The organism is Variovorax sp. FG153 (genome assembly GCF_057809595.1).
On record NZ_JBMDKG010000002.1, the window covers coordinates 57,672 to 436,426 of the forward strand.

General features: G+C 68.9%; 377 protein-coding genes, 5 tRNA genes and 1 other RNA gene. 153 read left to right on the forward strand and 230 right to left on the reverse strand.

Annotated features, from left to right (window positions below; translation table 11 throughout):
* Window positions 1–179: 179 nt before the first annotated feature.
* Complete coding sequence (locus ACODT0_RS03330; RefSeq protein ID WP_261210482.1) at window positions 180–755, reverse strand: hypothetical protein; 576 nt, start codon at window positions 753–755, stop codon at window positions 180–182.
* Window positions 756–1,129: 374 nt separating this feature from the next.
* On the opposite strand from ACODT0_RS03330, the gene ACODT0_RS03335 reads away from it, so the two are divergent.
* The 4 genes from ACODT0_RS03335 to ACODT0_RS03350 all read left to right on the forward strand — a co-directional run bounded on the left by ACODT0_RS03335 (window position 1,130) and on the right by ACODT0_RS03350 (window position 8,026).
* Window positions 1,130–1,693, forward strand: a complete 564-nt coding sequence (locus ACODT0_RS03335) for a GNAT family N-acetyltransferase (protein ID WP_489040570.1) — start codon at window positions 1,130–1,132, stop codon at window positions 1,691–1,693.
* A gap of 227 nt (window positions 1,694–1,920) precedes the next feature.
* Entirely contained in the window at window positions 1,921–5,127 is a 3,207-nt protein-coding gene (locus ACODT0_RS03340) for an efflux RND transporter permease subunit (RefSeq protein ID WP_489040571.1), read from the forward strand.
* A gap of 119 nt (window positions 5,128–5,246) precedes the next feature.
* A complete protein-coding gene (locus ACODT0_RS03345; RefSeq protein ID WP_489040572.1) occupies window positions 5,247–6,530 on the forward strand; it encodes an efflux RND transporter periplasmic adaptor subunit in 1,284 nt (427 codons plus the stop codon).
* 2 nt (window positions 6,531–6,532) lie between these two features.
* Window positions 6,533–8,026 carry an efflux transporter outer membrane subunit gene (locus tag ACODT0_RS03350; protein ID WP_489040573.1) on the forward strand — a complete coding sequence of 498 codons (1,494 nt, stop codon included), beginning with the start codon at window positions 6,533–6,535 and terminating at the stop codon, window positions 8,024–8,026.
* Here ACODT0_RS03350 and ACODT0_RS03355 read toward each other — a convergent pair.
* A complete protein-coding gene (locus ACODT0_RS03355) occupies window positions 7,977–9,074 on the reverse strand; it encodes a PA0069 family radical SAM protein (RefSeq protein WP_489040574.1) in 1,098 nt (365 codons plus the stop codon). The two genes, ACODT0_RS03350 and ACODT0_RS03355, sit on opposite strands and share 50 nt — an antisense overlap.
* Window positions 9,075–9,196: 122 nt before the next feature.
* Between ACODT0_RS03355 and ACODT0_RS03360 the strand changes: the two genes are divergently transcribed.
* The 6 genes from ACODT0_RS03360 to ACODT0_RS03385 all read left to right on the forward strand — a co-directional run bounded on the left by ACODT0_RS03360 (window position 9,197) and on the right by ACODT0_RS03385 (window position 13,382).
* The gene (locus tag ACODT0_RS03360) at window positions 9,197–9,784 is read left to right on the forward strand and encodes a GbsR/MarR family transcriptional regulator (protein WP_413764012.1); all 588 of its coding nucleotides are present in this window, start codon (window positions 9,197–9,199) and stop codon (window positions 9,782–9,784) included.
* 63 nt (window positions 9,785–9,847) lie between these two features.
* The gene (locus ACODT0_RS03365) at window positions 9,848–10,279 is read left to right on the forward strand and encodes a thiol-disulfide oxidoreductase DCC family protein (protein WP_296730149.1); all 432 of its coding nucleotides are present in this window, start codon (window positions 9,848–9,850) and stop codon (window positions 10,277–10,279) included.
* Window positions 10,280–10,315: 36 nt separating this feature from the next.
* Window positions 10,316–11,254, forward strand: a complete 939-nt coding sequence (locus ACODT0_RS03370) for an SAM-dependent methyltransferase (protein ID WP_489040576.1) — start codon at window positions 10,316–10,318, stop codon at window positions 11,252–11,254.
* Window positions 11,255–11,294: 40 nt separating this feature from the next.
* Window positions 11,295–12,371, forward strand: a complete 1,077-nt coding sequence (locus ACODT0_RS03375) for an SRPBCC family protein (RefSeq protein WP_489040577.1) — start codon at window positions 11,295–11,297, stop codon at window positions 12,369–12,371.
* Window positions 12,368–13,006: a DUF4166 domain-containing protein gene (locus ACODT0_RS03380; protein ID WP_489040578.1), complete on the forward strand. Its 639-nt coding sequence runs from the start codon at window positions 12,368–12,370 to the stop codon at window positions 13,004–13,006. Before ACODT0_RS03375 ends, ACODT0_RS03380 begins: the two co-directional genes overlap by 4 nt.
* A gap of 28 nt (window positions 13,007–13,034) precedes the next feature.
* Window positions 13,035–13,382 (forward strand): DOPA 4,5-dioxygenase family protein, encoded by a 348-nt coding sequence (locus ACODT0_RS03385; RefSeq protein WP_489040579.1) that lies wholly within the window; start codon window positions 13,035–13,037, stop codon window positions 13,380–13,382.
* Here ACODT0_RS03385 and ACODT0_RS03390 read toward each other — a convergent pair.
* Entirely contained in the window at window positions 13,362–14,714 is a 1,353-nt protein-coding gene (locus tag ACODT0_RS03390; protein ID WP_489040580.1) for a Rieske 2Fe-2S domain-containing protein, read from the reverse strand. The two genes, ACODT0_RS03385 and ACODT0_RS03390, sit on opposite strands and share 21 nt — an antisense overlap.
* Before the next feature lie 20 nt (window positions 14,715–14,734).
* Window positions 14,735–15,721 (reverse strand): tripartite tricarboxylate transporter substrate-binding protein, encoded by a 987-nt coding sequence (locus ACODT0_RS03395; protein WP_489040777.1) that lies wholly within the window; start codon window positions 15,719–15,721, stop codon window positions 14,735–14,737.
* Between the two features lie 123 nt (window positions 15,722–15,844).
* Between ACODT0_RS03395 and ACODT0_RS03400 the strand changes: the two genes are divergently transcribed.
* Window positions 15,845–16,672, forward strand: a complete 828-nt coding sequence (locus ACODT0_RS03400; protein ID WP_489040581.1) for a helix-turn-helix domain-containing protein — start codon at window positions 15,845–15,847, stop codon at window positions 16,670–16,672.
* 1 nt (window position 16,673) lies between these two features.
* Here the strand turns inward: ACODT0_RS03400 and ACODT0_RS03405 are convergent, their stop codons facing one another.
* Entirely contained in the window at window positions 16,674–17,330 is a 657-nt protein-coding gene (locus tag ACODT0_RS03405; RefSeq protein WP_057592442.1) for a glutathione S-transferase, read from the reverse strand.
* 131 nt (window positions 17,331–17,461) lie between these two features.
* Between ACODT0_RS03405 and ACODT0_RS03410 the strand changes: the two genes are divergently transcribed.
* Window positions 17,462–18,682: a polyhydroxyalkanoate depolymerase gene (locus ACODT0_RS03410; protein WP_057592441.1), complete on the forward strand. Its 1,221-nt coding sequence runs from the start codon at window positions 17,462–17,464 to the stop codon at window positions 18,680–18,682.
* Window position 18,683: 1 nt separating this feature from the next.
* Here the strand turns inward: ACODT0_RS03410 and ACODT0_RS03415 are convergent, their stop codons facing one another.
* The 9 genes from ACODT0_RS03415 to ACODT0_RS03455 all read right to left on the reverse strand — a co-directional run bounded on the left by ACODT0_RS03415 (window position 18,684) and on the right by ACODT0_RS03455 (window position 28,265).
* Complete coding sequence (locus tag ACODT0_RS03415; protein WP_489040582.1) at window positions 18,684–20,390, reverse strand: Mur ligase; 1,707 nt, start codon at window positions 20,388–20,390, stop codon at window positions 18,684–18,686.
* A gap of 70 nt (window positions 20,391–20,460) precedes the next feature.
* Window positions 20,461–21,177, reverse strand: coding sequence for a glycosyltransferase family 2 protein (locus ACODT0_RS03420; protein WP_422097604.1), 717 nt, complete (start codon window positions 21,175–21,177; stop codon window positions 20,461–20,463).
* A 3-nt stretch (window positions 21,178–21,180) separates the two neighbouring features.
* A complete protein-coding gene (locus ACODT0_RS03425; RefSeq protein WP_489040583.1) occupies window positions 21,181–22,737 on the reverse strand; it encodes a phosphotransferase in 1,557 nt (518 codons plus the stop codon).
* Window positions 22,734–23,105, reverse strand: a complete 372-nt coding sequence (locus tag ACODT0_RS03430) for an HAD family hydrolase (protein WP_057592437.1) — start codon at window positions 23,103–23,105, stop codon at window positions 22,734–22,736. Before ACODT0_RS03430 ends, ACODT0_RS03425 begins: the two co-directional genes overlap by 4 nt.
* A 9-nt stretch (window positions 23,106–23,114) precedes the next feature.
* A complete protein-coding gene (locus tag ACODT0_RS03435; protein WP_479672026.1) occupies window positions 23,115–24,269 on the reverse strand; it encodes a hypothetical protein in 1,155 nt (384 codons plus the stop codon).
* Window positions 24,236–26,029 (reverse strand): hypothetical protein, encoded by a 1,794-nt coding sequence (locus tag ACODT0_RS03440; protein WP_489040584.1) that lies wholly within the window; start codon window positions 26,027–26,029, stop codon window positions 24,236–24,238. Before ACODT0_RS03440 ends, ACODT0_RS03435 begins: the two co-directional genes overlap by 34 nt.
* Before the next feature lie 3 nt (window positions 26,030–26,032).
* Entirely contained in the window at window positions 26,033–26,677 is a 645-nt protein-coding gene (locus ACODT0_RS03445; RefSeq protein ID WP_082321981.1) for an aspartyl/asparaginyl beta-hydroxylase domain-containing protein, read from the reverse strand.
* Window positions 26,678–26,811: 134 nt separating this feature from the next.
* Entirely contained in the window at window positions 26,812–27,171 is a 360-nt protein-coding gene (locus tag ACODT0_RS03450; RefSeq protein ID WP_489040585.1) for a hypothetical protein, read from the reverse strand.
* Between the two features lie 80 nt (window positions 27,172–27,251).
* The gene (locus ACODT0_RS03455) at window positions 27,252–28,265 is read right to left on the reverse strand and encodes a LysR family transcriptional regulator (RefSeq protein ID WP_489040586.1); all 1,014 of its coding nucleotides are present in this window, start codon (window positions 28,263–28,265) and stop codon (window positions 27,252–27,254) included.
* Window positions 28,266–28,341: 76 nt separating this feature from the next.
* Here ACODT0_RS03455 and ACODT0_RS03460 point away from each other — a divergent pair, with 76 nt between their 5' ends.
* From ACODT0_RS03460 to ACODT0_RS03490, 7 genes are all read left to right on the forward strand, one after another.
* Window positions 28,342–29,457 carry an adenosine deaminase family protein gene (locus tag ACODT0_RS03460; RefSeq protein WP_489040587.1) on the forward strand — a complete coding sequence of 372 codons (1,116 nt, stop codon included), beginning with the start codon at window positions 28,342–28,344 and terminating at the stop codon, window positions 29,455–29,457.
* Between the two features lie 8 nt (window positions 29,458–29,465).
* Window positions 29,466–30,452 carry a Bug family tripartite tricarboxylate transporter substrate binding protein gene (locus ACODT0_RS03465; RefSeq protein ID WP_057592431.1) on the forward strand — a complete coding sequence of 329 codons (987 nt, stop codon included), beginning with the start codon at window positions 29,466–29,468 and terminating at the stop codon, window positions 30,450–30,452.
* A 67-nt stretch (window positions 30,453–30,519) separates the two neighbouring features.
* Complete coding sequence (locus tag ACODT0_RS03470) at window positions 30,520–32,145, forward strand: phospholipase D family protein (RefSeq protein ID WP_489040588.1); 1,626 nt, start codon at window positions 30,520–30,522, stop codon at window positions 32,143–32,145.
* Between the two features lie 7 nt (window positions 32,146–32,152).
* On the forward strand, window positions 32,153–32,875 hold the full coding sequence (locus tag ACODT0_RS03475) for a helix-turn-helix transcriptional regulator (RefSeq protein WP_489040589.1): 723 nt from the start codon (window positions 32,153–32,155) through the stop codon (window positions 32,873–32,875).
* Between the two features lie 34 nt (window positions 32,876–32,909).
* Entirely contained in the window at window positions 32,910–33,281 is a 372-nt protein-coding gene (locus ACODT0_RS03480) for a VOC family protein (RefSeq protein ID WP_422097613.1), read from the forward strand.
* Between the two features lie 111 nt (window positions 33,282–33,392).
* Window positions 33,393–34,202 carry a class D beta-lactamase gene (gene blaOXA, locus ACODT0_RS03485; RefSeq protein WP_489040590.1) on the forward strand — a complete coding sequence of 270 codons (810 nt, stop codon included), beginning with the start codon at window positions 33,393–33,395 and terminating at the stop codon, window positions 34,200–34,202.
* Complete coding sequence (locus tag ACODT0_RS03490) at window positions 34,199–35,344, forward strand: acyltransferase family protein (RefSeq protein WP_489040591.1); 1,146 nt, start codon at window positions 34,199–34,201, stop codon at window positions 35,342–35,344. Before blaOXA ends, ACODT0_RS03490 begins: the two co-directional genes overlap by 4 nt.
* 33 nt (window positions 35,345–35,377) lie before the next feature.
* Here ACODT0_RS03490 and ACODT0_RS03495 read toward each other — a convergent pair whose 3' ends face one another.
* From ACODT0_RS03495 to ACODT0_RS03515, 5 genes are read right to left on the reverse strand one after another with little or no spacing between them, the layout of a single operon-like run.
* The gene (locus ACODT0_RS03495; RefSeq protein ID WP_489040592.1) at window positions 35,378–36,694 is read right to left on the reverse strand and encodes an MFS transporter; all 1,317 of its coding nucleotides are present in this window, start codon (window positions 36,692–36,694) and stop codon (window positions 35,378–35,380) included.
* A 25-nt stretch (window positions 36,695–36,719) separates the two neighbouring features.
* Window positions 36,720–37,970 (reverse strand): M20 family metallo-hydrolase, encoded by a 1,251-nt coding sequence (locus tag ACODT0_RS03500; protein WP_489040593.1) that lies wholly within the window; start codon window positions 37,968–37,970, stop codon window positions 36,720–36,722.
* Window positions 37,967–38,848 carry an alpha/beta fold hydrolase gene (locus ACODT0_RS03505; protein ID WP_489040594.1) on the reverse strand — a complete coding sequence of 294 codons (882 nt, stop codon included), beginning with the start codon at window positions 38,846–38,848 and terminating at the stop codon, window positions 37,967–37,969. Before ACODT0_RS03505 ends, ACODT0_RS03500 begins: the two co-directional genes overlap by 4 nt.
* A 13-nt stretch (window positions 38,849–38,861) precedes the next feature.
* On the reverse strand, window positions 38,862–39,995 hold the full coding sequence (locus ACODT0_RS03510) for a pyridoxal phosphate-dependent aminotransferase (RefSeq protein ID WP_296730165.1): 1,134 nt from the start codon (window positions 39,993–39,995) through the stop codon (window positions 38,862–38,864).
* Between the two features lie 11 nt (window positions 39,996–40,006).
* Entirely contained in the window at window positions 40,007–40,792 is a 786-nt protein-coding gene (locus tag ACODT0_RS03515; RefSeq protein WP_057592421.1) for an SDR family oxidoreductase, read from the reverse strand.
* 256 nt (window positions 40,793–41,048) lie between these two features.
* Between ACODT0_RS03515 and ACODT0_RS03520 the strand changes: the two genes are divergently transcribed.
* The 7 genes from ACODT0_RS03520 (at window position 41,049) to ACODT0_RS03550 (ending at window position 51,115) form a co-directional block, all read left to right on the forward strand.
* The gene (locus ACODT0_RS03520; RefSeq protein ID WP_413764033.1) at window positions 41,049–41,723 is read left to right on the forward strand and encodes a GntR family transcriptional regulator; all 675 of its coding nucleotides are present in this window, start codon (window positions 41,049–41,051) and stop codon (window positions 41,721–41,723) included.
* Window positions 41,724–41,918: 195 nt separating this feature from the next.
* Complete coding sequence (locus ACODT0_RS03525; protein ID WP_489040595.1) at window positions 41,919–44,198, forward strand: AMP-binding protein; 2,280 nt, start codon at window positions 41,919–41,921, stop codon at window positions 44,196–44,198.
* Between the two features lie 17 nt (window positions 44,199–44,215).
* Window positions 44,216–45,193 (forward strand): ABC transporter permease, encoded by a 978-nt coding sequence (locus tag ACODT0_RS03530; protein ID WP_203205166.1) that lies wholly within the window; start codon window positions 44,216–44,218, stop codon window positions 45,191–45,193.
* Window positions 45,194–45,287: 94 nt separating this feature from the next.
* On the forward strand, window positions 45,288–46,313 hold the full coding sequence (locus ACODT0_RS03535; protein WP_057592418.1) for a sugar ABC transporter substrate-binding protein: 1,026 nt from the start codon (window positions 45,288–45,290) through the stop codon (window positions 46,311–46,313).
* A gap of 22 nt (window positions 46,314–46,335) precedes the next feature.
* On the forward strand, window positions 46,336–48,462 hold the full coding sequence (locus tag ACODT0_RS03540; protein WP_261210452.1) for an ABC transporter permease: 2,127 nt from the start codon (window positions 46,336–46,338) through the stop codon (window positions 48,460–48,462).
* The gene (locus ACODT0_RS03545) at window positions 48,462–49,565 is read left to right on the forward strand and encodes an SMP-30/gluconolactonase/LRE family protein (protein ID WP_489040596.1); all 1,104 of its coding nucleotides are present in this window, start codon (window positions 48,462–48,464) and stop codon (window positions 49,563–49,565) included. The genes ACODT0_RS03540 and ACODT0_RS03545 overlap by 1 nt, the downstream gene beginning before the upstream one ends.
* The gene (locus ACODT0_RS03550; RefSeq protein WP_082321979.1) at window positions 49,562–51,115 is read left to right on the forward strand and encodes a sugar ABC transporter ATP-binding protein; all 1,554 of its coding nucleotides are present in this window, start codon (window positions 49,562–49,564) and stop codon (window positions 51,113–51,115) included. Before ACODT0_RS03545 ends, ACODT0_RS03550 begins: the two co-directional genes overlap by 4 nt.
* A 27-nt stretch (window positions 51,116–51,142) precedes the next feature.
* On the opposite strand, the gene ACODT0_RS03555 is transcribed toward ACODT0_RS03550, so the two are convergent.
* On the reverse strand, window positions 51,143–51,592 hold the full coding sequence (locus ACODT0_RS03555) for a CBS domain-containing protein (protein ID WP_057592415.1): 450 nt from the start codon (window positions 51,590–51,592) through the stop codon (window positions 51,143–51,145).
* A 146-nt stretch (window positions 51,593–51,738) separates the two neighbouring features.
* Here ACODT0_RS03555 and ACODT0_RS03560 point away from each other — a divergent pair, with 146 nt between their 5' ends.
* The 3 genes from ACODT0_RS03560 to ACODT0_RS03570 all read left to right on the forward strand — a co-directional run bounded on the left by ACODT0_RS03560 (window position 51,739) and on the right by ACODT0_RS03570 (window position 56,249).
* Window positions 51,739–53,046: an O-acetylhomoserine aminocarboxypropyltransferase gene (locus tag ACODT0_RS03560; protein WP_489040597.1), complete on the forward strand. Its 1,308-nt coding sequence runs from the start codon at window positions 51,739–51,741 to the stop codon at window positions 53,044–53,046.
* Window positions 53,047–53,107: 61 nt separating this feature from the next.
* Entirely contained in the window at window positions 53,108–55,390 is a 2,283-nt protein-coding gene (locus ACODT0_RS03565) for a hypothetical protein (RefSeq protein WP_489040598.1), read from the forward strand.
* 49 nt (window positions 55,391–55,439) lie between these two features.
* Window positions 55,440–56,249 (forward strand): alpha/beta fold hydrolase, encoded by an 810-nt coding sequence (locus ACODT0_RS03570; RefSeq protein ID WP_057592412.1) that lies wholly within the window; start codon window positions 55,440–55,442, stop codon window positions 56,247–56,249.
* Between the two features lie 12 nt (window positions 56,250–56,261).
* Here the strand turns inward: ACODT0_RS03570 and ACODT0_RS03575 are convergent, their stop codons facing one another.
* The gene (locus tag ACODT0_RS03575) at window positions 56,262–56,933 is read right to left on the reverse strand and encodes a Rossmann-fold NAD(P)-binding domain-containing protein (RefSeq protein WP_261210438.1); all 672 of its coding nucleotides are present in this window, start codon (window positions 56,931–56,933) and stop codon (window positions 56,262–56,264) included.
* A 46-nt stretch (window positions 56,934–56,979) separates the two neighbouring features.
* A complete protein-coding gene (locus ACODT0_RS03580; RefSeq protein WP_057592410.1) occupies window positions 56,980–57,375 on the reverse strand; it encodes a thioredoxin family protein in 396 nt (131 codons plus the stop codon).
* Between the two features lie 101 nt (window positions 57,376–57,476).
* Here ACODT0_RS03580 and ACODT0_RS03585 point away from each other — a divergent pair, with 101 nt between their 5' ends.
* A complete protein-coding gene (locus ACODT0_RS03585; RefSeq protein ID WP_296735874.1) occupies window positions 57,477–57,821 on the forward strand; it encodes an Mpo1-like protein in 345 nt (114 codons plus the stop codon).
* A gap of 9 nt (window positions 57,822–57,830) precedes the next feature.
* Here the strand turns inward: ACODT0_RS03585 and ACODT0_RS03590 are convergent, their stop codons facing one another.
* Window positions 57,831–59,042, reverse strand: a complete 1,212-nt coding sequence (locus ACODT0_RS03590; RefSeq protein ID WP_261210433.1) for a YihY family inner membrane protein — start codon at window positions 59,040–59,042, stop codon at window positions 57,831–57,833.
* Window positions 59,043–59,056: 14 nt separating this feature from the next.
* Here ACODT0_RS03590 and ACODT0_RS03595 point away from each other — a divergent pair, with 14 nt between their 5' ends.
* Complete coding sequence (locus ACODT0_RS03595) at window positions 59,057–59,524, forward strand: DUF2069 domain-containing protein (protein ID WP_409976509.1); 468 nt, start codon at window positions 59,057–59,059, stop codon at window positions 59,522–59,524.
* Window positions 59,521–60,957: an FAD-binding oxidoreductase gene (locus ACODT0_RS03600; protein WP_413764043.1), complete on the forward strand. Its 1,437-nt coding sequence runs from the start codon at window positions 59,521–59,523 to the stop codon at window positions 60,955–60,957. The genes ACODT0_RS03595 and ACODT0_RS03600 overlap by 4 nt, the downstream gene beginning before the upstream one ends.
* A 123-nt stretch (window positions 60,958–61,080) precedes the next feature.
* On the opposite strand, the gene ACODT0_RS03605 is transcribed toward ACODT0_RS03600, so the two are convergent.
* The 6 genes from ACODT0_RS03605 to ACODT0_RS03630 all read right to left on the reverse strand — a co-directional run bounded on the left by ACODT0_RS03605 (window position 61,081) and on the right by ACODT0_RS03630 (window position 66,856).
* Entirely contained in the window at window positions 61,081–61,452 is a 372-nt protein-coding gene (locus ACODT0_RS03605) for a nitrile hydratase accessory protein (RefSeq protein ID WP_489040599.1), read from the reverse strand.
* A complete protein-coding gene (gene nthB / locus ACODT0_RS03610) occupies window positions 61,449–62,108 on the reverse strand; it encodes a nitrile hydratase subunit beta (RefSeq protein WP_489040600.1) in 660 nt (219 codons plus the stop codon). The genes ACODT0_RS03605 and nthB overlap by 4 nt, the downstream gene beginning before the upstream one ends.
* The gene (nthA, locus tag ACODT0_RS03615; RefSeq protein ID WP_172705377.1) at window positions 62,105–62,737 is read right to left on the reverse strand and encodes a nitrile hydratase subunit alpha; all 633 of its coding nucleotides are present in this window, start codon (window positions 62,735–62,737) and stop codon (window positions 62,105–62,107) included. The genes nthB and nthA overlap by 4 nt, the downstream gene beginning before the upstream one ends.
* A 24-nt stretch (window positions 62,738–62,761) precedes the next feature.
* Complete coding sequence (locus ACODT0_RS03620; RefSeq protein WP_489040601.1) at window positions 62,762–65,191, reverse strand: TonB-dependent siderophore receptor; 2,430 nt, start codon at window positions 65,189–65,191, stop codon at window positions 62,762–62,764.
* 112 nt (window positions 65,192–65,303) lie between these two features.
* Window positions 65,304–66,320: a FecR domain-containing protein gene (locus ACODT0_RS03625; RefSeq protein ID WP_489040602.1), complete on the reverse strand. Its 1,017-nt coding sequence runs from the start codon at window positions 66,318–66,320 to the stop codon at window positions 65,304–65,306.
* Window positions 66,317–66,856: a sigma-70 family RNA polymerase sigma factor gene (locus ACODT0_RS03630; RefSeq protein ID WP_261210417.1), complete on the reverse strand. Its 540-nt coding sequence runs from the start codon at window positions 66,854–66,856 to the stop codon at window positions 66,317–66,319. Before ACODT0_RS03630 ends, ACODT0_RS03625 begins: the two co-directional genes overlap by 4 nt.
* Window positions 66,857–66,988: 132 nt before the next feature.
* On the opposite strand from ACODT0_RS03630, the gene ACODT0_RS03635 reads away from it, so the two are divergent.
* The 4 genes from ACODT0_RS03635 (at window position 66,989) to ACODT0_RS03650 (ending at window position 69,946) form a co-directional block, all read left to right on the forward strand.
* On the forward strand, window positions 66,989–67,822 hold the full coding sequence (locus tag ACODT0_RS03635) for a thymidylate synthase (RefSeq protein ID WP_261210415.1): 834 nt from the start codon (window positions 66,989–66,991) through the stop codon (window positions 67,820–67,822).
* A gap of 70 nt (window positions 67,823–67,892) precedes the next feature.
* The gene (locus ACODT0_RS03640) at window positions 67,893–68,402 is read left to right on the forward strand and encodes a dihydrofolate reductase (protein WP_489040603.1); all 510 of its coding nucleotides are present in this window, start codon (window positions 67,893–67,895) and stop codon (window positions 68,400–68,402) included.
* Window positions 68,399–69,487 carry a phosphatidate phosphatase App1 family protein gene (locus ACODT0_RS03645; protein ID WP_489040604.1) on the forward strand — a complete coding sequence of 363 codons (1,089 nt, stop codon included), beginning with the start codon at window positions 68,399–68,401 and terminating at the stop codon, window positions 69,485–69,487. Before ACODT0_RS03640 ends, ACODT0_RS03645 begins: the two co-directional genes overlap by 4 nt.
* 225 nt (window positions 69,488–69,712) lie before the next feature.
* Window positions 69,713–69,946 carry a hypothetical protein gene (locus ACODT0_RS03650; RefSeq protein WP_261210409.1) on the forward strand — a complete coding sequence of 78 codons (234 nt, stop codon included), beginning with the start codon at window positions 69,713–69,715 and terminating at the stop codon, window positions 69,944–69,946.
* Here the strand turns inward: ACODT0_RS03650 and ACODT0_RS03655 are convergent.
* Entirely contained in the window at window positions 69,933–70,925 is a 993-nt protein-coding gene (locus ACODT0_RS03655; RefSeq protein WP_261210407.1) for an AraC family transcriptional regulator, read from the reverse strand. The genes ACODT0_RS03650 and ACODT0_RS03655 overlap by 14 nt on opposite strands.
* Before the next feature lie 158 nt (window positions 70,926–71,083).
* On the opposite strand from ACODT0_RS03655, the gene ACODT0_RS03660 reads away from it, so the two are divergent.
* Genes ACODT0_RS03660 through ACODT0_RS03680 form a run of 5 tightly spaced genes read left to right on the forward strand, consistent with a single transcriptional unit; the run spans window position 71,084 to window position 76,271 of the window.
* Window positions 71,084–71,932 carry a TauD/TfdA dioxygenase family protein gene (locus tag ACODT0_RS03660; RefSeq protein ID WP_057589681.1) on the forward strand — a complete coding sequence of 283 codons (849 nt, stop codon included), beginning with the start codon at window positions 71,084–71,086 and terminating at the stop codon, window positions 71,930–71,932.
* 45 nt (window positions 71,933–71,977) lie between these two features.
* Window positions 71,978–73,036: a beta-keto acid cleavage family enzyme gene (locus ACODT0_RS03665; RefSeq protein ID WP_261210404.1), complete on the forward strand. Its 1,059-nt coding sequence runs from the start codon at window positions 71,978–71,980 to the stop codon at window positions 73,034–73,036.
* 22 nt (window positions 73,037–73,058) lie between these two features.
* The gene (locus ACODT0_RS03670) at window positions 73,059–74,030 is read left to right on the forward strand and encodes a Bug family tripartite tricarboxylate transporter substrate binding protein (RefSeq protein WP_489040605.1); all 972 of its coding nucleotides are present in this window, start codon (window positions 73,059–73,061) and stop codon (window positions 74,028–74,030) included.
* Between the two features lie 31 nt (window positions 74,031–74,061).
* The gene (locus ACODT0_RS03675; protein WP_489040606.1) at window positions 74,062–75,033 is read left to right on the forward strand and encodes a quinone oxidoreductase family protein; all 972 of its coding nucleotides are present in this window, start codon (window positions 74,062–74,064) and stop codon (window positions 75,031–75,033) included.
* Between the two features lie 11 nt (window positions 75,034–75,044).
* Window positions 75,045–76,271: a porin gene (locus tag ACODT0_RS03680; RefSeq protein WP_489040607.1), complete on the forward strand. Its 1,227-nt coding sequence runs from the start codon at window positions 75,045–75,047 to the stop codon at window positions 76,269–76,271.
* An 18-nt stretch (window positions 76,272–76,289) separates the two neighbouring features.
* Here ACODT0_RS03680 and ligD read toward each other — a convergent pair whose 3' ends face one another.
* The 5 genes from ligD to ACODT0_RS03705 form a co-directional block, all read right to left on the reverse strand.
* Complete coding sequence (gene ligD, locus ACODT0_RS03685; protein ID WP_489040608.1) at window positions 76,290–78,836, reverse strand: DNA ligase D; 2,547 nt, start codon at window positions 78,834–78,836, stop codon at window positions 76,290–76,292.
* Window positions 78,837–78,849: 13 nt separating this feature from the next.
* On the reverse strand, window positions 78,850–79,446 hold the full coding sequence (locus ACODT0_RS03690) for a DUF4142 domain-containing protein (protein ID WP_422097646.1): 597 nt from the start codon (window positions 79,444–79,446) through the stop codon (window positions 78,850–78,852).
* Window positions 79,447–79,601: 155 nt separating this feature from the next.
* On the reverse strand, window positions 79,602–80,609 hold the full coding sequence (locus tag ACODT0_RS03695) for a lysylphosphatidylglycerol synthase domain-containing protein (protein ID WP_261210393.1): 1,008 nt from the start codon (window positions 80,607–80,609) through the stop codon (window positions 79,602–79,604).
* An 84-nt stretch (window positions 80,610–80,693) separates the two neighbouring features.
* Window positions 80,694–80,921: a hypothetical protein gene (locus tag ACODT0_RS03700; protein WP_057589673.1), complete on the reverse strand. Its 228-nt coding sequence runs from the start codon at window positions 80,919–80,921 to the stop codon at window positions 80,694–80,696.
* 116 nt (window positions 80,922–81,037) lie between these two features.
* Window positions 81,038–81,307: a hypothetical protein gene (locus tag ACODT0_RS03705; RefSeq protein WP_057589672.1), complete on the reverse strand. Its 270-nt coding sequence runs from the start codon at window positions 81,305–81,307 to the stop codon at window positions 81,038–81,040.
* 223 nt (window positions 81,308–81,530) lie between these two features.
* On the opposite strand from ACODT0_RS03705, the gene ACODT0_RS03710 reads away from it, so the two are divergent.
* The 3 genes from ACODT0_RS03710 to ACODT0_RS03720 all read left to right on the forward strand — a co-directional run bounded on the left by ACODT0_RS03710 (window position 81,531) and on the right by ACODT0_RS03720 (window position 83,985).
* A complete protein-coding gene (locus ACODT0_RS03710; RefSeq protein ID WP_057589671.1) occupies window positions 81,531–81,797 on the forward strand; it encodes a hypothetical protein in 267 nt (88 codons plus the stop codon).
* A gap of 104 nt (window positions 81,798–81,901) precedes the next feature.
* Window positions 81,902–82,681: an APH(3')-II family aminoglycoside O-phosphotransferase gene (locus ACODT0_RS03715; RefSeq protein ID WP_489040609.1), complete on the forward strand. Its 780-nt coding sequence runs from the start codon at window positions 81,902–81,904 to the stop codon at window positions 82,679–82,681.
* A gap of 35 nt (window positions 82,682–82,716) precedes the next feature.
* Entirely contained in the window at window positions 82,717–83,985 is a 1,269-nt protein-coding gene (locus ACODT0_RS03720) for an acyl-CoA thioesterase/bile acid-CoA:amino acid N-acyltransferase family protein (protein ID WP_489040610.1), read from the forward strand.
* 194 nt (window positions 83,986–84,179) lie between these two features.
* Here ACODT0_RS03720 and ACODT0_RS03725 read toward each other — a convergent pair whose 3' ends face one another.
* The 8 genes from ACODT0_RS03725 to badH all read right to left on the reverse strand — a co-directional run bounded on the left by ACODT0_RS03725 (window position 84,180) and on the right by badH (window position 93,652).
* Window positions 84,180–85,820 carry a long-chain-fatty-acid--CoA ligase gene (locus tag ACODT0_RS03725; RefSeq protein ID WP_489040611.1) on the reverse strand — a complete coding sequence of 547 codons (1,641 nt, stop codon included), beginning with the start codon at window positions 85,818–85,820 and terminating at the stop codon, window positions 84,180–84,182.
* Window positions 85,821–86,069: 249 nt separating this feature from the next.
* The gene (locus ACODT0_RS03730; protein WP_093343290.1) at window positions 86,070–87,248 is read right to left on the reverse strand and encodes an acetyl-CoA C-acetyltransferase; all 1,179 of its coding nucleotides are present in this window, start codon (window positions 87,246–87,248) and stop codon (window positions 86,070–86,072) included.
* Window positions 87,249–87,337: 89 nt separating this feature from the next.
* Window positions 87,338–88,117, reverse strand: a complete 780-nt coding sequence (locus ACODT0_RS03735; protein ID WP_489040612.1) for an enoyl-CoA hydratase-related protein — start codon at window positions 88,115–88,117, stop codon at window positions 87,338–87,340.
* Between the two features lie 16 nt (window positions 88,118–88,133).
* Window positions 88,134–89,126 carry a Bug family tripartite tricarboxylate transporter substrate binding protein gene (locus tag ACODT0_RS03740; RefSeq protein ID WP_413764063.1) on the reverse strand — a complete coding sequence of 331 codons (993 nt, stop codon included), beginning with the start codon at window positions 89,124–89,126 and terminating at the stop codon, window positions 88,134–88,136.
* 55 nt (window positions 89,127–89,181) lie between these two features.
* Window positions 89,182–90,846: a cyclohexanecarboxylate-CoA ligase gene (gene aliA / locus ACODT0_RS03745; protein ID WP_489040613.1), complete on the reverse strand. Its 1,665-nt coding sequence runs from the start codon at window positions 90,844–90,846 to the stop codon at window positions 89,182–89,184.
* A gap of 47 nt (window positions 90,847–90,893) precedes the next feature.
* Entirely contained in the window at window positions 90,894–92,045 is a 1,152-nt protein-coding gene (gene aliB, locus ACODT0_RS03750; protein WP_296735821.1) for a cyclohexanecarboxyl-CoA dehydrogenase, read from the reverse strand.
* Between the two features lie 22 nt (window positions 92,046–92,067).
* Window positions 92,068–92,850 carry a 2-ketocyclohexanecarboxyl-CoA hydrolase gene (gene badI / locus ACODT0_RS03755; RefSeq protein ID WP_057589662.1) on the reverse strand — a complete coding sequence of 261 codons (783 nt, stop codon included), beginning with the start codon at window positions 92,848–92,850 and terminating at the stop codon, window positions 92,068–92,070.
* 34 nt (window positions 92,851–92,884) lie between these two features.
* Window positions 92,885–93,652 carry a 2-hydroxycyclohexanecarboxyl-CoA dehydrogenase gene (badH, locus tag ACODT0_RS03760; protein ID WP_489040614.1) on the reverse strand — a complete coding sequence of 256 codons (768 nt, stop codon included), beginning with the start codon at window positions 93,650–93,652 and terminating at the stop codon, window positions 92,885–92,887.
* A 134-nt stretch (window positions 93,653–93,786) separates the two neighbouring features.
* Between badH and ACODT0_RS03765 the strand changes: the two genes are divergently transcribed.
* A complete protein-coding gene (locus ACODT0_RS03765; RefSeq protein ID WP_261210370.1) occupies window positions 93,787–94,296 on the forward strand; it encodes a MarR family winged helix-turn-helix transcriptional regulator in 510 nt (169 codons plus the stop codon).
* A 21-nt stretch (window positions 94,297–94,317) separates the two neighbouring features.
* Here the strand turns inward: ACODT0_RS03765 and ACODT0_RS03770 are convergent, their stop codons facing one another.
* Together ACODT0_RS03770 and ACODT0_RS03775 are read right to left on the reverse strand one after the other, a co-directional pair.
* Window positions 94,318–95,349, reverse strand: coding sequence for a DMT family transporter (locus ACODT0_RS03770; protein WP_296735814.1), 1,032 nt, complete (start codon window positions 95,347–95,349; stop codon window positions 94,318–94,320).
* 80 nt (window positions 95,350–95,429) lie between these two features.
* Entirely contained in the window at window positions 95,430–96,212 is a 783-nt protein-coding gene (locus ACODT0_RS03775; protein WP_057589659.1) for an SDR family NAD(P)-dependent oxidoreductase, read from the reverse strand.
* Window positions 96,213–96,347: 135 nt separating this feature from the next.
* Here ACODT0_RS03775 and ACODT0_RS03780 point away from each other — a divergent pair, with 135 nt between their 5' ends.
* Complete coding sequence (locus ACODT0_RS03780; protein WP_489040615.1) at window positions 96,348–99,068, forward strand: winged helix-turn-helix domain-containing protein; 2,721 nt, start codon at window positions 96,348–96,350, stop codon at window positions 99,066–99,068.
* Window positions 99,069–99,162: 94 nt separating this feature from the next.
* Here ACODT0_RS03780 and ACODT0_RS03785 read toward each other — a convergent pair whose 3' ends face one another.
* The 15 genes from ACODT0_RS03785 to ACODT0_RS03855 form a co-directional block, all read right to left on the reverse strand.
* Window positions 99,163–100,230, reverse strand: a complete 1,068-nt coding sequence (locus ACODT0_RS03785) for a branched-chain amino acid ABC transporter substrate-binding protein (RefSeq protein ID WP_489040616.1) — start codon at window positions 100,228–100,230, stop codon at window positions 99,163–99,165.
* Between the two features lie 189 nt (window positions 100,231–100,419).
* A complete protein-coding gene (locus ACODT0_RS03790) occupies window positions 100,420–101,568 on the reverse strand; it encodes an acyl-CoA dehydrogenase family protein (RefSeq protein WP_489040617.1) in 1,149 nt (382 codons plus the stop codon).
* Between the two features lie 48 nt (window positions 101,569–101,616).
* Window positions 101,617–103,176 (reverse strand): long-chain-fatty-acid--CoA ligase, encoded by a 1,560-nt coding sequence (locus ACODT0_RS03795; RefSeq protein WP_413764069.1) that lies wholly within the window; start codon window positions 103,174–103,176, stop codon window positions 101,617–101,619.
* 50 nt (window positions 103,177–103,226) lie between these two features.
* Window positions 103,227–104,339, reverse strand: a complete 1,113-nt coding sequence (locus ACODT0_RS03800; RefSeq protein WP_057598115.1) for a CaiB/BaiF CoA transferase family protein — start codon at window positions 104,337–104,339, stop codon at window positions 103,227–103,229.
* Window positions 104,340–104,469: 130 nt separating this feature from the next.
* Window positions 104,470–105,048 carry a DNA-3-methyladenine glycosylase I gene (locus tag ACODT0_RS03805; RefSeq protein WP_489040618.1) on the reverse strand — a complete coding sequence of 193 codons (579 nt, stop codon included), beginning with the start codon at window positions 105,046–105,048 and terminating at the stop codon, window positions 104,470–104,472.
* A gap of 25 nt (window positions 105,049–105,073) precedes the next feature.
* Window positions 105,074–106,510 carry an amidase gene (locus tag ACODT0_RS03810; protein WP_489040619.1) on the reverse strand — a complete coding sequence of 479 codons (1,437 nt, stop codon included), beginning with the start codon at window positions 106,508–106,510 and terminating at the stop codon, window positions 105,074–105,076.
* A 16-nt stretch (window positions 106,511–106,526) separates the two neighbouring features.
* Window positions 106,527–107,516, reverse strand: coding sequence for a Bug family tripartite tricarboxylate transporter substrate binding protein (locus ACODT0_RS03815; protein ID WP_489040620.1), 990 nt, complete (start codon window positions 107,514–107,516; stop codon window positions 106,527–106,529).
* A gap of 32 nt (window positions 107,517–107,548) precedes the next feature.
* Window positions 107,549–108,925: an amidase gene (locus ACODT0_RS03820; protein ID WP_489040621.1), complete on the reverse strand. Its 1,377-nt coding sequence runs from the start codon at window positions 108,923–108,925 to the stop codon at window positions 107,549–107,551.
* A gap of 22 nt (window positions 108,926–108,947) precedes the next feature.
* Window positions 108,948–109,709, reverse strand: coding sequence for an SDR family NAD(P)-dependent oxidoreductase (locus ACODT0_RS03825; RefSeq protein ID WP_203205106.1), 762 nt, complete (start codon window positions 109,707–109,709; stop codon window positions 108,948–108,950).
* A gap of 10 nt (window positions 109,710–109,719) precedes the next feature.
* Window positions 109,720–110,490, reverse strand: coding sequence for an SDR family NAD(P)-dependent oxidoreductase (locus ACODT0_RS03830; RefSeq protein WP_422097669.1), 771 nt, complete (start codon window positions 110,488–110,490; stop codon window positions 109,720–109,722).
* The gene (locus tag ACODT0_RS03835) at window positions 110,487–111,311 is read right to left on the reverse strand and encodes a polysaccharide deacetylase family protein (protein WP_422097670.1); all 825 of its coding nucleotides are present in this window, start codon (window positions 111,309–111,311) and stop codon (window positions 110,487–110,489) included. Before ACODT0_RS03835 ends, ACODT0_RS03830 begins: the two co-directional genes overlap by 4 nt.
* Window positions 111,312–111,344: 33 nt before the next feature.
* Window positions 111,345–112,145 carry an ABC transporter permease gene (locus ACODT0_RS03840; protein WP_296778607.1) on the reverse strand — a complete coding sequence of 267 codons (801 nt, stop codon included), beginning with the start codon at window positions 112,143–112,145 and terminating at the stop codon, window positions 111,345–111,347.
* On the reverse strand, window positions 112,142–112,993 hold the full coding sequence (locus ACODT0_RS03845) for an ABC transporter permease (RefSeq protein ID WP_489040622.1): 852 nt from the start codon (window positions 112,991–112,993) through the stop codon (window positions 112,142–112,144). The genes ACODT0_RS03840 and ACODT0_RS03845 overlap by 4 nt, the downstream gene beginning before the upstream one ends.
* A complete protein-coding gene (locus ACODT0_RS03850; RefSeq protein ID WP_489040623.1) occupies window positions 112,990–114,075 on the reverse strand; it encodes an ABC transporter ATP-binding protein in 1,086 nt (361 codons plus the stop codon). Before ACODT0_RS03850 ends, ACODT0_RS03845 begins: the two co-directional genes overlap by 4 nt.
* A gap of 34 nt (window positions 114,076–114,109) precedes the next feature.
* The gene (locus tag ACODT0_RS03855) at window positions 114,110–115,135 is read right to left on the reverse strand and encodes an ABC transporter substrate-binding protein (protein WP_057589636.1); all 1,026 of its coding nucleotides are present in this window, start codon (window positions 115,133–115,135) and stop codon (window positions 114,110–114,112) included.
* 170 nt (window positions 115,136–115,305) lie between these two features.
* On the opposite strand from ACODT0_RS03855, the gene ACODT0_RS03860 reads away from it, so the two are divergent.
* Window positions 115,306–115,908, forward strand: coding sequence for a MarR family winged helix-turn-helix transcriptional regulator (locus ACODT0_RS03860; RefSeq protein WP_489040624.1), 603 nt, complete (start codon window positions 115,306–115,308; stop codon window positions 115,906–115,908).
* A gap of 4 nt (window positions 115,909–115,912) precedes the next feature.
* Here ACODT0_RS03860 and ACODT0_RS03865 read toward each other — a convergent pair whose 3' ends face one another.
* The 8 genes from ACODT0_RS03865 to ACODT0_RS03900 form a co-directional block, all read right to left on the reverse strand.
* Window positions 115,913–117,364, reverse strand: a complete 1,452-nt coding sequence (locus ACODT0_RS03865) for an HD domain-containing phosphohydrolase (RefSeq protein WP_296737866.1) — start codon at window positions 117,362–117,364, stop codon at window positions 115,913–115,915.
* Window positions 117,365–117,400: 36 nt separating this feature from the next.
* Window positions 117,401–118,195 carry an alpha/beta fold hydrolase gene (locus ACODT0_RS03870; protein WP_489040625.1) on the reverse strand — a complete coding sequence of 265 codons (795 nt, stop codon included), beginning with the start codon at window positions 118,193–118,195 and terminating at the stop codon, window positions 117,401–117,403.
* Between the two features lie 108 nt (window positions 118,196–118,303).
* Window positions 118,304–120,778: a ferric-rhodotorulic acid/ferric-coprogen receptor FhuE gene (gene fhuE / locus ACODT0_RS03875; RefSeq protein WP_489040626.1), complete on the reverse strand. Its 2,475-nt coding sequence runs from the start codon at window positions 120,776–120,778 to the stop codon at window positions 118,304–118,306.
* A 68-nt stretch (window positions 120,779–120,846) separates the two neighbouring features.
* Window positions 120,847–121,857, reverse strand: a complete 1,011-nt coding sequence (locus ACODT0_RS03880) for a FecR domain-containing protein (RefSeq protein ID WP_489040627.1) — start codon at window positions 121,855–121,857, stop codon at window positions 120,847–120,849.
* A complete protein-coding gene (locus ACODT0_RS03885) occupies window positions 121,854–122,357 on the reverse strand; it encodes a sigma-70 family RNA polymerase sigma factor (RefSeq protein WP_489040778.1) in 504 nt (167 codons plus the stop codon). Before ACODT0_RS03885 ends, ACODT0_RS03880 begins: the two co-directional genes overlap by 4 nt.
* 101 nt (window positions 122,358–122,458) lie before the next feature.
* A complete protein-coding gene (locus ACODT0_RS03890; RefSeq protein ID WP_489040628.1) occupies window positions 122,459–124,930 on the reverse strand; it encodes a TonB-dependent siderophore receptor in 2,472 nt (823 codons plus the stop codon).
* Window positions 124,931–125,053: 123 nt separating this feature from the next.
* Entirely contained in the window at window positions 125,054–126,049 is a 996-nt protein-coding gene (locus ACODT0_RS03895; protein ID WP_489040629.1) for a FecR domain-containing protein, read from the reverse strand.
* A complete protein-coding gene (locus ACODT0_RS03900; protein ID WP_489040630.1) occupies window positions 126,046–126,582 on the reverse strand; it encodes a sigma-70 family RNA polymerase sigma factor in 537 nt (178 codons plus the stop codon). Before ACODT0_RS03900 ends, ACODT0_RS03895 begins: the two co-directional genes overlap by 4 nt.
* 166 nt (window positions 126,583–126,748) lie before the next feature.
* On the opposite strand from ACODT0_RS03900, the gene xth reads away from it, so the two are divergent.
* Together xth and ACODT0_RS03910 are read left to right on the forward strand one after the other, a co-directional pair.
* Window positions 126,749–127,534 carry an exodeoxyribonuclease III gene (xth, locus tag ACODT0_RS03905; protein ID WP_057589626.1) on the forward strand — a complete coding sequence of 262 codons (786 nt, stop codon included), beginning with the start codon at window positions 126,749–126,751 and terminating at the stop codon, window positions 127,532–127,534.
* Complete coding sequence (locus ACODT0_RS03910) at window positions 127,527–128,075, forward strand: hypothetical protein (protein WP_296737607.1); 549 nt, start codon at window positions 127,527–127,529, stop codon at window positions 128,073–128,075. The genes xth and ACODT0_RS03910 overlap by 8 nt, the downstream gene beginning before the upstream one ends.
* Before the next feature lie 51 nt (window positions 128,076–128,126).
* Here ACODT0_RS03910 and ntrC read toward each other — a convergent pair whose 3' ends face one another.
* The 12 genes from ntrC to ACODT0_RS03970 form a co-directional block, all read right to left on the reverse strand.
* The gene (ntrC, locus tag ACODT0_RS03915; protein WP_057589624.1) at window positions 128,127–129,665 is read right to left on the reverse strand and encodes a nitrogen regulation protein NR(I); all 1,539 of its coding nucleotides are present in this window, start codon (window positions 129,663–129,665) and stop codon (window positions 128,127–128,129) included.
* A gap of 24 nt (window positions 129,666–129,689) precedes the next feature.
* The gene (glnL, locus tag ACODT0_RS03920; RefSeq protein ID WP_057589623.1) at window positions 129,690–130,769 is read right to left on the reverse strand and encodes a nitrogen regulation protein NR(II); all 1,080 of its coding nucleotides are present in this window, start codon (window positions 130,767–130,769) and stop codon (window positions 129,690–129,692) included.
* A gap of 40 nt (window positions 130,770–130,809) precedes the next feature.
* Window positions 130,810–131,313, reverse strand: a complete 504-nt coding sequence (locus tag ACODT0_RS03925) for a hypothetical protein (protein WP_057589622.1) — start codon at window positions 131,311–131,313, stop codon at window positions 130,810–130,812.
* A 147-nt stretch (window positions 131,314–131,460) separates the two neighbouring features.
* Window positions 131,461–132,876 (reverse strand): type I glutamate--ammonia ligase, encoded by a 1,416-nt coding sequence (glnA, locus tag ACODT0_RS03930; protein ID WP_057589621.1) that lies wholly within the window; start codon window positions 132,874–132,876, stop codon window positions 131,461–131,463.
* 147 nt (window positions 132,877–133,023) lie between these two features.
* Window positions 133,024–133,824: a competence/damage-inducible protein A gene (locus tag ACODT0_RS03935; protein WP_489040631.1), complete on the reverse strand. Its 801-nt coding sequence runs from the start codon at window positions 133,822–133,824 to the stop codon at window positions 133,024–133,026.
* Window positions 133,821–134,702, reverse strand: coding sequence for an EI24 domain-containing protein (locus tag ACODT0_RS03940; protein ID WP_057589619.1), 882 nt, complete (start codon window positions 134,700–134,702; stop codon window positions 133,821–133,823). The genes ACODT0_RS03935 and ACODT0_RS03940 overlap by 4 nt, the downstream gene beginning before the upstream one ends.
* Before the next feature lie 122 nt (window positions 134,703–134,824).
* Complete coding sequence (locus ACODT0_RS03945; protein WP_489040632.1) at window positions 134,825–135,799, reverse strand: sterol desaturase family protein; 975 nt, start codon at window positions 135,797–135,799, stop codon at window positions 134,825–134,827.
* A gap of 10 nt (window positions 135,800–135,809) precedes the next feature.
* Window positions 135,810–136,631, reverse strand: coding sequence for a polysaccharide deacetylase family protein (locus ACODT0_RS03950; protein ID WP_057589617.1), 822 nt, complete (start codon window positions 136,629–136,631; stop codon window positions 135,810–135,812).
* A complete protein-coding gene (locus ACODT0_RS03955; RefSeq protein WP_057589616.1) occupies window positions 136,615–137,634 on the reverse strand; it encodes a YncE family protein in 1,020 nt (339 codons plus the stop codon). The genes ACODT0_RS03950 and ACODT0_RS03955 overlap by 17 nt, the downstream gene beginning before the upstream one ends.
* 90 nt (window positions 137,635–137,724) lie before the next feature.
* The gene (locus ACODT0_RS03960; protein ID WP_057589615.1) at window positions 137,725–138,456 is read right to left on the reverse strand and encodes a pseudouridine synthase; all 732 of its coding nucleotides are present in this window, start codon (window positions 138,454–138,456) and stop codon (window positions 137,725–137,727) included.
* A 90-nt stretch (window positions 138,457–138,546) separates the two neighbouring features.
* Window positions 138,547–140,280: a gamma-glutamyltransferase gene (gene ggt, locus ACODT0_RS03965; RefSeq protein ID WP_261210230.1), complete on the reverse strand. Its 1,734-nt coding sequence runs from the start codon at window positions 140,278–140,280 to the stop codon at window positions 138,547–138,549.
* A 58-nt stretch (window positions 140,281–140,338) separates the two neighbouring features.
* On the reverse strand, window positions 140,339–141,934 hold the full coding sequence (locus tag ACODT0_RS03970) for a class I SAM-dependent methyltransferase (RefSeq protein ID WP_489040633.1): 1,596 nt from the start codon (window positions 141,932–141,934) through the stop codon (window positions 140,339–140,341).
* Window positions 141,935–142,150: 216 nt separating this feature from the next.
* Here ACODT0_RS03970 and ACODT0_RS03975 point away from each other — a divergent pair, with 216 nt between their 5' ends.
* Both ACODT0_RS03975 and ACODT0_RS03980 read left to right on the forward strand, forming a co-directional pair.
* The gene (locus ACODT0_RS03975) at window positions 142,151–142,309 is read left to right on the forward strand and encodes a hypothetical protein (RefSeq protein WP_172705375.1); all 159 of its coding nucleotides are present in this window, start codon (window positions 142,151–142,153) and stop codon (window positions 142,307–142,309) included.
* Window positions 142,310–142,668: 359 nt separating this feature from the next.
* Window positions 142,669–143,016, forward strand: a complete 348-nt coding sequence (locus tag ACODT0_RS03980) for a hypothetical protein (RefSeq protein WP_489040634.1) — start codon at window positions 142,669–142,671, stop codon at window positions 143,014–143,016.
* Between the two features lie 264 nt (window positions 143,017–143,280).
* On the opposite strand, the gene ACODT0_RS03985 is transcribed toward ACODT0_RS03980, so the two are convergent.
* The 38 genes from ACODT0_RS03985 to ACODT0_RS04170 all read right to left on the reverse strand — a co-directional run bounded on the left by ACODT0_RS03985 (window position 143,281) and on the right by ACODT0_RS04170 (window position 170,943).
* Complete coding sequence (locus tag ACODT0_RS03985; RefSeq protein WP_489040635.1) at window positions 143,281–143,739, reverse strand: hypothetical protein; 459 nt, start codon at window positions 143,737–143,739, stop codon at window positions 143,281–143,283.
* A complete protein-coding gene (locus ACODT0_RS03990) occupies window positions 143,739–144,539 on the reverse strand; it encodes a hypothetical protein (RefSeq protein ID WP_489040636.1) in 801 nt (266 codons plus the stop codon). Before ACODT0_RS03990 ends, ACODT0_RS03985 begins: the two co-directional genes overlap by 1 nt.
* 1 nt (window position 144,540) lies before the next feature.
* On the reverse strand, window positions 144,541–145,065 hold the full coding sequence (locus ACODT0_RS03995; RefSeq protein WP_489040637.1) for a hypothetical protein: 525 nt from the start codon (window positions 145,063–145,065) through the stop codon (window positions 144,541–144,543).
* A 135-nt stretch (window positions 145,066–145,200) separates the two neighbouring features.
* Window positions 145,201–145,743, reverse strand: a complete 543-nt coding sequence (locus ACODT0_RS04000; RefSeq protein WP_489040638.1) for a DUF2514 family protein — start codon at window positions 145,741–145,743, stop codon at window positions 145,201–145,203.
* Window positions 145,740–146,315, reverse strand: coding sequence for a glycoside hydrolase family 19 protein (locus ACODT0_RS04005; protein WP_489040639.1), 576 nt, complete (start codon window positions 146,313–146,315; stop codon window positions 145,740–145,742). Before ACODT0_RS04005 ends, ACODT0_RS04000 begins: the two co-directional genes overlap by 4 nt.
* A 2-nt stretch (window positions 146,316–146,317) precedes the next feature.
* Window positions 146,318–146,617 (reverse strand): hypothetical protein, encoded by a 300-nt coding sequence (locus ACODT0_RS04010; protein ID WP_489040640.1) that lies wholly within the window; start codon window positions 146,615–146,617, stop codon window positions 146,318–146,320.
* Between the two features lies 1 nt (window position 146,618).
* On the reverse strand, window positions 146,619–146,930 hold the full coding sequence (locus ACODT0_RS04015) for a hypothetical protein (RefSeq protein ID WP_489040641.1): 312 nt from the start codon (window positions 146,928–146,930) through the stop codon (window positions 146,619–146,621).
* A 79-nt stretch (window positions 146,931–147,009) separates the two neighbouring features.
* Entirely contained in the window at window positions 147,010–147,504 is a 495-nt protein-coding gene (locus ACODT0_RS04020; RefSeq protein ID WP_489040642.1) for a DUF4376 domain-containing protein, read from the reverse strand.
* A 5-nt stretch (window positions 147,505–147,509) separates the two neighbouring features.
* Complete coding sequence (locus tag ACODT0_RS04025; protein ID WP_489040643.1) at window positions 147,510–148,370, reverse strand: hypothetical protein; 861 nt, start codon at window positions 148,368–148,370, stop codon at window positions 147,510–147,512.
* 63 nt (window positions 148,371–148,433) lie between these two features.
* Window positions 148,434–151,490: a phage tail protein gene (locus ACODT0_RS04030; protein WP_489040644.1), complete on the reverse strand. Its 3,057-nt coding sequence runs from the start codon at window positions 151,488–151,490 to the stop codon at window positions 148,434–148,436.
* A complete protein-coding gene (locus tag ACODT0_RS04035; protein WP_489040779.1) occupies window positions 151,491–151,886 on the reverse strand; it encodes a DUF6950 family protein in 396 nt (131 codons plus the stop codon).
* Window positions 151,883–152,419, reverse strand: coding sequence for a hypothetical protein (locus ACODT0_RS04040; protein WP_489040645.1), 537 nt, complete (start codon window positions 152,417–152,419; stop codon window positions 151,883–151,885). Before ACODT0_RS04040 ends, ACODT0_RS04035 begins: the two co-directional genes overlap by 4 nt.
* A gap of 47 nt (window positions 152,420–152,466) precedes the next feature.
* Complete coding sequence (locus ACODT0_RS04045) at window positions 152,467–153,057, reverse strand: hypothetical protein (protein WP_489040646.1); 591 nt, start codon at window positions 153,055–153,057, stop codon at window positions 152,467–152,469.
* Window positions 153,057–155,795, reverse strand: coding sequence for a phage tail tape measure C-terminal domain-containing protein (locus ACODT0_RS04050; RefSeq protein WP_489040647.1), 2,739 nt, complete (start codon window positions 155,793–155,795; stop codon window positions 153,057–153,059). Before ACODT0_RS04050 ends, ACODT0_RS04045 begins: the two co-directional genes overlap by 1 nt.
* Window positions 155,792–156,115, reverse strand: a complete 324-nt coding sequence (locus ACODT0_RS04055; RefSeq protein ID WP_489040780.1) for a phage tail assembly protein T — start codon at window positions 156,113–156,115, stop codon at window positions 155,792–155,794. Before ACODT0_RS04055 ends, ACODT0_RS04050 begins: the two co-directional genes overlap by 4 nt.
* The gene (locus tag ACODT0_RS04060) at window positions 156,028–156,432 is read right to left on the reverse strand and encodes a hypothetical protein (protein WP_489040648.1); all 405 of its coding nucleotides are present in this window, start codon (window positions 156,430–156,432) and stop codon (window positions 156,028–156,030) included. Before ACODT0_RS04060 ends, ACODT0_RS04055 begins: the two co-directional genes overlap by 88 nt.
* A complete protein-coding gene (locus ACODT0_RS04065; RefSeq protein WP_489040649.1) occupies window positions 156,429–156,887 on the reverse strand; it encodes a phage tail tube protein in 459 nt (152 codons plus the stop codon). Before ACODT0_RS04065 ends, ACODT0_RS04060 begins: the two co-directional genes overlap by 4 nt.
* Before the next feature lie 131 nt (window positions 156,888–157,018).
* On the reverse strand, window positions 157,019–158,755 hold the full coding sequence (locus ACODT0_RS04070; RefSeq protein WP_489040650.1) for a phage tail tube protein: 1,737 nt from the start codon (window positions 158,753–158,755) through the stop codon (window positions 157,019–157,021).
* Between the two features lie 59 nt (window positions 158,756–158,814).
* The gene (locus ACODT0_RS04075; RefSeq protein ID WP_489040651.1) at window positions 158,815–159,192 is read right to left on the reverse strand and encodes a DUF3168 domain-containing protein; all 378 of its coding nucleotides are present in this window, start codon (window positions 159,190–159,192) and stop codon (window positions 158,815–158,817) included.
* The gene (locus ACODT0_RS04080; protein WP_489040652.1) at window positions 159,192–159,698 is read right to left on the reverse strand and encodes a hypothetical protein; all 507 of its coding nucleotides are present in this window, start codon (window positions 159,696–159,698) and stop codon (window positions 159,192–159,194) included. The genes ACODT0_RS04075 and ACODT0_RS04080 overlap by 1 nt, the downstream gene beginning before the upstream one ends.
* Window positions 159,691–159,963, reverse strand: coding sequence for a hypothetical protein (locus ACODT0_RS04085; RefSeq protein ID WP_489040653.1), 273 nt, complete (start codon window positions 159,961–159,963; stop codon window positions 159,691–159,693). The genes ACODT0_RS04080 and ACODT0_RS04085 overlap by 8 nt, the downstream gene beginning before the upstream one ends.
* A complete protein-coding gene (locus tag ACODT0_RS04090) occupies window positions 159,956–160,288 on the reverse strand; it encodes a phage head closure protein (RefSeq protein WP_489040654.1) in 333 nt (110 codons plus the stop codon). The genes ACODT0_RS04085 and ACODT0_RS04090 overlap by 8 nt, the downstream gene beginning before the upstream one ends.
* 1 nt (window position 160,289) lies before the next feature.
* The gene (locus tag ACODT0_RS04095; RefSeq protein ID WP_489040655.1) at window positions 160,290–160,640 is read right to left on the reverse strand and encodes a head-tail connector protein; all 351 of its coding nucleotides are present in this window, start codon (window positions 160,638–160,640) and stop codon (window positions 160,290–160,292) included.
* Window positions 160,637–160,990: a HeH/LEM domain-containing protein gene (locus ACODT0_RS04100; RefSeq protein WP_489040656.1), complete on the reverse strand. Its 354-nt coding sequence runs from the start codon at window positions 160,988–160,990 to the stop codon at window positions 160,637–160,639. Before ACODT0_RS04100 ends, ACODT0_RS04095 begins: the two co-directional genes overlap by 4 nt.
* 58 nt (window positions 160,991–161,048) lie before the next feature.
* Window positions 161,049–162,374, reverse strand: a complete 1,326-nt coding sequence (locus ACODT0_RS04105; RefSeq protein WP_489040657.1) for a phage major capsid protein — start codon at window positions 162,372–162,374, stop codon at window positions 161,049–161,051.
* Window positions 162,375–162,436: 62 nt separating this feature from the next.
* Window positions 162,437–163,129, reverse strand: a complete 693-nt coding sequence (locus ACODT0_RS04110) for an HK97 family phage prohead protease (protein WP_489040658.1) — start codon at window positions 163,127–163,129, stop codon at window positions 162,437–162,439.
* Window positions 163,098–164,363, reverse strand: a complete 1,266-nt coding sequence (locus ACODT0_RS04115) for a phage portal protein (protein WP_489040659.1) — start codon at window positions 164,361–164,363, stop codon at window positions 163,098–163,100. The genes ACODT0_RS04110 and ACODT0_RS04115 overlap by 32 nt, the downstream gene beginning before the upstream one ends.
* Complete coding sequence (locus ACODT0_RS04120; RefSeq protein WP_489040660.1) at window positions 164,363–166,090, reverse strand: terminase large subunit; 1,728 nt, start codon at window positions 166,088–166,090, stop codon at window positions 164,363–164,365. Before ACODT0_RS04120 ends, ACODT0_RS04115 begins: the two co-directional genes overlap by 1 nt.
* The gene (locus tag ACODT0_RS04125; protein WP_489040661.1) at window positions 166,035–166,445 is read right to left on the reverse strand and encodes a hypothetical protein; all 411 of its coding nucleotides are present in this window, start codon (window positions 166,443–166,445) and stop codon (window positions 166,035–166,037) included. The genes ACODT0_RS04120 and ACODT0_RS04125 overlap by 56 nt, the downstream gene beginning before the upstream one ends.
* Before the next feature lie 142 nt (window positions 166,446–166,587).
* Window positions 166,588–166,941 (reverse strand): HNH endonuclease, encoded by a 354-nt coding sequence (locus ACODT0_RS04130; protein ID WP_489040662.1) that lies wholly within the window; start codon window positions 166,939–166,941, stop codon window positions 166,588–166,590.
* Window positions 166,942–166,959: 18 nt separating this feature from the next.
* A complete protein-coding gene (locus tag ACODT0_RS04135) occupies window positions 166,960–167,172 on the reverse strand; it encodes a hypothetical protein (protein ID WP_489040663.1) in 213 nt (70 codons plus the stop codon).
* Between the two features lie 74 nt (window positions 167,173–167,246).
* Window positions 167,247–167,322, reverse strand: a tRNA-Gly gene (locus ACODT0_RS04140).
* A gap of 168 nt (window positions 167,323–167,490) precedes the next feature.
* Window positions 167,491–168,138 carry a hypothetical protein gene (locus tag ACODT0_RS04145; protein WP_489040664.1) on the reverse strand — a complete coding sequence of 216 codons (648 nt, stop codon included), beginning with the start codon at window positions 168,136–168,138 and terminating at the stop codon, window positions 167,491–167,493.
* Between the two features lie 11 nt (window positions 168,139–168,149).
* Window positions 168,150–168,623 (reverse strand): hypothetical protein, encoded by a 474-nt coding sequence (locus tag ACODT0_RS04150; protein ID WP_489040665.1) that lies wholly within the window; start codon window positions 168,621–168,623, stop codon window positions 168,150–168,152.
* Window positions 168,620–168,922, reverse strand: a complete 303-nt coding sequence (locus tag ACODT0_RS04155; protein ID WP_489040666.1) for a hypothetical protein — start codon at window positions 168,920–168,922, stop codon at window positions 168,620–168,622. Before ACODT0_RS04155 ends, ACODT0_RS04150 begins: the two co-directional genes overlap by 4 nt.
* Window positions 168,919–169,275: a hypothetical protein gene (locus tag ACODT0_RS04160; protein ID WP_489040667.1), complete on the reverse strand. Its 357-nt coding sequence runs from the start codon at window positions 169,273–169,275 to the stop codon at window positions 168,919–168,921. Before ACODT0_RS04160 ends, ACODT0_RS04155 begins: the two co-directional genes overlap by 4 nt.
* Before the next feature lie 301 nt (window positions 169,276–169,576).
* Entirely contained in the window at window positions 169,577–170,086 is a 510-nt protein-coding gene (locus tag ACODT0_RS04165) for a hypothetical protein (RefSeq protein WP_489040668.1), read from the reverse strand.
* Window positions 170,086–170,943: a hypothetical protein gene (locus ACODT0_RS04170; protein WP_489040669.1), complete on the reverse strand. Its 858-nt coding sequence runs from the start codon at window positions 170,941–170,943 to the stop codon at window positions 170,086–170,088. Before ACODT0_RS04170 ends, ACODT0_RS04165 begins: the two co-directional genes overlap by 1 nt.
* Before the next feature lie 53 nt (window positions 170,944–170,996).
* On the opposite strand from ACODT0_RS04170, the gene ACODT0_RS04175 reads away from it, so the two are divergent.
* Complete coding sequence (locus tag ACODT0_RS04175; protein ID WP_489040670.1) at window positions 170,997–171,635, forward strand: hypothetical protein; 639 nt, start codon at window positions 170,997–170,999, stop codon at window positions 171,633–171,635.
* Window positions 171,636–171,660: 25 nt separating this feature from the next.
* Here ACODT0_RS04175 and ACODT0_RS04180 read toward each other — a convergent pair whose 3' ends face one another.
* From ACODT0_RS04180 to ACODT0_RS04200, 5 genes are all read right to left on the reverse strand, one after another.
* The gene (locus ACODT0_RS04180; RefSeq protein WP_489040671.1) at window positions 171,661–172,503 is read right to left on the reverse strand and encodes a hypothetical protein; all 843 of its coding nucleotides are present in this window, start codon (window positions 172,501–172,503) and stop codon (window positions 171,661–171,663) included.
* Window positions 172,500–172,898, reverse strand: a complete 399-nt coding sequence (locus tag ACODT0_RS04185; protein ID WP_489040672.1) for a hypothetical protein — start codon at window positions 172,896–172,898, stop codon at window positions 172,500–172,502. The genes ACODT0_RS04180 and ACODT0_RS04185 overlap by 4 nt, the downstream gene beginning before the upstream one ends.
* Window positions 172,895–173,383, reverse strand: coding sequence for a phage regulatory CII family protein (locus tag ACODT0_RS04190; protein ID WP_489040673.1), 489 nt, complete (start codon window positions 173,381–173,383; stop codon window positions 172,895–172,897). The genes ACODT0_RS04185 and ACODT0_RS04190 overlap by 4 nt, the downstream gene beginning before the upstream one ends.
* Before the next feature lie 95 nt (window positions 173,384–173,478).
* Window positions 173,479–173,685 carry a hypothetical protein gene (locus ACODT0_RS04195; protein WP_489040674.1) on the reverse strand — a complete coding sequence of 69 codons (207 nt, stop codon included), beginning with the start codon at window positions 173,683–173,685 and terminating at the stop codon, window positions 173,479–173,481.
* Window positions 173,686–173,688: 3 nt separating this feature from the next.
* On the reverse strand, window positions 173,689–173,877 hold the full coding sequence (locus ACODT0_RS04200) for a hypothetical protein (protein WP_489040675.1): 189 nt from the start codon (window positions 173,875–173,877) through the stop codon (window positions 173,689–173,691).
* Window positions 173,878–173,980: 103 nt separating this feature from the next.
* Here ACODT0_RS04200 and ACODT0_RS04205 point away from each other — a divergent pair, with 103 nt between their 5' ends.
* Complete coding sequence (locus ACODT0_RS04205) at window positions 173,981–174,442, forward strand: hypothetical protein (RefSeq protein ID WP_489040676.1); 462 nt, start codon at window positions 173,981–173,983, stop codon at window positions 174,440–174,442.
* Window positions 174,443–174,444: 2 nt separating this feature from the next.
* Here the strand turns inward: ACODT0_RS04205 and ACODT0_RS04210 are convergent, their stop codons facing one another.
* Window positions 174,445–174,627 (reverse strand): hypothetical protein, encoded by a 183-nt coding sequence (locus tag ACODT0_RS04210; protein WP_489040677.1) that lies wholly within the window; start codon window positions 174,625–174,627, stop codon window positions 174,445–174,447.
* Window positions 174,628–174,638: 11 nt separating this feature from the next.
* Here ACODT0_RS04210 and ACODT0_RS04215 point away from each other — a divergent pair, with 11 nt between their 5' ends.
* Window positions 174,639–174,866: a hypothetical protein gene (locus ACODT0_RS04215; RefSeq protein ID WP_489040678.1), complete on the forward strand. Its 228-nt coding sequence runs from the start codon at window positions 174,639–174,641 to the stop codon at window positions 174,864–174,866.
* Between the two features lie 10 nt (window positions 174,867–174,876).
* On the opposite strand, the gene ACODT0_RS04220 is transcribed toward ACODT0_RS04215, so the two are convergent.
* Window positions 174,877–175,122 (reverse strand): transcriptional regulator, encoded by a 246-nt coding sequence (locus ACODT0_RS04220; RefSeq protein WP_489040679.1) that lies wholly within the window; start codon window positions 175,120–175,122, stop codon window positions 174,877–174,879.
* Between the two features lie 100 nt (window positions 175,123–175,222).
* Between ACODT0_RS04220 and ACODT0_RS04225 the strand changes: the two genes are divergently transcribed.
* The 20 genes from ACODT0_RS04225 to ACODT0_RS04320 all read left to right on the forward strand — a co-directional run bounded on the left by ACODT0_RS04225 (window position 175,223) and on the right by ACODT0_RS04320 (window position 183,348).
* A complete protein-coding gene (locus tag ACODT0_RS04225; protein ID WP_489040680.1) occupies window positions 175,223–175,897 on the forward strand; it encodes a helix-turn-helix domain-containing protein in 675 nt (224 codons plus the stop codon).
* Window positions 175,898–175,919: 22 nt separating this feature from the next.
* A complete protein-coding gene (locus ACODT0_RS04230) occupies window positions 175,920–176,411 on the forward strand; it encodes a hypothetical protein (RefSeq protein ID WP_489040681.1) in 492 nt (163 codons plus the stop codon).
* A gap of 156 nt (window positions 176,412–176,567) precedes the next feature.
* Complete coding sequence (locus tag ACODT0_RS04235; RefSeq protein WP_489040682.1) at window positions 176,568–176,975, forward strand: hypothetical protein; 408 nt, start codon at window positions 176,568–176,570, stop codon at window positions 176,973–176,975.
* On the forward strand, window positions 176,975–177,226 hold the full coding sequence (locus tag ACODT0_RS04240; RefSeq protein ID WP_489040683.1) for a hypothetical protein: 252 nt from the start codon (window positions 176,975–176,977) through the stop codon (window positions 177,224–177,226). The genes ACODT0_RS04235 and ACODT0_RS04240 overlap by 1 nt, the downstream gene beginning before the upstream one ends.
* The gene (locus ACODT0_RS04245) at window positions 177,223–177,525 is read left to right on the forward strand and encodes a hypothetical protein (protein ID WP_489040684.1); all 303 of its coding nucleotides are present in this window, start codon (window positions 177,223–177,225) and stop codon (window positions 177,523–177,525) included. The genes ACODT0_RS04240 and ACODT0_RS04245 overlap by 4 nt, the downstream gene beginning before the upstream one ends.
* Window positions 177,522–178,040 carry a hypothetical protein gene (locus ACODT0_RS04250; protein WP_489040685.1) on the forward strand — a complete coding sequence of 173 codons (519 nt, stop codon included), beginning with the start codon at window positions 177,522–177,524 and terminating at the stop codon, window positions 178,038–178,040. The genes ACODT0_RS04245 and ACODT0_RS04250 overlap by 4 nt, the downstream gene beginning before the upstream one ends.
* Window positions 178,037–178,234 (forward strand): hypothetical protein, encoded by a 198-nt coding sequence (locus ACODT0_RS04255; protein WP_489040686.1) that lies wholly within the window; start codon window positions 178,037–178,039, stop codon window positions 178,232–178,234. The genes ACODT0_RS04250 and ACODT0_RS04255 overlap by 4 nt, the downstream gene beginning before the upstream one ends.
* Window positions 178,231–178,464: a hypothetical protein gene (locus tag ACODT0_RS04260; RefSeq protein ID WP_489040687.1), complete on the forward strand. Its 234-nt coding sequence runs from the start codon at window positions 178,231–178,233 to the stop codon at window positions 178,462–178,464. The genes ACODT0_RS04255 and ACODT0_RS04260 overlap by 4 nt, the downstream gene beginning before the upstream one ends.
* Window positions 178,464–178,736 (forward strand): hypothetical protein, encoded by a 273-nt coding sequence (locus tag ACODT0_RS04265; protein ID WP_489040688.1) that lies wholly within the window; start codon window positions 178,464–178,466, stop codon window positions 178,734–178,736. Before ACODT0_RS04260 ends, ACODT0_RS04265 begins: the two co-directional genes overlap by 1 nt.
* Before the next feature lie 11 nt (window positions 178,737–178,747).
* The gene (locus tag ACODT0_RS04270) at window positions 178,748–179,101 is read left to right on the forward strand and encodes a hypothetical protein (protein ID WP_489040689.1); all 354 of its coding nucleotides are present in this window, start codon (window positions 178,748–178,750) and stop codon (window positions 179,099–179,101) included.
* The gene (locus ACODT0_RS04275; RefSeq protein WP_489040690.1) at window positions 179,098–179,301 is read left to right on the forward strand and encodes a hypothetical protein; all 204 of its coding nucleotides are present in this window, start codon (window positions 179,098–179,100) and stop codon (window positions 179,299–179,301) included. The genes ACODT0_RS04270 and ACODT0_RS04275 overlap by 4 nt, the downstream gene beginning before the upstream one ends.
* Window positions 179,298–179,960 carry a hypothetical protein gene (locus ACODT0_RS04280; RefSeq protein ID WP_489040691.1) on the forward strand — a complete coding sequence of 221 codons (663 nt, stop codon included), beginning with the start codon at window positions 179,298–179,300 and terminating at the stop codon, window positions 179,958–179,960. The genes ACODT0_RS04275 and ACODT0_RS04280 overlap by 4 nt, the downstream gene beginning before the upstream one ends.
* The gene (locus tag ACODT0_RS04285) at window positions 179,960–180,514 is read left to right on the forward strand and encodes a nuclease domain-containing protein (protein ID WP_489040692.1); all 555 of its coding nucleotides are present in this window, start codon (window positions 179,960–179,962) and stop codon (window positions 180,512–180,514) included. Before ACODT0_RS04280 ends, ACODT0_RS04285 begins: the two co-directional genes overlap by 1 nt.
* Window positions 180,511–180,777: a hypothetical protein gene (locus tag ACODT0_RS04290; RefSeq protein ID WP_489040693.1), complete on the forward strand. Its 267-nt coding sequence runs from the start codon at window positions 180,511–180,513 to the stop codon at window positions 180,775–180,777. The genes ACODT0_RS04285 and ACODT0_RS04290 overlap by 4 nt, the downstream gene beginning before the upstream one ends.
* Window positions 180,770–181,009 (forward strand): hypothetical protein, encoded by a 240-nt coding sequence (locus tag ACODT0_RS04295; RefSeq protein WP_489040694.1) that lies wholly within the window; start codon window positions 180,770–180,772, stop codon window positions 181,007–181,009. Before ACODT0_RS04290 ends, ACODT0_RS04295 begins: the two co-directional genes overlap by 8 nt.
* A complete protein-coding gene (locus ACODT0_RS04300; protein WP_489040695.1) occupies window positions 181,006–181,218 on the forward strand; it encodes a hypothetical protein in 213 nt (70 codons plus the stop codon). The genes ACODT0_RS04295 and ACODT0_RS04300 overlap by 4 nt, the downstream gene beginning before the upstream one ends.
* Window positions 181,219–181,236: 18 nt before the next feature.
* The gene (locus ACODT0_RS04305) at window positions 181,237–182,529 is read left to right on the forward strand and encodes a hypothetical protein (RefSeq protein ID WP_489040696.1); all 1,293 of its coding nucleotides are present in this window, start codon (window positions 181,237–181,239) and stop codon (window positions 182,527–182,529) included.
* A complete protein-coding gene (locus tag ACODT0_RS04310) occupies window positions 182,529–182,819 on the forward strand; it encodes a hypothetical protein (protein WP_489040697.1) in 291 nt (96 codons plus the stop codon). The genes ACODT0_RS04305 and ACODT0_RS04310 overlap by 1 nt, the downstream gene beginning before the upstream one ends.
* Entirely contained in the window at window positions 182,819–182,974 is a 156-nt protein-coding gene (locus ACODT0_RS04315) for a hypothetical protein (RefSeq protein ID WP_413763226.1), read from the forward strand. The genes ACODT0_RS04310 and ACODT0_RS04315 overlap by 1 nt, the downstream gene beginning before the upstream one ends.
* Window positions 182,971–183,348 carry a hypothetical protein gene (locus ACODT0_RS04320; RefSeq protein ID WP_489040698.1) on the forward strand — a complete coding sequence of 126 codons (378 nt, stop codon included), beginning with the start codon at window positions 182,971–182,973 and terminating at the stop codon, window positions 183,346–183,348. The genes ACODT0_RS04315 and ACODT0_RS04320 overlap by 4 nt, the downstream gene beginning before the upstream one ends.
* A 2-nt stretch (window positions 183,349–183,350) precedes the next feature.
* On the opposite strand, the gene ACODT0_RS04325 is transcribed toward ACODT0_RS04320, so the two are convergent.
* Window positions 183,351–183,593, reverse strand: coding sequence for a hypothetical protein (locus tag ACODT0_RS04325; RefSeq protein ID WP_489040699.1), 243 nt, complete (start codon window positions 183,591–183,593; stop codon window positions 183,351–183,353).
* Between the two features lie 33 nt (window positions 183,594–183,626).
* Here ACODT0_RS04325 and xisR point away from each other — a divergent pair, with 33 nt between their 5' ends.
* Window positions 183,627–183,845, forward strand: coding sequence for an excisionase family protein (gene xisR, locus ACODT0_RS04330; RefSeq protein WP_444813948.1), 219 nt, complete (start codon window positions 183,627–183,629; stop codon window positions 183,843–183,845).
* Window positions 183,845–185,047, forward strand: a complete 1,203-nt coding sequence (locus ACODT0_RS04335; protein ID WP_489040700.1) for a site-specific integrase — start codon at window positions 183,845–183,847, stop codon at window positions 185,045–185,047. Before xisR ends, ACODT0_RS04335 begins: the two co-directional genes overlap by 1 nt.
* 81 nt (window positions 185,048–185,128) lie before the next feature.
* Here ACODT0_RS04335 and ssrA read toward each other — a convergent pair.
* The 4 genes from ssrA to ompA form a co-directional block, all read right to left on the reverse strand.
* Window positions 185,129–185,513, reverse strand: a transfer-messenger RNA (tmRNA) gene (gene ssrA, locus ACODT0_RS04340).
* A 13-nt stretch (window positions 185,514–185,526) separates the two neighbouring features.
* Window positions 185,527–186,192, reverse strand: coding sequence for an HAD-IA family hydrolase (locus ACODT0_RS04345; protein WP_489040701.1), 666 nt, complete (start codon window positions 186,190–186,192; stop codon window positions 185,527–185,529).
* On the reverse strand, window positions 186,189–186,911 hold the full coding sequence (ubiG, locus tag ACODT0_RS04350) for a bifunctional 2-polyprenyl-6-hydroxyphenol methylase/3-demethylubiquinol 3-O-methyltransferase UbiG (RefSeq protein ID WP_261210224.1): 723 nt from the start codon (window positions 186,909–186,911) through the stop codon (window positions 186,189–186,191). The genes ACODT0_RS04345 and ubiG overlap by 4 nt, the downstream gene beginning before the upstream one ends.
* Window positions 186,912–187,042: 131 nt before the next feature.
* A complete protein-coding gene (ompA, locus tag ACODT0_RS04355) occupies window positions 187,043–187,702 on the reverse strand; it encodes an outer membrane protein OmpA (RefSeq protein ID WP_057589611.1) in 660 nt (219 codons plus the stop codon).
* Between the two features lie 225 nt (window positions 187,703–187,927).
* Between ompA and gyrA the strand changes: the two genes are divergently transcribed.
* The 21 genes from gyrA (at window position 187,928) to mnhG (ending at window position 210,378) form a co-directional block, all read left to right on the forward strand.
* A complete protein-coding gene (gene gyrA / locus ACODT0_RS04360; protein ID WP_489040702.1) occupies window positions 187,928–190,582 on the forward strand; it encodes a DNA gyrase subunit A in 2,655 nt (884 codons plus the stop codon).
* The gene (locus ACODT0_RS04365; RefSeq protein WP_261210215.1) at window positions 190,579–191,163 is read left to right on the forward strand and encodes a DUF2059 domain-containing protein; all 585 of its coding nucleotides are present in this window, start codon (window positions 190,579–190,581) and stop codon (window positions 191,161–191,163) included. The genes gyrA and ACODT0_RS04365 overlap by 4 nt, the downstream gene beginning before the upstream one ends.
* A 1-nt stretch (window position 191,164) precedes the next feature.
* A complete protein-coding gene (serC, locus tag ACODT0_RS04370) occupies window positions 191,165–192,304 on the forward strand; it encodes a 3-phosphoserine/phosphohydroxythreonine transaminase (protein ID WP_489040703.1) in 1,140 nt (379 codons plus the stop codon).
* Between the two features lie 19 nt (window positions 192,305–192,323).
* Entirely contained in the window at window positions 192,324–193,445 is a 1,122-nt protein-coding gene (gene pheA, locus ACODT0_RS04375; RefSeq protein ID WP_296737561.1) for a prephenate dehydratase, read from the forward strand.
* Window positions 193,446–193,464: 19 nt separating this feature from the next.
* Window positions 193,465–194,358, forward strand: a complete 894-nt coding sequence (locus ACODT0_RS04380; protein ID WP_057589607.1) for a prephenate dehydrogenase — start codon at window positions 193,465–193,467, stop codon at window positions 194,356–194,358.
* A 1-nt stretch (window position 194,359) separates the two neighbouring features.
* Window positions 194,360–196,372, forward strand: a complete 2,013-nt coding sequence (locus ACODT0_RS04385) for a bifunctional 3-phosphoshikimate 1-carboxyvinyltransferase/cytidylate kinase (protein ID WP_489040704.1) — start codon at window positions 194,360–194,362, stop codon at window positions 196,370–196,372.
* A gap of 197 nt (window positions 196,373–196,569) precedes the next feature.
* A complete protein-coding gene (gene rpsA, locus ACODT0_RS04390; protein WP_057589605.1) occupies window positions 196,570–198,255 on the forward strand; it encodes a 30S ribosomal protein S1 in 1,686 nt (561 codons plus the stop codon).
* A gap of 74 nt (window positions 198,256–198,329) precedes the next feature.
* The gene (locus tag ACODT0_RS04395) at window positions 198,330–198,647 is read left to right on the forward strand and encodes an integration host factor subunit beta (protein ID WP_057589604.1); all 318 of its coding nucleotides are present in this window, start codon (window positions 198,330–198,332) and stop codon (window positions 198,645–198,647) included.
* A gap of 72 nt (window positions 198,648–198,719) precedes the next feature.
* Window positions 198,720–199,058: a LapA family protein gene (locus ACODT0_RS04400; protein WP_261210205.1), complete on the forward strand. Its 339-nt coding sequence runs from the start codon at window positions 198,720–198,722 to the stop codon at window positions 199,056–199,058.
* Entirely contained in the window at window positions 199,048–200,226 is a 1,179-nt protein-coding gene (gene lapB, locus ACODT0_RS04405) for a lipopolysaccharide assembly protein LapB (RefSeq protein ID WP_261210203.1), read from the forward strand. Before ACODT0_RS04400 ends, lapB begins: the two co-directional genes overlap by 11 nt.
* Window positions 200,227–200,357: 131 nt before the next feature.
* Window positions 200,358–200,684 carry a ComEA family DNA-binding protein gene (locus ACODT0_RS04410; protein ID WP_489040705.1) on the forward strand — a complete coding sequence of 109 codons (327 nt, stop codon included), beginning with the start codon at window positions 200,358–200,360 and terminating at the stop codon, window positions 200,682–200,684.
* Between the two features lie 236 nt (window positions 200,685–200,920).
* Window positions 200,921–201,889: a TRAP transporter substrate-binding protein gene (locus ACODT0_RS04415; RefSeq protein WP_057589600.1), complete on the forward strand. Its 969-nt coding sequence runs from the start codon at window positions 200,921–200,923 to the stop codon at window positions 201,887–201,889.
* Window positions 201,890–201,911: 22 nt separating this feature from the next.
* Window positions 201,912–202,421: a TRAP transporter small permease gene (locus tag ACODT0_RS04420; protein WP_057589599.1), complete on the forward strand. Its 510-nt coding sequence runs from the start codon at window positions 201,912–201,914 to the stop codon at window positions 202,419–202,421.
* Window positions 202,414–203,715 carry a TRAP transporter large permease gene (locus ACODT0_RS04425; RefSeq protein WP_422097707.1) on the forward strand — a complete coding sequence of 434 codons (1,302 nt, stop codon included), beginning with the start codon at window positions 202,414–202,416 and terminating at the stop codon, window positions 203,713–203,715. Before ACODT0_RS04420 ends, ACODT0_RS04425 begins: the two co-directional genes overlap by 8 nt.
* A gap of 31 nt (window positions 203,716–203,746) precedes the next feature.
* Window positions 203,747–204,124 carry a fluoride efflux transporter CrcB gene (crcB, locus tag ACODT0_RS04430; protein ID WP_057589597.1) on the forward strand — a complete coding sequence of 126 codons (378 nt, stop codon included), beginning with the start codon at window positions 203,747–203,749 and terminating at the stop codon, window positions 204,122–204,124.
* Window positions 204,125–204,203: 79 nt separating this feature from the next.
* The gene (locus ACODT0_RS04435; protein WP_489040706.1) at window positions 204,204–207,164 is read left to right on the forward strand and encodes a monovalent cation/H+ antiporter subunit A; all 2,961 of its coding nucleotides are present in this window, start codon (window positions 204,204–204,206) and stop codon (window positions 207,162–207,164) included.
* Window positions 207,164–207,526 carry a Na+/H+ antiporter subunit C gene (locus tag ACODT0_RS04440; protein ID WP_057589595.1) on the forward strand — a complete coding sequence of 121 codons (363 nt, stop codon included), beginning with the start codon at window positions 207,164–207,166 and terminating at the stop codon, window positions 207,524–207,526. The genes ACODT0_RS04435 and ACODT0_RS04440 overlap by 1 nt, the downstream gene beginning before the upstream one ends.
* Complete coding sequence (locus ACODT0_RS04445; protein WP_296730189.1) at window positions 207,523–209,235, forward strand: monovalent cation/H+ antiporter subunit D; 1,713 nt, start codon at window positions 207,523–207,525, stop codon at window positions 209,233–209,235. Before ACODT0_RS04440 ends, ACODT0_RS04445 begins: the two co-directional genes overlap by 4 nt.
* Window positions 209,232–209,723, forward strand: coding sequence for a Na+/H+ antiporter subunit E (locus ACODT0_RS04450; RefSeq protein ID WP_261207567.1), 492 nt, complete (start codon window positions 209,232–209,234; stop codon window positions 209,721–209,723). The genes ACODT0_RS04445 and ACODT0_RS04450 overlap by 4 nt, the downstream gene beginning before the upstream one ends.
* Window positions 209,720–209,998: a K+/H+ antiporter subunit F gene (locus tag ACODT0_RS04455; protein WP_057589592.1), complete on the forward strand. Its 279-nt coding sequence runs from the start codon at window positions 209,720–209,722 to the stop codon at window positions 209,996–209,998. The genes ACODT0_RS04450 and ACODT0_RS04455 overlap by 4 nt, the downstream gene beginning before the upstream one ends.
* On the forward strand, window positions 209,995–210,378 hold the full coding sequence (mnhG, locus tag ACODT0_RS04460; RefSeq protein WP_261207600.1) for a monovalent cation/H(+) antiporter subunit G: 384 nt from the start codon (window positions 209,995–209,997) through the stop codon (window positions 210,376–210,378). The genes ACODT0_RS04455 and mnhG overlap by 4 nt, the downstream gene beginning before the upstream one ends.
* Before the next feature lie 22 nt (window positions 210,379–210,400).
* Here the strand turns inward: mnhG and ACODT0_RS04465 are convergent, their stop codons facing one another.
* Window positions 210,401–211,393 (reverse strand): ABC transporter substrate-binding protein, encoded by a 993-nt coding sequence (locus tag ACODT0_RS04465; protein WP_479671963.1) that lies wholly within the window; start codon window positions 211,391–211,393, stop codon window positions 210,401–210,403.
* Window positions 211,394–211,499: 106 nt separating this feature from the next.
* On the opposite strand from ACODT0_RS04465, the gene ACODT0_RS04470 reads away from it, so the two are divergent.
* The 6 genes from ACODT0_RS04470 to ACODT0_RS04495 all read left to right on the forward strand — a co-directional run bounded on the left by ACODT0_RS04470 (window position 211,500) and on the right by ACODT0_RS04495 (window position 216,894).
* Entirely contained in the window at window positions 211,500–212,183 is a 684-nt protein-coding gene (locus tag ACODT0_RS04470) for a TetR family transcriptional regulator (RefSeq protein WP_489040707.1), read from the forward strand.
* Between the two features lie 101 nt (window positions 212,184–212,284).
* Window positions 212,285–213,100 (forward strand): ABC transporter permease, encoded by an 816-nt coding sequence (locus ACODT0_RS04475; RefSeq protein WP_082321787.1) that lies wholly within the window; start codon window positions 212,285–212,287, stop codon window positions 213,098–213,100.
* A complete protein-coding gene (locus ACODT0_RS04480; RefSeq protein ID WP_489040708.1) occupies window positions 213,097–214,149 on the forward strand; it encodes an NAD-dependent epimerase/dehydratase family protein in 1,053 nt (350 codons plus the stop codon). Before ACODT0_RS04475 ends, ACODT0_RS04480 begins: the two co-directional genes overlap by 4 nt.
* Window positions 214,150–214,160: 11 nt before the next feature.
* The gene (locus ACODT0_RS04485; protein ID WP_422097711.1) at window positions 214,161–215,030 is read left to right on the forward strand and encodes a GNAT family N-acetyltransferase; all 870 of its coding nucleotides are present in this window, start codon (window positions 214,161–214,163) and stop codon (window positions 215,028–215,030) included.
* 11 nt (window positions 215,031–215,041) lie between these two features.
* Entirely contained in the window at window positions 215,042–216,109 is a 1,068-nt protein-coding gene (locus ACODT0_RS04490; protein ID WP_489040709.1) for a dihydrodipicolinate synthase family protein, read from the forward strand.
* Window positions 216,106–216,894: an ABC transporter ATP-binding protein gene (locus ACODT0_RS04495; RefSeq protein WP_413764134.1), complete on the forward strand. Its 789-nt coding sequence runs from the start codon at window positions 216,106–216,108 to the stop codon at window positions 216,892–216,894. Before ACODT0_RS04490 ends, ACODT0_RS04495 begins: the two co-directional genes overlap by 4 nt.
* Window positions 216,895–216,904: 10 nt before the next feature.
* Here ACODT0_RS04495 and ACODT0_RS04500 read toward each other — a convergent pair whose 3' ends face one another.
* From ACODT0_RS04500 to ACODT0_RS04530, 7 genes are all read right to left on the reverse strand, one after another.
* Window positions 216,905–217,921 carry an XdhC family protein gene (locus ACODT0_RS04500; RefSeq protein ID WP_422097713.1) on the reverse strand — a complete coding sequence of 339 codons (1,017 nt, stop codon included), beginning with the start codon at window positions 217,919–217,921 and terminating at the stop codon, window positions 216,905–216,907.
* A 39-nt stretch (window positions 217,922–217,960) separates the two neighbouring features.
* The gene (locus ACODT0_RS04505) at window positions 217,961–218,629 is read right to left on the reverse strand and encodes an SRPBCC family protein (RefSeq protein ID WP_489040710.1); all 669 of its coding nucleotides are present in this window, start codon (window positions 218,627–218,629) and stop codon (window positions 217,961–217,963) included.
* 45 nt (window positions 218,630–218,674) lie between these two features.
* Window positions 218,675–219,877: a vWA domain-containing protein gene (locus tag ACODT0_RS04510; protein WP_489040711.1), complete on the reverse strand. Its 1,203-nt coding sequence runs from the start codon at window positions 219,875–219,877 to the stop codon at window positions 218,675–218,677.
* Between the two features lie 12 nt (window positions 219,878–219,889).
* Window positions 219,890–220,795 carry an AAA family ATPase gene (locus tag ACODT0_RS04515; RefSeq protein ID WP_489040712.1) on the reverse strand — a complete coding sequence of 302 codons (906 nt, stop codon included), beginning with the start codon at window positions 220,793–220,795 and terminating at the stop codon, window positions 219,890–219,892.
* 185 nt (window positions 220,796–220,980) lie between these two features.
* The gene (locus ACODT0_RS04520) at window positions 220,981–221,772 is read right to left on the reverse strand and encodes an FAD binding domain-containing protein (protein ID WP_489040713.1); all 792 of its coding nucleotides are present in this window, start codon (window positions 221,770–221,772) and stop codon (window positions 220,981–220,983) included.
* A gap of 39 nt (window positions 221,773–221,811) precedes the next feature.
* Window positions 221,812–224,199, reverse strand: coding sequence for a xanthine dehydrogenase family protein molybdopterin-binding subunit (locus ACODT0_RS04525; protein WP_489040714.1), 2,388 nt, complete (start codon window positions 224,197–224,199; stop codon window positions 221,812–221,814).
* Window positions 224,200–224,209: 10 nt separating this feature from the next.
* A complete protein-coding gene (locus ACODT0_RS04530) occupies window positions 224,210–224,713 on the reverse strand; it encodes a (2Fe-2S)-binding protein (RefSeq protein ID WP_057589578.1) in 504 nt (167 codons plus the stop codon).
* Window positions 224,714–224,930: 217 nt separating this feature from the next.
* On the opposite strand from ACODT0_RS04530, the gene ACODT0_RS04535 reads away from it, so the two are divergent.
* On the forward strand, window positions 224,931–226,076 hold the full coding sequence (locus tag ACODT0_RS04535; RefSeq protein WP_057589577.1) for a helix-turn-helix domain-containing protein: 1,146 nt from the start codon (window positions 224,931–224,933) through the stop codon (window positions 226,074–226,076).
* Between the two features lies 1 nt (window position 226,077).
* On the opposite strand, the gene ACODT0_RS04540 is transcribed toward ACODT0_RS04535, so the two are convergent.
* The 8 genes from ACODT0_RS04540 to ACODT0_RS04575 form a co-directional block, all read right to left on the reverse strand.
* Entirely contained in the window at window positions 226,078–226,455 is a 378-nt protein-coding gene (locus tag ACODT0_RS04540) for a nuclear transport factor 2 family protein (protein WP_057589576.1), read from the reverse strand.
* 100 nt (window positions 226,456–226,555) lie between these two features.
* Window positions 226,556–228,031, reverse strand: a complete 1,476-nt coding sequence (locus ACODT0_RS04545; RefSeq protein WP_261207721.1) for a M81 family metallopeptidase — start codon at window positions 228,029–228,031, stop codon at window positions 226,556–226,558.
* Complete coding sequence (locus ACODT0_RS04550; protein WP_413764142.1) at window positions 228,028–229,281, reverse strand: Zn-dependent hydrolase; 1,254 nt, start codon at window positions 229,279–229,281, stop codon at window positions 228,028–228,030. The genes ACODT0_RS04545 and ACODT0_RS04550 overlap by 4 nt, the downstream gene beginning before the upstream one ends.
* A 27-nt stretch (window positions 229,282–229,308) precedes the next feature.
* A complete protein-coding gene (locus tag ACODT0_RS04555) occupies window positions 229,309–230,022 on the reverse strand; it encodes an ABC transporter ATP-binding protein (protein ID WP_395348310.1) in 714 nt (237 codons plus the stop codon).
* Window positions 230,019–230,786, reverse strand: coding sequence for an ABC transporter ATP-binding protein (locus tag ACODT0_RS04560; RefSeq protein ID WP_489040715.1), 768 nt, complete (start codon window positions 230,784–230,786; stop codon window positions 230,019–230,021). The genes ACODT0_RS04555 and ACODT0_RS04560 overlap by 4 nt, the downstream gene beginning before the upstream one ends.
* Complete coding sequence (locus tag ACODT0_RS04565) at window positions 230,783–231,742, reverse strand: branched-chain amino acid ABC transporter permease (RefSeq protein ID WP_489040716.1); 960 nt, start codon at window positions 231,740–231,742, stop codon at window positions 230,783–230,785. Before ACODT0_RS04565 ends, ACODT0_RS04560 begins: the two co-directional genes overlap by 4 nt.
* A gap of 5 nt (window positions 231,743–231,747) precedes the next feature.
* Entirely contained in the window at window positions 231,748–232,608 is an 861-nt protein-coding gene (locus ACODT0_RS04570; RefSeq protein ID WP_489040717.1) for a branched-chain amino acid ABC transporter permease, read from the reverse strand.
* A gap of 85 nt (window positions 232,609–232,693) precedes the next feature.
* On the reverse strand, window positions 232,694–233,899 hold the full coding sequence (locus tag ACODT0_RS04575) for an ABC transporter substrate-binding protein (protein WP_489040718.1): 1,206 nt from the start codon (window positions 233,897–233,899) through the stop codon (window positions 232,694–232,696).
* Window positions 233,900–234,141: 242 nt separating this feature from the next.
* Here ACODT0_RS04575 and ACODT0_RS04580 point away from each other — a divergent pair, with 242 nt between their 5' ends.
* Window positions 234,142–234,906, forward strand: a complete 765-nt coding sequence (locus tag ACODT0_RS04580; RefSeq protein ID WP_057589569.1) for a FadR/GntR family transcriptional regulator — start codon at window positions 234,142–234,144, stop codon at window positions 234,904–234,906.
* A gap of 9 nt (window positions 234,907–234,915) precedes the next feature.
* Here ACODT0_RS04580 and ACODT0_RS04585 read toward each other — a convergent pair whose 3' ends face one another.
* Window positions 234,916–235,866: a LysR family transcriptional regulator gene (locus ACODT0_RS04585; RefSeq protein ID WP_208512027.1), complete on the reverse strand. Its 951-nt coding sequence runs from the start codon at window positions 235,864–235,866 to the stop codon at window positions 234,916–234,918.
* A 97-nt stretch (window positions 235,867–235,963) separates the two neighbouring features.
* On the opposite strand from ACODT0_RS04585, the gene aptA reads away from it, so the two are divergent.
* Window positions 235,964–237,316, forward strand: coding sequence for an omega-aminotransferase AptA (gene aptA / locus ACODT0_RS04590; RefSeq protein ID WP_057589567.1), 1,353 nt, complete (start codon window positions 235,964–235,966; stop codon window positions 237,314–237,316).
* Here the strand turns inward: aptA and ACODT0_RS04595 are convergent, their stop codons facing one another.
* From ACODT0_RS04595 to ACODT0_RS04625, 7 genes are all read right to left on the reverse strand, one after another.
* Window positions 237,317–238,186 (reverse strand): hypothetical protein, encoded by an 870-nt coding sequence (locus ACODT0_RS04595; RefSeq protein ID WP_489040719.1) that lies wholly within the window; start codon window positions 238,184–238,186, stop codon window positions 237,317–237,319. It lies immediately after the preceding gene.
* Window positions 238,187–238,290: 104 nt separating this feature from the next.
* A complete protein-coding gene (locus ACODT0_RS04600) occupies window positions 238,291–239,679 on the reverse strand; it encodes an FAD-dependent oxidoreductase (protein ID WP_489040720.1) in 1,389 nt (462 codons plus the stop codon).
* 18 nt (window positions 239,680–239,697) lie between these two features.
* On the reverse strand, window positions 239,698–240,147 hold the full coding sequence (locus tag ACODT0_RS04605) for a GNAT family N-acetyltransferase (protein WP_057589564.1): 450 nt from the start codon (window positions 240,145–240,147) through the stop codon (window positions 239,698–239,700).
* Window positions 240,144–240,707 carry a phosphonate degradation HD-domain oxygenase gene (locus ACODT0_RS04610; RefSeq protein WP_057589563.1) on the reverse strand — a complete coding sequence of 188 codons (564 nt, stop codon included), beginning with the start codon at window positions 240,705–240,707 and terminating at the stop codon, window positions 240,144–240,146. Before ACODT0_RS04610 ends, ACODT0_RS04605 begins: the two co-directional genes overlap by 4 nt.
* Window positions 240,708–240,709: 2 nt before the next feature.
* Complete coding sequence (gene phnY, locus ACODT0_RS04615; RefSeq protein WP_057589562.1) at window positions 240,710–242,158, reverse strand: phosphonoacetaldehyde dehydrogenase; 1,449 nt, start codon at window positions 242,156–242,158, stop codon at window positions 240,710–240,712.
* Between the two features lie 18 nt (window positions 242,159–242,176).
* Window positions 242,177–243,403 carry a phosphonoacetate hydrolase gene (gene phnA, locus ACODT0_RS04620; RefSeq protein WP_489040721.1) on the reverse strand — a complete coding sequence of 409 codons (1,227 nt, stop codon included), beginning with the start codon at window positions 243,401–243,403 and terminating at the stop codon, window positions 242,177–242,179.
* Between the two features lies 1 nt (window position 243,404).
* Window positions 243,405–244,127 carry a phosphonate utilization associated transcriptional regulator gene (locus ACODT0_RS04625; protein WP_489040781.1) on the reverse strand — a complete coding sequence of 241 codons (723 nt, stop codon included), beginning with the start codon at window positions 244,125–244,127 and terminating at the stop codon, window positions 243,405–243,407.
* A gap of 158 nt (window positions 244,128–244,285) precedes the next feature.
* On the opposite strand from ACODT0_RS04625, the gene ACODT0_RS04630 reads away from it, so the two are divergent.
* The 6 genes from ACODT0_RS04630 (at window position 244,286) to ACODT0_RS04655 (ending at window position 253,563) form a co-directional block, all read left to right on the forward strand.
* Window positions 244,286–245,326: a putative 2-aminoethylphosphonate ABC transporter substrate-binding protein gene (locus tag ACODT0_RS04630; RefSeq protein ID WP_057589559.1), complete on the forward strand. Its 1,041-nt coding sequence runs from the start codon at window positions 244,286–244,288 to the stop codon at window positions 245,324–245,326.
* Window positions 245,327–245,412: 86 nt separating this feature from the next.
* A complete protein-coding gene (locus ACODT0_RS04635; protein WP_413764151.1) occupies window positions 245,413–246,552 on the forward strand; it encodes a putative 2-aminoethylphosphonate ABC transporter ATP-binding protein in 1,140 nt (379 codons plus the stop codon).
* Entirely contained in the window at window positions 246,549–248,282 is a 1,734-nt protein-coding gene (locus tag ACODT0_RS04640; protein ID WP_489040722.1) for a putative 2-aminoethylphosphonate ABC transporter permease subunit, read from the forward strand. The genes ACODT0_RS04635 and ACODT0_RS04640 overlap by 4 nt, the downstream gene beginning before the upstream one ends.
* A gap of 39 nt (window positions 248,283–248,321) precedes the next feature.
* Window positions 248,322–249,452 carry a 2-aminoethylphosphonate--pyruvate transaminase gene (locus ACODT0_RS04645; protein ID WP_489040723.1) on the forward strand — a complete coding sequence of 377 codons (1,131 nt, stop codon included), beginning with the start codon at window positions 248,322–248,324 and terminating at the stop codon, window positions 249,450–249,452.
* A 79-nt stretch (window positions 249,453–249,531) separates the two neighbouring features.
* Entirely contained in the window at window positions 249,532–250,971 is a 1,440-nt protein-coding gene (locus tag ACODT0_RS04650) for an MFS transporter (RefSeq protein WP_261207894.1), read from the forward strand.
* Between the two features lie 270 nt (window positions 250,972–251,241).
* The gene (locus ACODT0_RS04655) at window positions 251,242–253,563 is read left to right on the forward strand and encodes an alpha/beta hydrolase (protein WP_261207896.1); all 2,322 of its coding nucleotides are present in this window, start codon (window positions 251,242–251,244) and stop codon (window positions 253,561–253,563) included.
* Between the two features lie 12 nt (window positions 253,564–253,575).
* Here ACODT0_RS04655 and ACODT0_RS04660 read toward each other — a convergent pair whose 3' ends face one another.
* A complete protein-coding gene (locus ACODT0_RS04660) occupies window positions 253,576–254,835 on the reverse strand; it encodes an SUMF1/EgtB/PvdO family nonheme iron enzyme (protein WP_261207920.1) in 1,260 nt (419 codons plus the stop codon).
* Between the two features lie 205 nt (window positions 254,836–255,040).
* Between ACODT0_RS04660 and ACODT0_RS04665 the strand changes: the two genes are divergently transcribed.
* Complete coding sequence (locus tag ACODT0_RS04665; protein ID WP_057589552.1) at window positions 255,041–255,664, forward strand: TRAP transporter small permease subunit; 624 nt, start codon at window positions 255,041–255,043, stop codon at window positions 255,662–255,664.
* Between the two features lie 18 nt (window positions 255,665–255,682).
* Complete coding sequence (locus tag ACODT0_RS04670) at window positions 255,683–257,524, forward strand: TRAP transporter large permease (protein WP_489040724.1); 1,842 nt, start codon at window positions 255,683–255,685, stop codon at window positions 257,522–257,524.
* A 117-nt stretch (window positions 257,525–257,641) separates the two neighbouring features.
* On the opposite strand, the gene ACODT0_RS04675 is transcribed toward ACODT0_RS04670, so the two are convergent.
* The 4 genes from ACODT0_RS04675 to xseB all read right to left on the reverse strand — a co-directional run bounded on the left by ACODT0_RS04675 (window position 257,642) and on the right by xseB (window position 262,193).
* Window positions 257,642–258,724 carry a TRAP transporter substrate-binding protein gene (locus ACODT0_RS04675; protein ID WP_057589550.1) on the reverse strand — a complete coding sequence of 361 codons (1,083 nt, stop codon included), beginning with the start codon at window positions 258,722–258,724 and terminating at the stop codon, window positions 257,642–257,644.
* A gap of 403 nt (window positions 258,725–259,127) precedes the next feature.
* Window positions 259,128–260,987 (reverse strand): 1-deoxy-D-xylulose-5-phosphate synthase, encoded by a 1,860-nt coding sequence (gene dxs / locus ACODT0_RS04680; protein WP_479671944.1) that lies wholly within the window; start codon window positions 260,985–260,987, stop codon window positions 259,128–259,130.
* Between the two features lie 22 nt (window positions 260,988–261,009).
* The gene (locus ACODT0_RS04685) at window positions 261,010–261,930 is read right to left on the reverse strand and encodes a polyprenyl synthetase family protein (RefSeq protein ID WP_261207951.1); all 921 of its coding nucleotides are present in this window, start codon (window positions 261,928–261,930) and stop codon (window positions 261,010–261,012) included.
* Window positions 261,927–262,193, reverse strand: coding sequence for an exodeoxyribonuclease VII small subunit (gene xseB, locus ACODT0_RS04690; RefSeq protein WP_057589545.1), 267 nt, complete (start codon window positions 262,191–262,193; stop codon window positions 261,927–261,929). The genes ACODT0_RS04685 and xseB overlap by 4 nt, the downstream gene beginning before the upstream one ends.
* A 281-nt stretch (window positions 262,194–262,474) precedes the next feature.
* Here xseB and ACODT0_RS04695 point away from each other — a divergent pair, with 281 nt between their 5' ends.
* The 9 genes from ACODT0_RS04695 (at window position 262,475) to ACODT0_RS04735 (ending at window position 271,836) form a co-directional block, all read left to right on the forward strand.
* Window positions 262,475–263,605, forward strand: a complete 1,131-nt coding sequence (locus ACODT0_RS04695; protein WP_057589543.1) for an aromatic ring-hydroxylating oxygenase subunit alpha — start codon at window positions 262,475–262,477, stop codon at window positions 263,603–263,605.
* Between the two features lie 107 nt (window positions 263,606–263,712).
* Window positions 263,713–264,636 (forward strand): DMT family transporter, encoded by a 924-nt coding sequence (locus ACODT0_RS04700; RefSeq protein ID WP_057589541.1) that lies wholly within the window; start codon window positions 263,713–263,715, stop codon window positions 264,634–264,636.
* Between the two features lie 70 nt (window positions 264,637–264,706).
* On the forward strand, window positions 264,707–265,618 hold the full coding sequence (locus ACODT0_RS04705; protein ID WP_489040725.1) for a sulfurtransferase: 912 nt from the start codon (window positions 264,707–264,709) through the stop codon (window positions 265,616–265,618).
* Window positions 265,615–266,199: a DUF2796 domain-containing protein gene (locus ACODT0_RS04710; protein WP_296730294.1), complete on the forward strand. Its 585-nt coding sequence runs from the start codon at window positions 265,615–265,617 to the stop codon at window positions 266,197–266,199. The genes ACODT0_RS04705 and ACODT0_RS04710 overlap by 4 nt, the downstream gene beginning before the upstream one ends.
* 4 nt (window positions 266,200–266,203) lie before the next feature.
* Window positions 266,204–266,950: an ABC transporter ATP-binding protein gene (locus ACODT0_RS04715; protein WP_489040726.1), complete on the forward strand. Its 747-nt coding sequence runs from the start codon at window positions 266,204–266,206 to the stop codon at window positions 266,948–266,950.
* Window positions 266,947–268,209, forward strand: a complete 1,263-nt coding sequence (locus tag ACODT0_RS04720) for an ABC transporter permease (protein ID WP_489040727.1) — start codon at window positions 266,947–266,949, stop codon at window positions 268,207–268,209. Before ACODT0_RS04715 ends, ACODT0_RS04720 begins: the two co-directional genes overlap by 4 nt.
* A 4-nt stretch (window positions 268,210–268,213) precedes the next feature.
* Entirely contained in the window at window positions 268,214–268,855 is a 642-nt protein-coding gene (locus tag ACODT0_RS04725; RefSeq protein WP_489040728.1) for a DUF3299 domain-containing protein, read from the forward strand.
* Window positions 268,856–269,065: 210 nt separating this feature from the next.
* Window positions 269,066–271,357: a DUF3300 domain-containing protein gene (locus ACODT0_RS04730; RefSeq protein ID WP_489040729.1), complete on the forward strand. Its 2,292-nt coding sequence runs from the start codon at window positions 269,066–269,068 to the stop codon at window positions 271,355–271,357.
* A 113-nt stretch (window positions 271,358–271,470) separates the two neighbouring features.
* Entirely contained in the window at window positions 271,471–271,836 is a 366-nt protein-coding gene (locus ACODT0_RS04735; protein ID WP_489040730.1) for a hypothetical protein, read from the forward strand.
* A 160-nt stretch (window positions 271,837–271,996) separates the two neighbouring features.
* On the opposite strand, the gene ACODT0_RS04740 is transcribed toward ACODT0_RS04735, so the two are convergent.
* A complete protein-coding gene (locus tag ACODT0_RS04740) occupies window positions 271,997–273,271 on the reverse strand; it encodes a M20/M25/M40 family metallo-hydrolase (protein ID WP_489040731.1) in 1,275 nt (424 codons plus the stop codon).
* Between the two features lie 226 nt (window positions 273,272–273,497).
* Between ACODT0_RS04740 and ACODT0_RS04745 the strand changes: the two genes are divergently transcribed.
* From ACODT0_RS04745 to ACODT0_RS04755, 3 genes are all read left to right on the forward strand, one after another.
* Window positions 273,498–273,839 (forward strand): hypothetical protein, encoded by a 342-nt coding sequence (locus tag ACODT0_RS04745; protein WP_489040732.1) that lies wholly within the window; start codon window positions 273,498–273,500, stop codon window positions 273,837–273,839.
* Between the two features lie 74 nt (window positions 273,840–273,913).
* Complete coding sequence (locus tag ACODT0_RS04750) at window positions 273,914–274,672, forward strand: hypothetical protein (RefSeq protein ID WP_413764163.1); 759 nt, start codon at window positions 273,914–273,916, stop codon at window positions 274,670–274,672.
* Window positions 274,673–274,788: 116 nt separating this feature from the next.
* Window positions 274,789–275,271: a GNAT family N-acetyltransferase gene (locus tag ACODT0_RS04755; protein ID WP_057589528.1), complete on the forward strand. Its 483-nt coding sequence runs from the start codon at window positions 274,789–274,791 to the stop codon at window positions 275,269–275,271.
* Window positions 275,272–275,440: 169 nt separating this feature from the next.
* On the opposite strand, the gene ACODT0_RS04760 is transcribed toward ACODT0_RS04755, so the two are convergent.
* From ACODT0_RS04760 to ACODT0_RS04780, 5 genes are all read right to left on the reverse strand, one after another.
* Window positions 275,441–277,735 (reverse strand): xanthine dehydrogenase family protein molybdopterin-binding subunit, encoded by a 2,295-nt coding sequence (locus ACODT0_RS04760; protein WP_489040733.1) that lies wholly within the window; start codon window positions 277,733–277,735, stop codon window positions 275,441–275,443.
* A complete protein-coding gene (locus ACODT0_RS04765) occupies window positions 277,732–278,217 on the reverse strand; it encodes a (2Fe-2S)-binding protein (RefSeq protein ID WP_413764166.1) in 486 nt (161 codons plus the stop codon). The genes ACODT0_RS04760 and ACODT0_RS04765 overlap by 4 nt, the downstream gene beginning before the upstream one ends.
* The gene (locus tag ACODT0_RS04770) at window positions 278,214–279,533 is read right to left on the reverse strand and encodes a c-type cytochrome (protein ID WP_489040734.1); all 1,320 of its coding nucleotides are present in this window, start codon (window positions 279,531–279,533) and stop codon (window positions 278,214–278,216) included. Before ACODT0_RS04770 ends, ACODT0_RS04765 begins: the two co-directional genes overlap by 4 nt.
* Window positions 279,534–279,689: 156 nt before the next feature.
* Window positions 279,690–280,001 carry a hypothetical protein gene (locus ACODT0_RS04775; RefSeq protein ID WP_489040735.1) on the reverse strand — a complete coding sequence of 104 codons (312 nt, stop codon included), beginning with the start codon at window positions 279,999–280,001 and terminating at the stop codon, window positions 279,690–279,692.
* 19 nt (window positions 280,002–280,020) lie between these two features.
* The gene (locus ACODT0_RS04780; protein WP_057589520.1) at window positions 280,021–280,731 is read right to left on the reverse strand and encodes a helix-turn-helix domain-containing protein; all 711 of its coding nucleotides are present in this window, start codon (window positions 280,729–280,731) and stop codon (window positions 280,021–280,023) included.
* Between the two features lie 247 nt (window positions 280,732–280,978).
* Between ACODT0_RS04780 and ACODT0_RS04785 the strand changes: the two genes are divergently transcribed.
* The 8 genes from ACODT0_RS04785 to ACODT0_RS04820 are packed head-to-tail and all read left to right on the forward strand — an operon-like array spanning window position 280,979 to window position 290,754.
* On the forward strand, window positions 280,979–282,145 hold the full coding sequence (locus tag ACODT0_RS04785) for an NAD(P)/FAD-dependent oxidoreductase (RefSeq protein WP_489040736.1): 1,167 nt from the start codon (window positions 280,979–280,981) through the stop codon (window positions 282,143–282,145).
* A 59-nt stretch (window positions 282,146–282,204) separates the two neighbouring features.
* Window positions 282,205–283,656, forward strand: a complete 1,452-nt coding sequence (locus ACODT0_RS04790; RefSeq protein ID WP_489040737.1) for a M81 family metallopeptidase — start codon at window positions 282,205–282,207, stop codon at window positions 283,654–283,656.
* 60 nt (window positions 283,657–283,716) lie between these two features.
* Window positions 283,717–285,303, forward strand: a complete 1,587-nt coding sequence (locus tag ACODT0_RS04795; RefSeq protein ID WP_093349074.1) for an ABC transporter substrate-binding protein — start codon at window positions 283,717–283,719, stop codon at window positions 285,301–285,303.
* A gap of 33 nt (window positions 285,304–285,336) precedes the next feature.
* The gene (locus ACODT0_RS04800; protein ID WP_479671928.1) at window positions 285,337–286,272 is read left to right on the forward strand and encodes an ABC transporter permease; all 936 of its coding nucleotides are present in this window, start codon (window positions 285,337–285,339) and stop codon (window positions 286,270–286,272) included.
* An 8-nt stretch (window positions 286,273–286,280) separates the two neighbouring features.
* Entirely contained in the window at window positions 286,281–287,204 is a 924-nt protein-coding gene (locus tag ACODT0_RS04805) for an ABC transporter permease (protein ID WP_296730358.1), read from the forward strand.
* Between the two features lie 13 nt (window positions 287,205–287,217).
* Window positions 287,218–288,276, forward strand: a complete 1,059-nt coding sequence (locus ACODT0_RS04810) for an ABC transporter ATP-binding protein (protein ID WP_296730360.1) — start codon at window positions 287,218–287,220, stop codon at window positions 288,274–288,276.
* A complete protein-coding gene (locus tag ACODT0_RS04815; RefSeq protein WP_489040738.1) occupies window positions 288,273–289,268 on the forward strand; it encodes an ABC transporter ATP-binding protein in 996 nt (331 codons plus the stop codon). Before ACODT0_RS04810 ends, ACODT0_RS04815 begins: the two co-directional genes overlap by 4 nt.
* A 34-nt stretch (window positions 289,269–289,302) precedes the next feature.
* A complete protein-coding gene (locus ACODT0_RS04820) occupies window positions 289,303–290,754 on the forward strand; it encodes an N-acyl-D-amino-acid deacylase family protein (RefSeq protein ID WP_413764177.1) in 1,452 nt (483 codons plus the stop codon).
* A gap of 15 nt (window positions 290,755–290,769) precedes the next feature.
* Here the strand turns inward: ACODT0_RS04820 and ACODT0_RS04825 are convergent, their stop codons facing one another.
* From ACODT0_RS04825 to ACODT0_RS04835, 3 genes are all read right to left on the reverse strand, one after another.
* Window positions 290,770–291,294 (reverse strand): carboxymuconolactone decarboxylase family protein, encoded by a 525-nt coding sequence (locus tag ACODT0_RS04825; protein ID WP_489040739.1) that lies wholly within the window; start codon window positions 291,292–291,294, stop codon window positions 290,770–290,772.
* 29 nt (window positions 291,295–291,323) lie between these two features.
* A complete protein-coding gene (locus ACODT0_RS04830; RefSeq protein WP_489040740.1) occupies window positions 291,324–292,235 on the reverse strand; it encodes a Bug family tripartite tricarboxylate transporter substrate binding protein in 912 nt (303 codons plus the stop codon).
* A 110-nt stretch (window positions 292,236–292,345) separates the two neighbouring features.
* The gene (locus ACODT0_RS04835) at window positions 292,346–293,140 is read right to left on the reverse strand and encodes an SDR family NAD(P)-dependent oxidoreductase (RefSeq protein WP_261208160.1); all 795 of its coding nucleotides are present in this window, start codon (window positions 293,138–293,140) and stop codon (window positions 292,346–292,348) included.
* Between the two features lie 95 nt (window positions 293,141–293,235).
* Here ACODT0_RS04835 and ACODT0_RS04840 point away from each other — a divergent pair, with 95 nt between their 5' ends.
* Window positions 293,236–294,168 carry a LysR family transcriptional regulator gene (locus tag ACODT0_RS04840; RefSeq protein WP_413764181.1) on the forward strand — a complete coding sequence of 311 codons (933 nt, stop codon included), beginning with the start codon at window positions 293,236–293,238 and terminating at the stop codon, window positions 294,166–294,168.
* Window positions 294,169–294,193: 25 nt separating this feature from the next.
* On the opposite strand, the gene ACODT0_RS04845 is transcribed toward ACODT0_RS04840, so the two are convergent.
* The 5 genes from ACODT0_RS04845 to ACODT0_RS04865 all read right to left on the reverse strand — a co-directional run bounded on the left by ACODT0_RS04845 (window position 294,194) and on the right by ACODT0_RS04865 (window position 298,369).
* Entirely contained in the window at window positions 294,194–294,427 is a 234-nt protein-coding gene (locus ACODT0_RS04845; RefSeq protein WP_172705367.1) for a hypothetical protein, read from the reverse strand.
* A 129-nt stretch (window positions 294,428–294,556) separates the two neighbouring features.
* Window positions 294,557–295,534: a ZIP family metal transporter gene (locus ACODT0_RS04850; RefSeq protein ID WP_489040741.1), complete on the reverse strand. Its 978-nt coding sequence runs from the start codon at window positions 295,532–295,534 to the stop codon at window positions 294,557–294,559.
* A gap of 124 nt (window positions 295,535–295,658) precedes the next feature.
* Entirely contained in the window at window positions 295,659–296,570 is a 912-nt protein-coding gene (locus ACODT0_RS04855; RefSeq protein ID WP_057589499.1) for a dienelactone hydrolase family protein, read from the reverse strand.
* A gap of 142 nt (window positions 296,571–296,712) precedes the next feature.
* On the reverse strand, window positions 296,713–297,456 hold the full coding sequence (locus ACODT0_RS04860) for an aspartate/glutamate racemase family protein (RefSeq protein WP_296730382.1): 744 nt from the start codon (window positions 297,454–297,456) through the stop codon (window positions 296,713–296,715).
* A 25-nt stretch (window positions 297,457–297,481) separates the two neighbouring features.
* Window positions 297,482–298,369, reverse strand: a complete 888-nt coding sequence (locus ACODT0_RS04865; RefSeq protein WP_057589497.1) for a transporter substrate-binding domain-containing protein — start codon at window positions 298,367–298,369, stop codon at window positions 297,482–297,484.
* A gap of 172 nt (window positions 298,370–298,541) precedes the next feature.
* Between ACODT0_RS04865 and ACODT0_RS04870 the strand changes: the two genes are divergently transcribed.
* The 3 genes from ACODT0_RS04870 (at window position 298,542) to ACODT0_RS04880 (ending at window position 301,329) form a co-directional block, all read left to right on the forward strand.
* Window positions 298,542–299,324: an SGNH/GDSL hydrolase family protein gene (locus tag ACODT0_RS04870; RefSeq protein ID WP_489040743.1), complete on the forward strand. Its 783-nt coding sequence runs from the start codon at window positions 298,542–298,544 to the stop codon at window positions 299,322–299,324.
* Complete coding sequence (locus ACODT0_RS04875) at window positions 299,321–299,974, forward strand: GDSL-type esterase/lipase family protein (protein ID WP_489040744.1); 654 nt, start codon at window positions 299,321–299,323, stop codon at window positions 299,972–299,974. The genes ACODT0_RS04870 and ACODT0_RS04875 overlap by 4 nt, the downstream gene beginning before the upstream one ends.
* A 134-nt stretch (window positions 299,975–300,108) precedes the next feature.
* Window positions 300,109–301,329: a D-amino acid dehydrogenase gene (locus ACODT0_RS04880; protein WP_489040782.1), complete on the forward strand. Its 1,221-nt coding sequence runs from the start codon at window positions 300,109–300,111 to the stop codon at window positions 301,327–301,329.
* A 128-nt stretch (window positions 301,330–301,457) separates the two neighbouring features.
* On the opposite strand, the gene ACODT0_RS04885 is transcribed toward ACODT0_RS04880, so the two are convergent.
* The 4 genes from ACODT0_RS04885 to polA form a co-directional block, all read right to left on the reverse strand.
* Window positions 301,458–302,363, reverse strand: a complete 906-nt coding sequence (locus ACODT0_RS04885; protein ID WP_261208191.1) for a LysR family transcriptional regulator — start codon at window positions 302,361–302,363, stop codon at window positions 301,458–301,460.
* 7 nt (window positions 302,364–302,370) lie between these two features.
* Window positions 302,371–303,669: a M20/M25/M40 family metallo-hydrolase gene (locus ACODT0_RS04890; RefSeq protein WP_489040745.1), complete on the reverse strand. Its 1,299-nt coding sequence runs from the start codon at window positions 303,667–303,669 to the stop codon at window positions 302,371–302,373.
* A 72-nt stretch (window positions 303,670–303,741) separates the two neighbouring features.
* The gene (locus tag ACODT0_RS04895; RefSeq protein ID WP_489040746.1) at window positions 303,742–304,842 is read right to left on the reverse strand and encodes an Lcl C-terminal domain-containing protein; all 1,101 of its coding nucleotides are present in this window, start codon (window positions 304,840–304,842) and stop codon (window positions 303,742–303,744) included.
* A complete protein-coding gene (polA, locus tag ACODT0_RS04900; protein WP_489040747.1) occupies window positions 304,839–307,661 on the reverse strand; it encodes a DNA polymerase I in 2,823 nt (940 codons plus the stop codon). Before polA ends, ACODT0_RS04895 begins: the two co-directional genes overlap by 4 nt.
* A 107-nt stretch (window positions 307,662–307,768) precedes the next feature.
* Here polA and ACODT0_RS04905 point away from each other — a divergent pair, with 107 nt between their 5' ends.
* From ACODT0_RS04905 to ACODT0_RS04915, 3 genes are read left to right on the forward strand one after another with little or no spacing between them, the layout of a single operon-like run.
* Window positions 307,769–308,140 (forward strand): hypothetical protein, encoded by a 372-nt coding sequence (locus tag ACODT0_RS04905; protein ID WP_057589489.1) that lies wholly within the window; start codon window positions 307,769–307,771, stop codon window positions 308,138–308,140.
* A gap of 55 nt (window positions 308,141–308,195) precedes the next feature.
* Window positions 308,196–309,251: a homoserine kinase gene (locus tag ACODT0_RS04910; RefSeq protein ID WP_489040748.1), complete on the forward strand. Its 1,056-nt coding sequence runs from the start codon at window positions 308,196–308,198 to the stop codon at window positions 309,249–309,251.
* Between the two features lie 10 nt (window positions 309,252–309,261).
* On the forward strand, window positions 309,262–310,092 hold the full coding sequence (locus tag ACODT0_RS04915; RefSeq protein WP_208508839.1) for a BPSS1780 family membrane protein: 831 nt from the start codon (window positions 309,262–309,264) through the stop codon (window positions 310,090–310,092).
* A 30-nt stretch (window positions 310,093–310,122) separates the two neighbouring features.
* Here the strand turns inward: ACODT0_RS04915 and ACODT0_RS04920 are convergent, their stop codons facing one another.
* Window positions 310,123–312,540, reverse strand: coding sequence for a UvrD-helicase domain-containing protein (locus tag ACODT0_RS04920; protein WP_489040749.1), 2,418 nt, complete (start codon window positions 312,538–312,540; stop codon window positions 310,123–310,125).
* A 219-nt stretch (window positions 312,541–312,759) separates the two neighbouring features.
* On the opposite strand from ACODT0_RS04920, the gene ACODT0_RS04925 reads away from it, so the two are divergent.
* Entirely contained in the window at window positions 312,760–313,737 is a 978-nt protein-coding gene (locus ACODT0_RS04925) for a GMP reductase (protein WP_057589697.1), read from the forward strand.
* 4 nt (window positions 313,738–313,741) lie between these two features.
* Here ACODT0_RS04925 and ACODT0_RS04930 read toward each other — a convergent pair whose 3' ends face one another.
* Window positions 313,742–314,611: an alpha/beta hydrolase gene (locus tag ACODT0_RS04930; protein WP_057589485.1), complete on the reverse strand. Its 870-nt coding sequence runs from the start codon at window positions 314,609–314,611 to the stop codon at window positions 313,742–313,744.
* A 96-nt stretch (window positions 314,612–314,707) separates the two neighbouring features.
* Here ACODT0_RS04930 and ACODT0_RS04935 point away from each other — a divergent pair.
* Window positions 314,708–314,783: transfer RNA gene (locus tag ACODT0_RS04935), tRNA-Ala, on the forward strand.
* A gap of 58 nt (window positions 314,784–314,841) precedes the next feature.
* Here the strand turns inward: ACODT0_RS04935 and ACODT0_RS04940 are convergent.
* Complete coding sequence (locus ACODT0_RS04940; RefSeq protein ID WP_057589484.1) at window positions 314,842–315,546, reverse strand: SDR family NAD(P)-dependent oxidoreductase; 705 nt, start codon at window positions 315,544–315,546, stop codon at window positions 314,842–314,844.
* A gap of 156 nt (window positions 315,547–315,702) precedes the next feature.
* On the opposite strand from ACODT0_RS04940, the gene ACODT0_RS04945 reads away from it, so the two are divergent.
* Window positions 315,703–315,778, forward strand: a tRNA-Lys gene (locus tag ACODT0_RS04945).
* Window positions 315,779–315,905: 127 nt separating this feature from the next.
* On the opposite strand, the gene ACODT0_RS04950 is transcribed toward ACODT0_RS04945, so the two are convergent.
* A complete protein-coding gene (locus tag ACODT0_RS04950) occupies window positions 315,906–316,766 on the reverse strand; it encodes a DUF3108 domain-containing protein (protein ID WP_082321865.1) in 861 nt (286 codons plus the stop codon).
* A 217-nt stretch (window positions 316,767–316,983) separates the two neighbouring features.
* On the reverse strand, window positions 316,984–317,397 hold the full coding sequence (locus tag ACODT0_RS04955; RefSeq protein ID WP_489040750.1) for a hypothetical protein: 414 nt from the start codon (window positions 317,395–317,397) through the stop codon (window positions 316,984–316,986).
* 266 nt (window positions 317,398–317,663) lie between these two features.
* Between ACODT0_RS04955 and ACODT0_RS04960 the strand changes: the two genes are divergently transcribed.
* Window positions 317,664–317,840, forward strand: a complete 177-nt coding sequence (locus ACODT0_RS04960; RefSeq protein ID WP_172705668.1) for a hypothetical protein — start codon at window positions 317,664–317,666, stop codon at window positions 317,838–317,840.
* A 61-nt stretch (window positions 317,841–317,901) separates the two neighbouring features.
* On the opposite strand, the gene ACODT0_RS04965 is transcribed toward ACODT0_RS04960, so the two are convergent.
* The 4 genes from ACODT0_RS04965 to ACODT0_RS04980 all read right to left on the reverse strand — a co-directional run bounded on the left by ACODT0_RS04965 (window position 317,902) and on the right by ACODT0_RS04980 (window position 318,929).
* Window positions 317,902–318,465, reverse strand: coding sequence for an HNH endonuclease (locus tag ACODT0_RS04965; RefSeq protein WP_489040751.1), 564 nt, complete (start codon window positions 318,463–318,465; stop codon window positions 317,902–317,904).
* 46 nt (window positions 318,466–318,511) lie between these two features.
* Window positions 318,512–318,585, reverse strand: a tRNA-His gene (locus ACODT0_RS04970).
* Between the two features lie 25 nt (window positions 318,586–318,610).
* On the reverse strand, window positions 318,611–318,808 hold the full coding sequence (locus ACODT0_RS04975; RefSeq protein ID WP_261208293.1) for a short-chain dehydrogenase: 198 nt from the start codon (window positions 318,806–318,808) through the stop codon (window positions 318,611–318,613).
* Window positions 318,809–318,853: 45 nt separating this feature from the next.
* Window positions 318,854–318,929: transfer RNA gene (locus ACODT0_RS04980), tRNA-Asp, on the reverse strand.
* 703 nt (window positions 318,930–319,632) lie between these two features.
* On the opposite strand from ACODT0_RS04980, the gene ACODT0_RS04985 reads away from it, so the two are divergent.
* On the forward strand, window positions 319,633–320,031 hold the full coding sequence (locus tag ACODT0_RS04985) for a hypothetical protein (RefSeq protein ID WP_489040752.1): 399 nt from the start codon (window positions 319,633–319,635) through the stop codon (window positions 320,029–320,031).
* 10 nt (window positions 320,032–320,041) lie between these two features.
* Here ACODT0_RS04985 and ACODT0_RS04990 read toward each other — a convergent pair whose 3' ends face one another.
* The 27 genes from ACODT0_RS04990 to ACODT0_RS05120 form a co-directional block, all read right to left on the reverse strand.
* Window positions 320,042–320,779, reverse strand: coding sequence for a M15 family metallopeptidase domain-containing protein (locus ACODT0_RS04990; RefSeq protein ID WP_489040753.1), 738 nt, complete (start codon window positions 320,777–320,779; stop codon window positions 320,042–320,044).
* Between the two features lie 129 nt (window positions 320,780–320,908).
* Window positions 320,909–326,995, reverse strand: a complete 6,087-nt coding sequence (locus ACODT0_RS04995; protein ID WP_489040754.1) for an FAD-dependent oxidoreductase — start codon at window positions 326,993–326,995, stop codon at window positions 320,909–320,911.
* Between the two features lie 69 nt (window positions 326,996–327,064).
* Window positions 327,065–328,822, reverse strand: coding sequence for an ATP-binding response regulator (locus tag ACODT0_RS05000; protein WP_057590608.1), 1,758 nt, complete (start codon window positions 328,820–328,822; stop codon window positions 327,065–327,067).
* Window positions 328,819–329,463: a response regulator gene (locus ACODT0_RS05005; RefSeq protein WP_064262281.1), complete on the reverse strand. Its 645-nt coding sequence runs from the start codon at window positions 329,461–329,463 to the stop codon at window positions 328,819–328,821. Before ACODT0_RS05005 ends, ACODT0_RS05000 begins: the two co-directional genes overlap by 4 nt.
* Before the next feature lie 116 nt (window positions 329,464–329,579).
* Complete coding sequence (locus ACODT0_RS05010; protein WP_057590610.1) at window positions 329,580–330,026, reverse strand: acyl-CoA thioesterase; 447 nt, start codon at window positions 330,024–330,026, stop codon at window positions 329,580–329,582.
* A gap of 3 nt (window positions 330,027–330,029) precedes the next feature.
* Window positions 330,030–330,560: a MarR family winged helix-turn-helix transcriptional regulator gene (locus ACODT0_RS05015; RefSeq protein WP_057590611.1), complete on the reverse strand. Its 531-nt coding sequence runs from the start codon at window positions 330,558–330,560 to the stop codon at window positions 330,030–330,032.
* Window positions 330,557–331,336 carry an SDR family NAD(P)-dependent oxidoreductase gene (locus ACODT0_RS05020; RefSeq protein ID WP_057590612.1) on the reverse strand — a complete coding sequence of 260 codons (780 nt, stop codon included), beginning with the start codon at window positions 331,334–331,336 and terminating at the stop codon, window positions 330,557–330,559. The genes ACODT0_RS05015 and ACODT0_RS05020 overlap by 4 nt, the downstream gene beginning before the upstream one ends.
* A 62-nt stretch (window positions 331,337–331,398) precedes the next feature.
* Window positions 331,399–332,979 (reverse strand): ATP-dependent acyl-CoA ligase, encoded by a 1,581-nt coding sequence (locus ACODT0_RS05025; RefSeq protein WP_489040755.1) that lies wholly within the window; start codon window positions 332,977–332,979, stop codon window positions 331,399–331,401.
* Window positions 332,969–333,709, reverse strand: coding sequence for an ABC transporter ATP-binding protein (locus tag ACODT0_RS05030; protein WP_057590614.1), 741 nt, complete (start codon window positions 333,707–333,709; stop codon window positions 332,969–332,971). Before ACODT0_RS05030 ends, ACODT0_RS05025 begins: the two co-directional genes overlap by 11 nt.
* Window positions 333,706–335,490: a branched-chain amino acid ABC transporter ATP-binding protein/permease gene (locus ACODT0_RS05035; RefSeq protein ID WP_479671907.1), complete on the reverse strand. Its 1,785-nt coding sequence runs from the start codon at window positions 335,488–335,490 to the stop codon at window positions 333,706–333,708. The genes ACODT0_RS05030 and ACODT0_RS05035 overlap by 4 nt, the downstream gene beginning before the upstream one ends.
* Window positions 335,487–336,542 carry a branched-chain amino acid ABC transporter permease gene (locus ACODT0_RS05040; RefSeq protein WP_057590616.1) on the reverse strand — a complete coding sequence of 352 codons (1,056 nt, stop codon included), beginning with the start codon at window positions 336,540–336,542 and terminating at the stop codon, window positions 335,487–335,489. Before ACODT0_RS05040 ends, ACODT0_RS05035 begins: the two co-directional genes overlap by 4 nt.
* A 75-nt stretch (window positions 336,543–336,617) precedes the next feature.
* Complete coding sequence (locus ACODT0_RS05045) at window positions 336,618–337,778, reverse strand: ABC transporter substrate-binding protein (RefSeq protein ID WP_057590617.1); 1,161 nt, start codon at window positions 337,776–337,778, stop codon at window positions 336,618–336,620.
* Between the two features lie 47 nt (window positions 337,779–337,825).
* Window positions 337,826–338,290 carry an aromatic-ring-hydroxylating dioxygenase subunit beta gene (locus tag ACODT0_RS05050; protein WP_489040756.1) on the reverse strand — a complete coding sequence of 155 codons (465 nt, stop codon included), beginning with the start codon at window positions 338,288–338,290 and terminating at the stop codon, window positions 337,826–337,828.
* Window positions 338,287–339,618 carry an aromatic ring-hydroxylating dioxygenase subunit alpha gene (locus ACODT0_RS05055; protein ID WP_296730520.1) on the reverse strand — a complete coding sequence of 444 codons (1,332 nt, stop codon included), beginning with the start codon at window positions 339,616–339,618 and terminating at the stop codon, window positions 338,287–338,289. The genes ACODT0_RS05050 and ACODT0_RS05055 overlap by 4 nt, the downstream gene beginning before the upstream one ends.
* Before the next feature lie 22 nt (window positions 339,619–339,640).
* Complete coding sequence (locus tag ACODT0_RS05060; RefSeq protein WP_489040783.1) at window positions 339,641–340,738, reverse strand: ABC transporter substrate-binding protein; 1,098 nt, start codon at window positions 340,736–340,738, stop codon at window positions 339,641–339,643.
* A gap of 73 nt (window positions 340,739–340,811) precedes the next feature.
* A complete protein-coding gene (locus tag ACODT0_RS05065; protein WP_489040757.1) occupies window positions 340,812–343,271 on the reverse strand; it encodes a penicillin acylase family protein in 2,460 nt (819 codons plus the stop codon).
* Window positions 343,272–343,294: 23 nt separating this feature from the next.
* Window positions 343,295–344,461 carry an ABC transporter substrate-binding protein gene (locus tag ACODT0_RS05070; RefSeq protein WP_489040758.1) on the reverse strand — a complete coding sequence of 389 codons (1,167 nt, stop codon included), beginning with the start codon at window positions 344,459–344,461 and terminating at the stop codon, window positions 343,295–343,297.
* 52 nt (window positions 344,462–344,513) lie between these two features.
* Entirely contained in the window at window positions 344,514–345,245 is a 732-nt protein-coding gene (locus tag ACODT0_RS05075) for an SDR family oxidoreductase (protein ID WP_209541227.1), read from the reverse strand.
* Window positions 345,242–346,054 carry a cyclase family protein gene (locus ACODT0_RS05080; protein ID WP_057590623.1) on the reverse strand — a complete coding sequence of 271 codons (813 nt, stop codon included), beginning with the start codon at window positions 346,052–346,054 and terminating at the stop codon, window positions 345,242–345,244. The genes ACODT0_RS05075 and ACODT0_RS05080 overlap by 4 nt, the downstream gene beginning before the upstream one ends.
* A 28-nt stretch (window positions 346,055–346,082) precedes the next feature.
* Window positions 346,083–347,339: an SDR family NAD(P)-dependent oxidoreductase gene (locus ACODT0_RS05085; RefSeq protein ID WP_489040759.1), complete on the reverse strand. Its 1,257-nt coding sequence runs from the start codon at window positions 347,337–347,339 to the stop codon at window positions 346,083–346,085.
* Window positions 347,336–348,514 (reverse strand): thiolase family protein, encoded by a 1,179-nt coding sequence (locus ACODT0_RS05090; protein WP_489040760.1) that lies wholly within the window; start codon window positions 348,512–348,514, stop codon window positions 347,336–347,338. The genes ACODT0_RS05085 and ACODT0_RS05090 overlap by 4 nt, the downstream gene beginning before the upstream one ends.
* A gap of 201 nt (window positions 348,515–348,715) precedes the next feature.
* Window positions 348,716–350,344 carry an AMP-binding protein gene (locus tag ACODT0_RS05095; RefSeq protein ID WP_489040761.1) on the reverse strand — a complete coding sequence of 543 codons (1,629 nt, stop codon included), beginning with the start codon at window positions 350,342–350,344 and terminating at the stop codon, window positions 348,716–348,718.
* A 13-nt stretch (window positions 350,345–350,357) separates the two neighbouring features.
* Window positions 350,358–350,843, reverse strand: a complete 486-nt coding sequence (locus tag ACODT0_RS05100) for an aromatic-ring-hydroxylating dioxygenase subunit beta (RefSeq protein ID WP_489040762.1) — start codon at window positions 350,841–350,843, stop codon at window positions 350,358–350,360.
* Window positions 350,843–352,159: an aromatic ring-hydroxylating dioxygenase subunit alpha gene (locus ACODT0_RS05105; protein WP_057590628.1), complete on the reverse strand. Its 1,317-nt coding sequence runs from the start codon at window positions 352,157–352,159 to the stop codon at window positions 350,843–350,845. The genes ACODT0_RS05100 and ACODT0_RS05105 overlap by 1 nt, the downstream gene beginning before the upstream one ends.
* A 17-nt stretch (window positions 352,160–352,176) precedes the next feature.
* On the reverse strand, window positions 352,177–353,163 hold the full coding sequence (locus tag ACODT0_RS05110; RefSeq protein ID WP_489040763.1) for a PDR/VanB family oxidoreductase: 987 nt from the start codon (window positions 353,161–353,163) through the stop codon (window positions 352,177–352,179).
* 23 nt (window positions 353,164–353,186) lie between these two features.
* Complete coding sequence (locus ACODT0_RS05115; protein ID WP_489040764.1) at window positions 353,187–354,680, reverse strand: indolepyruvate oxidoreductase subunit beta family protein; 1,494 nt, start codon at window positions 354,678–354,680, stop codon at window positions 353,187–353,189.
* Window positions 354,681–354,688: 8 nt separating this feature from the next.
* Window positions 354,689–356,860 (reverse strand): thiamine pyrophosphate-dependent enzyme, encoded by a 2,172-nt coding sequence (locus ACODT0_RS05120; RefSeq protein ID WP_422097772.1) that lies wholly within the window; start codon window positions 356,858–356,860, stop codon window positions 354,689–354,691.
* A 198-nt stretch (window positions 356,861–357,058) separates the two neighbouring features.
* On the opposite strand from ACODT0_RS05120, the gene ACODT0_RS05125 reads away from it, so the two are divergent.
* On the forward strand, window positions 357,059–357,550 hold the full coding sequence (locus ACODT0_RS05125) for a MarR family winged helix-turn-helix transcriptional regulator (protein ID WP_057590632.1): 492 nt from the start codon (window positions 357,059–357,061) through the stop codon (window positions 357,548–357,550).
* A 4-nt stretch (window positions 357,551–357,554) separates the two neighbouring features.
* On the opposite strand, the gene ACODT0_RS05130 is transcribed toward ACODT0_RS05125, so the two are convergent.
* The 5 genes from ACODT0_RS05130 to orn all read right to left on the reverse strand — a co-directional run bounded on the left by ACODT0_RS05130 (window position 357,555) and on the right by orn (window position 363,472).
* A complete protein-coding gene (locus ACODT0_RS05130; protein ID WP_261208505.1) occupies window positions 357,555–358,364 on the reverse strand; it encodes an alpha/beta fold hydrolase in 810 nt (269 codons plus the stop codon).
* Complete coding sequence (locus tag ACODT0_RS05135; RefSeq protein ID WP_489040765.1) at window positions 358,361–359,359, reverse strand: 3-hydroxybutyryl-CoA dehydrogenase; 999 nt, start codon at window positions 359,357–359,359, stop codon at window positions 358,361–358,363. The genes ACODT0_RS05130 and ACODT0_RS05135 overlap by 4 nt, the downstream gene beginning before the upstream one ends.
* Window positions 359,349–360,422 (reverse strand): NAD/NADP octopine/nopaline dehydrogenase family protein, encoded by a 1,074-nt coding sequence (locus ACODT0_RS05140; protein ID WP_489040766.1) that lies wholly within the window; start codon window positions 360,420–360,422, stop codon window positions 359,349–359,351. The genes ACODT0_RS05135 and ACODT0_RS05140 overlap by 11 nt, the downstream gene beginning before the upstream one ends.
* Before the next feature lie 200 nt (window positions 360,423–360,622).
* Window positions 360,623–362,545: a DEAD/DEAH box helicase gene (locus ACODT0_RS05145; protein WP_489040767.1), complete on the reverse strand. Its 1,923-nt coding sequence runs from the start codon at window positions 362,543–362,545 to the stop codon at window positions 360,623–360,625.
* A gap of 330 nt (window positions 362,546–362,875) precedes the next feature.
* A complete protein-coding gene (gene orn / locus ACODT0_RS05150) occupies window positions 362,876–363,472 on the reverse strand; it encodes an oligoribonuclease (RefSeq protein ID WP_261208570.1) in 597 nt (198 codons plus the stop codon).
* 56 nt (window positions 363,473–363,528) lie between these two features.
* On the opposite strand from orn, the gene ACODT0_RS05155 reads away from it, so the two are divergent.
* From ACODT0_RS05155 to rsgA, 3 genes are read left to right on the forward strand one after another with little or no spacing between them, the layout of a single operon-like run.
* A complete protein-coding gene (locus ACODT0_RS05155; RefSeq protein WP_489040768.1) occupies window positions 363,529–364,797 on the forward strand; it encodes a M48 family metallopeptidase in 1,269 nt (422 codons plus the stop codon).
* A 46-nt stretch (window positions 364,798–364,843) separates the two neighbouring features.
* Window positions 364,844–365,200 (forward strand): 4a-hydroxytetrahydrobiopterin dehydratase, encoded by a 357-nt coding sequence (locus ACODT0_RS05160; protein WP_057590639.1) that lies wholly within the window; start codon window positions 364,844–364,846, stop codon window positions 365,198–365,200.
* A gap of 15 nt (window positions 365,201–365,215) precedes the next feature.
* Window positions 365,216–366,169 carry a ribosome small subunit-dependent GTPase A gene (gene rsgA, locus ACODT0_RS05165; RefSeq protein ID WP_261208586.1) on the forward strand — a complete coding sequence of 318 codons (954 nt, stop codon included), beginning with the start codon at window positions 365,216–365,218 and terminating at the stop codon, window positions 366,167–366,169.
* Here rsgA and hisC read toward each other — a convergent pair.
* The 7 genes from hisC to rpsP form a co-directional block, all read right to left on the reverse strand.
* Window positions 366,163–367,272, reverse strand: coding sequence for a histidinol-phosphate transaminase (hisC, locus tag ACODT0_RS05170; RefSeq protein ID WP_489040769.1), 1,110 nt, complete (start codon window positions 367,270–367,272; stop codon window positions 366,163–366,165). The genes rsgA and hisC overlap by 7 nt on opposite strands.
* A gap of 4 nt (window positions 367,273–367,276) precedes the next feature.
* Complete coding sequence (locus tag ACODT0_RS05175) at window positions 367,277–368,278, reverse strand: CobD/CbiB family protein (protein ID WP_296800504.1); 1,002 nt, start codon at window positions 368,276–368,278, stop codon at window positions 367,277–367,279.
* Between the two features lie 83 nt (window positions 368,279–368,361).
* Window positions 368,362–369,087 carry a CoA pyrophosphatase gene (locus ACODT0_RS05180; RefSeq protein ID WP_489040770.1) on the reverse strand — a complete coding sequence of 242 codons (726 nt, stop codon included), beginning with the start codon at window positions 369,085–369,087 and terminating at the stop codon, window positions 368,362–368,364.
* A 135-nt stretch (window positions 369,088–369,222) separates the two neighbouring features.
* Window positions 369,223–369,603, reverse strand: coding sequence for a 50S ribosomal protein L19 (gene rplS / locus ACODT0_RS05185; protein WP_057590644.1), 381 nt, complete (start codon window positions 369,601–369,603; stop codon window positions 369,223–369,225).
* A 110-nt stretch (window positions 369,604–369,713) separates the two neighbouring features.
* Window positions 369,714–370,460 (reverse strand): tRNA (guanosine(37)-N1)-methyltransferase TrmD, encoded by a 747-nt coding sequence (gene trmD, locus ACODT0_RS05190; RefSeq protein WP_057590645.1) that lies wholly within the window; start codon window positions 370,458–370,460, stop codon window positions 369,714–369,716.
* Window positions 370,461–370,489: 29 nt separating this feature from the next.
* Window positions 370,490–371,044 (reverse strand): ribosome maturation factor RimM, encoded by a 555-nt coding sequence (gene rimM / locus ACODT0_RS05195; protein WP_057590646.1) that lies wholly within the window; start codon window positions 371,042–371,044, stop codon window positions 370,490–370,492.
* A gap of 18 nt (window positions 371,045–371,062) precedes the next feature.
* Window positions 371,063–371,326: a 30S ribosomal protein S16 gene (gene rpsP, locus ACODT0_RS05200; protein ID WP_057590647.1), complete on the reverse strand. Its 264-nt coding sequence runs from the start codon at window positions 371,324–371,326 to the stop codon at window positions 371,063–371,065.
* A 217-nt stretch (window positions 371,327–371,543) separates the two neighbouring features.
* Between rpsP and ACODT0_RS05205 the strand changes: the two genes are divergently transcribed.
* Together ACODT0_RS05205 and ACODT0_RS05210 are read left to right on the forward strand one after the other, a co-directional pair.
* Window positions 371,544–372,065, forward strand: a complete 522-nt coding sequence (locus ACODT0_RS05205) for a GNAT family N-acetyltransferase (protein ID WP_489040771.1) — start codon at window positions 371,544–371,546, stop codon at window positions 372,063–372,065.
* Between the two features lie 31 nt (window positions 372,066–372,096).
* Window positions 372,097–372,543, forward strand: coding sequence for an NINE protein (locus tag ACODT0_RS05210; RefSeq protein ID WP_057590649.1), 447 nt, complete (start codon window positions 372,097–372,099; stop codon window positions 372,541–372,543).
* A 100-nt stretch (window positions 372,544–372,643) separates the two neighbouring features.
* Here the strand turns inward: ACODT0_RS05210 and ACODT0_RS05215 are convergent, their stop codons facing one another.
* Window positions 372,644–373,936 (reverse strand): porin, encoded by a 1,293-nt coding sequence (locus ACODT0_RS05215; RefSeq protein WP_057590650.1) that lies wholly within the window; start codon window positions 373,934–373,936, stop codon window positions 372,644–372,646.
* 407 nt (window positions 373,937–374,343) lie between these two features.
* On the opposite strand from ACODT0_RS05215, the gene ACODT0_RS05220 reads away from it, so the two are divergent.
* Window positions 374,344–374,709, forward strand: a complete 366-nt coding sequence (locus tag ACODT0_RS05220) for a hypothetical protein (protein WP_489040772.1) — start codon at window positions 374,344–374,346, stop codon at window positions 374,707–374,709.
* An 86-nt stretch (window positions 374,710–374,795) separates the two neighbouring features.
* Here the strand turns inward: ACODT0_RS05220 and ACODT0_RS05225 are convergent, their stop codons facing one another.
* From ACODT0_RS05225 to folK, 4 genes are all read right to left on the reverse strand, one after another.
* Window positions 374,796–376,136, reverse strand: coding sequence for a hypothetical protein (locus ACODT0_RS05225; RefSeq protein WP_489040773.1), 1,341 nt, complete (start codon window positions 376,134–376,136; stop codon window positions 374,796–374,798).
* A gap of 166 nt (window positions 376,137–376,302) precedes the next feature.
* Entirely contained in the window at window positions 376,303–377,313 is a 1,011-nt protein-coding gene (locus tag ACODT0_RS05230; RefSeq protein WP_057590651.1) for an inorganic phosphate transporter, read from the reverse strand.
* A 13-nt stretch (window positions 377,314–377,326) separates the two neighbouring features.
* On the reverse strand, window positions 377,327–377,971 hold the full coding sequence (locus tag ACODT0_RS05235; RefSeq protein WP_261208593.1) for a DUF47 domain-containing protein: 645 nt from the start codon (window positions 377,969–377,971) through the stop codon (window positions 377,327–377,329).
* A gap of 201 nt (window positions 377,972–378,172) precedes the next feature.
* Window positions 378,173–378,755 (reverse strand): 2-amino-4-hydroxy-6-hydroxymethyldihydropteridine diphosphokinase (gene folK, locus ACODT0_RS05240; RefSeq protein WP_489040774.1); only part of this gene is annotated, 583 nt, incomplete at its 5' end.

The following is a 378,755-nucleotide window of genomic DNA, read 5'->3' on the forward strand; positions in this document are numbered from 1 at the left end:
GGACTGACAAGGTAGGAATCACGGGGTTTCTCCTCGGTGGTTAAGGGTCTGAAAAAAAGACGAACGCACCCCGGCCGGCGATTTCCAGCAAAGGAAACCGGCACGAAAAAGCGGACGGGGAAAGAAAGAGGACGGGCCCTCGGCGCGACGCGAGGCCGGGGGCCGTCAGCGGCGCGGACTCAGCGTGCGGCGCGCGCGGCCTTGGCTGGCTCGGCCGTCACCGCGGAGGCAACGGGCGCGGCGGGAGGCACCACCTCCTCGACCTTGGCGCGCGCAGTGACCGCGGTCACGCCCTTGGCGGGCAACTGGCCCAGCTCCCAGCGCAGCGCGCGGTACTCGGCATAGGGAACCGGTTCCGGCTTGCCATTCACCTGGCGCGTCAGCGGCTCGGCCGCGAAGACGCCCTCCTTGGTCGCCGCCTTGACCAGCGTCGCGCCGGGCTTCGCGGTCTTGGGCAGGTACTCCAGCCCCTCGGGAATCGGGAGGTTGGCCACCAGGCCGCTGACGCTGCGACCCGTGTGATTGGTGTAGGTCGCCGTGTATTCCAGGATGTCGCCCGGTTTGACCGAGGCGGCCTCCACCAACTGCTCCTTGCCCTGCGGGTCCTTGATCACCTTGGACTGCTTGAGCACCACGGCCACGCCCTTGTCCTGAGCCGCGCCCGCCACCACGGGCGCGGCCTGCACGCCCTGCGCCGAGGCCAGGCCGCCCCCGCTCAGCGCCATGACCACGCCGAGCCCCAGGCTCAGTCGCACGGTCAGCCGGGCCAGGGGCCCGACAAAAGAATTCAAACGAAACGCACCATTGATAGACATGAACGATCTCAGCCTTCCGCAAGATTGAAAAACCACCCGGCGCTCGCAAGACGTTGCCGCAACATCTCTTCACGCCCGAAAAAAGAATGAACAATTATTCTTCATCACATCGCGAATTCGCTGATGAAATCGGCCATTGAATCGCTTATCCAACAAGAAACACGCAAAAAGCATTAACTTGTTCACGCACCAAGTTTGTGCTTTGTGGATTTTTGAGAGCATTCACTCTCTTTTTTGTGAGACCAAGTGTGTCCCGAGGCAGCCGGGATCGACCGCATTGACCCGCGGCCCCCCGCCGTGGCACAAAGCCGGCGATGGCAGCACCCGCCGAACCCGTCGCCTACCCGGCGCACCTCGTCGAAGACTGGCGGCTTCGCGATGGCCGCGCGGTGCGCATCCGCCCGATCCATGCCGACGACCTCGCGATGCACTCCGCCTTCGTCGCGGGCCTGTCCAACCGCACCGGCTACCACCGGCTGTTGTCCCCGCGCAAGCCCCAGCCCGACGAACTCTGGCGCATGACCCACATCGACTACGCGCGCGAGCTCGCGCTGATCGCCACCACCGAGGTCGACGGCGCCCGGCAGCAGATGGGCGTGGTGCGCTACGTGCGCGGCGACACGCCGGAGACGGCCGGCATTGCCGAGTTCGCGGTGGTGATCGCCGATGCCTGGCAGCGCCACGGACTGGCGGAGAAACTGATGCGCGCGCTGATCGCGGCGGCGCGCGATGCGGGTGTGCGGCAGCTGGCCGACATCACGCTCTACGACAACCTCGCAATGATCGCGCTGGCGCGCAAGCTGGGCTTCAAGGTGCAGCGCGATGCGGGCAACCCGAACGTCAGCCGGCTGCGCCTCGCGCTCGACCCGCCCGGCTGACTCCCGCCGGCAGGCCGGGCAGCCTCAGCGGCAGCTCGCGCCCGCTGCCGACGCATGCAAAGACCACCCCGCCCGGCACGCTCCATGCGTCGCCCTTCCCTGCCCATCGGAAGCGCCCCAAGCGCCCCGAAAAGCGCATCGAAAGGATTCAGTAACCAAGTTAAACAAACTTAAAACTACTTCCTTATGATGCGAAACCTTTTTTCGCCGGAAGCAGAGACCCGTCCATGGTTCAGCTCGCGTTGCGTCGTCCGTACACCTTCATCGTCATGGCGATGCTGATCGTGCTGGCCACGCCCTTCGTCCTCTTGCGGATGGCCACGGACATCTTTCCGGAGATCAACATCCCGGTGGTGTCCGTCATCTGGAACTACACCGGCCTGCCGGCCCAGGAGATGGGCCAGCGCATCTCGGGCCAGGTGGAGCGCGGCCTGACCACCACCGTCAGCGACATCGAGCACATCGAATCGCAGTCGCTGGCGGGCGTGTCGATCATCAAGGTGTTCTTCCAGCCCACCGCCAACATCGAGATGGCGATCTCGCAGGTGGTGGCCTCGATGCAGGCCCAGGTGCGGCAGCTGCCGCCGGGCATCACGCCGCCGCTGGTGATCAAGTACTCGGCCTCGAGCGTGCCCGTGATCCAGCTCGCGCTGTCGAGCCCGACGCGCTCCGAGAACTCGCTGTTCGATGCCACCGTGAACCAGTTGCGCCCGCAGCTCATCACGGTGCCGGGCGCGGCGATCCCCTTTCCCTACGGCGGCAAGAACCGGCTGATCTCGGTCGACCTCGACACCCAGGCGCTGCAGGCGCGCGGCCTGTCGCCGTCGGACGTGGTGAATGCGATCAACACGCAGAACCTGATCCTGCCCTCGGGCACCGCCAAGTTCGGCGCCACCGAGTACGGCGTGCGCATGAACGGCTCGCCCGATGCCATCGCGGGCCTCAACGACCTGCCGATCCGCACCGTGAACGGCGCCACCGTCTACGTGCGCGACGTGGCCTACGTGCGCGACGGCTTCTCGCCGCAGACCAACGTGGTGCGCCAGGACGGCGTGCGCGGCGTGCTGCTGTCGGTGCTCAAGAACGGCGGCGCCTCCACGCTGGACATCGTGGCCAATCTGCGCGCGATGCTGCCCGTGGCGGCGCAGACCATGCCGCAGGACATCAAGATCACGCCGCTGTTCGACCAGTCGGTGTTCGTGAAGGCGGCCGTCAAGGGCGTGGTGTTCGAAGCCATCCTGGCCGCCGCGCTGACCGCCGCGATGGTGCTGCTGTTCCTCGGCAACTGGCGCAGCACGCTGATCATCGGCCTGACCATCCCGCTGTCGATCCTGGCCTCGATCCTGGTGCTCTACGGCCTCGGCGAAACGCTCAACCTGATGACGCTGGGCGGGCTCGCGCTCTCGGTCGGCATATTGGTCGACCAGGCGATCGTGACCATCGAGAACATCGAGCGCCACCTGCACATGGGCACGCCGCTCAAGGAGGCGATCGAGGTCGGCGCCGGCGAGATCGGCAACGCGGCCTTCGTCTCCACGCTGTGCATCTGCATCGTGTTCGTGCCGATGTTCTTCCTCTCGGGCGTGGCGCGCTTCCTGTTCGTGCCGCTGGCCGAGGCCGTGGTGTTCGCGATGCTGGCCTCCTACCTGCTGTCGCGCACGCTGGTGCCCACGCTGGTGATGCTGCTGATGGGCGGCGTGCACGGCCAGCCTGACGAGAACGCGAAGCCGAGCGCGCTGCAGCGCGTGTACCGCGCCTTCGACCGCCGCTTCGAGCGCGTGCGCCGCGCCTACACGCTGCTGCTGTCGGCCCTGCTCTCGCGCCGCGGCGGCTTCATCGCGGTCTTCCTCGGCTTCTGCCTGCTGTCCTGCCTGCTCTATCCGGCGCTGGGCCGCGACTTCTTCCCGACCGTGGACGCCGGCCAGATCCGGCTGCACATGCGCGCGCCCACCGGCACCCGCATCGAGGAGACCGCGCGCCTCACCGACCAGGTCGAGGCCGCGATCCGCGAGCTGGTGCCGCCCGACCAGCTCGAGACCATCCTCGACAACCTCGGCGTGCCCAACAGCGGCATCAACCTCTCCTACAGCAACGCCGGCACCATCGGCACCTTCGACGCCGAGATCCTGATGTCGCTGAAGGACGGCCACCGGCCGACCGAGGAGTTCGTGACCACGCTGCGCGCCGAGCTGCCCAAGCGCTTCCCGGGCATCGAGTTCTTCTTCCAGCCGGCCGACATCGTCACGCAGATCCTCAACTTCGGCCTGCCGGCGGCCATCGACGTGCAGTTCAGCGGCAACGACATCGCGGGCAACGCGGCGCGCGCGGCCGAGCTCACCAAGGCGATCCGGCAGATCCCGGGCGCGGTCGACGCCCACGTGCACCAGCGCCTCGACGGACCCTCGGTGGACCTGACGATGGACCGCTCGCGGCTGCAGCAGTACGGACTGACCGCCTCCAACGTGGGGCAGAACGTGCTGATCGCGCTGTCGGGCAGCTCGCAGACGGCGCCGGCCTACTGGCTCAATCCGCAGAACGGCGTGGTCTACAGCATCGCGGTGCAGACGCCGCAGTACAACGTCGACTCGCTCGATTCGCTGCTCAACATCCCGGTCGGCGCGGCCGGCGCGGCGGCGGCACCCGGCGGCGCTCAGCAGCTGCTGGGCAACCTGGTCGACGCGCGCGCGGCGCGCCAGCCGGCAATCCAGTCGCGCTACAACATCGCGCCCGTGATCGACGTCTACGTCAGCGTGCAGGGCACCGACCTCGCGAGCGTGGCGAGCAAGGTGCAGGCGCTGGTCGACGAGATGCGGCCCAAGCTCTCGCGCGGCAGCCGCGTCGACATCCGCGGCCAGGTGCAGACCATGCAGTCCTCGTTCATCGGCCTGGGCGTGGGCCTGGCGATGGCGATCGTGCTGGTCTACCTGCTGATCGTCGTGACCTTCCAGTCCTGGCTCGACGCCGCGATCATCATCACCGCCCTGCCCGCCGCGCTGGCGGGCATCGCCTGGATGCTGTTCATCACCGGCACCACGCTGAGCGTGCCGGCGCTCACCGGCGCGATCATGACCATGGGCGTGGCCACGGCCAACTCGATCCTGATGGTGTCCTTCGCGCGCGAACGGCTGGCCGCGGGCATCCCGCCGCTGTCGGCCGCGCTCGAGGCCGGCGCCACCCGCATCCGCCCGGTGCTGATGACGGCGCTGGCCATGATCATCGGCATGATCCCGATGGCGCTGGGCCTCGGCGAAGGCGCCGAGCAGAACGCGCCGCTGGGCCGCGCCGTGATCGGCGGCCTGCTGTTCGCGACGGTGTCGACGCTGTTCTTCGTGCCCGCGGTCTACGCGGGCGTGCACAGCTGGCTCGCGCACCGGCGCGCCGCGCACGGCGGCGGCGCCCATCCGCCGGCCGGCGCCACCGCGCAGGAGCACTGAGCGATGCCCGCCCCATCCGATCTTTTCGACACCTTGTTCGACTTGTTGTACCTGCCGCGCGCCGAGCCCTCCCACGGCCGCGCGGCCCGCCACGGAAACGGCCCCGCGCCGTACAGCGCATGACAGAGCAACGCCATTCGGCCCTGGCCATCCACCCCATCGCCGCCGACGACGGCGACGGCCCCGAGCTGCTGCGGCGGCGCCAGATCGTGCGGCGCACCCGCTGGCTGGTGCTGATCGTGGTCGTGCTGCTGGCGCTCGGCGCGGCACGCACGGTGTTCGTGCGCATCGCCAACGCACGCGAGCTGCAGGCCAGCACGGTCGAGCATGCCAAACAATACGTGCAGACCGCGCTGCCGCGCACGCCCACGGCGGGCCAGAAGCTGGCGCTGCCGGGCACGCTGCAGGGCTACGTGCAGTCGCCGATCTCGGCGCGCGCCAGCGGCTACCTCAAGCGCTGGACCAAGGACATCGGCAGCCGCGTCGAGAAGGGCGAGCTGCTGGCCGAGATCGAGACGCCCGAGATCGACCAGCAGCTGTCGCAGGCTATCGCGGCGCGCAACCAGGCGGCCTCGGGCCTCGAGCTCGCGCAGAGCACGGCCGCGCGCTGGGAGAACCTGCGCAAGAAGGACGTGGTCTCGCAGCAGGACCTCGACGAGCGCCGCAGCGCCGTCGCGCAGGCCACGGCCAACGTGGCCGCCGCCGATGCCAACGTGCAGCGGCTCAGGCAGACCGAGGGCTTCAAGCGCGTGGTCGCGCCGTTTGCCGGCGTGATCACGCGGCGCAACGTCGACACCGGCGACCTGATCGATGCCGGCGCCGGCGGCGGCGCGGGCCGCGCGCTGTTCGTGCTGGCGCAGACCGATCCGCTGCGCGTGTACATCAACGTGCCGCAGGCCTATGCCCAGCTCGTGAAGGCCGGCCAGCCGGTGGTGGTGACGCAGGCCGAGCTGCGCGGCCAGAAGTTCAGCGGCCAGGTCGCGCGCACCGCGGGCGCCATCGACACCACGACGCGCATGATGCAGGTCGAGGTCTCGCTGCCCAACCGCGACGGCGCGCTGCTGCCGGGCGCCTACGTGCAGGTCGAGCTGCCGCTGGCCGCGAGCGGCACGCTCACGGTGCCGGCCAATGCGCTGCTGTTCCGTGCCGAAGGCACGCGCGTGGCGGTGGTCGATGCGCAGGGCCGCGTCGGCTTGCGGCCCGTGACGCTGGGCCGCAACTACGGCGAGAACGTCGAGGTGGTCGACGGGCTCGCGCGCACCGACCGCATGGTGCTCAATCCCTCCGACTCGCTGGCCGATGGCGACGTGGTCGCGGTGGCGCCCGATGCGCCGGCCGATGGCGCCAAGCCCGGCGCGGCACCGGCTGCAGCACCGGCGGCCGCCAAGAAGGAACCCGCGTGAGCATGCGCCGTCCCGCCCTCGCGGCGATCGCGCTCGCCGCCGTGATGCTGGTCGCGGGCTGTGCGGTCGGCCCCGACTACAAGGCGCCCGAAACCCCGCTGCCCGTGAGCTGGAAGCTCGAGGCGCCGTGGCGCGAAGGCACGCCCAACGACATCGCCGACAAGGGCCCGTGGTGGAAGCGCTACGGCGACCCGCAGCTCGACGCGCTGCAGGACCAGGCCGTGGCCGGCAGCCCCACGCTCGCCATTGCCGGCGCGCGGCTCGCGCAGGCGCGCGCCACGCTGGCCTCGAGCTCGGCCGCGCAGTACCCGCAGCTCGGCCTGGGCACGCGCGCTTCGCGGCTCAAGATCTCGGCCAACCGGCCGCTGACCAACTACAACACCGCCAATTCGTCGACGGTGCAGAACGACTTCGCGCTCTCGCTCAACGCCAGCTACGAGCTCGACCTCGCGGGCCGCGTGCAGCGCAGCGTGGAAGGCGCGACCGCCTCGGCCGAGCAGTCGGCGGCCGACCTCGCCAACACGCGGCTGCTGCTGTCGGCCGACGTGGCGAGCAGCTATTTCAACCTGCGCTCGACCGATATCGAACTCGACGTGCTGACGCGCTCGATCGCGCTGCAGCGGCGCGCGCTCGAGCTGGTGACGGCGCGCCACGACCTGGGCGCCGTCTCGGGCCTCGACGTGGCGCAGCAGCAGGCGCTGCTCGAGACCACGCTGACGCAGGTCGACGTGCTCAAGAAGCAGCGCGCGCAGTACGAGCATGCGCTCGCCACGCTGACCGGCACGCCCGCGCCCTCGTTCGCGCTGGCGACCGACCTGCGCGAGATCCGCCCGCCCGCGGTACCGCTGGGCGTGCCCTCCGACGTGCTCGAGCGCCGGCCCGACGTGGCCTCGGCCGAGCGCGCGATGGCCGCGGCCAATGCGCAGATCGGCGTGGCGACCGCGGCCTTCTATCCGAGCATCCTGATCGCGCCCACGGTCGGCGTCGACAGCCGGTTGATCGAGTCGCTGTTCGATGCGCCCAGCCTTCTGTGGTCGGTCGGCGTGTCGGCCACGCAGGTGCTGTTCGACGGCGGCCGCGTGCGCGCGGGCGTGGACTTCGCGAAGGCCGGCTATGACGCCACCGTCGGCAACTACCGCCGCGTGGTGCTGACCGCGATGCAGGAGGTGCAGGACGGCATCGACGGCCTCGCGGCGCTCGAGCGCGCGACCGCCCAGGCGCAGTCGGCCGTGGCCGCCGCGCGGCGCGTGCTCGACATGGCCAACAGCCGCTACGAGGGCGGTGCCTCGACCTACCTCGACGTGATCACCGCGCAGCAGTCGCTGTTGACGGTGGAACGCCAGGCCGCACAGCTGCAGGGGCAGCGCCTGCTGACCTCGGTGTTCCTCGTGAAGGCGCTGGGCGGCGACTGGTGCGGAGACAGCGGCGCGGACGCCGCGCTCGCCGCTAGAACAGGCTGCCCTGCCCCGGGTCGCCAGGTGGCCGAAAAGCGCTGAGGTCGAGCGCGATGCGCTCGCGGTTGAAGCCGATGCGCGCGGTCGCCTTCTCGAAGCGCTGGCGCAGCAGGTCAGCCCACAGGCCGGTGCCCTTCATGCGCGTGGCGAAGTCGGCGTCGTAGTCCTTGCCGCCGCGCACGTCGTGGATGCGCGCCATGATGCGATCCGCGCGCTGCGGGTAGTGCAGCGCCAGCCACTGCTTGAGCAGCGGCGCCACCTCCCAGGGCAGCCGGATCATGGTGTAGAACGCGCTGCGCGCGCCCGCCTCCCAGGCCGCCTCGAGCACCTGCTCCATGTCCTCGGTCACGAACGGAATCTGCGGCGCCACGCTCACGCCCACCGGCACGCCGGCCTCGGCCAGCGTGCGGATGGTGCGCAGCCGCCGGTGCGGCGCCGCCGCGCGCGGCTCGAGCTTGCGCGCGAGTTCGCCGTCGAGCGTGGTCACGGTCACGTACACCGCCGCCAGGCCGCGCGCGGCGGCCGGCGCGATCAGGTCGAGGTCGCGTTCGATCGCGCTGGACTTGGTCACCAGCCCGAAGGGGTGGTTGACCTCCGACAGCAGCTCGATCAGCGAGCGCGTGATGCGCAGCTCGCGCTCGATCGGCTGGTAGCAGTCGGTGGCCGTGCCGATCGCGATGTGGCTGGGCCGATAGCTCTTGCGGCCCAGTTCGCGGCGCAACACCTCGACCAGGTTGCGCTTGGCGATCAGCTTGGTCTCGAAGTCCAGCCCCGGCGACAGGTTGAGATAGCTGTGCGTGGGCCGCGCGAAGCAGTAGATACAGCCATGCTCGCAGCCTCGGTAGGGGTTGATCGAGCGGTCGAAGTAGATGTCGGGCGAGTCGTTCTCGTTCATGGCCGACTTCACGTCCTCGAAGCGCACCTCGGTGGCCAGCGGCTCGAGCTCGTCGGCCTCGGCGACTTTCTCCTCGAGCGTGCCCCAGCCGTCGTCGAAGGCATCGCGCTCGTCCTTCGAGAAGCGGTGCGCGAGCCGCGTGGCGGCGCCGCGGCCCTTGATGGCATGGATGGGGATGTGGGCGGCGGGTGGCATGGCGCGACTCCTTCGCGATCTCGATACTGTTTAAACGTACAGTATTTCACCATTCGCTCAGCCTTTGGCAATTTTTTAATTTCTTTCTTGACAGAAATTTCGGAAGTCCTAGACTCCAGCGCATGGAACTCACCGACATCCAACGCAAGTTCGTCCTCCACTGGGGCGAGATGGGCTCCATGTGGGGCGTCAACCGCACCGTCTCGCAGATCCATGCACTGCTGTTCGTGCACGGCAAGCCGATCCATGCCGAGGAGTTGTCCGACACCCTGGGCGTGGCGCGCTCCAACGTGAGCAACAGCCTGAAGGAACTGCAGGCCTGGAACCTGGTGCGCGTCACCCACATGCTGGGCGACCGGCGCGACTACTTCGAGACCAGCGTCGACGTCTGGGAGCTGTTCCGCACCGTGGTGCGCGAGCGCAAGGAACGCGAGTTCGACCCCACCATCCGCATGCTGCGCGAGATCGTCGCGAGCCCCGACTTCCAGAAGGAATCGGCCGATGCGCAGGACCGCATCCGCTCCACCATGGACCTGATGGCCAAGCTCGCCACCTGGGCCGACGAGATGCTGCGGCTGTCGCCCGGCACGCTCGACAAGGTGCTGACGCTGGGCGCGAGCGTGCAGAAGTTCGTCCGTGGCGATGCGCCCGCGCCCGCCACCGGCAAGGACGATCCCGACGCCCACCATGCGAGCCTGCCGATGATCTGAGGCCGGCTCTTTTTTTGCCCATTCATTTCTGTTTTGACAGAAATATCGAGAACGAAGAACACCATGTCCCGCTCCACCGCCATCGCCTACCCGCTGACCGTCTACTACGACGCCACCTGCCGCCTGTGCAGCGCCGAAATGGGCGCGATGAAGGCGCGCGACGCGGTCGCGCGGCTCGTTCTGGTCGACTGCTCTCCGCCGGATTTCGAGGCCGGCCCGGCGCCGCGCGAGGCCCTGATGACCGCGATCCACGTGGTCGATGCGGCCGGCCGCGTGCAGGTCGGCGTGCACGCGATCCGCGCCTGCCGCGAGGCGGTCGGCCTGTCCAACGGCGGCGCCCTGCTCGACCTGCCGCTGGTCGCGCCGCTGGCCGACCGCGCCTATGCCGCGCTGGCGCGCAACCGCCAGCGCCTGCCCGGCTGGTTCGTGACCCTGCTCGCCGGCCCGGCCGCGAAGGCCTCGCGCACCTGCGTCGACGGCCAGTGCCGGCTCTGACGTCCGCCCCCCATTCCCCCACCAGGAGTTCACCGCATGCCCAGCGTCTTCCAGCCCGACTTCCACCTGCCGCACACCGCCGAGGCCCCGGCCCCGGCCCCGGTCAGCCGCGCCGACACGCAGGACTACTTCACCGAGGTCGCCACCGACTACGGCGCCTGGAGCCCCAGCTACAACATGCACTTCGGCTACTGGCGCGCGGGCCTGAATCCGCTGCGCCGCGAAGGCATGCTGGTCGAGATGAACCGCGAGGTCGGCCGCGCGCTGCAGCTCGGCGAGCGCCCCACGGACGACGGCCGCCACTGCGTGCTTGACCTGGGCTGCGGCGCCGGCGCCACCGCGCGCACGCTGGTCGGCGACGACCGCCGCCTCTATGCCGTGACCGTCACCAACGTGGCGGTGCAGAACCGCATCGCCGCGCGCCTCGACGCCCAGGCCGGCGTGGCCGACCGCATGGCGCACCTCGAGGCAGACTACACGCGCACCGGCCTGCCGGCCGCGCAGGCCGACGGCGCCTGGGCGCTCGAGAGCGCCTGCTATGCCGAGGGCACCGCCAAGGCCGACTTCGTGCGCGAGGCCGCGCGCCTGCTCAAGCCCGGCGCGCGGCTGGTGGTGGTCGACGGCTTCCTGCTGCGCCGCGAGCCCGGCCGCCTCGCGCGCTGGCTGCACCGCCTGTGGGCCGACAGCTGGGCCGTGCCGACCCTGGCCGTGCGCGAGGACTTCGTGGCCGCGCTGCGCGAACATGGCTTCGAGGACATCGACGTGCGCTCGCTGCGCTGGCGCGTCGCGCCGAGCGCGCTGCACATCCCCGCGCTCGCCACCCGCTTCACGCTGGCCGAGCTCTGGAAGGCGCGCGGACGCCTGAGCCCCTGGCGCCGCAAGCACATCGTGGCCAGCTACTGCGCGCTCGCGCTGGGCATGTTCTGGCGCGACTTCGACTACTGCATGGTCAGCGCCACGCGGCGCGCCGACTGAGCCCGCACCCGCACACACACCGAAGAGGAGAAGGATCCCGATGCGCAACGAACCCGACGACGACACCCGGTTCTCCGGACTGGCTCCGATCGATGGCCCCGCACCTCCCGCCGGGGATCCGCCGAAGCGCCGCCTGCCCTTTCGCTGGTTCTGGCCGATGCTCGCCGGCGCGGCGATCGCCTTCGTGCTGCGGCTCGCGTTCAGCGGCGCGCCGGGCCACGGCTACTCGGCGATGCTGGGCACCTTCATCTTCCTCGCACCCGCGCTGTGCGGCGCGGTCACGATCTACGTCGCCGAGCGCATCGAGCGCCGCAGCTGGACCTACTACCTGGTCGCGCCCTGGCTGTCGACCGCGCTGTTCGCGCTGGGCACGCTGTTCGTCTTCATCGAGGGACTGATCTGCGCGATCGTGGTCGTGCCGGTGTTCGCCGTCATGGGCAGCCTCGGCGGCTTCGCGATGGGGCTGGTCTGCCGCGTCACGAACTGGCCGAAGCCCGCGCTCTACAGCTTCGCGGTGCTGCCATTGGTGCTGGGCGCGATCGAGCCGCAGTTCCCGAACCCCGAGCGCCTCTCGTCCACCGCGCGCACCCTGTTCATCGCGGCACCGCCCGAGCGCGTGTGGCACGAGATCAACAACGCGGGCGCGATCCGCCCCGAGGAGCTCGGCGATGCCTGGGCCTACCGCATCGGCGTGCCGATGCCGGTGTCGGGCGTGACCCAGGAGACGCCCGAGGGCCGCGTGCGCATGGTGCGCTGGCAGAAGCAGGTGCATTTCGAGGAGCTGGTCACCGAGTGGGAACCGGCGCGCCACGTGCGCTGGCGCTACCGCTTCGCGCCCGACTCCTTCCCGGCCGGCGCGCTCGACGACCACGTGATGATCGGCGGCCACTACTTCGACCTGCGCGAGTCGGGCTACACGCTCGTGCCGCGCGACGGCGGCACCGAGCTGCGGCTCGACGTCTCGTGGCGCGTCAGCACGCGCTTCAACTGGTACGCGGACCGCCTCGCGCAGTTCCTGCTCGGCGATTTCTCCGAGCACATCCTGCGCTTCTACAAGGCCCGCAGCGAAGCCACGGCGACCGCCGATGCGCACACCGGCCCCATGATCCGCCCATGAGCCACGACACCCGCCCGGTCTTCCAGCAAGCGCTCGGCCCCGCCTGGGACCGGCTGGGCGACGCGATCCGCCGCCACTACACGATGGCCCCGCATTCGAACGACCACGTCTGCGTGCGCGGCACCATGCACGAGGTCCACCATGCGCCCTGGGCCGCGCTGCTGATGCCCTTCGGCCGGCTGTTCGGCGCCCTCGTGCCCTACACCGGGCGCGAGGTGCCGATCGAGGTCCACTACCGCTGCCGGCCCGACGACCCGCACCTCTACTGGGACCGCATCTTCCGTTTCGCGGGCCGCGCGCCCTTCCACTTTCGCTCGCACATGGAGCACGACGCGGCCGACGGCGCGCTGGTGATCGAGTACGTGCGCTTCGGCATCGGCATGCGCCTCGCGGTGAGCGCCGAGGACGGTGCCCTGGTGTTCCGCGACCGCGGCTACGTCTGGCGCCTGGGCCGCCTGCGCATCCCGCTGCCGCTGGGCCTGCTGATGGGCACGGCCTATGTCGAGGAACGGCCCGACCCGCGCGACCCCGACGCCTTCAGCATGCGGATGCTGCTGCGCCACCGCTGGTTCGGCGACGTGTTCCGCTACAGCGGCAGCTTCCGCCTGCCCGACGACCTTCCCTGCGACAGGTGATCCGCGCCGGCGCCACAATCGCCTCACCATGCCGCGCCGCCCCGAGAACCTCTACCCGCAGTACCACGCCCACGTCTATTTCGGCCCCGCCACCGTGGCCCGGGCCCGCGCGCTGTGCGAGCAGGCGGGCCGCGAGCTGATGGTGGTGGTGGGCCGGGTGCACGAGCGCCCGGTCGGCCCGCATCCGCACTGGAGCTGCCAGCTCGCCTTCGACGCGGCCGAGTTCGACTCGGTCATCGGCTGGCTCGACAGCCATCGCGACGGCCTCGACGTGTTCGTGCACGGCGTGACCGGCAACGACCTCGCCGACCACACCGACCACGCGATGTGGCTGGGCAACGAGAGCGCGCTCGACCTAAGGATGTTCCGGCACTGACCGGGACGGCGCGTCCTCCGCCGCGCCGTCGGTGGCCGCGCCGTGCACCTTGAAGAAGCGCGCCCCCTCCACCTTCTGCCCGATCGCCTGCTCGTAGGCCGCGCGCACCGCCTCGGGCTGCCCGGCCTGGCCGAAGAAATCCTTGAGGTAGGGGCCGAGCAAGGGATGCGCCGCGAGCTCCCGGCGCGGCAGGCCCTTGGCCATCTCCTCGCGACAGGCCGAGGGCAGGAACACGTCGCGGTTCTTCTGCGGATCGCGGATCAGCCCCTTGGGCTCGTGCGCCGGGTCGGCCTGCATCGCCTCCAGTTCCTCGAAGAAGCGGCGCCGCATCATCACGATGCCCTTGTCGCTCTGGCCGAGCTTCTCGCGCGTGCGGTCGGTGACGGCACCCTGCCCCACCCACACGGCGAAGTCCTGGTTGGCGACGTGGCTGGTGATCCAGCGGCCCGTGACCGGATCCCGGGTGGGCCCGTACCACGACGGAATGCGTTCCTGCACATAGGGCTCCTGCTCGGTCGGCACGCGGCTCAGCACCCACAGCACGCTCAGCGTGTGGTGGTCGTCGATCGGCACGCGCCATTCGAAGTGATGGCCGAGGAAGAAGCCGTTGGGCCACAGCGTGACGCGCCCCGCGGTCCACATCGGGTTGTCCTCGCGCTCGCCGCCGCGCAGCCGCCGGTAGACGAAGCCGTGCTCGAACTCCTCGAACGCGAGCTTCAGGTGCGTGGGCACGTACGGGCCTTCCTCGCCCTGCAGCCGCGTGGTCCAGTTGTTGTGCGTCCACTCGAAGTGCACCGGGTCGATCGAGTTCTCCTGGCACTGGAACCAGTTGCACGGGATCTCGGCGAACACCGCCTGCGCGAAGCCGTTGGCGCAATTGAACAGCTCCCAGTCGGGCAGCAGCGGCGCGGGCTGCGGCCCCATGTAGGCCCACAGCAGCCCGGCCTTCTCCTGCACCGGGTAGGCCTTGATCCGCGTGCTGCGGCGCATGCGCGCGCCGGGGTCCAGCGTCTCCTCGAAGGGCTGGTGCACGCACTGCCCGCCCGCGTCGTACTGCCAGCCGTGGTAGCTGCAGCGCAGCCCGCACTGCTCGACGTAGCCGTAGGCCATGTCGGCATTGCGGTGCGGGCAGCGCCGGTCGACCAGCCCGTAACGGCCGCCGAGGTCCTTGTAGAGCACCAGGTCCTCGCCGAGGATGCGCAGCGGCTTGACCGCCTGCGCGTCGAACTCGCTCGCACCGGCGACCGGGTGCCAGTAGCGGCGCAGGTAGTCGCCCATCGGCGTGCCGGGGCCCACTTCGGTCAGCAGGCGGTTCTTCTCTTCGCTCAACATCGTCGTCTCCTGTTTCCTGGTCAATCCGCACGGATGCCGAACTCGCGCACGAGCCGGCCGAAGCGCTGGTCGTCCTGCGCGATCTGCCGCGCCAGCACGGCGGGCGCGCCGCCCACCGGCTCGATGCCCAGCGTGGCCATGCGCGCCTGCACCTCGGGCATGCGGAGGATCTCGTTGAAGTGGGCGTTGAGCGCCTGCACGATCGCCTCGGGCATCGCCCGCGGCCCGAGCAGGCCCATCCAGGCGTTCAGGTCCACGTCGCGCCAGCCGAGCTCGTACAGCGTGGGCACCGTGGGCAGCAGGGCCGCGCGCTGGCGCTGCGCCACCGCGAGCGGCAGCAGCTTGCCGGCCGCGATGTGGCTGGCCACGGCACCGGGCGTGATCCAGCCCACGCTCACATGGCCGCCCAGGGCGTCGTTGACCACCGGCGCCACGCCGCGATAGGGCGCATGCACGAGCGCGATGCCGGCGTCGCGGTTGAACAGCTCGCCCGTGATGTGCATCGGCGAGCCCGCGCCCGGCGTGCCGTAGGTCAGCGCGCGCCCGGCCTTCGCGGCCGCCACGAGCTGGGTCGCGCTCTGCAGGCCGGTCGAGGGCGCCGTCACCAGCAGCAGCGGGATGTCGCCGGTCTTCACGATCGGCGTGAAGTCCCGGACCACGTCGTGCGCCACGCCGGGACCGGCCTTGAGCACGTGCTGCGCGATCGGGAAGGTGCTGGGCGTGAACAGCAGCGTGTAGCCGTCGGCCGGCGCCTTCGCCACCCAGGCGTTGCCGATCATGCCGCTCGCGCCGGGCCGGTTGTCGATCAGCACCGGCTGACCGACGCGCTGCGACAGCTTCTCGGCATAGGTGCGCGCGATGGCGTCGGTGTCGCCGCCGGCCGGGTAGGCCACGACGATGGTGATCGGCCGCGCGGGCCAGGTCTCGGCGGTGGCGGTGGCGGCGAACGCGCTCAGCGCCGAGAACAGCGCCGCGGCGGCCATCGTCCGGCGCCGGAGTGGATTCATCATGGGCTTTCCTTTCTTGCCTGTGCGTGGAGCCACGGGATCGGGGCCAGTGCAATGTAGGAAGCCGGGCGCGGGGCCCCAAGATATAGTTTCACTGAGTGAACCACTTCGGAAGGCCGCGGCATGTCGGACACCCAGGGCGCGCAGGGCGTGAAATCCATCGACGCGCTGCGCCGCGGGCTCGAGGTGATGCTCGCGATCCAGCGCTCCTCGGCCGCCACGCTGTCGGAACTCAGCCGCCAGACCGGGCTGTCGAAGGCCACGCTGCTGCGCATCCTCAAGACGCTGCAGCAGGCCGGCTGGGTGGAGCGCAACGAACTCGAGAAGCGCTACGTGCCGACCTCGGCCGCCGGTGCCCCGGGCCCGCTCGTCGAGTGGCGCGCGCGGCTGTCGGCGCTGGCGGCGCAACCGCGCGCCACGCTGCAGCGCAAGGTGCCCTGGCCCACCGACCTCGGCGTGCGCGACGGCAGCGCAATGCTGATCCTCGACGCGCACCGCCCGATCAACGGGCTGGCCGTGAACTACCGGGTGCTGGGCTTTCGCCCGCCGATGCTGATGTCATCGCTCGGGCGCTGCTACCTCGCCTTCTGCCCCGAGGACGAACGGCGCCAGCTTCTCGTGGCGCTCGCGCGTTCGCCGCACCAGGTCGACCGCGACGCGCGGCGGCCCGAGAACGTGCGCCGCATGGTGGCGAACGCGCGCGCCCAGGGCTACGTGTCGCGCGACCCCACCGCCACCAGCATGGATTCGCCCGACCGCTTCGGCGCCATCTCGGTGCCGGTGCGGCTCGACGAACGCGTGGTCGGCTGCATCAGCTGCGCCTGGCTGCCCGCGGTGCGCAGCGAGCGCGAGATGGTGGCGCAGCACCTGGCCGACCTGCAGGCGGCCGCGCAGGGCATCGAGCGCAAGCTGCGGCAGGCCGGCTTCGAGCCGGCGCCGCCCCCGGGCTGAATCAGAACTCCGCGTCGAGCTCGTCGATCTCGTCGGGCTCCTGCTTCGCCGCCGCCACCCATTCCTTCATCGCGGGCAGCTCCATCACGCGCTTGCAGTAGGCCGTGCAGGCGCTGTCGAGCGCCACGTCGTAGCTCAGGAAGCGGGTGACCACGGGCGCGTACATCGCGTCGGCGATGCCCGGCTGCTCGCCGAACAGGTAGGGGCCGCCGTAGGCCTTGAGGCATTCGCGCCAGATCGCCACGATGCGGTCGATGTCGGCCTGCGCGCGCGACCACACCTTGAAGTTCTTGAACCGGGCCTTGATGTTCATCGGCAGCGCGCCGCGCATGGCCGCGAAGCCCGAATGCATCTCGCCGCAGATCGCGCGGCAGTGGGCGCGGGCCGCCACGTCGGCGGGCAGCAGGCCGGCCTTGGGCTTGATCTCGTTGAGGTACTCGCCGATCGCCAGCGTGTCCCACACCTTCACCGAGCCATGCTGCAGCGAGGGCACCAGCATCGAGGACGACAGCAGCAGCATCTCGGCCTTCATGGCCGGGTCGTCGGGCGGGATGATCTTCTCGCTGAAGTCCAGGCCCGCCAGCCTGCACATCAGCCAGCCGCGCAGCGACCAGGCGCCGTAGTTCTTGCTGCTGATGGTGAGAACGGGTTTGGCCATCGGGTGTGCTCCTTGGTGCCGGCAAGCGCCGCCGGTGGCCTCAGACGTGCAAGCCCTGTGCCACCCGTTCCATCCCGGTGCGCCCGGCCTTGGCCCGCAACTTGCCTCTGGCACTGCAACGCACCACAACCATGCTCTACCGCGTCTACCAGAACCAGGCCGACCTGCTCTCCCCGCTGCGGCTCGCCTCCCAGTACATGGCGCGCGCGCTCTGGCAGGACGGCAGCGAGCGCACCATGCAGCGGCGGCTGGCGGCGCAGTGCGAGGTGTTCTCGCGCATGCGGCTCACCCACAGCCGGCCGCCCTACGGCATCGCCAGCGTGCCGGTCGACGGCGACGAGGTCGCGGTGCACGAGGAGGTGGCGCTGAGCGCGCCCTTCGGCACCCTGCTGCATTTCAGGAAGGACGGCGACCATCCCACGCACCCGCCCGTGCTGCTGGTTGCACCGTTGTCGGGCCATTTCGCCACCCTGCTGCGCGAAACCGTGCGCACCCTGCTGCGCGACCACGACGTCTACCTGACCGACTGGCACAACGCGCGCGACGTGCCGCTGTGGCAGGGCCGCTTCGGCCTGGACGACTACACGCTGCAGCTCATGGCCTTCCTCGAGGCCGTCGGCCCCGGCGTCCACATGGTCGCGGTGTGCCAGCCCTGCGTGGCCGCGCTGGCCGCCACCGCGCTCATGGCCGAGGACGACAACCCCGCCACCCCGCGCAGCCTCACGCTGATGGCCGGGCCGGTCGACTGCCGCATCAACCCGACCGCGGTGAACCGCCTCGCCACCGACCGGCCCATCGACTGGTTCCGCCGCAACCTCATCAGTCACGTGCCCTGGCCGCATGCGGGCGCGATGCGGCGCGTGTACCCGGGCTTCCTGCAGCTCGCGGCCTTCATGAGCATGAACCCCGAGCGCCACAAGAAGCAGTTCGAGGACATGTACCGCCACCTGGTCGAGGGCGAGCTCGAGAAGGCCCGCACCATCGGCAACTTCTACGACGAGTACCTGGCGGTCAACGACCTGCCCGCGGAGTTCTACCTCGAGACCGTGGAGCGCGTGTTCCAGACCTACGACCTGCCGCGCGGCCAGCTCACCGTGGGCGACCGCACCGTGAACCCGGCCGCGATCCGCCGCACCGCGCTGCTCACGGTCGAGGGCGAGCGCGACGACATCTGCGCGGTGGGCCAGACCGTGGCGGCGCAGGACCTCTGCACCGGCGTGCGGCCCTACCTCAAGGCCCATCACCTGCAGGCCGGCGTGGGGCACTACGGCGTGTTCAGCGGCAGCAAGTGGAACGCACAGATCTATCCGCGCGTGCGCGAGACCATCCACGCGGCCGCCGAGCTGCACTGAACTACGGCTGGGGCAGCGCGGCCTCCACCGCCGCCGGCTGCGCCGGCCGCCCTCCCGCCTCCAGATATTTCCAGTACGCCACATACCCCGAGAGGTAGTGCTCCACGTCGTCGATGCGCACGCGGAAGCTGTGGTGGCGGATGAAGAAGCTGCCCACGATGCGCTGCGGATTGCGGAAAAACATCGCGAGCTCGGGCCAGAAGTGCCCCGTGAGCAGGTAGCGCGCGCGCTGCTCGAGCGCGCGGTAGAACTTCTCGATGTCGAAGCCCTCGAGCAGGTGCGCATGCGCGGGGTCGGCCTGCAGCCGCGTCACCATCTTCTGCGCCGCCATCATCAGCTCGAGCAGGGTCGGGAAGGTGGTGATGCGGTTGAGCACGAACTCGAGGTGGTCGCGCACGTTGTCCAGGCCGAAGCGGAAGTAGCGCTCTTCCGGCCGGTACAGCGTGAGCTCGTTGACGCAGTAGCTGAGCCAGTGGTCGTGCGCCTCCCAGTGGCGCGCCTCGATGAAGTGCGCGAAAGCCTTTTCCACCGCGCGCAGCCAGCGCTCGTCGCGCGTCAGGCCGTAGAGCCGCATCAGTCCGAAGGCGGCCTCGCCGTCGTAGTAGATGATCCGGTTCTCTTCCTTCACGCGCAGGTCGGGATGGTGGAGCACGTGCACGAAGCGGCCGCTGGTTGGGTCCTGCATGTGCAGGATGCCGAGCGCGAGCTGCTCCATCTGCGGCAGGTAGGCCTGCTCGCCCGTGAGCTCGGTGTACTTGACCATCGCGAGCAGGCACACGGCATTGCCGCCGAGCTTGATCTCGTCCTCGATGTCGACCAGGAACGCGGCCCGCGACCCATCGGGCAAGGTGGCGGGCCGGATCAGCTCGCCCGTCAGGTGGCCCAGCGCGCGGTCGATCGCCGCCTTGTGCTCCGGCTTGCGCGTCAGCTCCCAGCCCTCGATCAGCGCATAGGTCGAGCTCGCGTGGCGCAGCGCGTTGTAGGTGGGAATGGCGCGGTCGAAGCAGGGAAACCAGCCGTAGTGGTAGGCGCCCGCGCTCTTGACCTGGCGCGCGAGGTAGGCGGTGCTGGTCTCGACGATCTGGCGCACGCGCGGCGCGTCCCAGGCCGGCAGCCGGCGGTAGCCGCGGCCCACGCCTTCGTGCTCGATGCGGTGCGCCTCCTTGCCGTCGGTGAACACGGCGCGCGTGTCGAACACCCACACCGGCTGCTGCGGATCGGTGGGCCAGCTCAGCTCGCGGCCGTAGCGGTGCTGGCCGAACAGCCGGAGGTTCGCCGCGTTGGGCGTGGCCTCGTCGAACTTGCCGTCGTAGAGCACGGCGTGGGCACCGATGTCCTGCTCGAGCATGGCCACCGACAGGTCGGCGTCGAAGGCGATGCCGCTGCGGAAGTAGTTGCGCTTGGTAGTCGAGAACGCCTGCTGCAGTCCCTTCCAGTGCATCGCCTGCACCGTGTGGACCACGTCCGCGCGCAGCCAGATCGGCGCCGTGCTCTGCTTGCGCAGCCAGGTCTGCAGCAGTTGCGCGCCGCGGCGCCACACCTCCTCGAAGTTCCTGCCGCGCACCGTCACTACGTGGGCGCGCTCCTTGCCGTTGCAGGCCGACAGGAACAGCACGCCCGCGCCCTCGGGCGCCGACGCCTCCATGCACTCGGCCCACGTCGCGGCCACCGCGGGCTTCGCGCACGCGAGCAGTTCACCCAGACTCATCGAAGATTCCTCACATGGCTTCCATCGGCTGGCGATGCGATGGCTGCGCGCATTGTCCCTCGTCCGAATGTCATTCCCAGGGCCGGGCCACCGCCGCTTCGTACTCCCGCGGCGTGCCGCAGAAGACGATCTGCTCGGCGCCGATCAGTTCGTAGGCCACGCGCGCGCCGCGCTCGATCAGCGCGTTGTAGCAAGGCGCGATGTAGTACTCGCCGCGCGTCAACAGCTGGTGGCGCTGCTGGTGCTCGAAGGCCTCGTCGAAGACGCGCGCGTCGGCGAAGTGGTAGAGGCCGTCGCTGCACAGGTTGGAGATCCGTTCCTTCTCGGTGGTGCGCAGCACCGTGCGATCGGGCCCGGGTTCGACGAAGGACCAGTGCTCGCCCTCGCCTTCGAACACCTCGAGGTAGCCGGCGGCGCCATCGGCCAGCGCCGACTTGCGGAAACCGGGCCGGATGGTGTCGATGTTGAAGACGTAGACCGCTTCCTCGCTGCGCAGCGCCTGCAGCCCGCGGTGCACCGAGTCGGCCTGCCCCAGCGTGTCGCCGTCGAGCTCGACGATGTGGAAGGACTTGACGCCCAGCGCCTTGAGTTCGCGCACCAGGAACTCGACCACGTCGTGGTCGCGCCGCACCACGAACAGGAACAGGTCGTCCTGGAAGTAGCGCTCGAAGGACTTCACCACATGGAAGAACACCGTGCGCCCGTGCAGCGGCAGCCGGTACTTGGGCAACGTGTAGCCGGCCTCGGTGAAACGGCGGCTCTGGCCCATCATCGGAATCACGAACATCCCTCAGTGCTCCATCTGTTCGTAAAGGCGCAACGCATTGGCCAGCATCGCGCGCTGGCGACGCGGCGCGTCCTGGTGCAGCGGCAGCATCGACAGGAACAACAGCACCGTGATCGGCGCCACATGGCGCGCGGTCATGCCGTTGAGCAGCGGCAGCGCCGCGAACAGCTTCTGGATCGCGGCCACGTCCTCGTCGGCATGGATGCGCAGGCGGAAATCCAGCCCCGTCCCGTCGTCGATCTCGAAGGCATCGGCCACGATGTAGTCGTACAGCCCCAGCACCGAGTGCGCGAGCTTCGCGAGGTCGTAGCGCAGGTCGCCGACGAGCCGCGGCTCGTCGCGGAAATTGAGGCCGCGCGGATCGATCAGCTTGATGCAGTCCGAGCGGGTGTCGAACAGGATGTTGCTGAAGCACAGGTCGCCGTGCATCACGCCCGGCACCAGCGGCACGCGCGCAGCGGCCTCGAGGCAACGCTCGAGAATCTCGGCCAGCGAGGGCAGCGCGCGCCCGTTGAGCCGCGTGGGCGAAGACAGGCTCATGCCGCTCGCCGTGGCGTAGGCATCGAGCCGCGCGCGCGTCTTGTCGCCCAGCATGCCGCGGCTGTCCTGCGCCACCGCCTGGCGTTCGCGCTCGCCCAGCGGCACCGCCGTCTGGCAGGCCGCCAGCCAGTCGGCCAGGTGCCTGAACACGCGCGACCAGAAGGCGGTGGAGTTGCGGCCGTGCACGTAGAGCTCGTTGAGCGGCGCCATGCACAGGTATTCGAGCTCGTAGCCGTAGCCCTCCTCGACCGCGCCGCGGTCCAGCAGCTGCGGCGCATACACGCGCAGCCGCGGCGGCAGCGCCTCGAACCAATGCGCCTCGGCCTCGAGCTTGCGCGGCTGGCTGCCGGTCTTGCGCACGCGCCGGTCGCCGATGGCGAGGTCGTTGAAGGCGCGCTGCGTGGTGATGCGCGCGCGCGAGCGGTAGAAGGTGTTGACGTGGCCGAAGTCCGACCACTGCGCGGTCTGCACGCGCTGCAGGTAGCAGGCCTCGTCGTAGGCCGAGACCGCGCGCTCGAACGAACCGCGCGCGGCCACCAGGCATTTGGCGAGCCGGCTGACCGACTGGAACGCGAAGTAGCCGCACCACACGCGCACCGCGGTCTCCGTGCCGTGGTCCACCTGCCAGTCGTAGTCGTCGGCCGACTCGGCCACGCTCAGGCAGTCCCAGCCCGTCGGCAGGTCGTTGATCAGCGTGTCGCCCAGCAGCAGCCGCATGCCGTCGTCGTAGCGGCCCACGGTGTTGATCGAGAACAGCAGCGAATCGGCCAGCGTGAGCCCGTCGGGCACGCGCAGCACCTGGATCGCGTGCGCTTCCAGCGCCTGCGCGTCGCGGTGCGAGACGGCATGGCTCTCGGGCAGCGAGAGGTAGATGGGCTCGCCCGGGAAGTGCCTTGCCAGCAGCGCGGCCTGGTGCACGAACAGCCGGTGGTTGGCCACCGGCAGGAAGGCCGGCGGCAGGCGGCCGAACTCCGACTGCAGCTCGGAGTCGACGTAGGCCGCCGAGGTGACGACGATCACTTCTCTTGCTCCAGCAGCCGGTCGATCTCCTCGCGGCTGTACTTGAGGAATTCCGAGGGACGGATCGCGCGGTCGTCGACGTAGAAGCCCTCCTCGCCGCACCAGGGCTTGCCGACGTGGATCTCGTCGTAGGGCACGTCGTGGCGGGCCAGCCAGTCGATGATGATCGGCAGCGTGTGGGCGTTGATGCGGCCGACGTTGCCGCCGAAGCTGTTGACGTTGCGGCTGGTGTAGATCGAGATCGCGAAGCCCTGCTCGCGGTAGCTGCGCAGCCGCTCGATCATGTCCTCGCGCGGGCGGGCATTGGGATAGTCCTTGCGTTCCGCCACGCACAGCGTGTGGTCCAGGTCGAAGATCAATCGTTTCAAACAGGGCTCCTAGTTCGCGGCGGCCGGGTCGATGGCCAGGAAGCGCGAGAGTTCGTCGTTGTTGCGCACGCCGGCGGCGGCCACCGCGCGTTGCACCACTCGCATCATTCGCGGGTTGTGCGCCGGGTCGCGCTGGTCGGCATCGGGCCATTGGTAGGGCGGCAGGCCGCGCTCGCGCGCCACGGCCTCGGTCTCCTCGCCGAGTGCCTGCAGGATGCGCAGCATCAGCGCATGGCCGCGCCATATCTCGTCGCGCACCACGGGCGTTCCATCGGCGAAGCGGCGCGCGCGCAATTCGTCGGGCAGCGCCATCGGCGGCTCGCCGGCCTTCGCCAGCTCGGCCAGCCGGTTCCAGAAATGCCGCACGTCGTAGGGATTGGGATTGGCGAACACGCGCGCGCGCAGTTCGGCCGGCGTGGCCGGCAGCGGCGTGCTCCACAAGGTGGGGTTGCGCCGGTTCTCGGCCAGCGTCACCCACTCGGCCCACTTCGCCATGCCCTCGAGGTACCAGCTGGCGCGGAACATCGCATGGCCGTACTGGAACAGGTGGAACAGCTCGTGCGGGATCAGGTAGTCCTTCACCCGCTCGTGGTTGCCCGCGAGCGCGGCATTGATGGCGATCGAGAGCGTGCAGCGGTCGGCGCGCGCGCGGCTGTCGGGGTAGCGGATCACGGCCGAGAACGAGAGCCCGCGCTTGTCCGCGACGCCGGGGCTGTAGGCATCGAAGTTCAGCAGGTCGATGTCGATGGTCTCGGCCTGCCGGAAGCGCGGGCTGCGCAGCGGATCGCGAAAGCCGTTGGCCAGGTAGATGCGACGCACGGTGTCCAGGTGCAACGCGGCGTCCTCGACCATGTCGGGCACGCCGTTGCCGTTGAGATCGACGCCGGTGTAGAGCGCATGCGGCCCGTCGAGCGCATAGAAGACGCGGATGCCGTTGAACTCGTGGCGCTGCGTCAGCGCCAGCCGGTGCGCATTCTTCGAGATGCGGCAGCCCGCGCCTTCGGGCCCCTGCTGCAGGCCCGGTTCGCGGTCGGCCTGGTCCTGCGCGCGCGCAGCGCCCGGCAGCAAGCCAAGGAACAGGCCCCACAGCACCGACAGGGCCAGCACGGCCTGCATGCGACGCACCCGTGTCACCGCGGCGCCGCGCCGGCCAGGGCGTTCCACAGCAGGCGGTCCATCTCGCTGGCCGGGCCCGCGGGCAGGTCGGCCGACAGCATCGCGCGCAGCTCGCCGCGGCCATAGGCGGCGGCGGGCACGGCCTCGACGGCATGGATGTGCTCGAGCGGCCGCCGCCGCACCCCCTGGAACAGCAGCGCATGCGCGAGCGAACAGTGCGAACGCAGCCGCTTCGGAAAGCCGAACCAGTTCTCGCGGATGGCCTGGGTCTGCAGCCCCAGCGTGTTGGCATAGCAGCCCATGGCCTCGGGCGAGCCGACCGCGAACTGGTCGCCGGCATAGAGCGTCTTGGTCACCGCGAGGTGGTTGAAGAACAGCACGCGCTGGCGGCGGCAGGCCTCGGCCATGCCGGCCCAGTCGGGCGCGGCCGTGCCGGCGCGGAAGGCGCGGTCGGGCCGGATGCGGATCGCCAGGTCGTAGTCGCCACCGTCCTGCAACATCAGGCGGTGCGCCTCCTGGATCTTGTAGAACATCTTGAGCTGGTTGTTCGCATCGTGCTCGAACTCGGGCCGCCGGTGGCTCTCGATCGCCACCACCGCGTCGGCGCCGTACACCGCGCGCAGGTCCGCTTCGCCGAGCGTCGACGACACCTCGAGCCTGGCGAAGAAGTTCGGATAGGCCTTCTTCATCGCGGCCAGCCCGTAGCGGAAACCGGCCTGCCGGTAGGCCTCGGCGAAGGGCGCGAACTTGAAGATCCGGTCCACGCCGTTGCCCGACATCGGATCGGGGAAGCGCCAGCCCGTGTCCTCCCAGGTATGGACGAAGTACTTCACCTGGTGGCCGTCCAGGCCCAGGTGCTTCCAGGTCTGGAAGGCGGCCGCGTAGCCGCGCATCTGGCCCGATACGCACACAGCGATGCGCAGCGGCGCGCCGGTGGCCGGCGCGGTTGCATCGGAGCGTGCCGCGCCCGACTCGAAGGCGCGCGCGATCCTCGCGCTGGCACGCGCCTGCCTCGCCTGCTTGCCGCCCTCGGCCGGCGGCAGGTGGCGCACCTGCGCGAGGATGCGCTCGTACAGCGCCTCGTCGAACAGGCCATAGCCGAGGATCAGCAGCCGGCAGATCGCCGCGTCGCTCAGCGTGCGCAGCCCCTTGTCGTCCTGCAGCAGGTCGTTCGCGAAAGCACGCAGCAGCGCGCCGTTCGCGGGCAGCACGCTCTGGAAGAAGCGGCACAGCGTCTCGTGGTCGCAGCTCTGGAACAGTTCGACCAGCATCTCGCGCCGCAGGTCGTCGCCATAGCCGCGGAAGCCCTCGACCGCGAGCATCAGCGCGGTGCGGTCGCGCGGCTCGGCGAATTCCCGGTGCTCGAACAGCGGCCGCGCCACGCCGGCCAGGCTGCGGTAGCTCGCGCCCTGGTGGCGCTTGAGGCCCGCGAGGAAGCTCGCGAAGGCGAAGGGAAAGGCCTCGAGGGTCCGGGCCAGCCGGGCCGCATGGCCATCGATCTGGCCCGCGATCATCTGCACCGCGCCCGCATCCATCTCGCCCTTGGCGGGAAAGTGGCGCGCCCAGATCTCGCCGCCGCGCAGCTCGAGCGCCGCCGCGACGTTGCCCGACAGCACCAGCGCCTCGTGGTAGCGCAGCACGATCTCCTTCTCGAAGGCATGGCCCTCGCCGAGGGCGCGGCGCAGCCGGTAGAGGCTCAGCTCATGCTGGTCCGCGCGCGTGAAGGCCGCCAGCGCGGCCTCCATGTCGGCGACCGAGGTCCAGGCCTCGGAAGCGATCGCTTCGAGCGGAGCGTCTTCCCGCCACATCGCTCAGGCCGCCAGCGCCGCGGTTTCGGCCTCGCGCACCACCGGCAGCCAGGGCGTGGTCAGCATGCCGATCGGCGGCGGCGTCTCCAGGCTCATCAGCAGGTGGGCGCGGCTCGAGGGCTGGTTGCTGCGGTTCACGGCGCGGTGGTTCACGTCCACGCGCACCAGCCAGGCCGAGCCGTCGGCGGGCAGGTGCACGCTCTCGATGCTGCCGTCGGCGCGCTGCCATTCGAAGAAGCAGTTGGGGTTGGTGATGATCGGCACGTGCAGGCGCCAGGCCTCGCGCACGGCATCGGTGTGCAGCGGCATCTCGTCGCCTTCGCTCTCGAGTTGCATGATTCGCGCGCGAAAGGGCTTGAGGCCGCGCGCGGACAGCGCGTCCATCACCTCGGCGAGGCTGCCCGAGCAGGCGTCGGTGGGCTGCGTGCCGCGGCTGGGCATGGCGGCATTGGGGTTGATGCGGCGGATGCCGTCGATCAGCGTGCCGTCGCGGCTGGTCACGGCCCAGCCGATGTAGTCGACGCGGTTGTCGCGGTAGGGCGTCGACGGCAGCGTCTTCACGTGGTGGAGGAAATGCGCGCGCAGCGCGTCGATGTCGATCTTGAAGTTCGCCAGCCGGGCGAACATGACGTCCTTGGATTGCTTCACGGTCTCTCTCCTCGGTTCCCTGGATGAATGGCCATCGCAAGCGATGGCGCCGGCCCGCGCGCGGCGGGCGATGCGCAATGGCTGCGCAGGCGCCGCACGGCAAAGCGCAGCGCGGTCCGGGCACGAGGCCGGACCTAGGCGAGGGAGGAGGAAAGGCGCGGCGGCCGCTTCGGCGGCGCGAAGAAGGTCGAGGAGGAGAAGGAGGCGAAGGAGCGCGGCAGCGCGCTGGACAGCACGATCAGTTCGAGCGCGTAGCCCTCGAACGGGACCTCGATGCCGTGGCCGAGGTCCGCGTCGTCGGCGGACGCCGAGGCGGACACCGACGTGCCCGCACCGCGCGGATAGTCATCGGAGGAGGCCGAAGCATCGGACCACAGGGTCTGCGCGACGAGGTCGCGGTGCATGCCCGCCTCGACGAGGATTTGCGCGAACACCACCACGGCCTGACAGCACAGAAGGACCGCGAGGACGAACGCAACGAGCGAGCGGGACATGACCGCCAAATCTTAGCGGCAGATACCCCACCTCGGAAACAATTCGTTCACCTTTACAACGGTGTTTGGCGCAGTGAGAACTACGGTTTTCGGTAGCTTCTCGCGCCTTTCGCGACGCGTCGCACCGGCAACTCGCCGGCCTGCGGCAGGCGTTCGCGCAGAAAATCGATCAGCGCCTGTGCCGCCACGTTGCGCATCGGCCCCGGCAGATAGGCCAGCACCACGCGGCGTTCGATGCGCGGCTTCGACAGCGCCAGCACGACCAGTTCGGGATCGCGCAGCGAGGCCGTGTACAGCCGCGGCATCAGCCCCAGCGCCTGGCCGCCGCGCACCAGCGCATAGAGGGTTTCGGAATAGCTCACGCGCAAGGGCTCGAGCCCCTGCGCGAACTGCGCGCGCGCGGGATTGCCGAGCGCCGGCATGCTGCCGCTCTCGAACAGCACCAGCCGCTCGCGGCCGATGCGTTCCCACTCCGTCTCGCCGGTCGCGGCCAGCGCATGGTCGCGCCGCACCACCAGCACCAGCGGGTCGCGGAACAGGTCCACGCATTCGAGCCCGCCCGGCGGCTCGGTGATGGCGGCCACCGCCATGTCGAGCTGGCCGCTGCGCAACTCCGCCAGCAGCGTGGTCGAGGGTGCGTCGCGCCATGCGAGCTCGACCTCGCCACGGCCCGGCATGGCCGCTAACTCGGCGGCGGCCGCCGCCACGCGCGCGGCGGCCGAGGGGATCACGCCGATGCGCACGAAGGCCCGACCGCGCCGCACCGTGCTCTCGATGTCGCGCAGCGCCACCTCGACCGTGCGGACCAGGAAGTCGGTGCGCGCCAGCACCTCGGCGCCCAGCGGCGTGAGCTCGACGCGGTGCGTGGAGCGCGTGAGCAGTTGCGCGCCCAGCAGCTTCTCGATCTGCTTGATGGCGTTGCTGAGCGCGGGCTGGGTGATGGCGAGGCGCCGCGCAGCGCGGCCGAAGTGCGCCTCCTCGACCAGCACCGAGAAGCACTGCAACTGGCGCAGCGTGAGCGCGCGCAGCGGCAGCGAAGACGCGGCCGGCTCGGGTGCGGCCGGGGACTTGGGAGCGCGCGAAGAGGTGGCCATGCTTATAGATCGGACGAATCAAATTATAGAAATTCAAAATTTTCCTTATCGCATCGCCCTCACTAGACTGGCCTGCATGACCGCCAGCCCCTCCGCCAGCCCGTCTTCCGCCGCCCACGGCTTCGACCTCGAAGCCATGCTGCGCGCCATTCCCAAGGTCGAGCTGCACTGCCACCTGTTCGGCACCGTGCGCCACGAGACCTTCAAGCAGCTCAACCTGCGCGCCGGCTCGCCGCTGGCGGCCGACGAGATCGAGGGCTTCTACACGCGCGGCGAGAAACCCGTGGGCGTGCTGCGCGTGCTGCGCGCGCTCGACGCCGAGCTGGTGCGCGGCCCCGACGACCTGCACCAGCTCACGCTCGAATACCTGCAGGACGCCGCGCAGCACAACGTGCGCCATGCGGAGTTCTCGTGGAACCCGACCGGCACGGTGCAGGTATCGGGCATCCCCTATGCGCTCGCGCAGGGCGCGATCGTGCGCGCGATCCGCGATGCGAAGCAGCAGTTCGGCATCGACGGCCGGCTGATCGGCGCCATCGACCGCGAGGCCTCGCCCGCGGCCGCGCTCGAGATGGTCGAGTGGATGGCCGCGAACCGCTGCGACGAGGCGATCGGCATCGGCATCGACTACCGCGAGGTCGACCGCCCGCCCGAACTCTTCACCGAGGCCTATGCGCGCGCCCGGCAGGCCGGCCTGCGCACCACCGCGCATGCCGGCGAGTTCGGCATGCCCTGGACCAACGTGCGCACCGCGCTCGACGTGCTGCGCGTGGACCGCATCGACCATGGCTACACCGTGGTCGACGCGCCCGAGTTCGCGCATGAATGCGCCGAGCGTGGCGTGCTGTTCACCGTGGTGCCGACCAACTCCTACTACCTGCGCACCCTGCCGCCCGAGCGCTGGGCGCTCGACCATCCGATCCGCCGCATGCCGGGCCTGGGCCTGCGCATCCACCCCAACACCGACGACCCGACCCTGCACAAGGTCACGCCCACGCAGGCCTGGCTGATGATGGTGCGCGACTTCGGTTTCGGCCTCGACGACCTGCGCGGCTTCATGCTCAACGGCCTCGACGGCGCCTGGATCGACGAGACGCAGCGCCGCGACTGGCGCGCGCAATGGAGCGACGCCTTCGACCACCTGCGCAGCCGCCTCGGCGATGCGCCCACTTCTTCCCAATCCCACGCCTGAAGCCCGCCATGAAAGCCCTGCGCCCTCCCCTGCTCGCGGTTGCGACGCTCTGCGCCGCCCTGCTTCCCAACCTCGCCCCGGCCCAGCCCGCCTGGCCCTCGGCCAAGCCGATCACGCTGATCGTTCCCTACACCGCGGGCGGCAGCGTCGACGTCAATGCGCGCCTCGTCGCCACGCGCCTGGCCGAGCGCCTCAAGCAGTCGGTGGTGATCGACAACGTGGCCGGTGCCGGCGGCGCCATCGGCGTGGCCAAGGCCGTGGCCGCCGCGCCCGACGGCTACACGCTGGTGGTCGGTCCCGACAGCGCGATCGCCATCGGCCGGCTGGTCAATCCCTCGGCCTTCCGCTTCGATCCGCTCAAGGACCTGGCGCCGGTCGGCCTGCTCAACACCGCGCCGATGGTGCTGGTGGCGCGCCCCGGCCTGCCCGCGAAGAGCTACGCCGACTTCGTGCAGCTCGCCAAGGCCGCGCCCGGCAAGTACAACTACGCCACCTCGGGCGTGGGCACCGTGCTGCAGCTCGCGATGGAACTGCTCAAGCAGCGCAGCGGCATCTTCGTGACCCACGTGCCCTACCGCGGCGGCGCGCAGATCGCCACCGACGTGATCGGCGACCAGGTCGACCTCGCGATGCTCGTGAGCACCAGCGCCATCCCGCACGTCAACGGCAAGCGGCTGCAGGCGCTGGGCATCACCGGCACCAAGCGGCTGCCCTCGCTGCCTGGCGTGCCCACCTTCGACGAGATGCCCGGCCTCAAGGGCTTCGACATGGTGAGCTGGACCGGCATCTTCGCGCCCGCGAAGACGCCACCCGCCGTCGTCGCGCGCATCAACCAGGAACTCGAGGCCGTGCTGCGAGAAGAAGGCGTGCGCAGCAAGCTCGCCGAGCAGGGCGCCTTGCCGGGCAGCGGCACGCCCGAAGCCTTCGGCCGCTTCGTGCAGGCCGAGTACGCGCGCAATCAGAAGATCGTGCAGACGGCCAACATCAAGGAGTGAGCGGGAGCGCGCACCGCCTGTTCTTCTGCATACACTCGCGGCGACCCGGTCATCGGAGATCGCCGCCATGCCCATCGCCTCCCTGGCCCCACGCCTTCGCCTGCTGCTGGCCGCCCTGCTGCTGCCGGCCCTGCTCGGCGCCTGCGCCAGCCTGCCGCCGCCCGTGGTACAGGCGCCCGTCGCCGCGATCGGCGACTACGCCGCCACGCCGCTGAACGCCATCGCGCAACGGGCACTGGCACCGGGCAACGCATCGGGCTTTCGCCTGCTGCCCTACGGCCCGACCTCCTTCGCCAGCCGCATCGAGCTCGCGAAGCTCGCCACCCGCAGCCTCGACGTGCAGTACTACCTGCTGGCCGGCGACAACACCGGCCGCGCGCTGATGCGCGCGCTGCGCGATGCGGCCGCGCGCGGCGTGCGCGTGCGGTTGCTGGTGGACGACCTCTACACCACCGGCGAGGACGAACTGCTGCTCGGGCTGGCCAGCCATCCGAACGTGGAGGTGCGCCTGTTCAATCCCTTCCCGGCCGGCCGCGGCAGCGACCTCACGCGCTTCGCCGCGTCGGCCATGGATTTCGAGCGCATCAACCGGCGCATGCACAACAAGCTGTTCGTGGCCGACAACGCCGCCGCCGTGGCCGGCGGACGCAACATGGCCGACGAGTACGTGATGAACGCCAGCGCCAGCAACTTCATCGACATGGACGTGTTCGCCGCGGGCCCGGTGGTGCGCGAACTCTCCGACGCCTTCGACCACTACTGGAACAGCGAGGCCGTCTATCCCGTGCAGCGCATCGCGCGCAGCAGCCTGTCACCGGCGCAGCTGCGGCAGCGCTTCGAGGAACACACCGCAACGGCCAGGCCGCCGCAGGCGCCGCGCATCCCCGACGACGGCGTCATTCCCAACGCCACCGAGGGCGAGCCCAGCGCCATTCCGCTCGAGATGGTGCCGATGATGAACCTGCCCTTCGAGCTGGCCGAGCGCAGGCTGAGCCCGTTGCTCGCGGCCGACGCGCGCGTGCTGTTCGACCCGCTGACCAAGACCCAGGGCTGGAACGAGCGCGAGAACTCGAACAAGGGCACCGTGACCGAATCCGTCGTGCGCTGGTTCCGTACCGCGCAGCGGACCATCAAGATGGTCTCGCCCTATTTCGTGCCCTCGGACGCGGCCGTCGCCAGCCTCGCCGAGGCGCGGGCCGCGGGCCTGGAGGTCGAACTCGTCACCAACTCCCTGGCCTCCACCGACGAACCCTGGGTCTACGTCGGCTACTGGCCGCACATCCACCGGCTGCTCGAGGCCGGCGTCGAGATCTACGAGCTGAGCCCCTCGCTGAGCGTGCACCGCGGCAAGCTCGGCCTGTTCGGCCATGGCACCGGCGCGCTGCACATGAAGAACGGCATCGTCGACCATCGCCAGGTCTTCCTCGGCTCGATGAACCTCGACCCGCGCTCGGCGCGGCTCAACACCGAGCTCGGCCTCATCATCGACAGCCCCGACATGGCGCGCCAGCTCGAGAGCTTTGCCGACACGCGCAGCTTCTACCGGCTGCGGCTCGATGCGAAGGGCCGCAACGTCGAGTGGGTGGACCAGGACGACGACACGCGCGTGTTCGACGTGCCGCCCGAGACGACGGCATGGCAGCGCTTCAAGCTGAGGCTGCTGGGGCCTTTGATTCCGCAGAGCCAGTTGTAGAAGCCGCATGTCCCGCTCCGAACGCCTGCTCGCCCTGGTCCAGGCCCTGCGCCGCCATCGCCGGCCTGTCAGCGGCCAGGCCCTGGCGGTCCAGCTCGACATCAGCCTGCGCACCCTCTACCGCGACATCGCGAGCCTGCAGTCCCAGGGCGCGTCGATCGAAGGCTCGCCCGGCCTGGGCTATGTGCTCAAGCCCGGCTACGTGCTGCCGCCGCTGATGTTCGGCCCGGAGGAGATCGAGGCGCTCGCGCTGGGCCTGCGCTGGGTGGCCGACCGCGGCGACAGGGCGCTGTCGGGCGGCGCGCACGATGCGATGGCGAAGATCGCCGCCGTGCTTCCGCCCGAATTGAAGCGCGAGCTCGAAGCCTCCGCGCTGCTCGTGGCCGTGGGGGCGAAGCGCGTGCCGGCCGCGGTCGAACCCGACCTGCTGCGCGCCGCGATCCGTGCCGAGCACAAGCTGCGGATCGGCTACGGCGATCCCGGCGGGACCGTGTCGCAACGCGTCATCTGGCCCTTCGCGCTCGTTTACTTCGAGCAGTCGCGCGTGCTCAGCGCCTGGTGCGAACTGCGCAACGACTTCCGCAACTTCCGCGCCGACCGCATCGTCGCCGCCGAGATGCTCGATGCACGCTATCCCCAGCGCCGCCAGGCGCTGCTCAAGGCCTGGCAGCAACGCGTGCGCGAGAGCGGCCGCACGATACTGCCGGAATCTGACATGCCCTCTTCCTAAGCTCGCGCCATCGTTCATTCATCAGGAGATCGGCGTGAAGTTTGCATCCGTGCGTCTAGTCACTCAACAATTCGAAGCCCTCGTTGCGTTCTACGCGCGCCTGTCGGGCACCGAGGCCACCCGGCTGGCCGACGGCTTCGCGGAGATCCGGCTGGCGGGCGCGACGCTGGCGATCTCCGAGGAGCATCTCGTGCAGCGCTTCAACGCCGGGGCCGCGACGGCCGCATCGAACCGCTCGGCAATCCTCGAGTTCGAGGTCGCCGATGTCGAAGGGACTCTGGCACGCATGGAGGAAGCGGCCGAGGTCGTGATGCGGCCGACCACGATGCCGTGGGGCAACCGGTCGCTGTTGCTTCGCGATCCGGATGGGAGTCTGGTGAACGTGTTTTCGAGGCCGGCGGGCTAGCGAGGGCCCTTCGGCGTTACACGCGTTACGGCCGAGACGTCCTTCGCTTGCCAGTCGGAGGACACGAAGCCCGGCCTTTTCTACGATGACGGCCCAATCCCCGTCCCTCCCATGAAAAGTCCGCTTCGCCTCCTGTCCGCAGCCCTGCTCGCCACCCTCGCAGCCACCCCCCACGCCCGCACCCTCTGCACCACCATCGCCGACGCGACCACCGGCCAGTTCATCGTGAAGCAAGGCCGCTGCGACGAACGCGTCACCCCCGCCTCCACCTTCAAGATCGCGATCGCGCTGATGGGCTTCGACGCGGGCTTCCTCAAGAACGAGCACGCCCCCGTGCTGCCCTTCAAGGAAGGCTATCCGGCCTGGGTCGAAGGCTGGAAGCAGCCGACCGACCCACAGCGCTGGCTCGCGCTCTCGGTGTTCTGGTTCTCGCAGCGGGTGACCGAATCGCTGGGTGCCGAACGCTTCGCGCGCTACGCGAAGGACTTCGGCTATGGCAATGCCGACGTGTCGGGCGACCCGGGCAAGCACAACGGGCTCGAGCGTTCATGGGTAGCCTCCTCGCTGCGCATCTCGCCGCGCGAGCAGGTCGAGTTCCTGCGCAAGCTGCTGTCGAACCGGCTGCCGGTATCGCCGCACGCGATCGAGATGACGCGACGGTCGATGGAAACGACCGAGCTGCCCGAGGGCTGGACCGTGCAGGGCAAGACTGGCGCGGCCTACCCGAAGAAGGCCGACGGCTCGCTCGATGAAGCCCATGGCTATGGCTGGTATGTCGGCTGGGCCACGCGCGGCGAGCGCACCGTGGTGTTCGCGCGGCTGACGCAGGACGACCGGAAACAGTCAACGACACCGGGCGTCCGCACGCGCGACGCGCTGCTGCCGGCCCTGCCCGCGCTGATCGGTTCCGGCGCGAGATGACGACGGCACCGAGCCTCGGGCCGCGCAGCACGCGCATCGATGTGCTGCGCGGCATCGCGATCCTGCTGGTGCTGTTCCACCACTTCAACATCGCCTACCGGCTCGACGGCACCGTGCTGTCGCAACTTTTCGGCTGGGAAGCGGTGCGCGCGGTGGCACGCAACGGCAACTACGGCGTCACGATGTTCTTCGTGATCTCGGGCTTCCTGATCACATCGAACGCGCGGCGCCGCTGGGGCGCGCTGCGGGACGTGAAGGCGCGCGCCTTCTACGGCCTGCGCGTGGCGCGCATCGTGCCGTGCCTGCTGCTCCTGCTGGTTGCGGTCGACTTGCTGGCCTGGGGCGGCGTGGCCGTCTTCCAGAACCGGGCGCCGGCAGGTGCGACCCCGTTGCCGCTGTGGCTGGTCAACCTCGCCTCGCTGACCTTCTGGATGAACGTGGTGGTCGACAAGTACGGCTGGACCAACTACGCGCTCGGCGTGCTGTGGTCGCTGTCGGTCGAGGAGGTCTTCTATCTCTTCTTCCCGATCCTCTGCGCGCTGCTGCGCCGGGAGCGCCGGCTGATCGCCTTCTGGCTCGCGATCGCGGTGCTGGCACCGGTCTACCGCTTCCATCGCCAGGGCGACGAAGGCGGCTACCTCTATGCCTACTTCGCGGCCTTCGACGGCATCGCGATCGGTTGCTGCACGGCGCTGCTCGCGGACTCGGTCGTTCTCTCCGCGCGACTCAAGACGCTGCTGTCGTGGACCGTGGCGATCGCCATGGCATTTCTCTACCTGCGATGGCCGATCTCGCAGAGCCACGTGCTCGGCGTCACGGCGATGGCGCTGGGCACAGCGGTGCTGCTGGCGACGATGAGCGATCGATCCGCGGACGGCACGGCGCCCACGCGAGGTCGCTGGCTCTCCACCGCCTTCGGATGGTTCGGCCGCCGCAGCTACGAGCTCTACCTGTTCCACCTGATCGTGCTCGGCCTGCTGCGGACCCTGTTCCCGCCCGCGCTCGCGAGCGGCGGCGACAGGATGTGGCTGCTCGGCGGCTACCTCCTGCTGTCGATGGCGCTGTGCGACGCCATCGCGCGCTGCTGCAGCGAGCCGCTGAACCGCTGGCTGCGAGGCCGCTTGTCCGTTGCACCCGCCTGACCCGGGCTTCTTCTTCCGTGCCCGCGCGGCCTGCTAGCGATTCACCAGCCTGGCCGGAATGAGCAGGATGAGGCCGGCACCGATCACCAGCACCACGGCCGACACATACATGGCGATGGTCGAGCTCTGGGTCAGGTCGCGCAGCCAGCCGATGAAATAGGGGCTGACGAAGCCGGCGAGCCCCGCGAAGGCATTGATCGCGGCCACGCCGGCGGCGGCGGCACTGCCGACGAGGAAGGCCGAAGGCAGCGCCCAGAACAGCGGCCCCGGCGTCATCACACCCGCGGCCGCGAGCGACAGGCCCACGAGCGCCAACGGTACGTTGTGCCCAGCGAGCGCCGCGATCGTGTAGCCGACGGCGCCCATGAGCATCGGGACGATCAGGTGCCATCGCCTTTCGCCCGTGCGATCCGAACTCCGTCCGAACGACAGCATGGCGATCACGGCCACGCCGTACGGTATTGCCGACAGCAGTCCGATGTTCACCACGCCCTGCACGCCCGAAGCCTTGATGAGCGTCGGCATCCAGAAGGTCAGGCCGTACTGGCCCATGATGACGCAGAAGTAGATCACCGCCAGCAGCAGCATGCGTGGGTCGCTGAACACGTTGCCGACGGTCGAGAGGATGCGCGCGTGGGCTCTCACGGGAATCTCCAGCGCGCGCTGGATGTGCGCCTTCTGCTCGGGCGTGAGCCACTTCGCCTGCGAAGGGTTGTTGTCGAGGAAGAAGAGCGTCATCACGCCGAGAACCAGCGAGGGTACGGCCTCGATGATGAACATCCATTTCCAGCCGGCCATGCCATGGGTGCCGTTGAAGGCCTGCATGATCCAGCCGGAGAGCGGCCCCCCGATGATTCCCGCCACCGGAATGGCGACCATGAAGAGCGCGATGATCTGGGAACGGCGATGCGCCGGATACCAGGACATCAGGTAGAAGATGACGCCGGGATAGAAACCCGCTTCCGCGGCACCCAGCAGAAAACGCAGCACGTAGTACTGGGTCGGCGTCGAGACCAGCGAGAAGCCCGCGGAGATCACGCCCCAGGTGATCATGATGCGGGCGATCCAGATCTTGGCGCCCACGCGCTGCATCACGAGGTTGCTGGGGACCTCGAAGAGGAAGTAGCCGATGAAGAAGACACCGGCCCCGAGGCCGTAGACGGTCTCGCTGAACTTGAGGTCATCGAGCATCTGCAGCTTCGCGAAGCCGATGTTCACGCGGTCGAGGTAGGCCGCCACGTAGCAGAACATCAGGAACGGAATCAGCCGCCAGGTGATCCGGCGGTACATGCGGTCTTCGGCGACGTGCGCGCTGGCGGGCGTCGCGGCCGTGAGGGTTGCGTCAGTCATTGCTTGTCTCCTGGTTGTATTTTTCTCAGGCGGACCGGTCCGCGAGTTCCGCCAGCACGTCGGCCAGGACCCGCGCCCCCGCGGTGGCGTCCTCGGGCGTGATCGACTCGGCCTCGTTGTGCGTGATGCCGAGGTGGCAGGGGATGAAGACCATGCCCGATGGGCAGATGCCGTGCAGGTAACGCGCGTCGTGGCCCGCCGCGGAATGCAGTTCGGTGTGCGGAAGGCCCAGGCGCGCGGCCGCGGCCTTGATGCACTGGCGCATCCCGGACGGGAACTCCAGGGACATCGCGGTGGAAAGCTCCTGCACGCGGACCTCGCAGGGGCCGGCCGCCTCCCGGCACAGGCCCTCGATGGCGTCGCCCAGTTGCCGCAGCAGCATGGAATCGGGATGACGCAGATCGATGGAGAAGCTCACGGCGCTGGGCACGACCGACGGCGCATTGGGCGTGACGGTGAATTGCCCGACGGTGAACTTCACGATGTCCTGCGGATCGTGCATGCGCCCCGCCAGGGCCTTGACCATGTCGACCGCCGCCAGCAACGCGTCGCGCCGCTCGGCACGCCGGGAGGTCCCCGCGTGCGCCGCCTCGCCGACCACCGAGACACGGAAGGTGCGCTTGCCCTGGATGCCGCTGACGACGCCGATGGTCTTGCCCATGCGCTCGAGCAGCGGACCTTGCTCGATGTGCGCTTCCACATAGGCGAAGACGCTGCCTCCCAGCGGCCGTACCGGCACGTCGGCCATCGTCGCGGCGACGCGTGCCAGCGCGCCCGCGACGCTCTCGCCCCCGCTGTCCACCGAGGCCTCGATGTCCGCCAGGCTGCGCGCACCCGCGAAGGCCGCCGAGCCCATCATGCCGGGCGCGAAACGGGAGCCTTCCTCGTTCATCCATGCCACCACGTCGATCGAGCGCCGCGGACGGCCACCCGATTCGACGATCGCTTCGCAGGCTTCGAGTGCCGCCAGGACGCCGTAGACGCCGTCGTACTTTCCTCCGGTGGGCTGGCTGTCCAGGTGCGAGCCCGAGAGCACCGGCGCAGCCGCCGCATCCGTCCCTTGCAGGCGCAGGAAGACATTGCCCGCGACGTCGCGCGAGGCCTGCATGCCGATCGCCTCGCCCCACCGGATCAGGAGCCGGCAGGCGGCGACGTCCTCGTCGGACAACGCCGGCCGGTTCACGCCGCCCGATGCGGTCGCACCGAGCCTGGCCATCGCCTCGTGCCGCTGCCAGAGCCGGGCCTGGTCCACCCGCCGCGACGGCCGCGCGCTCATGAGGTCTTCATGATCTGGGCCGGCACCGCGCGTGGATCCCGCGCAAGCCAGCGGTTCTGGCCGACGGTGGCCAGGAAGTCGCCCACGAGCTGATTGAACAGCGCGGGCTCCTCCAGGTTCAGCGTGTGGCCGGCCTTGGGCAGCACCGCGAGCCCGCAGGCCGGCACGGTCCGCTTGAGGAAGATGCCCGGCTGCAGGCAATGATCGTCCTCGTCGCCCACCACGACCAGCGTGGGCACCTGCATCGCCTTCAGGCGGTCCTCGAGATCGTAGAGCGAAGGCCGTCGCGCCTGCACGCCGCGCATCGTGAACGCCGCACCCGTCGCGGAGTGCTGCGCCAGCTGACCGGCGAATTCGGCCCAGCCTCGCGGATCCTTCAGCAGGTAGGCGATGCGCGACGCGGCCAGCGCGTAGGTCCTGGAGAAGGTCTCGGAGCCCTGGGCTTCGAACTGCGCCGCGACTTCGAGCGAGACGTCGCGAAAGTAGGCCTCGTGCTGTTTCTCCGCGCCATAGCCGGCCCCCGCCACCACCAGCGAGATCGCGCGCGCCGGCGCGATCAAGCCGAAGTGCAGGGTGGCGAAGCCACCCATCGACAAGCCCACGATGTGCGCGCGCTCGAGCCCCAGGTGATCGAGCACCGCGCCGATGTCCAGCGCGGCGCGCTCCTGCGTGTAGCTCTCCAGCGACTCGGGCACTTGCGAGGGCGGATAGCCGCGCGCATTGAAGCAGATGCAGCGATAGCGGCGCGAGAAGTAGCGCATCTGCGGCTCCCAGCTGCGCATGTCGCCGCCGAACTCGTGCACGAACACGATCGGCTCACCTTCGCCAGCCTCCTCGTAGCAGAGATCGACCCCGTCCGAAGTCTTCAGGTACGGCATGTGATCTCCCGGCTCAGAAGAAGTCCGCCGGCACGTCGATCTTTCGCGCCCGCTCGACCATCGACGGCAGCAGCTCGCAGAAGCGGTCGGCCCAGGCCTCGGGCACGGTGAGGCTGACCTTCACGAAACGGTCGCCGAATCGCTTGGTGTGATAGGCGCCCTGGCGGATCATCACGCCCTTCTCCTGGTAGGCCGCGACCAGCGACTCGGGCCGCAATCCCGCCTCCACCGTCTCGACGATCAGCAGGTTGGCCTGCGAGGGATACACCGGCACCGAGAAGCCCGCGATGGCGGATGCGGCGCGGGCCACCTCGGCCTGGTTGCGGCGCTGGCGGCGGAAGATCTCGGGGAACCAGTCCGCCTTGGTGCGCAGCCCGGCGATTGCGGCGCGCTGCGAGAGCACGTTGCTGCCGAGGTTGTTGGGCGGTGCCGTCGCGAGCATCTCGATGATGTCCGCGCTCGCGAGCACCGCGCCCAGGCGCATGCCCGCCAGGCCCAGCCATTTCGAGAAGCTGTAGGTCACGATGGTCTTCTCGGGATAGAACCGCAAGGCCGGGGTGAAGCTGTCGGCGAAGTGGCAGTAGGTCGCGTCGTGAATGAGGTAGGCACCCACGGAACGTGCGATGTCGGCGATCGCGCGGATCTCGTCCTCGGTATGGCAGGTGCCCAGCGGATTGTTGGGATCCACGAGATAGATGACCCGCGTGTTCGGCGTGACCGCCGCGCGCAGTTGCTCCACGGTGAGCTTGTAGCCTTGCGCGGCATCGTAGATCGGCAGCTCGATGACGTTGGCGCCCGCCTTGCGGGCGAAGTGCATCGGCCAGGCCCAGCTCGGGTCGGTGGTGACGAAGTCGGTGCCGGGCGCGCAGATGTTGCTGCAGACGTTGTAGAGCGCCTCGACCGCGCCATCGGTGACGAGCACGGACGCGTCCGGCAGGCCCATGTCCTCCTTGACGAGGGCCCGCAGTTCCTCGAAGCCGACCGGCGGCGCATAGGCGTGGTACTCGCCGCCGTCGAGCGCCTCGATGACGGCTTCGCGCACGGACGGATGGGGATCGAAGTGGTTGGTGTTCTGCCCCAGCCACATCAGGCCGGGCGTGTTGCAGAGCTTGTCGAAGTAGGCGTTGCGTGTTTCGAACTTGCGCATGACGGGCCGCCTCAGATGATGGAGCGGCGCGATGCGATGCCGCCGTCGATGGTGACGATGGTGCCGGTGATGTACGCGGCGCGCGCCGAGGCCAGCCAGACGATCAGGTCGGCGACCTCTTCCGCCTGCGCCGCACGCTTGGCCGGATACTTGTCGAACAGCTCTTCCCAGCGGCCCTCGTCGCCATACCAGTCGAGTGCGCGGCGCTTCATCATCTTGACCATGCGGTCGGTCGCCACCGGGCCCGGGTTCACGCCGACGACGCGAATGCCGTCGTCGAGGCTGCGCCCACCCACGCCGCGGGTGAAAGCCATCATGGCGGCGTTGCCGGTCGTGCCGACGATGTAGTTGGCATCCCAGTTCTCGCCGGAGTTGCCGATGTCGTTGACGATCACGCCCGAGCCGCGCTTCTTCATGTGCGCGTAGAGCTCGCGCGTCAGCGTGACATACGAAAAGATCTTCATGTCCAGGCTGGAGCGCCAGTCCTGGTCGCTCATCTGGTCGAGGGGTCCGGGCGTGGAATCGGCCGCGTTGTTCACGAGCACGTCCACGTCGCGGCAACGCTCGGCCAGTGCGGTGGCATTCGCGGTCACCGACAGGTCCATCGGGTGGATTTCGACCTTGGCGCCGTAGGCCTCCTCGATTTCCTTCCTGGCCCGCGCCAGCCCCTCTTCGGAGCGCGCAGCGAGGTGGAGGCGGCTCACTCCCTCCCTGGCAAAACTGTGCGCGGTCGCCAGGCCGATGCCCTTGGACGCGCCCGTGACGAGGACCGACTTGCCTTCCAGATCCAGCTTCATGTATCCACTCCTTGCTTTTAATGTATTCAGAAAGTAAACTTAACGAATACATATGCTACCGACCGCTTCGCCGAGCCAGGCCGGGGAAAAACCCTTGCTTCTCACTTGTCGCTAAATCAGCAGCAAGAGCGGCCTCGCCGTTCTTCGGCATCCACATCATGTATTCCATATTCGACCTATACGAATACATGATTCGGTTTCGCACGGGCATCGCATGGCTACACTCGACGCGTTTGCGCAGGAAAAGAGACCACGAGTGACCGAGCCACAGACCCATGCCCTCAACATCCAGCAAACGCTGGAGCAGGAGATCCTTTCGGGAGTCCTCGCCCCTGGGGCACGGCTCGAGGAAGTGGACCTCTCCGCCCGGTTCAATTGCTCGCGCACGCCGGTTCGCGAGGCATTGCGGCAACTGGCCGCCGCCTCCCTGATCACGGTCAAGCCCAGGCAGCCGGCGGTGGTCGCCGCGCTGTCGGCGCGCAAGCTGATCGAGATGTTCCAGGTCATGGCCGACCTGGAAGGCCTGTGCGCCCGCCTGGCGGCACGCCGCATCTCGTCGGCGCAGATCGAGCGGCTGAAGCAGGCGCATGCGCGCATGGAGTCGCTGGCCCAGTCCGACGACGTCGACCTCTTCTACGAGATCAACCGCGAGTTCCACGAAGTGATCTACGAGGCCAGCCAGAACGAGTTCCTGACCGAGCAGACGCGCAGCCTGCGCAACCGGGTGGCCGCCTATCGCAAGCTGGTGACGCAGCGACCGCGCCGCCGCACCGACACCTTGACGGAACATGCCGCGGTTCTCGAGGCGATCGTCGGCGGCGACGAGGACAAGGCCGACAAGACGATGACGGCCCACGTCAATCTGCTGGGGGAGAAATTGCTCGACTTCATCGCGCTCTTCCCCGAGAGCGACGAGGCTTTCCGCAGATAAAGCCTGCTTCGGCGAGCGCCCGCGCCTTCCCTTTTTTGGTGCGCCGCAGCTAAGGGAAATTCCCCGAACCACCCTTCCCGGTCGCTCCGAATAATCGCGCCAGTCAACCAGGGTACTTCCGAGTAACCCCCGGTTTTCCTGGCGCCACGCGGCCTCCGCGCGGCATCGGTCCCTGGTCATCGCCGCAGGAGTCGAATGTCTACCGAGCTGGTCGAATCGCCTTGGCAAAGCCGCGGAGAGCGGCAGCAGGATCGCCATGCCAAGAAGGACGCGGTGCTGCTGGCGGCGGCGCGGCTGTTCACGACCAAGGGCTTCCAGGGCACCTCGCTCGACGACATCGCGCGGGCCCTGCGCGTGACCAAGCCGACCGTCTACCACTACGTCGAGAACAAGGAACAGATCCTGTTCGAGTGCGTGCAGCGCGGGCTCGAGGCGCTGCGCGCGGGCATCCTCGAAGCGGCGCGGCGCGGGCTGCCGCCGCGCGAACGGCTGCGCGTGGCGATGGAGAACTACGCGGGCATCGTGACCAGTGACTTCGGCCTGTGCGTGATCCGCGTCGGCGAGGACCCGCTGGCCGAGCCCAGGCGGCGCGAGCTGCGCGCGCTCAAGGGCGAGATCGACACCGAGTTCCGCGCGCTGATCGAGGCCGGCATGGCCGAGGGCTGGATCGCGCGCGGCGACGCGGCGATGGCCTCGTACACGGTGGTAGGCGCGCTCAGCGGCATCGGCCGCTGGTACCGGCCCGACAGCCATCCGGCGCGCAGCCTGCAGGATGCCGTGCGGCACTGCATCGAGATGCTCATGCACGGCGTGCTCAGCGCCCCGACGGAGCTGCGGCCCTCGCAGAGCTCCGCGTCCTCGTGGTCCCAGTGGGGAGATTCCATGCCCAAGATGCGACGTGAAGTGCACTTCAACGAGCGCGTGGTGCGCTGCTTCGCCGAGCGGCCCGCCAACGTGGCCCGGATGCTGGCCGACGCGGTGCGGCTCTCGCCCGATGGCGAGGCGCTGGTCTGCGACACGCTGCGGCTGAGCTGGCGCGAACTGCACCATGCCACCACCAAGTGCGCGGGCGGCCTCGCACGGCGCGGCGTGCGGCCGGGCGACCGGGTGGCGCTCTACCTCTCGAACGGGCCCGAGTTCGCGATCGCGGTCTACGCCTGCGCCTGGCTCGGCGCGGTGGCGATGCCGGTGAGCGCGCGGGCGCGCACGGCCGAGCTCGAGTTCTCGCTGGCCGACGCCGAGGCGGTAGCCATCGTCTGCTCGCAGGAGCTGCAGGCGCTGGTGCCCTCGCCCGAGGCGCTGCCGCTGCTGCGCCTGCGCTTTTGCACCGGTGCCGCGCAGCCGGGCTTCGAATCCTTCACGGCACTGATGCAGGCCGAGCCGCTGGCCACCGCGCACGCGGCCGCCGAGGAAGACCTCGCGGTGCTGCTCTACACCTCGGGCACCACCGGCAAGCCCAAGGGCGCGATGCTCACGCACCTGAACATCGGGCACTCGGTGATGCACTTCGTGCACGCGATGAGCCTGGGCGAATCGGACCGCAGCATCGTCGCGGTACCGCTGAGCCATGTCACCGGGCTGGTGGCGCAGCTCTACACCATGCTGCATGCGCGCGGCTGCGCGGTGCTGATGACCCAGTTCAAGGCGGCCGAGTTCGCGCGGCTGGCGGCGGCCGAGCGCATCACGCACACGATCATGGTGCCGGCCATGTACAACCTGTGCCTGCTGCTGCCGGACCTGCAGGCGCACGACCTCTCGGCCTGGCGCATCGGTGCCTACGGCGGTGCCTCGATGCCCACGGCCACCATCGAGGGCATCGCGGCGCGGCTGCCGGGCCTCACCCTGATGAACGCCTACGGCGCGACCGAGACCTGCTCGCCCGCCACCATCATGCCGCCCGGCATGACGGCCGAGCACCGCGACAGCGTGGGCCTGGCCGTGCCCTGCGGCGAGATCTGCGTGGTCGACGAGAACGGCAACGAAGTGGCGCGCGGCGAGGTCGGCGAGATCTGGATCGCGGGCCCGATGGTGGTGCCCGGCTACTGGCGCAACCCGCAGGCCACGGCCAGCGAGTTCCGCGGCGGCTACTGGCGCTCGGGCGACATCGGCAGCATGGACGCCGACGGCTACGTGCGCATCCTCGACCGCAAGAAGGACGTGATCAACCGCGGCGGCTACAAGATCTTCTGCGCCACGGTCGAGAACACGCTGATGGAGCATCCGCAGATCGTGGAGGCGGCGCTGGTGGGCGTGCCCTGCGCGGTGCTCGGCGAGCGCGTGCATGCCTTCGTCTGCGTGAGCGAGCTCGACGAGCGCACCCAGGCCGCCGCCTTGCAGGCCTTCTGCGCCGAGCGGCTGTCGGACTACGCGGTGCCCGAGACCTGGACCATCGGAACCGAGGCGCTGCCGCGCAACCTCAACGGCAAGGTCATGAAGCGCGAGCTGCGCCAGTCGCTGCACGCTGCCCTGAGCTGAAGCGGAGCGCCCCCACCATGACGACGAAGAAATTCAAGGCCACGCAGCAGGGCATCGTGTCCGCGCTGTTCGCGCTGCTGTTCGCGGGCTTCGCGGCGTTCCTGCCGGGCTTCGCGCAGATCGACAACCTGCTCACGCTGGTGCAGAACGTGGCCTTCCTCGGCATCCTGGGGCTGGGCATGGCGGTGGTGGTGATCGGCCGCGGCATCGACATCTCGATGATCGCAGCGCTGGCCGTGCCCTCGGGCCTGCTCTTGCAGCTGGTGCAGAACGGCCATTCGCTCGGCTCGGCCTTCCCGATCGCGCTGGGCCTGGCGCTGGCCTTCGGGCTGGTCAACGGCTGGCTGATCGCCTATGCCGAGGTGCCCTCGCTCTTCACCACGCTGGCCTCGGGCCTCTTCCTCGCGGGACTGGGCCAGGCCTACTTCTTCCAGCTCGAGGTGGTGCAGTGGCCGGCCGCGCTCGACCCGGCGGCCTGGCTGGGCCGCGGCACCCTGGCCGGGGTGCCGACGCCGGTCGTGATGTTCGGCGTGGCGGCTGCGGCCATGGCCTTCTTCCTGCGCCGCATGCGCGCGGGCGCCTTCGTCTACGCGATCGGCGACAACCCCTTCGCCGCGCGCGCCACCGGTCTGCCGACGCGGCCGATGGTGCTGCTGCAGTACGTGCTGGCGGCGCTGATCGGGCTGTTCGCGGGCGTGGTGATGGCGGCCTCGGTCAGCAGCATGCCGACGCGGATCTTCAACTCCACCATGATCTACGACGTGGTGCTGGTGGTGGTGCTCGGCGGCATCGGCCTGTCGGGCGGCCGCGGCGGCGTGTTCAACGTCGTGATCGGCACGCTCCTGATCGGCACCATGCTCAACGGCATGACGATCATGGACCTCTCCTACTCCGTGCAGAACATCGTCAAGGGCGTGGTGCTGCTGGCCGCGATCCTGATCGACTCCATGCTCAACCCGCGCAACGAAGAGACCGCGCAGCAGGGCGACATCTGATCCCCGGGTCCGCGAGCGGATCCACCTGTTTTCCGAAGCCGGGCGCCAGGCGATTTTGGCGTCATCCGAGACCACCGAAAAAAGGAGACATGCAATGCACTTCGTTCGCACACTCGCCGCATCCGCGAAGCTCGCGGGCATCGCGCTGGCGCTGGCCGCCGTATCGCAGCACGCGGCCGCGCAGGGCAAGGGCCTCGACGAGCCCTTCCGCGACGGCTACAAGAAGGCGCTGGCCGGCAAGACCGTGGGCTACATCCCGGTGGCCATGGGCTTCGACCTCGCGCAGGGCTGGTACAACGGCCTCAAGAAGGAGCTCGAGCCCGCCGGCATGAAGGTGGTGGCACGCGATCCCAACTGGAACACCAACGCCGGCGCGCAGGCCTTCACCGCGCTGATGGCCGAGAAGCCCGCGGTGATCGTGATCCACAACCCCGACGTGCAGACCTACGCCAAGCTGATCAAGAAGGCCGAGGAAGACGGCATCTACGTGGTGCAGATCAACATGCGCTCGGTGCAGCCCTCGACCGTGTTCGTGGGCGCCGACTGGGTCGACGTGGGCGAGCGCAACGCCGAGGCCGTGGTGCAGGCCTGCAAGGGCAAGTCGAACAAGATCGCCATCGTGCAGGGCGCGCCGACCGCGGCCACCAGCGCCTACACGCTCAAGGGCGTGGAGAACGTGCTGGCGAAAAATCCGCAGATCAAGGTGGTGTCGAATCAGGCCGCCGACTGGGACGCGGCCAAGGCCAAGGGCCTGACGCAGACGGTGCTCAAGCAGAACCCCGACCTGTGCGGCATCGTCGGCTTCTGGGACGGCATGGACATCGGCACCGCGGCCGCCATCAAGGAAGCCGGCCTGACCGGCAAGGTCTACCTCGCGACCTCGGGCGGCGGCGAGCAGAAAGGCGCCTGCGACCAGGTCAAGTCGGGCGCCTTCGACCTCGACGTGAGCTACGACGTGCCGACGCAGGCCGCCAACATGGCCGCCATGATCAAGTGGCTGGTGCAGGGCGGCATGAAGCCCGGCGCGGCCAAGCAGAACATCTACACCACGCTGATCCCGATCACGAAGGAGAACGCGGGTGCCGACGGCACCTGCTGGAAGCTCACCGCCGCCAAGTGACGCCGACGCCGGAGCCGCACCGATGAACGAGACGCTCACCCGCCTGCGCTACCGCTGGTGGCCCGACCACTGGGTCGGCGAGATCCTGTCCAAGCGCTGGACCGAGACCGCGATCCCCGTGCTGCTGCTGGTGGCGGTGCTGCTGGCCTCGGGCCAGCTCATCGGCAACTTCTGGTCGCCGGTGGTGCTGGCCGACACGCTGCGGCAGGCCGGCGAGATCGGCTTCATCGTGCTCGGCCTGGCGCTGGTGATGATCGTGGGCGGCATCGACCTGTCGGTGGGTTCCATCTTCGCGCTCACCAACTTCTGCGCGCTGATGTGCATGCACGTGCTGAAGTGGCCGATGGGCGCGTCGGTGCTGGCCACGCTGGCCGTCGGCGCGCTGCTGGGCGCGGTCAACGGCGTGCTGATCGGCTACCTGCGGCTGCGCGCCTTCCTCACCACGCTCATCACGCTGATCATCTTCCGCTCGTTCTACGAGATCCTGAGCCTGCAGTACTCGACCGCGATCGCGGGCTCGCTGCCCGACTCGCCGGCCTGGGACTTCCTGGGCAACGGCACCTTGCTGGGCCTGCCGACCGTGGCCTGGGCCTACGCGGCGGTGGCGATCGCGGGCCATGTGCTGCTCACGCGGCTGCGTGCGGGCTGGCACATCATGGCCATCGGCGGCTCGCGCCGCTCGGCCTACAACAGCGGCATCGCGGTGCGGCGCACCGTGGCGCTGTGCTACGTGGCCTCGGGCACGCTGTGCGGCGCGGCCGGCTGCTTCTTCGCCTCTCGGCTGGCCACGGCCGGCGCCGACATCGGCGTGGGCATGGAGGTGCTGGTGCTCACGGCCGCCGTGCTCGGCGGCATCAGCCTGGGCGGCGGGCGCGGCTCGGTCGCCAAGGCGCTGGTCGGCACGCTGCTGGTGCTGCTGATCACCAACGGCCTGACCTCGATGTCGGCGCCCGGCGGCGTGATCCGCATGGTGCTGGCCGCGATCCTGGTGCTGGCGGCCGTGATCGACGTGCGCTGGCTCAAGAACCGCCAGCGCATCATCAGCAAGGTCTACGTGAGCCCGACCTACTTCGCACTGCCGCCGGCACCGGCCTGCAGCGGCGACGGCGCGGGCGCGGGCCCGAGTGTCTACGCGGTCAACAACAAGCTGCGCGACGTCACGCTGATCGGCCTGGGCCGCATCGAGTCGCCCGAGGACGTGATCCTCGACCGCGACGACAACCTCTATGCCGGCTCGCGCCACGGCGACGTGATCCGCTTCCTCGCGCCCGACTACGAGCGCATGGAGGTCTACGCCCACATCGGCGGCCAGCCGCTGGGCCTGGCCTTCGACCGCGAGGACAACCTGCACGTGTGCGTGGGCGGCATGGGCCTGTACCGCGTCACGCCCGAGCGCAAGGTCGAGCGCGTGACCGACGAGACCAACCGCAGCTGGACCTCGATCAACGACGACAGCCGGCTGCGGCTGGCCGACGACCTCGACATCGCCGACGACGGCCGCATCTTCTTCAGCGAGGCCACGGTGCGCTACGAGATGCACGAGTGGCCGGTCGACGGGCTGGAGGCGCGCGGCAACGGGCGCATCGTCTGCTTCGATCCGCGCGACGGCTCGACGCGCACCGTGCTGCGCGGGCTGCGCTTTCCGAACGGCATCGCGATCGCGAGCGACGGCCAGTCGATCCTGTTCGCCGAGACCTGGGGCTGCTGCATCAAGCGCTACTGGTTCGACGGGCCGAAGGCCGGCCAGGTGCGGATGGTGATCGACAACCTGCCCGGCTATCCCGACAACATCAACCTCGCCTCCGACGGCCACTACTGGCTCGCGCTGGTGGGCATGCGCTGCCCGGCCTACGACCTCGCGATGCGCATGCCGGGCTTTCGCCGCCGCATGGCCACGCGCGTGCCGGTGGACGAATGGCTGTTCCCCAACATCAACACCGGCTGCGTGCTCAAGTTCAGCGAGGCCGGCGAGATCCTCGAGACGCTGTGGGACCTGGGCGGCGAGAACCACCCGATGATCACCTCGATGCGCGAGCACCGCGGCCACCTCTACCTGGGCGGCATCTCGAACAACCGCATCGGCCGCTACAAGCTCGAGGGCGCCGACCCCGACTTCGTGCAGTACGAACGGCGCTGGAGGACAGCCTGATGCTCGACACCCTTCGCGGTTTCACCGACCGCCTGCTCGGGCGCGGCAGCGCCGCCATCACGGTGCCGGTGATGGACGGCGTGCTCAAGCCCAACCGCGCGCTCGACAACGCCGAGGTGGTGGCCGAGCTCGCCGACATCGACGACCTCGCGGTGGCCGACGGCGTGCTGTGGATCGCGGCCGGACCCGCGCTGTACCGGCTCGACGGCGGCGCGCCCGCCGAGGTGCGGCGCTTCGAGCGCCCGATCACCGCGCTGGCCGCGGCGCCCGGCGGACGGCTCGCGCTGGCGCTCGGCGGCACGCAGGTTCTGCTGCTCGCGCCCGACGGCGCCACCGCCCACACGCTCGCGGAGGCCGGCGGCCGCGCGCTGCGCTGCGTCAATGCGCTGGCCTGGGACGAAGCCGGCCGGCGCTGGCTGCTGACCGAGGGCTCGGCCGAGCATGCGCCCGAACGCTGGTGCCACGACCTGATGGCGCACGGCGCGAGTGGCCGCGTCTGCGCCTGGGCGCCGGGCGGCGGTGCCGCGCAGCAGCTCGCGGCCGGGCTGCGCCATGCCTTCGGCGTGCTGTCGCAGGCGGGCGGCACGGTGCTGGTCGGCGAGAGCTGGGCGCACCGCGTGCTCGCGCTGGGGCCGAACGGCACCGCGCCGCGCGTGGCCGACCTGCCCGGCTATCCCTCGCGCATGGCTGCGGCGGCCGGCGGCGGCTTCTGGCTCAGCTGCTTCGTCTGCCGCACGCAGCTGGTCGAATTCGTGCTGCGCGAGGAGGCCTACCGCCGCCGCATGGTGGCCGAGATCGATCCGCGCTACTGGATCGCACCGGCGCTCTCGTCGGGCCACAGCTTCCTCGAGCCGCTGCAGGGCGCGGGCGTCAAGCAGATGGGCGTGCTCAAGCCCTGGGCGCCGCCGCGCTCCTACGGGCTGGTGGTGCGCGTGAATGTGCAGGGCCAGGTCGTGTCTTCGCTGCACAGCCAGGTCGACGGCCGCCACCACGGCATCACCGCGGTGGCCGAGCATGGGGGCGCGCTGTTCGCGGCCTCGAAGGGCGGCGGCCGGCTGCTGCGGGTGCGCATGACCGCCGAGGAACAGGGAGCCGCGCGATGAATGCCCGCGATACCACCGCCGACACCGTGGCCGCCGAGCCGGGCGCGCCCGCCGCGGTCGAGACCATGCTCGAGCTGCGCCAGGCCACCAAGAAATACGCGGGCGTACCCGCCATCGAGGCGGTCGACTTCACGCTGCGCCGCGGCGAGATCCACGCGCTGCTCGGCGAGAACGGCGCCGGCAAGTCGACGCTGACCAAGGTGATGGCCGGCGTGGTGCCGCTGAGCGCGGGCCAGATGCTGGTGGAAGGCCGGCCGGTGCAGCTGCGCACGCCGCTGGAAGCGCGCCACGAGGGCATCGCGATGGTGTTCCAGGAAACCAGCCTGGTCCCGACGATGACGGTGGCGCAGAACCTGTTCCTGGGCCAGGAGTCCTTCTTCAACCGGCTGCGCGGTGTCTACATCTCGGCGCAGCAGTTCCTGCAGTCGCTCAATTTCGACGTCGACCCGACCGCCACCGTGGGCATGCTCGGCGCGGCCAAGAAGCAGATGGTGGAGATCGCGCGCGCGGTGCTGCACAAGGCGCGCATCATCATCTTCGACGAGCCCACGGCCAGCCTCACGCCCGAGGAGAAGAAGTACTTCTTCGACCTGGTGTTCGACCTCAAGGCGCGCGGCGTGTCGGTGATCTTCATCTCGCACGCGCTCGAGGAGGCGCTGCTGCTGGCCGACCGCATCACGGTGCTGCGCGACGGCCGCCACGTCGTGACCGACGACAAGGCGAATTTCGACCGCGAGCGCATCGTGCAGGCGATGGTGGGGCGCGATCTCTCGCAGACGCTCTACGGGCAGAAGAAGACCCACGTGCGGCCGCAGGGCGAGTGCCTGCTGTCGGTGCGCAACCTGCGCATGGCGGCGATGGTCAAGAACAACTCGCTGTCGGTGTTCGCGGGCCAGATCACGGGCGTGTTCGGCCTGGTGGGCGCGGGCCGCACCGAGACCTTCAAGGTGGTGGCCGGGCTGATCAAGCGCGACTTCTTCCATGGCGGCGAGATCCTGCTGCGCGGCCGGCCGGTGCGCTACCGCGTGGCGCGCCAGGCGGTGCGCGACGGCATCGCCTATATCACCGAGGACCGCAAGTTCGAGGGCTTCTTCGAGACCATGTCGATCGCGCAGAACATCTACATGGGGCTGCAGGGCAAGCTGGCCGGCGCGCGCGGGCTGGTGTCGGGCGCGAAGGCGCGTTCGGTGGGCGAGCACTGGAGCCGGCTGCTCAATGTGCGCGCCATCGGCAAGGAGGTGAAGGTGATCGAGCTGTCGGGCGGCAACCAGCAGAAGGTGGTGATCGCCAAGTCGCTGGTGCAGGAACCCGACATCGTGATCTTCGACGAGCCCACGCGCGGGGTCGACGTGGGCGCCATCGCCGAGATCCACGCCGAGATCAACCGGCTGGCCGACGCCGGCAAGGCGGTGGTGGTGATTTCCTCCTACCTGCCCGAGGTGATGGCCCTGTCGGACCGCATCCTCGTGGCCAAGCAGGGCAAGGTGGTGACGGAGTTCTCGGCCACCGAGGCGACGCAGGAGGCGATCATGTACGCGGCCATCCACTGACCGCGCCGATCGCCGCGTTGCGGCGCTTCAGTTCTTCTCGTCTTCCGCCGGCCAGTCGCGGATGTAGGCCTTGAGCATCTTGTTCTCGAAGTTCTGCGCGTCGACCACGGCCTTGGCCACGTCGTAGAAGCTGATCACGCCCATCAGCATGCGCTTGTCCATCACCGGCATGTAGCGCGCGTGGCGCTCGAGCATGATGCGGCGGATCTCGTCGAGGTCGGTTTCGAGGGTGCAGGTGACCGGGGCGTCGTCCATGGCCTTGCGCACCAGCGTGCCGCCGACCTGGCCGCCGTTGGCGACGATGGTCACGATCACTTCACGGAAAGTGAGCATGCCCACGAGGTCGCCATGCTCCATGACGACCAGCGAGCCGATGTCCTTGTCCGCCATCGTCTTGACGGCTTCGGCCAGCAGATCGTCTGGCGTGATGGTGAAGAGCGTGTTGCCCTTGACGCGAAGGATGTCGCTGACTTTCATCGTGTGCTCCTCTCGGACTCTGTCTTTCCCGGCAACCTGCCTTTTTTGAATATAGCCCACAATCGGCGCCGACTCCCACGGCCCGGTATGCCGCTGTCACGCAGCGGACGCGACCCGGCCCATAGCGCCGCTCCAGAAAGGACCCCATGCCCGGCTATTCCGACCCCGGTTTCGACACCCTCGCGCTGCACGCCGGCGCCTCGCCCGACCCCACGACCGGCGCGCGCGCGGTGCCGATCCACCTGACCACCTCCTTCGTCTTCGAGTCGAGCGACCATGCGGCCGCCCTGTTCAACCTCGAGCGTTCGGGCCATGTCTACTCGCGCATCAGCAACCCCACCAACGCGGTGCTCGAGCAGCGGGTGTCGGCGCTCGAGGGCGGCATCGGCGCGATCGCCACCGCCAGCGGCCAGGCGGCGCTGCACCTGTCCATCGCCACGCTGATGGGCGCGGGCTCGCACATCGTGGCCAGCACCGCGCTGTACGGTGGCTCGCAGAACCTGCTGCACTACACGATGCGCCGCTTCGGCATCGAGACCACCTTCGTCAAGCCCGGCGACCTCGACGGCTGGCGTGCCGCGGTGCGGCCCGAGACCAAACTGTTCTTCGGCGAGACCGTGGGCAACCCCGGCCTCGACGTGCTCGACATTCCGGCCGTGGCCGAAATCGCGCACGAGGCCGGCGTGCCGCTGCTGGTCGACTCCACCCTGACCTCGCCCTACCTGATCAAGCCGCTGGACTTCGGCGCCGACCTGGTCTACCACTCGGCCACCAAGTTCCTCTCGGGCCACGGCACGGTGATCGGTGGCGTGGTGGTCGACGGCGGCAGCTTCGACTGGGAGAAGTCGGGCAAATTCGCCGAGCTGAGCCAGGCCTACGACGGCTTCCACAACATGGTGTTCAGCGAGGAGAGCACGGTCGGCGCCTTCCTGCTGCGCGCGCGCCGCGAGGGCCTGCGCGACTTCGGCGCCGCGATGAGCCCGCACACCGCCTGGCTGATCCTGCAGGGCATCGAGACCCTGCCGCTGCGCATGGAGCGCCACATCGACAACACGCAGAAGATCGTCGAGTTCCTCGCCGCCCATCCCTTCGTCTCGCGCGTGGGCCATCCGCTGATCGAATCGCACCCGAGCCACGCACTGGCGCAGAAGCTGCTGCGCCACGGCGCGCGCGGCGCGGGCGCGGTGTTCAGCTTCGACATCAAGGGCAGCCGCGCCCAGGGCAAGGCCTTCATCGAATCGCTCAAGCTCTTCAGCCACCTCGCCAACGTGGGCGACTGCCGCAGCCTGGTGATCCACCCGGCCAGCACCACCCACTTCCGCATGACCGACGAGGCGCTCGCGGGCGCGGGCATCTCGCAGGGCACGATCCGGCTGTCGATCGGCCTCGAGGATCCGGCCGACCTGATCGACGACCTGAAGCGCGCGCTGAAGGCGGCCGAGAAAGCGGCATGAGCGCCGCGCCGGGCCACCCCAGGCAAGCTCGCACCGCAGTGCGAAGCACGAAGGTACTTCGATGAGCGTGGACGACGCCGCCGAGGCGATGGACGGCTACGAGCGCCAGCGCGCCGCACTGCTCGCCAGCGTGCCGCGCATGCCGCACCATTGGCAGGAAGCCGGCCGCTCGCTCTACGAGCAGGCCCACCTCGCGCGCCGACTCGGACGCCACCCCGAATCGCGTGCGCTGATGCTCGAGGCGGTCACGCGCCTGGGCTCGATCGCACTGCCGCAAGCCTGGTTCGAGGTGGCCGACTGGGCCTGGGAAGACGGCGACCACGACGTGGCGGGCCGGCTCTATCACGACGCGATGTTCAAGACCGGTGGCTGCACCGAAGAGGAGGCGCAGCGCATCGTCGAACGCCTGCGCTCGCTCGGCGACGACCATGGCCATCCGTGGGTCTGGGCTGCGCTCATGCGTGCCTCGCTCGGCGACCCCGGTGAAGACTCGGCGCCCGAGCGCCTGCGCGCCATCGAGGCAATGCACGCGCGCGCCGGCGGCCTGCCGGCGGCACTGCGCATCCGCGCACGGGCACGCGACAACGCCGGCGACCTCGAAGGCGCAGCGGCCGACCTCGATGCCTGCATGGCGCGCTCGGCCGATCCGCGCGTGCCGGTCTGGCGCGCGCTGCTCGACTACCGCATGGGCCGGCCCTTCGACCTCGAGGCCATCCAATGGCCCGAGCACCCCGACCTCGGCGGCGGCGACTATTACAGCGCCGGCTGCGAACTGGCGGAGGTGGTCGAGTTGCTGCAGCAGCAGGAAGGCCAATACACGGGCAGCCAGGACCTCGCGCGCGTGAAGGCCGTGGAGGCACGGGCCTATGAGCTCGGCGCGGCGCGCTTCGAGCACTACTTCGCCACCGGCGAGGGCGGCCCGCTGGACGCCGAGCCCCACATCTACGCGATGCTGTGCAACAACCTCGCGATCGCCGGCGGCTTTCGGCAGGAGAAGTTCGCGCAGGCCATTCCCTGGCACGACAAGGGCTGGGCCGTATCGCCGTTCTGGGAGCAGTACCACGGGCGGCTGCGCTGCCAGGCGCGCATCGGGGACTGGGCCGGCGTCGTCGACTCGTGGACCGTGCTGCGGCGCGCTTTCGGCGACGACTGGCCGGTCGAGCAGGCGGCGTGCGAGGTGGCCTGGGCCTTCGAACGGCTCGGCCAGCCGGCGCAGGTGCTCGAGCTGATGGACCTGCGCGCCGCGCACGCGGGCACGCCGCTGTCCGAACTGATCTCCGACGTCGAGGCCGAGACGCGCCGCGCGGTGCTGATGGCGCTGGGCGCCCAGGCCGCCGCCCGGTTGGGCCTGCGCGGGCCGGTCGAACGGATCGCGCGCGAACTGCTGGCCAGCGACCGCCTGAGCGACGGCCTGTGCCGGCACCTGGCACAGGCCTGGCGCCTGCTGGGCGACGAGGCCCAGGCCGAGCGCTGCGAGCGTGCGCTCGACACGCCCGACCCACATGAACGCCCCGCCCTCGCGCAGGCGGCCGCGCCCGAGGTGGCCGCCATGCTCGGCTGGGCCCGGGCGCCGTTCCTCGACGACGGCTACGCGGTGGTGCGCTTCGCGGCCCTGTCCGACGACGGCTGGTCCTTCGAGCTGCGCAAGGACGGCGAGATGGGCGACGAGACGCTGCCCATCTACGCACAGATCCGGCGCGGCGGCGATGTCCACGACGGCGAGGACGAAGCCCCGCTCGCCGTGCCCACCTGGCAGTTCGGCGTGCTCAACGAAGCGCCGGGCCTGTTCGGTCGACTGCGCGGCAAGGCGCCGACCGCGCGGCTCTACCTGGCCCACAGCCCCACGGGCCACGCACCGCCGGCCGAATGGACCGAAGCGCCGATCGCGCAGTTGCCGCCCGTGTGGGCCGAACTGCAGCGGCGCGTGAGCGAGGCCGACGCGGCCTGGCAGCGGCTGGCCGCCGCCGCCCCGCTCGAACGCATCGAGGCCACCATCGCCCGGCTGCACGCGCAGGGCGTGCTCGACGGACGCGACACCGACCTCGGTATCTGCCGCATCGGCCCGTACCTCGGCGCCTCGGGCGGGGCCTGGGTCGGCCTGAGCGTGGACCGCAAGCGCGACACCGATCCCACGCTGCCCGAGCTGGCCTACGACCCTTATCACTTCATCTACCAGATCGTGCCGGCCACCGACACCGGGCCGGCCTGGGTGATGTACGGCTTCCAGCAGGACGCCGGCAAAGGCCGGCAGATCAAGCCCGGCGACGCGGCGCTCGCACTGGCGGCCGCGCGGCTGTTCGAACGCGCGCTGCAGCGACTGCAGCGCTGGGAGGCCGCGCGATGAGCGCCGGCCCGCACGCACCACAAAGACAGGAAGCCATCGAGGAACACGCATGAGCACGTTCGACGTCAACCACCATCCCACCTATTGCTACACCGGCGGCAAGCCCTTCGATGCCGCCAAGCCCACCGTGGTCTTCGTCCACGGCGTGCTCAACGACCACAGCGTCTGGATCCTGCAGAGCCGCTGGTTCGCCAACCACGGCTGGAACGTGCTCGCGGTTGACCTGCCGGGCCACTGCAAGAGCGAGGGCCCGCCGCCGGCCAGCGTCGAGGAGGCCGCGCAGTTCGTGCTCGCGCTGCTCGACGCGGCGGGCGTGCAAAAAGCGGCGCTGATCGGCCACAGCTTCGGCTCGCTGATCGCGCTGGAAGCGGCCGCGCGCGCGCCGGAGCGCGTGACGCACCTGGCGATGGTCGGCACCGCCTACCCGATGGTGGTGTCGCCGGCGCTGCTCGAGAGTTCGCTCAACGACCCCGAGCGCGCGATCGCGATGGTCAACACCTTCTCGCATGCGCTGCTGGCGCCGCCGCCCTCGGCGCTCGGCCCGGGCACCTGGCTCTACGGCAGCTCGCGCGCGCTGATGCGCCGCGTGCTCGCGAGCAACCGCGAGGCCAACGTGTTCCACGTCGGCTTCAAGGCCTGCAACGACTACGCGGGCGGCGAGGCGGCGATGGAGAAGGTGCAGTGCCCGGTGCTGTTCCTGCTCGGCGACGCCGACCAGATGACGCCGCCGCGCGCCGTGAAGGCCCTGGCCGCCAAGGCGCGCGACGGGCGGACGGTGACGGTGCACGCGGGCCACGCGCTGATGAGCGAGGCGCCCGACGCGGTGCTGTTCGCGCTGCGGGATTTCGTCTCGCGCTGAGGCGAAGCCGCGCTAGCCGCGCGCGGCCAGGTCGTTGATGTCGAGCGGGTCGAGCACCCGCTTGCTCGCTCCATGCCGCGCCACCGCCAGCATCGCGAGCCCCATGTTCTCGGTGGTGGTCACCAGATGCGGCCACAGCCGTCGCGCGAGCCCGAACACCGGCGTGAGCAGCACGATGCCCGCCTTGTACAGCGGCGTCTTGGTGTTCGCGCCGTGCAGCGGCTGGATCGCGCCGGGCCTGAACATGTAGGCGGCCCGGAACGGGAGCTTCAGCAGCGCGTTCTCGGTCGCGCCCTTCACGCGCGCCCACATGCTGCGGCCGCGCTCGCTGCTGTCGGTGCCGGCGCCGGTCACGTAGGCGAAGGTCATCTCGGGATTGAGCCGCGCGAGCACGGTGGCGGCGGCCAGCGTGAGGTCGTAGGTCACGCGGCGGTACGCGTCCTCCTTCATGCCGACCGAGGACACGCCGAGGCAGAAGAAGCAGGCGTCGAAGCCCGTGAGCCGCGGCTCGGCCGCCGTGTAGTCGTACATGTCGGGAAGCACGAGATCGCGCAGCTTGGGATGCTGCTGGCCGCTGGGCCGGCGGCCGACGGCCACGACCTCCTCCACGTCGGGAGCAAGCAGGCATTCGCGCAGCACGCCGAAACCGACCATGCCGGTGGCACCGAAGACGAGGACTTTCATGGGAGGGCCGGCCCCGCGGGCCGCGTGTGTGGACGAGCCGAGTAGATCAGGCGGCCCGCGGCACTGTAAAGAGCGCGGGCTTCTTCTCGAGCACCGCCACCAGCAGCTCGGCATGCAGGCTCGAGGGCTGCGGCGCCGGCAGCGCGGTCAGCATGCGCGACAGCGTTTCGGCATGCGGCAGCAGCGGGCCGAGGAAGCGCGTGCCCGCGGCATCGGCCACCAGCAGGGTCGGGAAGGTCTCGACGTCGAACTCGTCGGCGATGTCGGCATGGTCCTCGATGTCGACCCAGGCGAAGCGCAGCCCGGGATGCGCGCGCGCCACCTGCTCGAACAGCGGCCGGTAGTCGCGGCAGGTGCCGCACCACTCGGCGCACAGGCACACGACCCAGGGCGCGCCGCCGGCCGGCGCGGCGGAATCGGGGGTGGAAGGCAGGGCGCTCAAGGCTCGTACGTGGGCAGAAGGGGGAAGAAAGACCCGGGTGGTGCGCCCGGAAGGTCGTGGCTATTATGGACAAAGCCCCTCCGGGGCGCAGGAGACGCACGATGAACACCTCCACCGCCACTCCCTCCGCTGCGAGCGTCGATCCGCGCCAGTTCACGAGCTTCGCGGAGTTCTATCCCTTCTACCTGACCGAACACGCCAACCGCACCTGCCGGCGGCTGCATTTCGCGGGCTCCACGCTGTCGCTGGCCTGCCTCGCGATGCTGGTGCTGACGCTCAATCCGCTGTGGCTGCTGGCCGGGCTGCTGGTCGGCTACGGCTTCGCCTGGGTCGGGCATTTCGGCTTCGAGAAGAACAAGCCGGCCTCGTTCAAGCGGCCGCTCTACAGCTTCATGGGCGACTGGGCGATGTACCGCGACATCTGGCTGGGCCGCGTGAAGATCTGAGCCCGGCTGCTAGATCAACAGCACGTCGCCCAGCCGCAGCGAGCGCAGCGGCCCCTTCTGCCACAGGTCCTCGAGCGGCTCGGCCTTGGGCATCAGGAGCGCCTCGAGCAGCGGCTCGATCGGCGTCGACGGGTCGGCCAGCAGCACGTAGCGCGGGTCGCCGCCATCGCCGTCCTCGGCCAGCGGCGCGATCCAGTCGAGCGCCACCAGGGTGTCGAGCACCGGCACCAGTTGCAGCGCGTCCACGCGCATCGAGGCCACCAGCCGCGCCGCGCCCGCGCCCTTGTCGGGCGTCGCGCGGGCCCGGGCGAGCTGCTGCAGCACCTCCATCGCCAGTTGCAGCGGCCAGCCGGCGCCGCCGCCGCGCCGGGCCACGCCGGTCAGGAGGCTCGGCAGGTAGGCCGCGATCACCGCGCCCAGCAGCACGATGACCCAGGCCACGTAGATCCACACCAGCAGGATCGGGAAGGTGGCGAAGGCGCCATAGAGCACCGAATAGGTCGGCACCAGGCTCAGGTAGTAGCCCAGCACGCGCTTGGCGATCTCGATCGCCGCCGCCACGAACACGCCGCCGGCCCAGGCATGCGACCAGCGCACATTGGTGTTGGGCACGTAGTGGTAGAGCGAGGCCATGCCGGCGGCCAGCAGCACGAACTCGAAGGCGTCGAAGAACAGCTTGACCGCGCTCACGCCCACCACGTCGCGCGAGGCCGCGAACACATAGGAGGTGGTGGACAGGCTCACCGCCAGGATCAGCGGCCCGAGCGTGATCGTGGCCCAGTAGATCAGCACCCGCTGCGCGAACGGCCGCGGCGAGCGCACGCGCCAGATGTTGTTGAGCGTCTTGTCGATGGTGAGGATCAGCGCGATGGCGGTGATCAGCAGCACGATCAGGCCCGCGATCCCCAGGCCGCTGGCCTTGCTCGCGAACTGGTTGAGGTAGCCCAGCACCTGGCGCGCGATGTTCTCGGGGATCAGGCTCTCGATCAGCCAGCGCTGCAGGCGGCCCTGCATCTTGGCGAACATCGGGAACACGGTGAACAGCGCGAGCGCCACCGTGAAGAACGGCACCATCGCGATGGTGGTGGTGAAGGTCAGGCTGCTGGCCGTGAGGCCGAGGCGGTCCTCGCGAAAACGCTCCCCGAGCACCGCCGCGGTGTTTCGCCAGGGGAAACGGGAGAGATCCCTCCAGAGCTGACGACGATTCATGGCCGGTATCATGCCATCCGCCTTTCATGTTCCCGCAGCGAGGGCGCCCCCGGATCTCCCCCTTGCCCTCTTCACCTTCGCCGCCCGTGAGCCTCTCCCCGCCCCCGCCCTCCTCCGTCGCGACCACCCGCTGGCTCGCGGTCGGCAGCCTCGCCGGGCTGATCGTGCTGGGCCTGGCCTGGGAACTCTGGCTGGCGCCGCTGCGCCCCGGTGGTTCGCTGATGGCACTCAAGGTGCTGCCGCTCGCCATCCCGCTGGCCGGCCTGCTGAAGAACCGCATGTACACCTACCGCTGGGTCAGCCTGATGGTCTGGCTCTATTTCACCGAGGGCGTGGTGCGCGCCTGGAGCGACACCAACGGCATCAGCCAGCTGCTCGCGCTGGCCGAGGTGCTGCTGTGCCTGGTGCTCTTCGTCGCCTGCGCCTGGCATGTCCGCCTGCGGCTGCGCCACGCCAAGGCCGCCGCCCGTCCCCTGGAGGCTTCCACCCCATGACCCCTTCCGCTTCTTCCGCCGCCCTGCTCGAGCGGCTGCGCGCCATCGTCGGCGCCAACCACCTGCTCAACGAGGGCGACCTCACGGCCTACGAACAGGACTGGCGCAAGCGCTCGCGCGGCAAGGCGCTGGCCGTGGTGCGCCCGGCCGATGCGCAGCAGGTGGCCGAGGTGGTCAAGGCCTGCGCCGAGGCCGGCACCGCCGTGATCCCGCAGGGCGGCAACACCGGCCTGGCGGTCGGCTCCATTCCCGACGACAGCGGCACCCAGGTGGTGCTGAGCCTGCAGCGGCTCAACGCCATCCGCGGCATCGACGCGGCCAACCTCACGATGACGGTGGAGTCGGGCTGCATCCTGCAGACCCTGCAGGAGACCGCCGAGAAGGCCGGCTACCTGTTCCCGCTGAGCCTCGCGGCCGAGGGCAGCTGCACCATCGGCGGCAACCTCGCGACCAATGCCGGCGGCACGCAGGTCGTGCGCTACGGCAACACGCGCGAGCTGTGCCTGGGCCTGGAGGTCGTCACGCCGCAGGGCGAGATCTGGCACGGCACCAGCGGCCTGCGCAAGGACAACACCGGCTACGACCTGCGCGACCTGTTCGTCGGCAGCGAGGGCACGCTGGGCATCATCACGGCGGCCACGATGAAGCTCTACCCGCTGCCGGCCGCGCAGCTCACGGCCTGGGCCGCCGTGCCCTCGCTCGACCACGCGGTCACGCTGCTGGGCCTGGCCCACAAGCAGCTGGGCCCGGGCCTCACGGGCTTCGAGGTGATGGGCAAGTTCGCGCTGAGCCTGGTCGACAAGCACATGCCGCAACTGCGCGTGCCCTTCATCGGCGACGAGAACGTGCCCTACTGCGTGCTGCTCGAGAACTCCGACAGCGAATCGGAGGATCACGCGCGCGCGCGCTTCGAGGCCCTGCTCGAAACCGCCTTCGAGGACGGCTGCGTGACCGACGCGGTGGTGGCCGAGAACCTCGCGCAGGCGCACCAGCTCTGGCACATCCGCGAGAGCATTCCGCTCGCGCAGGCCGAGGAAGGCCTCAACATCAAGCACGACATCTCGATCCCCGTCTCGCGCATCCCGGCCTTCGTGGCCGAGACCGACGCGCTGCTGGCGCGCGAGATCGCCGGCGTGCGGCTGGTGAACTTCGGCCACCTGGGCGACGGCAACCTGCACTACAACGTGCAGGCGCCCGAGAACGTCGATACCAAGGCCTTCCTGAAGAACGAGGAAGACCGCATCAACACGCTGGTCTACGAGGCGGTCGAGAAGTTCGGCGGCTCGTTCTCGGCCGAGCATGGCGTGGGTTCGCTCAAGGTCGACACGCTCGAGAAGCACAAGTCGCCGGTGGCGCTCGAGATGATGCGCGCGATCAAGCGCGGGCTCGATCCGAAGAACATCCTGAATCCGGGGCGGGTGATTCGGGTCTGAGGACTTTCTCCCTCCCCCCGCTGGGGGAGGGTCGGGGTGGGTGCACGACGGCTTGCGCATCCGCACGAAGCTCCTGTGCGGGCGCTGGCCCCCATCCCGGCCTTCCCCCAGCGGGGGAAGGAGTCAAGACCCGAAGTCGCCAGGCCGCAACTCGATCGGCTGCCCATGTGGCGTGCGGTCGGCCGCGTGGTCCCAGGCCTCGCGGTAGCGCCCCAGTTCGTCTTGCGAACTCGCGCCCTTGCGCGCCACCAGCGTCTCGAGCGCGGCGAGCCAGTGCCGGTAGTAGGTGTCGCCCGCATCGGGGTCGCCCGCGGCCTGCGCGGCCTGGATCTGCGCGGCCAGGGTCTCGGCCCATTCGCTCCAGCTGAACAGGCCCTTCTCGTGCAGCGCCAGCGTCATCGCGAAGGCCTGGGCCTGCCAGGGCGCGCCGAAGACCGGGCCGTCGGCGTCGCGTGGCATGCCGGGGGCCAGCATCCCGTCGGGATACTGCGTCATTCGGCTGCCTCCAGGTAGCTTTCCCAGGCATCGACCGACACCGCGAGCCTCTGCGCCGCGCCGCCCCAGAGTTCCGCTTCCTCGAACACCACCGTGTAGAGCCACTGCGGCGCCTCGCCCGCGCCCTGCGCGTTGCTGTCGGCGAACACATGCGCGCCATGCAGCCGCTCGACGGTGCCGCGCCGCCCCTGCACATAGCCCGGCAGCCGCGTGTGATGGTCGACGCGGCCCGCGCGCATGCGCACCGCCTGGCCGATCGCGAAGCGCGCGGGCGCCGCGGCCGGCCGCTCGGTGGGCGAGCCCCTGGCCAGCACCGCGGCCACGTCGGCCGCCTGCAGCACGCGCTTGACGGGCGCGGGCGCATGCAGCATGCGGCCCTGCGCGATCTCGTCCTCGAACAGCTGGCCGCGCTCGATCATCAGCCGCTCGAGCGCAGTGAGCCAGATCCGGTAGTAGCTCAGTTGCAGGTAGTGCGGCAAGGTCTCGCGCACGGCGCGGCTCGCATCGATGTTCCATGAACCGGTGGCGCCCATCGCGAGCACCAGCGCGAGCGCGCGCGGTTCCCAGTCGGCATGGAACAGCTCGCCCTCGGGCTCGGGCTGCACCGCGCCGAAGCCGGTGCGGCCGCCGAGGTCGGCCTGGGTCCGGTAGCTCATGGCTGGCTCCCCTGCCCCGGCGCATCGGCGAGCCGGGTGCCGATCATCGAATCGCGCGACACCAGCGCCGCGAGCTCCTCCTCGCCCAGGTGCTCGGTGCCCGCGGGCCGCTGCGGAATCACGAGGTAACGCACCTCCGCGGTCGAATCCCAGATCCGGATGCGCGTGGTCTCGGGCAGCACGGTGCCGAAGTCCGCGAGCACGCCGCGCGGGTCGCGCACCGCGCGCGAGCGGTAGGGCGCGCTCTTGTACCAGGTGGGCGGCAGGCCCAGCACCGGCCACGGGTAGCAGCTGCACAGGGTACAGACCACCATGTGGTGCTGATCGTCGCTGTTGGCCACCGCCACCATGTGCTCGCCCTGGCGGCCGGTGTAGCCCAGCGAGGCGATGGCCGCGGTGGCGTCGGCCAGCAACCAGTCGCGAAAGGCCGGGTCGACCCAGGCCCTTGCCACCACGCGCGCGCCGTTGCGCGGGCCGATGCGGGTCTGGTAGGTGTCGATCAGCGCATCGAGCGCGGCCGGCTCGATGTAGCCCTTCTCGGTGAGCACGCTCTCGAGCGCGCGCACGCGCAGGTCCATCTCATCGAGCTCGCTGTGGTCATCGCCGTGGTCGTGGGTGTGTTCGCTCATGCCCCTCATGCTAAGCGCTGCGACCTACCAGCGGTAGGTCGCGGACGCCACCGCCTTGCGCCGCTCGCCGTAGAAGCAGCCGTAGGTGCACGAGGCGATGTAGGCCTTGTCGGCCAGGTTCGTGAGGTTGAACGCGTAGCGCCAGTGGCCGGTGTCGTACGACACCATCGCGTCGAACACGGTGTACGAGGGCACGATGCCGTTCACGTAGAGCCCGGTGGAAGCGCCCACGTGGCGCACGCCCAGCCCCGCGCGCAGGCCCGGCGCGCCGGCCGCGCCGAAGTCGTACTCGCCCCAGGCCGAGAAGGTGTTGTAGGGCACGTTGCCGCGCCGCTTGCCGACGTTGGCGGCGGTGGTGTCGGCGGTGACGCGCGCGTCGGTGTAGGCATAGGCGGCGATCAGGCTGGCGGAGCGGCCGATGCGCGTGCGCAACTCGATCTCCAGCCCGCGCGAGCGCACCTCGCCGGTCTGCACCGAGAAGCCGGTGTCGACGGGGTCGGTGGACAGCACGTTCTGCTGCCTGAGCTGGTAGACGGCCGCGCTCAGCAGGGTGTCGCTGCCCGGCGGCTGGTAGCGCAGGCCGAGCTCGTACTGCTCGCCGCGCGTGGGCTCGAAGCGCGCGCCCATGCGGTCGACGCCGCTCTGCGGCTGGAACGACTGGCTGAAGCTCGCGAACGGCGCGAGCCCGTTGTCGGCCAGGTAGACCAGGCCGGCGCGGCCGGTGGTGGCCGAGGTCTTCTCCTTCGAGTTCGCGGTCTCGCCGTCGACCGGCACCTGGCGGTCGGTCACGCGGTCGTGCCGCGCGCCGAGCACCACCACCCAGCGCCCGGCGATCTTCATCTGGTCCTGCAGGTACAGCCCGGTGGCATTGCCGGCCATGTCGGGGAAGTAGGTGTTCGGTACCGGCGCACCCGCGACGTAGACGTAGTTCGGCGCGTAGTAGTTGAACTGGGTCGCGATCTCGCGCGACGCGCGCCGCGTGGTGTAGGACTGGTAGGTGGTGTCCACGCCGGCCAGCAGCGTGTGCGCGACGGGGCCGGTGTCGACGCGGTACTCGAGCGAGGTGTCGGTGGTGCGCGCGCGCGAGCGGTCGCGGCGGTCGTAGGACTCATGGAAGGTGGAGCTGGCGCCGTCAGGACTCACGCCGGAGGCGGAGGTGCTCGGGAAGTCGACTTCCGAACGGAAGGCATGTGCGCTGTGGCGCAGCTTCAGGCGATCGCTGAAGGCATGCTCGAAACGGTAGCCGACGGCGGCGTTGGTGCCGGCGTAGCGGTCACGCCCCGGCGTGCCGGTGTAGCGGCTGCTCGGCACCGGTCCGTGGATGTTCGGCAGGATCGTGATGCCGCCGGCCAGCCCGTACACGTAGTCGGTGCGGTTGCGCAGGTACTCGGCCTGCAGCGTGAGCGAGGTCGCCGCGCTCGGCTGCCAGCGGATCGCGCCCGACAGGAAGCGCCGGTCGTCGGGCACGTGGTCGATGAAGGTGTTGCTGTCGCGCACGAGGCCCGTGAGCCGGTAGGTCAGCGTGCCCTGCTCGTCGAGCTTGCCGCCGAAGTCGCCCTTGATCTGGCGGCGGTCGCGGTTGCCGAACTCCACGCCCAGCTCGCGCAGCGGCTCGGCCGTGGGCTGCTTGGTGACGGTGTTGACCACGCCGCCGGGCGCGGCCGTGCCGTAGAGCAGAGAGGCCGCGCCCTTGAGCACCTCGGCGCGCTCGAGCCCGTAGAGCTCCTGCTGGCCGTCGTAGGCGTTGACCATGAACTTCGAGCCGTCGCGGTAGAGGCTGCCCGTGCCGGCGCCGGCCTGGAAGCCGCGGATCACGAACGAGTCGGTGGTGCGGTCGGCGCCTTCCGAGCGCCTCACGCCGGCCGTGTAGTTGAAGGCGTCGACCAGGCTGGTGGGCTGCTGGGCCTCGATCTGCTCGGCCGTGACCACCGAGATCGACTGCGGCGTCTCGAGGATCGGCGTGTCGGTCTTGGTGCCGGCCGTGCTGCGGCGCGCGATGTAGCCGTCGGCCGGCCCGCCGGCGGCGCCGCGCTCGGCATTCACGCGCACTTCGGCCAGCATGGCGGACGGCGCGGGCGCCACCACCTGCGGCGCGGTGGAGGCGGCCGGCGCGCCCGCGCGCACGGTGTAGCCGCCCGCGTCGGTCGGCAGCAGCTCGAGGCCGCTGTCGGCCAGCGCGCGACGCAGCGCCTGCGGTGCGTCGTAGCGGCCGCGCACCGGTGCCGAGGCGCGCTGGCCGACCAGCGCGGCATCGACCGTCAGCGCCAGCCCGGCCTCGCGCGCGATGCGGTTGAGCGTAGCGCCGAGCGGGCCGGGCGGCAGGTCGTAGTCGCGCAGCATGGGGGCGGCCTGCGCCTGCGCGCGGGCTGCCGTCGGCAACAGGGCCGGCATGGCGGAGGCGAACAGCAGCGCGGCGACGAGCGGGGTCGGACGGAACGGGAAGGACGAGGACAAGACGGGACTCCAGGCAGGGGAAGGACGAGGGTTCTCTTCCTGCTTGCCGGACGAGCTTCGAAAAGTGAGAGGGGGCGGCCGAAAAAAATCCGGCGCCGCCCCGATCCAGGCTTCAGCGCGGTGCCTGCCTCGGCTCGATGCGCAGCCACCAGCGCGTGCCGCCCACGAGTTCGACCGGCAGCGCGGCGGTGAGCGCCAGCAGCGCCTTGTCGGTATCGTCCAGCGGCAGCGTGCCGGTCACGCGCAGGCCGGCCACGCGCGGGTCGACTGCGAGGTGACCGGGCCGGTAGCGCGCGAGTTCGGCCACCACCTCGGACAACGGCTGGTCGTCGACCACCAGCATGCCGTCCTTCCAGGCATCGGTGTCGGGGCGCGCGGGGCCGGGGGTGCCGGCGCCGTCGGCGCGCAGTTCCAGGCTCTGGCCCTGCTGCACGATGCGTTCGCCCTCGCAGGCCTGCGCCGGATCGGCCGCGCAGGTGGCCGGCCGTGCCGCCACCGCCGACTGCGTGACCGTGAGCCGCGTCCCGGCGCCGTCGCCGAGCCGGCGCACCACGAAGCGCGTGCCCAGCGCGCGCAGGCTGCCCTCGGGCGTGAGCACGACGAAGGGGCGCTGCTCGGCCGCGTCGCCATGGGCGGTCTCGATGGCGATCTCGCCCGCGCGCAGCACGATCGCGCGCCGATTGCCATCGAAGGCCAGGTCGACCGCGCTGCGGGTGTCGAGGTGCAGCACGCTGCGGTCGGGCAGCACCACGGTGAGCCGCTCGCCGGTGCCGGTGCGGTAGTCGGCGCTCAGGGTGGCCAGCGGCTCGAAGCGGTCGACGGCACCGAGCCCCAGCAGCAGCGCGGCCAGCAGCCCCAGCACGCCCGCGGACTGCTTCCAGCGCCGCGCGGCGCCGCTGCGCACCAGCGCCGAACGCACGGCCTCGCTGCGCGCGGGCGCCAGTTGGGCGTCGAGCTCGCCGAGCTGGGCCCAGGCGCGCCGGTGGTCGGCGTGGGCGTCGAGCCAGCGGCGCAGGCCTTCGGCATCGCGCGCGCCGGCCTCGCCCGAGCCCATGCGCAACTGCCAGCCGATCGCCGCGTCGAGCACGGCCGCGGACACCGGCAGCGACGCCGAGGCCTGCGCGCTCATGCCGACGCTGCCGGCAGCGCGACGCCGAAACGCAGTTCGTAGCCGCGGCGCGCGGCCGTCGCCAGGTACTGCCGCACCCGCGGCACCGACACGCCGAGTTGCCGCGCGATCTCGGCATGGGTCATGCCGTCGAGCCGGCTGTGCAGCCAGGCGGCGCGGGTCTTGGGCGTGAGGCTCGCGAGCAGCGCATCGAGCGCGCGCAGCGCCTGCACCGCCTGCAACTGCTCCTCGGGCGAGGGATAGAGCGCCGGCGGCAGCGCCGCGAGGTCGGCGAGGTAGGCGCGCTCGAGGTCGGCGCGGCGGAAGCGGTCGATCAGCAGGCCGCGCGCCACCGTCGTCAGGTAGGCCCGCGGCTCCTTCATCTCGACCGGCGCCGCCTGCGGCGGGCGCGCGGCCAGCAGCCGCACGAAGGCATCGTGCGCGAGGTCGGCCGCATCCTCGGCGCAGCCCAGCCGGCGGCGCAGCCAGGCCTGCAGCCAGCCGTGATGGCTGCGGTAGAGCACCTGGAGACTGTCGTCGATGGCGGGGGCGGACACGGGATGGCTGCGGCGGAATGTTGAGAATAGTTCTCATCTTAAGGGCTCGCCCGGGGTCCGGACGGGCCGGTCCGCGTCCGAATAAGATTCGGGGCCATGCCCCGCCGTCCGGGGCGCGCCGTTTTCACCGCCATGACCCAACGCCCCATCCGCTCCCAGTACGAAGACTTCATGCGCCACGTCGACACCCACGGCGTGTACAAGAGCGACCGCACCGGCACCGGCACCAGGAGCGTGTTCGGCCACCAGATGCGCTTCGACCTCAACGAGGGCTTCCCGCTGGTCACCACGAAGAAGGTGCACGTGAAGTCCATCATCCAGGAGCTGCTGTGGTTCCTGACCGGCTCGAGCAACAACAACTGGCTCAAGGAACGCGGCGTCACCATCTGGGACGAGTGGGCGCGCGAGGACGGCGACCTGGGCCCGGTGTACGGCGTGCAGTGGCGCAGCTGGCCCACGCCCGACGGCGGCCACATCGACCAGATCGCCGAGGTCGTGAAGACGCTCAAGTCCAACCCCGATTCGCGCCGCATCATCGTGAGCGCCTGGAACGTGGCCGAGCTCTCGAAGATGGCGCTGATGCCCTGCCACGCCTTCTTCCAGTTCTACGTGGCGCCGCCGCAGAACGACGGCGAGCGCGGCCGACTCAGCTGCCAGCTCTACCAGCGCAGCGCCGACATCTTCCTCGGCGTGCCCTTCAACATCGCGAGCTACGCGCTGCTCACGCACATGATGGCGCAGCAGTGCGACCTCGACGTCGGCGACTTCATCTGGACCGGTGGCGACTGCCACATCTACAGCAACCACGCCGAGCAGGTCGCGCTGCAACTGAGCCGCGAGCCCTACCCCTATCCCACGTTGCGCATCAAGCGCCGGCCCGACTCGATCTTCGACTACCGGTACGAGGATTTCGAGTTCGAGGACTACCGGCACCACGACCCGATCAAGGCGCCGGTGGCCGTCTGATCGTCCGCGGGGGCCAAGGGGTGCGGATGCGGTCAAAATCGGGCCGCTTCGAACCCGCCTTCCCCTCGCCATGAACCTCAACCTCATCTTCGCGCGTGCCGCCAACGGCGTCATCGGCGCCGCCAACACCATCCCCTGGCACCTGCCCGAGGACATGGCGCACTTCAAGGCGCGCACGCTGGGCGCGCCGGTCATCATGGGCCGCAAGACCTGGGACTCGCTGCCGCCGCGCTTCCGGCCGCTGCCGGGGCGCCGCAACATCGTGGTCACGCGCCAGGCCGGCTGGCAAGCCGAGGGCGCGCAGCGAGTGGGCAGCCTGCGCGAGGCGCTCGAGGCCTGCGAGCGGCTCGAGGCGCCCGATGTCTGGGTGATCGGCGGCGCGCAGATCTATGCCGAGGCCGAGCCCCTCGCGCGCCGCGCGCTGGTCACCGAGATCGCGCGCGACTACGAAGGCGATGCCTTCGCGCCGGTGCTCGACGCCAGCGCCTGGCGCGAGACGCAGCGCGAATCGCACGTGTCGGCCAAGGACGGCCTGGCCTTCAGCTTCGTGACGTACGAGCGCGTCACGGCCGGCGCATGACACTGGCGCTGCGCCGGCGCACGCTGCTGGCCGGCGCGGCGCTGGCGGCCGGCGGCATCGCACCCGCGCTGGCGGCCGAGCCGATGGAGCCCGACGAGGAGGCGCTGTTCATGAACGGCACCGCGCGGCCCACCGACGACGGGCGGCTCGAGGTCGACATCCATGCCTGGGTCTACGAGCGCGAGCGCCGCTGGGGCCTCAACGCCGCCTTCGCGCGCTACCTCGGTCTCAACCTCAAGAAGCTCTCGCCGGCCGCGCAGCTGCGCTTCAACCAGCGCACCGCGCTGTTCCATGCCGAGTCGGAGGACGGCAAGGTGTTCGACGTGGAATTCGACGGCAGCCCCGGGCGCAAGACCATGCCGCCCTCGGGCGCCGACGGCCGGGTGAACGTGCGGCAGGTGATCGAGGTGCCGCGGCTGTCGCCCGCGCAGCAGTGGCTCGAGTTCCACGCCGTCACCGGCCCCGGCGAACTGCTGCACCGTTTCCGCGGCCGCGCGCTGATCGTGCCGGCGCAGGGCCTGTCGGTGATCTCGGACATCGACGACACCATCAAGCGCACCCAGGTGCGCGAGCGGCGCGAGATGCTGCTCAACACCTTCGCGCGCCGCTTCGAGCCCGCGCCCCACATGGCCGGCTGGTACCGCGCGCTCGCGAGTGCGCCCGACACGCGCTTCCACTACCTGTCGGCCAGCCCGATCCAGCTCTATCCGCCGCTGGCGGAGTTCGTGCGCGAGGCGGGTTTTCCGCCGGGCAGCATGCACCTGCGCGAGAGCACGACCTGGCGCACGCTGATCCCGGGCGACGAGGATTCGCGCGCCCACAAGCTCGGCGTGATCGCGCGCCTGCTGGCCGACTTCCCGCAGCGCCGCTTCGTGCTGGTCGGCGATTCGGGCGAGGCCGATCCCGAGATCTACGCCAGGGTGTTCCGCGACAACCCGGGGCGCATCGACGGCATCGTGATCCGCGACGTGACCGGCGAAGGGCGGCTGTCGCAGCGCTACCGCGCCACCTTCGAGGGCATCGACCCGGTGATGTGGCACCTCGTCGCGCCAGACACCACGGCCTGGCCGATGCCGACGCCCTGACGTGCCGCGCGCACGCTGCGGCGCAACAGAAAAGCCCGCTCGCGACACCGCTGGAAACGAAGCGCCGCGCCACGCGCGACGCTTTACGAAAAAGAGTGCTTCCGTACTGCCGGACTACCACCTGACATAGGCACGAGCGGCGCAGGGTTTAGGCTGCCCTAAGAGTTTTTGCGCACAATGTCACGAACCCATTGCCATCAACGTTCAAGGAGACGGCATATGCCCATGGAGTTTCTTCGGACCATCGCCGAGCAGAAATTGCCATACGTCGTGCACACGCCCGCCGAGATCGACAAGCTGCGCGTGCTGCGCGCGGCGGACCTCGTGACGGCCTTCATTCCCCCTTCGGAGCGCAACCCGCAAGGCCGCGCGATCCGCCAGCTGGCCCAGGTCGAGAGCATCACGGCCAAGGGCATGCTCGCGCTGAACAAGGCGACCTCGGCGTTCATCGAGCTGTAGCGCGCCAGGCTTCGGGAGAACAACCGAACTGGGTGCCGAACCACCGGGTGAAGGCACTGTGCGTGCTGTAGCCCAGCATCGCCGCCACCTCGCCCAAGCTGTGGCGGCCATTGGCCACGTAGCGCCGCGCGAGTTCCTGGCGCACGTCGTTGACCAGTTGCTTGAAGGTCAGCTCGCGCGCATCGAGCTGGCGCTGCAGGGTGCGCATGCTGAGCCCCAGGCCCTGCGCCACCGACTTGCAGGTGGCACGCCCCGCCGGCAGCATCAGGTAGATGGCCTTGCGCACCTCCTGGTCGATCGAGCGCTCGCGCTCGCCGGGCACGGCATCGATCAGCTTGCGCGCATAGGCGGCGAGCACGGCATCGGCCCCGGGATTGGCCACGTCCAGATCCGCCGCGCGGCAGACCAGCCCGTTGAAACTGCCGTCGAACTCGACCGGGCATTGGAAGAAGCGGCGGTGAAAGGCCGCGTCGGCGGGCGGCCCGTGGGTGAAGCTCACGCTGGCGGGCCGCCACCGGTCGCCCAGCAGCGCCGCGCACATCCGGTAGAGCACGCCGATCGCCAGCTCGATCGACTGCCGGGCCGGCATGGACATGACCAGTTCCTCGCGCAGCAGCACCAGCTTGCCGACATCCTCCACCTGGATCGCCAGCCTTTCGTTGAGCAGGTGCAGGTGCTCGATCAGCGTGAGCAGCACCTGCCGCAGCGTCGGCTGGTGCATCAGCAGCAGGCTGACCACCCCGAAGTTCGATAGCTGGCGCCGCGCGGCAATGCGCAGGCCGAAGGACTCGCAGGCCGTGTCGCGCGCCGCGTCCTCGAGCAGGCGGGCCACGCGATCGGCCTCGATCAACTGGTCCGGCTCGCGGACCATCCGTGCGCGCAGTCCCGCCCTGCGCAGCGCCGCGCCGGGGTCGTGACCGAGTTCCTGCGCAACCTCCGAGAAGTTCGTCAGCGCCGCCGCGCGAATCAGTGCCGTCATGCCGGGCCTTTCCAGGGTGGCGGAAATTCTGGCACCAAATGCACAGCGAATGGCACGGAATGCAAAGCGGCGCCGCCCCCTCGCTCCTACAGTCGCCCCCATGCCCGCACCCCGGAGGCCGGGGCGGAAAGACCCAAGAAAAAGCACGGAGACAAGACATGCGGATCGAAGCGTTGACCTGCGCCATCGGCGCGCGGCTCGATGGCATCAGCCTGGCCGATGCGGCCCGGGACGACGGCCTGTTCGAGGAAATCCGGGCGCTGCTGCTGCGGCACAAGGTGCTGTTCCTGCGCGATCAGAAGATCAGCCGGGCCGAGCACGTCGCCTTCGCGCGGCGCTTCGGCGAACTGGAGGACCACCCGGTCGCCGGCAGCGATCCGGAGCACCCGGGGCTGGTGCGCATCTACAAGACGCCGGACGCGCCCAACGACCGCTACGAGAACAGCTGGCACACCGACGCCAGCTGGCGCGAGACGCCGCCGATGGGCTGCGTGCTGCGCTGCGTCGAGTGCCCGCCCGTGGGCGGCGACACGATGTGGGCCAACATGGCGCTGGCCTACGAGCGCCTGCCCGAGCACGTGAAGGCACTGATCGCGCCGCTGCGCGCCCGCCACAGCATCGAATGCACCTTCGGCGCGGCAATGCCGATCGCGCAGCGCCTCGCGCTCAAGGCCCGCTACCCCGATGCGGAGCATCCCGTGGTGCGCGTCCATCCCGAGACGGGCGAGCGGGTGCTGTACGTCAACGGCTTCACGACGCACTTCACCAACTTCCACACGCCCGCCAACGTGCGCTACGGCCAGGATTTCACGCAGGGCGCGTCGGCGCTGCTGCAGTACCTCGTCAACCAGGCCGCCATCCCCGAATACCAGGTGCGCTGGCGCTGGCAGCCCGACAGTGTGGCGATCTGGGACAACCGCGCCACGCAGCACTACGCGGTGATGGACTACCCGCCCTGCCACCGCAAGATGGAACGCGCCGGCATCGTCGGCACGCCGACCGCCTGACCCGCCTTTTCCCCCTTCGCACCACCCGCATCCCCGGAGCCCTCGATGAATTTCCTAGACGGTCACCTGTTCCCCGAAAACCAGCAGCCGCTGATCATCACCGCCGCCCCCTACGCGCCATCCTGGCTGCCCTCGGACTTCCCGGGCGAGATCGCCGTGACGATGGAGGAGCAGGTGCAGAAGGCGGTGGACTGCTACGAAGCCGGCGCCACCGTGCTGCACCTGCACGTGCGCGAACTCGACGGCAAGGGTTCCAAGCGCCTGTCGAAGTTCAACGAGCTGATCGCCGGCGTGCGGGCCCGCGTGCCCGAGATGATCATCCAGGTCGGCGGCTCGATCTCGTTCGCGCCCGAAAGCGAGGGCGCTGCCGCCAAGTGGCTGTCGGACGACACGCGCCACATGCTGGCCGAGCTCGACCCCAAGCCGGACCAGGTCACGGTGACGGTCAACACCTCGCAGATGAACATCCTCGAGCAGTTCGACCTGCGCGACATTCGCGGCACCTCGATGGAGGACCCGGTCGTCTTCAATGCCTACAAGGAGATGACGGTGCCGGCGCAACCGGGCTGGGCCGAGGAGCACATCCGCCGCCTCAGCGCCGCGGGCATCCAGAGCGCCTTCCAGTGCTACAACATCAACAGCTTCGAGTCGGTCGAGCGGCTGATGCGCCGCGGCATCTACAAGGGCCCGCTGGTGCTCAACTGGGTCGCGATCGGCGGCGGCATGGACGCGCCGAACATCTACAACCTCGCGAACTTCGTGCGCGCGGTGCCCGACGGCGCGGTGCTCACGGTGGAGAGTTCGGTGCTCAACGTGCTGCCGGTCAACATGATGGGCATCGCCATGGGCCTGCACGTGCGCTGCGGAACCGAGGACAACCTCTGGAACCAGTCGCGCACCGCCAAGATCGGCACCGCCGCGCAGGTCGAGCAGCTGGTGCGCATCGCGCGCGAATTCGGCCGCCCGATCGCCACCGCGCAACAGGCGCGCGAGATCTCGCGGATCGGCGTGTTCCACGACACGGTGGAAGAGACGCTGCGGGCCAACGGCTTCGCGCCCAACCGCAACGGCGGCCAGCAGGGCTTCCTGCGCAAGGCCGCCTGAACCTCCACGCACCGGAGCAGCCATGCCGCGCCTCACGCACCTCGCCGCCCTGCTCGTCGCCGCCGCGTCGGCGCTGGGCTCGCCCTGGACCCAGGCCTACACCGACAAGCCGGTCAAGATGATCGTCCCCGCGCCGCCGGGCGGCACCATCGACGTGCTCGCGCGCATCGTGGGCGACCAGCTCTCGCGCGACATCGGCCAGCCGGTGGTGGTCGAGAACAGGCCGGGCGCCGGCGGGGCGATCGCCGTCAAGTACCTGTTGTCCCAGCCGGCCGACGGCCAGACGCTGATGATGACCGCCAGCAACGTGCTCACCGAGGTGCCGCACGTGCTCAAGGGCGGCTTCGATCCGCTCAAGGACGTGCAGCCGGTCGCGCTGATGGCGCGCTCCTCGCTGCTGCTGATCGCCTCGCCGCAGTTCCCGGCCAGGGATGCGAAGGAGGCGATCGCCTATGTGAAGGCCCATCCGGGCCAGGTCTCCTACGCCTCCTACAGCGCGGGCACGGCCTCGCAGTACGCGGGCGCCATCCTCAACCAGGCGGCCGGGCTCGACATGCAGCACGTGCCCTACCCCGGTTCCGCGCCCGCGCTGGCGCAGGTCATGGGCGGCCAGGTGCCGCTGATGTTCGACGGCTCGGTCACGGCCCGGCCGCTGATCGCCGCCAACCGGGTGCGGCTGCTGGCGGTCGCGACCCAGGCCCGGCTGCCCGAATTTCCCGCCGTGCCCACCTTCGCCGAGCTGGGCTACCCGGCGCTCGACTTCGCCAACTGGACCGGCGTGATCGCGTCCTCGCAGATGCCGGCGCCGCTGGTCGAGAAGATCCACGCGGTGCTGCGCAAGGTCGCGGCCAACCCGGCGGTGCGCGCAAGCGTGGCCAACGCCGGCTTCGAGCCGATGGCGGACCGCACGCCCGCGCAGGCGCAGGAGGCACTGCGCGAGGAGTTCACCCGCAACGCCGGCATCGTCAAGCGCTACGACATCCGCCTGAACTGAAGACCATCCAGAACAACGAGGAGACATCGCCATGCCCCAAGCCATCCGCTTCCACGAGACCGGCGGTCCCGAGGTCCTGCGGCTCGAGAACGTCGAGGTCGCAGACCCCGGTCCCGGCCAGGCGCGCGTGCGCCACAGCTTCATCGCGGTCAACTTCATCGACATCTACTTCCGCACCGGCCGCTATCCGCTGGCGCTGCCCGACGGGCTGGGTTCGGACGCGGTCGGCGTGGTGGAGGCCGTCGGCCCCGGCGTGACGGAGGTCAAGGCCGGGGATCGCGTGGGTTATCTCATCGGTCCGCAGGGCGCCTACTCGCAGGTCCGCGTGATGCCCGCCGCAGTGCTGATCCCGCTGCCCGAGGGCCTCCCCGATCGCACCGCCGCCACGCTGATGATGAAGGGCATGACGGCGCAGTACCTGTTCCGCCAGGTCCGTCCGCTGCAGGCCGGCGAGACCATCCTCTACCACGCGGCCGCCGGCGGCGTCGGCCTGATCGCCTGCCAGTGGGCGCGCGCCCTGGGCGTCACGATGATCGGCACCGTCGGCACCGACGAGAAGGCGGCGCTCGCCCGGGCCGCCGGCTGCGCCCACGTCATCGTGACCGCGCGCGAGAACACCGTCGAGCGCGTGCGCGAGATCACCGGCGGCCGCGGCGTGCCGGTGGTCTACGACTCGGTGGGCAAGGACACGTTGATGGATTCGCTGGACTGCCTGCAGCCGCGCGGCACGCTGGTCAGCAACGGCACCTCCTCGGGATCGGTGGTGATCGACTCGCAGCTGCTCGCGGCCAAGGGCTCGCTGTGGATGACGCGGCCGGCGATGGCGCACTACATCCAGCCGCGCGCCCACATGCTCGAGATGGCGCGCGAGCTGTTCGACCACGTGCTGGCCGGGCGCATCGTCAGCGAGCCGCAACGCAGCTTCGCGCTCGCCGATGCGGCGCAGGCCCATCGCGCGCTCGAGTCGCGCCAGACGGCCGGATCGACCGTGCTGGTCCCCTGAGGAAGCCCGCCATGAAGACCACCACGCTGGCCCTGTCGCTGCTGGCCGCCACGGGCGGTGCCGCCGCGCAATCCGCCCTCACCGTGTTCGGCGTCGTCGACGCCGGCATCAGCCACTACAGCACCCGCAGCCGGTCCTGGGGCCTCGCAGCGCCGCGCCAGGTCAGGCAGAGCCAGACCGCGCTCTCGCCCTCGGGCTACGCGTCCAGCCGGCTGGGCTTTCGCGGCACCGAGGACCTGGGCGGCGGCCTCGCGGCCGGCTTCTGGCTCGAGGCGCCGCTGGCCAACGACAACGGCGGCGGCATCGGCAACTTCGGCCGCCGTTCCACCCTGAGCCTCTCGGGATCGTTCGGCGAGCTGCGCCTGGGCCGCGACTACACCGCCTCGTTCTGGAACGACGGCGTGTTCGACCCCTTCGGCGTCAATGGCGTCGGCACCAACCTGATCGCCGTGGTCAACAGCAACCTCGCCGCCTCGCGGGCACTCGCCACCGGCGGCCTGCTCAACGGCGTTCTCTCCGCCGGCACCGACAGCTACCTGCGCACCAGCAACGCCCTCAGCTACTTCCTGCCGCCGGGGCTCGGCGGCTTCTACGGCCAGGTGCAGTACGCCTTCCACGAGAACGTGAAGGCGAGCGACGCGAGCGACAGCCCGTCCGGGCGCGGCCGCTATGCCGGCGCGCGCGTGGGATGGACCGACGGTCCGGCCGACGTGGCGCTGGGCTACGGCGAGAGCACGCTCGTGAGCGCCGCGCCCCGCGGCGAGAAGATCAGGAGCCTGAACCTCGGCGGCTCCTACGACTTCGGCGCGGTGAAGCTGCTCGGCGAATGGTCGCGCGTGCGGAATGCGCGCGACGACGCCGGCCTGTTCGGCAGCCGGGCCACCGACCGCTACGACGGCTTCGTCGCCGGCCTGAACATGCCGGTGGGGCCGGGCATCGTGCGCGCCTCGTTCGCGCGCGTGAATTTCGGCAACGGCAACGGCGTGCCCGGCGGCAACGCCTCGGTCGACAAGCTGGCGCTGGGCTACGTGCACAACCTGTCCAGGCGCACCGCGCTCTATGCGACGGTGGCGCGCATCGCCATCCGCGACGGCCACAACAACCCCGGCGTGATGGGTGTCACCCCGCTGGTGCTGAGCCTGCCGGCGATCTTTCCGCAGGCGGCCTACGTCACCAAGGGCGGCATGGAGCCGCGCGGCGCGACCGGCTACGACGTCGGCATCCGGCACGCCTTCTGATCGCGCGGGACCCGCGCGTCAACGCCCGCGGCCACCGGCCTTCTTCGCATCGAAGCCGAGCATCTTCATCGCCGCATTCGGACTGCGCGCCGCCTTCGCATAGCCCTCCCACGGCGCATTGCCGCGATCGAGCCTCGTATGGATGTCGCGCAAGGTCCAGTGGTCGCCGCCGCGCAGGTCGAGCACCTCGTCCCACGCCACCGGCACCGACACGCCCATGCCCGGCCGCGCGCGCAGCGACCAGGCGCTGACCGTGGTGGCGCCGAAGCCGTTGCGCAGGTAGTCGATGAAGATGCGGCCCACGCGGTTCGAGGGTCCGCTCTTCGCCACGAAGAGTTGCGGCAAGGTGCGCGCCATGTGGCGCACGATGGCCTGCGAGAAATCCTTCACCACGTCCCAGCCATGCACGCGGCGCAGCGGCACCACCACGTGCAGGCCCTTGCCGCCACTGGTCTTGCAGAAGGGCACGAGCCCGAGCTCGACCAGGATCACGCGCATCAGCTCCACGGCCTGCAGCATCGCGGGCCAGTCGACGCCCTCGCCGGGGTCGAGGTCGAAGGTCATGCGGTCGGGCTTGTCGATCGCGGACTTGACGGCGTTCCAGGTGTGCAGCTCGATCACGTTCATCTGTGCCGCGCCCGGCAGGCCGAGCGCGGCCGCCACCTCGATCAGCGCGGGATGCGCGGGCCACAGCGCGGCATCGAGCTGGCGGATGCCCTCGATGCTGCCGTCCTCGAGGTGCTTCTGGAAGAACAGCTGCCCGCCGATGCCGCGCGGCGCGCGCACCAGCGACACCGGCCGGCCGCGCAGGTGCTCCATCATCAGCGGCGCGACCAGGCCGTAGAAGCGCACCACCTCGACCTTGGTGATGCCGCTCGACGCATCGACCACGCGCTCGGCATGCGAGACCTTGAAGTTCGCGGGCAAGGTGGCGGCCGGCCCTTTCGTCTGGGTCTTCGCCTGCTCCCGGTCCGCCGCGCGCGCGGGCACCGGCGCCTCGCGCACGATCTGCTTCGCGGGCTTGTCGCTGCGCAACGCATGGAACACCGGGTGGCGCACATGGCCGTCCTGCGTCCACTCGGAGAACGTGACCTCGGCCACCAGCACCGGCTTCACCCAGTGCGCGCGGCGCTCGTTCTCGATGCGCCGCTTGAACGGACGTTGGTCGATGGCCAGGGGCTTCAGCCGCGCGAAGATCTCGGCCAGCGAACGCTCGTTGAAGCCCGTGCCCACGCCGCCCGCGAACACCAGCTCGCCGTGTTCGTCATGCACGCCGAGCAGCAGCGAGCCGAAGCCCGTGCGCGAGCCCTGCGGGTCGGTGTAGCCGGCGACCACGAACTCCTGCCTGCGCGCGCACTTGAGCTTGATCCAGTCGGGCGAACGGCGCGAGCGGTAGGCGCTGCCGCGCCGCTTGCCGATCACGCCCTCGAGCCCGATGCGGCAGGCCGAGGCCACGATGTCCTCGGGCGGTGCGTCGAAGACCGCGCTGAAGCGGATCTCGGGCGGCGGATCGGCGAGCAGCCGCTCGAGCAGCGCGCGCCGCTCGACCAGCGGCACGGCGCGCAGGTCGTGACCGTCGTAGTACGGCAGGTCGAACAGGAAATAGACGATGTCCTGGGTCCGCGTGCTGTCGAAGGCGCTCTGCAGCGCCTGGAAGTCGGTGCGGCCGGCCTCGTCGAGCACCACGATCTCGCCGTCGAGCCAGCCCGGCTTCAGCTTCATGCGCTGGATCGCGCGCACCAGGTGCGGCATGCGATCGCTCCAGTCATGGCCGTTGCGCGTGAACAGGCGCACCGTCTTGCCCTCGATGCGCGCGAGCAGCCGGTAGCCGTCGAACTTGATCTCGTAGACCCAGTCGCCCGGATCGGGCGGCGGCCCGTCGACCAGCGTGGCGAGCACCGGCGCGAGCTTGGGCGGAGGCTCTGCCTCGACGGCTTCTTCGGGCCACTCGGAACGCTTTCGCGCCGCCTTCTTCGCGGCGGGCTTCGACACTGTGCTCGCCCGCGGCATCGCGAGCGCGGCCACGCTGTCGGGGAACTGGTCGACCACGCTGAATTCCGCGGCCTCGCGCGCGAACTCGTCGCGCTCCTTGATCAGCAGCCACGGATCGCCGCTGCCCTCCTTGCGCGCCTTCATGCGCACCAGCGCCCAGCGCCCGCGCAGCTTGTGGCCATGCAGCTCGAACTTGATGTGGCCCGCGCGGTAGTCCTTGCGCACATTGCCCAGCGGCACCCAGAAGCCCTTGTCCCAGACGATCACCTTGCCCGCGCCGTACTGCTTCGCGGGAATCTCGCCCTCGAAGGCGTTGTACGACACCGGGTGGTCCTCCACATGCATCGCCATGCGCTTGTCATGCGGGTCGTAGCTCGGTCCCTTGGGCACGGCCCAGCTCTTCATGGTGCCGTCGATCTCGATGCGGAAGTCGTAGTGGAGGCTGCGCGCCCAGTGCTTCTGCACCACGAACTGCAATGCGCCGGGCAGCGACTCGCCGCCCCCGGCGGGCTCGGGCGTGATGTCGAAATTGCGCTTGGCCTGGTAGCGCTTCAGTGCGGCGGTGCGCGCCATGCGGGAGCGGGTGTCACTGCGATGCCGGCGCCTGCCGCCGGTTGCCCGCCATCGTCTTGGCGGCGTTCAGGTGCTCCTTGAGTGCCGGCAGCGTCTTCTCGGCGAAGGCGCGCAGGTCGGCATCGTTGGCGTCGCGCGCCATGTTCTCGAACAGGCGGATGTCGGCCTCGTGGTCCTGGATGCCCACGCGGTCCACATAGGCCCGGTCGAAACCCTCGCCCGACAGGCCCTGCAGCGCCTCGATGCGCGCCTTCTTGTCGGCCGGGATCTCGGCCACCAGCGGCACCGACTTGCGCGCGGCCAGCCGGCGCAGTGTCTCGTTCGATTCGCCGTGATGCTTCGCGAGCATCAGCGCGTAGTCCTTCACGTCCGCGCTCACGGCCTTCGAGGCGGCGAGCTTCGAGACCTCGACCTCGTAGAGCCCGGCGCCGGCGGCCAGGTTCATCAGGCTGCGGTCGGGTGCGCTGAGCGCGCCGGCCTGGGCGACCTGCACGGCAGGTTCGGCCGCGAAGGCCGTGGGCGTGGATGCCACGCCGCCGAGCACGATGGCGCACGCGATCGCGCGGGCCCGTCCCCGGGACGAATGGCGGAGCGTCGAAATGGAATGCATGCCGGACCTCGCGATCTGCAATGGGAGGACAAGGCCATCGGAAGGCTCGCCACGGGCCGGCGATGACCACCTGGAACCACGCTGCGCCCGCCATGCGGCTGCGGACGTAGGAAGCCGCCCCTTGCGCGCACAAGCCGAGGCGCACACCGCCGCGTTCAACCCGCCTCGGCCGCGGCCGGATGGCTCGACGCATGGCGCTCGAGCAGCAGGTACATCAGCACCCCGCCGCCCAGCGGCAGCAGGTAGTAGAGCGCGCGGTAGGCCAGCACCGCGCCCATCAGCGTGCCCTGCCGCACGCTGCCCGACAGCAGCGCGAGGTACACGGCCTCGAGCACGCCGAGCCCGGCGGGAATGGGCGTGAACACGCCCACGATCGAGGCCGCCATCAACACCGACAGCGTGGTCGCGTACGGCACCTTCTGCCCAAGCAGCAGGTACATCGCCGCGCCCATCAGCGCCCAGTTGCAGGCCGACAGCGAGATCTGCAGCAGCGCGAGCCGCGCCGAGGGCAATTGCACGTTGCGCCCGCGCAGGGTCCAGCGCTTGCCGCGCGCGACGCCGCAGGCGATCACGTAGCCGATGGCCAGCGCGATCATCAGCACGCCGAGCGCGCGGAACGCGATCACGCCCAGGTGCGCCTCGCGCGGCGGATCGATCGCGCCGGCGGCGAACAGGCCGCCTGCCAGCAGGCCGTAGCCCAGCCAGTTGGTGGCGAGGCTCACGCCCACGATCTGCGCCACCGTGGCCTCGTCGAGGCCCGCGCGCGCATAGAGCCGCGCGCGCATCGCCACGCCGCCCACCAGCGAGCCCAGGTTCAGGTTGAAGGCATAGCTCGTGACCGCGATGGCCCAGGTGCGCAGCGCGCCGAGCTTGTGACGCGTGTGCAGCCGGCCGAGCAGGTCGAAGCAGCCGTAGAGCGCATGGCTGGCGGTCGAGAGCGCGAGCACGCCGAGCAGCAGCCCGAGCGGATAGCGCTGCAGCGCATGCCAGGCGCCGGCCCAATCGACCTTGTGCGCATGCGAGAGCAGGAGGCCCAGCACCACGATGCCGAGCGCGGGCAACGCCCAACGCTTGCAGCGGCGCCAGAGGCCTTGGGGAACGGAGGCGGCGTCGGTGCGGTCCGCCTCGCGAGAGAGTGTGGCTGTGGCGGCGGTCTGTGGCATCGTGAGCCGATCTTCGGGATCGGTCCGGCTACCCGACAGTCGCCGCCAGCGCTTGTGCGCGTAGTCCGGAAGCGATGGCCCGGATCAGGAGTCGGCCTTGCCCGGCGGCAGCTTGACCTTGGTGACCGTCACCGACACCGGGTCGCTGGCGGGAAAGGACTCTTCCACGCCGCTGTCGAGCGCGTCCTCGCTCGGTGCCTCGTGGGTGGGCTTGTCGTGTTCGGGGGCGGGCTTGCCGTGCGACTCGGCGGTGGGAAACGGAAAGGGCTTGCTGGTGTCCTTGGGGTCGCGGGTGTCGGTCTTCGAGGCCATGGGGTTCTCCTTCCAGAAAGGGAAAGCACTCGGTGCATCCATCCATTCTGGAAAGCGGCCCGCCCTGGCGCGTAGGACAACACGCGCCCTGGGCCGTCGCCGCGAGGGCGCCCGCCTCAGCGGGGAATGCGGATGAAGTCTTCCGAGGTCAGCGAGATCAGGCAGCGCGGCTCGTCGCGGTAGCGTTCCCGGGCCTTGGCCTCGATCGCGTCGAAGTAGGCGCGGCAGGCCTCGAGCAACTGGGGGCCGCCCTCGCGCACGCCGAATTCATCGTGCAGCGCGTCTTCCGTGATCTCGGCCAGCACGCGCTGGCCCTGCGGACCATGCGGGTAGAACGCGAAGCGCACCGTGGCGGTGTCGAAGCAATAGATTCCTTCGAAGTTCATCTCTCTTGTCTCCAGCGGGTTGCATCTTGTTTCGTCGCGCCGACTAGAGCGCGCCGCGCGCCAGCTTTTGCGAGGACGATTTCGCGTCCCCGTGCAGGAATCCGCCTACAACACCAAAGGCCTCGCGACGCTGCGCCTGCGCGCATCGGCGATGTCGTCCCACGCCGGCCTCCCCCTGCCTTCGGCGAGGCTTTGGACTTCCAACCCGAGGACCTCCACGACCATGAATACCACCGCCACTTCACGCCTCGACGCCCGCATCGCCGGCGTGGTCGAGTTCCGCGCGGGCGATGGCCCGCAGATCCGCATTCCCGAAGGCGTCTGCCAGGCGCTGGTCGCGGACGACAGCGTGGTGCTGACCTGGACCGAGGACGGCAATCCGCTGACCGCCGCGATCCCGCGCATCGAGTTCGACCGCTTCGTCACCGAGGGCCAGATCGTGCTGGGCCACGCGGAAGAGGACGCCGCCGACGCGCCGAAGAAGGACTAGCGCGCAACGGCCCGCGGGCCGGTGGTGGCTTGCTTGAAAAGGCGGGCGCGAGCGACGACGATGCGTGCCGCGCCATCCGCGCCACGCCCTGGAGTCCTTCGCGCTTGAATCCGCTGCCCCCTTTTCCTCACGCCTGGCGCGCCCGCCTGGCCGATGCCCACTGGCAGCGCCAGACGATCGGCGAATTGGGCGCCGATGTGTTTCGCATCGAGACCGCCGATGGCGAGCTCCTGTTCCTCAAGTCCGAGCCCGTGGCGCCCCTCGCTGAACTGCCGGGCGAGATCGCGCGGCTCGAATGGCTCGCGCGCCAGGACCTGCCCGCGCCCGCGGTGCTCGACCAGGCCCTCGAACACGATCGCCATTGGCTGCTGATGAGCGCCGTGCCGGGCCGCGATCTCACATCGGGCCCGTTCCGCCCGGGCGAGATCGTCGTGCACATGGCCGATGCGCTGCGCCTGCTGCACCGGGTGCCGGTCGCCACCTGCCCTTTCGACCATCGCCTGGCACAACGGATCGAGGACGCGCACGCGCGCGCCGTGGCCGGCCTGGTCGACGAGAGCGATTTCGACGACGAGCGCGCGGGCTGGACCGCCCTCGATCTGTTCGAGCGACTGCGCGCGACGCGGCCCGCGAGCGAAGACCTCGTCGTGACCCACGGCGATGCCTGCCTGCCGAACCTGATGGCAACGGCCGACGGCTTCACGGGCTTCATCGACTGTGGCCGCGTCGGCGTGGCCGACCGCTGGCAGGACCTCGCGCTGGCCGCGCGCAGCATCGGCTTCAACCTCGGCGAGGCCTGGACCGCGCCCTTCTTCGAACGCTACGGCATCGCGCCGGATGCCGAGCGCATCGCGTTCTACTGCCTGCTCGACGAGTTCTTCTGAAGGTGCGCCGAAGGTGGCGCGGGGAGAATGCGGGCATGAAATTCGATCCCCTGCCATCGCAGTGCCTCGTCGACCAATCGCTGGAGATCCGCCTGCGCGGTCTCGCACCCGGCGAGCGCGTCGCGCTCCAACTGAGCAGCCGCTTCGGACACGAGGTGCTGCAGTCCGAAGCCTTCTTCGTGGCCGATGCCAACGGCACGGTCGATGCCACGCGCCAGTCGCCGGTCGCGGGCAGCTACCAAGGCGTCGACGCGATGGGCCTGTTCTGGTCGCGTGCGCCGGTGCCGCCCGAGCGCGTCGGCGGCATCGTGGGCCTGAGCGAAGATCCGCTGACCGCCACGCTCCGCGCAGTGCGCGGCAACGACGAGGCTTCGATCGCGGCCTCGATCCGCCGCGTGTATGTCGGCGACGGCGTGCGCCAAAGGGAGGTCAGGGAACGCGGCCTGGTCGGCCGGTTGTTCGAACCCGCGGGCGCGGGTCCGCATCCGGCCGTGCTCGTGCTCGGCGGATCGAACGGCGGCCTGGCGTGGTCGCAGGAGATGGCCGCGCTGCTCGCCTCGCATGGCTTCGCCGCGCTGGCGCTGGCCTACTTCGCGGCCGAGGGCCTGCCGCCCACGCTCGACCGCATTCCGCTCGAGTACTTCGGCACGGCGCTCGAATGGCTGGCCGAACAGCCCGGCGTGCGAGCCGACCGCATCGGCACCGTGGGCGTGTCGCGCGGCGGCGAACTCGCGCTGCTGCTCGGCGCGCACTTTCCCGCCATCGGCTGCGTGATCGGCTATGTGCCCAGCGGCATCGTGTGGCCCGCCTATCCCGCGAGCGGCCATGGCGCATGGACGCTGGACGGCCAGGAGATCGCTTTCGCCTCGACGCTCACGCATGCGCAGTGGGATGAAGCCGTCGCCAAGGGCCTTGCGCGAGAAGACGGCTTCGACTGGTACCTGATCCCGCTGCGCGATCCCGCGCTGGTGGAGCAGACCGCGATACGGGTCGAGAACATCAACGGCCCGGTGCTGCTGATCTCGGGCGAGGCCGATGGCCTGTGGCCCTCGACCGATCTCGCCGACTTCGCGCTGCAACGCCTGCTCGAGAAAAGATTTCCGCACCGCGCCGAGCACCTGAGCTACCCTCGCGCCGGCCATTCGATCGCGTGGCCGAACGCGCCGACCACCATGACGCGCTCGGTCCATGCGATATCCGGCGAAACGATGGACATGGGCGGCACGCCCGAGGGCAATGCGCGGGCGCGCAGTGCATCGTGGCCACGCATGCTCGCCTTCTTGCGTGATGCACTGCAGCGCTGAAACCGCCCCCGGATTTCCGTCGCTCTACCACGATTTTTCGGACGGAACCGCGAGGTGGCGCAGTCTTTTTTGCACGCCCGCGCACCCCTGCCTATTCAACAGGCAATGTGGCGGGAAGCCCCGCCAATCCTCGCTTCGCGAATCCGCTCCCCGCACAACCCACAGAGTTGTCCACAGAAAAATCGAACAAGTCATCAAACCGACTTGGCCGCGACATATCCCTTGAACATTTCCCGCAGGCGGGTCTTGAGCAACTTTCCGGTGGCCGTATGCGGCAGGCTGTCGACGAAGACCACATCCTCGGGCAGCCACCACTTGACAACGCGCTGCGCGAGGAAATCGCGCAGCTGCGAAGCGGTCACTTCGCTGCCGGGCCGCTTCACCACGATGAGCAGCGGCCGCTCGGTCCACTTCGGATGCGGGATGCCGATGACCGCGGCCTCGGCCACCGCCGGATGGGCGCTGGCCGCGTTCTCGAGGTCGATCGACGAGATCCATTCGCCGCCCGACTTGATCACGTCCTTCGCGCGGTCGACCAGCTGCACATAGCCGTCGGCATCGATGGTGGCCACGTCGCCGGTCGGGAAGAAGCCCTCGGCATCGAGCACGCTGCCGCCCTCGCCGCGGAAGTAGCCGCTCGCGATCCACGGCCCGCGCACATGCAGGTGGCCGAAGGCCTTGCCGTCGTGCGGCAGGCGCCGGCCGTCCTCGCCGACGATCTTGAGCGCCACGCCCCAGACGCCGCGGCCCTGCTTCATCTTGATGCCGATCTTCTCGTCCTCGCTCAAGGCCGCATGCTTGGGCAGCAGGTTGCCGATCACGCCGATCGGGCTGGTCTCCGTCATGCCCCAGCCCTGCACGAAGTCGGCGCCGAAGTCGCGCTCGAAGCGCTCGATCATGCTGCGCGGCGTGGCGGCGCCGCCGAGGCCGATGCGCTTGAGGCCCAGCGCGCGCGGATCGAGTTCGGGATGGGCATCGAAGTACTGGAACAGCATCAGCCACACCGTGGGCACGGCCTGCGAGATGCTGACCTTCTCGTCGCGCATCAGCTCGTAGAGGTTCTGCGCGTCGAGATGCGGGCCGGGCATCACCAGCTTGACGCCGGCCATCGCCGCCGCGTACGGCATGCCCCAGGCATTGGCATGGAACATCGGCACCGCGAGCAGCAGGGTCATGCCCGAGTTCACGCCGAAGGTGTCGGGCGTGCACTCCATCAGCGAGTGCAGCACGGTCGAGCGGTGCGAATAGAGCACGCCCTTGGGATTGCCCGTGGTGCCCGAGGTGTAGCACAGCGACGAGGCCGTGCGCTCGTCGAACACGGGCCAGTCGTAGTCCTCGCCCTGCGCATCGATCAGCTCGTCGAAGCACAGCAGGTTCGGCACGTCGATGGCCGGCATGTGGGCGCGGTCGGTCATCGCGATGAAGGCGCGCACCGAGCGCAGGCCCGGCGCGAGCTTCTCGACCAGCGGCGCGAAGCTGGTGTCGAAGAACAGCACCTTGTCTTCGGCATGGTTCACGATGTAGTCGATCTGCTCGGGAAAGAGCCGCGGGTTGACGGTGTGCAGCACCGCGCCCGCGCCCGACACGCCGAAGTACAGCGCCAGGTGCCGGTGCGTGTTCCAGGCCAGCGTGCCCACGCGGTCGCCGGGGGCGATGCCGAGCTGCGCCATCGCGTGGGCCACCTGCTTCGCGCGCCGGTGCACCGCGTCGTAGTCGGTGCGCACGATCGGTCCTTCGACGCTGCGCACCACGATCTCGGTGTGCGGGTGGAAGGTGGCGGCATGCTCGATCAGCGACGAGATCAAGAGCGGGCGGTCCTGCATCAATCCGAACATGGGTGTCTCCTTTTTCTGCCGGGATTCGGGGAGGCGGACATCCGGACGCAGAGGACGCGAAGGTTTCGCGAAGGACGCGAAAAAACAGCCGAAATGATGGGGCCGTGCTTCGGCGGCCATTGCACCCCGAACAAGGCCCGCAAGGCCATGAGCGGTTGCCCAACGGCAGCCCACCTTTTGGGGTTTCCTTTGGCGTCCTTCGCGAAACCTTCGCGTCCTCTGCGTCCGGTATCCGCTTTCTCTCGCGCCTCAGAGCCGCTCGACGATCGTCACGTTCGCCATGCCGCCACCCTCGCACATGGTCTGCAGCCCGTAGCGCTTGCCGCGCTGGCCCAGCGCATGCACGAGCGTGGTCATGAGCTTGGTGCCCGAGGCGCCCAGCGGATGGCCGAGCGCGATGGCGCCGCCGTGGACGTTGAGCCGCTCGGGATCGGCGCCCGTCACCTGCAGCCAGGCCAGCGGCACCGGCGCGAAGGCCTCGTTGACCTCGAACAGGTCGATGTCGGAGATCTTCATGCCGGCCTTCCGCAGCGCGCGCTGCGTGGCCGGGATCGGTGCCTCGAGCATGATCACCGGGTCGTGGCCCATCACGCTCATGTGGTGGATGCGCGCGAGCGGCTTCAGGCCGAAGGTCTTGAGGCCGCGCTCGTTGACCACCATCACGCCGCTGGCACCGTCGCAGATCTGGCTCGCGGTCGCGGCCGTCACGCGCCCGCCCTCGGCGATCAGCTTGACCGCGCCGATGCTCTCGAGCGTCGCGTCGCCGCGGATGCCCTCGTCGGCCAGGTGCATCTCGCCGGGCTCGCTGCCATCGGCCAGCCGCACCGCCACCGGCACGATCTCGCGCTCGAAGTGGCCGGCGCGCGTGGCCGCGGCCGCGAGCTGGTGGCTGCGCAGCGCATAGGCATCGAGCTCGGCGCGCGCGATGCCGTAGTTGGCGGCGATCATCTCGGCGCCCGTGAACTGGCTGAACTCGACGCCGGGATAGCGCTTCTGCATGCCGGGGCTGACATAGAAGCCCAGGCCGTTCTTCAGCGGCAAGGTGGTCGGCAGGCCCATGGGCACGCGCGTCATGCTCTCGACGCCGGCCGCGATCGCGACGTCCATGCTGCCCGACATCACGGCCTGGGCCGCGAAATGCAGCGCCTGCTGCGACGAGCCGCACTGGCGGTCGACCGAGGTGGCCGGCACCGACTCGGGCAGGCGCGAGGCCAGCACCGCGTTGCGCGCGATGTTCGAGGACTGCTCGCCGGCCTGGCCGACGCAGCCCATGATGACGTCCTCGATGGCGGCGGGATCGACGTCGGTGCGCGCGACCAGCGCGTCGAGCACCTGCGCGGCGAGGTCGGCGGGATGCCAGCCGGCCAGGCGGCCGTTGCGGCGGCCTCCAGCGGTGCGGGCGGCGGCGACGATATAGGCTTCGGGCATGGGTTCTCCTGGGGCTGGGTGTGACTCGGGGAATTGTTGGCCCCCAGGATACGGCGGGCGTCGTCGGATCGGACGATTTTGGGCGCGGCTCAGCGGTGGCGGAACACCGGTTCGCGCCGGGCGAGAAAGGCCCGCATGCCCTCGCGCGCATCCTCGGTCGCGAAGCGCGCATGCAGCTGCCGGCGCTCGAACAGGATGCCCTCGGACAGCGAGGACTCCCAGGCACGGTTGACCGACTCCTTGATCGCGACCAGCGCCGGCAGCGAGAAGCCGGCGATGCGCGTGGCCAGCGAAAGCGCCTCGTCCAGCAGCGAGGCGGAAGGCACGACGCGCGACACCAGCCCGTACCTGTCGGCCTCGTGCGCATCGAGCACGCGCGCGCCCAGGCACATCCCCATCGCCTTGGCCTTGCCGATGGCGCGCGGCAGCCGCTGCGTGCCGCCCGCGCCCGGCAGCATCGCCAGCCTGACCTCGGGCAGCGCGAAGCGCGCCGACTCGGCCGCCAGCACGATGTCGCAGGCCAGCGCGAGCTCGCAGCCGCCCCCATAGGCGAAGCCGGCCACCGCGGCGATCACGGGCTTGCGCACCCGGCGGATGGTCTCCCAGTTGCGCGTGATGAACTCCCGCGCGACCACCTCGGCATGGTCCCATTCGGCCATGGCCGCGATGTCGGCGCCGGCCGCGAAGGCGCGCTCGTCGCCCGTCAGCACGATGGCCCCGATGCCGGGGTCGTCGTCGAAGGCCAGCAGCGCGGCGCCGAGCGCGTCCATCAGCGCGTCGTTCAACGCGTTCATCTGCCGCGGGCGGTTCAGCGTCACGACGCCGACGCGGCCCTCGGTGCGCACGAGGATCGGTGCTTCCAGCTGCATGCGGTCCGGCTCCCGTTCAGTCGACCACGATCTTCTGCCGGGCGATCAGCGCGGACAGCACCGCGCCCTCCTCGGCCAGCAGCTTGCGGAACTCGGGCGTGTCCATCGCCACCGGCTCCGCGCCCAGGTCGGCATAGCGCGACTTCAGCGCGGGCTGCGCGAGCGCCTTGCCGATCTCGCGGCTCATGCGCGCCAGCACCTCGGGCGGCGTGCCGTTGGGCGCCCACATGCCGAACCAGATGTCGAGGTCGGCGCCCGGGAAGCCCTGCTCGCCGATGGTCGGCACCTCGGGGAAGAAGGGCGAGCGCTTGGCGCTCACGATGCCCAGCAGCTTGGCCTTGCCGGTGCGGATGTGCGGGAAGGCGATGCCCGGGTCGCAGACGAAGTCGGCCTGGCCCGAGAGCACGTCCTGCAGCGCGGGCGCGGCGCCGCGGTACGGCACGTGGGTGGCCGAGACCGCGGTGGCCTGCTTGAACAGCTCGCAGGCCAGGTGCGGCGGCGTGCCGGTGCCGGCCGAGGCGTACGAGAAGGTGCCGGGCTTGGCGCGCGCCAGCGCGACCAGTTCGCGCGCATCCTTCGCGTTCATCTGCGGCTTGGCCACCAGGTACATCTGGGTGCGGCCCACGGTCGCCACCGGCGACAGGTCGCGCGAGGGCAGCAGGGTCGACTTGAACAGCGACGGGTTCGCGGTCTCGACCGAGGTCGGCGCGATCAGGAAGGTGTGGCCGTCGGGCGCCGCGCGCACCACCTCGGCGGCCGAGATGTTGCCGCTGGCGCCGGGCTTGTTGTCGATCAGCACGGTCTGGCCCAGCGACTCGGTCAGCGACTGCGCGAGGATGCGCGCCATCACGTCGGTGCTGCCGCCGGGCGCGAAGCCCACGACCACGCGGATCGGCTTGGTGGGCCAGGCCGTGGGCGACTGCGCGAAGGCGGCGCCCGCGAGCGCGAGGCAGCCGAGCGCGATGAAGGCCCGGCGCAGGCGCGCCGGGGCCGGGAACGAAATGGCCATGTCTTGTCTCCGTTGTGTTTTGGGGGGTGCTGTCGTTCTCGGGTCCGCGCCGGGCTCAGCCCGCCGTGCCCGCCTCGTTCGCCTCTTCCGCGCGCAACAGCTCGCGCAACTTGAATTTCTGGATCTTTCCCGAGGGCGTCGAGGGCATGGTCTCGCGCAGCACCAGCCGCTCGGGGATGTACTGCAGGGCCACCTTCTGCGCCTTGAGGAAGTCCGAGATCGACGGCAGGTCGACCTGGCAGCCGGGCCGCGGCACCACCACCGCGCAGGCGCGTTCGCCCAGGCGCTCGTCGGGATAGGCCACGATCGCGGCCATCGCGATGCCGGGATGGCGGTAGAGCAGCGACTCGATCTCGACCACCGGGATGTTCTCGCCGCCGCGGATGATCACGTCCTTGGTGCGGCCCGCGATGCGCACATAGCCGCGCTCGTCGATGCGCGCGAGGTCGCCGGTGTCGAACCAGTCGTCGGCATCGGTGCCGTTGAGCTGCGGGCGCTTCAGGTAGCCGCCGAAGTTGGAGCAAGCGCGCAGCAGCAGCCGGCCCACCTCGCCCGCGGGCAGGCGCCGGCCGTCGACGTCGACCACCTGGATCTCCACACCGGGCAGCGGGCAACCATCGGTCTGGATCGAGCGCTCGTCGTCGTCGTCCAGCCGCGTCAGCGTGACCGCGCCGTTCTCGCTCATGCCCCAGGCCGAGACGATCTTGGCGCCGAGCGCGCGCCGCGCCTGCTCGACCAGCGCGCCCGGGATCGGCGCGCCCGCGCAGAGAAAGACCTTGAGCGACGGCACCTCGGTGCCGCTCTCGGCCACCGTCTTCGCGAGGTCCGAGAGAAAGGGCGTGGAGGCCATGGTGAAGCTCGCGCGCTCGGCGTTGATCGCGGCGATGGCCTGCCTCGGGTCCCAGACGTCCTGCAGCACGGCCGAGGCGCCGAGCATGATCGGCATCATCAGCCCATACATGAAGCCGGTCTGGTGCGCCATCGGCGAGGCCATCAGCACCACGTCGTCCGCGCCCAGGCCCAGGCGCTGCGCGTAAGGCACGATGTTGGCCATGGTGGTGTTGGCCGAGTGCATCACGCCCTTGGGCTCGCCGGTGGTGCCCGAGGTGTAGATCAGCTGCGTGATGTCGTCGGGCCCGGGCCGGCTGTGCGAGAGGATCGCGGCGGCATCGGGCGCGTCTTCCCAGGCCGGTCCCGAGAGCAGGGCATCGAAGCTGTTCGGCCCCGCGCCGCCCACGATCACCACCTGCCGCAGCGCGGGCAGCTCGGGCTGCAGGCCCGTGACCATGGCCTCGAAGTCGAAGCCGCGGAAGCGCGCCGGCGCGATCATCACCTTGGCCGCGCCGTGCTTCAGCATGAACGAGAGCTCGCGCTCGCGGAAGATGTGCATCAGCGGATTGATCACCGCGCCGATGCGCGAGCAGGCCAGGTAGGTCAGCGTGAACTGCCACCAGTTGGGCAGCTGGCAGGCCACCACGTCGTCGCGCCCCACGCCCAGGCGCGACAGGCCCACCGCGATGCGGTCCGCCATGCGGCCGAGCTCGCGGTAGCTGAAGCGCTGGATGACACCGTCCTCGATGCGCATGGCGCTCAGCGCCAACTTGTCGGGCGTGGCCGCGATGCAGGCATCGAGCGCGTCGTTGATGGTGCGGTCGTGCCACAGGCCCTCGGCGATCATGCGCGCGCGGCGCGGCGGCAGCAGTACGGCGTCGAATTCCATGATGTCGTGTCTCCTCGTTGTCGTGCGAAACCGGGGCAAGACCAGGCTCAGGCCGGCACGGCCGAGCGCCCGGCGCGCGTGCGCGCCACGATGGTCTTCATGATCTGGGCCGTGCCGTCGCCGATCTGGAAGCCCAGCACGTCGCGCAGCCGCTGCTCCATCGGCCCGCGGTCGTAACCGCCATGGCCGAACATCAGCAGGCACTGGTGGATCGCGTCGTAGGCCAGCTTCGGCGCCCACCACTTGCACATGGCGGCCTCGGCCGTGTGCGGCGCGCCACGGTCCTTGAGCCACAGCGTCTGCAGGCACAGCAGGCGCGCGGCCTCGACCTGGGTGTCGAAGTCGGCGAGCGGATGCGACACGCCCTGGAAGGCCGACAGCGGCTTGCCGAAGGCCTCGCGCTGCGCCACGTAGTCCCAGGTCTCCTCGAGCGCCACGCGCGCCACCGCCAGCACCTGCAGGCCGATCAGCGCGCGCGAGAAGTCGAAGCCCTGCATCACCTGCACGAAGCCCTTGTTCTCCTCGCCCAGGCGATGGTCGAGCGGCACGCGCACGTTCTCGAAGAACAGCGAGCCGCGGCCGATGGCGCGCTGGCCGTGGCAGTCGAAGCGGTTGCGCGTGAGGCCGGGCGCATCGGCGGGCACCAGCAGCGCGGTCACGCCGTGCGCGCCCGATTCCACCGGGCCGGTGCGGCCGAACACCACCACCGCGTCGGCCTGGTCGGCCGCCGAGATCGAGGTCTTCTCGCCGTTGATCACGTAGTGGTCGCCCGCGCGCTCCACGCGCAGCCGCAGGTTGGCCGCGTCCGAACCGCCGCGCGGCTCGGTCAGCGCGATCGCGAGCAGCGCCTCGCCGCGCGTGAGCTTCTGGAGCCACGGTCCCGCCACCTCGGGGCGGCCGTGCTCGGCGAGGATCTGGCCGTTGAGCGAGGCCAGCAGGTTGATGTAGCTCAGGCTCAGGTCGGCGCGCGCGATCTCCTCGTGGATCACGCCGGCCGCGAGGCAGCCCATGCCCTGGCCGCCGTGCTCCTCGGCGAGCTCGGGCGCGATGAAGCCCATCTCGCCCATCTCGCGCATCAGCGCGCGGTCGAGCACGCGCGTGGCGTCGCGCTCGAGGAAGCCCGGCGCCACGCGGCCGGTGGCGAAGCGGCGCGCATGCTCGGCCAGCGCGGCGAGGTCGTCGTCGATGTAGGGGTTCATCGCGGTGTTCTTCGCTGCGCGGCTATTTCGCGTACTTGCGGAACTCGGGCTTGCGCCGTTCCTGCAGCGCCTTCACGCCCTCGCGCGATTCCTCGGTGTCGTAGTAGAGCTTGAGCGCGTACATGCCCATGCCCGCGATGCCGGCCTGGTGCGCGGTGTCGGCATTGAAGCTGCGCTTGGCGATCGCGATCGCCGTGGGGCTGCGCTCGCAGATCTCCTCGGCCCACTTCTGCACCTCGGCGTCGAGCTGCTCGTGCGGCACCACCGCGTTGGCCAGGCCCATGGCCACGGCCTCGGCGCCGCTGTAGCGGCGGTTCAGATACCAGATCTCGCGCGCCTTCTTCTCGCCGACCACGCGCGCCAGGAAGGCGGTGCCGTAGCCCGGGTCGACCGAGCCCATCTTCGGGCCGACCTGGCCGAAGACGGCCTTCTCGGAGGCGATGGTGAGGTCGCAGATGGTGCACAGCACGTTGCCGCCGCCGATGGCGAAGCCCTGCACGCGCGCGATCACCGGCTTGGGGACGTTGCGGATCGCGTCGTGCAGCTCCTCCATCGGCAGGCCGATGGTGCCGCGGCCGTCGTAGTTGCCGTCGTGTGCCGACTGGTCGCCGCCGGTGCAGAAGGCCTTCTCGCCGGCACCGGCCAGCACGATGGCGCCGACCTCGCGGTCGTAGCCCGCGCGGTTGAGCGCGCGGATGATCTCGTCGCAGGTCTGGCCGCGGAAGGCATTCATCTTCTCGGGCCGGTTGATGGTGATCCACGCCACGCGGTTGCGCACGTCGTAGAGGATGTCTTCGAACTGCATGTGTTGCTCCTTGGGAATCCGTAGGGGGCCGGGGTCAGCCGTTCATCGTCAGGCCGCCCGAGACGCTGAGCACCTGGCCGGTGACGAAGGCCGCGTCGTCGCTCGCGAAGAACAGGATCGCGCCCGGCAGGTCGTCGGGCTGGCCGATGCGGCCCAGCGGGATGGAGCGCGTGAAGGCGTCCATCAGCTTCTCGGGATTGCCCGCGCCTTCCTTGTAGTCGGCGAACAGCGCGGTGTCGGTCGGGCCCGGGCACACCACGTTCGCGGTGATGCCGTGGCGCGCATGCTCGCGCGCGATGGTCTTGGTGAACGCGACCAGGCCGCCCTTGCAGGCCGCGTACACGGCCTCGCCCGAGGAGCCCACGCGCGCCGCGTCCGAGGCGATGTTGACGATGCGCCCCGCCTTGCGCGCGGCCATGCCCGGCAGCACGGCATGGTGCATGTGCAGCGCGCCCGTGAGGTTGATGGCGATCAGCTTCTCCCACTGCGCAGGTTCGGTCTTGGCGAAGGGCCGGAACACGTCCCAGCCCGCGTTGTTGACCAGCACGTCGATCGCGCCGAAGCGCTCGAGCACCGCGGCCACTGCCGCATCGACGCTGGCGCGCTCGGTGATGTCGCAGCGCAGCGCGAGCGCGCGGCCGCCCTCGGCCTCGATGCGCGCGGCGACCGCTTCGGCGGCGCCGGGGTTCAGGTCGAGCACCGCCACCCTCGCGCCTTCGCGCGCGAAACGACGGCAGGTCGCGCCGCCGATGCCGCCACCGCCGCCGGTGACGACCACTGTCTTGTCTTCGAATCGTTGCATCAGGTTCTCCTTGGGTCCGCGGGCTTGCTATCGTTGGCCGGTCGCGCCGGCTTCGAATCGGCATTTAGGTAAAGATGTTGACGTATTATGCGTTGGCATAGCTTCGCCGTGCAACCCAGTTCACGAAGATATCTATGGTTTCCCCTAATGAAAATGACGCTTCCGCCCGCATGGCGCTGGCCAACAGGGTTTTCTTTCGTCTCTACCAATGTGCCAATATGTTGCATAAAACGGGCACCCGCGCGGTCGAGAACGAGGGCCTGACCACGCAGCAATGGGCGGTGCTCGGCGCGTTGTCGCGCGACGAGGCGAAGGGGGGAATGAGCGTGGGCGACCTGGCGCGCTACCTGAAGGTGAGCCGGCAGAACCTCTCGGGCCTGCTGAGCCGCATGGAGCGCGACGGCCATGTGAAGACCGCGCCCGACGGGCGCGACCGGCGCTCACGCCTGGTGACGATGAGCGAGTCGGGACAGCATGTGTGGGTGGTCGAGGCGCAGCCGAAGATCTACGCCTACTACGAGCAGGTGCTCGAGGGCTTCTCGGTCAACGACGTGACCCACACCCTGCACTACCTGCTGAAGATCCTCGACAACATGCAGAAGGTGGATGACCGGCAGGGCGGGGCCGAGGAGCCGGCGGAGTAAGACTGCGCCAGCGCCGCACGCCTATCCGGGGATCGACGGCACCGCGTTGGACGAATACCTCGGGCTCGGCTGGCGCGAGGAGACATACAACCCCAGCACGACCAGCACGCCGCCGGCAACGGCCCAGCCGGTCGGCACCTCGCGCAGCAGGACGAAGGCGAAGGCACCCGCAAACAGCGGCTCGGCGAGCTCGAGCGTCTGCACCTGCCCCGGCGCGATGCATTGGATGGCACGCGTGGTGCAGACGAAACCCAGGACGGTCGGAAACACGGCCAGCAGCACGAGCGCGCCGACGGCCGACGCACGCCACTCCACGCGCGCGAGCGCATCGAACTGCACCATCGCCGCCAGGTAGAGCGACCCGAACAGCAGCAGTCGGGCGGTGAGCGCGAATCCGCCGGGCAGGCCGAACTTCTTCACCAACACGGAGAACACGCCATAGCCGGTGCCGGCGAGCGCCGCGAGCAGCAGGCCACGAGGGCTCTGGGCGACACTCACGCCGGCGACCATCCCCACGCCCAGCAGCGCGATGCCCAGTCCGATCCATTGGAAGCGACCGGGCCTGTCGCCCAGCAGCGGCCAGCCCAGCACGATCGCTGACAAGGCCGCAAAGGCCATCAAGGTCACGACCACGTTCGCCGTGGCCTCGTGCGCGTAGGCGGCGGTCTCGAAGTAGAACAGCACGAAGATCCCGAAGAACGCGCAGGCCGCTGCCTGCCACCACTTGCCGCGCCACCCGGAACGCAAGCCTGCCAGCCCGATCGCGCCCACCACGACGAATCCGATGAGGGTCTTGAGCGCCGCGATGGCATCGGCCTGCAATCCCGTCGCCACCACGAACTTGGTCAGGACGCCGATCGTTGCATTGAGCGCCGCGGCGGCGAGCGCGTAGAGCACGCCCTTGTGGAACTCACGCATGGAAGGCTCCGGACGGCGCAATCCGATGCGCTGTCGCCACGCGGTCGCGTGGCATTCGAGGATGAAGACGAAGGGGCAACTGAAGTTCTCGCGGATGTCGGCGCGCCGCGGCGCCGGTGGCTGGCGCGCGAGCATAGGACAACCGGGAGCGACGCCCCGAGGCACCGAGGAATATTCGGGGGTTGGCGCGAAAAAGTCGGCGCCGACGCCTCCGCCTACCGCGGCGCCATGCGAATCGCCCCGTCGAGCCGCACGCTCTCGCCGTTGAAGTAGCCGTTGGTGATCATCAGCTCCGCCAGCGCCGCGTACTCGGCCGGGTTGCCCAGCCGCTTCGGGAACGGCACCGAGGCCGCCAGCGCGGCCTTCACGTTGTCGGGCGCGCCCTGCAACAGCGGCGTGTCGAAGATGCCCGGCAGGATGGTGTTGACGCGGATGCCCTCGCTCATGAGGTCGCGCGCGATCGGCAGGGTCATGCCGACGATGCCGGCCTTCGAGGCGGTGTAGGCGGCCTGCCCCATCTGGCCGTCCTGCGCGGCCACCGAGGCGGTGTTGACGATGGCGCCGCGCTCGCCGTCCTCGAGCATGTCGAGCGTGAGCATGCCGGCGGCCGACTTGGCGATGCAGCGGAAGGTGCCCACCAGGTTGATCTGGATGATGCGGTCGAAGTTGGCGAGCGGAAAGTGCTTGATCTCGCCCGTGGCCTTATCGCGGCTCGCGGTCTTCACCGCATTGCCGGTGCCCGCGCAGTTGACCAGCACGCGCTCCTGGCCGTGCGCGGCGCGCGCGCGCTCGAAAGCCGCGTCGACCTGCGTCTCGGAGGTGACATCGACCTGGCAGAACACGCCGCCGATCTCGGCCGCGAGCGCCTCGCCCTGCGCCGCGTTGAGGTCGAACAGCGCGACCTTCACGCCATGGCCGGCCAGGCGCCGCGCGGTGGCCGCGCCGAGGCCGGAGGCGCCGCCGGTGACGACGGCGGCAATGCGGGAATCGAGTTGCATCTTCGGAGGTCCTTGCTGGATGGTTTGGCGCCGGCCAGTTTAGGAAGCAGAATCGACGCGGGCATCGTCGGAACCGACGGTATCCGCTTTCCCCCGCGGCGACCGCACGGCCCGCGCCCCACTCCGCCGTTCGCGATGTCGTCCGCTCCTTCCGCCCGCATCCTCGAGACCAAGCTCAGCCCGCCGGCCTTCGCCGCCACGCAGGTGCTGCGCGACGCGATCTGCGAACGCATCGCGGCCAGCGCGGTCAAGCTGGTGCTGGTGCGCGCGCCCGCGGGCTTCGGCAAGACCACCACCATGGCGCAGAGCCGCGAGCGCATCGAGGCGCGCGGCATCGCCACCGCCTGGATCACGCTGGACCGCGCCGACAACGACGTCTCGCGCTTCCTGGCCGGCCTCGGCGAGGCCGTGCTGCGCCTCGGCGTGGAGGAGCCGCGCGCGCGCACGCCCTTCGACGCGGTGGCCGCGCTGGCCGCGCACGACGCGCCCTTCGTGCTGTTCCTCGACGACTTCGAGGGGGTGCAGGAGCCCGCGGTGATCGGGCTGGTGCGCGAGATCGTCGAGCACCTGCCGCGCGGCGGCAAGCTGGTGATCGGCTCGCGCGGCCTGCCCGACCTCGGCGTGGGCCGGCTGCGCGCACGCGGCCAGCTCGAGGAGATCGACACCGACCGGCTGCGCTTCAACCTCGAGGAGACCGGGGCCTTCTTCGGCCTGCGGCCGCACGCCGGCGATACCGCCGCGCAGGCCCTGCCGCACGAACTGCTCGCGCAGCTGCACCGCAAGACCGAGGGCTGGATCGCGGCGATCTGGCTGGCCTCGATGGCGCTCGAGCGCCATGGCAGCGCGACCGGCTTCGTCGAACGCTTCTCGGGCTCCGACCGCGCGGTGGCCGACTACCTGGCCGAGGACGTGCTCGCGCACCAGCCCGCCGAGGTGCGCGAGTTCCTGCTGCGCACCAGCATCCTGCGCCAGCTCGATGCCTCGGTGTGCCAGGCGCTCAACCCGCGCGCCGACAGCGCGGCCATCCTCGAGCGGCTGGCCGCGGCCAACCTGTTCCTGACGCCGGTGAACGGCGGCGCGGACGGCGACGGCGCCTGGCGCTACCACAGCCTGTTCGCCGACTTCCTGCGCGCCCAGCTGGCGCGCGAGATGCCCGGCGAGATCGCGCGGCTGCATCTCGCGGCCTCGGGCTGGTACGAATCGCAGCAGCGGCCGGTGCCCGCGATCGACCATGCGATCGAGGGCGGCGACCATCCGCATGCGCTGACCCTGCTCGACAGCTATGCCGGCCGCTTCCTCGAGCAGGGCCGCATGCGCATGCTCGCGCGCTGGTTCTCGGCCATCCCCGAACACCAGCTGCGCGAGCATCCCGCGCTGCAGCCGATCGCGCTGTGGGCCACCTGCTTCACGCACGGCCCCTGGCAGGCGATGCAGCAGCTCGAGAGCTCGGGCTGCCTCGACAGCCCCACGCCCGCGGTGCGCGCGAGCGCGCAGACGCTGATCCCGCTGCTGCTCGCGATGCAGGACCGGCACGACGAGGCCTACGAGGCCGGCCGCCTGAGCCTGGCGCGGCTGCCCACCGGCCTGCCCTTCGCCGACAGCGTGCTGCTCAACGCGATGGCGCACATCCTCGCGGTGCGCGGCGACCAGCACGAGGCGCAGCGCCTGCTCGACGCCGCGCGGCGCCAGCAGGGCAGCAGCACCTTCAACCGCATGTACACCGAGTCGCTGGCCGGCCTGTTCGACCTGCAGGAAGGCCGGCTGCGCCAGGCCACCGCGCGCTTTCGCATGGCGGTCGATGCGACCCATGCGGTGTCGTACAACCACAGCCACGGCAACGCCTGGGCCGGTGTGCTCTATGCGGGTTCGGTCTACGAGTCGAACCAGCTGCTGCAGGCCGAGCACCTGCTCAACGTCTACCTGCCGCTGGCGCGCGACGTGGGCCTGCCCGACCACATGATCCTGAGCCACGCGATGCGCTCGCGCATCGCCTTCCATGCGGGCGACATCGATGCTGCGTTCCAGGCCCTGACCGAGCTCGAGTACCTGGGCCACCAGCGCCAGCTGCCGCGCGTGGTGGCCGGCGCCAAGCTCGAGCGCTCGCGCATGCTGCTGCTGCAGGGCAACGGCCCCGCCGCGCGCGACGAACTCGCGCGCGCCGACGACCCGGCCCTGTGGGCGCGCGAGAAGCTCCAGCGCCTGCCCGCGCACGAGCTCGACTACCTGACCCTGGCGCGCGCACGCTGGGAGATCGCCTTCGGCGACGCGCGCGCGGCCCTCGACAGCATCGACGCCGAGCTGCATGCCGCCCTCGCCGTCGCGCGGCTGCGGCGCGTGCTCAAGCTGCGGCTGCTGCGTGCATTGGCACTGCAGCGCGCGGGCAGCCTGGCCGAGGCCATCGCCGAAGCCGCCGAGGTGCTCAAGACCGCGAGCCACGAGGGCTACATGCGGCTGATCCTCGACGAGGGCCCGGCCGCCGCGCTGCTGGTGCAGCGCTTCGCGCACGCGCTGCACGACAGCGCCACCGCGCGCGGCAGCAGCGACCCGATCCTCGGCGAGTACGTGCAGCGGCTGCTGCAGGCGGCCGGGCCGATGGCCCTGCCCGATGGCGGCGAGCCGGAGAACGCCGACGCCGCGGGCACCGACGGCCTCGCGGCCAGCGAGCCGCTGACGCGCAAGGAGATCCGCGTGCTGCAGCTGCTGGCCGAGGGCTATTCGAACGGCGCGATGGCCGAGAAGCTGTTCGTGTCGGACAGCACGGTGCGCACGCACCTGCGCAACATCAACATGAAGCTCGATGCGAAGAGCAGGACGCAGGCGGTGGCGATTGCGCGGCGGCTGGGAGTGATCCGGTAGGGAGCGCCCGAGGCGGTCCGCCAACGAGATTCCTGTATCTCGAGGAGAAACCCGCCATCACGAAGCACCCCCGCCCCGCAGCCGCCATCCATCGTCAGCGCAGCACCGCCACCCTGACGCGGCGCATGCCGTTGTAGGAATAGAGAATGATCGGCCCGTCGCGCAGGTCGCCCCGGTCATCGAAGGAGATTTCGCCCGTCACGCCAGTGAACGAGATCGCCTTGAGCTCCGGAAGGTACTTGGCCGGCTCGATCGAGCCCGCGTTGCGCATGGCCCGCGCCATCACCTGCACGGCATCGTAGACATGGGGTGAGAAGAGCTGAACCGGCGTGCCGAAACGCTGCGTTAACCGGTCCATGAACGCGCGCAGGGCCGGCTGGTATTTCTCCTCGGTGCCACCGGTTTCGGCGCACAGCACGGTGCTCCGCATCGCCTTGGCGCCGGCGAGCCGTGGCAATTCACCGGTACAGATGCCGTCGCTACCCATGAAGACAGGATTCAGGCCGGCTCCGTGAATCTGGCGCAACAATGGACCGGCAACCGTGTCCATGCCGCTATAGAAGACCAGATCGGGCTTCGAGGCGCGCAGCTTCGCGACCAGATCGCCAAGCTCCTCGCCGTCGTCCATCACCTGATCGCGGCGCAACACCGTGCCACCGGCCTGCAGCACGCCGGCCTCGAAGGCGTCGGCGACGTCGCTGCCGTAGTCCGAGCGGTCGTCGACCACTGCAATCCTCCGGCCCCTGGCCACCTCGACCGCATAGCGGCCCAGCAGTTCGCCGAGCCGATCGTCGTGCGCGATCACCCGGAACGCCGTGGCATAGCCCAGTTGGGTGTAGGGCGGTCTGCTGGCGCTTGGAGAGATCTGGACGATGCCCGCATCGTGGTAGATCTTCGCGGCCGGAATGGTGACGCTCGAAGTCAGATGCCCGACCACCCCGTTCACGCCCGCAGCCACCAGCGACAGTGCCGCGCGGGCGCCCATCTGCAGATCGGCGCCGTCGTCGCGGGCCACGAGTTCGAACCGGGCGCGCTTGGTACCGATGAGGAAACACTGCGCATTCAGGTCCTCGATGGCCAGCACGGCACCGTGCTCGTTGTCACGGCCGAGATGAGCCAGCGCGCCGGTCATCGGCGCGACGTGCCCGATCCTCACGGTCACCGAGCCTCCCGATCCGGGCCCGCAATTCGACGCCGCGGGCGTCTGGGCACCACTCCCCGCACACGCCAGCACGCCGGCGGCAGCCACCACACAGACACGGACCCAACGCTTCCCACCCACTCCCAGCAACATCCTGTTCTCCTCGCGGCCCATGGCCGCCGCGGATTCTAGAAGGCCGGGAGCGCCCGCTCACAACGCCCGCGAGATCACCTCCTTCATGATCTCGTTGGTCCCGCCATAGATCCGCTGCACCCGCGCATCCGCATACATGCGCGCCACCACGTACTCGTTCATGAAGCCGTAGCCGCCGAACAGCTGCAGGCATTCGTCGACCACCCTGCCCTGCGCCTCCGAGCCCCAGAGCTTGGCCATGGAGGCGGTGGCGGTGTCGAGCCTGCCGGCGACGAGGTCCTCGACGCAGCGGTCGATGAAGGCGCGGCCGACCTTGATCTGGGTCGCGATCTCGGCGAGCTTGAACTTGGTGTTCTGGAACTCGGCGATCGGCTTGCCGAAGGCCTTGCGGTCGCGCACGTAGTCGAGCGTGGCCTGGTAGGCGCCCTCCATGGTGGCGAGCGCGCTGACGCCGATGATGGTGCGCTCGTAGGGCAGGTCGCCCATGAGCTGGAAGAAGCCCTGCCCCTCGACGCCGCCGAGCACGGCATCGGCCGCCACGCGCACGTCGTCGAAGAAGAGCTCGGAGGTGTCCTGCGCCTTCATGCCGATCTTGTCGAGCACGCGGCCGACGCGGAAGCCCGCGCAGCCCTCGGTCTCGACGATCAGGATCGAGGTGCCCTTGGCGGCCTGCGCGGGATCGGTCTTGGCCACCACCAGCACCACGCCGGCGAGGAAGCCGTTGGTGATGAAGGTCTTGGAACCGTTGATGACGTAGCCGCCGTCCTTCTTCTCGGCGCGCGTGCGCACGCCCTGCAGGTCGGAGCCGGCGCCGGGCTCGGTCATGGCCACCGCGCCGACCAGTTCGCCGCGCGCCATGCGCGGCAGGTAGTGCTGCTTCTGCGCCTCGGTGCCGTGGTTGAGGAAGTAGTGCGCGACGATGCTGTGCACCGAGGTCGCCATGCCGCTCAGGCCGCGGCGCGCGGCTTCCTCGTAGAACACGGCCTCGTGGCGGAAGTCGCCGCCGGCGCCGCCGTATTCTTCCGGGATGTCGGCGCACAGCAGGCCGAGGGCGCCGGCCTTGCGCCAGATCCCGTGGCCGACGTGGCCGCGCTTGCGCGCCTCCTCGTCGTGCGGAACCATCTCGGCCTCGATGAAGCGCACCACGGTGTCGCGGTAGCGCTCCAGGTCCTCATCGCTCCAGGAGCGGCGGAAATCGATCGTCATGTTCGGCGCGTCCTCGTTCGTCTCTTCGTTGATGTTCTGTGCGCGGCTTCAACCCACGCGGCGCTGCCTGCCGGCCCAGTAGGGATCGCGCAGCTGGAACTTCTGCAGCTTGCCCGCGGCCGACAGCGGCAGCGCATCGCGGAACTCCACGCTGCGCGGGCACTTGTAGCTCGCGATCTGCGCGCGGCAGTGCGCGATCACGGCCTCGGCCTCGAGCGCCATGCCCTCGCGCCGCACGATCACGGCATGCACGCGTTCGCCCCACTTATCGTCGGGCACGCCGATCACGGCCGACATCAGCACCTGCGGCAATTGCGCGATGGCATTCTCGACCTCGGCCGAGTAGACGTTCTCGCCGCCGCTCACGATCATGTCCTTCATGCGGTCGACCACGAAGACGAAACCCTGCGCGTCCATGTAGCCGCCGTCGCCGGTGTGCATCCAGCCGCCGCGCAGCGCGGCCTCGGTCTCGGCCGGCTTGTTCCAGTAGCCTTGCATCACCATCGGCCCGCGCGCGACGATCTCGCCGACCTGGCCCGCGGGCAGCTCGCGGTCCTCGCCGTCGACGATGCGCACCTCGGCGATGGCGATCGGCGTGCCGGCCGAACGCAGCAGGCGGTCGCGGTCGGGGCCCGGCAGATGGCAGCGCGGCGGCAGCGCCGTGACCACGGGCGACAGCTCGGTCATGCCGTAGACCTGCGCGAAGGCGGTGGCCGGCAGCGCGCGCATGGCCTGGTCGAGCAGCGCGGCATCGATGGGTGCGGCGCCGTAGAACAGCAGCTTCAGCCGCGACAGGTCGAACTCGCCGAAGCGCGGGTGCTCGATCACGCGCTTGATCATGGTCGGCACCAGGAACATCTCGGTGACGCGCGCCTGCTGCAAGGTATCGAGCACCGCGAGCTCGTCGAACATCGGCACCACGTGCATGGGCACCAGCCGCAGCATGTTCTGGATCGCGATGCCGCAGCCGGCGACATGGAACATCGGCGCGGCGACGATCGAGACCGCCTCGTGCCCATCGCGCGGCAGGGCCGCGACGGTGGCCAGCGCATTGATGCAGAGGCTGCCGTGGCTCAGCATCACGCCCTTGGGCCGGCCGGTGGTGCCGCCGGTGTACATCACGGCCGCGAGCTCGTCGCCGGTGTGCGGCGCGTCGTCGATGGCCGCGGTGCCGGCCAGCAGCGCCTCGTAGCCGACCATGCCCTCGGGCACCTCGCGCTCGCCGCAATAGACCACGGTGCGCAGCGACGTGGAGAGCCGGCGCAGCTCGCCGACCAGCGGCGCGAACAGGTCGTCCACCAGCAGGATGCGGGTGTCGCAGTCGTCGAGCGAGTAGGCGACCTCCTTCGGATTCCAGCGGATGTTGACGGGGTTGACGACGCCGCCGCCCCACCAGGTGCCGAAGAAGTATTCGACGAAGCGGTGCGAGTTGAGGCTCATCATGCCCACGCGGTCGCCGCGCGCCATGCCGAGCTGCTGGAGCGCGGCGCCGAGCCGCGCGACGCGGTCGGTGAATTCGCCGAAGCCGAGGCGGTGCGCGCCGCTGACGATGGCGGTGGCCTCGCCCTTCTCGCGGCGGCCCTTGTGAAGGGACTGGGTCAGGTACATGGGAGCCTCCTCTGTCTTGCCGATGCCGATGCGCGCCCGCGGGGCCGTGCTCAGGCCGCGCGCAGCGATGGCGCGCTGTCCTCGCCCGCGCCCCAGCGCCGCAGCAGCGCCGCGCCTTCCTCGCGCGGCTCGCCCGAGAGCGCGGGCGGCACGCTGCGGCTGAAGCGCGGCGCGGGCGCGGGCTGCACCACGCCGTCGACCTCGACGAAGGTGCCGCGCGCCACGTTGTGCGGATGCGCGGGCGCCTCGTCCCAGTCGAGCACCGGCGCGAAGCAGGCGTCGCTGCCCTCGAGCAACGCGCACCATTCGTCGCGCGTGCGGGTGCGGAAAACGTCGGCCAGGCGCAGCTTGAGCAGCGGCCAGCGCGCGGCGTCCATCTGGGCATCGAAGGCCGGGTCGTCGGCGATGCCGCAGCGCTCGCGCAGCAGCGCATAGAACTGCGGCTCGATGGCGCCGATGGCCACGTAGCGGCCGTCGGCGCAGGCATAGGTGTCGTAGAAGTGGGCGCCGCCGTCGATCAGGTTCTCGCCGCGCTGGTTGCTCCACCGGCCGCCCGCCTTGAGGCCGTACATCATGGCCGACATCAGCGCGGCGCCGTCGGTCATGGCGGCATCGACCACCTGGCCCTGGCCCGAGGCCTTGGCCTCGTGCAGTGCCGCGAGGATGCCGAAGGCCAGGAACATGGCGCCGCCGCCGAAGTCGCCGACGTAGTTGAGCGGCGGCACCGGCGGCTCGCCCGCGCGGCCGACCGCGTGCAGCGCGCCGCTCAGCGCGATGTAGTTGATGTCGTGGCCGGCCGCCTGCGCCAGCGGGCCGTGCTGGCCCCAGCCGGTCATGCGGCCGTAGACCAGGCGCGGATTGAGCGCGAGGCAGTCGACCGGACCCAGGCCCAGGCGCTCCATCACGCCGGGGCGGAAGCCCTCGATCAGCACGTCGGCGCGCGCGATGGCGTCGCGCACGGTGGCGGCCGCGCCCTCGGCGCGCAGGTCGATCTGCAGCAGGCTGCGGCCGCGCGCGAGGATGTCGTGGGGGTTGCGCGGCGTGCCGGGCCGTTCGATGCGCAGCACCTCGGCGCCCATGTCGGCGAACAGCATCGCGCAGAAGGGACCGGGGCCGAGGCCGGCCATCTCGACCACGCGCAATCCTTGCAATGGGCCCGGCATCGTCCGTCTCCTTGGCCGCGGGCGGCCTTGTCTGTGTGGAGGACGATCTTGTCGCGGCCCGGTGGCTGCCGCATCGTCGGAAGAGACGAAAGAGCGACGAGAAAGGCGCGCCGGCCCCGGCGCGCGGCGTTCAGCTCGCCTTGGCTGCCTTCGCGACCTGCGCGCGCCGGAAGCAGGCCGCGTCGTGGTCGTTGACGATGCCCACCGCCTGCAGCCAGGCATAGACGATGGTCGGGCCGACGAACTTGAAGCCGCGCTTCTTCAGCTCCTTCGACACGCGCTCGGACAGCTCGGACGACACGGTGCGCGTCTTGCCGTCGTTCTCGATCACCTTGCCGCCGGTGAAGGACCAGCAGAAGTCGGTGAAGCTCTCGCCGCGCGCTGCCATCTCGTTGTAGATCTGGGCGCCGCGAATGGTGGCCTCGATCTTGGCGCGCGCGCGGATGATGCCGGGGTTGCCCATCAGCCGCTCGATGTCCTTCTCGTCGAAGCGCGCGACCTTCCTGGGATCGAAGCCCGCGAAGGCCTCGCGGAAGGTGTCGCGCTTGCGCAGCACGGTGATCCAGGCCAGGCCGGCCTGGAAGCCCTCGAGCATCAGCGTCTCCCAGAGCATGCGCGGATTGCGCTCGGGCACGCCCCATTCGGCGTCGTGGTAGGCGCTCATCAGGGCATCGCCCTCGGCCCAGCTGCAGCGGGTGTGTTGCTTCATGCGCCGATGATATCGGCGGCTCCCTTCAAGCGAGTTCGGGCCGCCGCGCCGCGAATCCCGTGGCCGCCTCGAACGCGGCCGACGCGCCCAGCAGCGCCGCGTCGTCCTGGAAGCGGCCCACGAGCTGCAGGCCCAGCGGCATGCCGTCGCCGCCGAAACCGCTCGGCAGGCTGATGGCCGGATGCCCGGTCATGTTGAAGGGCATGGTCCACGGATACCAGTGCGCGCGCACGTTCTCGTAGGGCTGGCCGTCGATGTCGAGCGGCGCGAACAGGTCCTGCTCGAGCGCCACCGCGGAGCGCGTGAGCGTGGGCATGGCAAGCAGGTCGGCGCGCTCGAACAGCGCCTGCACGCGCTTGAACAGCTGTGAGCGCGCGAACATCGCCTCCTGGTATTCGACGCCGCTCACGCCGGCCGCCGATTCGACCTGGCGCCGGAAGGTCTCGCTGAAGCTGTCGGGATGCCGCTCGACCAGCGGACCGAAGCGCGCGCGCCACACCGTGTGGTTGATCGCGCGCCAGATCGGCTCGACCTCGAAGCCTGCGCCGTCGAAGTATTCGATGCTTGCACCCAGATCCTTCAGCGTGCGCAGCGCGGCCTCGAAGTTGCGCGCCACGTCGGCCGACACCGGCCGGCCCGGCGGCGCGGCGCAGCACAGCACGCGGCGGCCGCGCAGGTCGCCGGAGCTGGCGGCGGCCGCCACGTAGTCGTGCGAACGCAGGCCGATCGACCAGGGATCGACCGGCGACGGCCCGGCCATCGCCTGCAGCATCAGCGCGGTGTCGCCCACGGTGCGGGTCATCGGCGTGACGTAGGTCTGGTTGCCGTAGAGGTCCTGCGCCTGGCTGTGCGGGATCACGCCGACCGACTGCTTGATGCCGACCACGCCGTTGCAGGCGGCCGGAATGCGCGTCGAGCCGCCGCCGTCGGTGGCGACCGCCAGCGGCGCGATGCCGGCGGCGACCGCGGCCGCGGCGCCGCCGCTCGAGCCGCCGCAGGTGCGCGCGAGGTTCCACGGATTGCGCGTGCTGCCGAACAGCGGCGAGTTGGTCAGCGGACCCGAGCCGAACTCGGGCGTGGTCGTCTTGCCGATCAGGATCGCACCCTGGGCGCGCAGGCGTGCCACGCTCACGGCGTCTTCGCTCGGCACGTTGTCGCGGTGGATCACGGCGCCGAAGGTGGTGGCCACGCCCTCGGTGTTGACCAGATCCTTGACCGAGAACGGAATGCCATGCAGCGCGCCGAGCGGCCGGCCGGCCGCGATGGCGTCCTCGGCGCGGCGGGCCTCGGCCAATGCGCGTTCGGGCGTCAGGGTGATGAAGCAGTTGAGCGTGGGCTGCAGGCGCTCGGCGCGTGCGAGCACCGCCGTCACCAGCTCGACCGGCGAGAGCTGGCGCGCGCGGATCAGGCCGGCCAGCTCGGTCGCGGGCGTGAAGAAGAGCGAATCGTCGGACATGGACATCGAACCTTCGTACGTGCTATTCGTCGATGACGATGCCGGCCGCCTTGACGATCGGCTCCCAGTTCCTGCGCTCGCGCTGCGCCCGCTGCGCGAGCTCGGCGCGGCCCTCGGCATGGGCGACCAGCCCGGCCGCCTCGAGGCTGCGCGCGAGCTCGGGCTTGGCCGCGGCGGCGAGGAAGCCACGCTCCAGCGCCGACAGCGCGGCGGCCGGCGTGCCCGCGGGCGCATAGACCGCATACCAGCTCGTGGCCGCGACGAACTCGCCGAAGCCCTGTTCCTTGGCCGTGGGCACGTCGGGCAGCGCCGGCAGCCGCTTGTCGCCGCTGAGGCCGAGGAACTTGATCTTGCCGCCCTTGTAGAGCGGCATCATGCTGGCCGCCGCGTCCCAGCCCATCGACAGCTCGCCGCCGACCACGTCGATCAGCATCGGCGAGGCGCCGCGGTAGGCCACGGGCGTGAGCTCGAAGCCCTGTGCCTTGGCGAGCGCGAAGGCGCCCAGGTGGCCCGAGCTGCCGATGGTCGCGAGGCCCAGCGTCGCCTTGCTCGGGTTCTTCTTCGCCCATTCGACGTACTGTTTCATCGAGCTGTAGGGCTGACCGGCGCCGGTGACGACCGCGGTGGGAATCTCGACCAGCAGCGCGACCGGCACCAGGTCCTTGTCGGCGTCGTAGCCCGGCGTCTTGTAGGTCAGCGGCAGGATGGTGAGCAGCGGCGACGGCGCGAGGTAGAGCGTGAGGCCGTCGGGCTTGGCCTTCTTCACCGTGTCCCAGGCCAGGCGCGCCGAGGCGCCGGGCTTGTTGTCGACCACGATGCTGCCGAAGCCCGCGTCCTTGAGCTGCTCGGCATAGAGGCGCGCGACCGTGTCGGCCGCGCCGCCGGCCGCATAGCCGACGACGATGCGCAGGTTGCCGCCCGCGAGGCCCGGCGGCAACTGGGCCTGCGCGGCCGGAAGGAGGCAGGCCGCGAAGGCCGCGACGGCAAGGGATCGGCGGATGAAGGACGGCATGGAAGACCTCGCGGTGAAAGAAAGGGGATCGCTCAACCGAGCGCCTGCTCGACCAGCGCTGCGAGATCGAGCAGATAGTGGTCGTCGTGCCAGCGGCCCACGAGCTGCAGCCCGATCGGCAGCCCGATGGCGCTGCGGCCGCAGGGCATCGACAGCGCGGGATGGCCCGTGAGGTTCATCGGGTAGGTGTAGGGATACCAGGCGCCGCGCACCGTGCCCGCGGGCCGGCCGGCGATCTCGATCTCGGCGCTCACGTCCATGTCGATGGGCAGCGGCGGCGCCGACAGCGTGGGCGACACCAGCACGTCGAAGCGTTCGAACAGCGCCTGCAGCTCGTTGAAGCAGCGGGTCTTGGCGAAGGTGGCCTCGTGCAGGTCGACGGCCGTGTGGCGCCGGCCCTTTTGCACCGCGTCGATCAGCGAGGCATCGAGCCGGTTGCCGAAGCGCTCGAGGTTGGCGCCCACGCGCGCGGCCAGCAGCGACTGCAGCACCACCAGGAAATGCTTCTCGAGCGAGACGAAATCGAGCTGCACGGTCTCGACGCTGGCGCCCTCGCGCGCCATCGCCTGCACGGCCGCGCCCGCGATGGCCTCCACCTCGGGATCGACGCGGTTGCCCGCGCTCGGCAGCCAGGCCACGCGCAGGCCGCGCAGCGACACGGGCGCGGCACGGCGCGGCGACGCGCTGCCCGCGCCCCAGGGATCGCGCGCATCGAAGCCCGCGATGGCCTCGAACAGCAGCCGGGTGTCGGCCACGTCGCGCGCCATCGGACCGGTGAAGGAGTTGGCCGAATAGAGGTCGGGCGCCTGCAGGTGCGGCACCACGCCGAGCGTGGCCTTGAGGCCGACGATGCCGCAGCAGGCCGCGGGAATGCGGATCGAACCGCCGCCGTCGGTGCCCAGCGCCAGCGGTCCCATGCCGGCTGCCACCGCGGCCGCGGCACCGCTGCTCGAGGCGCCGGGTGTGTAGGCCGGATTGATGGGATTGAGCGTGCGGCCGAACAGCGGCGCTGTCGGCACCTGCTTGTGGCCGAACTCGGGCGTCAGGGTCTTGCCGATCAGGATCGCGCCCGCGGCCTTGGCGCGCGCCACGGCCACCGCGTCGTCCTTGGGCACGAAGTCCTCGTGGATCGCCGAGCCCATGGTGGTACGCACGCCGGCCGTCAGTGTCAGGTCCTTGACCGAATAGGGAATGCCATGCAGCGGGCCCAGCGGCTCGCCGGCCATCACGGCTGCCTCGGCGCGGCGCGCGGCGGCCAGCGCCTCGTCGGCGGTCACGGTGATGAAGGCATTGAGCTCGCGGCGCGCCTCGATGCGCGCGAGCGCGGCCTGCACGATCTCCACCGGCGAGGCTTCCTTGCGCCGCACCAGCGCGGCCAGCGCCACGGCGCCGTGGTCCATCAGATCCATGGTCGTTCCTCGAAGTCGGGAGTCAGAGCATCCAGCGGCCGCCGTCGATCAGCAGCGTCTGGCCGGTGATGAAGCGGGCGTCGTCGCCCGCCAGGAAGGCCACGGCCGTGGCCACGTCGCGTGGCGTGCCGATGAAGCCCGCGGGCGTGTCGGCCACGATGCGCGCGAGCACCTCGGGGTTCAGCTGGTCGTGCGCGCGGGTGCGGATCGCACCGGGGCACACGGCATTGACCGTGACGCCATGCGGCGCGAGTTCGCGCGCCAGCGAGCGCGTGAAGCCCACCACGCCCATCTTGGCGGCCGCGTAGTCGGCCAGGCCCACGTCGCCGACGAAGGCCGCGTCGGTGCTCATGTTGACGATGCGGCCGAAACCGCGTGCCTTCATGCCGGGCGCCACGCGGCGCGAGGCGCGCATGGCCGTGAGCAGCGAGACCTCGAGCACGAAGCGCCAGACCTCCTCCCGCGATTCGACGAAGGGCGCGCCGCGTTCGCGCGCGCTCTGGCCGACGTTGTTGAACAGGATGTCGACCGGGCCGAAGGCCGATTCCACGCGGTCGAAGAAGGCCGAGACCACCGCCGCGTCGGTGCAGTCGCCGCTCACGCGCAGGCAGCGCGAGGCCAGGCCGGGCGCGACGCCGTCGCCGGCCAGTTGCGCGTCGAGCGGCGCGCAGTCGAGGTCGAGCACGGCGACGCGCGCGCCCCGCCCCAGGAACTCCATCACCGCGGCGGCGCCGATGCCCTGCCCGCCCCCGGTGACCACCGCCACGCGCCGGTCGAATGTCATCGCGGGCCTTTCAGTGGAAGGTGCGGCCGCCGTCGACGGCGAGCGCGGTGCCGGTGATGTAGCTGGCGCCCGGACCGCTGAGGTAGAGCACGGCCTCGGCCACCTCCTCGGGCGCGGCGATGCGGCCCAGTGCGTAACGCTCGCGGATCTCGGCCAGCGCGCGCTCGGGATCGTCGGCGTTCTCGTAGCTGGTGCGGAACAGCGGTGTATCGATCGCGCCCGGGCAGACGGCGTTGACGCGGATGCCGTCTGCCGCGGTCTCGATGGCGAGCGACTTGCCGAACATGATGACCGCGGCCTTGCTCGCGCAGTAGGCGGTGCGGTTGGGCAGCGGCCGCAGGCCGGCGCCCGAGGCGATGTTGACGATGCTGCCGCCACCGGCTGCACGCAGGTGCGGCAGCGCGGCGCGGCACACCAGCATCGGCCCGGTGAGGTTGACGGCCAGCACGCGCGCCCATTCCTCGTCGCTGGTGGCCTCGAGCGATTTCAGCGCATCGATGCCGGCCGAGTTGACCAGCGCGTCGACACCGCCCAGCCATTGCGCGGCGCGGTCCACCGCGGTGCGCACGGCCGATGCGTCGCTCACGTCGCATTCGAGCGCCAGCGCCGCATCGCCGAGCAGGCGCACGGCTTCGGCGAGCGCGGCCATGTCGCGGTCGAGCAGCGCCACGCGCGCGCCGCGCGCCACCGCCATCCGCGCGACCGCGAGGCCGATGCCGCTGGCACCGCCGCTCACGATCAGCCGGCGCGGTGCCGCCGGATTGGCAGCGACGGCATTCATGCGGCCACCGCGGCCCGCAGGCGCGGGCGCATGTTGTCGGAGATGCGGTCGCAGCGGTCGATCCACACGTCGGAATGCGCGAGCGCATGCTCGATCAGGCCCTCGAGCACCTTGAGCCGCGAGGGCTGGCCGATGATCTGCGGGTGCATGCCGACCATCATCATGCGGTCCTCGGCATGCAGCACGTCGAACTCGCTCTTCCAGGCCTCGAGCACGGCCGAGGGTGCCTGCAAGGTGCGGCCCGGCAGCGTGATCGAATACTGGAAGAAGGGCGCGTCGTCGAGCACCCAGCGGAACGGCAGCTCGACGATGTCGGTGCGCTGGCCGCCGATCTCGAGCAGGTAGGGCGAGTCGTCGTCGAAGAAGTTCGAGGAGTAGTCGAAGCCGTACTCCTTGATGAGGTCGAGCGTGATGGCGCTGAACTCGGCCGCGGGCGAACGCCAGCCGCGCGGGCGGGCGCCGGTCAGGCGGGTCAGCACCTCGAGACCCTTCTCCATCTCCTCGCGCTCCTCCTCGGGCGTGAGGCCGACGATCCAGCGGTGGCTGTAGCTGTGGTGCGCCACCTCGTGGCCGCGGTCGATCACCTCGCGCATCAGCTCGGGATGCTTCTCGGCCACCTCGCCCGGCACGAAGAAGGTCGAGTGGATGCCGTAGCGCTCCAGCAGCTTGAGGATGCGCGGCATGCCGACCTTCCAGCCGTAGGCGCCCTGCGACATCAGGATCGGCCGCTGCGCGTTGGCGGGATCGCGGCCGGTCCACATGGTCTCGGCGTCGAGGTCGAAGGTCAGCATGAGCGGGAAGCCTTTGCTCGTGGTGGGCATCGCGAAGTCCTGGGGAAGAAGAGGAAGAAGGGTCTAGACGTGCTTGTGGAAGCCGGTCCAGCGCTCGGCCAGCAGCAGCACGATGCCGGTGGCCACGATCAGCAGGGTGGAGACAGCGGCGACGCTGGGGTCCACGCCCTGCTCCACCGAAGTGAAGATCTTCACGGGCAGGGTGGTCTGGCTCGCCGAGAGCAGGAACACCGACACCGGCACGTTGTCGAGCGAGGTGATGAAGGCGAACAGGCCACCGGCCACGAGGCCGGGCTTGACCAGCGGCAGCGTGACGAGCCGGAAGCTCGTGAAGCCGTCGGCGCCGAGCACGCGCGCCGCGTCTTCGAGCGACTCGTCGACCGCCGCCAGGCTGCCGAGGCTGGCGCGCACCACGTAGGGCACGGTGATGACCACGTGCGCGAGCCACAGGCCCAGCGAGTTGCCGCGCAGGCCGGTCATCGTGTAGTACTGCAAGAGCGCCACGCCGAGCACCACCGAGGGCAGCACCAGCGGCGCCATGAACAGCGATGTCAGCGCGGCCGCGCCCGGCACCATGCGGCGGTGGATCGCATAGGCGGCGATCAGGCCCAGCACCAGCGCGGCGGCGGTCGAGGCGGCGGCGAGCCAGAGGCTGGTCCAGGCGGCCGAGAGGTATTCGGGATCGCGCAGCACCACCTCGAACCAGTGCAGGGTTAGGCCCTTGGGCGGAATCGTGAGGTAGGCGGTCTTGCTGAAGGCCGCGAGCACCACCACCAGCACCGGGATCTGCAGGAATACGACCACCGCGATGGCGGTGGCGGCGAGGCCCAGGCCCTGGCGCTGCGTTTCGGTCGAGGTGCTCATGCCTGGCCTCCCCAGCGCTTGAGCAGCCGGCTCGACAGCGCGATCACGGCCAGCGTGAGCGCGGTCAGCACGAAGGACATGGCGGCACCGGCCGGCCAGTCGAGCGTCTGCAGGAAGTCGTCGTAGATCAGCGTGGCCATGACCTTGTAGGTGGCACCGCCGAGCATGCGCGGCGTGACCAACGCGCTGATGGTGAGCACGAACACCAGGATCGAGCCCGAGAGGATGCCGGGCGCGCTCATCGGCAGCGTGATCGACCAGAACACGCGCAGCCGGCTCGCGGCCAGGGTGTAGGCAGCCGACTGCACGTCCTTCGGAATCGCCTGGATCGCGGGCACCAGCATCAGCACCATGAAGGGCAGGAAGATGTGCGACATGCCGACCAGCAAGCCGAACAGGTTGAACATCATGCGGATCGGGCGCTCGATCAGGCCGATGTCGATCAGCAGGTTGTTGATGAGGCCGCGGTTGGCCAGCAGCGCGATCCAGCCGAAGGAGCGCACCACGAGGTCGAGCAGCATCGGGAAGATCACGAGCATGGTCAGCGCGAGCCGCATGCGCGGGCCCGCGTTGGCGATGTAGTAGGCCAGCGGATAGCCGAGCACGAGGCAGATCGCGGTGACGCCGAAGCCCAGCACCAGCGTGCGCAGCACCACCTCACGGTAGTACTCGTCGGTGAGGATGCTGGTGTAGTTGGCCAGCGTCCAGCCGCTGGCGATGCCGCTGCCGGGCACGTAGGGATGCAGGCTCAGCGGCACCATCAGCAGCACCGGCGCGACGAAGGCCAGCAGCAGCACCAGCAGCAGGGGCGAGGCCAGCAAGGCGCCGGCGGTGTGGCGCGATCTCATGCCGCGGCGTTCACGTAGACATGGCGCGGATCGATCGCCACACCGACCGGCGCGCCGACCTCGAGGCCGGCATGCGGGCCGTTGGTGGCGGCCTCGGCGATCAGCTCGATGCCGCCGAGGGCCAGCAGGTACTGCACGCGCGAGCCGACGAAGGAACGCATCGCGACGCGGGCTTCGTAGCGCGGCAGGTTCGCGGCGTCGGAGAGGTCTTGCGCGCCGAGAAAGCGGATGTCCTCCTGGCGCACGACCACGTCGACCGCGGCGCCATCGGCAATGCCTTCGGCCTGGGCCACGGCGAGCACCGGGCCGTCGCGCAGTTGCACCGTAGCGCCCCCCGCTCCGACGCGCGCGAGCTTCCCGCCGAGCCGGTTGGGCCGGCCCATGAAGCTCGCGACGAAGCCCGTGGCCGGGCGGTGGTAGATGGCCTCGGGCGTGTCGAACTGCTGCACCACGCCATGGGCCAGCACGCAGACCCGGTCGGACATCGACATGGCCTCGCCCTGGTCGTGCGTGACGAACAGCGTGGTGATGCCGACCTCGCGCTGCAGCCGCTTGAGTTCGATCTGCATCTCGTCGCGCAGCGCGGCATCGAGGTTGGACAGCGGCTCGTCGAACAGCAGGATGCTCGGGCGCGGCGCGATCGAGCGCGCCACCGCCACGCGCTGCTGCTGGCCGCCCGAGAGCTGGCGCGGCAGCCGGTCGCCCAGCGCCGAGAGGCGCACGCTGGCCAGCGCCTGCTCGACGCGGCGCGTGAGTTCCGCGCCCTGCACGCCCTGGCGACGCAGGCCGAAGGCGACGTTCTCGAACACGCTCATGTGCGGGAACAGCGCATAGGACTGGAACACCAGGCCGATGTTGCGCTTGTTGGTGGGCAGCGCGGTGACGTCGCGGCCGTCGATCAGGATGCGGCCGCCCGTGGGCTCGATCAGGCCCGCCACCATGCGCAGCACCGTGGTCTTGCCGCAGCCCGAGGGGCCGAGCAGCGAGATGAATTCGCCGTCGTTGACCGACAGCGAGACCGAGGAAGCGGCGACGTGTCCGGGGTAGCGCTTCTCGAGGCGCTCCAGCGTGAGTGCGGGCATTGGGCGTACGGGATCGTGGGAACGGCGGCGGCGCTCAGCGCGCGACTTCGCGCTGCCAGCGGCGGGTCCACTCGGGCATGGACTTCGCGACCTGCTCGGGATCGGGCAGCCAGAGCTTGTCGAAGGTCTCCTTGTACGGAACGATCTTCGCGGCCTTGTCGCTGAGCTTGACCTGGGTGTTGACCGGGCCCGCGTACTTGCGCTCGGCGAAGCAGGCCTGGCCTTCCTTCGACAGCACCTCGTCGATGTACTTGAGCGCGAGCGCCGGCGACTTCGCGCCCTTGGGGATCACCAGCGCGGGCAGGATGCCGACCGCGCCTTCCTTCGGATAGACGATCGCGAGCGGCAGGCCCTTGTCGATGGCCGAGCCCGCGCGGTCGGGGTACCAGACGGCGGCGGCGATCTCCTGGCGCTCGAACAGCGAGACGATCTGGTCGGCCTGCGTGTAGAGCGTGACCGAGGCCTTGGCGATCGGCTTCACGGCCGCGAAGCCGGCGTCCATGTTGCTCAGCTCGCCGCCCTTCATGCGGTTGAGCGCCATCAGGAACTGCGAGCCCGAGGTGCCGCTGATGTCGCCGATGGCGAGGCGGCCGTCGTATTCGGGTTTGGCGAGATCGGCCCAGGAGGTGGGCGGGGTCTTGATCTGCCTGGTGTCGTAGACGATGACGGTAGCGCCCGTCATGAACACCACGTACTGGCCGTCCTTGTCGAGCGCGCGCGGCGAGATGTCGGCGGCGTTCGCGAGCCTGGACTTGTCGATGGTCTCGAGCAGCTTCTCGTTCTTGAGCTGCGCCGCGAGCGAGTTGTCGATGTAGACCACGTCGAAATCGGACTTGCCGCCGGTCGCGCGGATGGCCGCGGCGAACTGCGAGGAGCTGCCGAGCTTGAGCGCCACCTTGGCGCCGGTCTTCTTCTCGAACGAAGAGATATGGCAGGTCTTCGAGTCGTCGGCGAAGGAGCCGCCGAAGATGCCGACCACCAGCTCCTCGGCGTGCAGCGCACCCGACATCAGCAAGGAGGCAAAGCCCAGGGACAGGCAACGTGCGAGCGCGGTTTTCATGGAAGCGACTCCTGTGAGAGCGAAGGCTGGAGGGGATCGAAGCGCGATGCGATTCACTTTATCTTTTGCAAAAGATAAACGCAAGGCATTTAAGATAGGTACCAACCCGCTGCCGTGCGATGCACCAAGACGCATCGCGCACGCACGCAAATCGCCATCGAAAGGACGCCATGCAGCACAAGAACGATGCGCCGCGACCCCGCGGTACCAAAGCGCCGAAGACGCTCGAGGCTCCCGCGCCGGAAGGCCTGCAACCCGCAACCGGCGGCGACCTCGTCGAGCGCGGCATCCGGCAATGGCGCACCGAGCGGCCCGACATCGACAGCAGCGGCAAGGCGGTGGTCGGCCGGCTGCTGCGGCTCGAGGAGGTGGTGCTGCGCACCATCAACGCGGTGCTGCAGCCCTTCGGCATCAAGTACCAGGAGTACGCGGTGCTCGCGACCTTGCGCGTGGCCGGCGCGCCCTACCGGCTGTCGCCCTCGCGGCTGCAGAGCACGCTGCTGTTCACCTCGGGCGGGCTGTCGAACCTGCTCAAGCGGCTCGAGCAGGAAGGGCTGGTCAAGCGCTCGATCCATCCCGACGACGGCCGCGGCGTGCTGGTGAAGCTCACGGCCAAGGGCATGCGGCTGGCCGACGAGACGATGCCCAAGCACGCCGCCGCCGAGCTGCATCTGCTGCGCATGTTCGACACCGGCCAGCGCGAGGCGCTCGCCGGGCTGCTGAGCCAGATGATGACGGGCAACGCGCCCGAGACCGGCCCCGAGCCGGGCTGAAACCTCAGAGCAGACCGAGCGTCATCGCCTTCAGGGTCGCGGCCGCGCGCGTGGTGCAGCCGAGCTTGCGGAAGATGTTCTCGAGGTGCGCGCGCACCGTGCTCGGGCTGATGCCGAGCGTGCGCGCCGCCTCCTTGTTGCTCTCGCCGAGGCTGATGCGGCCCAGCACCTCGACCTCGCGCGACGAGAGCAAGGCATTGGCTTCGCCTTCCGCGGCGGGCGTCTTCGCGGCCACCGATTCACGACCCGTCAACGCGGCGACGGCGGCCGCATCGAGCCGGCCCTGCTCCGCCTCGCGACGCAGCTGCGCTTCCGCCTCCGCGGCCGCCAGCGCGGGCCGGCCCGGCGCGCCCGTGTGCAGCAGCACCCAGTGCACCGCCGCGGCCAGCACGCGCTCGGCCGTGCCGATCGCCGCGCCCTTCACGCCGCGGAAGAAGCCCGAGCCATCGAGCCGCTCGTCGACGAAGGAAGCGATCTCGGCCTCGGCCCGCAAGGTCTCGATGCGGCGCGCGGCGCGTTCGGTCCAGTAGGGCACGAGGCGCAGCCGCTCCTTGTCGGCCTCGCTGCGCAGCCTGGGCGAATCCCAGACCGCGTTCGGCACCGAGGCACGGCCGATGCCATGGATCAGCGCGGCGCGCCGCACCTGCTCGCAGGCCGCGGCATCGAGCCCCACGCCCGCTGCGCAGGCGGCGGCCGCCTCGGCCACGCGGCGCGAGAAGCCGGTCATCCACGGCATCTTGAGATCGATCACGTCGGCGATCAGCTCGAGCGGTGCGAGCGCGTCGCGCAGCGCGCCCTCGGGCGCCTGCAGGTCGGCCGCGGCGCCCTGGTCGAGCGCGTGCAGCCAGTCGACCGCGTGCTGCCGCGCGACCTGGACCAGCGCCGCGGGATAGCGCCCGTCGGCGCGCTCGGCGATCTGGCGCAGCGCGCTCTGCAGGCCATGCGTGCGCGAGAAGATCTCGAGATCGCCCGCGAGCGTGGCCAGGTACACCGCCTCCGGAATATGCGGCGCGGCCAGGCCCGCGGGTTTGCCGCTGCCGTCGAAGTTCTCGAACATGTGGCGCAGCGGCCGCTCGACCGCCTCGGGCAGGCCGAGGAAGCGCGCGATCTCGCCCGACACCTCGCAATGGATCTCGGCCAGCGAGCCGACTGTGCCCGCGAAGGCCGCGGCCTCGCGCGCCGAGGCCGTCGCGAGCATCGCGCGGCGTCCGCCGACGTCGTCGCCGAGCAGGTCGGAGAACTCGGGCGCATTGGCGGTGCAGCCCGACCAGCGCAGCAGCGCGACGCAGGCCGCGTGGCCCTGCGCCACCTCGTCCCGGCCCATCGCCTGTGCCAGCCGCGCGGCGATCCAGGCCACGCGCGCCGAGTGGTCGATGGGCTGGCCCATGCTGAGGTCGCCGACGAAGGCGAGCGCCTTGATGGCATCGAAGAGCGGGACGTGGGCGATGGGCTGCAAGGCAATGGATCCGGTAGGCGGCGGGGCGCCGGCACCTTACTTCGACTGGCGCACGGCGTCCAGGATCACCTCGGCCACCTTCGCGGGCTGCGACTGCTGCGGCACGTGGCTGGTGTTCAGCGTGGTCACGTGCGCGCCGATGCGCTTCGCCATGTCGCGCTGCAGCGCGGGCTGGATCATGTGGTCGGCGCTGCTCACGATGTACCACGAGGGCTTGGTCTTCCAGGCGGCGGCCGACACCTTCTGCTCGAAGGCCTTGGCCTGGATCGGGCCCTGCGTCACGGCCATCACGCGCGTGGTGGCGGCCGGCAGGTCCTGCGCGAAATGCTGGCTCATGCCCTCGGGCGTGAGGCGCAGGAAGCCCGAGGCATCGGCCGCGATGTGCGCGAAGCCGGGCGGCGCGGGATAGTCCTTGCCGAGCTCGCCCGAGTTCTGGCCCGCGTCGGGCGCGAAGGCCGCCACGTAGACCAGCGAGGCGACCTTGTCGTTGCCGCCGGCCTCGGTGATCACGGTGCCGCCCCACGAGTGGCCGACCAGCACCACCTTGCCGGGCTGGGCATCGATGGCGCGCTTGGCGGCGGCCACGTCGTCCTCGAGCGAGGTCAGCGGGTTCTGCACCGAGACGACGTCGACGCCCTTGGCCTGCAGCAGCGGGATCACCTTGGCCCAGTCGGAACCATCGGCGAAGGCGCCGTGCACCAGCACCACGCTGGGCGATGCGTTGGCGGCGGCGGCCGCGGCCGGGCCCGCCGCGCTGGCGGCCGTGACGGAGAACGAGAGGCCGACGGCCAGGGCGGCGGCGGCGAGTTGGAGGCGTTGGAAGTGCTTCATGAGAGGGTCTTGGCAAGGGAGTGACGGGAGCCGCTACTGTCGGCCGCGGCGCCTTTTCGCGCCATTGGACGAATGTCCGATCGCCCCCCGGCTTTCCTCGCCGCGCCCTCAGAACTTGTAGTTCAGCGTCGCCACCGCATTGCGCGGCGTGCCCGCGAAGGCCTGCCCGTCGATGTTGACGTTGTAGCGCTTGTCGAACAGGTTCTCGATGTTGAGCTGCAGCGACAGCTGAGGCGAGACCGCGTAGCGCGCCATCAGGCTGAAGACGGCGCGCGAGCCCTGCGTGTAGCGCATGTCGACGTCGCCCACGCTGAACGGGTAGTACACGCGGTTCTGCCAGTTGAGGCCGCCGCCGACCGTGAGCTGGTGCCAGCGGCCCGGCAGCCGGTAGGTGGTGAACAGCGTGGCCAGCGTGGTCGGCATGGTGGGGTTGATGCGGTCGCCGCTGCCCTCGCGCCCGAGCGTGCGCGCGATGCCTGCGTTGACCTGCCAGCCCTCGGCCAGCTCGCCCGACAGCTGCAGCTCGATGCCCTTGGTGACGACGCCGCGCGCGCCGTAGTAGGCGCCATCGGTCGAGCCGGGCACGAGGCGGGTGCCGTCGCGCTGCGCCACGTTCTCCTGCTCGGAGCGGAACAGCGCGAGCGAGCTGTTCAGCCTGCCGTTCAGGTGTTCGCCCTTGAGGCCGATCTCGTAGCTCTTGCCGGTCACCGGGTCGAGGTACCTGCCGCTGGTGTCGCGGTAGTTCTGCGGCTGGAAGATGTCGGTGTAGCTCGCGTAGGCCGAGTAGTGCTCGCCCAGGTCGTAGACCAGGCCCGCATAGGGCGTCAGCACTTCATGGCGGCGCGTGGTCCGGTCGTCGGCCGTGAGGCGGGTGGCACGCCAGTCGTTCTGGCGCGCGCCGAGGATGAACTTGAGCGAATCGGTGACCGAGAAGCGCGCGGCGCCGTAGTAGCCGGTCTGCCGCAGCTTGTCGATGCCCGACACCTTGAGTTCGCCCCAGCTCGGCTCGGGGTAGCCGCCGTTCCAGAGGTAGAAATTGCCGACCTCGGGCAGCGCGCTCAGGCGCACGTGGTTGGCCTGCACGTAGCGCGACTGGGTGTTGCTCAGGCCCAGCACCAGCTCGTGCCGGCGCCCCAGCAGCTCGAACGGGCCGGTGGCCTGCAGGTCGAGGCTGTTCTGCCTGAACTCGTGCTCGAAATAGCCAGGCAGCGAGCCCAGCCCGGTGCCGGTGAGGCGGTCGAGGTCGCCGAACAGGTAGAGCAGCTTGGCGTTCTGCTTGCTCTGGCGATGCGAGACATTGGCCTTGAGCTTCCAACCGTTGCCGAAGGCATGCGTGAGGTTCGCGAACAGCGTGGTGTTGGTCGCGTCCCAGTGGGTCCAGGGCGTGCCGATGCTCTTCGAAGCGGCCCAGCTCGCGGGGCCACCGTCGCCGAAGGTCAGCGGCAGGCCGCCCCAGGTCGACCCGTTGGGGCGGCTGGCCTGGGAGTCGATGCCCACGCTCAGCGAGGTGTCGGGCGTGAGGTCGGCATCGACCACGCCATACAGCACGTGCTTGCGGCCCTGGTAGCGCTCGAGGAAGGAGTCGCGGTCCTCGGTCATGCCGATGACGCGGGCGCGCACGCGGCCGTCCTCGGTCAGCGGGGTCGAGAGGTCGACGGTGCCGCGGCGCAGGTTCCACGAGCCCAGCGCCAGCGAGGCGCTGCCGGCGAACACCTTGCTGTCGGCATGCTTGCGCACCAGGTTGACCGAGGCCGAGGGATTGCCCGCGCCGGTCAGCAGGCCGGTCGAGCCGCGCACGATCTCGATGCGGTCGTACAGCACCGGGTCGTTGTTGGAAGCGCCGAAGAAGTCGGTGGTGACCGTGGTCGGCACGCCGTCGTACTGGTAGTTGTCGATGTAGAAGCCGCGCGCGTAGAGGTCGGTGCGGTCGCTGTCGGAGCTGACCGCGAACACGCCGGTGACGCTCTTCATGGCCTGCCCGAGCGAGAGCAGGTTCTGGTCCTCGATCTGCTGGCGCGTGAGCACGGTGACCGACTGCGGCGTTTCGCGCGGCGACAGCGCCAGGCCGGTGGCCGCGGCGGTGGCGCGCGTGGTGTACGAGCCGGTGCCCTCGGTGGTGCCGCTGCGGTCGGCCTCGGCCGTGACGGTGACCGGTGCGAGCGTGCCGATGCCGGTCTGCGCACCGGTGGCGGCATCGGCACCCGCTTCGCGCCGGCCCAGCGTGTAGCTGCCGTCGCTGCGCGCCACCAGTTGCAGGCCGCTGCCCGCGAGCAGGCGCTCGATGGCCTCGCGCGCGGTGTAGCGGCCCGAGACCGCGGGGCTGCCGCGGCCCTGCGTCAGCGCGGGATCGAAGGACAGCGCGATGCCATTGCCGACCGCGAAGCTGGCGAGCGTGCGGCCCAGCGGGCCGGCCGGAATGTTGTAGGCCCGGGGCACCGCGGCATCGAGCGGCGAAGGTTCGGCCGCCAGGGCCGGCGGCGCGGCCAGCCCGGCGAGGGCGAAGGCCATCAGCGCGTGGCGCAGGGCGGCGTGGAAGCGGCGCTCCGCGCTGGCGCGCGGAACGGACGGACGGGATGCGGACATGGAGACGGGCCTTTCGGTTGGCAGCGGTGGGTTCTTCCCCTCCTTGCCAGCCGAAACGAAAAAAAGTCTCACCCCTGGGCGGAAATATTTCTGGCCACCAGCGTGACCCAGTAGCCACGCAGCCGCGTGAGCGCATCCACCGGATAGGTCGACACCAGCATGCGCAGCACGCGATCGGTGTCGTCCAGCGGGAAGGCGCCCGAGATGCGCAGCCCGGCGACGGCTGCCTCGCAATGCAGCGCGCCGGGCCGGTAGCGCGACAGCTCGGCCGCGAAATCGGCCAGCCGCATCGCGTCGGCCAGCAGCATGCCCCGGGTCCACGCCACGCGGCTCTCGTCCGCGGGCGCAAAGGCCTCGATGCCGTCGCCGCCGAAGCGGGTCTGCTGCCCGGCCGGCAGCACGCGCGACGCGCCGCGCTCGGGCGTGACGCGCACCGCGCCCTCGAACACCGCGACCGCGGTCGCGCCCTCTTCCTCCCTGCGCACGCTGAAGCGCGTGCCCAGCGCCTCCAGCGTGCCGCCGCCGGCCTGCACGCGGAACGGCCGGTGCGCCGCGGCGGTGTCGGGCGCGGTCTCGACCAGGATCGCGCCCGCATGCAGCACGAGCAGACGCTGCGCGGCGTCGAAGCGCACGTCGACCGCGCTCGCGGTGTCGAGCGTGAGGCGGCTGCCGTCGGCGAGCTGGAGCTCGCGACGCTCGCCGGTGGCGGTGCGGTGCTCGGCGGTCCAGCCGCGTTCGCCCGCGAAGCGCCAGCCGAGCCAGCCCGCGGGCACGGCCGCCAGCAGCGCGGCCAGCCGGCCGATGGCGGCGCGGCGGCTGCCATGGCGCGAGGAGCGTGCGAGCGACGGCATGGCCAGCGCCGACGGCAGGCCGCCGAGCTTGTTCATCAGCAGCTCGGCGCGCGCCCAGGCGCGGGCATGGTCGGGATGGCTCTGGCGCCAGCGCTCGCAGGCGCGGCGGTCGGCATCGGTCGCGGCGCTGTCGTGCAGGCGCATCAACCACTCGGCGGCTTCATCGAGCACGCGCGGCGGCAGCGCCGCCGATGGCGCGTCGGCGATGGAGGACGGCAGCGCGCTCACGCCATCAGCGCCAGGCAGCCGCGGAAGCCCTGCTGCATGTAGCGCTTGACCGTGACCAGCGACACGCCGAGCTCGCGCGCGATGTCCTCGTACCTCAGGCCCTCGATCTGCGACAGCAGGAAGGCACGCCGCGCGGCCGGCTTGAGGCTGTCGAGCATGGCGTCGATCTCGTGCAGGGTCTGCAGGATGATCAGCCGCTGCTCGGGCGACGGCGCCTCGGGTTCGGGCATCACCGCCAGCGCCTCGAGGTAGGCGCGCTCGAGCGCCTGGCGCTGATACCAGTTCACCAGGATGTTCTTGGCCACGCTCGTGAGGTAGGCGCGCGGCTGCGCGATCACCTCGGGGTTGCGCGCGGTCAGCAGCCGCGCGAAGGTGTCCTGCGCCAGGTCGGCCGCGTCGAAGGAGTTGCCGAGCTTCCTGCGCAGCCACGACTGGAGCCAGCCGTGGTGGTCGCTGTAGAGGGTGTGGACTTGCTGGAAGTCGGCTTCGGCGGCGGGAATGGCGGACACGGCGAACGGCGTTGGCGGCCGGGCTGCCGCTCACAAATAAGAATTGTTCTCATTTTAGACGGATGACCGCGCCCTCGCCCTCCGCCGCCGGTTCAGAGCCTGGGCGTGTACTTCACCGTGAACATCACATTGCGCGGATCGCCATAGTTGTTGTTGCCGTTGGTCTCGTTGAAGGCCGGGATGTAGTAGCGCTTGTCGAACACGTTGTAGACGTTGAGCGCCAGGCTCAGCTCGGGCGTCGCCTGGTAGGCCACGCGCGCGCTCCACACCATGAAGCCCGGCACCTTGAACGAGCGGTCGTAGCCCAGCGTGCTGCTCTGCACCGTGAAGCCGCCGCCCACGCTGAGCCGGCTCCATGCGCCCGGCAGCCGGTAGTCGCTCCACACGCGCAGCATGTGCCGCGGCGTCCACTGGCTGAAGACCTGGCCCTGGTTGTCGGGGTCCTCGAGGAACTTGGTCGTGTTGTAGGTGTAGCCGGCCGTGAGCTGCAGCCGCGGCGCGATCTCGCCGCTGAGCTCGGCCTCGAAGCCTTCGCTGCGCACCTTGCCCGAGGACTTGTAGCAGTACCAGTCGTCGCAGGCATAGCCGTTGTCGTAGTCGGTCACGGCGCGGTTGCGGTGGTCGTAGCGGAACACGGCCAGCGAGGCATTGAGCCGGCCGTCCATCAGCTCGCCCTTCAGGCCCAGCTCGTAGTTGCGGCCGGTGATCGGCTTGAGCGGCTCGTTGTTCAGCGCGCGCTCGGACTGCGGCTCGAACACCTCGGTGACGCTGCCGTAGGCCGACCACTGCCGGTCGAGCGCGAACACCAGCCCGACATAGGGCGTGATCCTGGCGTTGGTGCTCACGGTGCTGCGGGTGTCGCGGGTGCGGTCGGCATAGAGGTAGTCGTACCAGCTCGCGCGCGCGCCGAGGATCGCCGTCAGCGGCTCCGCGAGCTTCACGCGCCAGCTGCCGTACAGGCCCGACTGGCTGATGTCGTACTCGGTGTGGCTCTTGGTGCCGCCCGCCGCGAGGATGGTCTCGTAGTTCTGCGCCGGCCGGTAGTGGTCGGGCGCGAAGATGTTGCCGCCGCTCGTGAAGCGGCGTCCGAAGCGGTCCTTCGAGGTGTACTTGGCATAGTTCGCGCCGACCGTCAGGTCATGCTTCAGCGACAGCGCCTCGAAGCGGCCGCGCACGTAGACATCGATCCCGGCCTTCTTCGAATCGAACAGGTTGTCCCAGTCGGCGAAGCTCAGCCCGCTGCCGTCGGGCTGCACGTTGCCGTGCATGCGCTGGTGCTGCGAGGCATTGCGCTCGTTCATGCGCAGCGCCGAGGCCTTGAGCTTCCAGTTCGCGTTGAAGCGATGCTCCAGGTCGGCATAGAGCGTGGTCTGCTCGCTGTCGTGGCGGTTCCACCAGGCGCCCGTGTACACCGAGCGCGGCAGCCCGATGTCGCTGCCGTCGGGATAGCGCGGAAAGCCACGCAGCATGGGGCGGCCGCTGCCCTTCATCTGGCTGATGCCCAGGCCGAGGGTGGTGTCCGGCGACAGGTCGTAGTCGATCGCGCCGTAGAGCGAGCGCGTGCGGCTCCAGACGAAATCGGTGAACGAGTGGCTGCGGTCCTCGTCGAGCACCACGCGTCCGCGCAGCGTGCCCTCGGCATTGAGCGGCCCGCCCGCGTCGAGCTGCGCGCCGTAGTGGTTCCAGCTGCCCGCCTTGCCGGTCAGCACCAGCGTCTTCTCGGTCTGGCCGCGCTTGCGCACCAGGTTGACGGCGCCGCCCGGGCTGCCCGTGCCCTGCAGCAGGCCCGCGGCGCCGCGCAGCACCTCGAGGCGGTCGTGGAACACCAGCGCCTCGGTGGCCCAGTTGCCCAGCGAATACCAGTTGCGCGGCACCGGCACGCCGTCGTACTGCCAGGCATCGATCTGGAAGCCGCGCGACGACAGCACCATGCCCGGCCCCACGCCCTTCACGCCGACCACGCCGGTGACGCCATTGGCCGCATCGCGCAGGTCGACGAGGCCCTGGTCGTCGAGCCGCTGGCGCGTGAGCACGCTGACCGACTGCGGGATGTCCTTCGCCGCCTGCTCGCCCTTGCCGATCGTCAGCAGCGGCGCGGCATAGGAGCGCGTGCCCTCGCTGGTGGCGCTGCGCACCGGGGCCGCGGTGACGGTGATCGGCGCGAGCGTGGCGCCCGCGGCATCGCTCTCGGTGCCGGCCGCGGCGGGGCGCAGCACATAGGCACCGCCCGCGCCGCCGGCGGCCTCGAGCCCCGAGCCCGCGAGCAGGCGCGCGAAGGCTTCGCGCACGCCATGGCTGCCCTGCAGGCCAGGCGATCGCTTGTCCCGCACCAGGGCCGGCGGCATCGTGAGGCTCAGGCCCGCGGCGGCGGCGAAGCTGGCGAGCGCGTCGTCGAGCGGGCCGGCGGCGATGCTGTAGCTCCTGGGCTGTTCGGCCTGGGCCGTGGCGTCGGCGCCTTGCGCCTGGGCCGCGGTGCCGCCGGCGGCGCAGGCCATGGCGAGCAAGGCGCCATGCACCGCGCGCGCGATGCGGGAATCGAAGAAAAACGGAGGGCGACGGGCCATGAGGAGAGATCTCGCAAGAAGGTGTGAAGTGGCTGTTCCTCAAGGCTTCACACGCGAGAAGAAGAAAAGGGACACGGCGCGGCCGATTTTTTTTGCCGGCCGGCCCGGCGCGCTCGCGCGCCCTCAGTCGCCGGCCGGTGCCACCGTCACCCAATAGCGCGTGCGCGACAGCACCTGCACCGGCAGGGCCTGCGGCAGGCTGTCGAGCACGGGCGTGGTGTCGCGCAACTGGAAGACGCCCGAAACGCGCAGCTCGGCCACCGCCGGGTCGCAATGCAGCACCCCGGGCCGGTAGCGGCCGAGCTCGGCGAGGAAGTCGTGCAAACGCATGTTCTTCACGCGCAGCACGCCGCGCGACCAGTCGTCGGCCCCGGGATCGAGCGCGCGCGACGCATCGACCGCCGAGGCGGAGAAGCCGGCCTGCTCGCCGGCGCGCACCACCGCCGCGAGACCGTTTGCATCGTCGGGCCGGACCTCGACCGCGCCCTCGAGCACGCCCACGTGGCTGCGCCGGTCCTCGTGCTGCCGCACCACGAAGCGCGTGCCCAGCGCGCGCAGCCGGCCTTGCGCGGTGTCGACCACGAAGGGGCGATAGGCGGGGTCGCCGGCGGGCACGCGGTCGGGCGCGGTGTCGACCAGGATCTCGCCCGCGCGCAGGCGCACCCGCCGCTGCGTGGCGTCGTAGGCCACGTCGATCGCCGTCGCGGTGTTGAGCTGGATGCGCGTGCCGTCGGGCAGCCGCACCTCGCGCCGCTCGCCAGTGGCGGTGCGGTGGTCGGCCAGCCATTCGCGCGCCGGAGAGGCGCGCCATGCGACCCAGCCGGCGGGCACCGCGGCCAGCAGCAGCGCCAGCGCCTTGACCGCGGCGCGGCGGTCGGCCCGCACCGTGCGCCCCAGCGCGGGCATCGCCAGCGCGCCCGGCAGCAGGTCGAACTTGCGGCTCACCTGCTCGGCGCGCTGCCAGGCGTCCTCATGGGCCGGATCGGCCGCGCGCCACTGCGTCCAGCGCATGCGGTCGGCGGCCGTGGCCTCGCCCGACTGCAGCAGCAGGAAGCCCTGGGCGGCCTGCGTGGCAACGGCCTTGTCGACCGGCACGCGCTGCGCGCTCGCCGCGCTCATGCGGCCAGCAGGATGCAGTGCGCCATCGCCTCGGCCATGTAGCGCTTCACCGTGCGCTCGCTCACGCCCAGCCGGGGCGCGATCTCGGCATAGCCCAGCCCTTCGAGCTGCGCCATCAGGAAGGCCTGCCGCACCGCCGGCGCGAGGCCGTCGAGCATCGCGTCGATCTCCTGCAGCGTTTCGAGAATGATCGCCTGCTGCTCGGGCGACGGTGCCAGCGGCTCGGGCATCGCGCCCAGCGCATCGAGGTAGGCCTGCTCGAGCGAGCGCCGCCGGTACAGGTTCGCCAGCAGGCGCTTGGCGACGACCGTCAGGTAGGCACGCGGCTCGCGCAGCTGCCAGTCGCCCTGCTTCTCGGGCGTGTGGTCGGGCACGGCGAGGATGCGAAGGAAGGTGTCCTGCGCCAGGTCCGCGGCATCGAAGGAATTGCCCAGCCTGCCGCGCAGCCAGCCCAGCAGCCAACCGTGGTGGCCGCGGTAGAGGGCGTGGACATGTGCATGGGGGTGCGGGTGAAGGGCGGAGTCGGCGTTCATTCTTCCGAACGGCGTGCGGGGATCGCGGCCTCATGAATAAGAATTGTTCTCATCTTAGTCGATCGAGCGATGGCGCCCGCGCGTTTCGGTATAACCACGGACACGCCGGCCGCGAGGCCCACCCCACACTCCAGCAGTTGTCGAGCAACGACAACTCACCCACCCCATGAAGATCGCCACCTGGAACGTCAACTCCCTCACCGCCCGCCTGCAGCACGTGCTCGATTGGCTGATCGCCAACCCGGTCGACGTGCTGTGCCTGCAGGAACTCAAGATGAGCGACGACAAGTTCCCGCTCGAGATCCTCAAGTCGGCCGGCTACGACGCGGCGGTGTTCGGGCAGAAGACCTACAACGGGGTCGCGATCCTGAGCCTCGCACCGGTGCGCGACGTGGTGAAGAACATCGGCGGCTTCACCGACGACCAGTCGCGCGTGATCGCCGCCACCATCGACACGCCGCGCGGGCCGGTGCGCGTGGTCAACGGCTACTTCGTGAACGGCCAGGCACCGGGCTCCGACAAGTTCGCCTACAAGATGAAGTGGCTCGACGCGCTGCGCGAATGGCTGCGCGCCGAACTGGCCGCGAATCCGAACCTGGTGCTGCTGGGCGACTTCAACATCACGCCCGAGGACCGCGACAGCTTCGACCCGGTGGGCCTGAAGGAAACCATCCACCACACGACCGAGGAGCGCGACCACTTCAAGCAGTTGCTCGGCCTGGGCCTGACCGACAGCTTCCGGATGTTCGAGCAGCCCGAGAAGAGCTACTCGTGGTGGGACTACCGCATGCTCGGCTACCAGAAGAACCGTGGGCTGCGCATCGACCACGTGCTGGTGAGCGACGCGCTCAAGCCGCAAGTCCGGGGCTGCGTCATCGACCGCGTGCCGCGCAAATGGGAAAAGCCCAGCGACCATGCGCCCGTGGTGCTCGACGTGGACCTCGGTGGCTGAGGCCAGGAAGCCCGGCGTGGCGATCGCCAGGACAGCCACCGTTGCCCTGCTGGCACTGTCGCTCGCGGCCTGCGGCGTATTCGACAAGAAGCCCGCGGGCGGCGGCGAGAGCCCCGCGAGCCCCGGCGGTACCGCCACCGCGCCCGACGACGGCCCGCCCGCCAAGTCCGAGGTGCCCACGGTGCGCCTCATCACGACGCAGACGCCCGTGGTCCGGGCCTACCGCAAGATCGGCGCGCGCCACATCTACACGAAGTACGCGCAACGCATCTACAAGGGCAAGATCCCGCCGCTGGTCTACGCGGTGGTGGTGGTCGAGACGGACATCGACGCGAACGGCAAGGTCACGGGCGTGACCTTCAGCCGCATCCCGAGCCATGCGCCCGAGGTGCCACCGATGATCGAGGAGCTGATCAAGGCGGCCTCGCCGCTGCCCAACCCGGGCAAGCTCGGCGGCCACACCTACATCGACACCTGGCTCTGGGACAAGAGCGGGAAGTTCCAGCTCGATTCGCTGACGCAGGGGCAGCGCAGCCGCTGAAGCAGCAGACGGGCCGGGCGGCAACGAGGCCGCCGGCTCGCCGGGCATCGCTCACTCGATGCCGAGTTCCTGGATCTTGCGCGTGATGGTGTTGCGGCCGATGCCGAGCTTCTGCGCGGCCTCGATGCGGCGGCCGCGCGTGCTCGACAGCGCCGTGAGGATCAGCCGCGATTCGAAGCGGCGCGACAGCACGTCCCACACGTCGGTGCGACCGGCCGCGAGCAGTGCCTGGGCCTCGGCCTCGAGGCCGCTTTCCCAGTTGCCGGCCGCGTCCCCGGGCGCGGGCGCCGCGACGGCGGGTGCCGGCACCACGCTGTCGACCGCCGTCCCCACGAAAGGCGCGGGCGCATGAGACGCCACGGGCACGGCCACCGCGGGCTCGCCCGCGTGGCTGTCGGGCGACAGCAGCGGCGCGCCGCCGGCGGCGAGCACCTCGGGCGGCAGGTCCTTGGCCTCGATCAGTTGCGCCGGCGCCATCACGGTCAGCCAGTGGCAGATGTTCTCGAGCTGGCGGACGTTGCCGGGGAAATTGAAGCCCGCGAGCTTGGCCAGCGCCGCATCGGAGATGCGCTTGGGCTCGACGCCGAGCTGCCGCGCGCTCTGCTGCAGGAAGTGGCGCGTGAGCGCGGGCACGTCCTCGCCACGCTCGCGCAGCGCGGGCAGCCGCAGGCGGATGACGTTGAGGCGATGGAACAGGTCTTCGCGGAAGCCGCCGAGCTTCACGCGCTGCTCGAGGTCCTGGTGGGTGGCCGCGATGACGCGCACATTGGCCTTGACCGAGTTGTGGCCGCCCACGCGGTAGAAGTGGCCGTCGCTGAGCACGCGCAGCAGGCGCGTCTGCAGGTCGAAGGGCATGTCGCCGATTTCGTCGAGGAACAGCGTGCCGCCCTCGGCCTGCTCGAAGCGGCCGCGCCGCATGGTCTGCGCGCCCGTGAAGGCGCCGCGCTCGTGGCCGAAGAGTTCGCTCTCGAGCAGGTCCTTGGGGATGGCCGCTGTGTTGATGGCGACGAAGGGGCCGTTGGCGCGCGGCGAGTGCTTGTGCAGCGCGCGCGCCACGAGCTCCTTGCCCGAGCCCGATTCGCCGGTGATCAGCACCGTGACGTTGCTCTGCGAGAGCCGGCCGATGGCGCGGAACACGTCCTGCATCGCGGGCGCCTGGCCGAGCATCTCGGGCGCGGCGACCATGCGTTCCTCGGCCACTTCCTCGCGCTGGCTCTCGTCGACGGCGCGCCGGATCAGCTCGACCGCGCGCGGCAGGTCGAAGGGCTTTGGCAGGTATTCGAAGGCGCCGCCCTGGAACGCAGAGACGGCGCTGTCGAGGTCGGAGAAGGCCGTCATGATGATGACCGGCAGGCCCGGATGCTTGGCCTTGATCTTGTCGAGCAGCTCGAGCCCGGAACCGCCGGGCATGCGGATGTCGCTCACCAGGACCTGGGGCCCCTGCTGCTCGTCCTCGGCGGCCTGTTCGAGGGCCGCCAGCACTTCGCGCGTGTTGGTGAAACTGCGGGTCGGGAGGTCCTCCCGAAGCAGGGCCTTCTCCAGCACGAAGCGGATCGATTGGTCGTCATCAACTATCCAGATCGGCTTCATGCATCTCCTTGTTGCCGGTGGCTGCTAGGGCAGCGGAATCAATATCTTGAAATCGGTTCGGCCCGGGACACTGTCGCACTCGATCACGCCGTGATGCTGTTGCACAAAAGTCTGTGCGAGCGTCAAACCCAGCCCTGTACCACCCTCTCTGCCCGACACCAGCGGATAGAAGATTCGGTCCTTGATCGCGTCCGGCACGCCCGGTCCATTGTCGATGACATGCAATTCCAGTGCCAATCGATACCACTGCTTGTTGAAGATCACCTGGCGCGCGACCCGGGTCTTGAAAGTGATGCAGGCATCGCCCGCCGCGCGGCGCTCGGCCAGGGCCTGCGCGGCGTTGTGGACGATGTTGAGCGTGGCCTGGATCAACTGCTCGCGGTCGCCGCGGAACTCGGGGATCGAGACGTCGAAGTCGCGCTCGATGTGCAGGTCGCGCGGGAACTCCGCGAGGATCACCGAGCGCACGCGCTCGCAGACCTCGTGGATGTTGACGTCGCCCACCACGTGCGGGCGGCGGTGCGGCGCCAGCAGGCGGTCGACCAGCGTCTGCAGCCGGTCGGCCTCGTGGATGATGACCTGGGTGTATTCGATGAGGTCGCGCGACTCGACCTCCATCTGCAGCAGTTGCGCGGCGCCGCGGATGCCGCCGAGCGGGTTCTTGATCTCGTGCGCGAGATTGCGGATCAGCTCCTTGTTGGCCTGCGCCTGGTCGAGCAGCCGTTCCTCGCGGTCCTGCCGCACCTGGTGCTCGAGCGGCAGCATCTCGACGATCAGTTCGCCGGCCTTCTCGCCCTTGGCCAGCGTGACCTGCACGGGCATCAGCTCGTGGTTCACGCGGCGCAGGAAGGCCTCGTAGCGCAGGGTGGCGAAGTCGTTGGCGCTCGCGCCATCGATGGCGGTGCGCAGCACCTGGGGTTCGTGGAAGCAGGCGCCGAACTGCGAGCCCTCGAGCGTGCGGCGCGAGGTGCCCAGCGCATCTTCGAGACCGGCATTGGCGAACAGCACCGAGCCCTTGCCGTTGACGACCGCGATCAGGGTCGACAGCAGGTCGAAGGCCTGAAAGCGCGGACTGGCGCTTGCCGCCTTCTTTCCGAAAGCCATGGAAATCCTGTGGTGTTCTTCCTGCCGATGCAGGAACGGGTTAGTTCTTGGGGGCCGGCAGGCGGCTGATCTCGCGGCGGATGCCGGCGATGTCGCTTTCGTTGCGGGCCAGCTCGGCCTTCATCTCGGCCACGCGGTCGAGGTACTTCTGGTAGTTGCGGCCTTCGCTGCCCTGCTTCTCGGGCTCGCCGTTGTTGTATTCCTTCTGCAGCTCGGACTGGCGGGCCTCGGCCTTGCGCAGTTCGGACTCGAGCACCGAGCGCGCTTCGCCGTCGCGCGCGCGCTGGTCGGCGCCCTCGACCCGCGGGCTGCCGGCCGGCGAGCGGGCCGCGGAGGTCGATGCGGCGGCACCGCCGAGCGCGGCGCGCGAGGCGCCCTGCACGACGGTGACGTTGCCGCCCTCCATCACCTTGCAGCCGCGCTGCTGCGCGACGGTGGCGTTGTTGGTGTATTCGTTCCCGCAGCGCCAGACGCGCTCCTGCGCGAGTGCCGGCAGGGCAAGCAGGGAAGCGGCCAGGAGGAGGAGTGGTGCGGCAGTCTTCATGGGATCTTGGGGACCTCGAGGGCCCGGGGAAGCGCGAAAAGGCGCATTTTCATGCAATTCGACGCCCCCGATGACAGGATGTTCCGGCCCCAACGAAAAGGACGGCCGAGGCCGTCCTTTCGTGTTACTCCGAGCGGAAAACCGCGATCAGAGCGAGTAGTACATGTCGAATTCGACCGGGTGCGTGGCCATGCGGAAGCGCGTGACTTCCTGCATCTTCAGGTCGATGTAGGCATCGATGTACGCATCGGTGAACACGCCGCCCTTGGTCAGGAAGGCACGGTCCTTGTCGAGGTACTCGAGGGCCTGGTCGAGGCTGTGGCAGACGGTCGGGATCAGCGCGTCTTCTTCCGGCGGCAGGTGGTAGAGGTCCTTGCTCGCGGCTTCGCCCGGGTGGATCTTGTTTTCCACGCCGTCGAGGCCGGCCATCAGCAGCGCGGCGAAACCGAGGTACGGGTTCATCAGCGGATCGGGGAAGCGCGCTTCGACGCGGCGGCCCTTCGGGTTCGACACGAACGGGATGCGGATCGAGGCCGAGCGGTTCTTGGCCGAGTAGGCCAGCTTCACCGGGGCTTCGAAGCCGGGCACCAGGCGCTTGTAGCTGTTGGTGCCGGGGTTCGTGATGGCGTTCAGGGCACGGGCGTGCTTGATGATGCCGCCGATGTAGTGCAGCGCGAAGTCCGAGAGACCCGCATAGCCGTCGCCGGCGAACAGGTTCTTGCCGTCCTTCCAGACCGACTGGTGCACGTGCATGCCCGAGCCGTTGTCGCCGACGATGGGCTTGGGCATGAAGGTGGCGGTCTTGCCGTAGGCGTGGGCCACGTTGTGGATCACGTACTTCTGCAGCTGGACCCAGTCGGCGCGCTGGATCAGCGTGCTGAACTTGGTGCCGAGTTCCATCTGGCCGGCGTTGGCCACTTCATGGTGATGCACTTCGACCGGGATGCCCAGCGATTCGAGCACCAGGCACATTTCCGAGCGCATGTCCTGGAAGCTGTCGACCGGGGGAACCGGGAAGTAGCCGCCCTTGACCGCGGGACGGTGGCCGGTGTTGCCGTGCTCGTATTCCTTGTCGGTGTTCCACGAAGCTTCTTCGGACTCGATCTTCACGAAGCAGCCCGACATGTCGTTCTTCCAGCGCACGCCGTCGAACACGAAGAATTCGGGTTCCGGACCGAAGTAGGCCGTGTCGCCCAGGCCCGAGGCCTTCATGTAGGCTTCGGCGCGCTTGGCCAGCGAACGGGGATCGCGCTCGTACGGCTTGCCGTCGGTCGGGTCGATCACGTCGCAGGTCAGGATCATCGTGGTCTCTTCGAAGAAGGGATCGATGTTGGCGGTGTTCGGGTCGGGCATGAGCTGCATGTCCGACGCTTCGATCCCCTTCCAGCCGGCGATGGACGAGCCGTCGAACGCGTGGCCCGAGCTGAACTTGTCTTCGTCGAAGTGCGACACGGGCACGGTCACGTGTTGTTCTTTACCGCGGGTGTCGGTGAAACGGAAGTCGACGAACTTGACCTCGTTTTCCTTCACGAGCTTCATGACGTCGGCGACGGTCTTTGCCATCAATTTCTCCTGAGTTGGATGGGTGGTTGGGAATACAGGGATGCGGGATGCAGTTTCTGTGCCATTGTCGCCTGCGTCGAACGCGTGGCGGCGGGCACTTTGGGGGCCTGGAACGCGATCGAATTCACCAAATTGGTGCCATCGAAATCAACGCACCAATTCTGGGCCAAGTTGTGCATTAAAAGTGTGCAGGCCTTCGATGAGCTGGCCGTAGGCCACGTCGAGCAGGTCCGGATCGCCCTTGACGCCGAGCTCGATATGACGGCCGTACTGGGGGTGATCGACGCTCGGCAGGCTGAAAACCTTGATGCGCGCATGGCGCTCCTCGATCGCCTGCATCAGGGGCGTGAGGGTGGCCTCCATGGCACCGAAAACGATCACGGACTTCTCCAGGACCCGGGTCCGGACGAAAAGATCGGCATAACGGGCGTCGAGCACCGACTCGATCATCGGCCAGGCCATGACCGGGAAACCGGGCACGAAATGGACGTCACCCACGCTGAAGCCGGGGATTTTGTTGTAGGGGTTGGCGATGATCCGGGCGCCCTCGGGAAACACGCCCATGTTGAGCCGGTGGATGTTGTCGGGCCGGTCGGGCTCGTAGGCCACGCCCTGCTCGCGCGCCGTGTCCTGCATGCGCTCGCGGATCAGCAGCTCGGCCTCGGGATGCAGCGCCAGCGGCACGCCCAGCGCCTTGGCGGCGCACTGGCGGGTGTGGTCGTCGGGGGTGGCGCCGATGCCGCCGGTCGAAAAGACGATGTCGCCCGAGGCGAAGGCACGCGCCAGCGCGGCGGTGATGCGCTCGGGCACGTCGCCCACGTACTCGGCCCAGCCCAGCTGCAGGCCGCGCGCCGCGAGCAGCTCGATCACCTTGGGCATGTGCTTGTCGAGGCGCTTGCCCGAAAGGATCTCGTCGCCGACGACGATCAGGCCGAATTCACGGGTCATGGGGATTTCCATTGGGAGAGAACGGCCTGGTCGGCCTCGATGGCGGCGGCGTCGCCCGGAATGGCGGCCGCCGCGGCGGCCGCGCGCTGGCCCCGCAGCTGCGCGAGCGCATCGAGGCAGTAGTGGCCGAACCACAGGGCCGAGAAGGCGAAGACCAGGGTGTAGATCCAGATCGCGAGCGGCACCAGCACGAAGAAGGCAGCCGCGAACAGCAGGCCCGAGGCCCAGACGATGCTCGGCGCCGCGCCCAGGTAGCCGCAGAGCACGCCGATGCACAGCAGCGGCAGCCGGTGCGCGCGCAGCAAGGTGGCGCGCTCCTCGGCGCTGGCATGCTCGGCCAGCGCATCGAAGCTCATCACGCGGTAGGTGAGCCAGCCCCAGATCAGCGGCGGCAGGATCAGCACCAGCGGCGGGATCAGCCACAGCGGCATCGAGACCACCAGCGCGAGCAGCGCCAGCACGGTCAGGCCGATGGAACGCGCGACGCTGCCGAAGAAGGAAGCGCCCTTCTTGCGCTCGAGCGAGGGAAAGCGGCGCTCGGCCACCAGCCGCGTGAGCGCGGGCGCCATGAAGCCGGCCACGATGACGAGCGCCAGCACCACGATCAGCGGCGTGGCGGCGAACACCACCACCAGCGGCGCGAGCATCGAGGTGACGTCGCCCGAGAACAGCCGCCCGATCCAGCTCCAGAAGCTGGCCAGCAGCGGCCAGGACTCGAGCGCGCCACGCGTCCAGGCGACCGCGGCATCCCAGTAGAAATAGCCGAAGACGGCGGCCAGCAGCACCATCAGGCCCAGCGGCAGCAACGACAGCACGATCACGCGCGGCAGCATGCAATAGGCCACCGCGCGCCAGAAGGAGTCGAGGAGCAGGCGCATCGGGCCGGAGGATAACCCGGCGCGCCCCGCGAGGCCGTGAAGCCAGAGCCGGCGGCCGGGCGATTCGCCGGTTCGCGCGCGCGCCGCGCGAAGGTGGGGCAGCTGGAGGGAAGCCGCCGCGCTCAACCGCGGCCGACCATGCGCTTGAGCCCCAACCACTGCTGGGCCCAGAAACCCTGGCCGTAGTCGCGCACCTTGCCGGCCGCATCAGGCTCGACCTGGTCGCGCACGCCGGTCGGGTCGTAGCGGTTCTCGAAGTTGGCGGTGCGAAACAGCATGTCCCACCAGGGCAGCAGCACGCCGAAGTTGTGGCCGCCGAGCGTGCTCTTGCCGTTCGACTCGTGGCCCAGCCCGATGCTGTGGTGCAGCCGGTGGAAGCGCGGGCTGATCCACAGCCGTTCGCCGAGGGCGCCGAAGCTCAGGCGCAGGTTGGCGTGCTGCAGGCTCTCGCTGAGCTGGGTGAAGGCGACGAAGGCGATGAACTGGCCGGGCGCCACGCCGATCAGCTGCGCCACGATCACGATCAGCGTGTCGTGCAGGATGTCGTCGAGCAGGTGGTTGCGGTCGTCGCTCCACATGGTCATCTGGCGCTGCGAGTGGTGCAGCGAGTGCAGCCCCCACCACCAGTTGAACTGGTGCTGGCCGCGGTGGATCCAGTAGCCGACGAAATCGAGCACCACCAGGTAGATCGCGAACGCGACCACCGGCACGTCGGTCACGCCGGGCCAGAGTTCGTCGAGATGCAAGGTGCCCCAGCCGGCCGCGCGCAGGCTGCCCATGAGCTCGTCGAACACCGGCTGCAGCGTGAAGAACATCGCGAGCCGGAACAGGCCCAGCCGGTGGATCAGCGTGTAGAGCACGTCGATGCGGATCGCGCGCCGGTCGGTCACCGGTTCCACGGCGCGCCAGCGCTGCAGCGGGCCGATCAGCGCGACCAGCACCACGATCTGGATCAGGCCGACCAGCAGCCAGCCGGTGGCGTCGAAGGCGTCCTCGGTCCAGCCGCCGAGGCCGATCGCATAGACGAAGGGCTGCACGACGGTTTCGAAGAACCAGCCCTGCAGCGAGGAGAAGAGATCCGTCAGCCAGTCGATCACGGAAACCGCCTCAGGGGTGCGATGCGATCCAGGCGCGGTAGTCGGGATGCTGGCGCAGCGTCTGGAAGCAGAAGCCCTTGGCCTTCAGGCCGACGATCAGCGGCTCGAGGTTGGCCGGCGCCCACGGATCCTTGCGCGACCAGATGCCCAGGTGGGCGAGCAGGATGTCGCCGGGGCGGATGGTGTCGAGCGCCTGCGTGAGCAGCTTCTCGTTGCTGAACTTCTCGCTCGGCAGCTCGTCGCCGAGGAAGCCCGCGGGCGCCCAGCCCACGTGCGCATAGCCGCAGTCGCGCGCGGCGGCCAGCAGCTTGGGCGAGGTCTTGCCGCCGGGCGCGCGGTACAGCGGCAGCGGCTTCTTGCCGGTGATCAGCTCGAGCCGCTCGGAGGCCTTGCGGATGTTGGCGCAGTACTCGGCCGCGCTCCAGGTGAATTCGCGCCCGGCCAGCGCGCCCGCCGAGGGCCTGACGCGGAAGCTCGGCGTCACGCCCTTGAGGTCGGCACGCCAGTAGACATGGTCGTAGGTGTGCGAGCCGAACTCGTGGCCCTCGGCCGCCCTCGCCTTCCACCAGGCCGCCCAGTGGTTGTCGAGGCTGTCGCCCTCGGTCTGGGTGCGCTCGGCGGCGGCAAAGAAGGTGACGTGCACCTGCTGGCGCTTGAGCACCTCGGCCACCAGCGGCGCGATGCCCATGTGGCCGGTATCGAAGGTCAGGTAGACGGGTTTCTCGCAACTCGCCGCGGCACCCTGGGCCCCGGCGGGGATCGCCACCGCGGCGGCCAGCAGCGCGGCGAGCGCCGCCACCGCGCGCCGGCGCGGGCTAGATCCGCTTCGCATGGTCGAGCGTCCAGACGCCGTGCGGCGAGCGGCCGACATTGACCTGCCGCACCACCTTGCGGCTGGCGAGGTCGACCACGCTGAGCTTCTTGGCCCAGCGCGAGGTCACGTAGAGGGTCTTGCCGTCGGCCGACACGTCCATGCAGTCGGGGCCGCCGGGCACCGGGTAGGTGTCGCCGACCTTGAGCGTGGCGAGATCGATGCGGCTGATGGAGTTGGCCACCCGGTTGCTCACGAACACGCTCTTGCCGTCGCCGGCCGAGCGGAAGGCATGCGCGCCCTTGCCGGTCGGGATCTTGCCCACCAGCTTCGGCTGCGGCCCCGCCACGTCGAACACCTGCACGCCGTCGCTGCCGGTCAGGCCCACGAGCAGGGTCTTGTCGTTGTGCACGCCGTAGATGTCGGCCGGCATCGGGCCGGTGGCCACGCGCCAGCGGATGGTCTGCGTCGGCAGGTCGACGGCGATCAGCTCGTCGCTGTCCTGCATCGTCACGTAGGCGATGGTGCTGGTGTTGTCGATCCAGATGTGGCTGGGCGTCTTGCCGGTGACGATGCGCTTGGCGAGCTTGAGGTCCTTGCCGTCCCAGCGGTAGACGTCGACGTGGTTAAGCCGGTTGGCCGCGGTCACGAACCACTTCATGTCGCGCGAGAACTGCAGCTGGTAGGGATCGATGATCCCGTAGACCACGCGCTGGACCTCGGCGGTGCGCGGGTTCAGGAAAGTCAGCGAGTCGCCGGCAGAATTCGCCACGATGACCGACTTCTCGTCGGGCGTCATGTAGATGTGGTGCGGCTCCTTGCCGGTCGCGATGCGTTGCTTCTCGGTCCAGTCGACCGGGTTGATCACGCTGACGCTGGCGTCGAGCGAGTTGAGCACGAAGATCGGCGGGGGTTCCGGCGGGGCCGCGGAGGCGGCGGCCGGGGCCAGGAAGGCGATCGCGCCGAGCAGGCAGGCGGACAGCAGGGCCGCGGCGCGACCGGTCGAGCGGGAAGGAAAACGCAAGGGAAGTTCCGGAAAAGGGGCTTCGAATGTTAACGATCCGAACCGACGACTGGCTGACCGCCAGCCACCGAAAAGGTGGATGGTTGACAGTTATTTCGCGGGCGCGCGCAAGGCGGCGACCTCGTCCGCCGCCAGCCAGCGCCATTGGCCGGGCGCGAGGTCCGCGGGCAGCGCCACCGTGCCGATGCGCGAGCGGTGCAGCGCCTCGACGCGGTTGCCCACCGCGGCCAGCATGCGCTTGACCTGGTGGTACTTGCCCTCGGTCAGCGTGAGCCGCAGGTGCAGCGGGCTGTCGGACTCGCAGGCGGCCGCGCGCACCGGCTTCGGATCGTCGTCGAGCACCACGCCGGCCAGCAGGCGGGCGATCTGCTTGTCGTCGATCGGGTGCTTGGCCGTCACTTCGTAGACCTTGGGCACGTGGTGCTTGGGCGAACCCATCTTGTGGATGAACTGGCCGTCGTCGGTCAGAAGCAGCAGTCCGGTCGTGTCCTGGTCGAGCCGGCCGATGGCCTGCACGCCCTGCACCGCGCCCTTGTTGGGCCGCAGCCGCAGCGGAGACGGCAGCAGCGTGTAGATGCTCGGATAGGTCGAGGGCTTCTGCGAGCACTCGGTGCCGGCCGGCTTGTGCAGCATCAGGTAGGCCTTCTCGTGGTAGGCCCAGGCGGTGCCCTGCACGGTGAACTGCAGGCCTTCCGCGTCCAGATCGGTGGCGGGATCGTCGACCACCGCGCCGGCGATGGTCACGAGGCCCTGTTGAACCAGGCCGGCGCACACGCGCCGCGTGCCGAAGCCCTGGGAATAGAGGATGTCTTGCAGTTGCATGGCGAAAAGAAAAGGCGGCCGCGCTTCGCACGCGGCCGCCCTGGAGTGTCTCAGAAGGTGCGGACCGGTCCGGCGCCCTCCTCGCGGCGCTCAATAGCCCGCGGCCAGCCCGGTGTTGCGGCGCGGATCGTTGGCGCCGTAGAAGCGGTTGTTGCCCACCGGCTTGCCGCCCAGGGTGGGCGCGCCCACGATGATCGCGGCCAGGTGGTTGGCCGGCTGCGGCACGCCGAGGTTGTGGCCCATGTCGGTCAGGATCTTGCGGGTGTCGGGGCTCAGCGCGAAGGTCTCGACGTTGGTGACGTCGGGCAGCCATTGCTGGTGGAAGCGCGGCGCATCGACCGCTTCCTGCACGTTCATGCCGTAGTCGACCACGTTGAGGATGGTGTGCAGCACGGCCGTGATGATGCGGCTGCCGCCCGGCGTGCCGACCACGAACACCGGCTTGCCGTCCTTCGAGACGATGGTCGGGCTCATCGAGCTCAGCGGGCGCTTGCCCGGCTCGATCTTGTTGGCCTCGCCCTGCACCAGGCCGTAGAGGTTGGGCACCCCGACCTTCGAGGTGAAGTCGTCCATCTCGTTGTTGAGCAGCACACCGGTCTTGGCGGCCGTGACCTTGGCGCCGAACCAGTCGTTGAGCGTGTAGGTGACCGAGACCGCGTTGCCCCACTGGTCGGTGATCGAGTAGTGGGTGGTGTTGCTGCCCTCGTGCGGCGCGACGCCGGGCTTGATGTCCTTGGAGACGCCGGCCTTCTTCGGGTCGATGGCGGCGCGGATCTTCTCGGCATAGCCCTTGTCGAGCAGGCGCTCGAGCGGGTTCTTCACGAAGTCGGGGTCGCCCAGGTAGCTGTTGCGGTCGACGTAGGCATGGCGCATGGCCTCGATCTGGTAGTGCACCGACTGCGCCGAGCGGAAGCCCAGGTCCTTGAGCGGATAGCCCTCGAGGATGTTGAGCATCTCGCAGATGATCACGCCGCCCGAGCTCGGCGGCGGCGCCGAGATCACGCGGTAGCCGCGGTAGTCGCATTCGACCGGCGGCAGTTCGCGCGTCTTGTACTGGTCGAGGTCGGCCTGCGTGATGATGCCCTTGCCGGCCTGGCTCGAGGCCACGATGGCCTGGCCCACCCAGCCCTTGTAGAAGCCGTCGGGACCGTTCTGGCTGATGGCGCGCAGCGTCTTGCCCAGGTCCTTCTGCACCAGCTTCTGGCCGACCTGGAAGGGCTGGCCCTTGTTCAGGAAGATCGCGCCGGAGACCGGGTCCTTCTGGAAGTCGGCGGTCGAGGTCCAGAGCATGTCGATGTCGCCCTGGTCGAGCGCGAAGCCCTTCTCGGCGAGCTGGATCGAGGGGGCGATCAGGTCGGCGCGCTTCATCGTGCCGTACTTCTCGCGCGCGTATTCCATGCCCGACACCGTGCCCGGCACGCCCACGGCCAGGTGGCCGTTGGTGCTCAGGCCCTTGATGACGTTGCCGTCCTTGTCGAGGTACATGTTGGCCGTGGCGGCCAGCGGCGCCTTCTCGCGGAAGTCGAGGAAGGTCTTGCGGCCGTCGGCCAGCTGCACCGTCATGAAGCCGCCGCCGCCGAGGTTGCCGGCAGCCGGATAGACCACCGCGAGGGCGTAGCCCACGGCCACGGCCGCGTCGACGGCATTGCCGCCGCGCTGGAGCACGTCGACGCCGACCTTGGACGCGAGGTGCTGGGCGCTCACCACCATGCCGTGTTCGGCCGCGACGGGCGCCTGCGAAGCGGCCTGCGACGCGCCGGCGGCCAGCGCGAGCACGGCGGCGATCGCCGCGCGCAGCTTCGGGGTCGAGGGAAGTTGTTGCATCTGGAAGTCTCCTCTTGAGATGTCGTTGGTTGCGGAGGTTGTGTGTGTGGTGCGAGGTTCAGCCGGCGAGCAGCGCCTTGCGCCGCAGGTCGCGCAGCGCCAGCGCCACCTGCTCGCGGGCGAAGGCGCTCAGCGCCTCGGGATCGGTCATCCGTTCGTCATTGCGCACGAAGCGCAGCCGGTCGGCGCGCACTTCGGTCTCGAGGTGTTCGACCAGCGCCTCGTGCGAACGGGTGCCGTCGAGCAGCGGCAGCAACGCGCGCTCGAGCAGCGACAGCGCCACCGTCTCGTGCCAGCCGTTGCAGACCGCGACCGACGGGGCCTGGCCCGGCGCCAGGCCCGGCGCGTTGCGCACCGAGGCCGCGGCCTGCGGCCGTGCGGGCACCTGCGCCACCGAGGGCACCGGCGTGCGACGGATGCGCAGCGCGCCGAGGATCAGCATCTCCTCGAGCATCGCCATCACCGCGGGCTCGACCGCCTCGCGCGGCTGGTTCAGAAGCGGCAACACGCAGGCGACCAGCGCCTCGGCGCTCAGCGCGAGCGGGTAGTGGCTGTCGAGCGCATGCGCGACCGCCTTGTGCACGGGCTGGCGCAGCGTGACCTTCACGTTGCGGATCGCGGTGCAGCTCTGCTCGCGCGTGTCGAGCGTGAGCGGCGCACCGTCGTCGCCATGGAACACGCCCGCGAACAGCAGGCCGCGAATGCGCGTGGCGTCGAGCCGGTAGCGGATGTGGCGCGCCTGGCCCTGCTTCACCAGCAGCGTCTGGCGGAAGGTGCGGTTGACCAGGAAATCGAGGTACTGCTCCATCAGCACCTGGCTGCCGCCGCATTCGCGCAGCAGCGGGTCGCGCACCTGCGTGCCGTAGTTCTGCACGAACATCGTCGATGGCTCGGCCTCGGCCAGGTAGGCCAGGCCGTGGCTCTCGGCGCGCGCGACGAACTCCTTGAAGTAGCACGGCGCATTGCAGGGCTCGAGAAACTCGTGCAGCAGGTACGAGGTGGCGCCGTCGCGCACGATCGGCGCGGTTTCGTCGAGCGTCTTCTTGAGCACGCTGTCGGGACGCGCCGACTGCGCGAGGAACTCGATCATCCCGCGGGCATAGGACAGCTTTTCCTCGGGCGTGTCGCGCGGGCCGCCGCGCAGGATCATCGCGTCGCGCACGATCTCGCGCGCCTTCCAGCCCGGGTACACGTTGTAGCTCACGTAGGCCACGCCGTTCGGCGCGAGGTTCTCTGAGCACACGCGCAGGATCGCGTCCTGCACCGCCCCCGGTACCCAGCTGTAGACGCCGTGGCAGACGATGTAGTCGAACTGGCCGAGCGAGGCATCGACCTCGGAGATGTCGAAGGTCTTCACCTCGACGTTCGACAGGCCCAGCCGCTCGATCGCCTGCACGCCCTGCGCGATCTGCACCGACGACAGGTCGAGGCCGAGCGCGCGCGCGCCGGGGTGGCGCTCGGCGAAGGGGATCAGGTTGTTGCCGGCCGCGCAGCCCAGTTCGAGCACGCGCGCGCGAGCGGGCGCGGGCGTTTCGAGGCCGAAGAGAAATGCCGTGGCTTCCAGGTGCTCCGCCGCCGTCTGCGGGAACGGGTGCGAGTCGTAGGGCACCTCGTCGTAGTAGCTCGTCAGAACCGAAGTCAGGGAGTCGGGCACGGGCAGCCTTTTCAGGAAGATGCGAGGGGAACGCGCGGAATCGTGAAACGCCGGCGCCCGCCGAATATAGCCCTGCGCGATAGCGAAAAGAGCCGGGGGCGGGTTGTCCTGGAGGGGCTCAACTCCGACGGACCGCCGCATGTAAGACAATGCCGCGACCTTCCGGACTCGCGGCGTCAAGTGCGACCTTTGGGTGTACAAATCGGCGTTCTGACCATGCAGTTCTCCGATCCATCCTTCGTTCTGTCGGTCTTCCTGGCCGGTGTCGCCGTCGGGGCGATGCTGGTAGCCGTCATGTCGGCCATCCGCGCCGAACGCGGGCCGAACGGCCCGATGCCCAAGCCGGGCAGCGACGGCGACCGACTGGCGCGATAACGCCCTTGGCCGACGGCCACCTGGGCTCGGCGCCGTCGAGACCAGGCATGCGGCCTTGCCGCTCTCCCCTCGCTCTTTTCACGCACGAACACGCGCTTCAAGCAGATGAAACGCGTGCCTGATCCATGGAGAGGGGGTCTTGGCCGTGCGGCCGACCCGGGAGTGCCTCCCGGGTCGCCAAGCCCGGATAGGTCCGAGCCAGCCTTAGGCAATGTGGTGGAGCTGGGGGGATTTGAACCCCCAGGCAAAAATCCCGAGAGCCTTATTTCATGCGGGTTTCGAGGCATCACGCCAAAAACGTGTGAGAAACGAGTGAATTTGGATTGTGAGGCCGGCATCGCGCACTGTATGCTCGTACAGTGTTTTACGCAGTTGTCACCCCTCTGCTCGCCGAAGACGGCGAGCGCATCCCGGCGAACCAGCGCTTGCAGCCGATGCGCGGCATGGTCGTGTTCGGCGAGATGAATCGCATGCACGAGTCCGAGCCCTACGCCTCGGTGGCTGACCTCTGGGAGGCCTACGGCACCGCCAGGATGCGCAGCATGCTCCACATGTCCGCGCCGACCATCCTCCCGAACGGGAAGGCTCCGGGTATGCTGATCTCGGGCATCCAACGCGAGTGCTGGCACGACGATGGGAAGCTGCGAATCAAGGAACACCGCCAGGTCTGGCAGGTCGTCCCTACCCAGCGCGACAGCGACGAATAGCGCGCAGCGCAACGCGGTATCTATTCATCTATCCATTCAAGCTGGCCATCCACAGAGCGAAGCGAACCCGCCAGTATCTATTCACGGATTGTCCTACTAGTCCCTCAATGCGTCGCTGACCTTTCGCAGGTGGATAGGGCCATCGCGAGAAGCGCTCCATGATTTGCGGGCGAAGGATCCCTCGGCCTGCCTTCCAAGGTCGCCGTCAATCGAAGTATTGATTCGCGTCGCCGCGAAGGCCCTTCGCCCGATTGACGTAGTCGGCTACCCCTGCCCCTGAAGGACTACCAACTTTGGGGGTCCAGCCGCGTCAATGATTGCTTTCGACATCCCTCGAGTTAGCTTTTTTTTCGAACCCAACTCGTCGAAGCCACTGACAAGGGCGTGAGCAGGATTATCTGATGCGCCGGTAGCATCATTGTGAATAGGATCTGGAACGATTTTCACCAGCGTCGGGAAGTCAGGGTTGCTCACACAAGCAGTTCTAACCTGCCCGGCTAAAATCGAAAGAGTCGCTTCGAGCGGCGCATGTGGGGGCCTGTGCAAGTCCTTGACAAATATATTCTCAATATCCTTGTAAGGAAGCACTTCGGTTCGGCTAACCGAAACTTCGAAATCCACAAATGCGGAAGCGCTCACTCTTTGATGTACAGGATCCCAACGCGGCGGAGTCAAAGCCCTGATTAACTCCTCGCGATCATCCAACTCCGATTGCGATTCCATTAACCGTTTGATGCCTGCCTGATCAAAAACTTTCGAAACTCACCAAGTCTGTGCTGGGGAACAGCAAACTCATCACCCGAAGCCTCGTTGAAGTAATGCACTTCATTCTCATGAAATTCCAACTCAACTGCATTATCGCCTTCAAGCAACCAATTCGCGATCAAGTACCCATCGGTCGACATAAAGACGCTTACGTCTCGAGGGCGAAAAGTATCTAGCGCGAAAAACCGGTCAAAGGCTCTAAGCGATGCAGACTTCAGCGGCTCGCCCGCACCCGAATCCCAGCCATTTGGCAGCTCTGCAAACCCTTGGATGCGATCAAATCCATGAGCCTTCACCAAGCTGCGACTCTGTTCGCTCAGCAAGTCGCGCGCCCGAACCGCAGAAATTGAAGCATCTTCATCAGGCTTTGCAACCGCGACATCGGCGGCAGAGAACTGCTCTCCTAAGTCTGCAATCTGCGACGATTGCAAAACATTCGATGCTTTTAGGTCAATATGGATCGCAGAGTTAGCCGCCACCGTTCCTGCATTTACGCCAACCCGCGACGCACTGCTCATTTGATATGAGATGGAAGGCGAATTCGTTTGGATGGGCTGTTGCGCGCCAGCTATTGCACCTGTAGTTATGGTGATGGCGATGCCAGCCACTGCAAAATAGCGCGCTATGAGCATCTTGATATTCACTCCAGGACGCGGGGCAGTCCTTTTCTTGCGGCGCTCACGATGCTTCAACCAATCAGAATTATCCCAAGCGAATGGCTTTAAATCTTCGAAAGCATCTACGAAAATCGATTCCATGTTATTCCTCGACCGCAGGCATGAAATGTTGCGCTAACGCAGCAAAGACTAAACGCACCGTGTTTATCCGAACCACTGGAACGAGATGCAACGCGCCAGTATTCCCCGCAGCCTCCATCGAAAATGGGGATGCGGAATAGAAATCCAGCACCGAATTCATTTCATTGGATGAAATTCTCACAAATGTGGCTGCGAGCGCCAATGCATTGGCAGGCTCTTCCTCCAACTCGCTCATTTTGCCGGGGGCATCCCCGACCCTGCCGCGCAGAGCGTTAAGTGTTCCGCGGAATGAGTCGATGGCAGCACCCTCCATCACAATCTCGACCATTGCCCGCGCACCCTGACCTGAGATTTTTGACATCCAAAAAATTAGCCGGAAGACGCCATCTTCCTCCCGGACCATCACCCGGTCAGCTGTGAAGGTGCGCTCAGGTGCGCCAAGTTCAGTGAGCGCAAGCTGAAAAGTTAGTCGCCCATCCTCGTGCTGCTGGAGTGCTACAGGCAACGCTTCGCCTTCGTTTCGCAACGAAACGGCTCTGGGCTTAGCAGGTTTTTTTTGGGGCGGTGGCACGTAACAATATGCGTAGTGGAAGCACGGGCGGTGGATGTTACCCGCTCCCGCCTATTTTTCGATGGATGCCTTGCAGCCGAGGCACAACAATCAGTCTTCTGCAGGCGTTCGCGCCGTCAGCGCGTCCGCGGCGCGCTCGCAGGTGGTGCCGGCTGCGCCCCTTTCGTCAGCGATGCGCGCCAGTTCTCCCGCTCGCGCGTCAGCCCGTCCGAACAAGTCGGCAAGCAGATCGAGGAGGTCGGCGGCTGCCGGGCTTCCTTCGGCAGCGGTGGGCGCCTGGCCGGCTCGGATGGCAGCAAGGTAGGCGGCGACTTCGTCGCGCAGCCGGCGCTCAGCAGCGCCAGCACGACCAGCGGCATCACGCGCCGCAGCAACTTGGGCTTGTCCATCTTGGGTCACTCCATCGACGCGATCGCGCCAGGTCTTTTCTTGGGTTCGGGCCGCACGCTCGGCCAGCCGGCCGGCTTCGGCCACGGTAGCGCGGTAGTCGGCCAGGTCGCGCTGCGCCGCCGAGGCGTCGACTCGGGCGCCGGCCGCGCGCGTGCGCTCGATGCCGGCCACACCCAGGGCCGCCACGAGCCCCAGGCCCAGCAGCCACAGCAGCGGCGTCTTCAGATCAGGCAGTCCGATCACGCGAGCCCCAGTGCCTTGCGGCCCGCGTTGTAGAGCGCGAGGCGCTCCGACCATCCGTTCGAATCGCCCACGGCCGGCGTGACCCGCCCACGGTTGATCAGGTCGCAGACGTGATCAAAGTTACCGGAGGCGGCCACCGCGTTGAGGCCTCGCATGTCCCAGTAGTCGCAGGCCGAAAGCGCGGCCCACTGCGGTTCGCCCAGCATCTGCGGCGCGGCCTCGAAGTCGGGGACGGCTTCGAATCGTCCTCGCAGCCGCTCGCGCGCGGCCACGTAGTTCGCCCGCCCGGTGGTCTGGATCAGCCCGCGCCCGCGAAAGCGGGGGCCGTCGCCGGCCAGTGTGTTGCCCAGGTCAATGCGGCCCTCGTAGCGCTGCTGGGCCGGCGTCGGACCCCAGATTTCGACCGTGAACTGCAGGCGGCCAGACTCGTGACCGACGTTCGCGAGGAATGCCGCCTGCCGCAGAGGCGTGTCGATCGAATAGAAGGCCATGCCGGCCGACAGCAAGTCGGCGAACAGCTGAGCCCGCTCGAGCTTCGCGCCAGTGCAAATCGCCAGGGTCAATGCGTCCATGGTCACCCTCTCCTCTTGTCCGAGTTCGATCCCGGAATGCGGTGCCAGTGCTTCCAGAACACCGCGCAGACGTAGAACGCCAGTGCCGCCGACACCAGCAGGCCACCATCAGAGATCCACCCCTGCTTGATGATCCTGCAGGCCGTTCCCACGGCGCCGATCGCGATGGCCGCAAGGCCGATGCGCTCGGTGACCGTGTCTTCGATCCGGCGCGAGAAGACCGCGACCGTTGCGCCCGCAGCGGTGATGAACCAGCAGACCACCGAAGCGGCGGCGTGCATCGTGATGAAGATGCCTTCCATTTCAGACCCCCATGAGCTTTTTGAACTTCGTCAGAACGATGTCCCACAGCGCCGCGACCGGCGTGGATTGAATCCACTCCCACATGCGCGATGCGATCGCCATGCCGAAGAGGCCGATAAGGAAGCCGCAGAAGCCCTCGGGAATGCCGATGCGCAGTGACACGTAGGGAGCGACGTAGTAGCTGAGGAGCGCTCCGCAAAATGCGGTGCTGAGCCGCTGCGGCCAGGTGCCCTGTAGGAAGCGCATCGAAACGAGTGCGCCCGCCACGCCGGCAGCCTTCGCAATCAGCACGTCCGGATCAAGGTTGGTCATGAGGTCCTTTCGGCCAAGAAAAAGCCCGCGCAAGGCGGGCAGGAACAACAAGGAGAGCTGCGCTCGATAGAACCAGGCACTACGCCGGCCACGCAGTCGACACGTCGTAGTCGTCGAGGTCCTCCGCGTCGAGCGCATCGATGGCCGCGTGGTGGGCACGCTCGGCGGAGAAGCAGGCTTGCACATGCAGACCCACTGCCGCGGCGATCTGCTGCACATCGGAGATCGGCAGCGTGAGCCAACCATCCTCGCCCTTGAAATCCACCTCCGTGACTCCTGCGAGTTGGGCCGTCGCAATGACTGAGGCAATCCGGTTCTGATCCTCGATCGCAGTTCGCACCCGCGCCCCCGACGGCAGCGTGAGCCCCCCGGTTTCGCAAGCCCAGCGCTTGGCGGTGGCCGCCGCCTTCAGGGCCTCGCGCCTCTCCTGCTCCGTTGGCTGCGCCGGCCCTTGCGGCGTGTTCCCCGCCTCGACCCATGCGAGGTATTCGAGGTAGTCGCTGTTCTCCGCGTCGAGCGGGATGCGCGCCGAGTCAGCGACACGAGCGATGTAGGTGTCGTAGGTGATGTACATGGGGTTCACAGCTCCGCGTTCGCAGTCCACTTGCCGGACCAGATGAAAGTTCCCACGGCGGTGGCCTCGCAGTGCCACTGCGCGCCCTGAACGTCCGCATTTCGCACGTCGAACGCGGTTACGTTGCTGTTGGCCGACACCGTGTAGCCGAGCGTTGGCGTTGCGCGCTTCGTCACCTTGAAGATCACAGGCGTCTGATAAGGCACACCTGCCCCTGCGACCCCGGCATAGCCTGCGTTCAGGCCCGAGCCGACTTCGTAGTAGCGCTGGCACGCGGACACTTCTGCGTCCAACGGCCGCCGCTCGTAGGGGGTAGCAATCAGGCCCGGCTCGAGCTGCGGCATGCGCACGGTGCCGGTTCGGAATTCGACGGCCAGGTTCGCCCCGGCAGTCACGGTCGATGCGGTGAGCCCCGTTGCACCGAACGCACCGGCGCCGATCTTGCCCTGGGCCGTTCCCTGCCACGAGAGCGTGTAGTCGCCGCCCTCCACGTTCACGCCTTCGACCACCTGCACGAGGCTACCGGCCGTGATGTTGATCTGCAGGTCGGGGCCAACGACAGTTGTCGAATAGGTGCAGCCACTCGCACCAGCCTTCCATCGGTCGTGCCCATAGGCGCCGGCCGCAAGGGTGACCGTAGTAGAAGCGTTGCGCTGGTTCACCACGAACGTGCTGTTGATCAGCCGCTGTCTTCGGCTGATGGTGGGGCCGAACCCAAGGGCGACGCGCGCCTCTGGAGCGTTGCCAGTAGAGCCGAGTAGACCGGTGACATAGTCCCACAGCTTGCCGAAACCCGTTCGCGCAGTCGCGTTTGAAGGATTCGGATACGGCGCGGAGATCTCCGCTTTGGCGGGTGGTGCTGGCATGTTGACCTCGTAGAAATGAAAAGGCCTGCACGCGGCAGGCCTGGGGTTGGAGTGGTGGGCGGCTCAGTAGCCGCGGATAGTGATGTCAGCAGTTGCGCCAGAAACCGCTGCTCCCGAGGAGTCCAGCGCGCGGATCACCGGGGAGAGCGGGTTGGCTTTGCTGATCTCGACCGTCCTCGCGCCGCCGCCATTGACCTGCAGCGTTGCCTGCACGGTCCTGATCGCCGCGAACGGCTTGGTGTAGGGGATTACCGTACCCGCAGCCGATATCGCCACGTCCGCAAGCACCTCCTCTAGATCCGGCGCATCGATGGTCAGGACGAGCCCTTGGAGAATCCCCTGCTCCGGCCCGGCTCCGATGGTCACGCGGAATTGATAGGCGTCTTGCTTCGCCACCACCTGGCCGGGCCACGGCAGCCAATCGCCCGGCGGGCCGTATCGCGGATCCGCGTCAGGTCCGTAGAACGATGCGGCATCGGGCCCGTAGAAGGAGCCCGGGCCCGCGAGCCGATACTCGATCCGCAAGTCGATCCCGTCAGCTTGCGCCGTCAGCGTCATGATCGAGCCGGCCAGCGCTGCCACCACGGTGATCGACTCGGTCACGTAGACCATCTGGGAATACACCCCTGGCTCGTAGAACGGATCGGTGTCGGCCGTATAGAAAGATTGGTCGTCGGTCCCGTAGAAAGAATCGAGGGCCGTTGCTGTAGGCTTGCCCGCCACCAGCGACCAACCCGATTGCTCGCCCGCGGCCGCCGGCCAGCCCTGTGCGTTGAAATCCCACTGCTCGAGCACGTTGGCGATCGAAGGATCACCGAGGTTCATCACGATGTTCGCCGTCGCCAGCGACTGGTTACCCGTCGTGTCTACGGCCTTCCCCATGATCGTGACAACGCCGCCGGGACGGGTCACCATCGAATAGGGGCTGTCCGTAATCAGGCCCGTGTGCAACGGCGTCGCGCTGTTCCAATCGAGGTTGTTCCCGTAGTGGAAGCGGAACACGAAGCCCGCCAGGTCTGGCACTCGCCGCGGCAGGCTCCACGACAACACTGCCCCCGAGATCGAAAGCCTCTCGATGTCCGGCGGCGGCTCGGTTTTCCCGATGACGACGTGGCGCTGTTCAACGCTCCAATCCGAGACAGCTAGGCTGTTCCGGCTTCGGGTTTTGATCAGCACCACGGCGCGATCGTCAAGGCCGGGAATTCGCGCCTCGGTAGCGTTGCCCGGCACGTAAACGCTCGCCCAGTCGCCATTAGGCACCACCCGGTATTGAACCTCGATGGTGCCGTTTGTGGTCACCGCCGGCTGCTGCAAGCGATCCCAGACGACCCTAACGGAGTTCATGATCGTGCCGTCGGGCTGAACAATCAGCTCGTTCTCGCCGCTGTAGATGGCGGTGACCTGCGGCGCCCGGATGTCCCAGGGATTCGGAAGCCCTGTGTTGTCGGCATACCCGCCCGGCACGAAACCAGCGCCGTAGGCAAAGATCTGCGCCGTCGTCTCCTTCAACGTCAGCACCACGAAGCCCTCGGGATAGAAGGTGCGGGACAGCACCCGGAACTCCTTGTTGGTCCATCCGTAGCGCGCAATGGTCAGCCGCACGCCATCGAACATCTCCAGCGGGTAAGCCTTGAGCTTGAACGGCAGCGTGACGGTGAGCGGGTCGCGCGCATCGCGCAGCATGATGCCGGCGACGTGGTAGGCCTGCGGCGCATAGAACACGGCCGCCATGGTCACCTCGCGCGAGAGCTCCACGCCACCGTCGTCAGCGATCAGCGCTTCAGCGCGGAATGGCGTGATGGGCGTCATCACATAGTTGGCGGCCTGATCCCAGATCCGAACCGCCACGGTGTTGACCTTGTCGTTTCGCGGCCGGTGAGGGCTGACTGTGATGGCATTCTGCGTCGCACCGCCGTCCATGCTGCGCTGGACCACAGCGACATCATCATCCGTCAGCGTCATCACTGGAGCCTGATAAACACCGGCCCGAACAAAAAATTCATCGCCTGCGGAATAGGCCCACTCACCACCCATCGCCTGCGCGAGGTCATCCAGCACATCTCGTGCAGCGGTGCCGAAGGGCACCACTGTGGCGGCACGATAGAACTGCACGTTGCCGGCGCCGTCGTAGTTGAAGGCCACGTCGCAGGCGTTCGCGGCGGCGCCGATGCGCGCATCTTCCGCGGCCGAGATCGTGCCGCGTTTGCCAAAGCGAGGATGCGTCAGAACATGGCGCATCATGATCGCCGGGTTCTCGGTGAACCGCGTCTGTCCGTCACGCGGGTCAAAAGCTTTTGCACCACGCACCAGGGCCGTGACACTCGGCAATCCGCTGGGGAAGGCACTCTCTTCGTAGACGAACTCGCACTCAAGATAGGCGACGCCAGCGGCGCGGTGTGCCGGCGTCCACGTTCCCGGGAAGAGCGACATCATCCGTGTGTTCGCAGGCTGGTCTGGCGTGCCCCGATAGACATAGACCCGGGCAAAACTGAGGAAGTTGGTCCACTGGTAGGTCACCTCATAGTTCGACGACGGGTCGAACGATTGGATGGTGACGGTTTGCCCGCTCAAGGTGTACTGCAACACCTCTCGCTCGGCCGAGTCCTGATAGATGTTCTTCGAGCGAACAACAGTGACTGATCCGGCGATCGGAGGATGCGAGAGGGTCACCGACGTGCCCGTCATGGACGCACGATCGGACTCCGAGAAGTAGCGCCCCCACGGCGCGGTGGTCACGTTTCCGTCGCCGTCCAGATCGATAGGCTGGTCGTTGAAGTAGACGCGCTCGACGCCGTCGATCTCATGCGCGGCCAGTGCAATGCAGCATACGAACACCGAGTTGTACGGCGCTGCGCTCGCGCGGAAGTAGACGCCACCGCCTTTCCGCACTCGCCCGAGCACCAGCTCGCGCTGCATGACCGTGGTCTGCACGTTGACCATGCGGTCGACCTGCGCAGCATCCCATTGCGAGCGCTGCGCCCGCTCGGCTTTTCGCTTCTGGTATGAGCTCAGCGCAATGGTGCCGATCAGTGTGATGGCATACGAAGCGACGGTGATTGCCGTGGTTATGACACCGCTCGTGAACACCGCCGCAAGTCCGTACGCGATTGCTTGTGGCATTCAAACCTTCCATGCCGCGCAGGCGGCTTCCATGCTGAGAACCACCGTTCGATCCGCGCCGGGCGCAAATGCGCTCGTACCGTTGCAGATCCCGAGTAGCTCTCGCCCTTTGTTCAACATCAACACGACATCGCCCACAGTCGCCATATTTGGGGACATCGATGGCCCTAGAGCGGATGAAACCAGCACGCGAAGACCGCCTGCTGCCCGAAGCAGCGCCCCGGCAGAGCGGGCCCCCTCGTAGCGGCGAAACGCACTTGCGTGATCGACGCCTGAAATTGCCTCGACTGCCCCGGCTGCGAACGTGCAGCAGTCGTTCGATCCCCAAGCGAACGGCATCATCTCTCGCGCTGCCAAGTAGTCCGAGAGGCGCTGTTGCCAGTCCGGCCGCCTCATCGCGGCCCGATGGCTTTCAGCCACTCTTTCGCCGGCCACACAACAGGAACGCTTGCCTGAGAGGCGACGTATTCGAAAGCCCGATCGCCAGGTGAGAGCATTTGCTGGTCGGCATTGCTGTAGGTGAGCGAGTTCCCGCGAAGCAGATCCACTTGCGTGCTTTCGGCCGTCACTGCGACCGAACAGGTTTCCCCGTCTTCCTCGATCGTCATGGTGTCAAGCCGACCCGACCACTCCACCGGCGCGTCGACTACCTGAAGGTTGTCGTCAAGGATCGCGGTTCGAATCGCGACTGGCGTCCCCTGCACGACGGCACTATCGTCCATCGCAAGTGCGACCGCCTCACTGCTTACGCCGGACATTTCGAAGGCAAGACCCTTCACTTCGCCAGTGCTGCTTTCGATGGCACTCAGCGAGCCCAGTCCCGCGGCACCTCGATATGTCACCCCAGCATGGACGAGGTCGAAATTGCTAGTGTTCAGCGCGATCGCTGAGCCAGGGAAGCTCATCAGCACAAGCTGCACGATTCGCACGACCGGACTCGACAGCGCCGCCTGGGCCGCTACGTTTAGAGAACGCATCAGATCGCCTCCGCGAAATCAAAAGAGGCGCCGGCCGCGTAGCCTGGTAGGTATTGAATGCCCGACTTGCTTATGAGCCGGAAAGGCGCCGTCGGTTTGTTCCAAACGACTGGCGTGCCTGCCGACGCTGCAACGCGCGACCGGTTCACCGTCCGGATGTCGAGGATGCTCGATCCGTTTGCGACAGCATCCTGGGAAGCCATAAAAAGAGCACCCGCGCAGCCCACCAAGTCTCCGGCAAGCACAGTGGTCCCAGGGGGCGCCACCACCTGAATGTTCGGATCTCCACGAAAGAGCGGCGCGTACACCGTAGGCGAGCCCCGCAGCGTGCCGCGAGGCACCGGTCGCACGAAGTGCCAGAGGTTCACCGTGTTGACCATGCCCCGCATCGATCCGATGAAGGCCTCCATGGCGGCTCCGTCGACTGTGCGATCGCTGGGCATCGTCATGGAGATCAGCCACCGGTCGTTGAGCTGGTCGACAACCTGCTCGCTACCGTTGAAGGGCGAGGCGAACGCCCGCTGATTCACCGACATCTCGAGTGAGAACTCCCGCGGGACAAAGCCCGCGGGAAGCTGAATGATCGCCATCAGACACCCCCATAGGCTTGGCTGCGCGCGTAGGCGCCGGCCGCCTGGCGCTGGCCTGCCGCCACCGCCTTCTTGACCATGCTCACCGTCGCCACGTCGCCCACCGTGAAGTAGTAGTTGTGGGTTCCGGTGTCCCGCTCGCCTCGGTCGGATTTCTCGCCTTCGAGAACGTGGTTTGGAATGATCGTCCCCGCTTGCCGAGGCACGAACAGCTCGGGCCCTCGCTCGCCGACAAGGCTCGCCATGCCGACCGGCGGGTTCCCGCCTTCCTGGAAGCCGAGCCCCGAGAACCCCGGGCCAGCCTTCAAGGGCGCCGCTCCGACGATATTCCGCATTGCGCGCTCGAGGTTGGCAGCCGCCGGATCGTTGCGCAGCCCGGCCGCAGCCAGCGCTTTTTCGACCTGCGCATCGCGCGTATCCAGCGGCAGCGCCTCGAGCTTCTCCGAGGGGATGATCGTCCCCGCCTGCTGCGGAATGAACAGCTCCGGGCCACGTTCGCCCACGACGCTCGCCTTCCCTACCGGCGGATTGCCCCCGTCGGCGAAGCCGAAGCCCGAAAAGATCGAACCCACCAGGCTCCCGAAACCGCTCGTTAGGCCGGACAACCACGATGCGCCGCTCGAACCGCCACCAGCTCCCCGCATAGCGCTGGAGCTGCCAGCAAGCCCGGTCAGAAAATCCGTCTCGCTGTCGCCGGTCAGCGAGCTGCCCCGCCCGCGGCCTTGGCCGCCAAGCACATCGCTCAACATGCCGGCGAGCGGGCCGGTGATGTTCTGGCGGATCGTCAGGCGCGCAATATCGCCGAGGATCGAATCGACCAACCCCTTGAAGTCGAGCTTTCCCGTTCGCACGAACTCGGTGAGCTTGTCTTCCATGCCCTTGAAGGCATTGGAGACGGCCTGCTCGGTGTCCTTGTAGGCGTTCTGCGTCTCAGCGAAGTAGTTCTTCGCGGCCTCCGATGCGCCGAGCACGCCAGAGCGCTGGAGCGCGTCGATCTGGGCGTTGTAGGCTTTGAAGCTGTCGACGGACTTCTGCTGAAACTCGTTGATCAGCGCCAGCTCGCGGTCGTAATCGGCCTTGCGGCCGGTGAACTTCCCATTGCGACTGTCGCGCTCGAGATCCTGGCGCCGCTGCTCGTAGGTCTGCTCGATCTGGCTGATCGCTGCGTCGTAGTCCCGCTGCTTCGTGCCCTGCCCCATTCCCGACACGTCTAGTGCGCGCGAACGATTCGTCGTGTCCAGCAGCGACTGCGCCGCGGCGCGAGCATCTTCCATCGCGGTGCGCAGCTTGTCAGCAGAGTCCGCCGCCTGAATGTTGAGCACCTTCAGGTTCGTGGCTGCGGTGCCCTGGGCCTTCACGAGCGACGCGCGCGCGTCATTGATCTTGCGGTCGTTGTCGATCGCGTCCTTGCCCTTCAGGCTCTTCTGTTCCTCCTGGAGCCGCTTCAGCTGGTCGCGAGCCGCGTCGATCTCGGCCTGATCGGCCTCCTCCACGAGCTTTCGCTTCTGCTCGTAGTAGTCCGCCTCGCTGATGAGGCTGGCATTGCGCTGGGCCTCGAGCACCTTCTCGCGGTTGTCAAGCTCTCCCTTGAGCTGGTCCGTGCCCTTGCGGATGGCGTCGAGGTCGTAGGCGAGCTGGGCCTTTGCCTCTTGCTCGGCGGACTTGTCGACCTTTGCCTTCTCGGGCTTGAAATTGATATCGCCGACACTTTCAGTCTTGTTGAGCTTGCGCGACAGCGCGTCGCCGTAGTCCTGACCGATAGCCGCGGTAGCGACCTCGTTCCGCTGCTTCGCACGCAAGACTTCGAGGTAGCGGGCGTTCTCTTGGAGGGCGTCCTCAATACCGCGCGTTGCAAAGCCGCGTCGCGTCGAGAATTCCAGATCCTTCTGCAGGCGTTCGCGCTCTCGCATGAACTGCTTGATGTCGGCGCCGTTGTCGCCGGTCATCTTGCCGAAGCCAACCATGTCTTTGGCCGCATCCTTCACGATCAGGCCCAAGCCCCCCAGCTTCGCGATGTCGCGCGCGTTCTGGAGAAACTGGGTCATGGCCGGCAGCAAGTCGGTCATGAGGGCGCGGCCTGCATCCGTCGCATTGGTCTTGAGCGCGAACAGCTGCTTGTTGAAGGCCTCCGCGTTTGCCGTCTGCTCGCCGGTCACCTTGCCGACGAGCTGCGTTTGTTCGGCCAGGTCCTTCAGGAAAGGAGCCACCTCTTTGACCGACTTGCCGAACAACTCTTGGACGAGCCGCGCTTTGTTGCCATCGTCGGTGTAGCCGGCCAGCGCAACCGAGGTCAGTCGAAGTGCCTCGGCCGGGTCGATGCTCTTCAGCTGCTTGGCATCGAGACCGATCTTCTGCAGCGCGATCGAGATGCCATTTTTCCCGTCGGCCTCCTTCAGCGAAGCATTGAACTTCACCATCGCGCCGGTCACCACATCCATCGTGGTGCCGGTGCGCATGGCGACATCTTCCAGCGCGCTGATGTTCTCGATCGTGGCGCCGGTTACATCCGCGACGTCGTTCAGTGCATCGAGGCCGTCGATGATCTGCTTGCCGAAGTAGACGGCGGCGATGCCTGCCGCTCCGAGTGCGGCGCCGATCCTCTCCCCGGCCTTGCTGACTACGGAATCGATTTCCTTCGCGCGCTTCTCGGCCGTCTTGGCTGCACGGTTGATGTCGGTCTCGAATGACCCGGTGCGGGCCAGCAGGTCGACGACGATGCTGCCAAGGGTGGTGCTCATGAAACGCTACCTGATCGAAGAAGGCCGATTGCCGCGAACAAGTCGCGATCGGCGTCGGTGTGGTCTTCGTCCACCCTCACCGGGGGATCGAAGTAGTCGATGAACGGCTGCACGTTGCCGTCACCCCTCCACCCCATCGCCGCCACCAGCGCAGCCGGCCGGTGGAAGCGATGGAAGTCGTCGAAGGGGTATTCGCAGTAGAAGTCGATCCAGTCCTGAAACTCAGCCGCCGTCAGGGCTTCGCGCCACTCGGCGATGGTTCGGCCACCGAGGGCGAGAGCGAGGACGTGCCAGAACCACTGTTCTCCGCGCTCTCGGATGCGTTTTTTCGCTCACCCCCGCCGTTCAAGGCGATCACCTCGAGGAACAGCTTGTTCATCGGGTTCGGCTTGAGCTGCAGCGCCTGCTCGTAGGTAAGGGCCGGCATGCCGTTGGCTTCGCACAGGCTCTCACTGATCAGGAAGGCGGGCGCCCCTGCGCGCTCGTCCGGATCCTCGGAAGCATCGCGGATCTGGAACTTGCGGTACGTCGCCGCGGACAGCTCGCGGAAATGCAGCTCGTGTTTGCTGCCGTCCGAGAGCGTGATCTCGCGCTTGTGGATCTCGGGCGAGACCAGCAGTGCGTCGTACTTGCTCATGGCGTGTTGAGGTCACCCACCACCGGGCCCGCACGCTGGATGGTGATGGTCCCCTTCCAGATGTTGTTGCCCGAGATGTCGTAGGTGACGTCCGAGACGAAGCCGTCGAAGATCAGCGACGCGCGGCCGATGACCTTCTGCAGCTTGCTCGCCACCGCCGTCGGCGCCGTCGCAGCGTCGGAGCTGTAGATGCCCCAGGAGACGACCTGCTTGCTCGTCTTGAGCGCCAGCAGCGAGGCCTGCGTCGCCTCGACCCGCTGGGGGTTGAAAGCCAGCGTGACCTGGCCGGGCGTGCCGAGACCGCCGACGAAGGTCTTGTCCTCGGGGTTGTCGAGGTCGGTGGTTTCGATCTGGTCGGCCGGGCCGCCCAGGCCCGTAATGCCGGAGATGCCGACCGCCTTCGTCGCTGCAGTCGGACCCGAAGCCCAGTAGAGCTCGGTCTTCTGCGTCTTCATGACAGTTCCCATGATCTTGCCTTTCGAGAGATGCGGGAGAGAAAAAGAAAAGGGCCGCGCAAGGCGGCCCGTGGTGTGGGTGCAGGTGTTGGTCTATGGGGTGTCCGGCGGCCCCCTCACGTCGGCGTGCATCACAGAGTAATCCCGGTTTTTGCGGCCTCAAAACCTTCGGCTGCGGTCATCTCATTGGCTGAAAGCAGCCGCCCGATCAGCAGCAAGCCATGCAAATTCCCGTTGAAGGGAGTCGAAGCGTTGTTGCGCCTGCCAATGAACAACGGATAGGAGCTGAAGCGGCCACCCCCCTGCGGCCCCGTGTGCGCATACACCAGTACGCCGTTTACTCTTAGCAATGCACTCGGCGCGGCAATGTCGGACACGCAAGTAACGACCGCACTCACCGGCGCGTTGAATGCCATCGAGGACGTATACGGAATGACTTGCAGCGTGCCCCTCGATGCGTACTGAAATCTTGCAGCCCCAGCGCTTCCTGGAGCCGAGAGATCGAAGGAACCATTGTTGGAAAGCGAGCCACCCAAGCCAACCAGGCAACCGTCGGCCGCGTCGCTCGCCTTTGCGGCGCCGACCGATAGGGTCAGCTTATCCGTCCCCGACATGTCGACATTGCCACTCGTGAACAGGCAATCGTTTGAACCATCGAAACGCAGATAGCGCGAGAAACCCGAGGCGTTGTAGTCCGTCGCGGCGGCAATGCGCTGGTACGGCATGGGTGCCGCCCCTGCGTTGAGCTGAGCACCCCAGATCGCCACACCCACACTGCCCGCCGCCGGCAAGATGTCGCCGCGCACCGTGAGCTGGAAAAAACCTCCACCCACAGCCACCTCCGACCGACCAATTTCCACCCAATCGGCGGTGAGGACGTAGTTCAAAAAGGCCGCTCCAGACACATGCCTGAACAGGACTCGCTTTCCGACATCGCCAGCGGTCAAAGCTTTGACCCATACCCGCCCGTAGTAGGCTCCTCCGGTTGCAACCCCACCGGCGGTTTGAAATAGCATCGAAAGGTCGGAGGCCGTCGTGCCGCCAGCGATCGAGAAGATCACTTCGTCGGCAGTCATGGTGCCATCGGGCGCGACCTGCGTGTTCGGGGTCACTGCAGGCGCAGTCCCGGTACCGCCCGTGGTCTTTCCCCACGCGGCGTTCTCGAACTGCTCGCTGTAGGTCAGCATGTTGACGCGCGCACTCAGCACCGGCCGCGCAGCTGCAACGGCCTGCGAGACGTGATTCCCGCGTCCGGACTTGTCGAGCATCAGTCCAACCGCCTGCTCGAGCGCCGTGACCGGCATGGTGCCGGCGGCGTCTTGGAACAGCGTGCTCATGTCGGCCGGATCGAACCAGGCGCCCTGCGAGCCGTCCCCGAACATCGAGAGGATTTCCTCCTCGACCGTCTGCAGGTCGTAGTCGAAGCCGCCGCTGCGCTGGATCTGGATCGTCCCGCGCCACAGGTCGTTCGACTGCATCCGGATCGTGAAGTTGGACACGAAACCCATGAAGCGGATCGACACCCGGCCCGACGCCGGTTGCAGGATGCCGCCGGCCGCGACCGGCTGCGTCGCCGCATCCGAGCTGTAGATGCCCCACGAGACGATGTCGCCGCTGTCGCGCAGCTTCAGCAGCGCACGATGCGCGACCTCGCCTCTCTTCACGTTGAACGACAGCGTGACCGGCCGCGGGCTGGCGACGCCCGCCACGCAGGTCCCGTCGGCGCCCGTGGCGAGGTCCGAGGTGTCGATCGCCTCGCGAGCGCCCTCGATACCTTCGATGCCCGACACCGCGGTAGCCTTGATGACCTCGCCCGTGCTGGTCGCCCAGAAGGCCTCGGTCTTCTGGCTCTTGATGACAGTGCCCATGGTTCAGGTCCGGCAGAAAAAAGGCCGCACGAGGCGGCCGGTGTTGAGAGAGGCCCGAATCACTTGGGCGTGATGAAGTCGAAGGCGTAGCCCATGCGGAAGCGCTGGGTTTCGAAGTCGCGGCCGTCAGCGATGAAGGCCACGCACACGCCGCCCTTTTCGAGCGCCGCGCGCACCGCGTTGGCGAGCAGCTCGACCTGCTTGTCGTCGTCCGCCCAGCAGTCGACGTGCACGCGCGCGAAGTCGGCAGCGGCGCCCTGCAGATCGTTGTCAGGCGCACCGCCAGGCACGGCCCACGTCACGTAGGGAACCTTCACACCCTGGGGCGCCGTGCCATGCCGGTACACCCGCACGGGATCGTCAACCGAGGCCCCTGTGCCGATCAGGGCCAGGACGGCCGGCGCGGCCTTGAACAGAGGGAACAGCAGAGGCAGCATCAGCCCTTTCCTTTCGCGACCTTCCGGATCGCCTTTTCGACCCCGGCGGCGAGATCCTTCTCAACCGTCGAGAGCGCCTCCTCACGCGCCGAGAAATAGGCCGGCGTGGCCCACGGCTCGGCCGGCTGCTTCTCGCTGCCGCCCTCGAGCCACCGCCCCGTCATCACCGCCGTGACCGGCTTGCCGTTCTTGTTCTTGCGGTCGCCGTACTTCCGGCCTCGGGCGATCAGCACCCGATACCGCTCGTTCGCGCCCGCGCGCTGCGGGTTCGAGTCACGGCGCACCACCACGGCGTTTTCCAGCACCCGCGTGCTGGTGAAGCCCTCGGCTTCGGTGTCGCGCGTCACGCGCTGGATGTTGGCCTTCATGGCCTTCTGGATCACGACGCCGCCCTTGCGCAGCGACGCCTTCACGGGCCCGCCGTTCTTGCTCGCGATCTCAGGGGGCAAGCTCCTCAGCTTGTCGAGCACCTCGTCGAGCCCCTTCAAGGTGCGGGTGTCAGCCATCGAGATCCGCCGCGTTGGTCACTGGCAAGTAGACTGGCCCGTCGTCGTCGAGCGACGAAACGTCGACACGCTCCTCGTCGCCCTCTTCCTCCTCCGTCTCAGCCTCGGCCACCCGGGGAAGGAACGCGCACTGCACAGACACCGGCTCGCGCAACGCGAAGCGAACCTCGAACCACTGCACGCCGGCCGGGATGCCCAGCTCCTCGCACAGCAGCTCCCGCAGTTCCTTGCCGCGCCCCGTGTGGGGAAGCAGGATCTCAGCCATTGCGCAGTCCTTTCTCGGCGAGGATCGAAACGTGCCGAGCGAACGTCGGGTCGTCGATGACCGCGACGATGTTGTAGAGGTCGTCCCCGTGCTTGATCCGCATGGTTTCGACGAGCGCCAGGCCGGCGCGGATCACAATGCGCGCGGTGGCCTTGCTCTGCGCGGCGGCGGCGGACAGCAGCTCGGAGCCGGAAAGCGGCGTGATCTCCGCAGGCACCGAGCTGAAGGCGGGCACCCAGCTTTCCGTTTGGGTGCCGTCCGTCTGGTCTTGAACCGTCTTGAAGGCGCCGATGTCGACGCGGTGCCGAAGGCGCGGTGCGAGCATGTCAGATCCCCATGGAAACGCGATACGGACGCACCAGCTGCTCAGCAGCCTTCGTCAACGCCTCGATGTCGGCCGGCGACGCTGCGTCGGCCTTGGCCTGCACCAGCAGACACACGGCTGGGTAGACCTCGGGCGCGACATTCGAGGGCGTTGCCACCACCTCGGGGAGTGGCACCCCCTCGGCATCGAAGAACGGCGGGTAGTCCTGCGGGATCGTCGGCAGCTGGACGCGGTTGAGATACCGGCAGATCTGCCCCTCACTCGCGTCCAGATGCTTCTGAAGCATCAGGTCGTCGGCGCTGTGGATGTAGCGGAGCGCCGCCTTCACGTCCGCCAGCGCCGTGACGCTCATTCGCTGGCCTGCGGCGCCGAATCCAGCAGCGCCTGCAGGTCGGCCTTCTTGGCGTTGTCGGGGATCGGGATCTTCTTGGCCTCGAGTGCGGCGATCAGCTCGCTCACCTTGAGGCCGTCGGACGGCTTCGAGTTGCCGCCGGCCTGTTCGCCCGCTTGGCCGCCCACCGTGGTCTCGGCACCCTTCGGCGGCTCGACATCGTCGGTCGCATTGACGTAGCGCGCGCAGTTCGCTTCCTTGACCAGGTGGCGCGCGAAAGCCGCATCGGTGCGCAGGATGTCGCCCGTGGCGAGCGTGCCGTAGCGATGGGTGTGCGCGGTCGTGGTGATCTCGACTTGGATCAGGTCCATTTCGATTCTCCTGAAAGGTTGGGTGGGGAAAGGGCCGGCCGAAGCCGGCCCGGGGGGATCAGGCCGGCACGAGATCGCCGTAGCGAGCGGCGGCCGGCTTCTCGACCGTCAGCGCGCAACGGCGCTCGGCGCGGATCGTGATCAGGTTCAGCTGGAAGTTGTTCTCGTCGGAATCCGACATCTCCACCACCACGCCTTCGCGGATCCACATCGTGGCCGCCTGGGCGAGGTTGCCGACCCACACCTTGCCCGCGGTCATGGCGTTGGAGGCCACGACGCTCGCACCGAAGAGCTGCGGGACGGCGGCCGAACCGGGCTCGCCCAGCAGGTAGCGGCCCTGGGTGTCCTTGGCGAGCCGCATCTTCCACCAGTCGCCGGTGTTGAGGATCACCACGTCGGCCGGGTAGTCGGCCAGCGCGGCGTCGCCCATCGACGCGCCGATCAGGTCGAAGCGGTTGTTCGACAGGCCGGCGGCGGTCAGCGTGGCGGCCGTGTAGCCGTGAGCCGTGAAGTTGCCCGTGTTCAGCAGGCCGTTGATGTTCGGCGCCGTGCCGTTGCCCACGAGAAGCTGATTCTCGACGCGCAGGTTCACGCCGTAGATCATGCGACGGTTGATGTACGCGGCCAGCGCGGCGTTGTCCTTCGCGAGCTGGCGGGTGATCTTGATCCAGTGCGCCACCGTCGAGATCGGCATGGTGCCCGGCGCGAAGGTGATGCTCGACTGCGGCTTCGCAACGCCTTCGGCCGTTTCGGCCGCGGCGTTGGTGAACACGTTTTCACGAACCCAGTCGATCGACGGCGCTTCGGTCGGGATCTTGGTCAGCAGGTCCTCGATGGTGAACACGCGGAAGGCGCCTTCGACCAGGCCCGGACGGCGCTCGCTGAAGGTGTTGCCGATGGCATTCGTGACCGTGTTCTTGAGCTCGAGGCGCACGCGGCCGTGCGCATCGGCTTTGGCAAAGCCTTCGAATGCCGCGTTCTTGACGAACTGCTCGCCGAAACCATCTTCCTGCTTCGACTGCGGGTTGTCTTGGCTGCTGGCACGTTGCTCGATCTGCAGAATGCGGTCGGCCAGCGTTCGTTGTTCGACGCCCAAGTTGTCGATGGCGGTCTTGGTGTCCTCGCTCACCTTGCCGAGGGTCTTCAGCTCGCCCTCGGCCTTCTCGGACATGGCCTTGATGCTGGACTCGACCTTCTCGACGGCCTTCATGACCACCGACATGTCGATTTCGCCCATCATGCCCACGGCAGCGAGCCCCATGGCGACGTGCGGGTAATGGTTGATGAGCGCCGGCACATCGACGCCGGCCGCTTGCGCCACCACGCAGGCGGCGGCAATGGAAAGCGCGAACACGCCGCGCAGAGTGAGACGAGAGAATTGCATGTGGACCCTTTGAAATGAAAAAGCCGCCCGAAGGCGGCTGGTTGCTGATTGCGGAATGCGCTCTACGCGCCGAGGTCGGCCAGGCGCTGGAGACGCCCGACAAGCTCTTCGACGGCTTTCGCCTCAGGCGCTCCACCTTCGGGATCCCCCACGAAGCCGAACACCTTCTTGACGCGGGCCACCAGCGCAATGGAGGCCCCTTTGCTGAGGCCGCCTGCATCCCGCAAGAAGCTCTCGAGATCACGAACCGACTCGATGCCTTCGATGGCATCGGTCAGGTCAAAAGATTTCACGGTCGAGCCGTCGATGCGCGCAGCGCCGTCGGCCGGGAACACCACGGGGGAGATCTCCAGCAGCTTCGCCCACTTGCGGATGACCCGGCCGTTTTCGGTTTCGTCGTAGTCGCCGGACTTCACGTATCCGCCGATGCTCAGCCCGTCGAGGGTGCCGTGCTTCATCGCAGCGCGCACGTCCGAACTGAGCGAGAGATTCGGGGTCAGCTCACCCTCGACATAGAGGCCGTGATCGTCCTCCTTCACGGTCAGGTACTTGCCGATCGGCATGCCCCACTCGTGGTTGAAGAACATCTTCGGCTTGCCATTGGCCCGCAGAGTGGATTCGAACGCCCCCTTGATGATCGTGTCGCCATAGGAGTCGACGCCGCCGAAGACCGATGCGTAGCCGGCGAACGTGCCGACATCGCCCTCCATCTTGAGATCGACATCACTGAGCTTGAGGGTCTTGCGAAGAAGCATTCGAGTCTCCCGAGGAGGCCGAGGGTTTGATCTTGCCGAGCATGTCGATCGGCGCGAGGTTGGTCTGAGCGGTGAGGACATCACCACCAGGTAGCGGCGGTTCGTTCTCGAGCTGCCGCATCTCGTTGCGGGTCGCCAGACCGTTCTGCACCTTCTTGGCGGCGATCTCGGCGCGATCTTTCGCGCTGCCGCGCAGAAGGGCATCGAGGTTGTGCTCGACGGTGTAGCGCGCACGCTGGGCCGGGGTGAGAACCTGCTTGGTCACGGCCTGCTGAATGTTCACGGACAGCGGGCCGATGGTGAATTTGTGAAAGCCGTCGATGATCTGTTCGATGCCGCTGCCCCAGGCCGAGACTCCGGACTGGGCGTGATGCACGAGGATGGGCGGCACATCGAACCACCGGCAGATCTGCTCGACGCCAAAACGGCGGGTCTCGAGCAACTGCTGGTCAGCCGGGCTGATGCTCAGCTGCTGGTATTTCATGTTGGCCTCGAGGACGGCCAGGCGCTGGGTAGTTCCCGTCGCCAGCTCCCCATAGTTCTTCCGCAGCTCCTCGCGTTGCTTCGGCGTGATCGATGCATCGATCATCAGAACGGCAGTCGGCTTGCCGCTGCTTGAGAAGAGCTTCGTCGCGCTCTCTTGGGCCTTCGCCTGCTCGTCCGTCGTAGCCCGCATGTACTCGAGCTTCGAAAGGCCGGTCGTCCCGTTGCCCAGGTTCTTCAAGTGCAGCACGTTGGATGCCGCCAAGACCGCGATGTCGCCATCGATGCGGTACTCGTACACCATCGAGCCGTCCGACAGGACGTAGGGCTGCACTTGATCGGCGGGCATCGGCCATAGCGCAACGGCCTCGCCTCCGATGCGCTCGATGCGCGCATAGCCGTTTCCGCGCAGGTCGTAGTACATCATCATCGCCCGCCAGAAGTCGAAGGGCGACATCCGGCCATTCGGCGAGTCATGCAGCAGGCCATACAGCCGGCTGCTCCGCGCGAGGACCTTGTTCGCGCCCTTCGTCTCGTAGGTGAAGAACGGAAGGCTCGCGATGATGGTCGCGCGGCGATCGATGCATGCCCACACCGTATCCAGCTGCAGTGCGCCGTCGGCGCCGATGTTGGCGATTCCCTCCACCAGCGGTGCATTGGGGACGCTCGTCTGCAGGCCGGCATGCGCACTGAGGGCATCCGCCCCCCAGCGTAGCCAGCGTCCGAGGGCGTTGTAGACGATATTTGCCATCAGGTAACCATCGGGTTCGCGAGGATGTCGTCGAGGTCAAGCCCCGGTTCGTCCACGCATGCGCGTGCCACCGCCATGATCGTCGCGATAGCGCCGTCGATCTTCTGGTGCGGCTTCTGCTTGATCGGCGACACGAGCCCCTTCTTCGCGGGCCGCGCCACCATGTTCGACATGCACCACGTCGTGATCGGGTTCCCGTCGTGGTGGAACCGTCCGTCCTTCACCGCGGCGATCAGCTCGTCGAGCGGCACCGCAAAAGCGGCAGCGGTCTGCACGAACTCGACAACCTCGATGTTCTTCGCCTGCACCGCCTGCATCATCTGCACGGCGTTGAAGGGATCGAAGACAGCCTCGCGCGGGTTGAGCCGCTTGCAGTCCGAGATGATCGTCTCGGTGATCAACTCAAAATCCACTGTCGCGCCGTCTGTAGGCGTCAGGAATCCCTGCTTCACCCACTTCGCATAGTGCGCAGCGTTCGGCCCAGGCTCCTCGATCGCCGCCTCGGGCAGCCAGTACCGACCAAACAGGTAGTAGTGCGGCAGTCCGTGCGACATTCGCCGGTACAGGCGTTGCGCCGAGCACAGGTCGATTTTTGACGCCAGGTCGGCCGCGACCCAGCAGTCGGCTCCGAGCAGCTCTTCTTCATCGAGGTCCGCGTCCTTGCACAGCTCCCACTGCTGCATGTTCATGACCCCGGCCATGACCGAAGTCCAGACGTTCAAGTGCTTGGTCTTGAACTTGTTCTGCTGCAGCGGATTCAGCATGGCCGTGCGCTGCTGGGCCTGCAGGATGTCCGCGTCGACCGACACACCGTAGTTCGGGTTCGCCTTGATCAACGACTTCGGATCCGCCCAGTCGTCGCCCGGATCAATGCCGAAGATGCACGCGAACAGGTGCTCGTCCTCCGTCGTCCGCTCAAGAACCTTGATCGCTTCGTCGCGCTTGTCGTAGCAAGGGCTGGCCGTGTTCTGCCCCGCCGTCGTGATGATCAAGATCAGCGGCTGCTCTCGCGCCATGATCCCCGTTTCCATCGTGTCGAGCAGGGCCGGCGTCGGGTGCTCGTGGTACTCGTCCACGATCGCGCACGAGGGCGAAGCGCCGTCGCCCGGGTTCCCGATGATGGGCTCAAATTTCCCACCATCACCAGGCCGCAACAACACCTTCGCGGTCACCTCCACGCCGAGGCGAGCGGCAAACTTCTCGCTCCGCTGCATCATCAGCTTGGCGGGCTTGAACACCTCCCACGCCTGCTTCTCCGTCGTGGCGCCCGCATACACCTCGGCGCCGAACTCGCCGTCGGCCGTGAGCATGTAGAGGCCGATGCCAGCGGCAAGGATCGACTTCCCGTTCTTGCGCGGGATCTCCCAGTAGACATTTCGAAAGCGGCGCTTGCGGGTGGCCTTGTTCAACCACCCAAACAGCACCACGATCAGGAAGCACTGCCAGGGCTGTAGCTTGATCGTCTCCTTCTTGCTGGCCCACTTCCCTTTCGTGTGAGGCAGCAGCTCGATGAACCGGCAGACACGCGCGCCCGCCTCCGGATCGAAGACGTAGCCCCATGCCTTCGACTTGGCACGCTCAAGGTCAGCGAAGTGGCGCTCGGCCGCACGCTTCACATACTGCGACGCCAGGATCTTCCCGGCGAGAACCTGGCGTGCGTACCACTCCGCCTTACTGGCGTGCCCCTCCGGCGGCAGCGAATTCTGCGTAGGGGTCTTCTTCGCCATTCGGTTTCCGTCCCGACACCTTTGAACGGTCGGCCGGTGTCATGCCGAGTCGCGCGCAGACGGTTTCGAAGCGGATCCCGAGCTTCGGGTCGATCTCTTCGGAGTTGCGCAGTTGCGACAGCACTCGGGCGCCGTACTCGAGGAACAGACGATCGGCAGCACAGAGAACCCCCTCATGGCTGAGCCCGACCAGCTCGAGCCAGCATGCGCGAGCGCCTTCATCGAGATGCTCCGGCGGATCGCCGATGTCACCCACCGGCGGCGGCTCGTTCTCGCGCTCGCGAGCGCGATCCGGGTTCTTCTTGAACGCGCCGTTCAGCTCGAGCACGTTCGACGGCTTGCGGGGGCGTGCCATAGGTCAGCTTTTCATTTTGTGGATGTGAAAAAACGACTCGGCGCCTGGTTTCCAGTTGAAGAGGGGTCGACTTTTTTACTGCCCCTCGTTGTATAAACGCAACACTGTTGCATTTATACCAATCTCGCCCCGATTCGGTGCGTTATCGCCGATTCCGGCCGCGCTGGGCCTCGTCGAGCGTCTTTTCGCGGTGGTGCGCCTCGCATAGCGGTTGCTCGTTGCTAGGGGTGTCCGTCCCGCCCTCGGCGAGCGGCCTGATGTGGTCGCGCTCGGTCGCTAGGGTCACGAGGCCCAGGGCCTTGCAGGCACGGCACAGCGGCTCACGCCTGAACAGCGCAGCTCGCATCTCCTGCAGCTTCCTGCCGCGAACGCGCTGCGGCGCCGGGGCGGCACGCGACCACGACGTGACCTTGTGCGCTTCGCAGCGACTGCTGCCATCACGCACGAGCGCGCGACATCCGGGGTAGCTGCAAGGCTTAGCAAGGTGGCCGGGCATGTTCCACGCGAAACGAGATCAGGCCGCGTCGCCCTCTTCGGGCACATAGGGGCGGATCATCGGCAGGATCGGGGCCTGGATGAACGGGCCAACCTCGCGAACCGAGATCTCTCCTTCACCGTGCACCGAGAACGTGAAGTGCGAGCCAGGCTGCATGCGCGTCTCGCCTGCCTCCGTCTTCACGACCGTTTGCTTGTTGCCGCTGACGGCCATGTGGACGAGGGTGGTCATTCGAGCCCCAGAAATAAAAAGGCCCGCGCGAGGCGGGCAACCCATGGCAACTGCGAACCCATGGAGGAGACAACTGGAGCACCCCGAGGGAATCGAACCCTTCTCTGCGCTGCTTGGAAGGCAGGCGACACGGCCCGCGTGCTGGGATGCAAAAACGAAGAAGCCGCCGAGGCATGCACCTGGGCGGCTTCATATAGACGTGCATCTCCATCGCTTACTACCGATGTCGCTACAGGCATTGCCAGGCTGTTGCATCGGGCATTCGACAGAGAGTCGAGGGGCAGAGTCGTCAGCACAACCCGCGCACCTCAGGCGCGATTATGCCGCGTGATGGAACTTCCGCAAGCGGTTCTTGAGCGACTGCCTCGCGCGCGAGACGCAGTCGTCCATGTAGTTCGCCACGCGGCGGCCATCCTGACCATGCGGCACCGGAGCGATACCGGTCCCGCCGCATGCCTTGCAGGCCTTGGTGTTCGCGGCACGATGACCCGGCACAGCCACCACCTTGCAGCCATGGCAGTGCGGGCAGGTCTGGTCGAGCCAGTAGGCGATGATGGCCGGCACCTTCGCTCTCGCCTCCACGATTCCCCAGCGCGGGACGTAGCTCGTGAGCTGCACGCGCACGGACGGCAGGCTGGTGAGCTTGCCCACAAGCTTCGCCATCTCCGCCATGTACCAATCGTTCGCTTGGCGCCGGGCCATGGCCGTGCGCTCGGCACGCTGCAGGGCGCGGGGCATGGCGTCGGCCAGCGTCTCGATCGCTGCCACGGTCGGGCGCCGCGGCTTCTCTGCCTTGTCCCACTCGCTGTGCAGGCGCAGCAGCGCCATGCCCACACGCGAAGGGCTCCAGCCCGCCGCGATCATGAGGTCGGCATCGGAGGTGGTGTCGCCCTGCACGCGGAGATCCGAGCTGTTGCCTGCCGAGGTGTAGGCCTCTTCGACGCAGCGCTTGTCGTCATTGAACATCCAGCCTCCTCTCAGCTCTGGAGCATGGCTTGCAGTTGGCGGAACTTCTCGGCCCCCTGTTCGGCCTTCTGGACCATCTCGGCCGCCTCGAGCGCGGCGGCTTCGACTTCCTCTGCAGCCTGGCGCATGGCCTTCGCGGCCAGGGCCAGTCGAGCGAGCGGGTCCTTCTTCTCGGGCACGGGAGATGCAGGCGGGCGGGCCGGCGGGGTTTGGTGGGTCGTCATGGGCTCCTCGGTCTGGTGGGTGGTGGTCTTGGGGGTCACGCGCGTGAACTCGCCGCGGTTCGGCTCCTTGATGAGGCCTTGGCCTCGCAGGTTGTCGAGGCAGCCATCGACCAGAGAACGGTCGCAGCTGACGCCCAGGCGGCGGAGCTCGGCGTGAATCTGCGTCTTGCTCCAGATGGCCTGGGCCGGCACCGCGTCGAGGACCTTGCGGGCGATGGTGTTGAGGCCGCTGGCGATGCGGGCGATCTTGGCTTCGTTCATGCGTGCGCCTTTGCGGGGAGCAATGACGGGTCGATGGTGGGCAGAGGCACTGGCGGGAGCCATGCCTTCGATTCGTCGATGGCATCGTCGCCTGGATCGCGGAATGGCCGCAGCACGCCGTCATAGACCGAGACAAACACCTCGCCGGACGGAGAAATCAATGGTCTCTCGATGAACCAGCAGACGTATCCCACCTCGATGAAGGAAGAAAGGCAGCGCACGACTCGCCCATCGGCCCAAGCGTTGCTTTGATCGGGAGACTTCACAATGAACGCCACATCCCCGGGCTTGCAGTTCACGATGCACCTCCTTCGGCGACAGGTTGAATCTCGATGGTCATGAAGCCCTTGCCGAGCGTGGCCGGCGCCTGGGCGTAGACCCAGTCGATCGACTTGTCAGCGTCGTCGCGGCCGAGCCATTCGGCAACGGCGTCGCGCGGAGCCTTCAGGCTGCCCTGCAGGTTGTCGCCGTCGAGCCCCTTACCCCACATGCAGCGGGTCAGGATGACGCGCACCGGGCCCTGCGGCGCACGTTGCGTGCGCAAGGTCCAGCCGACGGCACTCTTCTCGTTCTTCACACGGCGGGCACGAGCGAAGTGGTGCTCGCGGATGTTCATTCCGTTGCCGAGCTTGAGGTCGATGATGAAGATCAAAGTTTTCCGCCTTTCAGGAGAAAGCAAGCTGTCCAGTGCTGGCCTTCGGGGGAGTCGTAGGGGAAGCGGCACGCGTCGTTTCGCGTGGAACAATCGCGCGCGGCTCGGTTCGCTTCGAGTTCGATCCTGTAGCGGGCACTGGCCGAGAGCCGACCGCCAAGGCCAGCAGCCCGGGCAAGCTCGCGAATTCCGGGTCTTTCGCCAGCTCCTTCGCGCGATGCCAGCAGTGCTGCTTCCACGCCTCCGGGTGCTCCTCCATCAGCCATAGCAGGTGCTGCAGGTGTTGGTCCAGCGCCATGGCTCATTGCCTCCGCTCCCGTGCGATCAGCCCCGTGAACAGGTTGCCGGCCGGAACTTCGGCCCAGGACTTGCCCTGCTTCACGCGCGAGATCATGGATTGCGCTACGCCGTACTCGATCGACAGCTCGCGCTGCGTCTTCGACGAGGCCCGGATCGCACGCGCCATTTCGAGCGTCAACTTTTTCGCCTCGAGGCGCCTGGCCTTGCGTGCGGCCACGGCTTTGCGTGCGGCAACGTCCGGCCGAGCGATGGTGGTAACGATCTGCTCCGCGCGAGAGATGAGCTTCAGATGCTCCACGCAACGCGGTCGACCGCACGAGGGCACCACCACTTTGTCGGCCGGCAGGCGCCCTTCGCGCATCTCCCACACCCGTCGCCTGAGGCTGCGAGTACCTTGCCGCGGGCAAATCCTTGGACAGCCCGAATCGTCGACGGGGCCCGTCCAGAGCAGGCAGTCGCCGCACTCCTCGCATCGCGCCAGCAGGCGCTGCATGTAGCGAACCTTGTCCATCAGTGCAGCCCTCCCGATGCGCCGCGCTCGGCGGCTTGAGCTTTGCGAACCTTCGCGAGGTAGGCCGGCCACTGCTCGGTCTGAGTCCACCGGCCCAGCCCGAGGCGCTCGCCCTCGGCCTCGATGGCCGGCTGCGAGTCCGGGTCCGGCGGCGGCTTCTCGGTCGATGGCAGGACTTCGACGGCCGAATCGCGGCGCCTGCCCTCCGCGACCGACAAGGCATAGCTGAACGGCTTCTTGCGCTTCACGGCCTCGGTGGCGGCGTCGACCAGTTCGCCCGGCGTGATACCGGCGCCCAGCAGGTTGAGCAGTTTCGGGTGCGATGGGCTCACGTCGGCCAGGCCGGCTGCCCGCATTGCCTTGCAAACCTCGCCGACGCGCGCGCTCGCACCTTCCGACCGAAGGGAGGAAGTCTCCTCTTCTCTACTCTCCTCTCCTCTAGGCTGTTTTTGGTGTGACGTGGCGTGACTTGGCGTGACGTCGGCTGTCACGCCAGATTCGGCAGCGCGTTGCTTGCGCTTGCGGTCCGTGGCTCCATCGTCTTCGCGCTCGCGCTTGGGCTGCCTCTTGTGCCACGCGATGACGTGGAACTCGTCGATAAGGCCGCGGTCCCTCATCGCCTTCAGGATGTCGGCGGTGCGCGTCTCGGTCGCGGGGAAGTTGAAGAGGCAGTCCAGCGCCTCGGCATCGATCTCGCCGAAGACGCCGCGCTCCTCCGCCTGGCTGGCCGCCTCGAGCACGTAGGCCCAGACCGCCAGCACGTCAGGCAGGGATGCACCCGCCCGGCGAGCGACGAGTTGGAACTTCGGATCGGTGACCGACCCGTGATGCCAGCGAAACCAGTCCATTCCTGCCATCAATCTCCTCCCTGCGCGATACTCCGCGGCGAGGAGACGAAGGAGATTGAGACATGGACCAAGACGAGAAACGGCGCCTTTGGGTTGACGTGGTTGGCGTGCTGGTGGTCGTATCGGCCCTTGGGCTGATAGCGCTTATTGCAATGGGAGGCTGGAAGTGGACGAGTGAATTTCTCGTTTCGGCCGGGCCCGCCTGGGTTCAAGCCGTTGGAGCGGTTGTCGCAATTTATGCTGCGTGGAGCATTGCCGACGCTCAACGCGGGCAACGCGAGATCGCGGAGCAGGCAGTCGCTCGAATCACCTTCCTGCGAATCTCGGACATGTATAGAACCCTTAGCGCCATGCTTATTGCGGGGCCTGACATCCTCGACTCGCCTCTTTACGCCAAGAACCCGCATGCAGTGCTCAAGGCATTCTTGGATCGGTGCGATCGCGCCCCGCTTCCCTCCGATGAGCAACTTGCTCGAGTGGGAGTCCTGTACCTTGAATATGCGCGGCTTTACGCAACCGCGATAGCTGATTTTCAAAGCATGTGCTTTCTGATGCGCCTGCAAGCCGAGAACGAAGTCATGTCGACAGAGCCAATCCGCCTTCGTGAGAAGCTGCACACGCATCTCGCTAAAGCAAACAGCGCGATGGAGCGCTCGAAGCCCCTCTTCGACAAAGCCTTCCGCGACGCTGGAATTCACTAGTCTTTTCATGACTGCTCAGGATCCGTCAGCGATTGGGTGAGATCCGCGCGGCGATGTCGGCGTGCGGAGCGCCCGTCAGCTCCGAGAGCAGTGCCACCAGCGGAGCGGGGTCGCCGGCCGCCAGGTTGGAATTGATCCACGCCGCACCGTCGGCCACCAGATCGCGCTGCGGCGACAGCACCGCGGCCGTGACCTTCTTCTTGCCCTTGGCCTGGGCGGCCTCGAACTGGCGCTCCAGCACGTCGGCGGTGCCGGCCCCGTGCTTCTTGAGCAGCCGGATAGCGTTGGTGCCGCTGACCTTGCCGCCCTCAACCATCACCAGCACGCGGCGGCTCGCGCCGGCCAGCACCAGCCAATCCGAGACCTGCTGCTTCTTCTTCACCAGCCGCTTTGCGATCTCGTCCACGTCGAGGCCGTAGCCGATCAGGCGCTTGCAGAGCGTGGCCCATGCCTGCGGTGTCAGCTCCTTGCCCGAGGCGCTGGTAGCCATGCTCACGGCCAGGTCGACCATGCTCGTGCCGGCAGGCGCGACTGTCACGGGCAGGAACTCGATGGGCTCGCCCTCGTCCACCAGCTCGAGCACGGCCGTCAGGCGGTGTTCGCCGTCGGTCAGGTTGATGATGTCGCCGTCGCCCTCCTCCTTGGACACGTAGCCGGCCAGCGGCTTGTCCTTGCTGTAGCCGTTGATGCGGATCGATTCCTTGATGGCCTCGACGTGTTCGCGGTCGACGGGGCGGATGTTGTAGCCGGCGATGACGCGGATGTTCGCGACGGGCACCATCCACAGGTCGGAGGACTTCGCACCGGCCGCGCGCATGGCGGCCTTCACGTTGCCCGGGCTCAGTTCGATTTCGGCAGTTGCGGTCATGTCTCGCTTTCGGAGGCTTGTTCTTGAGGGAAGGGAACCGGGTCGTTGTTCGGGCCCGGGGCGTAGTAGCTGCCGCCGCCGGTGCCGTTGCCGCGAACGCGCGGGCAACTGCCGACGACCATGATGAAACCCATGCGTTTGGCCTTGGCGTAGACCGAACCGAAGGCGCGAGCGTCTCTCGGGGAGATGCCCTCCTCCTGGGCAGCAAAGGTGGTGCTTTCGCCCGAAACCTTTCCCTTGGCACGGATGTGGTTCACGATGAAAGCGAGAGCACGAGCCCCGAACAGGGGATCGCGCTGGTCCTCGGCGGCCTGAGCGCCTGCCGCGGCTGCGATTCCCCGCGCACGAGCGGTGGCGAGCGCTGCGTCGACGCGGTCGTGATCGGCCTGCGTCATGCGACCCTCAGGTGTGACGGCTTGGCGGCGGCGTGGCGGGCCTTCAGTTCGTTGAAGGTCTGCAGACTGGCCGAGATGCCTTCGATCAGCTCGCGCTGCAGATTGGCCATCGCGTTGTCGGACAGGCTGGGCGCCGAGTTCGCGGCCGAGGCGGCCTGCAGCCATTCGCCCAGCTCCTTGAAATTGCTGGAGAGGCTGGGCGCCACGTCGGCCGCCGACGGCGCATGCATCGGCATGAGCAGGTAGCCGAGTTCCATCGCCATCGCCTGGATCGCCGAGTGGTTGCCCGTCTCCTTGCAGACCTGCACCAGCTCTTCCGGGCTGCAGTGCGCGGTCGCGTCGAGCGGGTTGGTCTTGCGGCTCAAGATGCCGTTCGACAGGCCCATCAGCTTCGACAGCCCGAGGGCGCCATTCGACCCGTTCGGGTCCTGGCTCCTGTAGCCCATGACGGCGGCTTGCAGGAGAGGCTTCACGTTGAGGTTCATCAGGTAGCTCCTGTCAATTCGGGGTGCTTGTTGAAGTTGTTCCGGCGCGGTGGGCGCGGTGCAATGCAGGGATGGAAGAGAAGAACGAAAAACAACTAGCGCTTTGCGCCGTGCTGCCGTGCGTCCCATGCGTTGAGCTGGTGGACGAACGCGAAGGCCATCACCACGCACAGGATCACGAGCCCCGCGAGCACGTTCGCCATGCGCTCGCCCGCTACGTCGCACATCGCGAAGTAGCCGAGCCCCAGCAGGACAGCCAGGACGGCGATTGCCACGGCCTCGATGAAGTACAGGCGCCCCATGTTTCAGGCCTCCTGCTGCTGGCGCTCGGCGGCCTGGCGCTTCGCGCGCGCAGCGTGGAACTCCTGCACGAAGAGCTGGCCGGCCTGAGTGCCCAGCGGCCAGGGCGTTGCGCGGTTCGGGCAGTCGTGCTGTTGCGCGGCTTCCTCGGCTCGCTTCAGGATCACGCCGCGGGAAATGATGTCGGTGTCCATGGATTGGTCCTCGTTTCTTGGGATGGGTGTCCGCCCGCTCGCGGGGTAGATTCCGCGTTCCTCAACACGGACCCTGCGAAGGGCGGACGAAAGGGGTTCATTCATGGACTTCGCCTTGATTACCGGGCTCGTCTCGTCGCTGAAAGCGACATACGACCTCGGCCATGCAGCCGTTGGCGTGCGCGACGCGAGCAAGCTCTCGGAGACCGTTGCCGAGATGAATGCCAAGCTCCTCGATGCGCAGCAGCGTCTGTTCGCTATCTCCAGCGAGGCGATGCTCCTGCAGCAGAAGCTGATGGAAACCCAGCAGAAAAACTTGGAACTGGAGGCAGCCCTGCAGGAGCGTGGCCGTTACTCGCTCATCGAAACCGCCCAAGGCCACTTCGCCCTGAAGTCCAAAGTCCAGACCACGAGCACGGGCGACCCAGTCGATGCAGAGCCGATTCACTATGTCTGCCAACCTTGCTTTCACAAGGGGATCAAGTCGGTGCTCCAGCGCAGCTACTTCAGCGGCATTCCCGGCGGCCTCAAATGCCCCACTTGCAACAACGTGGTGTTCGACTGACATCAGGCCGCCTTTGCTTCGAGGGCCTCTGCCGCAGCTTCGCTCTTCGCCAGCGCCACAATCCCAGCGGAGAAGACCTCGCAAACTGCGTCCGGAGTCAACCTGTGGTCTTCGGCATAGTGGCGGATGCGCGAGAGCGCCCACTCGATGGTGGGCTCGTTGCATTCATCGGCTTTGAAGTTCACTGGAGACCCTTATGCGTAGAGAAAAAAGACAAACCGCCGCCTTTGCCGTCAAGGACGACGCGGGCACGATGGATATGGCCTACGAATTCACCGAGTTCATGCTTGACCAGTCCCTCGATGGCAGCCGATGGATCGAAGGGCTCAAAGAATTCGCGCTTTCGAACGGCGACCGCCTCAACCGCATCGACGCCGACACCTACGAATGGGTGCGGCAGGGGAAGAAGCTGCGACGCGCGTAGAGCGAGCATCTCAGGCAGCCTTCGCTTCGAGGGCCTGGCCTTCTTTGCGCAGCACGTCCCACGCGACATCGGGGCGCAACTCCTCGCAGCGCACGCGCCCGCCCGTGAGGCGCTCGATGTCCGGGCAGTGCTCCGCCGGCACGCGCCGCCCCTCCTCCTTCCATTGGCCGACGGCGGCCTTTGTGACGCCGAGCGCCACCGCGAGAGCGGTCTGAGAGCCGACGACCTTCGCGGCGCGTTCAACGGGGTGGTCCATGCTTGATCCTTTGGCAGTTTTCACCGAGTCTAGTATTTCTAGACCCTCAAATCAAGTATTACTTGCCTCGTTGGGTCAAGCATTTCTTTACCATCGAGCGATGGAGTTGAAAGACTGGGTCAAAGCTGCACGCAAGCACAAAGGCTGGACGCTGGAGCAGCTGGGCGACGCCATGGGGCGCAGTAAGGCCACGGCAGGGTTCTGGGAGACCGGGAAAACCGCGCCCAGCTTTGCCCAGGTCAAAAAGATTGCCGAGGTCACTGGATACCCGCATCCATTCGGGCAGGAAGGCCCGCCGGGAAGCCCGCCGCCACCCGCAGAGCAGGCGCCCCAGCTCCCGGAAGGCGCCATACCCGTAGACCCAAGCAAGGCCCATCGCATCTGGGTTGTCGGCAAGGGCGCTGGCGGAATCGCGGAGCGCGTGTGGACTGACGGTGACTATCCGGTCGGCGTCACCGATCAATACGGCCTCGTTTCAAGCACAGACCCGCACGCCTTCCTCGTGGAGATCTCCGAGGAAAGCATGATCCCCGTCTACACGCCCGGAAACTTTGCGCTCGTAGAGCCAAGTACGGAGCCTGAGCTTGAAGACGATGTGCTTGTTCGCTTGGCGTCTGGACAGACCATGATCAAGCGCCTGTTGTCCCAGCGGGGCGCCTACCGATTCGGGAGCTACAACTCGACTGTTGTTCTGCACTACCGTTTCGAGGACGTTGATTGGGTGTACTACGTTGCACATCCTGTGCCGCGCCGAAAAATCAAAAACCATTGGTAGTCAATGGCACCGGGGAGGTGAAATGGTTCGACCACTCGCGATTGCGATATCGATTTCCGTGTTCATCGCGGGCTGTGCTGCTCCGCAGCGCTCATGGGTAAAGGTGCGCCAAGACGCCTCAGGACTCGACCAAGCCATCAGCCAGTGCGACTACGAGGCCACGGCCGCAACGCAAACGACGGATTTGAGCTTCCGGTCATCGTTGGGGCAAGAGCTCGACCGAGCGATGCGAAAAAACGACCTGCTAGAAAGGTGTATGCGAGCGCGCGGGTATGCACTTCAGGAGGCTCCCACGCCATCGCAAACGGCTTACGAAACCAAGCAGCGCGAGCTGAGCCAGCAGCTTTCCGAGGCAAAAAAAGATCGGGCAGATCTGCGCGCGAGGTTGACCGCCCGCCCAGCTTCTAGCGACGCGGCGACATTGCGGGAGGAGATCCGCAGAGCCAACGATCGCGTGGCCGATCTGGAGCGGCAGACGGGGCGCATGCCGACTCCACCCACAAGCGTCGATTGATGCAAAAGGAAGGCGTCTAAGGCAAGAAGCCGAGGCGCCCAAATTTATTTCTAGAAATGCTAGATTGCAAGGCTAGTTTTGCTTGACACCTAACGTCTAGTAATTCTAGACTCCATCCCATGCGCTGCACACCGCGGCGGTTACATGGAGATGGAGATGGCAAGAGCACTCGGAACCGACGACAGCGTCACTACCTGTGACTGCTGCGGCAAGTCGAATCTGAAGTTCACCGTCGCGATCGAACTCGACGACGGTGAAATCGTCCACTACGGCCAGATCTGCGCCCGCCGCAACACCGGCAAGGACCAGCGCACGATCACCAGCGAGATCAAGGCTTCGAAGGCTGCCGCCCTGGCCGCCGCTCAGGCCGAATTCCGCGCCTCCCCGCAATACATCGCCGAACGCGCTCGCTTCGAAGAGCGCGACGAGATCGCCCGCCGCAACGGTGGCGTCCGCATGCTGGGCCGTGATGCAGCGGAGTTCGTGCGCGATGCATGCGCCGCCGCGCAAGCGGTGCGCGTCCAGCTCGCAGCAAAGCACGGCGTCGCCGCCTGGAGCATCTGATGTACGGCGCCCCGAACCTCGCCACCGTGCGGCCGGGCCGCGTGCGCCGCCGCGCCGACGGCCTGCGCAGCTACCGCTGCTTCTACCACCCGCTCGACAACGACCGGTTGCCCGTCGTCAACGAGGCCAACTACCTGCCGAGCGTCAACGTGCGCGCTCGCACCAACCAGGAAGCGCACAACAAGGCTCGCGCCAAGGTCGGCGAGTGCCCGATCGTCGAAGTCCAGCGCCTCGAGGAGCGCGCATCGTGAGCGGGCCGGTCATGACCGCCGCCTTGCGCCGTCTCCAGCGTCGCCTGGAGGCCGCGGAGCTCGTCCACCTGCGCGAGCACGCGGCCGAGCTTGCCCAACGCCTGGAAGCCGCCGAAAAGCGCGCGGCCGATGCCGAGGAGCGCGCACGCATCGCCGAGCAGTCCTGCGACTTCTGGCACGACCAGGCCGTCGACGCGCACTACGCCGCGGCCGAGGAGTCGGGCGGCGCTCCGGGCATCACCTTGGACGGCGCACTGGTCATCGTGTCGAGGTCCGATCGCGGAGGGCTGCACGCATGAGCGCCGCGCACACGCCGGGGCCGTGGCGCTGGGAGATCAACGAGAGTCACAAGACCCTCTCCCTCGTCGGCGGAAAGCCAGAGTTCGATCTGACCATCATCCAGCCGCAGCGCTGGGGCATGAGCAATGCGACGCTGTTCCTGCGCGATACCGCGCACGACGGGATGAACCTGCTGCACAAGGTGCACGAGCGGCGCGACTGGATCCGCCCCTTTCCCGGCCGCTCACACCACGCGAGCTGGTGCGCCGGCATCGTCCACCCGGACATGGTCCTCATCGAGACGGCGCCGGAGTTGCTGGAACTGGCGAAGACGATCGTTCGGATGGCGGATGGCCGCGTCGCATCCGGTCATCTGATCCTCGACGAAAACAGTCCGGTGATCGTGGCCGCAAAAGCGCTGATCGAGAAGTCCACAGGTTCCTCCGCGCCCGCTTCGTCGCGCTGCCCACATTGCGGCGACTGGCTCGGCGAGCACGACCGGGATTGCATCAAATTCGGTCGAGGTGCGGCATGAGCGAGCGCCCCCTCAATTACGACCCGGCAGACCCCGACAAGATGCGCCACCCGAAGGGCACGGCCTGCGGCGACTGCGCGCACATTCGGCGCTGCTCGATGATCTTCGGGCACACCGAAACCGACACCTACTGCGACTGGTCCCCGTCGCGTTTCGTGCCTGTCAGCAAGGCTCCGGAGGAGCTGAGCGCATGAACGGGCCGCATCAACTCGCCGGCCTGACCGTGTTCGTCACGTCGGACATCCCGAAGATGCAACTGTCGAGGGACTGCCCGGTCACTCCCGCCTTTCGTGCCGAGATGAACGAGTGGATGCGCTCGTTCTTCGGCACGAAGAACACGGTGCCGGACGGCGAGGTCCTTCTCGTCGGCTCCGACGTCTACGCGAACCCGCGCACGTTCGCACTGCTGCGAGGGGCCAAGTAATGGCCTTCCTCTTCCGCTGCCCCGAGTGCCGCACGCGGCGGCGCAGCCACGGCCTCTTCACCCGGCACCTGCGCGAGACCGGGCACCGCCTCTGCCGCTGCGGCGGATACCACTTCGAGCACCGGCCCGGATCGCCCTACTGCGAGCGCAACCCCATGAGCGCCGCCCTCCTCGCATCGCGCTCCGGCGCCTCCGACGAAGAGGTCTTCGAGATAGCGCTCGAGATCTCCCTCTCCACCAAAGCACGCGCTTCGGTCGCGTGCCCGTTCTGAAAGGCCGCCACATGGAACGAGGCTTCTCTCTCGCACCCGTCGCCACCTCCTCGGCGCGGACCCTCGATGTCGACACCGTGCGCCAGGCTTGGATCGATGCCGGCCGGCCCGGCCTGTTTCGCTACTTCGAACGCACGTACCGCGAGAAGCATCAGGCCCAGGCCGCAGACGCGCCGCGGGTCGAGCTGTGGATCCGCCGCAAGAACACGCGCCGGTTCGCGGATTGGCGCATCGCCGGCAGCAACTCGGCTTGGAGCTGGGTCGAGATCACGAAGGCCGACCGCGCCGAGCGCGAGGGCCGCATCACCGTGGGCAACCTCGTCGACGCCGTGGTGGTCATGTACGAAGAGCCGGTGACGCAATGAAGCTGCGCCGCTTCATCTCCGACCAGGCCAAGGGCATCGCCATCGCGCTGTTCGTGATCGCCCTGATCTACGTTGGCCAGCGCCTCGATGCCGGGCCAGCCATCACCGATGCGCTCCAGGCCGCATCCGACGTTTCCGACAGCCGCGCCGCCGAGTGGGCTGCGCAGTTCACCACCGTGGCCACCGAGGAATCTCAATGACGCACATGATCACCATCTCCGGTCGCGAGTACCACCTCGCCGGTCCGGACTCCGCAACCGTCGCAGGCAGGCCATTCGACATCCGTGACATCGCCCACCACCTGGCGCTGATCAACCGCTTCACGGGCGCCACCACGCGGCCCTACAGCGTCGCGGAACACTCGCTCCTGTGCTGCGACATCGCCGAGCGCAACGGAAGCTCTGCGACGCTGCAGATGGCCGCGCTGATGCACGACGCGCACGAGGCGTACACCACCGATCTGAGCTCGCCAGCCAAGGCTGCCGTCGACGAATACAGCATGGGCGCGGGCGGGATCGCCGCCTGGCGGCGCTTCGAGGCCAACAACGCCAAGGCCCTGCACACGCACTTCGGCATCCTGACGCTGATGCGCTCGCACCGTCTGGCTGTCCACCTGATCGACCTGCAGGCCCTCGCCACGGAACGCCGCGACCTCACCGGTTACGACCCGGAGCGCAACGCGCCCTGGCCCATCCTGGGCGATGGCACGGCAAGCCCGGTTCCCGCCGCGGACTGGGTCAGCCTGAATTCGTCGGAGCGTGAGGCCAAGAGCTGGAAAGACTGGAAAGAAGAGTTCGCCGAGCGCTACCAGGCCCTCGAGGAGCAGATCCGCGTCGAGTTCGCCAGGCAGGTCTGCTGATGTCCAAGAAGACCGTCGGCCTCAAGGCGCGCAAGGTGCTGGCGCGGACCGGGTTCACACGCCCGAAGTTCGTCGCCCCTCCATCGCCGCCGCCGCGGCCGGCCACGCGCCGCGCGGTCATGGCCGACTGCTCGAGCCCCGGGCTCAAGCTCGACAAGACCGAGCCCCAGCGCAACCCCCATCTGCTGGCGATGGCACGCGGCATGCCCTGCCTGATCCGGTCGCCCATGTGCAACGACGACCGAGAGACGACCGTGGCATGCCATTCGAATCTGTCTATCCACGGCAAGGGACTTTCTCAAAAGGCCCACGACTGTTTCAGCGCCTGGGGCTGCGCCAGGTGCCATGCGTATCTCGACAGCAGCTATTCAGCCTCGGGCGAAGAACGAGAGCTTCTGTATTTGGTCGCCGATCTGGAACAAGAAGCGCATTGGTCAGCCATCGCTGCGAGCCCCAAAGCAAGCCCCAAAGACCGCGCCGCGGCCAAGTGGGCCATCGAAACCCGAAAAGCGCTCGCTGCAGCGCGCAACCCATCCGAGGAGAAGAAGGCATGAGCAAGGTGCACACCCCAGAAGCCCCGGCGTTCGCCGTCGGCGACAAGGTCGTCACTCTCGTGGAGTGCGAGAACGACCTTACCGATGACGGCATGGGCGTCGAGCTCTGCGCTCGGAAGGGCGAAACGCTGATCGTGCGGCGCGTGTCCTTCGGCTACCTCAACTGCATCTCGGTCTCGCACGAGCACATCACGGACCGCGCGTTCTGCGTGTCGCCGGATGAGATCGAACTCGCCTCTGCCACGGGAGCCCGCCATGGGTGAGCGGGAGATGCTTGAGCGGTTTCACGCCGCGTTGAAGCGCATCACAGCCTACATGCCGCCCGAGAAGCTGGCGAAGGCCTGCAAGAAGAAGTACGGCCTCGAATACGACGAGGCGCTGGAGATGGCCTACGAGAACGTGCTGAGCGAAGCGGCCAACGCCCTCCGAGGCGTTCGCTTGCCCCGACGCGCCGCAGCATCCCTGACACCCGCACCCGAGGGAGAGCGGAGGTGAAGCGCTTCCGCTGGACCCGCGCCAAGTACCGCAAGGCCGACCATCTGGCGCGGTTCTTCGCTCGGTTTCTCTACAACCTGCCGGACGAGAAGCCCGCTCTGCTCGAGCGCTACTTCGAGCTCTGGGAGCGCCACCCGCAGGGCGCCGACCCGCTGACCGAGCCGCTTCGCTGGCGCCTCTCGCGCTTCACGGACGACATCCCATTTTGACCGCACAAGGAGAGAACCATGGCTGAAGCCCTGCTTTTCGAACACGACGACGGCCGCTATGCCGTCAACCCCGACACGACCGGCGATCCGAAGTGGCACCGCGTCGGGCCTGTCGATGTCTCCGCCCTCCAGACCGTGAAGCTGCAGGCCCAGCCAGCAGCCTTCCTCGTGACGAATCTCCCCAGCGGAGAGCCGAGCCTGTGCTTCGAAGACGAGCGCGGCGACTACGGCAACGAGCAGTTCACGCCGGTGTTCGAACCGCTCTACCTCTCCGCCCCGGCGCAGGCCGCTATCGATGCGCGCGAGCAGAGCGTTGCAAGTGCGGATATGTACCTGCGACTGACTGACGCGATGGGCTACAGCAGTGGGCCCACGGGGATGGACTTCTCTCCCGAAGAGTGGGCTGCTGCGCTACTCAAGGATGCGCAGGCTTTCCGCGCCGCCTCGCGCGATGCCGCCCCGGCACCCTCTGCGGCCCCGGAGACCTTCCCGGCTCGCATCATGGAGCTGCTGCGCACCGTTGCCAATCGCACCCCGCCCGAAGGCTTCGGCCTCTACGAGGACGACAAGGGCGAGCCCATGCAGGACGATGCAGACGCGGCCATCGCATGGATCACGGCTCGCGGCGCGGCACCCGCTGCGGCCGCTAGCGGGTGGAGAACGTTGCCCGAGCACGAGACAGAAGCGATGCACGATGCCGTGATGGCTGTGGTCTACCACGGCGTCACACGCACCAACACCAACGCGCTGTGGCGGGCCTACCGCGGCGCCTTGCTCACCCTCGCACAGCCCGCGCCCGTGCAGCCCCACGAGGAACGGATGGCGCTGACCGAGGAGCGCGACAACCTGCGTCGCGCATTGGAGGTCATCGCTGTTGGCGACTCTAAGGACCCGGTCCGCGATGCCGGTGACGAGCTCGTGGCGTTGGGCTTTTGGGATGGCAAGGCACTTGAACAGCATCGCGCAAAGGCCGCGCCCGTGCAGCAGGAGGCGGCGGGCGAGATCGTGACGCCCGAGATGATCGCCGCCGGCGCTGCCGCCGCCCGCGAGTACATGGAGCGCACAGGAGGCAACAGCCCCGAGGTCATCTACCGAGCGATGCGCGGCGCTGCCCTCACGCCCCCGGCCGTGGAAGCACCTGCTGTGCCCGATGGCTGGCGGCTGGTGCCAGTGAAGCCAACCCCGGCGATGACCCGAGCCGGCGATCAGAAGTCGTGGGTGCTGCCTTCGGCCGATTGTTGGGCCGCCATGCTCGCCGCCGCTCCCTCGGCAGCACCTGCGCAAGCGGGGGAGACGAAGGGAGGTGCGTGATGGCCGACTTCTTCCATCCGATGACCATGCAGGCCAGCCGCGCGCTGCGGCAATGCATCTGCTGCGCCTACGCTATCGAGAAGGGCGAGCGCTACTGCAAGCAGTCTGGCGTGTGGGATGGCGACTATTTCACCAGCCACTATCACACCGCATGCTGGGACGCGCTTCTAGAGGAAGGGGCGGAATTCGAGTTCACCCCCGGTGAAGGGGATCCGCCCGAGGGCGCACGAACCATGCAGGAAGCCCGCGCCGCCCTCCAGGCATCGGCAGCGAAGACGGGGGAGGTGTGATGACCAATTGGCAATCCTTCTGGTGCGTCGTCGCCGTATTCATCGTGTGCGAACTCGTGCTCACCTTGCACGGCATTGACACCTTCTTGTGGCGGTTCAAGACGCCGGCCGAGAAGGTCATCCAGCAACAACTGAGCGGAGCATGCAAGCCATGACCCCCTTCGAGGAAGTGCCGATGCCGGAGCCGTTCGGCTACGTGTGCGACACCTTCGGCGACCATGGCTCGATGACGCTCTACGAAGAAGCGCAAGTCAGTTCGTTCGGTCGCTTCTACCGCAACGATCCGCTCTACACCGCCGGCCAGCTCCGGGCCTACGGCGACCAGCGTGCCAATGCGGCGCTTGAGGAGGCGGCGAAGCTGCGCAAGCTGATCGCCGACCACAACAACGAGTGCGCGCGCATGTGCGACTCGCGCTTCGCCAACGGCCCCACCCAATGCCACATGCGCCCCTACGGCCGCCAGTGCATCGACTGCCCGAAAGAGGGGATCGTCGAGGTTCCCGCGGACATGGAGGGAACCGCCCGATGAAATCAGTCCTCGTCGAGGTCGTATTCCATCTGGGTCTGCGCGATCACGCGCGCAACGTCGGCCCGGTGCTGGTCCCGGCTGCGCAGCGCCGGCACCGTCCAGTTCGGGGCGCCAGGCCCGCCATCCACACCACGCACGCCGCCCAGGTGCACGTCCGTCTGCATGCCGGCGAGCCCCGGCAATGCCTCGATGCGATCGATCAGGATCTGGCGCAGCTGGCGGGCGGTACGGGTGGGTTTAGCCATTTTTCGAGTATTTCAGCACAGGAGGCGCGATAGATGGCAACCGCTGTCGTTTTGGAATGGGTGCCGATGAATCGCTACTGCGAGCTGTTCGGCGAGACGCCCGATGCGGTGGACAAGAGGCTCCGCAGCGGCTTCTGGCTGCGCGATGTACATGTGCGCCAGCCCGACGGGAGCAAGCAGCTCTGGATCAACCTCGAGGCCGTCAACGACTGGGCATCGGGCAAGGCTGTCAAGCCCCGAAAGAGGGCTTGATGTCCGTCGGGATCACCGTCATCAAGCGGAAGAACAAGGAGGTCATCCGTGTGGCCTTCAGCTTCCGCGGCGTGCAGTGTCGCGAGCTGCTGGACATGGCGCCCACAAAGCCGAATCTGCGCTACGCCGAGCGCCTTCGCGCCGAGATCATGAACGACATCGAGCGCGGGACCTTCCGCTACGACGAGCGCTTTCCCGACTCGCCGCGCCGGAAGGTCTTCGGGCACGGCGTCAGCAATTCGAAGCTGCTGAAGGACGTTCTCACCGAGTACAAGGACCGCAGCAAGAAGGTGCTGCAGCTGAGCACCTGGGAGGGCTACCGCAAGGCCGTCGACAACGTGCTGATCCCCGCCTTCGGGCACCTTCAGGTGAAGGCCCTGACGGCCGGCGTGCTGCGCGAGTGGATCGCGACCAAGACCGTGACCCGCAAGCGGATGAGCAACCTGCTGCTCCCGCTGCGGAATGCCCTAACCGAACTGGTGGCCGACGAGGTGCTCGAGTTCAACCCGCTGGACCGGCTGAAGCTGTCCAAGGTCCTGCCGCGCGAGACGGCCGAGAGCGACTACGAGCCGGACCCGTACACCGTCGACGAGCTGCTGCTGATGTTCGGTGCCCTGAAGGCCGAGGAACGGCCCGCATTCCAGTTCTGGGCCTATTGCGGCGTCCGGACGAGCGAACTGATCGCCATCACCTGGCTGGAGCTGCAGGCGCCCTTTGCGGAGGTCAAGATCCATCGGGCGGTCGTCGAGGGCGAGGAGAAGACCACGAAGACCAAGGCAGGCATCCGCACGGTGCCGCTGCTGCTGGCGGCCAGGCAGGCCGCCCAGGCGCAGCGCGAGCGCACCCAGCTGGGCGCGGGCCGAGTCTTCCGGAATCCGCGCACTGGCGGCGAGTGGACGGATCAATCCCTGCTGCGAGCCTGGCAGAAGGCCGCCAGCGCCGCGAAAGTGCGCTACCGCAACCCCTACCAGCTGCGGCATACGTTCGCAAGCCAGCTGTTGAGCCAGGGCGAGAATCCGGCGTACATTTCCAAGCTGCTGGGCCACAAGACGACCGAGATGGTCATCCGGACCTACGGCCGCTTCGTCGACCAAGGCGCCGCCCTGGGCTTTGATCGACCGCCCGTGCGCTACGGCCGCGAGTGCCTGCCGGGCCTCCCTGCCGTCGATTCCCTGCCCGATCCGCGTGTGAAAAACGTGTGAATCGGGTGACGGAACAGGACGGAACCAGACGGAGCGAAATGGCGGAAGTCGTTGATTTACAAGGACTTTCGCCTCAGAAAATGGTGGAGCTGGGGGGATTTGAACCCCCGTCCGCAAGCCTTCATCGCGCAGTTCTACATGTTTAGCGATCTGATTTAAGTCTCGCTTCCGGAGTCGCGCAGTCGCACGCTACACCGGACGCCAGCACCCTATTTTCTTGCCCCGACCCAAGGTACCCGGATCGAAGCCAGCCGATGTAATTATCCTTGCAGCCGGGAGGCACTGATTGCTCAGAACCCCCTTGCCCAGCCCATCGGCCTGCTGTTGCAAGGCTCACTGGCAATTAAGCAGCGAGTGCGAAACGTTCGTCGTTTGCAGTTAGTTTGTTTGAATCTGTTTTACGAGCGCATTCAGCTCGACATGCCCCGCTGCGACTCCGAACCCGCGTCGAAACCAGTGCAGCCCCAAGGGGGCGTATTTTAGGCGCTATCCAGCAGTTTCAAGAGCTCGCCCGGAGAAGTTATCAAGGCATCGGCCTCCCAGCGGGTCGCATCGGCCTGCGCGCCCATGTAGCCGTAGGCCGCGGCCACGGTCCGCATGCCCGCCGCGCGGCCCGCGACGATGTCGCGCTCGTCGTCGCCGACGTAGATGCAATGCTCGGACGGCACACCCAGCCGCCGGGCCGCCTCGTGCAGCGGCTCGGGATGCGGCTTGGCGTACGGCGTGGTGTCGCCGCTCACCACCGCGCCCGCGCTCGCGAACAGCGGCATCGCTTGCGTGAGCGGCTCGGCGAAGCGCTTCGACTTGTTCGTGACCACGCCCCAGCGCAGCCCGCGCGCGACCAGCGCCTCGATCAGCGGCGCGACGCCATCGAAGGCCTGCGTGTTGAACATGCAGCGCTCGTAGGTCACGAAGAACTCCTCGCGCAGCGCATCGAACTCCGGCGCATCGGACGTGATGCCGAAGGCCACGCCGAGCATGCCGCGCGCGCCCGCGCCCGCCATGGGGCGGTAGCGCTCGAGCGGATAGGAGGGCAGCCCGCGGGCGGTGCGCATCTGGTCCGCTGCGGCCCCCAGGTCGGGGGCGCTGTCGATCAGCGTGCCGTCGAGGTCGAACAGCACGGCACGGGTCGGTACGCCCTTCATGCCTGGACTTCCGCCGGCTTCTGCGTGGCGATCATGTAGTTGACGCTGGTATCGGCACTGAGCCAGTAGCGCCGCGTGATCGGGTTGTGCTCGAGGCCGCGCGTGTGCCGCAGGTCGAGGCCGGCGGCGCGGCAATAGGCCGCCAGTTCGCTGGGACGGATCAGCTTCGCGTACTCGTGGGTGCCGCGCGGCAGCATGCCCATCACGTACTCGGCACCGACGATCGCAAGCATGAAGGACTTGAGGTTGCGGTTGATGGTCGAGAAAAAGACCCAGCCACCGGGCTTGACCAGCGTGGCGCAGGCCCGGATGACCGATGCCGGATCCGGCACGTGCTCGAGCATCTCCATGCAGGTGACGACATCGAAGCTGCCGGGCTGCTCGGCGGCGAGCGCCTCGGCGCTGACCTCGCGGTACTTCACGCCGCGCGTGCCGGCCTCGAGGGCGTGCAGCTGCGCCACCTTCAGGGCCTTGCCCGCGAGGTCGGCACCGAGCACGTCCGCGCCCTTGCGGGCCATCGAATCCGAAAGAATTCCGCCGCCGCAGCCTATATCCACCACGCGCCGCTGGGAAATCGGCGCAATACCTTCAATCCATTCCAGGCGCAAAGGATTGATTTCGTGCAAAGGGCGAAATTCGCCTTCCATATCCCACCACTTGTGGGCCAGTTCCGAAAATTTGGCGAGTTCGGCCGGATCGGCATTCACGTTTTCTGTCATATGACGGATTATGAAACGGACGATGACCAGCCCATGACGAAAGGGCCGGCTTGAAAACTTTCAGCCTGCATTGATTCAGGCATAAAAAAACCCCGCCGAGGCGGGGTTTTAGGGTCGATGGAATCGAGCTATCAGTTGGCGCGGGTGCCGACCACTTCGATTTCCACGCGACGGTTCTTGGCGCGGCCTTCCTTGGTGCGGTTGTCAGCCACAGGCTGCTTCTCGCCCTTGCCTTCGGTGTAGACGCGGTTGCGTTCGATGCCCTTCGAGACCAGGAAGGCCTTGACGGCTTCGGCGCGACGCACCGACAGACGCTGGTTGTAGGCGTCCGAACCGATCGAGTCGGTGTGGCCGACGGCGATGATCACTTCGAGGTTCACGCCACGGATCTTCTCGACCAGGTCGGTCAGCTTCGCGCGGCCTTCAGGCTTCAGCACCGACTTGTCGAAGTCGAAGAACGCGTCGGCAGCGAAGGTCACCTTCGAAGCGGCGACAGCCGGGGGTTGAGCGGGAGCGGCGGGCGGCGGAACCACGCCAGGAGCCGGGGGAACCGCAGCAGCCGGGGGAACCAGAGCGCCGTCGCAACCGGCAGCAGCCGTGGCGGGCGTCCAGTTGGCATCGCGCCAGCACAGTTCGTTCGTGCCGTTCTTCCAAACCAGTTCGCCGGTGCCGTTTTGCCAGTTGTCGATCGTAGGACCGCCATTCGCAGCGGTGACACGGGTCTGCGCGCCGGCGGCAGTGGCGAGCGCAGCGACTGCAAACATCATCGCCACTTTATTCAGTTTCTTCATGGTTCTCCTCTTGGGGAAAAAGCCGCAGCCGCGCTGCGAATCAAGGACGCTTTAAGTGACCACCACCCAAAACGTTGAGGCGATTGTGCCATAGGGTCTTTGGCAAACAGGCCGCACGGCGGCCACGAAGCGTAGGACGGAGGCGGAATAGAGCCCTTGTGTTGCGGCGGTGCGACACCCTTCGCAGCGTAAAATTTCGCCTTCCTGCCGCCAGCCTCTCGCTCAATGACGTCCTTCGCCAAAGAAACCCTGCCCATCAGTCTCGAAGAGGAAATGCGCCGCAGTTATCTCGATTACGCCATGAGCGTGATCGTGGGCCGCGCCCTCCCCGACGCGAGAGACGGCCTCAAGCCCGTGCATCGCCGCGTGCTCTACGCGATGCACGAGCTCAACAACGACTGGAACCGGCCGTACAAGAAGTCGGCCCGTATCGTCGGCGACGTGATCGGCAAGTACCACCCGCACGGCGACCAGTCGGTCTACGACACGATCGTGCGGCTGGCCCAGGACTTCTCGATGCGCCACATGCTGGTCGACGGCCAGGGCAACTTCGGGTCCGTGGATGGCGACAACGCGGCCGCAATGCGGTATACGGAAATCCGGCTGGCCAAAATCGCGCATGAAATGCTGGCCGATATCGACAAGGAAACGATCGATTTCCAGGACAATTACGACGGCTCCGAAAAAGAACCGGCCGTGCTGCCGAGCCGGCTGCCGAATTTGCTGGTCAATGGCTCCGGCGGTATTGCGGTCGGCATGGCCACCAATATTCCGCCCCACAACCTCAATGAAGTGGTGGACGCCTGCCTGCACCTGCTGCGCAACCCGCAGGCCAGCATCGACGAGCTGATGGAGATCGTGCCGGCGCCCGATTTCCCCACGGCCGGCATCATCTACGGCATCAACGGCGTGAAGGACGGCTACCGCACCGGCCGCGGCAAGGTCGTGATGCGCGCCAAGTGCCACTTCGAGGACATCGATCGCGGCCAGCGCCAGGCGATCATCGTCGACGAGCTCCCCTACCAGGTCAACAAGAAGACGCTGCAGGAGCGCATGGCCGAGCTGGTCCACGAGAAGAAGATCGAGGGCATCAGCCACATCCAGGACGAGTCCGACAAGTCGGGCATGCGCCTCGTCATCGAGCTCAAGCGCGGCGAAGTGCCCGAGGTGGTGCTCAACAACCTCTACAAGCAGACCCAGCTGCAGGACACCTTCGGCATCAACATGGTGGCGCTGGTCGACGGCCAGCCGAAGCTGTGCAACCTCAAGGACCTGATCGAGGTCTTCCTGCAGCACCGCCGCGAAGTGGTGACGCGCCGCACGGTCTTCAACCTGCGCAAGGCCCGCGACCGCGGCCACGTGCTCGAAGGCCTGGCGGTGGCGCTGGCGAACATCGACGACTTCATCGCCATCATCCGCAACGCCCCGACCCCGCCGGTCGCCAAGGCCGAACTGATGGCGCGCAGCTGGGACAGCAAGCTGGTGCGCGAGATGCTCACCCGCACGCGCGCCGACGGCGGCACGATCAGCGCCGACGATTACCGCCCCGAAGGCCTCGAGCGCGAGTTCGGCATGGGCAACGACGGCCTCTACCGCCTCTCGGAGACGCAGGCCCAGGAAATCCTGCAGATGCGCCTGCAGCGCCTGACCGGCCTGGAGCAGGACAAGATCGTCGCCGAGTACAAGGAAGTCATGGCCGAGATCGACGACCTGCTCGACATCCTGGCCAAGCCCGAGCGCGTCTCGACCATCATCGGCGACGAGCTCGGCGCGCTCAAGCAGGAGTTCGGCCACTCGAAGATCGGCGCGCGCCGCAGCCTCGTCGAGCACAGCGCCTTCGACCTCTCCACCGAGGACCTGATCACGCCCACCGACATGGTGGTGACGCTCTCGCACAGCGGCTACATCAAGAGCCAGCCGCTCGGCGAATACCGAGCGCAGAAACGCGGCGGCCGCGGCAAGCAGGCCACCACCACCAAGGAAGACGACTGGATCGACCAGCTCTTCATCGCGAACACGCACGACTACATCCTGTGCTTCTCGAACCGCGGCCGGCTCTACTGGCTCAAGGTGTGGGAGGTGCCCGCGGGCTCGCGCGGCTCGCGCGGCTCGCGCGGCCGCCCGATCGTCAACATGTTCCCGCTGGCCGAGGGCGAGAAGATCAACGTCGCGCTGCCGCTCACGGGCGAGAAGCGCAACTTCCCCGCCGACCAGTACGTGTTCATGTCGACCTCGATGGGCACGGTCAAGAAGACCGCGCTCGACGAGTTCAGCAATCCGCGCAAGGCCGGCATCATCGCGGTCGACCTCGATGCCGGCGACTACCTGATCGGCGCCGCCCTCACCGACGGCAAGCACGACGTGATGCTGTTCAGCGACGGCGGCAAGGCGGTGCGCTTCGACGAGAACGACGTGCGCCCGATGGGCCGCAACGCGCGCGGCGTGCGCGGCATGATGCTCGAGGAAGGCCAGGGCGTGATCGCCATGCTGGTGGCCGAGGACGAGCAGCAGAGCGTGCTCACGGCCACGGAAAATGGTTACGGAAAGCGAACAAGCATTACCGAATACACGCGCCATGGCCGTGGAACCAAAGGCATGATCGCTATTCAACAGAGTGAGCGAAACGGCAAGGTCGTTGCCGCCACACTCGTGCATTCGGACGATGAGATCATGCTCATCACCGACAAGGGCGTGCTGGTGCGCACCCGGGTCGCCGAGATTCGTGAACTGGGTCGCGCGACGCAAGGCGTTACGCTGATCGGGCTCGACGAAGGTGCCAAACTCAGCGGGCTGCAACGTATCGTCGAAAACGATGCCAATGGCGAACCCGAGCCCGGCGCAGACGACACTTCCACATCTTCAACGGAGAATCCTCAGTGAAAAAACAAATCAAGCTCGCACTCCTGACCGTCGCCCTGGCCGGCAGTTCGATGGGCGCCCTGGCCCAGGACAAGGCCACGCTCATCAAGCAGTTCCTCGACCTGCAGCGCCCCGGCATCGAAGCCCTGGCCCGCGGCCTGGTCGAGCAGTCGAGCGCCCCGATCGCGCAGGCCGGTTCGCAGTACCTGCAGACCCAGGTGCCCGAGGCCAAGCGCGAAGCCGCCGCCAAGGCCGCCGATGCCGAGCTCAAGAAGTACTACGACGATGCCTATCCGATCGTGCGCGACAAGGCCGTGCAGCTGGCCCCGGCCACGCTGAGCCCGCTGCTCGAGCAGTCCTTCACCGAAGACGAGCTCAAGCAGCTGCTGGCCTGGATCAACTCGCCGCTGAGCAAGAAGTACCAGGACCTGAACCCCAAGATGCAGACCGCGCTGACGGAAAAGCTGGTGGCCGAGACCCGCGCCACCATCGAGCCGAAGATGCAGGCCCTCGACACCAGCGTCGCCAAGGCACTGGGCGCCCCGACCGAAGCGCCGGCCGCCCCCGCCAAGGCACCGGCCAAGGCTCCCGCCAAGAAGTGACGTGAACGCCCCGCACACCCTGCAAGAACCGGCCCGCCCGCGCCCCTACAACTTCTCCGCGGGCCCCGCCGCCATGCCCGAGGCGGTGCTGCAACGCGCCGCCGCCGAGATGCTCGACTGGCACGGCAGCGGCATGAGCGTGATGGAGATGAGCCATCGCGGCAAGGAGTTCGGCGAGATCTATGCGCAGGCCGAAGCCGACCTGCGCGCGCTGCTGGCGGTACCCGCCAACTTCCGGATCCTGTTCATGCAGGGCGGCGGCCTCGGCGAGAACGCCATCGTCCCGCTGAACCTGTCGCGCGGCGGCACGGTCGACTTCGTGGTCACCGGCAGCTGGAGCGTCAAGTCGCACAAGGAAGCGCAGCGCTACTGCAACGCGCGCGTGGCCGCGAGCAACACCGACGACCAGCACACGCGCCTGCCCGATCCCGCGGGCTGGCAGCTGTCCGGCGACGCCTCGTACGTGCACCTGTGCAGCAACGAGACCATCAACGGCATCGAGTTCCACGAGCTGCCCGACCTCGCCGCCCTCGGCAGCAAGGCGCCGCTGGTGATCGACTTCTCCTCCCACGTCGCCTCGCGCGGCGTCGACTGGAGCCGTGTCGGCCTGGCTTTCGGCGGCGCGCAGAAGAACCTCGGTCCGGCCGGCCTCACGATCGTCGTCGTGCGCGACGACCTGCTGGGCCATGCGCTCGAGATCTGCCCGAGCGCGTTCAACTACAAGACCGTGGCCGACAACCAGTCCATGTACAACACCCCGCCGACCTGGGGCATCTACATGGCGGGGCTCACGTTCCAGTGGCTGCGCGAGCAGACCGAAGGCGCGCTGAGCGGCGTGGCCGCGATGGAGCAGCGCAACATCGCCAAGGCGAAGCTGCTGTACGACTTCATCGATGCGTCGTCCTTCTACCTGAACAAGATCGACCCGGGCTGCCGCTCGCGCATGAACATCCCGTTCTTCCTGCGCGACGAAGCCCGCAACGAGGCCTTCCTGTCGGGCGCCCGCGCGGCGGGGCTGCTGCAGCTCAAGGGCCACAAGTCGGTGGGCGGCATGCGCGCCAGCCTCTACAACGCCATGCCCCTGGAAGGCGTGCAGGCCCTGGTGAGCTACATGCGAGAATTCGAGCGGTCGCACGCCTAGACGCGCGCGCACCTCACCGATGACCGCCCCAGCTCCTACCCCGCCCTCCTCCCCCGACCATTCCGAAAGCCTCGCCGATCTGCGCGTGCAGATCGATTCGCTCGACCAGCAACTGCTGCGCCTGCTCAACGAGCGAGCCCACGTGGCGGAGCTGGTCGGCGAAGTGAAGAAACGCGAAGGCACGCCGTTCTTCCGCCCCGACCGGGTGGCCCATGTCATCGACAAGATGCAGCAGAGCAACGGCGGTCCGCTCAAGGACCTGCACGTGGCGGCGATCTGGCGCGAGATCATGTCGGCCTGCCTGGCGCTCGAGTCGCCGCAGCGCGTGGCGGTGCTCGGCCCCGAGGGCACCTTCTGCGAGCAGGCCGCCATCGAGTACTTCGGCGGCGCCGCCGACCTGATCTACTGCGCCAGCTTCGACGAGGTCTTCCACGCCACCGCCGCCGGCAGCGCCCAGTACGGCGTGGTCGGCGTCGAGAATTCGACCGAGGGCGTGGTCACGCGCTCGCTCGACCTGTTCCTGCACTCGCCCACGCATGTGGTCGGCGAGGTCAGCCTGCTGGTGCGCCACCACCTGCTGCGCAGCAGCAATTCGCTCGAGGGCGTCGAAGCCGTGCTGGCCCATCCGCAGGCGCTGGCCCAGTGCCAGGGCTGGCTGACCAAGCACCTGCCGCATGCCGAGCGCCGCGCCGTGTCGAGCAATGCCGAGGGTGCACGCCTCGCGGCCGCCAACCCGGCCTTCGCGGCGCTGGCCGGCGAACGCGCGGCCACGCGCTTCGGGCTGCACATCGTGGCCCACGCGATCCAGGACGACTCCTACAACCGCACCCGCTTCTCGGTGATCTGCCTGCCGCAGACGCTCGCGATGCCGCCCGCCTCGGGCCGCGACTGCACCAGCCTGATCGTGTCGGTGCCCAACCGGCCGGGCGCGGTGCACGACCTGCTGGTGCCGCTCAAGGTCAACAACGTGTCGATGACCCGCTTCGAGTCGCGCCCCGCGCGCACCGGGCAGTGGGAGTACTACTTCTACATCGACCTCGACGGCCATCCCTCGCAGCCCAACGTGGCCGCGGCGCTGGCCGAGCTGCGCGGTCTCTGCGCGTTCTACAAGGTGCTCGGCGCCTACCCCGTCAAGGCCTGAGTCCGTCGCAAGCAAGCACATGTTCGAGCAACTGGGATTGATCGGCTGCGGCCTGATGGGCGGCTCCTTCGCGCTGGCGCTGAAGCGCGCCAGGCTGGTGAAACGGGTGGTGGGCTACAGCAAGTCGCCCTCCACCACCGAGAAGGCCCGGCAGCTCGGCGTGATCGACGTCGCCGCGCCCTCGGCGCTGCTGGCGGTGTCGGGCGCCGACATCGTGCTGCTGGCCGTGCCGGTGGCGGCCTCGGAAGCCACCTTCAAGGCGATCCGCCACGGCATCGGCAGCGACGCGCTGGTGATGGACGTCGGCTCCACCAAGGGCGACGTCATCGAAGCCGCGCGCCGTGGCCTGCAGGGGCAGCTCGGCAACTTCGTGCCGGCGCACCCGATCGCGGGCAAGGAAGTCTCGGGCATCGAGCATGCCGAGGCCTCGCTGTTCACCGGCCGGCAAGTGGTGCTCACCCCGATCAAGTCCACGCTGCGCTCCAACGTGCAGCGTGCCTCGCAGGTCTGGAGCGGCATCGGCGCGAACGTGCTCACCATGACCCACGAGGAGCACGACGGCGCCTTCGCCGCCGTGAGCCACCTGCCGCACCTGCTGGCCTTCGCCTACGTCAACGGCCTCGCCGGCCAGCCGCAGGGCGATCGCTTCCTGGGCCTGGCGGGCCCGGGCTTTCGCGACTTCTCGCGCATCGCCGCGAGCGACCCCGTGATGTGGCGCGACGTGCTGCTGGCCAACCGAGAGCAGGTGCTGGCGCAGTCGCGTGCCTTCCGCGCCGCGCTGCTCGAGATGGAGAACGCCATGGCCGAGGGCGAATCGCAGGCCCTCGAGCAGTCGATCGCGCGCGCCCGCCGGGTTCGGGCCGCCTGGCAGCCCGGCGCCTCGTCGTCACCCGATTCGCAGCAGGACGCTTGAGATGTACGCCTCGGCCTTTCTCGATCTCCCCGCGCTGACCGGCGCCTCGGGCACGGTGCAGCTGCCCGGCTCCAAGAGCATCTCGAACCGGGTGCTGCTGCTGGCCGCGCTCGCGAGCGGCACCACCACCCTGCACGACGTGCTCGATTCGGACGACACGCGCGTCATGCTCGATGCGCTGCGCGCGCTGGGCTGCGGCGTCGAGCCCGCCGGCAAGCAGGTGCGCATCACCGGCATCGGCGGCCGGGCGATCGGCAACACCGAGCTGCTCTCGCTGTTCCTCGGCAACGCCGGCACCGCGATGCGGCCGCTGACCGCGGCACTGTCGCTGCTGGGCGGCGAATTCGAGCTGCGCGGCGTGCCGCGCATGCACGAGCGCCCGATCGGCGACCTGGTCGACGCCCTCACCCAGCTGGGCTGCCGCATCGACTACCTCGGCAATCCCGGCTATCCGCCGCTGCGCATCCACCCGGTGCCGCACGGCGAACTGGTGCTCGACGCCCCGATCCGCGTGCGCGGCGACGTCTCGAGCCAGTTCCTGACCGCCCTGCTGCTCGCGCTGCCCCTCGCCGCGGCCAGCGACATCACGATCGAGGTGGTCGGCGAGCTGATCTCCAAGCCCTACATCGAGATCACGCTGAACCTGCTGGCGCGCTTCGGCATCGCGGTGCGGCGCGACGGCTGGGAGCGCTTCACGATCCCCGCCGGCAGCAGCTACCGCTCGCCGGGCGACATCCACGTCGAGGCCGACGCCTCGTCCGCCAGCTATTTCATCGCGCTGGGCGCCATCGCGACGGCCGCGTCCGGACCCGACGGCATCCGGATCGAGGGCGTGGGCGCCGATTCGATCCAGGGCGACATCCGTTTCGTCGACGCCGCGCGCCAGATGGGCGCCGAGATCGACAGCGGCCCGAACTGGCTCGCGGTGCGCCGCGGCGCCTGGCCGCTCAAGGCCATCGACCTCGACGCCAACCACATCCCCGACGCGGCGATGACCTTGGCCGTGATGGCGCTCTACGCCGACGGCCCCAGCACCCTGCGCAACATCGCGAGCTGGCGCGTCAAGGAAACCGACCGCATCGACGCCATGGCCAACGAGCTGCGCAAGCTCGGCGCCACGGTCGAGGCCGGGCCCGACTTCATCCGCGTGCATCCGCTGGCGCCGGCCGGCTGGCGGCCCGCGAGCATCCGCACCTACGACGACCACCGGGTCGCCATGTGCTTCTCGCTCGCCGCCTTCAACCCGGCGCGGGTGCCGGTGCGCATCCTCGAGCCGCACTGCGTCGCCAAGACCTTCCCCGACTACTTCGAGACCCTGTTCTCGGTCTCCACGGCCGCCGACATTCCGGTGATCAGCATCGACGGCCCGACCGCCTCGGGCAAGGGCACGCTGGCCTCCGAAGTGGCGCGCCTGCTGGGCTACCACTACCTCGACTCGGGCTCGCTCTACCGCGTGACCGGTCTGGCCATGCGCCGCGCCGGCCTGAGCGCCGACGCCGCGCACGAGGCGCGGATCGCCGCGCTGGCCGCCGCCCTGCCGCTGCAGTTCGTCGAGGGCAAGGTGCTGCTGGACGGCGAGGACGTCAGCGAGGACATCCGCTCCGAGGCCGCCGGCATGGACGCCTCGCGCGTCTCCACGCTGCCGGCCGTGCGCGAGGCGCTGCTGGGCCTGCAGCAGCGCTTCCGCCGGCTGCCGGGCCTGGTGGCCGACGGCCGCGACATGGGCACGGTGATCTTCCCCGACGCCGCGCTCAAGGTGTTCCTGACCGCGAGCGCCGCCCAGCGCGCCGAGCGGCGCCATAAGCAGTTGATTTCAAAGGGTATTTCGACTACACTCGACAGTCTTCGCTCCGATCTGGAGGCGCGCGACGCCAGGGACTCGTCCCGCAGCGTCGCCCCCTTGAAGCCGGCGCAGGACGCGCGCCACCTCGACAACTCCCAGCTCTCGATCGAGCAATCGATCGACACGGTGTTGGACTGGTGGCGACAAGTGCAGCCTTTCGAGTCCGCTTGAAAGGCTCGCGCCCACCGGGTGTTCCGGGAGGCGCCTACCGCTCCAGAAGGCTCCCTTCGCGCGACAGCGCACCGGCCTTCTGGTTGTTCAACCAACCGGGCTTCCGCCCACAACCAACCGCCGTCTCCAGATCCAGTGCAGTCGCACGCAATGTCGCAAGAGCGCCTGCCAACCCTGCCTGACGGAAGGAACCATAAATGTCTGAATCTTTTGCCGACCTATTCGAAGAGTCCCTGAAGCGTTCCGAAATGCGCACCGGCGAGGTCATCACGGCCGAAGTCGTGCGTGTCGAACACAACCACGTCGTCGTCAACGCCGGTCTGAAGTCCGAAGCGTATGTGCCGATCGAAGAGTTCAAGAACGACAAGGGCGAGCTCGAAGTCCAGGCCGGCGATTTCGTTTCCGTTGCCATCGGCAGCGTTGAAAACGGCTACGGCGACACCATCCTCTCGCGCGACACCGCCAAGCGCCTCGCTTCGTGGCTGGCCCTCGAGAAGGCGCTGGAATCGGGCGACTTCGTCACCGGCACCACCAGCGGCAAGGTCAAGGGCGGCCTCACGGTGCTCGTCAACGGCATCCGCGCGTTCCTGCCGGGCTCGCTGATCGACACGCGTCCGATCAAGGACCTGACCCCGTACGAGAACAAGACCCTCGAATTCAAGGTCATCAAGCTCGACCGCAAGCGCAACAACGTCGTGCTGTCGCGCCGTGCCGTGGTCGAAGCCAGCATGGGCGAGGAACGCGCCAAGCTGATGGAAACCCTGAAGGAAGGCGCTGTTGTCCGCGGCGTGGTCAAGAACATCACCGAATACGGTGCGTTCGTGGACCTCGGCGGCATCGACGGCCTGCTGCACATCACCGACATGGCATGGCGCCGTGTCCGCCACCCGAGCGAAGTCGTTCAGGCCGGCCAGGAAATCACCGCCAAGATCCTCAAGTTCGACACCGAGAAGAACCGTGTCTCGCTGGGTCTCAAGCAGATGGGCGACGACCCGTGGATGGGCGTTTCGCGCCGCTACCCGCAATCGACCCGCCTGTTCGGCAAGGTCACGAACATTGCCGACTACGGCGCGTTCGTCGAGCTCGAACCCGGCATCGAAGGCCTGGTGCACGTCTCGGAAATGGACTGGACCAACAAGAACATCGCTCCGAACAAGATCGTCTCGCTGGGCGACGAAGTCGAAGTCATGGTCCTCGAGATCGACGAAGACAAGCGCCGCATCAGCCTGGGCATGAAGCAGTGCAAGGCCAACCCGTGGCAAGAGTTCGCTCAGAACACGAAGCGTGGCGACCGCGTCAAGGGCCCGATCAAGTCGATCACCGACTTCGGCGTGTTCGTGGGCCTGGCTGCCGGCATCGACGGCCTGGTTCACCTCTCGGACCTCTCGTGGAACGAAGCCGGCGAAACCGCCGTTCGCAACTACAAGAAGGGCCAGGAAGTCGAAGCGATCGTGCTGGCCGTCGACGTGGACCGCGAGCGCATCTCGCTGGGCATCAAGCAGCTCGACAGCGACCCGTTCACCACCTTCACCACGGTCAACGACAAGGGCCAGATCGTGACCGGCAAGGTCAAGACGGTCGACGCCCGCGGCGCCGAGATCGACCTGGGCGAAGACATCATCGGCTACCTGCGTGCTTCGGAAATCTCGCGCGACCGCGTCGAAGATGCCCGCAACGTGCTCAAGGAAGGCGACGAAGTCACGGCCATCGTCGTGAACGTGGATCGCAAGACCCGCAACATCCAGCTGTCGATCAAGCAGAAGGACATGGTCGACGAGCAAGGCGCCATGGCCAGCCTGAGCCAGCAGTCGGCACGCGAGAACGCGGGCACGACGAGCCTGGGCGCCCTGCTGCGCGCCAAGCTGGACAACAGCGACAAGTAAGCCGTCGCCCGAAGACAGAGCAGGCCCTGGTGGCCTCTCTGTCTTTTTTTTCGCCCCTGCTTTTGCTTTGACCTATGACCCGCTCTGACCTCGTCGAAGAACTCGCAGCGCGCTTTGCGCAACTCACCCACCGGGATGCCGAATACGCCGTCAAGACCATCCTCGACGCGATGAGCGATGCCCTGGTGCGCGGGCACCGGATCGAGATCCGCGGCTTCGGCAGCTTCTCGGTCAACCGGCGTCCGCCGCGCATCGGCCGCAACCCGCGCTCGGGCGAGAGCGTGCAGATTCCAGAGAAGCGCGTGCCGCACTTCAAGCCCGGCAAGGCCCTGCGCGAGGCGGTCGACGCCCGCAGCGCCGAACTCGGCATCAAGACGACGCCGAAGGCCTGAACCCGGCCCCCATCGGCGCGGACCATCCGGCGCAGGTGCAACCGTAGAATCGTCCCGCCAACGGGACCGCGCATGAAATACCTCCTGTGGCTGCTCAAGGCAGCCATTTTTTTTACGCTCTTCGCCTTCGCGCTGAACAACCAGCACGACGCGACCGTCTATTTCTTCTTCGGCACCTACTGGCGCGCGCCGCTGGTGCTGGTCGTGCTGGCCGCCTTCGCGGGCGGCCTCGTGGTGGGCGCGCTCGGCATGCTGCCGGGCTGGTGGAAGCACCGCAGCGCCGCCGCGCAACTGCCGGCCACGACCGCGGGCAACCCCACGCCCACCGCGACGGCCGCCGTGCCGGCCACCACCCCGGCGCCGACCATCGCCGCCACCGACCTTCCCGCCGTACGCCAACATGGACTTTGATCCCAGCTGGTTGCTGATCAGCCTGCCCGTCGCCTTCGTCCTGGGCTGGCTGGCTTCCCGTTTCGACATCCGCCAGCTCAAGCTCGAGAACCGCCAGGCCCCCAAGGCCTACTTCCGCGGCCTCAACTTCCTGCTCAACGAGCAGCAGGACCAGGCCATCGACGCTTTCATCGAGGCGGTGCAGAACGACCCCGACACGCAGGAGCTGCACTTCGCGCTCGGCAACCTGTTCCGCCGCCGCGGCGAGTACCAGCGCGCGGTGCGCGTGCACGAGCACCTGCTCGGCCGCGGCGACCTGAGCCGCGGCGACCGCGAGCGCGCCCAGCACGCGCTGGCGCAGGACTTCCTGCGCGCCGGCCTGCTCGATCGCGCCGAGGCGGCGCTGCAGAAGCTCGAGGGCACGCGTTACGAGAACGAGGCACGGCTCGCGCTGCTGGCCATCTACGAACGCTCGCGCGAATGGAGCCAGGCCGCCGACGTGGCGCGCAAGCTCGACGAATCCGACCAGGCCAGCTACGGCACGCGCCGCGCGCATCACCTGTGTGAGCAGGCCGCCGAACAGGTCGGCATGGGCGACCTCGCGGCCGCGCGCCGCCTGCTCGAGCAGGCCGTGGCCCAGGCGCCGCAGGCACCGCGCCCGGCCATCGACACCGCGACCTTGCAGCTGCGCAGCGGCGAGGCCGGCGCCGCCTTCGACACCCTGGTGGCCCTGAGCGACACCGCGCCGCTCGCGCTGCCGCTGTACGCCGCCGCGCTGCAGCAGGCCGCCGTGGCCGCGCAGCGCACGCCCGAGGCGCTCGCGCTGCTGCAGCGGCGCTATGCCGAATCGCCGTCGATCGACGTGCTCGAGGCGTTGATCGCGCTCGGCGGCGCACCCGCCGACACCGCACCCGAGGCCGAGGGCGCGCAGCCCGTGCCGCGCGACGGCTACATCGCGCATCTCGCGCACCAGCCCTCGCTGGTCGCGGCCTCGCGCTGGCTCGCGGGCGAACGCTTCGAGCACGAGCAGTTCCATCCGCAGGTGCAGCGCGCGCTCGACCAGGCCACGCGGCCGCTGATGCGCTACCGCTGCGCGGCGTGCGGCTTCGAGGCGCACCAGCACTTCTGGCACTGCCCCGGCTGCCAGGCCTGGGACAGCTATCCGCCGCGCCGCGTCGAAGAGCTCTGAGCAGCTTCGATCACCTTGCTGAACAATGGTGGCCGCTCGCACGCGGCCGTCAACGCCCCGTTCGAAGCCCTCGTTGAGCCGAAGCCGACGTCTTGTCGGCGCATCAAAAGCATCAACGAGGGAGTTCAAACATGTTCAAGAAAATCGTGGCCACGGCCACCCTGCTGTTCGCTGCCGCATCGTTCGCGGCGGTCGACGTCAACAAGGGCAGCGAAGCCGATCTCGATGGCCTCAAGGGCGTGGGACCCGCGCTCTCCAAGCGCATCCTCGACGCGCGCAAGCAGGGCGAGTTCAAGGACTGGGCCGATCTCATGCAGCGCGTGAAGGGCGTGAAGGAAAAGGCCGCGGCCAAGCTCTCGGCCGAGGGCCTCACGGTCAACGGCAAGGCCTACGCGGGCGGCGAGGCACCCGTGGCCGCCAGGAGCGACAAGGCGGTGAAGAGCGCCGCCAAGCAATAACGAACGAGGCCGATCGAGACCCGCATCGGCAGACCCATGACGGGTTCGCGAGGCCGCGCAGCCGGCCTCGCCAGGGCCGCCCGCGGAACCCTCCGCGCGGCGGCTTTCTTCATCCCGAAGTCATGCCGCGAACGCAACGCCGGCGCGCACCATGACAGGGAAAGGCCTCAGCAAGTGGCCCGGAATTTGCACGTATGCTCGCTTTCGTTTTCACTTTCACACGAACCGGAGCGCTCATGAATCACAAGTTCGGCATTGCCCTCGCGGGCCTCACCCTCGGCGCCGCGGCCTTCGCCCAGACCAAGTGGGACCTGCCTACCGCCTATCCGGCCAGCAACTTCCACACCGAGAACATCACGCAGTTCGCGAGCGACGTGGACAAGGGCAGCGCGGGCAAGCTCAAGATCACGGTGCATTCGAACGCCTCGCTGTTCAAGGCGCCCGAGATCAAGCGCGCGGTGCAGGGCGGCCAGGCGCAGCTCGGCGAGATCCTGCTGGTGAACTACCAGAACGAGTGGCAGCTCTTCGGTGCCGACGGCATCCCCTTCCTGGCCGACAGCTACGACGCGGCCTGGAAGCTCTACCAGGCGCAGAAGCCCGCGCTCGAGAAGAAGCTCGCCGAGCAGGGCATCCAGCTCCTCTACACGGTGGCCTGGCCGCCGCAGGGCATCTTCGTCAAGAAGGAGATCGCCTCGGCCGCCGACCTCAAGGGCGTGAAGTGGCGCGCCTACAGTCCCGCCACCGCGCGCATCGGCGAACTGGTCGGCGCGCAGCCCGTCACCGTGCAGCAGGCCGAGCTCTCGCAGGCCATGGCCACCGGCGTGATCGAGTCGTACATGTCCTCGGGCTCCACCGGCTACGACACCAAGACCTACGAGTACATCAAGAACTTCTACGACACCCAGGCCTGGCTGCCGAAGAACGCGGTGCTGATGAACAAGAAGGCCTTCGACGCGCTCGACAAGCCCACGCAGGACGCCGTGCTCAAGGCCGCCGCCGATGCCGAGAAGCGCGGCTGGGACCTGTCGAAGAAGAAGAACCTCGAGTACCTCGACCTGCTCAAGAAGAACGGCATGACGGTGCACGTTCCCTCGGCCCAGCTCAAGTCCGACATGAAGAAGGTCGGCGACACCATGATCAAGGAATGGACCGAGAAGGCCGGCCCCGAGGGCCAGGCCGTGGTCGACGCCTACAAGAAGATGTGAGCGAGCGTCCCGACGGCACCCGATGCGCAAGACGCTCGACTTTCTCTACATGAGCGCCGCCGCCCTGGCGGCGCTTTTCATGGTGGGCCTGCTGGTGGCGGTGCTCCTGTCCATCATCGGCCGCCAGCTTCACTTCAACATTCCCGGCATCGACGCCTATGCCGGCTACATGATGGCCGGCGCGGGCTTCCTCGCGCTGGCGCACACGCTCAAGCGCGCCGAGCACATCCGCGTGACGCTGGTGCTGCAGAACCTGCCCCCCGCCGCGCAGCGCTGGCTCGAGCGCTGGGCCATGGGCGCGGCGGCGCTGCTGGCGCTGCTGTTCGCCTGGTACAGCGTGCGCCTGGCCTGGCAATCGTTCGACTACCACGACATCTCCACGAGCAACGACGCCACCCCGCTGTGGATCCCGCAGCTGTCGATGGCACTCGGCGTCGTCGTCTTCGCGATCGCCGCGATCGACGAGTTCGTGATCGAGTGGCGGGGCCGCCCGGCCAGGGCGGCCGGAACGGAGGCGCTGCGCCATGAGTGACATCGCGATCGCCGGCCTCCTGATCCTCTCGCTGTTCCTGATCCTGGGCAGCGGCGTGTGGATCGGCCTCACGCTCTCGGGCGTCGCATGGATCGCGATGCAGGTCTTCTCCTCGCGCCCCGCGGGCGACGCGATGGCGGTCACCATCTGGGGCTCGGCCTCGAGCTGGACGCTCACCGCGCTGCCGCTGTTCGTCTGGATGGGCGAGATCCTGTTCCGCACGCGGCTGTCGCAGGACATGTTCAAGGGCCTCGCGCCCTGGATGCAGGCCCTGCCGGGCCGGCTGCTGCACACCAACGTGGTGGGCTGCGCGATCTTCGCGGCCGTCTCGGGCTCGAGCGCGGCGACCTGCGCCACCATCGGCAAGATGAGCCTGCCCGAGCTCAAGCGCCGCGGCTATCCCGACGACATGGTGATCGGCACGCTGGCCGGCGCCGGCACGCTGGGCCTGCTGATCCCGCCGTCGATCATCATGATCGTCTACGGCGTCAGCGCCGACGTGTCGATCGCGCGGCTGTTCATCGCGGGCATCGTGCCGGGCATCCTGCTGGCGCTGCTGTTCTCGGGCTACATCGCGTTCTGGGCCCTGCGCCATCCCGAGCGCGTGCCGCCCGCGGACGCCAGGCTGCCCTTCGCCGAGAAGCTCAAGGCCTCGATGTCGCTGATCCCGGTGGCGCTGCTGATCGCCGCGGTGCTGGGTTCGATCTACGCGGGCATCGCCACGGCCACCGAGGCCGCGGCCGTGGGCGTGGTGGGCGCGATGGTGATCTCGGGCGTGCAGGGCTCGTTGTCCTGGCACAGCTTCAAGGAAGCGTTGCTGGGCGCGACGCGCCTCTATTGCATGATGGCGCTGATCCTCGCGGGCGCGGCCTTCCTCACGCTGGCCATGGGCTACATCGGCCTGCCGCGCCACCTGGCCGAATGGATCGGCTCGCTGGGCCTGTCGAAGTTCCAGCTGGTGGCGATGCTCGCGCTGTTCTACATCGTGCTGGGCTGCTTCCTCGACGGCATCTCGATGGTGGTGCTGACCATGGGCGTGATCATGCCCACGGTGATCTCGGCGGGCATCGACCCGATCTGGTTCGGCATCTTCATCGTGCTGGTGGTCGAGATGGCGCAGATCACGCCACCGGTGGGCTTCAACCTGTTCGTGCTGCAGGGCATGACCGGCAAGGACCTGCTGTACATCGCGCGCGTGACGCTGCCGATGTTCTTCCTGATGGTGGCCGCGGTGCTGCTCATCTACTTCGTGCCGCAGCTCGTGACCTGGCTACCGCAGCAGATGGCGCCCTGAAGCTTTCACGCCCCGGGCCGACAATCGCCGCATGCTCGTTCCGATTCTCGCGATCTGCGTCGGCGCCTCCATCGGCGCCCTGTCCCGCTGGGGTCTCGCGCTCTGGCTCGGTGTCGGCGGCCTCATGCCCTGGGGCACGCTGGCCGCCAACCTGATCGGCGGCTACCTGGTCGGCCTGGCCGTCGCCACCTTCCAGCTGCTGCCCAACCTCGATCCGGTCTGGCGGCTCGCGCTGGTGACCGGCTTCCTCGGCGGCCTCACCACCTTCTCGAGCTTCTCGGCCGAAGTCACGACCATGCTGCTCGAAGGCCGGCTCGGCGTGGCCCTGGTCACGGCCGCCGCCCACCTGGGCGGATCGCTGTGCCTGACCTGGCTGGGCATCCGCACCGTGCAGGTCTTGTCGGCCTGATCGGCCACGAAAAAACCGCCTTATGTCCTGCGGTTATAGATACCGGCGCCGATAGAGGCGGCCGATAGAATCGACCGCAATGCCCCTCGTCCTGCTCGTCGCACTCCCGTTCCTTGCCAGCGTGCTGGCGGCCTTGATGCCGTCGAACGCGCGCAACCGGGAGTCCACGCTCGCGGGGCTGGTCGCGCTGGGCTGCGCGGTGCAGACGGCGTGGCTCTTTCCGCGGCTCGCCAACGGCAACGTGCTGCGCCACGAGATCGAATGGCTGCCCGCGCTGGGCCTGAACCTGGTGTTCCGCATGGACGGCTTCGCCTGGCTGTTCTGCATGCTGGTGCTGGGCATCGGCACGCTGGTGGTGCTCTACGCGCGCTACTACATGTCGGCCTCCGATCCGGTGCCGCGCTTCTTCTCGTTCTTCCTCGCGTTCATGGGCGCGATGATGGGCGTGGTGCTCTCGGGCAACCTGATCCAGATGGTGCTGTTCTGGGAACTCACCAGCCTGTTCTCCTTCCTGCTGATCGGCTACTGGCACCACCGGCGCGATGCCCGGCGCGGCGCGCGCATGGCGCTCACGGTCACCGGCGCGGGCGGGCTGTGCCTGCTGGCCGGCGTGCTGGTGCTGGGCCGCATCGTCGGCAGCTACGAGCTCGACGTGGTGCTGGCCTCGGGCGACGTCATCCGCGCCCATGCGCTGTACCCGGTGGCGCTGGTGCTGATCCTGCTGGGCGCCTTCACCAAGAGCGCGCAGTTCCCGTTCCACTTCTGGCTGCCGCGCGCCATGGCCGCGCCCACGCCGGTGTCGGCCTACCTGCACTCGGCCACCATGGTGAAGCTCGGCGTGTTCCTGATGGCGCGGCTGTGGCCCGTGCTCTCGGGCACCGAGCAGTGGTTCTGGCTGGTGGGCGGCGCGGGCGCGATCACGCTGCTGCTCGGCGGCTTCATCGCGATGTTCCAGCGCGACCTCAAGGCACTGCTGGCCTACTCGACCATCTCGCACCTCGGCCTCATCACCCTGCTGCTGGGCCTCAACAGCCCGCTCGCGGCGGTGGCGGCGGTGTTCCACGTCATGAACCACGCGACCTTCAAGGCCTCGCTGTTCATGGCCGCCGGCATCATCGACCACGAGACCGGCACGCGCGACATCCGCAAGCTCAGCGGCCTGATGAAGCTGATGCCGATCACCGGCACGCTGGCCATCATCGCCAGCGCCTCGATGGCCGGCGTGCCGCTGCTCAACGGCTTCCTCTCGAAGGAGATGTTCTTCGCCGAGACGGTGTTCATCCAGTCCACGCCCTGGGTCGACTTCAGCCTGCCGCTGATCGCCACGCTGGCCGGCATCTTCAGCGTGGCCTATTCGGCGCGCTTCGTGTTCGACGTGTTCTTCGGCGCGCCCTGCGGCAACGAGGTGCCCAAGCCCCCGCACGAGCCGCCGCACTGGATGCGCGTGCCGGTCGAGCTGCTGGTGCTGATCTGCCTGGTGGTGGGCGTGGCGCCGGCCTGGTCGGTCGGCCCGATGCTGGCCACCGCGGCCGCGCCCGTGGTCGGCGGCATCCTGCCCGAGTACAGCCTGGCCGTGTGGCACGGCTTCAACCTGCCGCTCCTGATGAGCTTCGTCGCCCTGGCGGGCGGCGCCGGGCTCTACCTGCTGCAGCGCCGCCAGCGCGCGGCCGGCGGCCTCGAGAACACGCCGCTCCTGCACCGCTTCGACGGCCAGGTGATCTTCGAGCACCTGATCGCGCTGCTGAGCGAGGCCGGCCGCCGCAGCCGCCGCCTGTTCGGCACGCGCCGCATGCAGACCCAGCTGCTGCTGCTCGTGGTGGTGGCCGTGGCCGGCGCCTTCGCGGCGCTCAAGCAGACGCCCGCGGCCGCCGGCACGCGCGAACTGCTGCCCTTCTCGCCGATGTTCGCCATGACCTGGCTGATCGGCGGCGTCTGCGCGCTGGCCGCCGCCTGGCAGGCCAAGTTCCACCGGCTCGCGGCGCTGATGCTGGCCGCGGGCGCGGGCCTGGTCTCGTGCGTCACCTACATCTGGTTCTCGGCGCCCGACCTCGCGCTCACGCAGCTGGTGGTCGAGGCCGTGACCACCGTGCTGATCCTGCTGGGCCTGCGCTGGCTGCCGATGCGCAGCAAGGACGCGGTGCAGACCGCGAGCGCGCGCCTGCGCCCCTGGGGCCGGCGCGGCCGCGACCTGCTGGTGGCCACCGTCGCGGGCTGCGGCATGGCGGCGCTGGCCTGGGCCATGATGACGCGCACCTTCCCGCAGAGCATCTCGCCCTTCTTCCTCGAGCGCGCGCTCAGCGAGGGCGGCGGCACCAACGTGGTCAACGTGATGCTGGTCGACTTCCGCGGCTTCGACACCTTCGGCGAGATCACCGTGCTCGGCGTGGTGGCGCTCACCGTCTATGCGCTGCTGCGCCGCTTCCGGCCCGCGGTCGAATCGATGGCGCTGCCGCCGCAGCAGCGCGCCCAGGCCGACGACGGCAGCAGCGACCTGCTGAACCCGCGCCGCGCCAAGGACACCGCCGTCGGCTACCTGATGGTGCCCGCGGTGCTGGTGCGCCTGCTGCTGCCGCTGTCGGTGCTGGTGGCGGTCTATCTCTTCATGCGCGGCCACAACGCGCCCGGTGGCGGCTTCGTCGCGGGGCTGGTGATGTCGGTGGCGCTGGTGCTGCAGTTCATCGTCTCGGGCACCGAGTGGGTGGAGGAGCACCTGCGCATCTACCCGCGCCGCTGGATCGCGATCGGTCTGCTGTTCGCGCTGGGCACCGGCGGCGGCGCTGTCTTCTTCGGCTACCCCTTCCTGACCACGCACACCGCCCACCTGCACCTGCCGGTGCTCGGCGACATCCACGTGCCCAGCGCCCTGTTCTTCGACATCGGCGTGTTCGCGCTGGTGCTCGGTGCCACCATGCTGATCCTCACCGCGCTCGCGCACCAGTCGGTGCGCAGCCATCGCTGGGCCGACGAGCAGGCCGAGAAGGAGGCGCAGGCCGAAGCGGATGCGCTGGCGGCCGGCGCCACGCCGGAGGGAGCGCGCTGATGGAAATCGTGCTCGCCCTCGCGATCGGCGTGCTGACCGGCTCGGGTGTCTACCTGCTGCTGCGTCCGCGCACCTTCCAGGTGATCATGGGCCTCACGCTCATCTCGTACGCGGTCAATCTCTTCATCTTCAGCATGGGCCGGCTCAAGGTCGACAGCGAGCCGGTGCTGATCCCCGGCTTCGCGGCCACCCTGGCCAACACCGCCGACCCGATGCCGCAGGCGCTGGTGCTCACCGCGATCGTGATCGGCTTCGCGATGACCGCGCTGTTCCTGGTGGTGCTGCTGGCCTCGCGCGGCCTGACCGGCACCGACCACGTGGACGGCGAGGAACGCCAGGAGCAGGAGGAGGCGCGCGAATGACCGAGCTCTTCAGCCTGCTCGACCGCTTGCTCGACATCAGCATGCCGCACCTGGTGGCGGTGCCGATCCTGGTGCCGATGCTCACGGCCGCCTTGATGCTGCTGCTGGGCGAGCAGCGCCGCCGTACCAAGTCCTTCCTCAGCGTGGTCTCGGGCCTGGTGGGCCTCATGGCCGCGCTGGCGCTGCTGCGCTGGGTCAACGCGGCCGACACCGGCGGCGGCCCGGGCTCGATCGGCGTCTACCTGCCGGGCAACTGGCGCGCGCCCTTCGGCATCGTGCTGGTGGCCGACCGGCTCTCGACCATGATGGTGGCGCTGACCGGCGTGATCGCCTTCGCCGCCTCGATCTACTCCACCTCGCGCTGGGACCGCGCGGGCGTGCACTTCCATCCGCTGCTGCAGCTGCAGCTCATGGGCCTGAACGGCGCCTTCCTCACCGGCGACCTGTTCAACCTGTTCGTGTTCTTCGAGGTCATGCTGGCCGCCTCCTACGGCCTGCTGCTGCACGGCTCGGGCCGGCTGCGGGTTCAGGCCGGGCTGCACTACATCGCGATCAACCTCGCCGCTTCCTCGCTGTTCCTGATCGGCGCGGCCATGCTGTACGGCGCCACCGGCACGCTCAACATGGCCGATTTGGGGCTGCGCATCGCCGAGCTCGCGCCCGGCGACCGCGGCCTGGTGCACGCGGCCGCGGCCATCCTGTTCACCGCCTTCTTCGCCAAGGCCGGGGCCTGGCCGCTCAACTTCTGGCTGGTACCGGCCTACAGCGCGGCCGTGTCGCCGGTGGGCGCGGTGTTCGCGCTGCTCACCAAGCTCGGCGTCTACACCGTGCTGAGGCTGTGGACCGTGCTGTTCGCGCCCGACACCGGCGCCTCGGCCGAGTTCGGCCAGGTGGTGCTGATCGGCGCCGGCATCGCCACCCTGTTCGTCGCGGCCATCGGCATCGTCGGCACGCAGCGGCTGTCGAACCTCGCGGGCTTCAGCGTGCTGATCTCGGCCGGCACGCTGCTCACCGCCGTGGGATTGGGCCAGCCCGATGTCTGGGCCGGTGCGCTGTTCTACATGCTGAGCTCCACCCTCGCGGTGGCGGCCTTCTTCCTGCTGATCGACATGATCGAGCGCTGGCGCAACGCCGGCATGAGCGTGGCGCCGCACGAGGCCGCCGGCACCGCCCCCTTCCTGGCCGAGGACCTGAGCGCGCTGAGCGACGTGAACCTCGACGACGACGCGCAGGCGCTCTACGGCCGCGCCATTCCGGCCGGCGTGGCCTTCCTGGGCCTGAGCTTCATGATCTGCACGCTGCTGCTCACGGGCCTGCCGCCGCTGTCGGGCTTCGTCGGCAAGTTCGCGATGCTCTCGGGGCTGATGGGCTCGAGCGCCGCCCTCACCGCCGCCGACTGGACCTTCCTCGTGCTGCTGATCGCCTCGGGCTTCCTCGCGCTGATCGCGCTGACCCGCACCGGCATCCGCCATTTCTGGACCCAGCCGCACGGCAACCTGCCCTCGCTGCCCGCGCTCGAGGTGCTGCCGGTGGCCGGGCTGATCGCGGCCTGCATCGCGCTCACCGTCTGGTCCGAGCCGGTGCTGCGCCACGCGATGGCCACCGCCGAGGGCCTGCGCACGCCGAGCGCCTACCGCGAAGCGGTGATGGGCGCGCGGCAGGTGCCGAACCCGGCGCCCAAGGGCGATACGAAGGCCGGCACGCCATGAAGCGCCTGATCCCCTCCCCGCCGCTGTCGGTCGCGCTGTTCGTCGTCTGGCTGCTGCTCAACCAGTCGCTCGAGGCCAGCACGCTGGTGTCGGGCCTGCTGCTGGCGGTCGCCGTGCCGCTGCTGACCAAGGGCCTGCGGCCCGCCACCGTGCGCATGCGCCGGCCCGGCGTGGCGCTGCGGCTGTCGGCCGTCGTGCTCTACGACATGTCGCTGTCGGTGTTCGCGGTGGCGCGCGCGCTGCTCACGCGCCGCAGCGACCGGATCCATTCGAACTTCCTGCGCATACCGCTCGATTTGCGCGACCCCAACGGCCTCGCGGTGCTCGCGATGATCATGTGCCTCACGCCCGGCACCGCCTGGGGCGAGGTGGCCTTCGACCGCAGCACCCTGCTGATCCACGTCTTCGACCTCGACGACGAGGCGGCCTTCATCGCGCAGATCAAGAGCCGCTACGAACGTCCGCTGATGGAGATCTTCGAATCATGACGCCCATCCTCTTCTGGTCGCTCAAGTTCGCGCTGTTCCTGCTCGCGGTGGCGATGCTGTGCGCCGTCGCGCGCCTGCTGATCGGCCCCACCGCGCAGGACCGCGTGATGGCGCTCGACTGCCTCTACATCAACGGCATGCTGATGATGCTGGTGCTGGGCATCGTCTACGCGAGCGACGTGTACTTCGGCGCCGCGATGCTGATCGCGCTGTTCGGCTTCGTCAGCTCGACGGCGATGGCCAAGTTCCTGCTGCGCGGGGAGGTCATCGAATGAGCGATTTCATCGTGGGGCCGCTGCCGCTGTGGGCCGAGGTCGTCACCGGCGTGTTCGCCGTGCTGGGCGCGGCCTTCGCGGCCATCGGCTCCTTCGGCCTGGTGCGGCTGCCGAGCTTCTTCCGCCGCATCCACGCGCCCACCCTGGGCGCCACCGGCGGCGTGTGGTCGATGATGGTCGCGACCATCGTCTACTTCTCGGTGCAGAGCCACAGCCTGTTCCTGCACGCGACCCTGATCGCGCTGTTCGTGGCGCTCACCACGCCCGTCACCACCATCTTCCTGATGCGCGCCGCGCTGTTCCGCGAGCGGCAGAAGCACGGCGACGTGCCGCCGCCCGCGCCCTCGGACCAGGGGCCGATCCCGCCCTACAAGGGCTGAAGGCCCGCGGCGTGCCGGGCGCTCAGGGCGCCATGCGCACGTTCCTGTCGAGGAAGTCGTTGCTGAACAGCAGCGCGGGGTCGTAGGGCTTCTCGATGCCGATCAGCGACGAGACCAGCTCGTAGTCGGCCTTCACGCGCGCGCCGTCGAAGGCGCCGAGCGCCACCTTGGTGGTGGTGTCGTCGCGCATCAGCTGCTTGATGCGTTCCCACTGGTCGCGCTGGTTGTCGGGCGACAGGCCGCTCACGCTCGCGGTCAGCGCCTGCAGGCAGGGCGCGAAGTCCTTCACGCAGGCTGCGTAGGCACGCTGCGTGACGGCGACGAACTTCTTCACCTGCTCGGGCTTCTTCGCGAGGTAGGCGCCGTTGACGATCAGCGAGTTGCCGTAGACGTTCACGCCCGCCGTGCGCCAGGGCTGGAAGCCGAGGTCGTCGCCGAACTCGCGCACCTTGAGGTCGTGCTCGTTGTAGAAGTCGCTGATGATGTCGACCGACTTGCTCTTGAGCGCCGCCACCTTGGCCTGCGGGCTCACGTTGACGAAGCTCACGCTGGCCGGATCGAGCCCGGTCTTCTTGGCGAAGGCCGGCCACATCAGGCGCGCGGCGTCGCCCGGCGGGTTGCCGATCTTGCGGCCCGCGAAGTCCTTCGGCCCCTGGATGCCCGAGGACTTGAGCCAGTAGAAGCCCTGCGGGCTGTTGGCGTAGATCACCATCAGCGCCTTCACGTCGGCGCCCTTGCCGCGGGCCTGGATGGTGGTCGGCAGGTCGGAGATGCCGAGCTCGCTGCCGCCCGTGCCCACGCGCTGCGCCGACACGGCCGAGCCCTTGCCGGCCTCGATGTTGAGGTCGATGCCGGCCTCCGAATACCAGCCCTTGGACTTGGCGTAGTAGAGCGGCGCATGGTCCGCCGTGGGCGTCCAGTTGAGCATCAGGCTCATGGAATCGGCGGCGAATGCCGCGGGCCCCTGCAGCGCGAGAACGGCGGCGGCGCCAGCCACCGACAACAGCTTTTTCATGCAGCTCACTCCAAAAGAAGGTACAAACAGATCCTGAAATTCATATTACCAACTGTTTGGTTGACAGGCAATCGAAGCCTTCCCGCCCTGGAGACAGAATCCGACCATGCCTTCCGCCACCTCCCGCAAGTCCGCCGCACCCGCCGCCACCCCCGCGGCTCCTGTCGCCACGCGCCGCGAGCGCGACCCCGTCGCCGCCAAGCAGGCGCTGATCGCCGCCGCGGTCGCCGAGTTCGCGACCAAGGGCTTCGCGGGCGCGCGCGTCGACGAGATCGCCTCCGCCGCGGGCGTGAACAAACAGCTCGTCTACCACTACTTCGAGAACAAGCAGGGGCTGTACCTGGTGGCGCTCGAATCGGTCTATGCCGAGATCCGCGAGAAGGAGCAGAAGCTCGAGCTCGGCGCGCTCGAGCCGCGCGAGGCGATGGCGCAGCTGGTGGCCTTCTCCTTCGACTACCTGGCCGAGCATCCGGAGTTCATCGCCATGCTGGCCGACGAGAACCGCAACCGCGGCGAGCACCTGCACGAGTCGGAGCGGCTGCAGAAGATGCACTCGCCCTTCATCGAGATGCTCGAGGCCACGCTCGAGCGCGGCGTGGCCGCGGGCGTGTTCCGCGCCGACTTCGACGCGATCAACCTCTACATCTCGATCGCCGGCATCTCCTACTTCTTCTTCTCGAACAACCACACGCTGTCGGCCATCTTCGGCACGCCGCTCGACGCGCGCGGCGCGCTGCTCAAGCGCCGGCGCCACGTGATCGAGTTCGCGCTCAACGCGCTGCGGCCCTGAGCGCCCGCGGCCCTCGCGCCGCTTTTTATCAACTAGTTGGTTGACTCGACCGGCCAGCCTGCCTATGATCCGCCGCATTGTTTCCTTCCACAGGAATTGAGATGACGGCATCCGACGGCGCCTCCCCGCCCACCGCAAGCTCCGCGCCGCTGCCCGGCGAACGCCCCGCCTGGCAGCGCTGGGCCGTGGTGGTCGCGGTGCACGTCGCCGCCGTGCTGCTGTGGGAGTTCGCGGTGCGCGCCTTCCAGATCCAGCCCTTCGTGCTGCCGGCGCCCTCGAAGGTGCTCGCCACGCTGGCCAATCCGCAGCACGCCTGGCTCATGAACACCGGCGTCACCGCACTCGAGGTGTTCGGCGGCTACGTGCTGGGCCTGGTGCTCGGCATCCTATGCGCGCTGCTGTTCGTCACCAGCCGGCGGCTGATGCTGGTGGCCTTCCCGCTGCTGGTCACGCTCAACATGATCCCGAAGGTGGCGATGGGCCCGCTGGTGATCGTGTGGTTCAGCTACGGCATCGGACCGAACATCCTGATCACCTTCAGCCTGTGCTTCTTCCCGATCCTGCTGACCACGATCCGCGGCCTCAACGAGACCGAGCCCGAACTGCTCGACCTCGTGCGCGCGCTCAAGGGCTCGCGCTGGCAGCTGTTTCGCTACATCCAGCTGCCGGGCTCGCTGCCCTACGTGTTCTCGGGCATGAAGGTCGCCACCATCCTCGCGGTCGCGGGTGCGGTGGTGGGCGAGTTCATCGCGTCGGAGCGCGGCCTGGGCTACCTGATGATCCAGGTGCAGGCCTCGCTCGACACCCCCGCGGTCTTCATGGCCGTGCTCCTCATCACCGGCCTGGGCGTGCTGCTCTACCTGCTGGTGCTGCTGCTGGAGCGCCTCTTCATCACCCAGGACGCCCGAATCCAATGAACACCACCACGCCCGTGCTCGACGACCTCCCCTTCCCCGAACGCTTCGACACAGAGGCCGCGCTCGAGGACTACCTCGCCACGCCCTCGCGCGACCTGCTGCGCGACATGGCGCGCATCGACGGCGACCTGATGGTGCTCGGCGTCGGCGGCAAGATGGGCCCGACGCTCGCGCGGCTGGCGAAGAACGCGATGCCGGGCCGGCGCGTGATCGCGGTGGCGCGCTTCAGCGAGGCCGGCGTGCGCGAGGCGCTCGAGGCGCACGGCATCGAGACCCTGGCCTGCGACCTGCTCGACGCCGAGGCGATCGCGCAGCTGCCGCGCACGCCCAACGTGGTCTTCATGGCCGGGCGCAAGTTCGGCGCCGATGCCGACAACCCGCTGACCTGGGCCATGAACGCGCACGTGCCGGCGCTGGTGGCGCAGCACTTCAGCGGCTCGCGCATCGTGGCCTTCTCCACCGCCTGCGTCTATCCCTTCGTGCCGGTGATCGGCCAGGGCGCGCAAGAGAGCGAGGCGCCCAATCCGCCCGGCGAGTACGCCAACTCCTGCGTGGGCCGCGAGCGCATGTTCGAGTACTTCTCGCAGCGCCACGGCACGCCGGGCCGGCTGTTCCGCCTGAGCTACGCCATCGACCTGCGCTACGGCGTGCTGGCCGACGTGGCCGGCAAGGTCTGGCGCGGCGAGCCGGTGGACGTGACCATGGGCCACGTCAACGTGATCTGGCAGGGCGATGCCAACGCGCAGGCGCTGCGCTGCCTCGCGGCCGCGACGGTGCCGACCTCGCCGCTCAACGTGAGCGGCCCCGAGACCACCTCGATCCGCTGGCTGGCCGAGGAGTTCGGCCGCCGCTTCGGCAAGCCGGTGCAGATCGCGGGCAGCGAGGCGCCCACCGCCTGGCTCATGAACACCGGCGAGGCCGAGCGCCTGTTCGGCTATCCGCGCGTGCCGCTGTCGCAGCTCGTGGGCTGGGTCGCCGACTGGATCGCGCGCGAGCAGCGCCAGTACGGCAAGCCGACCAAGTTCGAATCGCGCGACGGCAAGTACTGAAGGAAGACACCGTGTCCGCCACCGCCCTCGTCGAAACGCTGGACGCGCTCTCGCCGCGCGACCTGCCGCAGCTGGACGCGCTGGTCGCGGCCAGCGGCTGGAACCAGCTCGCGGCGGACTGGCGGCTGTTCGAGCGGCTCGGCAGCGTGCATGCGATACGCGACGCTGAAGGAACGATCGTCGCGAGCGGCGCTGTGCTGCCGCTGGAGCGCGCAGCCGACGCACCACGCAACCAGCCCGGCGCCGCCTGGATCAGCATGATCCTCGTGGCCCCCGCCGCGCGCGGGCAGGGCCTGGGCCGCGCGGTGTTCGCGCACTGCCTCGAGCGCGTGCGCGCGCAGGGCCGCGTCGCGATGCTCGATGCCACGCCGCAGGGCGAGCCGCTCTATGCGAGCTTCGGTTTCGCACCGCTGTGGCGGCTCACGCGCTGGCGCCGCGAGGCGCTCGCGCATGCGGCCGATCCCGCGCCGGTCGACCGGCCCGATGCCGCACCGCTCGCCGCGCTCGACACCGAGGCCCTGGGCCTCGCCCGCCCCCAGGTGCTCGCCGACCTGCTCGCGCGCCCAGGCAGCCGCTGCGTGCGCGACGGCCGCGCCTTCGCCCTCGTGCGCGAGGGCCGCGTCGCCCATCACGTCGGCCCGCTGCTCGCGGCCGACGAGGCCCATGCCCGCGCGCTGCTGCCGCGCGCGCTCGCGGGCCTCGCCGGCCCGGTGCTGATCGACGTGCCCGACGGCCGCGCGCGCCTCGCACAGGCACTGCGCGCGGCCGGCTTCGAACCCCAGCGCGGCTTCGCACGCATGGCGCTGCCGCCCGCGGGCACGGCGGCGCCGGCCGGTCATCCCTCGTTCATCCACGCCATTGCCGGCCCCGAGTTCGGCTGAGGACTTCGCACATGCCATTGAACCGCTCCGACCTGCCCGCCGACGTGCTCGCGCTGCTCGCCAAGGGCACCGTGATCCCGGCCCATCCGCTCGCGCTCGATGCCGAGCGCCGCTTCGACCGCCGGCGCCAGCGCGCGCTCACGCGCTACTACGTCGATGCCGGCGCGGGCGGGCTCGCGGTCGGCGTGCACACCACGCAGTTCGCGATCCGCGAGCGCGGCCTCTATGCCGAGGTGCTCAAGGCCGCGATGGCCGACCGCCTGGCCTGGAGCGACCGGCCGATGGCGATGATCGCCGGCCTCTGCGGCCCCACCGCGCAGGCGAGCGCCGAGGCACGCACCGCCGTCTCGCTCGGCTACCACGCGGGCCTCCTGAGCCTGGCCGCGCTGGCCGGCGCCTCGGAAGACGCGCTGATCGCCCACTGCGAGGCGGTGGCGCAAGAGATCCCGCTGATCGGCTTCTACCTGCAGACCGTGGTCGGCGGCCCGGTGCTGTCGAGCGACTTCTGGCGCCGCTTCGCATCGATCCCGAACGTGCTCGCGATCAAGGTCGCGCCCTTCAACCGCTATCGCACCATCGACGTGGTGCGCGGCGTGATCGAGGCGCGCGCCGAGGAGCGCGTGTTCCTCTACACCGGCAACGACGACCACATCGTGCTCGACCTCGCCCTGCCCTTCGCGGCCATGCGCGACGGCGCGCCGGTGCAGGTGCGTTTTCGCGGCGGGCTGCTGGGCCACTGGTCGGTGTGGACCGCGGGCGCGGTGCGACTGCTCGCGCGCATCCAGGCCGAGCTGGCGGCCGGCCACGGCACGCTGAGCCCCGAGCTGCTCGCGCTCGATGCGCGCGTGACCGACTGCAACGCCGCCTTCTTCGACGTGGCGAACAATTTCCACGGCTGCATCGCGGGCTGCCACGAGGTGCTGCGGCGCCAGGGGCTGCTCGAGGGCATCTGGTGCCTCGACCCGGCCGAAGGGCTGGGCGCGGGCCAGTCGGTGGAGATCGACCGCGTGTACGCCGCGCACGGCGACCTCGCCGACGATGCCTTCGTGCGCGACAACCTCGCACGGTGGCTGGCATGACCGCGACCGCCGTCCGCGCCGAGGTCGAAGTGCCGCTGATCCGCATGCGCGGCCTGCGCAAGGTCTACCGCCGCCGCGACCAGGAGTTCCTCGCGGTCTCCGACGTCACGATGGACATCCACGCGGGCGACATGGTGTCGCTGGTCGGCCCCTCGGGCTGCGGCAAGTCGACGCTGCTGAAGATCCTCGCCGGGCTGCACGGCCACGACGGCGGCACGCTCGAGATCGGCGGCGACCAGGCCTTCGAGCCGGGCCGCGACGTGGGCATGGTGTTCCAGCAGCCGCTGCTGCTGAAGTGGCGCACCATCCTCGAGAACGTGCTGCTGCCGGCCGACATCCTGGGCCTCGACCGCAAGGCCGCGACGCAGCGCGCGCACGAACTGCTCGAGATGGTCGGCCTCGCGGGCTTCGCCGACAAGCGGCCCTACGAGCTCTCGGGCGGCATGCAGCAGCGCGCCGCGATCGCGCGCGCGCTGATCCACGAACCCAAGCTGGTGCTGATGGACGAGCCCTTCGGCGCGCTCGATGCGCTCACGCGCGAGAAGATGAACCTCGAGATGCTGCGGATCTGGGAGCGCAGCCGCACCACCTTCGTGGTGGTCACGCACAGCATCCAGGAGGCGGTGTTCCTCGGCTCGCACTGCGCGGTGCTCACGGCGGGGCCGGCGCGCATGGCCGACTTCTTTCCGATCGAGCTGCCAGCGCCGCGCACGCTGCACATCAAGACCAGCGCCGAGTTCGGCCTCTACGTGCGGCGCATCTACGACCTGCTCGGCGTCGAATAGACCCTGCGGCTCAGGCCGGCAGCAGCCGTTCCTTGGCGCGCGCCACTTCCATCTCGCGCGGCAGCGGCACGGCGTTCTTCACCGCGAGGATCTCCGCCATCACGCTGACCGCGATCTCGGGCGGCGTCTTGCTGCCGATGTAGATGCCGATCGGCCCGCGCAGCCGCGCCAGCGATTCGGCGGTCTGGTCGAAGTGCTCGATCATGCGGTCGCGCCGCGCGTCGGCATTGCGGCGCGAACCGATCGCGCCCACGTAGAAGGCATCGCTCTGCAGCGCCTCCAGCAGCGCGAGGTCGTCGAGCTTGGGGTCGTGCGTGAGCGCCACCACGCAGCTGCGGCGGTCGGGCCGGAAGGCCAGCACCGCATCGTCGGGCATCTCGGTGGTGATCTGCACGCCGGGCAGCGACCAGGCGGTGCGGTACTCGGCGCGCGGATCGCACAGCGTGACCGCGAAGCCGCTGAACTTGGCCATCGTCGCGAGGTACTCGGCGAGCTGGCCGGCGCCGATCAGCAGCATGCGGTACTCGGGGCCGAAGGTGTTGGCGAGCTCGGTGTCGTTCACCGTGAGTTCGTCGGGCGCCTTGGCCTCCTCGAGCCGCACCACGCCCGTGGCCAGCTCGACGGTGCGCCGCATCAGCCGGCCCTGCTCGAGCTGCGACACCAGCGTGTCGAGCGCACCCGCGTCGGGCGCGTACTCGAGCAGCAACTCGAGCGTGCCGCCGCAGGGCAGGCCGAAGCGGTGGGCCTCGTCGGCCGTGATGCCGTACTTCACCAGCGCGGGCGGCGCGCCCAGCGGCACCTCCTGGGCCTGGCCGTGGGCGTGGCTGTAGCGCGCGATCAGGTCGTCCTCGATGCAGCCGCCCGAGACCGAGCCGACCACCGCGCCGTCCTCGGCCAGCGCCATGATCGAGCCCACGGGCCGCGGCGACGAGCCCCAGGTGCGCACCACCGTGGTCAGCAGCGCGCGCTTGCCGGCACGCCGCCAGTCGCGCAGCGTGCGCAGCACCATCACGTCGAGGTTTTCCATCGCGTCTTCTTTCGTGGGGGCCGGAGCCTGGCGGCCGTCTCAGCCGCCGCTGGAGGAGTCGCCGCCCGTGCCGGGCTCGGCGTCCTTGTCCGATTTCTTGCCGAGGCCGATCTTCTTCATGAAGCCGGCCACCGCGCCGGTCTTCTCGGCCTGCGCTTCCGCATTCTCGGGCGCGGCCGCAGGCGGCGGGCCGTAGCGGCTTTGCATTTCGGCTTCGAAGCGCTTGAAGAAATCGTCGGCCGTGGACTTGGCCGCGCCGTCGATCAGGCGCTGGCCGAGCTGGGCGATCTTGCCGCCGACCTGGGCCTGCACGGTGTAGTCGAGCTCGCAGCCGGCGGGGGCGAGGGCCGGGGCCGGCTCGGCGCCCTCGGCCACGGGCGCATCCGCGGGCGCGGCCGGCGCGGCATCGGCCAGCGGCCGCAAGGTCACGCTCGACGAGCCCTTGGCGAAGCCGGCCACGCCGCCCTGCCCTTCGAAGGTGAGCTTGTAGCCGTCGGGCGCGACGATGTCCGAGAGCATCACCTTGCCGCTGAACTTGGCCGACACCGGGCCGATCTTGACCGCGAGGCCCACGCTGTAGGTGTTCTCACCCGTGAGCTCGAACTTGTCGCAGCCGGGAATGCACTTCTTGAGCGTTTCCGGGTCGTTGAGCGCCTCCCAGGCCTGTTGCTGGGTGATGGCGAGCCGGCGGTTACCGAGCATTTCCATGGTGGTGTTTCCTTCTTGTGATCCTGTCCCGCGGCCCGAAGGCGGCTAGCGCCCCGACCGCATCAGTGCCGCGAGACTCGCGGCCAGCTGTTCGAGCGCGCTGAGATTGTGAACCGCGAGCATCGCGTCCGCATGGCGGTGCAGCACGCCGGCCCCACGCGCCAAAGGGGCGTAGCCCTCGAAGCGCAGCAGCGGGTTGAGCCACAGCAGCCGGCGCGAATGGCGTTTCAGCCACTGCAGTTCCTGCGCGAGCTGGGCCGGCTCGCCGGTGTCGAGCCCGTCGCTGATGACCAGCACCAGCGTGCGGCGGCCGGTCAGCCGGCGCGCATGGCGCTGGCGCAGCTCGGCCAGCGAGCTGCCGAGCCGCGTGCCGCCCGCGAAATCGTCGATCGCGAGGCTGGCCGCGCCCAGCATGTCGTCGGTGTCGGCCAGCCGGAAGGCCGGCGTGAGGTCGGTCAGCCCGGTGCCGAAGGCGAACACGTCGCGCCGGCCCGCGCGCCGCGTGGCCGCGTGCAGGAAGGCCAGCAGCAGCCGCGCATAGCGCTCCATCGAGCCCGAGACGTCGACCAGCACCAAGAGCGGCAGCGGCTGTTCGCGCCGCGCCAGCCGCGGCAGGCGCAGCATCTCGCCGCCGGTGCGCGCCGCCTCGTGCAGCACGCCGGGCCAGTGCATGCGCGCATGGCGGCCGTTCTCGCCGGCCGGGCGCAGGCGCCGCGTGGGCAGCCGCGGCACGGGCAGCGAGATGTCGCGCGCCAGCCGCTCGACCAGCCGGTACTCGGCCGCGCCCAGCGCGTTGAAGTCGGCATGGTGCAGCCGCTGGCGGTCGCTCGCGGTCATGGCGGCGTCGAACTCGACTTCCTTGTCGGGCAGAGCGGCCAGCGCCGGCTTGTGCGGATCGCGCGGCGCGGCCAGCGCCTCGCGCACGCGCGGCCGGCGCTTCGAGGGCTCGGCCTTGCCCTCGGCGCTCGGCAGCATCTGCGCGAGCAGCTTGTTGGCGAGTTCGGGATCGCGGAACCAGGCGTCGAACAGCTCGCGGAACACCAGCCGGTCCTGCTCGCGGCTGACCATCACGGCCTCGAGCGCGGCGCTCAGGTCGAGCCGGCGTTCCACGCCGACCAGCGAGGCAGCCTCCTCGGCCAGCGCGATGCGCGCGGCGTCGGTGCGCACGCCCGCGCGGCGCAGCGCCCGGCCGAAGGCGGCGATGTTGCCGGCCAGCTTGCCGGTGCGGGCGTCGCCTAGCTGTTGCATCGCGGCCTCATCTCACGCGCCGGCCTGCTCCGGTTCCGGCTTCAGCAGCTCGCTCGCCAGCTCGCGCGTCAGCGCCGCCACGTCGTCGCGCTGCTTGAACAGGATGCCGGCGGTGTCGGACACCACCTCGGGGTCGAGCTCGATCGTGTCGAGCGCGATCAGCGCGCGCGCCCACTCCACGCTCTCGGCAATGCCGGGCGCGCGCTGGAAGGCGTTGACGAAGGGCGCGCTGCGCAGGCGGGCCGCGAAATCGGCCACCTGCGCCGACAGCTTCTCGCCCACGCCCGGCACCTGGGCACGCACGATGGCCAGTTCGCGTTCGCGCTCGGGATAGTCGAGCCAGTGGTAGAGACAGCGCCGCTTCACGGCGTCGTTGAGTTCGCGCGTGCGGTTGCTCGTGAGGATGGTGACCGGCGCCACCGCGGCGCGGATGGTGCCGAGCTCGGGAATGCTGACCTGGTACTCGCCGAGGTACTCGAGCAGGAAGGCCTCGAAGGGCTCGTCGGCGCGGTCGACCTCGTCGATCAGCAGCACCGCGCCCGGGGCCGGCGCCTGCAGCGCCTGCAGCAGCGGGCGACGGATCAGGTAGTGCGGCTGGTAGACCTCGGCCTCGACGTCGCGCACCGCGCCCGAGGCCTCGACCGCGCGCATGTGCAGCAGTTGCGCCGCGTAGTTCCATTCGTAGAGCGCCTCGCGCTGCTCGAGGCCGTCGTAGCACTGCAGCCGCAGCAGCTCGCGCTGCAGCGCCTTGGCCAGCGCCTTCGCGAGCTCGGTCTTGCCCACGCCGGGCTCGCCCTCGAGCAGCAGCGGGCGCTGCAGCTTCAGCGCGAGGAACACGGCGGTCGCGAGCCGGCGGTCGGCGTAGTAGCCGGCGCGCAGCAGGCCGTCGGTGAGGGAGTCGATGGTCTCGAAGGTCATGGCCTAGGGTAATGCACGGCCGCAGGGAGGACGCCGGGAAGCGGACATCCGGACGCAGAGGACGCGAAGGTTTCGCGAAGGGCGCGAAAGGGAAACCGAAAAACTTCTTCGGATGTTCTTTTGCGCCCTTCGCGAAACCTTCGCGTTCTTCGCGTCCGGTCAGCCCGTGTTCGACGGCTGCTGGATCAGCCCAGCGCCTTCGTCACCGCGCGCTGCGTCAGCACGTTGATCAGGTTGGCGCGGTAGGCCGCCGTGGCGTGCAGGTCGGTGTTGAGCTCGCTGGCGTCGATCTTCACGCCGGCCGCGGCGGCGGCGGTGAAGCTCTTGTTCAGCGCATCCTCGAGCCCCGCGTGCCGGAACACGCCGTTGCCCGCGCCGGTGATGGCCACGCGCACGCCGCTGTCGTACTGCGCGAGGAACACGCCGACCAGCGGGAAATGCGAGGCCTTCTGGCGCAGCTTCTCGTAGACCGCGCGCTTCGGGATCGGGAAGCGGATCGCGGTGATCAGCTCGCCATCCTCGAGCGCGGTGGTGAACAGGCCCAGGAAGAAGTCGTCGGCCGCGATCTCGCGCTTCGTGGTGACCACGGTCGCGCCCGTTGCCAGCACCGCGCTCGGATAGCAGGCGGCCGGATCGTTGTTGGCCACCGAGCCGCCGATGGTGCCCATCGCGCGCACCTGCCGGTCGCCGATGCGCGAGGCCAGGTCGGCCAGCGCCGGGAAGGCGGCCTTCACCTCGGCGTTGTTGGCCACGTCGAGGTGGCGCGACATGGCACCGATGACGAGGGCATCGCCATCCTTCCGGATGCCGGTGAGTTCCTTGATGCCGCCGAGGTCGACAAGCTGCTCGGGCGCCGACAGGCGCAGCTTCATCGAGGCCAGCAGGGTCTGGCCGCCCGCCAGGGGCTTGCCGCCGGCTTCGGCCAGCTTGACGGCGTCGGCCAGGGCCGCGGGCCGTTCGAACGTGAAGGCGTACATGGGGTGGTTCCTTCTTTATTTATAGATATGGGGGGGTGATCAGGCGGCGGCGCCTGCCTTCTGCATCGCTTCCCAGACGCGGCTCGAAGAGGCCGGCATGTCGAAGTCTTTCACGCCCAGCGGTGCCAGCGCATCGAGCACGGCGTTGATGACCGCCGGCGGCGAGCCGATCGCGCCCGCCTCGCCGCAGCCCTTGGTGCCCAGCGGGTTGTGGGTGCAGGGCGTGCAGACGGTGTCGAGCTTGAACTGCGGGAACTCGGCGGCGCGCGGCATGGCGTAGTCCATGAAGCTGCCGGTGAGCAGCTGGCCGGTCTCGTTGTCGTAGACGCAGTTCTCGAGCAACGCCTGGCCGATGCCCTGCACCAGCCCGCCGTGCACCTGGCCCTCGACGATCATCGGATTGATGATGGTGCCGAAGTCGTCCACCGCGGTGAAGCGGTCCACGCGCACCTCGCCCGTCTGCTTGTCGATCTCGACCTCGCAGATGTAGGTGCCGCCCGGGAAGGTGAAGTTGGTCGGGTCGTAGAAGGCGGTCTCGTTGAGGCCCGGCTCGAGCTTGTCGAGCGGGTAGTTGTGCGGCACGTAGGCCGTCAGCGCCACCTGGCCGAACGGGATCTTCTTGTCGGTGCCCTTGACCGTGAACTCGCCGTTGGCGAACTCGATGTCGGCGTCGCTCGCCTCCATCAGGTGGGCCGCGATCTTCTTGGCCTTGGCCTCGATCTTGTCGAGCGCCTTCATGATGGCCGCGCCGCCGACCGAGATCGAGCGCGAGCCGTAGGTGCCCATGCCGAAGGGCACGCGGCCGGTGTCGCCGTGCACCACGTCGACCGCCTCGACCGCGATGCCCAGGCGCGCCGCCACCACCTGCGCGAAGGTGGTCTCGTGGCCCTGGCCATGGCTGTGCGAGCCGGTGAACACCGTCACGCTGCCGGTCGGGTGCACGCGGATCTCGCCGCACTCGAACAGGCCCGCGCGCGCGCCGAGCGCGCCCGCGATGTTCGACGGCGCGATGCCGCAGGCCTCGATGTAGCTCGAGTAGCCGATGCCGCGCAGCTTGCCGGCCGCCTCGCTGGCCGACTTGCGCTGGGCATAGCCCTCGACCTCGGCCAGCTTGCGCGCCTTGTCCATGCAGGCATGGAAGTCGCCGGTGTCGTACTGCAGCGCCACCGGCGTCTGGTACGGGAAGGCGGTGATGAAGTTGCGCTGGCGGATCTCGTCCTGGCCCAGGTTCATTTCCCAGGCGCAGCGCGAGACCAGCCGCTCGAGCAGGTAGGTGGCCTCGGGCCGGCCGGCGCCGCGGTAGGCGTCGACCGGTGCCGTGTTGGTGAACCAGGCATCGACCTCGACGTAGATCTGCGGCGTGGTGTACTGGCCCGCGAGCAGGGTGGCGTAGAGGATGGTCGGCACCGCGGTCGAGAAGGTCGACAGGTAGGCGCCGAGGTTGGCGTCGGTGTGGACCCGCATCGCGAGGAACTTGCCTTGACTGTCCATCGCCATCTCGGCATGGCTCACGTGGTCGCGGCCGTGCGCGTCCGACAGGAAGCATTCCGAGCGCTCGGCCGTCCACTTGATGTTGCGGTTGAGCTGCTTGGCGGCCCAGGTCAGGCACACGTCCTCGGCGTAGAGGAAGATCTTCGAGCCGAAGCCGCCGCCCACGTCGGGCGCGATCACGCGCACCTTGTGCTCGGGCAGGCCCAGCACGAAGGCCGTCATCAGCAGCCGCTCGACGTGCGGGTTCTGGTTCGAGACGTAGAGCGTGTAGTCGTCGGTGCCGCGGCTGTAGCTGCCGATGGCCACGCGCGGCTCGATCGGGTTGGGGATCAGCCGGTTGTTGACCAGGTCGAGCTTCGTGACGTGCGCGGCGCCCGCGAAGGCGGCATCGACCGCCGCCTTGTCGCCCAGCGCCCACTTGTAGCACTGGTTGTCGGGCGCCTCGTCGTGGATCGTGACGCCGCCGGCCTTCTTCGCCGCGTCGGCCACGCCGACCAATGCGGGCAGCACCTCGTACTCGACCACCACGGCCTCGGCGGCGTTCTTCGCCTGCTCGACCGTCTCGGCCACCACCATCGCGACATGGTCGCCGACATAGCGCACCTTGTTGATCGCGAGGATCGGGTGCATCGGCTCCTTCATCGGCGTGCCGTCGGGGTTGTTGATCAGCCAGCCGCAGGGCAGCCCGCCCATCTTGCCCTCGATGTCCTTGCCGCTGAAGATGCCGACCACGCCGGGCATCGTGAGCGCGTCGACGATGTCGACCGAGACGATGCGCGCATGCGCGTGCGGGGAGCGGACGAACACCGCGTGCGACTGGTTCGCCAGCGTGATGTCGTCGGTGTAGTTGCCCGCACCGGTCAGGAACCGGTAGTCTTCCTTGCGCCGCAGCGCGTTGCCGATGTGCGGCAGGCTCGCGAAGTCGGAGGCACCCATGTCGCTCTCCTCAGGCCGCGGCCGTGGCCTGGACCGGAACCGGCTTGCCCGAGGCCATGGCCTCGCCGCCCATCTGCACGGCCTTGACGATGTTCTGGTAGCCGGTACAGCGGCACAGGTTGCCGTCGAGCAGCTCGCGGATCTCGGATTCGCTCGACTTGGGGTGGTGGGTGCACAGGTCGATGGCGCTCATGACCATCCCCGGGGTACAGAAGCCGCATTGCAGGCCGTGGCATTCCTTGAACGCGGCCTGCATCGGGTGCATGGTGCCGTCGGGCTGGGCCACGCCCTCGATGGTGGTGATCTCGGCGCCGGCCACCTGGGCCGCCAGGATGTTGCACGACTTGACGGCGCGACCGTCGACGTGGACGGTGCAGGCCCCGCACTGGGCGGTGTCGCAGCCGACGTGGGTGCCGGTGAGGTGGAGGTGCTCGCGGATCGCGTGCACGAGGAGGGTGTTGGGTGGCGCGTCGACGGTGACCGAGCGGCCGTTGACCTTGAGGGCTACCTGCATGTGGCTGTCTCCGTGAAGGGTGATGGCTGACAGGCCCGCACCCACGCTGCGGCGTGGCGGCATGGGCGGGCCCCGTGGGCATCTTGGATGCCGACCCCCTGCACTATCCTAGGCAAAACCCTCGACGCTTGCGCCGGGGGCCTGAAATTCTCAAAATGAAACAGCTTGCCGTTCGGCAGGTCCCCAAAACGGGCGTCCCACGCGCCCCGCAAACAAGATGCTCGCTTCCAACGCCCTGCCGACACCCGAGCGCTCGCTGGCCATCGCCCAGGCCCGACAGGCCCTGATCCATGGCGATGCCGCCGATCTCCGCGTTCCGCCCGGCAGCCGCATCGAACCCTGGATCGCCCGCTCGTGGCAGCGCTGCATCGAGGCCGGCCAGCAGCCGCAGCAGCGCGTGAGCTTCGAGCCCGTGAGCCGCGGCGTCCAGCGCGAGGTGATGGAGCGCAACCGCGCCCTGGTGTCGGCCGCGCGTCCGGTGATCGAACGCCTGTCGCGCGCCATCGCCGACACCCGCTATTTCGCCGTGCTCACCGATGCCGAGGGCATCGTGGTCGACCTCGGCGTGCTGCCCGACGGCACCGACGACGCGAGCCGCTATGCGCGCAACATCGGGCGCATCGGCGTCGACCTGTCGGAGCGCGCCATCGGCACCAGCGCGATCGGCACCGCGCTGGCCGAGCAGGAGTCGGTCTGGCTGCACGGCGGCGAGCATTTCTTCGACGACACCAGCGTCTACAGCTGCGCCGGCGCGCCGCTGTTCGGTCCCCAGGGCGACTGCATCGGCATGCTCGACCTGACCGGCGTGCAGGTGGCCGAGCGGCCCGAGCTGCGCCACCTCGCGACCCTGTCGGCGCGCAGCATCGAGAACGCGCTGGTGCTGCGCGCGCCCTGTGCGATGCTGCTGCGCCTGGCCTGGCCCGGCTGCGCCACCAGCGAGGCGGCCGAGGGCCTGCTGTGCATCGACGGCGGCGGCAACGTCACGGGCGCCAATGCTGCGGCGCGGCAAATGCTGCACCAGCCGCTGGCGCGCAGCCAGGGCGGCCTGCATTGCAACGACCTGTTCGCGCTGCCGCTCGACATGCTGTTCGATGCCGCGCGGCGCGGCGACGCGGTGCTCGAGGTGCCGCTGTGGTCGGGCCTGCGGGTGCAGGTGCGGCCCCAGCGCGGCGACGGCAGCAGCCACGGCGCCGCCGCGCCCGAGCCGCGACCGCGGCTGCGCGACGTGGAAACCGCGCTGATCCGCAAGGCCGTGGCCGATGCCCGCGGCAACGTGGCCGAGGCGGCGCGCGCGCTGGGCATCAGCCGCGCCACCGTCTACCGCAAGCTCTGGCGCGGGCGCGGCACCGGCACCGCGGACTGACTCAGGCGCCGACCGGCACCTTGTCGAGAAAGCCGGTCACCGAGCGCAGCTTGCCCGCGTCCAGCCGCACGAAGTCGGTGCCCTGGATCAGGTCCTCGGCGCCGCTCGGCCCGAGCGTCCACGAGAAGCGCACATGGTCGCCGTGCGCGTCGGCCTTGCCCAGCAGGTTGAAGCGGAAGCCCGGGTAGCGCTGGTGCACGGCGCCGACCAGCGCGCTGATCTGCGCATGGCCGCTGCCCTGCATGAGCGGGTCGACGTACTGCGCGTCGGCCGACCAGCCGGCTTCGAGCAGCGCGGCGCGGCGCGCGGGATCGGTCTCGTTCCAGACGGCGATATAGCCCTGGGCGATGGCGGCGGGGTCGTGGGCGGCGGTGTTCATGGCGACGATTCCTTTCGTTGAATCCCGCGACGTTGCGGGGTGAAGGAATGGTCGTTTCAGCGGCGCTCGGGGTCCATGACGTGGGAGGTCATGAAAGCCTTCAGATCGGGTCGAGCGGAAACACCGGCCGCCGCACCTTGCCGAACGGGAACAGTCCGTAGTCCGAACTGGTCACGCCGCGGCTGTCGCACTCCACCAGCGCGGCCGCGAGCGGCTCGAACACCGGCCGGCAGTACATGCGCGACTTCAGCAGCAGGAAGCGCTCGCGGCGCGGATCGAGCCCCGTGCATGCGAACACGCCGATGTCCCACGGCTCCTGCGTGCGCTCGGTGACCACGATGCGCGCGGCGCCGATGTCGAACAGCACCGTGCGGCCCATGCTGGCGCGCTGGCCGGTGTAGGTCGGGCCGGTGATGACGTACTCACCGTCGCAGATCGTGCGCACGATGCCCGTGAGCCGGACCGGCGCGCTCTCGCGGCCGATGCCGGCCAGCGAGACCTTGTTGCCCAGCGCCACCGTCGCAGTTGCGCCCTCGCCCGCCGCGACCAGTTCGGCCACCGCCTCGGGATCGCACAGCGGCCCGACGCCGATGCCCTCGAGCCCCTGGGCCAGCGCCTCCTGCAGCACGTCTATGGTGTCGCAGCTGCCGCCCGACATGCAGTTGTCGCCATGGTCGAGCAGCAGCACCGGACGCTCGGCGCCTTCGGCCAGCTGCTTCGCGCGCGCGACCGAGTCGGCCAGCGGCTCGCTGTCGTAGACGAAGGCCTCGCGCTCGTTCCACATCTGCGCCGCGATGCGGTCGGCCGTGGCCTGCGCGCGCTCGCCCGACTGCGCGTCGACCACGATCACGCTCATGCACGGCGCCTCGATGTCCGACAGCGAGAAGCCCGCGAGGATCGACACCGCGAGCGATTCGCCCGAGGCCTCGGCCGCGCGCGCGGCGTCGATGGCGCGCTGCATCGCGCCGGTGTAGGAGGCGCTGCGCAGCGTGTGGGCCATCAGCGGCAGCGAATGCCAGCGCATCGCGGGCCGCCCGCGCCCCGCCAGCAGGTCGAGCAGCAGCCGGCCCGCGTGTTCACCGGTCTCGTACATGTCGACGTGCGGATAGGTCTTGAAGCCGACGATCACGTCGGCGTTCTCCACCATCGCGGGCGTGACGTTGGCATGCAGGTCGAGCGCCACGCCGATCGGCACGCCGGGCGCGGCCGCGCGCAGCCGCAGCAGCAGGTCGCCCTCGCCGTCCGCGCTGTTGTGGGCCACCATCGCGCCATGCAGGTCGAGCAGGATCGCGTCGCAGCCCGGCGCCGCATCGACGATGCGTTGCGTGAGCGCGTCGTAGGCACGCGCATCGACCGGCCCGCTCGGGTTGGCCGAGGCCGACACCGGCGTGACCAGCTCGGCGCCGGCCGCCTCGGCCAGGTCGATGAAGGCCGACATCGCGGTGCGCATGCCCTTGTTGTCGCGGTAGGCCTGCGCGCCGAAGGTCGGGCCGTCGGGCCCGAAGGCCGCGAGCGGCGTGGGCACGGGCGAGAAGGTGTTGGTCTCGTGGTTGAGACGCGCGATCAGCACCTTCATGCGGCCACCCCGGCGCTGCGGAGCATCGCCTGCAGCAACACATTGCAGCCGGCCTCGAGATGATCGGGCTGCGCGTCCTCGATCTCGTTGTGGCTGATGCCGTCGCGGCAGGGCACGAAGATCATCGCCGCGGGGCATACGCGCGCCAGGTACACCGCGTCGTGGCCCGCGCCGCTGATCACGTTCATCCAGCCCAGGCCCTGCGCCTCGGCCGCTTCGCGCACCGCCGACACCAGCGCCGGCGTGAAGGGCTGCGGCGGGAAGTACACGACCTGCTCGAGCGTCGCCTCCACCTTCGACGTGCCCGCGATGCGCTGCACCGCGGCCTTGAGCGCGGCGTCCATCGCCGACAGCACCACGTCGTCGGCCGCGCGCAGGTCCACGCTGAGCTTCACGCGGCCCGGGATCACGTTGCGCGAGTTCGGATAGGCATCGATCCAGCCGACCGTGCCGCGCCCGTGCGGCGCATGGGCCAGCGCGATGCGGTTGACCTCGGTCACCAGTTCGGCGGCCGCGAGCAGCGCGTCCTTGCGCAGCTCCATCGGCGTGGGACCGGCATGCGCCTCCATGCCCTGCAGCACCACGTCGTACCAGCGCTGGCCCAGCGCGCCCTCGACCACGCCGATGACGCGCTCGTGCGCCTCGAGCACCGGGCCCTGCTCGATGTGCGCCTCGAAGTAGGCGCCGACCGGCGACGAAGCCGCCGAGGCCGGCACGCTGCCCGCGTAGCCGATGGCCGCGAGCGCCTCGGCCACGCTCACGCCCTCGGTGTCGCGCTGCGCGAGCGCATGCTCGAGCGTGAAGGCATCGGCGAACACGCCCGAGCCCATCATCACGGGCACGAAGCGCGAGCCCTCCTCGTTGGTCCACACGGCCACCTCGATCGGCGCCTCGGTCTGCACGCCCGCGTCGTTGAGGCAGCGGATCACTTCCAGTCCGGCCAGCACGCCGTAGTTGCCATCGAACTTGCCGCCCGTGGGCTGGGTGTCGATGTGGCTGCCGGTGGTGACCGGCGGCAGCGCGGCGTTGCGGCCGGCGCGGCGCGCGAAGATGTTGCCGATGGCGTCGACGCGCACCTCGCAGCCCGCCTCGCGCGCCCAGCGCACGAACAGGTCGCGGCCCTGGCGGTCGAGTTCGGTCAGCGCGATGCGGCAGACGCCGCCCTTCTCGGTGGCGCCCAGGCGCGCCAGTTCCATCAGCGAGCGCCAGAGGCGCTGGCCGTCGATACGCAGTTCGGTGTGTGGTGTCATGGTTTTCTTTGAATCGATGGGGGCGCCTCAGGCGAGGCCCACGCCCAGGTAGCGGTCTTTCACGTCGTGATCGGCCATGAAGGCGGCATTGCCGGCCTCGTGCACGATCCGGCCCTGCTCGACGATGTAGTGGCGATCGGCGAGTTGCACGCAGACCTCGAGGTTCTGTTCCACCAGCAGGATCGCGACGCCCGCGGCCTTGATGGTCTGGAGCTGCGCGACGATCTCCTCCACGATCACCGGCGCCAGGCCCTCGACCGGCTCGTCGAGGATCAGGAGGCGCGGGTGGTTCATCAGCGCGCGGCCGATCGCCAGCATCTGCTGCTCGCCGCCCGAGAGCTGGCCGCCGCCGTTGCGGCGTCGCTCCTTCAGGCGCGGAAAGATGCGGTAGATGTCGTCGAGCTGCCACGGCGACTCGCGCCGCTGGCCGAGCAGCAGGTTCTCCTCGACCGTCAGCAGCTTGAAGATGCCGCGGTGCTCGGGCACCAGGCAGACGCCGCGCGCGGCGATGCGGTGCGCGGGCTGGCCCGCGATGTCGGCGCCCTGGAAGCGCACGCGCCCGGCCGTGGGCGTGACCGCGCCCGCGATGCTCTTGAGCGTGGTCGACTTGCCCGCGCCGTTGCGGCCCAGCAGCGTCACCAGTTCGGCCTCGCCCACGCGCAGCGACACGCCCTGCAGCACATGGCTCTTGCCGTAGTGCGCATGCAGGCCCTCGACCTCGAGGATGTTCCCGCCGCTCATGCCTTGCCTCCCGTGATCATGTTGCCGAGGTAGGCGCTGCGCACGCGCGCATCGGCGCGGATGTCGCCCGGCAGCCCCTCGGCCAGCACGCGGCCCAGCTGCATCACGGTCACGGTGTCGGAGATGTCCATCACGATGTTCATGTTGTGTTCGATCAGCACCACGGTGTGCTCCTCGCGCAGGCCGCGGATCAGCTGCTTCATGTCGTCGAGGTCGTCGATGCCCATGCCCGAGGTCGGCTCGTCGAGGAAGATCGCCTTCGGCCGCGCGGCCAGCGCCATGCCGACCTCGAGCCGCCGCTGCTGGCCGTGCGAGAGCTCGGCCGCCGGCACGTGGGCGAAGCGCTCGAGGCCCACGCGCTGCAGCACCTCGTCCACGATCGCCTTGCAGGCCATGTCGCCGACCGGCGCGCGCCAGCAGTTCATGGCCTGGCGCGGCGCGATGCCCTGCGCCGCCACGCGCAGGTTCTCGCGCACCGCGAGGCTGCCGAACAGGCTCGTGACCTGGAACGAGCGCGCCATGCCGCGCTGCACGCGGCGGTGGTCGGGCTCGCGCGTCACGTCGTGGCCGTCGAACAGGATGCGCCCGCCGGTGGTGGTGCCGGTGCCCGTGAGCATGTGGAACAGCGTGGTCTTGCCCGCGCCGTTCGGGCCGATCACCGAGTGCACGGTGTTGCGGCGGATCTGGAGGTCGACGCCGCCGAGCGCGGCGAACTTGCCGTAGTGCTTGGTGACGCCGACGGCTTCGATGAGGACGTCGCTCATGCTTTCTCTCCCTGCGCGGCGGAGGCGCCGGCGCCTTGCGCGCCCTTCCCGAAGATGCGTCGCCAGGCGCTCTCGCCCAGCCCCCAGAGACCGCGCTGCATGCCGATGCTCACGCCGATCAGCAGCAGCCCCAGCAGCAGCAGCCAGCGCGGCCACAGCGTGGAGAGCCAGTCGGCCAGCAGCACGTAGAAGGCCGAGCCCAGCACCGAGGCGAACAGGTTGCCGGTGCCGCCGATCACGGTGATGACCAGGATCATCTCGCTCGTGTGGTACTCGGCGTTCGACAGCGGCGCGATGCCGGTCATCATGGCGTGCAGTCCGCCCGCGAGGCCGGTGACGGCGCCCGAGATCACGAAGGCCAGCAGCTTGAAGCGCCGCAGGTCGTAGCCCACCGCGGCGGCGCGGTCGCCGTTGTCGCGGATCGCCAGCAGCGTGCGGCCGAACACCGAATCGGTCACGCGCAGCAGCAGGCCGAAAGCGATCAGGAACATCACGGCCACGAAGGCGTAGTACTTCCACGGCGTGTCCATGAAGGCCGGGCGCGGCACGTCGAGCAGGCCATTGTCGCCACCGGTCAGGCCCGAGGCGGTGTAGGCCACGAAATAGAACATCTGCGCGAAGGCCAGCGTGAGCATCACGAAGTAGGTGCCGCGCTGGCGGATCGCGACCCAGCCGACCAGCGCCGCGCCGAGCGCGCCCATGCCGATGGCCGCGAGCAGCGCCAGCGGCATCGGCAGCGCGAGCCGCGTGAGCAGGATCGCGATGGTGTAGCTGCCCAGGCCGAAGAAGATGCCCTGGCCGAAGGACAGCAGGCCCGTGTAGCCCAAGAGCAGGTTGCAGCCGAGCGCGGCGAGCGCGTAGATCAGCACCTCGCTCGCGAGCGAGCCCGAGCGCATGAAAAGCGGCAGCGCCAGCGTGACGGCCAGTGCCAGCAGGAAAGTGATTTTTCTGGGCATGGCGTTCATCCTCTGCGGCCGAGCAGGCCATGCGGGCGCAGCAGCAGCACGGCCGCCATCGCGATGTAGATCATCAGGCTCGCACCGGGCGGCCACAGGGTGCTCATCAGGCTCTGCACGATGCCGATCAGCAGGCCGCCAACCAGCGCGCCGCCGAAGCTGCCGAGCCCGCCGATCACCACCACCACGAAGGCCAAGCCGAGCGCCTCCACGCCCATGAAGGGCTCGGCGCCGCGGATCGGCGCGGCCAGCACGCCGGCCAGTGCCGCCGTGGCCGCGCCGAGCGCGAACACCAGGCTGAACACGCGGAACACGTTGATGCCGAGCAGCGAGACCATCTCGGTCGACTCGCTGCCCGCGCGCACCGCGCTGCCCAGGCGCGTGCCCTCGAGCACCCACCACAGCAGCACCGCGAGCACGGCGGTGAAGCCGATCACGAACAGCCGGTACTTCGGATAGATGAAGCTGCCCCACATCACCACGCCCTGCAGCAGGTCGGGCGTGGGCACGCTGTTGCCCAGCGGGCCCCAGAAGACGATCACGATCTCCTGCACCGCGAGCGCCAGGCCCACGGTGACGAGGATGTGAAATTCATGCGCCTTCGCGTAGACGCGGCGCAGCAGCAGCTTCTCGGCCAGCCAGCCGAGCGCGCCGACGGCCAGCGGCACCAGCACCAGCGCGGCCCAGAAGTTCAGGCCCCACTGCAGCGCCTGGAAGCACAGGTAGGCGCCCAGCAGGTAGAAGGCGCCATGCGCGAAGTTCACGAAGCGCAGCAGGCCGAACACGATCGACAGGCCGACGGCCAGCAGGAAATACAGCATGCCGATGCCGATGCCGTTGATGGTCTGGAGCAGGTAGACGGACATGGGTGTGGGAAATGGAGCGTGCGGGCGGACCGCGCCCCGCCGTGCCACCGCGGTGGCGCGGACGAAGTCGCGGAACCGGCGTGACTCAGGCCAGCTTGCAGCCCGTCTTGTCGACCGGCAGGAAGGACTTGCCGGAGCTCACCACCTCGACGTAGTCGGCCGCGTCCTTCATCTTCGACTTGGCCTTGCCCTTGAGCAGGTAGTAGTCCTTCACCACCTGGTGGTCGGCCTTGCGGATCTCCTCGCTGCCCGTGAGGCCGTCGAACTTCATGCCCTCGAGCGCCGCGATCACGGCCTTCTGGTCGACCGTGCCGGCCTTCACGATGCCGTCGATCAGGATCTTGGTGCAGACGTACGAGCCCGCGAGGCTGTAGTTGGGCACGATCTTGAGCTTGTCGGCGGTGCGCTTCACCAGCTCCTTGTTGAGCGGCGTATCCACCGTGTGCCAGTACTGCGCGCCGAAGTACACGCCGTCGCAGAGGTCGGCACCGAGCTCGTCGAACTGCTCGAGCCCCGAGGCCCAGGCCATCAGGATCGTCATGTTCTTGTGCATACCGAAGCTCACCGCCTGGCGCAGCGCGGCCGAGGACTGCGCGCCGAAGTTCAGCAGCAGCAGCACGTCGGGCTTGGCGGCCATCGCGTTGGTGAGGTAGCCGCTGAACTCCTTCTCGTTGAGCGAGTGGTAGCTGTTGCCCACGTGCTCGATGCCCTTCTCCTGGAAGATGGTCTTGGCCGCGCTCAGGAGGCCGTCGCCGAACACGTACTGCGGCGTGATCGTGTACCAGCGCTTGGCCTTGGGCATCTGCGCGACCAGCGGGCGCACCGTCTGCTCGATGGCGCCGAAGGTGGGCACCGACCAGCGGAAGGTGGCGGGGTTGCAGTCCTTGCCGGTGATCTCGTCGGCGCCCGCGGTGGTGATGAACAGGCCGCCGGCCTTCTCGGCCTCCTTGCCCATGGCCAGCGCTTCCGACGACAGGATGCCGCCCGCGAAGAACTTCGCGCCCTGCTGCTGCGAGGCTTCCTGCACCTTGCGCACCGCGGTCGCGGGCTTGCCCTCGGTGTCGAGCACCGTGTAGGCCAGCGGACGCTTGAGCACGCTGCCGTACTGCTCGATCGCCAGCTTCATGCCGAGGTCGGCGAACTTGCCGTTGGCCGCGAAGGCGCCCGACATCGGCACCGGGCAACCGAAGCGGATCGCCTCGGCCGATTGCGCGAAAGCCGAACGGCCGGCCAGCAGGGAAGCGGGAGCGGCCGACAGGGCGGCCAGTTGGAGAAGGTGTCTGCGTTGCAAGAGGAACTCCGTCGTGGTGAGGGTGGAGGGGATGGGCGTCCGCGGTCGCGGCGAATTTAAGCGGATAAATAGGATTAATATGCTGGTAAAAACCCGCTAGCAATCCTCGTGCCCAAAAACCACCGAATTCGCGGCCCCCTCGCCCCGCCCGCGTGCACCACGCCGATGCACCCAGTACCGCTGGGTAAGATCGCGCGCTGTTGCGCATTCCGCGCATCTCCCGAGGGACATCGAGCGTGGGCATGACAGTGGGGCAACACCGCCCGAAGCGACAAAAGCTCTCGGACGTCATCGTCGAGGACGTGAAGCGCTGGATCGTGGCCGAGCGCAAGCAGCCCGGCGACCGGCTGCCGAACGAGAAGGAACTGATCGAGCTGTTCGGCTATTCGAAGAGCACGGTGCGCGAGGCGCTCAAGGCGCTCGAGGTCAGCGGCCTGATCTCGATCCGCACCGGGCCCGGCGGCGGCGCCTACCTGCAGCAGGTGTCGGTCGAGCATGCGTCCGAGCCGCTGCGCAACTTCCTGCACTTCCACCACCTCGACGGCCACCACATCTACCAGCTGCGCAAGGCGCTCGAACCCGAGCTCGCGGTCAGCGTGGTGGGCCGGCTCACGCCCGAGATGTTCGAGCGGCTCGAAGAAAACGTGCGCCTGTGCACGAAGGAACCGGCCTCCGAGGACGAGCAGCGCATCCAGCGCGAGGCCGAGCTGGCCTTCCACACCATCCTGGCCGAGGCCTGCCCCAACCCGGTGCTGTCCTTCATGTGCCGCTTCCTCAACGACCTGCTGCGCGACCTCGTGGTCTACAAGAAGGCGCTCGACCATCACCACTTCGGCGAGGCCAACGTCGACTACCACACGCAGCTGCTCGCGGCCTACCGCAAGGAGGACGCCGCGACGGTGCAGCGGCTGATGAGCGAGCACATGGTCGACGCCGAGCAGCACATGCACGAGATGGAGGCGCACATCGGCGCCAAGCATCTGTTGGTGCCCAACGCCCAGCGCTGAGCGCGCCTCCTACTTGCCGCGGTGCGCCGCCGTGAGGCAGGCCTGGAACGCCAGCACCGCGCGCGAAGGCTTCGGCGAACGCCGCAGCAGGCTCACGAAGCGGCATTCGTAGTGGAAGCGCTCGGGCAGCACCGGGCGCATCAGCCCGCGCTGCTCGAACACCTGCGCATAGTGGTCGGGCAGGAAGCCCAGGAAACGCCCCGACAGGATGAGCGTGGCGATCGCCTCCTGGTCGAAGCCCGTGGCCTTGCGCGAGAGTTGCGCGCGGTGGCTCAGCTCCATGTTGGGCGAGTGGTAGCCCAGGCCCGCGAAATGGTGCTCGCGCAGCTTGGGCCAGGTGAGCTTCGCATGGCTGGCCTCGAAGAGCGGATGGCCGCGGCCGCAATACAGCAGCATGGTCTCGCCAAACAGCTCCTCGTAGACCAGGCTCTTCGAGCTGCGGTGCGCCGGGATGATGCCGATCTGGAAGTGGCCCTCGAGCACGCCCTGCTCGATCGCGTTGATCGAACCCACGTGCACCGCCAGGCTGACCTCGGGCGCCACCTCGGCGAAGCGCGCGATCGCCTCGCCGATGCGCGCCTGCGGATTGGTCGCGGTCTTGTCGAACAGCGCCACCTCGAGCTGGCCGCCCATGCGGTTGTGGATGTCGTCGATGCTGCCGCGGAAGGCATCGACCGAAGCGAGGAGCCGCAGCGTCTCGTCGTAGACGCGCTGGCCCTCGGCCGTGAGCGCGAAGCCGGCCCGGCCGCGCCGGCACAGCACCAGGCCGAGCCGGGTCTCGAGGTCCTTCACGTGGCGGCTCACCGTCGAGGTGCCGATGTTGAGCTCGAGCTCGGCGGCCGCCATGCCGCCGCAGTCGACCACGCTCTTGAACACCTTGAGCAGGCGCAGGTCCATGTCGCTGAGCTGGCCCAGAACGGCACGGCTGCGGGCCGTGGAGGCGCCTTCTTTTACTTGCATGGACCGTCAAGTGAACATTGATATTGCGCCATTCTCCACACTGAATGGCTTGCCAACAATAGTCGCGTCACCTTTCCCACCCAACCTGGACGCACCCATGACCCTCGCCACGCCCGACCTCGCCAACCCGGCCCCGCGCACCGATGCCGCCTGGCTCGAGGCGCACTGGATGCCCTACACCGCCAACCGCCAGTTCAAGGCCGACCCGCGCCTGATCGTCGAGGCCAAGGGCGCCTACTTCACCGACCACGAAGGCCGCAAGATCTTCGACGGCCTCTCGGGCCTGTGGTGCTCGGGCCTGGGCCACGGCCGCCCCGAGATCACCGAGGCGGTGAGCCGCCAGATCGCGAAGCTCGACTATTCGCCGGCCTTCCAGTTCGGCCATCCGCTGTCCTTCGAGCTCGCCAACCGGCTCAAGGAACTGACGCCCGCGGGCCTCGACTACGTCTTCTTCACCGGCTCGGGCTCCGAGGCCGCCGACACCTCGCTCAAGATGGCGCGCGCCTACTGGCGCGCCAAGGGCCAGGCGAGCAAGACCCGGCTGATCGGGCGCGAGAAGGGCTACCACGGCGTCAACTTCGGCGGCATCTCGGTCGGCGGCATCGGCGCCAACCGCAAGCTGTTCGGCCAGGGCGTCGAGGCCGACCACCTGCCCCACACCCAGCTCGCGGCCAATGCCTTCACGCGCGGCATGCCCGAGAACGGCGCCGAGCTGGCCGACCGCCTGCTCGACCTGATCGCGCTGCACGACGCCTCGAACATCGCGGCCGTCATCGTCGAGCCCTTCGCGGGTTCGGCCGGCGTGGTGATCCCGCCGCAGGGCTACCTCAAGCGCCTGCGCGACATCTGCACCGCCAACAACATCCTGCTGATCTTCGACGAGGTCATCACCGGCTTCGGCCGCTGCGGCACGCTCACCGGCGCCGATGCCTTCGGCGTGGTGCCCGACATCATGAACGCCGCCAAGCAGATCACCAACGGCGCGCAGCCGCTGGGCGCCGTGATCGCCAGCAAGGAGATCTACGACACCTTCATGGCCGCGGGCGGCCCCGACTACATGCTCGAGTTCCCGCACGGCTACACCTACTCGGCCCACCCCGTGGCCTGCGCCGCCGGCATCGCCGCGCTCGACGTGCTGCAGAAGGAAGACATGCCCGCGCGCGTGAAGGCGCTGGCGCCGCATTTCGAGAACGCCGTGCACAGCCTCAAGGGCAGCAAGCACGTCGCCGACATCCGCAACTTCGGCCTCGCGGCCGGCCTCACCATCGCCGCGCTGCCCGGCGAACCGGCGCGCCGTCCCTACGAGATCGCGATGAACTGCTGGAAGAAGGGCTTCTACGTGCGCTACGGCGGCGACACCATCCAACTCGCGCCGCCGTTCGTCTCGGAGAAGGCGGAGATCGATCGCATGATCAATGCGCTGGGCGACGCGCTGGCGGAAACCAACTGATCAGACTCCGCCCGACATGACCTTGATGTTCGAGGTGCGCACGGCATACACACCGCCGAAGCTCCTGAACCAGATCAGGTCGCCGGACCGCGCGATGAACCGGCCATTCATCTCGATCTCGATGCGGGGCGTCAGCAGATCCGACTTGTAGCTGAAGTCTTTCTCGGTCCCGCCCTTGGCCTGGCCGTCCTGCTGCGGCGCTTCCTTCGCGATGAAGGCCGCGAGCGCCGAGAAGCCCTGGGCCGCCTCCGCGCCCAGGCGGGCCTGCATCTCGGGCGTGAGGCGGGCCAGGTCGTCCAGCTGGTAGGACGAAGGCAGCTGGTACATGTAGACGCCCGACCACTGGTCGGCGCCCTGCCCGTACTCCAGCCGCACCGCCGCCGCGGTCAGCAGGCGGTCGTTGTCGGTCTTGCTCACGAACAGGTAGGGCGTGGCCAGCGTGCGGCCCGGCACGCCGGTCGCGGCATCGTCCACGACCTCCAGGCCCTGTTGCGTCGCGGCCGCGAGGAACAGTTCCCGTGGTGCCAGCGTCAGCTTGCCCCGCAGGCGCACGGCGTCCGCCTCGGTGTTGCTGTCGATCATGCTGATGTTGGCCGCCACGCCCAACGGGCCGAGCAGCAGGCCAAGGGCCGCGCCGCCACCACCGAAGTTCTGGGAGTAAACGATGCTCTTGGCCGCATCCAGATGACGCGTCCCATGGCGCTCGTCCTCGACCGCCTTGGAATGGGCCAGCGAGAAAGTCCCCGGCGACTGGCCGGTGACGGGGCGAAGCTTGTATGTCGGCGGCGTTCCGCAGCCGGCAAGACTCGCGACGGCCAGCAACGCGCCCAGCCAGAACGTGCGGCGGCGCACGGCCTTGAAATATGTCATGCCTTCTCCTCGTCTTCGTGTTGTGATGCCTGCCGCTCCCATGCGGCGCGCGGATCATAGACGGATGCCATGACGTGCGGGCCCGCCCGGCCCGCCGCCGCGGGTCAGGCCTTGTCGGCCTTGCCCGCGGCGTTGGCGAGCTTGCTGAGCATGCGGTCCACCAGCCACGGCTGGCGGTTCTCGTCCTCGGCCCGCTCCTTGCGCCGGATCGCGTCGCGCACCACGATCGATCCCACGTAGCGCACCGGCTCGGGCGGAAAGTAACCGAGCGGCCCCTTCGTGATCGGGCTGCGCGTCCAGGCGTTGTCCTGGTCGAGCACCAGCGACGACAGGATCTGCCCGCCCATGTAGGTCGGCCCGACGCCGTTGCCCGAGTAGCCGAAGCCGTAGTAGATGTGCGGCGCCCCATCGAGCCGGCCGAAGAACGGGAAGCCCGTGACCGAGCGGTCGGACGGGCCGTTCCAGCTCGCGGTGATCGGCGTTTCGCTCAGGGCCGGGAAGAAGGAACGCAGCGCCTGCGTGAGCTCGGCCTCGTAGGGCGAGCGCTCGTCGAACACCTTGGCCATGCGCCCGCCCCAGGCGAAGGTGTTGCCGCCCTTGCCCAGCATGAGGCGGCCATCGGCCGTGCTGCGGTAGTAATAGACGAAGGTGCGCGAATCGAGCACCGACACGCCGTCGGTCAGGCCGCTGCGCGCGAGCAGCTCGGGGCAGCGCTCGGTGATCACCATGTCGCTCGACACGATGGCGATGGTGCGCTCGAACTGCGCGAAGCGGCTGGCCATCCAGGCATTCATCGCGAGCACCAGCTTGTTCGCGCGCACGCTGCCGGCCGGCGTGCGCACCACGACCGGATGGCCGGTGGAGAAGTCGAGCATCGGCGTGCGCTCGTGGATGCGGATGCCCATCGCCAGCGCCACGCGCCGCAGCCCGCGCACCAGCTTGCCCGGATGCACGGTGGCCGCGATCGGCGAATACACGCCCGCGAGATTGCGCGCCGAGCCCGAGCGCCGCGCCACTTCCTCGGGCGGCAGGGTGCGGTAGGAATGGATGCCGCGCGCCTCGAGCGCGCGCATCATCGGATCGAGCGTGCCGACCTGGGCCGGCGAGGTGGCGGTGTAGAGCGTGCCGTCCTGGCGCAGCTCGGCGTCGATGCCGTGGACGGCGCAGAAGTCGGCGATGTGCTGCACCGCCGCCTCCGAGGCCTTGACCAGGCGCACCGCCTCGTCCTCGCCGAACAGCCGGCGCAGGGTCAGGAACTTGGCCGACCAGGTGAGCAGGCAGCCGCCGTTGCGCCCGCTCGCGCCGGCGCCGCAGAGGTCGCTCTCGAGGATGACGATGTCGAGCGCGGGCGCCTGCTGCTTGGCCTGGATCGCGGTCCACAGGCCGGTGAAGCCGCCGCCGACGATGCAGAGGTCTGCCTCGCATTCGCCCTGCAGCGCGGGCGCGAGGTCGCCGTCGTTGAACAGAGCCTGTTCGATCCAGAAGGGGCGCATGGCGGCTCCGTGAAGGGGTCAGGGCTTGCGCCGCATCTCGTAGGAAAACTCGGACTCGCGCTCGACGACGAAGCCGAAGCGCGCGTAGAGCGCGCGGGCCGGATTCGCCTTGAGCACGCTGAGCGTGAGGTCCACACCGGCGCGTCCGGCCTCGGCGACGATCTCGGCCAACAACCGGGTGCCGATGCCGCCCCCCTGATAGCCGGGCGCGAGCTGGATCTGGATCAGCACCCACTCGTGCGGATCGCGCGACACCTTGAGCAGGCCGACCGCCTCGCCCTCGTGCAGCAGCAACTCGGCGCATTCGAAGCGGTGCATCAGCCGCGCCATGTGGTGCGCATCGCTGACCTCGGCGCCCGAAGCCACCACGTGGCCGTTCATCGTGCGCTGCCGCAGCGCGAGCAGGAAGGGAACGTCCTCCCGCGTGGCCGGGCGGCGCGCCAGCACGACCGGTGGCGTAGCGCTCATGCCGCGATGGCGGAGGGCTTCAACGCGGCCTCCAGGTGCCGCACGTAATGCGCGAGGTCCGGCGTCTTCGCGTCGGCGCACTTGGCCGTGTCGTCCCAGCGCCGCAGCCGCACCGCGTCCTTCGCGTAGGGCAGCGCCTCGAAGGCACTGGCCTGCGCCGAGTCGAACACGCCGCCCTGCAGCTGCAGGCTGCGCTGCGAATCGGGCGACAGCGCCTCGAGGTAGCCGGGCTCGCGCGCGCACAGGAAGCGCTTGGCATCGACGTGCAGCCGGATCGGTTCCAGCGTGGCCGGGCCGAACAGCGCGCGCAGGAACGGCAGGCAGCGGTACTGGTGCAGGTCGTCGAGCCCCTGCTGCGTCGGCGTGCCGCCGAAGTCGTGCAGCAGGTGACCCAGGTCGTGCAGCAGCGAGGCGGCGATCAGCGCGCTGTCCGCCCCCTCCTGCTCGGCCAGGTGCGCCGATTGCAGCGCATGCTCGAGCTGGGTGACGGGCTCGCCGTCGTACTGGGCATGGCCCTTGGTTTCGAACAGGCCGACGATGTCGGGAAGGCTCAGGCTCATGGTTACCAGGGCAGCGAGTAGGTCTTGGTGTTGGTGAAGCTCTTCATCGCCTCGAGCACGCCTTCCTTGTAGCCAAGGCCCGAGTCCTTGATGCCGCCGAAGGGCGTGAGTTCGAGCCGGTAGCCCGGCACCTCGCGCACGTTGACGCTGCCGACGTTGAGCTCGCGGATGAAGCGCGTGATGTGGTCGAGCCGGTTGGTGCAGATCGACGACGACAGGCCGTAGGCCGTGCCGTTCGAGATGCGGATCGCCTCGTCGATGGTCTTGAAGCGGATCACCGGCGACACGGGCCCGAAGGTTTCGTGCTTCGCCACCGTCATCCCGGGATCGACGCGGTCGAGCACGGTCGGCGAATACAGCGCGCCGCGGCGCTCGTTGCCGTACAGCAGCTTCGCGCCGGCCGCGATGGCCTCGTTGACCACGCCCTCGAACTGCTTCGCGGCGGCCTCGTCGATCACCGTGCCCATGTCGGTGTCGGGATCCATCGGGTCGCCGTACTTCAATGCGCGGGTCTTGGCCACCAGCAGCTCGACGAACTGGTCGGCCACCGATTCGTGCACCAGCATGCGCTTGATCGCGGTGCAGCGCTGGCCCGAGTTCTTGTACGAGCCGCTGGCCGCGAGCGTGGCCGCTTCCTCGATGTCGGCATCGTCCATCACGATGATCGGGTCGTTGCCGCCGAGTTCGAGGATCTGGCGCTTGTAGACCGCCTTGGCCGCGATGTACTTGCCGATCGGCACGCCGCCGGTGAAGGTGACGAGGTCGACGTCGGCATTGGTCAGCAGCTCGTCGGCGATCTCGCGCGGGTCGCCCGTGAGCACCGACAGCATCGGCGGCGGCAGGCCGGCCTCGTAGAGGATGTCGGCCAGCAGGAAGGCCGCCAGCGGCGTCTTCTCGCTGGGCTTGAGCACGATGCGGTTGTTGGTGGCGATGGCCGGCGCCACCTTGTGGATCACCTGGTTGAGCGGGTGGTTGAACGGCGTGATGGCCGTGATCGCGCCCTGCAGCGGCTCGCGCAGCGTGTAGACCTTGCGGCTCTTGCCGTGGTGCGTGAGGTCGCAGGAGAACACCTGGCCGTCGTCGACCAGCGCCTGGTTGGCCGCGAACAGCAGCACGTCGGAGGCGCGGCCCACCTCGTAGAGCGAGTCCTTGCGCGACAGGCCCGATTCGAGCGTGATGGTGCGCGAGATCTCGTCGAGGCGCGAGGCGATGATCTCGCCCGCGCGCATCAGGATCTTGTAGCGCTCGTAGCGCGTGAGCGTGGGCTTGTAGTCGCGCGCGATGCGCAGCGCGTTGCGCACGTCGTCGAGCGTGGCCTTGGGCACGGTGGCGATCACCTCGCCGGTGTAGGGATAGGTGACCTCGATCGTGCGGTCGCGGTAGACGCGCTCGCCGGCGATGCGCAGGGCTTCGCGGTGGATGGTGCCTGGCTTCAGCGTGGCTTGGCTCATGGGTGCTCCGGCGGTCGGTTACTGGGCGTGGTTCAGCGCGATGTCGAGCGCATCGAAGTTGCGCAGGCGGCGGCCGGCGGCGATGCCCGCCACCGGGCGGTTGCAGATCAGCGGCACGCGCTGCTCCGACACGCCGCCGTGCGAGCGCAGCGGCACCTCGAGCGCCGACAGGTCGTGGCGGCTGGCCGCGGTGCCGATCACGGTGTTCTTCTCGCTCACGACCACGATGTCGCCGATGCGGTCGGCGGGTAGTTCGAAGCGCTGCGCCGCTTCCTTGCGCGACAGCACCGACTCCATGCCCGGCACCTGGCGGATGCGCTCGATCCAGCCCGGCACGCTGCCCTCGTCGGGCGCGTAGACCGTGGCGAAGGAGCCGAGCGCGCCGTGGTGCACCACGTAGGGATCGGTGATCGGCAGGATCACGCGCGCGGTGCCGGTGCCGTACCAGCCGTCGAGCACGTCCTGCAGGTAGATGACGTTGGGCGAGCCGTCGGCGCCGTGCTTGTCGTTCATGCCGTGGTCGGCGGTCAGCACGATGGTGGCGCCGAGCGCATCGAGCTGCGCCAGGTAGCGGTCCATCATCGCGTAGAAGGCATTGGCCTGCTCGCTGCCGGGCACTGCCTTGTGCTGCACGTAGTCGGTGGTCGAGAGGTACATCAGGTCGGGACGGCGCGATTCCATGAGCTTCACGCCGGCCGCGAACACGAACTCGGAGAGCTCGGCGCTGTAGACCGAGGGCACCGGCATGCCGACCATGCCGAGCACGTCGTCGATGCCGTTCTCCTCCATCGTCACCTGGTCCGACTTCTCGGACGAGAAGCAGATGCCCTTCATGCGGTGGCCCAGCAGCTTGCGCAGCTTGTCCTTGGCCGTGACCACTGCCACCTTGGCGCCCGCGTCGGCGAAGGCCGCCAGCACGGTGCCGGCGCGCAGGTACCTGGGGTCGTTCATCATCACTTCCTGGCCCAGCTCGCGGTCGAAGAAGTAGTTGCCGCAGATGCCGTGCACCGCGGGCGGCGCGCCGGTCACGATCGACAGGTTGTTCGGGTTGGTGAAGGACGGCACGACGCAGTCGGCCAGCAGGTCGGCGCCCTCCTTTCGCATGCGGCCGATGTACGGCGCCACGCCGGCGGCGATGGCCGCGTCGAGGTAGGCCGGCTCGCAGCCGTCCACGCACACGACCACGATCGGGCGCGCCATCCAGCGATAACTCCTGGCATTGACTTCGAGGGTCTCCGGTGTCATTTCAGACTTCCTTTGGTGGGTTGTTCGTGGTGGCGGCTTCGGCATCGGCGCGGCCGAAGGCCTTGTGCATGCGCGCGCGGCTGCCCGCGACATGCCGGCGCAGCGCGCGGCCCGCGATCTCGGGGTCGCCGCTGGCGATGGCCTCGACGATGTCGCGGTGCTCGTCGGCCGAGACCCGCAGGCCGCCGCCGCTGTCGAGGGCGCGCATGCGAAACAGGTGCAGCTCCTTCACGAGGCGCTTGTAGGTCTCGGTCAGCTTCCTGCTGCCCGCGGTGTCGAGCAGGATCTCGTGGAACTGCAGGTTGAGCTGCGCGTATTGCTCCACGTCCTGCGCCTGGGCCGCCGAGCGCATGGCGTCGAGCATGGCGCGCAGCCGTTCGACGGCATCGGGCTTGATCGCCAGCGCCACGCGGCGGCCGATGATTTCCTCCAGCGCCTCGCGCAGCTCGTAGATCTCGTCCGCTTCCTCGAACGCGATCTCGCGCACGAAGACGCCGCGGTTCTTCTCGTTGCGCACCAGGCCCGCCTCCTCCAGCGCGCGCAGCGCCTCGCGGATCGGGCCGCGGCTGGTGTTGAAGCGCTGCGAGAGCTCGCTCTCGTTGATGCGGCTGCCCACCGGGAGCTCGCCCGTCATGATCAATCGCTCGATCTCCTCCTGCATCAGCATCGGCAGCGAGCTGGACTGGAGGAACGCGAGGGCGGAGGAGGGATTGCTGGTGACCATGGAACGCATTCTCCAGCCTCGGATTGAAAACTGTCAACAATTTTTTATTGACAGTCTTAAGTTGGCAATCTACATTGCTTTCACCGGATCCCGGCCGCCAGGCCCCGGACGCCCGCCACTCACCCTTTCGTGACAGCAAGCCCTCTCAGGAGAAACAGATGACGATGAAACCAAGCTCGCGCCGTCTCGCGGCCGTCCTGTGCGCCGCGGCGCTCGGCCTCGCGACCAGTGGCGCCGCCTGGGCGCAGAAGACCTCGCTCCTGGTCTACACCGCGCTCGAGACCGATGCCATGAAGCTCTACAAGGACGCCTTCGAGAAGGCCAATCCCGATATCGAGGTGAAGTGGGTGCGCGACTCCACCGGCATCGTCACCGCCAAGCTGCTGGCCGAGAAAGCCAATCCGCAGGCCGACGTGGTGGCCGGACTGGCCGCCAGCAGCCTCGCGCTGCTGCAGCAGGAAGGCATGCTGCTGCCCTACGAGCCCAAGGGCTTCAAGGAACTGAACCCCGCCTATTCGGATGCCGCGCGCCCGCCGGCCTGGGTCGGCATGGACGTCTGGGCCGCCACCATCTGCTTCAACCGGGTCGAGGCGCAGAAGCTGGGCCTGCCCAAGCCCGAGAGCTGGAAGGACCTCGCCAAGCCGGTCTACAAGGGCGCCATCTCGATGCCGCATCCGGCCTCCAGCGGCACCGGCTACCTCGACGTCTCCTCGTGGCTGCAGCTGTGGGGCGATGCCGAGGGCTGGAAGTACATGGACGCGCTGCATCAGAACATCGCGCAGTACGTGCACTCGGGCTCCAAGCCCTGCAAGCAGGCCGGCGCGGGCGAGTTCCCGATCGGCATCTCCTTCGAGTTCCGCGCCCACCAGGTCAAGAAGTCGGGCGCCCCGGTCGACCTGATCTTCCCGAAGGAAGGCCTGGGCTGGGACATCGAGGCCACCAGCCTCATGAAGACCAGCACCAAGCTCGAGCAGGCCAAGCGCTTCGCCGACTGGATGGCGAGCAAGGAGGCCAACCAGATCAGCGCACGCTGGTGGGCCGTGGTGGCCTATCCCGGCGTGGTCTCGAAGCTCGAGGGCATTCCCGACAACTACGAGAAGCTGCTCGCGAAGAACGACCTGAACTGGGCCGCCAAGAACCGCGAACGCATCCTGGCCGAGTGGAGCAAGCGCTACGAGGGCAAGGCCGAACCCAAGTAAGAGCTCGCCCCGCCTCTCCCGCCTGCCGTCTTCCTCCAACCCGCGGACACGCGCCCCGCCGCGTCCGCCAACGACGAGTGCGAACAATGGATACGACCGACACCCCGTTCATGGCCGGCCGGCGGCCCGCGAGCGGCGCCGCGGCGCTCGAGGTCATCGGGGTCCGCAAGGACTTCGAGACCTTCAGCGCGCTGCGCGACGTGCACCTGCGCGTCAACCCCGGCGAGATGCTGTGCTTCCTCGGCCCCTCGGGCTGCGGCAAGACCACGCTCTTGCGCATCATCGCGGGGCTGGAGACCCAGACCGCGGGCCAGATCCTGCAGAACGGCAAGGACGTCTCGTGGCTGCCGCCCGACCGGCGCGACTACGGCATCGTGTTCCAGTCCTATGCCCTGTTCCCGAACCTCACGATCGCCGAGAACATCGGCTACGGCCTGGTCAACGGGCGGGCCCGGCGCGCCGAGGTCAAGGCGCGCGTCGACGAGCTGCTCAAGCTGGTCGGCCTGCCGACCTCGGGCGCCAAGTACCCGAGCCAGCTCTCGGGTGGCCAGCAGCAGCGCGTGGCGCTGGCGCGCGCGCTCGCCACCCGTCCCGGCCTGCTGCTGCTCGACGAGCCGCTGTCGGCGCTCGACGCGCTCGAGCGCATCCGCCTGCGCGGCGAGATCCGCCGGCTGCAGAAGCAGGTCGGCATCACCACCATCATGGTCACGCACGACCAGGAGGAGGCGCTGTCGATGGCCGACCGCATCGTGGTGATGAACCACGGCGTGATCGAGCAGGTCGGCACGCCGATGGAGGTCTACGAGCAGCCGGCCACGCCCTTCGTGGCGGACTTCGTCGGCAAGGTCAACGTGCTGCGCTCGGTGGCGCTGGGCAACCACCGCTTTCAAGTGGGCGACATGGAGCTGCAGTGCGATGCCTGCGACGGCGCCTTCGAGCCCGGCGAGGCGGTCAACCTCTACCTGCGGCCCGAGGACCGCGCGGTCGAGCACCTGCGCGAGGACACGGCCAACCGGCTGCGCGCCATGGTCACCAAGGTCGAGTTCCTCGGCGGCCTGTGCATCGCCGAGGTGACGGCCGACGCGCTGCACGGCCAGACGCTCGGGCTGCACTTCTCGCTCAACCAGCTGCACGACCTGGGCATCCGCGAGGGCCACACGGTCGACATCGCGCTGCGCGCCAACCGCATCCGCGCCTTCTCCGCAGCGCGCGCGCCGCAACCATGAGCACGCTGGCCCATCCCCTCGCCGCCAAGCCGGCCATGAGCACGCGGCCCGCCCTGCGCTGGAGCCGCGACGAGACCATCGCGCGCGCCGTGCTGTGCGTCGTGATGGCGATGCTGTTCGTGTTCCTGGTCGCGCCGCTGCTCACCATCCTCGCGCACGCGGTGCAGGACAAGGACGGCCGCTTCGTCGGCCTGGCCCACTTCATCACCTACTTCCAGACGCCGAGCCTGCTGCGCGCCGCCTGGAACTCGGTCTGGGTCGCGGCCGCGGTGGTCGCGATCTCGGTGCCCACGGCCTTCGTGTTCGCCTATGCGCTCACGCGCAGCCGCATGCCGGCACCGCTGAAGGCCGTGTTCCGGCTCATCGCGCTGATCCCGCTGCTCGCGCCCTCGCTGCTGTCGGCGATCTCCTTCGTGCAGTGGTTCGGCAACCAGGGCGCGCTCAAGTTCCTGCTGGGCGGCACCTCGATCTACGGCGCGCCCGGGATCATCCTGGCCGAGGTCTACAACACCTTCCCGCATGCGCTGATGATCCTGGTCACTGCCCTGTCGCTGGCCGACGGCCGGCTCTACGAGGCCGCCACCGCGCTGCGCACGCGGCCGCTGCGGCAGTTCATGACCATCACCCTGCCCTCGTGCAAGTACGGCCTGATCAGCGCGGCCACCGTGGTCTTCACCTACGTGGTCAGCGACTTCGGCGCGCCCAAGGTGATCGGCGGCAACTTCAACGTGCTGTCGGTCGACGTCTTCAAGCAGGTGGTCGGGCAGCACAACTTCTCGATCGGCGCGGTGGTCGGCATGCTGCTGCTGCTGCCGTCGATCGTCTCCTTCGTCATCGACTACGTGGTGCGGCGCAAGCTCAAGGCGCAGCTCACGGCGCGCTCGGTGCCCTACAGCCCGAAGCGCCGGCGCGTGGCCGACACGCTGCTCACGCTGTTCTGCACCGTGGTCTGCGCCTTCCTGCTGGCCACCATCGGCATGGCGGTCTACACCTCGCTGATCGCGCTGTGGCCCTACGACCAGACCTTCACGCTCAAGCACTACCACTTCGTGCTGGTCGAGAGCGACATGGCCGCGGCCTACGGCAACAGCCTGCTGGTGGCCATGGCCACCGCGGTGGCCGGCTCGCTGATCGTGTTCACGGGTTCCTACCTGATCGAGAAGACGCGCGGCCTCGGCCTGATGCGCAAGGGCATGCACCTGATGGCCGTGCTGTCGATGGCGGTGCCGGGCCTGGTGCTGGGCCTGGGCTACGTGATGTTCTTCAACCATCCGGCCAACCCGCTGAACTTCCTCTACCAGACGATGGCGATCCTGATCGTGTCGATGGTGGTGCACTACTACACCTCGAGCCACCTCACGGCCGTCACCGCGCTCAAGCAGATCGACAACGAGTTCGAAGCCGTCTCGGCCTCGCTCAAGGTGCCGTTCTTCAAGACCTTCCTGCGCGTCACGGTGCCGGTGTGCCTGCCGGCCATCCTCGACATCGGGCGCTACTTCTTCGTGGTGTCGATGGCCAGCCTGTCGTGCGCCATCTTCCTCTACACGCCCGAGACCATCCTCGCGTCGGTCGCGATCATGCACATGGACGACGCCGGCGACATCGGCCCGGCCGCCGCGCTGGCCAGCCTGATCGTGGTCACCTCGACGCTAGTGTGCATCGCCTATGCGCTGCTCACGCGCGTGCTGCTCGCGCGCACGCAGGCCTGGCGCAACCTGGGCCGCGGCTGAACGGCCCCCTCTCATTCCCCTTCCCTGCCTGGAGACACCATGAGTCAAGCCCCGCATCCGATCCTGCTCACCCCCGGCCCCCTGACCACGTCCGAGCGCACGCGCCAGGCGATGCTGCGCGACTGGGGTTCGTGGGACGGCGACTTCAACCAGATCACCGCGCGCATCCGCCGCCAGGTGCTGGAGATCGTGCACGGCACGGGCACGCACGAATGCGTTCCGCTGCAGGGCAGCGGCACCTTCTCGGTCGAGGCCGCCATCGGCACCGTGGTGCCGCGCGACGGCCACGTTCTGGTGCCGAGCAACGGCGCCTACTGCCAGCGCCTCGCGAAGATCTGCAAGGTGCTGGGCCGCAAGCTCACCACCATCGACTACACCGAGGAGAAGCAGATCTCGCCCGCCGACGTGGACCGCGCGCTCGCGGCCGACCCCGGCATCACCCATGTCGCGGTGGTGCACTGCGAAACCGGCGCCGGCGTGCTCAACCCGCTGCACGAGATCGCATTGGTCGTTGCGAAGCACGGGCGCGGCCTGATCGTCGATGCCATGAGCTCCTTCGGCGCGCTCGAGATCGACGCGCGCAAGACGCCGTTCGATGCCGTGGTCGCGGCCTCGGGCAAGTGCCTCGAGGGCGTGCCGGGCATGGGCTTCGTGATCGTCAAGCGCAGCACGCTCGAGCAATGCGAAGGCCACAGCCCCTCGCTGAGCCTGGACCTGTACGACCAGTGGGTCTACATGGAGAAGACCACGCAGTGGCGCTTCACGCCGCCCACCCACGTGGTGGCCGCGCTCGACACCGCGATCGCGCAGTACCTGGAGGAAGGCGGCCTGGCCGCGCGCGGCGGCCGCTATGCGCGCAACTGCAAGGCGCTGGTGAGCGGGCTGGCCGCGCTGGGCCTGCGCGCCTTCCTCGACCCGGCCATCCAGGCGCCGATCATCGTCACCTTCCATGCGCCCGACGATCCGCGCTACGACTTCAAGACCTTCCACAACGAGGTCAAGAAGCGCGGCTACATCCTCTACCCCGGCAAGCTCACGCAAGTGGAGACCTTCCGCGTGGGCTGCATGGGGCACTTCGGCGACGCGGGCATTCCGGGCGCGGTCGCCGCCATCGCCGAGACGCTCGAGGCCATGGGCATCCGGCAGGCATCGGCCGCCGTCGCGGCCTGAACGGACAACGCATGGCACCGGCGCATTGCAGCGCCGGTCCTACAACGCGGGGCACGGCACGCTTCCCATAATCGGGCACATGACGGCGCTGCGCAGCGACATCCCCGCCCGCCTCGACCGCCTGCCCTGGTCGCGCTGGCACTGGCGCGTGGTGATCGCCCTCGGCGTGGCCTGGGTGCTCGACGGCCTCGAGGTCACCCTGGTGGGCTCGATCGGCGCCGTGCTCGAGCGGCCCGACACGCTCGGCCTCACGGCCGGCGAGATCGGCCTCTCGGGCTCGATCTACGTGGCCGGCGCCGTGCTCGGCGCGCTGCTGTTCGGCCGGCTCACCGACCGGCTCGGACGCAAGAAGCTGTTCCTGGTCACGCTGGTGGTCTACACGCTGGGCACGCTGGCCACGGCCTTCTCTCCCGACTTCGCCTTCTTCGCGCTGTGCCGCTTCGTCACCGGGCTGGGCATCGGCGGCGAGTACGCGGCCATCAACTCGGCCATCGACGAGCTGATCCCCGCGCGCGTGCGCGGCCGCGTCAACCTCGCGATCAACGGCAGCTTCTGGATCGGCGCCGCGCTCGGCGCCGGGCTGAGCCTGGTGCTGCTCGACGCGCGCGTGATCGGTCCGGTGTGGGGCTGGCGCGCCGGCTTTGGCCTGGGTGCGGTGCTCGCGGTGGCGATCCTGCTGGTGCGCCGCCATGTGCCCGAGAGCCCGCGCTGGCTGATTGCGCACGGCCGCGCCGATGAGGCCGAGCGCATCGTCGGCGCCATCGAGGCCGAAGTCTCGGCGCAGCACGGGCCGCTGTCCGCGCCGCGCAGTTACGTCGACTACACGGCCGCGCGCCGCGAGAGCCCGCCGATGCGGCAGGTGGCGCGCGTGCTGCTGCAGCATTACCGGCAGCGCAGCGTGGTCGCGCTCGCCTTGATGATCGCGCAGGCCTTCTTCTACAACGCGATCTTCTTCACCTATGCGCTGGTGCTGACGCGCTTCTACGCCGTGCCCGAGGCCAGCGTGGCGCTCTACATCTTCCCGTTCGCGCTCGGCAACGTGCTGGGGCCGCTGCTGCTGGGCCCGCTGTTCGACAGCGTGGGCCGGCGCCGCATGATCGCGCTGACCTATGTGCTCGCGGGCGTGGGGCTGGCCCTCACCGGCTGGGCCTTCATGCAGGGCTGGCTCGATGCGCGCAGCCAGGCGTTGTGCTGGTCGGCCGTGTTCTTCCTCGCCTCGGCCGCCGCGAGCTCGGCCTATCTCACGGTCAGCGAGGTGTTCCCGCTCGAGATGCGCGCGATGGCGATCGCGATCTTCTATGCCATCGGCATGGGCGCGGGCGGCTTCGCGGCGCCGCTGCTGTTCGGCCTGTTGATCGAGACCGGCAGCCGCGGCGCGGTGATGGTCGGCTACTGCCTGGCCTCGGTGCTGGTGGTGGTGGCCGGGCTGCTCGCGCTGCGCTATGCGGCCGACGCGGAACGCAAGCCGCTCGAGGAAGTGGCACCGCCGCTGGCCTCCGAGCACGGCGGCGAGCGCTGAGGCCCGGCGCGGCCATCGCCACGCGGTTGCGTCTGCACCGTGGCACGGCACCGGCAAGGCATGTGACTTGCTTCGGCCTCGCGGTCCGCACCGCGAGATGCAGGACTCCTACAAACGTCGACGCCCCCGTCTTCGATTCATTGCTTTCGCGATCCGGACATCGCCAGAGGCGCGTTGCAACCCCGTCGCGATTCGCCTCGATTCTTAAGAAATCTTGGGAGAAAGCAATTGAAAACAAAGCGTTCGACACGCGCGGCGGCAGCCTGCGCGATGCTCCTGGCCTGCGTGCTCGCGAGCGGATGCGGCGGCGGCGATGACACGGCCGTGCGGCCGCTCGCGGTCCCGCCCATCGCACCCGCCGACCCCGCGCCGACGATCTCCGTGACCGCGCCGCCCAACCCGGCGGACCCCACGGCGATCACGCGCTTCACCTCGACCGTGCCGTTCGGGGAAAAAGGCAGCTACCTGTCGTCGGAGCAGATCGTCTACGGCTTCGGCACCACGGCGGTGTCGGATGCCCAGTACAAGGACGTGATCTATACCGTGCCGCTGCGAGGCACGGTGCGCTATCCGATGGCTCAGGCCGGTGCGCCGGGCGCGTCGAAGGTGCAACCCTCCGCCGCCGGCGGCCATCCGGTGGTGGTGTTCCTGCACGGCATGCACGACGCCTCCGACCTCAACAACGCCAAGGGCTACGACTACCTGCAGAAGGGCCTGGCCGAGAACGGCTACGTGGCCTTCTCGATCGACGCGGGCAAGATCAACGGCCTCAACAACATCAACGCATCCGACGCCGGCGCGCTCGCGCGCGGCCAGTTGCTGATGACCACGCTCGACCTGCTGCGCGCCGGCAATGCGACGGGCGTGTTCAACGGCGTCGAACTGCCCGGGCTCAAGGGGAAGCTGGACCTCGACCGCGTGGGCATCGTCGGCCACTCCCGAGGCGCCGAGGCGGTGGCCTACGCGGTCGAGCTGAACCGGCAGCGCATCGGCATCAGCTACCAGAACGTCGAAGCCGCGCGCGAGATCCGCCAGGCGGCCGCGCTCGCCGAGGCCGAGCAGGCGCGGATCCAGAAGCGGGTCGAGGCCGCCTCGGCCACCGTCAGCCAGCTGACCGTGCAGCTCATCATGGCGCAGGCCGCGCTCACGGCGATGCAGGGCCAGTCGCCGCCCGCGGCGCCTGCGGTGATCGAGGCGCTGAAGCAGGACCTGCGGCGATGGAGCGAACAGGTCGCGGCGGCCCAGGCGGTGCTCGACGCGGAGAAGGCCGCGCTGGAAAAGGCCAGCGCCCGTTTCCGGGACGCGAGCTCGATGCCGAAGCTCATCAATGCGGGCAGCAGCGCGTGGCTGGAGCAGGTCTCCTCGCCCGAGGCCCTGCGCGAATCGGGCGTGCTGCTGCCATCGGGCAGCGAGCCGCCGCACCGGATCCGCGCGGTCTTCTCGCTGGCGCCGATCAACGCGCGGCGGCTGTCGAACGTGACCTACGTGCCGTTCGCGACGCTGCTGCCCACCTGCGACGGCGACGTCTACAACATGCCGGGCGCGCAGATCTTCGACGACAGCCGCAACACGGCGGCGGACGAGACCGCGCCCAAATACCAGGTGGTCGTGCGAGGCGCCAACCACAACTTCTACAACGACCACTGGTCCGAGAACGACGATTCCGAGAAGAACGCGCCGCTCTATTGCAAGGCGGGAAAGATCGAGACGCTGCGGCTCGGCGCCGACGACCAGCGGCGCAACGGCGAGTTCCTCATGCAGTCGTTCCTGCGCTACTTCGTGGGCGACGAGTTCCAGTTCGCGCCGTACTGGAAGGGACAGGCGCCCATTCCTTCCGCGGGCTGCCCGGCCGGCGAGCGCCAGTGCGACGAGCGCGTCGTGCTGACGGTGCACCAGCCCGCCACCCAGCGCAAGCTGCTCCAGGACTTCCGCAACGCCGATGCCAGCGCCAGGAATGCGAGCGGACTCGCGACGCGCTACGAGCGCTTCGAGGCGACCGTCCAATGCCAGTTCCTGGCCATCGACGGCCTGCTGGGCGGCCGCAAGGCGGCCTGCACCGATCCGCTGAGCCAGCGCCCGGTCGAGCGCCTGTTCAAGGAAGGCGAGCTGTACCGCCCATCCTCGTACGACGGCAAAACCCTGCTGACCTGGTCGACCACGGATCAGGCCCAGCTGCAATGGGAAGCGGCCGGCCCCGTCATGGCCATCGACACCGGCGATCTTTCAACCCAGGGCTTCGACACGCTGAGCGTGCGCGTCGCCGTGCTGGCCCCGATCGGCCAGGAGGTCGAGATCGCGCTCGTCGACACGCAGGGCCGCAAGGCCGCGCTCAAGGGCAGCGACTTCAGCGATGCGCTCTACGGGATCGCGCGCAAGCCCGACGGCGCGATCCCGCTGGTCGACGCGCCCGAGGACGCGATCTATGCCGACACGGGCACCACCCGGCCGCTGCTGAACATGGTGGCGGTTCCGCTGAAGGCCTTCGCGCTGCATGGCGTGGACCTCGCGCACATCCGGCAGGTCACGCTGCGCTTCCCGAAGGGTTCGGGCAGCGTGGCCGTCACCGACGTGCAGCTGCAGCGGATGGACTGAACGCCACGCCGGCTACAGCGCGCAGGTCCTGAAGCCCAGGAAGCCGTCGTCGCGCCACGGCAGCGCGAAGCCGCGCCGCCGCATCGAGCGCAGCCGCGCGCGCGTGGCGAACGAGGCCCCGCGCAGCACGCGCGCGCGGCCGAAGCCCGCGGCGGGATCGAACTCGCCGCCGCCGCTCCAAGGATCGGCGCGGTAGCCGGGCCAGGGCTGCAGCGTGCCCGCGGTCCATTCGTGCACGTCGCCCCAGCGGAAACCACGCCGCGCCGCGGCATGCGCCGCGATCTCCCACTCGACCTCGGTCGCGATGCGGCGGCCGGCCCAGCGGGCCCAGGCATCGGCCTCCCACCAGCTCAGGTGCACCGCGCTGTGGTGGCCGGCCGCGCGCACGGTGGCGCCGAAGCGCTGCTGCAGCACCGAGCCGCCGGTGGCGCTGCGCGCCGCGCCGATCTGCTCCACGTGGCGCGGCCCGCGCCGGCCCTCGGCCTGCGCGGCCAGCCAGCGCCAGCCCTCGCCGTGCCAGAGCTCCTCGCGGTCGTAGCCGCCGTCGTCGACGAATTCGGTGAACTGGTTCCAGGTGACCGGCTGGGCATCGATCTCGAACTCCGGCACGTCGACGCGGTGTGCGCCGCGCTCCTGCGCGAAGGCGAAGCCGGCCTCGCCGCGGCCCAGCTCCCAGCGCGTGGCAGGCAGCGCCAGCGGCTCGCGCACCACGCTCACGGGCGCCTGCTCGATGCCCAGCGGCAGCCCGAGGGTCTGCGCCATCACCACGAACTGCTCGCCGCGCAGGTCCTCGTGGAACAGCGCGAGGCGGTAGAAGTAGAGGCCCGCATCGGTCTCGGCCGCATGCTCGAGCAGTTCGAGCGTGCTCTCGAGCGTCTCGAGCAGGTAGGCCTTGGTCTGGGCCAGGTCCGGCAGCCCGGGCGCCCAGCGGCGCTCGGGGCCGATCTGCGCGGGGTTCCACCAGTCGTCGGCCCCGGGATCGATGGCCGCGAGCCGCGTCGGTCGCACCGGACAGTCGGCGCCGAAGGCACGCTGCGTGTTGCGCCCGATCCACCATTCGGCGAACCAGCCGATGTGGCCGGCCAGCCAGACCGGCGGCTGCATGCCCTCCTCGCGCTGCAGTTCGGGCGGCACCGGCAGCGCGGCCGAGCCCAGCGCCTGCTCGTAGAGCGACAGCAGGTGCAGCGTGTGGTTGCGCGCATCGATCAGCGCCAGCGACAGCAGTTCGCGGCCGGCGCGGAGCATGTCGGGGGAGTCGATGCTGGCGGGCATGGAAACCGCCGGGTCGGACGCGGGGCGCGGTGTCTGGGCCATGGCCCATTATGGCCACCGCCCCCGGGGTAGCCCCTGAAGGTAATCCCCGGGGTAGTTCATTAGAATTCAGCCCGCTTCCCCGCACCCGACCCGCCGGCGCACAACGTCGGTGCGTCGGGTGCATTCGTATCGGGGCGGCTTCCACTACAAAAATGGAGATGTGATGCAAGGCTTGCTCAAGCTGTCCCGGGCCATCGACTGGCTCAACGCCCAAGTGGGCAAATACGCCATCTGGCTCATCCTGGCCGCCACCGTGATCAGCGCCGTCAACGCGCTCGTGCGGAAGGTCTTCAACACCAGCTCGAACGCGTTCCTCGAGGTCCAGTGGTATCTGTTCGCGTGGTCGTTCCTGATCGCCGCGGGCTTCACCCTGCTGCACCGCGAGCATGTGCGCATCGACGTGGTCAACAGCCGCCTGTCCAAGCGCAAGCAGGTCTGGATCGACATCATCGGCTTCGCCTTCTTCCTCACGCCGCTGTGCCTGGCGGTGCTCTACCTCTCGACCCCGGTGGTGATCCAGATGTACCAGTCGGGCGAGGTGTCCGGCAATTCCGGCGGCCTGATCCGCTGGCCGGTGTGGGCGGCGCTGCCGGTGGGCTTCGTGCTGCTGCTGCTGCAGGGCTGGTCCGAACTGATCAAGCGCATCGCGTTCCTGCGCGGCCAGGGACCCGATCCCATGGGCCGCCTGACCGACAAGACGGCCGAGGCCGAACTCATCGAAGCCCTGCGCCTGCAGGCCGAGGCGGATGCCGCCAAGGCCGGCACCTCGGCCAAGCCGCAGCACTGAGCGCACCAGACACACACCATGGAATTCATCGTCGCCAACTTCGCCCCGATCATGTTCGCGGGGCTGATCTGCTTCCTCCTGCTGGGCTTTCCCGTGGCCTTCAGCCTCGGCGCCTGCGGTCTGTTCTTCGGCCTGATCGGCATCGAACTGGGCGTGTTCCAGTCCTCGGTGATGGCCTGGCTGCCCCAGCGGCTCATCGGCATCATGGCCAACGACACGCTTCTGGCGGTCCCCTTCTTCACGCTCATGGGGCTGATCCTCGAGCGAAGCGGCATGGCCGAGGACCTGCTCGACACCGTCGGCCAGGTGTTCGGCCCGATGCGCGGCGGCCTGGCGCTGGCCGTGATCTTCGTCGGCGCGCTGCTGGCGGCCACCACCGGCGTGGTGGCGGCCTCGGTCATCTCGATGGGCCTGATCTCGCTGCCGATCATGCTGCGCTACGGCTACGACCGGCGGCTCACCAGCGGCGTCATCGCAGCCTCCGGCACGCTGGCCCAGATCATCCCGCCCTCGCTGGTGCTGATCATCATGGCCGACCAGCTCGGCAAGAGCGTCGGCGACATGTACAAGGGCGCCTTCCTGCCCGGCTTCATGCTGATGGGCCTGTACGTGCTGTACGTGGTCTTCCTCGCGATCTTCAAGCCCGCGCAGGTGCCCGCGCTGCCGCCCGAGGCACGCACCTTCCGCGAACCCAACGGCAGCGGCGGCTATGTCTCGCTGGTGGCGCTCACGGCCCTCTCGGCCGTGGTGGCCGTGGTGCTGGCGCGCAACATGGCGGCCGTGCACACCTGGTTCCAGGGCGAGGAAGTGACCTCGGTCGCGACCGACGAGAAGGTCGTGGTCGCCATGTGCGGCGGCGTGTTCGTCGCGCTGGTGATCGCGCTGGTCAACAAGGGCCTGAAGCTCAACCTGCTGTCGCGGCTGGCCGAGCGCGTCACCTTCGTGCTGATCCCGCCGCTGCTGCTGATCTTCCTGGTGCTGGGCACCATCTTCCTGGGCGTGGCCACGCCGACCGAAGGCGGCGCGATGGGCGCGGTGGGCGCGCTGGTCATGGCCTGGCTGCGCGGGCGCATGAACATGACCCTGCTCAAGCAGGGCCTGGCCTCGACCACCAAGCTCTCGAGCTTCGTGATGTTCATCCTGATCGGCGCCACGGTCTTCAGCCTGGTGTTCCAGGCCGCCGACGGCCCGATCTGGGTCGAGCACCTGCTGTCGGCGCTGCCCGGCGGCCCGGTGGGCTTCCTGATCGCGGTGAACGTGCTGGTGTTCTTCCTGGCCTTCTTCCTCGACTACTTCGAGCTCTCGTTCATCGTGGTGCCGCTGCTGGCGCCGGTGGCCCACAAGCTGGGCATCGACCTGATCTGGTTCGGCGTGCTGCTGGCGGTGAACATGCAGACCTCGTTCATGCACCCGCCCTTCGGCTTCGCGCTGTTCTTCCTGCGTTCGGTCGCGCCCGAGAAGCAGTACGTGGACCGCGTGACGCAGAAGGTCATGGAGCCCGTGACCACGATGCAGATCTACAAGGGCGCGATCCCCTTCGTGCTGATCCAGCTGACGATGGTGGGCATCCTGATCGCCTTCCCGCAGTTGGTGACCGGCAGCCTCGACAAGGAGGTCAACGTCAACCTCGAGGACATCGGCGCGCAGATGCGCGACAGCCTGAAGTCGGAAGACGGCGCCCCGTCCTCCGAGCCCTACGGCAACGACCAGCCGGCCTCGCCCGACGCGACGCCGGGCAGCACGCCCGATGCCGGCGCGCCGCAGGGCACGGAAACGCCGACGCCCCCGGCCGAGCCGGCCGAGAGCGATCCGCTCAAGGCGATGGAGGACGCGCTCAAGCAGGGCGACAAGAAGCCCTGACGCGCGGGCGGCGCCCTCCGGGGCGCCCCCCAGGAAAAAGGCCGGCCACTCTCGCGAGCGGCCGGCCTTTTTCGTGGCCCGGTCCGGGAAGGGCTGGCGCCCTCCCGGCCGTGGAACTCAGATCTTGACCGAGTTCATGTACTGGTTGAACGGGTACTCCGAGAAGCGGTTCCACAGGATCTGGTCGCGCTGGAAGGCGCGCATGTCCTGGTGGATCTTCTTGAACTCGGGCGACTTCGCCTCGTGCTCGGCGAAGGTGTCCATCGAGGCCTTGAAGCCGGCATCCATCACGGCCTTCGGGAACGCCTTGAGCTGGGTCTTGGCGGCCACCAGCTTCTTCAGGGCGACCGGGTTGTAGGCGTCGTACTTGGCGATCATGTCGCGCGCCGCCACCTTGGTGGCCGCATCGAGGATGGCCTTGTTCTCGTCCGACAGCTTGGCGTAGGCCTTGTTGTTGATGAAGAACTCGAGGTCAGCGCCGCCTTCCCACCAGCCGGGGTAGTAGTAGTAGGGAGCGACCTTGTTGAAGCCCAGCTTCTCGTCGTCGTGCGGGCCGACGAATTCGGCCGCGTCCAGCGTGCCCTTCTCGAGCGCCTGGTACACGTCGCCGGCGGGCATGTTCTGCGACACCACGCCCAGCTTGGCCATCGCCTCGCCGAACACGCCGCCGCCCATGCGCATCTTCAGGCCCTTGAGGTCCTCGACGGTCTTGATTTCCTTGCGGTACCAGCCGCCCATCTGCGTGCCGGTGTTGCCGGCGCTGGCGGTGCGGAAGTTGTAGTTGGCGAAGAAGGCGTCGAGCAGCTTGCGGCCGTTGCCGTACTCTTTCCACGAATCGGTCTGGCGGGCCGTCAGGCCGAAGGGCACCGCGCAGCTGAAGGCGAAGATCGGATCCTTGCCGGTGAAGTAGTAGGCTGCGGACTGGGCCATCTCCAGAGTGTCGCCCTGCAGCGCATCGACCACGCCGAACGCGGGCATCAGTTCGCCCGCGGGGTGCGCGGAGATCTCGAACTTGCCGCCCGACAGGGCCTTGACCGTCTTCGAAAGCATTTCGGCACTGCCGAAGATGGTGTCGAGCGAGCGGGGGAAGCTCGACGCCAGGCGCCAGCGCACCGCGGCCTGCGCATGAACGGCAGGCGCGATGCCGGCAGCCAGAACGCCGGCGATGCCGGCGTTTTTGATGAGGGAACGACGATCCATTGATTTCACTCCGAGTGCTTCAAGAAAAACGAAACGCGGCTTGTGACCGCGTTGGGGACTTTTGTAAGTCTAGAACGTGCTCATGGTCTTTTCATGGTGCCCGCAAGGCAGCAAAGCGTCGCAATCTAGGCGCGCGCCGCCGTCCAGGCTGATGCCTGGACAAGGTGCGCAACGACGAGTGCGGCGCTTTGCTGCCTTGCCCTTCGGGTTGCCCCGCAAAGCTGGCATCTGCGGCGTTGCAAATGCTCGCCGGGCCACCAGCCCGGCTGCGCTTTGCGCCTTGCACCTGCCAGCTTTGCGGGGCAACGGGCACCATGAAAAGACCATGAACACGTTCTGAAGGCCTGTGCATCGACAGGCCTGGACGATTGTAAAAACGCCCTTACACACGGGCGGCGGGGGTTTACCCTGCGACAGCGCCGAAGCGTTGCCGGATCGACTGCTCGATGCCGGGCGCGTCGAGCCCGATCGAGGCCAGCAGCTTGGCCGGGTCGCCGTGCTCGATGAAGCGGTCGGGCAGGCCCAGCTGCAGCACCGGCACCTGCACGCCGGCGGCCTGCAGCGCCTCGAGCACCGCGCTGCCCGCGCCACCCATCAACGCGCCTTCCTCGAGCGTGACCAGCGCCTCGTGCGAGCGCGCCACCTCGAGCAACAGTTCCACGTCGAGCGGCTTGGCCCAGCGCATGTTGGCGACCGTGGCGTCGAGCGCCTCGGCGGCCGTGAGCGCCGGATACAGCAGCGTGCCGAAGGCCAGGATGGCGATGCGCTTTCCCTGGCGGCGCAGCTCGCCCTTGCCGAAGGGCAGGCCGTCGAGCGCGAGGTGCGGCTCGACGCCGGCACCCGCGCCGCGCGGATAGCGCACGGCCACCGGGTGGTCCTGCTCGTAGGCGGTGGTCAGCAGCTGCCGTGTCTCGCGCTCGTCGGCGGGACAGGCGATGCTCATGTTCGGGATGCAGCGCAGGAACGGGATGTCGTAGGCACCCGCATGCGTGGCGCCGTCGGCGCCCACCAGGCCCGCGCGGTCGAGCGCGAACACCACCGGCAGGTTCTGGATCGCGACGTCGTGCACCAGCTGGTCGTAGCCGCGCTGCAGGAAGGTCGAGTAGATCGCCACCACCGGCTTCAGGCCCTCGCAGGCCAGGCCCGCGGCGAAGGTCACGGCATGCTGCTCGGCGATGCCGACGTCGTAGTAGCGGTCGGGGAAACGCTGCTCGAACTCGACGAGACCCGAGCCTTCGCGCATGGCCGGCGTGATGCCGACCAGCCGGCCGTCCTTGGCCGCCGTGTCGCACAGCCACTGGCCGAAGACCTGGGTGAAGGTCTTCTTGGGCGCCGACGCGGGCTTGACCAGGCCGACCTGCGGATCGAATTTGCCGGGGCCGTGGTAGGCCACGGGATCGGCCTCGGCAAGCTTGTAGCCCTGGCCCTTCTTGGTCACCACGTGCAGGAACTGCGGACCCTCGAGGTGCTTGAGGTTCTCGAGCGTGGGCACCAGCGAGTCGATGTCGTGGCCGTCGATCGGGCCCACGTAGTTGAAGCCGAACTGCTCGAACAGCGTGGCCGGCACCACCATGCCCTTGGCATGCTGCTCGAAGCGCTTGGCCAACTCGAACAGCGGCGGCGCGGCGCGCAGCACGCTCTTGCCCACGTTCTTGGCGGCGGCGTAGAAGTTGCCGCTCATCAGCTGCGCGAGGTAGCGGTTGAGCGCGCCCACCGGCGGGCTGATCGACATGTCGTTGTCGTTGAGGATCACGATCAGCCGGCAGTCGCACACGCCCGCGTTGTTGAGCGCCTCGAAGGCCATGCCGGCCGTGAGCGCGCCGTCGCCGATGATGGCCACGGTGAAGCGGTCCTCGCCCTTCTGCTTGGCGGCCATGGCCATGCCGAGCGCGGCCGAGATGCTGGTCGACGAGTGCGCGGTGCCGAAGGTGTCGTACTCGCTCTCGCTGCGCTGCGGAAAGCCCGAGATGCCGCCGAGCTGGCGCAGGGTGGGCATGCGCTCGCGCCGGCCCGTGAGGATCTTGTGCGGATAGGTCTGGTGGCCCACGTCCCACACCAGCCGGTCGTGCGGCGTGTTGAACACGTGGTGCAGCGCGACCGTGAGCTCCACCGTGCCGAGGTTCGAGCTCAGGTGGCCGCCGGTGCGCGAGACGTTGTCGAGCACGCAGGCGCGCACCTCGTCGGACAGCTGCTTGAGCTGGGCCCGGTCGTACTGGCGGATGGGGGACGGATCGTGGAGCGTGGGGAGCAGCGGAGCGGCCATGGATCGTGGTGTTCGTTCTTGTCTAGCGGTCGCGGGCGACGACCATGTGGGCCAGGGCGCGCAGCGCCGCGGTGTCGTTCAGGCCGCTCGCATCGAGCGCGGCGAGCGCGTCGTCGAGCAGTTGCGAGGCCTGGGCCCGGGCTCCCTCGAGCCCCAGCAGCGACACATAGGTGGGCTTGTCGGCCGCGGCATCCTTGCCGGCGGTCTTGCCGAGGGTCTGCGAATCGGCCGTCACGTCGAGGATGTCGTCGACCACCTGGAAGGCCAGGCCGATCGCCGCGCCGTAGCCGCGCAGCGCGGTCAGCGCCGCGGGCGAAACACCGGTGCCGCAGGCCGCGCCCATCTCGACGCTGCCCTGCAGCAGCGCGCCGGTCTTCAGCCGGTGCATCTCGCGCAACTGCGCTTCGTTCAAGGCCACGCCCACGCTCGCGAGGTCGATCGCCTGGCCGCCGGCCATGCCCTGGCTGCCGGCGGCGCGCGCCAGCATGCGGCACAGCGTGGCCTGCATCGCGGGCGGCACCTCGTCGCCATCGGGCGTGAGCAGCTCGAAGGCCAGCGCCTGCAGCGCGTCGCCCGCGAGCAGTGCATCGGCCTCGCCGAACTTCACGTGCACGGTGGGCTTGCCGCGGCGCAGCACGTCGTTGTCCATGCACGGCAGGTCGTCGTGCACCAGCGAATAGGCATGGATCAGCTCGGTGGCGCAGGCCGCGCGCAGCGCCGCGGCCGCATTGCCGCCGACCGCCTCGCTGGCCGCGAGCACCAAGAGCGGCCGCAGCCGCTTGCCGCCGTCGAGCACCGCGTAGCGCATGGCCTCGCCGAGCAGCACCGGCGAATCGACGCCGACCCAGCCCGACAGCGCCTGTTCGACGCGCTCGAGGTGCGGGCGGCTCCAGAGCGCGAGGCGGGCCTGGTCCCAGGCGGAGGACGTGGTGGCCGCGGTCATTCGGCGGCCCACGGCTTGAGGCTGCCCGCGTCGAGCACCTTGATCTGGTCCTCCACCGCCTGCAGCCGGTCGCGGCAGAAGGCCAGCAGCGCGGCGCCGCGCTGGTAGCTGCCCAGCAGCCGGTCGAGCGGCAGTTGGCCCGATTCGAGTTCCGCGACCAGTTGCTCCAGTTCCTGGAGTCCCGCTTCGTAGCTGACGGGCATCGGGCCCGTGTCGGGCGTGGGCGCCGGACTGGACGCGGGAGAGGAAGGCACCTTGGGCATGCGGGGGCAACGAGGATGAAACCGCGCATTTTAGGTCTCGGCCAGTGACGCATCGACGGCCTGCGCGACACCTGCCCGCGGCGTCATGCACGGCCGTACAGGACGCCCGCCCCGACCAGGGTGAAAGCCCCAGGGGCCACAAGGAAGGCCCCCCGGGTACAATCACCCTCCCCCAGCCGGTCACGCCGGCGCAACTCTCGGGCCGGCACGCCTCTCCTGTCGTCGGTACCTTCCGTTTCAATTTTGTTTTCCTCCCTGTGGGGAGCTTGGTCAGGTCCTCCATGTCTGATTTAAGTCTTCAACTGCAGCAGGCCACGAGCCAACTTCCGGTTTCCGCGTATTTCGACGAGGCGCTCTTCGCCCGCGAGATGGAAACGCTCTTTGCCCGTGGCCCCCGCTATGTCGGCCACCGCCTTGCCGTGCCGGAGGCCGGCAACTTCCACACGCTGCCCCACGAGCACCAGGGCCGCGCGCTGGTCCACACGCCCAAGGGCGTGGAACTGATCTCCAACGTGTGCCGCCACCGCCAGGCCGTGATCCTGCAGGGCCGCGGCGAACTCGACGCGCGCACCGGCGGCAACATCGTCTGCCCGCTGCACCGCTGGACCTATGCCGCGGCCGACGCGCGCACCACCGGCACGCTGATCGGCGCCCCGCATTTCGCGCAGGACCCCTGCCTGAACCTGCACAACTACCCGCTCACCGAGTGGAACGGCCTGCTGTTCGAGGCCAATGGCCGCGACATCGCGGCCGACATGGCCGGCCTGGGCCCGCGCGCCGACCTCTCGTTCGAGGGCTTCGCGCTCGACCACGTCGAGCTGCACGAGTGCAACTACAACTGGAAGACCTTCATCGAGGTCTACCTCGAGGACTACCACGTCGGCCCGTTCCATCCGGGCCTGGGCAGCTTCGTCACCTGCGACGACCTGCGCTGGGAGTTCAACCGCAACTACTCGGTGCAGACGGTGGGCGTGGCCAACCGCCTGGGCCGCGCGGGCAGCCCGGTCTACCAGAAGTGGCAGGAACAGCTGCTGCAGTACCGCGAGGGCAAGCCGCCCAAGTACGGCGCGATCTGGCTCACCTACTACCCGCACGTGATGATCGAGTGGTATCCGCACGTGCTCACCGTCTCGACGCTGCACCCGGTCAGCCCCACCAAGACGCTCAACATGGTGGAGTTCTTCTACCCCGAGGAAATCGTCGCCTTCGAGCGCGAGTTCGTCGAGGCCCAGCGCGCCGCCTACATGGAAACCTGCGTGGAAGACGACGAGATCGCCGAGCGCATGGACGCCGGCCGCCGCGCGCTGATGCTGCGCGGCGACAACGAGACCGGCCCCTACCAGAGCCCGATGGAAGACGGCATGCAGCAGTTCCACGAGTGGTACCGGCGCGAGCTGCAGGCCGCCGGCTGAGGCGCCGAAGCGCTGCTTCGGCCCCGTTTCCTGCTATTCTCTTGATAGCTGAATGCGCCCGGTTGGCGGGCGTTTCAGCTATTTTTCTTTTGTAAGAAGTCAAGACGATGCAAGCGCTCTGGATGGTGCTCGGCGCCTTTTTGTTCGCCACCATGGGCGTGGCCGTGAAGATCGCCTCGGCCTGGTTCACCAGCGGCGAGATGGTGCTGTGGCGCGGCGTCATCGGCATCGTCTTCCTGTGGCTGCTCGCGCGCAGCCGGGGCGTCTCGCTCGCCACCCGGTACCCGGGCATGCATGCCTGGCGCAGCCTGATCGGCGTGGTCTCGCTGGGCGCGTGGTTCTATGCCATCGCCCACATGCCGCTGGCCACGGCCGTCACCCTCAACTACATGAGCAGCGTCTGGATCGCCGCCTTCCTGGTCGGCGGCGCGCTGCTGGCCTGGATGCCGGTGCCGGGCCGCGACGGCCGCGTCTCGCGCCCGCCGCTGCAGGCGCCGCTGGTGCTGACCGTGCTCACCGGCTTCGTCGGCGTGGTGCTGATGCTCAAGCCCAGCGTGGATTCGAGCCAGGGCTTCGCCGGCCTGCTGGGCCTGCTGTCGGGCCTGACCGCCGCCTTCGCCTACATGCAGGTGGTGGCGCTCTCGCGCATCGGCGAGCCCGAGATGCGCACGGTGTTCTATTTCGCGCTCGGCTCGGCCGTGGCCGGTGCGCTGGCCACGGCCTTCACGGGCTTTTCGGAATGGAACTGGCGCCACGGCCTGTGGCTGCTGCCGATCGGCCTGCTGGCCGCTCTCGGACAGCTTTGCATGACCCGCGCCTACGCCACCGCCAAGACCCAGAGCGGCACCCTGGTGGTGGCCAACCTGCAGTACTCGGGCATCATCTTCGCGGCCTTCTACAGCGTGGTGCTGTTCGACGACCGCATCGACGCCGCCGGCTGGACCGGCATGGCGCTCATCATCGCGAGCGGCGTTGCCGCAACCGTGTTGCGTCAGCGTACAGTTCCGCAAGCGCCGGCCGAGGAACATTGAGGCCGGTTCGCAGTCCCTTCACCGTCCGCCGCGCATGTCGCGCGGCCCATGCGCCAAGGAGTTCTTCGCCATGACCTTCACCACCCTCGTTTCCGCCACCGAGTTGCGCGCCCTGCAGGCCGCCGGCACACCGCTCATGGTGTTCGACTGCAGCTTCGACCTCATGAAGCCCGAAGCCGGCGCCCAGCAGTACGCGGCCTCGCACATCCCGGGCGCGCTGCATGCCGACCTCGACACCGACCTCAGTGCCAAGCATGGCAAGCCCGGCGCACATGGCGAGGTGGTGGTGGCGCAGGAAGACGGCGTGCCCGCCTCGGGCGGGCGCCATCCGCTGCCCAGCCGCGAACGCTTCGCGGCCTGGCTCAGCGGCATCGGCTTCTCGAACGACATGCAGGCCGTGGTCTACGACCGCAACGGCGCCAACTACTGCGGTCGCCTGTGGTGGATGCTCAAGTGGATGGGCCACGACGCCGTGGCCGTGCTCGACGGCGGCCTGCAGGGCTGGCAGGCCGAGGGTGGCGAGGTCACCGACCGCGAGGAGCCCGCGCGCTTCCAGTCGAACTTCGTCATGGGCGAGCCGCTGGTGCGCCTCGTCACCACCGACACCGTGGTGCGCCAGCTGGGCCAGCCTGACCAGAACCTGATCGACGCGCGGGCCGGTGCACGCTATCGCGGCGAGGTGGAACCTCTGGACCCGATCGCCGGTCACATCCCCGGGGCACTCAACCGCCCCTTCGCCGAGAACCTCGGTCCCGACGGCAAGTTCAAGCCCGCCGCGCAATTGCACGCCGAGTTCGAAACGCTGCTCGAAGGCCGCGATCCGGCGACGGTCGTCCACCAGTGCGGCAGCGGCGTGAGCGCCGTTCCCAACCTGCTCGCGATGCGCATCGCGGGGCTCGGAACGGCCGCGCTCTATGCCGGCAGCTGGAGCGAATGGAGCAACACCCCGGGGCTGCCGACCCGGCAAGGCGCCCAACCATGACCCTGATCCGATCCAGCGTCGCTCGACGCATCCTCGCTTCCGCCGCCATCGCCCTGATCGCCTCGGCCCCGTTCGCCGCCGCGCAGGCCCAGCAGCAGCACGCCCACGTGCACGGCCAGATCAAGCTCGACGTCGCCATCGACGGCCCCACGGTCGTGATCGCCATGGAGTCGCCGCTCGACAACATCGTGGGCTTCGAGCGCGCGCCCAAGACCGATGCCGAGAAGAAGACCGTCGAGGATGCCGTGGCCCAGCTGCGCGCGGCCGACAAGCTGTTCGCCATCGACCCCGCCGCGAGCTGCAAGCTCGGCCCGGTCGAGCTGCAATCGGCCGCGCTCGGCCTGGGCAAGCCCGATCCGAACGAGCCCGAGGGCCATGCCGACCTCGACGCCACCTTCTCGTTCAACTGCGCCAACGCGGCCGCCGCCAAGTACATCGACATCGGCCTGTTCGCCGCCTTCAAGGGCACGCGCCAGATCGATGCGCAGATCGCTTCCGCGCAAGGCCAGTTCAAGCGCCAGCTCAAGCGCCCCGCCGGCGCGCAAGCCGCGCAGCCGGCCCGCCTGACCTGGGGCAAGTGAGGTCGTGAGCCTTCCTTCGCAGGCCGAATCCACGCCGCTGCGCGTGGTGCTCTCGGCCGAATCGCTGCGCTTCTCCTGGCCCGGCAGCGCCACGCCCTGCATCGACATCGAGGCCTTCCGCATCACGGCCGGCGAATCGGTGTTTTTGCATGGCCCCAGCGGCTGCGGCAAGAGCACCCTGCTGTCGCTGCTGGCCGGCGTGCTGGTGGCCGACGAGGGCCGCGTGTGCCTGCTGGGCCACGACTGGTCCAAGCTCTCGGGCGCCGCGCGCGACCGCTGCCGCGTGGCGCACGTGGGCTACATCTTCCAGCAGTTCAACCTGCTGCCCTATCTGAGCGTGGTCGACAACGTGCTGCTGCCCTGCCGCTTCTCGGCACGGCGCCGCGAGCAGGCCTCGCGCCAGCGCGGCGCGCGCGAGGAAGCCGAGTACCTGCTCGACCAGATGGGCCTGGACCGCAAGCTCTGGCAGCGCCAGGCCATGCAGCTCTCGGTGGGCCAGCAGCAGCGCGTGGCCGCGGCGCGCGCGCTCATCGGCCAGCCCGAGGTGGTGATCGCCGACGAGCCCACCTCCGCGCTCGACGAGGACCGGCGCGAAGCCTTCCTCGACGTGCTGCTGACCGCCTGCGCCGAGAACGACAGCGCGCTGGTGTTCGTGAGCCATGACCAGCGCATCGCGCAGCGCTTCGCGCGCCATGTGCTGCTGCCCGAGATCAACCGCGCCTCGAGCGCGACGATGGCGACCGAAGAATGAAGGCCCTCTTCTCCATCGCCTGGCGCAGCGCCTGGAACCGCCGCTTCACGCTCGCGCTCACCGTGTTCTCGATCGCGCTGTCGACCTTCCTGCTGCTGGGCGTCGAGCGCATCCGCACCGAGCTGCGCAAGAACTTCGCCTCCTCGGTCTCGGGCACCGACCTGATCGTGGGCGCGCGCACCGGCTCCACCCAGCTGCTGCTGTACTCCGTGTTCCGCATCGGCGCGGCCACCAACAACATTGCGTGGAAGAGCGTGCAGGCCCTGCAGGCGCACCCCGGCGTCGACTGGGTGGTGCCGCTGTCGCTCGGCGATTCGCACCGCGGCTTCGCCGTGCTCGCGACCTCGCCCGAGTACTTCACGCGCTTTCGCTACGGCGACCGCCAGTCGCTCGCGCTGCGCGAGGGCAAGCCCTTCAGCGAGCTGTTCGACGCCGTGGTGGGCGCCGAGGTGGCCGACAAGCTCGGCTACCACGTGGGCCAGAAGATCACGCTGGCGCACGGCAGCGGCGAGCTCAACCTGGCCGAGCATGCCGACAAGCCCTTCACCGTGGTGGGCGTGCTCGCGCGCACCGGCACGCCGGTCGACCGCACCGTGCACATCGGCCTCGCGGCCATGGAGGCGATCCACCTCGAATGGGTGGGCGGCGCGCCCATGCCGGGCGTGAAGATCCCGGCCGAGCAGGTGCGCAAGTTCGACCTCACGCCCAAGAACGTGACGGCCGCGCTCGTGGGCCTGAAGAACCGCGCGGCCGTGTTCTCGGTGCAGCGCTGGATCTCCACCTACACCGGCGAGCCGCTGATGGCGATCCTGCCCGGCGTGGCGCTCGACGAGCTCTGGAGCGTGATCGGCGTGGGCGAGAACGCGCTGCTGCTGATGTCGGGCCTGGTCGCGCTCGTGAGCCTCGCGGGCCTGGTGTCGGTGGTGATGGCCGGCCTCAACGAGAGGCGGCGCGAACTCGCCGTGCTGCGTGCCGTGGGCGCGGGCCTGCGCCACGTGCTGGCGCTGCTCGCGCTCGAGGGCGCGCTGGTCACCGTGCTCGGCGTGCTCGTGGGCGTGCTGATGGCGGTGCTGGGCATCGCCGGCCTCGCGCCCTGGCTGCAGTCGCAGTTCGGGCTGACATTGCGGCTTTCCGAACCTACACTGAACGAATGGCTGCTGCTCGCGAGCCTGCTGGCCGCCGGCTGGCTGGCGAGCCTGCTGCCCGGCATTCGCGCCTACCGGCTCTCGCTCGCCGACGGGCTTTCACCGAGGATCTGATCCCATGCGCCACGCAAAGACTCTCCATCCCGCCGTCCAGGCCTCGAAGCGCTTCGCCCTGCTGATGGCCGGCGCAAGCCTCGCGGCCGCCGCCTGGGCCGCCGAGCCCGCGCCCAAGGACACCACCGCCACCAACCCGCTCGGCGGCAAGGCCGCGACCGCGGCCACCGCCAAGGCCCCGGCCGGCCAGCCGCGCCAGATCACCTGGGAAGAACTCGTGCCCAAGGACTGGGACCCGTCGAAGGAGTTCAAGGGCATGGACCTCAGCGCCCTCGACGACGGCGACCCGCGCGCCAACGAGCTGCTGATGAAGATGCAGGAGGTGTCGAACAACGCGCCGACCAATCCCGCGATGAACGGCGTGGAGGTGAAGATCCCCGGCTTCATCGTGCCGCTCGAGGAAGCCAAGGGCGAGGTCACCGAGTTCCTGCTCGTGCCCTACTTCGGCGCCTGCATCCACACCCCGCCGCCGCCGGCCAACCAGATCCTGCACGTGGTGCCGCAGAAGGGCGCCAAGTTCCGCGCCATGGACACCGTGTGGGTCACGGGCAAGCTGCAGACCCTGCGCAACGATTCGATGATGGGCGTGAGCGGCTACCACGTGAGCGCGAGCAGCGTCACCAAGTACACCGGCGGATCGAAGTAGGTTGCGCGCGGCTCTGACCGCCAGCTGACTGTTCGAGAGGGGCCGGCATTCACCGGCCCTTCACCTTTCTTGACAGGCCTGTTCCTACCCGGCCTGCGCCCGGCAGACGACACAGGCCGTTGCATCCTGGGGCCATCCTTCGTCATCGCTTCAGTTGCGGCAGCCGTTCTCTACGGGCGGGCGCCACGACAGCGTCCCAGGAAGGCCCACATGATCCCCTCCAACCCCACCCCCCTCGCGCGTGCGCTCACGCTCTCGCTGTGCACCGCAGCATTGGTGCTCGCGGGCTGCGACAAGTCCGAGACGCCCGCCGCGCAGAACGCCGCGGCACCCGCGCCACAGGCAGCGGCTTCGGTACCCGCCGCCGCAGGACCGGCACCCGCGGCCCCCATGCCCGTGGCCTATGTGCCACCCGCGGCCGAGGAGCTCTACCAGATGGTCGCGCCCATCGCGCTGTACCCCGACAAGCTCGTGGCGCAGGTGCTGGCCGGCGCCACCTATCCCGAGCAGATCACCGCCGCGCAGGAGTGGCTCAAGCAGAACCCCACGCTCAAGGCCGGCGCGCTGGCCGATGCCGTCAACCAGCAGCCCTGGGACCCGAGCGTCAAGTCGCTGACCGCCTTCCGCAACGTGATGGACCAGATGGCCGGCAACCTGCCCTGGACCGAGGCACTGGGCAAGGCCTACTACAACGACCCGGCCGACGTGATGAACGCGATCCAGGTCATGCGCCAGCGCGCCTCCAAGGCCGGCCGGCTCAAGAACAACGACAAGATCAAGGTCGCCACCGCCGCGGCACCGGCCAACTACACGCCCGCGCCCGATCCGCAGGGCGCCTATGCGGGCCCGCTCATCGTCGAGCCGCCGCAGCAGCTCATCACCATCCAGCAGGCGCAGCCTGATGTGGTCTACGTGCCGAGCTACAACCCGCAGGAGATCTACGGCGATCCCGTGCCGGTCTACCCCGGCTATGCCTATGCACCGCCACCGCAGCCCGTCTACGTCGACCGCGGCTACAGCGGCGCCCAGGTCGCCACGGCCGGCGTGCTGGCCTTCGGTGCCGGCGTGGTCGTGGCCTCGGCACTCGAGCGCCATGGCTGGGGCTGGAACTCCTGGAACGTGAACTGGGGCCGTCCGCGCGACCGCGACTATCCGCGCGCCGCGCCCCCGCCGCCGGCCTATCGCCCGGCCGTGGTCTACAACAACAACACCTACGTCTCGCGCTCGACCACCGTCGTCAACAACGTCTACAACAACAACGGCGGTGGCCGCGACCGTGACCGCCCGCGCGGCGATGCGGGCGTGGCAGCCTGGCAGGCCGCGCATCCGGGGCAGTCGCCCAACTTCGCGATGCAGCAGCAGCAGGCCCAGCAACAGCAGGCCGCCGCGCTGCTCGCGCAGCAGCAACAGGCGCGCCAGCTGCAGATGCAGCAACAACAGCAGCAACACGCGCAGCAGTTGCAGAGCCAGCAGCAAGCGCAGCAACAAGCCCAGCAGCAGGCCCTGGCGCGCCAACAGCAGATGCAGCAGCAGGCGCATCAACAACAGGCGCAACAGCAGGCACAGCAGGACCAGGCGCGACGCCAGCAGCTGATGACGCAACAGCAGACGCGCGAGCAGCAAGCCCAGCAGGCCCAGGCCGCGCGCCAGCAGGCGCAGCAGCAGCAAGCGCAGCAAGAGCAGGCTCGTCGCCAGCAGCAATTGGCCCAGAACCAGGCCGGCCAGCAGCAGGCGCAACAGGAACAGGCGCGCCGCCAACAACAGCAGCAACAACAACAGGCGCAGGAACAGGCGCGACGCCAGCAACAGCAGCAACAACAACAGGCGCAGGAACAGGCGCGACGCCAGCAACAGCAGGCTCAGCAAGACCAGGGCCGCAGGCAGCAGCAACAACAGCAGGCCCAGCAGGAACAGGTCCGTCGCCAGCAGGAGCAGCAACAGCAAGCCCAGCAGAACCAGGCCCGTCAACAGCAGCAAGCGCAGCAGGAGCAGACGCGGCGCCAGCAGATGCAACAGCAGCAGGCAGCGCAGAACCAGGCACGGCAGCAGCAACAGCAACAGGCCGCCCAGCAGGCGCAGCAGGCCCAGCAGCAAGACCAGGCGCGGCGCCAGCAGATGCAGCAACAACAGCAGCAGCAACAACAGGCCGCGCAACGCCAGCAACAGCAGGCCCAGCAGCAACAGGAGCAGATCCGTCGCCAACAGCAGCAGGCGCAACAGGCCCAGCAACAAGCGCAGCAGCAGGCCATGCAGCGGCAACAGCAGCAGGCTCAACAGGCGCAGCAGCAAGCCATGCAACGCCAGCAGCAACAGGCACAACAAGCCCAGCAGCAGGCGATGCAGCGCCAACAGCAGCAGGCTCAGCAGCAGGCCGCGCAGCGCCAGCAGCAACAGGCCCAGCAGATGCAGCAACGGCAGGCACAAGCTCAAGCGCAGGCCCAGGCTCAAGCCCAGGCCGCCGCGCACCGCAACCGCCCGCCGGGCGACCAGCGACAGCAGTAAGGACCCGGTCGGACGAAGCTGTGGGCGAGTGAGCGTTAGGCATCACAGCGAAAAGCCGCCACCGCATCGTTGGCAACGTCGGCCAGAATAGCGAGCCCAACCTGGGCTTCGCAATGCTGTCGACGCGCATCGCCAACTTCCTCAATGCCGGTGACCAAGTTGCCGCGCGGCTGCCGACAAGGGATACCGGCGAAACATGCTTCGTTCGTATCCGGCCCATCCCGAAACCGGGCGTGCCGCGTGAGGAGCGGCGCTACCTGAACTCGACATGGTCGATGTGGGAATACTGGGACTTCGAGTTCCGCCGTTTCGTCCTCCGAGACGGCTGGCAATACGATGAGTGGAACTACGACCGATACATCATCCAAGACGACCGCAAGACGACGCATGACCCGAAGGCTTTCGAAGACGTGCTCAGAGCCTGGGTGCCAGCCGCCGACACCCTGCAGCACATGACCGATTCGTCTTGCCCCGAGTGACTTGACAGCCACTGCCGGGCCGCCACCTCGATGTGGACCCATCGGCCGCATACCCCCGACCAGGCGCGACCTTCAGCACAACGAAAAAAGCGCATGCGAAGAGAACCCTTCGCATGCGCCTTCAGCTTTTGGCGCGACCAGTGCGCCGCGCCGCGCCCGCTCAGTTGCCCTTGCCGATCTCCGTCAGCAACCGCGTCACCAGGTACAGCCGCGGCACGATCGAATCGACCTCGATGTACTCGTCGCGCGCGTGGTAGCCGAAGCCCGCGAGGCCGAAGCTCTCGACCACCGTCGCCTTGCCCGAGCGCCCCGCGTAGCCCGCGTCGGTGCCGCCGCCGGTCATCGGCGTGAGCGCGAGGTCGCGGTCGATCTCCTTGTAGATCGCCTGTGCCTTCTCGGCCAGCGCGCGGCCCTTCTCGCCCGCCACGAAGGCCGGACGGCCCACCTCCACCTTCACCGTCGTCTCGGTGTCGGCAATCAGCTTGCCGCTCGCGATCTTGGCCTGCAGCGCCGCGTCGAGCTTCTTCTCCGCGCCCGGCTCGGTGATGCGCACGTCGCCGAGCGCCTGCGCCTTCTCGGTGATCTGGTTGATCGGGCCCACCGCGCGCGCCACCGTCCAGTTGAGTGTCACGCCCGGGATGTCCTTCGCGAGGTCCTTGGTCTGCAGCATCTGGTACGAGAGTTCGTACAGCGCATTGCGGCCCAGCTCGGGGGCCGCGCCCGCGTGCGAGGCGCGGCCCTTCACCTCGAGCGTGGCCTGCGCGATGCCGGCCGCGCCGAGCAGCAGCGATTCGCCCTTCACCACCGACTTCGCCGCCGTCGGCTCGAACGACAGCACCGTGTCGTGCAGGTCGGCAGTGGTCGCGATCAGCTCGCCCGAACCGACCGAGCCCACTTCCTCGTCGGGATTCATCAGCACCGTGAGCGTGTCGTAGTCGCGCCAGCCCGCGTCGGCCAGGATCTTGAGCGAGGCCATCATCACCGCCAGCCCGCCCTTGTCGTCCGCGATGCCGGGCCCGTAGATGCGGTTGCCGTCGACCTTGTAGGGCTGCGAGTTCAGGATGCCGGGCTGGTAGACCGTGTCCATGTGGCCCTGCAGCATGATCTTGCGCTTGCCGTTGCCCTTCATCGTGCCGATCACGATGTCGGCCCCCGCCCCGGCCGTCGCCTTGCGCCGCTCGACCTTGAAGCCGGCCGCCTTCAGCCGGCCTTCCACCACGTCGGCCATCTTCATCAGCCCGTCGACATTGAGGCTGCCCGACTCGATCAGCACCATCTCCTTGAGGTTCTCGATGACGGCGGGCTGCGCCTTCTCGGCTGCGGCGAGCAGCTTGGCGTCGGGGGCGGCATGGGCGGCGGTCGCGGCGCCGAGGGCGAATGTGCAGGCCAAGGCGATGGAGCGCAGCGAGAAGATGGGTGAGGAAGGTTGAGTCATGAGGGTCCCCTTTTCTTGAAGTGAATGGCGAGCGGAAGGATAGCGAGGCGGGGCGGGATGCGGAGCAAATGGGCGACAGGGTCGCCGGTCGGCTCAAGCAATGTTGCGCCGCCGGACACGAAACTTGACGGCCCTCGCCACGGCCACCTAAAGTGCCCTCGCCTCGTGTGAACGAGGACGGGTTTGGCGGCCCGAAGACATCCTGCGATTCACTTTGGAGGCCCACATGGCCAAAGACTTCAATGCAGGCACCGACGCCGGTGATTCGGGGGCACGCCCCGTCTCTCAGTTCAAACCCTTCGAATGGGTTCCTCCTCGGGGACTCGATCCCAGCCGACAGCATCAAGCCGCCTTCTTGAACGATGCGCGCGATGTGGTGCAAGGCGCGCTGTTGCTGGTTCAACTGCTGCAGTGGGATGAAGAACGGCCCGATACCGTGTCATCCGAGACCGACCCCGCCCCTGTGCTCGACGCGTGCCAGCGCGGTTCGCTGCAGCGCTTCGTTGCGGTGTCGCTGGGCTTGCTTCATGCGCGGATCGAGGCGCAGTGCGAGGCGATGAGGGAGTAGCGCGAGGTGCGTCGAACGGCATCGGCAATACTCGGCCGATCGACTGCACGAATCCTCGCGGACTCACCAGACCCATGCGCGCACTCGCCTTGAATCTTCTTCTTGCACTGGCACTGCCCCTCGCACATGCCGCCAACGATGCCGACACGGTCGGCACCTACCTCACCCCGGGCACGGAACGCGAAGAACTCGCGCAGCGGTTCACCGGGCGCAATGCCGTCGTCATCGCCTCCGTGACGACGTACATCGAGCCCATGTGCAACCCCGACAGCCTGCCACCCAAGGGCTCGCGCATTCAGGAACTCACCTTCCTCGACGATCACGGGAAAACGCTGCGCATCCGCATTCCCAGAACCGATGCCGAATGGGCCGCCAAGGCAGCAGCCCAACCTACGATACCCAAGCAGACTGCATATGCGCATTTGCCGGTCGCCTACGTCATTCCCAGCGGCCGCTATACCCTGCAGAGCCACACCATCGAAGCCGGCATGACCGCTCGCCGCGCACCGGCGAGCGGCTGGAGCGATGGCTACCCGGAAGTCGTTCCTGCGGACGGCCTGCCGGAAAACAGAGTCTTCGTGGCGGAGGCTGGCAAGCCTGTCTATATCGGGCACTTCCATCAGGCCTGTGGCATCGGGTCCAAATCAGTGCCACCCATGTATGCCGATGGGATGTATGAGAGAAGCGGCGCCACGGGAGCCGTGGATCCGCGCTACCCGAGCCTGGAGGAAGTCGTGAATCAACGCTACCCGAGCCTGGATCTGGCGCAGCTGGTTCGCAATCCCATTCGGCAGGGGCCGTCGCTGGGGATGGAGCCGCGTCGTGGGAAGTGAGTGGCCTGGGTCCCTGCATCCCGTGCAGCCGACAACGCACCCGGCGTCATGAAGCTCGTTCTCATCGACGGGCCTGCCGCCTTCGGCAAGCCAAGGATCGCGCGAGAGCTCGCGGCATGACCACCTCGACCCATCCGCTCATCCGTCCGGCGACCATCGCCGATGTAGACGCCATGTTCAACGTCAGAACGACGGTGCGAGAGAACGCGATGACCATCGAGGAACTCGCCGGGATTGGCGTGACACCGGCAGCCATCGCCCTGGCCGTCGAAAGCGCGCCTTGCGCCTGGGTCGGCGAAATTCAGGGGGACGTCGTCGGCTTCGCCATGGTGGATCTCGAAACGGCCTGCCTGTTCGCCGTGTTCGTGTTGCCGGAGTTCGAGGGCCAAGGCATCGGAAAGCGCCTCATCCAGGCCTGCGAAGCTGCCTTGTTCGACCTGCATCCTGTCGTTTGGCTCGAGACGGCAAGAAGCAGCCGTGCTGCCTGCGTCTATCGACATCTCGGCTGGGGACGCGAGCAAGACCTGGGGGATGGTGACGTTCGGCTGGAGAAACGACGTTCGGGCGAAACCGATCCGAAGATCACTCTTTCCGGATGACTGCTTTCGACAAGAAGCGAATATCTCCGCGCCCCTTGGGATTGCCGCCATATCGGCCGCTTGCATCCTCCGTCCAGCCTCACGAGCCACTATCGCTTGGCTGCGCTCGTCATCAACCTACGGATCGACCTCTGCCGGCGCGCGGCGCCCGCCGCCAACTTCCACGGCCTCAGCTCTGGTTGTATTCCTTGAGCCTCCGCCCCGCCGCCAACGGCAACCCCCGCAACCTCCGCCCCGTAGCATCCGCAATCGCATTCCCCAACGCCGCAGGCGCCGGCCCCTGCGATGCCTCGCCGGTCCCCAGAAACGGCGCCCCAGGCCGATCGATGATGTGCACTTCCACCTTCCGCGGCACGTCCGAGAACCGCATGATCGGATAGCGGCTCCAGTCGTAGCTGCGGATGCGCTGGGCGTCGTACTGCACCTGCTCGTACAGGGTCCAGCTGGCCGACTGCAGGATGCCGCCCTCCACCTGGTTGCGCACGCCGTCGGGGTTGACGACCTGGCCGCAGTCGATGGCCGCGATGGCGCGCTCGATGCGGATCTCGCCGGTCTCCGGCACGATCGACACCTCGACCGCCAGCGCCAGATAGCTCATCAGGTTCTTGTACTGGGCGAAGGAGAAGCCCACGCCGCGGTTCGGCACGCGCTTGCGCTGGGGGTCCCAGCCGAACTTCTTCGCCGCGAGCTGCACCACGTCGCGCCCGCGCGGGTCGTCGAGGTGGCGCAGCCGGAACTCCACGGGATCGGCGCCCGCGGCGGCGGCCAGCTCGTCCATGAAGCTCTCGATGGTGAAGACGTTCATGTACGCGCCGAGGCCGCGCATGGCCGACACACGCACCGGCATGTCGGGCAGGAAGTGGTGCTCGACGTTGTAGTTGGCGAAGTTGTACAGCGGCAGGCTGTTGCGGTCGCCACCGCCCTCGGGCATGGGAATGGGCTTGGGCGGCGCCGGCGTGAACGGCTTCGCGAGGTACTGCGCGGAGATGAAGCGCCCGGCGTTGTCCAGGCGCTGGTTGTGCGAGTTGCTCCAGATCTCGTAGTGCCAGTCGACCACGCGGCCGCTGGCGTCGAGCGAGGCCTTCACGTCGGTGACCATCGCGGGGCCGAAGGGCTCCCAGGTGAACTCGTGCTCGCGCATCCATTGCAGCCGCACCGGCCGACCCGGCACGGCGCGCGCGATGAGCGCGGCCTCGGCGCCTGCATCGTCGGCGGCGTTGTGGCCGTAGCAGCCCGAGCCTTCGACGTGCACGCAGCGGATGTCCTCGGGCTTCATCGAGAGCAGTTCCGACAGCGCGCCGCGCATCGGGAACACGCCCTGCGAGTGGGTCCACACGGTGAGCTTGCCCTGCGCGTCGAACTGCGCGACCGCGCACGAGGGGCCGATCGACGCATGCGCGAGGTAGGGCTTGGTGAAGCGCGCATGCAGGGTCCTGGCCGCGGGCACGGTCTCGCCATGGCGGTCGCCGACGTGGATCTCCTGCCGCGGCAGCTTCATCAGCGTGTCGTAAATGGTGGCCGGCGTGGGCAGCGAGGCGCTCTCCTGCCAGCGCGCGGCCTCGGTGAGCGCGCGCATGGCCTGGATGGCCTGCCACTCGTCCTGCGCCACCACGGCCAGGAAGCTGCCGTCGCGCACCACCTTGACGACGCCCGGCATCTTCTCGACGGCCGCGCTGTCGACGCCGGTGAGCACGGCGCCGTACGAAGGCGGCCGCACCATGCGCGCATGCACCATGCCCGGCAGGCGCATGTCCTGCACATAGCTCGCGCCGCCGGTGACCTTGCCCGGGATGTCGAGCCGCCGGCGCGACTGGCCGATGACGCGGTGCTGCTTCGGATCGACCAGTTCGGAACGCGGCTCGGCGCGCCGGTGCAGGTCGAGCCCGCTCACGGCCTGGCCGTAGCTCAGGGTGCGGCCGTCGGGGGCGGAGATGACGCCGTCGCGCAGCTTGAGGGTATCGGCCGCGACGCCGAGCTTGCCGGCGGCCGAGCCCACCAGCAGCACGCGCACCTGCGCCGCCGCGTTGAGGATGGCGGTGCCGCTGTCGGCCGTGGAATGGCTGCCGGCCGTGTAGCCCTCGTTGGGCGTGACGGCGGTGTCGGCCGTCACCAGGTGCACCGCCTCGAAGGCCACGCCCAGTTCCTCGGCGGCGATCTGCGTGAAGGCGGTGCGGATGCCGGTGCCGAGCTCGGCCTTGCCGGTCCACACGGTGATGCGGCCCTGCTCGTCGACGCGGATCCAGGCGTCGAGCATGGGCGTGCCGGTGAGGTCGCCCGGCAGCTTGGCGGTGCCGGCATCGAGCGCGCTGGGCGCGCCCGCCTCCGTGGCCTGCTTGCCCTGCTGGGCCAGCGCGGCGGCGCCGGGCCAGAGCGAGAAGCTCACGGTGAGCGAGCCCGCGGCCAGGAAGCGGCGCCGGCTCGGGTTGCGCAGCGCGGCGTCATGCCGCCGTGCGGGGCGGCTCATCGCGATGCTCCTTGCCGCGCGCTGCCGGCCAGCGTCTTCGAGGCCTCGACGATCGCGGCCACGATGCGCATGTGGGTGCCGCAGCGGCAGAGGTTGGGCTGCATGTGCTGGCGGATCTCTTCCTCGTCGGCGCCCGGGCGCTCGTCGAGCAGCGCCTGCGCGCGCATCACCATGCCGGCGATGCAATAGCCGCACTGGGCCGACTGCTGCTCGATGAAGGCCTGCTGGATCGGCGCCGGCTTGTCGGCACTGCCCAGGCCCTCGATGGTGCGCACCGCGCGCTTGCCCACCGCCGACACCGGCATCAGGCACGAGAACACGGGGCGCTTGTCGACGATCACGGTGCAGGCGCCGCACTGGCCGAGGCCGCAGCCGTATTTGGCGCCGTTGAGCTTCAGGTGGTTGCGCAGCGCATACAGCAGCGGCATGGAAGGATCGATGTCGAGCGCGTGGTCGACGCCGTTGACGGTGAGCGTGATCATTTCGGCAGTGCCTCCTTCTCCTTGCGAACCTTCGCAACCTCGTTCTGCAGATCGGGCCAGGCCGGACGCTGCGTGGCGCTGGACCGCACATAGCGCAGCACCTCGGCGATCTGCTCGTCGCTCAGCACATCGGCGAACGGCGGCATGTAGTGCGCCGAGGCCGAACCGCCCCACGGGTTGCCGCCCAGCACCAGCTGGATGGCGTTGCGCGCGCTGTCGGCATTGACCGCCGTGCTCAGGCCGAGCGCGGGCCGGTCGCCGATGGTGCGCATGGGCGCCGCGCCGCCGTGGCAGCCGGCGCACGAGCCGTTGAACAGCGCGGCACCGGCATCGACGCGCTGGCCCGTGGGCACTGCCGCAGCGGCGATCGAGGCGGATGCCGTCGTCTTGGCCGGCTCGGCCTGTGCGGCGACAGGGGCCGCGGACTGCATGCTCATGATGTAGGTCGCGATCGCGCGCACGTCCGACTCGGGCACGTCGGCCAGGTGCTGCGTCACCGGCAGCATCGGCCCCGCGGCCGCGCCGTGTTCGCTCGCCAGGCCGGTGCGCAGGTAGGACACGAGCTGCTCCTTCGTCCACGGCCTGGGCGCGCCGGCCAGCGCATTCAGCGGCGGCGCTTCCCAGCCGTCGATGAGGTTGCCCGCGAAGGGCTGGCTGCCCTTCTCGGCGCCGAGCAGGTTCATCGGCGTGTGACAGGCCGCGCAGTGCGCCGCGCCTTCCACGAGGTAGCGGCCGCTCAGCCATTCGTCGGACTGCGCCGTGGCGGGCGCGGGCAGCGAGCCCTTCTGCAGGAACAGCAGGTTCCAGCCCGCGACCAGCGGCCGGAAGCCGAGCGGGAACGTGAGCTGGTTGGCCTTGGCCGGCGCATGCACCGGCGTGCGCGCCATCAGGTACGCATAGAGCGCGCCGATGTCGTCGTCCGACATGCGCGTGAAGTGCGGATAGGGAAAGGCCGGGTACAGCAGGTGCCCGTCGCGCGACACGCCGGCGCGCATGGCGCGGGTGAAGGCCTCGAGCGACCAGGTGCCGATGCCGGTCTCGGCGTCGGGCGTGATGTTGGTGCTGTAGATCGTGCCGAAGGGCGTGTTGAGCGGCAGGCCACCCGCGAAGGGTTTGCCGTTGGCGGCCGTGTGGCACACCATGCAGTCGCCCGTGCTGGCCACGTGCGAGCCTCGTACCAGCAGCGCCTGATCGCTACTGGGCGGCGGTGGCGCGGGCAAGGCCGCGACGGCCGGCTCCCATGCATAGGCAAAGGCCGCGCCAATGGCAGCGGCCGCAACGACCAGCAGCGTCGCGATCTTGTTTCTCGTGTTCATTCGTCCGTCCTGCCCGGCCGGGTTTGCGTACGGCGCATCGCTTCATCGTGGGCGGCGCGGATGCTACGCGGCGAGAATTAGATGAGAGTTCTGGCTATGAGATACCTGAGTCGAATGCGGGTCGGTGTCGGGCCTTGCTGCCCCGGCGTCGCTTTTTCAGTCAGCAGGAAATTCCGCCCTTGGCCGAGATATCCATGGCGAGTTCTTGTCTTCGCGCCGAGCAAACCAACCCAGCGGCAGGTTCGCGAGTTCAACGAGGGTTTCGTCCAACTGAACCAAGCGCTTCAGCCCCACGATCATTGCCTCTGACGCATCCGCACCGGCGCTGGGCAGCATCTGCCAGGCGCCATCGTCCTCGTCATGGAACACGAGCAGGATCGGCGCAGCCTCGTTCATGATGGACCTCACGGTGAAGCACGCAACATTCGGTGCATCGCTGAAAGGCCAGGTGTCGTCGGAAATGGACATGCTCTTGTTCAGTGAAACATCAAGCCTTGCCGGCGCGCCCTAACTTCTTCTTCGCCACCGCCTCCACGGCTTCCACCTCCGGCGCCTCCCGCGCCGACTTCATGTGCCCGCTCTCCCCGATCGTCATCCCCACGATCTTCGCGAGCTGTCGGCTCACGCTGATGTACGCATGTCCTAGTCGGCTGTCGAAGTAGAGCGAATCCCCCCGCCCCAGCCGCACCACCTCGCCGTTGTCGAAGTGCACCTCGATCTCGCCCGAGAGCACATAGGCGAACTCCTCGCCCGAGTGGCGCACGAAGTCCTCGGGGCCATGGATGCGCCGCGCGTGCACCACGCCGACGATGGGGCTCATCTGCTTGCCGGCGGCGGTGGTGCCGAGGAACTCGTAGGCGATCGACAGGCCGCGGTACACCACGCCCTTGCCGGCGCGCGTGACCACGGGGCCGTCGAACTGGGCGGGCTTGACGCCGGCGCCCGCGAACATGGCGTTCATGTCCATGTCGAGCGCGCGGCCCAGGGCGGTGAAGTTCTCGTAGCCCAGCGCGAGCTGGCCGCGCTCGGCGCGCGAGATGGTGGTGATCGACACGCCCGAACGCTCGGCCAGTTGCGCCAGCGTCCAGCCGAAACGCTTGCGCGCGGTGCGCAGGCGATAACCGAAAGTGGTGCGGTCCAGCGTGGGCGCGGCCTCCTTCGGCTTCGCCGCCTGCTTGGTCCCTGTATGTGGATTCACGCTTGGCTCTCTCTTGTGATGCGCAGGATTCTGCCAGTCCATCCGCTGCCCCTCCACCGCCGGGCCGCCGCGGCCGGGCCCGGAATTTGCGTATGCGCAAATTGCAAGTACGCAAATTTCACCGCCATGGTGCAACGAACGTCCTGGGCCTCTCGCCGCGTCCTCACTCTGCACGAGACGACGTCAAAGGAACTCAGGGCTTTCGATAATTTGCGGATACGCAAATTTGTTCCTACACTCCGCCGCGATGACAACGACCGAACACACCACCGCCACCGCCGACTTCCTCGTGATCGGCGGCGGCATCGCCGGCGCCTCGGTGGCGCACTGGCTCGCGCCGCATGCCCGCGTGATCCTGCTCGAACGCGAGAACCAGCCCGGCTACCACTCCACGGGCCGCTCGGCCGCGCTGTTCATGGAGAGCTACGGCACGCCGCAGGTGCGTGCGCTCACGATGGCCAGCCGCGCCTTTCTCGAGAACCCGCCGCCGGGCTTCGCCGAGCATCCGCTGCTCACGCCGCGCGGCGCGATGATGATCGCGGGCCCGGGACAGGAGGCGCAGCTCGAGGAACATTGGCAGGTGCTGCAGGGCATGCCCGGCGATCCGCGCCGGCTCGGTGCCGACGAAGCATGCGCGATGGTGTCGGCGCTGCGGCCCGAGCAGGTGATCGGCGCGGTCTACGAACCCGATGCGGCCGACATGGACGTGCATGCGATCCACCAGGGCTACCTGCGCGGCATGCGGCGCGCGGGCGGGCAGCTGGTGTGCGATGCGGGCGTGACGGCCATCGAGCGCGTGGGCGAGATCTGGCGCGTGCAGGCCGGCGGCCGCAGCTACGAGGCACCGGTGCTGCTCAATGCGGCGGGCGCCTGGGTCGACACGGTGGCTCGGCTCGCGGGCGTGCCACCCATCGGCATCGAGCCGCGCCGGCGCTCGGCCTTCATCTTCGCGCCGCCAGAAGGCGAGGCCGCGACGGCCGCGCGCTGGCCCATGGTGTTCGGCGCCGACGAGGACTGGTACATCAAGCCCGACGCCGGCATGCTGCTGGGTTCGCCGGCCAATGCCGATCCGGTGGAGCCGCAGGACATCCAGCCCGAGGAGCTCGACATCGCGATCGCGATCGACCGCATCGAGCAGGTGACCACGCTCTCGATCCGCCGCCCCACGCGCACCTGGGCCGGCCTGCGTTCCTTCGTGGCCGACGGCGACCTGGTCGGCGGCTTCGATCCCGAGGCGCCGGGCTTCTTCTGGGTCGCGGCGCAGGGCGGCTACGGCATCCAGACCTCGGCCGCGATGGGCGAGGCCTGCGCGGCATTGGCACGCGGGCTGCCGCTGCCCGAGCGCATCGCGGGCTTCGGGCTCACGGCCGAGATGCTCGGGCCGCAGCGGCTGCGCAGCAAGGTCGCGGCCTGACGCGGCAACGCCCCCTTTTCCTTCCTTCTTCCCTCCACCCCGAGAACAAGAGAAACCCCATGCGTGTCTTCAGTGCCTCCCTCGCCACCGAAACCAACACCTTCGCGCCCATGCCCACGGGCCTGGCCTCGTTCAAGGACCGCGGCTACTTCCCCGCCGGCAAGCATCCCGAAGCGATGACGCTGTTCTCGGGCCCGCTGTGGGCCGCGCGCATCCGCGGCAAGGAGCGCGGCTGGACGCTGTTCGAAGGCATGGTGGCCGGCGCGCAGCCCAGCGGCACGACCACGCGCCACGCCTACGAAACGCTGCGCGACGAGCTGCTGGCCGACCTGCGCGCGGTGCTGCCGGTCGACATGGTGCTGCTGGGCCTGCACGGCGCGATGGTGGCCGACGGCTACGACGACTGCGAAGGCGACCTGCTGAAGCGGGTGCGCGAGATCGTGGGCCCGAAGGTGGTGATCGGCGCCGAGCTCGATCCGCACAACCACCTCACGCCCGAGATGGTGGCCAACGCCGACCTGATGATCTCGTTCAAGGAGTACCCGCACACCGACGTGCTCGAGCGCGGCATGGAACTGGTCGACATCTGCGCGGCGCAGGTCGAGGGCAAGGTAAAGCCGGTGGCCGCGATGGTCGACTGCGACATGATCGTGACGGTCCACACCTCGCGCCAGCCGGCGCGCGGCTTCGTCGAGCGCATGCAGTCGCTCGAGGGCAAGGACGGCGTGCTCTCGGTCTCGCTCACGCACGGTTTCTCGTGGGGCGACGTGCCCGAGATGGGCACCAAGCTGCTGGTCTACACCGACGGCGACGCGGCCAAGGCGCAGGCCCTGGCGCGCCAGCTGGCCGACGAGGTGATCGCGATGCGCGACGAGCTCACGGTCCCCTACCCCGGCATCGACGCCTCGCTCGACGCGGCGCTGGCCTTCGACGGCGGCCCGGTGGTGCTGGCCGATGGCGCCGACAACCCCGGCGGCGGCGCGGCCAGCGATTCGACCTTCATCCTGCGCCGCATGGTCGAGCGCGGCATCACCAATGCGGCGCTGGGCCCGATGTGGGACCCGATCGCGGTGCGCATCGCCTTCGACGCGGGCGTGGGCGCCAGGCTCACGATGCGCATCGGCGGCAAGATCAGCCCGCTCTCGGGCGACCCGATCGACCTCGAGTGCACGGTGAAGGCGCTGCAGCGCGACCTGGTGATGACCGGCCTGGCGGGCACGCCCGTGCTGATGGGCGACAGCGCGCTGGTGGAAGCCAACGGCATCGAGATCGTGCTGATCACGCTGCGCAACCAGGCGATGGGCACCGACCTCTTCACGCAACTGGGCTGCGATCTCGCCGCCAGGAAGATCGTGGTGGTGAAGTCCTCGCAGCACTTCTATGCCTCGTACTCGAAGGTCGCCAGGCACGTGATCTACGCGGGTGCGCCGGGCGCGGTCACGCTCGACCTGAGCACCCTGCCCTACCGCAAGGCGCGGCTGCCCAAGTGGCCGATCGGTGCCACGGCCTGACGCTTCATTTTTTCTTTCTCCCTCGTTCCCTTCCCTTTTCCTCAGCCACGGAGTTCCGCGATGACTTCACCACGCCGCCTTCTCGCCGCCTGTCTCGGCGGACTCGCCCTCGCCACGGCGAGCCTGCACGCGCCGGCCCAGCAGCAGCCCAAGACGCTGCGCGTGGTCGCGCATGCCGACCTGAAGATCCTCGACCCGACCTTCACCACGGCCTACATCTCGCGCAACTTCGGCTACATGGTCTACGACACGCTGTTCGCGCAGGACGCGAACGGCAAGCCGCAGCCGCAGATGGTCGAGAAGTACAGCACCTCGAAGGACGGCAAGCAGTGGAGCTTCACGCTGCGCCCGGGCCTGAAGTTCTCGGACGGCAGCGCCGTGACTTCGGCCGACGCCATCGCCTCGCTGCAGCGCTGGGCCGCGCGCGACAGCCTGGGCCGCGCGATGGTGGCCAGCGGCGCGGAATGGAAGGCGGTCGACGCCCACAGCTTCACGCTCACGCTGACCGAGCCCTTCGGCATGGTGCTCGACGGCCTGGCCAAGCCCTCGGGCTTTCCGCCGGTGATCCTGCCCGAGCGCATCGCGAAGATGCCGGCCACGGCGCCGCTGACCGAGGTCGTGGGCTCGGGCCCGTTCGTCTTCAAGCGCGACGAATGGGTGCCGGGCAACAAGGCGGTGTTCGTGCGCAACACCAACTACGTGGCGCGCAGCGAGCCGCCGAGCGGCCTCTCGGGCAGCAAGAAGACCAGCTTCGACCGCGTGGAGTGGCTCTACCTGCCCGACGCCAACAGCGCGGTGGCGGCGCTCAAGCGCGGCGAGGTCGACCTGGTCGAGCAGCTGCCGCCCGACTACATCGCGCCGCTGCGCACCGACAGCAACGTCAAGATCGGCTCGGGCGGCGCCTACCAGGCCTTCCTGGTGATGAACCAGCTGCACGCGCCCTTCAACGACCCGAAGGTGCGCCAGGCGCTGCTGCAGGCGGTGAGCCAGGAGCGCTTCGTCGCGGCCATGGGCTATCCGCTGGACATGCGCATGAGCTACTGCGCCACCTACTTCATCTGCGGCAGCCCGAACGAGACCGCAGCCGGCGCCGAGCCCTTCCGCAAGGCCGACGTGGCCAAGGCCAAGAAGATGCTGGCCGACGCCGGCTACAAGGGCGAGAAGGTGGTGCTGCTAGTGCCCAGCGACGTGCCCTACCTCAACGCCGAGGCGCTGATGGCCGCGCAGACCATGCGCAGCATCGGCCTGAACGTCGACGCGCAGACCATGGACTGGGCCTCGATCGGCGCGCGCCGCGCCAAGCGCGATGCGCCCGAGGCCGGCGGCTGGAACATGTACGTGACGGTGGCCGGCGAGTTCGACGCCAACTCGCCGATCGCCAACGCCTACCTGAGCGCGGCCTGCGGCAACAGCCTGCCGGGCTGGCCCTGCGACAAGAAGCTCGACGAGCTGCGCACGGCCTGGCTCAAGGAGACGGTGCCGGCCAAGCGCAAGGAACTGCTCGACGCCTTCCAGTCGCGCGCCTATGAGGCCGTGCCCTACATCAACGCGGGCCAGTACTCGGCCGCGTTCGCCGCGCGCTCCAGCCTCAAGGGCGTGGACAAGCTCTGGGCCGGCATGCCGACGGTCTGGATGCTCGACAAGTAGGCCCTTCACCCCAGCCACGAGAACCTCGAAGCCATGGGCTACATCCTCCGTCGGTTCCTCTCGACGCTCCCGGTCATGGCGGTGGTCGCCGTGGTGGTGTTCCTGCTGATCCACCTGTCGCCCGGCGATCCGGCCGCGCTGATCGCGGGCGACCTCGCCACCGGCGAGGACATCGAGAAGCTGCGCGCCGCGCTCGGCCTCAACCTGCCGCTGTGGCAGCAGTTCGCGCTGTGGCTCGGCCGGCTCGCCACCGGCGACCTCGGCACCTCGATCTTCACGCAGGTGCCGGTGTCGCAACTGCTCGGGCAGCGGCTCGAGCCCACGGTGTCGATCGCGCTGCTCACCATGGGGATCACGCTGGTGGTGGCGGTGCCGCTGGGCACGCTCGCGGCCTACCGCGCCGGCACCTGGATCGACCGGCTGGTGATGCTGTTCGCGGTGCTGGCCTTCTCGGTGCCGGTGTTCCTGGTCGGCTACCTGCTGATCTACGCCTTCGCGATCCAGCTGCCGTGGTTTCCGGTGCAGGGCTACGTGCGCTTCGGCCAGAGCCCGGCCGACTGGCTGCTGGGGCTGGTGCTGCCGTGCGTGAACCTGGCGCTGGTCTACATCGCGCTGGTGACGCGCATGACGCGCGCCACCGTGCTCGAGGTGCTGCACGAGGACTACATCCGCACCGCGCGCGCCAAGGGCCTGGGCGTGCTGCCGGTGCTCGGGCATGCGCTGCGCAACGCGGCGATCCCGATCGCCACCACGGTGGGCGTGGGCATCGCGCTGCTGATCGGCGGCGTGGTGGTCACCGAGACCGTGTTCGCGATCCCCGGCGTGGGCCGGCTGGTCATCGATTCGGTGCAGCGCCACGACTATCCCGTGATCCAGAGCGTGCTGCTGCTGTCGGCCGGCGTGTACGTGCTGATCAACCTGCTGATCGACCTGAGCTACCGCTTCTTCGATCCGCGCATCCAGTACTGAACCGCGCCATGTCCACCGTACTCCCCATGAGCGACAGCGACACGCCCCCAACTTCGGCCAACACTTCGGCCAGCGCCGAGGCCGACATCGTGCCCTTCGTCCCGCCACGCTTCCGCTGGCTGCGCAAGCACCCGACGCTGATCGTCGGCCTGCTGCTGCTGCTGGCGGTGGCCGCGCTGTCGATCGCCGCGCCCTGGATCGCCACCCACGATCCGCAGGACATCGACCCGCTGGCGCGCATGCAGCCGCCCTCGGCCGAGCACTGGTTCGGCACCGACGCGCTGGGCCGCGACGTGTTCAGCCGCGCGGTGTGGGGCGGCCAGGTGTCGATGATCGTCGGCGCCTCGGTCGCCGTGCTGGCCACCGTCTTCGGCATCGTGCTGGGGCTGCTGGCGGGCTTCGTGCGCCGCATCGACGGCTTCGTGATGCGCGTGATGGACGGGCTGATGGCGATCCCCGGCATCCTGCTGGCGATCGCGCTGATGGCGGTCACGCGCGCCAGCCTCACGACGGTGATCGTGGCCATCACCATTCCCGAGATACCGCGCGTGGTGCGGCTGGTGCGCTCGCTGGCGCTCACCTTGCGCGAGCAGCTGTTCGTGGAGGCCGCGCATGCGGTGGGCACGCGGCTGCCGACCATCCTGTGGCGCCACGTGCTGCCCAACATGGTGGCGCCGCTGATCGTGCAGTCGACCTTCGTCGCGGCGGCCGCGGTGCTGACCGAGGCGGCGCTGTCTTTCCTCGGCGTGGGCGTGCCCGCGCAGACGCCGAGCTGGGGCAACATGATGGCCGAGGGGCGCAACTTCGTCGCCGTGGCCTTCCACATCATCCTGTACCCGGGCCTCTTGCTCGCGGCCACGGTGCTCGCGATCAACCTCGTGGGCGACGGGCTGCGCGATGCGCTCGATCCGCGCCTGGCGCGCCAACTCTGAGGGACGACGCCCCATGACCACTCCCCTGTCCCGCGTCGCGCTCGCGACCGGCGAGCCGCTGCTCGAGGTCGACGCGCTGCGCACCCACTTCCACACGCTGGCCGGCGTGGTGCGCTCGGTCGACGGCGTGTCGTACACCGTGCGCGCCGGCCGCACGCTCGGCGTGGTCGGCGAATCGGGCTGCGGCAAGAGCGTGACCGCGCTGTCGATCCTGCGGCTGGTGCCCACGCCGCCGGGCCACCACGCGGGCGCGGTGCGGCTGCGCGGCACCGACCTGATGCAGCTGAGCGAGCGCGAGATGCGCCAGATCCGCGGCAACCGCATCTCGATGATCTTCCAGGAGCCGATGACCTCGCTGAACCCGGTGCTGACCGTGGGCCGGCAGATCGCCGAGACGGTGCAGCTGCACCAGAAGGCCAGCCGCGCCGAGGCGCTGCAGCGCGCGGTCGAGATGCTGCGGCTGGTGCAGATCCCCGAGCCCGAGCGGCGCGTGAACGAGTACCCGCACCAGCTCTCGGGCGGCATGCGCCAGCGCGTGATGATCGCGCTGGCCCTGGCCTGCAACCCCGAGGTGCTGATCGCCGACGAGCCCACGACCGCGCTCGACGTGACGATCCAGGCGCAGATCCTCGACCTCATCAAACGGCTGCAGAAGGAGCTGGGCATGGGCGTGGTGATGATCACGCACGACCTGGGCGTGGTGGCCGAGAGCTGCGACCGCGTGGTCGTGATGTACGCGGGCAAGAAAGTGGAGGAAGCCGAGGTGGTCGAGCTGTTCGACCGGCCGCTGCATCCCTACACGCGCGCGCTGATGGCCTCGATGCCCGCGATGAACACCGCGAGCACGCGGCTCACCGAGATCCCGGGGCTGGTGCCGGCGGCGCACGAACTGGGCCGCGGCTGCGCCTTCGCGGCGCGCTGCGCCTCGGCGCGCGAACGCTGCCGGCACGAGACGCCGCGGCTCACGCGCCAGGGCGATGCGAACGACGCCGACGGCGGCCACGTGGTGGCCTGCTTCGCGGTGCAGGAAGGCTGGGCCACGGCTTCGGTCGAACAGGAGGTGGCCGCATGAGCACGACGACGACAACGACAGCCAATGCCGCGCCGCTGTTGCGCGTGCACGAGCTGCGCAAGCACTATGTTTCGCCCAAGCGCTGGCTGCGGCCGGCGCGGCCCCCGATCCAGGCGGTCGATGGCGTGTCGTTCTCGGTGGCGCGCGGCGAGACGCTCGCGCTGGTCGGCGAATCGGGCTGCGGCAAGACGACCACCGCGAAGTCGGTGCTGCGGCTGGTGGAGCCGAGCGCAGGCTCGGTGCAGCTCGACGGCGAGGAACTGGTGGGACTGTCGCCCTCGCAGATGCGCCAGCGCCGGCGCGACCTGCAGATCATCTTCCAGGACCCCTACGCCTCGCTCAACCCGCGCCTGACCGCGGGCGAGATCGTGGCCGAGCCGCTGCGTAACTTCGGCGGGGCCGACGCGGCCGCGCGCGAGGAGCGCGTGCGCTGGCTGTTCTCGCGCGTGGGCCTGCGGCCCGAGGCGGCGAAGAAGTATCCGCACGAGTTCTCGGGCGGGCAGCGCCAGCGGCTGGGCATCGCGCGCGCACTGGCACTGCAGCCCAAGCTGATCGTCTGCGACGAGCCGGTGTCGGCGCTCGACGTGTCGGTGCAGGCGCAGGTGGTGAACCTGCTGATGGACCTGCAGGCCGAGTTCGGCATCGCCTACCTGTTCGTCGCGCACGACCTCGCGGTGGTGCGCCACATCAGCCACCGCGTGGCCGTGATGTACCTGGGCCACATCGTCGAGATCGCGGACCGCGACACGCTGTTCTCGGCGCCGCGCCACCCGTACACCGAGATCCTGCTGTCGGCGGTGCCGGTGCCCAACCCGCGCACGCCTGCCAAACGGATGCTGCTGCAGGGCGATCCGCCGAGCCCCGCGAACCCGCCCTCGGGCTGCCGCTTCCACACCCGTTGCCCGATGGCGCAGGCGGTGTGCAAGGAACAGCAGCCCGTGCTCACGCCGCGCGAGGCCGAGGGCCATCTGGTGGCCTGCCATTTCCGCTGAACACGCACTCACAACAGACGAAGGAAAAAACGCGATGTCGAACCCCACCCACCACGACCTGCTGATCCGCGGCGGCACCGTGATCGACGGCACCAAGGCGCCGCGCTTCGAGGCCGACGTGGCCATCTCGGGCGGACGCATCGCCGCCATCGGCCAGCTCGACGGCCACACGGCCGACCAGGTGCTCGACGCCACGGGCCGCATCGTGGCGCCGGGCTTCATCGACTCGCACACGCACGACGACCAGGCGGTGCTGTCGCAGGCGCAGATGCCGTTCAAGGTGTCGCAGGGCGTGACCACGGTGATCGCGGGCAACTGCGGCATCAGCGCCGCGCCGCTGCGCGAGGACATGGACCTGCCGATGCCGCTGAGCCTGCTCGACTCGCCGGTCGAGGGCCGCTTCACCACCTTCGCGGCCTACCTCGATGCGCTGCGCGCCACGCCCTCCTCGGTCAACGTGGCGGCGATGGTGGGCCACTCGACGCTGCGCGCCGTGACCATGGCCGACCTCGACCGCCCAGCCACCGCGAGCGAGATCGCGGCGATGCAGGCGCTGGTCGAGGAAGCGATGCAGGCCGGTGCCATCGGCCTGTCGACCGGTACCTTCTACCCGCCCGCGGTGAAGGCCACGACCGAGGAGATCATCGAGGTGGGGCGCCCGCTCACGGCGCGCAAGGCGCTCTACGTGACCCACATGCGCGACGAGGCCGACCGGGTGATGGAATCGCTCGAGGAGACCTTCGCCATCGGCCGCGCGCTCGACATCCCGGTGGTGGTGTCGCACCACAAGGTGCAGAACGTGCAGAACCACGGCAAGACCAAGGTCACGCTGCCCTTCATCCAGGAGGCGATGAAGCACCAGTGCATCGGCCTCGACTGCTATCCCTACACGGCCGGCTCGACCATGATCCGCACCGACCGCGGCATGATGGACGGCCGCGTGCTGATCGCCTCGAGCGTGCCGCATCCCGAGTGCGCGGGCCGCGACCTGAAGGACATCGCGGCCGACTGGGGCGTGTCGGGCGAGGAGGCTGCGAAGCGGCTGCAGCCCGGCAGCGCGATCTATTTCATGATGGACGAGGACGACGTGCAGCGCATCCTCGCCTTCGACGAGACCATGATCGGCTCCGACGGCATTCCGCTCGGCGAGAAGCCGCACCCACGGCTGTGGGGCACCTTCCCGCGCGTGCTGGGCCACTACAGCCGCGACGTCGGCCTGTTCCCGCTCGAGACCGCCGTGTGGAAGATGACCGGCCTCACGGCACGCAATTTCGGCCTGCACGAGCGCGGCACGCTCAAGCCCGGCCACCACGCGGACGTGGTGGTGTTCGATGCGAAGACCGTGCGCGACACCGCGAACTACCAGGAGCCGACACAGGCGGCCGAAGGCATCGAGGCAGTGATCGTGAATGGCGCCCTGACCTGGCGCGATGGCGCGCACAGCGGTGCGCGCAACGGGCAGGTGATCGTGCGGCAGACGAGCTGACGCCGGGGGCAGCTCTCAACGCGCGTCGTGCGAATGGATCTGCAGCGCTTCGAGGAAGCGCGAGACCATGTTGTAGGCCGCGACCGTCGCCGTGAGTTCCACCAGCTGCTGCGGCTCGAACTGCGCCGACACCGCGGCGAAGATCGCATCGGGCACCTGCACGTGGAGCGTCATGGCGTCGGCATAGGCCAGCACCGCGCGCTCGCGTTCGCTGAACAGGTCGCTTTGCGCCCAGTCCGCCAGCGCATCGAGCTGCGGCTGCGACATGCCTTCCTTCAGCGCGATCGGCGCGTGCTGGTCCGCTTCGTAGGGCGCGTGGTTGAGCTGCGCCACGCGCATGATGACCATCTCGCGGATCGCGCCGGACAGCGACGACTTCTGCCGGATCGCGGTCAGATAGGTGAGCCAGCCTTCGGCCACGGGCGGGCTGTTGAGCAGCATGCGATAGAGATGCAGCACCTCGCCGCGCTCGGCGACGATGCGGTCCGCGAGCGGCTTGACGGCGGGGTTCTGGCTGTCCGCGTAAGGGATCCGGGCCATGGGTGTGTTCCTTTCTTCGGGGATCGGGTTCAGTCGCTGGTGACGATCCTGCGCTTGACAAGGTCGTCCATGACTTCGGCGTCTCTTTTCACGCGCTGCGCGAACTGCTCGGGCGTGCCGTTCACGATGTCGTAGGCGTTCTCGGCGAAGCGCTTCTCCACCTGCGGATCGTGCATCGTCTCGCGCACGGCCTTGAGGATCTTCTGGCGCACCTCGGCCGGCATCCCCGGCGGCGCGACGATGCCGATCCAGGTGGGGTATTCGAAACCCGGGATCAGCTCGTTCATCGCCGGCACGTCGGGCAGCATCGCCGAGCGCCGCGGCGAGCTCACGGCCAGCGCCCGGACCTTGCCGGCCTTGATCTGCGGCAGCATCACCGACAGGCCCGCGAACGCGTAGTCGATGTGGCCGCCGAGCATGTCGGTGAGCAGCGGGCCCGCGCCCTTGTAGGGCACGTGCTCGGTGCGCAGCCCCTTGGCCAGCGAGAGCTGCGCGCTGTTCACGTGCCCGGCCGAGGCGGTGCCCGCGGAGCCGTAGGAACTCTTGGGGTTGGCCTTGAGGTACGCCACCAGCTCGTCGAAGTTCTTCGCCGGCAGGTCGTTGCGCGTGACCAGCACCTGCGGCGTGGTGACGAGCAGGCTCAGGTAGTCGAAGTCCTTGAAGGTGTCGAAGGGCAGGTTCTTCACCGTGAGGTGGTTCACCGCCTGCGAATCGAGCGCGAGCATGAGGGTGTAGCCATCGGGCTTGGCGCGATGCAGGTCGCCCGCGCCCAGCGAGCCGCTGGCGCCGGGCTTGTTGTCGATCACCAGAGTCTGGCCCAGCTTCTCGCCCAGGGTGTTGCCGATGATGCGCGCCGTCTGGTCGACCGCGCCGCCCGGGGCGAAGGGCACGATGAGGCGGATGGGCTGGCGGGGATAGCCCTGCGCATGGGCGGCCGGCATCAGTGCAGCCGCGGCCGTCGCGACTGCGCAAGCCAATAGAAGTCGTCGCCCGGTCTCGAGCATGTATGTCTCCTGGTTTTTGGGGGAAGCGATGGGAAGGGAACGGGCCGTCAGCGCGTGGCCGCGACCAGGCCGCCGTCGACGACGATCTCGGTGCCGGTCACGTAGCGGCTTTCGTCCGCCACGAGGAACAGCACCGCGTGCGCCGTGTCCCAGCCGGTGCCCATGTGCTTCATGGGCACCTGGTTGTTGCGGTGGTCGATGAAGCCTTGCGTGTCGCCCTTCGCGTACTTCGCCGCCAGCCCTTCGATGAGCGGCGTGTGCATCAGCCCCGGCACCACGCAGTTGAGCCGGATGCCTTCGGGCGCATGGATGACGGCCGAGGTGTGCGTGAACTGCAGCAGCCCCGCCTTGGCCGCGGCGTAGGCGACCTGCGGCTTGCCTATGTAGCGCAGGCCGGCCACGGACGCCACGCTGACGATGGCGCCGCCGCCCTGCGCGCGCATGTGCGGGATGACGTGCTTGCAGCCGAGGAACGCGCTCTTGAGGTTGACCTGGATCTGCGCGTCCCACACCGCCTCGTCCATGTCGACGGGGCCGCCGGGCTGCGAGACGCCGACGTTGTTGACCAGGATGTCGATGCGCCCGAAGCGCTGGATGCAGGCGGCCACCGCCTGCTCGACCTGCGCGGACTGGGTGGCATCGCAGGCCTGGACCTCGGCCTCGCCGCCCTCGGCCACGACCAGGGCACGCGTGGCCTCGGCGTTGGCCAGCACGAGGTCGGTGCCGAACACCTTCGCGCCCTGCCGCGCGAGCAGCACCGCGGTGGCGCGCCCATTGCCCCAGCCATCGGCCACGGCGCCGCAGCCCATGACCAGCGCGACTTTTCCCTTCAGATCCAGCACCTTGTCGTCTCCTTCGATTTGCGTATGGGGCGATCGTAGGAAGATCCGATTTATCTTTGAAATTCTTTCTATCTATCGATTTATAGAATCAAGGAATGAATATCTCCCCGCGCCAGTTGCGCCTGTTCCTCGCGCTCAGCGAATCGCTGAACTTCAGCAAGACCGCGGAGCAGCTGTTCATGACCCAGCCCTCGCTGAGCAAGGCGATCCGCGATCTCGAGGAGGCGCTGGGCCTGGTGCTGTTCGAGCGCACCACGCGCAGCGTGCATCTCACCGCGAGCGGCACGCGGCTGGCCAGCATGGCGCGCAGCGTGATCGGGGAATTCGACAGCGGCCTCGAACGCATGCGCACATCGGCCGAGCAGGAGGCGCAGCAACTGAGCATCGCCTCGCTGCCGTCGCTGGCCAGCGTGATCCTTCCCGCCACCTGCGGCGCGCTCGAGCGGCGCTTCGCGCAGCCGCGCATCGCCATCCACGACTGCTCCAACAGCGCGAGCATCCAGCGGCTGCTGAACTACCAGGTGGATTTCGCGCTGGCGTCCGTCATGCCCTCGCACCCGGAGCTGCAATACGAGGAACTGCTGCGCGACCAGTTCGTGCTGCTGTCGTGCGGCGCCTGGCGCAAGCGCATCGCCGACGAGGTCATGCTCGACGAACTGCTGCGGCTGCCGGTCATCAGCATGACCGACGCCAGCACCGCGATGCGCTACATCAGCGCCGCCTTCCTGCAGCGGGGCGTGGAGTTCCGGCCGAAGATGCAGCTCGACCAGGTCGGCACGATCGCGGGCTTCCTCAAGGAAGGGCTGGGCGTCGCCGTGCTGCCCTATCTGGGCATGATGCCGATGGTGAGCCTGCGGGGAATGAAGATCTCGTCGATTTCAGACGGGCCGCTGCGCTCGGTCGGGATGGTCACGCGCAGGCAGGGCGGCACGTCGGCGATCGCGCGGGCGGCGATGGAGGAGATCCGCAAGGTGGTGGGCGCCTTGATGGAGAAGCACCAGGGCTGGCTGCATCCCGCATCGGCCTAGCGAGCGGGCCCCGGGAGAGGCGCCCTCAGTCGGGCGCGTTCATCACGCGATCGAATTCCTCGTCGGCCGGCACGTTGTCGGCATCGAGCTCGCTGGCATCGGTGAGGTCGATGCCGGTTTCCTCGGACAGGGAATCGGCGGCCTCGGCGTCGATGGCATCGAAGTCGTCCTCGGGCAGGCCGTCGGCATCGAGGTCCTCGTCGACTTCCTCGGGGATCGGCGCGGGGCGCGCGCTGGTGGCGGCGGCACGGGTGGTCATGGTCGTTTCCTCACGTTTTCTCACGGATGGCAGGACGAAGCAGGCCCCTATGTTGCGCCGATTTCGCGTCATCCGGAAGTCGGCGCGGGTGACCGGAGGTATCGCCCGCGCCCGCACCTGTGCAAACGATCAGTTCTTCGCCGCGTCCTTGTTCGCCGCTGACTTGGCCTCGCCTTCGTGCGCGTGGTCGTGCCCTTGCTCGTGCGCATGCGCGGCGTGGTCGTGCCCGTGGTCGTGGCCGTGCTCGCCGCTGTGCGCGAGCCGGCTCACGCCCGTGACCAGCGCGATGCCCGCGATCAGCCAGGCGATCTGCCCGAGGGTCTGGCGCATCGGCAGGCGCTTCTGCAGCTGCGGGATCAGGTCGGCCAGCGCGACGTAGACGAAGCTGCTGCCGGCCAGCACGAGGAAGTACGGCAGCCAGCCATGCAGCTGGTCGACCAGCCACCAGCCCGCGATGCCGCCGAGCATGGTCATGGTGCCGGCCAGCGACACCTTCACGAGCGCGGCGCGCTGGTTGGCCGAGCTCTGGCGCAGCACCACGAGGTCGCCGATGTGGTGCGGCACCTCGTGCGCGAGCACCGCGAGGGCGGCGACCAGGCCCAGGCGCAGGTCGGCGATGAAGGCCGAGGCGATCAGGATGCCGTCGCCGAAGCAGTGCACGCTGTCGCCGGTGAGCACGGCCCAGCCGCCGGCGCGCGGGCCGTGGTCGTGGCCGTGGTGCGCATGGTCGTGGCCGTGCGCGTGATCGTGGTGGCCGTGGTTGTCGTAGATGGGGCCGAGCTGCGCCGGCTGCCCGGCGGTGTCGCCGCCGTGATGGTGCTCGTGCCCGTGGTGCCACAGCTCGGCCTTGTCGAGCAGGAAGAAGAACACCACGCCGAACAGCAGCACGGCGAACAGCAGCGCGGGCTCGATGCGGCTTTCGAAGGCCTCGGGCAACAGGTGCATGAAGGCGGTGGCGAGCAGCGCGCCCGCCGCCAGGCTCAGCAGGTGCTGCGGATTCACGCCGCCCGAGCCGCTGCGCACGCCCACGCGCAACAGCAGCGCCGCGAGCCACACGCTGCCAATGCCGGCGACCAGGGTCGCCAAGATGATCACTATCAAGTTCATAGCTGCTTACGCAATAAGGACGCCCGATGCGCCCAGTTCCATTCATTAAAAGCAAAAAGGCCGCCCCTTGCGGGGACGGCCTTCGGCGGAAGCTGGCTCTGGGGTCGTCCTGGGCGCTGATCGCTCAGGCGACGCCGTTGGCTTTGAACCAGGCGGTGGCTCGCTGCCATCCGTCGTCGGCCGCGCTCTTGACGTAGCTGGGACGGTAGTCGGCATGGAACGCATGGCCTGCTTCGGGATACACGACGAAGCTCGACGCCTTGGCAGCCGGAGAGCCATTTGCCAGGGCCGATTTCATCTTATCAACGGTGTCAAGGGGGATGCCCTGGTCTTTTCCGCCGTACAGGCCGAGCACCGGCGCCTGCAGGCTGGCGGCGATGTCGACCGGGTGCTTCGGGGTCAGGTCGCTGGCCTGGCCGACCAGCCGGCCGTACCAGGCGACGCCGGCCTTGACCTTGCCGGTGGCGGCGTAGAGCCAGGTGATGCGGCCGCCCCAGCAGAAGCCGGTGATGCCGGCCTTGGAGGTGTCGCCGCCGTTGGCCGCGGCGTACTGCAGCGCGCCGTCGAGGTCGGCCAGCACCTGCGCGTCGGGCACCTTGCTCACGATGTCGGCCTGCAGCTTGGGAATGTCGGTGTAGCCGCGCGGATCGCCCTGGCGCGCATAGAGCTCGGGCGCGATGGCGAGGTAGCCGAGCTTGGCGAAGCGGCGGCAGGTGTCGGCGATGTATTCGTGCACGCCGAAGATCTCCTGCACCACCAGGATCACCGGCAGGCCGGTCTTGTTGGCCGGCGCCGCGGCATAGGCCGGCACCTCGAAGCCGTTGACCGTGTACTTGATCGGGCCGGCCTTGAGGCCGTCGGCCGGGGTGCTGATGGCGGTCTGCGCCATCACCGGCATGACGGCGGCGGCATAGCCCACGCCGATGGCGGCCTTGAGCGCGGTGCGCCGCGTCGCGCCCTGCTCGGTGCTGTCGCCGGGGCGCAGCGAATCGAAGTCGGATTGCAGGTCGGAACGGCGGTCGTCGAATTGGGGCATGAGGAGGGCTCCAGGTGAGGGATCGTCGGACAAGGGGGAGTGCGGGGCAGATGCGGAAAAACGCACGCCGCAATGTAGGCGATAACGGCCCGTCCTCTGTCCGCGCGGGGTTGTTGTCCCCGTGCGGGCGGCCCGGCGCCGCTCAGCGCGGTTCGTAGGCCCGGCGCGCCAGCGCCGCCGCCAGCACCTGCGCCGGATCGACCAGCCGCAGCCCCGCCACCGCCGGCGAGCCCGCGAGCCCCAGCGGCACCTCGGTGCAGCCCATGATGATGGTGACCGGCCCGTGGCGCTCGGCCAGCCGCAGCGCGACCTCGGAGAAGCAGCGCTCGGCCAGCGCCATGTCGCCGGCCTTCACGCCCTCGAAGATGCCGCGCGCGATGGTGCGGCGCTCGTCCTCGCTCGGCACGTGGCAGCCCAGGCCGGCCTCGGCCAGCGCCTGCTCGTAGAGACCGATGCGGTAGGTGCCTTCGGTGGCCATCAGCGCCACCTCGCCCGCGCCCTGCGCCGCGAGGTGCTGCGCGGTCTCGCGCGCCATGTGCAGCAGCTCGACCTGCGGAAAGCGCTCCTGCAGCCGCGCATGCCAGGCATGGGCGGTGTTGCAGGCGATCGCCACCGTGCGGCTGCCGAGCGCGGCCAGCCGGCCCAGCGCCTGCAGCATCGGCTCGAGCGGCTGGTGCGCGCCGTTCTCGGCGCTCGACAGCAATGCGCCGGTGCGGTCGGGCACCGGCACCTGCGCGAGCCAGTGCTCGGGGAAGGACTGGTCGCGCACCGGCTCGCCGCGCGCACGCATCTGCTGCGCGCAGGCCTGCACGAACAGCCGCACGAAGTCGGCGCCCGCGGCCGGGCCCATGCCGCCCAGGATGCCTACGACCTGCGTGGAGACCATGTCCTTGCGTCCGATCGCGGCGTGCTCAGGTCGCCGGCTTGTCGCTGAATTCCTTGAGGTTCTCCTTGAGCTGCGGGCTCATCGGCAGGTTCAGCGGCAGGTTCTTCGGCGGGATCGGCGACATGAACCACTTGGTGTAGAGCTTCTCGAACTCGCCGCTCTTCATCATGCCGATGAAGGTGTCGTCGACCAGCTTCTTGAAGGCCGGGTCGTCCTTGGGCAGCATGCAGGCGTAGGGCTCGACCTGCAGCGACTCGCCCACCACCTCGTAGTCGGCCGGGTTCTTCGAGTTGGCGATCAGGCCGAACAGCAGGATGTCGTCCATCGCGAAGGCGACGGCGCGGTCGCTCTCCACCAGCAGGAAGGCGTCGGCGTGGTCCTTGCCGAGCACGATGTTCATATCGAGGTTCTTCTCGGTGTTGTACTTGCGCATGACCAGCGCGTTGGTGGTGCCGGTGGTGCTGGCCACGGTCTTCTTCGCGAGGTCGGCGTAGTCCTTGATCTTCGAGGACTTCTTCACCAAGAGGCGCGTGCCCGTGTAGAAGTGGTTGACCGCGAAGGACACGTCCTTGCCGCGCGCGGTGTTGTTGGTGGTGGAACCGCACTCGAGATCGACCGTGCCGTTGGTGATCAGCGGGATGCGGTTCTGCGAGGTCACGGCCATCAGCTGCACCTGCAGGTTCGGCTTGTTGAGCTTCTTCTTCACCGCCTCGACCACGGCGTTCGACATCTCGACCGCGAAGCCGATGGGCTTGTTGGGACCGTCGAGGTAGCTGAACGGTACCGACGACTCGCGGTAGGCCAGCGTGATCTTGCCGGACTCGGCGATCTTGGCCAGCGTGTCGGCGGCCTGGGCGCCGGTGGCAGCGAGCAGGACCGTGGCGGCGGCGGCCATCAATGCGGAGAGTTTCATGCGTGCCTTCTTCGAGGGAGGTTGAACAGGAGGCCCAGTGTAAGAAAGAGTGACTCAAGGCGGCAATTCCAATAGCGGCCTGGGCCATACCCAAAGGTTATGGGGAGGGAAAACCCCGCCCGTTTCCTGAAGCCGCGTTGCGGTATCGGGGCGTTCGCTCGGCAACGGGGTGATGTCCACCTCGAAGACCGACCCGAACCCGCCGCGGCCAGGCCCGCGCTCCCTCGCGCTGGCGGGCTGCGCCGCATGGCTGCTCGCGCTGGCGGCCTGCGGCGGCGGCGCCGGCAGCGGCCTGGGCCCGCCGGCGGACACCGAAGCCGCGCCGCCGATGCCCGAACCCCCGCTGGTCGCGGCCACGCCGGCCGAGCGCGCGGGCTGCTCGGTCACGCTCGAGGGCGACTCGATCCTGTACGGCGGCTTCGTGCCCGGCCCGCGCCTGCCCGAGACGCCGGCCGCACTGCTGCACCGGCTGCGGCCCGCCTACACGGTGGTCGACAACTCGGTGCCCGCCCTCACCGCCGCGCTGCGGGCACGGCCCTTCGCCGCCGAGCGGCGCAGCACGCGCTTCGTGGTGCTGCAGCACGGCATCAACGACGCCCAGAACGCCACCGCCCTCGCGCCGCCGCTGGGGCGCATGGTCGAGCGCGTGCAGGCCGAGGGCCGCGTGCCGGTCGTGACCGGTCTCGCGCGCCAGTTCGGCGCGCGCAAGGTGCGCCGCCGCGATGCCTACGACGCCACCGCGCGCGAGGTGGCGCGTTCGCGCGGCGCGCTGTTCGCCGACTGGGGCGCGGTCGAGGGCCGGCCCGAGGACATGGCCGACTGGATCCATCCCGGCACGCCCTATTCCGCGCGGCTGGTCGAGCGGCTGGTGGCCGTGCTCGATGCCGCGGCGCCCGAGTGCGCGCAAGGGCCCCTCGCGCGCGCCGACCGAATTCTTCCCGAGCCTTCGCCATGACAAGACCCTCCTCGCTTCCCACCTGGCGCCGCGCAGCGCTGGCCTGCGCCTGCGCGCTCGCGCTGTCCGGCTGCGGCCGCGATGCGCGGGGCGGCCGCGCGCCCGCCGCACCGGTGCCTCCGCCGCGCCCCGACTGCTCGGTCACGCTCGAGGGCGACTCGATCATGTTCGACGGCGGCGCCGCGCTGCTGATGCGCCTGCGGCCGGCCTATGCGGTGGTCGACAACTCGGTGGCCGGCTCGACCGCCACGCTGCGTGCCACCGCCTTCCCGCGCGTGCGGCTGACCACGCGCTTCGTGGTGCTGCAGCGCGGCATCAACGACGCGATGCGCGGCTGGCAGATCGAATACCCGCTGCGCACGATGGTGGGCCTCGCGCAGGCCGAGGGCCGCGGCGTGGTGCTGACGGGCCTCACGCGCCAGGCGCCCGGCCATCCGATCGCGCTGCGCGACGCGCACGACGCGACCATGCGCCGCGTCGCCGCGGAGACCGGCGCGCTGTTCGCCGACTGGGGGTCGGTCGCGGCCGATCCGGCCGACATTCAGGCCGACGGCCTGCATCCGCGCCCGCCCTACACCGCGCGACTGATCGCGCGGCTGGTCGAGGTGCTCGACACGGCCGCGCCCGAGTGCGCGGCGCGCGGCCACTGAGTCCGGGGACGGCGGCGACAGGGGTCATGCCCTTTGGCTATGGGCCACGCCTCTTTTTGCATTTCCGCGCCGACGGCGGCACGCCTACAGTCGAGGCTCACCCCTTCCCTCTTCGTTCCCGAAAGTTGCCCCTCATGCATGTGTGCGTGCTCGGCGCCGGCATCGTGGGCCTGGCCACCGCCTGGCAACTCGAACGCCAGGGCCACCAGGTCAGCGTCGTCGATCGCGCGGCCCCCGGCGCGGGCGCGAGCGGCGGCAACGGCGCGCAGCTCAGCTACTCGTACGTGCAGCCGCTGGCCGATCCCGCGATCTGGCGGCAGCTGCCGAAGCTGCTGCTCTCGCCGACTTCGCCGCTCAAGCTGCGCCCGCAGCTCGATCCGCTGCAATGGCGCTGGGGCCTGGCCTTCCTCGCGGCCTGCAACGCGCGCACCTCGCGCGACACCACCGAAAAACTGCTGGCGCTCGCGGCCGAGAGCCGCGCCGGCTTCGAGGCCATGCGGGCCGATGCCGCGCCCGACTGCGACTTCTCGGCCACCGGCAAGCTGGTGCTGTATGCGAGCGAGGCCGCGCTGGCCGGCGCGCGCGCCCAGCTCGAACTGCAGCGCACCATGGGCAGCGAACAGCGCATCGTGCGCCCCGACGAATGCGTGGCGATCGAGCCCGCGCTCGCCGACTACGCGCGCGGCATCGCGGGCGCGGTCTACACCCCCAGCGAATGCGCTGCCGACTGCCTCAAGGTCTGCGCCGAGCTGATGCGGGTGCTGCGCGCGCGCGGCGTGCGCTTCGAGCTCGGCACCGAGGCCCGCGGCTTCGCGCAGGCCGGCGGGCGCATCGCCGCGGTGCGCACGGCCGCGGGCGACATCGAGGCCGATGCCTACGTGATGGCGCTGGGCACAGCCTCGCACAAGCTCGGGCGCGCGCTCGGCGCCTACCTGCCGGTCTATCCGCTCAAGGGCTACAGCATCACGCTCGACGTCGATCCGGCGCCCGGCGCGGCGCCGACCGTGAACGTGACCGACAGCGCGCGCAAGGTGGTGTTCGCGCGCATCGGCTCGCGCCTGCGCGTGGCGGGCATGGCCGAACTCGTGGGGCACGACGCGAGCATTCCCGCGACGCGCATCGACACCCTGGCCGAGGCCACGCGCGCCGTGTTCCCGCGCGCGAGCCGGCTGGCCGAGCTGCATCCCTGGACCGGCATGCGCCCGGCCACGCCCACGGGCCTGCCGATCGTCGGCCGGCTCGAGGGCGCGCCCTCGAACATGCTGTTCAACACCGGCCACGGCGCGCTGGGCTTCACGCTGGCCTTCGGGTCGGCGGGACGCATCGCTGCCGCACTCGAACACGGGATCGGATAGCCGAACGCAGAAGGCAAACCAAGAAGCGCAGAAGTCGCAGAAGAAACATCCATTTTTCCGGCTGTTCCTTCTGCGACTTCTGCGAAACCTTCGCGCCCTCTGCGTTCGGCTGTCCGCTCCCGATTCCGCTAAACCCCCGCCTCCACGATCGCCTGCTGCATGCAGCGCGTGATGCCGCGCACCGCCACCGAATCGGGCCGGCCCGTGAAGCGCAGCGCGCGGATCGGCACCGGGATGTGCGGCTCGAGCATGAGCACATCGACCTTGGCCTTGTCGGCCGAGCGTGCGGTGCAGCCGTCGACCAGCGCCACGCCCAGGCCGTGGTGCGCCATCGCCAGTGCCGCGTGGTAGGTCTGCACCGTGACCACCGCCTGCTGGAAGCCCACGCCGGCCTGGCGGCAGGCCTGGCTCAGGCTGGTGCCCACGGGGTCGCGGCTGTCGAGGCCGATCACCGGCCGCTCGGCCAGGTCGTGCAGCGCCACCGAGCCGTTGCGCACCAGCATGCGCGGCAGCATGCCCTTGGGCGCGATGCAGACCATGCGGCTGTCGGCCACCGTGTCCTGCGTGAGCGAGGGATGCACGGCCGGGCTGAACGCGAAGCCGACGTCGGCCTCCTGCAGCAGCAGCGCCGACATGATCTGCGGCGAATGCAGCGACTCCACGCTGATCGCGTAGCCCGGATGCTTCTCGCGGAAGGCCTTGAGCGCGCGCGGCAGGATCTCGTAGCTCAGCGCCAGCACGCTGAGGATGCGCAGCTCGCCGGTGTCGGCGCCCGCGCGCAGGTTGGCCGCGAGCCGCTGCACCTCGTCGAGCTGCGCGAACAGCCGCTCGATGTGCGGGTACAGCGTGAGCGCCTCGGTGGTCGGCGTGAGCCGCCCCTTGGCGCGCTGGAACAGCGGAAAGCCCAGCTGCAGCTCGGCATGCTGCAGCGTGCGGCTCACGGCCGGCTGCGTGATGTTGATGAGCCGTGCCGCCGCGCTCACGCTGCCCGTGAGCATGATGGCGTTGAAGACCTCGATGTGGCGCAGCCGCATGGCGGGATCAGCGCACGCTGGTCTTGCCGCGCGCGATGTCCATCACCATGCGCGTGGCCAGGTACAGCCGCGGCTCGATGGAATCGATCAGCACGTACTCGGCATCGGCCGAATGCGCGCCGAAGCCCTGCAGGCCGAAGCGCTCGATCACCGGCGCCTTGGTCTTGAGCGAGGCGAAGGCCGCGTCGGTGCCGCCGCCGGCGGCCTTGTCGTCGGCGCCCAGCGGGCGGCCGAGCTCGTCCTTGTAGATCGCCTGGGCATGCCTGGCGAGCGCGCGCGCGGCATCGGTGGCCTCGAGCGGCGGACGGCGGCGCTCGAACTTGAGCTCGACCTTGGCCTCGGGAATCAGCTGCTTCTTCACGCGCTCGTTGACCTGCTGCTCGATGCGGTCGTAGTCGGCGACCTTGAGCACGCGCACGTCGGCGCCCGCGGTGGCCGAGGCGGGGATCACGTTGCGGTTGCTGCCCGACTTCGAGATGGTCCAGTTCATCTTGAGGCCGGTGGCCGGGTCGGACAGGTCGCGCATCTGCAGGATCTGGTGCGACAGCTCGTAGAGCGCGTTCACGCCGAGCTCGGGCGCCGAGCCCGCATGCGAGGCCTTGCCGCTCACGTTGAGCGTGACCGAGGCGATGCCGGCGGTGGCCAGCGAGAGCTTGTCGTCCTTGACCGAGGCGCCCTCGAAGGAGAGCACCGCGTCGTGCTCGCCGCCCAGGCGCGTGAGCAGCGCGCGCGAGCCGGGCGAGCTGATCTCCTCGTCGCCGTTGATCAGCACCGTGAGCGTGCCGTACTCCTTGAACTTGAGCGCCTGCAGCATCGCCACCGCATGGAGGATGACGGCCACGCCCTGCTTGTCGTCGGCGATGCCCAGGCCGTAGGCCTTGTCGCCCTCGACGCGGAACGGCTGCCTGTTGAGCATGCCGATGGTGTAGACCGTGTCCATGTGGGCGATCAGCATGATCTTCTTCGTGCCCGTGCCCTTGAAGGTGGCGCGCACCACGCGGCCGATCTTCTCGGGCGTGTCCTCCATGCGGTAGGCCTCGGCGCTCGGGTCGATCAGCTCGACCTCGCCGCCGAGCGCCTTGAGCTTCGACGCGATCAGGTCGGAGATCTTTTCCAGGCCCTCGAGGTCGCGGCTGCCGGACTCGATGGCCACCAGTTGCGAGAGCGAATCGAGCAGCGGCTGCTTCTGCGCGGCGGCGAGCTCGGCGATGCGCGCGTCGGGCGCGGCGGCGGCCGTGACGGCCGCGCCGGCCAGCAGCATCGGCAGCAGTGCGCGCGCGAAGAAGCGGGAGGGGTGGAAATGCATGTTCTGGTCTCCTGACGATGATGACGGTCGAATGGCGGATTCAAGCACGGGCGCCGTCGCGATGCGACCCTCTCATTCGCGCACGAGCCGTACGCCGAGATGCATGATGCGTGCCTCGCAGTAGATGGCGCCCTCGCGGCTCAGCACCCAGGCGCTGATCGATGCGCGGGCCGTCGATGTCTCGGGGCTCGAGTTGCAGACGGTGGAAGACCACTGGCCCGCGCGCAATGCCTCCTTGCCCTGCGCCGGAAAGTCCGATGGGGGCAGCTCGAAGCGATCGGCCTCTCGCCGCGCGAGGCTGTCGATTTCCTTGATGGTGGGCAGGCGCCAGCCGGCCTGCTCGCCGGCGCGCTGCAGGGCCTGCACGTAGTCGTAGCGCTTCGCGCTCCAGGTGCAGCGCTTGCCGTTCCAGGTCTGCGGCTCCTCGCAGCGGCGCCACACCAGGCCGGTGTGGCGGTCCTCGACCGCGCCGCCGGGCACGCCGCGCTCGTCGGGCAGCTCGCGCCAGCGGCCGGACTTCGGCGCCTCGGGGCCGCGCACCAGGCGCACGAAGAGCGGCGGCTCGCGGCTCATGTCGGGGTCGCAGTCGTAGACGAAGCCGTTCGCGAAGTTCACGCACCACGGGCTCACCGGATCGCGCATGTCGGAGCTCAGGTAGATGGCCGGCACGGTGTTCGGAAACCAGCGCGCGTCGATGACCGACTGCTCGGCCAGCGGCCTGTCGGGGCGCACCTCGGGCACGCGTTCCTTGCCCAGGTCGACCAGGCCATGCAGCTCGGCCACGGTGGGCAGGCGCCAGTCGGCGTAGCCGCACAGCCGGCTCGCGTTGACCTGCGCCACGTAGGCCATGACGTCGGTGGGCCGGCCGTTGTCGCGCTTGCCTTCCCAGACCAGGCCCGACACGCGGTCGCGCACGCAGGCTGTTCTCGGCTGGCCCGGCACGGCCTCGTAGGCCAGCGGACCCGCGCCCTGCCGGCCGTCCTGCTTGGGAACCAGGGCCAGCGGCCCGGCGTCGGCGCAGGCCTGGGGCGTGGGCCAGCCTTCCTTCGTCAAGCCCAGGCAGGTGCGTACGCCGGTGGGCGGCACCTTGGAAAGCGCGGGCTGCGCGGCCGCGGGCACCGCGATCCATGCGGCGAGGATGGCCGCCGCGGCGAGGGCCCGCGCCAGGCTCAATGCGCCTTGTCCCAGTTCGGTCCCACGCCGATCTCGGCCAGCAGCGGTACCTTGAGATCGGCCACGCTGGCCATGATGCGCGGGATCTCGGTGCGCACCCATTCGACCTCGGCCTCCGGCACCTCGAACACCAGTTCGTCGTGCACCTGCATGATCATCTTCGTGCCGCGCTTCTCGGCGTCGAGCACGTCCTGCACCTTGACCATGCTGAGCTTGATCAGGTCGGCCGCCGTGCCCTGCATCGGCGCGTTGATGGCCGCGCGCTCGGCGCCGCCGCGGCGCGGACCGTTGGGCGAGTTGATCTCGGGCAGGTACAGGCGCCGACCGAACACGGTCTCGACATAGCCCTGCTCCTTGGCCGAGGCCTTGGTCTCGTCCATGTAGGCCTTCACGCCCGGGTAGCGCGCGAAGTAGCGCTCGATGTAGGAGGCCGCGGCCTTGGTCTCGATGCCGAGGTTCTTCGCCAGGCCGAAGCTGCTCATGCCGTAGATCAGGCCGAAGTTGATGACCTTGGCATAGCGGCGCTGCTCGCTCGACACCTGGTCGGGCGTGGAGCCGAACACCTCGGCCGCGGTGGCGCGGTGCACGTCGATGCCCTCGGTGAAGGCGCGCAGCAGCGATGCGTCGCCGCTGATGTGGGCCATGATGCGCAGCTCGATCTGCGAGTAGTCGGCGCTCGCGATCACGCTGCCCGCGGGTGCCACGAAGGCCTCGCGCACGCGCCGGCCTTCGGGCGTGCGGATCGGGATGTTCTGCAGGTTGGGGTCGTTGCTCGACAGGCGCCCGGTGACGGCCACGGCCTGCGCGTAGTGCGTGTGCACGCGGCCGGTGCGCGGATTGGCGAGCTGGCCGAGCTTGTCGGTGTAGGTGCCCTTGAGCTTCGAGAGGCCGCGGTGCTCGAGGATCTTGGCGGGCAGCGGATAGTCCTCCGCCAGCTTCTCGAGCACTTCCTCGTCGGTGCTGGGCGCGCCGCTCGGCGTCTTCTTGACCACCGGCAGGCCGAGCTTGGTGAAGAAGATCTCGCCGATCTGCTTGGGCGAACCGAGGTTGAAGGGCTGGCCCGCGATGTCGTAGGCCTCCTGCTCGAGCGCCATGATGCGCGTGCCGAGTTCGTGGCTCTGCGCGGCCAGGGTGGCGCTGTCGATCAGCACGCCGTTGCGCTCGATGCGGTAGAGCGCCTCGCTCGAATCCATCTCGAGCTGGTAGATGAAGCGCAGCTTCTCGTTGGTTTCGAGCTGCGGCCACAGCGTGCCGTGCACGTCGAGCGTCTGGTCGCTGTCCTCGCACGAATACTCGGCGGCCTTGGCGATGTCGACCTGGCTGAACGGAATCTGGTGCGCACCCTTGCCGCAGAGGTCCTCGTAGGAAATGCCGCTGCGGCCCAGGTGGCGCTCGGCCAGGCTGGCGAGGCCGTGCGGCTTGTGGACCTCGAGCACGTAGCTCTGCAGCATGGTGTCGTGCGCGTAGCCCTGCACCTCGATGCCGTGGTTGGCGAACACGTGGCGGTCGTACTTGATGTGCTGGCCGAGCTTCTTCTTCGCGCCGTTCTCGAGCCAGGGCTTGAGCCTGGCGAGCACCTCGTCGATCGGCAGCTGCGCGGGCGCGTCGGGATAGTTGTGCGTGAGCGGTATGTAGGCCGCCTCGCCGGGCTTCACGCTGAAGCTGATGCCGACGATCTGCGCCACCATCTCGTCGAGCGAGGTGGTCTCGGTGTCGATGGCCGTGAGCTCGGCGGCCTCGAGGCGCGCGAGCCAGGTGTCGAACTGCTCCCAGGTGAAGACGGTGTCGTATTGCAGGTTGCTCGCGGGCGCGGCGGCCTCGAGCGCGCCGAGCTCGGTGCTCTCGTCGAACAGGCCGCCCTGGTCGGTGCTCGCGGCGCCGCCCTTGGACTTCTGCTTCTTGATGTTCTCCTCGATCAGCTCGGGCGGCACCTCCTGCGCCTCGAGCGACTTCACCAGGCTCTTGAAGCCGAACTTCTCGTAGAAGGGCTTGAGCTCGCCGGTCTGCGGCGCGCCCACGGGCAGGCCTTCGAGCGAGGGCAGGCCCTCGACGTGCCCGGCCAGGTCGCAGTCGGTGCGGATCGTGACGAGCCTGCGGCTCAACGGCAATTGCCCGAGCGCCTTGCGCAGGTTCTCGCCGGCGGCGCCCTTGACCTCGGCCGCGCGCTCGATCAGCGCGTCGAGCGAGCCGTATTCGAGCAGCCACTTGGCGGCCGTCTTGGGGCCGACCTTCTCGACGCCGGGCACGTTGTCGACCGAGTCGCCCACCAGCGTCTGGTAGTCGACCATCAGGTTCGGCGGCACGCCGAACTCGGCCGTGACGCCGGCCACGTCGCGCTTCTTGCCGTTCATCGTGTCGATGATGGTGATGTGCTCGTCGACCAGCTGGCTCAGGTCCTTGTCGCCGCTGGAGACGATCACCTCGACGCCCTGCGCGGCCGCCACCTTGGCGAGCGTGCCGATCACGTCGTCGGCCTCCACGTCGGGCACGCTGAGCACCGGCCAGCCCAGCAGCTTGACCACCTCGTGGATGGGGTCGATCTGGCTGCGCAGGTCGTCGGGCATCGGCGAGCGGTTGGCCTTGTACTCGGGATACCAGTCGTCGCGGAAGGTCTTGCCGGGGGCATCGAAGATGCAGGCCGCGTAGTCGGCGCGCACCTCGCGCCGCAGCGCCGTCATCATGTTGATCATGCCCCGGATCGCGCCCGTGGCCGGGCTCTTCGGATCGCCGGGCACGGCCCGCAGGTCGGGCATGGCGTGGAAGGCGCGATAGAGGTAGCTCGATCCATCGACGAGCAGCAGCGTTTTCTTGTCGGTCATCGGGGCATTTTGCCTGCCTCCATGGCCGCCCGAATGTCCTTGCGGACCACGCCGCCGCGAGGCCTGCGACGACAACCCCGGTACGGCGCGCCGCCTACAATCCGTGCATGCCCGACTCCACACTCCTGGTTGCCCGCCGCCTCCTGCTGGCGCTGGCCCTCGCCACCCCCTTCGCCGCCGTGCAAGCGCAGAACGCGCCCGCGGCCGCGCCGGCTGCAGCGGACCCTTCGCTACAGAATCAGGAGCAGCAGTCCGACGCCCGACGCAACCAGAAGATCGAGCACCTGCACACCGAGGACAGCGGCGCCTCGGTCGACGAGGTCCGCTACGGCGGCCGCACCCAGAGCATCAACGTGACGCCCAAGGCCAACATGCCCGGCTACCAGGTGCTGCCGAACGATCCGTCCGGCGCGCGTCCCAACGCGGCCGACGGCCCCGCGGGCACCTCGCCCCGGGTCTGGAACGTCATGAAGTTCTGACCGTGCGACGCATCGCAGCGGCAGCCGCATCCCAACCGCGCTGAGGGCGCTTTCCATGGCAGTCTTTACCGAAGTCGAATTCGGCGAGGCCGACGCGCTCGTGCAGCGCCTCGGCCTGGGCCCCCTGCGCGAACTGCGCGGCATCGAGGGCGGCATCGAGAACACCAACTACTTCGCCACCACCGAGTCGGGCGAGTACGTTCTCACGCTGTTCGAGCGCCTGAGCGCCGAGCAGCTCCCCTACTATCTTTGCCTGATGAAGCACCTGGCCGCGCGCGGCCTGCCGGTGCCCGAGCCGGTGGCCGATCCGGCCGTGCAGCCGATAGCCGCCCAGGACGCGCATCCGTTGTCGGTGCCGGCCAACGCGCCCTGCGAGCTGCTGCTCGAGGTGGCGGGCAAGCCGGCCGCGCTGGTGCGCAAGCTCGCGGGCCGCAGCGAGCTCGCGCCGGGCCCCGCGCACTGCGCCGAACTCGGCGCGCTGCTGGCGCGCATGCATCTGGCGGGACGCGACTTCCCGCGCATCCAGCCCAACCTGCGCGGCCTGCCCTGGTGGAACGACACCGTGCCGGTGGTGCTGCCCCACATCGACGAGGCCCAGTCGGCGCTGCTGCGCGGCGAACTGGCCTACCAGAACCACGTGGCCGAGTCCTCGGCCTATGCGGCCCTGCCGCGCGGGCCGGTGCATGCCGACCTGTTCCGCGACAACGCGATGTTCGAGACCGGCCATGAGGAAGGTGCCGCCCCGCGCCTGACCGGCGTGTTCGACTTCTACTTCGCGGGCACCGACACCTGGCTGTTCGACCTCGCCGTGTGCCTCAACGACTGGGCCATCGACCTGCCGAGCGGCCGCCACGACGAGGAGCGTGCCGACGCGCTGCTCGCCGCCTACGAGGGCGTGCGCCCGCTCAACGCCTCGGAACGCGCTCTGCTGCCCGCGATGCTGCGCGCCGCGGCGCTGCGCTTCTGGATCTCCCGCCTCTGGGACTTCCACCTGCCGCGCGAGGCCAGCATGCTCAAGCCCCACGACCCGACGCACTTCGAGCGCGTGCTGCGCGAGCGCGTGCGGCACCCGCACGTCATGGCCCGCGCCCTCGAGCCCGTGACCGCCTGACCCGTACCCCATGAAACTCCACCTCGTGCCGGCCAAGACCGGCGCCCAATGGGTCCGCCTCGGACTCAAGACCTTCTGGCGGCAGCCGCTGGCCTTCGTGTCGCTGTTCTTCCTGCTGATGGCGCTGATCTCGACGCTGTCGGTGGTGCCGCTGCTGGGCAGCGTGCTGGCGCCGGTGCTGCTGCCGTTCATGACGCTGGGGCTGATGGTCGCCACCGCGGTGGCCTATGACGACGAGCAGGCCGGCAACGACGGCGTGGCCGGCACGCGTCGGCCCACCGGCTCGGCGATGTTCGTCGAGGTCTTCGCCGCGCTGCGCGCCGAATGGCGTCCGCTGGTGGTGCTGGGCCTGATCTCGGCCGTGTACTTCGTGCTCGCGGTGCTGGCCACCGCGCTGGTCGACGGCGGCCAGCTCGCGCGTGCCTACCTGCTCGACGAGGCGCTGTCGCCCGAGGTGCTGGCCAGCAGCGAGTTCCAGGTCGCGCGCATGGTCCACCTGTGCCTGAACCTGCCACTGTCGCTCGCGATGTGGCATGCGCCCGCGCTGGTGCACTGGCACCGCGTGGAGCCGGTGAAGAGCATCTTCTTCAGCATCGTGGCGCTGTTCCGCAACTTCGGCGCCTATGCGCTGTTCGGCATCGCCTGGTTCGGCGTGTTCCTGCTGGCCGGCATCGCGGTCGGCCTGATCGCCACCGTGCTGGTGGGCGTGGGCGCCGTGGGCGCGGGCTCGGGCGCCACCGCGATCGGCACCGTGCTGATCGTGGGCACGGCGCTGGTGCTGGCGGCGATGTCGCTGGCCTCGACCTGGTTCACCTTCCGCGACAGCTTCGACCCGAACTGAGCCGGGCGGCCCCGCGGGCCGCGCCCCGACTCAGACCGGCGTGAGCTTGGCCACCGACAGCGCCAGCCACTTCACGCCGTGGCGCGTGAACTTGACCTGCGCTCGCGCATCGTCGCCGCTGCCCTCGAGCGCGGTCACCGTACCTTCGCCGAACTTGTTGTGGAACACCTGCATGCCCGAGCGCAGGCCGTGCGAGGGCGCGGCCTTCTGGGGCGGCACGGGCGGGCTCGCGAAGGTCTCCTTGCCGGCGCCGCCACCGTAGGACTTGCCGCTGTATCCGCCGCCACCCGCGCCGCGCGTGCTGCCATAGCCGTTGCCATAGCCGAAGGCCGAGTTGCCGAAGGCCTGGTTCTTGGGCGTGAGCCACTTGAGCGCGCCCTCGGGCAGCTCGTCGAAGAAGCGGCTCTTGACGTTGTAGCGGGTCTGGCCGTGCAGCATGCGGGTCTGCGAATGGCTCAGGTACAGCCGCTTGCGCGCGCGCGTGATCGCCACGTACATCAGGCGGCGCTCCTCCTCGAGGCTCTCGTAGTCGCTCATCGAGTTCTCGTGCGGGAACAGGCCCTCTTCCATGCCGGTGATGAACACGCAGTCGAATTCGAGACCCTTGGCGGCATGCACCGTCATCAGCTGCACCGCGTCCTGGCCGGCCTGGGCCTGGTTGTCTCCCGATTCGAGCGCCGCGTGCGTGAGGAAGGCCGCGAGCGGGCTCAGCGTTTCGCCGGTTTCGGCGTCGGGCGCCAGCGGCTCGTCGAGCAGCGGCCGGCCCGGGTCGATGCCCTGGCTCGCGGGCGACTGGCGCAGCTCGTCGACCGGCAACGCCACCGCGTCGCGGCCGAAGCCTTCCTGGGTGACGAAGCTCTCGGCCGCGTTCACCAGTTCCTCCAGGTTCTCGATGCGGTCGGCGCCTTCGCGGTCGGCCCGGTAGTGCTCGACCAGGCCGCTGTGATCGAGCACCAGCTCGATGATCTCGCGCAGGCTCACGCCCTGCGTCTGTTCGCGCAGCACGTCGATCTTGGCGACGAAGGCCGTGAGGTTCGAGCCGGCCTTGCCGCCGACCGCGTGCACCGCGTCGTGCAGCGAGCGGCCCGCGGCGCGCGCGGCGTCCTGCAGCTGCTCGAGCGTGCGCGCGCCGATGCCGCGCGGCGGGAAGTTGACGACCCGCAGGAAGCTGGTGTCGTCGTCCTTGTTCTCGAGCAGGCGCAGGTAGGCCAGCGCATGCTTGATTTCGGCGCGCTCGAAGAAGCGCAGACCGCCGTACACGCGGTACGGCACCGAGGCATTGAACAGCGCGGTTTCGATCACCCGGCTCTGCGCGTTGCTGCGGTAGAGCACGGCCATCTCCTTGCGGTCGATGCCGTCGCGCACCAGCTGGCGCATCTCCTCGACCATCCACTGCGCCTCTGCGAGGTCGCTCGAGGACTCGTAGACGCGCACCGGCTCACCGGGGCCTTGATCGGTGCGCAGGTTCTTGCCCAGGCGCTTCTTGTTGTGGCTGATGAGCTCGTTGGCCGAGTCGAGGATGTTGCTGTAGCTGCGGTAGTTCTGCTCCAGCTTGATCTGGTGGCGCACATCGAACTCGCGCACGAAGTCGGCCATATTGCCCACGCGCGCGCCGCGGAAGGCATAGATGCTCTGGTCGTCGTCGCCCACGGCGACCACGCTGTTCTCGCCCGGCACGAACTGGCCCGCGACGGTGTTGCCCGCGAGCATCTTGATCCAGGCGTACTGCAGCCGGTTGGTGTCCTGGAACTCGTCGATCAGGATGTGGCGGAAGCGCCGCTGGTAGTGCTCGCGCACCGGTTCGTTGTCGCGCAGCAGCTCGTAGCTGCGCAGCATCAGCTCGCCGAAGTCGACCACGCCCTCGCGCTGGCACTGCTCCTCGTAGAGACGGTAGAGCTCGACCTTCTTGCGGTCGTCCTCGCTGCGGATCTCGACCGCGTCGGGGCGCAGGCCGTCTTCCTTGGCGCCCGCGATGAACCATTGCGTCTGCTTGGCCGGGAAGCGCTCGTCGTCGACGTTGAACTGCTTCATCAGCCGCTTGATGGCCGAGAGCTGGTCCTGCGTGTCGAGGATCTGGAAGGTCGACGGCAGGTTGGCCAGCTTCCAGTGCGCGCGCAGGAAGCGGTTGCACAGGCCGTGGAAGGTACCGATCCACATGCCGCGCACGTTGACCGGCAGCATCGCCGTGAGCCGCGTCATCATCTCCTTGGCCGCCTTGTTGGTGAAGGTCACGGCCAGGATGCCGCCGGCGGACACCTGGCGCGTCTGCAGCAGCCAGGCGATGCGGGTGGTGAGCACGCGGGTCTTGCCCGAGCCGGCGCCCGCGAGGATCAGCGCGTTGCCGGCCGGCAGCGTGACCGCTGCGAGCTGCTCGGCGTTGAGGTTGTGCAGCAGCGGCAGGTCGACCGGCGGCGGGGTGCGGTCATCGGCCGCGAATTCTTCGAACATCCGTCGATTGTAGAAACCACGGCGTATGCGGGTTATATGAAGTTCCGGAAGACCTCCCCACGGGAGGCTGCGTAGAATCAATCACCGGGCCCAAGTTTTTGTGCCCGGTTTTTTGTGCGCGTCGCCCGCCCCCGCAGGGGCTTTCGCAGCGACGCCGCCGAAGCCGGCCAGACCAAGCGCTCACTCGTTTTCAACGACTTCCTCCAGGAGCTTGGTTTCATGCAAATCTTCGATTACGACAACATCCTGCTGCTGCCGCGCAAGTGCCGCGTGGAGAGCCGCTCCGAGTGCGACACCAGCGTCACGCTCGGCGGCCGCACCTTCCGCCTGCCGGTGGTTCCCGCCAACATGAAGACGGTGGTGGACGAGTCCATCTGCCTGTGGCTGGCGCAGAACGGCTACTTCTACGTCATGCACCGCTTCGACCTCGACAATGTCGCGCTCGTCAAGCGCATGCAGGGCCATGGCGTGTTCGCCTCGATCTCGCTGGGCGTGAAGAAGGCCGACTACGACACGGTCGACCAGCTCGTCGCGCAGGGGCTGGTGCCCGAGTATGTGACGATCGACATCGCGCACGGCCATGCCGACAGCGTGAAGAACATGATCGGCTACCTCAAGCAGAAGCTGCCCGCGACCTTCGTGATCGCCGGCAACGTCGGCACGCCCGAGGCGGTGATCGACCTCGAGAACTGGGGCGCGGACGCGACCAAGGTCGGCATCGGCCCGGGCAAGGTCTGCATCACCAAACTCAAGACCGGCTTCGGCACCGGCGGCTGGCAGCTCAGCGCGCTCAAGTGGTGCTCGCGCGTGGCGACCAAGCCGATCATTGCCGACGGCGGCATCCGCGACCACGGCGACATCGCCAAGAGCGTGCGCTTCGGCGCCTCGATGGTGATGATCGGCTCGCTGTTCGCGGGCCACGAGGAATCGCCGGGCCAGACCGTCGAGGTCGACGGCGCGCTGTTCAAGGAGTACTACGGCTCGGCCAGCGACTTCAACAAGGGCGAGTACAAGCACGTCGAGGGCAAGCGCATCCTTGAGCCCATCAAGGGCAAGCTGGCCGACACGCTGGTCGAGATGGAGCAGGACGTGCAGAGCTCGATCAGCTACGCGGGCGGCCGCACGCTGATGGACATCCGCAAGGTCAACTACGTCACCTTGGGCGGCGACAACGCAGGCGAACACCTGCTGATGTAGGCCTTCAGGACTCGAGCAGCTGCACCGCGAGCCGGTGCAGCCGGTGCGAGGAATCGGCCAGCGCGTCGACCACGCCGAAGTGGTCGAGGCCCGGCAGTAGCTCGCACACCGGCACCGCCCGCGAGCCCCAGGCCTCGCGGATCATCGCGTTGTGGCGGATGAATTCCTCGCTCTCGTTGCCGCCCGCCACAGCGTAGAGCAGCCCGCGCTTCGGCGCCGGCCAGTACGCGGGGCTCGCGCGGCGCACGTCCTCGTCGCTGAGCCGCAGCACCTGCTCGAGGAAGGGCGTGCGCTGCAGCGGCGCGAGGTCGTACAGGCCCGAGATCGACAGCGCATTGCGCACCAGGTGCTCGGGCAGGTCCGGCGCCACGGCCTTCCAGTCGCAGGCCAGCAGCGCCGCCGCCATGTGGCCGCCGGCCGAATGCCCGGCCACCGTGATCCGCGCGGGATCGCCACCATGCGCCGCGATGTGGCGCCAGGTCCATGCGAGCGCGCGCACCATCTGCAGCACGATGCCCGGCACCGTCACCGGTTGCTCGGGCGTGCCGGGGCACAGCGCGTAGTTGGGCTGCACCACGCAGACGCCGCGGTCGTTGAAGGCGGGCGCGATGAAGGAATGGTCCTTCTTGTCCATCGCGCGCCAGTAGCCGCCGTGGATGAAGACCAGCACGGGCGCGTCGGGCACGGGCGCCGGGAACACGTCGAGCGTTTCGTTGACGCCCTCGCCGTAGCGCAGGTCGATCCGGCTCGGCAGCGCATCGCGCGCCGCGGCGGATTCGCGCGCCCAGCGCGCGAAGTACGCCGGGTGTTCCTTCACCCGCGCGAGGTTGTTGTACATGCCTTCGAGCCAGGCGGGGTCGCGCGAGGGGGTCATGGGGTTGCCGGGGTCCGGTGCCGTTTCTGGGAGGCGCGCATCTTGGCATGCGGCGAGCACGCTGCCGCGAGTTCCGGCTAAAATTCGCCTCGCGTTGGGGGGGTAGCTCAGCTGGGAGAGCGCCGCGTTCGCAATGCGGAGGTCGGGAGTTCGATCCTCCTCCTCTCCACCAACCGACAAAAAAGGGCCTTGGCATCCGCCAAGGCCCTTTTGCTTTGGTGCATCGCGTATCAGTCGAGCGCGAGGTGCTGGCCGTGCAGCGCCGCCGCGCCGGGCGACGCGAGAAAGCCGATGGTCTGCGCGGCGACCGCGGTCGACACCCATTCGGCCGGGTTCGCATCGGGCATCGCCTGCCGGTTGGCCGGCGTGTCGAGCACGCTGGGCGCCACGCTGTTGATGTTGACGCCATGCGGCGCCGCCTCGGCCGCCATCGCCTCGACCAGCCGCTGCAGCGCGCTCTTCGACGCGATGTACGACGCCATCGCGGGCAGGCCGCGCGCCGCGACCTTCGCCGTCACCGCGACGATGCGGCCGGCGCGGCGTTCGATCATCGAGGGCAGCAGCGCCTGCGTCACGGCCACGAAGGACCAGGCGTTGAGGTTCATCATCCGGTCCCAGCTCTCGCGCGTGAGCGCGTGCGTCGCCTCGCCCATCTCGAAGCCGCCGGCGATGTGCACCAGCGCATCGACGCGGCCGAAGGCCTTGAGGATCTGCTCGGACAGGCCGGCCATCGAGGCGGCAGAGGTCACGTCGCCGGCCAGCAGCAGGTGCTGCGAGTTGTCGAGGCCCGGGAACACTTCGGACAGGCGCCCGGCGTGGTGGTCGATCAGCGCGGCGCGCGCGCCCTGTGCGAGGAAGTGTTGTGCAACGGCGCGCCCGAGTGCGCCCGCGGCACCGGTGATCACGACATGCGGCGCGGTGTTGGCATCGCTCATGGAAGTTCTCCTGAATGGGAAAGAGAGGGGGCGAACCCCCTTCGTCGGTGCCGAATGCTAATCCGCCACACACGCCGCATACAAAAATTTTGAGAACAACGAATTTCTACGCTATACTCGCAGACTTGCCTGAAAACGAATATGTTTTCAACGCAAGGGCTCTTAGCTCAGTTGGTAGAGCAGCGGACTCTTAATCCGTAGGTCGAGTGTTCGAGTCACTCAGGGCCCACCACCAACACTGAAAACGGCCGAAATCCTTCTGGGTTTCGGCCGTTTTTCTTTGTGCGTCCGCACTGCTTGCCTTGGCGCGGGTGGCAGGCCCGCCGGACCTGCCACGATCGATGCTCAATCCACCGGCGTTACTTGGGCGAGTAGGTCATCTTCGTCGCGACCATCGGCGACTTCGGATCGACACCCTTGAGCAACTGGCCGCGATAAGGTCCTTCGGCCGCCAGCCAGAACTCCTTGGTGGCCGATGGGCCGACCAGCGAACCCAGCGTCAGCTTCAGCGTGAACTTGCAGGTGCTGAACGTGCCCAGCGGCGTCTCCAGCTTTTCGCGACCGCTGTAGCTGAGCTCGCCCTTCGCGGGCAGCGTACGCGTCGAGACGACGCTGCCGTTGGAGGTCTCGGTCTTGGTCACGGAAGACTCCTTGCTCACGACCTGCCCGGGCTTCATGTCGATCGGGAACGAGAACGGCGGTTCGAACACCTGCGATGCGTAGCCTGTGTACTCCCGGGGCACGATGGCGGGAAGCTTCATGTCGTCGGCGAACTTGTCATCGATCTTGCTGTGGTACGAGGTCGACTTTCCATAGAGGAAGAGATTGCCGCCGACCAGGTCCTTGTATTCCTTCTTGACGATGCGCTGCTCGAAGGCTGGATAGGAACTGACCTCCGTGCCGACGTTGAAGGCCACCGGCGTGGCACCGGCGAAGGCCTCGCGCCCTTCGGTCACGCTCTTCCTGCGGAAGGAGTCGGTCTCGGGATCCTTGCCTGGCACGACCGCCTCGAAGTCGAGCAGAGTGCCTTCGCGGAAATCGGCTTCGTTGAAGCAAGGCGCGGAACTCTCGGCCTGCGGGTCCGGTGCGGGCGCCGGTGCCGGCGCGGGTGCCGACGCGATGGGCAGCAACGGGAAGCCTCCCCCGCCTCCCCCGCCGCCGCCACAGGCCGAAATTGCCGCAGCCGCGGCTGCGATGGAAAGCAGGCGCGCGCGCGGCATCCTGCTGAAATCTGCGCTTCTCATGACTTCTCCCTTGTGTGACAACAACCGACAAAAAAACTTGCAGTTGTCACGGAAGAATACGTTTGACCCTCGCGGGCGCACACCTCCTTACGGAGGAATAAGTCACGTGGTCCGAATCAAGGTGCTGAACGATCGTGAACCACGTCGCAGCGATTCGGCGTCGTCACACAGCACGCGCATTCGCGTGAAGGCCTCAACCCGCAGACCGCCGCTCCAGCCAGTCGGAGGCATAGGCCGCCAGCAACGCCTGCCTGTCGACCACCTCGGCCTCCAGGTACTGCCGCGCATGCGCCTGCGCGAGCTCGCTCGCGAGAAACCAGCGCTCGCGCTCGCCGCTGCCCAGGGGTGGCGGCGTGCCCCAGGTGGCGCCGTCCTCGCCGCGGAAGGCCTCGGTGATGGGCAGCCGGCCGCCCGTCATGCCGATCTCCGACAGCATGCTGCGCGGACCGTCGAGCGCGATGCGCACGCGCAGGTCGTCGCCATCGACCTCGACGATCGCGCCGAGTCCACCCTTCTGATGCACCCGCCACAGTTGCGCCGGCGAGGCACTGCGGATCCAGCTCTGCAGCGCGGCCTTCAGCGCCTTGAGGATGATTTCCTTGTCCATTTCCACACTATTTCACATTTTTGAATGACGGCTGCATCGCCGCCCCTGGCCACGCAGTGGCGGGTCGCGTGCCCCATGGCATCTTGCTGTTGCTGTCACACAGCGCCCCATAACAATGACCACAGGGACCAGAAACCGAAGCCAGAAAAGCTCGTTGCCACACCCGCCTCGGCGGGTATTTTTTTGCCCGCGCACGCGCCCATGAAACGCCGTCCGATGAGCCGCCACGCGGGTGGCTTTTCGGGCCTACGCTATATTTCCGCCCCATGGAAAAGGCTTCCGACATCGGCAAACCCACCGTGCCCATCGATCTGATCGGGCCGGAACACTGGCACCGCTCCAGGCGCCGCAACGGGCGCACCGCCAGGGTCCTCTTCGCGATCGTCGGCGGCCTCGCGGCGGCCGGTGCGATTGCCTACCGCTACTTCGGACTCGGCCGCTGAACACACTCATGAAAAAGGCCCGCCGTCCGCGAGGACGGCGGGCCTTTGCGTTGGCACCGGTTCATTGCAGCCGCGATCCCTTCGGCAGCCGCCTGGCCAGCCACTCGTGCACGTCGGCGCGGATGTGGCGGCCCTCGAGCAGGAAGTTCTCGAAGCGGCTCGGCACGTACGGCAGGTACACGAGCGGCATGCCGGCCTCCTCGGGCGTGCGCGCGGCCTTGCGGCCGTTGCACGCGGCACAGGCTGTCACGAGGTTGGTCCAGCTCCAGGCACCGCCACGCGATGCCGGCAGCACGTGCTCGCACTGCAGCACCTGCTCCGCGAACACGCCCGCGCAGTAGGCGCAGGTATGGCGGTCGCGGCGCAGCAGCTTGCGCTTGGTGAGGCCGGGCACGACATCGAAGAGGTTGATCTTCGAGGCCCCGCGCAGCGCGATGATCGGCGCGACCTCGATGCGCGATTGCACGCCGCGCGCCACGTTGAAGCCGCCGCGCATGGTGGCCAGCGGCGTGTCGCCGCCTTCCCAGGCCACGTCGTCGCAGGCGTAGTGCAGCACCGCCTGCTCCAGCGAGACCCAGGCTTGCGGCGTGCCCTGGATGTCGAGTTGCAGGACGTGTGAATGCATGGCTCGCCTCCTTTCGCGGCGATGTCGAACGATGGTCGAAAAAGTCTGGGGTACACGAACGGAATCGAACCGTCGTCAGCGGGATCACAACCCGCGGCTCTGCCATTGAGCTACGCGCACCATGGAAAAACGAAAGAAGGATCCGCTACCACTCCCCGACTTCGCGCACACGCTGGTCGAGGTCGAGCTGATCGAGCCGCAGCTCGCGCAACGAGCCGGGCTCGCGCAGGACATCGGTCTTGCGACCGAAGCCCAGGCGCCGCGCCAGCGCGGACACGAAGGGCTTGCGCGCCGGCGCGGGATGCACGGCGATCATGCGGATGGGGCTGTTGCGCTTGCGCATGCGATGACTCCTTGTTGTATGGGTTGAGCGATGTGGTGACAGCATTGGCGTTCCGCAGGGGACTCGAACCCCTGGCTTCCTCCTGGACAGGGAGGCACTCTGGCCGCTGAGTTAGCGGAACGTGATCGAGGAAAAGGCGCTTTCCATTTCGGTTGTGTCCTCACGCGACAGGCCCCGCGCTCTCGCTCGAGGCCCCGTGCGACATCGCCGCACAGGAGTGGTCCACGCTCCTGCACATCCCGCCAGACCGTCCACGCGGCTCATCCTGGCGGTGTGGTGAAGGCACACCCGAAATGGCGAAGCTGCGCGCCGATCCAGTGACGGCTGCGCCTCGCGGCAAGTTGTCGAAGAACACCGGCGGCATCCGTGGACGCCACCGCCGCGGCACGATGGCCGCGAAAAACAAAAAGGCCCGGAACCTTTCGGTGTCCGGGCCTCTGGTGAGAGAGCTTGGGAGGGCATGCGCCTAAGCGCAACCTCCACCCGGTGGCAGTCGACCCTCGAATGCATCAACGCGCGCTTTCGCGTGGTTCAGCGAATGCATGGCGTACGAGCGACCCAGGTTCGCGGCGGGCGACGGCAGGTCGAATCCCTTGCTGAAACCCGCGCGCACGAGCGCCCGGCCCGAGACGGGTCGAATGCTGGAGAGTTGGCGTGCGGTGTTCACGATGGGACCTTGGTGGAAGCTGTCGCGCTTTGAAAAGGGGTGGAGGGATCGGGCCTCTCGCGGCCTGGGCCTGCGAGTGCCTTGCACTGTAAAGAGTCTTTACGAGGGCGTCAACAACCGGGACAATCTTTTTTTGTCTTGTTGTTGTTTTTGAACAGTGCCCCAACTCACCGTCGCACGCCGCCGCAATGTGCTCGCGCTGCATCGCCGTTTTCTCGAGGCGTCCGTGGCCGCCGGCCTGCCCGCCAAGGGACTCGACCAGGCCTTCGCGCGGAAGATCGAGGTGTCGCCGAGCATGTGGAGCCAGATCAAGAGCGCGCGGCCGATCGGCGACAACCTCGCGCGGCAGATCGAGCGGCACTGCGAGGTCGAGGCCGGCTGGCTCGACCGGGAAGACCGGCCCTCTGAAGTGCCCGACGAGGCCGAGGAGCGCTTCGTCGCGATGGCGCGCGAAGCCTGGCGTGCCGCCAATGCCAAGGGCAAGCGCGAACTCGGCGGCTGGCTCAAGAAGAAGATCGCCGAAGACGCGGGGCCCGTCGCGGCGGACAACAAGTGACGCCTCGAAGCTAGGCCGCAAGCGCCGTCTCCACCGCCGCCTCGTCGCCGTACTCCGACGGGTACATCCCCCGCAGCCACCACTCGACGCCACTCAGTTGCGCCTCGAGCGACAGGCCATCGAGGGCCAGGGCGCGCAACGCCCGCATCGAGCGGAAACCGATCAGGCCGTCGATCCCGCCGATGTCGTACCCCAGGCGGATCAGACCGCTTTGCAGGCGCGCCTCGTCGGCGTTGTGAACGAACAGGTCGTGCGGCAGGCCGGCCGCGAGGATGGCGCTGGCCGCCATCGCGAGGTACGGCGTCCTGAACGGGCCCGCGGGCCTCGACGCATGCTGCTCGTACACGCGCTGATGGCTGCCGCGGCATTCGAAGTGCCAGGCCTCGCTGAGCGCCGGGTCGGGCGTGCGATGGATCGGCACCACGCCGAAGCCGCGCGCCAGCGCCCAGAACTCGGCCAGCGGTATGCGCAGCGCACTGAGGTCGACGTCGAAGGCGCGGCCGGCCTCGTGCATGCCGTCGCCCGTGCACGCGCCGAGCGATGGCTGCCGGCCGGGCCCGGCGGCCCGGTCATGGAACAGGTCGGACAGCAGCAGGCGTCCGCCGCGGCGCTCGACCTCCTTGCGGATCGCGGCGAGCGCGCGCCGCGTGTCGGGCGTACACCAGGCCAGGGGCCGCGGCAGCGCGAGCCATTGGCCTGCCACCTTGTAGATCGAGGGCACATCGATCGAAACCAACCGTCCCGGCATGAGCGCTTTCTTTGATGACTGCAATGCGCCGCACGCGGGGCCCGCGCGGCCCTGTCACGGCATGCGGGGATTGGAGTTCATCGTCGCGCCGCGCGCATGCCCCAATTGGAGGAGAAACGCCGCGCGGCGCTACGAGAGGTCGACGCGCGGCCAGTCGAAGCGCTTCCTGGTCGCGCCCTCCTCGAGCACCAGCAGGTCGGTCGACAGCGCGGCCGACCAGCCCTCGGCGCATCGCTCGAAGCGCAGCAGGCCGTAGCCCGATCCACGCTGTGGCAGCTCGCCATCGATCGCCTCGAGCCGCAACGTGCGACCGTCGGGCAATGAAAGGTCCTCGTCGAGCCACAGATCGCCGGGCGAGCAGTTGGCGTACGGCAGGGGCGCGTAGAAGGCCGGCGCGAGCATCACCGCACCGACGCGCACGCCATCCACCGTGACCGCGCCCGAGAAGCTCAGGTGGTAGTCGCCCGAGATGCAGGCGAAGCGCCCCGGCACCGCATCGGCCAGTCGGCCCAGCAGCTCGGCGCGTTCTGCCGGCGCGGCCTGCATCGAGTCCGGCGGGCCGGGATTCGCGGGATCGCAGCCCGGCACCAGCCCCGGCAGCAGCACGCTGCCCGTGAGCAGGCAATGGAAGGCGTCGCTGTCGCGGCCCTCCTCCACCCAGGCGTGGAAGGCCGCGCGCGCCTCGTCCGACAGGGTGCGCACCGCGACCGGCTTGCCCGGCGCGCTGTGCCGGGCGGCCTTGCGCCAGCGTCGCGTGTCGGCCACGAAGAAGCGCACGCCGCCGCGCTCGTAGCGCGCGAAGCCGAAGCGACGCATGCTCTCGCTGCCGTGCATCAGCTGGTAGGCGGTCAACGCGTTCTGCGCGGCCTGCAGCGCATGTTGCTCGCGCAGGCGGCTGTAGCCGCGGCGCGCGAGATGCGGCTTGAACAGCGAGCGGGCCAGCGGGTAGTTGTCGGTGAACTCGTGGTCGTCCACCGTGCACACCGACGGCACCCGCGCCAGCAGTTGCTGCAAGGCGCGCCGCGTGAAGGCCCGCTGGTGCCGGTCGGTGTAGCGCTCGACGGGATTGGTCGAATCGATGATGCCGCCGGTCGCGTCGGCATAGATCTGGTCGCCGAGCATGAACAGCATCTCGGGGCCTCCCGCTCCCAGCTTGCGCACGGTCTTCAACAAGCGCTCGAACGAGGCCGAGGCCGGTTCGCTGTCGAAGGAGAAGCCCGGGTAGCTGCAGCTGCCGATGGCGATGCACAGCGCGCCCTCGCGCGCGGCCAGCATGCGCGGCCTGAGGCGGATCCAGCGGTGTTCCGCCAGCGGTGCATTGCGACGCTGGTGCGACAGCGAGGCGGGAAAGGGCCCGCGCCCCACCTCGCGCTCGCGCACCGCCGCTTCGGCCGCGAAGCGGATCGAGCCCTGCAGCGCCATCAGCTCGGCCGCCTCCGCGGCGGCAGAGAACGCCACCGGCGGCCCTTCCACGACCTCATCGGGCAGCCGCTGCAGTGGCCGGCTCGCGGTCCGTGCATCGAGCGCCGGTGCGTGCGAGACGCACTCGATGCGCGCGCGCTCCCACGCCCCGCCCTCGGGCAGCGGAATGCTGCCGCAGGCCACGCGGATCGCGCTGCTGCCATCGGTGCGGCCCTGCGCGCTGCCGAGCACCCAGGGCCGCCGCGGCGGCGGCAGCAGGAAGCCGTCGCGCGCCACCATCGGCGCGGGAAAGTCGACGATCTCCAGCGGCACGCGATAGAGACGCGACCCCAGGTGCACGATGGCGCTGGCCGCCAGCCCGCGGCTGAGCAGCGCGTCGGCGGCGGTGTCGTCGACCACGAAGGCCACGCGCACGCCGCGCGACGGGCCCGGCGGCATGGCGCAGTACAGGGCCAGTTGCGGGTCGACGTCCATCGGCTCCATCGGCCCGACCCAGGGGCCGGCCCGCGGAAAGCGCACCTCGTGGTTCGGATGCGGGCTCGCCGGCGGGATGTCCTCGTCGACGCCGGGCGCGGCGACGGCCGGCCCATGTTCGCGCGATCCCCAGGCCTGGTTCAGCAAGGCCGCCAGCCGTTCGTAGGGACTGGCCTCGCCGTCGACGCGATCCATCGCCGCCTGGCCGATCAGCGGATCGAGGTGGCCATGGCCCGCGATCAGGTCGCACATGTGCGGCGGCTGCCCCTCGGTCGCCTTGCCGAACAGCGGCACCCAGTCGGGATGGATCTGCGCGAACTGCAGCGACGAGCGCAGCGCCCCTTCCTTGTCGAACAGCTCGTTCTCGCAGCCGTGCACGAAGCGGATCGGCAGCGCCATGTGGCGCGCGATCGCGCTGTCGTTGGCGTAGACGTTGAAGCCGTCCTCGCTGACCAGCCGCTCGTATTCGACGAAGCGCGCCGCATGCGCGAACACGCGCACCGAGGCGTTGCCGAACAGCTTGGGCAGTTCGCGGTGGGTTTGGGCATTGAGGTTGCGGTGCTTGAACAGCTCGGCGTCGAGGAAGCGCACGCGCCTGCAGGTCGCGCAGTCGTCGTCGTGCGGCCGGCCCAGCGTGCCCTCTCCCGGGCAGCGCTCGCCAGGCGGCACCGGCAGCGCCGCGAACAGGCGGTCGACCAGCGATTCGACCAGCGACTCCACCGGCCCGCGCACCGCCAGCGGCACCGTGGTGCGGCCGGCCAGGTTGCGGATGAAGGCCGGCAGCCAGGTCTTGCCCTGCGAGGAGCGCGAACCCACCGTGAACAGGTGCGTCTGCGCGCTCACCAGGCCCGCGAGCTTCGGCAGCAGCGGACGCACGCCGGTGGCCGACACGTAGCCGGCGCTCTCGATCGGATAGGACAGCCGCCCCGCCAGCAGCGCCATCTGGAAGGCCGCCGCGCCGAGGCACTGGCCGAAGGCATGGAGCTGCAGCGGCAGCCCGGCTTCGGGTCCGACGACCCGGTCGCGCTCGTTGCGCAGCAGGTCGAGCACGAAATCGACCGCCTCCGGGATGTCGACCATCGCGACCTGGTCGGCGGTACCCGGCTCCTGCGAGGCTCGCGAACGCGGGCTCAGCCGGGTGTCGAGCACCCAGACCTCCCAGCCCAGGCCATACAGGTGCTCGGCGAAGTTCTGCGTCGTGCCCTTGAAGGTGAAGGTGTGGCCCGACATGCCGAAGGCATGGGTCAGCAGCACCGAGCGCGCGCGCCGCACGGGCACGCCGCACCACTGGCCGTCGAGGAACTCGGGCAGCCCGTCGGCGCCGGGCCGCCGGTAGCGCCACAGCCGAAGCTGCACGTTCTCCACGGCCTCGGTGCCGTCGTCGCTCGACGAGCGACCGCGCCGCACCCACAGCGAATGCGCCTGCGGATGGACGTCGCCCTGCGTGCCGCCGCAGGCCTCACCGCGCAGCTTCAGGTCCTCGCGGCTGGCGACGTCGACCAGCGGGCTGCCGCTGTAGTCGGGCAGCCGGAAATCGAGCATGCGCGACTGCAGCGCGAAGCGCGCGAGCAGCGCCGGATAGGCCACCAGCGTGCCCATCGCCGAGCTGGCGTCGGCGCCGCCAAGCAGTTCGATCGGGGTGTCGCGCACCGCGCGCGCCACGTCGAACGCGAAGTGCGCTTTCGCCACACGGTTGCGCCACGGCGACCACCAGGGCGCCGGCCGGTCGTCGGCATCGAGCGTGATGACCGGGCAGGTGAGCTGGGTGAACAGGTCGGGCCGCAGGTCGGCCGGTACGGCCTTGCCCGGACGGTCGTCGGCCCACCGCCATTGCCACAGCCGCCGCGCGCCATGCCCCACGAGCTGCGGCCAGCTCGCGGCATAGACGATCTCCTTGGTGCCGCGCAGCCGCAGCCGCCGGACCGGATCGGGCCGAGGCACGCCGCCCGGGCGCAGCGTCAGCCCGAGGTCGTACTCCACATGCCGGATCTCGGTGGCGGCCCACCAGGCCCAGAACATGTTGCGGCTGCGCTCGAGCGTGATCTCGGTGTCGCCGCGCCGCCAGTCGAGGTAGCCGCGCAAGATGAACCAGGTCAGTACCGTGCGCGGCAGGCTGGCGATGCGCCGCAGGGTCGCGAGCGGACCGCCGGGCTCCACCGCGAGGATGGAGACCGCGCCGCCGCGGATCTTGTAGCTGACGAAGCGCTCGCTGGCCGGCCTGGCATCGGGGGCCGCGCCCTCGACCAGGGGTTCGAAGCGCAACAGCCCGCGCACGCCCGTGAAGCGATGCCGCGCATCGCTCCACAGCTGCTGCCAATCGAAGGTGTGCATGCTGACCACCATGTCGCAGTCGGCGGTCGGCGTGCCCAGCATGCGGCGCAGCGGACCCCGCAGCGGCAGCGCGCGGCACTCCAGCCGCTCGCGCGCGCGGGCCTCCACCCGCATCGGCCCGGGCCGCGACCAGCCCGCGGTGGAGCGCGGCAGGCCGCGCTGCGGCGCGGGCGTCGGCGTGGCGGTCGGGCCGGCCACGCGCAGCCCGGGCGCCAGGTGCGCCATCGCGCGTTCCGCCAGCGCGGTGATGGTCCACAGCGGATTGCAGCCCAGCGAGGTCGGGACGATCGAACCGTCGAGCACGTAGAGGCCGTGCCAGAGTTCGTTGTCGCCGCGCCAGACCCGCCCCAGGTGGTCGACCACGCCCGAGTCGTGGTTGTCGCCCATCGGGCAGCCGCCGAGCGGATGCACCGTCATCGCGAGCGCATCGGGCTTCGGCCCGGACAGCAAGGTCGCGGCGCCCGGCGGCAGCGCCTGCCAGGTCGGCAGGTGCAGGTGCACGCCGTCGCGCCTCGTGCCCGCATCGAACATGCGCTGCTGCGCGGCGTAGGTGGGCGCCTCCTGCGGCCGCGGCCAGTAGGGGGCGATGCCGTCCATCTCGGGCACCCAGACCGCCCGCCCCTGCGAGCTGTCGTGGCCCATCGCCAGCAGCAGCTGGCTGTGGGCGGCGAGTTCGGGCGAGGCGGCCAGCGGGTCGATGCCCCGCCCATGAGCACGCGGCGATGGCGCGCGCGCGCCGATGTGGCGCAGGGTCCAGGCGATGGCCAGCATCTCCTCGTACAGGCGCGACAGCGGGCCGGGCACGGCGCCGTCCTGCAGCATCACGCGCTCCTGCAGCGGCGGCCGGTCGTCGCCGCTGCCGCGCAGGTCGAGCAGGGTCGTGATCGTCGGTCCCACGGGCCGGCCGGCCTGGGCCTCGGGGAGCGCGCCGCGGCCCACGTTGTCCACCGGCGTCTCGAGGTCGGCGATCACGCTCACGCTGTCGCCGTTCGCGCTCACGCGCGTGCCCAGCGTGGGCGACAGCGTGAAATGCTCGTGCACCTTCTGCGAACGCATCAGCAGCTCGGTGCTGCCGAAGGTGCCGGCCGCGACCACCACCAGCGCGGCCTCGAAGCTGCGGCCGTGCTGCGTCACCAGGTCGGCCATGTTGCGCAGGTCGCGGCTGCGTTCGGTCTCCACCGCGGTGAAGCGCCAGCGGCCGGTCTTGCGCTGCGGCTCGAGGGCATAGACGGTGCAGCGGCTCACGAACTGCACGCCCAGCTCGCCGGCCTGCTTCAGGTAGGTGGTGGGCAGGGTGTGCTTGGCGCCGGGCGTGTTGCAGCCGGTGAAGCAGTCGCCGCAATGGCTGCAGCGCGCCGGGTCGATGGTCAGCGTTGCCGCGTGCACCCGTGGCGCGTGCTTGCGCAGCGTCTTGTCGCGCTGCAGCGTCTCGCAGAGCTTCGCCAGCGCCTGCGACTTGGGCAGCGGTTCGGCCTCGGCGCCGTCCGCGGTGCGGATCGAGAAGCGCGTGCCCTGCAGCTGTTCCCTGGCGCGCGCGAAGGCCGACGGCAGGCGCAGGCCGGGCCTGTCGTCGTCGAGCGCATGGCGGATCTGGGCCGGCCACGCGGGCTGGGCGAAGACGTCGTCGTCGGGCTGCACCAGCACGCCGGCATTGATCAGGCTGCCGCCGCCGAAACCGTTGGCCACCAGCGAAGCCATGCCCGGCCCGACACGCCATTCGAACAGGCCGCAGGGGCTGCCCATCGGCCCCTGCGGGCCCTGGAAACGCAGGTACTTGGGCAGCTGGCCCACGTCGTTGGCGAACTCGCCCGGCAGGAACTCCGAGCCGCGCTCGAGCAGCACCACGCGCCGGCCGGCCTGCGCGAGCCGCAGCGCGGCCACGCTGCCGCCATAGCCCGAGCCGATCACGACGGCATCGAGCTGCAGCGGCTCGGGAGGCTTCCATTCGTCGAAGGGAATGGACAGCGGCTGCGCGGTGGGCGAGGACATGGGACGGCGGGAAACGGGAGAGAGGAAATCGTGGCCCGCCGACGGTGGACCTGGGGGGCGAATACGGACTCAGAGCAAGGCGCGCACCTGCCTCGCGAGCTGGACTTCGTCCACCGGCTTGTGCATCAGCGGCCGGCCGGTGCGGGTCGCCTGCTCGATGCGCGCGGGGGCCGTGTCGCCCGTGATGAAGACGATCGGCAGGTCGGGCGCATCGCGGTTCAGCCGCGCCGCCGTGGAGATGCCGTCCTCGCCGCCGCGCAGGCGCAGGTCGCACAGGCACAGCTGCCAGTTGCCGGGCGGCCCGAGCGCGAGCGCGGCATGCAGGCCGTCGGCGGTGTCCACGTCGGCGCCCCAGGTCTGGAGCAGCGCGCTCAGGCTGTTGCTCACCATCTGCTCGTCGTCGATCACCAGCACGCGCCGGCCGCGCAGATCGGGCATCGGCACCGAGGGGCGCGGCCGCAGGTCGGATTCGTCGGGCGCGCGCGTGAACAGCGCGGGAATGGTCAGCGTGAACTTCGAGCCCTTGCCGGCCGCCGATTCCACCTTCACCTCGCCGCCGAGCATGTGGATCAGCCGGCGCACGATCGACAGCCCGAGGCCGAGGCCGCGGGCCCGGTCGCGCTCCTGGTTGTCGACCTGGAAGAACTCCTCGAAGATCAGCGTCTGGTGTTCGGTCGCGATGCCCTGGCCGGTGTCTTCCACCTCGAAGCGGATCACGGGACCGACGATGTGGGCGCGGATCGCTATCAGGCCCGAGGTGGTGAACTTCACCGCATTGCCCACGATGTTGCGCAGCGCGCGCTCGAGCAGCACCGGGTCGGTCTGGGCCACGAAAGCGCCGCCCTCCACTTCCACCCGCACATTGCGCCCGGCCAGCATGGCGCGCGCCTCGGTGCCCTGGCGCGCCAGCATCTGGCCGATGTCGACCGCCTGCGCGCGCGGCTGCACCGCGCCGGCATCGAGGCGCGACATGTCGAGCAGGTTGTCGAGCAGGTCGCCCAGCACGCGGCTGGCCTCGGCGATGCTGCGCGCGATCTGGCGTTGCTCGTCGGTCTCGGCGTTGTGCGTCAGCACCGCCGTGTAGAGCGCGAGCGCCTGCGCCGGCTGGCGCAGGTCGTGGCTGGCATTGGCCAGGAAGCGCGACTTCGAGACGCTCGCCTCCTCGGCCACGTGGCGCGCCTCCTCGGCCTTGCCGCGCTCCTCCTCGGCGACCACGCGCATCCGCTCGGCCTGCTCGCGCTGCGCGTCGGCCTCGAAGCGGATCAACACCGAGCGCTCGAACACGCTCGCCAGATAGGTCGAGAAGCGCGCCATCACCACCGCGTACATCAGCAGCGACAGCACCACCGCCCAGGCGCGCGGACCGCCGTGCAGCCCCCAGCCCAGCGCCACCAGCGGCACGCCGACCAGCAGGAAGCACAGGTAGCCGCGCGCGAAGGAGGCATAGGTGGCGGCCCCGCCGGCCGCGGCGAGCAGCACGATCACGGTCAGCGCGAGCCGCGACTCGTCGGGCAGCACGCCGAAGAACATCACGGGCAGCAGGCCGATCCAGATGCCGTTGACCAGCGCGATGTAGAAGAACTTGCTCAGCGCCGCGGCGTCGCGCGGCTCGCGGTCGCTCAGCAGGCGCGCGCCCAGCCGCATGCGGTAGGCGTTGGCGCCGATGAACAGCGCCAGCCAGGCGCCGATCAGCACCCACGACACGTGTCGCGCGAGGATCGCGGAAACGAAGGAGCAGCCGACCAGCAAGCCGAGGACGGCGTTGCGCGACTGGGTCGCGAGCAACCCGACCTGCTCGGCGACCAGCGCCGCGGCCCGGTTCCTCATCCGGCTTCCATCGCGCGCCAGCCGAGGCGGGAGAGCTCGTACATGGCCTGGGTGCGGCTGTGGACGTCGAGGATCTCGAACACCACCTTCAGGTGCGACTTCACGGTGGTGTCGGAGATGTTGAGCTCGCGCGCGATCGCCTTGTTCGACTTGCCGTGGGCCAGGCGCAGCAGCACCTCTTCCTGACGCGGCGACAGCCGCAGGCTCGCGAGCCGGTCGGCCGGCGAGGGCTCGTCGGTGCGCGGCGGCTCGAGGCACACCGGCGGCACGTAGATGCCGTCGTCGAGCACCACGCGCAACGCCTGCATCATGGTCGCCGGGTCGAGCGACTTCTTGACGTAGCCCATGGCGCCGTCGTCGATCGCGCGGCGCACCGTGTTGGGGTCTTCGTTGGCCGACAGCACGACCACCGCCTGCTCGGGGAACTGGCCGCGGAACAGGTGCAGCGAGTCGAGCTCGCGCATGCCGGGCATCTCGAGGTCGAGCAGCACGATGTCGAACGGGCCGTGCGTGCGCATGGCCGCGATCGCATCGTGGATGTCGGCGGTCTGGTGCACGCCGATCTTGGGATCGAGCGAGCGCAAAAGAAGTGCCACGCCCTCGCGCACGAGGCCGTGATCGTCAACCAGCAGAATTCTCATCAACCGTTCCCATTCAACTCCGCCTTATTTTCCCAGGCCCGGAATTGTGGGAGCAGTACGCTGGTAGTACAAGCAGGGGGAACTCCTCCTTTAGAGGGATCGACATTCCCCGGGGCTTAGGAAGGTATCGCTCCCCGCAGGATCGCCGCGCGCAGGTCGGGCGGAATCTCGATCGCCCTGTGGGTTTCCAGCGAAGTGGTCACCAGCACCTGGCTGACCTGCATGCGCAATTCGCCCGACACCGGCTCGAAGCAGCGCAGCCGCAGCGTCAGCGACCGCGAACCGAGCCGCTCGACCGACAGCCCCAGCGCCACCCGGTCGCCCATGCGGCTCACGGCGCGGAAATCGGCCTCGAGCTTCACGGTCGGCAGCCCGACGCGGCGGCCGGTGACCAGCGCGTCGTAGCCGATGCCGAGCTCCTCGTTGACCCAGTCCTCGACCAGCCCGTTGAGCATCACGAAGTACTGCGGGTAGAAGACGATGCCGGCCGGGTCGCAGTCCGAGAAGCGGATCAGCCGCGGCCGGCTGAATTCGGCGAAGCGCGGCGCGGGCGTCTCGGCCATCGCTCAGCCCTCCTCGCCCGCGGGTTCGCTGCGCATCACGTGCACGCGCAGCTCGCCGAGCTGGGCATGCATCTGCTTGATGGTCTTCATGTCCAGGCCCGAGAACATCTCGAGGATCCACTGCTCGTGCTCGCTCGCCATCGCCTCGAAGCCGGCGCGGCCCTTGGGCGTGAGGCTCACGATCCAGGCCCGGCGGTCCTCGGGGCTGGGCGCGCGCGCCACCACGCCCTCGCGCTCCAGCTCGTCGGTGAGGCCGGTGACGTTGCCGCCGGTCACCATCAGGTAGCGCGAGAGCACGCGCATCTTCAGCCCTTCCCTGTGACGGTAGAGCTGCGCCATGTAGTCGAAGCGCGCCAGCGAGATGCCGAAGCGCTCGCGCAGCCGGCGCCGGATCTCGGCCTCGATCTGGGTGGTGCTGGCCAGCATGCGCAGCCACAGCTTGAGGGCCGCATGGTCCTCGGTGCGCGCGCGCGCCTCGTGGCCCAGTTCCTCGGCGTCGCTCAGCGCGGCATGCGAGGCATCGTTGTGCTTCATGTGACCTCCCCGCCCGAGACCGAGATCGACTGCCCGTTGACCGAGGCGGCGCCCTCGCCGCACAGCCAGCGCACCGCGTCGGCCACCTCCGAGGGCTGCACGATGCGGCGCTGCGGGTTCACGCTCGAGAACTCCGCCAGCGCATCGGCCTCGCTGCGGCCGGTCTTGCCGACCACGTTGGCGACGCTGTTGCGCAGGATGTCGGTGTCGGTGTAGCCCGGGCAGACCGCGTTCACCGTCACGCCCTTGCGCGCCACCTCGAGCGCCAGCGAGCGCGTCAGCCCGATCACGCCGTGCTTGGCCGCGGTGTAGGCGGCCACGTAGGCATAGCCCTTCTGCCCCGCGGTGCTCGCGATGTTGACGATGCGGCCCCAGCCGGCCTCGAGCATGTCGGGCAGCGCCGCCTGGGTGCACAGGAAGCTGCCCGTGAGATTGACCGACAGCATGCGCTGCCAGAGCTCGACCGAAGTCTTGAGGAAGGGCGCGCTCTCGGCCGCGCCCGCGTTGTTGACCAGGATCGCGAGCGGCCCGAGCGCGGCGCGCGCCTGCGCGAAGGCCTGCTGCACGGCCGCCGGGTCCGCCACGTCGGCCGCCACCACGCGGTGCGAGGCGGCGGCGGGCAGCGTGTCGGCCACGCGCTGCAGCGCCTCGCGGTCGCGCCCCAGCAGCGTGAGCACCGCGCCCTCGGCCGCGAGGGTGCGCGCGATCTCGGCGCCGATGCCGCGCGCGGCACCCGTGACCAGGGCATGGCGGCCGGAAAGAGAATTTGCTTGCATGGCAATAATATTTAGTCCTAAACCATTCTAGCGTTTTGCGGCCCTGGACATCGGCCACAGGCCTAGGTACGCCGCGCCGGCTGCCGGTCCCAGGTGCCGGACGTCACGCCGCGCTCGCGCAGCTTGTACTTCTGGACCTTGCCGTTCTCGGTGCGCGGCAGGTCCTCGAGGATGTCGATGTAGCGCGGCACCGCGAAGTACGGCAGCCGCGCCTCGCAGAAGGCCGCGAGCTCGGCGGGTTCCACCGCCGTGCCGGGGCGCGCGATCAGCGCCGCCATCACCTCGTCCTCGGCCAGCTCCGAGCGCACCGGGTAGACCGCTACCGCCGCCACGCCCGGATGGCTCAGCAGCATCTGCTCGACCTCGAAGGAGGAGATGTTCTCGCCGCGCCGGCGGATCGCGTCCTTGAGCCGGTCGACGAAGCGGAAGGCGCCGTCGGCCTCGCGCACCACGCGGTCGCCGGTGTGGAACCACAGGTTGCGCCAGGCCTCGACGGTCTTGGCCGGCATGTTGAAGTAGCCGCTGGCGAAGGCATGGGGCTCGCTCGCGCGCAGCAGCAGCTCGCCGGCCTCGCCGTCGGGCAGTTCCACGTCGTGCGCGTCGGCCACGCGCGCCTCGAAGCCCGGGCGCACCCAGCCCATCACGCCGCCGCGCGGCGAATCGGGCGCGGTGCTGATGACGAAGTTGGTCTCGGTCGAGCCGTAGCCCTCGAGCAGGCGCACGCCCGTGCGCGCCAGGAAGCTCTGCATCGCATGCGCCGGCACGCCCGGGCCCAGGCCCACGCGCACCCGGTGCGCGCGCTCGCCCGGTCCCTCGGGCTGCGCCAGCAAGATCGGCACCATCGCGCCCAGCAGGTAGACCACCGTGGCCTCGTGCGCGCGCATCGCCTCCCAGAAGCCCGAGGCCGAGAAGCGCGCCTCGAACACCACGCGGCAGCCGGTGATCGCGGCCTGCGCGAAGGTGTTGAGCGCATTGATGTGGAACAGCGGCAAGGTGGTGCACAGCACGTCGTCGGCGCCCACGCCGAGCACGGCCGCGCTGTTCACGCCCCACCAGTAGTACTGCGCATGCGGGCAGGTCACGCCCTTGGCCGGGCCGGTGGTGCCCGAGGTGTAGAGGATCGCGAGCGTGTCGCCCGGCTGCACCTCGGCCGCGGCGATCGCCTCGCCATCGGCCGGCCAGGCCTTGACCTCCACGCCCTCGAGCGCGATCTCGCCCTCGCCGATCACCCACACCGTGCGCAGCGCGATGCGCGCGAGGTCGACGCCGGCCAGCCGGTCGAGGAAGGCGCTCTCGATCACCAGCAGCCGCGCCGCGCTGTCGGCCAGGAAGTACTCGATCTGCGGCGCCATCGAGGCGGTGTTGATCGGCACCATCGCTGCACCCAGCCAGCCGCAGCCGCCCAGCGTCTCGAGCACCTCGAGCCGGTTGCCGCTCATCAGCGCCACGCGATCGCCACGTTCCACGCCCGCCGCGGCCAGCGCGCCGGCGCGCGATGCGGCGGCCGCGCGCGCATCGGCATGCACCCATTGCCGACCGGCGATCGACAGCAGCGGCTTGTCGCCGAACAGCGCCGCCTGCCGCTCGAGCATCGCCGGCAAGGTGCGTCGCGCGGGCGGCAGCGGGTCCGGCTCAGTCCTCATCGTGCGTGCCCCCGCCGAGGTAAGTGGCCTGCACGCGCGGATCGCAGGCCAGGTCCTGCGAGGCGCCATCGAGCGCGATCTCGCCCGTTTCCAGCACGTAGCCGTGGTCGGAGGATTCGAGCGCCGCGCGCGCGTTCTGCTCCACCAGCAGGATCGACACACCGTCCTCGCGCAGCTTGCGCACGATCGCGAGGATGTCGCGCACGATCAGCGGCGCCAGCCCCAGGCTGGGCTCGTCGAGCATCAGGAGGCGTGGCGAGGACATCAGCGCGCGCCCCACGGCCAGCATCTGACGCTCGCCGCCCGAGAGCGTGTCGGCGCGCTGCGCGCGGCGCTCGGCCAGCCGCGGGAAGCGGTCGTACACGCCCTGCAGCCGGCTCTTGAGCACACTGCCGCGCAGCCGGCGCGAGAAGGCGCCGAGCTGCAGGTTGTCGAGCACCGAGAGCTCGCCGAACAGCTCGCGCTTCTCGGGCACCAGGCACAGGCCGCGCTCCACGCGCGCCTCCACGTCCAGGCCGTGCAGGTCCTCGCCCTCGAAGCGCAGCACGCCCTTTGAGGGCAGCAGGCCCATCGCGGCCGCGAGCAGCGTGGTCTTGCCGGCGCCGTTGGGGCCGATCACCGAGACGATCTGGCCCGGTTGCATCGCGAGCGACACGCCACGCACCGCGTCGACCTGGCCATAGGACACATGCAGGTCGCCGATCTCCAGCATCGGGGTCGTCGTGCTCATGCCACGCTCCCGAGATACGCCGCCTGCACCCGCTCGTCGGCACGCACCGCGGCCGGCGCGCCCTCCACCAGCTTGGCGCCGAAGTTCATCACCACCAGGCGGTCCACGAGTTTCATCACGAAGTCCATGTCGTGTTCGACGATCAGAATGGTCACGCCCTCGTCGCGCAGCTTGCGCAGCAGCTCGCCCAGGGCCATCTTCTCCTTGCGACGCAGGCCGGCCGCGGGCTCGTCGAGCACCAGCAGCACCGGGTCGGCCGCGAGCGCACGCGCGATCTCGAGGATGCGCTGCGTGCCCAGCGGCAGGCTGCCCGCGAGCTCGTGCGCGCGATCGCCCAGGCCGATGCGTTCGAGCTGGCGCTGCGCCTCCTGCAGGATCTGCCTCTCCTCGGCGCGATCGAGCCGCAGCCCAGCGCGCAGCACGCCCGAGCGCGTGCGCGAGTGCGCGCCCAGCGCCACGTTGTCCAGCAGGCTCATCTGCGGGCGCAGCTTCACGTGCTGGAAGGTGCGCGCCAGCCCGAGCCGCGCCACCTCGCGCTGCGGCATGCCGGCGATGTCCTGGCCCAGGAAACGCACGCTGCCCGAACTCATCGGCAGGGTGCAGGTCAGCAGGTTGAACATGGTCGACTTGCCGGCGCCGTTGGGTCCGATCAGGCCCACGATCTCGCCGGCCGCCACGTCGAAGCTCACGTCGTTGACCGCCACCAGCCCGCCGAAGCGCTTGACCGCGCCCTGCACCGAGAGGATCGGCGTGCCGCGCGCCGGCAGCGCGCGATGCGGCAGCGGCTCGACGGCCGCCAGCGGCGCCGCGGATGGGCGTACCGCCCCCGGGCCCTTGCGCGCGCGCAGCCGCCGCACGAAGCCCATCAGCCCGCCGCGCGCGAAGTGCAGCAGCGCGATGAACAGCACCGCGAAGGCCACCGCCTCGAGCTGGCCGGCGCGCTGGGTGATCAGCGGCAGCACGTCCTGCAGCCCGTTCTTGAGCACCAGCACCAGGCCCGCGCCCACCAGCGCGCCGACCAGGCTGCCGAGCCCGCCGGCCACCGCCATCAGCAGGTACTCGATGCTCGCGCGCACGTCGAAGGGCGAGGGGCTCACGAAGCGGTTCATGTGCGCATAGAGCCAGCCCGCGAGCCCGGCGAACAGCGCCGCCGTCACGAACAGCGACAGCCGCACGCGGTAGGCATCGGCGCCCACGCTCGCCAGCAGGGTCGCGCCGCCGCGCAGGCTGCGGATCGCGCGGCCGGGGCGCGAGCGCAGCAGGTTGTGGCTGAACAGGAAGGCCAGCCCGACGATCGCCCAGATCAGGTAGTACATGGCGCGCGGATCGGCCAGCGACCAGCCGCCGATGAACAGCGGCGGTATGTTCGACAAGCCGGTGTGGCGGCCCAGCGCGTCGACGTTGCCGAACAGCATCGCGATCGACAGCCCCCAGGCGATGGTCGACAGCGGCAGGAAGTGCCCGCCCAGGCGCAGCGTGAGCAGCCCGATGGCCAGCGCCGAGAGGCCGGTCAGCAGCAGCGCGAACAGCAGGCCGATCCACGGCGAGTAGCCCTGCGTGGTGCTGAGCCAGGCCGTGGCGTAGGCCGCGATGCCGACGAAGGCCGCCTGCCCGAAGGAGGTGGCGCCGCCCACGCCCGTGAGCAGCACCAGCCCGAGCGCGACCAGTGCGCCGATGCCGATGTCGTTGAGCAGCGAGACGGTGAAGCTGCCGAACAGCGCCGGCACCACGGCCAGCGCGGCGATCACCACGGCGCAGAGGATCATCGGGCGGCGGCTCATTGGTCCACCTCCTCTTCTTCCTCTTCCACGTGCCGCGCCATGAACGAGCGCAGCATCAGCACGGGGATCAGCAGGCTGAAGACGATCACGTCCTTGAGCGCGCCGCTCCAGAACGAGGCGAAGCTCTCGACCACGCCGACGGCCAGCGCGCCGATGGCGGTCATGGGGTAGCTCACGAGCCCGCCGATGATGGCGGCCACGAAGGCCTTCAGGCCGATGATGAAGCCCGAGTCGTAGTACATGGTGGTCACGGGCGCGATCAGCACGCCGATCAGCCCCGCCAGCAGCGAGGCGCAGCCGTAGGCCAAGAGCGCGGTGCGCGCGGGCCGGATGCCGACCAGCCGTGCGCCGACGCGGTTGACGGCCGTGGCGCGCAGCGCCTTGCCCATCACGGTGCGTTCGAACACCAGGAAGAACAGGCCGCTGAGCACGATCGCCGAGCCCACCATCAGGATCACCTGGCCGCTGACGGTGAAGCCGTCGCCCAGCGTGAGCGTGCCCGAGGCCAGCGGGCTGGTGCGCGAGCCTTCCGGCCCGAAGAACAGCAGGCCCAGGCCCGACAGCAGGAAGTGCAGCGCGAGCGAGACGATCAGCAGCACCAGCACCGAGGCATCGGCGATCGGCTGGAACACCACGCGCGCCAGCAGCGGCGCCACCGGCACCACCAGCAGCACCGACACCGCGAGCTGCACCGGCGCGGGCACGCCGGCGCTCGCCGCGGCCCAGGCGATGGCGCAGGGCACCAGCGGCAGCACGCCCCAGGCCAGCACGGCCTTCGGAATGCGCCGCGCCTCGCCGCGCCGCACCAGGCTGCCGACCTCGGTCAGCACGGCCAGCGCCGCGAGCACGGCCACCAGGCCGATGGTCGGCGGCAGCTTGCCGGTCTCGAAGGCCGCCAGCGTCAGCGCGGCGAAGGCCGCGATGTCGCCGAAGGGCACGAAGACCACCCGGGTCACCGAGAAGATCAACACCAGGCCGAGACCGGCCAGCAGGTAGATGGCCCCGTTGGCCAGCCCGTCGATGCCCAGGATGAGGGCCACGTCCCAGGTCATTGCACAGTCCTTCGCTTCGTCATCGCTCTCGCTTCTCGCTTGCTTTGGGTGGATGGAGGATGGAGGACGCCGCGCTCAAGGCGCCAGCTTCCACTGGCCCTTGTCGAGCTTCACGATCACGCGCGCGCGCTGGTCCACGCCGTAGAGATCGCCGGGCTTGAAGTTGTAGACGCCGTGCGTGCCCACGACTTCCCTGGTGCTGAAGATCGCGTCGCGCAGCGCGACCCGGAACTCGGGCGTGCCGGCCTCGGCCTTCGTGAGCGCGCGCGCCGCCGCATCGGCGAACACCAGGTAGCCGTCGAAGGAATAGGCCGAGAAGGCGTCGCTGGTGGGCGCGTTGTTGACCTTCTGGAAGATGCTGCGGAACTCGAGGCCGATCTTGCGCGTGGGATGGTCGGCCGGCAGCTGCTCGGCGACGATGATCGGGCCGGTGGGCATCAGCGCGTCCTGGCCGGCAGCACCGACCACGCGCACGAAGTCGGGGTTGATCAGCCCGTGCTGGCCGTAGACCTTGCCCTTGAAGCCGCGCTCCTGCAGCGCGAGAAAGGGCAGCGCGCCCGGCGTGCCGGCGCCGCCGGTCATCACGGCCTCGGGCTTCATCGCGAGCAGCTTCAGCACCTGGCCCGTGACCGAAGCGTCGGCGCGCGCATAGCGCTCGTTGCCCAGCACTTGGATGCCGGCGGCCGGCGCGGCCTTCATCAGCGCGTTGTAGACCAGGTCGCCCCAGGCGTCGGAGAAGCCGATGTAGCCGACCGACTTCACGCCGTCCTTCTTCATGCGCTCGACCACCGCATCGATCATCAGCTGCGTCGGCTGCGCCACCGTCATCACCCAGCCGTTCTCGGCCGGGTCGAGCAGAATCGGCGTGAGCCCGATCATCGGCACCTTGGCATCGCGCCCGACCTGCGCCATTGCGATCGCGGCCGGCACGCCCGAGGTACCCATCAGCACGTCGACCTTCTCCTCGTCCACCAGCTTGCGCGCATTGCGGCCCGCGGTGGTCGGGTCGGAGCCGTCGTCGAGCACGATCAGCTGCACCTTGCGGCCGTTGATCTCGCCCTTGTAGGCCAGCGCGGCCTGCATGCCCTTGGCATAGGGCACGCCCAGCGAGGAGTTCGGGCCCGACAGCGACACGCTCAGGCCGACCTTGAGGTCGGCCGCGAAGGCGGCGGCGCCGAGGCCGGCGGCCAGCGCGAGCACGGCGGCGTGGCGAAGGGACTGCATCAAGCGGGTCATGTCGAAGCTCCTGGAGGAAAGGGTGGGGAGTGGAACGAGGAAGGGAACTAGATGAAAAGCTGGATGGCCGGAAATGCCTGGCCCGGGTTGAGCAGGTCGACGCGCTTCTCGCGGATGCGCCAGCCGTCTTCGATGCGCACCAGCCGATGGCGGTAGCTGCCGGTCAGCAGCACCTGCGATTCGCCCCGCGCCTCGATGTAGATGAACGGAGTGCGCAGCACGGCCTCGCCGTCTTCGCCGGCCTCCGGCACCGAGCGCTGCAGCACATGCTGGCAATGGCTCGCGGGATGCTGCGAATGCGCGCGCGGGTTCTTCAGCCGGTCGACGCGCAGTTGCAGCAGCAGCCGGTCCTCGCAGGCGATGGCGTTGTGGCTGCGCGGATCGGCCTGCGCCGCGCCGAGCAGCGGCACCCAGTAGAGGCATTCGGCGTCGTACAGCGCGAGCCAGTCGTCGAAGCGGCGCGCGTCGAGCAGCGCGGCCTCCCGCACCACCAGGTCGATGGCGTCGTTCATGCACCCTCCCCCTGCTCGCCCATGAACTTCGCCCAGGCGCGGAACTGGTTGCGCATCAGCAGCTCGTTGGTGCCGTTGGTCTCGGCCGTTCCCTGCGCCAGCTCGGCCGGATCGAAGTCGCGGTGCAGGCTCACCCATTCGTTGCCCTCGCCGCGCAGGCCCTTCTGCATGCTCTCGAACAGGTGCACGTCGTCGTGCGCCACCACCGACATCGGCGAGAACACGAGCCGGTTGTAGTTCATCGAGCGCTCCAGCAGCAGCTCGGGCGCGCCCTCGGCGCGGAAGCTCCAGGCCTCGATCAGCGTGCGGTCGGCCGCGAGCGGGCGGATCACGCGGATCGCCTGCGGCGAGCCCTTGACCGAGAGGCTGGGGAACAGCACCGAGTTCTGCGGCGAGCGCTGCAGGATCTCGGTCGCGCGCTCCTCGCCGTGCGCGGCGCGCATCGCGGCCTCGTAGCCCGGCAGCTGCGCGTAGTTCGAGTGGATGCTGAAGTGGATGCCCAGCACGCTGTGGCCGTTGGGATAGACGCGACCGCCCATGCGGTCGAAGAAGTCGTAGCCCGCGCCGAAGGGCAGGATCTGCTCCATCGCCATCGGCTTGGCCGCCTCGGGCTCGGCCGCCGTGATGCCGGCCCACAGGCCCTCGGCAGCGGCAGTGGCCGATTCGTGCGTCGACATCGGATGCACCGTGTCGTTGATGTTCTCGAGGTACATCTTCCAGTTGCAGTGGACGATGTTGCGCAACACGCCGCCGGCCACCGTGAGCCGGCCCTCGGGCGAGCGGTCGACCATGTTGTCGATGGCGTGCAGCACGCCGCCGAAATAGTCCTCGAAGCTCGGGCCCTGCGGCGACAGGCGCACGAACACGAAGTCGCGGTAGACCGCGAGGCCCGCCACGGGCGACAGGCCGCGCCCCGACTCGCATTGCGCCAGGCCGGTGTTCTCGTAGCCCGACTTCAGCGGCAGCGCGAGCGGCGCGCCGTCGAGCTTGTAGGTCCAGGCGTGGTAGGGGCAGCGAAAGAACTTGCCGGCGTTGCCGCGCTCGTCGCTCACCAGCTGGCTGCCCTTGTGGGCGCAGCGGTTGTAGAACACCCGAAGCGCGCCATCGGCCTGCCGCACCATCACCAGCGGCCGGCCCGCGAGCTCGAGCGTGCGGTAGTCGCCGGCCTTGGGCACCTCGCTCGCATGGCCCGCGAACAGCCAGGTGCGCGCGAAGAAGCGCTCCTGCTCGAGCGCGAACAGCTCCTCGCTCAGGTAGACGTCGCGGTGCACGCGCCGGTCCTCGACCAGCGCGCGGATCGCCTCGGGATGTTCGCGGTAGCGGCTCATGGGGTGCTTCGGATGCGGGCGCTCAGGGCACCAGCTTCCACTGGCCCTTTTCCATGCGCACGATCACCACCGCGCGCTCGTCCGAGCCGTAGCGGTTGTCGGGCTTGAAGTTGTAGATGCCGTGCGTGCCGACCAGCTCCCTGGTGCTGTTGATCGCATCGCGCAGCGACGTGCGGTAGGCCGGCGTGCCCGGCTCGCCCTTGGCGCGCGCCGCGGCGCTGGCCAGCAGCAGATAGGCGTCGTAGGTGTACGAGGAGAAGGCATCGACCGGCGCCGCGCCGTGCGCCTTCTGGTAGGCCGCGCGGAAGTCCATCGACACCTTGCGGATCGGGTTCGCCGCATCGAGCTGCTCGGCCACCAGCACCGGGCCGCTGGGCACCTGCAGGCCCTCGATCGACTTGCCGCCCACGCGCACGAAGTCGGCGTTGATCAGCCCGTGCGTGCCATAGATCTGGCCCTTGTAGCCGCGCTCGGCCAGCGCCAGGTAGGGCAGCGCGCCGGGCGTGCCCGAGTTGCCCGCGAACACCGCGTCGGGCTTGGCGGCCACGATCTTGAGCACCTGCCCGGCCACCGAGGAGTCGCTGCGCGCATAGCGCTCGTTCGCCACCACCTTGATGCCCGCGGCGGCCGCGCTCTTCATCAGCGAGTCGTAGGCGAGGTCGCCGAGCGCGTCGGAGAAACCGATGAAGGCCACCGACTTCACGCCGGCCTGCTGCATGCGCTTGACCACCGCCGCCACCATCAGCTCGAAGGGCTGCGAGACCGAAACGGTCCACACGTTCTCCGGCCCCGGCAGCGACACCGGCGTGGGCGAGATCAGCGGCGTGCCGAGCTCGCGCGCCACCGCCGCGATCGCCATCGCGCCGGGCACGCCCGAGGTGCCGATCAGCACGTCGACCTTGTCCTCGGTCACCAGCTTGCGCGCGTTGCGCCCGGCGGTGGTGGGATCGGAGGCGTCGTCGAGCACGATCAGCTCGACCTTGTGGCCGGCAATGGTCGGCTGCTGTGCGAGCGCGGCGCGGATGCCCTTCTCGTAGGGAATGCCGAGCGCCGAGACCGGGCCCGAGAGCGAGCTGATGACGCCGACCTTGAGGTCGGCGGCGGCGGCGCCGGCGACCATGCAGGCGGCCAGCACGGCGGTGGCCAGGCGGGGGAAGAGATGGGTCACGGGGGTGGTCCTTTCTGGGGGCGGGTCAGTAGCGCAGCGTGCGCGTGGATTCGAGGTCGGCGTCGAGCTGCGCCGGAGTGAGCCGCTCCGGCTTGCAGCCGAAGTCCTGGAACAGCGCGAGCTGGTCGCCGTAGTGCCTGTCGCGCCGGCCGGCCGGATCGACGAAGCCGCTCTGGCCCGGCGCGGCCACCGAGCACATGCCGACCGCGCCCGGGCGCAGCACCACGCGGTAGCTCAGCGTGCCGCGGTTCATGTAGGGGCTGGTCTCGGGCTGCTCGTCGGCACCGGCCCAGGGCACGCCGATCGCGTTGATGCTGGAGAAGCGGTGCCGCACCACGGGCGTGGTCCAGCGCGCCATGTCCGGGCCCCGCGCGGCCGACAGCTCGGCCACCGCGTCGGCCAGCGCCGCGCGCACCAGCGCCTGCGGGTCCTGCCCATGCAGGAAGTCGATGCGCTGCGGCACGCCCGAGGCCGGGCCCGCGAGCGCATTCCAGATCAGCTTGGACACCGCGGCCGGCTGCACGCTGCCCGGCGAGCCGCGCGGCGTGAGCGTGGGATAGCCGAGGTTGGCGTAGTTCGCGAGCACCGGCGCCGGCAGGTCCTGCGACAGCAGCCGGCGGCCCATGGCGGCGAGCCAGGCGCGCAGCACGGTGGTGGCGTTGTCGGCATAGACCGCGTCGCCGGGCGCGGCCCGGTTCTTGAAGTCCCAGCGCGCCAGCAGGTCGGCGGCACGGCGCACCGGATCGTTCTGCGGCAGCCGCGCCGCGGCCTCGACGATCTTCGGCACGAAGTAGCGCGCGTTGAGGTCGGCCAGCGCGGCGTTCTCGTTCACGCGCCAGACCTGGTCGGCGTCGAGCCTCGCGTCGCCCTGCAGCTGCGCATGGATCTCCGCCACGCGGTCGACGTGCGAGAAGTTCGCGCCGTCGGCGCGCAGGCCCGCGGCGATCTGGTTGTTCCAGCTCGCGAGATAGCCCTGCGCCGGGTTGAAGCTGCGCGGATTGGCCTCGAAGGGCTGCAGGCCCTGCCACTCCATGCTGCCGTCGCCGCGCGCGGGAAAGCGGATGTCCTGCGTGGCCGGCCGGCGCGGCTGGCTGCCCAGGCCGGCGACGCCGATGTTGCCCGCCACGTCGGCATAGAACCAGGTGATGGAGGCGCTGACCCGCGCGCCCTGCGCGAGGAACTGCGGCCAGTCGCGCGCACGGGCCGCCTGGGCCCAGCCCAGCATGGTCTCGACCTCATGGCCCTGCCAGCTGCTGCGCACGGTGTAGGCGCGCTGGTTGGGCAGGTCCCAGCTCTGCACGAAGCCGTGCACGGTCGAAAGGACCTCGATGCGGCGCGGTGCCTCGCCCTTGACGCGGATCTCGTCGACCCGCCGCGTCATCGGCCGCCAGGCGCCCTGGTAGCGGTAGCTGTAGCGGTCGGCGGGCGAGAGCTCTTCCTGGTAGCTGTCGTTGGTGTCCAGCGAGCCCACGGTCGAGCCCCAGGCGATGGTGCCGTTGGTGCCGAACAGCACCGGCAGCAGGCCCACGGGCGTGAGGCCGGTCAGGTCGTAGCCCGCGCCGTGCAGGCCGATGCCATGCACGAAGGACGGATTGTTGAAGCCCTGCTGCGGCCCGTTGTAGAGCACCGCCACGCCCTCGCGGGTGCGGCCGGGCCCGAGCACCCAGGCATTGCTGGCGGTCGGCATCTGCTCTGCCGCCGCGAGGCCCAGGCGCGCGACCTGCGTCGCGCGGAAGTCGGCGGCCGCCACGGGCGACAGCGGTGCGAGCGCCGCGTCGCCGGGCTCGGCGCGCGCGCTCGTGCGCGGGGACGGCACGCCGCGCGGCACGATGGTGGGCGCGGTCGGATCCTCGAGCCAGCGCAGCTGCTCGTAGAGCTGCAGGCCCGCCGCGTCGCCGCGCGCCGCCTTGAGCTGCTGCAGCAGCGAGAGGTTCGCGACCTCGGCCGTGCCGGCGAAGAAGCGGTTGAGGATCAGCCCGATCCAGACCAGCGCCACGTCGTCGGCGGACCAGGCCGTGGGCACGAAGCCGTTGTCGATGAACTGACGCGGCATCAGCCGCGCGCGGTCGGCCAGCACTTCGCGGATGCGCGCGTTGACGCCGGCCGCATAGCCCTCGAACAGGGCGCGGTCGTCGGTGCCCAGCGCATCGATCTGGCGCCGGATGCTCGCCGGGTCGATGTTCGAGCGCGTGGCGGTGTCGACCGCCACGTAGTCCGGCCCGAGCACCTCGGCCACGCTGCCGTTGCCCGAGCGCCTGGCCATCTCGAGCTGGTAGAGCCGGTCCTCGGCCACCGCGTAGCCGAAGCCGTAGAACAGGCCGTAGGTGGTGCCGGCGTAGACGTGCGGCACGCCGTGCCCGTCGCGCTTGATCGTGACCTCGCCGGCCGGCGGCGCCTGCGTGGCGCAGCCGGCCAGCCAGGCCGCGGCCAGCAGCGCGCCGGCCACGGTCCGGGCGCGCGGGCGGTGCGATGCGATGGCGTTCATCGGCGAGGCGGGCCGCTCGGCGTTCAAGGCACCAGCTTCCACTGGCCCTTGTCGAGCCGCACCACCACGCGCGAGCGGTCGTCGGAGCCGTAGCGGTTGTCGGGCTTGAAGTTGTAGACCGAGTGCGTGCCCACCAGCTCCTTGGTGCTCACGATGGCGTCGCGCAGCGCGAGGCGGAACTGCGGCGTGCCGGGCTCGGCCTTGGTGGCGAGCGCGCGCTGGGCGGCGTCGAGGTAGATCAGCCAGGCATCGAAGCTGTAGGCCGAGAAGGTGTCGGTCGGCGGCGCGCCGTTGGCCTTCTGGAAAGCGGCACGGAAATCGAGCGCGATCTTCTTCATCGGGTTGGTGTCGGGCAACTGCTCGGCCACCACCACCGGGCCCGTGGGCGCGAGCAGGCCATCGACCGACGGGCCGCCGACGCGGATGAAGTCGGGGTTGATCAGCGAGTGCATGCCGTAGATCTTTCCCTTGTAGCCGCGCTCGGTCAGCGCGAGGTAGGGCAGTGCGCCGGGCGTGCCCGAGGCGCCGGTGATCACGGCGTCGGGGCGCAGCGCGACGATCTTCAGCACCTGGCCGGCGACCGAGGAGTCGCTGCGCGCATAGCGCTCGTTGCTCACCACCTTGATGCCGGCCGCGGGCGCGGCCTTGCTGAGCGCGTCGTAGACCAGGTCGCCCCAGGCGTCGGAGTAGCCGATGTAGGCCACGCTCTTCACGCCCGCCTGCTTCATCTTCTCGACCATCGCGCCCATCATCAGCGGCGCGGGCTGCGGCAGCGTCACCATCCATGCGCCCTCCTCGCCCGGCAGGTCGGCGTTGGCGATGGAGATCAGCGGGGTCTTGGTCTCGCGCGCCACGCCGGCGATGGCCAGCGAGCCCGGCGCGCCGGCGGTGCCGATGATGACGTCGACCTTGTCCTCCTCGATCAGCTTGCGCGCGTTGCGCGCGGCGGTCGAGGGATCGGAGGCGTCGTCGAGCGCGATCAGCTGCACCTTGCGCCCGCCGACCTCGGACTTGTAGGCCTGCGCGGCCTTGATGCCCTTGTCGTAGGGAATGCCGAGCGAGGACACCGGCCCCGACAGCGAGGTGATGAAACCGACCTTGAGGTCTGCCGCCCAGGCGTTCGATACCGCGAGCGCACCCGCGGCCACGGCGAGGCCCGCGAGGGCACGGATTCGGGTCATGACTGTCATGCTTCTTCTCCTGGAGTGAGGGGGTGGGTGACGGGAACTCGGTGGTGGGGATTCAGAGCGCGAGGCTGCCGACGCTGGTGCCGCCGCAGACGTAGAGCACCTGGCCGGTGACGAAGCTGTTGGCGGGGTCGGCGAAGAAGCGCACGGCGCGTGCCACGTCGGCCGATTCGCCGAGGCGGCGCACCGGCACGCTGGCGGCCAGCGCGCGTTCCTTCTCGCTGCCGGCCTCGACCACGTCGTAGAACATGTCGGTGCGGATCGGCCCGGGCGCGACCACGTTGACGGTGATGCCCTCGGGCGCGAGCTCGAGCGCCCAGGTGCGCGCCATGCCCAGCATGCCGGCCTTGGTGGCCGAATAGCTGGTGCGCGTGGCCAGGCCCAGCGCGGCGCGCGACGAGAGCAGCACCACGCGGCCGAAGCGGCGCGCGCGCATCGCGGGCAGCGCGGCCTGCACGAGCTGGATCGCGCAGCCCAGGTGCAGGTCGACCAGCGCGTCGAGGTCGGACAGCTGGACTTCGGGCAGCAGCGCGGCGCGGATCACGCCGGCGTTGTGGACCACGGTGGTCACCTCGAAGCGCGACACGAGTTCCTTCGCGGCCTCGGCCGTGGCCGCGCGATCGGCCAGGTCGACCTCGATGCTGTGCAGCTTCGGATGGTCGATCTCGGCCTTGCGGCGCGCGAGCGAGACGACCTCGTAGCCCTGCTCGAGCAGGTCGAGGCAGATGGCCTTGCCGATGCCGGCGCTGCCGCCGGTGACGACGGCGGTCTTCGGTGCTTCGCTCATGCGGGTGCTCCCACCAGCGCGAGCACGCGCAGCGGGCTGCCGCTGCCCTTCTCGATCTTCAGCGGCGGGCAGATCAGCATCGCGCCCGCGGGCGGCAGCAGGTCGAGGTTGCTCAGGCACTGCAGGCCGTAGCGGCCCGCGCCGTGCATGTAGTAGTGGCAGGGGTACGGCGGGCGCAGGTGGTAGCCCTGGCCGGCATCGGTGCCGATGGCCTCGGAGCCGAAGCCCAGCACGTCGCGCTGCTCGACCAGGAAGCGCACGGCCTCGGTGCTCGGGCCCGGCGTGTGCTGGCCGGTCTCGTCGAAGTTCTGGTAGGCCTCGGGGTCGTGGCGCTTCGACCAGTCGGTGCGCATCAGCACCCAGGCCCCGGCCGGAATGCGGCCGTGCTTCGCCTCGTAGTCCTCGATGTCCGCGGGCGTGAGCAGGTAGTCGGGATCGTCCTTGACCTGCGGCGAGCAGTCGATGACGCAGGCTGGCGCCACGAAGTGCTGCACGGGGATGGTGTCGACCGAGTTGTTCGGCAGGTCGCGGCCCGAGATCCAGTGGATCGGCGCATCGAAGTGGGTGCCGGTGTGTTCGCCGCAGGAGAAGTTGTTCCAGTACCAGCCGGGCCCGCGCTCGTCGTACTTCGAGACCTCCTCGATGCGGAACGGCCAGCACTGTCCCATCTCGGGCGGCAGCGCGATCTGCGGGAACTCGGGCGTCAGGGTCTGGGTGAGGTCGATCACGCGGATGCCGCCGCCGGCCAGGGCGCCGGCCAGGCCCGCGAGGATCTGCGCCGGGGTGAGCGTGGGGTTGCTGGGGGTCATCGGGGAGCGCTCCTGTCTCTGTCTGTCTTCAGCTGCCGCCGGCCGCGAGTTCGCGTTCCAGCACCTTGGGGTTGTCGCGCCAGCGCTCGAGCCACTCCTGCGCCACGTCGCCGGGGTAGACGTCTTCCACGCCGTCGCGCAGCGCCTTCACGATCGCGCTCGCGAGCGCCGGGGCGCCGAGCTTGGGCGGCGGCATGTGCTGGTTCCACTCGTCGTCGATCGGTCCCGGGAACACGTTGACGACCCGGATGCCGGCCGGCCGCATCTCGGCGCGCAGGCACTGGGCGAGCGAATAGGCCGCGGCCTTCGAGGCGCTGAAGGTGCCGTGCGCCGGGTAGTTGCTCAGCGCGTAGATCGACAGCAGGTTGACCCAGGCGGTGGCACCGGTGGCACCATCGGCCGAGCGGCCCTTGAGCGCGGGGCCGAACTCCTGCGCCAGCCGCAGCGCGCCGAAGTAGTTGATGTCCATCTCGGCCTTGGCCACGTCGGTGCCGCGCCGCGAGGCGATGCCGAAGGTGCGGTGCACCTCCGCGTTGTTGATGACGATGTCGACCTTGCCGCCGATGGAGCCCGCGAGCTCGGTCACCTGCCGGCCGTTGGTGAGGTCGAGCGGCACCAGCGTGACCTGCGGCAGCGCGCCGATGTCTTCGAGGCCGTCGCCGAGCTTCTTCCACGGCTCGGCATGGCCGACCCAGACGATGTCGGCACCGGCCTTGACGAGGGCGCGCACGATCGCCTGCCCGACCTCGGTCTTGCCGTCGGTCACCAGCACCTTGCGGAACTTCGGGTCGCTGGTCATTTCTCTGAGCATCCTGTCGTCGGCCATGTGTGCACTTCCTTGGTTCGGGAATCCGATCAGTACCGCCTGTCCCGCGCGGTCGAGCCGCGCGCCCACCTTGACGCGCGAGGGCGCCTCGCCGACCTCGCCGTGCAGGTGCACCATCAGCGTCGGGCCGGCATCGAGGTGCACCAGGCCCAGCCGCCAGGGCAGGCGCTCGCGGAAGAACAGGTCATTGCTGTGATGCAGCGTGGTGCTGCTCAGCAGTTCGCCCTCGCCGTCCTGCTCGCGCCAGGCGAGGTGCGGCGACAGGCACTTGTGGCAGGCCGCGCGCGGCGGGTACTGCACGGTGCCGCAGTCCTCGCAGGTCTGCAGCTCGAAGCGGCCCTCGGCCGCGGCGGCGGTGATGCCCAGCGCGATGCGGCCGCGCTGCCAGGGCGGCAGGTTCATCTGCCGAGTGCGCAGCACGGGGTTCTTGCGCGGGGGGCGCATGAGGGGCATGGTCATTGGCTTCTCCCCAGGAGGACGGCGCCGGTGCACAGGCAGCGGTCGTAGGTGACCATGCCGAAGCCGGCCACGAGGCCCAGCTTGGCGTCGGGCACGCGGCGCGCGCCCGCGGTGTCGGTGAGCTGGCGGATGGTCTCGGTCATGCCGAGGAAGCCGCCCGCGGCACCGGCCTGGCCCGCGGACAGCTGGCCGCCGCTGGTGTTGTTGGGAAAGCTGCCTTCGCAGGTCATGGTGTGCGAGCGCACGAAGGCCGGGCCCTCGCCCTTCTCGCAGAAGCCCAGGTCCTCGAACTGCATCATGGCGATCACGGGATAGTCGTCGTAGGTCTGGATGAAGTCGACCTGCGCGGGCGTGGCGCCGGCCTGGGCATAGAGGTCGTCGCGGTCACGGCGCCAGCCGCCCTGCACCATCACCGGGTCTTCCGAATAGGCGTTGTGGCGTTCGATGGCGCCACGGATCGCGACGTGGGCGAGGCCGAGGTCGCGCGCACGCTCCTCGCTCATCACGAGGAAGGCCTCGGCGCCCGCGCAGGGCATGACGCAGTCGAACAGGTGCAGGGGCTCGGCGATGGGCCGCGCGTCCATGTACTCGTCGAGCGTGAGCGGCTTCTTGAACATGGCGTTCGGATTGCGCAGCGCATTGGTGCGCTGGTCCACCGCGATGCGGCCGAAGTCCTCGCGCTTCGCACCGAAGCGCCGCATGTAGTGCGCGGTGATCATCGCGAAGATCGAATTGGGTCCGCCCGATCCGTAGGGATAGGTGGCATCGCGCGCGAAGTTGCTGAAGCTGCCGAGGGTCTGGCGGAAGGAATCGACATGGTTGGTGTCGGCCGCCACGCAGGCCACGACGTCGGCATCGCCGCTCTGCACCGCGCGCGCTGCACGGCGCAGGCACATCACGCCCGAGGCGCCGCCGGTGGGTACGTGGTCGAGCCAGCGTGGCGAGAGGCCCAGGTGCTGGGTGACGCCTACCGCGGTGTCGGGGGCGAGCGAGAAGCTGCTGATGCAGAGGCCGTCGATTGCGTCCTTCTCGATGCCGCTGTCCTTGACGAGGGCCTCGATGGCCTGGCCGAGGAACCAGTGGGCGGTGAGCGTGGAGTAACGCTGGTAGGGCACCGTGACGGGGACCGCTACGGCTACGCCTTCGTAGGATTGGCGGCGGTTGAATGCGTTCATTTCAGCGATCCATCGCGCTGCGCGCCACCCGCAGCGCATGAAATGGCGGATGCATCCGAATGCGGGAGCGGACTTCCGGACGCAGAGGACGCGAAGGTTCCGCGAAGGACGCAAAAGGAACGCAAGAAATTTTTGGAAATTCTCTTTCGCGCTCTTCGCGAAACCTTCGCGTCCTCTGCGTCCGGCTGTTGGTGTTGCATTTCAGCCCTGCCTTTTCTTGAGGCCGCGCGTATCGATGCAATGCACCTGCCCAGGCAAGCCCTGGGCCAGCACACGCAACTCCCCGCGCTGGATCTTTTGAGACGCCGTGAGCGGCAAGGCATCGACGAACGCCACATAGCCAGGCGCCTTGTAGTAGGCGAGTTGGTCGAGCGCATGCGCCACGATGCTCAACGCCATCGCGGAACGGGCCTCCACGCTCACGGCTTCGTGCAACACGATGCAGGCCAGCACCTCGTCGCCGCGCACCGCATCGGGCGTCGCGGCCACGGCCGAACTCTTCACTGCCGGGTGCTGGTTCAGCACGCTCTCGACCTCCACCGCCGAGATGTTCTCGCCGCTGCGGCGGATCACGTTCTTCTTGCGGTCGACGAAGCACAGGCTGCCGTCGGATTCGCGGCGCACCATGTCGCCCGTGTGGAACCAGCCATCGGCCCAGGCCTCCTGGGTCGCTGCCTCGTCCTTGAGATAGCCCGAGAAGAAATAGCGGCGCGGATCGGGGCCCGCGCTGCGCACCAGCAGTTCGCCCGGCATGCCCACCGGCACGTCCGCGCCGGCCTCGTCGACCAGCCGCAGCTCGACGAAGTCCTCGGGCCGGCCGAAGCAGCTCGTGCCGATGTGGCGCGGCTCGTGGTTCGCCATCACGCAGGCGGCGGCACCGGTCTCGGTCATGGCCCAGGCCTCGACCAGCGGGAAGCCGAAGCGCTCCTCGAACACGCCATGGTTGCGCCGGTCCACGCCGGCACCGAAGGCCCAGCGCACCGCGTGCTCGCGGTCGGAGGGCGACGCGGGCGCGGCCAGCAGCATCGCGGGCATCACGCCGAGGTAGTGGACGATGGTCGCGCCGGTCTCGCGCACGCTGTGCAGCCAGCTCTTCGGATGGAAGCGGTCGAGCTGGATCAGGCAGCCGCCGGCCACCAGGATCACCATGGTCGAGAAGGCCATCGCGTTCACGTGGTTGAGCGGCAGCGGCGTGATGATCCGCTCGCGGTCGCGCCGCACCTCGCACACGCCGTCGAGCCCTGCGTACCACTCGCCCGCGCGTATGAAGTATTCGTTGCCCAGCATGCAGCCCTTGGGACGCCCGGTGGTGCCCGAGGTGTAGAGCAGCGCGCATTCGGTGTTCGGGCCGACGGGTTCGTGCGCGCGCGGTGCGGGGCCGCGGGCCGGCGGCACTTCGAGGTCCGAGGCCTGCATCACGTCGAGCGTGGCGCCTTCGCGCTGCGCCGCCGCGCGCAGGTCGTCGGCGCGCTGCGGCAGGCTCACCGCGAGCTCGATCCCGCTGTGGCCGATCAGGTAGGCCAGCTCGGCCGCGCGCATCTCGGCATTGATCGGCACCACACTCACGCCGAGCGCATTGAGCGCGAACCAGTGGTACAGGAAGGCCGGCCGGTTCTCGAGCAGCAGCCCGACGCGGTGGCCATGGCCGTAGCCCGCGCGCGCATAGGCCTCGCGCAGCCGGTCGACCTCGGCCGCGGCCTCGCGCCAGCGGATGCTGCCGGCCTCGATGCCATAGCTCGCGGCCGTGACCGGCTCGACGCACAGGAACTCGGCCTCGGGCGTGCGCGCCGCCGAGGCGGCGAAGGCGGCATGGACGGTGGGATGCGTCATCGCGGTCGTCCGTTCAGATGAAGAGCTGCACCGCGGGCAATGCCGCGTCGCAGTTCAGCAGGTTCACGCGCTTGAGCGTCATGCGCAGCGCGCCGTCCTGCCACAGCAGGTGGTGGAAGAAGGTGCCGACGTAGAACTGCAGCTCGTCGCCCTGGCATTCGGTGTAGTGGAACTCCGTGCGCACCACGTAGCGGTTCGCGGCCTCGTCGAACTCCTCGACCGTGGGCGCCTGCAGCAGGTGGTGGCAGCGGCTCGGCGGCTGCTGCGAGAAGGCGCGCGGGCTCTTCAGGCGCTCAATGCGCAGCTCGCGCAGCAGCTTGTCCTCGTACATGTGCGAGGTGTGGTTGATGCCGTCCTCCTGGTCGGGAATCAGCGGCACCCAGTAGAAGGCGTCGTCGGTGAAGAGCGCGTTCCACTCCTCGTAGCGCTTGGCGTCGAGCAGGCGGCATTCGTGCACCACGAAGTCGACCAATTGCTGGCGCGTGACGGTGGCGCTCATCACATCGTCTCCGTCATGTAGCGCGCCCAGCTGCGGTACTGGTTTCGCATCGGCAGCTCGCTGGTGCCGACGGTGGTGGCCTCGCCGCTGCGCTCGGCCTCGCCGTCCTCGAAATTGCGGTGCAGGCTCACCCACTCGTTGCCGCTGGCATGCAGGCCGGCCTGGATGCCGCGGTAGGCCTGCAGGTCGTCGTGGCCCACCACCGAGAACGGCGAGTTGATGAGCCGGCTGTACATGGTGGTGCGCTGCAGCAGCTCGGGCGGCGCGCCCTTGAGGCGGAAGGTCCAGCTCTCGACGATCGACATGCCAGCCGACACCGGCTTGACCACGCGGATCGCCTGGATCGCGCCCTTGATCGTGAGGTTCGGGTAGTAGACCGTGTTGTGGCGCGCCATGCCGAGGATCTGCGCCGTGCGCTCCTCGCCGTAGCGGGCCTTCATCGCATCGTCGTACGCGGGGATCGCCTTGTACTTGCTGTGGATGCTGAAGTTGACGCCCGTGAAGCTGTGGCCGTTGTCGTAGGTGCGAACGCCCATGTCCTCGAAGAACTTGTAGTCCGACATGAAGGGCACGAACTGCTCGATCGCCATCGGCTTGGGCTCGTCGGCGGGCTTGCCGGCCCACATGGTCTTGGCGGTGCCGGCCGAGGACTCGTGCGCCACCATCGGATGCATGGTGTCGTTGAGGTTCTCCACGAACATCTTCCAGTTGCACTGGTGCGTGAAGCGCAGGCAGCCGCCGGCGATCTCGAGCTCGCCCTCGGGCGAGCGGTCGGCCATGTTGTCGATCGAGCTCAGCGAGTCGCCGAAGTACTCCTCGAACGAGGGCCCGACGTCGTTGATCTTCACGAAGACGAAGCCGCGGTAGCTGCGCACGCCGGCCACCGGCACCAGGCCCTTCGAGGCCTCGCAGTCGTGCAGCTGCGTGCCCTCGTAGCCGTTCTTCAGCGGGATCGACAGCAGCGAGCCGTCGGTCTTGAAGGTCCAGGCATGGTAGGGGCAGCGGAAGAACTTTCCGGTGTTGCCGCAGGGCGCGCTCACCAGCCGCGAACCCTTGTGGGCGCAGCGGTTCATCAGCACGCGCACGCTGCCGTCGGCATGGCGCACCACGATCAGCGGGCGGCCCGCGATCTCGTTGGTGATGTAGTCGCCGGGCTTGGGCAACTGGCTCTCGTGGCCGACGTAGTTCCAGGTGTTGGCGAAGAAGTGCTCCTGCTCGAGCGCGAAGATCTCCTCGCTGATGTAGAGGTCGCGGTGCACGCGGTCGGGCCGCACCAACGCGCGGACCGCATCGGGATTGCCTCGGTAGCTGGTCATGCGTGGACTCCTTGGGTTCAGAGGTCGAGCACCAGCCGCTGGCCCTTGGCGCGGGAGATGCAGATCTGGATCACGTTGCCCGCGGCCTTCTCGCGTGCCGTGAGCACGTAGTCGCGGTGGTCGATCTCGCCGTCGATCACGGGCACGGCGCACACGCCGCATTCGCCGCGCTTGCAGTCGAACATCGGGTCGCAGCCATGCTCGATCAGGCAGTCGAGGATGCTCTGGTCGGCCGGCACGGTGAAGCGCTGGCCCGACATGGCGAGTTCGACCTCGAAGGCATGGTCGCCCTCCTCCACCACCGGCGCGGTGAAGAGTTCGAAGTGCACGCGGTCGCTGTTCCAGCCGCGCGCCTGGGTCTGGGCCAGCACGGCGTCGAGCATGGGCTTGGGGCCGCAGACATAGAGCTGGTCGGCCGGGTCGCAGCGCGCGAGCAGCACGCCCACGTCGAAGGGCGCGCCCTTCGACTCGTCGTCGTGCAGCAGCAGGTCGGTGCCCAGCAGCTCGCCGAGCTCGGGCAGGAAGGCCATCAGCGCGCGGCTTCGGCCCGCGTAGTGCAGTTCCACCGGCAGACCCTGCGCGCGGCGGTGCGCGGCCATGCTCGCGAGCGGCGTGATGCCGATGCCGCCGGCCAGCAGCACCGCGCGGCCCGCGCCGGCGTGCAGCGGAAAGTCGTTCTTCGGCGGCTCGGCCTCGATGGTGTCGCCCTCGCGCAGCCGCTCGTGCATGAAGCGCGAGCCGCCGCGGCCCACGGCCTCCTTGCGCACCGCGATCAGGTACTCGGCCGGTGCCGGCTGGCCGCCCGCCGCGAAGTCGATCAGCGAATAGTGGCGCCAGTCCGACTGGCCGTTGCCGAGGTCGACGCGCACGCGGATGTGGGCGCCGGCCTCGAAGCCCGGCAGCGCGGCGCCATCGTCGGCGCGCAGGCGGAACAGCCGGACCAGCGGATTGAGTTCGCGCGCCTCGGCGACGCGCAGGCGAAGGGTCGTGGGATCGGAGGCCATGGGTGTCGTCTCTTCTTCGTCGTTCAGGCCAGCGCGTGGCGCACCAGCGCCGCCTGCAGCTGGTGGCCGTGCTCGTCGGCCAGCGCGGCATTGCGCAGCTCGCGCAAGGTGGCCGGCGCGAGCGCATCGCCGGCGCGGCGCAGGGCCGCCATCACGGTTTCGTAGTTGCGCAGGCCGCGCTCGTGCGTGTCGCTGTAGCCCTTGACCAGCCGCTGGCACTGCGCCACCTCGATCGCGAGCTCGGTGTTGCGCGCGGCGGTGGCGGCGATCTCGGCCAGCCAGGCCTCGATGCGCCGGTTCTCGTCCGCGTAGCGCAGCGTGGAACGGCGCCAGCGGCCCATGCCGGCCACGGTGGACAGCAGCAGGTAGCCGTGCAGCGAGCTGGTCTGCACCACGCGGCCCTTGCGCGTGAAGCGCTCGACCAGGCCGCGCGCCCAGCCGGTGCGCATCAACCAGCGGCCCAGGCCCGCGGGCAGGGTCTCGCAGATCTCCTGCAGCCGCGGATGCATGTACTCGTGGATCGCGAGCAGCTGGTCGGCCTGCACGCGCGACTCGTCGCGCACGCGGTCGAAGCGGGTCGCGCGGATCTTGAGCGAGGCCACGCGCGCCGTGTCCTCATAGGACATCCACAGCGCCAGGTGGCGCGCCGCGACCTCGAGCAGCGCCGGGCTGCCGAGCGACTGCAGCGCGGCGGCGCGGTCGAGGTAGAGACCCGCATAGGCCGGGTCCTGGTAGTCGATGAGGCGGCGCACGCCTTCGAGCAGCAGCGCCTGCTGCGCCGGCGCGAAATCCTTCTGCACGCGCTCGACCAGCGCGCGCACCGCGGGATGGCGCGGCTGCGGCGGCGCGGCCGGCGGCAGGGCCGGCGCGGGCGCTTCGCCCTCCTCGGCCTGGGCACGGGCGAAAGCGGCACCGAAGGCGCGCAGGCTGGGCTTCACGCCGACGCCGCCGCGCTCGATGGTGGCCTCGAACTGGGCGCGGCCGAAGGGCAGCACGCCCGAACCCGCGAGCGCGCCGAACAGCACGGCGCTGATCACGCTGCCCGCGTCTTCGGCGGCCTGCGCCATGTCGAAGCGGATGAAGCGGTGCGCGGCGCGCCCCGCATGCGCGAGCAGTTCGCGGCTGTCGACGCGGCCGTCGCCCATCGCGCTCTTCTCGGCGATCGAATAGACGCGGTGCGTGGAGGCGATCAGCGTGGTGCGGTCTGGCGTGACCAGCCCGCGCTGCACCGCGCGGCCGGCTTCCATCAGCTCGGAGGCGAGCACCAGGTCGACGTCGCCCGGCAGCGGCATCAGTGCCAGCACCGGCTGGCCGCCGTCGGCGCGCGCGGCGGCCTCGGGGAACAGCTCCACGTAGTAGATGGTGGCGCCGGTGCGCTGCGCCACGCCGGGCACGGAGGTGGTCTGGGCGTACCAGCCGTTGGCCTCGCCCATGTCGACGATCCAGTCGGCCAGCACGCCGCCGCCCTCGCCGCCCATGGCGAGGATCGCGATCTTGATCGGTTGTGGGGTGCTCATCGGCGCGCTCAGAACGAATAGGCCTCGCGCCGGCGCGCAGCGCCGCGCTGCAGCCAGCCGATGACGGCGCCGCGCACGCGCTCGCGCAGCCGGTCCCAGCCGGTGGGATTGCTGACGATGCGCGCCTTGTAGAACGAGGGGCAGAGCACGGCCGCGTGCGAGACGTCGCCGCAGTTGCCGCAGCCCACGCAGCTCTCGAGCACGGTGGCGACCGGGTCGGTGCGCAGCGGATCGGGATTGGTCTTGATCGACAGCGAGGGGCAGCCCGAAAGCCGGATGCAGGAGTGGTCGCCGGTGCAGGTGTCGGCATCGACGCCGAACTTCTCGCGCACCATGCGCTTGCCGTCGGCGATGGCCTTGCGCACCAGCGGCTTCTCGCGCCGCTGCTTGTTGAGCATGCACTCGGACTGCGCGATCAGGACCTTCGGGCCCTTCTCCTTGGTGGTCAGCGCCTCCTTGAGCGCGTCGCGCATGCCGGCCACGTCGTAGGTGCGGCGGATGGTGCGCACCCAGTTCACGCCCACGCCGCGCACCGCGCGCTCGATCGCGTGGCCGGTGCTGCGGGTGGCGTTGACGGCCTTCGACGACAGGATGTCCTGCCCGCCGGTGGCCGAGGTGTAGTTGTTGTCGACGACGATCGTGAGGTTGTCGCTCTGGTTGAACACCGCGTTGGCGACGCCGCTCGTGAGGCCGTTGTGCCAGAAGCCGCCGTCGCCCATCATCGCGATCGCGCGCTTGCCGCGCGGCGCGCCCATGGCGGCCGCGCCCGCGCCGCCGAGGCCGTAGCCCATGGTGGTGTTGCCGATGTGGAACGGCGGCAGGATCGAGAACAGGTGGCAGCCGATGTCGGCGCTCACGTGGTGCGGACCGAGCTCGCGCTCGACCAGCTTCATCGCGCTGAAGATCGGGCGCTCGGGGCAGCCGGTGCAGAAGCCCGGCGGGCGCGCGTGCACGCTGTCGGCCAGCGGCGCGGCCGGCTCGCCCGGCAGTTCGATCAGCGGGATCACCTTGCGCACCGGGGCCGGCACGGGCGCGGCCGGTTGCGGCGCGAGGCGGCCGTAGCGCTCGCAGAAGACGCGCGCGCCCTGCAGCAGCTCGGCGGCCGTGTACTCGCCGGCCACCGGCAGCATGTCCTTGCCGTGCAGCGCGGTGGTCACGCCGCGCTGGCGCAGGATGGTCGCGATGTTCTGCTCGATGAAGTTGGGCTGGCCCTCCTCCACCATCAGCACCGCGCGCTTGCCTTCGCAGAAGCGCACCACCTCGCTGTCGATCACCGGATAGGCGACGTTCATCACGTACAGCGGGATGCGGCTGTTGCCGTAGACGTCGGCCAGGCCCAGGCGCTCGAGCGCGCGCACCAGCGTGTTGTAGCTGCCGCCCTGCACCACGATGCCGATGTCGTCGGCGCCGTCGGCGAAGAACTCGTTGAGGCCGCGTTCCTCGATGAAGCGCACGGCCGCGGGCCAGCGCTCCTTCACCTTCTCCTGCTCGTGCACGAAGCTCGCGGGCGGCAGCACGATGCGGCTCACGTCGCGCCGCGGGTTCTCGGCCGCCTCCTGCACCGAGTAGGCGGCGCGGCGGTTGTCGGCGGCGACGAACTGGCCGTGCACGTGGCAGGCGCGGATGCGCAGCTGCAGCATCACCGGCGTGCTGCTGGCCTCGGAGAGCTCGAAGCCCTGCTTCACGGCCTCGACGATGCTCGGCAGGTTGGGCCGCGGGTCGAGCAGCCACATCTGCGACTTCATCGCGAAGGCATGGCTGCGCTCCTGCATGATCGAGGAGCCTTCGCCGTAGTCCTCGCCCACGATCACCAGCGCGCCGCCGGTCACGCCACCCGAGGCGAGGTTGGCCAGCGCATCGGATGCGACGTTGGTGCCGACCGTGGCCTTGAAGGTCACGGCGCCGCGCAGCGGATAGTTGACCGAAGCCGCGAGCGTGGCGGCGGCCGTGGCCTCGCTCGCGCTGTTCTCGAAGCGGATGCCCTGGTCGGCGAGGATGTCCTGCGCGTCGGCCAGCACGTCCATCAGGTGCGAGATCGGCGCGCCCTGGTAGCCCGCGACGTACGACACGCCCGATTCGAGCAGCGCCTTGGTGACGGCGAGGATGCCTTCGCCGCGGAACACTTCACCGGCGGACAGCCGCAGTTTCTTCACTTCTTCGACAAACGAACGCTCGGCCATGGCTTGCTCTTTTCCTGGATCGACGTCACCGTGTGGGCGGTGGCCCGTTCATGCATCACCTGCAGAAAAGCGATGAGTGCTTGTACGGGCCTTGGTACGTATACTGTTTAGAAATGAATCTATCCACAATCATGAATAACCCTAGACACGCAAGCCGCGTGCCACTTTCGGGTCGTTCGATGTGCATCGGGAGAACGCATGGGAAGCACTGAAAAGAAGCCGCAGCGCTTCGTCGACAACTACCTGCCCGCGCTGCTCGCGCAGGCGAGCCAGCTGATCTCCTCGGAGTTCCACGAGGTGGCGCGGCAGGAGGGTTTCTCGGTGTCGGAGTGGCGCGTGATGGCCTCGCTCGCGGGCGGCGATGCGGTGAGCATCGGCCGGCTCGCGCAGATCACCGTGACCAAGCAGCCGACCGTGACGCGGCTGCTCGACCGCATGGAAACGCAGGGCCAGGTCGAGCGCATTCCCCATGAGAGCGATCGCCGCATCACGCTGGTGCGCATCACCCGCAAGGGTGCGGCCAAGGTGGAGCATCTGATGCAGCTCGCGAGCGAGCACGAGCGCCGCGTGCTCGAGCCCTTCGGCCTCACGCGCGCGGAGGAACTCAAGAACACGCTGCGGCTGATGATCCAGCTGCATGCGCATGCGCCGTCGGATGCGGCGCAGGACGAGGACGACGAGGAACGCTGAAGGCTCAGCGCGCGAGGAAGTCGCCCACGCAGCGCGCGAAGGCCTCGGGCAACTGGTCGGGCAGCGGCACCATGCCGCCTTCGATGTCGGCGATGCGCACGCTGGCCGCGTGGCGCAGATGCCGCGCGAGTTCCTGCGCATGCGGCGAAGCGAACGGATCCTCGGGCGCGCGCACGATCAGCACGGGCTGCGTCACGCGATCGATGCGTTCTTCCATGCGGTACGAGGCCACGGCGCGATGGCCTTCCTCGAGCCGCCGGCCGACCTTGAGCGCATCGAGCACGAAGGCCTCGAGCAGCTCGGGCCGGTTCGGCGGATAGAAGCCCTGCCGCTTGCCCCACAGTGCCGCGAGATGGCTGCCGTCTTCGCTGGGCTCGACCTCGTCGATCGGCGGACGCTCGGCGCGCGCGCGGCGAAAGGCTTCGTCGGTGTAGGGCGTCGAGGACAGCACCAGCGCGCGCACGCGCTCGCCGAGCGCGGCCGCGAGTTCGATCGCGATCACGCCGCCCGTGTGATGGCCGACCACGGCGACGCGTTCGATGCGCAGCGCATCGAGCAGCTCGGCCGCGACGCGGGCCCAGTGCGCGATCGAGGCGGGCTCGCCGCCCGCGGCCGAATCGCCGAAGCCCACGGTGTCCATCGCGACCGCGCGATGCCGCGCGCCGAGCAGTGGCAGCACCGTCTCGTACTCGCGCCAGCTGCGCGGCGATTGATGCAGCAGCAGCACGGGCGGTGCATCGATGGCGCCGCAGCTCGCGTAGTGCACCTGACCGACCGACAGATCGGCGAAGGCGCGGCGGATGGCCGGCGTCATGGCAGTGTGCGTTCGGCCGCGGGCCGCCAGAGGCCCGCATGGCGCAGCATGCCGAGCGTGCGCGAGAGCACGTCGCGGCGATAGGCCGCGGTGTCGGTGCCTTCGTAGGCATAGAAGCCGCTGCCGCTCTTGAGGCCGAGCCGCCCCTCCTCCACCATGCGGTCGACGATGGCCGGCGCGGTGTAGCGTCCCTTGTCGATCGAGGCCGACATCTCGCGGCTCGCGTGGTGCAGGATGTCGCAGCCGCCGAAGTCGATGAACTCGACCACGCCGAGCGCCGCGAAGCGCAGGCCCAGGCCGTGGCGCGTGGCCTTGTCGATCTCCTCGGCGGTGGCGGCCCCCTCCTCGATCATGCGCGCGGCCTCGTTCATGATCAGCGCCTGCAGCCGCGGAACGATGTAGCCGGGCGTGGGCCCGCACACCACGGGCAGCTTGCCGATCGCCTCCATGATCTCGCGCGTGCGCGCCAGCACGGCGGGGTCGGTGCCCGGGTGGCAGCTCAGTTCGACCACCGGGATCACGTAGGCCGGGTTGAGCCAGTGCATGTTGAGGAAGCGCTCGGGCCTGCGCACCAGCGCCGCGAGCTGCGTGACCAGGATGCTGCTGGTGGTCGAGGTCAGGATCGCGTCGTCGCGGCAATGGGCATTGATCTGTTCGAAGGCCTCGCGCTTGGCCGCCAGCGTTTCGGGCACGCCCTCGAACACCAGCTCGGCCTGCGCGAGCGCCGCCGGTGCCTGCGCGGCGCGCACGTACTGCACGCGCGCGGCGATGGCCTCGGCCTGCGCCGCATCGATCACGCCGAGCTGGGCCAGGCCCGCGAGGCTGGCGGCGATCTCCTGCCGTGCCTCGTCGTGCAACTTGTGCCAGGCCTCCTCGCTGCGCACGCGCAGGTCGACCAGCGCGATGCGGTGGCCCGCGTAGGCGAAGGCGATCGCGATGCCGCGGCCCATGCGCCCCGCGCCGACCGCGGCGAAGCGGACCGGCTCATTCGCCATCGTGCAGCCTCTGGCGCAGCGCGTCGGCCGACAGGTCCGCGAGGCCCAGGGACTCGAAGCTGCGCGGCCCCTGACGCAGGTCGCGGCCGAGGAAGCCGCCGACGATCGCGAGCAGACCGTGCGCGATCGGCGCATCGACGCCTGCATGCCTTGCGGCCGAGGCGAGGAAGGCCAGGCCGAGCTCGGTGTCCTCGGTGATGTAGCGGTGGCCGTGCAGGTCGATGTTCTCGCGCCAGTCGCCCGACTTCACGAGCTGCTTGTGGGCATCGCCGTACATCCAGCGATCGTTGTCGTAGTGGTCGGCCAGCGGATAGTGCGGGCCGCCGTGGCCGAAGGCCTCGCGCACCGCGATGCGCTCGCGGTCGAGCCGGTCGGTCACGGCGCGCACCGCGGGCTGCGTGCCTTCGTTGTGGATGTCCCAGCGCTCGAAGTGCTGCAGCGGCGCGGCATTCATCACCATCAGCGGCGGATGGATGACGGGGCCGGCATTCATCAGCGCACCCGAGAGCGCGTCGCCGCAGCCGTGCACGCTCGGGTAGGCCACGCGGATGATGTCGATCGCCTGCGCGGCCTTGCGTGCCGGATAGACGCCGGTGGGCAGGCGGATCGCGCGGATCGTGACGTTGACCTCGCGCTCGCCATGCTTGCGCGCCAGGTAGGGCAAGGTGCCGGTCTCGGCCCAGGCCACGTCGGCGCGGTTGCCGGCCTCGCGCACGGTGCGCGCCATCACGTAGCTGCCGAAGGTGCCGGGCGGCAGGAACACCACCTGGCCGTCGACCAGGTGCGGCGCCATGGCGCGCGCGATGAAGTCCTGCGCGATGGCCGGGGTCGGCAGCACAATGAGTTCCGCATCGCGCAGCGCCGCGCCGATGTCGGCGGTGGGCAGCGCGATCGGCACCTCGCGCACGCCGCGCGCATCCTTGAGCACGATGCTGCCGCTGTCGATGACCGGCTGCAGCGCGGCCGCGTCGCGGCGCCACAGCCGCACTTCATGCCCGGCTTCGGACAGATCGGCGGCGGCCGCATAGGCCCCATGGCCGCCACCCAGGATCGCGATTTTCATGGTCGAAGGGTCGAAAAGCTGAGGTTGATGAACCGGCCACCGACGATGCGGAACCGGAATGCAGGACTGCGCGCGTCCAATACATTACTTTTCATCAATTCAGACGTCAATCAAAATCGGCGCCTTCGACTGCTCGCAAACCCCCAATGCAAAAAGCCCGCGATCCGGAGAACGCGGGCTTTGCGAAGGGGAGGAAGCGATCAGCGGCTGGGCTTGAACGCGCGCTTCTGCGCGTCGCGCGGCACGAACACCTTGCCGGGGCCGCCGGCGTGGCCCGGGCCCTTACGGGGCGCGAAGCCGTCGTTGCGCGGCGCGAAACCGCCTTCGTTGCGCGGGCCGCCGCTGCGGGCGCCGAAGCCTTCGTTGCGGCTGCCGCCGGCATTGCCGCGCGGTGCGCTGTCGCCCCAACCCGGCTTGCGGCCGAAGCCGGCCGACTCGTCACGGTCGCGGCCGCCGCCGAAACCGGCGTTCTGGCCACCGCCGAAGCCGCCGCGCGGCGCGCCGCCGGCCGGGCCGCGTGCATTGCGGTCGTTGAAGCCGCTGGCGTTGGCATAGCCGCCGCCGTTGCCGCTGCGGTAGCCACCACCGCCGTTGCCCTGGCGACGATCGCCGCCACGGCCGCGGCCGCCGAAGTCGCCCTGCGGGCGCGATTGCGGCATGCGCTGCTGCGGCTCCATGCCGGGGATCACCTCGGCCTTGAACTGCTGGCGGCTGTACTGCTCGATGTCCATGATGCGGCGGCGGTCGCGGAACTCGGCGAAGGTGATCGCCAGGCCATCGCGGCCGGCACGGCCGGTACGGCCGATGCGGTGGGTGTAGTCCTCGGCCTTCATCGGCAGGCCGAAGTTGAAGACGTGGGTGATGGTCGGCACGTCGATGCCGCGCGCGGCCACGTCGGTCGCCACCAGGATCTGGACCTGGCCCTGGCGCAGCGCCATCAGGCGGCGGTTGCGCAGGCCCTGGCTCAGCGCGCCGTGCAGCGCCACGGCGCTGAAGCCGTCCTGCTGCAGGTCGTTGGCGAGGCCGTCGCACTCGACCTGGGTGCTGGCGAACACGATCGCCTGGTTGATGCTGGTGTCGCGCAGCCAGTGGTCGAGCAGCTTGCGCTTGTGGGTGGCGTTGTCGGCCCAGAACAGCACCTGCTTGATGTTGGCGTGCTTTTCCTGCGGGCTGTCGATGGTCACGCGCTGCGGTTCGCGCATCACGCGGGTGGCCAGTTGCTGGATGCGCGGCGCGAAGGTGGCGCTGAACATCATGGTCTGCTGGCGCTCGATGGTGAGCTGGTTGACTTCGGCCAGGTCGTCGGCGAAGCCCAGGTCGAGCATGCGGTCGGCCTCGTCGACCACCAGGAACTTGACCTTGTCGAGCTTGATCTGCATCGAGCGCTGCAGGTCGAGCAGGCGGCCCGGCGTGGCGACCACGAGGTCGGCGTTCTGCAGGCGCGCGATCTGCAACTGGTAGGGCATGCCGCCCACCACGTTGGCGATGCGCAGGCCGCGGCAGTGGCGCACCAGCTCGATGGCGTCGTGCGCGACCTGCTGCGCGAGTTCGCGCGTCGGGCACAGCACCAGGGCGCCGGGCGTGGCGGCCTTGAAGTTGCGGTTGCTGGTCGGGTTGACGCGCTTGGGCCGCTTGGGCGGCGCTTCGCCGCGTTCGGCGGCTTCGGCCGTCAGGCGCTCGAATTCGGCGCGCTCGGCGGCGGCTCCTTCGGCCTGGCGGCGGATCAGCGTGTGCAGCACGGGCAGCAGGAAGGCCGCGGTCTTGCCGCTGCCGGTCTGGCTCGAGACCATCAGGTCGACGAAACGGGCCGATTCATCGCCGCGGGCCAGCGGGATCACCTTTTCCTGCACGGTCGTGGGCTGGTGGAAGCCCAGGTCCTCGACGGCGGCGATCAGTTCGGGAGCGAGGCCCAGCGGAATGAATCCGTTGGGGCCGCGCGGTGCCTCGGGCGCGTCGGACGTCTGCGCGTCCTGATCGGCGACCTCGAGGACTTCGTTGGCCTCGGTGCTGGCGGCGTCGAGCGCCTCGAGCACGGGCACTTCGGAGGTGACAGCGGAGAATTCGTTGTTGTGAATCGATTGCACAGGCGCGAGCTCGCCCTGCGCTTCAAAAGCGTCGGTCATGAATGTCAAATTTCAAACGCGAGCGCTGCCGTGGGCGGCGCCCCGTTGGTGGTTAAAAACATCAACCATCCAACGACATTCAGCTTCCGGTTCTGAAACCCGAGGCTGCGGCCCTTTTTGATCGATCCATGCGATCGGGCGCGGTGTGCAAGATAGGGAGATGCGGGATATGCCGGCGGGGAACCGATTCTGCTCATGCACGCGCCATCCTTTTTGAAAGAATGGCCGGGCACCCCGGTCAGCGAAGCCCACGATTATGACATGCATCGGGGTTTTTACCTAATCCCCGTGCGCAATCGGATATTCGGCCGTTGTTCCGGCCGCCAGGCCTCAGTCGGTCAGGCGCAGGAAGGTCTCGCGGTAGTGCGCCAGTTCCTCGATCGATTCGTGCACGTCGGCCAGCGCCGTGTGGGCCTGCTGCTTCTTGAAGGCGTTGTAGGCCGCGGGCTTCCAGCGCTTGGCGAGCTCCTTGAGCGTGCTGACGTCGAGGTTGCGGTAGTGGAAGTAGGCCTCGAGCCTGGGCATGTACTTGACCAGGAAGCGCCGGTCCTGGCCGATGGTGTTGCCGCACATCGGCGAGCCGCTCTTGGGCACGTAGCGCGCGATGAATTCGATCAGCTGCTGCTCGGCAGCGGCCTCGTCGACGGTGGAGGCCTTGACCTTGTCGATCAGGCCGCTGCGGCCGTGCGTGCCCTTGTTCCAGGCATCCATGCCGTCGAGCACGGCGTCGCTCTGGTGGATGACCAGCACCGGGCCGTCGATGCGCGGCGTGAGGTCGGGGCCGGTGATGACCACGGCGATTTCGAGCAGCCGTTCCTTCTCGGGATCGAGCCCGCTCATCTCGCAATCGAGCCAGACCAGGTTCTGGTCGCTTTTCTTCAGGGTGGGGACCGCTGCGGCGGCCGTGGAGGCGGTGGATTCGGGCATCGAGGGATTGTCGCCGATGGTCCGAAGGGCTTGGGCCCAGGACTAAACTCGCGCGCATGTCCTATTCGCTTCTCTTCACCCTCGCCTTCGCCGCCGCGCTGGTGGCCGGCCTGCTCGTGAAGTTCTGGCTGGCCTCGCGGCAGGTGCGGCACGTGGCGCGGCATCGCGGCGAGGTGCCCGAGGCCTTCGCGCAGACGATCAGCCTCTCGGCGCACCAGAAGGCGGCCGACTACACGGTGGCGAAGGCGCGCTTCGGGCTGATAGAGATGGCCTGGAGCACGGCGCTGCTGCTGGGCTGGACCCTGCTCGGCGGCCTCGACCTGCTCAACAAGCTGCTGCTGGCCTGGCTCGGCGGCGGCATGGTGCAGCAGCTGGCGCTGCTGGCAGCCTTCGCGGCCATCGGCGGCCTGCTCGAACTCCCGTTCACGCTGTGGCAGACCTTCAGGCTCGAGGAGCGCTTCGGCTTCAACAAGATGACCTGGGGCCTGTGGCTGCGCGACACGGTCGTCTCGACGCTGGTCGGCGCGGCCATCGGGCTGCCGATCGCGGCGCTGATCCTGTGGATCATGGGCGCCACGGGCACGCTGTGGTGGCTCTGGGCCTGGGCCGCGTGGATGGGCTTCAACCTGCTGCTGATGCTGGTCTACCCGATGTTCATCGCGCCGATCTTCAACAAGTTCCAGCCGCTCGACGACCCGACGCTCAAGGCCCGCGTCACCGCGCTCATGAGCCGCTGCGGCTTCCGCGCCAAGGGCCTGTTCGTGATGGACGGCAGCCGCCGCAGCGCGCATGCCAACGCCTACTTCACCGGCTTCGGTGCCAGCAAGCGCGTGGTGTTCTACGACACCCTGCTGCGCCAGCTCAACGCCGGCGAGGTCGAGGCGGTGCTCGCGCACGAGCTCGGCCACTTCAAGCACCGCCACATCGTCAAGCGGCTGGTCGCGATGTTCGCGCTGAGCCTCGCGGGCTTCGCACTGCTGGGCTGGGTCTCGACCCAGGCCTGGTTCTACACCGGCCTGGGCGTGCAGCCCAACATGTCGACGGCGGCGCCCAACAGCGCGCTGGCGCTGCTGCTGTTCATGCTCGCGGCGCCGGTGTTCGGCTTCTTCGTCGCGCCGCTGTCGGCGCGGCTGTCGCGCAGGCACGAGTTCGAGGCCGACGCCTACGCCATCGCGCAGACCAGCGGCGCCGACCTCTCGGCCGCGCTGCTCAAGCTCTACCAGGACAACGCCTCCACGCTCACCCCCGACCCGGTGTTCGTCAAGTTCTACTACTCCCACCCGCCCGCATCCGAGCGCCTCGCGCGCATGCTGGCGACCGCCTGAGCGCCATCTTTTCTTCGTCTCCCTCGCCCCTTTTGAAAGCAGCGCCATGAGCACCGCCAGCATGTTGAAGATCAAGGACTGGAAGTCCATCCCCCGCAAGGCACTGAGCGCGACCGAGATCGTCTCGGCGCTGGCGCGGCTCGAAGGCTGGAAGCTCAGCGGCGACGGCGCGAACGTCGCGATCGAGAAGACCTACGGCTTCACGAACTACTTCGAGACCATCGCCTTCGTGAATGCACTGGCGATGGTGGCCCACACGCAGGACCACCACCCCGACCTGTCGGTGCACTACAACCGCTGCGTGGTGCGCTTCAACACGCACGACGTCGGCGGCATCTCGGTCACCGACTTCGATTGCGCACGCCAGGCCGATGCGCTGCTGGCGGCCGCGCCCACGGCATGACCGGAGCGATCGCCTTTGGCTAAGCCGGGCCGCGAGCGCCAGCAGGGCCGAGCCTCGGCCGATGCGCTGCACGACGGCCTCGTGGTGGCGAGCCACGGCCGCCACTGCCTGGTCGAGACGCCCGAAGGCGAACGACGCATCTGCCATCCGCGCGGCAAGAAGAGCCAGGCCGTGGTCGGCGACCGCGTGCGCTGGCAGGCCAGCGAGGACGAAGGCACGATCGAGCAGGTGGTGCCGCGGCGCAACCTGTTCTACCGCCAGGACGACATCCGCACCAAGTCCTTCGCGGCCAACCTCGACCACGTGCTGATCCTGATCGCGGCCGAGCCCGAGTTCTCCGAACACCAGCTCGCGCGCGCCCTGATCGCGGCCGAGGCGGAGCGCATCACGCCGATCATCGCGCTCAACAAGAGCGACCTGGTCGAACCCTTCGAGCGCGCCTGGCGCAAGCTCGCACCCTACCGGCGCATGCACCACGGCGTGCTGCCGCTGTCGCTCAAGGCCTCGGGCGAGGTCGACCACGCCTCGCTGACGCAGCGCCTCGCGGGCAAGACCACGCTGGTGCTCGGCCCCTCGGGCGCGGGCAAGAGCACGCTGATCAACCTGCTGGTGCCGGGCGCCACCGCGCTCACCGGCGAGATCTCGCAGGCGCTCAATTCGGGCAAGCACACCACCACCAGCACCACCTGGTACTGGGTCGACGCGGCGCGCAGCACCGCGCTGATCGACTCGCCGGGCTTCCAGGAATTCGGCCTCAACCACATCGCGCCGATGCAGCTCGCGGGCCTGATGCCCGACATCGCCGAGCATGCGGGCGAGTGCAAGTTCTACAACTGCACCCATTTGCACGAGCCGGGCTGCGGCGTGATCGCGCACGTGGAATCGGCGGCCAACGACGGGCCGATCAGCGCCTCGCGCTACAGGATCTACGGCGATCTGTTCGCGGAGCTCAGCGAGACGCGCTACTGAGCCTGCAGGATCTCGCGCAGCCGCTCCACCAGCACGCTGCACTGCGCGCGCGTGCCGATGCTGATGCGCAGGTACTGCGCGATGCGCGGCTGGCGGAAGTGCCGCACCAGCACCGCGCGCTCGCGCAGCGCGGCGGCCAGTTCGGCGGCGTCGCGCGATGGATGCCGCGCGAACACGAAATTGGTCTGAGACGGCAGCACCTCGAAGCCCAGGTCCTCGAGCTGCAGCACCAGTCCCTCGCGGGTGTCGACCACGTCGTCGCGCGTCTTGCGGAACCAGTCCTCGTCCTCGAGCGCCGCCACGGCGCCGGCGCTCGCGAGCCGGTCGAGCGGGTAGGAGTTGAAGCTGTCCTTCACGCGCACCAGCGCATCGATCAGGTGCGCCTGGCCGCAGGCGAAGCCCACGCGCAGGCCGGCCAGCGAACGCGACTTCGAGAGCGTCTGCACCACCAGCAGGTTGGGATGGTGCGGGATCAGCGAGAGCGCGCTCTCGGCGCCGAAATCGACGTAGGCCTCGTCCACCAGCACCACGCGCTCGGGGCAGGCGCGCAGCAGTTCCTCGATGCGCGCCAGCGGCAGGCCGATGCCGGTGGGGGCGTTCGGATTGGCGACCACGACGCCCGCGCAGCCTTCGCGCGAGCGATCGGCCATGGCATCGACGTCGATGCGCAGTCCCTCGTCGACCGGCAACTGCTCGCAGGCGATGCCGTAGAGCTGCGCATAGACGCGGTAGAAGCTGTAGCTGATGTCGGGCATCAGCAGCGGCTCGCGCTGCTGGAAGAAGGCGAAGAAGGCGTGGGCCAGCACCTCGTCGGAACCGTTGCCCGCGAAGACCTGTTCGACCGCGAGCCCGTGGCGGCGCGCGACGGCTTCGCGCAGCGCGAGCGAGCTGGGGTCGGGATAGAGCTCGAGGCCGTTCTCGGCCGCCTCGCGGATCGCCTGGATGGCGCGCGGCGACGGGGGATACGGGTTCTCGTTGGTGTTGAGCTTCACGAGGTCCCGGATGCGCGGCTGCTCGCCGGGCACATAGGGCTCGAGGTCCGCGATGCGCGGGCTCCAGAACGAGGGCGCGCGCTTCGCCACCGGATCGATCGCGTCGACCATGGGCTCAGCCCAGCAGCCGCGCGAGCGTGAGCAGCGCGAGCAGCACCATCCACATCACGACCGAGCGCCAGACCAGGCCCACCACGCTGCGCAGGTGGCCGGGCTCGGGCTCGCGGCCCGGCGTGCTGCCGCTGTCGGTGCGACGGGTGTCGGCGAAGGATTCGCCGGCCTGCGCGCGCGGCAGCGGATCGACGCTGGGAATCGGCCGTAGCCGGCCGCCGCCCAGGCGCACGTTGACCGCGCCCGAGGTGGCCGCGAGGATCACGCCGTCGTTCTCGCTCGGAAAGCGGCGCGCATCGTTGCGCCAGCAATCGATGGCTTCCTCGAAGCTGCCCACCACCGCGAAGCCCAGCGCCGTGATGCGCGCGGGCAGCCAGTCGATCGCATGCCAGGCGCCATCGGCGGCCTCTTGCACCGATTCGCTCGAGGGCTGCACGGCCGCGCCGTTCTTGTGCAGCCAGTAGCGCGCGACGAATTCGCTCATGCGGTAGAAGACCGCGCCGGCCGGCCCCAGGCCGACCGCGGCGAGCACCGAGAACCAGGCCAGCACGCCGAACACGTGGCGGTGCGCGGCGATCACCGAATGCTCGATCACGTGGCGCACGATCTCGCTGCGCGGCAGCTCGGCGGCGTCCACGCCCTGCCAGTGCGCGAGCAGCGAGCGCGCCAGCGGCTCGTCGCCTTCGTCGAGCGCATCGCGGATGTCGGTGAAGTGATGGCTGAACTGGCGAAAGCCCAGCGTGACGTAGAGCACCGCGATGCTCCAGAGCACAGCGAACGGCAACCCCAGCGTGAGCACCAGCAGCCAGTGGATGCCGAGCGCGAGCAGCGTCGGCACGAAGACCGCGAGACCCCAGGCGATCCATCCATGGTGCGGCTTGCCCGCGTCGAAGTTGCGGCTGGTCCAGCGCGTCCATGCGAGCACGCCGCCATACACGGGGTTGTGCGGGGCCAGCGGCCGCACCTGCTCGATCAGCAACGCACACAGGATGGCGAAGAAGCTCATCCAGAGATGATAGCGAGACAGCCCCGTCGTTCGGGGCTTGCGGGCCTATGAGGCCGACAGAACTCGCCGTTTCTTCAGGCGGCTCAGGCGCTCAGGAAGCGGTAGAGATTGCGCAGCATGCCGGCCGTCGCGCCCCAGACGAAGCGCTCCTCGCTGCCGTCCTGGTAGGGCATCGAGTACCAGTGCCGCTGCGTCCCGTCGCCAGCGGGCACGGCATGGCGGCGGTGGTTGGCCGGGTCCATGAGCCAGCCCAGCGGCACCTCGAAGGCCTGCGCGACCTCGTAGGGATTGATGGTGAGCTCGAAGCCGGGCTCGACCAGCGACACCACCGGCGTGACGATGAACGAGGTCACGGTGGTGTAGGTCGGCAGGCTGCCGAGCACCTCGATGTAGCTGGCCGACAGGCCGACCTCTTCCCAGGCCTCGCGCAGCGCGGCGGCCGCGATGTTGGCGTCCTCGGGATCGACGCGGCCGCCCGGGAACGCGACCTGTCCCGAATGGGTCGAGAGGTTCGCGGTGCGCTCGGTGAGCAGCACGGTCGGGCCCTGCGGGCGCTGCACGATCGGCACCAGCACGGCTGCCTGCGCGGGCTCGCGGCCGGTCATGCGCGGCTCGCGGCGCAGTTCGGGCGCCCAGGGCGGTGGCGAGGCGAAGCGCGCGCGCAGCGCCTGCGCCGTCAGCTGCTCCAGCGCCACCGCGGGCAGCCCGTCGGCCGTGCCGCCGCCCACCACCGGGACCTTGCGCGGGTCGAATGGCGGCAGCATCGTGGGCACGACGGCATTGACGGGTTCGGAGGTGGCGGAGGACATGGACGGGGCGGCGCTGGAGGCGGTCAAGTGATCGATCGTGAGGCGAAGGGTGAACGGACGAAAGGGAAACGGGGGCAAAACGCAAAAAGCCGCCAGAGCGGCGGCTTTTTCGCAACAGGCAAGCCTGCGGGCAGCTTACGCGGCCGCGGCGCTCGACGACTTGCCGGGCAGCTTTTCCTTGATGCGAGCCGAACGGCCGCTGCGGTCGCGCAGGTAGTACAGCTTGGCGCGGCGCACGTCGCCGCGGCGCTTGACTTCGATGTTGGCGATCAGCGGGCTGTAGGTCTGGAAGGTACGTTCCACGCCTTCGCCGCTGGAGATCTTGCGCACGGTGAAGCCGCTGTTGAGGCCACGGTTGCGCTTGGCGATCACCACGCCTTCGTAGGCCTGCACGCGCTTGCGGGTGCCTTCGACGACGTTCACGCTGACGATGACCGTGTCACCGGGCATGAAATCGGGGATGGTCTTGCCGAGGCGGGCGATTTCTTCCTGCTCGAGAGTCTGGATGAGGTTCATGATTTCCTGAAATCGATCGTGTCCGCGCTGCACAAAAGGCGTCGTTGGCGCAGTCATGCGGGATGACTTCGCACCGGACGCGGCCGGCCAGAGGATCGGGGAGCCCACGATTATAGCTTTTTTTTGAGCACCGCCTCATCGGCGGCGTTCAGGCGTCCGGCGGAGCGGGCCGCGTCGATCAATTCGGGGCGTTCTCGGGCGGTGATCGCCAGCCGCTGGTCGCGGCGCCAGCGCTCGATCTGCGCATGGTGGCCCGACATCAGCGGCGCCGGCACGCCCTGCCCGTTCCACTGCTCGGGCCGCGTGTAGTGCGGGCAGTCGAGCAGGCCGTCCAGCGCGGGATTGAAGCTGTCCTGCACATGGCTAGCCTCGTCGCCGAGCACGCCGGGCTGCAGCCGCGCCACCGCGTCGAGCAACGCCATTGCCGGGATCTCGCCGCCCGACAGCACGAAGTCGCCGAGGCTGACCTGGTGCGTGACATGGGCGTCGATGAAGCGCTGGTCGATGCCTTCGTAGCGGCCGCAGATCAGCACCGCGCCCTCGCTCGCCGACCAGCGCTCGACCGATTCGTGGCGCAGCGCCTCGCCGATCGGCGAGAACAGCACCACCGGCGCCGGCACGCCGCGCGCGGCCTGCGCCGCGGCGAGGCAGGCCGACAGCGGCTCGGCCATCATCACCATGCCGGGGCCGCCGCCGAACGGGCGGTCGTCCACGCGCTTGTAATTGCCGTTCGCGTAGTCGCGCGGATTCCACAGCACCACCTCGACCTGCTTCGACTCGTAGGCGCGGCGCGTCACGCCGCTGGCCATGAAAGGCGCGAACAGTTCGGGAAACAGCGTGAGGATGTCGAAGCGCATGCGCGCGGACCGCGGCGGCGGGGCCGGGATCAGTAGTCGGGCTGCCAGTCGACCGTGATGCGCCGGCCCGCGAGGTCGACGCCGTCGACGAAAGCCGAGACGAACGGCACCATGCGCTCGATGGCCTTGCCGTCCTGCTCGGCCGCGATCACCAGCGTGGTCTGCGGGCCGGTGGCGAGCAGTTCGCGCACCGCGCCGAGCACGATGCCTTCGCGGTTGACCACCTCGAGGCCGATCAGGTCGACCCAGTAGTACTCGTCGTCGGCGGTGCTCGGAAAGCTCGAGCGCGGCACGAACACGCGCGCGCCACGCAGCGCCTCGGCCGCGTTGCGGTCGGGCACGTCACGCGACGAGGCGACGATGCAGTCGGAATGTTCCTTGGCTTCGCTGATCGCGAGCCGGAAAGCGGTGGCCGCCGAAGCCCCGGGGGCCTGCAGGAACCAGCGCTTGGAAGAAAAAAGCGCCTCGGGCTGGGCGCTATGGGGCAGGACCTTGAACCAGCCCTTGATGCCCCAGGCATCGGCGATGCGGCCTACTTCGATCGCGTCCGCCGGCAATTCGGCGGCTTCGAGCGCGGGCAGCATCGCCGGTGGCCGGGCTGCTTAGGCGGCAGCCTTGGGAGCGGCCGCGGCGGCTTGACGGATCAGGCGCGCGACGGTGGGCGAGGGCTGGGCGCCGACGCTCTTCCAGTACGTCAGGCGGTCCTGAGCGATACGGATGCTTTCTTCGTTTTCCTTAGCGGTCGGGTTGTAGAAACCCAGGCGCTCGATGAAACGGCCATCGCGGCGAACGCGCTTGTCCGACACGACGATGTTGAAGAACGGACGGCCTTTGGCACCGCCACGGGAGAGTCGAATGACGACCATGATTTATCCTTGGGTGGGTCGCAGGCCTTCGTGTTTGAAGATGAAAACCTGCTCACGATGTTCTTCCAGCGTCGAGACACGCGACATGGCCACCCGGCCAGCGACACGCTGAAAAGCCCACGATTATAGCCCGCACCGCGTTCCGGCCGAGAATTCTTGCCTGCACTGGCCAGTTTCCGGCCCGTTTACGGCCATTTCGCCTCCCCAATTTCCCCTCATGACAACGATCCGCTCCAGCCGGGAAGACGACATCCCGGCGATCGCCGCCATCTACGCCCACCACGTCCTGCACGGCACGGGCACCTTCGAGACCGAGCCGCCCTCCCCCACCGAGATGGCCGCCCGGCGCGCCGACGTGCTGGGCAAGGGGCTGCCCTACCTGGTCGCCGAGCGCGACGGCGCGCTGCTGGGTTTCGCCTACTGCAACTGGTTCAAGCCGCGTCCGGCCTACCGCTACTCGGCCGAGGACTCGATCTACCTGGCCGAGGCCGCGCGCGGCCAGGGCCTGGGCGCTCGGCTGCTGGCCGCCCTGTGCGAGGCGGCCGAGGCCGCCGGCGTGCGCAAGCTGATCGCGGTGATCGGCGACTCGGCCAATGCCGGCTCGATCGGCGTGCACCGCGGCCAGGGCTTCACCCAGGTCGGCGTGCTCAAGGACTGCGGCTGGAAGTTCGGCCAGTGGCGCGACGTCGTGCTGATGGAAAAGAGCATCGGCGCGGGCAGCAGCACCCATCCCGAATGAACGAAGCAACGAAAGCAGGATCGAGCACCGCATGAAAAGCAAGACGACCACGGCCTGGCTGGCCTTCCTGGGCGGCCCGCTGGGCCTGCACCGCTTCTACCTGCGCGGACTGGGCGACTGGCTCGGCTGGCTGCTGCCGATCCCGACCGCGCTGGGCCTCTACGGCATCGAGCGCGTGCGCATGTTCGGCGTGGACGACGGCTGGAGCTGGGTGCTGATCCCTTTCCTCGGCTTCACCATCGCCGGCTGCGCGCTCACGGCCATCGTCTACGGCCTGATGACGCCCGAGAAGTGGAATGCGCGCTACAACGCGGGCGCGGCACCCGACGCGGAACCGGGTCGCACGAGCTGGGCCACCATCGGCGCGGTGGTGCTGGCACTGTTCTTCGGCAGCACGATCCTCATGGCGAGCATCGTGTTCAGCTTCCAGCGCTACTTCGAACACCAGGTCGAAGAGGGACGGAAGATTTCCCAGTAGATCCGGGGATTGGCACCCGGCGCCGACGCCGGGTACCAACCAAAAAAACCACCCGACCAGAGCCGGGTGGCAAACCTTGGAGACAAAAAAGACGCGGGAATCAGAAGCTGTGGCGCAGCCCGAAGTCGTAGCCCGTCGACGAGCGCGGTGCCCAGCCGGCGGTCGCCAGGTAGGCCGGAGCGCCACCGGTGGTCACGCGGTTGAACACGGCCGTGTTGTTCTGGCCATCCTTGATGCGCACGCGGGCGATCGTGGCGTACAGGGCGGTGCGCTTCGACAGGTTGTGCACGTAGCCCAGCGCGAACTGGTTGGCCTTGGTCGACAGCTCGGGGTTGCCGAACAGCGCGGTGGCCGGGTTCACGAAGCCGTTCTGGCCGGCCTTGTACTTCACGTAGCCGTACGAAGCCTTGATCTGGCCCGGGCCCACCGGCACGCTGACGCCGAGCAGGAAGCCGTCGTACTTGTCGGTCACGCTGTCGACGAAGGTCAGGGCGCCCAGGGCGGTGGCCGTGTCGAACTTGTTGCGGACTTGCGAGTACTCGCCGAACAGCTTCGCCGCGCCGAGGTCGTAGCTCGCGCCGAGGTTGAAGGTGTTGATGCGGTTCTTGAACGCTTGCGAAGCCAGCGCCGGGGTCAGGACCGTGGTCGCGGTCAGCGGCGTGGTGTCCTTGTTGTCCTGGCCGTAGGAAACGGCGACGTCCAGCGGGCCGTTGGCATAGCCGACGCGGCCGCCGAAGTACGAACCGCGCTTCGAGGGCGACTCGATCACGTTCTCGTCGAACTTGACGTTCTCGTGCAGCGCGTACTGGAACTGGCCATAGAAGCCACCGAGGTTCGGCGGCAGGAAGTAGCCGATGCTGTTGCTGGCGCGCGCGTAGTTGTCGCTGGCCGAAGCGCCGTTGGGCGCGGTGCCTGCCTTGCGCGACAGCGAGTCGCCGACGCGGCTGATCAGGCTCGTGCCCACGCCACGCAGACCGAAGGGATCGAACACGTTGTCGTTCCAGTAGGTGGGCGTGTAGTCGCGACCGAGGCGGATTTCGCCGAAGCCACCCGACAGGCTCACGGTGGAGCGACGGTCGAACGCGGCCACGCCGGTCTTGCCGTCATCGTTGGTGATGCCCGATTCGAGCCAGAAGCTCGCTGCCAGGCCACCGCCCAGATCTTCCGTGCCGCGGAAACCGAGGCGGCTGGAGCTGCTGCTGCCGTTCGCCAGGGCCGTCTGGCTCTGCTTGCGCGAAGCGCCGTAGAGCAGCGGGTTCGTGCCACGGTACTCGCTCTTGGTCGAGTAGTTGCTCACGCTCGCATCGACCACGCCGAACAGCGTCACCGACGATTGAGCAGCCGCTCCGCCGGCCGCCAGCACGGCGGCCAATGCCACCAGGGATTTTTTCATTTCAGCTTCCTCTTTCTTAAGCACAACAAGCGTCCTGGGCGGTTCTTCGAGGAACCACCCCGGAACGGGGGGACACCGGGGATTCCGCGGCGGCTCGCCGCGGTTTCTCGCGTGCATCGGATCGCGTTTCATGCGGCGCCGGCGTGGGACCGGCTCCGAGCGACGTTGCACGCGATGCATCTGCAATCGGGTGCAGTGATGGTCTCGTGCGCGGGTGAAGAGTCCGTGACAACCCTTAGAGTCCGTTCACGGAAACGGGACTCTTTGGCGCGATAACAACACGCTCAGAAAGTTGTGCTGAAACGCACTGCGCTGCGCGCATCGACGACAGGCTCGCGCTACAGCGACGGCTCGTTCGCCCGCTGCTGTCGATCGCAGCACGTCGATCCAGCCCCAAGGAGTTGCGCATGATCGAATGGCCCGAGAGAAACCGCCCCGGCTTCGTCGCGTTCCACCATGACTACCGCGAAGACCGGTGGGGCCTCGGGAAGCCGGAGGACGAGTCCTACTTCGGCTTCGAGCAGATCAGGGAGTACATGCGCGGTGTACTCGTCCACCCCGGGAATTTCTTCGGCCTCATCGACCAGTTCGGGGAGACGCTTCAGTTCTATGTGAACGACGACCGGACGGTCCAGATCGATTTTATCGTCGAGGCACGGCGAGGCTCGATGGTGAAGATGGCGCCCTTAGACGAGTGCATCGCGCTGGTCGAGAGCGCGGGACCGTCGCTGGCGGCGCTCGTCATTCCGGGCGCCGTGTTTCAGGCGTGGTAGCTACACAGAGACCGCATGGCATGGATCCGCGGCCGCACGCTCGGGAGTTCTCACAACTACGGCGGCAAACGCATCGAGCCAACACCCTAGAACGGCCTCATATTGAGCTTGATCTCCATTGAATCCATTTGGCTGAGCACACCAGGTGACAAATCAAGCATCAAGGACAGCTCCTTGCGAATGAGCTCCTGCAACATCTTCTGGGCGATCTGCACCACCTGCAACTCATGCGGCGGCAATCGATGCCTTCGCGCGTGAACGAGATCCCCTCTCTTCGCGAACACGAGTCGAAACTGATCCCGTAGCGCGTTGCGATTTTCTGCACTGGTCCCCATCAAGTACGCGAATCGCTCCGAAAGACGCGCAGTGATTCCCAGCTCGTACGCTCCTGGCGTGCTATCACCAAGAATGGCTTCGATACCGATGCAGCTTTGTACCAGCGAGAGTGTCTGATTCGTTGTTACCAGCGAGTCGATCAGCCATTCGATGCCGGCGGCGATCCGTTGAGCGTTTGCGTCGGCACGCAGGATGGATAGAAAGCGAACAACAGGCTGGAGATCTGCCTCTACGTTGCGACACGAAGAAAGCTCGTCTCGCTTTTCATCTGAGTAGTTGAAAGTCACGCCACGCATGAAATTCTCAAGGTCTCGCGACATCTGTTCTGGCTGCTGCTCATCGCCATGCATGGCATGAATGGCGACATGCGCAATGGTTCGTGGTCCGGGGTCGTGGTGTCTGCTGCGAAAGATTTCGCGTCGCTTGAACAAACCGATTTCCAAGCCATAGAACACAACGATCTTCACCGTCGTGAGTGCTCGCGGGAGCAGCGCCGACTCCTCTCCGAAGAGAAAATCCAGCAATGCACCAGATTCCGTGACTCGCAAGTAGACGGAGTCTTGCTCCAAAAGAAAATCGCTGACCGGACGAAGCGCTTCGCGCGCCTCTTCAATCGAACTGACATCGGCCAAGAGATTCCCGAGGCCGACGGGAAAATTCGGGCGCACCAACCTTTCGATCTTCTTGAAAGGCGCGCTGGTCCTGACCAAGGCGATCTGATCGGAAAGAACGAGGAGCTCTTCGTCGAGAAAATCGGGGTCCAACCCGGGAAGCTCCACATAGACGAAGTAGTCCCTCGGGTACGACTCCAGCTCCGCCTGCAGGCGGTCTTCCAGCTCCTTGCACAACACGGCAGGGTCCGCCAGGACTTGTTTACTTTCGGAATGGAGCGCCGTGGTCTGCGTCTCCTCGATCAGGCGCCTGACGTCGTCGACAGACCACATCTCACCCCACGGCTGGTCCTGGAGAAGCAACTCACAGAACCGATCGGTTGCGCTATCCGATATCTCGATGCCTGCGCCGGGTGTGACTTTCCAAGTACGCCGATAGCCTGCAAGCGCCTTCTTTTGCTGGATCGTCAGCGCAACCATGAAACGTTTTTCAGCAGAAACGCACCTCCACCCCCGAACTGGGACCATAGAGGCAATCTGAAATCGCCCGCTAGAGAGGAAGGCTTTGGGGTTTCTTCGGCGGTAGAGAGCAGCAAGACCAGGTCGATTCAGGCGCAGCTTCGAAGCAGCACCTGAAACACGACACTCAAAAGATCTGCCAGCTCACCCAGTAAGCAATCGCCGCCACGAACGCCGATGCCGGGATCGTGAAGATCCACGCCCACACGATGTTGCCCGCCACGCCCCAGCGCACCGCGCTCGCGCGCTGCGCCGAGCCCACGCCGACGATGGCGCCGGTGATGGTGTGGGTGGTCGACACGGGAATGCCCAGCGCGGTGGCCAGGAACAGCGTAAGCGCGCCGCCGGTCTCGGCGCAGAAGCCGCCCACGGGCTTGAGCTTGGTGATCTTCTGGCCCATGGTCTTGACGATGCGCCAGCCGCCGAACATGGTGCCCAGCGCGATCGCGGCATAGCAGCTCACGATGACCCAGGTCGGCGGTTCGGCCTCGCCAGCCGAGGCGTAGCCGGTGGCGATCAGCAGCATCCAGATGATGCCGATGGTCTTCTGCGCGTCGTTGCCGCCGTGGCCCAGGCTGTAGGCGCCGGCCGAGACCAGCTGCAGCCGCCGGAACCAGCGGTCGATGCGCGAGGGCGTGGCGCGGCGGAAGGTCCAGGCCACGATCACCATCATCAGCGAGCCGAGCAGGAAGCCCAGCACCGGCGAGACGAAGATGAAGGCCACGGTCTTCCAGATGCCCGAGGCGACGAGGCCGCTGGTGCCGGTCTTGGCGATCACGGCGCCGACGATGCCGCCGATGAGCGCATGCGAGGAACTGCTGGGGATGCCGTAGTACCAGGTGACGAGGTTCCAGCTGATGGCGCCGATCAGCGCGCCGAACACCACATGCACGTCGACCACGCCGGGCTGGGCGATGCCCTTGCCCACGGTGGCGGCCACGCTCAGATGAAAGACGAAGATCGCGATCAGGTTGAAGAAGGCGGCGAACACCACGGCCTGGCCGGGCCGCAGCACGCCCGTGGACACCACGGTCGCGATCGAGTTGGCGGCATCGTGGAAGCCGTTCATGAAGTCGAACAGGATCGCGAGCGCGACCAGCACCATCACCACCCAGAGGGCGACCTGCACCGTTGCCATCGGTCGTGCCCGCTCAGGAGTTCTCGAGGACGATGCCCTCGATCACGTTGGCCACGTCCTCGCATTTGTCGGTGATCGTCTCGAGCAGCTCGTAGATCGCCTTGAGCTTGATGACCTCGCGCACGTCGGGCTCCTCGCGGAACAGCTTGCTCATGGCGCTGCGCATCACGCGGTCGGCGTCGGACTCGAGGCGGTCGATCTCCTCGCAGGTCTTCAGGGTGGCCTCGGCCACGGCCGGGTCGGCGATCTTGCCGAGGTACTTCACGGCGTCCTTGAGGCGGTCGCAGCACTTCACGCTCAGCGTGGTGAGGCGCACGATCTCCTCGGTCATGTGGCGCACGTCGTACAGCGCCATGGTCTCGGCCGAGTCCTGGATCAGGTCGGCCACGTCGTCCATGGTGTTGATGAGCTTGTGGATCTGCTCGCGGTCGATCGGCGTGATGAAGGTCTTGTGGATCAGCCGGTTGACGTCGTGCGTGACGCGGTCGGCCGCGCGCTCGGCGTTGTCGACGTCGCGGTTGTACTGCTCGCGCAGGTGCACGTCGTTGTAGTTGGTGACGAGTTGCTCGAACGCCCGGGCCGCCTCGACGATGCGCTCGGCGTGCTGGTTGAACATCTCGAAGAAATTGCCCTCGCGGGGCAGCAGCTTGCCGAACATGGCGACTCCTGGAGGACGTCAATCACAGTTTCATGACGCCTTGATGAAAAACCCGCGAAGTTTAAACGGGCGGATCGTGCGATCCGGACCTTGGGGGGTTGATCTTTTCGTTGTATATGCGCGCGGCGTGGCTGCCGCGCAGCCGCCAGCAGCATCACCGGCGCGACGCCGGCGGGATCGAGGCCCGCCCCGGCGGCGCGCTCAAGCCTGGGGATCGGTGTCGCGCAGCCGCTCGATGACCTGCTTCGACACGCGCGCCAGCGCGGCGCGCGGCACCTTGTCGGGCGCGATCTCCGCCAGCGGCTTCAGCACGAAGGCGCGCTCGCGCATGCGCGGATGCGGCAGCGTGAGCGCGGGCGTGTCCTTGACCGTGTTGCCGTGCGTCAGCAGGTCGAGGTCGAGGGTGCGTGGCGCATTCGGGAACGGCCGCTCGCGCCCGGCCTCGAGCTCGAGCTGCTGCAGGTCGGCCAGCAACGCCTCGGCCGTGAGGCCGGTGCGCACCGCGACCACGGCATTGATGAAGTCGGGGCCGGTGGCATCGACCGGCGCGCTGCGATAGAGCGAGGAGCTGGCCGTCACGGTGGTGCGCTCGATCGCGCCGATGGCGAGGATCGCGGCGCGCACCGCCGCGGCGGCATCGCCGAGGTTGGCACCGATCGCGATGAAGGCCTGGACCGTGGGGTACTCGTCGCGGGACCGGCTCGGAGGCCGGGCCGGGCCGGAGCCGCCCGAGCGACCGGCCGGCCTGCGCGCCGGCGCGGCGCCCTTGCGGGCCGGGCCGGCG

Excerpts from the sequence above, each read along its gene's own strand:
- ACODT0_RS03335 (WP_489040570.1), top strand. The coding sequence starts at position 1,130 with ATGGCAGCACCCGCCGAACCCGTCGCCTACCCGGCGCACCTCGTCGAA.
- ACODT0_RS03340 (WP_489040571.1), top strand. The coding sequence starts at position 1,921 with ATGGTTCAGCTCGCGTTGCGTCGTCCGTACACCTTCATCGTCATGGCG.
- ACODT0_RS03345 (WP_489040572.1), top strand. The coding sequence starts at position 5,247 with ATGACAGAGCAACGCCATTCGGCCCTGGCCATCCACCCCATCGCCGCC.
- ACODT0_RS03350 (WP_489040573.1), top strand. The coding sequence starts at position 6,533 with ATGCGCCGTCCCGCCCTCGCGGCGATCGCGCTCGCCGCCGTGATGCTG.
- ACODT0_RS03355 (WP_489040574.1), bottom strand. The coding sequence starts at position 9,074 with ATGCCACCCGCCGCCCACATCCCCATCCATGCCATCAAGGGCCGCGGC.
- ACODT0_RS03360 (WP_413764012.1), top strand. The coding sequence starts at position 9,197 with ATGGAACTCACCGACATCCAACGCAAGTTCGTCCTCCACTGGGGCGAG.
- ACODT0_RS03365 (WP_296730149.1), top strand. The coding sequence starts at position 9,848 with ATGTCCCGCTCCACCGCCATCGCCTACCCGCTGACCGTCTACTACGAC.
- ACODT0_RS03370 (WP_489040576.1), top strand. The coding sequence starts at position 10,316 with ATGCCCAGCGTCTTCCAGCCCGACTTCCACCTGCCGCACACCGCCGAG.
- ACODT0_RS03375 (WP_489040577.1), top strand. The coding sequence starts at position 11,295 with ATGCGCAACGAACCCGACGACGACACCCGGTTCTCCGGACTGGCTCCG.
- ACODT0_RS03380 (WP_489040578.1), top strand. The coding sequence starts at position 12,368 with ATGAGCCACGACACCCGCCCGGTCTTCCAGCAAGCGCTCGGCCCCGCC.
- ACODT0_RS03385 (WP_489040579.1), top strand. The coding sequence starts at position 13,035 with ATGCCGCGCCGCCCCGAGAACCTCTACCCGCAGTACCACGCCCACGTC.
- ACODT0_RS03390 (WP_489040580.1), bottom strand. The coding sequence starts at position 14,714 with ATGTTGAGCGAAGAGAAGAACCGCCTGCTGACCGAAGTGGGCCCCGGC.
- ACODT0_RS03395 (WP_489040777.1), bottom strand. The coding sequence starts at position 15,721 with ATGAATCCACTCCGGCGCCGGACGATGGCCGCCGCGGCGCTGTTCTCG.
- ACODT0_RS03400 (WP_489040581.1), top strand. The coding sequence starts at position 15,845 with ATGTCGGACACCCAGGGCGCGCAGGGCGTGAAATCCATCGACGCGCTG.
- ACODT0_RS03405 (WP_057592442.1), bottom strand. The coding sequence starts at position 17,330 with ATGGCCAAACCCGTTCTCACCATCAGCAGCAAGAACTACGGCGCCTGG.
- ACODT0_RS03410 (WP_057592441.1), top strand. The coding sequence starts at position 17,462 with ATGCTCTACCGCGTCTACCAGAACCAGGCCGACCTGCTCTCCCCGCTG.
- ACODT0_RS03415 (WP_489040582.1), bottom strand. The coding sequence starts at position 20,390 with ATGAGTCTGGGTGAACTGCTCGCGTGCGCGAAGCCCGCGGTGGCCGCG.
- ACODT0_RS03420 (WP_422097604.1), bottom strand. The coding sequence starts at position 21,177 with ATGTTCGTGATTCCGATGATGGGCCAGAGCCGCCGTTTCACCGAGGCC.
- ACODT0_RS03440 (WP_489040584.1), bottom strand. The coding sequence starts at position 26,029 with ATGTGGCGGGAAGACGCTCCGCTCGAAGCGATCGCTTCCGAGGCCTGG.
- ACODT0_RS03450 (WP_489040585.1), bottom strand. The coding sequence starts at position 27,171 with ATGTCCCGCTCGCTCGTTGCGTTCGTCCTCGCGGTCCTTCTGTGCTGT.
- ACODT0_RS03455 (WP_489040586.1), bottom strand. The coding sequence starts at position 28,265 with ATGGCCACCTCTTCGCGCGCTCCCAAGTCCCCGGCCGCACCCGAGCCG.
- ACODT0_RS03460 (WP_489040587.1), top strand. The coding sequence starts at position 28,342 with ATGACCGCCAGCCCCTCCGCCAGCCCGTCTTCCGCCGCCCACGGCTTC.
- ACODT0_RS03465 (WP_057592431.1), top strand. The coding sequence starts at position 29,466 with ATGAAAGCCCTGCGCCCTCCCCTGCTCGCGGTTGCGACGCTCTGCGCC.
- ACODT0_RS03470 (WP_489040588.1), top strand. The coding sequence starts at position 30,520 with ATGCCCATCGCCTCCCTGGCCCCACGCCTTCGCCTGCTGCTGGCCGCC.
- ACODT0_RS03475 (WP_489040589.1), top strand. The coding sequence starts at position 32,153 with ATGTCCCGCTCCGAACGCCTGCTCGCCCTGGTCCAGGCCCTGCGCCGC.
- blaOXA (WP_489040590.1), top strand. The coding sequence starts at position 33,393 with ATGAAAAGTCCGCTTCGCCTCCTGTCCGCAGCCCTGCTCGCCACCCTC.
- ACODT0_RS03490 (WP_489040591.1), top strand. The coding sequence starts at position 34,199 with ATGACGACGGCACCGAGCCTCGGGCCGCGCAGCACGCGCATCGATGTG.
- ACODT0_RS03495 (WP_489040592.1), bottom strand. The coding sequence starts at position 36,694 with ATGACTGACGCAACCCTCACGGCCGCGACGCCCGCCAGCGCGCACGTC.
- ACODT0_RS03500 (WP_489040593.1), bottom strand. The coding sequence starts at position 37,970 with ATGAGCGCGCGGCCGTCGCGGCGGGTGGACCAGGCCCGGCTCTGGCAG.
- ACODT0_RS03505 (WP_489040594.1), bottom strand. The coding sequence starts at position 38,848 with ATGCCGTACCTGAAGACTTCGGACGGGGTCGATCTCTGCTACGAGGAG.
- ACODT0_RS03510 (WP_296730165.1), bottom strand. The coding sequence starts at position 39,995 with ATGCGCAAGTTCGAAACACGCAACGCCTACTTCGACAAGCTCTGCAAC.
- ACODT0_RS03515 (WP_057592421.1), bottom strand. The coding sequence starts at position 40,792 with ATGAAGCTGGATCTGGAAGGCAAGTCGGTCCTCGTCACGGGCGCGTCC.
- ACODT0_RS03525 (WP_489040595.1), top strand. The coding sequence starts at position 41,919 with ATGTCTACCGAGCTGGTCGAATCGCCTTGGCAAAGCCGCGGAGAGCGG.
- ACODT0_RS03530 (WP_203205166.1), top strand. The coding sequence starts at position 44,216 with ATGACGACGAAGAAATTCAAGGCCACGCAGCAGGGCATCGTGTCCGCG.
- ACODT0_RS03535 (WP_057592418.1), top strand. The coding sequence starts at position 45,288 with ATGCACTTCGTTCGCACACTCGCCGCATCCGCGAAGCTCGCGGGCATC.
- ACODT0_RS03540 (WP_261210452.1), top strand. The coding sequence starts at position 46,336 with ATGAACGAGACGCTCACCCGCCTGCGCTACCGCTGGTGGCCCGACCAC.
- ACODT0_RS03545 (WP_489040596.1), top strand. The coding sequence starts at position 48,462 with ATGCTCGACACCCTTCGCGGTTTCACCGACCGCCTGCTCGGGCGCGGC.
- ACODT0_RS03550 (WP_082321979.1), top strand. The coding sequence starts at position 49,562 with ATGAATGCCCGCGATACCACCGCCGACACCGTGGCCGCCGAGCCGGGC.
- ACODT0_RS03555 (WP_057592415.1), bottom strand. The coding sequence starts at position 51,592 with ATGAAAGTCAGCGACATCCTTCGCGTCAAGGGCAACACGCTCTTCACC.
- ACODT0_RS03560 (WP_489040597.1), top strand. The coding sequence starts at position 51,739 with ATGCCCGGCTATTCCGACCCCGGTTTCGACACCCTCGCGCTGCACGCC.
- ACODT0_RS03565 (WP_489040598.1), top strand. The coding sequence starts at position 53,108 with ATGAGCGTGGACGACGCCGCCGAGGCGATGGACGGCTACGAGCGCCAG.
- ACODT0_RS03570 (WP_057592412.1), top strand. The coding sequence starts at position 55,440 with ATGAGCACGTTCGACGTCAACCACCATCCCACCTATTGCTACACCGGC.
- ACODT0_RS03575 (WP_261210438.1), bottom strand. The coding sequence starts at position 56,933 with ATGAAAGTCCTCGTCTTCGGTGCCACCGGCATGGTCGGTTTCGGCGTG.
- ACODT0_RS03585 (WP_296735874.1), top strand. The coding sequence starts at position 57,477 with ATGAACACCTCCACCGCCACTCCCTCCGCTGCGAGCGTCGATCCGCGC.
- ACODT0_RS03590 (WP_261210433.1), bottom strand. The coding sequence starts at position 59,042 with ATGATACCGGCCATGAATCGTCGTCAGCTCTGGAGGGATCTCTCCCGT.
- ACODT0_RS03595 (WP_409976509.1), top strand. The coding sequence starts at position 59,057 with ATGTTCCCGCAGCGAGGGCGCCCCCGGATCTCCCCCTTGCCCTCTTCA.
- ACODT0_RS03600 (WP_413764043.1), top strand. The coding sequence starts at position 59,521 with ATGACCCCTTCCGCTTCTTCCGCCGCCCTGCTCGAGCGGCTGCGCGCC.
- ACODT0_RS03605 (WP_489040599.1), bottom strand. The coding sequence starts at position 61,452 with ATGACGCAGTATCCCGACGGGATGCTGGCCCCCGGCATGCCACGCGAC.
- nthB (WP_489040600.1), bottom strand. The coding sequence starts at position 62,108 with ATGAGCTACCGGACCCAGGCCGACCTCGGCGGCCGCACCGGCTTCGGC.
- nthA (WP_172705377.1), bottom strand. The coding sequence starts at position 62,737 with ATGAGCGAACACACCCACGACCACGGCGATGACCACAGCGAGCTCGAT.
- ACODT0_RS03625 (WP_489040602.1), bottom strand. The coding sequence starts at position 66,320 with ATGAGCGCGCAGGCCTCGGCGTCGCTGCCGGTGTCCGCGGCCGTGCTC.
- ACODT0_RS03635 (WP_261210415.1), top strand. The coding sequence starts at position 66,989 with ATGACCCAACGCCCCATCCGCTCCCAGTACGAAGACTTCATGCGCCAC.
- ACODT0_RS03640 (WP_489040603.1), top strand. The coding sequence starts at position 67,893 with ATGAACCTCAACCTCATCTTCGCGCGTGCCGCCAACGGCGTCATCGGC.
- ACODT0_RS03645 (WP_489040604.1), top strand. The coding sequence starts at position 68,399 with ATGACACTGGCGCTGCGCCGGCGCACGCTGCTGGCCGGCGCGGCGCTG.
- ACODT0_RS03650 (WP_261210409.1), top strand. The coding sequence starts at position 69,713 with ATGGAGTTTCTTCGGACCATCGCCGAGCAGAAATTGCCATACGTCGTG.
- ACODT0_RS03655 (WP_261210407.1), bottom strand. The coding sequence starts at position 70,925 with ATGACGGCACTGATTCGCGCGGCGGCGCTGACGAACTTCTCGGAGGTT.
- ACODT0_RS03660 (WP_057589681.1), top strand. The coding sequence starts at position 71,084 with ATGCGGATCGAAGCGTTGACCTGCGCCATCGGCGCGCGGCTCGATGGC.
- ACODT0_RS03665 (WP_261210404.1), top strand. The coding sequence starts at position 71,978 with ATGAATTTCCTAGACGGTCACCTGTTCCCCGAAAACCAGCAGCCGCTG.
- ACODT0_RS03670 (WP_489040605.1), top strand. The coding sequence starts at position 73,059 with ATGCCGCGCCTCACGCACCTCGCCGCCCTGCTCGTCGCCGCCGCGTCG.
- ACODT0_RS03675 (WP_489040606.1), top strand. The coding sequence starts at position 74,062 with ATGCCCCAAGCCATCCGCTTCCACGAGACCGGCGGTCCCGAGGTCCTG.
- ACODT0_RS03680 (WP_489040607.1), top strand. The coding sequence starts at position 75,045 with ATGAAGACCACCACGCTGGCCCTGTCGCTGCTGGCCGCCACGGGCGGT.
- ligD (WP_489040608.1), bottom strand. The coding sequence starts at position 78,836 with ATGGCGCGCACCGCCGCACTGAAGCGCTACCAGGCCAAGCGCAATTTC.
- ACODT0_RS03690 (WP_422097646.1), bottom strand. The coding sequence starts at position 79,446 with ATGCATTCCATTTCGACGCTCCGCCATTCGTCCCGGGGACGGGCCCGC.
- ACODT0_RS03695 (WP_261210393.1), bottom strand. The coding sequence starts at position 80,609 with ATGCCACAGACCGCCGCCACAGCCACACTCTCTCGCGAGGCGGACCGC.
- ACODT0_RS03700 (WP_057589673.1), bottom strand. The coding sequence starts at position 80,921 with ATGGCCTCGAAGACCGACACCCGCGACCCCAAGGACACCAGCAAGCCC.
- ACODT0_RS03705 (WP_057589672.1), bottom strand. The coding sequence starts at position 81,307 with ATGAACTTCGAAGGAATCTATTGCTTCGACACCGCCACGGTGCGCTTC.
- ACODT0_RS03710 (WP_057589671.1), top strand. The coding sequence starts at position 81,531 with ATGAATACCACCGCCACTTCACGCCTCGACGCCCGCATCGCCGGCGTG.
- ACODT0_RS03720 (WP_489040610.1), top strand. The coding sequence starts at position 82,717 with ATGAAATTCGATCCCCTGCCATCGCAGTGCCTCGTCGACCAATCGCTG.
- ACODT0_RS03725 (WP_489040611.1), bottom strand. The coding sequence starts at position 85,820 with ATGTTCGGATTGATGCAGGACCGCCCGCTCTTGATCTCGTCGCTGATC.
- ACODT0_RS03730 (WP_093343290.1), bottom strand. The coding sequence starts at position 87,248 with ATGCCCGAAGCCTATATCGTCGCCGCCGCCCGCACCGCTGGAGGCCGC.
- ACODT0_RS03735 (WP_489040612.1), bottom strand. The coding sequence starts at position 88,117 with ATGCAGCTGGAAGCACCGATCCTCGTGCGCACCGAGGGCCGCGTCGGC.
- ACODT0_RS03740 (WP_413764063.1), bottom strand. The coding sequence starts at position 89,126 with ATGGCCATTTCGTTCCCGGCCCCGGCGCGCCTGCGCCGGGCCTTCATC.
- aliA (WP_489040613.1), bottom strand. The coding sequence starts at position 90,846 with ATGGAATTCGACGCCGTACTGCTGCCGCCGCGCCGCGCGCGCATGATC.
- aliB (WP_296735821.1), bottom strand. The coding sequence starts at position 92,045 with ATGAACCCCTACATCGACGACGACCTCGCCGCGCTGGCCGAGCATGCG.
- badI (WP_057589662.1), bottom strand. The coding sequence starts at position 92,850 with ATGCAGTTCGAAGACATCCTCTACGACGTGCGCAACCGCGTGGCGTGG.
- badH (WP_489040614.1), bottom strand. The coding sequence starts at position 93,652 with ATGCAACGATTCGAAGACAAGACAGTGGTCGTCACCGGCGGCGGTGGC.
- ACODT0_RS03765 (WP_261210370.1), top strand. The coding sequence starts at position 93,787 with ATGGTTTCCCCTAATGAAAATGACGCTTCCGCCCGCATGGCGCTGGCC.
- ACODT0_RS03770 (WP_296735814.1), bottom strand. The coding sequence starts at position 95,349 with ATGCTCGCGCGCCAGCCACCGGCGCCGCGGCGCGCCGACATCCGCGAG.
- ACODT0_RS03775 (WP_057589659.1), bottom strand. The coding sequence starts at position 96,212 with ATGCAACTCGATTCCCGCATTGCCGCCGTCGTCACCGGCGGCGCCTCC.
- ACODT0_RS03780 (WP_489040615.1), top strand. The coding sequence starts at position 96,348 with ATGTCGTCCGCTCCTTCCGCCCGCATCCTCGAGACCAAGCTCAGCCCG.
- ACODT0_RS03790 (WP_489040617.1), bottom strand. The coding sequence starts at position 101,568 with ATGACGATCGATTTCCGCCGCTCCTGGAGCGATGAGGACCTGGAGCGC.
- ACODT0_RS03795 (WP_413764069.1), bottom strand. The coding sequence starts at position 103,176 with ATGTACCTGACCCAGTCCCTTCACAAGGGCCGCCGCGAGAAGGGCGAG.
- ACODT0_RS03800 (WP_057598115.1), bottom strand. The coding sequence starts at position 104,339 with ATGCCGGGCCCATTGCAAGGATTGCGCGTGGTCGAGATGGCCGGCCTC.
- ACODT0_RS03805 (WP_489040618.1), bottom strand. The coding sequence starts at position 105,048 with ATGAAGCAACACACCCGCTGCAGCTGGGCCGAGGGCGATGCCCTGATG.
- ACODT0_RS03810 (WP_489040619.1), bottom strand. The coding sequence starts at position 106,510 with ATGTCCATGTCCGACGATTCGCTCTTCTTCACGCCCGCGACCGAGCTG.
- ACODT0_RS03815 (WP_489040620.1), bottom strand. The coding sequence starts at position 107,516 with ATGCCGTCCTTCATCCGCCGATCCCTTGCCGTCGCGGCCTTCGCGGCC.
- ACODT0_RS03820 (WP_489040621.1), bottom strand. The coding sequence starts at position 108,925 with ATGGATCTGATGGACCACGGCGCCGTGGCGCTGGCCGCGCTGGTGCGG.
- ACODT0_RS03825 (WP_203205106.1), bottom strand. The coding sequence starts at position 109,709 with ATGACATTCGACCGGCGCGTGGCGGTGGTCACCGGGGGCGGGCAGGGC.
- ACODT0_RS03830 (WP_422097669.1), bottom strand. The coding sequence starts at position 110,490 with ATGAATGCCGTCGCTGCCAATCCGGCGGCACCGCGCCGGCTGATCGTG.
- ACODT0_RS03835 (WP_422097670.1), bottom strand. The coding sequence starts at position 111,311 with ATGCCCACCACGAGCAAAGGCTTCCCGCTCATGCTGACCTTCGACCTC.
- ACODT0_RS03840 (WP_296778607.1), bottom strand. The coding sequence starts at position 112,145 with ATGAGCACCTCGACCGAAACGCAGCGCCAGGGCCTGGGCCTCGCCGCC.
- ACODT0_RS03845 (WP_489040622.1), bottom strand. The coding sequence starts at position 112,993 with ATGAGATCGCGCCACACCGCCGGCGCCTTGCTGGCCTCGCCCCTGCTG.
- ACODT0_RS03850 (WP_489040623.1), bottom strand. The coding sequence starts at position 114,075 with ATGCCCGCACTCACGCTGGAGCGCCTCGAGAAGCGCTACCCCGGACAC.
- ACODT0_RS03855 (WP_057589636.1), bottom strand. The coding sequence starts at position 115,135 with ATGAAAACCGCGCTCGCACGTTGCCTGTCCCTGGGCTTTGCCTCCTTG.
- ACODT0_RS03860 (WP_489040624.1), top strand. The coding sequence starts at position 115,306 with ATGCAGCACAAGAACGATGCGCCGCGACCCCGCGGTACCAAAGCGCCG.
- ACODT0_RS03870 (WP_489040625.1), bottom strand. The coding sequence starts at position 118,195 with ATGAAGCACTTCCAACGCCTCCAACTCGCCGCCGCCGCCCTGGCCGTC.
- fhuE (WP_489040626.1), bottom strand. The coding sequence starts at position 120,778 with ATGTCCGCATCCCGTCCGTCCGTTCCGCGCGCCAGCGCGGAGCGCCGC.
- ACODT0_RS03890 (WP_489040628.1), bottom strand. The coding sequence starts at position 124,930 with ATGGCCCGTCGCCCTCCGTTTTTCTTCGATTCCCGCATCGCGCGCGCG.
- ACODT0_RS03895 (WP_489040629.1), bottom strand. The coding sequence starts at position 126,049 with ATGAGCGCGGCGAGCGCGCAGCGCGTGCCGGTCGACAAGGCCGTTGCC.
- ACODT0_RS03900 (WP_489040630.1), bottom strand. The coding sequence starts at position 126,582 with ATGAACGCCGACTCCGCCCTTCACCCGCACCCCCATGCACATGTCCAC.
- xth (WP_057589626.1), top strand. The coding sequence starts at position 126,749 with ATGAAGATCGCCACCTGGAACGTCAACTCCCTCACCGCCCGCCTGCAG.
- ntrC (WP_057589624.1), bottom strand. The coding sequence starts at position 129,665 with ATGAAGCCGATCTGGATAGTTGATGACGACCAATCGATCCGCTTCGTG.
- glnL (WP_057589623.1), bottom strand. The coding sequence starts at position 130,769 with ATGGCTTTCGGAAAGAAGGCGGCAAGCGCCAGTCCGCGCTTTCAGGCC.
- ACODT0_RS03925 (WP_057589622.1), bottom strand. The coding sequence starts at position 131,313 with ATGAAGACTGCCGCACCACTCCTCCTCCTGGCCGCTTCCCTGCTTGCC.
- glnA (WP_057589621.1), bottom strand. The coding sequence starts at position 132,876 with ATGGCAAAGACCGTCGCCGACGTCATGAAGCTCGTGAAGGAAAACGAG.
- ACODT0_RS03935 (WP_489040631.1), bottom strand. The coding sequence starts at position 133,824 with ATGACCCGTGAATTCGGCCTGATCGTCGTCGGCGACGAGATCCTTTCG.
- ACODT0_RS03940 (WP_057589619.1), bottom strand. The coding sequence starts at position 134,702 with ATGCGCCTGCTCCTCGACTCCTTCTGGCGCGCGGTGGCCTATTGCATG.
- ACODT0_RS03950 (WP_057589617.1), bottom strand. The coding sequence starts at position 136,631 with ATGCGAAGCGGATCTAGCCCGCGCCGGCGCGCGGTGGCGGCGCTCGCC.
- ACODT0_RS03960 (WP_057589615.1), bottom strand. The coding sequence starts at position 138,456 with ATGCAACTGCAAGACATCCTCTATTCCCAGGGCTTCGGCACGCGGCGC.
- ggt (WP_261210230.1), bottom strand. The coding sequence starts at position 140,280 with ATGCAACAACTTCCCTCGACCCCGAAGCTGCGCGCGGCGATCGCCGCC.
- ACODT0_RS03975 (WP_172705375.1), top strand. The coding sequence starts at position 142,151 with ATGCAGTTCTCCGATCCATCCTTCGTTCTGTCGGTCTTCCTGGCCGGT.
- ACODT0_RS03985 (WP_489040635.1), bottom strand. The coding sequence starts at position 143,739 with ATGGAATCGCAATCGGAGTTGGATGATCGCGAGGAGTTAATCAGGGCT.
- ACODT0_RS03990 (WP_489040636.1), bottom strand. The coding sequence starts at position 144,539 with ATGGAATCGATTTTCGTAGATGCTTTCGAAGATTTAAAGCCATTCGCT.
- ACODT0_RS04005 (WP_489040639.1), bottom strand. The coding sequence starts at position 146,315 with ATGGACGCATTGACCCTGGCGATTTGCACTGGCGCGAAGCTCGAGCGG.
- ACODT0_RS04010 (WP_489040640.1), bottom strand. The coding sequence starts at position 146,617 with ATGGAAGGCATCTTCATCACGATGCACGCCGCCGCTTCGGTGGTCTGC.
- ACODT0_RS04015 (WP_489040641.1), bottom strand. The coding sequence starts at position 146,930 with ATGACCAACCTTGATCCGGACGTGCTGATTGCGAAGGCTGCCGGCGTG.
- ACODT0_RS04020 (WP_489040642.1), bottom strand. The coding sequence starts at position 147,504 with ATGTACATCACCTACGACACCTACATCGCTCGTGTCGCTGACTCGGCG.
- ACODT0_RS04025 (WP_489040643.1), bottom strand. The coding sequence starts at position 148,370 with ATGCCAGCACCACCCGCCAAAGCGGAGATCTCCGCGCCGTATCCGAAT.
- ACODT0_RS04030 (WP_489040644.1), bottom strand. The coding sequence starts at position 151,490 with ATGCCACAAGCAATCGCGTACGGACTTGCGGCGGTGTTCACGAGCGGT.
- ACODT0_RS04035 (WP_489040779.1), bottom strand. The coding sequence starts at position 151,886 with ATGAGGCGGCCGGACTGGCAACAGCGCCTCTCGGACTACTTGGCAGCG.
- ACODT0_RS04045 (WP_489040646.1), bottom strand. The coding sequence starts at position 153,057 with ATGGCGATCATTCAGCTTCCCGCGGGCTTTGTCCCGCGGGAGTTCTCA.
- ACODT0_RS04050 (WP_489040647.1), bottom strand. The coding sequence starts at position 155,795 with ATGAGCACCACCCTTGGCAGCATCGTCGTCGACCTGCTGGCCCGCACC.
- ACODT0_RS04060 (WP_489040648.1), bottom strand. The coding sequence starts at position 156,432 with ATGAGCAAGTACGACGCACTGCTGGTCTCGCCCGAGATCCACAAGCGC.
- ACODT0_RS04065 (WP_489040649.1), bottom strand. The coding sequence starts at position 156,887 with ATGAAGACGCAGAAGACCGAGCTCTACTGGGCTTCGGGTCCGACTGCA.
- ACODT0_RS04070 (WP_489040650.1), bottom strand. The coding sequence starts at position 158,755 with ATGGGCACTGTCATCAAGAGCCAGAAGACCGAGGCCTTCTGGGCGACC.
- ACODT0_RS04075 (WP_489040651.1), bottom strand. The coding sequence starts at position 159,192 with ATGCTGCCTCTGCTGTTCCCTCTGTTCAAGGCCGCGCCGGCCGTCCTG.
- ACODT0_RS04080 (WP_489040652.1), bottom strand. The coding sequence starts at position 159,698 with ATGGCTGACACCCGCACCTTGAAGGGGCTCGACGAGGTGCTCGACAAG.
- ACODT0_RS04085 (WP_489040653.1), bottom strand. The coding sequence starts at position 159,963 with ATGGCTGAGATCCTGCTTCCCCACACGGGGCGCGGCAAGGAACTGCGG.
- ACODT0_RS04090 (WP_489040654.1), bottom strand. The coding sequence starts at position 160,288 with ATGCTCGCACCGCGCCTTCGGCACCGCGTCGACATCGGCGCCTTCAAG.
- ACODT0_RS04095 (WP_489040655.1), bottom strand. The coding sequence starts at position 160,640 with ATGAGCGTCACGGCGCTGGCGGACGTGAAGGCGGCGCTCCGCTACATC.
- ACODT0_RS04100 (WP_489040656.1), bottom strand. The coding sequence starts at position 160,990 with ATGGACCTGATCCAAGTCGAGATCACCACGACCGCGCACACCCATCGC.
- ACODT0_RS04105 (WP_489040657.1), bottom strand. The coding sequence starts at position 162,374 with ATGCAATTCTCTCGTCTCACTCTGCGCGGCGTGTTCGCGCTTTCCATT.
- ACODT0_RS04110 (WP_489040658.1), bottom strand. The coding sequence starts at position 163,129 with ATGCTTCTTCGCAAGACCCTCAAGCTCAGTGATGTCGATCTCAAGATG.
- ACODT0_RS04115 (WP_489040659.1), bottom strand. The coding sequence starts at position 164,363 with ATGGCAAATATCGTCTACAACGCCCTCGGACGCTGGCTACGCTGGGGG.
- ACODT0_RS04120 (WP_489040660.1), bottom strand. The coding sequence starts at position 166,090 with ATGGCGAAGAAGACCCCTACGCAGAATTCGCTGCCGCCGGAGGGGCAC.
- ACODT0_RS04125 (WP_489040661.1), bottom strand. The coding sequence starts at position 166,445 with ATGGCACGCCCCCGCAAGCCGTCGAACGTGCTCGAGCTGAACGGCGCG.
- ACODT0_RS04130 (WP_489040662.1), bottom strand. The coding sequence starts at position 166,941 with ATGCCCGGCCACCTTGCTAAGCCTTGCAGCTACCCCGGATGTCGCGCG.
- ACODT0_RS04135 (WP_489040663.1), bottom strand. The coding sequence starts at position 167,172 with ATGACCACCCTCGTCCACATGGCCGTCAGCGGCAACAAGCAAACGGTC.
- ACODT0_RS04145 (WP_489040664.1), bottom strand. The coding sequence starts at position 168,138 with ATGTTCAATGACGACAAGCGCTGCGTCGAAGAGGCCTACACCTCGGCA.
- ACODT0_RS04150 (WP_489040665.1), bottom strand. The coding sequence starts at position 168,623 with ATGAACGAAGCCAAGATCGCCCGCATCGCCAGCGGCCTCAACACCATC.
- ACODT0_RS04165 (WP_489040668.1), bottom strand. The coding sequence starts at position 170,086 with ATGGACAAGGTTCGCTACATGCAGCGCCTGCTGGCGCGATGCGAGGAG.
- ACODT0_RS04170 (WP_489040669.1), bottom strand. The coding sequence starts at position 170,943 with ATGGCAGGAATGGACTGGTTTCGCTGGCATCACGGGTCGGTCACCGAT.
- ACODT0_RS04175 (WP_489040670.1), top strand. The coding sequence starts at position 170,997 with ATGGACCAAGACGAGAAACGGCGCCTTTGGGTTGACGTGGTTGGCGTG.
- ACODT0_RS04180 (WP_489040671.1), bottom strand. The coding sequence starts at position 172,503 with ATGACCGCAACTGCCGAAATCGAACTGAGCCCGGGCAACGTGAAGGCC.
- ACODT0_RS04185 (WP_489040672.1), bottom strand. The coding sequence starts at position 172,898 with ATGACGCAGGCCGATCACGACCGCGTCGACGCAGCGCTCGCCACCGCT.
- ACODT0_RS04190 (WP_489040673.1), bottom strand. The coding sequence starts at position 173,383 with ATGAACCTCAACGTGAAGCCTCTCCTGCAAGCCGCCGTCATGGGCTAC.
- ACODT0_RS04195 (WP_489040674.1), bottom strand. The coding sequence starts at position 173,685 with ATGGGGCGCCTGTACTTCATCGAGGCCGTGGCAATCGCCGTCCTGGCT.
- ACODT0_RS04200 (WP_489040675.1), bottom strand. The coding sequence starts at position 173,877 with ATGGACACCGACATCATTTCCCGCGGCGTGATCCTGAAGCGAGCCGAG.
- ACODT0_RS04205 (WP_489040676.1), top strand. The coding sequence starts at position 173,981 with ATGGACTTCGCCTTGATTACCGGGCTCGTCTCGTCGCTGAAAGCGACA.
- ACODT0_RS04215 (WP_489040678.1), top strand. The coding sequence starts at position 174,639 with ATGCGTAGAGAAAAAAGACAAACCGCCGCCTTTGCCGTCAAGGACGAC.
- ACODT0_RS04220 (WP_489040679.1), bottom strand. The coding sequence starts at position 175,122 with ATGGACCACCCCGTTGAACGCGCCGCGAAGGTCGTCGGCTCTCAGACC.
- ACODT0_RS04225 (WP_489040680.1), top strand. The coding sequence starts at position 175,223 with ATGGAGTTGAAAGACTGGGTCAAAGCTGCACGCAAGCACAAAGGCTGG.
- ACODT0_RS04230 (WP_489040681.1), top strand. The coding sequence starts at position 175,920 with ATGGTTCGACCACTCGCGATTGCGATATCGATTTCCGTGTTCATCGCG.
- ACODT0_RS04235 (WP_489040682.1), top strand. The coding sequence starts at position 176,568 with ATGGCAAGAGCACTCGGAACCGACGACAGCGTCACTACCTGTGACTGC.
- ACODT0_RS04240 (WP_489040683.1), top strand. The coding sequence starts at position 176,975 with ATGTACGGCGCCCCGAACCTCGCCACCGTGCGGCCGGGCCGCGTGCGC.
- ACODT0_RS04250 (WP_489040685.1), top strand. The coding sequence starts at position 177,522 with ATGAGCGCCGCGCACACGCCGGGGCCGTGGCGCTGGGAGATCAACGAG.
- ACODT0_RS04255 (WP_489040686.1), top strand. The coding sequence starts at position 178,037 with ATGAGCGAGCGCCCCCTCAATTACGACCCGGCAGACCCCGACAAGATG.
- ACODT0_RS04260 (WP_489040687.1), top strand. The coding sequence starts at position 178,231 with ATGAACGGGCCGCATCAACTCGCCGGCCTGACCGTGTTCGTCACGTCG.
- ACODT0_RS04265 (WP_489040688.1), top strand. The coding sequence starts at position 178,464 with ATGGCCTTCCTCTTCCGCTGCCCCGAGTGCCGCACGCGGCGGCGCAGC.
- ACODT0_RS04270 (WP_489040689.1), top strand. The coding sequence starts at position 178,748 with ATGGAACGAGGCTTCTCTCTCGCACCCGTCGCCACCTCCTCGGCGCGG.
- ACODT0_RS04275 (WP_489040690.1), top strand. The coding sequence starts at position 179,098 with ATGAAGCTGCGCCGCTTCATCTCCGACCAGGCCAAGGGCATCGCCATC.
- ACODT0_RS04280 (WP_489040691.1), top strand. The coding sequence starts at position 179,298 with ATGACGCACATGATCACCATCTCCGGTCGCGAGTACCACCTCGCCGGT.
- ACODT0_RS04285 (WP_489040692.1), top strand. The coding sequence starts at position 179,960 with ATGTCCAAGAAGACCGTCGGCCTCAAGGCGCGCAAGGTGCTGGCGCGG.
- ACODT0_RS04290 (WP_489040693.1), top strand. The coding sequence starts at position 180,511 with ATGAGCAAGGTGCACACCCCAGAAGCCCCGGCGTTCGCCGTCGGCGAC.
- ACODT0_RS04295 (WP_489040694.1), top strand. The coding sequence starts at position 180,770 with ATGGGTGAGCGGGAGATGCTTGAGCGGTTTCACGCCGCGTTGAAGCGC.
- ACODT0_RS04305 (WP_489040696.1), top strand. The coding sequence starts at position 181,237 with ATGGCTGAAGCCCTGCTTTTCGAACACGACGACGGCCGCTATGCCGTC.
- ACODT0_RS04310 (WP_489040697.1), top strand. The coding sequence starts at position 182,529 with ATGGCCGACTTCTTCCATCCGATGACCATGCAGGCCAGCCGCGCGCTG.
- ACODT0_RS04315 (WP_413763226.1), top strand. The coding sequence starts at position 182,819 with ATGACCAATTGGCAATCCTTCTGGTGCGTCGTCGCCGTATTCATCGTG.
- ACODT0_RS04320 (WP_489040698.1), top strand. The coding sequence starts at position 182,971 with ATGACCCCCTTCGAGGAAGTGCCGATGCCGGAGCCGTTCGGCTACGTG.
- ACODT0_RS04325 (WP_489040699.1), bottom strand. The coding sequence starts at position 183,593 with ATGGCTAAACCCACCCGTACCGCCCGCCAGCTGCGCCAGATCCTGATC.
- xisR (WP_444813948.1), top strand. The coding sequence starts at position 183,627 with ATGGCAACCGCTGTCGTTTTGGAATGGGTGCCGATGAATCGCTACTGC.
- ACODT0_RS04335 (WP_489040700.1), top strand. The coding sequence starts at position 183,845 with ATGTCCGTCGGGATCACCGTCATCAAGCGGAAGAACAAGGAGGTCATC.
- ACODT0_RS04345 (WP_489040701.1), bottom strand. The coding sequence starts at position 186,192 with ATGAAGGGCGTACCGACCCGTGCCGTGCTGTTCGACCTCGACGGCACG.
- ubiG (WP_261210224.1), bottom strand. The coding sequence starts at position 186,911 with ATGACAGAAAACGTGAATGCCGATCCGGCCGAACTCGCCAAATTTTCG.
- ompA (WP_057589611.1), bottom strand. The coding sequence starts at position 187,702 with ATGAAGAAACTGAATAAAGTGGCGATGATGTTTGCAGTCGCTGCGCTC.
- gyrA (WP_489040702.1), top strand. The coding sequence starts at position 187,928 with ATGACGTCCTTCGCCAAAGAAACCCTGCCCATCAGTCTCGAAGAGGAA.
- pheA (WP_296737561.1), top strand. The coding sequence starts at position 192,324 with ATGACCGCCCCAGCTCCTACCCCGCCCTCCTCCCCCGACCATTCCGAA.
- ACODT0_RS04380 (WP_057589607.1), top strand. The coding sequence starts at position 193,465 with ATGTTCGAGCAACTGGGATTGATCGGCTGCGGCCTGATGGGCGGCTCC.
- ACODT0_RS04385 (WP_489040704.1), top strand. The coding sequence starts at position 194,360 with ATGTACGCCTCGGCCTTTCTCGATCTCCCCGCGCTGACCGGCGCCTCG.
- rpsA (WP_057589605.1), top strand. The coding sequence starts at position 196,570 with ATGTCTGAATCTTTTGCCGACCTATTCGAAGAGTCCCTGAAGCGTTCC.
- ACODT0_RS04395 (WP_057589604.1), top strand. The coding sequence starts at position 198,330 with ATGACCCGCTCTGACCTCGTCGAAGAACTCGCAGCGCGCTTTGCGCAA.
- ACODT0_RS04400 (WP_261210205.1), top strand. The coding sequence starts at position 198,720 with ATGAAATACCTCCTGTGGCTGCTCAAGGCAGCCATTTTTTTTACGCTC.
- lapB (WP_261210203.1), top strand. The coding sequence starts at position 199,048 with ATGGACTTTGATCCCAGCTGGTTGCTGATCAGCCTGCCCGTCGCCTTC.
- ACODT0_RS04410 (WP_489040705.1), top strand. The coding sequence starts at position 200,358 with ATGTTCAAGAAAATCGTGGCCACGGCCACCCTGCTGTTCGCTGCCGCA.
- ACODT0_RS04415 (WP_057589600.1), top strand. The coding sequence starts at position 200,921 with ATGAATCACAAGTTCGGCATTGCCCTCGCGGGCCTCACCCTCGGCGCC.
- ACODT0_RS04420 (WP_057589599.1), top strand. The coding sequence starts at position 201,912 with ATGCGCAAGACGCTCGACTTTCTCTACATGAGCGCCGCCGCCCTGGCG.
- ACODT0_RS04425 (WP_422097707.1), top strand. The coding sequence starts at position 202,414 with ATGAGTGACATCGCGATCGCCGGCCTCCTGATCCTCTCGCTGTTCCTG.
- crcB (WP_057589597.1), top strand. The coding sequence starts at position 203,747 with ATGCTCGTTCCGATTCTCGCGATCTGCGTCGGCGCCTCCATCGGCGCC.
- ACODT0_RS04435 (WP_489040706.1), top strand. The coding sequence starts at position 204,204 with ATGCCCCTCGTCCTGCTCGTCGCACTCCCGTTCCTTGCCAGCGTGCTG.
- ACODT0_RS04440 (WP_057589595.1), top strand. The coding sequence starts at position 207,164 with ATGGAAATCGTGCTCGCCCTCGCGATCGGCGTGCTGACCGGCTCGGGT.
- ACODT0_RS04445 (WP_296730189.1), top strand. The coding sequence starts at position 207,523 with ATGACCGAGCTCTTCAGCCTGCTCGACCGCTTGCTCGACATCAGCATG.
- ACODT0_RS04450 (WP_261207567.1), top strand. The coding sequence starts at position 209,232 with ATGAAGCGCCTGATCCCCTCCCCGCCGCTGTCGGTCGCGCTGTTCGTC.
- ACODT0_RS04455 (WP_057589592.1), top strand. The coding sequence starts at position 209,720 with ATGACGCCCATCCTCTTCTGGTCGCTCAAGTTCGCGCTGTTCCTGCTC.
- mnhG (WP_261207600.1), top strand. The coding sequence starts at position 209,995 with ATGAGCGATTTCATCGTGGGGCCGCTGCCGCTGTGGGCCGAGGTCGTC.
- ACODT0_RS04465 (WP_479671963.1), bottom strand. The coding sequence starts at position 211,393 with ATGAAAAAGCTGTTGTCGGTGGCTGGCGCCGCCGCCGTTCTCGCGCTG.
- ACODT0_RS04470 (WP_489040707.1), top strand. The coding sequence starts at position 211,500 with ATGCCTTCCGCCACCTCCCGCAAGTCCGCCGCACCCGCCGCCACCCCC.
- ACODT0_RS04475 (WP_082321787.1), top strand. The coding sequence starts at position 212,285 with ATGACGGCATCCGACGGCGCCTCCCCGCCCACCGCAAGCTCCGCGCCG.
- ACODT0_RS04480 (WP_489040708.1), top strand. The coding sequence starts at position 213,097 with ATGAACACCACCACGCCCGTGCTCGACGACCTCCCCTTCCCCGAACGC.
- ACODT0_RS04490 (WP_489040709.1), top strand. The coding sequence starts at position 215,042 with ATGCCATTGAACCGCTCCGACCTGCCCGCCGACGTGCTCGCGCTGCTC.
- ACODT0_RS04495 (WP_413764134.1), top strand. The coding sequence starts at position 216,106 with ATGACCGCGACCGCCGTCCGCGCCGAGGTCGAAGTGCCGCTGATCCGC.
- ACODT0_RS04500 (WP_422097713.1), bottom strand. The coding sequence starts at position 217,921 with ATGGAAAACCTCGACGTGATGGTGCTGCGCACGCTGCGCGACTGGCGG.
- ACODT0_RS04505 (WP_489040710.1), bottom strand. The coding sequence starts at position 218,629 with ATGGAAATGCTCGGTAACCGCCGGCTCGCCATCACCCAGCAACAGGCC.
- ACODT0_RS04510 (WP_489040711.1), bottom strand. The coding sequence starts at position 219,877 with ATGCAACAGCTAGGCGACGCCCGCACCGGCAAGCTGGCCGGCAACATC.
- ACODT0_RS04515 (WP_489040712.1), bottom strand. The coding sequence starts at position 220,795 with ATGACCTTCGAGACCATCGACTCCCTCACCGACGGCCTGCTGCGCGCC.
- ACODT0_RS04520 (WP_489040713.1), bottom strand. The coding sequence starts at position 221,772 with ATGTACGCCTTCACGTTCGAACGGCCCGCGGCCCTGGCCGACGCCGTC.
- ACODT0_RS04525 (WP_489040714.1), bottom strand. The coding sequence starts at position 224,199 with ATGGGTGCCTCCGACTTCGCGAGCCTGCCGCACATCGGCAACGCGCTG.
- ACODT0_RS04530 (WP_057589578.1), bottom strand. The coding sequence starts at position 224,713 with ATGCAGGTAGCCCTCAAGGTCAACGGCCGCTCGGTCACCGTCGACGCG.
- ACODT0_RS04535 (WP_057589577.1), top strand. The coding sequence starts at position 224,931 with ATGCTCGCTTCCAACGCCCTGCCGACACCCGAGCGCTCGCTGGCCATC.
- ACODT0_RS04540 (WP_057589576.1), bottom strand. The coding sequence starts at position 226,455 with ATGAACACCGCCGCCCACGACCCCGCCGCCATCGCCCAGGGCTATATC.
- ACODT0_RS04545 (WP_261207721.1), bottom strand. The coding sequence starts at position 228,031 with ATGAAGGTGCTGATCGCGCGTCTCAACCACGAGACCAACACCTTCTCG.
- ACODT0_RS04550 (WP_413764142.1), bottom strand. The coding sequence starts at position 229,281 with ATGACACCACACACCGAACTGCGTATCGACGGCCAGCGCCTCTGGCGC.
- ACODT0_RS04555 (WP_395348310.1), bottom strand. The coding sequence starts at position 230,022 with ATGAGCGGCGGGAACATCCTCGAGGTCGAGGGCCTGCATGCGCACTAC.
- ACODT0_RS04560 (WP_489040715.1), bottom strand. The coding sequence starts at position 230,786 with ATGAGCGACGTCCTCATCGAAGCCGTCGGCGTCACCAAGCACTACGGC.
- ACODT0_RS04565 (WP_489040716.1), bottom strand. The coding sequence starts at position 231,742 with ATGCCCAGAAAAATCACTTTCCTGCTGGCACTGGCCGTCACGCTGGCG.
- ACODT0_RS04570 (WP_489040717.1), bottom strand. The coding sequence starts at position 232,608 with ATGTCCGTCTACCTGCTCCAGACCATCAACGGCATCGGCATCGGCATG.
- ACODT0_RS04580 (WP_057589569.1), top strand. The coding sequence starts at position 234,142 with ATGACAGTGGGGCAACACCGCCCGAAGCGACAAAAGCTCTCGGACGTC.
- ACODT0_RS04585 (WP_208512027.1), bottom strand. The coding sequence starts at position 235,866 with ATGCAAGTAAAAGAAGGCGCCTCCACGGCCCGCAGCCGTGCCGTTCTG.
- aptA (WP_057589567.1), top strand. The coding sequence starts at position 235,964 with ATGACCCTCGCCACGCCCGACCTCGCCAACCCGGCCCCGCGCACCGAT.
- ACODT0_RS04595 (WP_489040719.1), bottom strand. The coding sequence starts at position 238,186 with ATGACATATTTCAAGGCCGTGCGCCGCCGCACGTTCTGGCTGGGCGCG.
- ACODT0_RS04600 (WP_489040720.1), bottom strand. The coding sequence starts at position 239,679 with ATGCGCCCCTTCTGGATCGAACAGGCTCTGTTCAACGACGGCGACCTC.
- ACODT0_RS04605 (WP_057589564.1), bottom strand. The coding sequence starts at position 240,147 with ATGAGCGCTACGCCACCGGTCGTGCTGGCGCGCCGCCCGGCCACGCGG.
- ACODT0_RS04610 (WP_057589563.1), bottom strand. The coding sequence starts at position 240,707 with ATGAGCCTGAGCCTTCCCGACATCGTCGGCCTGTTCGAAACCAAGGGC.
- phnY (WP_057589562.1), bottom strand. The coding sequence starts at position 242,158 with ATGAGCCAAGCCACGCTGAAGCCAGGCACCATCCACCGCGAAGCCCTG.
- phnA (WP_489040721.1), bottom strand. The coding sequence starts at position 243,403 with ATGACACCGGAGACCCTCGAAGTCAATGCCAGGAGTTATCGCTGGATG.
- ACODT0_RS04625 (WP_489040781.1), bottom strand. The coding sequence starts at position 244,127 with ATGGTCACCAGCAATCCCTCCTCCGCCCTCGCGTTCCTCCAGTCCAGC.
- ACODT0_RS04630 (WP_057589559.1), top strand. The coding sequence starts at position 244,286 with ATGACGATGAAACCAAGCTCGCGCCGTCTCGCGGCCGTCCTGTGCGCC.
- ACODT0_RS04635 (WP_413764151.1), top strand. The coding sequence starts at position 245,413 with ATGGATACGACCGACACCCCGTTCATGGCCGGCCGGCGGCCCGCGAGC.
- ACODT0_RS04640 (WP_489040722.1), top strand. The coding sequence starts at position 246,549 with ATGAGCACGCTGGCCCATCCCCTCGCCGCCAAGCCGGCCATGAGCACG.
- ACODT0_RS04645 (WP_489040723.1), top strand. The coding sequence starts at position 248,322 with ATGAGTCAAGCCCCGCATCCGATCCTGCTCACCCCCGGCCCCCTGACC.
- ACODT0_RS04650 (WP_261207894.1), top strand. The coding sequence starts at position 249,532 with ATGACGGCGCTGCGCAGCGACATCCCCGCCCGCCTCGACCGCCTGCCC.
- ACODT0_RS04655 (WP_261207896.1), top strand. The coding sequence starts at position 251,242 with ATGCTCCTGGCCTGCGTGCTCGCGAGCGGATGCGGCGGCGGCGATGAC.
- ACODT0_RS04660 (WP_261207920.1), bottom strand. The coding sequence starts at position 254,835 with ATGCCCGCCAGCATCGACTCCCCCGACATGCTCCGCGCCGGCCGCGAA.
- ACODT0_RS04665 (WP_057589552.1), top strand. The coding sequence starts at position 255,041 with ATGCAAGGCTTGCTCAAGCTGTCCCGGGCCATCGACTGGCTCAACGCC.
- ACODT0_RS04670 (WP_489040724.1), top strand. The coding sequence starts at position 255,683 with ATGGAATTCATCGTCGCCAACTTCGCCCCGATCATGTTCGCGGGGCTG.
- ACODT0_RS04675 (WP_057589550.1), bottom strand. The coding sequence starts at position 258,724 with ATGGATCGTCGTTCCCTCATCAAAAACGCCGGCATCGCCGGCGTTCTG.
- dxs (WP_479671944.1), bottom strand. The coding sequence starts at position 260,987 with ATGGCCGCTCCGCTGCTCCCCACGCTCCACGATCCGTCCCCCATCCGC.
- ACODT0_RS04685 (WP_261207951.1), bottom strand. The coding sequence starts at position 261,930 with ATGACCGCGGCCACCACGTCCTCCGCCTGGGACCAGGCCCGCCTCGCG.
- xseB (WP_057589545.1), bottom strand. The coding sequence starts at position 262,193 with ATGCCCAAGGTGCCTTCCTCTCCCGCGTCCAGTCCGGCGCCCACGCCC.
- ACODT0_RS04695 (WP_057589543.1), top strand. The coding sequence starts at position 262,475 with ATGTCTGATTTAAGTCTTCAACTGCAGCAGGCCACGAGCCAACTTCCG.
- ACODT0_RS04700 (WP_057589541.1), top strand. The coding sequence starts at position 263,713 with ATGCAAGCGCTCTGGATGGTGCTCGGCGCCTTTTTGTTCGCCACCATG.
- ACODT0_RS04705 (WP_489040725.1), top strand. The coding sequence starts at position 264,707 with ATGACCTTCACCACCCTCGTTTCCGCCACCGAGTTGCGCGCCCTGCAG.
- ACODT0_RS04710 (WP_296730294.1), top strand. The coding sequence starts at position 265,615 with ATGACCCTGATCCGATCCAGCGTCGCTCGACGCATCCTCGCTTCCGCC.
- ACODT0_RS04720 (WP_489040727.1), top strand. The coding sequence starts at position 266,947 with ATGAAGGCCCTCTTCTCCATCGCCTGGCGCAGCGCCTGGAACCGCCGC.
- ACODT0_RS04725 (WP_489040728.1), top strand. The coding sequence starts at position 268,214 with ATGCGCCACGCAAAGACTCTCCATCCCGCCGTCCAGGCCTCGAAGCGC.
- ACODT0_RS04730 (WP_489040729.1), top strand. The coding sequence starts at position 269,066 with ATGATCCCCTCCAACCCCACCCCCCTCGCGCGTGCGCTCACGCTCTCG.
- ACODT0_RS04735 (WP_489040730.1), top strand. The coding sequence starts at position 271,471 with ATGCTGTCGACGCGCATCGCCAACTTCCTCAATGCCGGTGACCAAGTT.
- ACODT0_RS04740 (WP_489040731.1), bottom strand. The coding sequence starts at position 273,271 with ATGACTCAACCTTCCTCACCCATCTTCTCGCTGCGCTCCATCGCCTTG.
- ACODT0_RS04745 (WP_489040732.1), top strand. The coding sequence starts at position 273,498 with ATGGCCAAAGACTTCAATGCAGGCACCGACGCCGGTGATTCGGGGGCA.
- ACODT0_RS04750 (WP_413764163.1), top strand. The coding sequence starts at position 273,914 with ATGCGCGCACTCGCCTTGAATCTTCTTCTTGCACTGGCACTGCCCCTC.
- ACODT0_RS04755 (WP_057589528.1), top strand. The coding sequence starts at position 274,789 with ATGACCACCTCGACCCATCCGCTCATCCGTCCGGCGACCATCGCCGAT.
- ACODT0_RS04760 (WP_489040733.1), bottom strand. The coding sequence starts at position 277,735 with ATGAGCCGCCCCGCACGGCGGCATGACGCCGCGCTGCGCAACCCGAGC.
- ACODT0_RS04765 (WP_413764166.1), bottom strand. The coding sequence starts at position 278,217 with ATGATCACGCTCACCGTCAACGGCGTCGACCACGCGCTCGACATCGAT.
- ACODT0_RS04770 (WP_489040734.1), bottom strand. The coding sequence starts at position 279,533 with ATGAACACGAGAAACAAGATCGCGACGCTGCTGGTCGTTGCGGCCGCT.
- ACODT0_RS04775 (WP_489040735.1), bottom strand. The coding sequence starts at position 280,001 with ATGTCCATTTCCGACGACACCTGGCCTTTCAGCGATGCACCGAATGTT.
- ACODT0_RS04785 (WP_489040736.1), top strand. The coding sequence starts at position 280,979 with ATGACAACGACCGAACACACCACCGCCACCGCCGACTTCCTCGTGATC.
- ACODT0_RS04790 (WP_489040737.1), top strand. The coding sequence starts at position 282,205 with ATGCGTGTCTTCAGTGCCTCCCTCGCCACCGAAACCAACACCTTCGCG.
- ACODT0_RS04795 (WP_093349074.1), top strand. The coding sequence starts at position 283,717 with ATGACTTCACCACGCCGCCTTCTCGCCGCCTGTCTCGGCGGACTCGCC.
- ACODT0_RS04800 (WP_479671928.1), top strand. The coding sequence starts at position 285,337 with ATGGGCTACATCCTCCGTCGGTTCCTCTCGACGCTCCCGGTCATGGCG.
- ACODT0_RS04805 (WP_296730358.1), top strand. The coding sequence starts at position 286,281 with ATGTCCACCGTACTCCCCATGAGCGACAGCGACACGCCCCCAACTTCG.
- ACODT0_RS04810 (WP_296730360.1), top strand. The coding sequence starts at position 287,218 with ATGACCACTCCCCTGTCCCGCGTCGCGCTCGCGACCGGCGAGCCGCTG.
- ACODT0_RS04815 (WP_489040738.1), top strand. The coding sequence starts at position 288,273 with ATGAGCACGACGACGACAACGACAGCCAATGCCGCGCCGCTGTTGCGC.
- ACODT0_RS04820 (WP_413764177.1), top strand. The coding sequence starts at position 289,303 with ATGTCGAACCCCACCCACCACGACCTGCTGATCCGCGGCGGCACCGTG.
- ACODT0_RS04825 (WP_489040739.1), bottom strand. The coding sequence starts at position 291,294 with ATGGCCCGGATCCCTTACGCGGACAGCCAGAACCCCGCCGTCAAGCCG.
- ACODT0_RS04830 (WP_489040740.1), bottom strand. The coding sequence starts at position 292,235 with ATGCCGGCCGCCCATGCGCAGGGCTATCCCCGCCAGCCCATCCGCCTC.
- ACODT0_RS04840 (WP_413764181.1), top strand. The coding sequence starts at position 293,236 with ATGAATATCTCCCCGCGCCAGTTGCGCCTGTTCCTCGCGCTCAGCGAA.
- ACODT0_RS04845 (WP_172705367.1), bottom strand. The coding sequence starts at position 294,427 with ATGACCACCCGTGCCGCCGCCACCAGCGCGCGCCCCGCGCCGATCCCC.
- ACODT0_RS04850 (WP_489040741.1), bottom strand. The coding sequence starts at position 295,534 with ATGAACTTGATAGTGATCATCTTGGCGACCCTGGTCGCCGGCATTGGC.
- ACODT0_RS04855 (WP_057589499.1), bottom strand. The coding sequence starts at position 296,570 with ATGCCCCAATTCGACGACCGCCGTTCCGACCTGCAATCCGACTTCGAT.
- ACODT0_RS04860 (WP_296730382.1), bottom strand. The coding sequence starts at position 297,456 with ATGGTCTCCACGCAGGTCGTAGGCATCCTGGGCGGCATGGGCCCGGCC.
- ACODT0_RS04865 (WP_057589497.1), bottom strand. The coding sequence starts at position 298,369 with ATGAAACTCTCCGCATTGATGGCCGCCGCCGCCACGGTCCTGCTCGCT.
- ACODT0_RS04870 (WP_489040743.1), top strand. The coding sequence starts at position 298,542 with ATGTCCACCTCGAAGACCGACCCGAACCCGCCGCGGCCAGGCCCGCGC.
- ACODT0_RS04875 (WP_489040744.1), top strand. The coding sequence starts at position 299,321 with ATGACAAGACCCTCCTCGCTTCCCACCTGGCGCCGCGCAGCGCTGGCC.
- ACODT0_RS04880 (WP_489040782.1), top strand. The coding sequence starts at position 300,109 with ATGCATGTGTGCGTGCTCGGCGCCGGCATCGTGGGCCTGGCCACCGCC.
- ACODT0_RS04885 (WP_261208191.1), bottom strand. The coding sequence starts at position 302,363 with ATGCGGCTGCGCCACATCGAGGTCTTCAACGCCATCATGCTCACGGGC.
- ACODT0_RS04890 (WP_489040745.1), bottom strand. The coding sequence starts at position 303,669 with ATGCATTTCCACCCCTCCCGCTTCTTCGCGCGCGCACTGCTGCCGATG.
- polA (WP_489040747.1), bottom strand. The coding sequence starts at position 307,661 with ATGACCGACAAGAAAACGCTGCTGCTCGTCGATGGATCGAGCTACCTC.
- ACODT0_RS04905 (WP_057589489.1), top strand. The coding sequence starts at position 307,769 with ATGCCCGACTCCACACTCCTGGTTGCCCGCCGCCTCCTGCTGGCGCTG.
- ACODT0_RS04910 (WP_489040748.1), top strand. The coding sequence starts at position 308,196 with ATGGCAGTCTTTACCGAAGTCGAATTCGGCGAGGCCGACGCGCTCGTG.
- ACODT0_RS04915 (WP_208508839.1), top strand. The coding sequence starts at position 309,262 with ATGAAACTCCACCTCGTGCCGGCCAAGACCGGCGCCCAATGGGTCCGC.
- ACODT0_RS04920 (WP_489040749.1), bottom strand. The coding sequence starts at position 312,540 with ATGTTCGAAGAATTCGCGGCCGATGACCGCACCCCGCCGCCGGTCGAC.
- ACODT0_RS04925 (WP_057589697.1), top strand. The coding sequence starts at position 312,760 with ATGCAAATCTTCGATTACGACAACATCCTGCTGCTGCCGCGCAAGTGC.
- ACODT0_RS04930 (WP_057589485.1), bottom strand. The coding sequence starts at position 314,611 with ATGACCCCCTCGCGCGACCCCGCCTGGCTCGAAGGCATGTACAACAAC.
- ACODT0_RS04940 (WP_057589484.1), bottom strand. The coding sequence starts at position 315,546 with ATGAGCGATGCCAACACCGCGCCGCATGTCGTGATCACCGGTGCCGCG.
- ACODT0_RS04950 (WP_082321865.1), bottom strand. The coding sequence starts at position 316,766 with ATGCCGCGCGCGCGCCTGCTTTCCATCGCAGCCGCGGCTGCGGCAATT.
- ACODT0_RS04955 (WP_489040750.1), bottom strand. The coding sequence starts at position 317,397 with ATGGACAAGGAAATCATCCTCAAGGCGCTGAAGGCCGCGCTGCAGAGC.
- ACODT0_RS04960 (WP_172705668.1), top strand. The coding sequence starts at position 317,664 with ATGGAAAAGGCTTCCGACATCGGCAAACCCACCGTGCCCATCGATCTG.
- ACODT0_RS04965 (WP_489040751.1), bottom strand. The coding sequence starts at position 318,465 with ATGCATTCACACGTCCTGCAACTCGACATCCAGGGCACGCCGCAAGCC.
- ACODT0_RS04975 (WP_261208293.1), bottom strand. The coding sequence starts at position 318,808 with ATGCGCAAGCGCAACAGCCCCATCCGCATGATCGCCGTGCATCCCGCG.
- ACODT0_RS04990 (WP_489040753.1), bottom strand. The coding sequence starts at position 320,779 with ATGCCGGGACGGTTGGTTTCGATCGATGTGCCCTCGATCTACAAGGTG.
- ACODT0_RS04995 (WP_489040754.1), bottom strand. The coding sequence starts at position 326,995 with ATGTCCTCGCCCACCGCGCAGCCGCTGTCCATTCCCTTCGACGAATGG.
- ACODT0_RS05000 (WP_057590608.1), bottom strand. The coding sequence starts at position 328,822 with ATGAGGAACCGGGCCGCGGCGCTGGTCGCCGAGCAGGTCGGGTTGCTC.
- ACODT0_RS05005 (WP_064262281.1), bottom strand. The coding sequence starts at position 329,463 with ATGAGAATTCTGCTGGTTGACGATCACGGCCTCGTGCGCGAGGGCGTG.
- ACODT0_RS05010 (WP_057590610.1), bottom strand. The coding sequence starts at position 330,026 with ATGGCCGAGACGCCCGCGCCGCGCTTCGCCGAATTCAGCCGGCCGCGG.
- ACODT0_RS05015 (WP_057590611.1), bottom strand. The coding sequence starts at position 330,560 with ATGAAGCACAACGATGCCTCGCATGCCGCGCTGAGCGACGCCGAGGAA.
- ACODT0_RS05020 (WP_057590612.1), bottom strand. The coding sequence starts at position 331,336 with ATGCAAGCAAATTCTCTTTCCGGCCGCCATGCCCTGGTCACGGGTGCC.
- ACODT0_RS05025 (WP_489040755.1), bottom strand. The coding sequence starts at position 332,979 with ATGAGGACTGAGCCGGACCCGCTGCCGCCCGCGCGACGCACCTTGCCG.
- ACODT0_RS05030 (WP_057590614.1), bottom strand. The coding sequence starts at position 333,709 with ATGAGCACGACGACCCCGATGCTGGAGATCGGCGACCTGCATGTGTCC.
- ACODT0_RS05035 (WP_479671907.1), bottom strand. The coding sequence starts at position 335,490 with ATGAGCCGCCGCCCGATGATCCTCTGCGCCGTGGTGATCGCCGCGCTG.
- ACODT0_RS05040 (WP_057590616.1), bottom strand. The coding sequence starts at position 336,542 with ATGACCTGGGACGTGGCCCTCATCCTGGGCATCGACGGGCTGGCCAAC.
- ACODT0_RS05045 (WP_057590617.1), bottom strand. The coding sequence starts at position 337,778 with ATGACCCGCTTGATGCAGTCCCTTCGCCACGCCGCCGTGCTCGCGCTG.
- ACODT0_RS05050 (WP_489040756.1), bottom strand. The coding sequence starts at position 338,290 with ATGAACGACGCCATCGACCTGGTGGTGCGGGAGGCCGCGCTGCTCGAC.
- ACODT0_RS05055 (WP_296730520.1), bottom strand. The coding sequence starts at position 339,618 with ATGAGCCGCTACCGCGAACATCCCGAGGCGATCCGCGCGCTGGTCGAG.
- ACODT0_RS05060 (WP_489040783.1), bottom strand. The coding sequence starts at position 340,738 with ATGGTCGCCGGCGCCGCCGCCGCCGACCTCAAGGTCGGCGTCATCAGC.
- ACODT0_RS05065 (WP_489040757.1), bottom strand. The coding sequence starts at position 343,271 with ATGAACGCCATCGCATCGCACCGCCCGCGCGCCCGGACCGTGGCCGGC.
- ACODT0_RS05070 (WP_489040758.1), bottom strand. The coding sequence starts at position 344,461 with ATGACAGTCATGACCCGAATCCGTGCCCTCGCGGGCCTCGCCGTGGCC.
- ACODT0_RS05075 (WP_209541227.1), bottom strand. The coding sequence starts at position 345,245 with ATGAGCGAAGCACCGAAGACCGCCGTCGTCACCGGCGGCAGCGCCGGC.
- ACODT0_RS05080 (WP_057590623.1), bottom strand. The coding sequence starts at position 346,054 with ATGACCCCCAGCAACCCCACGCTCACCCCGGCGCAGATCCTCGCGGGC.
- ACODT0_RS05085 (WP_489040759.1), bottom strand. The coding sequence starts at position 347,339 with ATGACCATGCCCCTCATGCGCCCCCCGCGCAAGAACCCCGTGCTGCGC.
- ACODT0_RS05090 (WP_489040760.1), bottom strand. The coding sequence starts at position 348,514 with ATGAACGCATTCAACCGCCGCCAATCCTACGAAGGCGTAGCCGTAGCG.
- ACODT0_RS05095 (WP_489040761.1), bottom strand. The coding sequence starts at position 350,344 with ATGACGCATCCCACCGTCCATGCCGCCTTCGCCGCCTCGGCGGCGCGC.
- ACODT0_RS05100 (WP_489040762.1), bottom strand. The coding sequence starts at position 350,843 with ATGAGCGCCACCGTCACGCGCCAGCAATTGGTCGACTTCGTGGTGCAC.
- ACODT0_RS05105 (WP_057590628.1), bottom strand. The coding sequence starts at position 352,159 with ATGACCAGCTACCGAGGCAATCCCGATGCGGTCCGCGCGTTGGTGCGG.
- ACODT0_RS05110 (WP_489040763.1), bottom strand. The coding sequence starts at position 353,163 with ATGGCCTCCGATCCCACGACCCTTCGCCTGCGCGTCGCCGAGGCGCGC.
- ACODT0_RS05115 (WP_489040764.1), bottom strand. The coding sequence starts at position 354,680 with ATGAGCACCCCACAACCGATCAAGATCGCGATCCTCGCCATGGGCGGC.
- ACODT0_RS05120 (WP_422097772.1), bottom strand. The coding sequence starts at position 356,860 with ATGGCCGAGCGTTCGTTTGTCGAAGAAGTGAAGAAACTGCGGCTGTCC.
- ACODT0_RS05125 (WP_057590632.1), top strand. The coding sequence starts at position 357,059 with ATGGGAAGCACTGAAAAGAAGCCGCAGCGCTTCGTCGACAACTACCTG.
- ACODT0_RS05130 (WP_261208505.1), bottom strand. The coding sequence starts at position 358,364 with ATGACGCCGGCCATCCGCCGCGCCTTCGCCGATCTGTCGGTCGGTCAG.
- ACODT0_RS05135 (WP_489040765.1), bottom strand. The coding sequence starts at position 359,359 with ATGGCGAATGAGCCGGTCCGCTTCGCCGCGGTCGGCGCGGGGCGCATG.
- ACODT0_RS05140 (WP_489040766.1), bottom strand. The coding sequence starts at position 360,422 with ATGAAAATCGCGATCCTGGGTGGCGGCCATGGGGCCTATGCGGCCGCC.
- ACODT0_RS05145 (WP_489040767.1), bottom strand. The coding sequence starts at position 362,545 with ATGACCGACGCTTTTGAAGCGCAGGGCGAGCTCGCGCCTGTGCAATCG.
- orn (WP_261208570.1), bottom strand. The coding sequence starts at position 363,472 with ATGCCCGAATCCACCGCCTCCACGGCCGCCGCAGCGGTCCCCACCCTG.
- ACODT0_RS05155 (WP_489040768.1), top strand. The coding sequence starts at position 363,529 with ATGTCCTATTCGCTTCTCTTCACCCTCGCCTTCGCCGCCGCGCTGGTG.
- ACODT0_RS05160 (WP_057590639.1), top strand. The coding sequence starts at position 364,844 with ATGAGCACCGCCAGCATGTTGAAGATCAAGGACTGGAAGTCCATCCCC.
- hisC (WP_489040769.1), bottom strand. The coding sequence starts at position 367,272 with ATGGTCGACGCGATCGATCCGGTGGCGAAGCGCGCGCCCTCGTTCTGG.
- ACODT0_RS05175 (WP_296800504.1), bottom strand. The coding sequence starts at position 368,278 with ATGAGCTTCTTCGCCATCCTGTGTGCGTTGCTGATCGAGCAGGTGCGG.
- ACODT0_RS05180 (WP_489040770.1), bottom strand. The coding sequence starts at position 369,087 with ATGTCCTCCGCCACCTCCGAACCCGTCAATGCCGTCGTGCCCACGATG.
- rplS (WP_057590644.1), bottom strand. The coding sequence starts at position 369,603 with ATGAACCTCATCCAGACTCTCGAGCAGGAAGAAATCGCCCGCCTCGGC.
- trmD (WP_057590645.1), bottom strand. The coding sequence starts at position 370,460 with ATGCGCTTCGACATCCTCACGCTGTTTCCCGAACTGTTCGCGCCTTTC.
- rimM (WP_057590646.1), bottom strand. The coding sequence starts at position 371,044 with ATGCTGCCCGCGCTCGAAGCCGCCGAATTGCCGGCGGACGCGATCGAA.
- rpsP (WP_057590647.1), bottom strand. The coding sequence starts at position 371,326 with ATGGTCGTCATTCGACTCTCCCGTGGCGGTGCCAAAGGCCGTCCGTTC.
- ACODT0_RS05205 (WP_489040771.1), top strand. The coding sequence starts at position 371,544 with ATGACAACGATCCGCTCCAGCCGGGAAGACGACATCCCGGCGATCGCC.
- ACODT0_RS05210 (WP_057590649.1), top strand. The coding sequence starts at position 372,097 with ATGAAAAGCAAGACGACCACGGCCTGGCTGGCCTTCCTGGGCGGCCCG.
- ACODT0_RS05215 (WP_057590650.1), bottom strand. The coding sequence starts at position 373,936 with ATGAAAAAATCCCTGGTGGCATTGGCCGCCGTGCTGGCGGCCGGCGGA.
- ACODT0_RS05220 (WP_489040772.1), top strand. The coding sequence starts at position 374,344 with ATGATCGAATGGCCCGAGAGAAACCGCCCCGGCTTCGTCGCGTTCCAC.
- ACODT0_RS05225 (WP_489040773.1), bottom strand. The coding sequence starts at position 376,136 with ATGGTTGCGCTGACGATCCAGCAAAAGAAGGCGCTTGCAGGCTATCGG.
- ACODT0_RS05230 (WP_057590651.1), bottom strand. The coding sequence starts at position 377,313 with ATGGCAACGGTGCAGGTCGCCCTCTGGGTGGTGATGGTGCTGGTCGCG.
- ACODT0_RS05235 (WP_261208593.1), bottom strand. The coding sequence starts at position 377,971 with ATGTTCGGCAAGCTGCTGCCCCGCGAGGGCAATTTCTTCGAGATGTTC.